Origin of the sequence: Pseudomonas migulae, assembly GCF_024169315.1 — a bacterium.
GTDB classification, from domain to species: domain Bacteria; phylum Pseudomonadota; class Gammaproteobacteria; order Pseudomonadales; family Pseudomonadaceae; genus Aquipseudomonas; species Aquipseudomonas migulae_B.
In genome coordinates this window covers 5590626-6049167 of sequence record NZ_JALJWR010000001.1, presented here as the reverse complement: position 1 = coordinate 6049167, position 458542 = coordinate 5590626, and the positions used below count along the sequence as shown (strand labels likewise).

Genomic DNA, 458542 nt, shown 5'->3' with positions numbered 1-458542 from the left:
CTTGAGTGTCGGCGTCATTCGCCGCTAAAGGAGGCTTTATGCAGTTCCCACACACATCACAGCAAGCCCAACTGCCGTTGTTCGAGGCTTTCATGGTGCAGCCAATGGCGCCGATTCTGAAAGACGTGGTCGAGTCGCCCTGGAGCGCCGAACCTGAAGTTTTCAGTGAGCTGTCACTGCGTGGTGCGGCCGGGAACTGCCTGAGCCTTCTGGCACCGATCCTCAGAGAGCTGAGCGAGGATCAGGATGCGCGCTGGCTGACGCTGATCGCCCCGCCCGCCAGCCTTACGCAAACCTGGCTGCGAGACGCCGGCCTGAATCGTGAGCGCATTCTGTTGCTGCAACCGCGCGGCACCCAGAGCGCACAACAGCTGACCTGCGAAGCCTTGCGTCTGGGTCGCAGCCACACCGTCGTCAGTTGGCTCAACCCTCTGAGCACAACGTCACGGCAACAGTTGATCAGCGCCGCCCGGACCGGGGACGCACAAAGCCTGAATATTCGACTGGGCTGAACGAAAAGTGCGCTGAACAACGCGAGGCTTCTCCAGGGATAGAGAAGCCGATCAATAGCGGTATCGGTTAAATGCGACGAACGGGGATCAATGAAGGACCCGAGCACTCTCATCGGTATTGAAATCGCCTTCAACCAGGCGACCGGCCATCTGAACACCCACGCTCAACATCGCCTTGGCGACTTCCACGTGCTGGCCTTGCAGGAACGCCTTGGCATCCTCGGAGAAATCCAAAGTAACCAGAGAACCCTCGTCCTCAGCCCTGCGCAGCTCGATTCGGCCGTCTGGTAACTCGACAATTTCTAGAAAGGACGTTGGCATAAAGGTCTGTTCTCCACGAAAGGCGGGGATTATATAGGCATCGGCCAGGCTTCGCTCGGGATCTTGACCAGATGCCGCTACGAAGAGAAATTTCTGACAGCACGCTCATCCCTGAACGGACGGTCTCTCGCAACCGTCCGTCAAACACTAATCCTTCAGCACTCGTTCAAGCCTTCGCGAAACCGGATCGCCAGACCTTTGAGGTTCTGACGCCAACTCTCCAGTTCTTCCCGGCTCAGCTCTTCGGGCGCGTTCTCTTCATCCAGGTTAACGGCCAGGATCAACGGCTGTGTCACGTCGCCCTTGGGTTTGTGCGGTGCGCGAGGCGGCTGAAACAGTGCCGCATGCGCCGACAGCAGCTTGGCCAGCCAGGTTTCCGGGTTCTGCGCCAGTTCGACCATCTCGGCCATTTCAGGAATGGCGATCGCCTCCAGCACTTCCCGGGTCAGCAGCATTTCTGCGCGAGGCGCATTGGCCTGCGGCAGGCGATAGAAGCCGGCGATTTCATGGCAAAGCCCCAACAGCGCACCGTACAGGTGAAACAACGCCGATTCGCGACCGGCCTGAATCAGCGCCAGGGAGTTCATCGCCCGCCCCTCTTCGGCCTTCGCGAGCGCTTCAAGCGACAGGCCGGCGAAATAAATCTTCTGGTTGGTACGGGTATAGAGTTCGTGGGCCATGACGGCAGCCTCCACAACGAAGTAATGCTTCACGCAGGTCAGACAGTGTCGTGGATCACCCAAGCTCACCGCAAGCCCAAAACAAAAAGGCCGCATGAAAACCCGAGGGTCATCATGCGGCCTTTTTGTATCAACGTCTTTTAAGCTTTGGCTGCTGGACGCTTGTCTTCAACAGTCCACTTGCCACCGTCGTAGTACGCCTTCCACCCGGTCGGCTTACCGTCGACTTCGGTCTGAACGTACTGCTCTTTGGTTTTGCGGCTGTAACGGATCACCGCCGGGAGGCCGTCCGGATCTTTCTTCGGCGCTTCACAGAGGAAATGATACTTCGGATCGATCTCATCCTTGTGCGGCACGATTTCCATGACCAGCGGAGCACGGGTCTCGCGGTTTTTCGGGAATTGGCTGGCCGCCAGGAACAGGCCGGACGCACCGTCGCGCAGGATGTAGGTGTCGTTGACCTTTTCGCATTTCAGCTCAGGCATCTTCACCGGATCCATCTTCGGCGGCGCCGCATCACCGCTTTTCAGCAGCTTGCGAGTGTTCTTGCAGGTTGGGTTGGTGCAACCGAAGAACTTGCCGAAACGACCGGTCTTGAGCTGCATCTCGCTGCCACACTTGTCGCATTCCAGGCTCGGACCTTCATAGCCCTTGATGCGATAGGTGCCCTCTTCGATTTCGTAGCCGTCGCAATCCGGGTTGTTGCCGCAGATGTGCAGCTTGCGCTTCTCGTCGAGCAGGTAAGCGTCCATCGCGGTGCTGCAGATCGGGCAACGATGCTTGCCACGCAGAACCAGCGACTCCGATTCACCTTCGTCGTCAGCCGCGATTTCGTCGCCCGGCACCAGGTTGACGGTGGCCTTGCAGCGCTCTTTCGGCGGCAGGCTGTAACCCGAGCAACCGAGGAATACGCCGGTCGATGCGGTACGAATCTGCATCGGACGACCGCACACCACGCACGGAATGTCAGTCATCACCGGTTGGTTGGCGCGCATGCCGCCTTCGGCGCTTTCGGCTACTTCGAGCTTCTTCTTGAAGTCACCGTAGAACTCGTCGAGCACGTTTTTCCAGTCGCGTTCGCCCTGGGCCACGTCATCGAGGTTCTCTTCCATGCCGGCGGTGAAGCCGTAGTCCATGAGATTCGAGAAGCTTTCCGCCAGACGCTCGGTAACGATGTCGCCCATCTTTTCCGAATAGAAACGACGGTTGTGCAGCGCTACGTAGCCGCGATCCTGGATGGTGGAAATGATCGCCGCGTAGGTCGAAGGACGACCGATACCGCGTTTTTCCATTTCCTTGACCAGGCTCGCTTCCGAGTAACGCGCCGGCGGCTTGGTGAAGTGCTGGGTCGGATCAAGCTTGATCAGCTTCATCGCATCGCCCTGGGCCATGTCCGGCAGCACGTCGTCATCGCCTGGCTTGGCGATTTGCGGCATGACACGGGTGTAACCGTCGAACTTCAGGATGCGGCCCTTGGCACGCAGCTCGAAATCGCCGGCACCGACGGTGACCGTGGTCGACAGGTATTGGGCCGGCAGCATCTGGCAAGCGAGGAACTGGCGCCAGATCAGCTCGTAGAGCCGCTCTGCATCACGTTCCATGCCCGACAGCTTGCTTGGCTCGGTGTTGGCGTCGGACGGACGAATCGCTTCGTGAGCCTCTTGTGCGCCTTCCTTGCTGCTGTAGACGTTCGGGGTTTCCGGCAGGTATTTCTTGCCAAATTCGCCTTCAATATAAGTACGCGCCATCGTCACGGCATCGGCCGAGAGGTTGGTGGAGTCGGTACGCATATAGGTGATGTAACCGGCTTCGTACAAACGCTGGGCCATCATCATGGTTTTCTTCACCCCGAAGCCCAGGCGGTTGCTCGCAGCCTGTTGCAGGGTGGATGTGATGAATGGCGCGGACGGCTTGCTGCTGGTCGGTTTGTCTTCGCGTTTGACGATGCTGTAGCTGGAAGCCTTGAGCTTCTCCAGCGCGGCCATGGCCTGGGCTTCGTTCAACGGTTTGAAGGCTTCGCCCTTCTCGCGGGCCACGTCGAAGCGCACGGTGGCGCCCTTCGCGGTGCCGAGGTCGGCGTGGACTTCCCAGTACTCTTCCGGGTTGAACGCACGGATTTCGCGTTCACGCTCGACCACCAGCTTCACGGCAACCGATTGCACGCGACCGGCGGACAGGCCACGGGCGATCTTGGCCCACAGCAGTGGCGAAACCATGTAACCCACCACGCGGTCGAGGAAACGACGCGCCTGCTGGGCGTTAACACGATCGATGTCCAGCTCGCCCGGCCTGGAGAAGGCTTCCTGAATCGCCTTCTTGGTGATTTCGTTGAACACCACGCGCTTGTAGCGGCTGTCGTCACCACCGATGGCTTCGCGCAGGTGCCAGGCAATGGCTTCCCCCTCGCGATCCAAGTCGGTTGCGAGATAGATGGTGTCAGCATCCTTGGCGAGCCGGCGCAGCTCTTCGATGACCTTTTCCTTGCCCGGGAGGATCTCGTACTTGGCTTTCCAGCCATGATCGGGATCGACACCCATGCGCGAGACCAGCTGCTTGCGCGCTTTCTCTTTCGGCGTGAGCACCGGACCTTCACCCGCGGCGGCCTTGCCGCGCTTGGCGGCTGGCTCTTTGCTGGCGCTAGCCGAACCGCTGGTGGGCAGGTCTCGGATATGGCCGATACTCGACTTCACCACGTATTGGTTACCCAGATACTTGTTGATGGTCTTGGCCTTAGCCGGGGATTCCACAATGACCAGCGATTTGCCCATGGATCAGAAAATTCCTGAATTCTAGAAGTGAAAGGCGGTTGGCGCCTGACGCGGCACCGCTATATATAGTGGCTACAAGGTGAGGTCAAGCGCAGGGTTTTGCGCGCACTCCGCTTATGGCTTCGAAAAAAGGCTCGGTTCGGCTTGCACCAAAGCAAAGCGTGGCACCTGTTCGCCGTCAACCTCGACCGACTCCAGGAACATGCTCAAGGGACGCACCCAAAAGCCGTAATCGCCATACAGGGCTTGGTAGAAGACCACTTCTTCTTCGGTTTCCGAATGCCGCGCAATACTGAATACGCGGTACTGCGGACCTTTGTAATGTTGGTAGAGCCCAGGTTGTATCGGCATGGTTTGGCCCTCACTCAAATCTTTTCAAAATAAAAACAAAAATAAATCCGGAAAAACAAAAACCGGGGCACTTGGCCCCGGCTTCCATCAACGAAACGCTTAGACGCGTTCGAAGACGGTGGAGATGCCTTGGCCGAGACCAATGCACATGGTAGCTACCCCGAAGGTGCCGCCATTTTGCTTCATCACGTTCAGCAGGGTGCCGGAAATACGCGCACCGGAGCAACCAAACGGGTGACCCAGGGCGATCGCGCCGCCGTGCAGGTTAACCTTCTCGTTCATCTTGTCGAGCACTTTCAGATCTTTCAGCACTGGCAGGGCCTGTGCGGCGAAAGCTTCGTTGAGCTCGAAGAAGTCGATATCGTTGATGCCAAGGCCCGCGCGCTTCAGTGCTTTCTGTGTGGCCGGTACTGGACCATAGCCCATGATCGCCGGATCCACACCTGCCACTGCCATCGAGCGAATCACCGCCAGAGGCTGAATGCCCAGGTCTTGCGCACGCTGCGCCGACATCACGATCATGCACGAAGCACCGTCGGTGATCTGCGACGAAGTACCCGCTGTCACGGTGCCGCCCTTCGGATTGAACGCTGGCTTCAGAGCCGCCAGGCTTTCCAGGGTGGTTTCCGGACGAATGGTTTCGTCATAGTCGAACAGTTTCAGGAAACCGTTCTCGTCGTAGCCCTGCATCGGGATGATTTCGTCTTTGAACTTGCCTTCCACGGTCGCCTTGTGGGCGAGTTGGTGGGAGCGCACGCCGAAAGCGTCCTGTTGTTCGCGAGTGATGCCGTGCATTTTGCCCAGCATTTCAGCGGTCAGGCCCATCATGCCCGAGGCTTTCGCCGCGTACAGCGACATGTGCGGGTTCGGATCGACACCGTGCATCATGCTCACGTGGCCCATGTGCTCGACGCCGCCGACAACGAACACGTCACCGTTGCCGGTCATGATCGCTTGCGCGGCAGTGTGCAGCGCGCTCATCGACGAACCACACAGACGGCTGACGGTCTGGCCGGCAGCAGTGTGCGGGATCTGAGTCATCAGGGACGCCATGCGGGCGATGTTCCAGCCCTGCTCCAGGGTCTGGTTCACACAGCCCCAGATCACGTCTTCGACTTCGTTCGGGTCGACCTTGACGTTGCGTTCCAGCAATTTGCTGATCAGGTGCGCCGACATGTCTTCGGCGCGGGTGTTGCGGTGCATGCCGCCCTTGGAGCGGCCCATCGGAGTACGACCGAAGTCGACAATCACGACGTCTCTAGGATTCAAGCTCATATATTCACTCTCACTCTAGTTGGGGGCGCTTAACCGAAGAAGCTCTGGCCGTTCTTGGCCATTTCGCGCAGCTTCGCGGTCGGGTGGTACAGCGCGCCCAAATCAGCGTACTGGTCAGCCAGGGCAACGAACTCTGCCACACCGATCGAATCGATGTAACGCAGCGCACCGCCACGGAATGGAGGGAAACCAATACCGTAGACCAGACCCATGTCGGCTTCGGCAGCGGTTTCGACGATGCCGTCTTCCAGGCAACGCACGGTTTCCAGGCACAGCGGGATCATCATCCAGTTGATGATGTCTTCGTCAGTGACTTCGCGCTGTTCGAAAACGATCGGCTTGAGCACTTCCAGCACCGACGGATCGGCGACTTTCTTCTGCTTGCCCTTCTTGTCGGTCTCGTAGGCGTAGAAGCCCTTGCCGTTCTTCTGGCCCAGGCGCTTGGCTTCGTAAAGCACGTCGACAGCCGAACGACGGTCGTCTTTCATGCGGTCCGGGAAGCCTTCAGCCATCACATCACGACCGTGGTGGCCGGTGTCGATGCCGACCACGTCCATCAGGTACGCCGGGCCCATCGGCCAGCCGAATTTTTCCATGACCTTGTCGATACGGACGAAGTCCACACCGGCGCTGACCAGCTTGGCGAAACCGCCGAAGTACGGGAACAGTACGCGGTTGACCAGGAAGCCCGGGCAGTCGTTGACGACGATCGGGTTCTTGCCCATTTTCTTGGCGTAGGCAACGGTGGTGGCAACGGCCAGCTCGCTGGACTTCTCGCCACGAATCACTTCCACCAGCGGCATCATGTGCACCGGGTTGAAGAAGTGCATGCCGACGAAGTTTTCCGGACGCTTGAGGGCCTTGGCCAACAAGGTGATGGAAATGGTCGAGGTGTTGGACGCGAGGATGGTGTCCTCTTTGACCTTGTCTTCGACTTCGGCCAGAACGGCTTGCTTGACCTTCGGGTTCTCGACGACCGCTTCGACGACCAGATCCACGTGACCGAAGTCGCCATAGGACAGGGTCGGACGAATGCCGTTGAGGACTTCAGCCATTTTGGCTGCGGTCATGCGACCCTTATCAACGCGGCTCACCAGCAGCTTGGCGGCTTCAGCCAGGCCTTGCTCGATGCCGTGCTCGTTGATGTCCTTCATCAGGATCGGCGTACCTTTGGAGGCCGACTGATAAGCGATACCGCCACCCATGATGCCGGCGCCCAATACGGCAGCCTGCTTCACGTCCTTGGCGATTTCGTCGTAGGCCTTGGCCTTTTTCTTCAATTCCTGATCGTTCAGGAACAGACCGATCAAGCTCTGCGCGGCAGAGGTCTTGGCCAGTTTGACGAAACCGGCGGCTTCGACTTCCAGCGCTTTGTCGCGACCGAAGTTCGCGGCTTTCTGGATGGTCTTGATCGCTTCGACCGGTGCCGGGTAGTTCGGGCCCGCTTGACCGGCCACGAAACCTTTGGCGGTTTCGAACGACATCATCTGCTCGATGGCGTTGAGCTTGAGTTTTTCCAGCTTTGGCTGACGCTTGGCTCTGTAATCGAATTCGCCGGAGATGGCGCCTTTGATCAGGTTCAATGCTGCTTCTGCCAGCTTCTCGGGAGCAACCACTGCATCGACAGCGCCGACTTTCAGCGCGTCTTCAGCACGGTTTTCCTTGCCCGCGGCAATCCACTCGATGGCGTTGTCGGCACCGATGATGCGCGGCAGGCGCACGGTACCGCCGAAGCCCGGGTAGATGCCCAGCTTGACTTCCGGCAGGCCGATTTTCGCGGTAGCGGACATGACGCGGAAGTCCGCTGCCAGGCACATTTCCAGGCCGCCACCCAGGGCGATGCCGTTGATCGCGGCGACAGTCGGGACGTTGAGGTCTTCGAAATCGCTGAAAATCCTGTTGGCTTCGAGGTTGCCAGCAACAAGCTCTGCATCAGGCAGCTTGAAGTTCTCGACGAATTCGGTGATGTCGGCGCCGACGATGAACACGTCCTTGCCGCTGCTGACGATCACACCCTTGATCGAAGCATCTGCCTTGATGGTGTCTACGGCCTGACGCAGTTCGTTCAGGGTTAGACGGTTGAACTTGTTGACGGACTCACCCTTGAGGTCGAATTTCAATTCGACGATGCCACTTTCAAGAGCCTTAACCGTGATGGCTTTACCTTCGTAAATCATCAACTGATCTCCACGATATGGAAGCTGAACAGTACACGTCGGACGCAGGCGAATGGCTCGGCAGGACGTTTAACGTCGATGCTACGCCAATCCACCCGGCACACCCGCCAACGCGATAGTCGGGATTCTGTAGGAGCGGTCTGCAATGCAAACGCTCAATTCATACGCCCGTTTGATTTGGGTACGCCACCTTCACGGAATTTCCGGCAATTGTCAATCGCCCAAAATACGGGTTGAAACGCGACTTTCCGGTCATTTCCGTACCACGAGTACCTGCAACACGCGGATGCATGTGAGGCCATTCATAGAATCAATAGTTAGAAAAGTCGCCCTAATTCGCGGCAGCCTTTGTTTAACGGGCTACGCTGGGCGGGAGATTGAGGAAAAAATTTGAACGCGTCGGCGAATGCCCGGCGTAAGATCAGCCCACAGCGAATTACCGGCCTGCCTGGCCAACTCCAGCCCGATGATGGATGTCGGGCTTTTTATTGCCTGGAAACAACAGTAGGAGCGAGGCTTGCCCGCGAAAGCGATGTGTCAGGCAGGACGCCTTCGCGGGCAAGCCTCGCTCCTACAAGGGATCGGGTTTCAAGCGAGTGCTTTGAGGGTGGCATCGATTTGTTGCAAAACCGCCGCTTCGCCCTTCTCGCCCCAATACAACGTGATCATCTGCTTGTCGGCTTCGACCTTGTAGACGTTGGCCGGCAATTTTTCGAAATGATTGAGCAGCGCTTGATCCTCGCAGACCTCCTGCCACTGATTCACCCACACGCCTGGCGACTTCTGCCAGTAACTCCAGCACGCCGGCTGATTGCCGCGACGCGGTCGATGGTACTGCGCGCAGGGGCTCGGCGGCTCCTGGCTCAGCCAGTGCGGCCACTCCTGAGGCGCCAGTTGCATGGCCAGCCCGATGCGCCGCGCCTCCATGCGCAGGGCCATGCGGCCGCTCTGACCACGGGACGGTCGCAGCCATGCCAGCGGGCTCAGCACCACCAACAGGATTGACACCACTATCCAGACCGTCATATCTGTACTCCCGATTCTTGATGGGCGCTTTGAGTCACTTTGAAAACAATGCGCTTGAAACCAGCCATACTTACCAATATTGCATCCTCAGGAGGAGCACCTCATGCCCTACAACCACATTCTGGTCGCTGTAGACCTGACCGAAGAGTGCGACCCTGTCATTCACCGTGCTCGCGAGTTGTCAGTGAGCAATGGCGCGAAGTTGTCCCTGGTGCACATTGTCGAACCCATGGCCATGGCTTTCGGGGGTGACGTGCCGATGGACCTGTCACAACTGCAACAACAGCAGTTCGACCAGGCCAAGGAGCGACTGGACCGATTGATCGTGAAGTACCCTGAACTCTCCAAGGAATACAGCCACCTGACCTACGGCCAGCCGCGCCAGGAGATTCATCACCTGGCCAAGGAACAAACCTGCGACCTGATCGTGGTGGGCAGTCATGGCCGGCACGGTCTGGCGCTATTGCTGGGATCCACCGCCAACGACGTGCTGCATGGCGCGCCTTGCGATGTACTTGCAGTGCGCCTGCAAAACAAAAGCTGACAATACGGACCAGTATGGGAGCGGCGGTGCGACGATTCGACTTGCTCGCGAAAGCGGTATATCAGCCGACTTCAATGTTGATTGATACACCGCTTTCGCGAGCAAGCCCGCTCCCACATTTTGATCTGTGCCAGCCTGCCAACTGTATTCCATACGAAAAGCCCGGCGCTCATCACTGAACGCCGGGCTTTTTTATTGCAGGATCAATCAGGCGTCCAGCTCGGCCCAACGCTCGACCATGACGTCGAGTTCAGCCTGCAACTGCTCCAACTGAGCGATCACCGCGGCGGTTTCGGCAGCAGGACGCTGATAGAAGCCGGCATCGGCCATCTGGGCCTCGACGACTGCGATCTGCTGTTCCATGGCTTCGATCTGCGCCGGCAACATTTCCAGCTCACGCTGCAATTTGTAGCTGAGTTTTTTCTTCGTCACTGGGGCTTCGACCACTGCCGCCACGGGTGCAGCCTCAGCCGTCACGACCGCCGACGTCAGGTCGGCCTTGCCGGACTTGCTCTCGGTCACGCCCAGCAGGCGCGGCGAACCGCCCTGACGCAGCCAGTCCTGATAACCACCGACGTATTCGCGAACCTTGCCCTCACCTTCGAAGACCAGCGTGCTGGTGACCACGTTGTCGAGGAATGCCCGGTCGTGGCTGACCATCAGTACGGTGCCGTTGAAGGTCAGCAAGACCTCTTCCAGCAGTTCGAGTGTTTCCACGTCGAGGTCGTTGGTCGGCTCGTCGAGGACCAGCAGGTTCGCCGGCTTGCTGAACAGTTTCGCCAGCAACAGACGCGCACGCTCACCACCCGACAGCGCCTTGACCGGCGTGCGGGCACGCTGCGGGCTGAACAGGAAGTCGCCGAGGTAGCTCAACACGTGACGGCTCTGACCATCGATATCGATGAAGTCGCGACCTTCGGCCACGTTGTCGATCACGGTCTTTTCCAGGTCCAGCTGATGACGCAACTGGTCGAAGTACGCCACGTCGATGCGCGTGCCCTCTTCCACTGTGCCGCTGGTTGGCTGCAGACCGCTGAGCATCAGCTTCAGCAGTGTGGTCTTGCCGGTACCGTTGGCGCCGAGCAGACCGATACGGTCGCCGCGCGTCAGGACCATCGAGAAATCCTTGATCAGGAACGGGCCGCCCGGGTGAGCGAAACTCACGTTCTCGAGGACCATCACCTGTTTGCCGGACTTGTCAGCGGTATCCAGCTGAATGTTGGCCTTGCCGGTGCGCTCACGACGCTCGCTACGCTCGACGCGCAGGGCTTTCAGTGCACGCACGCGGCCTTCGTTACGGGTGCGACGGGCCTTGATGCCCTGACGGATCCAGACTTCTTCCTGGGCCAGCTTCTTGTCGAACAGCGCGTTGGCGGTTTCTTCAGCCGCCAGCGAGGCTTCCTTGTGCACGAGGAAACTGGCGTAGTCGCCGTTCCAGTCGATCAGGCCGCCGCGATCCAGTTCGAGGATGCGGGTCGCGAGGTTCTGCAGGAAGGAACGGTCGTGCGTGATGAACAGCACGGCGCCCTGGAAATCCTTCAGCGCTTCTTCGAGCCAGGCAATTGCACCGATGTCCAGGTGGTTGGTCGGTTCGTCGAGCAGCAGCAGATCCGGCTCGGACACCAGCGCCTGCGCCAGCAGGACGCGGCGACGCCAGCCGCCGGACAATTCGGCAAGAGTCTTGTCGGCCGGCAACTGCAGGCGGCTCAACGTGCTGTCGACCAGTTGCTGCAAGCGCCAGCCGTCACGGGCTTCGAGGTCGTGCTGGACGTGCATCAGTTTGTCCAGGTCAGCGTCGGTGACGATGTTCTGGCTCAGGTGGTGATACTGCGCGAGCAGTTCGCCGACACCGTCCAGGCCTTCAGCAACCACGTCGAACACGGTCCGCTCGTCGGCTACCGGCAATTCTTGCGGCAATTCGCCAATCTTGAGGCCGGGTGCGCGCCAAACGGAGCCTTCGTCGGCCTTCTGGTCGCCCTTGACGAGCTTCATCATGCTGGACTTGCCAGTGCCATTGCGGCCGATGATGCACACCCGCTCACCACGGGCGATCTGCCAGGACACCTTGTCCAACAACGGCATAGCGCCGAAAGCAAGGGACACATCGCTGAATTTGAGCAGGGTCATGAGCTTCTCCAAAAACCGGGCGCGCATTCTACCTGACTTGAGGCTTCAGAAGGCCGGCAATTTCACCTTCACGGCACTCTGCATGACAAATGTTGCGAACTGATGCTGACAGACCTGCAAAGCTTTCGCCCGCTACTGGCAAAAGGCTAAGCTACAGATTATTCAGTGCGGCCCAAGCCTGCACTTGTCATGATTTCTCTGCCCGGACGTCTCATGCGCAGTCGCCTTTTCAGTCTTTTATCCTGTTTTCTTCTTACTGCCACTGCCGTTCAAACCGCCCAGGCCGTGGACCTGTCCACCCAGCGCCAGTATTACGATGAAGCCAAGCGAGCGCTGGCCAAGGGCGATACCGGCCCTTATTTCCGTTACAGCCAGGCACTCAGCGACTACCCGCTGGAGCCGTACCTGGCCTACGACGAACTGACCGCGCGCCTGAAAACCGCGAGCAACGCCGAGATCGAGAAATTTCTCGCCGAACACGGTGACCTGCCGCAAGCCAACTGGATGAAGTTGCGCTGGTTGCGCTGGCTGGCCGACCGTGGCGACTGGGCGACCTTCGTCAAGTACTACGACCCCAAGCTGAATTTCACCGAACTGGACTGCCTGAACGCGCAGTACCAGATCGGGCACAACCAGAAATCCGAAGGCTACGCCAACGCGAACAAACTCTGGCTGACCGGTAAATCCCTGCCTGCCGCGTGCGACGGCCTGTTTGGCGCCTGGGCGGCTGAAGGCCAACTGACCGAACAGAAACGCTGGGAGCGCGCGAAGCTTGCCGCCCAGGCGCGCAACTATCCGCTGGCCAACAGCCTGGTCAACGGCCTGACCACCCTCGCCCCGCGCGGTCGCTTGCTGGTGGATGTGGCGCAGAAACCTGAACTGCTCAATCAACCGTCGCGCTTCACCCCGGCCGATGAACCAATGTCCGACATCGTCAGCCTCGGCCTGCGCCGCCTGGCCAAGCAAGACCCGGATAAGGCGATGGAATTGCTCGACGGTTATGCCAGCAGCATGCATTTCTCCCGTGATGAAAAAGTCGCGATCGCCCGGGAAATCGGGCTGACCCTCGCCAAACGTTTCGACGGCCGGGCGCTGGACGTGATGACCAAGTACGACCCGGAATTGCGCGACAACACGGTGTCCGAATGGCGCTTGCGTCTGCTGTTGCGCCTGGCCCGCTGGGACGATGCCTATCAGTTGACCCGCCGCTTGCCACAGGATCTGGCGACCACCAACCGCTGGCGCTACTGGCAGGCCCGCAGCCTGGAACTGGCGCAACCGCAGAACCCGGAAGCGCAGACGCTTTACAAAGGCCTCGCCCGTGAGCGTGATTTCTACGGCTTCCTCGCCGCTGATCGCTCGCAGCTGCCGTACTCGCTGAATAACAAGCCGCTGGTGCTTAGCCAGGCGCTGATCAACAAAGTGCGCAACACGCCGGGTGTACGTCGCGCCCTGGAATTCCACGCACGCGGGCAGATCGTTGACGGTCGTCGCGAGTGGTATCACGTCAGCCGCCACTTCAACCGCGATGAAATGGTCGCCCAGGCGAAACTGGCCTACGACCTGAAATGGTATTTCCCGGCGATCCGCACCATCAGTCAGGCGCAGTACTGGGACGACCTGGACATCCGCTTCCCGATGGCCCACCGCGAAACCCTGGTGCGCGAAGCCAAGGTCCGTGGCCTGCACTCGAGCTGGGTATTCGCCATCACCCGCCAGGAAAGCGCCTTCATGGACGACGCCCGCTCCGGCGTCGGCGCCAGCGGCCTGATGCAACTGATGCCCGGCACCGCCAAGGAAACCGCGCGCAAGTTCAGCATTCCCCTGGCCTCGCCGCAGCAGGTGTTCGATCCGGACAAGAACATCCAGCTCGGTGCCGCTTACCTGAGCCAGGTTCACAGTCAGTTCAACGGCAACCGGGTCCTCGCGTCAGCCGCCTACAACGCCGGCCCGGGTCGCGTGCGTCAGTGGCTGCGCGGCGCGGATCACCTGAGTTTCGACGTCTGGGTGGAAAGCATCCCGTTCGACGAAACCCGCCAGTACGTGCAGAACGTGCTGTCGTACTCGGTGATCTACGGCCAGAAGCTCAACTCGCCACAGCCGTTGGTGGATTGGCATGAGCGGTATTTTGATGATCAATGAGCCTGCTTTGAAGCACTGAAAAAAATGCCCGCATCGATTGATGTGGGCATTTTTTTTGGTGCTCTACTTGATCGGTTACCTAGTCGGTTACCTGGTCGGTCGGGGCATGGCGCCCATCACTAAACTGCAACGCCGCCAGCCGCGCGTACAGCGCATTGCTCGCAATCAACTCCTGATGCGTCCCCACCGCCACCAGTTTTCCCTGGTCCATCACGGCAATCCGGTCGGCGTTTTTCACCGTGGCCAGGCGGTGGGCGATGACCAGGGTGGTGCGGTTTTTCATCAGGCTGGGCAAGGCTTGCTGGATCAGGTGCTCGCTTTGGGCATCGAGGGCGCTGGTGGCTTCGTCGAGCAGCAGGATGGGCGCGTCCACCAGCAGCGCGCGGGCGATGGCCAGGCGTTGGCGCTGGCCGCCGGACAAACCGAGGCCGGCGTCACCCAGATGAGTCTGGTAACCGCGGGGCATCGCCTCGATAAAGTCATGGGCGTAAGCGATTTTCGCCGCTTCCTGAACCTGTTCCAGCGTCGCCGTCGGGTTGCCGTAGCGGATGTTCTCTTCGATGCTGCCGAAGAACAGCGCCGGGGATTGGGAGACCAGGGCGAAGCAGCGGCGCAAGTCCAACGGATCGAGCTGAGTCAGCGGCACGCCGTCGAGCAGAATGCGGCCTTCGGCCGGGTCGTAAAAACGCAGCAGCAAGTCATACACCGTCGACTTGCCCGCGCCGGAAGGTCCGACCAGCGCCAGGGTTTCGCCGGCCCTGATAGTCAGGTTCAAGCCATCGATGGCATAGCTTTCAGGACGCGACGGGTAGGAAAAACGCACGTCTTGCAGCACCAGATTCCCCGTCACCCGCTCCGGCAATGTCACCAGCCCCGTGGACGGTGGCTGAATGATGTTTTCCGAACGCAGCAACTCGGCAATCCGCTCCGCGGCCCCGGCGGCGCGCTGCAACTCGCCGATCACTTCGCTCAGCGTGCCGAACGCGCTGCCGACGATCAGGCTGTAGAACACAAACGCCGCCAGTTCACCGGCGGAGATCCGCCCCGCCATCACGTCCATGCCGCCGACCCACAGCATCACGCCGACCGCGCCCAGCACCAGCACGATCACCAGGGTAATCAGCCAGGCACGCTGGAAAATGCGCTTGCGGGCGGTGTTGAACGCCTCCTCCACGGTCACGGCAAATCGCTGTTCATCCTGGACCTGATGGTTGTAGGCCTGCACGGTTTTGATCTGACCGAGGGTTTCCGACACGTAGCTGCCAATGTCGGCAATCCGGTCCTGGCTCAGGCGCGACAGGCTGCGCACCCGTCGGCCGAAAATCAGGATCGGAGCAATCACCAGCGGCAATGCCACAACGACAATGCTGGTGAGTTTGGGATTGGTGATAAACAGCAACACAATCCCGCCGATCACCATCAGCAGATTGCGCAAAAACAGTGACAGCGAAGAGCCGATCACCGATTGCAGCAACGTGGTGTCGGCGGTCAGCCGCGACTGGATCTCGGAGCTGCGGTTGTCTTCGTAAAACCCCGGATGCAGGTAAACCAGATGATTGAACACCTGCCGGCGGATGTCGGCCACCACGCGCTCGCCGATCCACGACACCAGGTAAAAACGCGCAAAGGTGCCGAGCGCCAGACCCAGCACCAACAGCATGAACAGGCCAATGGTCTGGTTGAGCAAGTGCGGTGACTGGGTCATGAAACCCTGATCCACCAACAGCCGGATCCCCTGCCCCATGGACAAGGTGATGCCCGCCGTGACAATCAGTGCCAGCAAGGCACCCAAGGCCTGCCAGCGATAGGGCACAAGGAAACGACTGGCCAGGCGAATCGCGCGACGGTGACGGGCAGATAGCATCGGGGTTTTCCATTTCACAAGTTAAGGGCCGGCTATACCGCTCAATGGGGGGGAACTCTGTAAATCACAATGAGTCAGGTTAATTATGACCGCAACGACCAGACCCTAGACGCTATTGGTCTAAAGTCCGGGTGGCAACGTTACGGTATTTCTGGTGGACTGGTATTGCCGCTTCGAAAGATCGCAGGGAATTGTCACAGCCCGGTCACCTGGCGGTTCTACAGTAAGTACACAACCTGAAGAGGAGACAGGCCATGTCCTTGCAACACAGCAGCGATGACAAGATTCAAGTGATCCGCACACAGCCAGATCAGTCTCTGGGTTGCTCAATCATTGACGAAAAAGGCGACGAAGTACCGATCACTGAAACCATGATCCAGGACGCCTGCCGCGAACTGGAGAAGCGATTGGTCAAGCCTGCCAAACAAGATTGATATAGCCACCGTCTTCTTGACCCGGCCCTGATGGCCGGGTTTTTTGTGGGTGCTGATCCAGGGTTGCGGTGCGGCCATTCGCGGGCAAGCCTCGCTCCTACAGGATCGGCGCGATTTCGAAATTGGGGCAACCCTGCAGGAGTGAGGCTTGCCCGCGAAAGGGGCCAACTCGGTCTTCAGACAGCCGTTGCACCCAACGCCGCCACGATCTTCTGCAATGCCGGCGAATCCCCTTCAATCCGCACCTGCAACCCATCAATCTCCCGCCGCGATGGATAGTGCTTGCGCAGCCCGTCAAACGCCGCACGCTGTTCGCTGACACTGCCTACAAGACTGCGGCGGAAATCCGCATCGTCGCGGCGCGGGTCGTACACACCACGGCACAACATCGCCAGCGCCCAGGCCGGATCGCTGTCAGCGTGCAAGGTCACTTGCGACAACCAGGGCGCCGGCAGCAAATCGTTCAGGCTGACCTGCGCCGGCTGCCCGAGAAATTCGCAGTACGCCTGATAGATCTGCGCCGTCCCGCGTTGTTTGCCGTCGAGGCTGTAACCGGCAATGTGCGGCGTCGCCAGCACGCAGAGTTCGGCCAGTGCCACGTCGACTTCGGGCTCGCCTTCCCAGACGTCCAGCACTGCTTGCAGGTCTTCCCGTTGCAGCAGCACCTCGCACAGGGCGGCGTTATCCACCACCGGGCCGCGGCTGGCGTTGATCAGCCAGGCACCGGGCTTGAGCTGGTTCAAACGGTTTTTGTCGAACAGATGCCAGGTCGTTCCAGCACCGTGTTTCTTCAATGGTGTGTGCAGACTGATGACGTCGCACTGCTCAACGATCTGCTCTAGGCTGACGAAACCCCCTCCTTCGGCGGCTTGCCGTGGCGGATCGCAGACCAGCACGTTCCAGCCCAGCCCTTGCAAGACCTTGACCAGTCGTCCGCCCACTTCGCCCGCCCCCACCACGCCATAAGTGCGTTGAGTGAGGTCGGCGCCTTCGATTTCGGCGAGGGTCAGCAAACTGCCCAGCACATAGTCGACCACACCACGGGCATTGCAGCCCGGAGCGCTGGACCAGGTGATACCGGTTTGCTGAAAGTAATCGAGGTCCAGGTGATCGGTGCCGATGGTGCAGGTGCCGACGAAGCGCACCTTGCTGCCTTCGAGCAATGAGCGATTGACGTTGGTCACCGAGCGCACCAGCAACACATCGGCCTGTTCGACGGTGGCGCGGTCGATGGAACGTCCCGGCACCCGGCGGATTTCGCCGAAACCTTCGAAGAAGGCATCGAGCAGCGGAATATTTTCGTCGGCAACAATCAGCATGGGCAGGCTCCTTTGGCGGGTTGGCAGTGTAGGCGGAGATGACTGTGATGAGCCAGCGGGCATTAATGAACACCACATTCCCCTGTGGTGAGGGGACTTGTCCCCGTTGGGCTGCGAAGCAGCCCCAGCAAGTTTGCATGTGGTGTATCTGTTGAAACCAGGTCGCTTGAATGGGGGCCGCTGCGCGACCCAACGGGGGCAAGCCCCCTCGCCACAGGGAATGTCGCTACGTTCGGAAAGCGATTACAAATGGGTAACACAGGACTTTTCCTGACCACTGCGTCAACGCGTAGAATGCCCCGCCCAGCGCCTCAACATCTTTGGACGTTTCGCCCTTGAATTCCGTAACTGACCGCCCCGCCACCACTACCCTCAACCGCCCCGCCCGGGTTCGCCTGGAGCTGAAAAACCTGCTCGGCCTGGCGTTGCCGATCATGATCGCGCAGCTTGCCACCACCGCGATGGGCTTCGTCGATGCGGTGATGGCCGGCCGCGTCGGGCCGCGGGATCTGGCCGCGGTGGCGCTGGGCAACTCGATCTGGGTCCCGGTGTTTCTGCTGATGACCGGCACCCTGCTGGCCACCACACCGAAAGTCGCCCAACGCTTTGGTGCCGGCACTCACAGCGAGATCGGTCCGATTGTCCGGCAGGCGCTGTGGCTGGCGCTGGTGGTGGGTTTGATGGCAACCGGCATGCTATTCAGCGCCGAGCCAATCCTGCACATCATGAAGGTCGACCCCGAACTGATCGGCCCGTGCATGCAGTACCTGCACGGGATTGCCAGCGGTTTGCCCGCCGTTGCGCTCTACCATGTACTGCGCTGCTTCAGTGATGGCCTGGGGCGTACGCGCCCGGCCATGGTGCTGGGTCTGTGCGGTCTTGCGCTGAACATTCCGCTGAACTACGTCTTCATTTATGGCCACTTCGGTGTGCCAGCCATGGGCGGTGTCGGCTGCGGCTGGGCCACCGCGATTGTGATGTGGGTGATGGCGCTGGGCATGGCCGGCTGGGAACGCTGGGCGCCGGCCTACCAGTCGAGCCAGTTGTTCAGCCGTTTCGACTGGCCGCAATGGTCGGTGATCAAACGCCTGCTTGGGATCGGCCTGCCGATCGGCATCGCGGTGTTCGCCGAGTCGAGCATCTTTGCAGTGATCGCTCTGCTGATCGGCAGTCTGGGCGCCACCGTGGTGGCCGGGCATCAGATTGCGCTGAACTTCAGTTCGCTGGTGTTCATGATCCCCTACTCCCTCGGCATGGCTGTGACGGTGCGCGTCGGCCAGGCGCTCGGTCGTCAGGAACCCCGTGAAGCGCGTTTCGCCGCCGGCGTCGGCATGGGCACGGCGCTGGCTTATGCGTGTCTTTCGGCGAGCATGATGCTGTTGTTGCGCGAGCACATCGCAACCATCTACACGGCGGACCCAACGGTGATTCGCGTGGCGGCGATGCTGATCGTTTACTCGGCGCTGTTCCAGTTTTCCGATGCGATCCAGGTCACGGCGGCCGGCGCGCTGCGCGGTTATCAGGACACGCGGGTGACGATGATCCTGACGCTGTTCGCGTACTGGGGCATTGGGTTGCCGGTGGGTTACGCGCTGGGCCTGACCGACTGGTTCGGCGCACCGAGTGGCCCGAGCGGGTTGTGGCAGGGTTTGATCGTGGGCTTGAGTTGCGCGGCGCTGATGCTGTCGATCCGCCTGACGCGCAGTGCGCGCAAGCGGATCCGCATCAGCCTGAGTTGACCCTGTGGGAGCCAGCCTGCCGGCGATTGCGGTGTTTCAGTCAACAAAGAGGTTGAGTTTGAATCAGCAATCGCCAGCAGGCTGGCTCCCACAGTTGTTTTTGGTGAGTCAACCGGACTTCTTGCGAATCCAGTAGAGGTAGGTGCCTGCCTCTTCATGCTGCGCGACCAGCTCGTGGTCGAGAAACACGCAGAACTTGGGAATGTCGCGACGGGTCGACGGATCGGTGGCGATCACCTTGAGCAGGCCGCCGGGCGCCAGATCACGGATGTGCTGGTGCAGCATCATCACCGGTTCCGGGCAGTTGAGGCCGGTGGCGTCGAGGGTGCCGTCTACCGGCGTATCAAGCATTTCACTCATGATTAACTCCTGAAACTGGCCGGCATTGTCGCGCATTGCCGGGGGAACAGTCATCTGTGGCATAACCCCGCCCCGCCTTTGTAGAAGCGAGGCTTGCCCGCGAAGCTTTTGGCGGCCTTAAGGGCCCCTTCGCGGGCAAGCCTCGCTCCTACAGGGATTGCGGCGTGCTTCAGCGGGTTTTGGGTTTCTTCACGTCGAGCCGACGCAAATGGCACGTCACTTCTTCCCGGTCGTGGTACAGCTGCTTGCAACCGATCTCCACCCGAATCCCGCGCTCCTTGAAGCCGTCGGCAATCCGCTCCAGCAAGCGTTTCACTTCAGCGTAACGCTGTTTCATCGGCAGCTTGAGGTTGACCACCGCTTCGCGGCAATGACCCTCGCCAATCCACTCTTCCAGCATCGCGGCGTTGCGTGCCGGTTTTTCGACGATGTCGCAGACCATCCAGTCCACCGGCTGGCGGGGCTTGTAGGTGAAGCCGTCGGCCATCAAATGTTGCACCAGACCCGTGTCCATCAGGCTTTCCGCCATTGGGCCGTTGTCGATGGCGGTCACCAGCATGCCACGATTGACCAATTGCCAGGTCCAGCCACCCGGCGCTGCGCCGAGGTCAACGCCGGTCATGTCACTGTGCAGACGCTCGTCCCACTGATCACGCGGGATGAAGTGGTGCCACGCCTCTTCCAGCTTCAAGGTCGAACGGCTCGGTGCCTCGCGCGGAAACTTCAGGCGCGGAATGCCCATCGGCCACATCGCCGAATTGTTCGACTCGGCCAGGCCCATGAACACTTCGCGACCGCTTTTGAACGTCAGCAGCAAACGCGGCTTGTGCGCGTCGTCCACCAGTTTGCCGGCGGCCATCAGCGCCTTGCGCAGGTGCACTTCGAATTTCTTGCAGAAGTTCGACAGTTCCTTGCCATCGTTGGTGTCGACCATTTCCAGCCACAGGCTGCCGCACAACGGGAAGTCCGCCATGTGCGCGAGGATCACGCTGATACGGTCGGTTTCCGGCAGGTCGATGAAAATCCCGCGTGCCCACTGACGTGGAAAGATCAGATCGGTAAAACGCTGGCCGCGCATCAGGCGCTCGGCACCGTCTTCTTCGGTGCAGATGAACTCGGCGCAGGCGCTGGCGGTTTTGGCCTTGGCATAACCCGCCACGTTCAGCCGTGCGGCGTGTTCGGAAATCTCGGAACAGACTTCGCCTTCGAAGCCCGGCCGGCAATGCATAAAGAGGGTGTTCATTCTTACTCCTGGGCAGTTGGCGAAGAATTCAGCCACTGCGCGATGCCCAGGCTTGCGTTGAAGCAAAGCCTGTCACGAAAACCGGCGCATGATAGCCGAGTTCGGAACCTTGGACTTGGCCATAGAGTCCAGTTATTAGCTTTAGTGAATGAACAGGGCTAGGTTAAAGGCTCTGTCTGTCCCGTCAGTCCGTAGCCGTGCGGACCCAAAGGAGTCATTTCAATGCCGTCCCTCGATAGCCTGAAAACCCTTAAAACCCTGCAAGTCGACGACAAGACCTACCATTATTTCAGTCTGCCCGACGCTGCCAAAAGCCTCGGTGATCTCGACAAACTGCCGATGTCGTTGAAAGTGCTGCTGGAAAACCTGCTGCGCTGGGAAGACGAAAAAACCGTCACCGGCGCCGACCTCAGGGCGATTGCCGCCTGGCTCAAGGAGCGTCGCTCCGATCGCGAAATCCAGTACCGCCCTGCCCGGGTATTGATGCAAGACTTTACCGGCGTGCCCGCCGTGGTCGACCTGGCCGCCATGCGCGCCGCGATGGCCAAGGCCGGCGGCGACCCGCAGCGCATCAATCCGCTGTCGCCGGTGGATCTGGTGATCGATCACTCGGTGATGGTCGACAAGTTCGGCAGCGCAAGCGCCTTCGGGCAGAACGTCGACATCGAAATGCAGCGCAACGGCGAGCGTTATGCCTTTCTGCGCTGGGGCCAGAGTGCCTTCGACAACTTCAGCGTGGTGCCGCCCGGCACCGGGATCTGCCACCAGGTCAACCTTGAATACCTCGGCCGCACCGTCTGGACCAAAGATGAGGACGGTCGCACGTACGCGTTCCCCGACACCCTCGTCGGCACCGATTCCCACACCACCATGATCAACGGCCTCGGCGTGCTCGGCTGGGGCGTGGGCGGGATCGAAGCGGAAGCGGCGATGCTCGGCCAGCCGGTGTCGATGCTGATTCCGGAAGTGATCGGCTTCAAACTCACCGGCAAGCTAAAAGAAGGCATCACCGCCACCGACCTGGTGCTGACCGTCACCCAGATGCTGCGCAAGAAAGGCGTGGTCGGCAAATTCGTCGAGTTCTATGGCGACGGTCTTGCCGACCTGCCGCTGGCCGACCGCGCGACCATCGCCAACATGGCCCCGGAATACGGCGCCACCTGCGGCTTCTTCCCGGTGGATGAGGTGACACTGCAATACCTGCGCCTGTCCGGCCGGCCGCTTGAAACCGTGAAACTGGTCGAGGCCTATTGCAAGGCGCAGGGCCTGTGGCGTCTGCCGGGTCAGGAACCGGTGTTCACCGACAGTCTGGCGCTGGACATGGGCAGCGTCGAAGCCAGCCTTGCCGGGCCGAAACGTCCGCAGGACCGGGTGTCGCTGCCGAATGTCGCGCAAGCGTTCAGTGACTTCGTCGACCTGCAGTTCAAACCCACCAGCAAGGAAGAAGGTCGCCTCGAAAGTGAAGGCGGCGGTGGCGTCGCGGTGGGCAATGCCGACCTGGTCGGTGAAGCGGACTACGAGTACGACGGCCAGACCTATCGCTTGAAAAACGGCGCGGTGGTGATCGCCGCCATCACCTCCTGCACCAACACCTCCAACCCGAGCGTGATGATGGCCGCGGGGCTCGTGGCCAAGAAAGCCGTGGAGAAAGGCCTCAAGCGCAAACCGTGGGTCAAGAGCTCGCTGGCCCCAGGCTCGAAAGTGGTCACCGACTATTACAAGGCCGCTGGCCTGACCCAATACCTTGATGAACTGGGTTTTGCCTTGGTCGGTTACGGCTGCACCACTTGCATCGGCAACTCCGGGCCGTTGCCGGAACCGATCGAAAAAGCCATTCAGTCCGCCGACCTGACCGTCGCCTCGGTGCTCTCGGGCAATCGCAACTTCGAAGGTCGCGTGCACCCGCTGGTGAAAACCAACTGGCTGGCCTCCCCGCCGCTGGTCGTCGCCTATGCGCTGGCCGGTACGGTACGCATGGACATCAGCAGCGAGCCTTTGGGCACCGACAAGGCGGGCAACCCGGTGTACCTGCGGGACATCTGGCCAAGCACCCAGGAAATCGCCGACGCGGTGAATAAGGTCAACACCGCGATGTTCCACAAGGAATACGCCGAAGTGTTTGCCGGCGACGCGCAATGGCAGGCGATTGAAGTGCCGCAAGCGGCGACGTATGTCTGGCAGGACGATTCGACTTACATCCAGCATCCACCGTTCTTCGACGACATCGGCGGCCCGCCGCCCGTGGTCAAGGACGTCGCGGGTGCCCGAGTCCTCGCGCTGCTCGGCGACTCGGTGACCACCGACCACATCTCTCCGGCCGGTAACATCAAGTCCGACAGCCCCGCCGGCAACTACCTGCGCGAAAAAGGCGTGGAACCTCGGGACTTCAACTCCTACGGTTCCCGTCGCGGCAACCATGAAGTGATGATGCGCGGCACCTTCGCCAACATCCGCATACGCAACGAAATGCTCGGCGGCGAGGAAGGCGGGAATACGATCTACATTCCCACCGGGGAACGCATGGCGATCTACGATGCGGCCATGCGTTATCAAGCATCGGGCACGCCGCTGGTGGTCATCGCCGGGCAGGAATATGGCACCGGTTCGAGCCGCGACTGGGCCGCCAAGGGCACCAATCTGCTGGGCGTCAAAGCGGTCATCGCCGAAAGTTTCGAGCGGATTCACCGTTCCAATCTGGTGGGCATGGGCGTGCTGCCACTGCAGTTCAAACTGGACCAGAACCGCAAGAGCCTGAACCTGACCGGCAAGGAAACCGTGGATATTCTTGGTTTGACGGGCGTGGAGTTGACGCCACGGATGAACCTGACGCTCATCATCAACCGCGAGAACGGCAGCCGCGAGAAAGTCGAGGTGCTGTGCCGGATCGATACGCTCAACGAAGTGGAGTACTTCAAGTCGGGAGGGATTTTGCATTACGTGTTGCGGCAGTTGATTGCGTCCTGACCGCTGCTGACAAAAGACACCGCCTTCGGGCGGTGTTTTTGTTTGTGTCACGGAAATCCCTATAATCACCCGCCCCCAGGATTCAGTGTCGAGCACACAAACTGTGAACGACACCGATCAAATGTGGGAGCGGGCTTGCTCGCGAAAGCGGTGTGTCAGTCAACGGTGATATTGAATATATGACCCCTTCGCGAGCAAGCCCGCTCCCACATAGACCGAGGCAACCTGCAAAATCCCGTACACAAGGACTTCACATGCTCGCTCTGCCATGGATTCATCTGGCCCTGCTCTCCTTTGGGTACGGCCTCGCCTTGACCTATGGCCACCTCGGCTGGCTCGCCGGAATTTCCGTCGCACTGCTACTGACCGCCGGTTTCGCCGCACGCCAACAACACCTGCGCATCGGCCACTACCTCGGCCACGCGCTGTTCATTTTCATGGCCCTGGCACTGGCCATGCACTGGCTCCCCGGTTTCTACAATGGTCGTGGTATCAATCCGCAACGCTTCACCGACGATGCCGTGCGGTTTTCCATGTACCTGAATCTGGACAAACCACTGATCGGTTTCTGGCTGCTGCTGGCCTGCCCATGGATCATTGGCCAGCGTTCGCTGCGGCTTGGCGTTTATGCCACCGCGATAGGGCTGACCGTGAGCGCCGTGCTGGCACTGGGCGGCGCGCTGTTGCTGGGCGTGATCGGTTGGGCACCAAAGTGGCCGGACAACGCGTGGCTGTGGGTGCTGAACAATCTGTTGCTGGTAACGCTGGTGGAAGAGGCGCTGTTTCGCGGCTACATCCAGGGCGGTCTGAGCCGACACTTCAAACACCTGCCTTATGGCGAAAACCTCGCGCTACTGCTCGCCTCGCTGGTGTTTGGCCTGGTGCACCTCAGTGCTGGCTGGCAATGGGTGCTACTGGCGAGCCTGGCGGGTGTCGGCTATGGTCTGGCCTACCGTTTCGGCGGGTTGGGGGCGGCCATCGCCACGCATTTCGGCTTGAACCTGCTGCATTTCGGCCTGTTCACCTATCCGATGCTAGCCGGCTGACGCAACGGTCGTTTTGCGACGCACCGCTGAATATTGAAAAATAATTTCAATAAATTCCTGACAGTGCCGACAACCTCTCAAAGCCTTGCGGATTGAAAATAGCCATGCGTAACAACCAGCCCATCACACAACGCGAACGGACCTTCCCGGCTCAGCAACGGTTGATTTCCACCACCGATGCCAAGGGCGTGATCACCTACTGCAACGACGCTTTCGTCGAAATCAGTGGGTATTCCCGTGAAGAATTGATCCGTGCGCCGCACAACCTGGTCCGTCACCCCGACGTACCGGCCGCGGTGTTCGCGCATATGTGGGGCACACTGAAACAAGGCTTGCCATGGATGGGCATTGTCAAGAATCGCTGCAAGACCGGTGACCACTACTGGGTCAACGCCTACGTCACACCGGTTTTCGAAGGCAACCAGGTGATCGGCTACGAGTCGGTGCGGGTCAAACCCTCCGCCGAGCAGATCCAGCGTGCCGAAGCGCTCTACCAACGCATCAACCAGGGCAAGTCGGCCATTCCTTCTACGGACAAATGGCTGCCGGTGCTCCAGGACTGGCTGCCGTTCATTCTGGTCAGCCAACTGAGCTTCATGATCGGTGCCACGCTCAACTCCCAATGGGGTTTTGCCTTGGCCGCCGGCCTTTCAGTGCCGTTGGGCCTGCTCGGGTTGAGCTGGCAACAGCGCGGCCTCAAGCGCTTGCTGCGCCTGGCCGAGCAGACCACGTCCGACCCGCTGATCGCGCAGATGTACACCGACAGCCGTGGCGCCCAGGCGCGCCTGGAGATGTCGATCCTCAGCCAGGAAGCCCGCCTGAAAACCTGTCTGACTCGTCTGCAGGACACCGCCGAGCACCTGACCGAGCAAGCGAAGCAGTCCGACACCCTGGCCCACAACAGCTCCACCGGCCTGGAGCGTCAGCGCGTCGAGACCGAACAAGTGGCCACCGCCGTCAACCAGATGGCTGCCACCACCCAGGAAGTGGCCAGCCACGTTCAGCGCACCGCTGATGCGACTCAGGAAGCCAATCGCCTGACCGGTCGCGGCCGCGACATCGCCGGGGAAACCCGCGAAGCCATTCAGCGTTTGTCGGTGGTTGTGGGTGAAACCGGGCTGACCGTGACCCAACTGGCCAAGGACAGCGATGAAATCGGCGGCGTGGTCGACGTGATCAAAGGCATCGCCGACCAGACCAACCTGCTGGCGTTGAACGCCGCAATCGAAGCGGCACGTGCCGGCGAGATGGGTCGTGGTTTTGCGGTGGTGGCTGACGAAGTCCGTCAACTGGCGCAACGCACCAGCGAATCCACCGGGCAGATCCACGCCCTGATCGCCAAGCTCCAGCAAACCGCGAGCACTGCAGTGCAAACCATGGAAGCCGGGCATCGCCAGGCGGAAGAAGGCGTGGCGCGAGTACTGGAAGCGGACCAGGCGTTGATCGGGATCAGTGAAGCGGTGGCCCACATCACCGACATGACCACCCAGATTGCGGCCGCGACCGAAGAGCAAAGCTCGGTGGCCGAAGAAATCAGCCGCAACATCAGCAACATCTCGCAACTGGCGGATCAGACCTCGGAACAGGCGCAGAACTCGGCGTTGTTGAGTGAAGAGCTGACCAAGACCGCGAATACTCAGTATTCGTTGGTGGAGCGGTTTAACCGCTGATTGATGCTGTAAAAACAAAAACCCGGATAGCGAATGCTTCCGGGTTTTTTATTGTCAGTCTGAAAGTGATGTTGCCTGACAGTGCCTCTTCGCGGGCAAGCCCGCTCCCACAGTGATAGGTGGTGTAACTCGATTTTGAGATCAATGCATAACCCTGTGGGAGCGGGCTTGCCCGCGAAGAGGCCCGGACTGACACCGCACATTTCACTGCAGAAATTCCGCAACCTTCCCCGCCGCAGCCGCCAAATGCTGCTCATGGGTAAACCCGGAAGCCTTCAACGGTTTCAAATCATGATCCCCCGCCGTCAACCAAAACACCTCGATCCTCGGTGACAACGTGTAAGCCTCGACCGCCTCACGATTCCCCAACGCATCCCGCTCACCCTGAACAATCAAGGTGCGAGTCTTTAATCCCGCCAAATGCTCGACCCGAGGCTTCTCCGGTTTACCCACCGCGTAAAACGGATACCCGAGGCACACCAACGCATCCGCCCCGAGCTCATCGGCTAACAGGCTGGCCATCCGACCGCCCATGGACTTGCCGCCAATGGCCAAACGCCCAGTGACATGACGTCGCACCACCGCATACACCTCACGCCAGCATTCCAACAGTTTCGGCGCCGGATTCGGTGGACGCTTGCCGCCATCGACACGCCGTTGCGCCATGTATGGAAACTCGAAGCGCAGCACGTTGACGCCCAGCGCGGCAAGGCGCGCAGCCATGTCGTTCATCCAGGCGCTGTCCATCGGCGCACCGGCGCCATGGGCAAGGATCAGCGTCGCCGATGACGGCGTCGCGGCGACGGTCCACACCCAGCCATGTTCGGCCACACACTGCGCCCATTGATCCCCGTCAATACTGGCTTTGTGCTCTTTGTCCATGCTTGCCTCGCTTTTAGTCTGCCTATAACTCCAGCCGAAGCGCCGCTTTGCTTCGACTGAACCGTGGATGGGGAACCATGAACACTTCTATCAGTACCGCCTACAACTACAAGGTGGTCCGCCAATTCGCCATTATGACGGTGGTGTGGGGCATCGTCGGCATGGGGCTCGGGGTTTTTCTCGCGGCTCAATTGGTCTGGCCCGAACTCAACTTCAACTTGCCGTGGACCAGTTTTGGCCGTTTGCGCCCGCTGCACACCAACGCGGTGATCTTCGCGTTCGGCGGTTGCGCCCTGTTCGCCAGTTCGTTCTATTCGGTGCAGCGCACCTGCCAGACCCAGCTGTTCGCGCCGAAAATCGCCGCATTCTGCTTCTGGGGCTGGCAGCTTGTGATTCTTCTGGCGGCCATCAGCCTGCCGCTGGGTTACACCAGTTCCAAGGAATACGCCGAGCTGGAATGGCCGATCGACATCCTGATCACCATCGTCTGGGTGGCCTACGCGGTGGTGTTCTTCGGCACGATCATGAAGCGCAAGACCAAGCACATCTACGTCGGCAACTGGTTCTTCGGTGCATTCATCATCACTGTTGCGATTCTGCACATCGTCAACAACCTTGAGTTGCCAGTGAGTTTCACCAAGTCCTACTCGCTGTACGCCGGTGCCACCGATGCGATGGTGCAGTGGTGGTACGGCCACAACGCCGTGGGCTTTTTCCTCACCGCCGGTTTCCTCGGGATGATGTACTACTTCGTGCCAAAACAGGCCGAGCGTCCGGTGTATTCCTATCGCTTGTCGATCGTGCACTTCTGGGCTCTGATCACCCTGTACATCTGGGCCGGTCCTCACCATTTGCACTACACCGCGCTGCCAGACTGGGCACAGTCGCTGGGCATGGTGATGTCGCTGATCCTGCTGGCACCGAGCTGGGGCGGGATGATCAACGGGATGATGACGCTCTCGGGCGCCTGGCATAAGTTGCGCAGCGACCCGATCCTGCGCTTCCTCGTGGTGTCGCTGGCGTTCTACGGCATGTCGACCTTCGAAGGTCCGATGATGGCGATCAAGACCGTCAACGCCCTCTCCCACTACACCGACTGGACCATCGGCCACGTTCACGCCGGCGCACTCGGCTGGGTGGCGATGATTTCCATCGGCGCGCTGTACCACATGATTCCGAAAATCTTCGGTCGCACGCAGATGCACAGCATCGGCCTGATCAACGCGCACTTCTGGCTCGCGACCATCGGCACCGTGCTGTACATCGCCTCGATGTGGGTCAACGGCATCGCCCAGGGCCTCATGTGGCGCGCAGTCAACGAAGACGGCACGCTGACCTACTCCTTCGTCGAAACCCTGGTGGCCAGCCACCCAGGCTTCGTCGTGCGACTGGTGGGCGGTGCGATCTTCCTCAGCGGCATGTTCCTGATGGCTTACAACACCTGGCGCACCGTGCGGGCCTCGCAGCCTGCCGAAGTCGCCGCTGCCGCGCAGATCGCCTGAGGAGTCCGCCATGAAACACGAAACAATCGAGAAAAACGTCGGCCTGCTGATGTTGCTGATGGTCCTGGCCGTGAGCATCGGTGGCCTGACCCAGATCGTCCCGTTGTTCTTCCAGGACGTGACCAACAAACCGGTGGAAGGCATGAAGCCCTACACCGCGCTGCAACTGGAAGGTCGCGACATTTACATCCGCGAAGGCTGCGTCGGCTGTCACTCGCAGATGATCCGGCCGTTCCGCGCCGAGACCGAACGCTACGGTCACTACTCGGTGGCCGGCGAAAGCGTTTGGGATCACCCGTTCCTCTGGGGCTCGAAACGTACTGGTCCGGACCTGGCCCGTGTCGGCGGCCGCTACTCCGAAGACTGGCACCGCGCGCACTTGTACAACCCGCGCAACGTGGTGCCGGAATCGAAGATGCCTGCCTACCCGTGGCTGGTGGCCAATCCGGTCGACAGCAGCCACACCGAAGGCAAGATCAAGGCAATGCGCACCCTCGGCGTGCCGTACACCGACGGCGACATCACCGGCAGTGTCGAGTCGCTCAAGGGCAAGACCGAAATGGACGCGCTGGTTGCCTACCTGCAGGTGCTCGGCACTGCCATCAAGAGCAAGAGGTGAGCCATGGTCTTTGAAATGAGCAGTGGAATGATCCGCGGCCTGGGCACGGTCGTGGTGTTCGTGGCTTTCGTCGGCCTGACGCTGTGGGTGTTCAACAGCAAGCGCAACCCGGAATTCGCTGAAGCGCGCCTGCTGCCGTTCGCCGACGAGTCACACCCCGATAGCACCCAAGAACCTGAAACAAGGAGTACCCGGTCATGACCACCTTCTGGAGTACGTGGATCTGCGTACTGACCATCGGCAGCCTGATCGGCCTGACCTGGCTGCTGATCGGCACCCGCAAGGGCGAAACCAAGGGCAGCGTCGACCAGACCATGGGCCACAGCTTCGACGGCATCGAGGAGTACGACAATCCGCTGCCGCAGTGGTGGTTCATGCTGTTCGCAGGCACGCTGGTGTTTGCCGTGGGTTACCTGGTGCTTTACCCGGGCCTGGGCAACTGGAAAGGCATCCTGCCGGGTTACGAGGACGGCTGGACCGGCGTGCACGAATGGGAACGGGAGATGAACAAGGCCGACGCGAAGTTCGGGCCGATCTTCGCCAAATTCGCCGCCATGCCACTGGAAGAAGTGGCCAAGGACCCGCAAGCGCTGAAAATGGGCGGCCGGCTGTTTGCGTCGAACTGCTCGGTGTGCCACGGCTCGGATGCCAAGGGCGCTTTCGGCTTCCCGAACCTGGCCGACAGCAACTGGCGCTGGGGCGGCGACGCCGAGATGATCAAGACCACGATCATGGGCGGGCGCATGGCAGCGATGCCGGCCTGGGGTGAAATCCTTGGTGATGCGGGCGTGAAAAACGCTGCTGCCTACGTACGTCACGAACTGGCGGGCCTGCCATTGCCGGCCGACAGCACCGCCGATCTGCAAGCCGGTCAGCAAGCGTTCAGTACGATGTGCGTAGCCTGTCATGGGGCGAACGGCAAAGGCACCGAAGCCATGGGCGCGCCGAATCTGACGCAACCGGCCGGGTTCATCTACGGTACAAGCCTGGCGCAACTGCAACAAACCATTCGCCATGGCCGCCAGGGCCATATGCCGGCGCAGAACGAACTGCTCGGCAACGATAAGGTGCAACTGCTGGCCGCTTATGTGTACAGCCTGTCTCATGGTCTGAATACAGAGCGTTTGCAGGCAGAAGGCAAAAGCGAATAATTCTTGACCGCTCTACTGCCGCATTCTTCCCGGATGCGGCAGTTCCCTGCCCCTTTGCGACCCATTGTCGCACCCTCCGTTAGTCCTCCTTTCGGTTCACCAGAATCGGGTCTAAGCTTGCTCCGATGCGGACTGGCATGAGCCGGTTCCAGGTCGACCCAACCCGATGTGTTCGTACGAATCTGCTCGATGACAGGCCGCAAAGGCTGGTAGATACCGGCTGTCGTGCCAATTGCCATCGGTCACTCGATCGTTGCGTTTGAACACACCCCGTTACAACTGACCTGACCCCCTCACCATTTTCGTTCGCTGCGACATTTTGTCCGAGGGCGATTTTGTCCTTACGCGGCGCATGGAAAGGCCGCAGAATCAGCTTTTGAAAGCATTGACCCAGGTCATGGCGCGTTGCAATGACCCCCTGCTTTCTCCATACTTGCGGCCGATTTTTACTCCTAATAAAACACCCAAACCGTGGAACCTTAGAATGAGCACAGCAATCAGTCCGACTGCTTATAACTATAAGGTAGTCCGCCAGTTCGCCATCATGACGGTGGTCTGGGGGATCCTTGGCATGGGGCTCGGTGTCTTCATCGCCTCGCAACTGGTCTGGCCGGAGTTGAACTTCGGTCTGGAATGGACGAGCTTTGGACGCCTGCGCCCGTTGCACACAAACCTGGTGATTTTTGCCTTCGGTGGTTGTGCACTGTTTGCCACTTCTTATTACGTCGTGCAGCGAACCTGCCAAACGCGACTGATTTCCGACAGCCTCGCGGCCTTCCACTTCTGGGGTTGGCAAGCGGTGATCATCGGCGCGATCGTTACCTTGCCGCTGGGTTACACCACCACCAAGGAATACGCGGAACTGGAATGGCCCCTGGCTATTCTGCTGGCCATTGTCTGGGTCACCTACGGTCTGGTGTTCTTCGGCACCATCGTCAAGCGCAAGACCAAGCACATCTATGTGGGTAACTGGTTCTACGGCGCGTTCATCGTCGTGACCGCGATGCTGCACATCGTCAACCACATGTCGCTGCCGGTCAGCCTGTTCAAGTCCTACTCCGCCTACTCGGGCGCGACGGACGCAATGATCCAGTGGTGGTACGGCCACAACGCGGTCGGTTTCTTCCTGACTACCGGCTTCCTGGGGATGATGTATTACTTCGTTCCGAAGCAGGCCGAGCGTCCGATCTACTCCTATCGCCTGTCGATCGTGCACTTCTGGGCGCTGATCACCCTGTACATCTGGGCCGGTCCGCACCACCTGCACTACACCGCACTGCCGGACTGGGCTCAGTCCCTGGGCATGGCGATGTCGATCATCCTGCTGGCTCCGAGCTGGGGCGGCATGATCAACGGCATGATGACTCTGTCGGGCGCCTGGCATAAGTTGCGCACCGACCCGATCCTGCGCTTCCTCGTGGTATCGCTGGCGTTCTACGGCATGTCGACCTTCGAAGGCCCGATGATGGCCATCAAGACCGTCAACTCGCTCTCGCACTACACCGACTGGACCATCGGCCACGTACACGCCGGTGCCTTGGGCTGGGTAGCGATGATCTCGATCGGCGCGATCTACCACATGATCCCGAAACTGTTCGGTCGCGCGCAGATGCACAGCATCGGCCTGATCAACACGCACTTCTGGCTCGCGACCATCGGTACCGTTCTGTACATCGCTTCGATGTGGGTCAACGGCATCACCCAGGGTCTGATGTGGCGTGCAATCAACGACGACGGCACCCTCACCTACTCGTTCGTCGAAGCACTGCAAGCCAGCCACCCTGGTTTCATCGTTCGCGCCCTGGGCGGTGCGTTCTTTGCCAGCGGCATGCTGTTCATGGCCTACAACGTATGGCGTACCGTACGTGCCTCGAACCCGGCAGAAGCCGAAGCTGCTGAACAGATTGCCGTAGTTGGAGCTCACTGATGAAGCATGAAGCAGTCGAGAAGAACATTGGCCTGCTGGCCTTCTTCATGGTTATCGCCGTCAGCGTCGGCGGCCTGACCCAGATCGTTCCGCTGTTTTTCCAGGACGTTACCAACAAGCCGGTCGAAGGCATGAAGCCCCGTACCGCCCTTGAACTGGAAGGCCGCGACATTTACATCGCCAACGGTTGTGTCGGCTGCCACTCGCAGATGATCCGCCCGTTCCGTGCTGAAACCGAACGTTACGGCCACTACTCGGTCGCCGGTGAAAGCGTCTGGGACCACCCGTTCCTGTGGGGTTCCAAGCGTACCGGTCCGGACCTGGCCCGTGTCGGCGGTCGTTACTCCGATGACTGGCAGCGTGCGCATTTGTACAACCCGCGCAACGTCGTGCCCGAGTCGAAAATGCCGGCCTACCCGTTCCTCGTGGAAAACAAGCTCGACGGCAAAGACACCGCCAAGAAAATGGAAGTCTTGCGTACGCTCGGCGTCCCTTACACCGACGAAGACATCGCCGGCGCCAAGGATGCTGTGAAGGGCAAAACCGAAATGGACGCGCTGGTGGCCTATCTGCAAGGCCTGGGCACCATCATCAAAAGCAAACGGTGATTTAGATGGATATCGGGATGATTCGTGGCCTGGGCACCGTTGTCGTGATGGTGGCCTTCATCGGTCTGGCGTTGTGGGTATTCAGCCCCAAGCGCAAGTCGGAGTTTGAAGACGCGACCTTGCTGCCTTTCGCGGATGATCCCGAAGCCATCAAGCACGTCGAGCAAGCTTCTAGGAGTAACAAAGAATGACTACGTTCTGGAGTCTGTACGTCACAGTCCTCAGTCTCGGCACCATCTTCGCCCTGACCTGGCTGCTGCTGTCCACCCGCAAGGGCCAGCGCAGCGAAGCCACCGAAGAGACGGTTGGCCACTCCTTCGACGGGATCGAGGAGTACGACAACCCGCTGCCGAAATGGTGGTTCATGCTGTTCGTGGGCACCATCATTTTCGCCCTGGGCTACCTGGTGCTGTACCCGGGCCTGGGCAACTGGAAAGGCCTGCTGCCGGGTTACAACTATCTGGATAACGAGAAGCAGACCGCGTTCGCCAACGGCCAGACCGGCTGGACCGGCGTTCACGAATGGGAAAAGGAAATGGCCAAGTCGGACGCCAAGTTCGGCCCGATCTTCGCCAAGTTCGCTTCCATGCCGATCGAAGAAGTCGCCAAGGACCCGCAAGCGCTGAAGATGGGTGGCCGCCTGTTCGCCTCCAACTGCTCGGTTTGCCACGGTTCCGACGCCAAGGGCGCTTACGGCTTCCCTAACCTGACCGACGCCGACTGGCGCTGGGGCGGTGAAGCGGAAACCATCAAGACCACCATCATGGGTGGCCGTCATGCGGTCATGCCGGCGTGGGCTGAAGTGATCGGCGAGCAAGGCGTGGCGGACGTTGCTGCGTTCGTCCTGACCAACCTCGATGGCCGCAAGCTGCCGGAAGGCACCAAGGCCGACCCGGCTGCCGGTCAGAAACTGTTCGCGGCCAACTGCGTGGCGTGCCACGGTCCGGCCGGCAAAGGTACGCCAGCGATGGGCGCACCTGACCTGACCCACCCGGCCGCGTTCATCTACGGTTCGAGCTTCGCTCAACTGCAGCAGACCATCCGTTACGGCCGTCAGGGCCAGATGCCTGCGCAAGAACAGCTGCAAGGCAACGACAAGGTTCACCTGCTGGCCGCTTACGTCTACAGCTTGTCTCACGGTGAGAAAGCTCCGGCGGAAGACGCCCAGTAAGGCAAACGCTTGAAGCAACAAAAAACGGCCCCGCCAATGTGAATTGGCGGGGCCGTTTTGTTTGCCGTGATTGACCTCTCCCCCTGCAAAACCGTCCATAATTCACAAGTCAATTGATTCAAGTCATTACACCGTTGATTGATTTCCACCAACGTGACCAAAGGTCGCACCCTTGAGTTAGAGCTACAGGCGTATCATTGCGCCACTGCAACACCTCTTTTTGACCGCGGTCGGCATGTACTGACCGAGGCATTTTTCCACTGCCGTGGGATGCAACCGATGAGCAACCAGATTCCGGTACACGACGTTACCCCGCCTGCCAAAAACGCGAACAACAGCGTCGACCTCTACGCCTCTCGAGAAAAGATCTACACCCGTGCCTTCACCGGCCTGTTCCGCAACCTGCGGATGATGGGCGGGGCCTTTTTGTTTCTGTTGTATTTCGGCACGGTGTGGCTGAACTGGGGCGGTCACCAGGCCGTCTGGTGGAACCTGCCGGAGCGCAAATTCTTTATTTTTGGCGCCACCTTCTGGCCCCAGGACTTCATCCTGCTCTCGGGCATTCTGATCGTCAGCGCCTTCGGCCTGTTTTTCATTACCGTGTACGCCGGTCGCGTCTGGTGCGGCTATACCTGCCCGCAGAGTGTGTGGACGTGGATTTTCATGTGGTGCGAAAAGGTCACCGAAGGCGACCGCAACCAGCGCATCAAGCTCGACAAGGCGCCGATGAGCGCCAACAAATTCCTGCGCAAATTCAGCAAGCATGCGATGTGGCTGTTGATCGGCTTCGTCACCGGCATGACCTTCGTCGGTTACTTCTCACCCATCCGCGAACTGACCATCGATTTCTTCACCGGCGAGGCCGATGGCTGGTCGTATTTCTGGGTCGGCTTCTTCACCCTCGCCACCTACGGCAACGCCGGCTGGTTGCGCGAGCAGGTGTGCATCTACATGTGCCCGTATGCGCGCTTCCAGAGCGTGATGTTCGACAAGGACACGCTGATCGTTTCCTACGACCCGCGTCGCGGTGAAAGCCGTGGCCCGCGCAAGAAAGGCATCGACTACAAGGCTCAGGGCCTGGGCGATTGCATCGACTGCACCATGTGCGTCCAGGTCTGCCCGACTGGCATCGACATCCGCGACGGCCTGCAAATCGAGTGCATCGGTTGCGCGGCCTGCATCGATGCTTGCGACAGCATCATGGACAAGATGGATTACCCGCGCGGCCTGATCAGCTACACCACCGAGCACAACCTGTCCGGGCAAAAAACCCATAAACTGCGCCCGCGCTTGCTCGGCTACGCGGCGGTGCTGCTGGCAATGATGGCGCTACTGGCCGGGGCGTTTTTCATGCGTTCGCTGGTAGGTTTCGACGTCAGCAAGGACCGCGTGCTGTACCGCGAGAACGCCGAAGGACGAATCGAAAACGTCTACAGCCTGAAGATCATGAACAAGGATCAGCGCGACCACACGTATGTGCTGGAAGCCGCCGGCCTGCCGGACCTGAAGCTGCAAGGCAAACGCGAGATCAAGGTCGCCGCAGGCGAGATCTTCAGCCAGCCGGTCGAACTGTCCATTGCCCCGGAAAAACTGCCATCGAGCACCAACGAGGTGAAATTCATCCTCAAGGACGCCGATGACGAAAGTATCCACGTTGAAGCCAAGAGCCGGTTCATCGGCCCACAAATTCGTTGAGAGAAGTGATCATGCCCGCAGCAAATGCCGCAAGTCCCTGGTACAAGCACCTTTGGCCGTGGATCATCATCGCCATCCTTGCCTGCTCGGTGACGCTGACCTTATCCATGGTGACGATCGCGGTGAACAACCCGGACAACCTGGTCAACGACAACTACTACGAGGCCGGTAAAGGCATCAACCGTTCCCTCGACCGTGAACTGCTGGCGCAGACCCTGCTCCTGCGCGCCAGCGTGCACCTGGATGACGTGACCGGCGAAGTCGACCTGCGCTTGAGCGGTAACAGTCAGCCGAAAACCCTGGAACTGAACCTGATCTCGCCGACCCAGCCCGAGAAGGATCGCAAGATCACCCTCGCTCGCAGTGAAACCGAACAAGGCCGCTACATCGGCCAGTTGAGCGACAAGGTCGATGGCCGTCGCTTTGTCGAACTGCTGGGCACTCAGGACGACCACATCTGGCGCATGTTCGAAGAAGAACTGGTCAGCCATGACAAGGACCTGCTGCTGGGTGACGAACCGCTGCAAGGCGCCGAAGACCTGAAAAAGTAAAAACCTGCGCTTCGCGCATCGCGGGCAAGCCCGCTCCCACAAGGTTTTGCATTGATCGCAAAATCGAGCAACACCGCCAGTCACTGTGGGAGCGGGCCGCGAAGAGGCCCTATCCGACGACAGAGACTCTGCTGCACCAGTGAAAATCCAATGACCACGCCAACCCCCTGCTACCACTGCGCCCTGCCCGTCCCGACCGGTAGCCGCTTCACCGCCGCCGTCCTCGGTGAAACCCGCGAGTTCTGCTGCCCGGGTTGCCAGGCTGTGGCCGAAGCGATTGTGGCGGGCGGGCTGGAAAGCTATTACCAGCATCGCAGCGAAGCCTCGGCCAACCCTGAAGCGTTGCCGGTGCAGTTGGTGGACGAATTGGCGCTGTACGACCGCGCCGACGTGCAAAAACCGTTCGTGCGCCACGACGGCGAGCTCGCCGAAACCACGCTGTTGATGGAAGGCATCAGTTGCGCGGCGTGTGGCTGGCTGATCGAAAAACACCTGCGCGGTTTGCCCGCGGTGGCGGAAGCTCGACTCAACCTGTCCAACCATCGCCTGCACGTGCGCTGGGCTGATGCACAGTTGCCGCTGAGCCAGGTGCTCAGCGAGTTACGCCACATCGGCTACGCCGCTCACCCCTATCAGGCCGACCGCGCCAGCGAACAACTGGCCAGCGAAAACCGCCTGGCCCTGCGCCAACTCGGCGTGGCTGGCCTGCTGTGGTTCCAGGCGATGATGGCGACCATGGCCACCTGGCCCGAATTCAACATCGACCTCAGCCCGGAGCTGCACACCATCCTGCGCTGGGTTGCGCTGTTCCTCACCACGCCGATCGTGTTCTACAGCTGTGCGCCGTTCTTCAAAGGTGCAATGCGTGACCTGCGCACCCGCCACCTGACCATGGACGTTTCGGTGTCGCTGGCGATCGGCAGTGCCTACATCGCCGGGATCTGGACTTCGATCACCGGGGTTGGCGAGCTGTATTTCGATGCCGTCGGCATGTTTGCGCTGTTCCTGCTCGCCGGGCGTTATCTGGAACGGCGCGCCCGGGAACGCACCGCTGCCGCCACGGCGCAACTCGTCAATCTGCTGCCCGCCTCATGCCTGCGGCTGAGTGCCGACGGCCAGAGCGAGCGCATCCTGCTCAGCGAACTGCGCATCGGCGATCAGGTGCTGGTGCATCCCGGCGCGATCCTCCCGGCCGACGGCAAGATCCTCGACGGTCAATCGAGCATCGACGAGTCGCTGTTGACCGGCGAATACCTGCCGCAACCGAGAACCCTCGGCGATGCCGTCACCGCTGGCACCCTGAACGTCGAAGGCGCGCTGACCGTGGAAGTCCTCGCCCTCGGCCACGACACCCGACTGTCCGCTATCGTTCGCCTGCTGGACCGCGCCCAGGCCGAAAAGCCACGACTGGCGGAAATCGCCGACCGTGCCGCGCAATGGTTCCTGCTGCTGACACTCATCGCATCCGCCTGCATTGGCCTGCTGTGGTGGGAACTGGATTCATCGCGAGCCTTCTGGATTGTCCTGGCGATGCTCGTCGCGACCTGCCCGTGCGCCTTGTCCCTCGCCACACCGACCGCCCTCACCGCCGCTACTGGCACGCTGCACAAACTCGGGCTTCTACTGACCCGCGGCCATGTGCTGGAAGGCCTGAACCAGATCGACACGGTGATCTTCGACAAGACCGGCACACTGACCGAAGGACGCCTGACCTTGCGTTCGATCCGCCCCCTCGGCGCACTCGACAGCGATCAGTGCCTGGGCCTGGCCGCCGCCCTCGAAAACCGTTCCGAGCACCCGATCGCCCGTGCATTCGGCCGCGCACCACTGGCCGCCGATGAAGTCCACAGCACGCCAGGGCTGGGACTTGAAGGTGTGGTCGGTGAGCAGCGCCTGCGCATCGGTCAACCGGGTTTTGTCTGTGAACTCAGTGACGCCGCCGTACCGTTGATGCCCGATGAAGCCGGTCAGTGGCTGTTGCTCGGCGACAGTCAGGGGCCGCTGGCGTGGTTCGTCCTCGATGACCGCTTACGCACCGATGCGCCCGCGTTACTCGACGCCTGCAAGGCGCGCGGCTGGCGGACATTGCTGCTGTCGGGTGACACCTCGCCGATGGTCGCCAGCGTCGCCGCCGAACTGGGGATAGACGAAGCCCGAGGTGGCTTGCGTCCGGACGACAAATTGCAGGTCCTGCAACAGCTGCACAAAGAAGGTCGCAAGGTGTTGATGCTCGGTGACGGGGTCAACGATGTACCGGTACTGGCGGCCGCCGACATCAGCGTCGCCATGGGTTCGGCCACCGATCTGGCGAAAACCAGTGCCGATGCCGTGCTGCTGTCGAACCGTCTCGACGCGTTGGTGCAGGCCTTCAGCCTCGCCCGGCGCACCCGTCGGGTAATCATCGAGAACCTGCTGTGGGCCGGGCTGTACAATGGCCTCATGTTGCCGTTCGCTGCCCTCGGCTGGATCACGCCGGTGTGGGCCGCGGTCGGCATGTCGATCAGTTCGTTGACCGTGGTGCTGAACGCCCTGCGCCTGACTCGCCTGCCGAGCACGCCGGCCACCAGCGCCACGCCAGAAACCCGCCCGCTGCCGGCCTGAGCCGCGCGGGCATGGAGCCTTCCCATGCCAGCTCTCTACGTGATGATCCCGGCCGCGCTGCTGATCGTGGCCATCGCGGTGTACATTTTCTTCTGGGCGGTCGACAGCGGTCAGTACGATGACCTCGACGGCCCGGCCCACAGCATCCTGTTCGACGACCAGGACCCGAATCACACCGCGGCGGTCGATGAGGCCGGTGGCCATCCGGTCAAACCGGACGACAAGGCGCCCCCGCATGTTTGAGCTGGCGCCACTGCTGGTGTCTGCGGTGATCCTCGGCCTGCTCGGCGGCGGTCATTGCCTGGGCATGTGCGGCGGCTTGATGGGCGCGTTGACCCTGGCGATTCCCAAGGAACAACGCAGTCGACGCTTTCGATTGCTGCTGGCCTACAACCTCGGGCGAATTCTCAGCTACGCCACCGCCGGCCTGCTGATCGGCCTGGCGGGCTGGGCGGTGGCTAACAGCCCGGCGGCGATGTTCATGCGCATCCTCGCCGGATTGCTGCTGATTGCCATGGGGCTTTATCTCGCCGGCTGGTGGAGCGGACTGACCCGCATCGAGAGCCTCGGGCGCGGTCTGTGGCGGCATATCCAGCCAGTCGCGAACAAACTGCTGCCGGTGTCGAGCCTTCCCCGCGCCCTGTTGCTCGGCGCGCTCTGGGGCTGGCTGCCCTGCGGGCTGGTTTACAGCACGCTGCTGTGGTCGGCGAGCCAGGGCAATGCGCTCGATAGTGCGTTGCTGATGCTCGCGTTCGGCCTCGGCACCTGGCCGGTGTTGCTCGCCACCGGGCTGGCGGCCGAGCGCGTCACGGCGCTCTTGCGCAAGCGGTATGTGCGGATGACGGGAGGGTTGCTGGTGATGTTGTTTGGCATCTGGACCTTGCCGGGGCCGCATCAGCATTGGCTGATGGGGCATTAGATCGGCGGCGCGGTCTTCGCGGGCAAGCCTCGCTCCTACAGAAGTTCGTGATCCCCTGTAGGAGCGAGGCTTGCCCGCGAAGAGGCCCGCACCGACAACACAAATCCTGACCCTTGATGCAAATCAAGACGCCCCAACGCCGCACCCCATAGACTTGCCCACACTGCCAGCCTATCCGGGGGAACGCCCGCATGATGCTCGACGCCATTCGTTGGGATACCGATCTGATCCGCCGCTATGACCTGGCGGGACCGCGCTACACCTCCTACCCGACTGCCGTGCAGTTCGACGGTCATGTCGGCACCTTCGACCTGTTTCATGCGCTGCGGGAAAGCCGCAAGGCCTTGCGTCCGTTATCGCTCTACGTGCACGTGCCGTTCTGCGCGAACATTTGCTACTACTGCGCCTGCAACAAAGTCATCACCAAGGACCGCGGCCGTGCCCTGCCCTACCTGCAACGCCTGGAGCAGGAAATCCAGCTGATCGCCTGTCACCTCGACCCGGCGCAGAAGGTCGAGCAACTGCACTTCGGCGGCGGCACGCCAACCTTTCTCAGCCATGACGAATTGCGCCAGCTCATGGCCCAGTTGCGCAAAAGCTTCAATCTGCTGGACGACGATAGCGGCGACTACGGCATCGAGATCGACCCGCGCGAAGCCGACTGGTCGACCATGGGCCTGCTCCGCGAGCTGGGTTTCAATCGCGTCAGCATCGGTTTGCAGGATCTCGACCCGGCCGTGCAACGGGCGGTGAATCGCCTGCAAAGCCTGGAAGAAACCCGGGCAGTGATCGACGCTGCACGAACCCTGCAATTCCGTTCGATCAACATTGACCTGATCTATGGCCTGCCCAGACAGACACCGGACAATTTCGCCCGTACCGTCGAAGAAGTGATCAACCTGCAACCGGACCGGTTGTCGGTGTTCAACTACGCGCACTTGCCGGAGCGCTTCATGCCGCAACGGCGAATCAACAGCGACGAGTTGCCAACCCCGGCGCAGAAACTGGAGATGCTCCAGCGCACCATCGAACAACTGACCGCCGCCGGCTATCGCTACATCGGCATGGACCACTTCGCCCTGCCCGACGATGAACTGGCGATTGCCCAGGAAGAATCAACCCTGCAACGCAACTTCCAGGGCTACACCACCCACGGTCATTGCGATCTGATCGGGCTGGGCGTCTCGGCCATCAGCCAGATCGGCGACCTGTACTGCCAGAACAGCAGCGACCTGAACCAGTACCAGAACGCCCTGGCCTCCACGCAACTGGCGACCAACCGCGGCCTGCTGTGCAACGCCGATGACCGCGTGCGGCGGGCAGTGATTCAGCAGTTGATTTGCAGCTTCAACGTTGAATTCGCCGAGATCGAGCAGGCGTTCAACATAGATTTTCGCGGTTACTTCGGCGAGTTGTGGCCGCAGTTGCAGGGTATGGCCGAGGACGGATTGATTGAACTGAACAATGACCGGATCAACGTACTGCCCGCCGGACGATTGCTGGTGCGTTCGGTGTGCATGGTGTTCGATGCCTACCTGGATCAACAGAACCGCCAGCGGTTCTCGCGAGTGATCTGACCTTCATCGTCAATTCACCGCGATGTGACAAAACGGCACAGCGCTGGCCTGATTGTCTCCCCGTGAGTTACCCTTACGTCTTATGTGTGTTTTCCCACAAGGATTTAAGAAATGTCCGAGCCAGTAAAGCTGCGCGCTCATAGCCAGGCCCATTGCAAGGATTGCAGCCTGGCCCCCCTCTGCCTGCCACTTTCTCTGAATCTGGAAGACATGGAAGCGCTGGACGAGATCGTTAAACGTGGCCGCCCGTTGAAAAAGGGCGAATTCCTGTTCCGCCAGGGCGACGTTTTCGATTCCGTTTATGCAGTACGCTCGGGCGCCCTGAAAACCTTCAGCCTCAGCGATGGCGGTGAGGAACAGCTCACCGGCTTCCATTTGCCGAGTGAACTGGTCGGGCTGTCGGGCATGGACACGGAAAAACATCCGGTCTCGGCGCAGGCTCTGGAAACCACCTCGGTCTGTGAAATCCCGTTCGAACGCCTCGACGAACTGGCGCTGCAACTGCCGCAATTGCGCCGTCAGCTGATGCGCGTGATGAGCCGCGAAATCCGCGATGATCAACAGATGATGTTGCTGCTGTCGAAAAAAACCGCCGACGAGCGCATTGCCACCTTCCTGGTCAACCTGTCGGCACGCTTCCGCGCTCGCGGTTTCTCGGCCAATCAGTTCCGCCTGAGCATGTCGCGCAACGAAATCGGCAACTACCTGGGTCTGGCGGTGGAAACCGTGTCACGGGTGTTTACGCGCTTCCAGCAGAACGAGCTGATCGCCGCCGAAGGCAAGGAAATCCACATCCTCGACCCGATCCAGCTCTGCGCCCTGGCCGGCGGCTCGATCGAAGGCTGATTCCGGCGATGGCGGCTGAGCGAAACGGTTCAGCCGCCGTTATACTGCGACGTTTGCAGCCTGCCAGGACACCTCGACGATGGCCTTCGACTCCTTCGACATCAAATCCCTGATCCGCCCTGTGATCGACTTCCCGAAACCGGGCGTCATCTTTCGCGACATCACCCCGCTCTTCCAGTCGCCCAAGGCCCTGCGCCTGGTGATGGACAGCTTTGCCCACCGTTACGTCGAAGCCGACTTCACCCATATCGGCGCCATGGATGCCCGTGGTTTCCTGATCGGTTCGGTGCTGGCCTATCAGCTGAACAAGCCACTGGTGCTGTTTCGCAAGCAAGGCAAACTGCCGGCCGACGTGCTCGCCGAGGGTTATGCGACCGAGTATGGCGAAGCCTTCCTGGAAGTGCACGCCGACAGTCTTTGCGACGGCGACTCGGTGGTGATGTTCGATGATTTGATCGCGACTGGCGGCACGCTGATTGCGGCGGCGAATCTGATTCGGCGCATGGGCGCGCGGGTGCATGAAGCGGCGGCGATCATTGATCTGCCGGAGTTGGGTGGGTCGCAGCGGCTGGAAGACATGGGGATTCCTACTTTCTGCCTGACGCAGTTTGCGTTGAGCGATCAGTAAGCAGCGTCTGCATTGACGCCTTCGCGAGCAAGCCCGCTCCCACATTTTAATCTCCGGCGTACACCAGTCTTGTATCCGGCAGGGATCAAATGTGGGAGCGGGCTTGCTCGCGAAGGCGTCAGCCGCTTCACCGCCGATTAAAGCCCCATCTGCTTGCTGATAATCTCGTTCATCACTTCCCGCGTCCCGCCACCGATCGACAAGATGCGATTATCGCGGTACAGCCGCTCCACCAGACTCTCGCGCATATAGCCCAGGCCACCGAGAATTTGCACCGCATCGTTCGTAATCCGATCCGCCGTGTCCGTCGCAAAATTCTTCGCCATGGAAATCTCCTTGATCACGCTCTGCCCGGCGGCCATTTTCGCCGCCTGCCGGTAAGTGAACTCCCGTGACACTTCCAGCGCCGTCGCCATTTCCGCAAGGCGATGCTTGAGCACCTGAAACTTGCCGATGGGTTTGCCGAACGCCTCGCGCTGACGAGCCCACTTCAGGCTTTCTTCCAGCGCCAGTTGCGCGGTCATGTTGGCCATCAGCGCCAAGGCCAGGCGTTCACTCTGGAAGTTGCCCATGATGCAGGCAAAGCCCATGTTCTCGGCGCCGATCAGATGGCCTACGGGTACACGGCAATCGTCGAAGAACAATTCGGCCGTGTCCGACGCCCACCAGCCCATTTTCTTCAATTGGCGGCCTACGGTGAAACCCGGCGTGCCCTTCTCGACCAACAGCAGGCTGATACCGCCGAAACCCGGTTCGCCGGTGCGCACCGCGACGGTGTAGTAATCCGCGCGCACGCCACTGGTTATAAAGGTTTTGCTGCCACTGACCCGGTAGACGTCGCCCTCGCGCACGGCACGGGTTTGCAGGTTGGCCACATCGGAGCCGCCACTGGGCTCGGTCACGGCCAGGGCGCTGATCTTCTCACCGCTCAGCACGGACGGCACGACACGATCTCGAACGTCGGGCCTGGCCCATTTGAGGATCGGCGGCAATCCGATGTCCAGCGAGCCGAGCCCCGCCACCAATCCGCCGGAGCCGCAGCGCATCAACTCTTCGCTGGCGGCGATTTTGGCGAACAGATCACCTTCGTGGCTGCCTCCCAGGGCTTCGGGGTAACCGATCCCAAGAATTCCCGCCGCACCGGCCTTGAGGTAAAGCTCGCGGGGAAAGCTTTCGGCCTCTTCCCACTGGTCGATATCCGGAAGAATCTCGCGCTCGACGAAACGTCTGACGCTGTCACGGACCAATTGGTGGCTGGGGTCGAAGTATTCCTGAAAGGCAGGCATCGGCGAACTCCACTGAGGGGTTCAGCGAAGTTAACCGAGCGCTTGCTTGGTTTTCAACAGGATTGTGTGAATCAGATGAACCGAGGCGCCTGCATCGCGGGCTTGCCCGCGATGGCATCAGTTGTGACACCCCATAACTTCAGAGGGCAATCGGTTTACGCCCGGCAAACGAATGCGCCAACGTCCCGCCATCCACCAGCTCCAGCTCGCCACCCAACGGCACGCCATGGGCAATGCGCGAAGCGATCAGGCCTTTGTTGCTGAGCAACTGGGCGATGTAGTGCGCCGTGGCTTCACCTTCGACCGTCGGGTTGGTCGCAAGAATGACTTCAGTAAACGTGCCCGCCTCTTCGATCCGTGCCAGCAACTGCGGAATCCCGATGGCTTCCGGTCCGAGTCCGTCCAGTGGCGACAGGTGCCCCTTGAGCACGAAGTAGCGCCCCCGGAAACCGGTCTGCTCCACCGCGTAGACATCCATCGGTCCTTCAACCACACACAGCAACGTGTCGTCGCGACGGGTATCGGCGCATTGCGGGCACAGGTCATCTTCGGTCAGCGTGCGGCACAATCGGCAGTGGCCTACTCCTTCCATGGCCTGGCTCAACGCCGACGCCAGGCGCGAGCCACCGCTGCGATCACGTTCGAGCAGCTGCAATGCCATGCGCTGGGCAGTTTTCTGACCCACACCTGGCAAAATTCGCAGGGCATCGATCAGTTGGCGAATCAAAGGGCTGAAGCTCATGGGGAAACGTCCGACAAAACAACGAGACGCGGTTTATACCCGCGCCTCGAATGAGCGTCAATTATTCAGTCCTGAGCGACCCGCACCACCAGTTTGCCGAAGTTGCGTCCTTCCAGCAGACCGATGAACGCCTCGGGTGCATTCTCCAGACCATCGACCACGTCTTCCCGGAACTTCACCTTGCCGTCGCGCACCCACGGTGCCATGGCGCTGACAAACTCCGGCTGACGATCACCGTAGTCATCAAACACGATGAAACCCTGGATGCGCACACGCTTGGTCAACAACGTGCGCTGCAATTGCGGCAGGCGATCCGGGCCGGTGGGGGCTTCGTGTGCGTTGTACGACGCGATCAAACCGCAGAGCGGAATACGGGCCTTGGGATTGAGCAACGGCACCACCGCGTCGAATACCTTGCCACCGACGTTCTCGTAGTAGATGTCGATGCCCTGGGGACACGCCAGCGCCAGTTCCTCGGCGAAATTCGGGCTTTTGTGATCGATGCAGGCATCGAAGCCCAACTCATCGACCACATAACGGCACTTGTCCGCGCCGCCCGCCACACCGACCACCCGCAGGCCCTTGATTTTCGCCACCTGGCCGACCACCGAACCCACGGCGCCGGACGCCGCAGCGACGACCAGGGTTTCGCCGGACTGCGGTTGGCCGATGTCCATCAGGCCCATGTAGGCGGTCATCCCGGGCATGCCGAGCACGCCCAGTGCCATCGACGGGCTCGGCAACCCGGACGGCACCGGAATGATGTTGCGACCGTCGCTGATGCTGTGGCTCTGCCACCCGGTGGCACCCACGACCAGATCACCTTCATGAAACTTGGGATTCATCGAACGCTCGACCCGGCTGACAGCGCCACCGGTCATCACCTCGTCGATTTCTACCGGCGCCGCGTAGGACGGAGCGTCGCTCATGCGCCCGCGCATGTAAGGGTCCAGTGACAGGTAAAGGGTCTTGAGCAGTACCTGACCGTCGGCCAGGTCCGGCAGCGCTTCCCTTTCCAGGCGGAAATTCTCTGGCGTCGGCGCGCCAACCGGGCGGGACGCCAGGACGATACGTTGGTTGAGGGTCAATGCTTCAGGCATGTGAGCGTCTCCTTTGATCGATGAATTCGGCGGTATAGGGGAGCAGACCGTTGTGGCGGTGTCGCGTTCGATGTTTCTGTCCGGGACCGCGTCGACTTCTTCGCGGGCAAGCCTCGCTCCTACAGGGGATCACATTCTCTGTAGGAACGAGGCTTGCCCGCGAAAGCGGCCTCACAGGCACTTCATCTCCACCAGACAGAAACAAAAATGCCAGGCGCAATGCCTGGCATTTTTTTGTAGCTCATCCGACGCGCTTTGGCGAATCAGAATGGCAGCTTCATGCCCGGTGGCAATTGCATGCCAGCGGTCATGCCGGACATTTTGTCCTGGCTGTTGGCTTCGATCTTGCGCACGGCGTCGTTGACGGCGGCGGCGACAACCGCTTCGAGCATCTCTTTGTCGTCTTCGCTCAGACCTTCGACCAGGCTTGGGTCAATAGTCACGCTTTTAACGTCGTGACGACCGGTCATCACCACGGTGACCATATCGCCACCGGCCTTGCCGGTGACTTCAGCGTTGGCCAGTTCTTCCTGCATCTTGGCCATTTTTTCCTGCATCTGCTGTGCCTGCTTCATCAGGCCGGCCATGCCACCTTTCATCATGGGAATCACCTCAAAGTACTTGGATAAAAACAGCGCCCGGCCCGTGCGGCCGAACGCCTTCAGTTATTAGCCCTGACTGACCAGGGCTTCGACAGGTTCAATAGTATCGTTACGGACCACCGCACCGAACTGCTGCATCATTTGCTGGATGAACGGATCACCGTGGATCGACTCCTCCGCCTCGCGCTGACGGTTTGCGCGGCGCCGGAATGAGGCCTGGGCCGGGGTTTCCTGCTCAGGCTTGATCAGCTCCATGCTCAGGGTCAACGTGCGCCCGTGAAACTGGTTCAACGCATCGTTTAGACGACGCTGCTGGGTCGCGTTGAACAAGGCGCTGTGGGCCGGGTCCAGGTGCATCAGCCAATGGTCGCCCTCGACGGAGATCAGCGTGCAGTTGGCGGCGATGCTGCCGGTCATGCCGGAAATCGGCAGTTTCGGGAACAGCTCCAGCCATTGCAGGGCCAGCCCTGTGGCGGGCATGGCGGCCGGTTCAGGCTCGGGCTCCGGCGCTGGCTCGGCGGTATGTTCGCTGGCCAGTTCGTCAAGGTAACTGTAGGACGAATCCATGTCCGGCTCGATGTAATCCTCATCCAGCGGCGGCTCGTCGTCGGGGTCGATGCCCGGTGTCGCGGCGTCGACGTCGGCTACGGACGGTTCCGGGATGGGCGCAGCGGCCCATTCCGGCGCGTCCGGCACAACGCTGTCAGGCGTCGGCAACGGCATCGGCGGCAATTCGGGTTGTTCACTGGCGGTTTCCAGCACCGGCTCGACGGCTGGCTGCTGGACGACTTCAGGCTCTACCGGGTCGTTCCACGGCAGATCGACGACAACTTCAACCGCGACGGGCTCGGGCACGACAACCGGTTCAGGCACGACAACGGGCGCGACCGGCTCAGGCACGGGTGCGGGAACTGGAGCAACAACCGCAGCGACGGGTGCAACTGCCGCAGCGACTACCGGCGCAACAACCGGCGCGGCAGCCACTGAATTTGCGGAATCAACTGTGGCCTGGCTGATCCCCACTGGCTTTAGCGGTTGCCTCGGGGCGTCTTCAGTGTCTGCGGGGCGGAACGCCAGCATTCGCAGCAGGACCATTTCAAAGCCACCACGCGGATCCGGCGCCAGCGGCAGATCGCGGCGGCCGATCAGGCCCATCTGGTAGTAGAACTGCACGTCTTCGGCCGGCAAGGCCTGGGCCAGCGCCAAAACCCGGTCACGGTCGCCGTGGCCGTTGTCGACGCCTTCAGGCAAGGCCTGGGCGATGGCGACACGGTGCAGCACGTTAAGAATTTCCGAGAGCACGCCGTTCCAGTCCGGGCCTTGTTCGGCCAGATGACGCACGGCTTCGAGCAACGCCTTGGCGTCACCTTCGATCAGCGCATGCAGAACGTCATAAACCTGGCCGTGATCCAGCGTCCCGAGCATGGCCCGCACGTCGGCGGCCATGACTTTGCCTTCACCGAAGGCAATCGCCTGATCGGTCAGGCTCATGGCGTCGCGCATCGAACCATCGGCGGCGCGGCCCAGCAGCCACAGCGCGTCGTCTTCGAACGGCACGTTCTCGACGCCCAGCACGTGGGTCAAATGCTCGACCACACGTTCCGGGGTCATGTTCTTCAACGAGAACTGCAGGCACCGCGAAAGAATAGTTGCAGGAAGTTTCTGCGGGTCAGTCGTCGCCAGAATGAATTTAACGTAGGGCGGCGGCTCTTCGAGGGTTTTCAGCAGCGCATTGAAGGAATGGCTGGAGAGCATGTGCACTTCGTCGATCAGGTAGACCTTGAAGCGCCCGCGACTCGGCGCGTACTGCACGTTGTCGAGCAGTTCGCGGGTGTCCTCGACCTTGGTCCGGCTCGCGGCGTCGATCTCGATCAGGTCGACGAAGCGGCCTTCATCGATCTCACGGCACACCGAACACTCGCCACAGGGCGTCGAAGTGATACCTGTTTCACAGTTCAGGCATTTGGCGATGATCCGCGCGATGGTGGTCTTGCCGACCCCGCGCGTCCCGGTAAACAGGTAGGCGTGGTGCAGCCGCTGGCTGTCCAAGGCATTGATCAGAGCCTTGAGCACATGGGTCTGGCCGACCATTTCGCGGAACGAGCGCGGACGCCATTTACGTGCAAGAACCTGATAACTCATCGAAAACCGTCGCCACGAAGGAACACAAGCGGCTAATGCTAGCGGAGCAAGGCCAAAATTGCATCCGGCGCGCTCGTCTAATCTGGCTAAGATGCACTTTGGGGCTTTTATCGGCTCGGGTTTCATCAGTACCGGAGCGTTTATGCGGCTGGCCTTGGGGGCACTGCTGTTGATGAGTCTGAGCGTCGCGGCTGCCGAAGCGCCGTTGCGCTTCGTGGTGCCCGACAGTTGGGCGATGCCGATGGTGCAACTGGAGCGCGGCCGGCCAACCCAGGGCATCCTGCATGACGTGATGGTCAGCCTCGCCACCCAGGTCGGCGTTCCGGCCGAATTTCACGTATTGCCCCGGGCGCGGGTGCAAGCCGCGATGGAACACGGCGAGGTCGATGTCCGCTGCTATGCCTCGCAGTCGTGGCTGCCGAATCAGTCCGGGGACTACCTCTGGAGCATTCCGCTCTGGACTCAGCCCGACCTGCTGATCAGCCGGCGACAACCGGAAATCGCGATTAACCCGGAAAACCTGCCGCGACAAGCCATCGGTACGGTGGCCGGTTACAGCTACCCGACCCTGCAACCGCTGTTCGACGCCAGCCGCCTGCTGCGCGAAGACGCGCGCAACCAGGACCAGGTGCTGGACAAGCTTCTGGCGGGACGTTATCGCTACGCCGTGAGCAATCAGTGGACGCTGGACTGGTTCAATCAACGCTTGCTGCCTGAGGGGCAACTGCAAGGCGTGGCGGTGTTGCAGGAGCAGAGTGTCGGCTGCTATGTGCGCAACGATCCGAAAGTGCCGGTGCAGCGAATTCTGCGTACGCTGCTGAGGATGAAAATGTCCGGGGAGATCGATGACATTATCCGGCTTTATGTCGGGAAACCGTAAACCTGTGGGAGCGGGCTTGCTCGCGAAGGCGTCTTGACAGTCAACATTGATGTTGAATGTTAAGACGCCTTCGCGAGCAAGCCCGCTCCCACACTTGATCTTCATATACCCGACAAACAAGGTCAGGCTGTTTGATCGAGCTCCCGCCATTGCCGCGGCACGACAAACCCTTCGACCCAGCCCGGCACCTCCTCCGCCGGCATCGGTTGGGCGATGAAATAGCCTTGGGCAACGTCGCACCCCAGCTGCAACAGCAGCTCGCCGTGCTCGATGCTTTCCAGTCCCTCGGCGATCACCTGTCGGCCAAACGCTCGGGCCAGGCCGATGACTGCCGTGGTCAGGGCCAGGTCATCGTGATCATGCAGTATGTCGCGGATAAACGACTTGTCGATCTTGATGGTCTGGGTGCGCAAGCGCTTCAGATAACTCAGCGAAGAATACCCGGTGCCAAAGTCGCCCAATGAAAACTGCACCCCGAGTGCCTGACAGGCCTGCAGGCAGGCGCTGACATGCTGGATGTTCTCGATGGCCACCGACTCGACGATTTCCAGGTCGAGCATCTGCGGCGCGACCCGGGCGTGCCGGGCAAGCACCTGCCTGAGGCGGTCGACGAAATCCGCCCGCTGAAAATGCCGGGCGGCAATGTTGACGCTGATCGGCCAAACCTGCCCCGCTTGCTGCCAACGGTCCAACTGCAACAACACCTGATCCATCACCCATTCACCGATGTCGATGATCAGGTCCGTTTCCTCCACCAGCGGCAGAAACTCCCGGGCCGGCACCGTGCCGTTTTGCGGGTGCTCCCAGCGCAACAGCGCCTCGAAGCCGACGACAACACCGTGACGCATATTGACCTTGGGCTGGAAATACAGGCGCAACTCACCGGCGACCAGCGCCTGACGTACCCGCTCGACGGTCTGGTGAGTGGCCTTGACCTCCCGATCCCGGAACACATCGAACAAATGAAAACGATTGCGCCCGCTCTGTTTGGCCACGTACATGGCCTGATCGGCGTGACGCAACAAGGTTTCGGCGTCTTCGCTGTCGTGGGGAAACAGCGTGACGCCGATGCTGGCATAGACATTCAGCGCCTTGCCCTGCAACTCGTACGGCGCGGAAATCGCCCCTAACACCCGGTTCAGTGCCGCGCGCAGTTCCGGCACATCCCGCACATAACGCAACACCAGCACGAACTCGTCACCGGCCAGCCGCGCCACCACGTCCTCACCGCGAACGATGTCGCGCAGACGCTTGGCCACCTCCACCAAAAGAAGATCGCCACTGGCATGCCCGTAGCCGTCGTTGACCGCCTTGAAGCCGTCGAGGTCGAGCATGCACACCGCCAGCGGAATACTTTCCTCACGGGAAAAGGCCAGTGCCTGATCCAGCAGATCCGAGAGAAACGCGCGGTTGGGCAGTCCGGTCAGCACGTCATGGCCGACCCGCCATTGCAAGGAGTGCAGCAATTGGCGTTTTTCGCTGATGTCGAATCGAATCGCCAGGTAACGGTGAATCCGCCCGGTGGCGTCATCCAGCACCGGCACCAGGGTGCTTTCGACCCAATACAGACGGCCATCCTTGGCGCGATTGCAGATCTCGCCCTTCCAGACATTGCCCAACGCGATGGTGCGCCACATCCCGGCGAAGAAATCGGCGGAGTGCAGGCCGGAGTTGAGCAGGCGATGGTTCTGCCCGAGCAGTTCGTCGCGGCTGTAGCCGGACACGGCGCAAAACTGATCATTGACGTAGGTAATCCGGCCGGTCAGATCGGTCTCGGAAAAAATCGCGGCGGCATCAACGGCCCTGCGGTATTTCTCATCCATGAGTCACGCTCACTGTCGCTAGCGGTGGTACCGCTCGACCAGCGCACAATGCCCGGAAGAGATGTTTTGAATCGTACTGCGCAGAGCCACGTGATCACTCCATTTACAGCGATTGATGGCCCATTGGCAGCCGAAGATCAACTAGGCTCAAAAGACCCTGGTAAAAGGCAGCAACAACGATTTCGGTAACATTTTGCAAGGCTCCAGGGCCGATTCAGCACCCCGCACACTGTTCGGGGAGCGCAATGCTGGCTCTTCCATATCAGCCTGACTTCCGAAAACGGATCACCGAATATCCCTTTGGATCGGCGATTCTACGAAATGCATCACATTTTGCAAAGCAAGGTGATGGATCATGCGGTTGTCTAATGCAAAAATCTATCGTTAAGTTCTTGATTCTAAATGGGAATTGAGCGATGCAAATTTCAAGTTTGGGTTCAGCCATCCGGCGTTACCGCAAGGTCGCGGGGCTTACTCAGGCTGAACTTGGCGAAAAAACCGGTTTTGACCCCAAAACCATCAGTCGCTTTGAAACCGGCACCTACACCCCCAGCGTGGAAGCTCTGTTCCTGCTTGCCGATGTGCTGGGCGTGAAGCTGAAAGCCTTTTTCGCCGATTTGGGCGACGAAGATGAACAGCGGGCGTACCTGTTCGCAGTCATACATAAAGCCACCCCAAAGGATCTGGGAAAGCTGATTGCAGCGGTTGACCAGGCCTTGTCCAAGCCTTAGTGGCGGAAATGAAAAAAAGGAGGCCGACTTGTCGTGGTTCGACAGGTCGGCCTCCTTTTTTTTGCGCTCGTTTTCAAAAACGGAAACGACGAAAATCCACCCTGGACGAAATCCATGGCAGAGCAACAAGACGGTATTTTTTGATGAATAACGCGAGAGAAGGCTCGCGAGGCGTTATGGAGGCAATCCCACCAGCCACACCCCGGCACACAATGTTCCCGCTGTGGCTGCTTCCTTCCGGATCTGACCAGGTTCACGGGTAATCGTTGCGGGGGGACCGATGGGATCACCATAACGACGCTCACCTGACGGCGAGCCGCGCCATTGTACCTGTCTGAGACGAAGTTACAACCGTTCGGGTGGATTAAAAAACATGAACGGCTTCAAGGACATGCGATACGCCTGAAAATCTTATTGCGCCAACACCTCATCCGCCCTGCCACCCTCCTGCTGGATCACCAGGTGAATGAAGTGCAACTTGGCGATCACCGCCGGCGGCAAAACGAACGGATAGAAATCCGGTTGCCCCATGCTGCGCGACAGTTCGTTGAGCATGCCGGCCAGCTCGATCCAGGCATTGACGAAGGACAGGAACGCCGCGCCGCCGGGATGCTGCGGATCGTAGAGTGTTGTGGACGGAAAGGGCTGGTAGTCGAAATCCATTTCCCGCGCGCTCATGCCGAAACCGAGGGCAGTGTCCACCGCATCCATCATGTGCAGGTAGTGCGCCCAGGTTTCCGCCCAGTCTTCCCATGGATGCATGGTGGCGTAGGCGCTGACGAACTGTTGCTGCCAGTCGAGCGGCGCGCCTTGCTGGTAATGGCGATCAAGGGCATCGGCGTAACTCGCGCGCTCGTCACCAAACAGGTTGCGAAACGGCTCCAGCCACGGGCTGTCAGCGATCAGCCGATCCCAATAATAGTGCCCGACTTCATGACGGAAGTGCCCGAGCAATGTGCGATACGGTTCGTGCATTTGCACCCGGACCTGCTCGCGATGGGCGTCGTCGGCTTCCTTGATATCGAGGGTGATCAGGCCGTTGGCATGGCCGGTGGTCGGTGGTTTGCCTTCGAGGTCGACGCCAATGAAATCGAAGGCAAGGCCGGCCTCTTCGTCTACGGTTTTGGGGATGACCTGCAAACCCAGGCTGACCAACTGCGCAACCAGGCGACGCTTGGCAGTCTCGACCTTGCGCCAGCGTTCGTGATTTTCAGGAATCGTTAAATCGGGAATGGTGCGATTCAGGCTACAGGCGATACACAACCCATCATGGTCGTTGGCCGGTAACAGCCAGTTGCACGCGGCCGGGGAATCGAGATTGGCGCAGCGACGGAACACACCGGCGTCGGGATCGGCGTCGAGAATCCAGGTGTCCGCCTGCAAGCCGGGTTGCAGCGACGACAAACGACTGTGTTCAGGCTGATAACCCAACGCCGCCGAACACGCCAGGCACTGGCTGTTACGAAAGAACAGCGATTGCCCACAACGGCAATGCCAGACCTTGCTGTTGCGCGAACGCTCGCCGATGAAGGGGGCGGCAATACGCGAGCTGAGCTGTTCGAAGAAGCGGTGCATGGCGATCTCTCCCTGGGGCTTGCCAAGACTAGATCATTGCCGCGGGAAGATCGTTCCCACGATAAACACACTGGTGTGCATTGCTTTTGTGGCGAGGGGATTTATCCCCGTTGGGCTGCGCAGCAGCCCCAAATCCGGCGATTGCATTATCACAGACAGATTGCGGGCACCGGTTTTGCGACGACTGCGTCGCCGAACGGGGATAAATCCCCTCGCCACAGGTTTTGTGTCAGACCGGGATGCCGTGTGTTTTCAGGAAATCGACAAACGCTTCTTCATCGAGCACCTTCAACCCCAGCTCATTGGCCTTGGCCAACTTGGAACCGGCACCCGGCCCGGCCACCACGCAATGGGTCTTGGCCGACACAGACCCTGCCACCTTGGCCCCGAGGCTTTCGAGCTTGTCCTTGGCGACGTCACGGCTCATCAATTCCAGCGAGCCGGTCAGCACCCAGGTCTGCCCGGCCAGCGGCAGTCCTTCGACGACCTTCTTCTCGCTCTGCCAGTGCATGCCAAAATCGCGCAACTGCTTTTCGGCGGCTTCAGCGATCTGGCGATTGTCCGCAACTGCAAAAAACTCGCGGACCGAATTGGCCTGTTTCTCCGGCAGCGCCTGCCGCATGTCCAGCCAGTCAGCGCTGAACACGCCTTCCAGCGAACCGAACTTGTCCGCCAGTTTCTGCGCCCCGCCCGGTCCGACCGAAGGAATGTGCAACTTGTCGAGGAAACCGCCCAGCGTGGTGCTCGCCGCAAACTCGGCGCCCAGGTCGCCCTGATCCTGAATCTGCAAGCCATGCTTGAGCAGATCCGCGATCACCTGCCGGTTATGCGCATCTTCAAAGAAGCTGTGGATCTCGTGAGCCACTTCCAGGCCGACATCCGGCAAGTACGTGAGCACGTGCGGCAATGCCTGCTGAACCCGCTCCAGCGAGCCGAGAGAGCGCGCCAGCACCTTGGCCGTCTCCTCGCCGACATCGGGAATGCCGAGGGCGTAGATAAACCGCGCCAGGCTGGGTTTCTTGCTGTCTTCGATAGCGCTGAGCAATTTCTTGCTCGACAGCTCGGCAAACCCTTCCAGATCGACAATGTCGTCAAACTTCAGGGCATACAGATCGGCCGGCGAACTCACCAGGCCTTCATCGACCAGTTGCTCGACGCTTTTATCGCCCAGTCCCTCGATGTCCATCGCGCGACGCGAGACAAAATGAATGATTGCCTGCTTGAGCTGCGCACCGCAGGCCAGTCGCCCGACGCAGCGATACACCGCACCTTCACTGACGGTCTCGCGCCCCTTGCTGCGCTTGACCAGTTGCGTGCGTTCGACATGGGAACCACAGACCGGGCACTTCTCGGGAATCTGCACCGGACGCGCATCATCCGGACGGCGTTCCATGACCACTTGCACCACTTGCGGAATCACATCGCCCGCGCGGCGGATGATCACGGTGTCGCCAATCATCAGCCCCAGACGCGCGACCTCATCCATGTTGTGCAGCGTCGCGTTGGCCACGGTAACGCCTGCCACCTTGACCGGTTTCAAGCGCGCCACGGGCGTTACCGCACCGGTACGACCGACCTGGAATTCCACGTCGAGCAACTCGGTGAGTTCTTCCATGGCTGGAAATTTGTGGGCAATCGCCCAACGCGGCTCGCGAGCGCGGAAACCCAGTTCACGCTGGGAGGCGATGCTGTTGACCTTGAACACCACGCCGTCGATTTCATAGGCCAGCCCATTACGGCGCTCGCCGATGTCACGGTAGTAATCCAGGCACTCATCGATACCGTGCGCCAGTTTCAACTCGCGACTGATGGGCATGCCCCACGCCTGAAGCTGCTTCAGATTGCCGATGTGCGTGTCGGCAATGTCTGCCGAAACCTGGCCGATGCCGTAGCAGCAGAACTCCAGCGGGCGGTTGGCAGTGATCTTCGAATCCAGCTGTCGCAAACTGCCCGCCGCCGCGTTGCGCGGGTTGGCGAAGGTCTTGCCGCCGACTTCCAGTTGCGTGGCGTTGAGCCGTTCGAAACCCGCTTTGGACATGAACACTTCGCCGCGCACTTCGAGGGTCGCCGGCCAGCCGCTGCCTTGCAGCTTGAGCGGGATGTTGCGCACGGTGCGCACGTTGACGCTGATGTCTTCGCCGGTGGTGCCGTCGCCGCGAGTGGCGCCACGCACCAGCACACCGTCCTGATAAAGCAGGCTGACGGCCAGGCCGTCGAGCTTTGGCTCGCAGCTGTATTCCACCGCCGCCCCGCCGCCAAACAAGTCGCCGGCCGGCAGGTCGAGGCCTTCCGTCACGCGGCGATCGAACTCGCGCATGTCGGTTTCTTCGAAGGCGTTGCCGAGGCTGAGCATCGGCACTTCGTGGCGCACCTGAGTGAACGCCGACAGCGCCGCGCTGCCGACACGCTGGGTCGGCGAGTCGCTGGTGATAAGGTCGGGGTTGGCCGCTTCAAGGGCCTTGAGCTCATGGAACAACCGGTCGTATTCGGCGTCCGGAATGCTCGGCTCGTCCATCACGTGGTAGCGATAGTTGTGCTGATCCAGCTCAGCGCGCAGCTCTAGAATGCGGGTTTTGGCGGCGGTCATGGGTGTTCTCTCATAAAGCAAAAGAGCAGCCGAGGCTGCTCAATCTATACAAATCATTGTAGGAGCCAGGCTTGCCGGCGAAGGCGAATTTGAAATCGCCTTCGCCGGCAAGCCTGGCTCCTACAGGGTGTGGCCAATATCAGCGTTTCTGGGTCAGGGCGCGACGTTCGAATTCAACGATGCGCTGACGGTAATGCTCGATCGTCTGTGCAGTCAGTACGCTGCGCTGGTCATCCTTCAGTTCGCCGTTCAGCTCCTGGGACAATTTACGCGCCGCCGCCACCATCACGTCGAAAGCCTGCTTCGGATGACGCGGGCCTGGCAGACCGAGGAAGAAACTCACCGCCGGCGTGCTGAAGTGGTCGATGTCGTCCAGATCGAAGATGCCCGGCTTGACCGCATTGGCCATGGAGAACAGGACTTCGCCATTGCCGGCCATGCTTTCGTGGCGGTGGAAAATGTCCATCTCGCCGAAGCGCAGACCGCTTTCCAGAATGTTCTGCAACAGCGCCGGGCCCTTGAAGCCAGCGGCGTCGCGGCAGATCACGCTGATCACCAGCACTTCTTCGGCTTGCGGTTGTTCCTTGTCGCTCACCGACGGCGAGGACTTGGTGTCATCCGGGAAATCGTCGTCACGGCTGCTGAAGCTCGGGCCGCCGTCCAGATCCAGGCTGAGGTTCATGTCACCCTGGGAAGGTTCGCCGTGGCCACGCTTGCCACGCTTGGAGCCCGACTCACGCGGTTCACGGGCCGGCATGCTCACCGACGGCAGATCGTGCTCGTCCAGTTGCGGTTCCTTGTGGGTGTCCAGGACGCGGGGCGGGCCCAACAGCTCGGCGCTGGTGTCCTCGTCCGGCAAATTGGACAGACTCCGGTCAAGACGGAATTTCAGTTTTCCCTTGCCGCCGCGCATGCGACGCCAGCCATCGAAAAGAATACCGGCAATGACAATAATGCCGATGACGATCAGCCACTCGCGCAGACCGATTTCCATGTAATCCCGTGCCTCTATAAAAAATGCTGAAAAATAAGGGGTTTACAACTCGCAAACCGCTTTAAAACGTGGCGCCAACTCTATGTTCTGACAGGCGTTTTGCCCACGTATACGAAAAATTGACATTAAACTAGCACGACCAAAGGCAACTTTACACCGTCTGTCACAATGGCTTGCGCGAATATGTCGATTGGCCAGCAAGTAGAAGCGAGTAAAAAAGTCCTACAGACTAAAAATACCTGTCCTACAAGCGTGGGCTCAGGCATCCACCATCGCCATCGCCTCCTCGACATCCACTGCCACCAGACGCGAGCATCCCGGTTCGTGCATCGTCACCCCCATCAATTGATCGGCCATTTCCATGGCGATCTTGTTGTGGGTGATATAGATGAACTGCACCGTCTGCGACATCTCTTTCACCAGCCGTGCGTAGCGTCCAACGTTAGCGTCATCCAGTGGCGCATCCACTTCATCGAGCATGCAGAATGGCGCCGGGTTCAACTTGAAGATCGCAAAAACCAGGGCCAATGCGGTCAGGGCTTTTTCGCCGCCGGAGAGCAAATGGATGGTGCTGTTCTTCTTTCCGGGCGGCTGCGCCATGATCGTCACCCCTGTATCGAGTAGATCTTCGCCCGTCAGTTCCAAATAGGCGCGTCCTCCACCGAAAACTTTTGGGAAAAGCGCCTGTAAACCACCATTGATCTGATCAAAGGTATCTTTGAAGCGGTTGCGCGTTTCCTTGTCGATCTTGCGAATCACGTTCTCGAGCGTGTCGAGCGCTTCCACCAGATCGTCGTTCTGCGCATCCAGATAACGTTTACGCTCTGATTGTTGCTGATATTCGTCGATGGCCGCGAGGTTGATCGCACCGAGGCGCTGAATGCGTGCGGCAATGCGTTCGAGTTCCTCTTCGGCCTCCTTCTCGCTGGCCTCGGCCACCAGCGTGGCGAGCACGCCGTGCAGGTCGTAGCCGTCCTCCAGCAACTGATCTTCAAGCGTCTTGCGGCGCACGGTCAGGGCTTGCCATTCCATGCGCTGCGTTTCCATCTGGCCACGAATCAACTGCGATTGCTGCTCGGCCTGGTTGCGGCGTTTCTCGGCGTCACGCAGTTCACGGTCGGCGTCTTCAAGGGCAATCTGTGCGGTCTTGAGTTCTTCGTCGACGGTCATGCGCTTGTCGAGCAACTCTTCGAGCTTCAGGCGCAGCTCTTCCAGCGGTGCCTCGCCCTCCTCCAGATTGAGGCTCAGCTGTTCGCGTTTTTCAGTCAGACGCTCGGACTGCATTTCCAGCCGTTCCAGCGCCTGACGCGTCGAGTCGTGTTGCGCCTTGAGCGAACCCAGACGCACCGCCAGTTGATGCGCGTGGTCCTTGTGTTGCCGGGCTTCCTGACGCACGCGATCCAGCCGCTCGCGCAGGCTGTCGCGTTGGGCCAGCAGCAATTCGCGCTGCTCGGTGTCCAGCGCCATGGCGTCGAGGGCTTCCTGCAATTGCAGGCGCGCTTCGCCGATGTTTTCGTGTTCGAGCGCCCGTTGCTCACCCAGTTCGGTGAGTTCTTCGTCGAGGCGTGTACGACGCAATGTCAGCTGTTCGGCCTTGGCTTTACCGGCAGACAATTGAGCTTTCAATTCACCTTGCTGGCGCGCTTCGTCTTGCAGCAACCGGCGCAGATGTTCGCGACCGTTTTCCTGTTGACGCTGTTGCGCCCGCAGATTTTGCAGTTGGGTTTCCAGCGTTTCGACCGTGGCTTCACGCTCTTCACGCTCGACGGTCAGGTGCTGGATTTCCTGACCACGGGCGAGCACGCCGCTTTCTGCTTCGCTGGCGCGGCGCACACGCAAAAAGTGTCGACCGACCCAGTAACCGTCGCGGCTGATCAGGCTCTGACCGGCGCTCAACTGACCGCGCAGGGCCAAGGCCTGTTCGAGGCTTTCAACCGGTTTGACCTGCCCCAGCCAGGGCGACAGATCGATCTGTGCTTCGACCTTGTCGAGCAGGCTGCCGGGCACACGCACGCCATCGCTGGCGGGGCTGAGTAAACGTAAATCGCCCTGGGCAAAACCGGCCAGATCGAAATCGCCGAAATCATCCACCAGCACCGCTTGCAGATCGGCACCGAGCACGGTTTCCACCGCCAGCTCCCAACCGGCTTCCACTTTCAGGCCTTCGGCGAGTCGCGGACGGTCCGCCAGGTGTTGTTCGCGCAACCATTCGGCGGTGCCGGTGCCCGGATCGAGCGCGGCTTGCTGCAAGGCTTCAAGCGAGGCAAGACGGCCGTTGAGGCGCTGCAAATCACCCTGGGCCTGTTGCTGCGCCGACAGCGCTTGCTGCAACTCCTGACGCAGTTGCTCAAGGCGCTCGACCTGCGCCTCTTCACTGGCCTGCAAGTCTTCCAGCGTCGCTTCGCTGGCGGCGAGCTGCTCGCTGAGTTCCATGATCGCCGCGTCTTCCGGGTCCGCCGAAAGCAATGCGCGCTCTTCGCCCAGACGCTTCTGACGATCGGCCAAACGCTCCATGCTGGTTTCCAGCTGCTGGATCCGCGACTGCTGAACTTCGGATTGGCGACGCGGCTCGGCGGCGGTCAGGTTGAACGTGTCCCACTGCTCCTGCCAGCCATGCATGGTGGTTTCGGATTCTTCCAGCGCGGCGGCGGCTTCTTCAGCGGCGGCGCTGGTGACTTCCTGCTCCGGCGTGAGCATGTCCAGCTCTTCGCCGAGGGTCAGCAGCAACGTGCGGTCGTGGCCCAGATGCGATTCGGTTTCCAGACGCGCGCGCTCGGCTTCTTTCAAGTCGTCCTGCAACTGACGCAAACGTTGCTGGCCGTGCTGGATGCTCTGCTCGACCCGGGCGATGTCGCCGCCGACCGAATAGAAGCGCCCCTGCACCAGATTGAAGCGCTCGGACAGGTCATGGTGCCCGTCACGCAAGCGTTCGATGCTCGCATCGGCGTTGCGTTGCTCGGCCACCAGCGCTTCGAACGTGACTTCCTGAGTGCCGATGATCGCTTCGCGCTGGCCGACCTGCTCGTTCAGCGCCTGCCAGCGCAGGGCTGACAGTTGGGCCTTGAGCTGACGCTCCTCGCCTTTGTATTCCTGATACTTCTTGGCCGCCTCGGCCTGGCGGTGCAGGCGTTCGAGCTGACGCGTCAGCTCTTCGCGCAGGTCCGTCAGGCGTTCCAGGTTTTCGTGGGTGCGACGAATGCGGTTTTCGGTCTCGCGCCGGCGCTCCTTGTACTTGGAGATGCCCGCCGCTTCTTCGATAAAGTTGCGCAGGTCTTCGGGCTTGGACTCGATCAGCTTGGAGATCATCCCCTGCTCGATGATCGAGTAGCTGCGCGGGCCCAGGCCGGTACCGAGAAAGATATCGGTGATATCGCGGCGGCGGCATTTGGTGCCGTTGAGGTAATAAGTAGTCTGGCTGTCGCGCGTCACTTTGCGGCGAATGGAGATTTCCGCATAGGCGGCGTACTCGCCGAGCAAAGTGCCGTCGGAGTTATCGAACACCAGTTCGATGCTCGCCTGGCTCACCGGTTTTCGGCTGGTCGAACCATTGAAGATGACGTCGGTCATCGACTCGCCACGCAGGTTCTTGGCCGAGCTCTCGCCCATCACCCAGCGTACGGCGTCGATGATGTTCGATTTGCCGCAGCCATTGGGACCGACCACCGCCGCCATGTTACTGGGGAAGTTCACCGTGGTCGGATCGACGAAGGATTTGAACCCCGCCAGCTTGATGCACTTGAGCCGCACGCTTAAGCGTCCGTCAGGGCAGAAATCACCAGATCGCAACTGCGCTGGCAATACGCGGTCAGCACGGTGCGGATCTGCGCGTAGTCACGGGCGATCACGGCCGCCAGCAAGTGTTCGAACAGTTCCAGATACTCGCTCATCGAGGCCTTGCGCTGCTCCAGGGCGAGGAAATACGCACGGCTCATGGCCGGTTGCAGATTCTCGACGGTTTCCTGCAAGTACGGGTTGTTGGCAAACCCGTACGTGGCGCGCATCACATTGAAACTGTCGTCGACGAAGGCATGGATGTCCTGGCGCTCGTAGCTCGCGGTCAGGCGCTGCTGGATCTGCACGAACGGCGCCAGGTCGGCCTGGACTTTCCAGCCAGTGGCCACGGCATTGGCGAGCAGGATGTACATCTCGCCCATCAGCGCGCACAGGCTCTGCACCTTGTGTGCGGTGAGTTCGGTCACATGTGCGCCGCGTCGCGGCAGGATCGCGATCAGGTGGCGGCGCTCGAGGATCAGCAAGGCTTCACGGACCGAGCCGCGGCTGACATTGAGGGCCAGCGTGACCTTCTGTTCCTGGATGCGCTCCCCGGGCTTCATTTCGCCACGAATGATGCGTTCGGCGAGGTGGTGAGCGATTTGCTCGGCGAGGCTGTCCGGCGCCTTGAACGTCATGGTTGTCCCTTCAAACTCTTCGATCTGCACAAGCGGCGCAGTGTAGCGCACATGAAGGGTCATGGCGGAGTGCCCACTCGGCGGTTTTTGGCACGAATCCCGCAAAAAAGCAGGCAATCCCGCGAGGGTCAATAATGTAGGAACAGGTTGTTGATCGACAAAATGCTATTTCCTGACCTTTAAGTCAGAAAATCATTGACCCTAAAGTCAGACCTGATAAATTCGGTCCAAGTCGGTTAACAACAATAATGAGTCTGCGAGGCCTTCCGTGATCCAGTTTTTACTAAACCAGGAACTCCGTAGCGAGCACGCCCTGGACCCGAACCTGACCGTGCTCAACTATCTGCGCGACCATGTGGGCAAACCCGGCACCAAAGAAGGCTGCGCCAGCGGCGACTGTGGCGCGTGCACCGTGGTGGTCGGCGAGTTGCAAACGGATGACGATGGCCGCGAACACATTCGCTATCGCAGCCTCAACTCGTGCCTGACGTTCGTTTCGTCGTTGCACGGCAAACAACTGATCAGCGTCGAAGACCTCAAGCACCAGGGCGAGCTGCACAGCGTGCAGAAAGCCATGGTCGAGTGCCATGGCTCGCAGTGTGGCTTCTGCACCCCCGGTTTCGTGATGTCGCTGTTTGCACTGCAAAAGAACAGCGATCAACCAGATTCGCATAAAGCGCACGAAGCGCTGGCCGGCAACCTCTGCCGCTGCACCGGCTATCGGCCGATCCTCGCCGCCGCCGAGCAGTCCTGCTGCGGCCAGCAACCCGACCAGTTCGATGCTCGCGAAGCCGACACCATCGCCCGCCTGAAAGCCATCGCCCCCACCGATATCGGCGAACTCAACAGTGGCGACAAGCGCTGCCTGGTGCCGCTGACCGTCGCCGATCTGGCCGACCTCTACGACGCTTATCCGCAAGCCCGGCTGCTGGCCGGCGGTACGGACCTGGCGCTGGAAGTCACCCAGTTCCACCGCACCTTGCCGGTGATGATCTACGTCGGCAACGTCGCCGAGATGAAGCGCATCGAACGCTTTGACGATCGCCTGGAAATCGGCGCGGCGACCGCCCTCTCCGATTGCTATGAAGCCTTGAAGGCCGAGTACCCGGACTTCGGCGAACTGCTGCAACGCTTCGCGTCCTTGCAGATCCGCAACCAGGGCACCCTCGGCGGCAACATCGGCAATGCCTCGCCGATTGGTGATTCGCCTCCGCTGCTGATCGCCCTCGGCGCGCAAATCGTCCTGTGCAAAGGCGAGACCCGCCGCACCCTGGCACTGGAGGATTACTTCATCGATTACCGCGTCACTGCGCGCCAGGAAAGCGAGTTCATCGAGAAGATCATCGTGCCCCGTGCCAGTGCCGAACAGCTGTTCCGCGCCTACAAGGTGTCCAAGCGTCTGGACGATGACATTTCCGCCGTCTGCGCGGCCTTCAATCTGCGCCTTGAAAACGGTGTGATAGCTGATGCCCGCGTGGCATTTGGCGGCATGGCCGCCATCCCGAAACGCGCCGCCCACTGCGAAGCCGTGTTGCTCGGTTCACCGTTCAACCACGCCACCGTCGAACGCGCCTGCGCCGCACTGGCCGAAGACTTCACGCCGCTCTCGGACTTCCGCGCGAGCAAGGAATATCGCCTGCTCAGCGCGCAAAACCTGCTGCGCAAATACTTCATCGAACTGCAAACGCCGCACATCGAGACTCGGGTGACCGCTTATGTCTAACCATCACGCCGTAGAGAAGACCCAGGCCGAACTGGCTGAACTGTTCGCCAAGGACCTGACCACCTGTGTCGGCCGCAGCGTCAAGCACGACAGCGCCGCCAAGCATGTGTCCGGTGAAGCGCAGTACATCGACGATCGCCTGGAATTTCCGAACCAGCTGCACGTTTACGCCCGGCTGTCGGACCGTGCCCACGCGAAAATCATCAGCATCGACACCACGCCCTGCTACGCCTTTGAAGGCGTGCGCATCGCCATCACCCATGAAGACGTGCCCGGTTTGAAAGATATCGGGCCGTTGCTGCCGGGTGATCCGTTGCTGGCCATCGACACCGTGGAATTTGTTGGTCAACCGGTGATTGCCGTTGCGGCGAAAGACCTGGAAACCGCACGCAAAGCCGCGATGGCCGCGATCATCGAATACGAAGATCTGGAGCCGGTGCTGGACGTGGTCGAAGCCTTGCGCAAACGCCACTTCGTGCTCGACAGCCACACCCATCAGCGTGGCGATTCGGCCGGTGCCCTGGCCACCGCAGAACATCGTATTCAAGGCACGCTGCACATCGGCGGGCAGGAACACTTCTACCTCGAAACCCAGATCTCTTCGGTGATGCCGACTGAAGATGGCGGGATGATCGTCTACTGCTCGACCCAGAACCCAACCGAAGTGCAGAAACTGGTGGCCGAGGTGCTGGACGTTTCGATGAACAAAATCGTGGTCGACATGCGTCGCATGGGCGGTGGTTTCGGCGGCAAGGAAACCCAGGCGGCCAGTCCCGCGTGCCTGTGCGCGGTCATCGCGCACCTCACCGGTCAACCGACCAAGATGCGCTTGCCACGCGTCGAAGACATGCTGATGACCGGCAAGCGTCACCCCTTCTATGTCGAATATGACGTCGGTTTCGACAGCACCGGCCGCCTGCACGGCATCGCACTGGAATTGGCGGGGAACTGCGGTTGCTCGCCGGACTTGTCGGCGTCGATTGTCGACCGCGCGATGTTCCATGCCGACAACTCGTACTACCTGGGCGATGCGACCATCAACGGTCATCGCTGCAAGACCAACACCGCGTCGAACACCGCTTACCGGGGTTTCGGCGGCCCGCAAGGCATGGTCGCGATCGAAGAAGTGATGGACGCGATTGCCCGTCATCTGGCCCTCGATCCGCTGGCGGTGCGCAAGGCCAACTACTACGGCAAGACCGAGCGCAACGTCACCCATTACTACCAGACCGTCGAGCACAACATGCTCGAGGAAATGACCGCCGAACTGGAAGAAAGCAGCCAGTACGCCGAGCGCCGCGAAGCGATTCGTCGCTACAACGCCAACAGCCCGATCCTGAAAAAAGGCCTGGCACTGACCCCGGTTAAATTCGGTATTTCGTTCACGGCGAGTTTTCTCAATCAGGCGGGTGCACTGGTCCACGTCTACACCGACGGCAGCATCCACCTGAACCACGGCGGCACCGAAATGGGCCAGGGTTTGAACACCAAGGTTGCGCAGGTCGTGGCCGAAGTGTTCCAGGTGGAAATGGACCGGGTGCAAATCACCGCGACCAACACCGACAAGGTGCCGAACACTTCGCCGACCGCAGCGTCCAGTGGTGCCGACCTGAACGGCAAGGCTGCGCAGAACGCGGCGCAAATCATCAAGCAACGCCTGATCGAATTTGCTGCGCGCCAGTACAAGGTCAGCGAAGAAGACGTGGAATTCCACAACGGTCACGTGCGGGTCCGCGATCACATCCTGACTTTTGAAGCGCTGATCCAGCAGGCGTATTTCGCCCAGGTGTCGCTGTCGAGCACCGGGTTCTACAAGACCCCGAAAATCTTCTACGACCGCAGTCAGGCGCGGGGTCGGCCGTTCTACTACTACGCCTTCGGCGCGGCATGCTGCGAAGTGATCATTGACACCCTGACCGGCGAGTACAAGATGCTGCGCACCGACATCCTCCACGACGTCGGCGCCTCGCTGAACCCGGCGATCGACATCGGCCAGGTCGAGGGCGGCTTCATCCAGGGCATGGGCTGGCTGACGATGGAAGAGCTGGTCTGGAATGCCAAGGGCAAACTGATGACCAACGGCCCGGCGAGCTACAAGATCCCGGCCGTGGCGGACATGCCGCTGGACCTGCGGGTGAAGCTGGTGGAAAACCGCAAGAACCCGGAAGACACGGTGTTCCACTCCAAGGCAGTGGGCGAGCCGCCGTTCATGCTCGGCATCGCGTCGTGGTGTGCGATCAAGGATGCGGTGGCGAGTCTGGGCGACTACAAGCATCAACCGAAAATCGATGCACCGGCGACCCCGGAGCGGGTGTTGTGGGGCTGTGAGCAGATGCGGCAGTTGAAGGTGGCGAAGGCTGCCGAGGTTGAGCCGGAGTTGGCTTCACTCTAAATCCGAAGCGCGGCCTTCGCGAGCAAGCCCGCTCCCACTTTTGGAATGCATTCCCCTGTGGGAGCGGGCTTGCTCGCGAAGAGTCCCGAACAGACAACACAGATGTCGAGGTGAATATGTACAACTGGATCGACGCCCTCGCCGACCTGCAATCCCAGGGTGAACCCTGCGTGTTGGTGACCATCATCGAAGAGCTCGGCTCGACGCCGCGCAATGCCGGTTCGAAGATGGTCATCAGCGCCACTCAGAGCTTCGACACCATCGGTGGCGGGCATCTGGAATACAAGGCCATGCAGATCGGCCGCGACATGCTGGCCAGCGGCAAACAGGACACCCATCTGGAGCGTTTCAGCCTCGGCGCCAGCCTGGGCCAGTGCTGCGGCGGCGTGACGGTTTTGCTGTTCGAACCGATGGGCCAGGTCCAGGCGCAGATCGCCGTGTTCGGCGCCGGCCATGTCGGCCGGGCGCTGGTGCCGCTGCTCGCCAGCCTGCCCTGCCGGGTGCGCTGGATCGATTCGCGGGAAGACGAATTTCCCGAGCAGATCCCCCACGGCGTACGCAAGATCGTCGCCGAAGAACCCGTGGATGAAATCGATGACCTGCCCGCCGGCAGCTACTGCATCGTCATGACCCACAACCACCAGCTCGACCTCGAACTCACCGCCGCGATCCTCAAGCGCAACGACTTCGCCTACTTCGGCCTGATCGGTTCGAAGACCAAACGGGTGAAGTTCGAACATCGCCTGCGCGACCGCGGTTTTGACAGCAGCGTGCTGCAACGCATGCGCTGCCCGATGGGCCTCGGCGAAGTCAAAGGCAAGTTGCCTGTGGAAATCGCCATCTCCATCGCCGGCGAAATCATCGCCACCTATAACGCGAATTTCGGCCAGCACACCGCCAGCGCCGGATCATCGATTGCCAAACTGCTGCCTGCTTCACGCCGCAGCCAAGCCTCCAGTTGAGAAATCACATGCCTTTGACTCGTAAAGCCTACCGCGCCGCCATCCTGCACAGCATCGCCGACCCCGCCGAAGTGGGCATCGAAGCCTCATACGAGTATTTCGAAGACGGTTTGCTGGTGGTCGATAACGGCCAGATCAGTGCCCTCGGTCACGCCAGCGAATTGCTGCCGACCCTGCCGGCCGATATCGAGATCACTCATTATCAGGACGCGCTGATCACGCCAGGTTTCATCGACACCCACATCCACCTGCCGCAAACCGGCATGGTCGGCGCCTACGGCGAGCAGTTGCTGGACTGGCTCAACACCTACACCTTCCCGTGCGAAAGCCAGTTCGCCGACAAGGCTCACGCCGACGAAGTCGCGGACATTTTCATCAAGGAACTGCTGCGCAACGGCACCACCACCGCGCTGGTGTTCGGCAGCGTGCACCCGCAATCGGTGAACTCGTTCTTCGAAGCCGCCGAACAGCTGGACCTGCGGATGATCGCCGGCAAGGTGATGATGGACCGCAATGCGCCGGACTACCTGACCGACACTGCCGAATCCAGCTACGTCGAAAGCAAGGCGTTGATCGAGCGCTGGCACGGCAAGGGTCGCTTGCACTATGCGGTCACTCCGCGTTTCGCGCCGACCAGCACCCCGGAACAACTGACCCTCGCCGGCCAGTTGCTGAGCGAATATCCGGACCTGTACATGCAGACCCACATCAGCGAAAACCTCAAGGAAGTCGAGTGGGTCAAGGCGCTGTTCCCGGAGCGCAAGGGTTACCTCGACGTCTACGATCACTATCAGTTGCTGGGCGAGCGCTCGGTGTTCGCCCACGGCGTGCACCTGTGCGACGACGAGTGCGCGCGACTGGCCGAAACCGGCTCGGCGATCGCCTTCTGCCCGACCTCGAACTTCTTCCTCGGCAGCGGCCTGTTCAATTTGCCGATGGCGGAGAAGCACAAACTGAATGTCGGTCTGGGCACGGACGTGGGTGGCGGCACCAGTTTCTCGCTGCTGCAGACGTTGAACGAAGCGTACAAAGTCATGCAACTGCAAGGTGCGCGACTGAGCCCGTTCAAATCGCTGTACCTGGCGACCCTCGGCGGCGCCCGCGCATTGCGCCTGGAAGACAAGATCGGCACGTTGCTGCCGGGCACCGATGCGGACTTCCTGGTGCTGGATTACAACGCCACGCCGTTACTGAGTTATCGCTTGAAGCAGGCGAACAACATTGCCGAGACGTTGTTTGTGTTGATGACACTGGGGGATGACCGGACTGTTCTGCAGACGTATGCGGCGGGGAATCAGGTGCATCAGCGCTAGGGTTTTTCGGGCATAAAAATCCCCCGCAGCTGTAAAGCCCGGGGGATTTTTTGTGTCTTTGATGCCGCCTTCGCGAGCAAGCCCGCTCCCACATTCGTTCTGTGTCGCACACAAATATTGTGTCCGCTAGAGAGCAAATGTGGGAGCGGGCTTGCTCGCGAAGGGCGCGACTCGTTCTAATTTAGAGCTTGGCGGTCGAACGCCCAGGCTTCTTGGTCTGCAACAAATGCGAAAACACCGCATGCAAATCATCCGACGCACTTTCCTCGTCGAGGTTGAGTTTGCTGTCGATGTGATCCATGTGATGCATCATCAGGTTCACCGCCAACTCACCGTTACGCGCTTCGATGGCGTCGATCAGCTGGGTGTGCTCGTCGTAGGAACAGTGCGAACGGTTGCCACTTTCATACTGGGCGATGATCAACGAAGTCTGGGACACCAGGCTGCGCTGGAAGCTGATCAGCGGTGCATTCTTCGCCGCTTCGGCCAGTTTCAGGTGGAACTCGCCCGACAAGCGGATACCGGCACCGCGATCGCCACGGGAGAAACTGTCGCGTTCGTCGTTGACCATCTGGCGCAATTCGGCGATTTGCTCGGCGGTGGCGTGTTGCACCGCCAGTTCAGTGATCGCCCGCTCGACCAGACGCCGGGCGAGGAACACCTGACGCGCTTCTTCGACACTCGGGCTGGCAACCACGGCGCCACGGTTCGGCCGCAGCAGCACGACGCCTTCATGGGCCAGGCGCGACAGCGCGCGGCGAATGATGGTGCGACTGACCCCGAAAATTTCCCCCAGCGCTTCTTCGCTCAACTTGGTGCCGGGCGCCAGGCGCTGTTCGAGGATGGCCTCGAAGATATGCGCGTAGACAATATCGTCCTGGGTACCGCTGCGGCCGGCTTTGCCTGCTCGCGGTTGTTTCTTGAGGGGTTGCAACTGTTCGTTCATGGGCACTCGAGTCGGGAGAACTGCGGCGAATTGACCGTGACTGTAATACGGCACAGTGGGTCGCTGGCAAGTATCGCGTAAAAAACACCGCGATTGTACACAATGGATGGTGGCAACACGACTGTACGGCTGTTTGTCGCCTTTGCTGTATAGCAACGGTTGGTTACTTTTGAGTTTAGGCTTTAACACAGAATCCGCAGCCAGAACGCAATCCCCCTGTGGGAGCGGGCTTGCTCGCGAAAGCGGTGTGTCAGTCGATATCTGCTTTAACTGACGCTCCGCTTTCGCGAGCAAGCCCGCTCCCACAGGGGATTGCGTCGATTCGGACATCTTTATCAGAACAAAGGAACACCGCTGTCATGAACGACGCCACGCACACGCAGCTCCGTCCTCTGGCCGATACGTCACCCTCGGCCATCGTTGCCGGGTTCATCGCCATGATGACCGGCTACACCAGTTCCCTGGTGCTGATGTTCCAGGCCGGGCAAGCGGCCGGATTGACCAGCGGGCAGATTTCTTCGTGGATCTGGGCGATTTCGATCGGCATGGCGGTGTGCTCGATCGGCCTGTCGCTGCGTTATCGCACGCCCATCACCATCGCCTGGTCGACACCCGGCGCGGCGTTGCTGATCACCAGTCTGGGCGGTGTGAGCTACGGCGAAGCCATTGGCGCCTACATCACCTGTGCCGTGCTGGTGACCATTTGTGGTTTGACCGGCAGCTTCGAACGCCTGGTGAAGAAGATTCCAGCGTCATTGGCCGCAGCGTTGCTGGCGGGGATCCTGTTCAAGATCGGCAGCGAAATCTTCGTCGCCGCCCAGCATCGCACCGCGCTGGTGCTGGGAATGTTCTTCACATACCTGGTGGTCAAGCGCCTGTCGCCCCGCTACGCCGTACTTGCTGCATTGCTTATCGGCACGGCGTTGTCAGGGCTCATGGGGCTGCTGGACTTCAGTGCGTTTCACCTGGAAGTGGCGACGCCGGTCTGGACCACGCCGCACTTCTCCCTGGCCGCGACCATCAGCATCGGCATCCCGCTGTTCGTCGTGGCGATGACCTCGCAGAACATGCCGGGCATCGCCGTGTTGCGCGCCGACGGTTACACGGTACCGGCCTCGCCGCTGATCACCACGACGGGCATCGCCTCGCTGCTGCTGGCGCCATTCGGTTCCCACGGGATCAACCTGGCGGCCATCAGCGCGGCCATCTGCACCGGCCCGCATGCCCACGAGGATCGCAACAAGCGTTACACGGCAGCGGTCTGGTGCGGGATTTTCTACGGAATCGCCGGAGTCTTCGGCGCGACGCTGGCGGCGTTGTTTGCCGCGTTGCCGAAAGAACTGGAGCTGTCGATTGCGGCGCTGGCGCTGTTCGGCTCGATCATCAATGGCTTGAGCATTGCCATGGCCGAAGTGAAAGAACGTGAAGCGGCGCTGATCACCTTCATGGTCACGGCGTCGGGGCTGACGCTGTTTTCCATCGGCTCGGCGTTCTGGGGGATTGTGGCGGGGGTGGTGACGCTGGTGATTCTGAATTGGCGCAAGGCTTGAGGGCCCCTTCGCGGGCAAGCCTCGCTCCCACATGTCCGAGTCGTACACGTGTTATGCGAACGACTCCAATTCCGTAGGAGCGAGGCTTGCCCGCGAAGGCATTCGTGAGATCGCCAACGCAGCCAAGCCATGCGACAACAAAAAACAGGCATAAAAAAACGGCGACCCGTGGGTCGCCGCTTCTTTATGACATCAAGCTACCGGATTGATCGGCTTTTCCGGGTACCAGACGTCGATCAGCGGGCTGACGGTGGCTTCAGTCAGTTCGCTGCGGCCTTTGAGCCAGGCTTCAACAGCAGCACGCTGCTCTTCGGACACCGAGCCACGCTTCTGCAGGCAAACCAGACCGAAGTCGTCGCCGCCAACATAGCCCAGACCGTTGGCTTCCATGGCTTCTTTCAGGAACGCGTCGAGGAAAGCATCAATGGCTTCATCAGCCAAATCTTCTTTGAAATCCAGGTTCAGTTCGAAACCCAGCTCTTGAAATTCATCGACGCACAGTTTTTTGCGCAGACGCTGGGAACGGTTAGTCGCCATTGGAACAATCCTCATAAGTAATAACGGGCGGCACTTTAGCAGTTTAAGCCGCCAATTGCCCGATTCTCTGGGCCCAACCCGTTACCGTCGGTAAAAAAATAGCGGATTAGGCGACCGGGGCACAGCACAAGCCGCTACACCTTGGGGCATAATGCCGACACTTTCATGACCACTGAGGGAATTTATCTTCATGCCCTCGTCTTTTTTCCCCTCGGCTGTAGGGTTTTATTTCACATGATCAAATCTTTGCGTCCACTGTTGCTGGCCAGTCTTCTCATCCCCCTGGCCCTCCCCGTTTCCGCCGCCTCCATCAACACCGGCCTGTCGCCCAACGTCGAAAAAGCCCTGAAGGCCAGCAAGTTGCAGGACAACGCCCTGTCACTGGTGATGATCCCGCTCAACGGCCCCGGCACGCCGACCATTTTCAATGCTGACGTCTCGGTCAACCCGGCCTCGACCATGAAACTCGTCACCACGTACGCTGCCCTGGAAATGCTCGGCCCGAACCATCAGTGGAAAACCGAGTTCTACACCGACGGCACGCTCAGCGGCGGCATTCTCAACGGCAACCTCTACCTCAAGGGTGGCGGCGATCCGAAACTGAACATGGAAAAACTCTGGCTGTTGATGCGCGACCTGCGCGCCAACGGCGTAACCCAGGTCACCGGCGACCTGGTGCTGGATCGTGGTTTCTTCGTGCAACCGCAATTGCCCGAGTTCAACGATGACGGCAATGACGAGAACAAACCGTTCCTGGTCAAACCCGATTCACTGCTGGTCAACCTCAAGGCACTGCGCTTCGTGGCGCGCAACGACAACGGTCGGGTGCTGATTTCGGTCGAGCCGCCGATTTCCAGCATCCGCATCGAAAACCAGGTCAAGGCCGTCAACTCCAAGCAATGCACCGGTGGCGTGCGCTACAACCCGGTGACCCAGGCCGATGGCACCGTGAACGTGACCGTCGGCGGTCAGTTGGGTGATGGCTGCAGCTCGCAGACTTACCTGTCGTTGCTCGACCACGCAACCTATACCGCGGGCGCGGTCCGGGCGATCTGGAAAGAACTGGGTGGCAGCATCCAGGGCAAGGACGTGCTGGCACCAACGCCAAAAGATGCCAAGGTCCTCGCTCGCGCCTTCTCGCCGGACCTGGCGGAAATCATTCGCGACATCAACAAATACAGTAACAACACCATGGCTCAGCAGCTGTTCCTGAGCCTGGGCCAGAAATTCCGCACCGACGCCGACAGCGACGACGCCAAGGCGGCCCAGCGCGTGGTGCGTCAGTGGCTGGCGAAGAAAGGCATCACCGCGCCGCACCTGGTGATGGAAAACGGTTCCGGCCTGTCCCGGGCAGAACGTGTCAGTGCGCGGGAAATGGCGGCGATGCTGCAGGCCGCATGGCGCAGCCCGTACGCGGCCGAGTTCATCAGCTCGATGCCGATTGCCGGCACCGACGGCACCATGCGCAAACGCCTGAAGACCACCGCGATGCGCGGTGAAGCCCACGTCAAGACCGGCACCCTGAACACCGTGCGCGCGATCTCCGGTTTCAGCCGCGACGTTAACGGCAATACCTGGGCGGTGGTGGCGATCCTCAACGACAAGGCACCGTTTGGTGCGTCGTCGGTGCTGGATCAGGTGCTGCTGGACTTGTATCGCCAGCCGAAACTGCCGGATACGGCTTCGGTGTTGTAAACGATCGTCCAGACACAGGAGATCAAATGTGGGAGCGGGCTTGCTCGCGAAAGCGGTGTGTCATTCAACATCAATGTCGACTGATACACCGCTTTCGCAGGCAAGCCCGCTCCCACAGGGTTTGAGTACAGTTCGGGTTAATTCATCTCGCCCTGAACCCGATCCCGTCCCGCCTGCTTCGCCGCATACACCCCCGAGTCGGCCCGCAGCAGCAGCGCATCCGCGCCCTCGTCGACGCGCCAACTGGCAATGCCGAAACTCGCAGTGACGATCCCGACGTCCTCGATCGGCGAGCTGCGCAAGCCTTGCCACAACTCCAGCGCCAACGTGTAGGCCTGCTCGCCATCGATGTCCGGGCAGAGCACCATGAACTCCTCGCCGCCCAGGCGACAGAACACGTCGGTGCGACGCAGCCGTAGGCCGATCCGCTCGCACACTGCCTGCAACACCCGATCACCTACGGCATGACCGTGCTGGTCATTGATGCGTTTGAAGTGGTCGATGTCGAGCATGATCACCGACAACTCGCCGCCACCGCGCTCGACCCGGGCCATTTCGGTGGTCAGGCGCTCCTGGAAGTAGCGGCGGTTGTGGATCCCGGTCAGTGAGTCGGTAATCGACAGTGCCCGCAGCTCTTCCTCCACCCGTTTCAGGTCGGAGATATCCGAGACGTAGCCATGCCAGAGCACCCCGCCACCGGGCAGTTCTTCCGGGGTCGCTTCACCCCGGACCCAGCGCATGCCACGCGCCGGCAGCACCACGCGATATTCCTCGCGCCACGGGCTGAGCGTGTCCGCCGACGCGCGGATAGAGGCGCGAACCCGAGTGGTGTCCTGGGGATGAATCCGGGTGAAAATCGCTTCAGCGTTGAGCAGCATCACATCCGGATCGAGTTCGTAGATCTCGCGAATGCCGTCACTGGCGTAGATCACACTGAAGCGACCGTCGAATTCCATCTTGAACTGGTAAATCCCGCCGGGCACATGGGCGCTGAGTTTCTTCAATAACAAATCCCGTGCAGCGAGCGCCTCATACACCCGCTTGCGCTCGGTAACGTCGATGCAGATTGCCAGGTGCCCGACCCACAGCCCCTGCTCGTCGAGCACCGGGGTCGCCAGCATGTTCACCGTCAAATGGCTGCCGTCGCCGCGAACCAGGGTCCACTCCCGCGCTTCGTGACCGCCCTCCTCGCCGCCCTCGACCAACATGGCCTGGCAGGTCGGAATCGGCTTGCCGTAGCGCGCGCTCAACTCTGCCGAACGCGCCGCCAGCTCCCGAGGCAGGTGCAGGTTTTCCAGGGTCATGTGGCCCACCACTTCCATGCTGGAATAGCCGAGCATCTGCTCCGCCCCGGCATTGAACGTGCTGATGACGCCGCGCAGGTCGGTGGCGATGATCGCCACCTGAGTCGCGGCATTCAGCACGCCGCGCAACTGACCATGGGTGCCGCGCAGTTCCTGCTCGCGGGCGCGCAGTTCCTGGGTCCGCTGCTCGACCATTCTCAACGCCCGTTGGCGCTGACTGACCAGCACATAAAGCAGCGCGCTGAGCATCAGACTGAGCAAGCCACCCAGCACCACCACGCTGGTGACCGAAGAATGGTTGGCTTGCAGGAAGGCTTCGCTGGGCTGGATGTCGACTTGATAGTCGTGATCGGCCAGCCGCAGCAGCCGGGTCGCGGCCAGATCGCTGACGGCAGGCCCGTTGGGCGATTCAAAGAGCACTTCGTGCTGTTCGTCTGTGGATAAGTCGAGGATGCGCACCGACAGGTAATCGCGGCCCGCCTCCGGCAACCCGTCGGCCAGCAACTGACGCATGCTGATCACCGCCATCACGTAACCATAGGGTCTGGACGCAGGACTGTTGCGGGACTGGACCGGCGCGACCAGCAGCACGCCCCTGGCATAGGCCGGCTCGATACTGACCAGATGCATCGGTTGCGACACTGCCATCCGGGCATTCTGGTCGGCCCGTTCAAGGGTGGAACGGCGCAGGGGTTGCGCCAGCAAATCGTAACCCAACGGCGAGCCGAGGCGGCTTTGCGTTTGGCTATACAGCACCACCACGTACTCATCCCGTTCGGCCGCCAGTTGCAGCTGGCCTTCGGCATTGAGCTCACGAACGGTGAAATCGGATAAACCTTCCTCGCGCACCTGGCGCTCGAACTCCGCGCGCTCGGCACCACTGACCCGCCGGGCGAACGAATACGCCTGGGTTCGGTGCAGCAAAGGTTGGGTGTAGCCGTTGAATTCCTCACGGTCGACCGTATCGGAATTGGTGAAGAACCGGCGCAGACCATCGAGGCGCTGCTCCTGATCTTCGAAACGCTCTTCGATACGGCTGTAACGTTCGCTGGCCAGCAGCTGGAAACGTTGCCGCAATTGCTGGTGAAACAGATTCAGGGTCGACCAGGCCAACAACCCCGTCAGAACGCCGCCGACGACCAATACCAGCAGCGCGACCAGCCAGGCCGAAACATCTTCACTGATAAAACCCAGGATCTTGGGGCGCACGGCGTGCAACGACATAGAGGCAACTCAAAACGCCAGGTGCCGGAAAAGCCCATTGGCCATGGGTTGAGTTATAGCTATTAGCCATCAATTTGACCAGCACTGAAAGAAGCCAAGAGCCTTTAAAAATCAAGGCTCTGTGGATCCAATGCCGAAAAGTGTCAACGCGCAGTGATTTTCCAGGCCCGGTGGATCTTCCCGTTGCGGGCAAAATCCGGATCAATGGTCTGGGCCGTGATCTCCTCGACCGCATAACGCTCGGTGAGATTTTCCTCAAGGGCGAACTTGCGGAAGTTGTTGGAGAAGTACAACACGCCGCCCGGCGCCAGTCGCGCCATGGCCAGGTCGATCAATTGCACCTGGTCACGCTGCACGTCGAAGATCCCTTCCATGCGCTTGGAGTTGGAGAACGTTGGTGGGTCGATGAAGATCAGGTCGTACTCGTCGCGGCAGGCGTCGAGCCAGGCCATCACGTCGCCCTGCTCCAGACGGTTCTTGTCGGAGAAGCCGTTCAGCGACAGGTTGCGACGCGCCCAGTCCAGGTAGGTTTTCGACAAGTCGACGCTGGTGGTGCTGCGCGCGCCACCCTTGGCGGCGTGGACGCTGGCGGTCGCGGTGTAGCAATACAGGTTGAGGAAGCGCTTGCCCGCCGCCTCTTTCTGAATGCGCATACGCATTGGCCGGTGGTCGAGGAACAGCCCGGTGTCGAGGTAGTCGGTGAGGTTCACCAGCAGCTTCACGCCGCCTTCGTTGACCTCGACGAACTTGCCCTGCGCGGCCTGACGTTCGTACTGTTTGGTGCCGCTCTGACGCTCACGGCGCTTGACCACCACGCGGCTCTTGTCGATGTTCAACGCCTGCGGAATCGCTGCCAGGGCGTCGAACATGCGCGCCGAAGCCTTTTCCGGGTCGATGGATTTCGGCGCGGCGTACTCCTGGACGTGGACCCAATCCTGATACAGGTCGATGGCCATCGAGTATTCCGGCATATCGGCATCGTAGACACGGTAGCAATCGATGCCTTCACGCTTGACCCACTTGCCCAGCGCCTTGAGATTCTTTTGCAGGCGATTGGCAAACATCTGCCCGCCTTCGCTCAAGCGCGGCTGTTCGATCACCACCGGCGCCGGTTTGATCGGGTTGCCGTTCTTGTTGTACTTCTCGTACTTGCCCGGCGCCACATCGTTGTCGGCGACTTCGACTTCGGCTTGTTCGCGCTCGACCTGACGCTGTTCCGGGGTGCGACGTTCGCCAGTGACGAACTGGTCCGGCGTGACCTTGATCAACAGCAGCTTGCACGGCAACGCGCCGTTCCAGAACGAATACTGTTTGTGGCTGCGGATGCCCATGCGCTTGCCCAGGTCCGGGGCGCCGGTGAAGACGGCGGCTTCCCAGTTCAGGCAGGCCTGACGCAGGCGTTCGCCAAGGTTCTGATAGAGGTAGAGCAGGCTCGCCTCGTCGCCCAGACGCTCGCCGTACGGTGGGTTGCAGATCACCAGGCCTTTCTGGTTCTGGTCCGGGCGCGGCTCGAAGGTGCCGACTTCGCCCTGGTAGATCTTGATCCACTCGCTCAGGCCGGCACGTTCGACGTTGTTGCGGCCCGGCTGAATCAGGCGCGGGTCGGCTTCGTAACCGCGGATCCACAGCGGTGGCTTGGCCAGACCGGCCGCGGCGCGTTCGGTGGCTTCTTCGTGCAGCTTTTTCCACAGCGCCGGCACGTGACCGAGCCACGCGGTGAAGCCCCACTGCTCGCGACGCAGGTTCGGCGCCATGTCGGCGGCGATCATCGCCGCTTCGACGAGGAACGTACCCACACCGCACATCGGGTCAGCCAGTGCGCCGCCGTCGGCCGCAATGCGCGGCCAGCCGGAACGAATCAGGATCGCGGCCGCGAGGTTTTCCTTCAGCGGCGCCGCGCCCTGCTGCAAGCGATAGCCGCGCTGGTGCAGGCTGTGGCCGGAGAGGTCGAGGGAGAGGATCGCTTCGCCACGGTCCAGACGCAGGTGAATGCGCAGGTCCGGGTTGAGTTTGTCGATGGATGGACGGTCGCCCTGCGGAGTACGCAGTTTGTCGACGATGGCGTCTTTGACTTTCAAGGCGCCGAAGTGGGTGTTGTCGATGCCCGAGCCGTGACCGCTGAACTCGACGGCCAGGGTGCCGTCGTTGAGCATGTGGTCTTGCCACTCGATATCGAGCACGCCGTGGTACAGGTCTTCGGCGTCCTTCATCGGGAAACGCTTGAGCACCAGCAGCACCCGGTTCGCCAGGCGCGACCACAGGCACAGGCGATAAGCGGTTTCCATGGTCGCCATGCCGCGCACGGCAGAAGTGTGCTCACGCGCTTCTTCAAGGCCAAGCCCGACGGCTTCCTCGATGAGCAGGCCTTCAAGGCCTTTGGGGCAAGTGAGGAAGATTTCGAATTGATCGGACATTGGAATTTCAGAGCCTTTGGCTAGTGGACCGGCAACGCATTGCCGGCCCGGTTTTCAATCAGGCGCTTTTCTAAAAGAGCGCCCGCGTGGCACGAAGGTGTGCCGTCCCACCCGTGCTGCTCAGGTTAGAAGAGCTTAGATGCACGGGCAGATAAAAAAGTTGAGGCAACAAAATGTCATAAGTCGACCCTTCGTCGAATAATGGCTGAGGCAACACGAGCCATTCTCACTAAAGGATTAACCCCATCATCTTGCGGGGGGCCGATCATACAGGGCTTTGGCCAATAAATACGGGACAAACATCGTGTTACTTATGGCCATACCATCTTTATGGTTACGTTCTTATGACAAAACGATCATTCCCTCGATGTGACGCATTGGTTAGAACTCAACACAGGTTGGCGCCACAACGGACGTCAACACCCTGGCTCGCCACGCCGGCAGCGAGCCCCCCAACGGCAGACATTTCTGCCAGACCTCGATTGAGGTCAACGCGATAAATACAGTCAACAAGTGAGGGCAACACCCTATGAGAAGACTTAAGCGTGATCCGTTGGAAAGAGCATTTTTGCGCGGATATCAATATGGCGTTGGTGGCAAATCCCGTGAGCTTTGCCCATTTACTCTACCGTCGGTACGCCAAGCCTGGATTAACGGCTGGCGAGAAGGACGCGGCGACAACTGGGACGGTATGACCGGCACTGCGGGAATCCACAGACTCAACGAACTTCACGCCGTCGGCTAACACAGGGCACACACTCCGACACGACAACCTGATTACGTAACGACTTACCACGCACGCCCCATCCGGGCGGCGGGCTCCGGCCCAGGGGCTCCTTCGAGGAGCCCTTTTTTATGCCTGTTCCAAAATTCAGCGATGCCCCCCTGTGGTGAGGGATTTTCTGTGGCGAGGGGATTTATCCCCGTTCGGCGGCGAAGCCGTCGTAAAACCTGCGAATGAGTTTTGACTGATTCACCGAGTTGACTGGTTTTGGGGCCGCTTCGCGACCCAACGGGGATAAATCCCCTCGCCACAGAGAACTCACCTCCCCACAGAAGCACATTGCCGCAGGGTTCAGCGCAGTGCCGCGATGGCATCGACCGATTCACGGATCAACGCCGGGCCCTTGTAGATGAAGCCGGAGTAAATCTGCACCAGGCTCGCCCCGGCAGCGATTTTCTCGGCCGCGTGCTTGCCTTCGGTGATGCCACCGACAGCGATGATCGGCAAGCGACCGGCCAATTCAGCGGCCAGCACTTTCACGGTGTGGGTGCTCTTGTCGCGAACCGGCGCGCCGGACAACCCGCCCGCCTCGTCACCGTGTTCCATGCCTTCCACACCCACGCGGCTCAGGGTGGTGTTGGTGGCGATCACCGCGTCCATCCCGGTTTCGATCAGCGCTTGCGCGACTTGAGCGGTTTCTTCGTCGGTCATGTCCGGTGCGATCTTGATCGCCAGCGGTACGTGCTTGCCGTAGCGTAAAGCCAGCTCCGCGCGACGGGTCGCCAGGTCAGCCAGCAACTGCTTGAGCGAATCACCGAATTGCAGGCTGCGCAGGCCCGGTGTGTTCGGCGAGCTGACGTTGACCGTCACGTAGCTGGCGTGGGCATAGACCTTGTCCAGGCAGATCAGGTAATCGTCGACCGCACGCTCGACGGGCGTATCGAAGTTCTTGCCGATGTTGATGCCCAGCACGCCCTTGTATTTCGCCGCTGCCACGCGGGCCAGCAGGTGATCGACGCCGAGGTTGTTGAAGCCCATGCGGTTGATGATCGCCTCGGCTTCCGGCAGGCGGAAAATCCGCGGTTTCGGATTGCCCGGCTGCGGACGCGGGGTGATGGTGCCAATTTCGACAAAACCAAACCCCAACTGGGCAAAACCGTCGATGGCCGCGCCGTTCTTGTCCAGACCGGCCGCCAGACCTACCGGGTTCGGAAAGTCCAGCCCCATGACGCTCACCGGCATCTTCGCCGGGGCCTTGCACAGCAAACCGTTGAGGCCCAAACGCCCGCCCGCGCCGATCAGGTCCAGGGACAGATCGTGGGAGGTTTCCGGGGAAAGTTTGAACAACAGCTGACGGGCCAGGGTGTACATGGGCGGGTTTGACTCTGGGCAATGAAAAGTGGCGGCGATTATAGCCGTGTGGAGGGTCAGCGGCGAGAACCAAGGGATTTATTCCCGTGGTCGGTAATACCGGCCGGAGCGTTTTTTGATAGTTGCAGCCGCAGCGCGGGTGAATGATCGATTCGACTGCAATAACGCAGGGCCTCATGGAAGTAGATGAAATGCAGGTTTCCTCATCACCGCCACCAACCCTCCAATATCATGGAAATGCCGTAAGCTCGGCCCCTCCAACCCGTCCAGATCACACAATTGTGGAGATGGAAGGTACTGAGGCAATCGCCGAGGCCCTGAGCAATAGCGTCACTGCCCAACACACCAGTGAACTGCGTCCAGATACCCTGATAACCGTGAGTGAGAGTGTTGTTCAGAACCTGAACGATGTGATGCTCGAGATGCCCGGCGATGAACACTCAAGGGGCCTTTGCCAGGTTGTTCAGCACGTTCTTTCGGGTGATTTCGAGGCTGCGTCAGCCGCTGCAACGCCTGGATCTCTGGCAGAACGACTTACCCAGGCGTGCGTGGCAACGAAGTCACTCGGAAGCTCAGTGGAAGCGATGATACAACGCACCCACACGATCGTTGATCTATGCGGCGAACTCCTGACCAAGTTGGGACGCAACGAGTTCGAAGGTGATCTCGGACGATGGGCCAGCAACCTCACAATTTCCGGCCTGCGCACAGGCCTGGTCATCGGCACGCTCACTACCGTCAGGCAGCTGATTGGATTCGCCCTGGAAAAATCCCTGTTCACCAATGCCGCCGCGCCACTGACACGTAATGTGATGAGCGCAATCGCCCTGGCAGTCGGCCCCACGCTGAACATCCTTGGTGCAGCAAGAGATGAGATCAACGGTACGGCCAATCAGCAAACGCGCCTGGCCCGCGTCGCCACACTCACCCTGTCGATGGCGGCGTTGGCATTGATAGCGGCAGCGCCGGCGGCGGCGATGCCGGCATTTGCCACCTTCGGCACACAAACGGCTTTCTACAGCTTCGCCAATGATCTGGTTAACCTGTTCTTGCCGACAACTGACAACTCAAAAGCCAACCTTGCTGGGACTGCTGCGAGCGGAGTGCTGAACGGTGCCCTCCAGTTCCTTGCCTTTACTGGCATGAACTACACGGCGCCCTATTCCGGTCCCGGATTTGTCATGTCAGAAGGCAACAAGACGCTACCGACCGAGACACCGTCGTTCGCTGGTCAACTAGCGGTGTGGATGGAAAGAAATGCCGATGCTGGAGCGGGTTCAAACCTGTCCGTCGAAGCGCGAGCCGCCGACATTGTCGAATCCCTCGTTCCGGTGGTTGGACATGACTTTTTACGCGGTGCCTACAATGCCGGAGCCGATGTTGCCGGCCAGGTATTTGGCGGCGAGCTGATGCACGCTCTCCAAGGTGAAAACACGGACAAAGGCTTTCGCCTCAACCTGTCTGTACGGGTACCCACCGCTGAACAAGTCGCCAACCAATTCTTGTCCACCAACGCGATTCGGACGTCGGTGACCGAAACAATCGTCGCCGTCGTCATCTCCGCAACCCGCTTCTTCTCGACCCTGCCGATTTCCAAAGCCGATGTCGACCATATCGTCAACACGCTGGCCGCCGCAGTGGTTTTCGCGGGACGCTTTGGTACCGTGTACGTCAATGAGCGAACGAAACCTGCATGAGGTCATGCAACCTTGCGCGCCAAGCTGTTTGTGGCTTGGCGCCCCCAGCCTCACCACTCACTCTTTTCCCAACTGTCGTCGCCCATCGGCTGGAACACATCGCGCATAAAACCTGAGATGTAGATCTCGATGCTGAAAGCCCGGGCATTGGCGCCTTTGATTTCCTTGTAGAGCAGCGATTTTTCCAGTTGCTCGTCTTTCATGCGGACCAACAGCTTATGCGTGACGGCCATGATCGCTTTAGCATTCGGATACATGGGCGTGCCATCGGGGTTCGATTGTGACTTGAGGAAAAGAAAGATCGCCTTTTCGCCCTGCCCCTCCATTGCCAATAGCCGCCGATACAACTCATCGAATTCGGGGTCCGGGCGTTTGCTGCCGTTGATATCGGCCGTATTGCCAGACACCTGCACCATGCGTGATTCAAGGCTCTCGATCGCAGATCTTTGATCACGCGGGTCAATGCTCATCATCGGCTCAATCTTCATGCCGCACTCCATTTGCCGGTACAGGCACCGCGCCGAAGCCCGAGCACAGCTCACCCAACAGGTTCATCGAGGTCTGATCAAGCAATCGAACCGACGCGGGCAGATTCCCCAGCCGGGCCAATAACCGGGGCTCCAATCGTTGGCTAACCGACTCGAGATCAAATTCGAGCAATTGGTCGGCCAAGCGGAACACGTAGCGTTCTTCGGGTTGATAGTCGAGCACCAGCGTGCCGGGCCAGAGACGCTGCATTCTTTGCCGTAGCGCCGGGCCTTGAGGTTTGCAGCGCGAAGGCAGCAACACCTGCAACGGCGCCTCGGTGTGCGACTGTTCCGCCAGCCAGCGCTCGAGCATTTCATCCAGCCATTCGTTGCGCGTCAGCAAGTCCTGTAGCAACTGGCGCGCGGCTTGCGCCAAATCCTTGCGCAACTGCAACCCGAGCGCCTGCGACTCGAGCAAACCGTTCGCCAGGTTTTCGGCAGCGCGCAGGATGCCGTTTGCATAGCCCTCCTGAAATGCCTGGGCACGAATGGCCTCGGCTTCCGATCGGGCCTGCTCGACACACTCAAGGGCCCGGCGTTGCGCCTGCTGTTGTAATGAGCGCCGCTGGCGCGCCGCGTCGAGGTCAGCGCGCGTCACGTGTGCATCACGCGATGCCGGCACGTCAGTCAGGGTTCGGATGGAGTCGAGCATGCTGCACCGCCAAAATGAAAAGAGCCGTATCAGGTTCAGCCACCGGCCACTGAGTCTGCAGGCCGACAACCTGGGGAGAAAATTGCAAAAACAGCCGCTCAAACAGCGGCAACGGCAGGAGACCGGAAAAATTCGACAGCAAATGAAAGCCGATGGCTTCAACCTGTTGCAGCGGTGTCCATGACGGCTCAAGCAGCACGTTGTCGCGAGGCTCCGGTCTGCAACTGGCGAATCGACGTAACGGCATCGGCAACTGCTGCAACGCGCCACCTCGCGCCAGCTGTGGAAACAGTCGCCAGGCACCCATGAGGCACGCGATGTAAGGCAATTGTCGCCACTGGCGAATCCACTGTTGTGCGACGCTAGTCAGCGGCATCGAGGGCCAGGGGCCTTGTTGGTCAAGCCCTTCGAGAAGCATCCGGTTGAGCACGCGCCGTGCATCGGGACTGTCAAACCCTGGCGGCAGGTTCAACCGCCGAGGGTGCACATACTCCAGCGGTTCGGCGAGAATCTGCCGCAGGCGTTCAGCGCACGATGTCACGCGGCGCCCCTTTCAACAGTCGATAACCCAACCCTGCGCAACCCGCCAACAGCACCGCCGCCAACGACGCCAGCAGCCACACCGGGCGCGAATCACTTTGCGTCGCAGACACCGACGGCGCAACGTGTTGCGTGGGCGAGCGCTGCGACAGCACCACCGAGATATTTTCGTACTCGACAGCAGCGAAACTGTTTTTCAGAAAACGCTTGATGTCGGTGATCAGCAGCTGCGGCTCAATGTCTCGTTCATGAACCGCCACGGCCGCCAGGTGAACAGGCGCGGCTTTGCGTCCGCCTTCACCGGCATCCAGGTCGTAACTGACATGCACCCGCGCCGATACCACGCCTTCGAGCAGGCTCAGGGACTGTTCGATTCGCTGTTCCAGCGCCGAGTAGAGTCGAGCCTTTTCGGCCCTGGGGGATGCGACGAGCGAATCGCTGGGAAACATCTCCGCCACTTGCAGGCGCGGCCTGGACGGCAACGAGTAGAGGTTGAGCAAATCGACAGCGGCGGAAAAATCGACCGGGTTGATTTTCACTGCGTACCCGGTTTTGCCGGCGTCGACTTTCGTCGCCGCAATGTTGTTGCGTTGCAGTACCGAAAGCACTTCATTGGCCTGCTGCTGGTCCAGTCCCTCCAACAGACTTGGCTGCCGACAACCGAGCAACGCCAGGCACAGAAACATCAGTAACGCCCCCGTCTTCATGACGCGCGCAATAACGTTTCGGCCGTGCTCACCGCCTTACGGACCAATACGTTGAGCAAATTGATGTCGACGTTGTATTGCCCCATCTGCTCCTGCAGCTGCGCCAATACTTCGGGGCTGGTGATATCCGGACGCTGCATCAGTTGGTTGATCGACGACACTTCCTGGCTGCTGTTGACCGCTGAACCCGCGAACGCTTCGATCAGTCGACTTTCAAGGGAAACGATCGGGCCTTCCTGCGGGCTGCGCAGCTCAGTGACGGCAGTGTGCTCAATGAACGAACGGGAAATGCTTTGGATAGACATGCAATGCACTCATGAAAATGGCCATCGCCAGACAGCGATGGCCAGTCAAGGGAAATGGAATCAGCGAGCAGCCTGGATGATCGCCATGTCGATGTCCTTGAAGCCCTTTACCGTGTTGGTCTGGGCGTTACGGAAGACCGTGTAGGACGAGAACGCCGCTTGATAAGCCGCCAGTTTTCCGGGATCAGACGCATCGTCCTTGAGTTCATCCAGCGCCTTGTCCAACGCAGCCTTGAGACCTTCAGCACCTTTTTCGAACGCTTCGGCCTGACGCCCGAGAAAATCATCGTGAAAGTCGATCGGGATACCAATTTCAGCCATGAGTCACCTTCTATTGTCTTGTTGGAAAATGCCAAGACGACGACGTCATCTTGATGTAGCCCTGAGGGCCGGTTTGAAACGACTTGCCCTTGAGCGAGTCATCCTTGAGCGCGACAGCGAAGTTCACGTAGCGATCACCCCACTGCCGATAGAAGCCGTCGACGTATTGGCGAGCCGCCGCCAACTCGGCATCCTGCAAATCGCCTTCGATGGCGAACGTGACACTGTCGTCGTGCCCGACGCGGCTGAACGCCAGTGAAAGGCGACGCAACCCTTGTTCGGCCAGGTCCGCCAACAGGTTGTCATCCTGTACTTGCACCGCCACTTCCCGGGCATAGGGTGCGGCCTTGAGCAAGACTTCGAGGAGTTGTGTCTGCATTTGCGGCGTGAGCAGATTGCGCTGGGCACTGAGCAACAGTCGCGGTACGGCGGGGTTCTTGAGATCCAGGAAATGCCAGGCCAATTGCGGGTCATGCTCGACCAGCAATTTCTCCAGCCGACGACGCTCCTGATCGATCACCAACACCTTGCCGGCCACCCCGCTGTTGCGCATCAACGCTTGCCGGCTCCAACCGGCGTCTCGCTCGGAAGCGACAAACACGTAAACCGTTTTGTCTCGCCCCAGCACTACGTCGACCTCGGCACTGGCGCCACCGATCAGGCTGCGAACATCGGTTTCGGGCGTCGGCTCGGGCACAGACCAGAGGCCTATTGAAGTGACCAGCAACGCGAGGGCTAACCCTGCGCAACTCCATTTGATGACGGTCGGATGCGGCCGATAGCGAAAAGGTGCTTCGGCCAACGGCAGGGGCTGCTTGTTCAGGAGTTCAGGCGCCCAGGATTGATCTTCCCCACGCAAGGCGATCTGCAAGCCACCGACCTGTTCCAGGCGCTGGAACTCGCACGGCCGGGTTTGCCCGTGCTCGTCGAGCAGCCGCAAGGTCACACCGCCCTGCCCGCCGTCTGCCAGCAGCACCTCGAAATTGCAGCCGCCCGTGTCCAGTGGAACGAAGATGGCATCCTCGGGAACACTGACTGAATGAGCTTCCCGGCCCAGCAGATCGAGCGGCGCGACAATGAACAACGTCCGCGGCTCACCGAGCGGGAATTCGCACCCCTGAAGCGGGCCGTTGAGGATCCGCAGGACACACGGCTGTAGAGGGGGGACTGACAGGTCTGTCACCGATCACGCTCCAGGCAGTGAATGAAAACCCATGCTAGGAGCGCTGCGCGGGAAGTTCCTGATCGAATTCTGCCGATCTGCCCCCGAGCGGGATCAGAATCCCCCAAAATGGCCCAAATGCTGTTCACTTAAGACAATGTTCAGGCGCGCACGAATTTTGTGGCGAGGGGATTTATCCCCGTTCGGCTGCGAAGCAGCCGCCAATACGGGCAATTGAGTCTGTTTGGCCGGACGCTGGGGCCACTTCGCGACCCAACGGGGATAAATCCCCTCGCCACAAATTTGCGTTGAATGGCCCAAGGTTAACGCCGCGAGATTTTCGGGTGTGTGTCCCAAGGCTGCTCCGGCGTATGTGGCGTCAAGGCTTGATAACGTTGCCAGACCTTGTGCGCATAACGCAGACGGGCCGCCTGCCGATCCGGAGCGTTGCCGGCGTTATAGGCACCCACCGCCGTCCAGTTGTAGCCATAAATTGATACGAAACCGGCCAGCACCGAGGCCCCGACTTCGACCGACAGACAAGGCTCATCCAGCAGGCGCTGCTCGGTAATACCCTGTGCGCTCAGACGAGGCAGATGACTGCTGTTGATCTGCATCAGCCCGATATCACGCGTGCCATTCCTGTTGTAATTCATCGCATCCGACACCTGCCCTGACTCCACGTCGGCAATGGCCTGAAGCAACTCGGGCTCGATGGCATGCTGCTGCCCCGCCGAGACCCAACAATAGGCATGCGCCGGAACCGCACCCAGGGACATCAGCATCAGCAACCCGCCGGAGGCCCACCGACTCATGCCAGTCGCCTGCTGCTGTCGAGCGGTGCCGCTTGCCGGGTGCCTTGCTTTGCGCGGTGCATCATCACGGCATCCCGGGGATCACCGGCAAGTGCGAGACGTACCCGCAAACTCCGCGCCCGCACGCAGTTCGCGTCGTGACGCAGACACTTGTCGAGGCTCTGAACCGCCAGATCATGGCGCTGCCAATACCAATGATGCCAAGCGTGAAAGTAATGAACATCAGCCTGATCGACGCTCGCCAGGCAGCGCTGAAAAAGCACCTGCGCCGCCTCCTCGCAACCGCGAAGACTGGTCAACAGGGCAAGCCGCGCGATGGTTTGCGGACTCCCCGGGTCCAGCGGCAATGCCCTGGAAATAGCCACATGAGCTTCATCCATTGCACGCCCTTGCTCACATAACCCAAGCATTGCCTGGCCCAGCCAGACATCGGCCACGCCACACCAGACGGGGGCATAACGCTCATCCAGTTGCAGGCTGTATCGAAACTGCACCAGCGCATCGCGCAGGCTTTGCGGCGTGTGCCGCTCGACACTGCACACACCGTTGAGATAGGCGACCAGCGCCGGATAGGAAGCACAGCCCGGTTCAGCAGGACGCAGTCCCGGAAGGCGCTGGGCAACCAGACAGGTCAACTCCCCGAGCCCCTCCCCCACGTACCCTGCGCCCAGCCTCTGTCCATGAAGCAGCACATGACCGCTGCTCCGGATCAACTCGATCGACCATTGCGACGGGTCATCCCGCCCAATGCAACGACCGCTGAGGTAAAAGTCAGGCTTCAAACGCTCGACCAGATACCGCGCATCGGTCAACTGACCATAGGCAGCCATCAAACCCGAGGGGACAACACGCAACGCCTCGCCGAATGCCGTCGTCAACTGGCGGATCATGGCGTCCTGCAGATCCAGTGCTGCTGACTCGTTCAGATTGCGAAAAGGCAGAACGGCCAGCGAGGGGGCCGCGGTTCTCGTCGGGCTCGGCACGTCGAGGGCGACGACCGGGCAGGTAAACCGGTAACCCTGGCCGTACACCGTGGCAATGAAATCCTTGTTGTCCTTGAGCAGCTTGCGCAAGGCGTAAATGCAGCGAGTCAATGATTCTTCGGTGGCATCGGCATCGGGCCACACCGTATCGAGCAGATGATCCTTGCTGATCACCGTGCCGGCCAAACCGAGCAGCAGGCGCAGTACGTTCAACTCTTTGGGGGGGACGTGGACACCCTGTCCATCTCGCATCAGCGTTCCATCGCTTTGCAGTAGCCAGCGGTCGAAAACGAATGACCTGAATGGCGGTTGATCAGTGGCACTGTCCATATTCTGGAACTTCTCTATAGAAAGGTACTGAGGCGCAATTGAACCTGTAACTTGTCAGGCTCAAAAATGACAAGCAGCGGGACTATAGGAAGTTGAGCAAGGCTATTCCGTCAGAGGTTCACCATAAGCACCCGAGGAAATCACAACAGAAGTTGTAGGAATATTTACCGGTCATCGGTTATTTTTGCAGCAGCGCATCGACCAACAAACAAATATCCTGCACGGTCCTCCAGGCTGCCACGCCTTCTCGAGGCAATTCGATGTCAAACACTTCATTAATCAACATGACTATTTCTATTACATTCATCGAGTCAACGAACAAGTCCTCCACCAAACGAGAACTGCTTTCGATATTACAGCCATCCAGCGAGAGGCAGTCCGACAACAGCTTTATTATCTGACTTTCAATTTCAAAATCATCAGCCTGCATATTTAACTTTTCCACTGTCCCAAAATCGCACTCAAACAGCCGCCCCCCTGAGAACCAAAGTTACGGCTGGCTTCGACACAAAAAACACTGACTTACAGAATTTTTATTCTCATCAAAAATTCAACATCGCCTTAAGCATGTCCGAATACTGACTAAGGTGCGCAGACAACGTCTTGTTAAAGTTGTCATGATAAGAGTTGGCGTTGGAGTATTTCTGCGTGAAGGATTGCAGCATGTTTTTCATGCGTTCCTCCTGGGCATTGAAGCCGGTTTGCCAGGCCTGGAATTTGGCGGTATCCCACCTGACCGTGTTACCGCCTGGCAAGCTGCCGCGCATGGTCGTTAGTGGGCTGATATCCATCACCACGCTGTACGTACCGTCATCATTTTGTATGAGACAACTGTCAGGCAAGCCCAGTGCTTTGCGCCAATTGTCTGCCTCTTCCTTGGTCGCACCTGCTTTTCCAGGAGCCGGGAACAAAACGGCTCCCGGGTTGGGGGGTGAGTATTTTACGATAAGTTTATCAAGCTCTCTTCTCAACGCACCGACGTTCAAATCGACTTTTTTACCGTCATCAACACCGGTAATCCATTCCTTCATTTTGGCAGTAATTGCTTCGTTGAATTCCTTGAAGAACTCTGAATAGGCCGCGATGACATGTTCATAACCGGCCAGATAGCCGTTTTTGATCAGGTCGATCAACTCCAGCAGTTTGTCGAAGAAATCATTCGATGAACTGATGTTCTGCTTGAACTCCTCGGCTAGTTCCGTTGGCGGCGGGAACCTTTCTTGCAGATCAAGCAGAATACGCGCCTGAGCAACGTCGAGGTGCTGACGCTGTTCCATGGGCAGCGTTTCCCGGCAATGCGTCATCCCCGCGCCAGACTGGCGCAATTGCTGTACCCACATTAGCGAACGAATGCGTCGGGCGTGAACCTGCTCGCCAAACTCGGCAATCAGGAGTTCCGCAGCTCCGCCCGCCACCAATGCGTCATACATTTTTTCAGCGCCCGGTTGGCACTTGAGCATACTTCCAAGATGGCGATTCAATTCCTTTGCCGAACGGTCCAGCAATTGCCCCAGGGAAAAAGCGGCTTGAGCCTCGAAAGGCATTTCGGATGGTAAAGGAGCGTCGGTGACAACGTTCAAATCGATCGGCGAATGAACTGCTTTAGGTGTGAAGTTCGTAATTATCATTGTATTCCCCTACTCAAGCCATTTTACCAATGACTTCAATCCGCGATTGAAATAGCTGCATCACCATGTCCATGAATTTTTGCAAGAGCGCCGCATCAGCCGAGTCTTTTGCCCCGACTTCATCGCTCAAGCTCTTCTGTGTGTTTTGCACACTTTGTTGCAATACCTCTTCCTGCCGCGCCGCATGCTCGGCCATGCGAACCATGGTGGAGACCACCTGACTCATGCCCATCGACATCGCGCTGAGCGCTCGACCGATTTCGAGTTTCCTTTCAATGCCTTTACTGCCCATCTGGCTGAGCCAGTCCGACGCTTGGCCAACCTTCTGTGCCTTGGAAATTTCTTCGTTGAACCATTGCTGCTCCTTGGGTGTAAGGGTCGAACCCTGAGGTTTGAAATTCACTGATTTCATTCGCCCGAAATCATCGAACACCGTTATCTTGTAGGTCGTTTCCGGGTTCCAGTCAGTGCGGTTGCGATCACGTGTAAGGTCACGTTCGATGTTGCTGGCGTCCAGGGCGTTGCGTTTATGCAGGCTGATATCAGCATGTTTGAGCCCAAGCCCTTGAAAGGTCTTGAACATGGCAAACCCGGCGATTGCACCGGAGACAGCCGCAGCCGTGATGGCGCTGTATATCGCCGCCCTGCCGGATTCCATGATGGCCTCGCCCTGGAATTTGCCGGCTTCAGCGTGCATCACACTGTAATGCCCGCGCAGTACAGCGTTGGCGACCCGCGAAATGTTGACCGCGATGATCGCGGCGATCAGCACGTTGGCGTGTTTTTCCCAGGCCCCCGGATCGAAGATCAGATCGTTACGCACTTCATCGCTGACCAACAGCAGGGCGGCAGTGAAGTCTTGCCAGTCGAATTCGGTGGGTTGATAAGCATCGATCGCGCGCTCAAGCTCCTGCACCGTAGGAAATGTCGAGTTACCGCTCTGGAGTATTTGCTTTGCAACGCTCCCGTCTGACAGAGCCGGTTGTAAAAGCCTTTTTCCTTTGAGGTCCTTGGAGAACTGTTCCTGAGCAACCAACTCGCTCAGGCCGGCATCGTTGACCGGATCGTGCGCCGGGACTGCAGGCGTGCGCACATGGGTTGCGTTTATATGAGACATGACGAATTCCTTTTTATGAGCAAGTTCAGGCGTACCGAGCCATTTGCAGGCTGACGGAATGGCTGCGTTGCAGATCGGAAAAAACATGTTCGATATGCCGGGTCCGGTCTTGCATCGCCTTGCCGTAGTCTTCGACCACTTGAGTGAGGTAGGCGGCAATGGCTTCGCTGATTGCCATGCGCACCTTCACATTCGCCAGGAGTTCGGCCGCCTGCGCCTGATGCATGCCGCTTTTGACGCCAAGTCCGCCTTGCGCCGCCACGCCGCCGAACTCGGTAAGGGCTCGAGCGATTTCGACAATGTTGGCGTAACGGGCCAGGGCTACGGGATCAGCGCCGTTGGTGATGAAGCCGCGCAATTGAGTCAGCATCTGGGTCAGCGTGTTGCCGACCGAGGAAGCCATCTGTTTCATGGCCTGCACCGCTGCAGGTGCAGCCTGGGACACCACCGTTGCCAGTTTTGACGCGACCGCGCCGAGCATCGGCCCAATCACCTGAGCCCCCACAATGGCCGCCAATGCGATGGCTGCAATGGTGGCGGCGATGCCCGCGATCATGCCGGCGATTTGCGCGATCTCCTTCGCCGTTTCGGGGTCGACGCCCACCGCCACCAGCACCTTGGTGTAGAGATCGGTAAAGAAGCTGATGGCTTCCTGCATGACCGTCATCAGCGGCTTCATCGCTTCCGCCATGAACGACACACCTGTCAGTTCCTTGACCACCTCGTCCGCAATCATGACCGCAGCCCCGATCACCCCCACCGCAACGAGCACCGGGTTGGCGGTCAGAACGCCGGCTGCAATGGTGGCGATGGAGACAAGCGCGCCAACGATTTTGCCGATGCAGCCCATGGTCTTCTGCAACGCTTCGGCTTTTCGGACCTCTTCCAGGTACTTGTCCGACTCGAGCTGCATTTTTTCCTGCAACTTGGCCTGCAATTCCAGAAACAGCTCTTGGCTGAGCTCCTCCTTGTTCTGAGCCGACTCGCCGAGCAACTCGATGATCTTCAAGCGGTTCAACAGCGCCAGTGCACTGCTGCTCAGCGCCTTTTCATCCGATTGTTTAACCTGCGGTCCGCCGACACCTGTTTCGAGGACTTTTGCGGTCACGACCGCGAGGACTTTAGCGGCGGCATTGGCGGTTTCGATCAGTTTGAGGTGGGCATCGGTGGCTTTTTCAAAGGCCTGGGTATGATTCGCCAGCTCGCCCTTGAGCTGATTACGAAGCGCCAATTCACTCGCATACTCGGGTGACTCGGGGTCCAGCTTCGCCAGACGCGCCTCGCTCTCGTCCAGCAAGCCCTGGCATTGCTGGACTCTCTCGCGCAGCTTCTCCAGATTTTGCTGACTACCGCCAACGGCCCCCTCAGCAGCCTCAAGTGCGGCGACGGCCTCAGCATATTCAGCCGCCAGTTTTTCATGACCCTGTTGTTTGGCCCCGGCCATGCTCTGCAACATCGCCAAACGGTTTTTCAGCTTGTTGACGTCGACCTCGCCGATCAGCTCGCTGATCATCGCCATCAGCAGCGTGAACAGATCACCCTCCATCTCTTTGCCGCTGTTCGGGGCCAGCGGCGGATGCAGCTGCGGCCGTCCGGCGGCGGCAGTGGATTTGCGATGCTCACCGTCGTAGCTCACCGACATCAATCCGGCCAGCGCTTCCTGGCCAGCCTTCTGAAAATCCACCGTTCTGGCCGCCTGGCTGGCAGCCTTGCCGTAGATCTCAAAGGATTCGGCACGGCTGAGTCTTCCGGCGTAAGCCGGGTTGAATGTACTTCTGATTTCACTCATGTTCAGTCCTCCGAACAGTCCTTTTCAATGTGAGCCAGGGTGTCGAGATACACCCGGGCCTGTTTGCGCAGGTCCTCTTCCGTGGCCTGCTCGAGTACGTACTCGAAACACAATCGGGCCTTGCCGATCTTGCCCAGGGCGAGCTGGCACTGACCGCTGTAGAACATCGGTCGGTAGTCGTTCTTGCCCTGGGCGAAGGCGATGGCGTACAGGTCGATCGCTTTCTGATGGTTCTGCTTGAGCTGGTGCACCGCCGCCAGTCCCAGCCAGTACTGGCTGTTGTAAAAGTCGTAGATGCACAGGAAGTGGAAGAACTTCTCGGCATCGTCCAGCCGTCCCTGTTCATAAAACTGGAAAGCAAAGGCATAGAGACCGTCCATGTGCTCGTCGCTGATGCCCTGCACGTCCTTTAACGGCGCACCTGCCAGCACGGCATCCACGATGTCCAGAGCGATTTGCTCGTCTTGTTGGTTGTTGCGACTCATCAGCCACACTCCTGAAAAAACGTCAGCGCCGCTGACGAATGCATTGAGCCAAAGCGCCGGCAGGCACGCTGCCAAATTGCGCTCATGCCAACGACGGGATGGATAAAGAAAGGGGGATCAGGCCTGCTCGACTTGCTCGAGCCAGATCAACAGGCGCAGGACTTCTTCGACTTCCTGCACCTGGAGGAAGCTGTAGCGCTGGTGGGTCTTGAAGATCCGTCGGGCCAGTGCGATGTCATTGATCACGGGCACGCCGACCTCTTTGGCATACGCTCGAACGGCCAGGGCGCGTTGGTTGGTTTCCATCAACGAGATGAACGGCAGCACGGTGATTTCCGGGCGGAAATACACGCCGATGGCAATGTGAGTGGGGTTGGCGATGATCATCCGCGAGCTGCGCACATCGGATTTGACCTGCTCCGACAGCAGCTCCCGATGGAGGTCGCGTCGACGGCCCTTGATTTCCGGGTTGCCGTCCTGCTCCTTGTGTTCGCGCTTGACCGAGTCCTTGTCCATCATCTGGTCTTTCATGAACAGCCAGTATTCGCTGAGCGCATCGAGCACCACGATCAGCAGCACGCAACCGAGAAACGCCAACACCAGCACCAGCAGCAGGTGCCCCCAGATCGCGAACAGCTCCGGTGCCTGGGCAAACAGCTGGGCGAACAGCAGTTGCCGCTGCGTGACCCAGACGATCCACAGCGCCATGGCAAAACTGCCCAGGTACAACAGCGCTTTGACCGTGTCCTTGACCGTGCGCATGCTGAACAGTTTTTTGAAACCATTGATCGGGTTCAGCGCCCCGAGGTTCAGCTTCAGGGCTTCGCTGGCCAGCGCAAACCCGCTTTGCAGCAACGCCGGCAACGCGCTGGTCAAGACGCACACCAGCAGCAGCGGCAGCAGCGCCTTGAGCCCGACCATCACCAGCATCGCCGAGTACTTTTGCAGGTCGGCGTCGAAGTCACTGGCGATAATGCGCCGGTAAACCTCCATGACGTCCAGCAGCGAACTGTTGAACACCATGTAGGTGATGCCGCACAAGGTCAGGCAGGTGACTACCAGATCCTTGGCCTTGAACGTCTGCCCTTTGCGTGCCGCATCCCGCAGTTTCTTGGAGGTGGGTTTCTCAGTCTTCGAGGCGCTGGACGACATCGCCACCCTCCCCGTCGCTCCCGAGATAGTGCTCCAGTGCCTGGGTTTTGCTGCCCATGCGCAGGACTTCATCGGGCAGGTGCACGCCGAAATACAGCATCAGCACCACCAGTGCCACCAGGCTCTTCACCGTCAGCGACACCGAGAACGCGTTCATTTGCGGCGCGTAGCGCGAGAGCAAGCCAAGCAGCGCCTCGCTGACCAGCAGCGTCGCCACCACCGGCGCGCTGATCACCAGGGTCTTGCTCACCAATGCATCCAGCAAGCTGAACACCGCTGACAGGTGCACCGCGCAGCCGCTGACCGGCGCGCAAATGCGATAACTGTGGCCGACGGTTTCGAGCATCAACAGCATGCCGCCGCCTTCGAGATAAACAGCCGCGGCAAACAGTTGAAGAAAGTTCGCCAGCTCCGAGGTATCGACGCCGTTGGCCGGGTCCACCGTACTGCTGAGCATTGCCCCGCGCTGGTTGTCGATCAGGTTGCCCATCGCGTGCAACACCCAGAACGGCCAGCACAGCAGGCAGCCCAGCAGGACGCCAATGCCGGCCTCGCGCAGCAGCAAGCCAAAGAAGGCCAAGCCGTCGAGGCGCGGCAACGGCACCCCGACATAGCTCCAGAACCCCAACGCCACCAGCACGATGACGGCCTGCCGCGGTGCTCCGGTCAGCACGCCGCTGTTGAGAAACGGCAACATGAAAAAAATCGGTGCCAGGCGCGCGAACCCCAGGATCGCCGCCGCGAACAACGCGTACAGATCGAAAAACAGCGTCACCGACATCGGTCTAACCCAATGCCAGGCGGATGACTTCACGGCTGAAATCGAGCAGGGTTTCGCCGTACCAACCCGAGAGCAGAAACAGGCACGCCGCGACCGCCAGCAGTTTGAAACCGAACGGCAATGTCTGCTCCTGCAACTGGGTCACGGTCTGGATCAACCCGACCACCAGGCCAACCACCGTGGCGACAATGATCGGCCAGGCCACCATCAACAGAATCAGGTACAGGGTTTTGTTGCCGGCATAGACCAGATCGTTCATGTCGACGCCCCTATGCCAGTAACGTCAGGTACTGCTTCACCAGACCAGTCGACAGCAACGCCCAGCCGTCCAGCGCGACAAACAACACGAGTTTGATCGGCACCGAAATGATCACCGGGCTCATCATCATCATGCCCAACGCCAGCAGGATGCTGGAGATCACCAGGTCAACAATCACGAACGGCAAGTACAGGTAAAAACCGATCTTGAACGCGCTTTTGATTTCACTCAGTGCATAGGCCGGCAACAGCGAAAACAAGGAAGGCGTGAGTTGTTCATCGGCCGGCAGACTGTCCTCGGAATCCCCCTGAACCGCTTGTGCACGTTCGAAGAACAGGGCCAGTTCAGGATCGGTGTACTTGCGCAAGTAATCCTTGTAGCCACCCAGACCGTTCTCGGCGAAGTCCACCACCGACTCGATGTCGGTGAAGGCCACCGCTTCTTCCTTGTAATAGCCATACCCCTGCTTCATCACCGGCGTCATCACGAAAATCGCCAGCATCAGGGCGACCGCATTGAGGGTCATGTTCGACGGCACCTGCTGTAAACCCAGCGCGTTGCGCACGATGACAAACACGATGGAAAACTTGATGTAGCAGGTTCCGGCGGCCACCAGGAAAGGCAGGAGTGATGCGAACGCCAGCAGTGCAATCAGCGAGACGTCATTCATCGCCTGATTCCGATAAGGTGTCGCGATAAACCTCGAGCAACTCCACACCCAACTGCTCGTCCAGCTGCACCAGTTCCCCACGGGCCACGCACTTGCCGTTGGCGCGAATTTCGATGTGCCGCGCGGCATCGGCTGCCAGCGGAATGAGCTGACCATCGATGATCCGTGACAGCGTCCCAAGATCGGTCTCATGGGTGCCGAGCAGGAACTCAAGACGTACCGGCAGCGCACTGAGTTCGACGTCTGCGTCAGCTTCTGCAGCGACCTGTTGATTTGAATCGGCAAGTGTCGATTGCATGTGTAATCCCTCTTCAGTGAACGTGAACACGCCGATGCATCGATTGGCCAACAGACACTGGTCTGTCCGGTGGATGATGCGCAGGACATCGCCCGGCTCCAACCGAGCGTGACGCAGGTGACTGAAGCCCAGCAGCAGTTGCAGGCGCAGCGGCAAATCAGCCAGCCATGACGCTGGTCCAAGCGAGCCATTGGAAGCCTGCGTCGGTGGCAACTGCGTCACCCACACTCGCCCATGAGCCGTGTCGAACCAGGGCAAATCGTGCGTCGGCAGTTCTGCCGGGGCGATCAATTGGAGGTCGACCAGCGCTTGACAGGACAGCTCGCCCACCATCGGCAGAGGTCGCGGCACCGCCCGGAACAACTCGACGATGCTCGCCTCCGGGCACTCGACGATCAGCAATGAGCGCAACTGCGGTAACGCACGATCCAGCCAGTCGCGGGCCATGATCAGGCCCTGCCAGTCCCCTGCATTTCCACGGGCACAAAACCTTAAGTAGCCGGACTGTCGATCCGGTCTGCCCACTCCGGCACCGTGACCGGCGCGGCACCAGCGCTGGACTGCTTGCGTGCGGGCGCGCGCCGAAGCGTCGACGCGGCGCAACGTCAGCGCTCTCATGCGGGAAGGTCCTGTTGTTCCGTCTGCTCCTCATCCGGCGATTGACGGGAGCCTTGGTGCTGCTCGCCACCGTCATCGGCTAGCTGCCAGCCGAGATCCGGAGCCTGTTCAAAAGGTGCCTTGAGTTGTTCGAAGACCAGGGTGTTGCTCGGGCTGACCAGCAGGTGTTGAGTGAGCTCGTCGGGCACTCGGGTAATCGTCACCTGGCCGCTGGCGGCACCTTTGTTGAAGGGCACCTGCAACAGGCCGGGGCTGGAACCGGGCAGCGTTTCGATCTTTATGTCGAGGGCGGGCTTGGGTATTGGCGTCGCAGGCAAGGGGATGGAAACCGGTGCGGCGGACAGTGCATGGCGTGCGTTGTGAAGGTTCATCAACGCTTCGGGTGGGGGCGCGTCGACGGCGAGGGTTGTCGGTGTACTGACGTTGGTCGCGCGCTCGACGGGCAGCGTTTCAGGCGTGGTTGAAGACGATTCGGTGGACACTCGCGGTGAACCTTGTGCGTTGATCGGCGTCTGTTCGGCCGCCTTCGCGAGCAAGCTCGCTCCCACAGGGAAACGCATTCCAGTGTGGGAGCGCGTCTGCTCGCGAAGGCGCGTGTCCAGACCACGACGATCCAGACCCTGATCACCCACATTGGAATGAGCTTCCCTATGGGAGCGAAGGGGCGACGATTCGACCTGCTCGCGAAGACGTGTGTCCAAACCACGACGATTTAGACCCTGATCGCCCACTTGGGAATGAGCTTCCTTGTGGGAGCGAAGGGGCGACGATTCGACCTGCTGGCGAAGGCGTTCGACCACACCACTACGATCTGAACCTTGAACGCCCAAAGGGACCAGCACCTCGGCTCGATGATGCACGTTCAACGTCACCAGCAAATCCAGCACACCTTGCGGCAGCTCATCTTCTTGCACTGGCACAAGCGTTTCGTGCAGTTCATCCATACACCCCTCGATAGCGGGCTCCTGCACGAGAGTCGATATCGGTGAAACCGCAGGAACATTTTTCATCGCCGTACTCCGGTCATCTCTTCTATCTCCCGTTCTTCCCGGCGCACCTGCTCAAGCCGTTGCGCGCGCAACAGTTGCTGCACCGACCGTTGGTATTTGTCGTGTTTGCGTTGCAGCCCACGCAGTTGCTCGCGTTGCGCTTGCAACGACTGCTCAAGCTGCCTGCACTCCCCGTCCACGCGGTCGCGTTCGAGGCGCACCAGATCAATCTGTCGCCGGATGACCGCCTGGGTTCGCAGCAGCGCCAATAATTGCCCGTGATCCAGAACGCAATCGGTGGCGCGATGGCTGGCCAGCAGGTTTTGCAGCGAGGCCGCTTGCCCCTCGAAACCGATGAGTTCCCGCCGCAGCGGTTGCAACTGTTGCTGTGTGCGCAGCACGGCCTGTTCACCGCGTTGCTGACGGAACTGGCTGAACGCCAACAGGCGTCGCCGGTCAGGCAATGAGTTCATTGAGGCTCCGCAATGTTTCCTCAGGTTCGCAACACTCGTCCGTCGGCTGACGCAACCACCGAGTCAAGGCTTCACGCCGCCGCAGAGCCTGGTCGTTGTCGGCATCGGCGCCCTGGGTGTATTCGCCCATGTCGAGGAAAATCTGCAACTGCTCCAGGCGCGTCAGTGTTTCCCGGGTCGACGCCGCCAGTTGCTGCACCTGCGCGCTGGTGACTTGCGTTGCCACGCGACTGACGCTGCGCAAGACATCGATCGCCGGGTAATGACCTTTGGCCGCCAGGGCACGACTGAGGTAGACATGGCCGTCGAGAATCGAGCGAATCTCCTCGGCGATCGGGTCCGGCTCATCGTCACTCTCGAGCAGGACCGTGTACCAGGCGGTAATGCTGCCGGAAGCCGTCACGCCGGGCCGCTCCAGCAAACGTGGCAAGGCATCGAATACCGACGCCGGATAACCGCGCCTTGCCGGCGCTTCACCCGCGGCAAGGGCCAGGTCGCGGCGAGCGCGGGCGTAACGGGTCAACGAGTCCAGCAACAGCACGACACGCTGGCCCTGGTCGCGAAAATACTCGGCGATGGCCGTCGCCTGCAGCGCCGAATTGCAGCGGTCCACCGAGGAAAAATCCGACGTGGCATACACCACCACGCAGCGTGATCGCTTCGTGGATTGGCGCAGATGCTCAATGAACTCGGTCACTTCACGCCCGCGTTCGCCGATCAGGCCAATGACGAATACGTCCGCATCGGTGTGGCTGATCAGCATGTTGATCAACGTCGTTTTACCGGACCCGGCCGCGGCAAAAATACCGATTCGCTGACCGACACCGCAGGTCAGCAAGCCATCGATGACGCGAATCCCGGTGCTCAATGGCTCGGCTACTGGCCGGCGCTGGTGGTACGACGGCGGGTCGGCATCCACCGGATAATCCTGCTGCTCAAAGGCTGTCGACGGTGCCAGTCGCTCGACGATATTGCCCTGTGGATCGACGACGCTGCCCAGCAATGCATCGCTGCAACTCAGGCGCAATGTCGAGCCCGTCGGGACGATCATCGACTCCCTGGACAAGCCTTTGGCATCGCCGAGCAAACTGAGCAGGACGGCGCCGGGTTTGAAGCCGATGACTTGCGCCCTCGCCACCACCTGCGGCGAACGCCAATGGCGACGCACTTCGCAGACTTCGCCGACCACCACATTGTCCAGCGCCGCTTCTATCAAAGGACCGCTCAAGCGCAAGGGATGGGCGGCCTGCCGTTCCAGCCGGATGCTCATCGGCGCAACAGTTCGCACAGCGTTTCAATCGACTGCACAAAAGCATCCAGGGCTTGTGCGAAATGCTCGGCGTCACCCAGGGCGTGATCATTGGCCATCAAGCGCAATTCGAGCTGCCCCTGAACTTCGCACAGGTGCAGTTGCCCGGTGCGAGAAAAAGCATTGCCTTCCAGCAAGAACTGCATCAATTCGAAGGCGCAATGGTTCATGACGTTTGGGCTAGCCTGCGCGACCTCGGCCCAGATCCACACATCGCCCTCCACCACGGCCACGCTGACATCGGGCAGGTTTTTCATCTGCATCTCAATGGTGCTGTGGCCGTCGAAGTGTCCTATCTGGCTGTCTACGCAGCCGCTGTGTCGCAGGGCTTCACGCAACAGGTCGGCAATATCGATCGGTATCATTTACAGGGTTTCCTCAGAGGGTCTTGATGACATTGACCGAGATGGTCTCGGAGATTTCGCCGAACGACATGACATCCAGCTCCCGAAACCGCCCCTCGATCAGTTTCTTGATGTAGCGCCGCACATCGACCGAACACAGCAGCACCATGTCCTTGTGCGCAATGTGCAGGCTGTCCAGGCCGACACTCAGGCGGTCCATCAGCTCTTCCGACTCGGCCGGTTCCAGGTTGATGAAACTGCCGCCCGAGGTTTGCCGGATGCCCCGGCGCACCACCTCTTCGAATTCCGGCGATAACAGCAGGACGCGCAAGTCGTTGCCGTGGGCGAATTTGTTGCTGATGTAGCGCGCCATCGCTCCGCGAACGTGCTCGACCAGCGCCAGCACGTCCTTTTCCCGCGACGCCCAATGGGCCAGCGACTCCAGGATCAGCTTCATGTTGCGCACGGAAATGCGCTCAGCGATCAGGCGCTGCAGCACCTCGGCGATCTTCTGCACCGTGACGTGGCGATACACTTCCTTGAGCAGATCGGGATAACGGGATTCCATTTCGTCGAGCAGCTGCTTGGTTTCCTGCACGCCGAAAAACTCCTGGATGTTGCGCGCCAGCAACGTGACGAGGCAGCGGTAGCATTCTTCGTCTGCCGGACGCAGTTGATAGCCCAGCTGTTGCACTCGCTCCTTGTCGACGGCGTTGACCCAGACACCGCCCAAGCGATTGCTGTCGTTGCCGCGCACCAGGGCAAAACCCAGGGGCTCAAGGTCCGGCGAATAGTCGAGCAGACGCCAGTGATCGAAATGGATATCGAACTGTTCGGCACGCACTTCATTGATCAGCACCGCCACTTGATGAGCCTGCAACGCCTCGCTGGCGCGCAACTGCGCTTCGGGTATGCGCAAGCCGTAGTCGACGAAAAACTGACTGCGAAAACGCGCCGCCCAACGGGCTTTGTTCAACGCGTCCAGTTGCGACGTGGGCACCAGCAGCATCAAGGGGATGGTTTCGGTGGCGATGTTATCGACGTCATCGAGCAATCCCGATCCGGATTGCAGCGCGTCTTGCCCGGTGTCTGCGGCCCGGCTTTCACCGTCGCCCGCGACCCTGGAAGCCTTTCGATGCCGGGTAAACACCACCAGCGCCAGCACCGCGGCAATCGGCAGAAACGTCATCAGCGGGAAACCGGGAAGCAGACCGACCCCCACCGCCAGCAGCGCCGTGACGCCCATCACGAACGGATTGCCCAGCATCTGCGCGAGCATGTTGCGTCCCAGGTTGCTGTCGTCACCGTTGACCCGCGTCACGATGAAGCCGGCGCCAATGGCGATCAGCAACGCCGGAATCTGCGCGACCAGGCCGTCGCCGATGGTCAGCAAGGTGTAGGTCGACAAGGCCGTGGACATGTCCATGCCCATTTGCCCGACACCGATCGCCATGCCGCCGATGAAGTTAACGAAGATAATGATGATGCCGGCGATCGCATCGCCCTTGATGAACTTCATCGCGCCGTCGAAGGAGCCATACAACTGGCTTTCACGCTCCAGCACGCTGCGTTTTTCCTTGGCTTCCTCGGCCGTGATGGCGCCGGCCTTGAGGTCGCCGTCGATGCTCATTTGCTTGCCCGGCATGCCGTCCAGCGAGAAGCGCGCCGCGACTTCGGCGACCCGCTCCGAGCCTTTGGTGATCACGATAAACTGGACAATGGTGACAATGGAAAAGATCACGAAGCCGACAACGAGGCTTTCGCCGATCACGAACTCACCGAAGGACGCGATGATCTCGCCCGCATCGGCCTGGCTCAGGATCAGGCGGCTGGTGCTGATCGACAGCGCCAGGCGAAACAGGGTGGTCAGCAGCAGCAACGCCGGGAACGTCGAGAAGCTGAGGATGCGTTCGATGTAGAACGAACCCATGAACACCAGCAGCGAAATGACGATGTTCAGGCCGATGAGAAAATCTACCAACGCCGTCGGCAGCGGAATGATCAGCATGGCGATGATCATCACCATGAGTGTCAGGATCAGCAGCTCCGGGCGAGCGCCGATGTTGCGCAAAAACACATTGAGCATGGCAGGTCAGTTCCGGAAAAAAATCATGAGCAACCGCCGAGACGCCGCTGTTCAATACATTCGTGGGTGTAGGCAACGTCGGCCAGCCGCGAAAACTGCTGCGCCAGGCGTTGCGGCGCCTCTTCATCGGCAAACAGTTGCAACGGCAATTGCAGGCTGAACCGGCGCACCGTCTGCAGCAGCGTCGAGCGCTCACGGTGCAGGCTCAACAGCAGGCGTTCACCGAGTACGCCGAGCAACAACTGGTCGAGCTCATCAGGCCAGGTCAACAGGCCGAACAGGAACACCAGCCAGTCGGATTCATCGGGGTTGTGCTGGCAGATCAGTTCATCGCCCAGCAGGCCGCCGATGAACAGCGCATCGGCTGAACGCAGGCGCTTGAGCTCATTCAACCGGGCCAGCAGCTGGCCAAACTCGTTGCGCGAGCAACTCGGGTCCTGGGCGCTGATATCGGTGAGCAGCGCCGCTTCGATGAAGGCCAGCACGTGCGTGCGTTGCGGTGGACCGTACAGCGCAATCCAGTCCTGATAACAACTGACCGGCCCTTCATCGGACTCGAGAAAATCCCGGTACGTTTCGCGCAACAGCGCGGCGCGCACCGCCATGCTCGCCCCGAACATTCTGGCCTTGAGCGCGGCATTGATGCCGGCGTTCATGCGTTTGGGAGAAGCCTGGGCGACCACCGTCTCCAACAGCGTTTCGAGCCGTTGACGGGTGCTTTTCTCGAGTTTTCTACGGCGCAACAGTTCGCGCAGCACCAACGCCAGATCGCTGTCGTCGGCAAACAGCTTTCGCGCCATTTGCAGCAACCAGCCGATGGGTTTGTCGCCGAGCCGTGCCAGGCTGAGGATCTGCCGCACCTTGGGCACGGTGTCGTCGTCCAGGACTCTTTCGAAGTTGTCAGTCAGGGTGTCTGACTTCAGTTCGAAATGCCGCCGGCCACGAAACTGCGCCAATGCCGCCGACATTTCATCGCTGATCTGCACGAAACGCTGCATGACGGCAGCCGTGCCGGTTTCGTCGAGGTCAGTGTCCGCCGTCGCCTGTGGCTGCGGATGCTCTGCGGCCTTCTCGGCATTCAGCCGCGCCTGGGCCGCTCGCCCGCCGCTGGAAATCGCCGGCAGGATCATTTTATGGCCGCCCGGAAATAGGAACGGCGCAAGCGTTCGTGCTGTTCCGGGGTCATCAACTGTGGGCCCGGTTCAACGGCGCTCGGCTCCAGCGTGTCGCGAATTTCCTTGGGTTGAATCAGGAACACACGCACGGTATTGGCCGAGCGGTTCTGCCGATAACTGAACAACCGACCGATCCACGGAATCGACCCCAGCACCGGTATCCGTCCAATCTGCTCGCTGTGGTCATCGCGAGTGAAACCACCCACCAACAGGCTCTTGCCCGGCGGCACCCGCGCCACCGTACTGATCCGGGTGCGGCCGACCGTCGGCAGAGCGCTGGGTCGCTCGCCCTGGCCAGGGTTTTCGATTTCGTTGCCGTCTTCGATATTGAGCGACATTTCAATCTCGTCCGCCTGGGCGAAACGCGGCAATACGCTCACCAGCGTGCCGTAGGTCACATGCTGCAAATCAACACTGCGCTCACCCACCAGCGGCGCATAAAACGTTCGGTTGTTGTCGAAAATCGCCGGCACGTTTTCCTGGGTCAGGATCACCGGGCGCGACACCACATTCGCCCGGCTCGTGCGCTCCAGCGCCATGACCTGGGTGACGAACGACGCACCATCGAGGGTGGTCGCCGAGCCGGCGTTGAGCGACGCGCTGAATTTTCCGCCCGAATTCACCACGCCTTGCCAATTGACGCCCAACTGATTGAGTTCATCCTTGTGCAGATCAATGATCCACAACGACAACTCCACATGGCGTTTGGGCGTGTCGAGCGCACTGACCAGGTTCTCGATGAAACGCACCTGCTCCGGCAATCCCTTGACCAGCAGGCTGTTGGTATCGGGATAGGCCACTACCCGAATGTTCCCGGCGGCGGTGTCGCGCGCGAGGATTCGTGGCGCGGACGGGTCCTGGTCTGAAGGCGCGCTCGCCAGGCCTTCCAGTGGAAACGCCGGCATCAAGCCCGGCGGTCGCTGAGCCGGGACTTGCGCGACAGCAGGCTCGACGCCGTTGCGCTCGCCGCGCAGCAAGGCCTCAATCACGGTGGCCAGCCCGGGAATCGTCACCTTGTCATCACGCAATTCGTATTTACGGTCGCTCACGAAAGTGTTTCGCACCTGGATCACGCCGATCTGCTGCTTGCCCAGTAACAGTTCCGAGCGCTGGTTATCCATCAGCCCGGCCGCTTGCGTGACCAGATCGACATACATCGGCGGGCCGGACACATGGAACGTACGCAGACCATCGTGGCGCAACGGATAACGCCTATCGTGCAACCCCGAGCGCTCCAGGAACGCTTGCAGCTTCGCGACGGTCAGGGTCTGCAGCGACACCATCGAGCTTTTGATTTCCGGAGCGTCATACAGATAAATCGCCTGGCCATCGCTGTACCAGATCAGGCCCATTTGCGCGCTGACTCGCTCGAAGGTGCGTTGCGGCCAGAGCAGATCGAACGTACCGGAAATCCGTTTGGCCGCAGCGGCCTTGCTAACGATGACGGGTTTGCCCAGCGGTCCGGACAGTTCGCTGAAAAAAGTGCGCGCGCTTTGTTCGCGAGCCTCGAAACTGTAGACAGCGGCCTGTGCGGCAAAGGGTGCGAGCAACAACACCAGGGTCAGGCAGGCGGGCAAAAGAGATAAGGAGAACGATCGGCGGTTCATCGGCTCACTTGCCTGGAAGGTAGGTAATGTCGGCGAGGCTGCTGGGCGTGAAACCCACCAGTTCGCGGATTTCCTTGGAGAAATGCGAAGAAGAGGCAAAGCCGGACTCCAGCGCGACATCCGTCAGCGAACAGTCCCGCAGACTCATGTTCAACAGCGCCTGAGCCGTGCGCCAACCGCGCATTGCAGGCTTGGCTGCACTGCCCAGTGCCTGTCGGCACAATCGACGAAAGTGCGACACGGATACGCCATAGCGTTGCGCCAGGTCGCTCAGCTTTTCACTGCGGGTGCCCTGCTCCAGCAGGAATCGCACAAGCCCGTAACTCTCGGTCTGACGCAGCACACTGGCAAAGGTCTGAAAAGCCGGACCTCCGCCCATGGCCTGCTCGATGTACCAGCGTTCCAGTGCGCGCTCCGACCGAACGGTCTCGTACGTCACCGGCAACATCGCCCACGATGTATGGTTTGGTCGCTGGCCATTCAACGCATCACTCAAGTCGATAAAGACCTGCAATTTCACCAGCCGCGTTTCGGACAGCGGCAGCACCTGCACACAGCCACCGGTCATTTGCAGGGTCTCGCTGACCGCGATCAGCCCTTCCCAGCCGCCGGGTAACCGCTGGCCTTGCGCCGAACCCTGCAGGTCGGTCGATTCGCTGACACGCAGATGCAATACCCGCTCGCCGGAACGAGCATCCGGGAATGGGGTGGCACGTAGTGATTCGGTTTGCACGCCAACCTCCTTTGCAGCCTGACGATCAAGGGCAGGCAGGATGAAAGACATGGCGCGGGAAGTCCTGATGGAAAACTGATGAAACCCGGACTGGCATATGCCTTGCACCCACAGAAGTATCAGCACTCATGTCAACGGCGGCATGAGTGCCAGGACAATGGCGTCGTCACCCGGCCTTGCTCATGCGCGGACCCGGGACGACGCTTTTTTTTGCAAGGTGAAGACGCGATGAACGAACCACTAGCCAGCCCGTTGGCCTGGGTCAACGGCAGCGATGCCCCGGAAAAGACCGACATCAACCTCGGCTTCATGGCCTTGAGCGACTGTGCCTCGGTGGTGGTCGCTGCCACCCAGGGTTTTGCCCAGCCTTACGGGCTGACCTTGAACCTCAAGCGCCAGTCCTCCTGGGCCAACCTGCGGGACAAACTGGTCAGCGGCGAACTCGATGCCGCCCACAGCCTTTACGGTCTGATTTACGCCGTGCACCTGGGCATCGGCGGCGTCGCGGGGACCGACATGGCGGTGCTCATGGGCCTGAACCAGAACGGTCAGAGCATCAACCTTTCCCACGGCTTGCAGGCGCTCGGCGTGACCGGTCCTGAAGCACTGGACCGCCACGTGCACCAAACTCGCCCAAAACTCACCTTCGCCCAGACCTTTCCAACGGGAACACACGCCATGTGGCTGTATTACTGGCTGGCGAGCCAGGGCATTCATCCATTGCACGATGTCGACAGCGTGGTCGTACCGCCGCCGCAAATGGTCGCGCACCTGCAAGCGGGGCGGATCGACGGTTTCTGTGTCGGTGAGCCCTGGTCCGCCAGCGCGGTAAAACAGCATCTCGGCTTCACGATGGCGACGACCCAGACGATCTGGCCCGACCATCCGGAAAAAGTCCTCGGTTGCACCCGCGCGTTCGTCGAGCAATACCCCAACACCGCCCGGGCCCTGGTGATGGCGATTCTGGAAGCCAGCCGTTTCATCGACGACAGCGCCGAGAATCGCCGCAGCACCGCGCAGTTGCTGAGCGCCCCGGATTACCTCGATGCACCGCTCGATTGCATCGAACCGCGCCTGCTTGGCGATTACGCCGACGGTCTCGGCAATCGCTGGCAAGACCCGCACGCACTGCGTTTCCATGGCGGCGGTGAGGTCAATCTGCCTTACCTTTCCGATGGCATGTGGTTCATGACCCAATTCCGCCGCTGGGGCTTGTTGCGCGACGACCCGGACTACCTCGCGGTGGCCCGTCAAGTCCAGCAACTAGACTTGTATCGAGAGGCCGCAACCGCCGTCGGTGTTGCCGCGTCGGGCCAGGAAATGCGCAGCAGCCAGTTGATCGACGGCAAGACCTGGGACGGCAGCGACCCGGCCGGTTATGCCCGCAGCTTCAAGCTGCACGCCATGAGCGACAGCTCGCCCCTACTCGCCAGCCGCTGACAGGAGACTGCGAACATGTTGCGTATCCTGCTGATCAACGACACCGCGAAGAAAGTCGGCCGGCTGAAAGCCGCCCTGACCGAAGCCGGATTCGAGGTGATCGACGAATCCGGCCTGACCATCGACCTGCCCGCGCGCGTCGAAACGGTGCGTCCGGACGTCATCCTGATCGATACCGAGTCACCGAGCCGCGATGTGATGGAGCAAGTGGTGCTGGTGTCCCGCGACCAGCCGCGGCCGATCGTGATGTTTACCGACGAACATGACCCCGAGGTGATGCGCCAGGCGATCAAGTCCGGGGTCAGCGCCTACATCGTCGAAGGCATTCACGCACAACGCTTGCAGCCAATTCTCGACGTGGCCATGGCGCGCTTCGAAAGCGACCAGGCCCTGCGCGCCCAGCTGCACGCCCGCGACCAGCAACTGGCCGAGCGCAAGCGCATCGAGCTGGCCAAGGGGTTGTTGATGAAGATGAAAGACTGCAACGAGGAAGAGGCCTACACGCTGATGCGGCGCCAGGCCATGAGCCGCCAGCAGAAACTGATTCAGGTGGCGGAGCAGATTATTGCGATGAGTGAACTGCTGGGCTGAGTATTGCAGTGGCTGTCTGGGCCTCATCGCGGCAAGCCCGCTCCCACAGGTTTTGTGAACACCACCAATCCTGTGGGAGCGGGCTTGCCCGCGATTGGCAGCGACTCGGTCTCGAGTTGTTGGCACAGATCTCGCTAAGTAATCACCACAGGTAACCAACGGCGGTTGCCCCACCTACGACAAAGACGTCGCTCACCTCATTTGCCCAAGGCGAATCCGGTGGCGGCGTTTTTTTGTTTTGGCCCCACAGCCCGGGGCCGGTGGTGCGGCCGTTGCGGCGCCCCACCTGCAAGCTCATGACTCCTTCTCGAGACGACTCACAGCTGAGGTGCGCGATGAATTCAAGCTTCTGGAAATCCGGCCATACCCCGACTCTGTTCGCGGCCTTCCTCTATTTCGACCTGAGTTTCATGGTCTGGTACCTGCTCGGCCCGCTGGCGGTGCAAATAGCCGCCGACCTGCACCTGACCACGCAACAACGCGGCATGGTGGTTGCCACGCCGATTCTGGCCGGTGCGGTGTTGCGCTTCATCATGGGTATGCTGGCGGATCGCTTGTCGCCGAAAACCGCCGGGCTGATCGGGCAGGTCATCGTGATCTGCGCCCTGTTCGGCGCCTGGAACCTGGGCATCCACAGTTATGAACAGGCGCTGCTGCTGGGCCTGTTCCTCGGCATGGCCGGTGCATCCTTCGCCGTGGCCCTGCCGCTGGCGTCGCAATGGTATCCGCCGCAGCATCAAGGCAAGGCCATGGGCATCGCCGGTGCCGGTAACTCGGGCACCGTGCTCGCCGCCCTGATCGCCCCGGTGCTGGCTGCCGCGTTTGGCTGGAGTAACGTGTTCGGCTTCGCCCTGATCCCGCTGATCCTGACCATCATCGTCTTCGCCTGGCTGGCCAAAAATGCCCCTGAACGGCCGAAAGCCAAGTCGGTGTCCGACTACTTCAAGGCCCTGGGTGACCGCGACAGCTGGTGGTTCATGTTTTTCTACAGCGTGACCTTCGGCGGCTTCATCGGCCTGGCCAGCGCCCTGCCCGGCTACTTCAACGACCAATATGGCCTGAGCCCGGTGACTGCCGGCTACTACACCGCGGCCTGCGTGTTCGGCGGCAGTCTGATGCGTCCTTTGGGCGGTGCATTGGCTGACCGTTTCGGCGGGATTCGCACCTTGCTGGCGATGTACACGGTGGCGGCGATCTGTATCGCGGCGGTGGGTTTCAACTTGCCGAGCTCCTACGCGGCACTGGCACTTTTCGTCTGCACCATGCTCGGTCTGGGTGCGGGTAACGGCGCGGTTTTCCAATTGGTCCCACAGCGTTTTCGGCGTGAAATCGGCGTGATGACCGGTTTGATCGGCATGGCTGGGGGTATCGGTGGTTTCGCCCTCGCGGCGGGCATGGGTGCGATCAAGCAAAGCACCGGCAGCTATCAACTGGCCTTGTGGCTGTTCGCCAGCCTCGGCGTCCTCGCCTGGTTCGGCCTGCACGGCGTGAAGCGTCGCTGGAGAACCACCTGGGGCTCGGCTGCCGTCACCGCCGCGCGGGTGTGAGGGCTGAATGAGCCTGCAACTGAGCTTCGCCGAAGCCAGCGCCATGGGACCGCGCGAGGAGAATCAGGACGCCCTGCGCCTGGTCACTCCCGCGCCGGCGCTGGCTGCGAGCAAGGGTTACCTGTTCGCCATCGCCGACGGCGTCAGCCAGTGCGCCGATGGTGGGCTCGCCGCCCGCTCGACCTTACAGGCGCTGGCGCTGGACTATTACGCAACGCCGGAAACCTGGGGCGTCGCCCAGGCACTGGATCGCCTGCTGCTGGCACAGAATCGCTGGTTGCAGGCCAATGGCGGTGGGCAACCGCTGCTCACCACCGTCAGTGCCCTGGTCATGCGCGGCAGGCGATTTACCCTGGCGCATGTCGGTGACTGCAGGGTTTATCGCTGGCACGCCGATCACTTGCAACGGATCAGCGAAGACCACGTCTGGGATCAACCGGGCATGCAGCATGTGCTCAAACGGGCGCTGGGCCTCGATCAGCATCTGGTGCTGGATTTTCTCGATGGCGAATTGCGCCTCGATGAGAGTTTCGTGCTGCTCAGCGATGGCATCTGGGCTGTGCTGGGCGATACCGCCATCGCGGCGATCCTGCGTGATCAACCGGATTTGCACAGTGCCGCGCGAACCCTCGTGAGTGCGGCGCATCTGGCGGGCAGCCAGGACAATGCCAGCGCGTTATTGGTGCGGGTCGACGCCCTCGGTGAAACGAGTATCGGCGACGCGCTGATTCATCTGCAGCAATGGCCACTGCCGCCAGCGCTGAAACCGGACCAGACCTTTGAGGGCTGGCAGGTAGAAGCGGTGCTCGGGCAGAGCCAGCAGTCCCTGCTTTATCGGGTGCGTGACGCTCAGCAACAACCCTGGCTGCTGAAAACCTTGCCCGTTGCACTGCGCGACGATCACCTGGCTGGGCAGGCATTGTTGTCGGAAGAATGGTTTCTCAAGCGTGTGGCCGGTCGGCATTTCCCTGAAGTCCATGCCGCCCAACAGCGTCAGCATTTGTACTACGTGATGCGTGAATATTCCGGTTCTACCCTGGAGCAACTGAGTTCGCGGAACGCCATGCTGCCGCTGGCTCAATGGCAGGATCTGGCAGAACGTTTGCTGCGGGCCGTCGGCATGCTGCATCGACGGCAGATTCTCCATCGCGACATCAAACCGGAAAACCTGCTGCTGGGGGATGACGGCGAGCTGCGCCTGCTGGACTTCGGTCTCGCCTACTGCCCTGGCCTGTCTGAAGACCAGGCCTCGACCTTGCCCGGAACACCCAGCTATATCGCGCCGGAAGCCTTTCGCGGCGACCCGCCGTCCGTGCAACAGGATTTGTATGCCGTGGGCGTGACCTTGTATGTCCTGCTCACCGGGCATTATCCCTACGGCGAGATCGAAGCGTTCCAGCGGCCGCGGTTTGGTGCACCGGTCAGCGCCAGTCGCTACCGGCCCGACCTGCCTGAATGGATCGCGCAAAGTCTGGAGCGCGCAGTGGCAGCGAATCCGGATGAGCGATATGAAACGGCGGAAGAATGGTTGCTGGTACTGGAACAGGGCGAGCGCCGCAGTTTGAGCGTGCGGCCCAGACCGTTGCTGGAGCGCGAGCCGGTGAAGGTCTGGCGGACGTTGGCGGTGGGGGCGATGCTGGTGAATCTGGTGCTGTTGGTTTTGGTATTTCATGGTTAGACGGCGTCGCGTCGTTCGCGAGCAAGCCCGCTCCCATTGGGGAACGCATTCCAAACGTGGGAGCGGGCTTGCTCGCGAAGGCGGACTGACAGCCACCACAAATCGATCGCCAGCCCGCTCCATTAGCGGGCAGCACGCTTCGATTCGGTGCAACCGCAACGGTTGATAAAGTGCCAAGCGTCCATATAACCGGGGCCCGGACAACTTGGCACAACCACTGCATTACCTCTCTCAACTTACATAAAGCCCAGCCTTCAACGACGAAGGATGGGCTTCCCGACATAACGGGACCAGGACAAAGGCGTCCTCGCTAGGCAACTAGCGGGACGCCTTTTTTTGTTTGCGCGAAATGTGTCGAGCCCCGGAGAACCTGATGAAAAAACTCAAACTGGTGATGATCGGCAATGGCATGGCCGGGGTTCGGACCCTGGAAGAGTTGCTCAAGCTGAGCAACGAGCTGTACGACATCACCGTCTTCGGTGCCGAACCGCATGCCAACTACAACCGCATTCTGCTGTCGCCCGTACTGGCCGGCGAGCAAACTTTCGAAGAGATCGTGCTCAACGACCTGGACTGGTACCTGGACAACAACATCAAGTTGCTGCTCAACCGCAAAGTGGTGGAGATCGATCGGGTCAAACGCCGGGTCATCGCCGAAGACGGCACCGAAGCCGAGTACGACCGCCTGCTGATCGCCACCGGTTCGACCCCGTTTATCCTGCCGATCCCCGGCAACACCCTGCACGGAGTGATCGGCTACCGCGACATCGCCGACACTCAGGTCATGATCAACACCGCCAAAACCCACCAGCACGCCGTGGTCATCGGCGGTGGCCTGCTGGGGCTGGAAGCGGCCAACGGCCTGATGCTGCGCGGCATGCACGTCACCGTGGTGCACAACGGTGAATGGTTGCTGGAGCGGCAGCTGGACAACGTCAGCGGCCAGATGCTGCAAACCGCGCTGGAGGCTCGTGGCCTGCACTTTCGCCTTCGCGAGCAAACCCGGGCCCTGCACGATGCCGGCAATGGCCGGGTCGGGTCGGTCGAGTTCAACAATGGCGACATCATTCCCGCCGACCTGGTGGTGATGGCCGCCGGCATTCGCCCCGCCACCGAACTCGCAGAAAAATCAGGCCTCCCCTGCAATCGCGGGATTCTGGTCAACGACACCCTGCAAACCTACGATCCAAGGGTCTACGCCATCGGCGAATGCGCCAGCCACCGTGGCATTGCCTATGGCCTGGTCGCGCCATTGTTCGAACAGGCCAGGGTCTGCGCCAACCATCTCGCCCGGCTGGGGTTCGCCAGCTACAAGGGGTCGGTGACCTCGACCAAACTGAAAGTTACCGGCATCGACCTGTTTTCCGCCGGCGACTTCATGGGCGGCGAAGGCACCGAAACCATCACCCTCTCCGATCCCGTCAGCGGGATCTACAAAAAACTGGTGATCAAGGGCGATGTGCTGGTAGGCGCCTGCCTGTATGGCGATACGGCCGATGGCGGTTGGTATTTCCGGCAGATTCGTGAGAACCAGGACATCGGCGAGATCCGTGATCACCTGATGTTCGGTGAAGCCTTGCGGGAAGCCAGCTGATGAACCGCCAGATCACCGCTTCCACCTGCTGCTACTGCGGCGTCGGCTGCGGCGTGCTGATCGAGCATGACGCCGAGCGCATCCTCGGCGTCAGTGGCGATCCGGCTCACCCGGCCAACTTCGGCAAACTGTGCAGCAAGGGTTCGACCCTGCACCTGACTGGCGACCTCGCGGCCCGAGCGTTGTATCCGGAATTGCGCCTGGGCAAGGGGCTGGCCCGCAGCCGCACCGATTGGGACACCGCCCTTGATCACGCCGCCAGTGTCTTCGCCGAAACCATCGCCGAGCACGGCCCGGACAGCGTGGCGTTTTATATCTCCGGGCAGTTGCTGACCGAGGATTACTACAGCTTCAACAAACTGGCGCGAGCGCTGGTCGGCACCAACAACATCGACAGCAATTCGCGGTTGTGCATGTCATCGGCGGTGGTTGGATACAAGCGCAGCCTGGGTGCTGACGCGCCGCCGTGCAGCTATGAAGACCTGGAGTCGAGCGACTGTGTGATGATCGTCGGCAGCAACATGGCCTACGCCCATCCGGTACTGTTTCGTCGCCTCGAAGAAGCCAAATCCCGCCGGCCACAGATGAAAGTCATCGTCATCGACCCGCGTCGCACTGACACCTGCGACCTGGCAGACCTGCATCTGGCGATTCTTCCGGGCACCGATGTCGCGTTGTTCCATGGGATCTTGTACCTGTTGCTGTGGGAAGGCTGGATCGACCGCGATTTCATCAAGGCCCACACCGAAGGGCTGGCCGAACTGAAAGACCTGGTTCGCGATTACACGCCACCGATGGTTTCGCAGCTGTGCGGGATCAGCGTTGAACAACTGCAGCAATGTGCCGAGTGGGTGGGCACCTCGCCGAGTTTCCTGTCGTTGTGGTGCATGGGCTTGAACCAGTCCACCGCGGGCAGTGCGAAAAACAGTGCGCTGATCAACCTTCACCTCGCCACCGGGCAGATTGGCCGTCCGGGTGCAGGACCTTTCTCCCTGACCGGTCAGCCGAATGCCATGGGCGGGCGCGAAACCGGCAGTCTGTCGAACCTGCTGCCGGGCCATCGCGAAGCGGCCAATGCCGAGCATCGTGCGGAAGTTGCGGCCTACTGGGGCGTTGACCGGTTGCCTGAAAGCACCGGGCTTACTGCCATCGAGCTGTTCGAGCAGGTTCGTAACGGAACCATCAAAGCCCTGTGGATTGCCTGCACCAACCCCGCGCAATCGATGCCGGACCAGACTGCCGTGCGCGCGGCGCTGGAAGCCTGCCCGTTCGTGGTGTTGCAGGAAGCCTTTCGCACCACCGAAACCGCCGCGTTCGCCGACCTGCTGTTACCTGCCGCCAGTTGGGGCGAAAAGGACGGCACGGTAACCAACTCCGAGCGGCGGATTTCCCACGTCCGCCGCGCAATTGTCGCCCCCGGAGAAGCACGTTCCGACTGGGCGATCACGGTGGATTTCGCACAGCGCCTGGAAAAATACCTGCGTCCCGAGCAAGCCAGTCTGTTTGCGTTCGAAACCCCGGCGCAGATCTTCGATGAGTACAAGCAATTGACCCACGGCCGTGATCTGGACCTGTCCGGCATCAGCCATGAATTGATCGATCGCCTCGGTCCGCAGCAATGGCCATTCCCTGCAAACGCCAGTGAAGGGACAGCGCGATTGTACGTGGACGGCATTTTCCCGACCGCCAGCGGACGCGCCCGGTTCATCGCCGAACCGTATCGCGCCGCCAGGGAACAACGCGATGGGCAATTCCCCCTGACCCTGATCACCGGCCGCCTGCGCGATCAATGGCACGGCATGAGCCGCACCGGCACTGCCGCGCAATTGTTCGGTCATGTCAGTGAAGCCGTGTTGAGCCTGCACCCGGATGAACTGCTCCGCCATGGCCTGCAACCCGGTGAGCTGGTCAGCCTGAAAAGCCATCGCGGCGCGGTCATTGTTGCCGTCGGCAGCGACGACAGTGTGCGTCCCGGCCAGGCCTTCCTGCCCATGCACTGGGGCGACCGCTTCCTGAAGGGCGGTGTCAACGCGATCACCCAACCGGCGTTTGACCCGTTGTCGAAACAGCCGGAACTCAAACACACCGGGGTCAGACTCGACCCGGTAAACCTGCCCTGGAACCTTTTCGCCTTGGTCGAGGGCGATATCCAACAGCATTTTGAGACGCTACGACCACTCTGTGAGGCGTTTTCCTACGTCAGCCTCAGCCTTGCAGGCCGTGAACGCCCTGCGCTGCTCATACGCGCTTCCAGCACCGCCGCGCCAGATCCGCAGTTACTGCGTGATATCGATCAATGCCTGAGGCTCAACGACGGTCCGGTACTGGCCTACGACGACCCTCAGCGTTCCATCGGCAAACGGGTGCGGATCGAGAACGGCCGAATTACCGCGATTCGTCTCGCCGGAGAAACCCTCGCCCAGCACTGGCTGCAGGACCTCTGGCTCGAAGGTCGCGTGGACCAACAACTGCGGCGCTGGCTGCTCGCGCCGCTGAGCGCGCCGCCAGGTAACGCCAGCGCGCCGGCCGCCGGCTCTAAAACCCTGTGCAACTGCAAAAACGTCAGCCAAAACGCAGTCTGTGCCGGCATCCGCCGAGGACTGGACTTGCAAGGTTTGAAACAAGAATTGGGTTGCGGCACGCAATGCGGCTCCTGCGTTCCGGAAATCAAGCGTTTGTTGGCCGCCACTGCGCAGCCGATCGCCGTCATCTCGTGAGGAAAACACTATGAACGCAAAAGTCTGGCTGGTGGGTGCAGGTCCTGGCGACCCGGAATTGCTGACCCTCAAGGCTGTTCGAGCGCTGAACGAAGCCGATGTGGTGTTGATCGACGACCTGGTGAACGAGGCGGTGCTTGAGCATTGCGCCCAGGCACGGATTATTCCCGTGGGCAAACGCGGTGGCTGTCGTTCCACGCCTCAGGCGTTCATTCATCGATTGATGCTGCGTTATGCCCGTCAGGGCAAATGCGTGGTGCGGCTCAAGGGCGGCGATCCATGCATTTTTGGTCGCGGCGGTGAAGAGGCACAGTGGCTGCGCGAGCGCGGGGTCGATGTCGAGCTGGTTAATGGCATTACCGCCGGGTTGGCCGGTGCGACGCAATGCGATATCCCGTTGACGCTCAGAGGCGTGGCGCGGGGCGTGACGCTGGTGACGGCCCATACGCAAGATGGCAGTAGCCTGAATTGGCAGGCTTTGGCCCAGGGCGGAACGACATTGGTGGTCTACATGGGCGTGGCGAAGCTGAGTGAAATTCGCGAACAGTTGCTGGCAGGAGGGATGGCGGCGGATACGCCGGTGGCGATGATTGAAAACGCGTCCCTGCCACATCAACGGGAATGTCGGAGCGATCTGATGGCGATGGAGGAAGATGCCTACGCTTTTGAGCTGAAAAGCCCTGCGATCCTGGTGATTGGCGCGGTAGCGGCCTGTTCCGCACAAAACCTGTCTGCGCCTGCAGTCACTCAGTCAGCCTGAATTCCCCTCAAATCGCAGACAAAGAAAAGCCCGGCCTAAGCCGGGCTTTTCTCAGAGCTGCGGGCTAATTACTTAGCTTGAGCTTCAACCTGCGCTTCTACGCGACGGTTAACAGCGCGACCAGCTTCAGTTTTGTTGTCAGCAACTGGGCGGGATTCGCCGTAGCCAACAGACTGAACGCGGGACGATTCAACACCGTACTGGTTGGTCAGAACTTGCTTAACGGCGTTTGCACGACGCTCGGACAGTTTCTGGTTGTAAGCGTCAGGACCGACGGAGTCAGTGTGACCTTCAACAGTAGTGGTGGTGGATGGGTACTGCTTCATGAAGTCAGCCAGGTTCTTGATGTCGCCGTAGCTGTTGGTTTTAACAACAGATTTGTCGAAATCGAACTTAACGTCCAGCTCTACACGAACAACTTCAGCAACTGCTGGGCAGCCATCAGCGTCAACAGTTACGTTAGCTGGGGTGTCCGGGCACTTGTCAACGTTGTCGCAAACGCCGTCGTTGTCGCTGTCGGAGCAGACTTCAGCCGGTGCTGGAACTGGAGCAGCAGCAGGCTTGGAGCCGCCACCGAAGTTCACACCGATACCGACGCTAGGAGCCCACTCGGTGTCGCCCTGGTCGATGTTGTACTGAGCTTCAACGCCAGCACGGGCGTAGAAGTTGTCTGTGAAGTACAGCTTGGCACCAGCGCCCAGGTTGGCGAAGGTGGAACCGTCACGACCACCACGACCGGTCTGGCCGATGCTCTGGTCGGAGAAACCAGCGGATACGTACGGACGTACCATGTCGCCTGGGTTGTTGAAGTGGTACAGAGCGTCCAGGGCAGTGTCGGAGCCCTTGATGTTCTTGCCATCTTCGCCACGAACGTTGTGAACTTCGTCGTAGGCCAGACGCAGTTCAACGTCGTCGGTCAGGAAGTAACCAACCGAACCACCGAACAGGTTGCCGTCGTTTTTGAAATCGCGCTGGCTGTCGTAGTACTCTTTCTTCATGAAGCCTTCGATTTCAACTGCGCCTTGGCCTTGTGCCAGTGCGCCGAACGAAGTGGCTGCAATAAGAGAACCAATGGCCAAGCCCAAGGTGTTTTTCAGTTTCATCCGTTAAATCCCCATCTGGTGATTGTGAAGCAGTCCCGCAAACCGGGGGACAACTCGGCGGCAAGTCTATCAGAACTTGCCTACACGTAAGAGATATTTGCGCCGAACTAAGTTTCAGCAATGCCTGCAAATTTCTCACGCAATTTGTCTAGAGCGCGTTTGTAACGCATTTTTGTTGCACTCAAACCCATGTGCATGATGTCTGCGATCTCCTGAAACTCCAGCTCTGCGACAAATCGTAGCACCAGAATTTCACGGTCAATCGGATTCACATACACCAGCCAGCGATCAAGTCCGCCCTTCTCCTCGGGTTTTGGCGCCTTTTCTTCAGACGCTTCCTCGAGGGGGTCAAGACTCAAAGCATCCATCAAGCGACGCTTTCGCCGTTCTTTCCGATACTGCGTGATGCATTCGTTGTACGTGATGCTATATAGCCATGTCTTGAACTTCGATTTCCCCTCGAAGTTCTTCAAGCCATACAACACCTTCAACATCACTTCCTGACAGACATCGTCTGCATCGCGATCGTTCCCAAGATATCGTGCACAGACGTTAAATAATGTTCGTTGGTAACGCCGCATCAATTCTTCATAGGCGCGCGTTACGTGAAACAGCTCGGTATGCGAGCGCGCGACCAACTCCTCATCAGAGAGCTCGCGGGGGTCGTAGCGCGTGGAGAGCGTTTGAGCTTTATTCAAAACAAGTCGGGCCGACAGTCAGGTCAATGTCCGCCGCAGCCCCTCAGGGCATTTTGCGGCGGCATACATTAGCAGGGTTTGCCGGGTTAGCGGCTACTCACATGCTGCTCCAGGAGAATCCGATTGGAGAGAGAGACTAGCTCACCCTCATCGGTCAGCAATGTGGTTTTAACCGTGCCGATCTCTTCGATCTGACCTTCGACCTCGCCAACACGCACTTGTTGCCCAACCTGATACAACTCACGCACATAGATTCCCGCAAGAATCTGACCGGCAATTTCCCGGCTTCCCAAACCCATGGCCAGCGCAACCGCCAGACCAACGGTAATCAATACGATCACGATCACATGGTTGAGCAGGTCAGTCTTGACCTCCAACTGGCTGATCGCCACCGAAATACTGATGATAATCACCAGGCCCTGGGCGATTCGCCCCAGCCCGGCGGCGTAATCCAGCCCGACGCCCTCCGCTGCACCACGCACCAGCCCATTGGCCAGTTGCGCCAGTAATACACCCACCAGCAGCACCAGCGCGGCACCGAAAACTTTCGGTAAATACAGCGCAAGCATGTCCAGCGTAGCTGAAACTCGCTCAAGTCCAAGGGATTCTGCGGCCGAAACCAGAAAAATCAGCAGGACGAACCAATACACAATCTTGCCGATCAGCGTCGAAATCGGCACTTGCAGGCCGGCCCGGGACAGCAATTTTGTCAGACCGGTGCCACCCATCAGGCGATCGAGGCCAAGCTTGGCGAGCAACTTGGACAGCAAAGTATCCAAAAGTTTCGCAACGACAAAACCCAACAGCAGCACGACCAGTGCGCCGAACAGGTTCGGAATGAAATTCGCAACCTTGGTCCATAACGCAGTCATTGCAGTGACGAGGCTCTGAGTCCAGAGATCAAGTTCCATATTCAATCAGCCTTATCAGCAGTGCGAACGGTAGGTTTACGGTGACGGGAAACCGGCGAAACATGCGCCGATCCGTTATTCAGGGCGATCATCAGCGCGGGCAACCAGCGGCCCAGCAGGCTGAACAGATCACCGGCGCCGACCTGGCGATTGGCGGTTTTCAGGACACGGCCGAGGCATGCATCGTCGTCACGGGTGGACGGCGAGGCGTTCAGCATGTCGCGCAAAGACTGTTCAAACGGATCGTGCATACGCACCTCTCGTGATGTCTGTGAAAGACGCGGTCAGATTTGCACGGGTCACATGGCTCACCGTCAGACCCAGCGCAAACGTCGGAATAACCACCACTGCCCCAGTGCCACCGAAACCATCATCAGGCAGGCAATCAGGAAGCCATAAGGGCTGGCAGAGAACGGAATGCCGCCCACGTTGATACCCAAAAGACCGGCCAGAAAACTCATCGGCAAAAAGATCCCGGTGATGATTCCGAAGCGGTACATCGTGCGGTTCATGCGCACGCTCAAACGCCGGTCTTCAGCCTCCAGGACCAGCCCCACACGCTCCCGGGTCAATTCCAGCTCCTCGAGATAGCGGGTCAGGCTGTTGTTCAATTCGTTCCAGTAATCACCATCATCTTCGACAAACCAGGGCAATTTTATCCGCGTCAGCTGACCGAAAATATCCCGCTGCGGTGCCAGGAAACGTTTCAGCGCCGCCGCCCTTCGACGGATCTGCAAAATGGAGTCATGTTCGGGTGTATACCGTTCGTCGGTATCCAGTTTCTCTTCTTCCTCATCGACCACTTCCGAGAGGCAACTGACCAGATCCTGCACCTTGTTGGTGAGGTACTGAGCCATATAAAGGATGAGTTCGGAGGCGGTTTTCGGTCCTTTGCCTTCGGCGAGCTGCACCAGCAACTCATCAGTGGCGCGCAACGGGCGCAGACGCAGGGAAATCACCCGCTGTGCCGAAGCGAAGATCCGCACCGAGACCATGTCTTCCGGTTCGGCACCCGGATTCAGATTGACCCCGCGTAAAAATAGCAGCAGTCCGCTGTCGGAAAGCTGTAAGAGACGCGGACGGGTGTTTTCTTCCAGCAACAGATCGCAGCTGAATTCATTCAAGCCGCTGGATTTACGCAGCCAGGTCTGGGTTTGCGGGTGACTGCGATCCCAGTGCAGCCACAGGCTTTCATGGGCCTGCAGCTGCAAGTCATCAAGTTCTGTCCGGGCTATCGAACGCGCACCGCCTTTACCATCCAGCACCAGGGCATGCACCAGCCCCCACTGCGCGTTTTCTTCCTCGAACATCCTCACCCCTTTGCTTGGCTCAACACTTATTCAGGCATTTTCAGCGGGCTTGGCGAGATGATCACGCCGTTGTTGTCCGCATAGATGTATTCGCCTGGACGGAACGTCACGCCAGCAAAAGTTACCGGAACGTTGAGGTCGCCAAGCCCGCGCCGGTCGGATTTCCTCGGGTGGCTGGCCAAAGCCTGAACACCCAGGTCGGTCTGCGCGATGATATCCACGTCGCGGATGCAACCGTAGATCACCAGCCCTTCCCAACCGTTGTTCGCGGCTTTCTCGGCCAGCATGTCACCCAGCAACGCATGACGCAGGGAACCGCCACCGTCGACCACCAGCACCTTGCCATTCCCCTTGAGCTCGACCTGCTCCTTGACCCGCGAGTTGTCTTCGAAGCACTTGATGGTCACGATTTCGCCACCGAAGGAATCACGGCCGCCGAAATTGCTGAACATCGGTTCCAGCACCTGCACCAGCTCTGGATAGGCGTCGCACAGGTCAGGCGTGATGTAATGGTTCATCGAGAAACTCCTGTAAAGAGGAAGACAATCGAGGATGTCGCAAAGTGACCGGAAAAGCGTGATGCGTCATATCTTAGCCGCAAGCCGATCAGAGCGAAATGCCCTTGATAGAGCATCAGGCTCAGACTGCCGCGGCTAAATCCGGCTTGTCTCCCGACAACGGCGTGTGCTGGTCGGCCAACCAGCGCGCCACCAACGGCCAGACTTCAGTCTGCGCCGCCTTGCTGACGAGCATTTCCACGTGACCGAAGTTGTCGGCAAAGCCCTGCTCGCGACCGAGGTTGATGAATTGCTTGTGCTCGGAGCCAACCTGGTCAAACAACTTGCGACAGGCCCACGCGGGATCCTGATGGTCGCCCGCCGCACTCACCGCCAGTACCGGCAACCGGACTTCGGCCAATCCGCCCCACCAGTCCTTGTCGGCATCGCCAAAGCGCCCGAACAACCCGTACCAGCGCATGCTTTCCAGGGCCAGGCCAATCGGCTCGTCCTCCGGGCCGCGCTTGAGGCGTGAACCGGAGAGTTGGGCGAAACGCTTGAGAATGAAGCGCCCGCTCCACTCGACCGGCGGAATCTTCAACGGCCAGTAGGTACGGCTGACTTGCGTGCCGAAGAACGCGGCAGAGGCCACCACCGGTTCGCCGATGTACTCGCCTCCCAGCGCCGCCGCCAGGGTAATCCCGCCCAGCGAGTGGCCGATCCAGTGCGGGACCTGGCCGCTCTGCTCCCGCACGAACGCGCCGATGGCCGGCAGATCGTAACGAGCGTAGTCGGCGACGCGGTTCTTGCGGTAGTTCTGGTTGCGCTGGGAGAGGCCGTGACCGCGCATTTCCGGAATCCACACATCGAATCCCAGGCGTGTCAGGTAAGCCCCGAGCCCCAGGCCCTTTGGAGAAAACCAGAAGCGCCGGTTGGAAAAACTGCCGTGCAACAGAATCACCGGCACGCCGCCGTGTGCGGGTTTATCCGCCATGCCCAAACGGGTCACGGCCAACTCCACAGTGCCATCAGGACTGTTGCCGGGTTTCAAACGATAAACGTCTTCGCTCAGATCGCCGCGCCGCTCGGCGCTGATCAGGGCGACAGGAAATAGGTTGCTGCTGCTTTGCATAATGCTCTTGCACAAAAAAGGGCGGCATCCGGAGGCGCTCGCCCTACTTGAATCTCTAAAAGGGCCGATCAGTGATCGGCCCTTTCTCTCACACCATCAAACTGCCGCTTGACCTTCCGCCAGGAAGAACCAGGTTTCCAGTACGGAATCGGGGTTCAACGAAACGCTTTCGATGCCCTGCTCCATCAGCCATTTGGCTAGGTCTGGGTGGTCCGAAGGGCCCTGACCGCAAATGCCGATGTACTTGCCGGCCTTGTTGCACGCGGCAATGGCGTTCGCCAGCAGCTTCTTGACCGCCGGATTACGCTCGTCGAACAGGTGGGCGATGATCCCGGAGTCACGGTCCAGGCCCAGCGTCAGCTGAGTCAGGTCGTTGGAGCCGATGGAGAAGCCGTCGAAGAACTCGAGGAATTCTTCCGCCAGAATCGCGTTGGACGGCAGTTCGCACATCATGATGATGCGCAGACCGTTCTCGCCGCGGGCCAGGCCGTTTTCGGCCAGCAGATCGATCACCTGGCTCGCTTCGCCCAGGGTACGGACGAACGGCACCATGATTTCAACGTTGGTCAGGCCCATCTCGTTGCGCACGCGTTTCAGCGCGCGGCATTCGAGCTCGAAGCAGTCACGGAACGATTCACTGATGTAACGCGAAGCGCCACGGAAGCCCAGCATCGGGTTTTCTTCTTCCGGCTCGTAGAGCTTGCCGCCGATCAGGTTCGCGTATTCGTTGGACTTGAAGTCCGACAGACGCACGATGACCTTTTTCGGAGTGAACGCAGCGGCCAGGGTGCTGATGCCTTCAACCAGTTTGTCGACGTAGAAGCCAACCGGATCGTCGTAACCGGCGATGCGCTTGTCGACGCTGTCCTTGATGTCCTGCGGCAGGCCGTCGTAGTTCAACAGCGCTTTCGGGTGCACACCGATCATACGGTTGATGATGAACTCCAGGCGGGCCAGGCCAACACCGGCGTTCGGCAGCTGCGCGAAGTCGAACGCGCGGTCCGGGTTGCCGACGTTCATCATGATCTTGAACGGCAGGTCGGGCATGGCATCGACGGAGTTTTTCTTGATGTCGAAGCCCAGTTCGCCTTCGAAGATGTAACCGGTGTCGCCTTCAGCGCAGGAAACGGTGACGCCCTGGCCGTCTTTCAACAGCTGGGTGGCGTTGCCGCAACCGACCACGGCCGGGATGCCCAGTTCGCGAGCGATGATCGCTGCGTGGCAGGTACGGCCGCCACGGTTGGTGACGATGGCGCTGGCGCGCTTCATGACCGGTTCCCAGTCCGGGTCGGTCATGTCGGAGACCAGCACGTCGCCTGGCTGGACTTTGTCCATCTCGGACACGTCCTTGATGATGCGCACCTTGCCGGCGCCGATGCGCTGGCCGATGGCGCGACCTTCAACCAGCACGGTGCCGGTTTCTTTCAACAGGTAACGCTCCATGACGTTGGCCTGGGTGCGGCTCTTCACGGTTTCAGGACGGGCCTGAACAATGTAGAGCTTGCCGTCGTCACCGTCTTTGGCCCATTCGATGTCCATCGGGCACTTGTAGTGCTTCTCGATGATCATCGCTTGTTTGGCCAGCTCGCTGACTTCGGCGTCGCTGAGGCAGAAACGTGCGCGATCAGCCTTGTCGACGTCGATGGTCTTGACCGACTTGCCGGCCGTGGCGACTTCGCCGTAGATCATCTTGATGGCTTTGCTGCCCAGGTTACGGCGCAGGATCGCCGGACGGCCGGCTTCGAGGGTTTGTTTGTGGACGTAGAATTCGTCCGGGTTCACCGCGCCTTGTACGACGGTTTCACCCAGGCCGTAGGCGCCGGTGATGAACACCACGTCACGGAAGCCCGATTCGGTATCGAGGGTGAACATCACGCCGGCGGTGCCGGTTTCGGAGCGGACCATGCGCTGCACGCCAGCCGACAGGGCTACCAGCTTGTGATCGAAGCCCTGGTGCACGCGGTAGGAAATGGCGCGGTCGTTGAACAGCGAAGCGAACACCTCTTTGGCGGCGCGAATGACGTTTTCGACACCACGGATGTTCAGGAAAGTTTCCTGCTGACCGGCGAAGGAAGCGTCCGGCAGGTCTTCGGCGGTAGCGGAAGAGCGCACGGCCACGGCCATGTCAGGGTTGCCGGCCGACAGCGTGGCGAACGCGGTGCGGATCTCGGCGTTGAGCTTCTCGGGGAATTCGGCTTCCATGATCCATTGACGGATCTGGGCGCCGGTCTTGGCCAGGGCGTTGACATCATCGACGTCCAGGGCGTCGAGGGCGGCGTGGATCTGATCGTTCAGGCCGCTCAGTTCCAGAAAATCACGATAAGCCTGAGCTGTCGTGGCGAAGCCACCGGGCACCGATACACCGGCACCTGCAAGGTTACTGATCATCTCGCCCAGGGATGCGTTCTTGCCCCCTACGTGCTCTACATCATGGACGCCGAGCTTATCGAGGGAAACTACGTACTCTACCAAGGTGATCTCTCCACTAACTGTGTTGGAAAAGCTCAGAAGCCGGCGCTCCGAGGGAGCATTTGCCAGCTGTATGGCCTGGACCTGGAAAATAAGTGAGAATGCGGGCCAAGGGCGGCCGGCAAATCGCGCCTATCATATCCAAGATTCGTTACTAGCTTAAGGCCCAAGGTGCAAATGAAACGATCTGCTTTCTTTATCTCCGATGGCACCGGCATCACAGCCGAAACCCTGGGTCAAAGCCTCCTGGCGCAGTTCGAAAACATTACCTTCAGCAAATTCACGCGGCCGTACATCGACAACGTGGATAAAGCGCGGGCCATGGTACAACAAATCAACAAAGCCGCCGAAACCGACGGCTTCCGGCCGATTATCTTCGACACCATCGTCAATCAGGACATTCGTGAGATCCTCGCAACGTCCAATGGTTTCATGATCGACATTTTCTCGACCTTCCTGGCACCGCTTGAACAGGAACTGACCGAGCATTCTTCCTACACCGTCGGCAAGTCTCACTCGATCGGCGGCAACTCCAATTACATGGAGCGCATCGAGGCGGTGAACTTCGCCCTCGACAACGACGATGGTGCGCGTACGCATTATTACGACAAGGCCGATCTCATCCTAGTGGGCGTGTCGCGTTGTGGTAAGACACCGACGTGCCTGTACATGGCGATGCAATTCGGTATCCGCGCGGCCAACTACCCGCTGACCGAAGACGACATGGAACGCCTGACCCTGCCGAACGCCCTGCGCGCCCACCAGCACAAGCTGTTCGGCCTGACCATCGACCCGGACCGCCTCACCGCGATCCGCAACGAGCGCAAACCCAACAGCCGCTATTCGAGCTACGCACAGTGCGAGTTTGAAGTGCGTGAGGTGGAGAATCTGTTTCGCCGCGAGAACATTGCGCACATCAATTCCACGCATTTTTCGGTGGAAGAAATCTCGGCGAAAATCCTTGTGGAAAAAGGTGTCGAGCGGCGGTTCAAGTAGTTCTGTAGCGCCTGTTCGGACGCCTTCGCGAGCAAGCCCGCTCCCACATTTGACCGTGTGCTGCCTGAAGAAACAGGGTCGAGTGTGAGAGCGGGCTTGCTCGCGAAGAACGATAACGCGGTCTCCTAGATCACAAACAAATCCACAAACCGATTAACAGGCGTCGCTTCAAGCGCTGCCTGATCCTTGCACAACGCAAAAATCTCCTCGCTACGCTGACCAGTGAATCGTGTCAGCAGGTTCGCCCTGAATTTGTCCTCCAGCAGCGGAATCCCGTCCGCACGGCGCCGACGATGGCCGATCGGGTACTCGACCACCACCTTCCCGGTGCTTGAACCGTCCTTGAAAAACACCTGTATCGCATTGGCAATGGAGCGTTTGTCGGCCTCCAGGTATTCGCGGGTGTATTGCGGGTCTTCGACGATGACCATTTTCTCGCGCAGCACATCGATGATCGGATGCGCCGCATGGAAGTCGTCTTCGTACTGTTCGGCCACCAGATTGCCGAAGGCCAGCGGTACGGCGGTCATGTACTGGATGCAGTGGTCGCGGTCCGCCGCATTGGCCAGCGGGCCGACCTTGGAAATGATACGGATCGCCGATTCGTGGGTGGTGATGACGATTCTGTCGATCTCGTGCAGGCGATTCCTGACTTGCGGATGCAACGTCACCGCCGCTTCGCAGGCCGTTTGCGCGTGGAATTCGGCCGGGAAGCTGATCTTGAACAGCACGTTTTCCATCACGTAGCTGCCATAGGAGCGGGTAAAACTGAAGGCTCGCTTGTCTTCGGGCTTGAGCGCCAGGTCGTTGTTGGTGTGGCTGAACAACACGTCGTAGAACCCCCATTGCCGGGCGGTCAGCACGCCGGGAATGCCCATCTCGCCACGCATCGCGATATCCGCCAGACGCACGCCTCGACTGGTCGCATCACCCGCCGCCCAGGATTTGCGTGAGCCGGCATTCGGCGCATGCCGATAGGTGCGCAACGCTTGCCCGTCAGCAAAGGCATGGGATAACGCCGACAGCAACTGCTCGCGATTGGCGCCCATCAGTTTGGCGGTCACGGCAGTCGAGGCGACTTTCACCAGGATGACGTGATCGAGGCCTACGCGGTTGAAGGAGTTTTCCAGCGCGATGACGCCCTGAATCTCGTGGGCCATGATCATCGCTTCAAGGACGGCGCGAACGGTCAGCGGTGCATCGCCATTGGCCAGGCGCTTTTGCGACAAGTGGTCGGCCACCGCGAGAATGCCGCCGAGGTTATCGGACGGATGGCCCCATTCGGCGGCGAGCCAGGTGTCGTTGTAGTCGAGCCAGCGCACGATGCAGCCGATGTCCCACGCGGCTTTGACCGGGTCGAGCCGGAAACTGGTGCCAGGCACGCGGGCGCCGAACGGGACGACGGTGCCTTCGACGATCGGGCCCAGGTGTTTGGTGCATTCGGGAAAGCGCAGGGCCAGGAGGCCGCAGCCGAGGGTGTCGATCAGGCAGTTGCGGGCGGTGTCCAGGGCTTCCCTGGACTCGATCTTGAAGTTGAGGACGTAATCGGCAATGTCCTGCAGGACCGTGTCGTAGTCGGGCCGGTTATTCTGGTCGACGTTGGTGCTCATGTTCGATTCACTCTTGAAGTGGTTCGTTGATGGGACCTCGGTTCAGGGCTCAATCTCAGTGGGTGACGCCGTTCTTGTTATTGAAATGCAATCAACTGTGGGAGCGGGCTTGCCCGCGATGGCGGTGTATCAGCAACAAAGATCTTGAATGTTATGGCCTCATCGCGGGCAAGCCCGCTCCCACAGGGTTTTGTGTTTATCTCTGGATCGGGTTTAGAAAGAATCCCCCGGCACGCGAACAAACCCTTCCATCAACACCCGCGCACTGCGGCTCATGACGGCTTTGTTGACGGTCCACTCGCCGTTCACCTGGCTCGCTTCGGCGCCGACGCGCAAGGTGCCCGACGGATGGCCGAAACGCACCGCATTACGCTCGATGCCGCCCGCCGCGAGGTTGACCAGCGTGCCGGAAATGGCGGCAGCAGTGCCGATAGCGACCGCCGCGGTGCCCATCATCGCGTGGTGCAACTTACCCATGGACAACGCCCGCACCAACAGATCGACATCACCCGCCGCAATCGCTTTACCGCTCGACGCGACGTAATCCGCAGGCTTGGCCACAAAGGCAACCTTGGGCGTGTGCTGACGCTTCGCGGCTTCATCCAGACTGGAAATCAGCCCCATGCGCAGCGCGCCGTAAGCCCGAATGGTTTCGAACATCAGCAACGCTTTCGGATCGCCATTGATCGCGCCCTGCAACTCGGTGCCGGTGTAGCCGATGTCTTCGGCGTTGACGAAAATCGTCGGAATACCGGCATTGATCATGGTCGCCTTGAACGTCCCGACGCCAGGCACTTCGAGGTCGTCCACCAGATTCCCGGTAGGAAACATCGAACCGCCACCGCCCTCCTCTTCCGCCGCCGGGTCCATGAATTCAAGCTGCACTTCGGCCGCTGGAAAGGTCACGCCGTCGAGTTCGAAATCACCGGTTTCCTGCACTTCACCGTTGGTGATCGGTACGTGGGCGATGATGGTCTTGCCGATGTTGGCCTGCCACACGCGCACCACCGCCACACCGTTGTGCGGAAGACGGCTGGCGTCGACCAGGCCGTTGCTGATGGCGAACGAACCGACCGCCGCCGACAGGTTGCCGCAGTTGCCGCTCCAGTCCACGAATGGCTTGTCGATGGAGACCTGACCGAACAGGTAATCGACGTCGTGATCGGCCTTGAGGCTTTTCGACAGGATCACGGTTTTGCTCGTGCTGGAAGTCGCGCCGCCCATGCCGTCGATCTGCTTGTCGTACGGGTCGGGGCTGCCGATCACCCGCAACAACAAGGCGTCGCGCGCCGGGCCGGGAATCTGTGCCGCTTCGGGCAGGTCTTTCAGGCTGAAGAACACGCCTTTGCTGGTGCCGCCACGCATGTAGGTGGCGGGGATTTTGATCTGAGGTGCGTGAGCCATGGGTGCTCCTTCAAAGCGGGCAGATTCCCTGCCCGCTACTCGTGTGTTAAACGGCAACCGCCGATTCTTCGAGGAAATCCTGCGCGAAGCGTTGCAGCACGCCGCCCGCTTCGTAGATCGACACTTCTTCAGCGGTGTCGAGGCGGCAGGTCACCGGCACTTCGACGCGCTCGCCGTTCTTGCGGTTGATCACCAGCGTCAGCTCGGCGCGCGGTGTGCGCTCACCGATCACGTCATAGGTTTCACTGCCGTCGATGGCCAGGGTGTGACGGTCGGTGCCCGGTTTGAACTCCAGCGGCAATACGCCCATGCCCACGAGATTGGTACGGTGGATGCGCTCGAAACCTTCAGCGGCAATCGCTTCCACACCCGCCAGACGCACGCCCTTCGCTGCCCAGTCGCGGGACGAACCCTGACCGTAATCGGCGCCGGCAATGATGATCAGCGGCTGCTTGCGTTCCATGTAGGTTTCGATGGCTTCCCACATGCGCATGACCTTGCCTTCCGGTTCCACGCGAGCCAGCGAACCCTGCTTGACCTTGCCGTTTTCCTGAACCATTTCGTTGAACAGTTTCGGGTTGGCAAAGGTGGCGCGTTGCGCGGTCAAGTGGTCACCGCGGTGCGTGGCGTAGGAGTTGAAGTCCTCTTCCGGCAGGCCCATTTTCGCCAGGTATTCGCCGGCGGCGCTGTCGAGCATGATCGCGTTCGACGGCGACAGGTGATCGGTGGTGATGTTGTCCGGGAGCACCGCCAGCGGGCGCATGCCCTTGAGCGGACGCGCACCGGCCAGCGCACCTTCCCAGTACGGCGGACGGCGGATGTAGGTGCTCATCTCGCGCCAGTCGTACAGCGGCGTCACTTTCGGACCGGTGTCTTCGTGGATGGCGAACATCGGGATGTAGACCTGACGGAACTGCTCCGGTTTGACCGAGGCCTTGACCACCGCGTCGATTTCTTCGTCGCTCGGCCAGATGTCTTTCAGACGGATTTCCTTGCCGTTCGCATCCAGGCCCAGCACATCTTTTTCGATGTCGAAACGGATGGTGCCGGCGATGGCGTAAGCGACCACCAACGGTGGCGAAGCGAGGAACGCGTTCTTGGCGTACGGGTGGATCCGGCCATCGAAGTTGCGGTTGCCCGAGAGCACGGCGGTGGCGTACAGGTCGCGGTCGATGATCTCTTGCTGGATCACCGGATCCAGCGCACCGGACATGCCGTTGCAGGTGGTGCAAGCGAAGGCTACGACGCCGAAACCGAGTTGTTCCAGCTCGTCAGTCAGGCCCGCTTCATCGAGGTACAACGCCACGGTTTTCGAACCCGGCGCCAGGGACGATTTGACCCACGGCTTGCGCGTCAAACCGAGCTTGTTGGCGTTGCGCGCCAGCAGGCCGGCGGCGATCACGTTGCGCGGGTTGCTGGTGTTGGTGCAACTGGTGATGGCGGCGATGATCACCGCGCCGTCCGGCATCTGGCCGGGTACGTCATCCCATTTTCCGGAGATGCCTTGCGCGGCCAGATCGGACGTGGCGACGCGGGCGTGCGGGTTGCTCGGACCGGCCATATTGCGCACCACCGAGGACAGGTTGAAGGTCAAGCCGCGCTCGTATTGCGCGCCCTTCAGGCTGTCAGCCCACAGGCCTGTGGTCTTGGCATAGTGCTCGACCAGTTGCACCTGCTCGTCTTCACGTCCGGTGAGTTTGAGGTAGTCGATGGTTTGCTGGTCGATGTAAAACATCGCCGCGGTGGCGCCGTATTCCGGGGCCATGTTGGAAATGGTTGCGCGGTCGCCGAGGGTCAGCGCGGAGGCGCCTTCGCCGAAGAACTCCAGCCATGCGCCGACGACTTTTTGCTGGCGCAGGAACTCGGTCAGCGCCAGCACCATATCGGTGGCGGTGATGCCCGGTTGCAGCTTGCCGGTCAGTTCGACGCCGACGCTTTCCGGCAGACGCATCCACGAGGCGCGGCCGAGCATCACGCTTTCGGCTTCCAGGCCACCGACGCCGATGGCGATCACGCCCAGCGCATCGACGTGCGGGGTGTGACTGTCGGTGCCGACGCAGGTATCAGGGAACGCCACGCCATCGCGCACCTGGATCACCGGAGACATTTTCTCCAGGTTGATCTGGTGCATGATCCCGTTGCCGGGCGGAATCACATCAACGTTCTTGAACGCTTTTTTGGTCCAGTTGATGAAGTGGAAACGGTCTTCGTTGCGACGGTCTTCGATGGCGCGGTTCTTCTCGAATGCGTCCGGATCGAAACCACCACGTTCGACGGCCAACGAGTGGTCGACGATCAATTGCGTCGGCACCACCGGGTTCACTTGCGCCGGATCGCCACCTTGCAGGGCGATGGCGTCACGCAGGCCGGCGAGGTCGACCAGCGCGGTCTGGCCAAGAATGTCGTGGCACACCACGCGGGCCGGGAACCACGGGAAGTCGAGGTCGCGTTTGCGCTCGATGAATTGCTTCAGGGAATCGGTGAGCGTGGCCGGATCGCAGCGACGCACCAGGTTTTCCGCCAGCACGCGGGAGGTGTACGGCAGGGTGTCGTAGGCGCCGGGCTGAATGGCTTCGACAGCCGCACGGACGTCGAAGTAGTCCAGATGGCTGCCGGGCAGCGGTTTACGGAATTCAGTGTTCATCGTCAGGACTCGGTCACGGTAGTTTCAAAGGGTGGGGCCTGGCGAAGCTCCTGAAGTTAACTCGGTCAAATGTGGGAGCGGGCTTGCTCGCGAATGCGGTGTATCAGTCGACATCAATGTTGAATGTCAGTCCGTCTTCGCGAGCAAGCCCGCTCCCACAATGGTCCCGGTTCATTCAGCAACCAGCGCGGGAGCCCACACCATTCAGCGTTGTTCGATTGGCACGAACTTGCGCTGTTCGACGCCGGTGTATTCGGCGCTCGGGCGGATGATGCGGTTGTTGGCACGCTGTTCGAACACATGCGCCGCCCAGCCGGTCAGGCGCGAGCAGACGAAAATCGGCGTGAACAACTTGGTCGGAATACCCATGAAGTGGTACGTCGACGCATGGTAGAAGTCAGCGTTCGGGAACAGTTTCTTCTGCTCCCACATGGTCTTGTCGATGGCTTCGGACACCGGGAACAACACGGTGTCGCCCACTTCGTCAGCCAGCTTTTTCGACCAGCCCTTGATCACCTCGTTACGCGGATCGTTGTCCTTATAGATAGCATGACCGAAGCCCATGATCTTGTCCTTGCGCTCGAGCATGCCGAGGGTGCCTTTGATCGCCTCTTCCGGTGACGAAAAGCGCTCGATCATTTCCATCGCCGCTTCGTTGGCGCCGCCGTGCAGCGGACCGCGCAGGGAACCGATGGCCGCGGTGATGCAGGAGAACAGGTCAGACAGGGTCGATGCACACACCCGAGCGGTGAAGGTCGATGCGTTGAACTCGTGTTCCGCGTAGAGGATCAGCGAAACGTTCATCACTTTGACGTGCAGCTCGCTCGGCTTCTTGTCGTGCAGCAGATGCAGGAAGTGGCCACCAATGGATTGTTCGTCGCTCACGCAGCTGATGCGTTTGCCGTCGTGGCTGAAGCGATACCAGTAGCACATGATCGCCGGGAACGCGGCCAGCAGGCGGTCGGTTTTGTCGTGCTGCTCGGAGAAGTCGTTCTCCGGCTCGATGTTGCCCAGGAACGAGCAACCGGTGCGCATCACGTCCATCGGGTGGGCGTCGGCGGGGATGCGTTCCAGCACTTCCTTGAGCGCTTGCGGCAGGTCGCGCAGCTTGCCCAGTTTGTTGATGTAGGCGTCCAGTTGCGCCTGGGTCGGCAGTTCGCCGTACAGCAGCAGGTAGGCCACTTCTTCGAACTGGGCGTCAGCCGCCAGATCGCGAACGTCGTAGCCGCGATAGGTCAGGCCCGCGCCCGACTGGCCCACGGTGGACAGTGCGGTTTGCCCGGCAACCTGGCCACGGAGCCCGGCGCCACTAAGTACTTTTGCTTCGGCCATTGCTGTCTCCAGTTTTCTTGAATTTGTTAGGGAAACTTGTGGGAGCGAAGCTTGCTCGCGAAAGCGGTATCTCAGACGACATTAATGTTGAATGTCAGTCCGTCTTCGCGAGCAAGCTTCGCTCCTACAGGGTTTGCATTACTTTTTGGCGGCGAACAACGCATCGAGCTTCTGCTCGAAGGTGTGGTAGTCGATGCGATCGTAAAGCTCCATGCGGGTCTGCATGGTGTCGATCACGTTCTGTTGCGTGCCGTCGCGGCGGATCGCGGTGTAGACGTTTTCCGCGGCCTTGTTCATCGCGCGGAAGGCCGACAACGGGTACAGCACCAGCGATACATCGGCACCTGCGAGTTGCTCGGTGGTGTACAGCGGCGTCGCGCCGAATTCGGTGATGTTGGCCAGGATCGGCGCTTTCACGCGGCTGGCGAACAGCTTGTACATTTCCAGTTCGGTAATGGCTTCCGGGAAGACCATGTCGGCGCCGGCCTCGATGCACGCCGCCGCGCGATCCAGTGCGGATTCCAGACCCTCCACCGCCAGCGCATCAGTGCGGGCCATGATCACGAAGCTGTCATCGGTGCGCGCATCGACCGCCGCTTTGATGCGGTCGACCATTTCCTGCTGGGACACGATCTCTTTGTTAGGACGGTGACCGCAGCGCTTGGCGCCGACCTGGTCTTCGATGTGAATCGCCGCCGCGCCGAACTTGATCATCGACTTGACGGTGCGCGCGACGTTGAACGCCGAGGAACCGAAACCGGTGTCCACGTCCACCAGCAGCGGCAGGTCGCAGACGTCAGTGATGCGGCGCACGTCGGTCAGCACGTCGTCCAGGCTGGTGATGCCCAGGTCCGGCACGCCGAGGGAGCCGGCAGCCACCCCGCCACCCGACAGGTAAATCGCCTTGAAACCGGCGCGCTTGGCCAGCAGCGCGTGGTTGGCGTTGATCGCGCCGACCACTTGCAGCGGATGTTCGCTGGCGACCGCATCGCGGAAACGCTGGCCTGGAGTGCTCTTGTTGGAACTCATGACTCACCTCGTTCAGTGGCTGTCTTAGTGGCGCCGTCCTGGTAATGACGGGCGATATTGCGTTTGGAAGCGCCGATGTGACGGCGCATCAACAACTCAGCCAGTTCACCGTCACGGTCGGCGATGGCGTCGAGAATCCGGTGGTGCTCGGCAAAGGCCTGACGCGGACGATTGGGCGTGGTGGAAAACTGGATGCGGTACATGCGCACCAGCTGATACAGCTCGCCGCAGAGCATCTGTGTCAGGGTGCGGTTGCCGCTGCCCTGGATGATTCGGTAGTGAAAGTCGAAATCACCTTCCTGCTGGTAATAACCGACACCGGCCTGAAACGCCGCATCGCGCTCGTGGGTTTCCAGGACGTGGCGCAGTTCGTCGATTTCTTCGACGGTCATGCGTTCCGCCGCGAGCCGGCAGGCCATGCCTTCGAGGGATTCGCGGATTTCGTAGAGCTCCAGCAGCTCGGCGTGGCTCAGGGAAACCACCCGCGCCCCGACGTGCGGCACGCGAACCAGCAGGCGCTGGCCTTCCAGACGGTGGATCGCCTCACGCAGCGGGCCGCGGCTGATGCCATAGGTGCGCGCCAGTTCCGGCTCGGAGATCTTGCTGCCCGGGGCGATCTCGCCCTTGACGATGGCCGCCTGAATGCGTCGGAAGACATTCTCGGAAAGTGTTTCCGAATCGTCCTGAACAATGACCGGGGGATCGAGTTGATCCAGCATATTGTCGACACCTTGAAAGCTGATGCGGCAAAAACTAGCGAATGCCGGCCTTTTAGTCAAAGGATAAATAGGTATTGTCGACAATCGTCTAATAACCGGTCGCACCATAACGAAGCAGCAGCTCTGTTTATAGCCGCCTCCCGGCGCTGGCGCCATAAAACCACCGTGCTAGAATGCCGCCCGCATTTGTTTGTGACATCTGCACTGCTTGTCATAAATAGCTGATAGGCATACGAGGGAGCTTGCGCAGCGATGCCAGGGCCTTGAATCGAAACACGGACCGCTGCGCACCAGGATTTATGAGACTCAAGCCCTTCCCCACTTTCCTTTATCTGCTTTGCCTGCCCGGTGTCGCCGCGGCGGGGGAAAAGACCGTGTACGGCCTCAACGAGTACGCCTCGCTGGACGGCATCAATCTGGAAGTCGCGGCCAAACTCGACACCGGCGCGAAAACCGCTTCCCTGAGCGCCCGTGACATCAAGCGCTTCAAACGCAATGGCGAGTCCTGGGTGCGCTTCTATCTGGCGATCGACGCGGCGCACTCGCACCCGATCGAACGACCGCTGGCCCGCGTCAGCAAGATCAAGCGCCGCGCCGGCGACTACGATCCGGACGAAGGCAAGAAGTACACCGCCCGTCCGGTGATCGAGCTGGATATCTGCATGGGTTCGGCATTACGCAGCATCGAAGTGAACTTGACCGACCGAAGTGCCTTCCAATACCCGCTCCTGATCGGCTCCGAAGCGCTCAAGCGTTTTGATGCGCTGGTCGACCCCAGTCTTAAATACGCTGCTGGCAAACCCGCCTGCGCCACCGACGCACACACCGCAGAGTAATTCCAATGCGCTCTCTTACCCTCCATCTGAAAATGCTGATCGCCATCCTGGTGGTGCTGGGCATTTCGGTTACGGCCTATCAGATCTTCGTGCTCGGCATTCCCGTGACCGAAGACGCCACCGACGACTTGTGGAACATCGACGCCAAGGTCGAGTTCGTCGCCAGTGCCAAGGATCCGGTCAAGATTCAGATGTTCGTGCCGCCGCTGAGCCGCGATTACGTCAGCCTGAACGAAAGTTTCATCTCCAATAATTACGGCGTGGCCGTGAACCGTGTCGACGGCAACCGCAAGGTCACCTGGTCGGCGCGTCGGGCCAAGGGCAACCAGACGCTTTATTACCGCCTGGTGCTGACCAAGCGCTACACCGGTGAAAAATCCAAGATCAAAGGCCCGACCTTCCGCGACAGCATCGCCGTCGAAGGCCCGGAAAAAATCGCCGCCGAAGCCCTGCTCGCGCCGATTCGCCAGCACTCGGCCGACGTCGAAACCTTCATCGGCGAGGCGATCAAGCGGGTCAACAACGTCAATGACGACAACGTGAAACTGTTGCTGGGCGGCGATCCGTCCAGCGGGCACAAGGCCAAAATCGTCGAACTGGTCCTGTCCATCGCCCACGTGCCGGTGGAAAAGGTCCACACCATCCGCCTGGTGGCCGACCAACCGCAAACACCGGAACTCTGGCTGCGCAGCTTCAACGGCACCGACTGGTTGTACTTCAACCCGGAAACCGGCGAGCAAGGCCTGCCGACCGACCGCCTGCTGTGGTGGACCGGCGATGAAAACCTGATCACCGTCGATGGCGGCAAGAAAGCCACCGTCACCTTCAGCATGAACAACAGCGAAATGAACGCCATTCGCCTGGCCAAGCTGACCGACGAAAACACCGACGCCAACTTCCTCGAATACTCGTTGTACGGCCTGCCGCTGCAAACCCAGCAGACCTTCATGATTATGGTGATGATCCCGATCGGCGTGCTGGTAATCCTGATCCTGCGCAACCTGATCGGCTTGCAGACCCTCGGCACCTTTACCCCGGTGCTGATCGCCCTCGCCTTCCGCGAAACCCAGCTCGGCTTCGGTATCGTGCTGTTTACCATCATCACCGCGCTGGGGTTGTCGCTGCGCTCCTACCTTGAACACTTGAAGCTGCAAATGCTGCCGAGGCTGTCGGTGGTGCTGACGTTCGTGGTGGTGCTGATCGCGGCGATCAGTCTGCTCAGCCATAAGCTTGGCCTGGAGCGCGGGTTGTCCGTGGCGCTGTTCCCGATGGTGATCCTGACCATGACCATTGAACGCCTGTCGATTACCTGGGAAGAACGTGGTTCCGGGCATGCGATGAAAGTCGCGATCGGTACCTTGTTTGCCGCCACCCTGGCACACCTGATCATGAGCGTGCCGGAGCTGATTTACTTCGTGTTCACCTTCCCGGCGGTCCTGCTGATCCTGGTGGGCTTCATGCTGGCGATGGGACGTTATCGCGGTTACCGCCTGACCGAACTGGTGCGTTTCAAGGCGTTCCTGAAGAAGGCTGACGCCTGATGTTCGGCTTCTGGAAGACCTGGAAGGCCCTGGAAGCCCGGGGCATCATGGGGATCAATCGGCGCAACGCGGATTACGTGCTCAAGTACAACAAGCGCAGCCTGTACCCGATCGTCGATGACAAGATCATCACCAAGGAACGCGCGATCGCCGCCGGCATCCATGTGCCGGAACTGTATGGGGTGATTTCCACCGAGAAAGAAATCGACAACCTTGACAAGATCATCGGTGGGCGCAACGACTTCGTGATCAAACCGGCCCAGGGTGCGGGCGGCGACGGCATCATTGTGGTAGCCGACCGCTTCGAGGGGCGCTATCGCACGGTGTCCGGCAAGATCATCAGTCATGAGGAGATCGAGCACCACATCTCCAGCATTCTGACTGGCCTCTATTCCTTGGGCGGTCACCGGGATCGTGCGCTGATTGAATACCGCGTGACACCCGATCAGATTTTCAAAAGCATCAGTTACGAAGGCGTGCCGGATATCCGCATCATCGTGCTGATGGGCTACCCGGTGATGGCGATGTTGCGCCTGCCGACGCGCCAGTCCGGTGGCAAGGCCAACCTGCACCAGGGCGCCATCGGCGTCGGTGTCGACCTCGCCACCGGCCTGACCCTGCGCGGCACCTGGCTGAACAACATCATCACCAAACACCCGGACACCACCAACGCGGTGGACGGTGTGCAACTGCCCTACTGGGACGGCTTCATGAAACTCGCCGCCGGTTGTTACGAGCTGTGCGGGCTGGGTTACATCGGTGTCGACATGGTGCTGGACCAGGAGAAAGGGCCGCTGATTCTTGAGCTGAACGCCCGGCCGGGGTTGAACATCCAGATTGCCAATGATTGTGGCCTGACGTTGCGCACCCATGCGGTGGAGGCGCGGCTGGAAGAGCTGAAGGCTCGCGGGATCACCGAGACGGTGCAGGAGCGGGTCGAGTTTGTTCAGGAGATGTTTGGGCATATTCCGGCCGTCGAAGGCTGACCTTGTGGTGAGGGGATAAATCCCCTCGCCACAGGTTTCGTGCAACCGCTGCTAATCGGTCACTTCGCGACATCCCTCTAGGAGCAATTCCCCGAGGGGACTACAATCGCCACCCCGCCTCGATGGCTGATCTGCCCCGCCCATGTTGACCTGTTCCGTACACCCGCTGCCCTATCGCGCCAACCCCGCCGAGTACTTCGCGGCGATCCGTCATGCCCCCGGTGCCGTGCTGCTCGACAGTGGCCGGCCAACGGCTGATCGCGGGCGTTATGACCTGTTCAGTGCCTGGCCGCTCGAACAACTGACGGTGTTGCCTGACGAAAGTGGCAGCGATTTCCTGCAACGCCTGCGCGCCAATCTGACCCGACTCGGTGAAGCGGTCGTTCCGTTTGATCTGCCCTTCGCTGGCGGCTTGATGGGCTATCTGAGCTATGACTTCGGTCGGCATCTGGAACACCTGCCTGTTCAGGCGCAAGACGATCTGCAGTTGCCGGATGCACGTTTCGGACTGTACGACTGGGCGCTGATCAGCGATCACCAACGGATGACCAGTCAGTTGGTCTTCCACCCGTCGCTGATCGACAGCGAGCGTCAGCGCCTGATCACGCTGTTCAGTCATCCCGTGGCTGAAGCAATCGAATCGTTCAAACTGAAAGCGCCGATGCACGCCGATCTGAGCGCTGATCAATATCGCCGGGCGTTAGAGCGTATTCAGCAGTACATCCAGGCGGGCGACTGCTATCAGGTCAACTTCGCCCAGCGTTTTCGCGCCGAGTGCGAAGGCGATCCGTGGGCCGCTTACTGCGCGTTACGGGCAGCATGCCCGACGCCATTCTCCGGTTTCCAGAGCCTGCCCGACGGCGGTGCGGTGCTGAGCCTGTCGCCTGAACGCTTCGTCAAAGTCAGCGAACGCCACGTTGAAACCCGCCCGATCAAAGGCACCCGCCCTCGCGGCCTGACCGCCAGAGAAGATGCGGCGAACGCCGCCGAATTGCTGGCCAGCCCCAAGGATCGCGCGGAAAACCTGATGATCGTCGACTTGTTGCGCAACGATCTGGGCCGGACCTGCCGTATCGGCTCGGTGCGGGTGCCGGAGTTGTTCAGCCTGGAAAGTTACCCGAACGTGCATCACCTGGTGAGCAGCGTGACCGGCGAACTGGCGGATGACCGTGACGCACTGGACCTGATCGCCGGCAGTTTCCCCGGCGGCTCGATTACCGGCGCCCCGAAGATTCGCGCGATGCAGATCATTGATGAGCTGGAGCCGACCCGACGCGGGTTGTATTGCGGTTCGTTGCTGTATCTGGACGTACGCGGTGAGATGGACAGCTCCATCGCGATTCGCAGCTTGCTGGTGAAGGATGGGCAGGTGTGTTGCTGGGGTGGTGGAGGGATCGTCGCGGATTCGGAGTGGCAGGCTGAGTATCAGGAGTCGATTACCAAGGTGAAAGTACTACTCGACACCCTGCAAAACCTATAAAAGCATCGCGGGCAAGCCACGCTCCCACAGGGTTTTGTGTTGATCGCACAATTGCGGTTCGACACAAAACCTGTGGGAGCGGGCTTGCCCGCGAAGGCGTCCTTGAAAACGACTACAGGCTCAAAGCCCGATTCGAAGCCTTGATGAACTCCTGCTTCAAATCCTCGAACGTGTGCACCGCCGGGAACTGCGGAAACTCGCGAATCACGTTATCCGGCGCATGGAACAGAATCCCCGCATCCGCCTCGCCCAACATCGTGGTGTCGTTGTACGAATCCCCTGCCGCAATCACCCGGTAATAAAGGCTCTTGAACGCCAGAACCGACTGACGCTTCGGATCTTTCTGACGCAGCTGATAGCTTGTTACCCGCCCGGCGTCGTCAGTAATCAGACGATGGCAGAGCAAGGTCGGGAAGCCCAGCTGACGCATCAGCGGCTGGGAAAACTCATAGAACGTGTCCGACAGAATCACCACCTGAAAGCGCTCGCGCAGCCAGTTGACGAACTCGATGGCGCCGTCCAGCGGCTTCAGCGTGGCGATCACTTCCTGGATGTCGGTGAGTTTCAGGCCATGCTCGTCGAGAATCCGCAGGCGCTGCTTCATCAGCACGTCGTAGTCGGGAATGTCCCGGGTGGTGGCCCTGAGAGATTCGATCCCGGTTTTTTCGGCGAACGCGATCCATATTTCCGGGACCAGTACACCTTCCAGATCCAGACAGGCAATTTCCACAAGACACTCCCATTTGTATTGATTATTGAGTCGAGCGAGCAAAAGGACTGCCGAACTCTAGCGACTCGGGCGGGCCTGCGCAACGCAGAGGGCGCGCCAGTCGTTGCAGGATTTTGTTACCATCAAGCCCATATAGAGCGCCCAGCGCCACCGACCTGTAGGAAGCCGCCCTGATGAGCCCATCGTTCGATGTCGTGGAACTCGCCACGACCTATGCCAACAAATCCGCCCAGGACATCCTGAAACTCGCGTTTGCCGAGTTCGGCGATGACCTGTGGATATCTTTCAGCGGCGCCGAAGACGTGGTGCTGGTGGACATGGCCTGGAAGCTGAACAAGAACGTCAAAGTGTTCAGCCTCGACACCGGTCGCCTGCATCCCGAGACTTACCGCTTCATCGATCAGGTGCGCGAGCACTACAAGATCGAGATCGAACTGGTGTCGCCGGACTACACGAAACTTGAGCCGTTCGTGAAGGAAAAAGGCCTGTTCAGCTTCTACAAGGACGGCCATGGTGAATGCTGCGGCATCCGCAAGATCGAGCCACTGCGCCGCAAACTCTCGGGCGTGACCGCCTGGGCTACCGGCCAGCGCCGGGACCAGAGCCCGGGCACCCGCAGCGCCGTCGCGGTGCTGGAAATCGACACTGCCTTCTCCACCCCGGAACGTACCCTGTACAAATTCAACCCGCTGGCGCAAATGACCAGCGAAGAGATCTGGGGCTACATCCGCATGCTTGAGCTGCCGTACAACAGCCTGCATGAACGCGGCTTCATCAGCATCGGCTGCGAGCCATGCACCCGTCCGGTGTTGCCGAACCAGCACGAGCGTGAAGGTCGTTGGTGGTGGGAAGAGGCGACTCAGAAAGAATGCGGGTTGCATGCCGGTAACATCATCAGCAAGTCCAAGGCCTGATACCGAGCCTTGTAAAAATCTACTGTGGGAGCGGGCTTGCTCGCGAATACGGACCAACATCCAACATTGATGTCGACTGACACTCTGCATTCGCGAGCAAGCCCGCTCCCACAAGGGTTAAGCTGAAACTTCAAAAAATGTGTACACACGAATGTCACCATAGGTGCCATTTATGTGTGCACTTTTTGTTTCTGCGCCCCAAATGGTTACATCCGCCCTTCCTGAATTCCTCCCTAAGCTTTCTCCGCGAATCCCGCTGAAAAATAAATACCTGTTTGATCGGTCAATTTATATCGCCTTTTTTTCAGTTACTTATCGCTGATCAATAACAAAACGAAATTACGCATAAATTCCTCAGATCGCCGACTGGCATGGATCTGGCTTAAGTGCATACATGTTTTGTATACAATAATATCAAAACATACACACACTTTAGATCCGCAAGCCTGAAGCGCCCTATCCCGTACAGGCTGCAGATGCCCCGTAACCAATGATGCTTGTTGCCCGCGACGAAGATTTGTCGAGCCCACGCTCATGCACAGTCATCGCGACGCCAAGCTCGGAGCCTGCCGGAATGCGTACTAGCCTCCCCAATAACAACATCGCGCTGGATCTGCCCTCCTTTCCACCCACCGCTCACGATCAAACCTTTCCGGAACCCGTGGTGCTCAGCCCGCGCCTGCACAACAAAGACCTGGCGCCGACCAAAGCCGAAGGCCGGCGCTGGGGCCGCTACAGCATCTTTGCCCTGTGGACCAACGACGTTCACAACATCGCCAACTACTCCTTCGCCATCGGCTTGTATGCATTGGGCCTGGGCGGCTGGCAGATTCTGCTGTCGCTCGGGATCGGCGCAGCGCTGGTGTACTGCTTCATGAACTTGTCCGGCTACATGGGCCAGAAAACCGGGGTGCCGTTTCCGGTCATCAGCCGGATCAGTTTCGGTATCCACGGGGCGCAAATTCCTGCATTGATCCGCGCCGTTATCGCCATCGCCTGGTTCGGTATTCAGACGTACCTCGCCTCGGTTGTGTTTCGCGTGTTGCTGACGGCGGTTCACCCCGGATTCGCCGACTACGACCACGATTCGATCCTCGGTCTGTCGAGCCTGGGCTGGGTGTGTTTCGTCGCCATCTGGCTGGTGCAACTGGCCATCCTCGCCTACGGCATGGAAATGGTGCGGCGCTACGAGGCGTTTGCCGGACCGGTGATTCTGCTGACCGTCGCGGCCCTAGCCGGATGGATGTACTTTCAGGCCAACGCGACCATCGCCTGGTCGATCCGCGAGCCGCTGACCGGCGGCGAGATGTGGCGCAACATCTTCGCCGGTGGTGCGTTGTGGCTGGCGATCTACGGCACGCTGATTCTCAACTTCTGCGACTTCGCCCGCTCTTCGCCATGCCGCAAGACGATCAAGGTCGGAAATTTCTGGGGCCTGCCGGTGAATATTCTGGTGTTCGCCGGCATCACCGTCCTGCTGTGCGGTGCGCAATTTCAGATCAACGGCCGGATCATCGAAAGTCCGACGGAAATCATCGCGTCGATCCCCAACACCTTCTTTCTTGTGCTCGGCTGCCTGGCATTCCTGATCGTCACCGTGGCGGTGAACATCATGGCCAACTTCGTCGCCCCGGCTTTCGTGCTCAGCAACCTGGCGCCGAAATACCTGACCTTCCGCCGCGCCGGGCTGATCAGCGCGACCATTGCGGTGCTGATCCTGCCGTGGAACCTCTATAACAGCCCGTTGGTGATCGTGTATTTCCTGTCCGGCCTCGGCGCCCTGCTCGGCCCGTTGTATGGCGTGATCATGGTCGACTACTGGCTTGTACGAAAAGGTCAGGTCAACGTGCCGCAGTTGTACAGCGAGGATCCCGCCGGCCCTTATTACTACAGCCGTGGCGTCAATTTACTTGCGGTGGCGGCGTTCATTCCTGCGGCGCTGATCGCCATCGTCCTGGCGCTGATGCCGGGTTTCCACCTCGTATCGCCCTTTTCCTGGCTGATCGGCGCCGGCATTGCCGGGATGCTCTACCTGATCATCGCCAAACGGCAGCCCCACTACGCCGACGTCAGTGGCGAAGCCATCGCGGTCGACAACGCCAGCCATTAACCCCATGACGGCCCGGCACCGTCGGGCCGCGGAACCACCCCGCTATAAGGACTTCCCATGCGAATTCTCGTGGTCAACGTCAACACCACTGAATCCATCACCCAGGCCATTGCGCGTTCGGCGCAAGCCGTGGCCGCGCCAGGCACCGAAATCGTCGGCCTGACGCCGCATTTCGGCGCCGACTCCATCGAAGGCAATTTCGAAAGCTACTTGGCCGCCATCGCCGTGATGGACCGGGTGATGTCCTACGACCAGCCTTTCGATGCGGTGATCCAGGCCGGTTACGGTGAGCACGGCCGCGAAGGCTTGCAGGAATTGCTCAACGTGCCGGTGGTGGACATCACCGATGCCGCCGCGAGCACGGCGATGTTCCTCGGTCATGCCTATTCGGTGGTCACAACGCTGGACCGGACGGTGCCGCTGATCGAAGACCGCCTGAAACTCTCCGGGCTCTGGGACCGCTGTGCGTCGGTGCGGGCCAGTGGCCTGGCGGTGCTGGAGCTGGAATCCGATCCGCAAAGGGCGCTGGAAGCGATTGTTCGTCAGGCTGAACGGGCGGTGATTGAAGACAAGGCTGAGGTGATCTGCCTCGGCTGCGGCGGGATGGCCGGGCTGGATGAACAGATTCGCCGGCGCACCGGGGTTCCGGTGGTGGACGGTGTGACGGCGGCGGTGACGATTGCCGAGTCGCTCGTGCGGTTGGGGTTGTCGACGTCGAAGGTGCGGACATATGCGACGCCGCGGCCGAAGAAGATCATTGGGTGGCCGGGGCGTTTTGGCCGGTAGACCGCGTTATCGTTCATCGCGGGCAAGCCACGCTCCCACAAGGGATTTGTGAACGACTCAGATCCAATGTGGGAGCGTGGCTTGCCCGCGATGGCAGCACCTCGGTCCAACGCCAGGCTCAAACCGCACTGAACCGCGCCCCCAACCCCTGCCCCGCAAACTGCTCGATAATGAAATCCACAAACGCCCGGGTCTTCCCCGGCAACAATTTGTGCTCCGCGTAATAGATGGAAATGTTGCCATCGTCGACATACCAGTCGGGCAACACCCGTTGCAACGTCCCCGCGTCCAGATACCCCACGGCAAACGGCATGCTCACCAGCGCAATCCCAAGCCCCTGAGTCGCGGTCGCACAGGCCGCTTCCGAATCGCTCATGGTCATCCGTGCCTTGAGCGTCAGAGGACTGTGTTGCCGGGTGCGACTGGTCAACTGCCAGGAACGCACGCGACCCGTCTGCGGAGAGCGAATGAGGATGCCATCGTGATGCTTGAGATCATCCGGCTCGACGATTGCCTCACGCTCCGCCAGATAGTCGGCTGAAGCCACCAACACCCGATGGGCCGGCGTCAGCTTGCGCGCCACGACGCCTTGCGGCAGCTCGAATCCCCCACCTATCGCGGCATCGAATCCCTGGGCGATCAGATCGACCTGTCGGTTATCGAAATGCCAATCCGGGTTGATCGCCGGAAACCGCCGCAGAAACTCGCCCAGCAACGGCACCACATACAACCGTCCGAACACTGTCCCCATGCTGACTTTCAGCGTACCGGCCGGACGACCTTCGGCGCTGGCAAGGTTAGCCACGGCATTCTGGATGGTGAGCAGGCTGGAACTGACTTCGCCGAGAAACAGCTGACCGGCTTCGGTCAACGTCAAGCTGCGGGTACTGCGCTGAAACAACCGCACGCCAAGGCGTGCTTCAAGTTTTGCCACACTCTTGCCCACCGCTGCGGGCGTCAGGCTCAGTCGCCGCGCGGCCTCGGCAAAGCTGCCGACTTCGGCACTGCGCACGAAGCATTCGATACTGCTGAAGGTTTCCATAGGCGCCACTATAAACTTCTGGTTTACACAGACTATCGCAATGACCGGCTACTCAGGGCGTAATCCGAGATCGATACTAGGCTCCATCAACCGGGGCATCTCGCCTCGGGACTTTGGAGATCGACATGACTACTCAGAACCTCAGCGGCAAAGTGGCTTTGATTCAAGGCGGGTCTCGCGGCATCGGCGCAGCCATCGTCAAACGCCTGGCCGCTGAAGGCGCGACCGTTGCCTTCACCTACGTCAGCTCCACGGCCAAGGCCGAAGAATTGCAAAACAGCATCACCGGCAGCGGCGGCAAAGCGCTGGCCATCAAGGCTGACAGTGCCGACGCCGAGGCCATTCGCAACGCCGTGAGCGCCACCGTCAAAGCTTTCGGTCGCCTGGACATCCTGGTCAACAACGCTGGCGTACTGGCCGTGGCCCCGCTGGAAGATTTCAAACTCGAAGACTTCGACCAGACGCTGGCGATCAATGTGCGCAGCGTGTTCATCGCCACCCAGGCCGCCGCGAAACACATGACCGAAGGCGGTCGCATCATCAACATCGGCAGCACCAACGCCGACCGCATGCCCTTCGCCGGTGGCGGCCCGTACGCCATGAGCAAAGCAGCGCTGGTCGGTTTGACCAAGGGCCTGTCCCGGGACCTCGGCCCACGCGGGATCACCATCAATAATGTGCAACCGGGCCCGGTCGATACTGACATGAACCCGGCCAGCGGCGACTTCGCTGAAAGCCTGATCCCGTTGATGGCGGTGGGTCGTTACGGTAAAGCGGAAGAGATCGCCAGTTTCGTTGCCTACCTTGTAGGGCCGGAAGCGGGCTATATCACTGGGGCGAGCCTGACCATCGATGGTGGTTTCGGCGCCTGATGGCTTAAACGCAAAGTAAAATGTGGGAGCGGGCTTGCTCGCGAAGGCGGTGGGGCAGACAACATTGATGTCGCCTGACACAACGCCTTCGCGAGCAAGCCCGCTCCCACATTTGCCAGTGTTTTTCTGCCTGTCGCGTTAAGCCCATTCGAGCGCGGGCAAACCGCAAGCACCTGGCGTGAACGCTTTCAACGTACGAAGAATGCCATCGGCGTGTGCGTATTTTTCGTCAGCCATCGCAGCATCCGGAATTGCAATCGCCGTCATCCCCGCCGCTTTCGCCGCCGTGACACCGAACGGCGAATCTTCGAACACCAGGCAATCCTCAGGCGCCACGCCCAGGCGTCGTGCTGCCGTGAGGAAAATATCCGGCGCCGGTTTGGCTGCGCCGACCTCCGGGTCATCGGCCGTAACGATGAAATCGAACAGCGCAAACCAGTCGCGATGCAAGGTGGTTTTCTGGCCGAACGACTGACGCGAAGAACTGGTGCCCACCGCAATCGGAATGTTGTTCGCCTTCAAGTGCCGCACCAGCTCCTCGGCACCGGGCATCGCCAGTGCGGTCGGAAAACGCTCGCGCATCAGCGGTTCGCGGATCACCAGGAACTCCTCGGCCGTGATCGGCAGTTCCAGCGCCTCGACCACATAACGCGCCAGATCGCCCGCGCCACGGCCGATGATGTTCTGCTTGACGCTCCAGTCGAAGGTCCGGCCATAGCGCCCGGCAATGATGGACGTGACTTCGGTGTAAATGCCCTCGGTGTCCAGCAGCAAGCCATCCATATCGAAAATCACGGCTTTGATCGGGCCGAACTCTTTCAGCGGTGCATTCATCGCATCTGATCCGTTTTTAATGACATCCCGACCGACTCAGGTACGGCTGAATCGCGGATTTGATTAAAGGGTTCAGCAGCATAACGAGCGCAGCCGACATAGAGCAACGGCCAATCTCCCGACGGTGACGGAACCCGTTGCGAAGTGCTGCCCACGATTTAGCGATTCGCCCTACACCAAACGCCTCCTTTCCCGACTTCTTTCCCCGTTGATCCCCCGCAAAGTCTCGCGATCAAAACCGACCCGCGCGAGGGACTGCGAATGTTCAACTCCGACAAGCTCCTGGCCTTGAACAACGCCATCGGTCTGCTCGTGGTCGCCGCCATGAATCCCGGGCAACCGGATGTCGAAGCGCTGCTCGGGGATTTTCGTCTCTGCCTCAACGACTACGACGCCTGGGCGGAAAACTTCTGGACCGGTTGGGCGCTGGACGTCGAGCAGGTGTTCAAGGTCGGCAACGACGTTCGTTTGAGCGCACCGAAGGATTCCACCGCGCCTGTCAGTTCCACACTCGCCACGTGCCCGGCCAGCGGTCCGTTGACCCTGGTGCACATGTTTGAAGCCGCGCGCTTCGTGCCGATCGGCGATACGCCGGTGAGGCTCGAACCCTTGTTGACGGAGGAAAACGGCGTACCGACGTTTGGCCAGCCGATTCACAAAGTCATAGGGCCCGGCGGCATTCTCGAAATCCCTGAATGCTGGCGCGGCCAGCGTTACCGCATCACGTTCTTTCCCGACGTTACCGTCCATCACGTCAAAGCGCTTTATGCCTCTTATCAAAGCGTGATCGACGAACTTGAAGGCTGGTTGCGCAACGAGTGGACGACCGAATTTGAACCACTGTGGGCGGGGTTTTCCGAGGCGGGGTTCACTGAGCGCTATGGCTTGCTGCAACAGGCCGATTGGCGTGGCTTCGAAAAATCGCTGCACGGTCTGTGGGATGACGTGAAGCAAGTCTTTGCCCTGATGGCAGACCTGCAAGCCAACAGCGAAAAACTCCTTGAATACCTGACCGCCATTGAGCTTGAGACGCTGCTGAACGCGCCGGCCGAAGCCATCTCCAACGTGCTGCTGGTGTTGAGTGATGAGCCGCTGATGTTCATTCATCTCGCAGCATTCACCAGTTGGTTGCGCCTGTTACCGCCGCAATACATCGCCGAGGTGGTGGCGGAAATTCGTACAGAGATACTGATCGGTTTCCTGCTGGTGCGCCTCACCGGTCCTGCCGGCCTGACCGTCGGCATGAGTGCCAAAGTGCTGGGCAAGATCAAATCCGAGCGCGCACGACAATGGCTGGCGGCGGCGAGTTTGCGACTGGCCGGGCTCACGGCGGGCGCGGACCTCACCCGTCACGCGGGTGCACTCAAACCGTTGCAGGTCAACGCCCGGCATGCACCGCTCAAACCTGCGCCAGCAGTTCCATTGGACATCAGCGTCAGTCAATCAGCGAGTGTGCAGGTCAATAATCCACTCGCCATTGCCCGCAACAAATCCCAGGCCAGGACCCGCCTGAGCCGGCAGGAACATCGCGATGACGCCCCTGCCCCAGCGAAAAACCCGAACGGCGACAGTGTCGATTCAGCGGACAACACCGCGACCAACGGCTGCCCGGTGTCGATGGTCACCGGCGAAGAACTGCTGACCTTGATCGATGGCTCGCTGGATGGTCCGTTGCCGTTCGACTTCACCCGCGTGTATCGCACCAGTGCCGTCGAAATAGACGGCGGGCTGGGATTTGGCTGGAGTCATTCGCTGGCGCATCGGCTGGAAATCGATGGCGACAACGTCAGCTGGATCGACCACGAAAACCGTTGCATCACGTTCCCTTTGCCGAACAGCGAACGACCGGCCATCCACAACAGCCTGTCGCGGGCGGCGATTTATCTGGGAGAAGCACCGGAAGAACTTGTCCTCGCACTGGCCGGCGAAGCGGCGCGCTTTTACCACTTCCGGACAGGACGACTGACGGCCATCAGCGACGCCTATGGCAACCGGCTGACAGTGCAGCGCGACAGGTCCGACAGAATCATGCGCCTCGACAACGGCGCCGGGCGATCACTGCGACTGCGCTATGACCGCCGACACCTCGCCGCCGTCGAGTATCAGAGCTTTCACCCGGCCGACACGCTGGAAGACGCCTGGCGTACCGAGCTGACACTGGTCACCTACCGCTATGACGCCTGTCATCGCTTGATCGAAGCCACTAATGCCCTCGGTGAAAGCGAACGCTACGACTATGACTACCAGCAGGTCATTCTGCAGCGGCAACTGGCCGGTGGCGCGAGTTTCTTCTGGGAGTGGGAAAGGTCCGGCAAGGCGGCGCGCTGTGTCCGGCATTGGGCCTCGTTTTCGCAGATGGATACGCGGTATGTCTGGAATGACGCGGGCAGTGTCACGGTCCGGAACAGTGACGGCAGTGAAGAGCTTTATCAACACGACGACCGCGCGCGCCTGGTGCGCCGGGTCGGACTGGAGGGTGGCGAAGCGCTCAAGGCCTATGACGACAAGGGTCGTCTGGTTACCGAGCAGGATCCGCAGGGTGCGGTCACTGAGTACCGTTACGACGATGCCGGACGGCTGATAGCGCTGATTCCACCGGAGGGCGAGCCCACGTCCTACGAGTACCGCAACGGTTTCCTGCACGCGCGGTATCGCGGCAAAGTGGTGTGGAAGTACCAGCGCAACCCTCAGGGAGACATCACCGAGGCGACCGATCCGGACGGTGAGACGACCCACTATCACTACGACGAAAAAGGTCTGCTGCTGTCAGTCCGTTACCCGGATAACAGCCGTCATCTCTTCGTCTGGAATGCCTTGGGGCAACGGGTCGAAGAAACCTTGCCGGGCGGTGGTCAGCGGCGGTTTTCCTACGATGCATTGGGCCGGCAGACGACCCGTCAGGACGAACACGGTGCGGTCACCCGCTATCAATGGGACGCCGTTGGCAGACTGGTTCTTGCGACGCTTCCTACGGGCGCCACCCGTGCCTTCAGCTACAACGCCTACGGAAAAATTATCGCCGAGCGCGATGAGCTGGGCCGCATCACGCGTTACGAATACGCCGACGATTTGCACCTGGTCAGCCGCCGTATCAATCCCGACGGTACGCAGTTGCGTTATCGCTACGACAACGCGCGGCTTTTACTCACCGAGATCGAGAACGAGTCCGGCGAACAATATCGGCTGGACTACACGCCCAATGGCTTGATCCGACAGGAAACCGGTTTCGACGGCCGACGCACCGCGTATGCCTACGACCTCAACGGTCATCTACTGGAGAAAACCGAGTTCGGCGACGACGGCTCGCAACTCGTCACCGCTTATGAACGAGACTCGGCCGGCCGCTTGCTGGTCAAGACGCTGCCCGATGGCATCAAGGTTCGGTATTGCTACGACAGCCTGGGCCGGCTGGTCAGCGTTGACGACGGTCACGATCACCCGTTGGAATTCGAGTACGACCAACAGGATCGGCTGATCACCGAACACCAGGGCTGGGGCACGCTGCGTTATGGTTACGACGCCTGCGGCCAGCTCAAGCGGATGCGTCTGCCGGACGGCAGCAAACTCGACTATCACCGTGCCAAGGGCGGCACGCTGACCGCCATCGATCTCAACGGTGCGCGGCTCACCACCCACCAATCCACCTTCGGTCGCGAACAGCAGCGCCAGCAAGGCCTGCTGCTAAGCGAATTTGCCTACGACGATCAAGGCCGTCTGAAGGCGCATGCCGTCAGCCAACACCAGCAACCGCTGTACCGCCGCGATTATGCCTACAGCCTCAACGGCAATCTCGACAGCATCGCCGACAGCCGCCACGGCCAGCGCAATTACCACTACGACCCGCTCAACCGCCTGACCCGCGTCCGCCATTCTCGCGACCAGCCACCGGAAAGCTTCGCCCACGACCCGGCCGGCAACCTGCTGACGCAGGACCGCCCCGGCCCGACCACCGTCAAAGGCAATCGCCTGCTGAGGCAGGGCGACCGCCACTACGACTACGACGCCTTCGGCAACCTGATCCGCGAACGCCGCGGCACCGGGCAAAAACTTGTCACCGAATACCGCTACGACTGCCAGCACCGACTGATCGGCGTCACCACACCGGATGGACGCTACGCGAGCTACCGCTACGACGCCTTCGGCCGCCGCATCGCCAAAACCATCGACGGCAAGACCACCGAGTTCTTCTGGCAAGGCGACAACCTCGTCGCCGAAAGCAGCCGCGAGCATTACCGCAGTTACGTTTACGAACCGGGCACGTTCCGCCCGCTGGCCATGCTTGATGGCAAAGGCCCGCTGAAGGCATGCCCGTTCTACTACCAACTCGACCACCTCGGAACACCGCAGGAACTGACGGATTACAGCGGCGAAATCGTCTGGGCGGCCCAATACAACGCCTACGGCCGCCTCACCCGCCTCAACCGCGACACCCACCAGATCCTCGACCAGCCATTACGGTTTCAGGGGCAGTACTTTGATGCCGAGAGCGGGCTGCACTACAACCGCCATCGGTACTACCAGCCGGATGTTGGACGGTACCTGACGCCGGATCCGAGCAAGTTGGCCGGGGGATTGAATCAATACCAGTACACGCGGAGTCCGACGGGGTGGGTTGATCCGTTGGGGTTGAGTGAGTGTCCGGGTAACGAGGGGTGTAAAACGCCATCGATTGGCGAGGAGGAGCCAACCACCAAAGCGACTGTAAAAAAAGCCGAGCCAACATTGCCCCAACCGAAAGGGGAAGGCGATTACTTATATCGAGGAGACAACCTAGATCCTCATGTGGTGTTTGAAAATGGCTTCAAAAGCAAGGGTGAAAGTAATGATCTATTGCTCCACTCAATCGACAGCGACAATCCACCGAGCAATTTCATCAGCACATCACCTTCCCGAGAAGTAGGGAAAAACTTTGCCACTGGCTTTAACACAAAAATTGGCTATCTATATACACTTCAAAAAATTCCTGGCTTCGATTTGAAGCAAGAGCTTGGAGCGCTATACGAATTCGATAAAGAAAAGGAGATTGCCATACAAAGCCGTATAAGCAATGAGGATGTGCTCGGAGCAACGCTTATAATAGATGATGGCCGAGAGTTCGGTTATTCCTTACCAAACCCCAATAGGAAAATTAAAAAATGATCTCCGACGTTAAAATAACAATCTGCATTGACGGAAAAACTGAAACAGCCCGGCTCGTTTGCGACAACAAAGCGGTTTCCATAACTTTCATAATGAACAGCGGACTCCTAAAACTCTACACGGACACCAACTTCTACAAATGCTTTGGAAATGTTCGTAAAGACAACCCCCACATACAGTTCCTTTGTAAAGGATCTAAGATCAACGTCCACCCCTCCAGTATGTCAACGCAGATGACTCTTGGGGTTAAAGCGTACGAATTAACACTAGAAAAAAAACCGTCACTCGATGACTTAATATACATTTTTGATTACGAAGAGAACAATTTGACAAATGACCCCAATGAACAGGAAGAGTTCTTCAAAAAATGGATTGCATCAAAAAAAGAATGACGCCTTTTTCATCAATACCATTAACACTCAACAACCGCAGAAAAAAGCCATGAAACATATAGAAATATTGGTTGAAAACAATGGAATAATAGAAAGATCCATAATTGGATTCCATAAGCGGCAACTAACATACAAAACAAAAAATGGATTAATAAAATTTTATAGCGACTACGATATGTACGAATGCTTCGGATCATTAAGGGCTGACCACCCTGAAATCAACTTTCTATGCAAAGGAGCTAAACTTAATGTCCATCCCTCTCGCATGTCTTCGCAAATGTCCAGCGGATTGGTTGCCTATGAGTTGAAACTTGGCACTCCTAGCGAGGAAGAGGATTTAGTCAGAATTTTTGATTATGACGATGAAAACCTCACAAACAATATTTATGAACAAAGAGCTTTTTATAAAAGGTGGATGGAATCGCTGAAAATAATCTAAACAAGAGTTAGGCACCAGCAAAAAAAGACATTTTTCAACCTGTCACAGAAGAACCTAACATGACTACACACCACATCAAATTAAAGATAGGCACTACCATTGAAGATGCAATACTTGAAGAGACCCCTAACTCTCTAACTTTTGTGCGAAAAGGTGGTTTTAGAAAAACATATATTGCCGACTACGATCTATTTTTTTGCCTGGCAGAGATTCGCAAGGAGTTTCCTGATATAAAATTTCTTTGCAAAGGTGCCAAGCTTAATGTGTTTCCCTCAAGAATGTGCTCTCAGATGAGTAACGGCTCAGTTGCTTATGAGGTAACCATGGGAGAAGCCGCGACGCGAGACAATATTGTTCACACCTTTGATTTCGAAAGCTGCAATATTGTCAGCGACATTTCGGAACAAATAGACTTTCATAAAAAGTGGCTAAGCCATGCGTAAACAATCAAAGACAAAAAATGATTCAACTCGGCTCATTGAAACTATCCTCCCCCGCAATATCCGCATCATCCGGCAGTGCCTCAACATCTGAATCACCACGTTCCACATCATCACTCGGCACCTGCTCCACCCCCGCCTCCTCATCATCCGGCGGCCGCTGATCGCGACTCAGCGAATCGGTCGGCGAAGGCAGTGGGTACTCAGGGGTGTCGTCGTCGGTGTCTTTGGGGTCAGCGTTCATAAAGCACCTCTCAAGGGGCCTGAATATAGGTCCTGAGATTTCGATGACGTCACGCAGACTGTCGTTCGATCAGGCGGACGATCGGTCGGCATGATACCCAACCCCAATCATTGCTCATCTTCGTCTTCGTCTTCTTCCTCGTATTCAAGATTCCCGACATCCCCCGCGTCGTCGGCATCGTTAAGCGGCACCGTTGCATCATCCATCAGCGACCCCGGATCCTCATTACCCGGATCATTGATAAACGGAAGTCCGCTCGGACCCTTTTCTTCCTTGCCTTCGGTTTCAGGCGTCATGGCATACCTCTCACTCTTCAGGTGTGTATGAAGTTCGAGGCACCTTGAGGGGCAAACGTTCCGGAGTACTTCTCGCGCACACAAAAAACCCGGCGCCTGGCCGGGTTTCTGCTGTCATCACTATCGGATCAGTGATGTTTATTTTTGTGTTTATTCTTGTGTTTGTTTTTATGCCCGTTACCGGAATGAGAACCGCCGCTGTCGGTGCCCAGGTTGTTACCCACCGCGCCACCCGCGGCTCCGCCCAGGCCTGCGCCGATGGTGGAACCGGTCGAGCCACCAAGGCTGTTACCAATCACCGAGCCGCCCGCCGAACCCAAACCACCACCGATGGCCGCTTCGGTGCGGCTGCCTTTAGGTGCGCCAACCGCGCTGCCCGCCGCGCCACCCACACCGGCGCCAATCGCTGCGCCTGTGCTGCCGCCCATTTGCTGGCCGACCACGTTACCCAACGCGCCGCCAATACCACCGCCAACAGCCGCGGTGCCATCACCGGCAGCCATCGCACCTTGAGCGACCAAAAGTCCCAGAACCAACGTGGACAATGTCAAACGCATGATATGAACCTCTAATTCCGCATCGGGGGAAAAGAACGCGCTGCGGATTGGCGGAGTCTAGCACCTGCCCCCGCTGAATCCGGCCAGCGATGACGGTTGGACCGCTAAAAATGCGCTAGCTGCGAAGGAGAAACAGCCAGATACAAAAAGCCCGGCATCAAGCCGGGCTTTTGCGCTGATCATTCAGTATCAGTGACGCTTGTGACCCTTGGCCAGGTTGCTGCCAACGCCACCGCCCAATGCACCGCCCAAACCGGCACCGATGGTGGAGCCAGTCTTGCCGCCCAGGCTGTTGCCGATCACCGAGCCGCCCGCCGCACCCACACCGCCGCCGATCGCGGCTTTGGTGCGGCTGCCTTTGCGTGCTGCCACGGCACTGCCGGCTGCGCCCGCTACACCGGCGCCAATCGCTGCGCCGGTGCTGCCGCCCATGCTTTGGCCGACGACGTTACCCAGCGCGCCACCCAGACCGCCACCCAGCGCGGCCGTGCCGTCGCCAGCAGCCATTGCACCTTGAGCAACCAACAGACCCAGAACCAGGGCGGGCAGTGTTAAACGCATGACAAGAACCTCAAAAAAATAGGGAGAAATCAAAAAGGGTCGAGATTGAATGCTTTAGCGACGAGAAAGTCCAGACGCACGGACCCAACCTCACCATTGGCGACGGTTGGACAACGTTTATGGGAAAGGTTTTATGACAGGCAAAAAAAAGCCCGCTGGGGAGACGGGCCAGGTGTTGCTTTCTAACGGATGAGTTGAGATTACGTAAGACCTTGTGAAAACTTTGTGAAAAAACCGGACAAAAAAAACAGGCGTTGGAAAAAATCTTTCAGGCATAAAAAACCCCGCTCGATGCCGGGGTCTGTAAATGGCAGCTACTTCCTGACCGGTGCCGCTACCTTGGGTAAAAATTTCGCCTTCGGTCCCTGGCGCACCATGGTCTTCATCTTGCCGAGCTTGGCCTGGTCATCACCAAAATCCACCACGTACTCCGTTTGGCCGCAATGCACGCAATTGTTGATTGGAAATTCAGCCCCGTCGTCTTCGATATACGGATCAGCCATCTTTTCACCCCTCTCAAATGCGGGATCGACACCGGCAAGCCCTATTTGCCTGGAACATATCGATCACCAAGCTTTTGAGACTAGTCGGTCATTACCGGACTTGTAATTCAGATTTCACGATGCCCGACGAATGGCCCAGCCGCTTCCTACAAAACCAGCACAACAATTCGTACCGGACTCACCTCAGTTTAACGGCGGTCCCGGTGACAAAAACCACCACCATCCCGCCCTTCCCCGCCGGCATGCTGATCTCATAATCGAGCCCCACCACCGCATCGGCCTGGAGCGCTTGTGCCCGCTCCTTGATTTCATCGGTCGCCTGAATCCGCGCTTCCTTCAACGCACGTTCCAACGTCTGCGAACGTCCGCCGAAAAAGTCGCGCATCCCGGCGAACATGTCCCGAATAACGTTGACGCCCTGCACCGACTCGGCGCTGACAATATCCAGATAAGCAGTGATCTGTCGGCCTTCAATCGAGTGAGTCGTGGTGGTGATCATGGGTTTTCCTTTTTCAGGCCTTGGCACTCAAGGCAGCCGAGATAGATGTTTAGCCAGCGCATCAAACGCCGGCAATGTAACGGGATCGTTGGCCGAGTTACTGGCAACGGGGTGGGAAGCGTATCGAACAATGACCATCTCCGCCGCAGGGTCGACGTAGATGCGTTGCCCATGAACGCCTCGCGCCATGAACGCCCCACCCGGCTTGTTCGTCACCCACCACATCGACCGGTAACTCCAGCCTTTCAACAAATCGTAACCGGCCTTGGCAAAGGCTTGCTTGTCGCCGCCACGACGAATGTCATCGACCACGGCTTTGGGCACGATCTGCTGGCCATCGAACCGACCGTCATTGCGTAGCATCTCGCCAAACCGCGCCAGGTCCCGCAGACCGGTATTCAAGCCACCACCGGCAAACGGAGTGCCGATGGAATCCACCGTGAAACAGGCATCCTGTTCGGCACCCAGCCGACTCCAGATCCGCTCCGACAATAACTGCGCGACATTGCGACCGGTCGCCCGAGCGATCACCCAACCCAGAACGTCAGTGTTGACGGTCTTATAGCCGAACGCGCTGCCGTGCTCGCCTTGCAGTTGAACCGTCTGCAAAAACGCGTAGTAACTTCGCGGGCCGGTGTAGTCCTTCGGCTTGGGTAGAGGGCTGCCAGCTTTCGCATGAGCCCAGACTTCGGCATTCGGATCGGCGTAGTCTTCGCTGTACTTGAGCGCGGTGGTCATATCGAGGACCTGACGCACCGTGGCACTGCCAAAGGCAGATGCGGCCAGTTCAGGAACGTAATCGGCGACACGCTTGTTCGCATCGATCTGCCCTTCGGCGACCAACATCGCGCCCAGCGTGCCGACCACGGATTTGGTCACCGACATCGCCGCGTGCTGGCCCTCAGGTTTCAGCACGCCAAAGTAACGCTCGTACACCACCTTGCCACGGTGCATCACCACAATCCCGTCGGTGTAAGTCGCCGCCAGGGATTGATCCCAGGTCATCGACGTCTTCGCGCCGAGCGGCGTGAACGTGAGGGTGTCGATGTCTTTGCGCAACGCGGACACCAATGGCACCGGTGCCCCCAACCCTCGCGAAACGTTGATCGTTGGCATGAGCTGGCGGAAGTTCGAGACGCTCCAGCGCATCGCCGGGAACTGGAAGTAACTGCCGTCTTCGAAACGCACAGTGCGATCGGCGGGCGGTGGCGAGCCGACCATCCAGCCGAGTTTTGCGGGGTCGCTTGCATCAGCGTCCGGGAAGGTTGCAGCGGTCGATGCAGTGGCCAATGAACAGGCAACGAACATCGATAAAGCGATCGGCATGGCTAGCCAACGGGATGCGACGACAGGATGAGCCATGATTCCGATTCCGTTCGAGGGGGCCTGGCAATCTTCAACGGGCGAAAACGCAGATTCCAGGCTCCTGATTATTGATACACAAAGAGGTCTTCAGCAGAGTCCACCTCGCCCCACTCTCCACTGTAGGCAACGGCTTGTATTGGAACCCGCCCCGCATCGATGACTTGCTGAAGGGTGTTCGTCATATGCACTTTGTCACATTGTTCCGGGGTTAAAACCGAGCGAAGCCGCACGACTTCCGCCCAACCTTCAGGCGTGAAGCGCAAAAGTCCCATGTATTGGCCTTGAACATCGTCGACTGATCTAGGTTTGTTGCCGATTTCCGCCAAGGTGTCATCAGCGTTCAGGCGGAACGTTTCGGCGTCCAGCAATGGATCGCCAAAACGCTCGGTCCAGAGTGCCAGCCAATTCGGGTCATAGGTGACGGCCAGTGAAGCCTTGCAGGTCATCAGCGACTGAACCGCTGCCGGGCTGTAGAAAATGTCGGAATAACTGACGATGCACGGTTCGTCCTGGAGCCAGGCTTGTGCACACGCCAATGACGACACCATGTTGGTTTGCGCCCAGCGCGGGTTATGAAATTCGATCAAGCCTTGCTCTGCCAACAACTCGCGTTTGTAGCCAGTAACAATGGCGATCTCGCTTATGCCTGCATCGCGCAACGCCGCCAGCTGCCACTCCAGCAATGTTTTTCCGCGCAACTCGACCATGCATTTCGGTCGTTCATCCGTGAGGCTTTTCATGCGGCTGCCACGCCCGGCAGCCAGAATAATGGCTTTCACAACGGTTCTACCTTATGAAATTTCGAATGGACTCGTTTCCGAGAACAACTGTTTCAATCGCTGAACGTCGTGTGCTGCAAAAACGTCCTCCCGCTCCGGGTGCCACATCCAGCCTTCCCAGGGTAAATCGAGGTGTCGGATGGCTTCGATTTCCCCATCCTCGCTGCGCGCCAAAACCTCGAACGCTTGCGGACAACCGGCCAGCGCCCAGCCGTGATAGCTGTTCACTTCGGCAACAATCTGCCCAGACAACCGATGCCGGGTTCGCACATGACCCGTCACCGGTTTTAGCTCGCCGCCGGACCAGTGCGCGATCATCTGCATTCCCCGACAAATGCCGAGCACGGGCAGGCGATGGGCGTTTGCATGGTCGAGCAATCTGCTTTCGGTCAGGTCACGGGTCGGACACTGGCCAATGTCATTCCCTCCTGAAAGCACAATGGCCTGTGGCGATACCGTGTTCAGCCAGTCCTGCAAGGCATCATCAACCCGCTCCCCGTCGACTGTTTGCAGACATAATCCGTTGGGAACCGGCACCGGCAAAAAGCCGGCCGCGAGGACAAAATCGATCAGTCGCTGGTCCAGCGCATCACGGCTTTCGCTGCGCTCAGGGAACGCATCCACACGCTGGCTGATGGCAACAACCTTCATGCCAGCATCTCCACCCAGCGGCCAGGACAGTCCAGGTGCAGGCGTTGAGCCGCCGACCAGCGGCGATAGAGCACTTCACCGGCACCGATGACTGCCGGCAGGCCGAGTTCACCGGCGCGAATCGCCATGTGTGAGTTGGCACCGCCCCACGCCGTGATCAACCCGGCAATCGGGTAAGCAAACAACCAGTCAAAACCCGGGTCCGCGTTGGGAATGCAGACAATCGCCCCGGCGAGCCTTTCTCGGTCATCACTGCTCACCACGGGGGCGGTCACCTGTTTCTGGGTGATGAAGTTGGGGGCTGTTTCCGGCCATTCGAAAGACCAGACATCCTCAGGTCGGGTAATCACCGGCGGCAACGACAACTTGAGGGTCTTCTCGTAGCGGGCCTTGCCCTGTTCAATGCTGCGCAACAGCACGTCTTTCGGGTCTGCTGCCGCAACGTGCAGCTCCTTGAAGGCCCCGATGTCGCAATAGGCCATGTCCTCGCGGCTAATGCCGTGCTGGGCGCCCACTTCGGCAATCAATGCCAGGGCATCCGAGAGATTGCGGGTGAAGTGGAACTTGGCCAGCTCACGCAGCTCGATCCCGGCTTGCATGAAATCCAGCAGTCCGACGGGATCCGGTTGCAAGCCGTGCTCCTCCAGTTGCTTCACGATTTCGCGCATCTGCGGAAGGGTCAGCGAAAAAGGTTGTACCGGTTCCGGGGCCGATGGACGTTGCGTCCAGTCAAAGTACAGTTCCGGCGCCTCATCGTAACGGGGTGAAAGGATGTCGTAGGTGCCCGGACGCAGGTGGCCGTAGCGCGCAAGAAAGGTCGCCTTGTCCAGTGTCGCTCGGTCACGCGCCAACTGGCCGCTCACGGTAGAGACGCCTGCCATGAAGCAATCGTAGTCAGCCTGCGAAAAAACGCCCACCGTCACCAGGGATTTAAGCATCTGCACCGCGACGAATCCGGCACGGGCCAGACCGGCGAATGGCAGCGTCCCGTAGCGTTTGGCATCCTCCAGCAGCCAGTAAATCCGCTCCAGAGGGTCGGCGTTGGAAGCCAGCAACTCTTCGCGTCGCGCATTCAGCGTGTCGAGCTTGGCGGCGTCGGCGCGCCATAAGCCGTCCTTGGGGTGAACGATGCGGTTGGTCAGCTTGCGCAAACTGGTGCTGATGGCCTCCAGCTCGTGCTCCAGGAACCCGGCACTGGCCAAACGCTCCAGCCGCTGCGACAAATCCAGTGTGTAGCACGAGAACACAATCTCGAACTCCACTTTATCGTGCAGCGTCGGTTCGGCCAGCAACCGATCGATGTAGTGATCGACCAGTCGCCCGGCCAACCCCTCATCCAGATCTGCCGGGATGAACGAGTTGAACGACAAACGTACATCGATGTACGGCAGCCCGAAGAAATGCGGCATCAGCGGGAAGCTGCGCAAGTTGCGATAGCCATAATTGTGGCGCTGGTAAGCCCAGATCGAATCAGTCACCAGATCCCGGTAGAGCGACAGCGCCAGCGGTTTGGGACGGATACCGATAATCTCGGCCGGATTCCAGTCCGGCATCACGCCATAGACGGTACGCTGGCCGATCAGGAATGGGTGCGGCTGCATGCCCCGCGCCACCTTGCGCTGGATACTGTCCAGACGGGCGGCCTGATCTGTTTCGGACTCCGCAGGTGCTGGCAGAACCAATGGCCGAGCTTGTAACAGCCACAGTACCTCGCCCGCTGCTTCGCGCGTGACAGCGAACTCGCAATCGACCGGGATGCCATCGAACAATTCCAGCAACTCTTCGAGCAAGGCAATCATGGGGACGAGGCTTGGCGGTGGCGACACTTCACTGCGTGCCGCTTGCTGCCACAACCGACCGCCCATGCCACTGGTGACCGATGCCGTGTCACTGCCTTCAGACCAGTTCACCACCCGATACGGCGCGCAGGTATTCGGGTCGTGGGAAAAGGCGACACCGGACCGAACCACATTCGTCAGCATCGGCTGAATCAGTACTTCGTCTGCCAGGTGAGTCTCGCCATAACTGGCGATCACCTGTTCAATGGCTGACTCCAAGTCTGCTTCAGTGACATCGGCGATCGAGAGAAAAGCCCCCGCGCAGGACGCTTGCGCGCCATCTTCGCGCAGACAACTGGAGCGCACGATCCACGGCCCGTCGCCCAATAGCCCGCGGACATCACGAAAACAGGCGTGCCGCCCCATCTGCCAGTCCCTTACGGTGAACGACAGCAAGGGAGCAATGCGAGCTGACCGCAGCCGCTCCTGAAGGCCGGTCAACGTGCCGGCCTTGGTAGAGAAATGCAGCGCCATCGGCATTATCTCAACTGAGCGACCCAGATATTGGTCGAGTACGGAATCTGGATCGAGGCCGTACCAAGGCTTCCCAGATAGTCGTCGATAGCGCTGATCACTTCATGGAAGTTAGCACCGGCTTGACGCTCCAGTGTCGCGTGGGAACGCCAGGCTTCCAGGCACTCTTCAATGCTTTGCTCGTGAATGACGCGCGCATCAAGATGAACAACCGGTCCGAAAAGCGCGCTGGCATCGATCACTGCCGTTTGATCTTCACGACGGGTGCCGTAACCGTAACCCTGTACCCGCTCTTTAATGATGGCTTCGATTCGGGCCTGGATCGGATCTTCAAGATTGCGGTGATTCCACATGCAGGCAAACCAGCCGCGTGGCTTGAGAATGCGCGCGGTTTCCTTGAGTGCCTGCTGGCGGTCGCAAACGTTGAAGGAACTACCAAAGGTGACCATGTCGAACGCCTGGGATGCTTGCCCCGTGGCTTCACCGGTGCCTTCATGCCAACGGACATTCGAGAGGTCGGCGGTACGCTTGATGCCATTGGCTCGCATCGCATCATTGGGTTCCACGGCAACAACATCCAGACCACGCGCAGCCAGCATGAGGGTCAGGTGTGCAACGCCTGCGCCGACATCGCAAAACCTGTCGCCCTTCTCGGCACCGGCAATGGAGAGCATCGCGTCGATCGCGGCATCGGCATAGTCAGGACGCTTCAAGTAAGCGTCGGCCAGAGTGGTGTAGTCCCATTCGGTTTTCATACCAACTTCCTTTTTAAAAAATAGTGCAGCACGTTATCGGTCAATGTTTGTATGGAGCGGTGAGGGTCAAACTCCACCACCCAGTCAGCCGCGTCCGGTTCATCAATCGCTAGATCGAGCCCCGCGACGTTGTTCAACTCGCCCGTATCGAACCGGCGATATATTCCCTTGGGATCCCGGCGGCGCAACTCTTCCACCGGCACCTTTAAATAAACCTCGAAATAACCAGGCAAGTGGGCACGGTTCCAGGCATGAACTTCGCGGAACAGTGAAATCGTGGCGATCACGACAGTGTGTCCTTGCGCCGCAATGACTTTGCACAGGTGGGCGTATTGCATGGCCAGCGCCAAACGCCCCTCACGCCCATGGTTTTGCGAATTGGCGGCTGATGCGCCAAAGACTTCGCGCAGCTCGTCCCCGTCCAACATGACAACCGAGTGGCCACGGCTTCGAAGCCCGGCAACGAACTCGACAGCCAACGTTGATTTACCCGCGCCCGACAGACCGGTAATCCAGACGACTTGCCCGGTTGGATCAGCGTTCATATGTCGTGACTCACATTGTGGTTCAAAAGTATTCATGCCCGAGATCCACGATCACTGCGCCAGACTTTCCGGATGCCTGACCTGTCGTTGGTTAATTGTTCCGTAGGAGTCGATCATGAACTGGCAATAAACAGACTCGTGTTCTTTCTCAACCAGATCTCGAAACACTTCATCCGGATGGCAAAGCCCGCTGTATTCCGACTCGTAGAACTTCTTGTATATAAAATAAACTTGTTCGGATGTAAGCACGGTAAATCCAAGCGCCATATCCTTAAGTTCATCGCTGCTTCTGGCGATTGGCAACAAGCCATCCATTTGCTTCAGCCAGGACTGAATAATGGGATTGCTCTCACCGGCAGCGGGGACGTAATAAATCGGAAGCTTGCACGTACTCAACATAAAAGAAACGCCGCCGGTAGAGGCGTCAGTGATCACGGTGTCACATTGATTATAAAATTCTTTACTGCTTTTTTCGGTTTCATCAATGGAAATCCATGCACACTGCGAAAGCTGCCTGCAAATATCCATTACAACCGGATGTTCCCTGTCCGTCATGTAAGGTCGCAAAATAAAACTGGCGTGGGGAATCTGCTGTTTTACCGCATTAATGACAACTTCCAGGTTCTCATACAGATTGGCGCCATTGGGGCATATTCCAAGCTGGGTCGGCAGAAGACCTACTACATATTCTCCGGCGGTGCGTGCCTGCTCTTGGGGTTGTTCAAACATTGCGGGGACTTTGACTGGCAGCACAGAGACAGCGCTGGTGTTTCGAAGATCCGATCGCCACACCTCTTCTATCGGCGCTATGAGCGATGCACGCCGGTCACGCCGATACAACCCAAGACCGGTTTTAACAAGATCGAAACCCGATCTGGACGAAGAAACAATCGCATCCCAGAAAGACATCCACGCAGAGTAATAATATTTATCCTGAGTGGGCATGCCGACATTGCCATGCGCTACATAAACACTGAAGTTCGACACATCAAGCAGACGACCGATTGATGCATCGTTCGAGAAGATGACTTTCGACCTCAGCGCCAGGATAAACTCCAGTTCTACTTCTTCAACTGGATAGTTCAGAACCTTTTCTGCGTCGTACTTGCTGATACCGGCTTTATCTGTCTGAAGCACTGTGCAGTCATATTGATCACGAAGAGAATTCAATATTGGCAGTAGATACTCAACATAAGTCTTACCGCCATTTAATACATTGCTGACCAAGTAAACGCTTTTCATAAAAAAATGTGCACCCTCAAAGCTTTCCCAAGCAAACCGTTTCCAGGAAAATAAACGCAAAGAGGTGGAGAAGAATTTGATCTTGCCCTTGCGCTTCTCCCTTCAGCGCGTGTACGTCCTTGTTGTAAGGCATTTCAGACTAACGTCGTATTCAACTTCCTTTAAAAATCTACTACGGAGCTTCAGCTCCGGATCACGAATGGATCCAATATACCACGCGTTGGCAGATTGCCACCCTGTCGAGCGGCGATTTCTTTTTTGAGGCACCAGAAACCACAAAACCCCTGACTTCTTTCGAAATCAGGGGTTCTGGTTACATCGAATTTGGCGGTGAAGGAGAGATTCGAAACTACCCGTTCGCGAATTTCGAAGCATACCCCCCCGGTTTATAAGGGCTGCAGCCTGGCTGCGTCGGCGATCTCAGTCCCATGGCAGTCCCATGGATTTACGCACCAGGCTGCAGCATGAGGTCTCGACATGCATTTTCTGAGTTTTATGTTGACCCATGGGAAAAAGGTAATTTTGGTAATACGTTGAGGCATTGCCGGTAGAAGCCTTTAAAGCCGGGACGTTGATAGGGTTTTGTGAAGGTAATAATGAGGTAAGTATGTGGTTAGAAAATTACCTTTAAACTGAGTAATCCTTCATAGCCCTGAAACCCAGTAAAATAGGGCACCTCAGAAAATATTACCCTGCCCCTTACCTAAAATTACCCTTTGAGGTAATGACTGAAAGCAAAGCACGATAAGGGCTGTAGCTCATTTCTATCCCCCGATTACCAAAATTACCTTTTCCCCAGCCCACGTCTGAAAAACGGCCAAGCGCCCCCTATTTTTTGCATTTGTCGCACCCTCTACATCGGCACTGACATCCAGAAATTTCTTGGTGACATTGTGCAATGGTGCAAAACACCGGAGAACCTTAGGGGCTGGGCCTCACAGCTGCTTTCACTATTGGGCTCGGCGATCACAGAAACGCACCTGGTGCTAACCGTACGGAAAACGAAAACTCCGTCTTCAGACGGTTTTCACAACCATAGTCCCCGTAACCCGGGCACCTCACATGCACGAGCAATCCCTACCGCCCCGTGGCGCTTGTGCAAAGCCACTGCACTTCTTTGCAAAGCCTTGCACTCTGTGAAATTGCCGATCGTCTGCAGAGCCCCACGGCCCGGCTGGGCTACAGGCTCATTTGCACTACATTCGAATTTGCATAAAAAACGGAAGCAAAGCCCGTCGGCGGGAGGGGGATAAGTGCTTTTTCTGGTCGTTTTTTTTCGCCGACTCCGATTTGATTGGCGTGCAGGGGTTCGCCTGCCCCTGATGTAACCGATGACCAGAAGCAGTCGACCAAGGACAACGAATGCAACCAGCTCATTCCGGTACTGCTCTACGAGGAGGGGGGGACGGCGGAGTTAGGACTAGTCAATGCGCTGGCGACAATAGTTAAGAGAATGCGAAGAGAGATGTTGACTCTGACCTATATCACTAGCTTGGGCCAGCTATGGTCTGTAGGATCGGAAAGATCAACCCCTTGGACGCAGCACACATGGCCGTGAACGTCGGTAATCAGATATCTGTAAGCACTTTCGACCAGTCGTACAAAATAAAACCAAACGACTTAACCAATTTTTTTATGCCGGACTTTGAACGATGGGGATGGTTAGAAAACGTTAAGTCACAAGAAGCTAGTGAGTATTACTATACCCATGTTCAAGCAGCAAGGGATACGATATATAACACCCAAACATCCCCTAAAACCCCATCATCGATAGAAATCGATAAATATGTTATGTCAACTGGCGAGTTGGGCGCCTTTATATTTCAGACCAAACATGTGCACGGAGACTTAGTTGCTTATTACGCCCTGCAGATTGCAACAAGCGATTCAGCAAAAAATGACAACTACTCATTCGGCAGGTCAGAAGCATTAAGGAAATCGGCAATTTACGAATACCACCTTGCGCACTACTTGTATTTTCAACACATAAACGCAGCAGAATACATTATCGGCAATGTAAAAAAATCTCTAACAAACATTGTTGAAGAATTTAAAAAAACAGCTGCAAACTCCTTGGAAAGTATCGCGCGTACGGAAGACTCAGCCAATGAAATCCTTACGGCAACGAATCATGAGTATAGCCGTATTAACACGAAGCTAAGCAAGAGACATAGCAGGAGGGTTCGACGCTACAGACAGGTTTTCGAGGCAGTCAGGAAAGAAGCTGCCCTGGCAGGAGATTCAGCAAGGAACGACTTGAAAAACGCCTACAACACATATCATGCACAGGTGGCTTATCAGGCTGCTGCTACCTACTGGGGCGAAAAAATAATACAGCACGATAAATTAAAGTGGAGATGGTTCTGTGCGGTTATATTTACGATACTGCTAACATTTGCATCACCAATCATATATTACGCGCTTGGAGGCGTTTCTGCGCTTGCTACTGGAAGACACCAAATTTTGCCGGCAGAACTACAAGTATTAGCGACTAATAATGCACAAAAAAAACCAGATGCCGCAATAGATTCAGACATAAAAGAGCAGTCAAAAACAGTCGCAGAAACGACAAGCACGATTGAAAAAGTTGCTTTTGCAAGCGGTATTGCCGATTTGACTGGAGCAGCGCTGTTAGTAGCGCTCTTATCGGTCCTGCTAAGGCTATGCTTACGCCAATACAATGTAAGCATACATCTAGGACAGGACGCGGAAGAGCGGGTGACGATGCTCAACACTTATTTGGCACTCTCAAACGAAGGCAAATTGACGAGCGATGGAGATATGAAATTAGTACTAGACGCGCTTTTTCGGCCATCACAAACTAACGGAATACCCGACTCAACACCCGCAACTCCGATTGAGTTAATAATCAAAGCCATTACCGATAAAAAATAAATTCTTATCAAAATGTGATGGCTTTCAGGGATGTAGAAAGCACCGCCGCTTCGGTTGCTTCGGCGATGAAACTCGTAGAGTTTGCGGGTACTGGACTGGAACCGTGGACATGGCCGGAGATCTGGGTGGCCATCTGCTCAATCAAATCCAGTGTGTCGCAGAGCACCTTGAAGATGTTCACCGATTCTGACCCAACGTGATTTTTCGGCGCCACCAGGCACTGGCTTATGCCGGCTACACTCCTACGTAATCCTTTGATCTTCTCCTGCATGTCGCCACCCACCGTGGCGTTATGCTTCTGCCCCACCACCAGGTTCAGGTCGCGGCCGGTGGCTTGGTGCAGATCGTCCACCGCCGCCAGGCTCGCGGATCCGCCGGACGCCAGCTTGAGTGCACCCAGCGCCTCGATCGTTTTGATTCCCCCCACCGACTCGGTCGAATGGTCGTCCACCGTCCTGGTGTGATTCTGGAAGCTTTCGGTGTTGTCCAGGGCTTCGACTTCGCGCTCGATCGCCTTGTCCTGGATCTTCCCGTCTGTCTGGCGCAGCCAGTTGCCTTCGGCGTCGACGCGTTGCTGGCAGGCTTCGCTGTGTTGCCACACCTGGTCGCCTTTCGGCACCCGGGGCAGGCTCAGGCCGTGCGGCAGAATCTGCGTGATAAAGGGTTTGTTTGGCATTCCATAGGCGAAGCTGATCACTACGGTGGTGCCCTCCTCCGGAAAGCCGAACATGCCGGCTTCCTGTCCCCCCATCGGTGCCGGTAACGGCAGGCTGTGGAGGATCGGAAGGTCCGGATCTGGTTCGCCATCGGGCAGCAGCACTTCGACGTCGACGCCAAAGCGTGGCCGGAAGTCGTCACACAGTCCAGGCGCTGCAGGCGCATCAGGGACGGCCACCACACGGCCAAAGCGCGGCAAGTGGTAACCGCCACTCAGTTCAGGGAATTGCCGGTCTACTGCGCGGCGGATTGCGTCTTCCATCGGATGGCCATCTGGTTGCCGGCGAGCGTCACGGACGTGATCCGATCGCCTTGGTTGATCGATGCACCTGGTCGCAACCCGGGAAGGGCCGCGACCATCGCGCTTTGATTGCTCTGGTAGCCGTCGAACAGCTCGGCCGGTAGCTGCAGCGGTCCCCGGGCGCCAAAGAAGCTGTCCGCCCAACTGCCGACAAACACCTCGCCGTCCCCTTGCTGCTGCCAGATAAAGTCGGGGATGTTGAACACCGTGGCCAGGCTGTCCATCGCCTGGTAACCGGTGGCCAGTCCATAGAAGTACGGTGCCTTGACCTTCGCATAGGGCTGGTCCGGCACACGAAACCGCAGCCCGGTCTTCGTGCTGATCTCGGCCAGCACTGCCTGCAGGTCCACATGACGCAGGTTCAGCGGCAGTGGGTTGGCCAGGATCGCGGCGAGCTCGCGACAGGCCAATACCTGCTCGGTGCTCGAGGCCGTGGTCGATCGCTCAACGTAGCCGATGAAGTGGCGCTGCAGCGGGGCGTCGTTGTAACCGACATCGAGCATCACCAGGCCCTTTACAGCGGTGCCGGCCTGAATGGTGAACGTCGCCCGGCCGGGGCTTTTCAGATCGAGGCGGACGTCCTCTTTGACCAGCGGGTAAACGGTGCCATTGATCGTCAGCACCTTGTGCAGCTTCATGCTCATTGCGGCGTTCCGCCCAGGTAGTTGTCGAGCTTCTTAAGCGTGGCTTCAAAGCCCGACAGTTCCTCGCCTTTGCCATCAGCACCGCCGGCACCGTCGCCGGCGACGGCTTGCCCTGGTGCGGATTGTTTGGCTACGCTGTTGCCGGCACGGCGGTTTTCCACGCGTTCGGGGTTGGAGAGTTTTTCGGACAGGGTGAACTGCACCTGCCAGGCGTTGAGCGAGTCGTCCTCCCGGGCGCTGACACCTTCCGCGAACTCGACCTCACGGATGCCGAACGCGGCGGCGGTGTCGTTGACGATGCGGTACTTCTTCAGCTGGCCACCGCTCGCCGTGGATTCGGCCAGTCGCATCAGCGTGCGCAACTGGTCCTTGTCCGCAAAGGGGATCATCAGCGTGACCGCCAGGGTCTTGGGTTTGAATCCCTTGTGCCCCTTGTCGGTGCTGCTGGTCTGCCCCGACATGTCATCGGCTTCGATGCGCAGGTTGGCGGTGACCTTCATTTTCTTGCCGAGGATCTGCTCGCCGTCTAGTAGCAACGTCATAGGCCCACCAATTCGCGCACAAAGCTCAACCCTTCCGGCGATCCCACCAACAGCACGCCGGCGGACAGCACCCATTCGTGCCCCGGGGCATCGCCCTCGAGCAGCGATCGGCGCAGCTCGTTGACATCACCGGGACCGATCAGCCGTGCGCGCGTGCTGCCGTCTGCTGTTCCGCCGGCGAGCAACGCCTTAAGGTCATTCAACTGCTGATCACGGCCTTGCTGCTGGGCTGCCTTGCGTGTGGCCAACGCGGCGAGCTCGCCCATTGGCGAACTGTCGGCCGCATAACCCTCAAGCACCGCCAGTTGGCCCGACATCGACTGTTTGGCAGCCTTGACCACGGTGCATCGCTCAAGCGGCAGCGTTTGCCAGCGCGGCAACGGGCCAGAACTGGGGATCACCCACTTTTCCGTCTCCAGCGTCGACAGGTGTCGCGCCCGACGCTCAGCGCGCACCAGGTCAGGAATCGGCAGCAACGCATTGAAGCGCGACAGCGTGTCGGCCCACTGGCCGAAGTTCGTGCCCAGGAACAGCAGCGACAGCGCGTATTGCGGCCCGGTTGGGCGACCAGTGTCGGTTCCATCGGTCAGTTTGCTGGCCAGCTGCTGCAGCAGGTTCGGTGCTGACAGGAAACGTTGGTTTCCTCGACCCTGACCAATGCCGCTTTGAAATGGCGTCACCACCAGGCATGCCGGCGCCTCGCCCATCTGCTGGGTCATTGCAGCACGGCCGGCAGCGATCGCGCTTTCTGCAGCGGCGCCGACTGGCCCCGGGTTGGTGCTGGTCATTCCGTTGAGGCTGGCCAGGCGTAACGCGGTACTGGCCAGCTCGCCGCCGGCCAGATCCTTGGCCGCGCCCAAGCCGTCCATCCACTGGGTAGCCTGTTCGGGCCAGCGCATGGTCACCGGTGCCCAGGGGTTAATCATTGGCGAATTCCAAAAGCGGCAGTTCAGCGACCAAATCCTGCGGGGTGAGCATTGCCCGCTCACCGCTTTTTACGGCTGCGAGTTGTGCATAACAAAACTCCCAACAGGCCGACCGCCACGCACGAAACGCCTGCCCTTCACGCTGAAACTTGGGCACCGCCGGTTCTTCGGCATAGGTGATGGCATTGCCGATATCGTCATAACCGAACCGCTGGGCACTGGAGTCCATCCAGTTTTGCACCGTGTTGGTGAACTCCGCGATCAACTGCTGCTCGGTCGGTGGCGGGAGATCGACCAGCACGGGCAAGCCATCAGGGCCAGGCGCAAGGCGTTTGGCTGCCGGACGATTGGTCACCACTTCGGCGAACAGAGCGTCACTGATGATTACGGCGTCTGCCGGAATCGCCATATGAATGCTGTCAATGTAGGTGCCAAGGGTCGAGGGGCTGAAATAGCGAGTCATCTTTAGGCCTACTTCCCGAACGCGACGACAAACGCGTTGCGGTCGATGGTTGCGGAGTTACTACCGTCGATCACGACAGTGAATTGAGACGTGCTGGTGGCGATGCCATAGCAGCCCCAGTTACCTACGATCGCGGCACCATGTTTGACGGTGGCGAGCATGCCGAACACCATTTCGGGAAAGGCGATGGGAAAGGCGTTGCCCGTGCTCACAAAGTCGGTCGATCCACTGCCGGCCATGATGTTCGCCCACTGGATGACCAAGCCTCCCAGCCAGCTCGGGAACACGATGTAGCCATTCATTCCCAGGCTGTAGGCGACGCCCCAGCGTAGTTTTTTGGGGGTGATAAATGCAGTGTCATTGACGCCCGCATTGGTGCGCGTAATGGATGCTATCTCTGCAGTACCGGCGGAGATCTCGGTGGCTACGGTGCCGACAGCCGTCAGCGTCACATCGGCAGAGCCGTCGAATGTGGTCTCCCCGACAACGGCACCACTCAGGGTGATTTTCCTGGCGGTTGCCAACTTGGTCGCCTTCCCGACGACGGTAGCCCCCGACACGATATTGGCGATGGCCGTCCAAAGCAGCGCAGTAGCCGACTTGACGGCCTTGGTGGTGGCCAGGATCACGCTGCTGTTGGTGTTCTCGTCGTCGCTGATGGCGTTGGGGATATTGCCCAACAGCACGTCGTCCTTGGTCGTCGCCCGGGCACGCAAGTTGGCGTAGTCCCCGATACGGGCGGCAAAATGGGTGACCAAGGAGCCATTGATAGGCTCCACGGAACGCCGATCGGTGATGGTCGCGCTGTTAACCAGGTCGGCGAGTGGTATGCAGTAGTGACGCACCCCGGCCGTGTCGGTGTAATCGGCTTTGGCTGCACCGAACACCACTTGCCAGCTCGCCGTCACATCGCTGAGTTGGCGCTGCAGCGACACATCCACCCACGCGGTCGTCGGCAGCGCCGGCGGTACGATCGGCACGGCCGCCGAACTCACGATACGAATGCCCTCCAGGTAAGCGGTGCCCAGTTTGACCTGGTACACGCTGCCGACCTTTTCCACCTGCAGCGAACTTCCGAAGAAACAGGCGCGACCGAACACGTCACGGTTGCTCTGCCGCTCGCGCTCGTCGATGCCGGCCAGGCGCACAGTGAAGTCATGCTGCCAGGTGTTGGCATCGATCGTGACGCCGGTCAGCGCCTGGGCACCGTCGAACACCACCAGGAAGTTGCGGGTCAGGTTGTTGCCGATCTGCAGCGGCGGGATATTGCGTCGCTTCTGCTGCACTGGCACGTAGGCCACGGCAAACAGTACGTTTTCGGCCGTTTCCAAACCGATCCAGTTGAAGTCCCAGTCACCGATATCCGACCCGATCTGCGCGCTGTACACGATCTGGTTGGGATTCACATAGCCGGCGTTCTCTTCCGGAATCGGATAGCTGTGGACGATCTGCGCTGCTGCAGGCTTAGCTGCAGCGCGATTCACCGGCACGCTGGTGTCCAGTCCCGGGACATTGGCGAAGATGAAGCGGGCCACTTTCAAGCTCGCATTGGCGGCTAGTTTCTGCGCGATCAGGCTTTCACCTGCAAGGGTAATGCTGGCTCCCATGGGGGCTCCTACAGGCCGGCGACCAGCGTTTGCTGATCGTCGTGGAAATGGATAATGGCGGTGGCTACCGTCACCGGTGTGATGGTCGAGAAGTCATAGCGCCGGCAGGTGCGGCCGTATTGCTGAATCAGCACGCGCAACAGCTCGGGGTTCTGCGACAGTTGGGAGTCGGAAAAACGCAGCAGCACCACGTCCCAGTCGCGGTCGGGCTGTCGCTCCTCGATCTCGACATAACCCACGCCCAGGCGCTGCAGAATGCGCTTCATCCCGGCGGTGCTGCCGGCGTCGACAGCGTTGATAAAGGCGTACTTGACCCGCAGCCGGTAGAGGCTTTCGGGCTCGCCCTTGAAGCGAGTGATATCGCGCTGCCAGGCCAGCAGATCGAGCACGGTCAGGTGGCAGGTGTCGGCGTCGAGCTGCAGCAGTGGCCAACGCAACCACCCCTCGACTTTTTCCCACCAGGACTGGGCAGCGGCGGTGAGTTTTTCCAGTTCGGTGCCGCCGAGCCAGAAACGCAGGCTGAGCTTAATCATTGATAAGCACCTCCAGGGTCAGGATCCGGGGGATGTTCAGTTCCGAGAGGATGTCGTCGTTGTCGAAGTGCAGCGACTCGATACCCGGGAACTGCTGGTGCAGTTCTTCACCGAGGCGGCTGAAGGAAAAGCGCGACTGCGGGAGCGTCAGCGTCGGCTGGTAGTCGCTGCTCGTGCTTTCACGAAAGGCCGCACGAATGAACAAGGCGGTTTCATCCAGCAAGGTTTGGCGCTGGGCAGCGGTCAAGGTCGAACGCGGCCAGAGCGTCACACGCAGGGCGTGCAGCGTCTCGGGCATGACCATGACTTGAAGATCATCGCCGTGGCCATGGTTGCCCTGGTCCCGAATGTGCGCGTTGATTTGCGCCAGGTACGTCGCCGCCGGCACGTCCGCATCGAACAGCACAAAGGCATTAGCGCTACCCGGACCACGCGGGGCGCCGTGCTCGAAATACACGCCATCCGGACGCACGCCTGGGAAGGCGGAAATCATCGCCCGATACACCGCGTCGGTGTGCCATTGGTTGACCGCCGAGAACTGGTTTCGCACGCGCAGACGCAGCTCGTCGTTGGGTTCCTTGTCCGCCCCGGGCGTGGTCAACCAGCCATCGACGTTGGCCACCTGGGCAATGCCGGGGATCGGCACCGGCAACACGGCGTAGTACCCCGGCGCCAAGTTGAAGCCGCTGCCGACGTCCACGGCTTCGACCGGGATCTGCAGCTGCATGGCGCCGTCAGTGAAAGTGCCGACCGCTGTCGTCACCAACTGGTAAACGTGGCCATTGATCGCGGCCGACTGCACCACTGTGCCCTTGGCGACCTCGAGGGCGCCGCCGGCGGCGACCCGGGTGAACAGCAAAAAGCCCTGGGCCTTGGTTGCGCCCTTGCGCTCGACGTTCACGCCCCAGGCCAGCATATCCAGCCAGGCATCGACGGCGGTTTTGACGAAGAAGTTCGGCAGCACCGTGGCAATGAAGAAATCGAGGATCCACATCACGGGCTTGGTCACCAGCGCGGTGACCACGCGCCAGAACGGCGACCAGCTGCTGGTGTTGCTCAGCTTGCTGCCCTGGGCGACCACTTCCGCTTCCCACGCCTGGCGCAGACCTTCCTCGGTGGTCGGAATGCCGGCATCGCTCAATGCCTGCTTGAAATTGACGTCGCTCACACCGTTACCTCGATCGTGCCGAACTTCATGGTTTTCGCCGTCACCAGATACTGCCCGGGCTCGAGCTGGGTGATCAGTGCCGTGCCCGGTACCAGACGTTCATCCGCCTCGACCAGCAGCTCCAGCCGCTGGATGCAGTCGCGCTGTTTCAGGCTGTTGCGCTCGGCGACCAGGGTCACCAGCAGGCCGCTGTCGCGGATCATGTGCGCGATGTCCTGGGCGATGCTGGCCCGGTCATCGATGAGCACCGGTTGCCGAGAGGGATCGAGCACCAGGTCGTTGTCGACGATCAGCAAATCGATGTATTCGCTCATCCACCCACCGCCATGCTCACCATGTTTTCCATCTCCAGCGGGGTCATCGGCTTGTTGTTCTGAATGGTCAGGTTCTCCACGTGAGTGCCCTTGTTCTGGCTGCTGGTGTTGTTCTGAATGCTGCTCAGCAACCCGCCCGGTGGCACGGCCGAGGCACGTGTCGGAGACAGGCTCGGGATCGCCGAGTTGATGGACTGCTGGGTGTTCTGCGCGGCACTGGCGGAGCTGGCCGCGTTCATGGCCATGTCGGCACCCGGTACTTCTGGCATGCCGCCAAAACGCGCTTCGATGTTCACACCGGGAATGCTGTTGATCATCTCGATCAGGCTGTTGATGGCCTTGTAGAACACGCCGACGATGCTGTCCCATGCGCCCTTGGCCATGCCGGACCAGCCGCCCATGGAGTTGAACCAGTCGGACAGCACCTTGAATTGCTCGCTGACCCCCTTGAAGGCCTCGCTGTTCATCAGCGCGGCCGTCCATTCGTCCCAGTAATAGACGGCGAGCGCGACGATGGCGACCAGCGCGGCGATGCCCATCACGATGACCCCGATCGGGTTGGCGGTCAGGGCCACGTTGACCAGCCAGATAGCGGCCTGCCAAGCCAACATGACGCCTCGAACGACCAGCATGGCCGCGCCGAACAGCGTCAATATGGACAGGTAGGCGAGGATGGCCAGCTTCTGCAGCACGAAGCCGGCAACGGTGCGCAGGTTCAGCAACTGCACCACTTTCCAGACCGTCACCAACCCGAGCCAGGTCATCCGGCTGATGCCGATTACCATGGTCAACGCGGACATTGCGAAGATGATCCCGAAGATCGTCAGCGTGACAATGCCAATCACCCGAGCGATGTTCGGGAACAGCTGCGTCCAGCGGGTCAGCGTCGCGCCGATCGCCACCAGCTTGTTCATCAGCGGAGTCAGGATCGGGATCAGCACCTGACCAAACACCACGCGCAGCGCTTCGACGGCAGCCGCGAATTGTTGCCACGGGTCCACCATCGCCTTGGCCATGTTCTCGGCGTTCTCCAGGCCGCGAACCTTGCCCAGTTGATCCATGCCATTGCGCAGGCGATCGGTGTCTTTGGTCAACGCGGTGATGACGCGGGCACCTTCACCGCCGAAGGCCTCGATCAACTTGGCGCCGGCGTCTGCGCTGTTCAGGTCGCCGAACTTGCCCTCGAGCTTGCTAAGGATGTCCATCATCGGCAGCAACTTGCCGTTCTGGCCGGTGAACTTCATCCCCAGCTTTTCCGAGGCTGCGCCAATGTTTTCGAAAAACGCCTTGTAGATCCCGCCGGCGTCCCCGCCTTCCATGGTGCTGCTGAGGGAGCCGATCACCGCGAACTGCTCAGCCAAGTCCACACCAAAGGTGGTGGCGATCGAGCCGACCTCCTTGAACGCGTCCTTGAGCTGGGCACCGTCGGTGCGGAACAGCTTCACCGCAAGCGCCGTTTGGCCACCGAGTTTTTCAACCCACTCAGCTTTGCCCATGGCGTCGGCCTGGCCCTTGAACAGGTTGTACATGGTGCCCACGTAGGCGCCCATGGTTTCCGCATCGCCCTTGGTGGCCTTGGCCAACAGGTTGCTGGTGTTGGTGAAGGTGGCCAACTGGTCACCGGTGAGGCCCTTGATCGCGCCTTCGATGCTGTACGCCGACGCGACAAAATCCCGGGCGTTTTCACCGTAGGCCACGGAGAACTCCAGGGATTTTCGATTCAATGCATTCAGCGCGTCCTCGGCCACGCCCAGCGATCGGACCTCGCCCAGGGCACGGTTCATCTCCAAGGCCGGCGCCAATGATTCGGTGATGCCCTTGCCGGCGCCGATCATGCCGCCCAGCCCCATGCCCATCGTCTTGATGTTCTTTTCGCTCTGCTCGGCAAGGTCGTTGAAACCCATTTTCACCTTGCCCAGGGGCGCGGTGACCTTGTCGGTCAGACTCAAAATGAAGGCCAGGCGGGCAGCGCGATCAGCCATGCGTATTTATCCGTTCAATGCCTGGGCGATACCGTTGGCAACGGCGATCCCCATGCGGTGCCAATATTCGTCTTCCAGCCACTTGGCAGTGCCCATCACCTCGGGTGTGGGCGCTTCACCAGGAAACCAGCGACCGGACAGGGCCAACAGTTGGCCTAGCCCGTCCTCTTTCAGGCGCTCAGCGTGCTCGAGGGCTTTTTTACGATGATTTCAACGTCCGGTCCGTACTCTTCCATCAGGGCGCCGGCCATTTGCATGACCGTCACCGGGTTGACCAGCAGTGACTTCAGCGTGGCGCGTTGTTCCTGTTTCACGGTGTTGACCAACAGGTTGTTGGCAGGCGCCACCTTGTTGTTCTGGGTCATACCGTTGAAGTACTTGGTCACGTCCTGCGGCGTCAGGGTGAAAGTGAATTCTTTGTCGCCGACTTCCAGGGTGATATCGCGTGTTTCGCTCATGATCTTTTCCGTTGTGGGGGTTGGTTAAAAAGGTGCTGCAGCCGCTGTTCCAGCCGGTCTTCCAGCTTTTCCATGGCCTTGTCGATGTGCTCGGCCCGGACGTATCGTTCAGCGACCTCGATGCGAAACTCGAGGTGTTCACGGCGGGCCGCGCTGATCTGTTTGAAGAGGTACACCTGAAAGCCCGCGACGCCGGTCAGGACCAGCTCGGTGATCATCAGCAGTACGCTCACGGTCATGGATGAAAGCTCCATTTCATGCGCTCCAGTTGCCACGGCCGCCAATCCGGACGGCGGTGTACATCAGCCAGGCCAAAGGCTTGGGCATGCCCTCCTCGAGCAGGGCGTCGTAAAACACCAGGTCGGCTTCGGCTTTGGTGAATTTGCGGGTCAGGTTGGTGTAGATGTAGTCGTGCACCACGGCAGGCCGCCGGGCCAGTTCATCGTCACGCGGGACCAGCCACCACACCGGGCGCGGTACGCTGGCCAGATCCGTGCGATAGCCGGCTGGCACCGTCACCGGCCGACCATTGGCAGTCACAAAGAACAGCGGCCGGACCAGATCCCACAGGGCCGAACCGTTCACCGCCTTGACGATCAGGTCGCTTCTAAAGGGCATCGGCGGCGCACTCCACGCGGATCTTGTTCGGAGCCGCATTTGCGTCGATGAGCTGACGCATCGTGCTGCGTAGCTCTGCCGGCGCAAGGCAATATGCGCCGGCCACAATGGCCACGTAATCCGCATAAGTGCTGTCGAAGTAATCGGTGAATCTGTCCATGTGGTTACCCGCCAACAATGCGAGCACACCGATAAATGCCACCACTCGTGTGCGGTGCATGTCAGTAGCTCCAGATCGCAGGGCTGGGGAAACGGCCACCGGCCGGCGCCATGCCCAGGTGAAGGAAACGAGCGTTGCCACGCTGACTGATGCCGAAGCGGGTGAACTTCAGGTTCATCGCCAGGCGCAGGATCACCACGGCGTCTTCGCCACGGCAGCGCACGTCAACGGCCAGGCCGGTGCAGTGTTCACCTGGTGCAGGCTTGCTCACTTCCACCGGGTGCTTCGGGCAGCGGTAGGCGCTGCTCAGCGCCATCGGCTTGCCAAACTGCTGACGCAGGGTCACCAGCTCGGCCATAAACGCCGGATCCATCTCGGCGCCGGTGCTGTTGCATTTGCCGCACTTGCAGCGCAATTCAGCTGCAGCGAAGTACGGCCAGGTGATGGTGCTCATCGGCGTTTTCCTTGCTCAGAAAGGGATTCGCAGGGCGTGCAACGGATGATTCCAGGTGCCGCCCGACGCTTTTCGGGGATCGGTTCTTCGCAGTCCAGGCAGTGAACACGGCTCGGCCCTGTCGGACGTTGTCGGGCGAGCTGGGCCTCGATCACGCGCTCACGCTCCAGCTCGGAGATCGACTTGGCGTCGTCGACCCAGTCCCCCATCAGCGCAGGCCCTCGATCTCGGTAGCGTCCAGGTACGGCACGCCGTTGATGCGGATGAAGTCCGGGCTGGTGACGTCGAACGGCACTTTGTGCTTGGACTTCTCGCCGCCTTTGGGATCGATGGCCAACAGGCTCGACACCTTCAACTTGCAGCCGAAGGCCTCGACGCGCAGCTCTTCGTCGCCAGCGGCCGCGAAGAACACCACGTCGAAGGTGTCCAGCTTGCGAAAGCTCCCAGCCGATCGGGCGGATTCGATCAGCAAGTTGAAGTTGCTGGTGTCGAATTCCATCTCGCCGCTGGCCGAGACGTCGCCGTCGACGTGCCCGTTGGGTACGCCTTTGCTCTGCGCCACAGCCGTGTTATCGGTGATGTCGAGGGTGATGTTGTCGACATGAACCTGCAGGTCGCCCAGGTTCACATCGAAGTTCTTGCCGCCGATACGTGCGGTCATGGGGACTACTCCTGGTTGTCGTCAGAAAGATCGAGGGCGATGTTCGCCGTCAGGTCTTTCGGGCAGTTGAGCGGGCGGATCTTGATGTAGATCTCAACCTTGGTTTTGCTGTGCCACACCAGGACGATGTCGCCGTCCTGGGGCGATTCGATTTCCCCCGGGAACACCTGGCCGGCGAAGGTGGTCGACTTGGCCATCTGGCGCAGCGGCTTCATAAACGCGCTGATTGCTGCGGCCATGCTGTTGGGCGAGTTGTTCAGGCGGCGATCGCCGACACGACGGATCAGCAGCGGGCGAACCTGACGAGCAGCCTTGTCGGCCAGGCGCAGGTACTCGACCACCTGGAAGTCACTGGCCGGTGCATCGAGCATGTTGCCGTCGCCCCAGAACACACCCGGGTAATCGGGATAGGTCTGCGATACGGAGAAGCGTGCCTTATCCAGTTCGCTGCGGATCGCCGATGGGAGTGGCACGCCTTCCTTATCGACGGGAACAGGACCGAGGCCCAGCACAGCGCCGCTGGCCACCCGCATGGGGCTGTCGGCAATGCTCACAGCCGCGTCGGCCAATCGACCGGCCAGCACGCCCAGGTCATTGCCATGCAATTGCGGAACAACCAAGACACGCGGCGCAGCCAGGTCTGCAGTGATTGCCTTCTGCTCGAGCAGGTATTCATCCCAGGTCTGCTGCAGCGTGATGCCGGCGCTCGCCGCCATCACGAACGCGCGCCGGCCGAAGGTGTTGTTCAGCGACACGGCCGCGTCATGCATGGCCGACAGTTGCGCGCCGGCGGTGACCGGCTTGGTAATCACCACCGACTCAACGGAAAAGCCTTGTTGCTGGGCTTTTTCCAGGGCCACGGACCATTCGCCGTCTGCAGCGATCGGAGCGGCCAGGCACGCCCAGCGATCGCCACCATTGAGGCGTGCAGCAGTGATCTGGGTTTTCAGGTCGCTGACTGGAATGCCCAGGGCGCCGTCGAGGTCGCTGTCGGTGTTCAGGGCGAGCAGTTGGCCGACGTTTTTGGCGCTGGTGCCGATGAAAAGGAAATAGCGTTCGATCTCAGTCACGGCACCTTGGCCCAGATTGAGATTGTTTACGCTGACTTTGCCGAGTGCCATGCAGTGCCTCGCTAGCGGGGAGAATTAAGGATTTGTTGGAGCACCTGGTTCAGCAGCAAGCCGGTGTCTCGTTCGGTGCTGACGCCGATGAACTGGCGCTTGGGCAAGGTGATGTCCCAGCTCTGCGCGCCGCTGCTCTCGGTTTTTTCGTCGTCCAGAATGCGGATCAGTAGCCCCGCCTTGGCGTAGTTCACGTGTTCTTGAATCCAGGCCACCGACGGCCGGGTCAGGGCCTTTTTGCCTTCCTGGCGAACCTTGAAGCCCAGGCGGCGTAAGCGTTTTGCCTGCTTGTCGGTGGCTGCCAGGCCGGCGGGCACGTTGTTCCAGCGCTTCATCTGGGCAGCCGTGCGGCGCTCGCTGACGCCGTTGTGTTGCTGCGCCGCGACCCAACTGGTCAGGGCGTTTTTCCAGCCCAATTCGGCTTCATCTGCGCTGACCCGGGTGACCTGCATCAGCTTGGCCAGGCCGGCTTCCATCTTCTTTTTGCCCTTGCCTGTGCCCTTGCGCTCTTCGAACGGAGTGCCGTCCAGGTTCTGCTGGTCACGCACACGCTTGCGGCTCATGGTCCGCACGCGCTTGGTCACGTTGTTCAGCAAACGCCGGCGCAACTGCGGCGGCAGGCGCAGCAGCGCCAGTTGCTCGCGCACGCCCAGGTAGCCCCGAGCATCGAGCTCGAAAGTGCTACGACCGGCCATGGCTGGACACCTCGCCGTGCTCAGCGACCCACAGGTCAAACGGCACGAATGACCAGGTCTTTCCGAAAGCCACGATCTCGCCTGCAGGATCCTCGGCCAAGTACTGCGGCTCGATGAATTCCAAGGTGATGTCGACGTCGGCCAGATCGTTGTCGAGCATGGTGATGTCGAACTTCGCCGCCGGCAGATCGTCGCGGTCCTGGTCGTTGCTCTCGAGCCAGCTGCCCACCAACGCCATCAGACGCCCCGGGTGATCGGCGAAACGCTCCAGCGCGATCGTGGCGCTGTAACGCATGTCACCCATGTGCATGCCGCCGACGTCGGGCTTCCAGATCAGTTCCAGGTTCACCTGGTCGGTCCAGCTGTCGAGCTGTTCAGGCTCCACAAGCCGGCGCTCGATCAGGTAGGTGGTCAGGGCGCGGAGTTTGATCACAGGAGCGCCGCCGTGATGCGGCCACGGCCCTGCAGTGAACGGACGGCCTGTTGGCTGAACTCGAGGAAGGCTTCGCCACGTTCGGGCAGTTCTTTGCCGGTGTTCTGCGCACTTTCACGACGGGTCACGGTGGCGAACTGAGTCAGCAAAGTGGCCTTGGCGCGGCAGTACACAGCACGCTTGTACGTCGCTACGTGAAATGTGCGCTCGGGCAGCACCGTACTGTCCGCAGATTCCACGGTGGTGATGCCCACGTTCTGCCATTGGCTTTTGCGCTTGGCCAGATCGCGATTGACCTCGGTCATTGCCGTGGTCAGTTCAGCGGCCAGCATGTCTACCAGGTACTCCGCCGGCAGGCGGTAACCCTTCTGGAACTCGGCCACGGAGAGGTCCGGCCAGAAGCCGTCGTTCTCGATCGCCTGTTCCACAAAGGTCGTGGGTTTCCCGGAAAAGCTCATTGCTTGGCACTCGAATAGGGGCGGGAAAACTGCTTCAGTGGGTCAGGGCCATAAATGGTTGGCTCACATCCACAGTTTCTCGCCGGGGGGGTAGTCGGGTTATTCGGTGGCTTTGGTAGCCAGTTCTTTTGCCAGGGCCTTGCGAGCGCCCTCCAGGCGTGTGCCCACACCAACAGCGGCGTGCAGTTCAGTGGCGCGCTCAAAGTGCGTGATCGCCTTCGTCCACTCCCTGGCGTCCAGGGCGCGGATCCCAAGCAACTTGTGGTACTTGGCCGGGATCTGCTCGGTGAGCTGCCATTCGCCATCGACACGCGGCAGCAGGTCGGACACATACGGTTCCGGACTGCGGCCGGCCTTCTGCTCGGCCTCGGCCCACTCAATCACCGCATCCGCGACAAAGGTCGGCACGTCGCGCTTGAAGCGCTCAGGCATTGGCTGGTTTTGCTCCATGGCGAAGTTCGCCAGGTCCAGGCCTGCTTCGAATTGCACCGTGTCGAACAGCCAGACCAGAACCTGCATCACCACCGAGTTCGGGAAACTCAATCCGGAATCGCGGTAGCGCTGCACATAGTCCAGGTACTTGGGCAGCAGCTCGTCACGCTTGAGCTGCTGACGCAGTTCGCGGCTGTTGATCGCGCTGACGCGCTCCAGGTCCTGGGCCAATGCGTCTTCCATCAACTTCAGGTGCTTCTTGGCGTTGGCTGGGCTGGACAGTGCGGTGGCGGATGAATAGACCACCGCTTCGGCACCGGCGCGTGCAGCAGCTGCAGGGCCTTCGGCTTGAACGCGGCGCTTGTGCGCCAGTGCCAGGCTCATCAGATCAACTCCACGTTTTCAGCGGCCGCGAATTTCTCCAGCTGCTCGATCACGTAGCCTTCGTTCCGACCGTTGTAATCCTCGACGCGGGAGCGCTTCGGGTTCTCGATCAGGTGACGACGCCAGCTGCTGTCCTGGAAGTAGATCGACAGGTTGTCCCAGCTGGTGACGACCACGGCGTTGACCGGAAAGTGCGGCACGGTAAAGGTCGGCAGACCGCCGTAGGTCGCAATGACCTGGGCGCTTTCGATCCGTTCCTTCTCGGTCGGTTTGCCGGCCTGGCTCGAATACAGCTTGGCCTTGTCAGATGCCAGCAGGTCACTGCCAACGATCGCCACCAGGTCGCCGCCATCACGGAACACAGAGCTGATCATCTGCTTGGTGTCGTGCACCAGGGCGTCGAGGTTTTCGTAATCGCCGCCGGCACCGAGTGTGATTTTCCCGGCCGTCGCACCTTCGTGCAGGACCTGCTCGGGGATCTGCTCGCGGGCCAATTGCAGCCAACCCTTGTTGACGTCCTGCAACATCGGGTGCGTGGCCAGATCGGTCTGAGCAGCGGCCGTTACGCCGTGCCAGCCGATCATGATGCGATCGAGGGCAATCTGCTTCTGCACGGCCGCCGAGTAACGATCGGCGAAGTCCGGGAACTTGGCCCAGCTGTCGATCTTGGCGAATGGCAAGCCAACATCGGATTCGGTGGCGAACAGCTCGTAGCCCTCGCCATTCAGGTCGGAAACGTCCTTGGCTTCGCGATCGGTGGTCTTGGTGTTGGTGCGGCTGGTCACGGGACCATTCACACCAAACATGACCTTCTGGCCCTTGATTTCAGTGACCGGCACGACGTTGATGCGCTCGAGGAAATCAGCGCGCTCGGTGATCTTGTCGTTCAGTTCCTGGGCAATGCTCGGCTCGACGTTGAACTGGCGAGTCACGTCGACGGCGTAGGTCTCGGCGATCGCCAAACACAAAGCCGAGTATTGCAACAGCGCGCGATTGGACAGAGATTGTTGGCTCATATCACAGCACCCGCTTTTTGATGTCGGCTGGCCCGGTGGAACGCGGCAGCTGACGACCTTGGGGAGTGTTCAGCAACGTAGCGAACTGCTTTTCCAGCTTCGCCATGCTGGCCAACACGGCTTTGTTGCCAGTGTTTTGGCGACTGAGGTTTTTTTCTTCCTCGGCGGTGGCCACGATGTCGTCCACGGCGGATTGAACGTCATCAATCGGCTGCTGCTCGGGCTCAGGTGCTGACTCGGCAAAACTGTCGACCAGAGCCTGCAGACCAGCAGTCACGATCAACTGCTGCTCGATCAGGGCCTGAATCGCCTTGGCTGTAGCTTCATCCATTGGGGGTTTGCTCTCGGTTGGGGTTTGCGGGGATGCGGGGGTTTCTTCGATGCCGAAGCGCTTGAGCAACCCCGAAAACAAGGCGACAAACTTGTTCAGCTCGCCTTGCGGCTGTTCGTCACGTAGTGGGCCAAGCTCATGAGAGGCGGCGAAATACGCGGCCTTGCTGGTCTTCTTCGAGAAGTAGAGTTCTTGAGTGCCCAGGCTGGCGGGTTCATCGGTCACCGCCAGGCCGGTCAGATAGGCTTTACCGGTGTTCGCGAAGTTGGGGGTGATCTCGATGCTGGTGAACAGCTTTTCGCCTTGGTCGTTGAGCCACAGCAATTTGTCGTTCGGTTTCAACTGGGCCTCGAGGGCGATCTGCCCCGGGGCCAGGTCGTCGCCCTCTTCCACCAGGCGCACCGCAAAGACGGTGCCATGGGAGCCGTACCAGCGTTCGTGCTCGCACCAGATCACCGCCGTGTAAAGGGCGGCTTTGTAGGTCTCAGCGATATCACGCAGTTCCTGGGGAAGGATCTCGCGGCCATCTACGGTCGGGCCGCTGGTGGCGACACGTTTCCAGAACGAAACAAGGGAACGGGGCATGGGCGATAACTGCGCTCAATCGGTGATTTGAGCCGCCAAGATATGGAGCCGATCGCCCTCTAACAAACGGTTAACTTTTGCGTTGGTCCTATTTCTCCGATCTAGGTGGAACGCGGATTTTAACCTCGCGTTTCCTGCGTTTTCGCCGCATAGACTGCGGCAATGCCATACGCCCCCGAACTTAAAGAAGCCGCCAAACGCCTCTATTTACGCCGCTGCAAGCCGCGTGAAATTCAGGCGCAACTGTCCTTGCCCAACATCCGGATCGTTTACTACTGGATCCGCCAGGGTGAATGGGACGACATGCTGTCGGACGAAGAACCGCTGACCGCCGTCGGCCGGCGAATCACCCTCCTCCTGGACAAAGCCACGTCGCTGACGAAGGCCGACCTGGACGAGCTCGACCGGTTGACCACCGTTCGCGAACGGTTGCTGAAGCAATCGGTGAAACCGGCGCCAGCGCCGATCGGAGAGCCGCCGGCGGACGATGGCCATCGCCGAGACAATCAACGCAATGACCGTCGGGACCGAGGCGATCGCGGCGACAAGGGCGGGAAGAAACGCGAGAAGAAAGCCAAAAACGAAGTCGGCGAGCTGACGGAAGTCGACTTCCTCGACAAGTTCATCAGCAAGATGTACGGCTATCAGAAGGAGCTGTTTGCCGCCAAACAGAACCCGCTGACGGCGCGGATCCGCAACATCCTGAAAAGCCGCCAGGTAGGCCTGACCTACTACTTCGCCGGCGAAGCGTTCATGGACGCCGTGCTCACCGGTGATAACCAGATATTTCTGTCCGCCAGCCGCGCCCAGTCGGAGATTTTCCGCAGCTACATCGTGTCGTTCGCTCAGGAGTGGTTCGGCCTCGAGCTGACCGGTAACCCGATCGTGCTGAGCAAGAACGGCAAGCCATGGGCCGAACTGCGCTTTCTCAGCACCAACAGCAGCACCGCTCAGGGCCACCATGGCCACGTCTACGTTGACGAATATTTCTGGATCCGCGACTTCGAGAAACTGAACACCGTCGCCAGTGCCATGGCCACCCACAAGAAGTGGCGCAAAACCTACTTTTCCACGCCGAGCGCGGTGTCGCACCAGGCGTACCCGTTCTGGACCGGCGAGAAATTCCGCAACAGCAAACGCAAAAACGCCAAGGATCCGTGGCCCAGCGAAGCCCAAGCCGCGGCTGGCACGCTGTGTCCGGACGGGCAATGGCGCAAGGTCATCACCATCCTCGACGCCATTGCCGGCGGCTGCAATCTGTTCGACCTCGAGCAGCTGCAGCTGGAGTACGACGAGGACAAATTTCAGCAGCTGTTCATGTGCAAGTTCATCGACAGCACTCAAAGCGCCTTCTCCCTGGTCGACCTTGAGCGTTGTTACTCCGACCTGTCGCTGTGGACCGAATACGACCCGGACGACCCACGCCCCTTCGGCAACAGCCCGGTGTGGATCGGCTACGACCCGAGCCGCACCCGCGACGATGCCAGCTGCGTGGTCATCGCCCCGCCGCTCGAGGACGGCGGCAAGTTCCGGATCCTGGAGAAACACAGCTGGCGGGGGCAATCGTTCAAGTACCAGGCCGAGCAGGTCAAGAAACTCACCGAGCGCTTCAACGTCCAGCACATCGGCATCGATACCACCGGCATCGGTTACGGCGTGTTCGACCTGGTGCGCGATTTCTACCCGCGTGCAACCTCGATCCACTACAGCCTCGAAACCAAAAACACCCTGGTGCTCAAGGCACAGGACACGATTCAGGGCAGCCGAATCGAGTGGGATGCCGGCTGGAACGACATCGCTCAGGCGTTCCTGACGATCAAGCGTGGCACCACCGGCGGTGGCCAGGTCACCTACAGCGCTTCGCGCACCGATGCCTCCGGTCACGCCGATATCGCCTGGGCAATCATGCACGCCCTGGCCCACGAACCACTCAACACCAACAAACAGCGGCGCAGCCGCTACACACTCAGCGGACCAAGCACCCATGGGCAAACCAGCAAAAAACCAACCGCAAAAACCAGCACCAGGTCCGATGCGGGCATTTTCATTCGGTGCGCCGGAACAGGTCCTGACCGAGAACATCGGGCATTACCTGGGCGTATTCGCCACTCACGACGGCAAGACCTACACGCCGCCGGTGTCGCGCCAAGGCTTGGCCAAGTTGCTGCGCGCCAACGCTCACCACGGCGCCATTCCGGGGTTCAAGCGCAATCTGTTGCTGCGTGAGTTCATCGCCTCCGAGGGCTGTTCAGTTCAGACCATGAGCCGCGCCGGTTTGGATTTCATGGTGTTCGGCGAAGCGTACTTTTTGCGCAACCGAAACGCTTTCGGCCAGGTGCTGCAAATGGATCATCTGCCGACGATCAACATGCGGGTCAGGGTTGGTGGTGGGTTTGTAATGCTGTTGCCGGACGGCAAAGAGGTGGAATTCGAAGAGCATGAAGTCGAGCACGTCATGAACTACGACGTGGAGCAAAATATTTACGGCGTGCCCGACTACCTGGGCGGCATGCAGGCGCTGTTACTCAATGAGGCCGCTACCCTATTCCGCCGTCGCTATTACAGCAACGGCGCGCACGCCGGTTACATCTTCTACACCAACGACCCGAACCTGACCGAGGAAGACGAAGAGTCCCTGCGCGATCAGATCAGCGCGAGCAAGGGTGTGGGTAACTTCCGTTCGATGTTCGTGAATATCCCGGGCGGCGCCGAAAAGGCGATTCAGATCATCCCCGTGGGGGATTTCCAAGCCAAGGACGAACTGGAGAAGGTCAAGAACATCACCCGCAACGACGTGATCGCCGCCTGGCGTATGAACCCCGCGCTGGCCGGCATCATCCCGGAAAACAGCGCCGGCTTTGGCGACATTGAAAAGATCGATCGCGTGTACACCAGCAACGAGATCCGGCCGATCTGTCAGTTGTTCAATCAGCTGAATGAAACGCTACGCGAAGATAGGCGATTCACCTGGAGGAAGCAAGATGAAGCAGTTGATTCCACTACATCAAGTGCATAGCTAAGAGATTACCACTACATATTGTGGCAGTATAGTGGCGATTGGTTGCCCTGGGGAGGGACACAATGCGAGTTGAATGCAAGTGCGGACACAAGGGGCGGATCGCTTCTAGAGAGAAGCTGTCCACGGATTTCGCAAAGCTTTATTGCCAGTGCCTGGACGCGAAGTGCGGACACACATGGGTGGCGAATTTGACGTTTTCACACACGGTGAGCCCGTCGGCTCAGTCATTTGAAAGGATGTTGTTCGACCGATTGAGAGATATGCCCAGGGCAAAGCAGCGAGAGCTGTTTGAGCAGCTTGGGTCGCAGGCGGTGGCGTGATGTGCAAACCGCCGACTCGGTATGGTCGGCGATCGGTTACAGGGTTATCAGCTTCCGACAGTTTCTTCTGGATTGGACGCCAATAGCTCTGACATTCGTCGCAGTTGAAGTTGCTCCTGCTCACTCAACAGGCGGTACAGACGTATAAGCCGACGTTCAATTTTGGTCAGGCTGAGCCATTCGAATTCCGGGATTCCAACGTAGACTCCGTCGTTTTTCGTTCGATCCAACATGCTTACTACTCCATAAAGTGCATTGCTGAATCGACGTTATCGGGGCGGAAATTGGCTTTAGAACGGGGGCGCGACGAATGTCGTACATGCTTTGTTACGGGTTAATTCCTTTGGCGAGCGGCATCGTCCGCCATGGCTTGCAAGAAACGACGGATCGCCTCCTGATCGAATGCAGTGATGCTTCTGTACTGCTTAACCAGCCGATCTTCTACTTCGGAAAGCGAGTCCTGGGTAAGGGTCGTTCGAACGCCGTTGAGAATGTAGGGGATATCAAAACCGATCTGACTCGCCGCTTTGCTCAGGTAGGACGCCGTCGCGTCGCTGGTTCCCGCCTCATAGTTTGCTTGCGTCCGCTTAGCAATTCCGAGCGCATCAGCAACCTGATTCTGCGTCATGCCATATCGCTTCCGCTCTTCTTGCAGCCGAGAACCTATATCTTCAGAAAGATGCAAAATTATTCATCCGGGTTATTTACAAATGCACCGAAGTGCATCATTGTGCATTCCACACCACATGAAACTGCACGGAATTGCACTATGCCCAACACATGCATCACTGAGCAAGCCCGCAAACAAGCACGTGAAGCCCTGGAGAAGCGCGGTCAATCCGCGAAAGACTTTGCTGAATTGCATGATCTGAACCCCAGCACCGTGTACGCGGTGCTGAGTGGCCAGAGCCGTTGTCGCCGTGGGGAGGCACATCGCGCCGCCGTGTTACTCGGCATCAAAGACGGCGTGATTGAAGAGTAATGGCACTGGGCCATGGGAGAAAACAGAACATGAAGAGCTCAGTTCTAAAGACTCGGCGTCAGGCAGTCAGCGCAGTGATCTGCGCCTACCCAGGCGGACGCGAATGTGCGGCCGCTCGCATCGGTCTGTCACTTAAGAAGTTTGATAACCGCGCCTACGAAAACAATAACAGCAGCCCGTTGACCGACGCGCAGATCTATCAACTCGAGCTCGAGGCAGGTACCACTTTCTTACCCGAGTATATCGCCGCGATGTACGGCGGAATGTTCGTGCCCGTAGCTGAGCCCGATTCACTGGACAATGTCGAGATGTATGCCCGGTGTGTCCAGGCTGCAGCAAAAAAGGGCACGGTCGACCACCTCATCGCCGAGGCGTTGAACGACGGAACCATTAACGAAGCCGAGGCCGAAGCGATTCTGCACGCTGACTCCCTGCATCTGGCGGCCAGACATGCCGAAGTGCTCGCTGTCATTCAGTTGCACAGCAGAGCGAAGGTTGGGAGCTAGTCATGGGGAGTTTTCAACCTTTACCGAGTCGCGCCTTTATCTCTTTCAAGGCCGTAGCAACGTCGTCCACTGCAAAGCGGATGTCTTCTGCCTTCACTGCTAATCCCGGCACTTCGCTTGTTGCGGACATCTTCGTGGTTTCTCGTCCCTGCATGATCTTTACCAGCGCGTCATATCGGTCCTGCAGGCGGACCATCAATCCTTCAACATCTTTTTTTGAGTGAATCGCCATGAACAATTTCCTTGATAAAGACCTGGATTATTTAAGTGCACTGCTGGTGATCGCCCAGCAACGGTTGGACACACTAAAACAAACCGTCTCCAGCGCCAACGAGACTGCCTCTGCGTCGGACATCCGGATTGCCATTGGCGATGCAATCACACCATTGAACATTGCCTACGAAGCGGCAGAGACACTCTAAGCACCCGAGGTTTCCAATGATTGATTTACCGGCAGTACAGGAATACCAGGACGTGCTCAAAGCCGCCGCGCTTGTTTTCCTCGAGCGTCACCACTGCGAACACCTGGGCGACGATCAACAGTTGTTCGAGCGCGCCGTGCAGCACCTGGTCAGTGACTATGACGTGCTCACACGGACCGCTGAAAAACTGGTGCATTTGGCCTGCAGCGATATGACCGCCGTTCGCGATCGGCAGCGCCTGGACATCGTCAGCAGCACGTCGACACACACCGTCATCATCGACCCGGCCACCGGTAACGCCTGGGCCGTCCCGGTCAGCCTAATCTACGAACGCATTCTCAACGCACCAGACAACGGTCGTTTCCGCGTAGCCGCACCGTAACCCCCAACCAAAAAACCCGCCTGCCCCACCCCCGTGGGTATGGGTGAGCTGCGCCCGAAATTGAGGTTAGACGATGGAAAACGCCCTGAACATCAACGCAAAGCTGCCGCCGGATCAAGCTCAGGCGCTCTTGGCCAACCTGCGTGAACAGTACCGTCTCAGCCTCAATGACCTTTGGTACGCAGACCAATACCGCCTGATTCCCGAAGGCCTGCGCCACGGATCGATCCTCACCAACGATCCAGTGATGGCCGCTCGCAAACACCTGATCGGCGCTCTCTCCGGCGCCCTGACCCAAAGCCTCAAAACAGTGAAAAAACCATGAGAGACGATCTGCGTCACGACGTCCTGCAACGCCTCCAGTCCGACTACGGCTTGAAACACCGTACCGGCACGGACTACATGCGCGGTGGCACCTGCCCCAAATGCAGGAAGAAAGAGCTGTACTCACGATTCGATACGCCGTGGATGATCATCTGCGGTCGACCGGAAAAGTGCGGCCATACCCTGCATGTGAAAGAACTCTACGACGATCTGTTTGAGGACTGGAGCAAGCGCGCCCCGGCAACCGATCAACACCCTACCGCGACTGCACGCGCCTACCTGGAGTTTGCCCGAGGCTTTCGCCTTGAGTTGATTCAAGGGTGGTTCACCCAAGAAACGTTTTATTCGGCCGAGTTTAATGCCGGCAGCGCCACCGTACGCTTCGCCTTGGAAAAAGGCGGCTGGTGGGAACGCCTGATCGACCAGCCACACCGCTTCGGGAAAATGAAGGCCCGGTTCAAGCCAGGTGAAAGCTATCGCGGCGTGTGGTGGTGCCCGCCGTGCGTGGACCTGCTCGAGGTCAAAGAAATCTGGATTGTGGAAGGCATCTTTGACGCAATCGCGCTGGTGCACAACGATCGCGCCGCCGTGTCAGCCATGTCCTCCAATGCGTTCCCCGAGGAATCGTTGCGGGCACTTGCACGCAGTCGAGAGGGCAATCTACCAAAGCTCGTCTGGGCTCTTGATAACGAACCCGGTGCCCATGTGTACACCAAGCGCTGGGTGCGCCAGGCACGTGCCTTGGGCTTTGTCTGCGAAGCCGCGCAGATCCCTCTGCGTGACGGCCGCAAGACTGACTGGAACGACCTGCATCAACGCTGGGGATTCATCGACGACGAAAGCCAGCGAACCGATCAGATCGCGGCGGATCTCAAGCAAGCCCGCCACCAGGGCGCATTGCTGCTGGCTGAGAGCGCAGCCGAAAAGGCGCTGCTGATGTACGACTGGAACAAGCGCGGTGAATTTCACCTGGGCTTCGGCAGCCGTCTCTACTGGTTCAAGCTGGACATGGAGAAATTCAACCGGGCGATGCAGGACATCGAGGACAGCGAGAATCACGACGACCAACTGCTCAACCAGTCGCAACAGCGCGAAAAAGCCCTGCAGCAATCCGGCAGTGTGGTGGAGATCGCCAACTGCTACCCGCAAGCCTTGTATTTCCAACGCAACGAAGTCACGGATGAGTCCTGGTACTACCTGCGCGTCGACTTTCCGCACGACTCCGAAAGCGTAAAAAACACCTTCACCAGCGGCCAGCTGTCGGCCGCGAGCGAATTCAAAAAGCGGCTGTTGGGGATGGCGGCCGGTGCGATGTTTACCGGCAGTGGCCAGCAGCTCGACAAGCTGATGAAAGACCAACTGTTCGGCATCAAGACCGTTTCGACGATCGACTACGTGGGCTACAGCAAGGAGTACGCCTGCTACGTCTATGGTGACATCGCGATCAAGGACGGCATCACCTACAAGGTCAACAGCGAAGACTATTTTGAGTTCGGCAAGCTGCGCCTGAAAACGCTGCAGAAGGGTGTGCCGATCAAACTGCAGCGCGAAGCCAAGGGTTTTGACGAAAAGTGGGTGCAATTGCTGTGGACCTGCTTCGGGGCCCAGGGCTTAGTCGCCCTGGTGTTCTTCTTCGGCTCGCTGTTCTGTGAGCAGATCCGCGCCCGCTACCAGTCCTTCCCTTTCCTGGAAGCGACCGGTGAAGCCGGCGCCGGCAAAACCACCCTGCTGAACCTGTTGTGGAAACTGCTCGGCCGCGAAGGCTATGAAGGCTTCGACCCGATGAAGTCCACCAAGGCAGGGCGTTCTCGCCTGATGGGTCAGGTCTCCGGCATGCCGGTGGTGTTCCTGGAAGCCGATCGCCACGGCGATGATCGGGCTCACGCTAAAACCTTTGAATGGGACGAGCTGAAAGACTTCTACGGTGGCGGCACCCTCGCCACAAAGGGCGTGAAGACTGCTGGTAACGAAACCTACGAGCCGCCCTTTAGGGGAACGATCGCGATCAGCCAGAACGCGGCCGTGGTCGCGCATGAAGCAATCATGACGCGCATCGTAAAACTGCATTTTGTGCGCCCGACCGTGACGCCGGAAAGCCGCGCTGCAGCGGATCAACTCAATGCCTTGGATGGCGGCACCCTCAGCCACTTCCTGTTGCGTGCCGTGGGCAAAGAGTCCGCGGTGCTCGAGCTGTTCGCCCAGCGCATGCCCGAACACGAAGCAAAGCTGCGCCGTTTGCACACCAATTGTTTCGCCTGCAGCACCACCTATGCCAGCGACCTGGGCAACTGCAGCAGCTGCGGTTATGACCTGCGCGGTTACATCCGTGTTGAGCGCATCAGCAAGAACCACGCTCAATTGCTTTCGCTGCTGGACGGCCTGCGCCTGGTGCTGAAACTGAGCGATCCGCAGGTCGCCGCCACCCAGCGCCAGATCGTGCGAATGGCCATCGAGCGCCAGGCCTCGATCAGTTCCGACCATGCGGCCGTGGCCGAGTTTTGGGAGGTCTACGACTACCTCGAATCATTGAGCGAAGACCCGGTGGTTGACCACAGCAGCGACCCCACCGTGATCGCGATCAACCTCAACGAATTCTGCGAGCGCGCCGCCGAACACAAACAGAAGCTGGCCGACGTGGCCACCTTGCGCGACCTGCTCAAAGAGTCCCGGTCCCGCAAGTTTCTGGACAGCAACAAGGCCGTGCACAGCGCCGTGCGTGCCGCCTTCAACCACCGCAATCCCTGCTCACAACCCCGGCCGACCACCGTCAAGTGCTGGACATTCAAGGCGTAAAGGAGAGCAAGACCGATGCAAATCCAAGTGTTTATGGGCAGTGCCGGCGACGGCCAAACCAGCAAGCTGCAGTCAGTGCTAGACCGTCTGGACTTCGCAGGGCAAAGCGCGCCGATCGTCCAGGCCGGTGCTTATGGGGAGGATGGCTTGCTGCAGATCCTGGAAGTCCGGGCAGCCGGTGGCCAGCGCGAAATCCTGGTAGACGACTGCAGCCGGCAACAGATCTTGAGGGTACTGGAGTGGCAATCATGTCATGAACATGAGCCGGAATTTGACGGCCTGGTGATCCACCTGGCCCGTAAAGACTGATCAAAATGAAACAGTGCCGAGGAGTTGCAGCTCCCCGACACCCACCACAACAGAGGGCTATAGCATGCAAGCACAGAACCTAAGCAGCAGCGACACGAAGGCTACCATACCGGCTCGGCACCTGGTGGTCACCGCGATCATCGGCGCGGCCGTCATCGGCTACCTGGTGCACAAAACCCCCGAGTCAAGAACCCGTCTCGAAAGCCTCAGTGAGATGGCCCGCACCCTGGGTGAACTGAGTGAAAGGGATGCTGCCGTGGTCAGCCTATTGCTCGACGCCCCCGCCACACGGGGTGAATCACGCCATGTCTGATCGCCCTGCATTCACGCGCGTACGGCGCTTTCCCTGGAACATTGATCACACCAGCGTTTGCGACCAGTGCGGCAAATGGCGCGCCCAGGGCAACCACCGCACCTGCAGCCGGCGCCGCCAGCGGCAGAATGCCCATCTGCGCGACCACAAGCCCAAGCCATAAGCCACGTCCACCAGAAGACATGCTTCCCAATACTTGGCCCGGAAACGGGCCTTTTTGTTTCCGATCGTCAGACTGTCGATACACCAGCACAGCGTTAGGGGTTTACATGAGTGGGGTCGAAGCTCGCGGTAATTCCGTGAGAATCTATTTTCAACACAATGGGGAAAAGTGCCGGGAAACCATCCCGGGAGGCAACACAGCGGCCACCGTGGCCCAGGCCAGGCGCGTGATTGATATCATCGAATACGAGATCCAGACCGGCACATTTGATTACGCACGGCACTTCCCCAACTCGGCCAAGCTGGTCGAAAACACCTTTGGCCACTACCTGGACCTGTGGCTCAAGATCAAGGCCAACAGCGTCGCGGCCTCAAGCTATCGAGGCTACGCCAATAAGGCAGAAGTCCATGTGCGGCCGCGCTGGGGCAAAGTCCAAATCAACCAGATCGATCACCTGGACCTGCAGGAATGGATTCAGGGCACCCTGTCCAAAACCCTCAAGAACAAGACCATCCGCGACATCATCAGCAACGTGCGGCAGGTGTTCCGGTTGTATCGCACCCGAATGAAAGTGGCGCACGACCCCACCGAGGGCTTGATGGTGCGCCTGCCCGATCCGGAGGCGCCGGACCCGTTCACCCGGGCAGAGATCAAACAGATCCTCGAGACGCCCACCAGCCGCACGCAAGAGTTGTTGATGATTCAGTTCATGTTATGGGCGGGGCCTCGCGTCTCGGAGACGATCGCCCTGGCCTGGGAGGATGTCGACTTGGAGCAAGGCACGGTGACGTTTCGTCGGTCAAAGGTGCGCGGGGCTTATCGGGTGACGAAAACCCGGCGATCGACGCGCAAGGTTCGCCTACTTGCTCCAGCCTGGGATGCGTTGCAGAAGATCGATGCGCTGAATCGAAAAAAGAAGGCGGAAACCGTTGATATCGTTGAGCGGGATAACAAGACCGTACGGCAACACAAATTGCACTTTGTCTTCCTGAATACGAAAAGCGGCTTGCCGCACGTCAGCGACTTCGTGGTTCGGGATAGATTCTTCAAGGCTCATTTGCTCGCGGCCGGGGTTCGCTATCGCGGGCCTGGTCAGTGCCGGCACACGTACGCCAGTCAGTTGCTGACAACAGGGATAGCTTCGATCGACTGGATCGCCGAACAAATGGGTCATACCAACGGGAACATGATCCGTCAGCATTACGGAACGTGGATCAATGAGGACGGGCCGGATGTCGTTGGGATGCTGCAGTTAGCATTAAAGCTTTGACCGTTGCTTTTAAGAAGCGTCATCGCCTCTGAGCTGAATCAGTGACCACTTACGGCGCCAATCAAACCCCGTCTCCGTCTGGTAGAGAATTAGATTCGACCGGTACACTGCGCCTTCACGCCAGTAAGGTGGTTTTGCGATGGAAGAAGTTATGGCAATGGGGTTAGGTGACAAGCTAAACCTAATTGGACTTGCCTGTGCTGTGGCGGGTGGATTAGTAGCAATAGTGGGCACGATATTGATGTATATCGGTGCTGGCATGGCAGGGGAAAGCGTATTTCAAACCCTCAGAAAAACTCAATTAGTTGCTGAGCAGTCGACTGTGAAGCAAGAAGAACAGTGGACACCAACTCAGCGAATGGTGTTAGACGCGTTCGCTCCCCCAACTGCAACGCATATTTCTCTCGCTTACCGTATGCACTCCGCAGACACACGAGTGCCATTAATGATGAGGATTTCGACTAGGGATGGGGAAGGATTGCTTGCCTTCGCATCAGGCGAGATGGGGGAAGTAGAACTGATGCTGGATGGAGGCGAAGCTTTTGTTAGCGTTTCTCATCCGTCCATTCAATGGACTGTTAGCGCGATGGGGTGGACGGACTCGATTTAGGTATTTCAGTACCGAGGAAAAAGGCTCCTACACCAGATCAGGTGTAGGGGCCTTTTTTACATAAAAGGCGTTACTCGTAACGCGGCGGCCTACTCTTCCACCGGCTGCAAGGTCGTAGCCTTGGCGATCACCACCTCGATCCCGTGCGCTGCCTGCTTCTCTCCCTGCCCCAGGATGTACAGCATACCCTCGCCGGTGCCCGTCGCCGCCAACAGCTCCCAGCCCTCGCCCAACAACCTGTTGGCGGCGTGATCGTTGTCGACGCTCTTCACGACCTTAATGTGTTCGAAACTCATGGGTAATGCTCCTTGTGTGGGGCTGGCCAGCGTAGCGCACTGGCTATGCCGGAGGGGTTCCTTTCTGGGGAAAATTGATCCGATTAAAAGTATAGCTTTCCCGGTTCGACCAATAGGCGTTCAATTCGAGTATTTAGATCAAGGGAGATTCACCTCGTGAATCTCAACTCTTCCATCTTCACCCTCGAAAATTATCGTGGCCCGCGTATCTTCACTAATAGTTAAAAATGGAACGAAGGTGTCGTCCACTGCTAAGTCAGTTCTAAAATAGCGACACGTAATTTGCGAATCGCTTTTAAGCCTTAATTCGGAAGGTGGAAATCCGTGCTTTGATTGTCGATTGAAGTGATCGGTAGCAGCTTTATCGCAAGCTTTTATCAGCGTATTCGGCAACTCATTTCCGGTGTCGGAACTGGCATAAATCAGTGAGAAGCCTTCCGGCAAAAACTGAGTTTTATAGACAGGGGATGAACGACTATTGATGGCGTTGTGAAGCCCTAGTTCTGTGTCAGTGATGATCCCGACACTGAATTTATGATCTGCGCTGTACCGTTTCTGAGAATCTAATTCCTGAAGGGCAATTTCCAGAACAGCAGCGAGTTCAGGGTTACCGTAACAATCATATATTTCTAGCAGCTGGGCTGGGCCTACCGGGACTAGCCTATAGCCTTCGCTCTCTCTTTTAAGTTGAAATGCAACGAAACACGCAACCGATATCTTTACCCCGTGGAACAGTTTGCTATTGGTGTCGATGGCGAAAAAATAATCTAGCTTTGCGAGTTCAGCGAGCCCGCCGATTGAAATCGCTCCGGCAGTTGCTGCATTTTTGGTACGAATCTTTGGCCCTTTTGTCGCGGTGTCACGCTCATGGCTCACGGTCCGTGCCGCGCTCAATTCTGTGAGCTTCTTTCCTTCCCCGTCGACTATAGAGAAATGGTCTCCTTCCTGCATCAGTTTGAGAGTTCCATCATTCCGACCTTTTAGTTCAAACGATATAGCAAGGTCGGTACGCTTTCCCTGATCCCGCTTTTTACCCATATTTCATCCTCCTGATGACAATTCATTAGGACTGCCGTAGTCGCATAATCGCATCTGCAATGGCTTTTGCATTTGTATCCAGGATTTCCATGGCGCCGACTGCGTTATCTGCAACACCCTCTACGCCATTCTCTGAAAGCCAATTAGTGATCTCCTCTATCGCCGCACCTAGGGCATGCTGGTTGTGCAGGAGCAATGTCAGAGCGTCAGCAGTGGCGATTTTGCAGTTTGAATTATCTAGCATGGCAGTCGTCCTTGATCAGTGGTGCGGAAAGCCTAGTTCAAGCAGCCCTGAACCGCGTTCTGGTGCGAGCGAGGCCGTTTGAGTCCATTGGCTGAATCACCACTTTTCACGCGCCAGAACAGGGCGCCAGTCCCATGGCAGTCCCATATGGCCTTTTTTCAGACGCCAAAAACCACAAACCCCCGACTTTCTCTAGGAAAATCAGGGGTTTGCGTTTTCAGAATTTGGCGGTGAAGGAGAGATTCGAACTCTCGATACAATTTCTTGTATACACACTTTCCAGGCGTGCTCCTTAAGCCACTCGGACACTTCACCGTATCTCTTCAAACATGTTCTGTCTGTCGAGGCGCGCTAATGTAGTCGAAAGCTTTTCTGATGGCAAACTTTTTTTTGAGAATTTTCATGCGGTTAGCGATTTAGACGTTCCGCGGGTTTCGGGGTATGGCAAACCTGCCAATCTCCGGCGTCGCGCCCTCTTCTCTATATAGAAGGGAATGCACGGCAGGAGTGGCGGGCCGGGCTTGTCCAAAGGGGAAAGGGTGACTGGCGGGTCAGTCACGGCGCTTTACCTGGCCTGCGGCGGTGGGTAACGTCTGCCTACTTTCATACAAGGAATAGCGTCATGAGTGAGTTGATTTCCTACCACCTCGAAGACGGTATCGCGACCCTGACCTTGAGCAACGGCAAGGTCAATGCCATCTCTCCGGACGTGATTGCTGCGTTTAACGCTGCGCTGGATCAGGCGGTGACTGATCGTGCAGTGGTGATCATTACCGGTACGCCGGGGATTCTGTCCGGTGGTTACGACTTGAAGGTGATGACAGCCGGCCCTAAAGAAGCCGTGGCGCTGGTGACGGCCGGTTCGACCCTGGCCCGTCGCCTGCTGTCGCACCCGTTCCCGGTGATCGTTGCATGCCCGGGGCACGCGGTGGCCAAAGGTGCTTTCCTGTTGTTGTCGGCGGATTACCGCATCGGTGTCGACGGCCCGTTCAGCATTGGCCTGAACGAAGTGCAGATCGGCATGACCATGCACCACGCCGGTATCGAGATCGCGCGTGATCGCCTGCGTAAATCGGCGTTCCACCGTTCGGTCATCAATGGCGAGATGTTCAATCCGCAGAGTGCCGTGGATGCGGGCTTCCTTGACGTGGTGGTGTCCGCCGAAGAGTTGCAAGGCGCGGCACTGGCGGCGGCTCGTCAACTGAAGAAGATCAACATGACCGCGCACAAGAACACCAAGCTGAAAGTGCGCAAGGCACTGCTGGAAACGCTGGATAACGCGATCATCCTGGATCAGGAACACATGGGTTAAGCCCAAACGCGCGCCACCGAGAAGCCCGACCGTCGTGTCGGGCTTTTCATACGAACTCTGTTGAAAAGCCTACAACCGCTCTAGAACACGTCTGACCAATTAGTCGGAAACATGCGCTCAAACATCGGCTATCTCCTACCTCTATAGCGGCAATTGCCGAATACAGTGCACATCCGTACACTGCGCCACCTTTTGTCCCGGTGGGGCCTGTAAATGCTGTTCGTGTTTCGTATGTTATTGATGGGCCTGCACTTTATCCTGGCCGGTGTGCTCGGCGTGATCCTGGGTCTGTGCCGGCCGTTCAATCCGGACAACAGCCGTTTGTGCGCACGCCTGTATGCGTGGCCGGCGATGTGTATTTTGCGTTGGCGGGTGAAGGCTGAAGTCGGTCCGTTGATGGACAAGCCTGACAGCTGCGTGATCATCGCCAACCACCAGTCCAACTACGATCTGTTTGTGTTCGGCAACGTGGTGCCCCGCCGTACCGTGTGCATCGGCAAGAAGAGCCTGAAGTGGGTGCCGTTGTTCGGCCAGTTGTTTTGGTTGGCCGGCAATGTGTTGATCGACCGTGGCAATGCGCACAAGGCGCGCCAGTCCATGCTGACCACGACGCACACCTTGCAGCATGAAGACACCTCGATCTGGGTATTCCCGGAAGGCACACGCAACCTCGGTGAGGAACTGCTGCCCTTCAAGAAAGGCGCGTTCCAGATGGCGATCGCAGCCGGCGTGCCGATCGTCCCGGTGTGTGTCAGCAGTTACGTCAAGCACATGCGATTGAACCGCTGGCGCAGTGGGAAAATTCTGATCCGCTCACTGCCGGCAATTCCTACCGCCGGACTGAGCCTGGACGACATGCCCATGCTGATCGCCCAGTGCCGCGAGCAGATGCGCGATTGCATCGCCTCGATGGATCGGCAACTGCAAGCCGCGTGAAACGAAACCCGCCCTGTGCGGGTTTTCTTTTGCCTGCGAGCTTTTGCCTTCGAACTCTGCAGATTTCACTGACTCTCAAGCAGCAGACAAGGCTAAGCTGATCACTGCCTGCTCCCGCCACCTGCCAAATAAGAAGTGAACCTGAATCATGGGTAGAGTTGTTGCTGCTGCGGTTTACAGCGCTGGAAAGAAAGTCACCAATATCACCCTCGACGAAGGCGCTGCCTGGGCTGCCAAACCTGGCCACTTTGTCTGGATCGGCCTTGAAGAACCCAATGCCCTGGAACTGACGAACCTGCAACGCCAGTTCAACCTGCATGAACTGGCCATCGAAGACGCTCTGGAGAAACACAGTCGACCGAAGCTGGAAACCTTCGGTGATGCACTGTTTATCGTCACGTATTCGCCGATTCGCAACGAAGGCAAACTGGAGTTCATCGAGACGCATATCTTTGCCGGCAATGGTTACATCATTACCGCCCGCAACGGTCACTCGGCGTCCTACGCCCTTGTCCGACAGCGTTGTGAGGCGCGTCCGCTATTGCTGGAGCACGGGGAAGATTTCGTACTCTATGCCATCCTCGATTTTGTGATTGAAAACTACCAGCCCGTGGGCGAAGCGATCCATGCCGAGATCGATGAGCTGGAGCGGAACGTGCTGTGCAGCGCGCTGAATGAACATGACATCCAGAAGCTTCATGGCCTGCGCCGAGACGTATTGCGCCTGCGTCGTTATGCGGCGCCGATGGTGGAGATCGGCGAGGAACTGCAGAAACTGAATTTTCCGTTTATCGACAAGAACATGCGCCCGTATTTTCGCGATGTGCAGATTCATGTGACACGGCAGATGGAAGACCTGACAACCCTGGCGGATATTGCCAGCCAGACGATTGAAGTTGGAGTGTTGCTGGAGGCGTCACGGCAAAGCGTGGTGCAGCGCAAGTTTGCGGCGTGGGCGGCGATTCTGGCGTTCCCGACGGCGGTGGCCGGGATCTACGGGATGAACTTCCAGAACATGCCGGAGTTGACCTGGCATTACGGGTATTTCGCGGTGTTGGGGTTTATTGCGGTGGGGTGCGTGGGGTTGTGGACGAGTTTCAAGAAGTCGGGGTGGTTGTAGCCAACATCGCGGCGGCTGTGAGATTCGCGGGCAAGCCTCGCTCCTACAAGGTCACGGTATACCGGTAGGAGCGAGGCTTGCCCGCGAAGCTTTTAGCTTCAAACTGTCTGAGGCTTATGCGCCACAAACCGCATCATCCACTCCGCAACGGTAGTGCCGTGATGCTCATGCTCAAGGCTCGCCATGCCTTTCGAATAGATCTGCTCGCCCAGCACTTCCTGGCGAATATCCAGCAATGCCCGCGAATAATCGTGAATGAACTCTGGATGCCCCTGGAAGCACAGCACCTGATCGTTGATGTGGTACGCGGCAAACGGACAGAATTCGCTGGAAGCGATGACCGTGGCGTTTTCCGGAAGCGAAGTTACCTGGTCCTGGTGACTGATCAACAACGTCAGCTCTTCACGCAACGGGCTCATCCACGGCGCCTTGGCCGCCAGTTTGTAGCTGTGCGTGCCGACGCCCCAGCCTTGGGTCGCACGTTCGCTCTTGCCGCCCAGCAGCAACGCGAGCAACTGATGGCCGAAGCACACGCCCAGCAGTTTGTCGCCGCGTTCGTAACGGGTCAGCAGGTAAGCGCGGAGGGTCTCGATCCAAGGGTCGGTGCCGAAGGAGTCGGCCTTGCTGCCGGTGACGAGATAGGCGTCAAAAACCTCATCATCGCTCGGGTACTCGCCCTGCATCACGTTGTAGACGGTGAACTCGGCCGCGATGGGCTGCTGCGAAAACAGACGCTGGAACATCTGCCCGTAACCCTGATATTGATCGACCAGTTCCGGACGCAGGATGTCGGTTTCCAGAATGCAGATGCGTAACGACATAAAAAATACCTGACACGTGATGGGAATAATGCACACCTCAGAGCCTGCCTCGAAACAGGGTGACAAGGCAAGCCCCGGAGTGCGTCACCGGTCCCTTAAAACGCCTCCCCGCTGGCGGCTTTTTGCAGGAGCAACGCCGGTGGTGCGAACCGTTCGCCGTACTGTTCGGCGAGGTATTGCGCGCGGGCGACGAAGTCTTTCACACCGTACTGGTTGATGAATTGCAGTGCGCCGCCGGTCCAGGCCGCAAAACCGATACCGAAGATCGACCCGACGTTGGCGTCCGCCGTCGAGGTCAGCACGCCCTCCTCCACACAGCGCACCGTCTCGATGGCTTGCACGAACAGCAAGCGGTCTCGCACATCCTTCGGCGAAATCTGCCCGTCGGCTTTCTCGAAGCGGGTTTTCAGCTCGGGCCACAAGTGCTTCTGGCCACCGGCCGGGTATTCGTAGAAACCACCTCCGGCGGCTTTGCCCGGACGCTTGTATTCGTTAAGCAGCAAATCAATCACCGCAAAGGCCGGGTGCTCAATCAACGGTTTCCCTTCTACCTGCAGGTCTTTCGCAGTCTGCTGGCGGATATGGCTCATGAGGCTGAGGGAAACTTCGTCGGAGATCGCCAGAGGCCCGATCGGCATGCCGGCCTTGCGCGCTTCAGTCTCGATCATCGCTGCGCTGACGCCTTCGCCGAGCATGGCGATGCCTTCGTTGGTGAAAGTGCCAAATACCCGAGAGGTGAAGAAGCCGCGGCTGTCGTTGACCACAATCGGCGTTTTCTTGATTTGCAGTACGAAATCGAAACCGCGGGCGAGAGTTTCGTCGCTGGTGTGGGCGCCTTTGATGATTTCCACCAAGGGCATTTTTTCCACGGGGCTGAAGAAATGCAGGCCGATGAACTTGCTCTGGTCCGGTACGGCAGTGGCGAGTCCGGTGATGGGCAAGGTCGAGGTATTGGAGGCGATGACCGCGTCCGGGCCAACGACGTGTTGCGCGGCTGAAGAGACTTTGGCTTTCAGTTCGCGGTCTTCGAACACGGCTTCAATGATCAGGTCGCAACCGGCCAGATCGGCATCATTTTCAGTGGTTTTGATCCGCGCCAGCACCGCATCGCGCTGCTCGGCGCTTAACTGGCCGCGGGCAACTTTTTTGTCCAGCAACGCCGCCGAATGAGCCTTGCCCTTCTCCGCTGCCGCGAGGTTGATGTCCTTGAGCACCACGTCGATGCCCGCCGATGCGCTGACAAAAGCGATCCCGGCGCCCATCATCCCTGCACCCAGGACACCCACGCGACGCGTCACATAAGGTGCAAACCCTTGAGGCCGCGAGCCGCCCGCATTGATCTCGTTGAGCTGGAACCAGAACGTGCCGATCAGGTTTTTCGAGATCTGGCCGGTGGTCAGCTCGGTGAAGTAGCGGGTTTCGATCAGGTGCGCGGTATCGAAATCCACCTGCGCGCCTTCAACGGCGGCGCAAAGGATCTTCTCCGGCGCGGGCATGCAGCCCTGGGTTTTATTGCGCAGGATCGACGGCGCTATCGCCAGCATCTGCGCGACTTTTGGATTCGATGGCGTACCGCCCGGTATCTGATAGCCCTTCACATCCCAACGCTGTACAGCCGCTGGATGGGCGATGATCCAGGCCCGGGCCTTAGTCAGGAGTTCTTCGCTGTTCGCTGCCAGCTCATCGATCAAACCTGCCTGCAACGCTTGTTGCGGGCGGACCTTCTTGCCTTCAAGCAGATACGGCAAGGCTTTTTCCAGACCGAGCATGCGCACCATGCGCACCACCCCGCCGCCGCCCGGCAACAGGCCGAGGGTGACCTCCGGCAAGCCTAGCTGCACGGAGGCATTGTCCAGCGCCACGCGGTGATGGCATGCCAGGCAGATTTCCCAGCCACCACCCAGCGCCGCGCCGTTGATCGCGGCGACAACCGGTTTTCCGAGGGTTTCCAGCGTGCGTAACTGGCCCTTCAGCGTCAGCACCATGTCGTAGAATGCTTTGGCCTCAGGCTTGCCGACCTTGATCAGTTCATTCAGGTCGCCACCGGCGAAAAACGTTTTCTTGGCCGAGGTGATGATGACACCGGCGATGCTGTCTTTTTCAGCCACCAAACGGGCTACACAGGCGGCCATGGCCTCCCGGTAGACCGCGTTCATGGTGTTGGCGCTCTGGCCCGGCATGTCGATGGTCAGGACGACGATCTGATCCTGCCCTTTTTCGTAACGAATGGCTTCAGTCATGGTTCTTTTTTCCTGAAATCGGGGGCTCAGAGACGTTCGATGATGGTGGCAATGCCCATGCCGCCGCCGACACACAGCGTCGCCAGGCCATAGCGCAGACGACGGGTTTCCAGTTCATCGAGCAGCGTGCCGAGGATCGCGCAACCGGTAGCGCCGAGTGGGTGGCCCATGGCGATGGAGCCGCCGTTGACGTTGACCTTGTCCGGATCGATGCTCATGTCCTTGATGAACTTCAGCACGACAGAGGCAAACGCCTCGTTGACCTCGAACAGGTCGATGTCTTCGACCCGCAGCCCGGCCTTGGCCAGCGCCTTGCGCGTAGCCGGCGCCGGGCCGGTGAGCATGATGGTCGGGTCGGTGCTGGTAACCGCCGTGGCGACGATCCGCGCCCGTGGCTGCAAGCCCAGTGCGCGCCCCTTGGCCTCGGAGCCGATCAACATCAGCGCCGCGCCGTCGACGATCCCGGAACTGTTGCCCGGCGTGTGCACATGGTTGATTCGCTCGACGTGGCTGTAGACCCGCAGCGCGGTGGCGTCGAAGCCCATCTGCCCCATCATCTCGAAACTCGGCTTGAGCTTGCCGAGGCCTTCGAGGGTGGAGTCGGCGCGGATGAATTCATCGTGATCAAGCAGGAGGATGCCGTTCTGGTCCTGCACCGGCACCAACGACTTGTTGAACGAACCGTTGGCCCGGGCCCGCGCGGCTTTTTGCTGTGAGTGCAGCGCGTACGCATCGACGTCCTGACGGCTGAATCCTTCAAGGGTGGCGATCAGGTCGGCACCCACGCCTTGCGGCGTGAAATGGCTGTGCAGATTGGTTTCCGGGTCCAGCGCCCAGGCGCCACCGTCGCTGCCCATCGGCACCCGCGACATCGACTCGACGCCACCGACCACCACCAGCTCTTCAAAGCCGGATCGCACTTTCATCGCCCCGAGGTTCACCGCCTCCAGTCCCGACGCGCAGAAGCGGTTGATCTGCACACCCGCCACGCTGACGTCCCAATCGGCCACTTGTGTCGCGGTTTTGGCGATGTCGGCGCCTTGATCGCCGACCGGCGTCACGCAGCCCAGCACCACGTCATCGACCTGGCTGGTGTCCAGGGAAGTGCGTTGTTGCAGCGCCCTGAGCAACCCGGCCACCAGGTTCACCGGTTTGACGCTATGCAGGGCGCCATCGGCCTTGCCTTTGCCGCGGGGCGTGCGTAACGCGTCGAAAATCAAAGCTTGGGTCATGACGTCCTCGAACCTGACGGTGAAAATACTGAGCCTTCACCTTATGCCGAGCCACCGCCGATTCAATGACCGCAATGCTCACAGACGTTGACGGACACGCTCAGACGGACGGTAGTGTGCTACCGGATTAACCGTTTCAGGACACCGAGCTGTCTAGCAAAAGGCCGCCAAAGAAGCTGGCAATAGGCCTCATACCTTTTTTAAAGCAATTAGTGCGCGCTCCATACGAAAGGGATCTAAACCACGAGTGACGCGGGCCCTAAGGTGAACATATGCGAAGTTGTCGTCGGGTTTTGCCGAGGCGCTCGCCCTACAGGAAGTGCAACGCGCTGCCGTCATGGAGATATGCAGGCAGGCATCAGGAAATAACAAAAAAGGCGGTCAAGCCATGTTCAAACATTCGAAAGTACGTCAAGCCGGGCTCATTCTTTTCGCCACTACGCTGTTGTTGATTTTGCCGAACCTGACGAAGGTGATCGGCTAGTCGGTCATTAAAAATACGGCGCCAAGGTTTTTTATCGCCTCATCAAAAATGTGACTGGCTCGCTACCCGGGCCAGCGTGGGTGTGCCAACCTTCACGGCACTTCCACGACATGGCGGCGATCTTTTGAAAACGCTCATTCTGCTCGGGGCCCTGCTGTTCGGCTCGCCCCTTTATGCCGCACAGCTGAACCTTGAGCTGGGCGCGAACAGTCGTAACTGGCAGACCGAGGAATTGCTCAAGCATCCTCAGGTACAGACCCTCACGGTTACCAACGACGTTTCCTATAAACGGGACATGAGCTATCGCGCCGTGCCCCTGGCGGCGTTGTTGACCGGCATCAAGCCTGATGATCACCTGCAAGCCGTGGCGCTGGATGGTTTTGCCGCTGAACTGGCGGCCGCGCCCTTGCTCAATGCCACGGGCGCGCGGGCCTGGCTGGCGATTGAAGACCCGACCAAGCCGTGGCCTTCACTCTCCGAAGGCAAGCCGAGTGCGGGGCCGTTTTATCTGGTCTGGACAGACCCGCAGGCGGGCAACATCAGCCCTGAACAATGGCCCTTTCAAGTGGCAAGCATCAAGCGCATGGCGCCGGTGGCCGAGCGCTTCCCTGCCCTGCTGCCTGATCCGGCGTTGAAGGCGGATCATCCGGTGAATCTGGGATTTGCGCTGTTTCAGAAGAACTGTCTGGCGTGTCATCGACTCAATGGCGCCGGGGATGCGCAGTTCGGGCCGGATCTGAATATCCCGTTCAGCCCGACCGAGTATTTTGGCGCGGACTTTCTGAAGCGGTATATCCGTGATCCGCAAAGTTTGCGGCAGTGGCCGCAGGCGAAGATGCCGGGGTTTTCGGCGCAGGTGTTGCCCGATGGTGATCTGGAGATGTTGGTGGGGTATTTGAAGCATATGGCTGGGCGCAAACAGATGTCAGCCAAGTAACACGCACCTGTGGCGAGGGGATTTATCCCCGTTGGGTCGCGCAGCGGCCCCGAAACCTGCCTGAGGTAATATCTCTGACACACCGTGCTTTCTAATTTGAGGGCCGCTGCGCGGCCCAACGGGGATAAATCCCCTCGCCACAGGTAAACCACTTCTGCACGGATTTGCATTACTGCTGCTGGACCGAGATCACAGGCAGCGGCGTCGGCGAAACAAACACCTTCGCATGCATCTGCTCACACCCGCCGCCGCGACGCATCCCGCGCACCGGGCAGGCATCCAGGTAATCCAGGCCCACCGCCAGCTTCAAATGGCGCTCCGGCCGCGCCAGTTCATTGGTCACGTCAAAGCTGTACCAGGCGTCATCCAGCCAGGCTTCCGCCCACGCGTGACTGGCCAGGTGTTCGCAGTTCTCGCTGTACAGATAACCCGACACATAACGCGACGGAATGCCCAGGCTACGGGCGCAGGCGAGGAATGCGTGCGTGTGGTCCTGGCACACGCCCGAACGCCCGGCGAAGGCCTGGGCCGCGCTGGTGTCCACTTCCGTGGAGCCTGGCGTGTAGGTCATGTGCTGGTTCAGCCCATGCATCAAATCGATCAACGACGTGCGATCCCGACGCTTCTTACATTCTTTCTCGGCGAACGCACGCAAGGCTTCGTCGGCTTCTGTCAGGCGTGTGAAACGCAGGAACGGCAGCGCCGACTGGCTCTCGTGCTCGGCTTCACGCAGTTCGTCGATGTCGACCTGACCACGGGCGCCGATGATGATCGCCTCGTGCGGCTCGTCCATGGTCAGCACGTGCAGGATATTGCCGAACGGATCGAGTTGCGCGCGCACCGGGCGCGGCAGGTCGAGTTGCCAGCTGAGCACATGCTGTCGCTCGCTGTCGTGGGGTGTCAGTCGCAGGTACTGGATGCTCGCCCGCACCTGATCTTCGTAGTGATAGGTGGTCTCATGGCTAATGGAAAGTCTCATGCCGCCTCCAGGTAGGAACTGTGTATGGCGTTACCCAACTGGCGCACCAGCGGGATGAACTCGGTCAGCCAGGCGTGCAGGCCTTCGTCGAGAATTTCGGTGATGCCGGTGTAGCGCAGGCGTGCGTCCATCTCGGCGGCCAAGCGTTGCGCGGGACGGCCGTTGGCACCGGGCAGCTGGGCGAGGATCTGGTCGATTTCTTCAGTGCAGGCCCGCAGCGAACGTGGCACATCAGCACGCAACAGCAGCAGTTCGGCCACATGCCGGGCACCGGGCGCGTCGCGATAGATTTCGGTGTAGGCCTCGAACGACGACAACGCCCTTAACAAAGCGCTCCACTGGTAATAGGCGTGGGCGGTGCCGTCGCTGACCGCTTCGGCCTGATCGCCGGCCATTTCGTAGCGGGCGTCGAGCAGGCGCAAAGTGTTGTCAGCCCTTTCGATGAAAGTCCCCAGACGAATGAAACGGAACGCATCGTTACGCATGATGGTGCCGTAGGACGCGCCGCGAAACAGGTGCGAACGTTCCTTGATCCACTCGCAGAAACGGCTCATGCCGTAGCGACTCAAGCCCTGCTCGGCGATCCCGCGGATTTCCAGCCAGGTGGCGTTGATGTTTTCCCACATGTCGGCGGTGATTCGCCCACGCACCGCATGGGCGCTGGCCCGTGCGGCGCCGAGGCAGCTGTAGATGCTCGCCGGGTTGGCCGCATCCAACGCGAAGAAATGCAGCAGCCGTTCGGCATGCAGCTCGCCGTGTCGCTCCAGGTAATCGTCCAGCGTGCCGGTAATCAGCAGGGGCATGGCCAGTTCGTGCAGACCGTCACCGCGACCATCCTGCGGCATCAGCGACAGCGAATAACTGATGTCGAGCATCCGTGCGAGATTTTCCGCCCGCTCCAGGTAACGCGACATCCAATACAAATCCGAGGCAGTTCTACTTAACATGGCAGGCTTCCTTCAATCCTCGACCACCCAGGTGTCCTTGGTTCCGCCACCCTGGGAGGAATTCACCACCAGGGAGCCTTCACGCAGGGCGACACGGGTCAAACCGCCGGGCACGACCCGGGTTTCGCGGCCAGACAATACAAACGGACGCAGGTCGATGTGGCGTGGCGCGATGCCGTTTTCGACAAAGGTCGGACAGGTCGACAGGGACAACGTCGGTTGCGCGATGTACGCGTGGGGCTTGGCCTTGATGCGGGCGCGGAACGACTCGATTTCCGCCGCGGTCGCCGCCGGCCCCACCAGCATTCCGTAACCGCCGGAGCCCTGGGTTTCCTTGACCACCAGATCCGGAAGGTTGGCCAGCACGTGGGACAGTTCGGAAGGATTGCGACACTGGAACGTCGGCACGTTCTTCAGGATCGGTTCTTCATCGAGGTAGAAACGGATCATGTCCGTGACAAACGGATACACCGATTTGTCGTCCGCCACCCCGGTGCCGATGGCATTCGCCAGCACCACGTTGCCCGAGCGGTAGGACGACAACAGCCCCGGCACGCCGAGCATCGAGTCGGGGTTGAACGCCAGCGGATCGAGGAACGCATCGTCGAGGCGACGGTAGATCACGTCGACCGCTTTCGGCCCGTCCGTGGTGCGCATGAACACCTTGTCGTCACGCACAAACAGGTCCGCGCCTTCCACCAGTTCGACGCCCATTTCCCGAGCGAGAAACGCATGCTCGAAAAACGCACTGTTGAAGCGCCCCGGCGTCAGCACCACGACGCTAGGGTTATCGATCGGGCTGGAGCTTTTCAGGGTATCGAGCAACAGGTTCGGATAGTGGTCGATCGGGGCGATGCGCTGAGCCGAAAACAGTTCGGGGAACAGCCGCATCATCATCTTGCGGTCTTCGAGCATGTAGCTCACGCCGCTCGGTGTACGAAGGTTGTCTTCGAGCACGTAGTACGTGCCGTCGCCATCGCGCACCAGGTCGACGCCGGAGATGTGCGAGTAGATATCCCGGTGCAGGTCCAGGCCTTGCATCGCCAACTGGTACTGCTCGTTGGCCAGCACTTGCTCGGCCGGGATGATGCCGGCCTTGATGATGCGTTGCTCGTGATAGAGGTCGGCGAGGAACATGTTCAGCGCCTTGACCCGCTGGATGCAGCCGCGTTCGACGATCCGCCATTCGCTGGCGGGGATGCTGCGCGGAATGGTATCGAAAGGAATCAGGCGCTCTGTCCCCTGCTCGTCCCCGTAGAGCGTGAAAGTAATCCCGGCGCGATGAAACAACAGATCGGCCTCGCGTCGCCGTTGGGCCAGAAGTTCGTCAGGCGTCTCGGCCAGCCAACGGGCAAACTCCCGATAATGCGGGCGGACCTGGCCGCCGGCATCGTACATCTCATCAAAATAGGTGCGGATCATGCCGTACTCCTTGTCACCCGGACATACAGGCCTTCGCAAGGCCCGTGCCATCGGCATAAACGCTTTGATATCAATCGGTTGGATATTCGTCGCGCACCCACCGCACCATTCCTGTGCGGTAAATGCCCCAACCTGATCGCCCCCGCTTCATTGCGAAGCAATGCTTTCGCCTATCACCAGCATAGCCAGAGTTGATTTCACTGCCCGGCCGTGGCTGAGGATAATCGGCGCATTCGCTGGAAATGCGCATCGAACTTCCCTTTTAGCCGCCTTGCTCAGGCGGCTTTTTTTTGTTTCGGGATTTGTGGAGAGAAAGGATAAGGGCGTAGCCGGTGGCTTTTTCTGTGATCGGGAGGACCCTTCGCGGGCAATCCTCGCTCCTACAAACAGCAAAGTTCGGCTTCAATATCGGCACAAACGAAAACGGCCAACCCGAAGGTCAGCCGTTAGTGGATGTTGTCGCTGTTCATAGTGTTATGCGAGTAGCCCTCGTACCTCCTGCTTGACGCCCCATCCTTCAATGATGCCGCCCAAAGGTTCGACCACTGCCTCGAAGTCCTGCTCAAAGTCGCCGATGCCGTCATAGGTGGCGGACATCACTTTACTCAGTTCCAGGGCCCAAGCGCCGTCGTCGCGTACGCTGATCTGTGCATTCATGGATTCGCCGGAATAATGCCCTGCCGCCCTGCGTGCCCGCTCCTCGTCCGGGAAAATGGCGTAGAACTCGATCGGATGGAATCGTGAAAAGTCAAAACCGCCTTCTTTCATGCGGCGCAGCACCGAGCTGCTGATGTCTTCTTGATAGGCTGTGCTCATGAAACGTCCTCCTCAAACCGATGGATAGACTTTCCGTACTCCCGACGCCCGCAACCGAATGGTGCAAGCACTGCGGCAACCACGTTGCCGATGGGAAACAAGCATGTAGCTGACAAGACCAGACCTTAGCGATCCAATCGCTGATCTCGCTTGCAGAGTAGCCTCAAGTAAGCGCCGCTGCCAAGGCCTGGTGTTTCACGAGTGTGCCAGAGGGTGTTTCAGACGGGAGTAATGCCGAGGATTTGTATGCTGTTCTGCGTCTTGAGATTCTTGACGCTCGCATCAACAGTGCGCCCCTCCAGATCATTCAGATCCAGTTCGGCAGCGACAGGAAGGAGCCGGGCCTTGATGAGTTTGGCGGCGTGCTCGTTGTCCGGGCATTCGTCGCACTCAAAGACTTCGTCGACTGTTTCGCCGTGATCATCCACGAAAGTGATCTTCCACTTTTGCATCAGTGCCTCCTCGAACAAACCCGCAAATGGGCTTACACCTATCTGGACTTTTGGCCAGAGTGATCGTTCAAACGGATTACCACACGCAACCATGAAAACCACAGGGCCTTGTGGGAGCGGGCTTGCTCGCGAATGCGGTGTATCAGTCAATACACAGGTCAACTGGTACACCGCATTCGCGAGCAAGCCCGCTCCCACATTGGGGTATGCGTACTTCTTTAGTTTAGTCGTTGCTTGGCTTGTTGATCGCTTGCAGCACGTATTGCGGCAAGGCAAACGCGCCGATGTGGATTTCCGGGTTGTAGTAGCGGGTGATGATGCCGCTGCCGGCGAAGCGCTGTTGCAGGGTTTCGCGGGACAGTTTGCGATAGGCCGTATTGGTCGCGCCCCAGGCAAATGTCATCGAACCGCCGATGTAGGTCGGCACGGCGGCCTGATAGAAGTGCCAGTCCGGGAACAGGCTGCGCAGGCGGCCGGCGGTGGTTTTGACTTCTTCGATCTGCATGAACGGCGTGCCGTTCTGGGTCACCAGGATACCCCCCTCGTTCAGGCAGCGACGGCAGGCCTGATAGAAGTTTTCCGAGAACAGCACTTCGCCCGGACCGATCGGGTCGGTGGAGTCAGAGATGATCACGTCGAATTTTTCGGTGGTGGTGGCGACGAAGCGCATGCCGTCATCGATCACCAGGTTCAGGCGTGGATCATCGAACGCACCCTTGGAGTGGTTCGGCAGGAATTCCTTGCACATATCGACCACGGTGCCGTCGATCTCGACCATGGTGATGTGCTCGACGCCACCGTGTTTGGCCACTTCACGCAGCATGCCGCCGTCGCCGCCACCGATGATCAACACGCGCTTGGCACTGCCGTGCGCCAGGATCGGCACGTGGGTGAGCATTTCGTGGTAGATGAATTCGTCGGCTTCGGTGGTCTGGATCACGCCGTCCAGCGCCATGACACGACCCATGCGCGGGTTCTCGAAAATCACCAGGTGCTGATGTTCGGTGCGCACTTCGTGCAGCAGTTTTTCCATGCGAAAACGCTGGCCGTAGCCTTCGTAAAGGGTTTCCAGGTACTCGCTGGTTGGGGTGTTGCTCATGGGAAGTGCTCCGATGAATGCGGGTGGCAACGGACGGTTACCCGCCCATGATGGCCAATCGATCAGCTCGATTGCCCGGGAAAGGCGCGCATTCTACGTCGCGGAAGATGACAGGTCGAACCTTCGTCATCGAAGTACACACAGAGCAATGTGGGAGCGGGCTTGCTCGCGAAGGCGTCGTGTCAGTTGACATTAACTTTTACTGATACACCGCTTTCGCGAGCAAGCCCGCTCCCACAAGGGAAATGTGTCGACCGTGAGTGAGTATTCAGATCCGGACATTGCCCCGTGGCCCGGCGATGGCCCAGATGATCAGGCCCAGGACCGGCAGCAGCAGGATCAGCAGGACCCAGACGATTTTCATCCCGGTGTCGGCGCCACTTTTCAGCACGTTGATGATTGCCCAGATGTCCAGGGCAAGAATGATCAGGCCAATCAGGCCGTTGAACGTGGATCCCATGGTGTCGCTCCCTAAGAGTGATGTGCAGTCTTAGGATAGCCGGCCCCTGCGAGGGTTCCGTTTTATTCCTTCAAACGTGGATAGCCACTTTCAGGGCTTCCAGGGAAGGCGCGGCCGCAATGCCGACCTCGGCGCACAACTCAAGCACGCGCGGCACGTCGTTGCCAAAGACCAGCACCACTTGCAGTTCGTCGTCCAGCAACTGGCTGAAGTTCATCAGCGTGTAACCGCCGTTTTCCTTGTTCATGCTGCCCATCTGCACCTGGATGCGATTGAGCGCGGTCAGGGCTTCGGTCTTGGCCAGTTGCTTGGGTTTGATATTGAAATCCACGCCCGGGCCGAACGACGCGACGATCTGCGCGAACAGGTCCACGTAGGTATCGGCCTGGAACAGCACGGTTTCCGGCAGGCTGCCGACGACGACCCACTCGCCCAACGGAATCGGGAAGGTGTCGTCGTAGTTGATGTCCGGATTGGCCGTCAGAAAAGCCTCTGGATCGGCGTAGGCCTGGGCCGCTTCATCAGCGACCTTGAGGATTTCGTCTTCGCTCATGCACCCGGAGCTGATTTTGCTGATGAGTTCGACGAGTGCGGCTTTCATGGGGCGGAATCCTGTAGCGAGGGAATTTTGAAGGCGCGAAGGATAGCGCATTACGCCCTGTAATTGCTGCGTGTGAGCACGGTCGGGAATGTTGACGCATATCAAGATCCGGCGCCTTGGCTAGCGGCACAATGCTGGCACCTTGCCAATGCTGTTTCCGCTATCAGAGAAGACCTCCATGGGTGCCTGGCTTAGCAACATCTCGCTGAAATATAAATTCTGGGCGGTCAACGCTGTCGCCTTCGTCACCACCCTGTTGTTGGTGCTGTACGCCGTGCAACTCGAGCAGCAGGCCCGCAGTCATGCGTCTCAAGCGTCTGCTCAGGCGCAGGCACGATTGCTCAACGCCTGGCCTGCCGGGCAAACGCTTCCCAAGGCCGATAACCTGCTGACGTTCAGTCGTGGGCAGGCGCCGTTGCTGAACGAGCAACCCCTGCTGGAGCTGGCGGATGCCAACGGCTGGGTCGAGATCAACTCGATGCCGCTGTTCGGCGACAACCCGCTGATGGGCGCTGAAGTGCTCACGCGGGCCAATGGCCAGCAAGTGGCGGTGATCGCTCATGGCCCGAGCCTGAGCCAAGTGTTTGGCGAGCGTTTCGCCAACTACGCCGTGGCGGTTCTCATCCTGATGCTGGCGATGCTCGGCGCGTCGCAACTGTTGATCCGTTTTCTGCTCAGCCAGCTCAACACCTTGAAAGACGTGATGCTCCACGTTGAGAAAACCGGTGACCTGTCCGCCCGTGTGCCCCTGGCCTGCACCGACGAGGTGGGGCAGATGGCCGGCGCGTTCAACGCCATGCAGGCCGGTTATCAGCGGGTGGTGAACACTGTCGCCAGCACCGCCCGGCAACTGGATGTCGGCGCGGCACGCCTGGCCTCGAGCATGAACGAGGTGCGTCACGGCATGCTTGGCCAACAAAGCGAAACCGACCAGGCTGCCACCGCGATCAACGAAATGACCGCCACCGTCTATCACATCGCCCAGCACGCCGGCGCCACCCGCGACCTCTCGCAAACTGCCGACACCCTGGCAGGCAGCGGTCAGGAAGTGGTCAGTCGCGTGCAGAAATCGATTGCCGGGTTGTCCACAGGCGTACAGCAGACGGCCGAGATGATTCAGCGTCTGGCCGAGGACAGTCAGAAGATCAACGGCGTGGTCAATGTGATTCACAGCATCGCCGAGCAAACCAACCTGCTGGCGCTGAACGCCGCGATTGAAGCGGCCCGCGCCGGGGAAATGGGCCGTGGCTTTGCGGTAGTCGCCGACGAAGTGCGCAACCTGGCCAAACGGGTGCAGACGTCGACCGACGAGATCACTCTGATGGTCGCCGCGTTGCAGGCCGGAACCCGGGATGCGGTGGATTTCATGCAGGAAAGCTCGTTCAAGGCCGATGATTGCGTGCAGCAGGCTCAAGAGGCCGGGGCCGCGTTGGCTGAGATCACCAGTGCGGTGGCGCAGATGCGTGAAAGCAACACGCAAATCGCGGTAGCGGCCGAGCAGCAGAGCCAGGTGGCGGAAGAGATGAACCGGGCGGTGGTGAGCATTCGCGATGTGACCGAGAACACGGTGCAGCAGACGGTGGATTCGGCGACGACCAGTAATGAGTTGGCGGCGTTGGCCGGGGAGTTGAGCAAGGCCATAGGGCAGTTGAAACTTTAAGGTCCCCTTCGCGGGCAAGCCTCGCTCCTACAGGTTGTGCGCAGACCTTGCAGGAGCGAGGCTTGCCCGCGAAGGCGCCAGCCCGGTCAACATCAATCCGGACCATGACACCTATCACTCCGATAGCCATCCTTGATTCGCCGCCCGCCCAAGCCGCGCCTATTCTTCACTCATGTGTTCAACATGGATCGAGGATCAGCATCATGGGCAAACGTCACCCCAACCTTCCCGCCTGGCAATGGCGCGCCTACCCGGACAACCATCAGCACCCGGCGAATCTGGTGCTGCACCTGATTGCCGTGCCGCTGTTCATCGTGGCGTTTCTGCTGCTGGTGTGCGGGGTGTTCAGCCTGAGCTTTGCGAACTTCGCGATTGGCATCATTGGCCTGCTCGCTGCGTTGGGTCTGCAACGCCACGGCCACAGCCTGGAGGTGCAAGCCTCCGAGCCGTTCAGCGATCGCAAAGATGCGGTATCGCGCCTGCTGGTCGAGCAGTTCCTGACCTTTCCACGGTTTTTCCTCAGCGGCGGTTGGTGGCGCGCCTGGCGTGAGCGCCACCGTCGTCACTGATCAGGCAAAGATCGTCACGGTCTGCCGGCTCATGGCAATCAACTGACCGTCCGCGCTCCACAGTTTCGCGGCCGCATGACCGTAGCCGTCAGCGGCATGTTCGATTTCAACGAGGTATTTGCACCAGTCCAGCGTGCTCAGGTCGAGCAACGGCTGGACGAATTCGATGGTCCAGGTCAGCGTGCTGCCCATCGCGACTTTTTTCAGGTGCGGCAACAGCGCAGGCGGCCAGGCGTCCACCAACGCCAGGATATGCGACTCAGTGACCGCCTCTTCCTTCACATCACCACGCAAGCGTACCCAGCCGCCCATTTCGCGGGATTTATTGCCGGTAAACGGCAGGCCGCCAACACTCCAGCGCATCGCCAGATGGCGCATGAATTCCGGGGTCATGCCTTTGACATACGGCAGCTCCTGGCACTCGTCCCAGTGCTTCATTTCCGGGGCCGGCGTGGCGGCTACCGCCACTTCGGACGGTCGCGAGGCGCCGAAGCTGCCCTGGATCAGCGTCACCACCTGACCTTTCTGCATCGCCCGGCCCAGCACCTGGCTGACCGCCTTGCCTTCGCGCAGGACATCGACTTCAAAACTGACCGGCACTTCCGGTTCTACGGGGCCGACAAAGGTAATCGCCAGCGAGCGCACAGGGCGATCCGCTGGCACCCGAGCGCGCATGGCTTCGTATTGCAAAGCCGCGACCAGGCCGCCGAAGCTGGCACGCCCCTGTGCCCATTCGGCCGGAATAGACAGCTCCAGCGGCTGGCTGCGGACGGCGTCGAGCAGATCGGAAAAGCGCATGAAAACCTCAAGGGCAGAAAAGGATGGAGGAATGTTAACCAGCCACGGGGGATGACACAGCGCTTATTCTGGCCAAAAGCACTGACAGATGAGCCGCGCTTCGAACATCAATTCCAAAATTCAACAGTGATCTACTGTGGGAGCGGGCTTGCTCGCGAAAGCGGTGTGTCAGTCACGATTGAAGTTGACTGACACACCGCTTTCGCGAGCAAGCCCGCTCCCACATTTTGATTTGTGTTGTTCTCAGGATTTGAAACAGGCAGCACTGAGTTTGTCGAGAACTCGGTCGGCACGGGCTTCGGCCTTGGCCATGGTGGTTTTCCACACGGCCACACAAGGTTGCAGATCTGCTTCCTGTTCGGCCCGGGCCAGCCATTGCCAGCAATCGTGCCAGTCACCCAGGGCAGCCTGAGCCGACTTGAGCCTCGGCAAAGCCGGTTTCGGCAAACGGTCCAATTCGGGGTAGGCCTCGATCCCATAGCGCACACGTTTGATCAACAGGCGCAGTCGATGCCGATCATGAGCAGGATCGTGCAAAGCCTCATCGAGTTTTTTCCACTGCTTGCCCAGGCGCTTCTCGATGCGCTTGCGCAGTCCCTTGAGCAAACCCTGTCGCTGGGATGCCCGCAGAAAACGCGGGAAGGCGTCGAAAATCATCAGCAACTGCGCCAGCTCGGAACTCGCGGCGACTGCAGGATAGGCCGCGGCCATCTGCGCCATGCGTCGCTGCGCTGCCTCAGGTTGATCGTGCTCGAGCAAATACGCCGCCAACACTTCACGATCGCGCAACGGCGTGGTCAGGTCACCGACCCGGGACGCCGCCACTTCCAGCTGCTCGACCCCGGGCAAGCCGCGCAACGGCCGCAGCAGGCTGCGCAAACGGCGAACCGTGGTGCGCAGATCGTGCAATGCTTCCGGGTCGGTGCGGGCATTCAGCCGTGCCTGACAGGACAGCAGGCGGACTTCCAGGCCAAGAACATGAGCCACCAACCGATCAACCAAGGCAGACATCGTTTTCTCCCTGAACTGAATTTCTGATGCCTACATCATGCCTCAACGGCCAGCGCGTGACTCACGAATATAGAAGCGCGCCTTCTCGGCTTTCTTGGTGCAGCCTTCGAACGCTTCGAACTGCTGCTGGGTCTTGGCGCCGGTCAGCAGCGACAGGGCCTTGGAGTAACTGACGGTGCCGGCAAAACCTTCGGCCTTGGCCAGGTCCAGCTCATGCCACGCGGCATCGATTCCGCTACCGCAGCTGTCACGGTAAGCGGTTTTGCCGGCGCAACCGGCGAGCGCCAGCGCAATCAAAGGCACACAGATCCAGGCTTTCATCACTCACACCTCAAAGATAGGTAAACAGTCGTGCAGGTAAGACGGTCTGGCGCGTGAAAAGTGCCTTGGCCCCGCTGCGGAAACTATAGCGCTCGGGAGAATAACCATCTGCCGCCATGGAGTGTCGAAAAAACGACGCGTTCACTCCGCCGAGCGACCTTAGCGATTGAAGCACGCCCCTCGATGGGTGCATTGTTGAACCTTGTCAGACGAGGGCGATTCATGAAAAAGCGTGTCGCACTGGTGCTGGGTTCCGGCGGAGCCCGGGGCTATGCCCATATCGGTGTCATTGAAGAGATCGAGCGGCGTGGCTACGACATCGCCTGCATCGCCGGTTGTTCGATGGGCGCTGTGGTCGGCGGGATTTATGCCGCCGGCAAACTGGATGAATACCGCAACTGGATCGAGAGCCTGGATTACCTCGACGTGTTGCGTCTGGTGGACGTCAGTTTTCGACTGGGCGCAATTCGCGGGGAGAAGGTCTTCGGGCAGATCCGCAAGATCGTCGGCGAGATCAATATCGAGGACCTGCGCATCCCCTACACGGCGGTGGCCACCGACCTGACCAACCAACAGGAAATCTGGTTCCAGGAAGGCTGCCTGCACCAGGCGATGCGTGCCTCGGCGGCCATCCCGAGTCTGTTCACGCCGGTGATGCAGGGCAATCGCATGCTGGTGGACGGCGGCATCCTCAACCCGTTGCCAATCGTGCCGGTGGTGTCGAGCCATTGCGACCTGATCATCGCGGTCAACCTCAACTCCACCAACCAGCGTCACTACCAATTGCCGGTGATCCAGCGCCCGGCTGCGTTCAAGACCCGGTTCGACAGCCTGATCAGCTCGTTGGGCTCGAAGCTGCCGTTCCGCCGCAAACAAGCGGAACAATTGCTGCTGCTGGAAAAGGAAGCGTTGATGGCCGAGGCAGGCGAGATCAACCCCTGGATCGAATCCGCCGAACCTGAAGCCCAGCAACCGGCGGCCGCCCCGGAGCGCGATGGCGCGCCGAAGTCCGCCACGGGTTCGTTCATCATCGACAACGTGGGGCCGGCGTCCTTGCTGGATTTGATCAACCAGAGTTTCGAGGTGATGCAGACGTCGTTGGCGCAGTACAAGATTGCCGGTTATCCACCGGATATTTTGATCAACGTGCCGAAGCGGGTGTGCCGGTTTTTCGAGTTTTACAAAGCACCGGAGTTGATCGCGCTGGGGCGGGAGATTGCGCGGGATACGTTGGATCGGTATGAGAGTGAGCGGGATTCCTGAGGTTCTCGAGTGAACGTGAGGGCCTCTTCGCGGGCAAGCCCGGCTCCCACAGGATTTGTGTCGTTCACAAATGTGGTGATCACCTCAAAACCTGTGGGAGCCGGGCTTGCCCGCGATAGGGCCGGATCATTCAACACAAAAACCTAAAGCCCACCCTCACTCAACAACCGATACCCAACCCCCGCCTCGGTCACGATAAACCGCGGCTGCGTCGGATCATCCGCCAGCTTCTGCCGCAAATGCCCGACCACAATCCGCAAATAATGACTGTCCTCGGTATGGGTCGGGCCCCAGATATCCTTGAGCAATTGCTGCTGGGTGATCACCCGCCCCGGATGCCGCGCCAGTTGCGCCAGCACCGCATATTCCTTGCGGGTCAACGCCACTTCGACGCCGTCGAGCAGCACCCGGCGATAGGCCAGGTCCACAGTCAACGGGCCGAACGCCAGTGCCGCTTGCTGCGCCTCACCCACCGGTGCCTGACGCAACAAGGCACGCACTCGAGCCAGAAATTCCTGGATGCCGAACGGCTTGGTCACGTAGTCGTTGGCACCGCGATCCAGCGCCTCGACTTTCTGCCCTTCGCTGGCGCGCACCGACAGCACCAGCACCGGCACCGTCGACCATTCGCGAAACTCGCGCAGCACTTGCTGGCCGTCCATGTCCGGCAGACCGAGGTCGAGCACCAGCAGGTCCGGCTTGTTCAGTGCGGCCTGTGCCAATCCCTCCGTGCCTGTGCCGGCCTCCAGCACTTTATAACCCTGGGAAGCGAGGCTGATGCGCAGGAATTTGCGGATCTGGGGTTCGTCGTCAATGACCAAAATGGTCGCGGTCTGGCTCATGGTGTCTGATCGTGGCATGGAGAGGTCCAAAGGGTATCAGGCTTCACTGTCAGCGCTCATGTTCAACTCTCGTTTTCAACATCGGGTTGTTCCTGCAAAGGCAAGTGCAGGGTGATGCAAGTACCACGCCCTTCGATACCGTCGCCGACGCTGATTCGCCCGCCGTGTGCACCGACCATGCCCTGACAGATCGCCAGTCCCAGCCCGGTGCCCTGCCCCCCACGATCACCGCGCGCGGCGGTGTAGAACATGTCGAAAATCTTCGCCCGTTCCTCTTCAGGAATCCCCGGTCCTTCATCACTCACCGAGAAGAACAGCTCGTTTTCATCCGCTCCGGCGCGCAATTGCAAACGCCCGTGAGCCGGCGAAAACCGCGCGGCGTTTTCCAGCACGTTGACCAGTGCCTGCTCAATCAGCGCGGCATGAACGTACAGCAGCGGCAATTCAGGCGGCACTTCGGTGCTGACCTGCAACGGCGCCAGTACCGCGCGCAGGCGATTGAGTGAACTGCCGACGATATCGGCGGGTGATACCCAGTCCCGCGCCAGCTTCAACGCGCCGTGACCGAGACGGGTCATGTCCAGCAGGTTTTGAATGTAGCGATCGAGGCGCTCGGCTTCATCGCGGGTGCCTTCGAGCAATTCGCGGCGATCCTCCAGCGGGATCGCCTCGCCCAGCGCCAACAGGCTGTCGATGCTGCCGCGCATGGAGGTCAGCGGTGTGCGCAAATCGTGGGACACCGACGCCAGCAAGGCACTGCGCAGTTGCTCGGTTTCCCCGTGCAGCCGCGCCGCTTCCAGGTCTTCGGCCAGTTGCGCACGAGCCAGCGCCTGGGCCAACGGCTGACTCAGCGCCGTCAGCAGACGCCGACGCTGGCCACTCAAGGTCTGTCCCTCCTTGGCACAGACGCCGAGCAGCGCCAGCGGCCCGTCTTCCACGGACAGCGGCCACCACCACCAACGCCCGAACGGCAGCGTGCCGGTGCCTGCACCCGCCGGTTGATCGTGTTGCCAGGCCCAGTCAGCGGCCGCGCGTTCAGCTTCGGAAAACTCCAGCGGGCCACCGGTTTCGACTTTCCAGCCGCTCTGGCCATCGCGATTGAGCAGGCACAATTGCAGATCGCTCCAGCCCTCGAGGTGCTGAGCGGCGGCCTTGATCACGGCCTGACGGTCAGTGGCCGCCGTCAGTTTGCGCGACAGGTCGAGCAGTTCGGTGGTTTCCTCCTGGGTGTCGCGCAAGGCCTGCAATTGCCGGCGCTGGCGTGCCGCAAGGTTGCCGGTGAGCGCCGCCATCAGCAGAAAGAACAGCAAGGTCAGCACGTCTTCTTCGCGCTGGATGCTGAAGGAAAAATTCGGCGGAATGAACAGGAAGTCATAGGTCAGAAACGACAGCGCCGCACAGGCCAGCGCCGGGCCGAGACTGCTGCGCACCGCCACCAGCAACACGGCGGCGAGGAATACCAGCGAGATGTTCGGCAGCGGCAAGACACTCGCCACTGCCCAGGCCAGGGCACTGGCGAGCACAGTCGCGACCAGCGCCAGCGCATAGTCGAACCACACCAGCGGCTGTACCGAGCGTTTGCGTGGCGGGTCCTGTTCGAGGTCGCTGTCGATGACGTTGATTTCCAGCCCGCGCGCGTGGCGCAGCAAACGTGCGGCCAAGCCGCCACCGAACAGCCGACGACGCAATCGCCGCCGGGACTGGCCGACCAGGACCAGGCTGGCGCGTCGTTCAGTGGCGTGCTGAATCAGGGTTTTCGCCACCTCACCGGCCCGCAGCAACACCACTTCGCCGCCGAGGCGTTCGGCCAGTTGCTGGGCACTTTGCAGACGCAGGCGTGATTGCTCGTCACGCACGCTGCCGTTGTCCACATGCACCAGGCTCCATGGCAGATGCCGACGCTGGGCGACGCGGCTGGCGTGACGCACCAGACGCTCGGCCTGGGCATCGCCATCGACACCGACCAGCAATCGACCGCGCACCGCCGGGGCGGCCTGTCCAAGCTGACGATAACCCTGGGCCAGGTCGTTATCGACCTGAGCCGCTGCGGTTTGCATCGCCAGTTCACGCAGGGCGGTGAGGTTGGTCTGGGAGAAATATGCATCGATCGCCGCCCGCGCCTGCTCCGGCACATAGACCTTGCCGTCTCGCAGTCGCTCAAGCAGCTCGCGTGGAGGCAAGTCGATCAACAGCAATTCGTAGGCTTCTTGCAGCACCCAGTCCGGGAGAGTTTCACGGACCTGCACGCCGGTGATGCCGCGCACCTGATCGTTGAGGCTTTCCAGGTGCTGAACGTTGACCGTGGTGTACACATCAATGCCGGCGGCGAGCAGTTCCTGAATGTCTTGCCAGCGTTTGGCGTGACGACTGCCCGGTGCGTTGGTGTGGGCCAGTTCGTCCACCAGCACCAGTTTCGGCTTGGCGGCGAGTACGCCGTCGAGGTCCATTTCTTCGAGGGTCACGCCGCGGTATTCCGAGCGCACCAAGGGCTGCTGCGGCAAACCGCCGAGCAGCGCCTCGGTCTCGGCGCGGCCATGGGTTTCGACGACGCCAGCGATGAGTTTCACGCCTTGGCGAAGTTGGGTATGGGCGGCTTGCAACATGGCGTAGGTCTTGCCGACACCGGGTGCGGCGCCGAGGAAAACCTTGAGCCGGCCACGGCCGTCGCGGGGCAGGTCTGCTAACAGCGCGTCGGCGCGGCCGGAGTCACTCATGCTTGAAGCTCTCTTTATTCAGGTAGTTATGTGGTGCCTGTCAGGCCGTCTTCGCGAGCAAGCCCGCTCCCACACTGGATGGATGTCGTACACATATTTCGTGACCACTGAAGATCAAATGTGGGAGCGGGCTTGCTCGCGAATGACGCCACCACCGATCTACAGTTTTTCCAACGCCATATTCAGCGCCAACACATTCACCACCGGCGGACCCACCAACGGTTGCTCGATGTGCGCATCCAACAGGTTCTGCAGCGTCGCCACCGGCAGATTCCGCGCCGCCGCAACACGCGCCAGTTGATAGGCAATCGCGGCCGGTGGCAAGTGTGGATCGAGGCCGCTGCCAGACGTGGTCACCAGCGCCAACGGTACCGGCCCCTGCCCCGGCACCAGCTGTTTGTTGGCATCGTCGATCACTCGAGTGGCCAGGGCCGGATTGCTTGGCGAGAGGTTACTGGCGCCGCTCGACACCGTGGCGAAAGCACCGGCGGATGGCCGTGGATGGAACCAGGCATCACCGACGAAATCCTGGGCAATCAGCGACGATCCACGGACCTTGCCGCTGGCGTCGTGTACGAGGCTGCCATTGGCTTGATCCGGGAACGCGACCTGGGCGACGCCGGTGACCACCAAGGGATAAGCGACGCCGGTGATCAGGGTCATCAAGACCAACAGGCTCAGGGCCGGACGTATCATTGTGGACATTTCAAAATCCTCGAATTCAATAATTGAAACCGCCACCGCTTTCCGTGGCGAGGGGATTTATCCCCGTTGGGCTGCGCAGCAGCCCCAAAACCTGCAAATTCATTTCTTCAGACATATTGCATGTAACGGGTGGGGGGCCGCTGCGCAGCCCAACGGGGATAAATCCCCTCGCCACAGAGCCCGCACAACCCGATAAATCGTCAAACCAGATGCAACGCCGTCAACAGCATGTCGATCGCCTTGATGCCCACAAACGGCACCAGAATTCCGCCCAGTCCATAGATCAGCAGATTGCGTCGCAGCAACGCCGCCGCGCTCGCTGCCTGCACTCGCACGCCGCGCAAGGCCAGTGGAATCAGCACCACAATGATCAAGGCGTTGAACACGATCGCCGACAGAATCGCGCTCTGCGGACTGCTCAGATGCATGACGTTCAGCACGCCCAGTTGCGGGTAGATCGAGGCGAACAGCGCCGGCAGGATCGCGAAGTATTTGGCCACGTCGTTGGCGATGGAAAAGGTCGTCAGCGCACCGCGGGTCACCAGCAATTCCTTGCCGATCTGCACCACGTCCAGCAACTTGGTCGGGTCGCTGTCGAGGTCAACCATGTTCGCCGCTTCGCGCGCTGCTTGCGTACCGTCGTTCATCGCCATGCCGACGTCTGCCTGGGCCAGGGCCGGGGCGTCGTTGGCACCGTCGCCGCACATCGCGACCAGACGCCCGTCGTTCTGCTCGTGACGAATACGCGCCAGTTTTTTCTCCGGCGTGGCTTCGGCCAGCACGTCGTCGACGCCTGCTTCAGCCGCAATCGCTGCTGCGGTCAGCGGGTTGTCGCCGGTCACCATGACCGTGCGAATCCCCAGTTTGCGCAGCTCGGCAAAACGTTCGCGGATACCGGGCTTGACCACGTCCTTGAGGTGGATCGCACCGAGCAATTTACCGTCGGCGCAGACCAGCAATGGCGTGCCGCCGCTCTGGGCGATCTTGTCGATTTCCCGGGACAGGGCTGGTGCGAGATCGGCGCGTTTCAGGCCGACGAACGCCAGCAGCGAATCCACCGCACCCTTGCGATACACGCGACCTTGATAGTCGACACCGGACAGGCGGGTTTCTGCGCTGAACGGCACCGCCGTCAGTACCTCAAGGGAAGGCTCCGGTTGTGGATGAATCCCGCGCAAGTACTCGACGATGGACTTGCCTTCGGCGGTGTCGTCGGCCAGCGAAGCGAACAGCGCGCCCTCGGCCAGTTCCTTGGCGCTCACTCCCGGTGCGGCATACACCGCGGTGCAACGACGGTTACCGAAGGTGATGGTGCCGGTCTTGTCCAGCAGCAGGACATGCACGTCCCCCGCCGCTTCCACGGCGCGGCCGGATTTAGCGATCACGTTCAGGCGTACCAGGCGGTCCATCCCGGCGATACCGATGGCCGAGAGCAAACCGCCGATGGTGGTCGGAATCAGCGTGACCAATAACGCCACCAGGAACACCAGCGGCAGGCTGCCGTTGGCGAAGTGGGCGAACGGTTGCAAGGTGACGACCACCAGCAGGAAGATCAGCGTCAGGCCGATCAGCAGGATATCGAGCGCCACTTCGTTCGGAGTTTTCTGCCGTTTGGCGCCTTCGACAAGCGCGATCATGCGGTCCAGGGTCGACTCACCGGGGTTGGCGGTGATGCGCACCAGCAGCCAGTCAGACACCAGGCGAGTGTTGCCGGTGACGGCTGAACGGTCGCCGCCGGACTCGCGGATCACCGGTGCGGATTCACCGGTAATCGCCGCTTCGTTGACCGCCGCGATGCCCTCGATGACCTCGCCGTCGCCGGGGATCATTTCCCCGGCTTCGACGCGCACCACATCACCCTTGCGCAGGCTGGTGGCCGGCACCACTTGAAAGGCGTCGTTGCTGGTTTTGCGACGGGCGCTCAAGCCTTCGCTGCCAGCCTTGAGGCTGTCGGCGCGGGCCTTGCCGCGACCTTCGGCCAAGGCTTCGGCGAAGTTGGCGAAGAGCACGGTGAACCACAGCCACAGCGCGATTTGCGCGGCGACGAAAGTCGGCACGGCGCTGTCGGGAATGAAGCACAAAACGGTGGTCAGCACGGCGGTCAGTTCGACCACCAGCATCACGGGCGCACGCTGCAATTGCCGTGGGTCGAGCTTGACAAAGGCTTGCACCAGCGCCGGGCGCCAGAGGGCCGAGATCGCGGTTTTCGGTTGTTCCGGCGCCTTGACGGTGGCCGCTTTAGTTACGGGCATATTCATCATTGATTCCTCAGAAGCCCATGCTCAAGTGTTCAGCAATAGGGCCCAGCGCCAGCGTCGGCAGGAAGGTCAGGCCGCCCACCAGCAAAATGGTCACGGTCAACAGGGTCACGAACAGCGGACCATGAGTCGGGAAGCTGTTCTGGCCGATCGGTGCGGTTTTCTTCATCGCCAGGCTGCCGGCCAGGGCCAGTACCGGGAGGATGTAACCGAAGCGACCGATCAACATGCCAAGACCTAGCATCAGGTTGTGGAACGGTGTGTTGGCGCCGAAACCGCCGAACGCCGAACCGTTGTTGGCACTGGCCGAGGTGTAGGCGTAGAGCAACTGACTGAAACCGTGGGCACCGGGGTTACTCACCGAGGCCACCGGACCGGGCAGGCTCGCGGCAATCGCACCGAGCACCAGCACGCCAACCGGCATCACCAGCAAGGTCACCACCAGCAGTTGCACTTCCTTCGCCTGCAGCTTCTTGCCGAGGTATTCCGGCGTACGGCCGATCATCAGGCCGGCGAGGAACACCGCGATCAACACGTTGAGCAACATGCCGTAGAGCCCGGCACCGACGCCGCCGAAGATCACTTCGCCAACCATCATGTTGACCAGCGCGACCATGCCGCTCAGCGGGTTGAGGCTGTCGTGCATGCCGTTGACCGAACCGTTGGACGCCGCGGTGGTAGTCACCGACCACAGCACCGTGGCGGTGGTGCCGAAGCGCGCTTCCTTGCCTTCCAGCGGCGCGGTCTGTTCGACGGCGACGTTGTTCAGGGTCGGGTTCGGTTGGTATTCAGCCCACAGCGAGGTGGCGCCGCCGATCAGGAACAGCGCCAGCATGCAGGCGATGATCGCGCGGCTCTGACGCAGGTCTTTCACGTAGTGGCCGAAGGTGAACACCAGGGCAACCGGGATCAGGATGATCGAACCGACTTCGAACAGGTTGCTCCAGGCGGTCGGGTTCTCGAACGGGTGCGCCGAGTTGACGCCGAAGAAGCCACCACCGTTGGTGCCCAATTGCTTGATCGCAATCTGGCTGGCGGCCGGGCCGAGCGGGATCACCTGATCGACGCCTTGCATCGTCACGGCGTTCACGTACTGCGCGAAGGTTTGCGGCACGCCCTGCCAGACCAGATACAGCGCCAGCAGCAGGCACAGCGGCAGCAAGCCGTAGAGGGTGGCGCGAGTCATGTCGACCCAGAAGTTGCCGAGGGTCTTGGTCGATTTGCGACCGATGCCGCGGCACAGGGCAACCAGCACAGCGAGGCCGGTGGCGGCGCTGACGAAGTTCTGCACGGTGAGGCCGGCCATCTGACTCAGGTAGCTCAGCGAAGCTTCGCCGCTGTAGGCCTGCCAGTTGGTGTTGGTCATGAAACTGACGGCGGTGTTGAACGCCAGCGTCCACTCCTGACCCGGCAGGTTTTGCGGGTTGAGCGGCAGGTGGTCCTGGAACAGCAGGATCATGAACAACAGCGAAAAGCCCGCAAGGTTGAAGGCGAGCAAGGCCAGGGTGTATTTCTGCCAGCTCTGTTCGGCCTGCGGATCAACGCCGGCCACCCGATAACAGCCGCGCTCCACAGGACCCAGGATCGGTGTCAGCCAGGTGCGCTGACCTTCCATGACCTTGTAGTAGAACCGCCCGAGAAACGGTGCCGGGATCAGCACCACGGCGAAGAAGGCCAGGATCAGCCAATAGTCATAACTGTGCATAGCCGCTCCTAGTTCCGGTCCGCGCGCAACAGCGCAACCAACAGATAAATGAACAGCCCCACTGCCAACAGCAGTGACACCCCGTCCAGAACGCTCATGGAAGTTCTCCGTGTTACGGCGTATTGCCGCGTGTGGAGTCATTGTCGGGAGGAAGGCTGTAAAGGAGCGAGGTCGAGGGGTGTGGCGGAGCATAAAGAAGGCGTAAAGAGTGGGTTTATGGCTTTGTTACAGCCAAGTTTGCGGCGTTTGTTCGGCCTCTTCGCGAGCAAGCCCGCTCCCACATTCGATCGGCCTCGAACACAAGTTCTGTGTTCGCTGAAGATCAAATGTGGGAGATTCTATGTTTGGGGGCAACCCCCAAACATAGAACTTGGCTTGTACTCGCTTTGATTTTTCATCAAGGCAAACAGTACTCTGGCCAGCTTACGGGCAAGTATTACCAAGGCTTGAGTGCCCTTCATGCCTCTTGCCAGATAGCTTTGATAGTAAGGTTTCCAGGCTGGAGAGCGACTCGCGGCCATGGCGCTGTTATGAAATAAGCGCCGGAACTCCGAATCGCCTCGTTTGGATAAGTATCGTTTCTGATCCTTCTTTCCCGATTGTCTGACTCGCGGATCCATTCCTAGAAAGGCGATGTAGCCATCGCTGTCGGAAAAATCTCCACGCATAAAGGCGGTGACTGCAGCTGTAGCCGTCAGGACGCCTACACCCTCAACCGCTTGGCAGCGTTTTACCTGCGCGTCCATGTCAGCTTCGCTGACAATGCTCTTCAGCACTTTCTGTATGTTTTTTTCAATCTGCTCAAGGCATGCCAGATAGTCGGCCAATGCCTCTTCGAGCAACGGTTCGTCCTTCCAGCTTTGTTTGATGGCCACACGATGCCGAACAAGCTCGGCCCGACGACGCAGCAAGCTTTTGAGTTGTGTGTAGGCCTTTGGAGGCGGACTCCAAATCCTCAACTTGTCGGACTCTTTACTCAAGTAACGAGCCAGCAACGCTGCATCCAGGGCATCTGTTTTAGCCCGAATACCTATCCCTTCGCGGTATCGATTAAGACGGCTGCCATCGATAACGTAAACGTCATGACCCATTTCATGGGCCATCTCTGTCGTATCGAGGTGATAGGTGTTGGTGGCTTCGAGGGCAATGGCGCTGTTTGCGGGCAGCGCCTTGAGCCACTTCTTAAGGGTCGATCGCTCGTTCGAAACAATCAAGACTTGCTCCAGATCGGATCGATAAACAACGATCTCGTCCTTCGCGACATCCACACCCACGACCACCTGCGAAACATGAATTGTCATGGCACGCCCTCCGAGCTAGGGTTTAAAGACTTGTCGGGGTTCACCGTTGCGCTGGCTTGTTTCTATCGTCGGTCTAGGCCGATGCATTCCTTATCGGCGCATTAGGTGAAGGGGCGGGACGAAGTCTCCCACGGTCTGTACTGGTCAGAGTCAGAAGCTAGGCTTTAGTCCCGCCCACCCCTTCAAGTCTAAACATACAAGCGGGCTTGCTCGCGAAGGCGGCATTACAGGCAACAACGCCCCCAACTGACGCATAAAAATGCATGCATCCAGCGCCGAACATCCCCGATACGACACCTTTTTACGCTTTACGACTGCCATCACAACACTGGCACGCCCACTGCACACGCCCTCCCCCGAGCTTTCCAAACCGTTCAGGGAGCAAACGATGAACACACAACTCAAACCCACGCTGGGCACGCTGCACCTGTGGGGCATTGCGGTCGGGCTGGTGATTTCCGGTGAGTATTTCGGCTGGAGTTACGGCTGGGGCGTGGCCGGGACACTTGGCTTTCTGGTGACTTCCTTCATGGTCGCCACCATGTACACCTGCTTCATCTTCAGTTTCACCGAGCTGACCACCGCCATTCCCCACGCAGGCGGTCCCTTCGCCTACAGCCGCCGCGCCTTTGGCGAGAAAGGCGGATTGATCGCCGGGCTGGCAACGCTGATCGAATTCGTCTTCGCCCCACCGGCCATTGCCCTGGCCATTGGCGCGTATCTGAACGTGCAATTCCCGGCACTTGATCCGAAGCACGCAGCCGTCGGCGCCTACATTGTGTTCATGGGCCTGAACATCCTCGGCGTGAAACTGGCAGCGACGTTCGAGCTGGTGGTCTGCGTACTCGCGGTGGCCGAATTGCTGGTGTTCATGGGCGTGGTGGCGCCGGCGTTCAGCTTCAGCAACTTTGCGCTGAATGGCTGGGCCGGTTCCGATGTGTTCGGTGCACCGGCGATTGCCGGGATGTTCGCGGCGATTCCTTTCGCGATCTGGTTCTTCCTCGCCATCGAAGGTGCGGCCATGGCCGCCGAAGAAGCCAAGGACCCGAAACGCACGATTCCGAAGGCGTACATCAGCGGCATTCTGACCCTGGTGCTATTGGCCATGGGCGTGATGTTCTTTGCCGGCGGCGTCGGCGACTGGCGCACCCTGTCGAACATCAACGACCCGCTTCCGCAAGCGATGAAAACCGTGGTCGGCGAAAGCTCCGGCTGGTTGCACATGCTGGTGTGGATCGGCCTGTTTGGTCTGGTGGCGAGTTTCCACGGCATCATCCTCGGCTACTCGCGGCAGTTCTTCGCCCTCGCCCGTGCCGGTTACCTGCCGGCTTCGCTGGCAAAACTCTCGCGTTTCCAGACGCCGCACCGGGCAATCATCGCCGGTGGCGTGATCGGTATCGCGGCGATTTACAGCGACGGTTTGATCAATCTGGGCGGCATGACGCTGACGGCGGCGATGATCACCATGGCGGTGTTCGGCGCGATCGTGATGTACATCATGAGCATGCTCAGCCTGTTCAAACTGCGTAAAACCGAACCGAACCTGGAGCGCACTTTCCGCGCCCCCTGCTACCCGTTGGTGCCGGCCATTGCACTGGCGCTGGCGGTGGTGTGCCTGGTGGCGATGGCCTGGTTCAACACGCTGATCGGCTTGATCTTCCTCGGCTTCATGGCGGCGGGCTTCGTGTACTTCACGCTGACTGCGCAATTGCGTGCGGATGCACCGGCGGACGCGATGTTGACCGGGTTGTAAATCAGCGCACGTGGCGCTGTCATATCAGGCATAGAATGGAACCACTGCGAAATTGAATCGCTCAAAGTGGTATGCACGATCGGTTGGCGAAACCCGTCAGCCGGCCTGCCCTCAAGGAGAGCCCCCTATGCCCTGGTATGCCTGGTTGATTCTGGTCGTTGCAATCGGCTCGATCGTGGGTGGTTTGATGATGTTGCGCGACACCGCCAACAAAGTCGAACTGACCGAAGAGCAACGTAGACGCGTCGCTGAACGCAACGCGGAAGCGGATGCCAAGGATGCGCAGGACCGCTAAAAAAACGGCTGAGCCGCTTTTTGTAGGAGCAAGGCTTGCCCGCGAAGGCGTCCTTGAGATCGCCTTCGCGGGCACGCCTTGCTCCTACAAGGTAGTGCTGATTATTTTTCCCAATCCGCCTTGGCGATGTGCAAGCCATGCAGCCCTTTGTAGGCCGCACGCTCCGGCTGGCTCCAGCCTTCCAGCAACGAATCCTCCAACCTGTAAATCTCCACTCCCAGCGGGCGACACACGCTGAGCGGGTCCTGCGCGTCCGGCCCCCACATGGCCAGCGACAGATCGCCGCCCGGGCAGGTCGACAGCGCGCACAACAGATCAATCTCGGCAAAGAACTCCAGGTAATCGCCCTTCTGCGCCGGACAGGCTTTCATGAAGTACATGTCATCGTGGTTGAGGCCCGTGCACTGGAAAATGTTCAGCACGTCATGCACGTCGAACTCGGTCAGACCATGGGGCAAAACAGCGCGTGTCAGGTTCGAGTGGCAGTGGTGATGGAAGTCTTCGCCGGTGAGCATTTTGTTCACGTAGGGATCGCAGCGAGTGCCGAGCAAATCATGCAAACGACCGCCATGTTCGTCGATCCCGTAACCGGCCAGGCTGTCATCGGTGATCGTCACCAGCGGCCGTAAAAAAGGCAGGTTCGACCAGAGCCGGTCATGGGTGCTGACGTGGGCGCCCTGCAATTGCCGGGTCCGCGCCGCCCACAAGCGTTCACGCGGATCATTGGCATTCCAGACGTTGAAATCGCCAACTTGCGGACCGACCGGCGTGGTCACGCGAAACACATGCCCGGCCTGGACTTTCCAAGCGCGACCGGTGCGGATCGGCACTTCGAACTGCTCGATCAACGTGCGACTGTCCTTGCTGTCACGGATCCTTTCGTAAAAGGCTTTATCCACCTGCAACGCCGAGCCTTTGCTGACTTGATAAGCCGCCGGATAGTCTTTGTACATGGCACGCATCCTCGATCAGTGATGGGAGTTTGGAGCAAGCATTTGCAACAGGTGCTGTTCGGAGTCGTCGAGATAAAGACTCATGGCATCCCCGGCAGCGCGCTTGTCGCCTTCGGCGAGCAGCTCATGGATCTGCCGGTCGCGCGCCAGCCAGGGCGCCTGAAACCTCGATTCATCGGGAGCGGTGCAAAACACCAGACGCAATTGCGCGACGACATTGGTGAAGAACTCATCGAACAACGGACTGCGCAGCAATCCGACGATGTGTTGATGAAACGCCAGACTGTGCGTGCCGACGGCGCGCCAGTCCTCGCGTTCACGGGCCAGTTCAGTGGCTTCCAGCGCTTCCAGCATCCGGTCGGACTGATAATCGCGCAACGGCCGACTCGCGCTGATGGCTTGCAATTCGAGGGTGCGACGCACATTGAACAGGTCACGCACATCCTCGGCCCCCAGCCTGCGCACCATCACGCCTTTGTTGCGCACATAACGGGTCAGACCTTCCTGCCCCAAACGATGCAAGGCTTCGCGAATCGTGTTGCGAGACGCGTTGTAGGCCGAGACCAGATCGTTTTCCACCAACGCCATGCCAGGCAGCAAACGGCCGCCAATGATGTCGGTACGCAACTCCAATGTGATGTGATCGGCCAGGGACAGTCCGCGGCTCATGCTCATCGCCTCTTGATTGTTCAACAATCGTCAGCGAATGAGTAATCACTATCCGTGCCAGTTCATTGAATGCACTCTGACGGAGTTGGACGCATCTGCATGCTTTTTAGAAGTAGAAGTACAGTCACCATCCCATTTTCATTGGTTAAGATGGCGCATTGTTGCGGAGATTCATGATGCGCTATTCGCAGGACCATAAAGCCCAGACCCATCAACGCATCATCAAGGAAGCCTCAGCGCGGTTTCGCCGTGACGGTATTGGTGCGACCGGCCTTCAACCTCTGATGAAAGCGCTGGGTTTGACCCACGGTGGCTTCTACTCGCATTTCAAATCCAAGGATGAACTGGTAGAAAAAGCCCTGCAGGCGGCTGGCGACCAATGCGACGCTGTTTGCGCCGAGCTGTTCGCGCAGGAGCGTCCACTGGAGTCGTTCATCGACACCTATTTATCCGAATGGCACCAGACTTCGCCGGATGAAGGTTGCCCGCTGCCGACCATGTCATCGGAGCTCGGCTTGCGTGGACAGCCAAGCCCCACCTCGGATGTGGTGCTCAACGCCCGGCTCGAACAGATACAAGGCACCTTGGAAGGTGAGGACGCCGCCGACCAGAGCATCTTCATCATGTCCGCGCTGGTCGGGGCGTTGCTGCTGTCGCGCAGTGTCGAGAGCCCCGAACTGGCTCAGCGGATTCTCGACGTCACACGCGCATTTCTCAAAGAACCACGGGATTAACCCTGCCAGCGTTTGAACAATACGCTGGCGTTGACCCCGCCAAAGCCGAAACCGTTGGACAGCGCGTACTCGATCGCCATCGGACGCGCCTTGCCGTGGACGATATCCACACCTTGCGCTGCCGGGTCCGGATTATCGAAGTTGAGGGTGGCTGGAACGATCTGATCACGGATCGCCAACAACGTGAAGATCGCCTCGATCCCGCCCGCCGCGCCGAGCAAATGCCCGGTGGCCGACTTGGTCGACGTGACCGCGATCTTGTTGTCTGAGCCGAACAACGACTTGATCGCCGCCAGCTCCCCCAAATCCCCGACCGGTGTCGAGGTGGCGTGAGCGTTGAGGTGCTGCACCTGGTCCGCAGAAATACCCGCCTGAGCCAACGCCAGCGCCATCGCCCGCCGCGCACCACTGCCATCTTCCGGGCCCGCCGTCAGGTGATAGGCGTCGGCGCTGGTGCCGTAACCGACCAGTTCCGCCAGCGGTTGCGCGCCACGAGCCAGAGCATGTTCCAGGGATTCGATCACCAGAAGTCCTGAACCCTCGCCCATGACGAAGCCATCGCGATCACGGTCGAACGGCCGAGAAGCACGTTCCGGGGTGTCGTTGAAACCGCTGGACAAGGCCCGGGCAGCGGCGAATCCAGCGAGGCTGACGCGATCAATCGACGCTTCCGCGCCGCCACACACCGCAATATCCGCTTCGCCACAACGAATCAGCCGCGCCGCATCGCCAATCGCCTGAACGCCCGCCGCGCACGCCGTTACCGGAGCACCCAGTGGACCTTTGAATCCATGCTGGATCGACACATGACCAGCGGCCAGGTTGACCAGGAAAGAAGGAATGGTAAATGGCGACAAACGCCGTGGGCCACGGCTGTCCGTGGTGCGCACCGCATCGGCAATCGCGCCGAAACCACCGACGCCCGAACCGATAATAGTAGCCGTGCGCTCCTGAGCTTCAGCGGTTTGAGCCTGCCAACCGGCTTGCTCGATCGCCTGACGCGCCGCTTCCATGGCGAACATGATGAAACGGTCCATCTTCTTCTGTTCTTTGGGTGGCGTTGCCCGGTCAGGGTCAAAACCCGCCTCGGCATCATCCGCCAGCGTCGGCACTGCACCGCCGACCCTGGCCGGCAGATCCGCCACGACGTCGTCCGGCAAATTGCGCAAACCGGAACGTCCGGCCAACAGCCGCGCCCAGACCGCCTCGACACCACTACCCAGCGGCGACACCAGCCCCATGCCTGTTACAACCACTCGACGATTACTCATACCGCAATATCCTCATGCCGATTCCTGGCGTTTTATTGGTAACGCGCAGCGGCTTTGCTTTTCGAAAGGTTGGGCGCCATCACGTATCGCGCCGCAACAAAGGCATTCCAGTCGGCGGCATCCGGTAACGAAGGAATGGTAATCAGCTCGCCCTGGTCCAGGCCTGACAGAGCCGCGTCGACCATCTCCCCTGCCTCCATGACCATGTCAGCCGGGATCTGGCTCGCGTCGATACCGGAGCGCTCCCAGATTTCGGTGCGTGTTACGCCGGGCAACACGGCTTGCACTTTGACACCGGTTCCATCGAGTTCGGCGTTAAGAGACTGAGTCAGGCTTAACACATAAGCTTTGCTGGCGCTGTAGGTGGCATTGAAACGCTCGGGAAACAGCGCCACCACGGAAGCAATATTGATGATGGTGCCTCGGCCCGCTTTCGCAAAACTGGCGGCCGCCGCCGATGCCAGGCGCGTGACCGTCGTCACATTGAGTTGAATCAATCGCTCCAGCTGATCCAGATCGGCGTTGGCCAGCAAGCCATCCGCCGCGACACCGGCATTGTTCAGCAACAGGCTGATACTCGAATCACTGCGAAGGCGCTGCTCGAGCTTGAGCACATCATCCTTTTGCGTCAGGTCCGCCTTGAGCACTTCGACTTGAACGCCATGCTCGGCGCGCAACTTGCTCGCAGCCGCCTCCAGCCGCTCCTGATCACGAGCGACCAACAACAAATCAAAACCGCGCGCTGCCAACCGCTCAGCGTAGATGGCGCCGATACCGGAAGAAGCACCGGTGACGAGAGCCGTACCTTGGGTCTGGACAGAATTCATGACAGTGCTCCTGGAAATAAGGGGAAGACAATGCCCGCGTTTCAGAACGCTTTGGCCGACAACAAATTTATTATAGGCATAATTTAATGACAATATGATAGTCGTAATTTTTACTGTGCCGACGGGAGGCAATCCATCGTCATAGACGCCAAAAAACAAAAAGGCCGGTCAATGACCGGCCCCTGGCGCTGAATTACTAGCTTAGTTCACCTCGAGCTTTTCGCGGTTTTTATCGAGGATGGCTTTGCCAATGCCCTTCACTTCGAGCAGTTCGTCTATCGAAGAAAATGGCCCATTACTCTCCCGATACGCAACAATCGCCTTGGCCTTGGCCTCCCCCACGCCAGCCAGTTCCCGTTGCAGGGTTGCCGCGTCGGCCTGGTTCATATCGATCTTGTCAGACTCTGCTTTCGGTGAAATCTCCATGACCAAAGGTGCGTTGCCAGCCTCGGGCTTGACCGTCGGCGCCGCTATTGCGGCAACCGAGGTGCTGGTGAGCAGGGCAAAAACCAGAGAGTAGAAGTAGCCAGTACGCATAAGTGAAGCTCCATGACATCGATTGAGAAAGCAGCTTTTCCGAAGCTGCCTTCCAAACTTAGGCGATGTATGGGGTCTGTCAAAAATGTGTTGGTTACAGAATATGAAACAGTCGGCGGCGACGGGAGGACGAATGATCCACGACAGCGTTGCCGAGAAAGTTGGTAAAGGCACCTGACGGACCAGTTATACTTGCGCCTCTATGTCGCAGGCACTTCAGCGCAGAACCGTTCTCCTGGGTAAGAAGGCAATTTCCCAGCGCCTGTGCAGATCGTTCCACGTCGATATCACCCCTATTCGTAAACTTTCAGGCAGTCTCCCACTGAGCGTTAACGCAGCATTGGGAAACACTGCGATGCATTTTCGGGAACATCAACAACAATGATTTACTTGTGGCTGGCACCGGCTCTTGCTCTTCTATCTCTCGCGTTAACGGCTGCCCTGCGGCGATATGCGTTGTCACGTAGCATCATCGATATCCCTAATGCCCGTAGCTCCCATACCATTCCAACGCCGCGCGGTGGTGGGGTGGCTATCGTCATGACCTTCCTGCTTTCGCTACCGGTTTTTGGGGCGCTTGAACTGGTCCCTTGGCAGCAGCTGATCGCAATAGGCGGAAGTGGAGCGATCGTGGCTGTTATCGGCTTTATGGACGATCATGGCCACATTGCGGCACGGTGGCGACTGCTGGGGCATTTTGCAGCCGGTATCTGGGCGCTTGCCTGGCTGGGCGGGCTTCCTCCGATAGTGTTTTTCGGTATCTCCCTGAACCTGCATTGGATCGGCAATTTCCTGGCGGTGATTTACCTGGTCTGGCTGCTCAATCTCTACAATTTCATGGACGGAATTGATGGCATCGCAAGCGTTGAAGCGTTGTCCGCTTGTCTCAGCGCATGTTTGCTCTACGGATTAAGTGACGCCTCGACGCTTATCTGGGGACCACTGACGATGGCCGTGGCCGTAGTCGGCTTCCTGTACTGGAATTTCCCGCCAGCGCGAATATTCATGGGGGACGCAGGGAGTGGATTTCTGGGCATTGCCTTGGGGGTTTTGTCTTTGCAGGCCGCCTGGGCTTCTTCAGATTTATTCTGGGCCTGGCTGATTCTGTTAGGCGTATTCATCGTCGACGCAACCTTCACGCTGATACGTCGGTTGCTTCGCGGCGACAAGGTCTATGAGGCTCATCGCAGCCATGCCTATCAATTCGCTTCACGCCAATATGGCAAGCACTTGCCTGTAACGCTCGCAGTGGGCGCCATCAATTTGTTTTGGTTATTGCCAGTTGCTTACTGCGTAACTCAATTGGGCCTTGATGGCACCTGGGGAGTCGTAATCGCGTACGCCCCGCTGATTATTCTCGCCGTGAAATTTCATGCAGGTCAGCTCGAAGCTTCTGTATCGACTTGATTGCCTTCGGGCGTTCTGAAGGGGGCCGACTGGGAGCGAACAGATACAGTGATCGAGACATGGCAGTTTCAGGAGCGGGCCTCTGCATAGAGTGCTCCGCTTCTCATTCAGCCTAATCCTTTAAGCCATCTCTGCGCTTGCTTCGACGCCTGATTCCCTTGCCTATAACCAGACTCATTACCGGACCCGCGCCCCACCCCAGCAGCAGTGCCAACACTACATAGATGGCAATGGGTAATTGTGGAGTCGACCATCCGAGAAAGGTTAGTGCTGCAGGCTGATTGTTTTCCAGGATGAATACGACCACCAGCGCAACTAGCAACACGATCAACGTCAGTGCGGTTACTCGCTTTGCGCTAGTCATCTAAACCTCTTGCCGATAATCAAAGATCATTCTCTTCATCCTCATTCACCCGATCCCGCAACTCTTTCCCCGGCTTGAAATGGGGAACGAATTTGCCGTCAAGGCTGACGGACTGACCGGTTTTCGGATTGCGGCCTACGCGCGGTGCGCGGTAGTGCAGGGAGAAGCTGCCGAACCCACGGATCTCGATGCGATCACCGGTGGCCAGACATTGGGACATTTGCTCGAGCATGGTCTTGATGGCCAGCTCCACATCCTTCGATGAGAGCAGCCCTTGATGGGTGACAATTCGTTCGATCAACTCCGACTTCGTCATATTTTTCCCTTCTTTTTCAAGCAGCTAGGAAAAGCGCTTCAAAGGTTTTAGCATGCCCGGAAGAATTTGAACAGCCCGAGGTCTTACATATCTTTAGCGGCATTCAGCGTGAACATTGATCGTGCCCTGGGCCCGCTCATCGGCAGATAACCAGCATGGTGCGCGTCAGGTAACCCGCAGGATTGAAGCCGAAAGGATATTCATCTTCCTCTTTGGCATCATCGGATCGCGTGACCACCTTGTAACCAGCCCCCTTGCACTCCTTGGCAGCGCGCTTGTGACACTTTTCCCATCCCGACCCCAACCCGGAACAATCGACCTCAATACCACTGACCCCGCGCACCGCATGGGTCTTGGCATTAGTGGTACAACCCGCCAATGTCATTAATGCTATTGCGACAATGAGCCTGTTCATTCTTTTCCTTATGCCGGGCGCCCTGCCCGACTGCCGTTCGCTTCTTGCTAAAGACTAGCTGCAAATAAGCGATTGATCCGATTAAAGAAAGAGACAGCTTCGTGGGACTGTTGGTTTCATGGGCCAACATTCTGTACCGGACGAACCTTGGCAACATCAAATCGCGGGCACAAAAAAGGGCGACCGAAGTCGCCCTTTTTCTATGGTCTGACAGAACTTAGTTCTGTTTTTCCATTTGTGCACGCAACAGGTCGCCCAGAGTGGTAGGACCAGCAGCGATGCTATCCGAAGGCTTGTCTTTCAAGCTCTGGATGGCTTCTTTCTCTTCAGCATCGTCTTTCGACTTGATGGAGAGCTGGATTACACGGCTCTTGCGGTCAACGCTGATGATCTTGGCTTCTACTTCCTGGCCTTCTTTCAGAACGTTGCGCGCGTCTTCAACGCGGTCACGGCTGATTTCGGAGGCTTTCAGAGTCGCTTCGATATCGTCGGCCAGAGTGATGATGGCGCCTTTAGCGTCAACTTCTTTCACGATGCCTTTAACGATTGCGCCTTTGTCGTTCTCTTGAACGTACTCGGAGAACGGATCGCTTTCCAGTTGCTTGATACCCAGGGAGATGCGCTCGCGCTCTGGGTCAACCGACAGGATAACGGTGTCCAGCTCGTCGCCCTTCTTGAAGCGGCGAACGGCTTCTTCGCCCACTTCGTTCCAGGAGATGTCGGACAGGTGAACCAGGCCGTCGATGCCGCCGTCCAGACCAATGAAGATACCGAAATCGGTGATCGACTTGATGGTGCCGGAGATTTTATCGCCCTTGTTGAACTGGCCAGAGAAATCTTCCCATGGGTTAGATTTGCACTGCTTGATGCCGAGGGAGATACGACGACGCTCTTCGTCGATGTCCAGAACCATGACTTCCACTTCGTCGCCGACTTGTACGACTTTCGAAGGGTGGATGTTCTTGTTGGTCCAGTCCATTTCGGAAACGTGTACCAGACCTTCAACGCCTTCTTCCAGCTCAGCGAAGCAGCCGTAGTCGGTCAGGTTGGTTACACGAGCGGTAACGCGAGTGCTTTCTGGGTAACGGGCTTTGATAGCAACCCATGGATCTTCGCCCAGTTGCTTCAGGCCCAGGGAAACACGATTGCGTTCGCGATCGTACTTCAGAACCTTGACATCGATCTCGTCGCCAACGTTGACGATTTCGGAAGGATGCTTGATACGCTTCCAAGCCATGTCGGTAATGTGCAGCAGGCCATCGACGCCACCCAGATCGACGAATGCGCCGTAATCGGTGAGGTTCTTGACGATACCTTTGACTTGTTGGCCTTCCTGCAGGGATTCCAGCAGAGCTTCGCGCTCGGCGGAGTTCTCGGCTTCCAGGACGCTACGACGGGAAACGACAACGTTGTTGCGCTTCTGGTCCAGCTTGATGACCTTGAATTCCAGCTCTTTGCCTTCCAGGTGCGTGGTGTCGCGCACTGGACGGACGTCAACCAGAGAACCTGGCAGGAACGCACGGATGCCGTTAACGTCGACAGTGAAGCCGCCTTTAACCTTACCGTTGATAACGCCCTTGACCACTTCTTCGGCTGCGAAGGCTGCTTCCAGAACAATCCAGCATTCAGCGCGCTTGGCTTTTTCACGGGACAGCTTGGTCTCGCCAAAGCCGTCTTCAACCGAGTCCAGAGCAACGTGAACTTCGTCACCGACGTTGATGTTCAGTTCGCCAGCGTCGTTGTAGAACTGCTCAAGCGGGATGAGTGCTTCAGACTTCAGGCCAGCGTGAACGGTTACCCAGCGAGCTTGGTAATCGATATCAACGATAACACCGGTGATGATGGAGCCTGCCTGAAGGTTCAGGGTTTTTAGGCTTTCTTCAAAGAGTTCCGCAAAGCTTTCGCTCATTTTAATTCCTGTTGATGAGGGCGAAGAATACGCCCATCTCCACATCCCAGACGATGTGGGTTAGTTTCATTTAGAAGAAGCACCGCAGGACTATGACTGGTCCCCTGCCAAGCTTCTTGGTCACCCGGCGATATCGCGGATGGCGATCTCACTCATGATGCGTTCCAGCACCTGGTCGATGGATAATTCCGTGGAATCCAGCTGTATGGCGTCAGCCGCCGGCTTGAGCGGGGCTACCGCTCGCTGGGTGTCACGCTCATCGCGTGCACGTATCTCATCTAGCAGACTCGACAGACTAACACCATCGACTTTGCCCTTCAACTGCAAGTATCGACGGCGCGCACGCTCCTCGGCACTGGCGGTCAGGAATATCTTCAGCGGTGCATCAGGAAAAACGACAGTGCCCATGTCGCGGCCATCGGCCACCAGACCCGGTGCTTCCTGGAACGCGCGCTGGCGCTGCAACAGCGCTTCGCGCACGGCGGGCAAGGCCGCGACCTGGGAAGCGCCGGAACCAATGCTTTCGGTGCGGATGACGTCGCTGACTTCATCCCCCTCAAGAATGATGCGCTGCAACTGACCGTCGGTCGCCGCGATGAACTGCACATCCAGATGAGCGGCAAGCTTTTTCAGCAGCTCTTCGTTGGTCAGGTCGACGCCATGGTTATGCGCGGCAAACGCCAGCAAACGATAAAGCGCACCGGAATCCAACAGATTCCAGCCCAGACGCTTGGCCAGGATCCCGGCTACAGTGCCCTTGCCAGAGCCGCTTGGCCCATCAATGGTGATGACCGGTGCAATGATTTTCACGACTGAGCCTCTTGTGCAACACGGATACCGACCTGAGCGCACAGCGCCAGGAAGTTCGGGAACGAGGTCGCGACGTTGGCGCAATCATGGATGCGGATCGGTGCAGTGGCGCGCAGTGAGGCCACGCTGAAGGCCATGGCAATCCGGTGATCGCCGTGACCGTGCACTTCGCCGCCGCCGATCAGGCCGCCGTCGATAATGATGCCGTCCGGGGTCGGTTCGCATTTGACACCCAGTGCCAGCAAGCCATCGGCCATGACCTGGATCCGGTCCGACTCCTTGACTCGCAGTTCTTCCGCACCGCGCAGGATGGTCCGTCCTTCAGCGCACGCCGCCGCCACGAACAGCACCGGGAACTCGTCGATGGCCAGCGGCACCAGCGCTTCGGGAATCTCGATACCTTTGAGTTTAGCTGCACGAACGCGCAGGTCCGCTACCGGCTCGCCGCCGACTTCACGCTGGTTTTCCAGGGTGATGTCAGCGCCCATCAGGCGCAGGATGTCGATTACGCCGGTACGGGTCGGGTTGATGCCGACGTGTTCGAGCACCAGCTCGGAACCTTCGGCGATCGACGCCGCCACCAGGAAGAACGCCGAGGACGAAATATCGCCCGGCACTTCAATGTGGGTCGCGGTCAGCTTGTGCCCGGACTCGACCGACGCCGTTGCGCCGTTGACGGTGACCGGGTAGCCGAAGCCGCGCAGCATGCGCTCGGTGTGGTCGCGGGTTGGCGCAGGCTCGGTGACCGTGGTCTTGCCATCGGCGTACAGGCCCGCCAGCAGCAGGCAGGATTTAACCTGGGCGCTGGCCATCGGCATGGTGTAGGTCAGGCCTTTGAGCTTGTTGCCGCCACGGATGATCATCGGCGGACGACCTTCTGCAGCGGTCTCGATCACGGCGCCCATTTCACGCAACGGATTGGCCACGCGATTCATCGGACGCTTGGAAAGCGAGGCGTCACCGGTCAGGGTGCTGTCGAAGTTCTGCGCAGCCAGCAGGCCAGACAGCAGACGCATCGAGGTGCCGGAGTTGCCCAGATAGATCGGGCCCGGCGCAGGCTTCAGGCCATGCAGGCCGACGCCGTGGATGGTCACGCGCCCGTGGTGCGGACCTTCGATCACGACACCCATGTCGCGGAAGGCCTGCAAGGTCGCCAGAGCGTCTTCGCCCTCGAGGAAGCCTTCGACTTCGGTGACGCCTTCGGCAAGGGAGCCGAGCATGATCGAGCGGTGGGAAATCGATTTGTCGCCCGGTACACGAATCCGCCCAGTCAGGCGGCCACCAGGTTGTGCCAGGAAAATCAGGTCGTTGGAGTTCATAGCGTCCACATAAGCCCGGCGGGCCAGGATTTTACTGAAATGTTCGCGGGCAACCCGGGCGCGCGTGAACACGCCCAGCAATTGATGCCCATCCCCTGCATCGACCGCGTCGCGCAAGGCGTCGAGGTCGCTGCGAAATGTATCGAGTGTGCGCAGGACAGCTTCGCGGTTGGCGAGGAAGATGTCGTGCCACATGACCGGGTCGCTTCCCGCGATTCTTGTGAAATCGCGGAAACCGCCGGCAGCGTAACGGAAGATCTCAAGGTTTTCATTGCGCTTGGCCAATGAATCGACCAATCCGAACGCCAGCAAGTGCGGCAAATGGCTGGTCGCCGCCAACACTTCGTCGTGGCGCTCGACCTGCATGTGCTCGACATCGGCGCCCAGTTCGCGCCACAAACGGTCGACCACTGCCAGGGCTGCCGGATCGGTTTGATCCAGCGGTGTCAGAATCACTTTATGACGACGAAACAGTTCGGCGTTGGAGGCTTCCACCCCGCTCTGCTCGGAACCGGCAATCGGATGACCCGGCACGAAACGCGCCGGCATGCCGCCAAACGCTTCAGTCGCGGCACGCACGACATTGCCTTTGGCGCTGCCGACATCGGTCAGAATCGCTTGCCCAAGGTCCATGCCGGCCAGGCGCCCAAGCATTTTTTCCATGGCAAGGATCGGCACGGCCAACTGAATCACGTCGGCGCCCTGACAAGCGACCGTCAGGTCTTCTTCGCAGCGATCGACCACACCCAACTCCACCGCGAGCTTGCGCGACTGCGGGTCGAGATCGACGCCAACCACCTCGCGGCACAGGCCGCTTTCACGCAAACCCTTGGCAAACGAACCGCCGATCAACCCCAGACCGACCACCACCAGGCGACCGATCACAGGTTCAGCAGATTGCAGAGCAGTGACATCAACCACGAGCCAGAACCTTGGTCAGCGCCTCGAGGAAGCGGCTGTTTTCCGCCGGCAGGCCGATGGTGATGCGCAGGTGGTTCGGCATGCCGTAGTTGGCCACAGGACGCACGATCACGCCTTCACGCAGCAAGCCCTGGAACACCGGAGCCGCTTCGCGCGCCAGATCAACGCAGATGAAATTGCCTTTGGATGGAATCCAGCTCAGCCCCAGCTCGCGGAAACCCGCTTCCAGTTGCTGCATGCCGGTTTCGTTCAGGCGACGGCTTTCAGCCAGGTATTCGGTATCTTGCAGTGCAGCGCAAGCAGCGGCCAGGGCCAGGCTGTTGACGTTGAACGGCTGGCGTACACGGTTCAGCACATCGGCAACCACGGCGGTGGACAAGCCATAACCGACCCGCAGCGCCGCCAGGCCGTAGGCCTTGGAGAAGGTGCGCGAGACCAGCAAATTCGGGTAGGCCGCCAGGTAGTCGAGACCATCCGGCAGATCGCTGCCTTCGGCGTATTCGATGTAAGCCTCGTCCAGCACCACCAGCACGTGTTCCGGAACGTCCTGCAGGAACTCGTCCAGCGCTTCGGCGCCAAACCAGGTTCCGGTCGGGTTGTTCGGGTTGGCGATGAAGACCACGCGGGTATCGGCGTCGATGGCAGCCAGCATGGCCGACAGATCATGACCCCAGTCTTTGGCCGGAATCACTTTCGCGGCAGCGCCGACGGCTTGCGTGACGATCGGATAGACCGCAAACGCGTGCTCGCTGAACACCGCGTTCAGGCCCGGAGCCAGATAAGCGCGAGCGACCAGCTCCAGAATGTCGTTGGAGCCATTGCCCAGCGTCACCTGATTCAGCTCGACGCGGCACTGGTCGGCCAGCAGGGTCTTGAGCGCAAAACCGTTGCCATCCGGATAACGGGTCAGTTCGGCCAGTTCTTCACGAATCGCCGCCAGCGCCTTCGGACTGGCGCCCAACGGGTTTTCGTTACTGGCCAGCTTGACGATGCTGGCCGGATCGATATTCAGCTCGCGCGCCAGTTCGTCCACAGGCTTGCCCGGAACGTAAGGCGAAAGTTGTTGCACGCCTGGCTGTGCCAGAGCGAGGAAGTTGCCACTCATTTGCTACCCCTTAGAGAACTGCTTTCGGGTAGGAACCCAACACTTTAAGTGCCACTGCTTCCTGACTGATTTTTTCCAGCACACCTTTGACCAGCGGATCACGGTGGTGGCCGACGAAGTCGATGAAGAACACGTAGGTCCATTTACCGCTGCGCGAAGGACGCGTCTCGATTCGCGTCAGGTCGATCCCGTTGTCGTGGAACGGCACCAGCAACTCGTGAAGCGCACCGGGTTTGTTGCTCATCGACACAATGATCGACGTCTTGTCGTCGCCGGTCGGCGGCACTTCCTGGCTGCCGATCATCAGGAATCGCGTGGAGTTGTCCGGGCGATCCTCGATTTTCTCGGCCAGACGGGTCAGCCCGTACAAGCCTGCCGCCATGTCGCCGGCAATGGCCGCCGAGTTCCACTCACCCTTGACCCGCTTCGCTGCTTCGGCGTTGCTCGAAACCGCCACGCGCTCGACATTCGGGTAGTGTGCGTCCAGCCACTTGCGGCACTGGGCCAGCGATTGGGCATGGGAATAGATGCGGCTGATGCTGTCGGTCTTGGTGTTTTCACCGACCAGCAAGTGGTGGTGAATCCGCAACTCGACTTCGCCACAGATGACCATGTCGTGTTCGAGAAAGCTGTCGAGGGTGTGGTTGACCGCGCCCTCGGTGGAGTTTTCCACCGGGACCACGCCAAAGTTCACCGCACCGGCCGCCACTTCGCGGAACACTTCGTCGATCGCCGCCATAGGCTTGCTGATCACGGCGTGGCCGAAGTGTTTCATGGCCGCCGCTTGAGTGAAGGTACCTTCTGGGCCGAGGTAAGCCACTTTCAGCGGCTGCTCGAGGGCCAGGCACGAGGACATGATTTCGCGGAACAACCGCGCCATCTCTTCGTTGCCCAGCGGACCCTGATTGCGCTCCATCACGCGCTTGAGCACCTGAGCTTCGCGCTCAGGACGATAGAACACCGGCACTTCGCCTTCGGCCAGCGAGGCCATCTTTACTCGCGCAACTTCCTGGGCGCAGCGTGCGCGCTCACTGATCAGCTCCAGGACTTTTTCGTCCAGAGCATCAATGCGCAGGCGCAGTGCCTTGAGTTCTTGCTCAGACATTAGCCGTGTTCCTTCTCGAACTCTGCCATGTACGAAACCAGTGCGTTGACCGCAACGATGTCGACGGCGTTATAGATGGAGGCGCGCATGCCGCCCACGGAACGGTGGCCCTTGAGGTTGAGCAGGCCACGTTCGTCGGCACCGGCCAGGAATGGCTTGTCGAGACGATCGTCAGTCAGGCGGAACGGCACGTTCATCCACGAGCGGTCGGACTTGTTGATCGGGTTGCTGTACAAGCCGCTGGCGTCGATGAAGTTGTACAGCGTGCGCTGCTTCACTTCATTGAGCTTGCCGATGGCTTCGACACCACCCTGCTCTTTCAGCCACTCGAACACCAGGCCGGACAGGTACCAGGCCAGGGTTGGCGGGGTGTTGTACATCGAGCCGTTATCCGCCGCGACCTTGTAGTTGAGCATGGTCGGGCACAGGGAACGGGCATGACCCAACAGGTCTTCGCGAATGATGTTGACGACGATACCGCTCGGGCCGATGTTTTTCTGGGCGCCGGCGTAGATCATGCCGAAACGCGAAACATCGATCGGACGCGAGAGAATGTCCGAAGACATGTCGGCGACCAGCGGAACGTCACCGGTTTCCGGGACCCAATTGAATTCCAGACCGCCAATGGTTTCGTTCGGCGCGTAGTGAACGTAGGCCGCGTCTTTCGACAGCGTCCATTCGTTTTGCCCGGGAATAGCGAAATAGTCGTAAGGCTTGGCGGTAGCGGCAACGTTGACGTGACCGTAGCGCGACGCTTCTTCGATGGCTTTCTGCGACCAGATACCGGTGTCGATATAGTCGGCGGTTCGACCTTCCGGCAACAGGTTCAGAGGAATCTGAGCGAATTGCTGGCTGGCGCCACCTTGCAGGAACAGCACTTTATAGTTCGAGGGGATATTCAGCAGATCACGCAGATCCTGCTCGGCCTTGGTGGCGATGGACACGAACTCATCACTGCGATGGCTCATTTCCATGACCGAGAGGCCCTTGCCGTGCCAATCAAGGAGTTCACCCTGGGCGCGCTGCAGGACAGCTTCGGGAAGTGCCGCAGGACCGGCACAGAAGTTATAGGCTCTCTTGCTCACATCCAATCTCGCTCTGATTTGGTGGTAGTCACGCAATAAATCACAACATCAATCGACACAGAACTCATGTGGGAGCGGGCTTGCTCGCGAAAGCGGTGTTACAGACGACATCTGCGGTGAATGTCAGTCCGTATTCGCGAGCAAGCCCGCTCCCACAAGGGATCTCCATGGGTGCCGATACTTTCGTACAGGACAAACAACAAGGGGGCGAATTCTCATCCGCCCCCTGTCTGTCCGCTTATTCCTGCGGTTCTTCGTCGGCTGCGGCGTCGAGTTGCTGATCTTCGACAACGTCGTCGATCACGACTTCGCCGTCGAACACTGCACCTTCTTCGCCCTCTTCACCTTCCAGCTCCTCGCCTTCGACTTCCGACGGCTCCTGGACCCGCTCCAGACCTACCAGCGTTTCATCGCTGGCCAGCTTGATCAGGGTCACGCCCTGGGTGTTACGACCCAGGCTCGAGACTTCGTCGACACGGGTACGAACCAACGTACCTTGGTCGGAAATCAGCATGATTTCCTCGCCGTCGAGCACCTGAACCGCGCCGACCAGACGGCCGTTACGGTCGTTGCTGACCATGGCGATAACGCCCTGACCGCCACGCTTGTACTCAGGGAACTCGGTGATCGCCGTGCGCTTGCCGAAACCACGGGCCGAAGCGGTGAGGATCTGGCTGCCTTCTTCCGGGATCAGCATCGAAATCAGCTTCTGGCCTTCCGGCAGACGCATGCCGCGGACACCGCGAGCGGTACGGCCCATGGCGCGAACGTCGGTTTCCTTGAAGCGAGTCACCTTGCCACCGTCGGAGAACAGCATGACTTCGCGACTGCCATCGGTAATGGAAGCAGAAATCAGCACATCGCCTTCATCCAACTCCAGTGCGATCAGACCGACGCTGCGTTGACGGCTGAAGGATTCCAGCGGGGTCTTCTTCACGGTGCCTTTGGCGGTGGCCATGAAGATGAAGTGACCTTCGGTGTATTCCTCGACCGGCAGCATGGTGGTGATGTATTCATCACTGTCCAGCGGTAGCAGGTTGACCAGCGGACGACCACGGGCAGCGCGGGACGCTTCCGGGATTTCGTAGGTTTTCAGCCAGTACACCTTGCCTTTGCTGGAGAACAGCAGCAGCGTGGTGTGGCTGTTGGCGACCAGCAGGTGAGCGATGTAGTCCTCATCCTTCACGCCGGTAGCCGATTTGCCTTTACCGCCACGACGCTGGGCCTGGTACGCAGCCAATGGCTGGGTCTTGGCGTAGCCACCGTGGGAAATGGTCACGACGCGCTCTTCTTCCGGGATCATGTCACCCAGGGTCAGGTCGAGACGGGCATCGAGAATCTCGGTGCGACGCACGTCGCCGTATTCGGCGCGGATCACTTCCAGCTCTTCGCGGATCACTTCCATCAGGCGCGTGGCACTGCTGAGGATGCGGATCAGCTCGCCGATCTGGTTGAGGATCTCTTGATACTCGGCCAGCAGTTTTTCGTGTTCCAGACCGGTCAGGCGGTGCAGACGCAGTTCCAGAATGGCTTGCGCCTGTTCTGGCGACAGGAAGTACTTGCCTTCGCGCAGACCGTATTGCGGGTCCAGGGTCTCTGGACGGCACGAATCTGCGCCGGCGCGTTCAACCATCGCGACCACGGCAGAAGATTCCCACGCGGTCTTGATCAGCGCTTCCTTGGCTTCCGACGGCGTCGGCGAGGCCTTGATCAGGGCGATGACCGGGTCGATGTTCGACAGGGCAACCGCTTGACCTTCAAGGATGTGACCACGTTCGCGGGCTTTACGCAGTTCGAACACGGTACGACGGGTAACGACTTCGCGACGGTGACGAACGAAAGCTTCCAGCAGGTCCTTGAGGTTCAGGATCCGCGGACGGCCGTCGATCAGCGCGACGATGTTGATACCGAACACCGCTTGCAGTTGTGTCTGGGCGTAGAGGTTGTTAAGGATCACCTCAGGCACTTCACCGCGACGCAGCTCGATCACGACGCGCATACCGTCCTTGTCGGACTCGTCGCGCAGCTCGGTGATGCCTTCGAGCTTCTTCTCTTTTACCAGCTCGGCGATCTTCTCGATCAGACGGGCCTTGTTCAGCTGGTAAGGGAGTTCGGTGATGACGATCTGCTGACGGCCACCGACCTTGTCGATGTCTTCGATCATCGAGCGGGCGCGCATGTAAATACGGCCACGACCGGTGCGGTAGGCTTCGATGATGCCGGCGCGACCGTTGATGATCGCGGCGGTCGGGAAGTCCGGACCGGGGATGTATTGCATCAGCTCATCGATGGTCAACTCGGGGTTGTCGATGAGGGCCAGGCAACCGTCGATGACTTCACCGAGGTTGTGCGGCGGGATGTTGGTCGCCATGCCCACGGCGATACCGCTGGAGCCGTTGACCAGCAGGTTGGGAATACGGGTCGGCATGACCGCCGGGATCATTTCGGTGCCGTCGTAGTTCGGCACCCAGTCCACGGTTTCTTTGTGCAGGTCGGCCAGCAGCTCGTGCGCCAGCTTGGTCATGCGCACTTCGGTGTATCGCATGGCCGCGGCGTTGTCGCCGTCCACCGAACCGAAGTTGCCCTGGCCGTCTACCAGCAGGTAGCGCAGCGAGAATGGCTGCGCCATCCGAACGATGGTGTCGTACACCGCGGTATCACCGTGCGGGTGATACTTACCGATCACGTCACCGACAACACGGGCAGATTTCTTGTACGGCTTGTTGAAGTCGTTGCCCAGCTCGCTCATCGCGAACAGCACACGCCGGTGCACGGGCTTCAAGCCATCGCGCGCATCCGGCAGTGCCCGCCCGACAATTACGCTCATCGCGTAGTCGAGGTAGGACTGCTTCAGCTCGTCTTCGATATTGACCGGGAGGATTTCTTTGGCCAGTTCGCCCATGAGAAGCCTGATTCCTTTTTCTGGTGAAACTTCGTCACATCCATATGGGACGAACGAAGCTCGCCGATGCAGGCTGAGTGCCAGTGCACCGACTTACGACAAATCAACGAGTTATGCCATGGATCTGCGCAGTAAAGGCAGCCACATCGGGCTACCTTGGAAACCGCCGGATGTTATCACAAGAGCCGCCACGCACCTATCCCCCAGATGCGCATGGAGTGTAGTTAGTTGACTGGTGGCAGGCTTAACGGGGACGAGAGGGGCTTAGAGGGTTGCCGAATGCAGAATTCAGGCTGATTTATTGACTTTGCGGGCCTCATCGCGGGCAAGCCCGCTCCCGCAGGGATCATGGAATGCCCGAGATTACCAGCACAACACAAAACCCTGTGGGAGCGGCGGCGCGACGATTCGACTTGCCCGCGATGGCGATATTTCAGACACCAGAAAAGGTCAATGCAGGCGCTTGCGGCACATCAACTGCGCCATCTTCGCGGTATCCGGGCGTTCAACGATGCCTTTTTCGGTGACGATCGCATCGATCAGATCCGCCGGCGTTACGTCGAACACCGGGTTGAACGCATCGACATCCGCCCCGACCCGCTTGCCGCCGACTTCCAGCAACTCGCGGCCGTCACGTTCTTCAATCGGAATATCGTCGCCACTGGCCAGGTTCATGTCGATGGTCGAGCTGGGCGCCACCACCATGAAGCGCACGCCGTGGTGCATGGCGTTCACCGCCAGTTGATAAGTACCGATCTTGTTGGCCACGTCGCCATTGGCGGTGATCCGGTCGGCGCCGACGATGACCCAGGTGATGCCTTTGGTCTTCATGATATGGGCGGCGGCGGAGTCGGCATTGAGGGTCACGGGAATGCCTTCGTTGGCCAGTTCCCACGCCGTCAGACGCGAACCCTGCAGCCACGGACGGGTTTCGTCGGCATAAACGCGCTCGACCATGCCTTCGATGAACGCCCCGCGAATGACGCCCAGCGCGGTACCGAAGCCGCCGGTGGCCAGTGCGCCGGTGTTGCAATGGGTCAGGATCGCTTGAGCGTTACCCTGATGCTTGCGGATCAGATCCACACCCAGTTGCGCCATGGTCAGGTTGGCCTCACGATCACTTTCGTGAATGGCAATAGCCTCTGCCTCCAGCGCCGCCAGAGGGTCGGCATCACGCTTGATACGATCAAGGCGGTCACGCATGCGACTCAAGGCCCAGAACAGATTCACCGCCGTTGGACGGGAATCGGCCAGCAACGCGTAATCCTCTTCCCACGCCGCCTGCCAGTCACCGCCCTCGGCAATACGGGCGCGGGCTGACAACACCATGGCATATGCGGCACTGATGCCAATTGCCGGCGCGCCACGTACCACCATCGAGCGAATGGCCTCGGCCACGCCAGCCGCGCTGGTGTAGGCAATCCAGGTTTCCTCGAACGGCAAAACACGCTGATCCAGCAGATACAGGGCGCCATCACGCCAATCGATGGCCTTCACCTTCTCCGCAGCCAACAGTCGATCGCGCATCCCACACCCCGTACTCAGTAACAAAGCGGCCGATTATAGCGATCCACCCGCGAAGACGCTCGGGTATACTTCGCCATCCTTTACAAAAGCACTGGAACCGACTCTCGATGCCGAACACTGCCGCTGCGCTCGACCTGTTATTGCTGCCGACCTGGCTGGTACCCGTCGAACCCGCTGGCGTTGTCCTCAAAGAGCATGGCCTGGGCATTCGCGACGGGCGCATTGTCTTTATCGGCCCGCGCGCGGCTGCGCTGAAGCTTGATGCAACCGAAGTCCGCGAACTGCCGGACATGCTGCTCTGCCCCGGCCTGATCAATGCTCACGGGCATGCGGCGATGACACTGTTCCGCGGCCTGGCAGACGATCTGCCGTTGATGACCTGGCTGGAAAACCACATCTGGCCCGCCGAGGCCAAGTGGGTCGATGAAGACTTTGTACGCGATGGCACCGACCTTGCCATCGCCGAACAGATCAAAGGTGGCATCACCTGCTTCTCTGACATGTATTTCTTCCCGAAGGTTGCCAGCGAACGCGTGCATAACAGCGGCATTCGCGCGCAGATCGCGATTCCGATCCTTGATTTCCCGATCCCGGGCGCCAGCACGGCGGACGAAGCCATTCGTCAGGGCGTCGAACTGTTCAACGATCTCAAGCACCACGAACGCATCAAAGTCACCTTCGGCCCCCACGCGCCTTATACCGTAGGCGACGAAAACCTGGAGAAGATCCGGGTGATCGCCGAAGAGCTGGACGCGTCGATCCACATGCATGTCCACGAAACCGCTTTCGAAGTGCAGCAGGCGGTCGAGCAGCGCGGCGAACGCCCGTTGGCCCGACTCGCGCGCCTGGGTCTGCTGGGGCCGCGCTTCCAGGCGGTTCACATGACGCAGATCAGCGATGAAGACTTGGTAATGCTGGTAGAAAGCAACACCAATGTGATTCATTGCCCGGAGTCTAACCTGAAACTGGCCAGCGGTTTCTGCCCGGTGGAGCGGTTGTGGCAGGCGGGCGTCAACGTGGCCGTCGGCACGGATGGCGCGGCCAGCAACAATGACCTCGACCTGCTCGGCGAAACCCGCACCGCCGCATTGCTCGCGAAGGCTGTCGCCGGTTCTGCCACCGCGCTGGACGCCCATCGCGCCCTGCGCATGGCCACGCTCAACGGCGCCCGCGCCTTGGGCATCGAGGCGGAGGTCGGCTCGCTGGAACTCGGCAAAGCCGCGGACATGGTCGCGTTCGACCTTTCCGGCCTGGCGCAGCAACCGGTCTACGACCCGGTTTCGCAGCTTATATACGCCACCGGTCGCGACTGCGTGAAACACCTTTGGGTGGGTGGCAAGCAACTGCTCGACGACCGTCGCCTGACGCGTCTGGATGAAGAACAGCTTTGCGCCACGGCCAAGGCCTGGGGCCAGCGCATCAGCGGCCACACCGAATCGTAAGCCCCCCGGGGCGAACCGCCGGGGCAACAGGATTTTTCAAGTTTTAGAGGATGAACCATGAGTAACGTCGACTACGCCGAAATCGCCAAATTCGAAGCCCTGGCCCATCGCTGGTGGGACCGCGAAAGCGAATTCAAACCGCTACACGACATCAACCCGCTGCGGGTCAACTGGATTGACGAACGCGTCCACCTGGCCGGCAAGAAGGTTCTCGATGTCGGTTGCGGCGGCGGCATCCTCAGCGAAGCCATGGCTCAACGCGGCGCGACCGTGATGGGCATCGACATGGGCGAGGCGCCGCTGGCCGTCGCTCAGTTGCATCAGCTGGAATCCGGCGTGAGCGTCGAGTACCGCCAGATCACCGCCGAAGCCCTGGCCGAAGAAATGCCGGAGCAGTTCGACGTAGTCACTTGCCTGGAAATGCTCGAGCACGTGCCGGACCCGTCGTCGGTGATCCGCGCCTGCTTCAAAATGGTAAAGCCGGGCGGCCAGGTGTTCTTCTCCACCATCAACCGCAACCCGAAGGCGTACCTGTTCGCTATCGTCGGCGCCGAATACATCATGAAGCTGCTGCCGCGCGGCACCCACGACTTCAAGAAATTCATCCGCCCTTCGGAGCTCGGTGCCTGGAGCCGCATGGCCGGCCTGACGGTCAAGGACATCATCGGCCTGACCTACAACCCGCTGACCAAGCACTACAAACTGGCCTCCGACGTGGACGTCAACTACATGATCCAGACCCTGCGCGAGGAGTAAGCCGATGCGTATCAGAGCAGTCCTTTTCGACATGGACGGCACGCTGCTCGACACCGCGCCGGACTTCATTGCGATCTGTCAGGCGATGCGTGCCGATCGCGGCTTGCCGCCGATGAATGACAAACACATTCGCGACGAGATCTCCGGTGGTGCGAAGGCGATGGTCGCCGTGACCTTCTCCATGGACCCGGAATCTCCGGGCTTCGAGGAGCTGCGATTGGAGTTTCTTGAGCGCTACCTGGCAGGTTGCGCGGTGCACAGCAAATTGTTCGACGGCATGAGCGAACTGCTGGCCGACATCGAGAAAGCCAACCTGATCTGGGGCGTGGTCACCAACAAGCCATTGCGGTTTGCCGAGCCGATCATGCAGCAACTGGGGCTGGCCGAGCGTTCGGCGCTGCTGATCTGCCCGGATCACGTGAAGAACAGCAAGCCGGACCCGGAGCCGTTGATCCTCGCGTGCAAGATGCTCGACCTCGACCCGGCCAGCGTGCTGTTCGTGGGCGATGACCTGCGAGATATCGAGTCCGGCCGCGATGCCGGCACCCGGACGGCCGCCGTGACCTATGGCTACATTCATCCGGACGATAATCCGCGGCACTGGGGTGCGGATGTGGTGGTCGATCATCCGCTGGAGTTGCGCAAGGTTTTGGATAGCGCGCTCTGCAGCTGCTGATCTGATGGCTTGCCGGGAACACTGTGGCGAGGGGATTTATCCCCGTTGGGTCGCGAAGCGGCCCCCTGCAATTCCGTCAGTCACACCGAATTGTTCAGGGTTTACGACTGCTGCGCAGCCGAACGGGGATAAATCCCCTCGCCACAAAAGCCTCTCGCCAAAAGTGCGATGCCTGCCTATTGAATTGTTGTGAGGTTTTCTATGTTTGATTATTCCGCCCGCCCTGAATTGCTCAAGGACCGGGTCATTCTGGTCACCGGCGCCGGTCGCGGCATCGGCGCTGCTGCTGCGAAAACCTATGCCGCCCACGGTGCCACCGTACTGTTGCTGGGCAAGACCGAAGCCAACCTGACACAGGTCTATGACGAGATCGAGGCTGCCGGCCATCCACAACCGGCCGTGATTCCGTTCAACCTGGAAACCGCCCTGCCCCATCAATACGATGAGCTGGCGGCGATGATCGAAACCGAGTTCGGCCACCTCGACGGCTTGCTGCACAACGCATCGATCATTGGTCCGCGCACGCCGATCGAGCAACTGTCCGGCGAGAACTTCATGCGGGTCATGCAAGTCAACGTCAACGCCATGTTCATGCTCACCAGCACCCTGTTGCCGCTGTTGAAGCTGTCTCAGGACGCTTCGGTGGTGTTCACTTCCAGCAGCGTCGGCCGCAAGGGCCGTGCGTATTGGGGCGCTTACGGCGTCTCCAAATTTGCCACCGAAGGCTTGATGCAAACACTGGCCGACGAAGTCGACACCGTGGCCCCGGTACGCTCCAACAGCATCAACCCTGGCGCCACCCGCACCAGCATGCGCGCCCAGGCTTACCCCGGTGAAAACCCGCTGAACAACCCGACGCCCGAGGAGATCATGCCGGTCTACCTCTACCTGATGGGTCCGGACAGCACCGGCATCAACGGCCAGGCTTTCAACGCCCAGTAACGCCGTGCGTCGCTTTTGTGCCGTGGCGAATTTTTGTCACGGCACTCAACAAGTGCCATAACTGCGGTTTGTTTCAGTCAAACAAATGCCACCTGTTCAGGCGAATAACGCCTGAACACCGCCCAAAATATTGATTTACAAGCCTTTTAATCCAACTGAACCGAATGGCACGACTTTCGCTCTATATCTGCTCAGACACGCCGTGTGAAAGCAGACGGGCCGATGCTCGCGTCGACAGGTTACTAATCTTCGACAAAGCAGATTAGACTTGCGCCAAATGTCCTACGGGACTGATGGACCAGTACGACGCGCAGCCCAAAGCCGCTCTCACCCAGCCTGTAAGACAGCCTTACTGCTTAGGGGCGCACGCCATATGAAATCACCTTCCCAGACCAACGCAATTGACTTCGATAGCGCCAAATTGCAACGCCTGGGCTTTGGTCAACAGCCCCCGCTTCTGAAGCGGCCAGTCAGCCTTGCGCAAGTGCGCCAGCAACTGAGCCTGCAACTGCAAACCAGTCTTGAACCACAACGCATTCTCGGGCTCTTCTTCCGTGAAATTCACCGACTCGTGCCGCTCGACGCCTTGAGCTACCAGCACAAGGCCAGCGATTTGCGCCTGGAGTTCGGCCAGCGTGGTCACCACTCGATCAGCTACACCCTCAGCCATGAAGGCGAGCACCTGGGCGAACTGGTCTTCCGCCGCAACCAGCGTTTCAGCGAGGAGGAACAGGGCAACCTCGAGTCGCTGCTGTCCACATTGCTGTACCCGATGCGCAATGCCCTGCTCTACCGCGCCGCCACCCAAAGCGCCTTGCGCGATCCCCTCACGGACACCGGCAATCGCATTGCCATGGACCAGACGCTGCAACGGGAAATCGACATGTCGCGTCGGCATCTGCAACCCCTGTCGCTGCTGATGCTGGACATCGATCACTTCAAACACATCAACGACACCCATGGCCACAGTGCCGGCGATGACGTGCTCAAGGCGGTTGCCGCTTCGATCAAAAGCCAGCTGCGCAACGTCGACATGGTGTTTCGCTATGGCGGCGAAGAGTTCCTGATTCTGCTGTCCAACACCGGCCGCGAGGCCGCGGCCATGGTCGGCGAGCGACTGCGGTTTGCCGCGCAGGCCGAGGATTATCTGGCCGATGGCAAGCTGATCGAACTGACCGTCAGTCTCGGCTGTTCGACCCTGCTGCCCGGCGAGTCAGCCGAAAGCCTGTTGCGACGGGCCGACAGCGCGCTGTATGTGGCCAAGCGTGAAGGACGCAACCGATTGGCGATGGCGGGCTGAACACTCGCCGACGGGCTCGCAAGCGTAGCGGCCCGCATCGACAGGAATCAGCGCGCAGCGCCACGCAACTCCCCGACCAACCCTTGCAGCCTGGCGGGCTCTGCCGCCTCGACCGCCACCGCTGGCCCCGCCACCAGGGTCACCCGCGACCACAACCGACGGAATACGCCTTTGTCGGGATCGCGACTGAAGAAACTCCCCCACAGCCCCTGCAATGCCAACGGAATCACTGGCACCGGCGTCTCTTCGAGAATCCGCGTCAGCCCGCCCTTGAATTCGTTGATCTCGCCATCGGCGGTCAATTTGCCTTCAGGGAAGATGCACACCAGCTCACCGTCCTTCAGGTATTGAGCGATGCGCGTGAAGGCTTTTTCGTAGATCTGAATGTCTTCCTGACGTCCCGCGATAGGAATCGTCCCGGCCGTGCGAAAGATGAAGTTCAGCACCGGCAGGTTGTAGATCTTGTAATACATCACAAAGCGAATCGGCCGACGTACCGCGCCGCCAATCAGCAACGCGTCGACAAAGGACACGTGATTGCACACCAGCAACGCCGCGCCTTCATCCGGAATCGCCTCCAGATTGCGATGCTCCACGCGGTACATGGAATGGCTGAGCAGCCAGATCATGAAGCGCATGCTGAACTCGGGGACGATTTTGAAGATGTAGGCGTTGACGCCGATGTTCAGCAGCGACACCACCAGGAACAGGTGCGGGATCGACAATTCGGCCAGGCTCAGCAACACGATCGAAACAATCGCGGAGACCACCATGAACAGCGCGTTGAGGATGTTGTTGGCGGCGATCACTCGCGCCCGCTCGTTCTCCGGGGTGCGTGACTGGATCAGCGCGTACAGCGGCACAATGTAGAAACCGCCGAAAACCCCGAGACCGAGAATGTCGATCAATACCAGCCAGGTATGACCAAAGCCGAGAATCTCGATCCAGCCATGGCCGTTGACGCTGTCGGGAATTCCACCGGAATGCCACCACAGCAGCAAGCCGAACACCGTCAGACCGAATGAGCCGAATGGCACCAGACCGATCTCGACTTTCCGTCCGGAGAGTTTTTCGCAGAGCAGCGAACCCAGTGCGATACCCACCGAGAACACGGTGAGAATCAGCGTCACCACGGTTTCGTCGCCGTGCATCCACTCCTTGGCATAGGCCGGGATTTGCGTCAGGTAAATCGCCCCGACAAACCAGAACCATGAGTTGCCGACAATCGAGCGCGACACCGCCGGGGTTTGCCCCAGGCCCAGTTTCAAGGTGGCCCAGGATTGACTGAAGATGTTCCAGTTCAGGCGCATTTCCGGCGATGAGGCCGCCGCGCGGGGAATGCTGCGACTGGCCAGATAACCCAGCACGGCAATGCCGATGATCGCCGTGGACACGATGGGCGCGTAATGCGCGGACGACATCATGATCCCGGCGCCGATGGTCCCGGCGAGGATGGCCAGGAAGGTGCCCATTTCCACCAGACCGTTGCCGCCCACCAATTCTTCTTCGTGCAAGGCCTGGGGCAGGATCGAGTATTTCACCGGCCCGAACAGCGCCGAGTGGGTGCCCATGGCGAACAGCGCCAGCAGCATCAGCGACAGGTGATCGAAGACAAATCCGACTGCGCCGACCGCCATGATGACGATCTCTCCGAGCTTGATCAGGCGAATCAGCGCGTCCTTGGCGAACTTCTCGCCGAACTGCCCGGCCAGCGCCGAAAACAGAAAGAACGGCAGGATAAACAGCAGCGCGCACAGATTGACCCAGATCGAACGATCACCCTCGATGGTCAACTTGTACAGAATGGCGAGGATCAGCGACTGCTTGAAAACGTTGTCGTTGAACGCCCCGAGGGACTGGGTCACGAAAAACGGCAGGAAGCGCCGGGTGCGAAGCAGGCTGAACTGTGAGGGGTGACTCATCTTCCGTGTTCCTGAATTTGGGTAGAGAGTGGCGTGGATACTATTGTTGGAATGTCGATCGTCGATCCAGGCCACACCTTACCTAATCTTTGCAGGTTATTTGTTTAATCCTGCAATGCACGGCGAGACAAACAACTCGCCCCGCCATGCGCCCTGCACCGTGCGTTTGGCGACGATCAGCCACATCACCGCCAGCATCGCCACCAGCACACAGCCAAAGGCACTGAAAAACGTCAGGTTCAAGGTGCTGGCCAGTTTCAACGTTGCCAGAGAATAGACGCCCAGCGGAAAGGTGAACCCCCACCAGCCGAGGTTGAAGGGGATACCGGCGCGCAGGTAACGGCCGGTGATCAACAACGCGATCAGCATCCACCACAGACCGAAGCCCCACAAAGTGATCCCGGCCACCAGCCCCAGCCCGGCGGCGATGTCACCGATACCCGGCAAACCGTTGGCGGCAAAGATCGCCGGCGCGTCAGCCCCCAGCAGCAACATGCCCAGCGCCCCGGTGCCAATCGGGCCGAGCGCCAGCCAGCTCGAAGCGGCCATGTTTTCGTGGGGCAATTTATGCAGCGCCATGCGCAGCAACAGGATCGTCAGAATGCTGAACGCCACCGGCAGGGAAAATGCCCAAAGCACATAGCTGGTAACCAGAACCACCAGTTGTGAATGGGTGTCGGCCAGATGCGGCGCCAACAGGCCACCGCTGGCAGCCGCCACTTCCGCAGCCACCACCGGCAACAGCCAAACAGCAGTCATCTGATCGATGCTGTGTTCCTGGCGGGTGAACATCATGTAAGGAATCAGCACACCGCAGGCCAGCGACATCGCCACATCCAGCCACCACAGCACTTCGGCAACATGAATCACACCTTCGCCCCAGCGCGGCAGCCCGAACACTAGAAAACCGTTGATGATCGTCGCCAGCCCCATGGGAATGGTGCCGAAGAACATCGATACCGTGGAATGGCCGAAAATTCGCCGCGCCTCATCGAAAAACAGTACCCAACGTGCCGCGTACAGCGCCGTGAATAAAGCGAACAGAAAGATATTGAACAACCAGAGGGATTCGGCAACGGCGTGCAAACCCGGGTTTGCGATCGGCAGCTGCGCCAAGGCCAGCGCTAAAACGCCGGTGCCCATGGTCGCGGCGAACCAGTTCGGGGTGAACTGACGAATCACCTCGCGCGGATGCTGCAAATGACTGAAGGGTTTGATGCCGGGTCTGGCGGTATTAGGGCATGTCATGATCGAACTCCTGTCCTCTGTTGAGGTGGAGTCCATGGTAGATCCGAATCGAATATCGATATAACGGGTAATATCTCTAACTGTTATCTGTTTCGTAGATATAGCCGTCAGACGCTACCTTCCGATTCGATCACCAATATCCTCGCCACACCCAGCGGATGCGCCACATGCTCGGTGCCCACGGAGGCGTAAAAGATATCGCCTACGCTCAACAGCACCTCTTGCTCCAGACCCTCTTCGCGGTAGCGCATCTGCACCTGCCCATCAAGCACGACGAACACTTCCTCGCCGTCATTGACGTGCCATTTGTAGGGCTGATCGGTCCAGTGCAAACGGGTGGTGATGCCATTCATGTTGGCGATATCGAGCGCGCCCCAGGCACGGTCAGCGGTGAAGGATTGGCTGCGGATGATTTTCATGGGCGGTCCGTCGAGATGAAGGGCGGTGCCAAGGCTAACCCAAAGTGGCGAACAGCTGCGCCAGCCAATCGATAAATACCCGGACTCGGTTACTCAGGTGTCGATTCGGCGGATACAGTACGTGAAACGGATAACGAGGTGGCCGCCAGTCCTGAAGAATCGGCACCAGCTCCCCACGTTCGATGTGCGGCTGCACCGTATAGGTGAAGGTGTGAATGACGCCGAGCCCGGCCAGTCCGGAAGCCAAGTGCGCATTGCTTTCGTTGACGCTGAACAGGCCCTGCCCGCGGATCTCGAATTTTTCTCCGCTGCGTTCGAACCGCGCCGGCATTACCCGTCCGCTGCGGGCCGAGTGATAGCTGATCAGGCGATGATTTTTCTCCAGGTCGCGCGGATCGGTCGGCGTGCCGAATCGCTCGAGATAGCCCGGCGTTGCGCAGGTGGTCCACGACGACAGCCCCAACGGCCGCGCAGCCATGGAGAGTTCGGTCAATGGCCCGCCGCGGATCACACAGTCGACGTTCTCTCTGATCAAATCCACCGGCCGATCACTGACACCCAACTCGATCTGAATGTCCGGATACCGGGCATAGAAATCCGGCAACGCGGGGATAATCAGGATCGTCGCTACCGAGCCGCCGACATCGACGCGAATCTTGCCGCGCGGGTGGCCCTGGGCGCTGGCGAAACTGTTGTCCAGATCATCCAGTTCCACCAGCAACTGCAGAGCGCGCTCGTAATAGGCCATGCCGTCCGCCGTCACCGTGAGTCGGCGGGTAGTGCGCTGCAACAGCCTCGCACCCAAGTGTTCTTCCAGTTCGGCTACCAGTTTGCTGACCGAGGTTTTCGGCATGTTCAACGAGTCGGCGGCCCTGGTGAACGAACCGGCCTGCACAACGCGGGCGAAAACGCGCATGGCCAACAATTGATTCATGGCAAAAAACTCAAGTGACGAATCCTGAGTATTGTCCACAACCATGTACAAACAAACCTGATTCTGATGATTTTTCCGCAGAATCTTCCGGCATAGAGTCTGTTCAACGGCGCACGACATCGCCAAAAACTTCCTACATGACTCAGCGGAGATTCACACCATGAGCAGTACTCTCAAAGGCAAGGTTGCACTGATCACTGGCGGCACCACCGGCATCGGCCTCGCGTCGGCGCAAGCATTCGTCGATCAGGGCGCCACGGTGTTCATCACCGGTCGCCGCCAGGCCGAACTGGATGCCGCGGTCAGCGCCATTGGTCACAACGTTACCGGGATTCAGGGCGACGTCTCGAACCTTGCGGACCTGGACCGGATCTTCGAAGTGATCAAGGCACAAGCCGGCTATCTGGATATCGTTTTCGCCAATGCGGGCGGCGGCGACATGCTGGCGCTTGGCGCGATCACCGAAGAACACTTCGACCGGATTTTCAGCATCAACGTCAAAGGCCTGCTGTTCACCGTGCAGAAATCCCTGGCACTGCTCAAGGACGGCGGTTCGGTGATCCTCACCGCGTCCACGACCGCTACCAAAGGCACGGAAAATTTCAGCGTTTATAGCGCCAGCAAAGCCGCCGTGCGCAACTTCGCCCGCTCGTGGTTGCTGGATTTGAAAACCCGCAGGATTCGCGTCAATGTCATCAGCCCCGGCCCGATCCACACGCCGGGCCTGACCGAGCTCGCCCCTGAAGATCAGCGGCAAGGCTTGCTGGATTACCTGGCTGGCCAGGTTCCGATCGGCCGCCTGGGAACGCCGTCCGAAGTGGGCAAAGCGGCGGTGTTCCTGGCGTCGGATGACAGCAGTTTCATCAACGGGATCGAGTTGTTTGTGGATGGTGGGTTCGCACAGATCTGATCTGTGCACGTACGAGAGCGGCGCCTTGCAAGGCGCCGCTTTTTTATGGGTGACCGCTGGCGCTGCACACTGCCGCGGACTGTTGACGCAGCAACGCCAGTAACGCACCGACAGACAGGACAATCAGCACCGCGCCATAGCCATCGGTGGTGGTCACCAGGCCAAACGTCCGCGCCAGGCTCCCTGCCAGCAACGACGGCAGACAGAACGCCAGGTAACTCAGCACATAAAACGCCGACATCAACCCTGCCCGCTCATGAGGCAGCGCCAGTGGTACCAGGCTGCGCACCGCTCCGAGGAAACCGGCGCCGAATCCGCAACCGGCCACCAGTGTGCCAAGGAGAAACAAGGTCAGGCTGGCACTGTGCACGCCCAGTAACAGCAACACGATGCCCGTTGGCAGGAAGGTGCCACCCAACAGCAGCGCCTTCGCGGCGGGTTGATTGCGCAAGGTGAAGATCGTCAGCGCGCCGGTCAGTGTCAACGCCGCGACTGCCACTCCACCCATCAGATTCGAGGTTGAGCCGGTGGCCGTGCGTAACAGCGAGGGGGCGAGCGAGGCAAAAAAACCGCCGAGCGCCCAGGTCGAGATATTCAGCGGCAACACCCGCCACAAGGTGGCCCGTGCCTGGATCGGCACATGCAGGGTCGGACGCAACGAGGCCCATGCGCCCGGTTGCGGACTGACGCTTTCCGGCAGCCGCCAGACGTACAGCGCCTGCATCAAAAACAGCGCGAGCAACACCCAATAGGTCAACTGCAACGGCAGCGGCGCAAACTCGGCCAGCAAGCCGCAGCCCATGCCGCCAATCGCCATGCCGAGCAGCGGTGCAACGCTGTTGACCAGCGGCCCCTGCTGGCGATCGGTGTCCAGCAGCGCAGCACTCAATACGGCGGTGGCCATCCCGGTGGCAAACCCCTGAAGCACCCGTGCACTGATCAGCCACGCCACACTGTCAGCATTGATAAACAGCAGCATCGCCAGCAGGTTCAGTATGACGGCCGTGAAAATAACCGGCTTGCGCCCCAGATGATCCGAAAGCGAACCGACCGTCAGCAGCGCCGCCAGCAAACTGATGGCGTACACACCAAAAATCACGGTCAGGGTCGCTGCCGAGAATTGCAGTTGCTCCTGATACAAGTGATACAACGGCGTCGGCGCCGTGGAAGCGGCGAGAAAACTGAGTAAAGTGATCGCCAGAAACCACAGGCTTGAACGCTTGGAAGCTGAATTCGACATGTGCACACTCCGCAAAAGCTAATTTTTCGCTTTTGCGGAGTGTGCTACTCGCTAGCGCTTAAAGCAAATTCTTTGTGTTAAGGTCCGATCCATGGCTATTAAAGAAGGTTTACGCCCGGGTGGACGCAGCGCCCGGGTGCAAGAGTCGATTCATTCGGCGGTCCGCGCGCTCCTGGAAGAGCAGGACCGCTCCACCGTGACCGTCCCGCAAATCGCTGCGCGCGCCGGGGTTACGCCGTCGACCATTTACCGGCGCTGGGGCGATCTGTCGGCGTTACTGGCGGATGTCGCCCTCGCACGCATGCGGCCCGACAGCGAGCCAGCCAACACCGGCAGCCTGCGCGGAGATGTGCGAGCGTGGGCGGAGCAGTATCTGGACGAAATGAGTTCCGAACCGGGGCGCAACATGCTGCGCGATGTGCAATCGAGCCCGACGCCAGGCTTTTGCGCGGCCCTCATTGGCGGGCAATTGCAGACGATTCTGGATCGCTATCCTGATGAGCCGAGACCGAGTGTCGATCGACTGATCAATCTGGTCGCGGCGCCTTCGGTGTTTCGCATTCTGTTTTCGGCGGCACCGTTGGAGGTTGAGGAATTGCATCGGTTGATCGAGATTGCGTTGAGTCAGTCATGACGCCTTCGCGGGCAAGCCTCGCTCCTACAGGTTTTGTATTACGACACAGAACCTGTGGGAGCGTGGCTTGCCCGCGAAGAGGCCAGCGAATACAGCAAAAATCTGCCTGACACGCCGCCGTGCGACACCCCGCCACGCCACGACCTTGGTCGACACTGACTAACGCAGACGGTCGTGCGAGACTGTCTGTCCGGGCGGGAGTCCCGGGTGTCTTTTGTCTGGAGTTCCCATGTCGCTGTCCAGCGGGCTGATCGCCGCCGTCGCCCTGGCCTATATGGCCATCATGTTCGCCATCGCTTTCTACGGTGACCGCCGCAGTGCGCCGTTGCCGCCGCGGGTGCGCGCCTGGGTGTACAGCCTGTCGCTGGCGGTCTATTGCACCAGCTGGACGTTCTTCGGCGCCGTCGGCCAGGCCGCCGAACAACTCTGGTCGTTCCTGCCGATCTACCTCGGGCCGATCCTGCTGCTGGTCTGCGCACCGTGGGTCCTGCAAAAAATGGTGATGATCAGCAAGCAGGAGAACATCACCTCCATTGCCGACTTCATCGCTGCCCGTTACGGCAAATCCCAGTCGCTGGCGATTGTCGTGGCGCTGATCTGTCTGGTCGGCGTGCTGCCCTACATCGCGTTGCAGCTCAAAGGCATCGTGCTCGGGGTAAACCTGCTGATTGGTGCCGGTGCCGACGCCATGGGCACTCGCGCCCAGGACACGGCGTTGATCGTGTCGCTGGTGCTCGCGTTGTTTACCATCGTGTTCGGTACCCGCAACCTCGATGCCACCGAACACCACCGCGGCATGGTGCTGGCGATTGCGTTCGAGTCGCTGGTCAAGCTGTTCGCGTTTCTTGCGGTCGGCGCGTTCGTGACGTATGGCCTGTACGACGGTTTCGACGACCTGTTCAATCAGGCGATGCTCGCCCCGCGCCTCGAAGAGTATTGGAAGGAAACCATCAACTGGCCGTCGATGGTGGTGCAGACCGGTGTGGCGATGATGGCGATCATCTGCCTGCCCCGTCAGTTTCACGTGACCGTGGTGGAGAACATCGACCCACAGGATTTGCGCCTGGCCAAATGGGTATTCCCGGCGTACCTGGCGTTGGCGGCCTTGTTCGTCGTGCCGATCGCCTTGGCCGGTCAGATGCTGCTGCCCAGCTCGGTGTTGCCGGACTCGTTTGTCATCAGCCTGCCACTGGCGCAAGCCCACCCCGCGCTGGCGATGCTGGCCTTTATCGGCGGCGCCTCGGCGGCGACCGGCATGGTGATTGTGGCCAGCGTGGCGCTGTCGACCATGGTCTCCAACGACATGCTGCTGCCGTGGCTGTTGCGCCGCAATAACGCCGAGCGGCCGTTCGAAGTGTTCCGCCAGTGGATGCTCTCGGTGCGCCGCGTCAGCATCGTGGTGATTTTGCTGCTGGCGTATGTCAGCTATCGCCTGCTGGGGTCCACCGCGAGCCTGGCGACCATCGGCCAGATCGCCTTCGCCGCCGTGACCCAACTGGCACCGGCCATGCTCGGCGCGCTGTACTGGAAACAGGCCAACCGCCGCGGCGTGTTCGCCGGCCTCGCCGCCGGCACATTCCTGTGGTTTTACACGCTGATCCTGCCGATTGCTGCCCACAGTCTCGGCTTATCATTGAGCAGTTTTCCCGGTCTGGCGTGGCTGCACAGCAATCCGCTGAACCTGCCGATCACCCCGCTGACCCAAGGTGTGGTGCTGTCGCTGGCCGGCAACTTCACCTTGTTCGCCTGGGTGTCGGTGCTGTCGCGCACACGGGTTTCGGAACACTGGCAGGCCGGCCGTTTCATCGGCCAGGAAATCAGTGCCCGCCCCAGCGCCCGTTCGATGCTGGCGGTGCACATCGAGGATCTGCTGCAACTGGCCGCGCGGTTTGTCGGTGAAGAACGTGCCCGTCAGAGTTTTATCCGTTTCGCCTACCGCCAGGGCAAAGGCTTCAACCCGAACCAGAACGCTGACGGTGAATGGATCGCCCACACCGAGCGTTTGCTGGCCGGTGTGTTGGGGGCTTCTTCGACGCGTGCGGTAGTAAAAGCCGCCATCGAAGGTCGGGAAATGCAGCTCGAGGACGTCGTCCGAATCGCCGACGAAGCCTCGGAAGTGCTGCAGTTCAATCGCGCGCTGCTGCAAGGCGCGATCGAGAACATCACGCAGGGCATCAGCGTGGTCGACCAGTCGCTGCGACTGGTGGCGTGGAACCGGCGTTATCTGGAGCTGTTCAACTACCCGGACGGTTTGATCAGCGTAGGCCGGCCGATTGCCGACATCATTCGCTACAACGCCGAACGCGGTCTGTGCGGTCCAGGCGAAGCCGAAGTGCACGTCGCCCGCCGTTTGCACTGGATGCGTCAGGGTCGCGCCCACACCTCTGAGCGACTGTTCCCCAACGGCCGTGTGATCGAGCTGATCGGCAACCCGATGCCGGGCGGCGGTTTCGTCATGAGTTTCACCGACATCACCGCGTTCCGTGAAGCCGAGCAGGCGCTGACCGAAGCCAACGAAGGCTTGGAACGACGGGTCACCGAGCGCACCCACGAGCTGTCGCAACTCAACGTCGCCCTGACCGAAGCCAAGGGCACCGCCGAGTCGGCCAACCAGTCGAAAACCCGTTTCCTCGCGGCGGTCAGCCACGACCTGATGCAACCGCTGAACGCCGCGCGCCTGTTTTCTGCGGCCCTGTCCCATCAGGACGACGGCTTGTCCAGCGAAGCGCAGAAACTAGTCCATCACCTGGATACGTCGTTGCGCTCGGCCGAGGACCTGATCAGCGATCTGCTGGACATTTCCCGCCTGGAAAACGGCAAGATCAACCCGGATCCGAAGCCGTTCGTGCTCAATGAACTGTTCGATATTCTCGGCGCAGAATTCAAGGCGCTGGCCCGGGACCAAGGGCTCAAATTCAGGGTTCGAGGCAGTACGTTGCGAGTCGACAGCGACATCAAGCTGTTGCGACGAATCCTGCAGAATTTCCTGACCAATGCCTTCCGTTATGCCAAGGGGCCGGTGCTGCTGGGGGTTCGTCGGCACAAGGGGGAACTGTGCCTGGAGGTCTGGGACCGTGGGCCGGGGATTGCGCAGGACAAACTGAAAGTGATTTTCGAAGAATTCAAACGCCTGGATAGCCACCAGACCCGCGCCGAGAAAGGCCTGGGACTGGGCCTGGCGATTGCGGACGGATTATGTCGCGTTCTGGGCCACACCTTGCAGGTGCGCTCCTGGCCGGGTCGCGGCAGTGTGTTCAGCGTCAGCGTGCCGATAGCCAAGGCGCAAATCGCGGCGCCGGCCAACGTCACCGAGCTCAACGGCAAACTCCTGAGCGGCGCGCAGGTGCTGTGCATCGACAACGAAGACAGCATCCTGATTGGCATGAACAGCCTGCTGACCCGCTGGGGTTGTCAGGTCTGGACGGCGCGCAATCGCGACGAATGCGCGGCGCTGCTGAGCAATGGCATTCGCCCGCAACTCGCACTGGTGGATTATCACCTGGACGATGGCGAGACCGGCACGGACTTGATGGCCTGGTTACGAACCCGCCTGGGCGAGCCGGTGCCGGGCGTGGTGATCAGCGCCGATGGACACCCGGAAACGGTAGCCCGGGTGCATGCGGCCGGGCTGGATTACCTGGCGAAGCCGGTGAAACCGGCGGCATTGCGGGCGTTGTTGAGTCGGCATTTGCCGTTGTAGCGCGCCCTCGAGCGCCCCCAAAACCTGTGAAAAACGGTGCGGCGCAGCCCAGCGGGAGCAAGCTCCCTCGCCACAGGTCAGCGAAAACCAAAGATTTATTCGGGCAACTCGGCCAACCCGTCGACATCGGTCATCGCCCGCTCCAGCAAGTCCGCCGGCAAGCTCTTGCTCGCCCGCGCGCCGAGCAACTTGAGCTGTTCGCTGCGACTGACCAGATTGCCGCGGCCCTCTGTCAGCTTGTTGCGCGCAGAACTGTAGGCCTTGTCCAGCTGCTGCAGGCGGTTGCCGACTTCATCCAGATCCTGGATGAACAGCACGAACTTGTCGTACAGCCACCCTGCCCGCTCGGCGATTTCCCGGGCGTTCTGACTCTGGCGCTCCTGCTTCCACAGGCTGTCGATGACACGCAGGGTGGCCAGCAACGTGGTCGGGCTGACGATCACGATGTTGCGGTCGAATGCCTCCTGGAACAGGCTCGGCTCCGCCTGCAACGCCGCGGAAAATGCCGCTTCGATAGGCACGAACAGCAACACGAAATCCAGGCTGTGCAAACCGTCGAGGCGCTTGTAATCCTTGCCGGCCAGGCCTTTGACATGAGTACGTAGCGACAGTACGTGCTGCTTGATGGCGATCTGGCCGATGGCGTCGTCTTCCGCCGCGACGTATTGCTGATAAGCCGTCAGGCTGACCTTGGAGTCGACCACCACCTGCTTGTCGCCCGGCAGATAGATGATCACGTCTGGCTGGAACCGCTCACCGTCCGGACCTTTGAGGTTGACCTGGGTCTGGTACTCGCGGCCCTTCTCGAGGCCGGCGTGTTCAAGCACCCGCTCAAGAATCAGCTCACCCCAGTTGCCCTGGGTTTTCTGGCCTTTCAAGGCACGGGTCAGATTGGTGGCTTCGTCGCTCAGGCGCAGGTTCAGCTGTTGCAGACGCTCCAGCTCCTTGGCCAGCGAGAAGCGCTCGCGCGCCTCCGCTTGATAACTTTCCTCGACGCGCTTTTCAAACGACTGGATGCGTTCCTTCAAAGGATCGAGCAACTGGCCCAGACGTTGCTGACTGGTTTCGGCAAAACGCTGCTCGCGCTCGTCGAAGATCTTGCCCGCCAGTTCAGCGAACTGGGCACGCAATTCGTCCCGTGAGCCTTGCAGGTCGTTGAGGCGTTGCTGATGGCTTTCCTGTTGTTCGCGCAGCTCTGCGTTGAGGGAAGCGGCCTGAGCGTCCAGGCGCCGCAACTCAGCCTCTTTGCCGGCGCGTTCGATATTCCAGGCGTGGGACGCATCGCGGGCGTCATCGCGTTCGATCTGCAGCAGTTCGATTTCACGGCGCATCGCGGCCAGGTCTGCCTGTTTGGCGGCGTTGGCCTGTCCCAGATCGGCGATCTCGTCGCGGCAGGTTTCGAGTTGGGCGTTCAATCCATCCTGGGCCAGGTGGGCCATGGCCAGACGCTCTTCCAGCAGCGCAACGTCCGACTGCGAGGCGCTCGCCCGGCGCTGCAGTTGCCAGGCCAATGCCAACAACGGCAGTGCAGCCCCCGCCAGCCCGAGCAATATGCTGGTCAAGTCCATCGCCATCGCCATTCCTGCCCATTCGATAAAGCTTGAAGGTTAACCAAGGTGTCAGGTCTTGGACAGCTCAGTCTTCGATCAGACCCAGTTCCTGTTGGGCGCGTCGATCCCCCGCCCGCGCGGCCTGACGCAAAAGGTCCTGGCCGATACGGCGATCCCGGGCGTTCCCGCATTCGCGGCACATCAACTGGCCCAGACGGCTTTGTGCGGCCACGACGCCTTCCCGGGCCGGTTGCTTGAGCAAACGCCCGGCGAAGTGTTTGACGTTGGTGTTTTCACCCAGGCGCGGGCTGTCCAGCAGCCACTCGGCCACACGCATGGAAAAGCGCTTGGGCGGGGTAACACGGGGAGGAATAGAGGTTACAGAATCTGATACTGAGCGAAACTTCATAAAGCACTGTGGGGCAGATCGGAAGGCGCGCCACTCTACTCTTTTTTTCTTACAGGTAAAGCCTAAAAAACCCGGCACGCCCGTCCTAGAGCAAGCGCTCGGGACAATCCACAGAAGCTGTGGATAACTCAGTGGACAACCGCCCTTGAACTCTCGCAAACCCCTGTGGAATGGGGCTCGCAGTCAAACTGACGATTTTTTCACCAGTAAAAAAAAGCGATGTTTTTCATTGACTTAAATTTTGGATACAGGCACCCACTCTGCTTGAGGGCAAGATGACAGTGGGGTGACAACTCGCGCAACTTATGTGCACAAGTACCTTCGAGGCAGTTATATCGATGCGCTTTTTCGGCGCATTTTGTTACCCGACCTGGGGATAAACCCCGGCAAACCCTTGGTCCAGGCTGAGTCCGACCCGATGAACGTAGCAGACCGACCGTCGGATTTTGAGCTATTGCAGGGCGAGGCAGGCGCTCAAGGCCGCCAATGCACTACGGCGCGGCGGTATCTGGAAGATGTTTTTGGCTAACACACTTCCCTTCTGCAATTCAATCCGTTAGTATCCGCGGCGTTAGTACCAAGCTGAAAGTCAATTCTGGTCGAACAATCCCCCCGGTCTGCCTTCCCACAGGAAGCTTCAACCGAACAAGCGGGCTCGACCACCTCGATGGTTTCCAGGTAAACCTTGCGTCAACACTGCCTTTGAATCGAAAGCAAAGGGTGTTGCGAAGCTCACTTACTCTGACCGAACCAGCCTGCAAATTGATCAGGATCTTCACCTGGGGCCCAGAACCTTTGCCCTTGATGTGTTGCCTGCCCTCCTAAGTACCTACCTGCCAGCCCAAGCGCGCCAATTTAATCAGCGCTTCAAACTGGCTGCTTTGTTCCAGTCGGGTTCTTCGTTCGACCAATGGTGGTCGTCGTCACTGGAACGTTTTAACTTTGCACGGTTCTTATCCGTGTCGCTTGTAGGAACACCCATTAATGACTACTCAAATCCACACCCAGGATGCCATCCGCACCCTAACCAACGCTTTTGCACCAATGAACTGCCTGATCATGGCCGCTCGCAAAGGCTGCTTCAGCTTCACACTGGTCAACGAACACGGCATCGCTCGTCACAGCGAACGCCTGTACCCCGATCAATACTCCAGCGCCGAGCCGCTGCAGGCCGTGATCGAGCGTACCCGTCAGGCACTGGTTGCCTGATACGCCGGAAAGCTGAAACCTCAAAAGCCTCGCTTGAAAAGCGGGGCTTTTTATTGCCCGATATTTCTCTTTTCACGCCCGTTTCGCGCCCTCCGCGTAAGCACTAACCGATATAACGGTTATAACTCGCTGCCAGAAATATTTTAAAAACAGTCCTTTACAGCGCGAATATGACACTACACTTCAACTCAAGCGGCCTGAGCCGCTTCCGGCGAGCCTGATTCGATCCACCCGCTGCCAACGCTACCTTCAGGACTCGCCGACCACTTCTCGTTCGAGGGTTTTATGGGTATCGCTGCCAGCGAACTGTGCCGCTATGTGATACGCCCGACATTGATTTACCTTGGGCGCCATAGCGCAACCGCCGAATCCCTGCTGCTGGGCATCGCCGCCAGTCAGTCAGCCCTCGGTTCCGCCCTGCACGACCGCCGTGGACACGGCCTGTACCGAATCGCCGAACCCCGCCACCAGGCACTCTGGGACCATTACCTGGCACTTGATCCGGAACGCGCCAGCCTGGTCCGAGGCCTGGCCAGCCAACATGCTTTCCTGAGTGGCCCGCACCTCGAACTGACCGTCAACCTGCGTTACGCCACAGCCATCGCCTGGCTGCTGGTCGAAGAACAGAACACTCCGCTCCCCGAAGCAGACGACTTGCTGGGAATGGCCCGCATCTGGCGCCAGACCTTCCAGCCTCAAGGACGCCTGAGAGACTTCACCTACGCGTGGCAAACCTGTGTTTCACCGCTGAACCTGGTCGCCTGCTGATCCCCCCTTTCCGAAGATCGCGCAACACGCCGCGATTTGGTCGGATTGTCCTACAAAACCGCTCTAAATCAAGGCATACAGCCTATGGCGCTGGGACGAAAATGTTGGTAATTTTCGCCCCGGTGATCACCAGGAGTTCTAATAATGAAAAAAGTAATGCTCAAAACCACCCTTAGCCTTGCCGTTGCCGTGGCATCCACCCAAATATTCGCAAGTGGCTTTGCCCTCAACGAACAAAGCATCAGCGGTATGGGGACAGGTTTTGCCGGGCGATCTTCTTCTGCCGACGACGCATCCACTGTTTTTGGCAACCCTGCCGGTATGGCTCGCCTCAAGCGCGAACAAGTGACCGGTGGTGTTGCATTCATCGACGCCCATGCTGACATCAGTGATGCCAGCTCCCGCCCTAATGGTGGTACCAACAAAGGTGACATGGTCCCTTTCATGGGCGTCCCTATGGGTTACTACGTCAAGCCAATCGATGACCATTGGGCATTCGGTATCGGTGTATACGCACCGTTCGGCCTGGTGACCGACTACGAGAGCAACTTTGCCGGCCGTTATTTCGGCAGCAAGAGTGAAGTCAAAATCGTCACCGTGCAGCCAACCGTCAGCTATGCCTTCAACGACAAGGTGTCGATCGGTTTCGGTCCGACCATCAACCGTATCGACGGCACCCTGGAATCGAACCTGTCGGCAACGCAGCTCCGTCCAGACGGCAAAGTCAAGATCGAGGGTGACGACACCGCGCTTGGCTACAACTTCGGTATCCTGGTTCAAGCCACCGATAGCACTCGCGTCGGCCTGACCTACCACTCGAAAGTGAAATACAAGCTCGATGGCAACACCAAGGTCGACTACCAACTCTTCGCGCTGCAGGGTCAGAACCCGAGCCAGAAGTACGACGCGTCGCTGGACATCACCACGCCTGAGTCGGTCGACTTCTCGGTCACTCATCAGCTGGACGACCAGTGGACTCTCTACGCAGGCAGCACCTGGACTCGCTGGAGCCGCCTGAAAGAGATCACCGTCGAGAACGAAGGCGTCCCAGCGGCCCTGCGTCCCCAGTTCGGTACCATCACCGAAGAACAGAACTGGCATGACACCTGGGCTCACGCCATCGGTGCTTCGTATCAGGTCAACAAGCAATGGGTCCTGCGTACCGGCTTCTCCGTCGATCAGGCACCGACCAACAACGAGAACCGTTCCCCACGCATTCCGACTGGCGATCGCAAGATTTTCAGCCTGGGCGCCGGCTGGAGCCCGACCGAAGACCTGACCATCGACGTCGCGTATTCGTACCTGATGGAAGAGTCGGTCAAGATCAACGAGACCAACGCTCGCAACCAGAACTACACCGCCAAGTATGAAAACTCGGCAAACGGTTTCGGTGTCGGCGCAACCTACCGCTTCTGATGATTCACGGCGAGCCTGAACCACTCGCCACTTGAATCAAAAAAAGCCCCGCTCTCTTGTACAGAGGCGGGGCTTTTTAGTGGATGTCGATCAGGGTTGCGAGGCCAGTGCTTTTTCCACCGCCTCGATAAACTCGGGATCATCAGGCGTGGTCAGGCTGGAAAAATTGGCGATCACTTTGCCCTTGCGATCGACCACGTATTTATAGAAATTCCACTTCGGCTCATCGCTCTGCGCAGCGAGCACCTCGAACAGGTGAGTCGCGTCATCACCGCGGACTTTCTGCGGCTCGGTCATGGTGAAGGTCACGCCGTAGTCCACGTAGCAAACCTTGGCGGTTTCCTCGCCATCCTTGGACTCCTGCTTGAAGTCGTTGGAAGGCACACCAATCACCTCCAGCCCCTGCCCCTTGTAACGCTGATTCAGCGCTTCAAGGCTTTTGAACTGCGGGGCGAAACCGCAGAAGCTCGCGGTATTGACCACCACCAGCGGTTTCCCGGCGAAGCGCTGGCACAGGTCGATCGTTTCCTTGGCGCGCAGCTTGGGCAACGAACCCTGCAAAAGCTCCGGGCACTCGGAGGCTTGTGACAATCCGGTAAACGCCACCAGTAACGCGGGAACGGCAAGCCAGCGTATCAGCATGTCCATGCCTCCTTGAGAAGTCGTCTGAAACGAACTTACTCGCCCTCACATCGTGCTAGCAAGCGCCCATGCCCAATTGCATCAACGCCAGCCCGCCCTGATGCCAGCCCCACCACGCCAGGGCCAGCAGCAATACGCCGCCCGCTGCCACGGCGATCCGCGGCCAAAGGCTGTTCATGCCGCACTCATCCGGGTTTGCAGGCGCGCCACCGGCCGCTCACGCACCGGCCAGTTCAGGGCAGCCGCCAACAGACTCAAGAGAATCGCTACCTGCCAGATCAAGTCATAGCTCCCGGTCCGGTCATACACCACCCCGCCCAACCAGCCGCCAAGGAATGATCCGAGCTGGTGGAACAGGAAAACGATCCCACCGAGCATGGACAGATTTCGCACGCCAAACAAGGTCGCCACGGTGCCGTTGGTCAACGGCACCGTCGACAGCCACAGGAAACCCATGGCCATGCCAAACAGGTAAGCCGTAGTCGTCGTGACCGGCGCCCACAGAAACAGCGCAATCACCACGGCCCGCAGCAAATACAGACCGGTGAGCAAGCGCGGCTTGGACATCCGTCCGCCGAGCCAGCCTGCCGTGTAAGTGCCGAAGATGTTGAACAAGCCGATCAGTGCCAACACCGTGGTCCCGACGGTCGCCGGCAGGTGCTGATCCACCAGATACGCCGGCAAGTGCACGCCGATGAACACCACCTGGAAACCGCAGACAAAAAAGCCGAACGACAGCAGCCAGAACCCCGAATGGGAACAGGCTTCGCGTAGCGCTTCGGTCAACGTTTGCTCATGACCGAGGACCGGCAACGGATTGTCCTTGAGCATGCTCACCAACGGCACGATCAACGCCACCAGCAAGCCCAGCACCAGCAAGGCCGCTGACCAGCCGAGCCAGCCGATCAACCCCAGCGTACCGGGCAACATGGCGAACTGGCCGAAGGAACCGGCGGCACTGGCAATGCCCATGCCCATGCTGCGTTTCTCCGCTGGCACCGCGCGGCCGACCACGCCAAGGATCACCGAGAACGAGGTGCCCGACAGACCGAGACCGATCAACAATCCGGCGCTCAGCGACAGGGTCACGGCCGAGTCCGACAGGCCCATGAACACCAGGCCCAATGCGTAGAGCACACCACCGACCAGCACCACTTTCGCCGCACCGAAGCGGTCCGCCAGTGCACCGGTAAAGGGTTGCGCCAGCCCCCAGATCAGGTTCTGCAAGGCGATGGCAAAGGCAAATGTCTCGCGCCCCCAGCCGAATTCGGCGCTCATCGGCGCCAGGAACAGCCCGAAGCCGTGTCGCACGCCCAGAGACAACGCAAGGATCAGCGCACTCCCCACCAACACCCAACCGCAAGTACGCCACATCGATGTCATTCTTATTCTCCGGTAGCGGGTATATACCCGCTTGAGGTCGGAAAAACCGGCGTCAGGCCAGTTCGTCCAACAGCTTCAGCAAGATTTCGCGTTTTTCGGCACCCAGTCGATCAACCAGTCGCTGCTGCGCCGCCTCCCAGGCTGGCAAGGCCGCTGACAGGCGTTCAGCACCGGCCTCGGTCAGCCTGACGATGCGATTGCGCATGTCTTCGCCCTCGACCAGCCTGACCAGGCCTTCGCCCTCCAGCACTCGCAGATTGCGACCGAGGGTGCTGCGGTCCAGGCCCATGGCTTCCGCCAGGACGGAAATACTCGGTTGATTCAGACGCTGCAGATTACACAGCAAAGAATACTGGGCAACGTTGATTCCGAAGCCGTCGAGAGCGCCGTCGTAATGCCTGCTGACGCCACGGGCGGCGCGACGCAGGTTGATGCATAAACATTGGGAGTCGAGCATGGTGCGTGTATATACCCGCGGTTAAATGAAAGCAAATTTTTAAAGACATGTTACCTGCAGGAGCGAGCGGTGCGGCGATCCGACTTGCCCGCGAAGAACGATTACCCGGTTTACCTGCGAGACAGCGGTGTGGCCTTCGCGGGCAAGCCTTGCTCCTACAAAAACAAAGCAATACCCACCAGCACCGCAACCTCCAGCAATTCCAGCAACGCCCCCGCCGTATCGCCGGTCGTCCCGCCCAATCGCCGCAGCATCACCTGCCGCAACCAGACAAACACCAACACCGCGAGCCCCACAGCCAAGGCACCGCTGAAGCCTGCAATCAGAACACACATCAACGCACTGACCGCCAGCACCCACTTGCCCGCCAATCGCGGAAGATGATCCGCCAGCGCCTGCCCCAAACCACCTGCCCGCACATACGGCGTAGTCAGGAACAACCCCAACAACGCGGCGCGGCCAATCAACGGAACGATGATCAGAAAAACGCTGTGCTGCTGCTCGATCAATGCCAGCACTGCGGCGAACTTCAGCAGCAACACCAGCACCAGCGTCACCACCGCGGTCGGACCGCTGCGTGGATCCTTCATGATGGTCAGCGTGCGTTCACGGTCGCCGAACCCACCCAGCCATGCGTCGGCGCTATCGGCCAGCCCGTCAAGGTGCAACGCTCCGCTGAGCAACACCCAAACCGTCAGCAACAACGCCGCGTGCAGTAACAACGGCGTGCCGAGCAGCAGCCAGTTCAGCGCCCACAAAATCGCGCCAAACAGCAGCCCTACCAACGGATAAAACAGCAGCGAACGCCCCAACTCCTGCGGAGCCGGCATGCCCGGCAGACGAATCGGCAGACTGCTCAAAAATTGCAGGGCGATCCAGAACGGCAACATGGTCAGATCGCTTCCCTTAACAAAACACCGGATTCAACCGACAGCGAAAACAGCGCACCATGGCCGACTTCAACGTTAAGCAACTGCTCACGTGGCAAGCCCCGCGCCTGCGCCAGCAACAAACGCATGACGCCGCCATGGCTGATCAACAAAACACGTTCGCCCGCATAGGCCGCGTGCAACCGAGCAACGGCCGCCACTACCCGCGTCGAAAAATCCTCGACCCGCTCCCCTTGAGGTGGCGTAAACGAATAAGGGTCGGCCCAGAACAGGCCCAGCGCTTCGGCATCGGTTTCCATCAACGCCGCCGCGCTCTGCCCTTCCCACGCGCCGAAATGCAGTTCCTGCAGGTCCTTGTCCAGCTGCACCGGCAAGCCCAGCTTCACCCCGAGCTCTTCCGCGAACCGCGCACAGCGTTGCAACGGCGAACTGACCAGGCGATCCCAAGGCCCCTGCTCGACCACCGCCGCGCGCATCTGCGCCCAGCCTGTTTCGGTCAATGCATCGTCGAGGCTGCCGCGCAGGCCGCCGCCGAGTTCGGTTTCGCCGTGGCGCAACAGGTCCAGGCGCAAAGTCATGCCGGACGATCCGCCACGGCCGCTTCGGCGAACGTCGCCATTTGCCCGTGAAGGTCGCACGCCAGGCGCAACAGCGGCACAGCCAGCGCCGCACCGCTGCCCTCGCCCAGACGCAGGCCGAGGTCGAGCAAGGGTTCGGCATTCAAGGTTTCCAGCACATGGCGATGACCCGGCTCGGCACCGCGATGACCGAACAGCAGCCACGGGCGGCAGTCAGGATTCAAGCGCACCGCCACCAACGCGGCGACGCTGCAAATGAATCCGTCCACCAGCACCGCGATGCCTTCCTGGGCACACGCCAGATACGCGCCGACCAACGCTGCGATTTCGAAACCGCCAAGGTTGAACAAGGTTTGCAATGCGTCGCCACGCTGAGCGCTGTGCAAGGCCAAAGCGCGTTCGATGACCTGGGCTTTATGGCTGACACCCGCCGCGTTCAGGCCAGTGCCCGGTCCGGTCAAGTGCACCACCGGGCAATCCAGCAACGCACAGGCCAACGCACTGGCTGCCGTGGTGTTGCCGATGCCCATTTCGCCACCGATGAACAACTGCGCACCGGCGGCGATCGCACGCTGCACACTGTCACGACCGGCGTGCAGGGCAAGTTCACCCTGCGCTTGAGTCATGGCTGCGCCTTCAACAAAATTCGCCGTGCCCGCGCCGATGTTCAAGTGCCGCACGCCTGGCAGGTTCAACGACGGCGTTACCGTGCCGAGGTCGACCACTTCGAGAGAAGCGCCGAGCTGACGTGCGAGCACACTGATCGCCGCGCCACCGTTGACGAAGTTATGCAGCATCTGCCCGGTGACTTCCTGGGGAAACGCCGACACGCCTTCGGCGACGATGCCATGGTCACCGGCAAAAATCGCGATCCACAGCTGATCCAGGCTCGGCTTCACCTGCCCCTGCAACCCGGCCAATTGCACCGCCACCGACTCGAGCCGCCCAAGGGAACCGGCGGGTTTGGTCAACTGTTGTTGCCGGGCTTGAGCCTGTTCGACGGCTTGAGCGTCAACTGGCTTGCACGGGTTCAGCCACCAGGATTGAGTCATAACGCAGTTCCTTTCAAAGTCAGGGGCAGGCCGGCGACGGTCAGGACGACTCGCTGACAGCGCTCGGCCAAGGCTTGATGCAGCCAACCGGCTTCATCGACATAGCGGCGAGTCAATTCGCCCAGCGGCACGACACCCATTCCGGTCTCGTTGCTGACAAAAATGATTTCGCCCGGCAATTCCGCCAGGCCGTCCAGCAAGGCTTCGCGCTCGGCAGTCAGTCGCTCGGTGTTATCGAGCATCAGCAGATTGGTCATCCACAGGGTCAGGCAATCCACCAGCACGCAGCGATCGACGCGGGCCGTTTCACGCAGGACGCGGGCGAGTTCAACGGGCTCTTCGATCAACGCCCATTCAGCCGGACGACGAGCGCGGTGATGGGCGACCCGTTCGTTCATTTCACCGTCCAGGGGTTGGCTGGTGGCGATGTAGGTCACCTGGAGTCGGCTGTCTATTGCCAGTTTTTCGGCCAGACGACTTTTGCCGGAGCGGGCGCCGCCGAGGATCAGTTGCAGCATGGTTCATTTCCTAAAATGTGCGGTGACTGTGCCGGCCCCTTCGCGGGCAAGCCCGCTCCCACAAGGATCGCAGTAGTTCACAGGTTTTTTGTACACCCACAAAACCTGTGGGAGCGGGCTTGCCCGCGAAGGGGCCGGTACAGTCGCCTCAAATCCCGCAGAGCTCACGCAACAACCGGGTATCCAGATGCTTCTCCACCAGATCCGCCAACCGCTCGATATCACGCTCGCGCAACCCGTGGTAATCCACGTCCTGCACATCCTGCAAACCCGCCCACCGCAACAGCGCACTGCACGCCGCTGGCGATTCGAACAGGCCATGCAGATAAGTGCCGAAAATCTGCCCGTCGCCACTTTGCGCGCCGTCGCAACGACCGTCGTCCAACTGCACGGCGGCGTTTTCCAGCGCCGCTCCGGTAGTCACGCCGGCGTGAATTTCATAGCCGCTGACTTCAGCATTCTCCAGCGCCAGGCGCCCGCGCACATTGCGCAGTTGCTTCTCTTCTTCGAGCTGCGTTTCGAACGCCAGCAAACCCAGACCAGCGCTGGAGCCCGGCGCACCTTCAAGGCCCAACGGGTCGTGCACCTGCTCACCGAGCATTTGCAGGCCGCCGCAAATCCCCAACACCTTTCCGCCATAGCGCAAATGCCGTGCGATGGCGGTGTCCCAGCCATTGGCGCGCAAATACGCGAGGTCGCTGCGTACGCTTTTCGAGCCGGGAAGAATGATCAGGTCAGCGGGTGGAATCGCCTGGCCGGGGCCGATGAATTGCAGGTCCACTTGCGGATGCAGGCGCAGCGGATCGAAATCGGTGTGGTTGCTGATGCGCGGCAACACCGGCACAACGACCTTCAGCACCTGATCGGCCTTGTCGGTCTGGCGCTGATCGATACCGTCCTCGGCCTCCAGATGCAGGTCCATCACATACGGCAGCACGCCGATCACCGGTTTGCCGGTGCGCGCTTCCAGCCAGTCGAGGCCCGGTTGCAGCAAGGCAATGTCGCCGCGAAAACGGTTGATGATGAAGCCTTTGATCCGCGCCTGCTCGGAGGGAGAAAGCAACTCCAGCGTGCCCACCAGATGGGCGAAAACGCCGCCGCGATTGATGTCGGCGATCAGCAGTACCGGGCAATCCACCGCCTCGGCGAAACCCATGTTGGCGATGTCGCCGGCACGCAGATTGATCTCGGCCGGCGAGCCTGCGCCTTCGACCATGACCACCGGATACGCCGCGCTCAGCCGTTCATGGGAAGCGAGCACCGCTTGCATGGCGATGGCTTTGTAGTCGTGATACGCGACCGCGTTCATCGTCGTGACGGCGCGACCATGAATGATCACTTGCGCGCCGGTGTCGCTGTTGGGTTTGAGCAGCACCGGGTTCATGTCGGTGTGCGGTTCGAGATGAGCGGCCTGAGCCTGCACCGCTTGCGCGCGACCGATCTCGCCACCGTCAGCGGTCACGGCACTGTTGAGTGCCATGTTCTGCGGCTTGAACGGCACGACGCCTACGCCCTGGCGCGTGACCCAGCGACACAACGCCGTCACCAGCGTGCTTTTACCGGCGTCCGAGGTCGTGCCCTGCACCATCAACGTTGTCATCGGGTTTCCTTGGCATAGGCGTCGAACGCTTGATCGAGTCGGGCCCAGTCGGCTTCTTCGCCGGGCAGGCCGAAACGCAGGCTGCTGTTGTGGGTGAACAACCGCAGCAGAATGCCGTGGCGGGCCATGAAATCATGCAGTGCTTCGGCGCGTTCGGTGGTCAGCCACTGAAACAGGGCGCAACCGCCCTGAGGTTTGTAACCATGCTTTTCCAGCAGCGCAGCCAACCGCTCGCTGGCCTCTTCAGCGCGCACACGCTGTCTGGCATGTCCTTCGGTATCCTGCAAACAGGCTTGCCCCAACACGCGAGTCGGTCCGCTGACGGCCCAGGGGCCGACTTGTTCGGCGAGCAGTTTGAGCAGCTTGCGCTCCGCCAGCACGAACCCCAGCCGGACACCGGCCAGACCAAAAAACTTGCCGAACGAGCGCAGCACGACCAAGCCGACCTGATGGGCACACGGCGCCAGGCTCAGGTGTGGTGTGTTGTCCATGAACGCTTCGTCCACCACCAGCCAGCCACCGCGTTGGGCCAGTCTGGAATGCCAGTCGAGCAGACGGCTCGGGGTCAGGCTCAAACCCGTGGGATTGTTCGGGTTGACCACCACCAGCACGTCGAGACTGTCGAGAAAGAAGTCGACCTCCTGCTCCAGCACTTCACGCACGATGTAGCCGCTGCGGCGCCAGGCTTCGGCGTGCTCGGCGTAACACGGCGACAGCACGCCGACCTTGCCGACCCGGCGCAAACGCGGCAGCAACTGGATCGCCATTTGCGAACCGGCCACCGGCAACACCTGCGCGGCACCGTAGTATTCGCAGGCGGCCTGCTCCAGTCCGTCATCGGTTTCCGGCAATCGCGCCCAGGCGCGCAACGGAATGTCCGGGACGGGAAACGGCCAGGGCGCGAGGCCGCTGGACAGGTCAAGCCAATCGGCTTCGGCGATGCCATATTCGAGCGCCGCCTTGCGCAACCGTCCACCGTGCTCAAGCATAAAATTCAGCCCCCACGCAGAGAATCAGCAGCCATAACCATACCCCGCGCTGGACCAATTGCCAGCCTCGGTCGATGGAGTCGGCGTCCGCAGGCGCGCCTTCGCCCAGTTGCGGACGCTGATGCAGTTCACCGTGATAAATTGCCGCCCCGCCCAACTCGACACCCAGTGCACCGGCTCCGGCGGCCATCACCGGACCGGCATTCGGGCTGTCCCAGGTCGGCCCCTGGTTACGCCAGCATTTCAGGGCGAGTCGGGTTTTGCCCAGCAGCGCGTAGGTCAATGCCACCAGTCGCGCAGGAATATAGTTGAGCACGTCGTCGATCTTCGCCGCGGCCCAGCCGAACCGTTCGAAGCGCTCGTTGCGATAACCCCACATCGCATCCAGCGTATTACTCAATCGGTAGAGCACCACGCCGGGCGCGCCCGCCACTGCAAACCAGAACAGCGCGGCAAACACCGCGTCGCTGCCGTTCTCCAGGACGGATTCGGTGGCGGCGCGGGCGACTTCGGTTTTATCCAGCTCACTGGTCTGGCGGCTGACCAGGTAACCGACGCGCTTGCGCGCTTCCTCCAGATCATCAATGCGCAGCGCCGTGGCCACCGGCGTGACGTGTTCACCGAGGCTACGCATGCCAAGCGCGCAATAAAGCGCGAGAATCTCGACGATCCAACCGACATAAGGCGCCCAGGAAAAAGCCGTGGCGAGCAAGGTCAGCGGCACAACCGCGATCACCCAGGCGGTAACGCCGTGGCTGCGCCAGCCGCGCCCCTCACCATTGAAACGTTGTTCGATGCGGTCGGCAAAACGGCCGAACGCCACCAGCGGATGCCAGCGTTTGGGTTCACCCAGCAGCGCATCCAGCGCAACCGCGGCGACACTCAACAACGCCACACTCATTGACTCACTCCCCAATAATTCTCATACAGCAATTCGCTTAGCGGACGCGCCTGCGCCCAGCCTTCGAGTACCAGCATCGGCGCCGGATAGAATTCCTTGACCGGCCCGAGGCAAAGAATCGCCAAAGGCTTGGCCCCGGCGGGCAAACCCAGCAGGTCGGCCAGGGCTTGCGGCTCGAATAAAGAAACCCAGCCCATGCCCAGTCCTTCGGCACGGGACGCCAGCCACAGGTTCTGGATCGCGCAGGACAGCGAGGCCATGTCCATTTCCGGCAAGGTGCGGCGGCCGAAGATGTGGCGCTCGCGATCGTCCATCAGCGCAGCGACCAACACCTCGGCACAGTCGTTGATGCCTTCGACTTTCAGCTTCATGAATTCGTCGGTGCGTTCGCCGAGGGCTTCGGCGGTGCGGATGCGTTCCTGTTCCACCAACAACTGGATCTTGCCGCGCAAGGCGCGATCGCTGATGCGGATGAATCGCCAGGGCTGCATCAGGCCGACGCTCGGCGCCTGGTGCGCGGCTTCGAGCAGGCGCCGGAGCAACTCGGGTTCGACGGTGCCGCCGCTGAAGTGGCGCATGTCGCGGCGTTCGGCGATCGCGCGATACACCGCTTCCCGTTCGGCCTGACTGAAGGCGTTGTCGGTCATGGCCTCTTCGCGAGCAAGCCCGCTCCCACAGTTGACCGCGTTTCTTCAGGCAACGCGCTGATTAATGTGGGAGCGGGCTTGCTCGCGAAGGCGGCATCAAGGTCCGGTGCAAACAACGCGGCTACCGCAGATGGATTCGACGGGAAATAGAAGTGCACATAGGAAGCCGTCATCCGCCCCTCACGATAAACCGCCTCCGCCCCGCGCCCGCCGTTAGGGCTCAGGCCGCGAGCAATCGGTTCAAGCTCGGTGCTGGTCAACGAATGATGATAGGTGTGCCCGCGCAGCGAACCTTCCGGCAAGTCGACCGCCTGCAACGCCAGCGCCGCCAGCCGTTTCTGCATCACCGCGTCACCGGCCAGCAACCCCACCAGTTCTGCGCGAGTGCCTTCGACATCGGTCAACGAGTCGAGCAAATACAACATCCCGCCGCACTCGGCCAACAACGGTTTGCCCGCCGCGTGGTGAGCGCGAATCGCGTCAAGCATCGGGGTGTTCTGTGCCAGCGCCACATGGTGCAATTCCGGGTAACCGCCTGGTAGATAGAGGCTGTCGGTTTCCGGCAACTGTGCATCGCGGATTGGCGAGAAAAACACCAGTTCAGCGCCCATGGCTCGCAGCAAATCCAGGCTCGCGCCGTAGGTGAAGGCGAAGGCTTCGTCACGGGCCACGGCAATCCGTACACCGGCCAGCAACGGCTCGGCAGCGATCACTTCTGGAGCGGCGAACTCCACCGGCGGCGGCAGCGCAACGTCACAACTGTTGGCCAGTGATTCGGCCGCCGCATCGAGGCGCACGTCGAGATCGTTCAGCTCACTGGCCTGAACCAGACCGAGGTGCCGACTCGGCAATTCAATCCCGGTTTCCCGGGACAACGCGCCGTACCAGCGCAAGCCTTCAGTGAGACTGCCTTCAAGCAACTGTGCATGACGCAAGGTGCCCACACGGTTGGCCAGCACCCCGGCGAACGGCAGGTCCGGCTGATACTTAGCCAACCCCAGCGCCAGCGCACCAAAGGTCTGCGCCATCGCCGTGCCGTCAATCACCCCGAGCACCGGCACACCGAAATGCCGCGCCAGGTCAGCGCTGGACGGCGTACCGTCAAACAAGCCCATGACGCCTTCGATCAGAATCAGATCCGCTTCGCCGGCGGCTTCCCACAACAGTCGACGACTTTCCTGCTCGCCGACCATCCACATGTCCAGTTGATACACCGGCGCACCGCTGGCGCGCTCGAGAATCATCGGGTCGAGAAAATCAGGGCCGCATTTGAACACGCGAACCTTGCGCCCCTGGTTGCGATGCAAACGGGCCAGCGCGGCGGTGACGGTGGTCTTGCCCTGACCGGAGGCCGGCGCGGCAATCAAGACCGCCGGGCAATGACGTGGTTGACTCACAATTCGACGCCTTTTTGCGCTTTGATCCCGGCCTGGAAGGCGTGCTTGATGACGCCCATTTCCGTGACGGTGTCGGCCAGTTCGATCATTTCCGGCTTGGCGCCGCGACCGGTCACCACCACGTGCTGCATCGGCGGCCGCGCCTGCAAGTCGCTGAGCACCTGATCGAGGTCGAGGTAACCGTGCTTGAGGGCGATGTTCAGTTCATCCAGCACGACCAGACCGATCGATGGATCACGCAGCAGTTCACGGGACACGGCCCAGGCCGCTTCGGCGGCGGCGATATCACGCTGGCGGTCCTGGGTTTCCCAGGTAAAGCCCTCGCCCATCACATGAAAACGCACCTGCTCGGGGAAGCGCCGGAAAAACAGTTCTTCGCCCGTGCTGTTGCGGCCCTTGATGAACTGCACCACGCCGCACTGCATGCCGTGGCCCATGGAGCGGGCGAGCATGCCGAACGCCGAGCTGCTTTTGCCTTTGCCGTTGCCGGTCAGCACCAGCAGCAGGCCGCACTCATTCGGCGAATTGGCGATGCGTTCGTCGATCACGGCTTTTTTGCGCTGCATGCGCGCCAGGTGGCGTTCGTCACGATCGGGAGTATCAGTCATGGGGGAGCTCTCCGTTGAGGCTGGATAACGGCGGGCAGGCACAAGAATAGACGGCAAGAAGCCTGGCATCGCCCACCGTGATGCCGCTGGATGGATCAGGCCGGTCTCCGGGCTCATGAGCGGCGTTACGCCTGACTGCGCGCCTTCCCATGCCGATATCGACACAGTGGCAAAAATGCGCAGTCTTCACTCATTTACCGTTGCGGGGGCAGCGCCGGGATCGTGATTGTTCATGAAGTGAACGAACGCACTCACCGGCTTCCCTGTTTCACTCTGTCGACCAAGGCCACAGAGCACCTGAAACAAGCCGCGAAGGTTAGAGGGTTGAGGGTGGAGCGTCAATTAAAGCCGGGACGCCGTCCGGCGAATAACTGCCGTCGATCAATTATCTGACGCCAATCTTGTGCCACACTCTCAGCAGTGATATCAAAGCGCCACAACCTGACAACACAATAACAAGGGTGAGCCACATGCAAGGCATGATCATCAGCAATCCGAAGCTGGAATTCCTGCGCCCGGTGCTGGAACGCTGGTTTGACTGTATCAACCGCTACAACGCCGTGCGCGGCGATAACGACACGCCTTACTGGTACGACGAAAAAGCCAACCTCGGCTTGCTCTCGGCCGCCGCGTGGATGGCGGAAATGGTCACGCTGCAAAACACACCGACCCGTAAACAGAACGAGGAAGGCGAACGCAACGCCCGCGCCGACCTGTTCATCGCCACCAGCGAAGAGCGCGCCTACCTTCAAGCCACGCAACGCTGGCCGCGGGTCAACAGCCTGAACCTTACACAGGCGCTCGCCGATATCACCAGCGACGCCAGGCGAATCAGCTACGCCAGCGACCTGAAACTCGGCTGCCTGTTCGTTGCACCGCAAAAAGCCCAGCACGGAGCTACCCCGGAAGAACTCCAGGACATGGTCGACGACCTGCAAAAGGAACACACCTGCGCCGTCGCCTGGTATTTCCCCTACGCCTACCGCAAGTTGCGCAATGAAGCGGGCAACTATCACCCCGGCATCGCCGTGCTGTTCAAGGAAGCCCGGGGCTGACCGGTTGAACCATCGCGGGTTTGCGCTTCTCTATTGATCAGGTCACTGCATTTATAGGGAAATCAGCATGCGCAAGCCCCAGCTCGTTCTCGTCATCGCCCTCGCCGGAGGGCTCGCCGCCTGCGGTGAAACCTCCAGCCTGCAAGTCTCCGACGGCACCGGCCCGACACCCAAATTGCCAGAACCGAACAAAACCCTGATCCCGACGGTGAACATCGCCCCGGCGATCGGCTGGGCTGACGGTGCCAAACCCACCGCCGCAGCGGGCACTCAGGTGGCTGCGTTCGCCGAAGGCCTCGATCACCCGCGCTGGCTGTATGTGCTGCCGAACGGCGACGTGCTCGTCGCCGAAACCAACGCGCCGCCCAAACCCGACGATGGCAAAGGCGTCAAAGGCTGGGTCATGAAAAAAGTCATGGGCCGCGCCGGTGCCGCCGTACCGAGCCCGAACCGCATCACGCTGTTGCGGGACAAGGACCACGACGGCATCGCCGAAACCCGCACAGTGTTCCTGGAAAACCTCAACTCGCCCTTCGGCATGACGCTGGTCGGCAACGACCTGTATGTCGCCGACACGGATCGCTTGCTGCGCTTCCGCTATGAGGATGGCGACACGGTAATCAAGTCGCAGCCGATCAAAGTGGTTGATCTGCCGGGCGGGACGCTGAATCACCACTGGACCAAAAACGTCATCGCCAGCAAGGACGGCAGCAAGCTGTACGTGACGGTGGGCTCCAACAGCAACGTCGGCGAAAACGGCATGGACCAGGAAGAAGGTCGCGCGGCGATCTGGGAAGTGGATCGCGCCACCGGCAATCACCGGATCTTCGCTTCGGGGATTCGCAATCCAAATGGTCTGGCCTGGGAGCCCCGGAGGGGTGCGCTGTGGACGGCCGTCAACGAGCGGGATGAAATCGGCAGCGACCTGGTGCCGGACTACATCACTTCGGTGAAGGACGGCGGTTTCTACGGCTGGCCTTACAGCTACTACGGCCAGCACATCGACATTCGCGTCGAGCCGCAAAACCCGGACCTGGTGGCCAAGGCCATCGCGCCGGATTACGCAGTCGGCCCGCACACCGCGTCGCTGGGCCTGACGTTTGCGGAAGGCAACACGCTGCCAGCGCAATTCAAGGAAGGCGCCTTCATCGGCCAGCACGGCTCATGGAACCGCAAGCCGCACAGTGGCTACAAAGTGATTTTCGTGCCATTCAGTGCCGGCAAGCCGACCGGGCAACCGGTGGATGTACTCACGGGTTTCCTCAATGACGATGAGAAAGCCATGGGCCGGCCGGTGGGTGTGGTGATTGATCAGCAGGGTGATTTGCTGGTGGCGGATGATGTGGGGAACAAGGTGTGGCGGGTTTCTGCGGCTAAATAACGTATTGCCGCGAAATGCATAATCCTGTGGGAGCGGGCTTGCCCGCGATAGGGTCGGTACATTCAGCATCAATGTGACTGAAAGATCGCTATCGCGGGCAAGCCCGCTCCCTCAAGGACCGCGTTACCGTTTACGGCAGAGTGTCAATCCATCCCCCAACGGCAACAGCGACAGATCCACACGCGAGTCATCCTTCAAGGCGAGATTCAGCGCCTGGATGGCTCGGGTGTCTTCACTCTCGGGATTGCGCTCAAGCACCCGCCCGCTCCACAGCGTGTTGTCGAACACCGCCAGGCCACCGACGCGCAGCAGACGCAGCGCGTGCTCCAGGTAGGCGGGATAGTTAGCCTTGTCGGCATCAATGAACATCAAATCGAATGGTTCGGGCTGGTCCAACCGAGCCAGGGTTTCCAGCGCCGGCGCCAGGCGCAGGTCAATCCGCTCGGCAAGTCCTGCTTCCTGCCAGTAACGGCGCGCCGTGGCGTTGTAGTCACCAGGAATGTCACAGCAGATCAGCGAGCCGTCCTCCGGCAACGCCGCCGCCATGCACAACGCGCTGTAACCGGTAAAGGTGCCGACTTCCAGCAAACGCCTGGCGCCGGTGAGCTTCACCAGTAATGCGAGAAACTGACCCTGCTCCGGCGCTATCTGCCAGCGCGCCATCGGCAACGCCTGGGTTTCATCGCGCAAGCGTTTGAGCAGCGGCGTTTCCCTCAGGGAAACGTCGAGCAGGTATTGATACAGTGAGTCGTCGAGATTGAGCGTGCGAGCGGTCATGACAACCTCTGCGTTCTATGGGTTACGCGCCAGGTGCTCAGGTTGCAGGACGCGCTTGGCGCTGAGGTAGGCTTTTTGCCAATAAGCCTTGGACAAGCTGTCGAGCTTCACCGTGCCACCCGTGGCCGGCGCATGGACGAAGCGACCTTCGCCGACATAGATCCCAGCGTGGCTGACCTGAGAGCCGCCATTGGTGGCGAAGAAAATCAGGTCGCCGGTTTGCAGGCCTTCCTTGCCGACATTGGCCGCTTGCATGCTGATCATCTCGCGGGTGGTGCGCGGCAGCGAGATGCCGGTGACGTCACGGTAGACATAACCGATCAGGCCGCTGCAATCGAACCCGGAATCCGGCGTGTTGCCGCCCCAGCGATAAGGTGTGCCAACCAGGCCCAACGCGCGAAACAGCACGTCTTCAGCTTCAGGAGAAAAAGGTTGTGATGACCCGAAAACAATCGGCGCGCGAACCACTGGCGCAGGCGGCGGTGTACGGCTGGCGCAGGCGCTGAGCAGCGCTGCGAAGAACATGAGTGCGAGGCGGGCCGACATCGTCATAAGCAGAACATCCTGATCTGGCTGCGGCTTTTTTCTGCCGACAGGGCAGAAAAGAAAACCGCCTGCGCAGGACGCAGGCGGTTTGCCATCAATAATAGATCAGGATTCTAGCGGCTATGCGGCAAACTTCAAGTAAGACTTTAAGTTCGCCTTACAAACTGTCCGCCTACTCTGTTGCAGAGCGGCTTTTTGTCGCCACCGAAGTGACGACAGGCTGAAGCATTACTTGCGGGCCGTGACCACGGTCGGGGCCATCGCGAGTGCACGCTTGGCTTCGATGAAGGTCTTGCTCCAGTAGCTGTCGCCCAGGCTATCGACCCGGACACCACCGCTTTTGCGGCTGCTGGAGTGGATGAACTGGTTGTCACCGAGGTAGATCCCGGCGTGACTGACACGACCGCGACGGCCGTTGGTGGCGAAGAACAGCAGGTCGCCCGGCTTGAGCGCACTGCGAGCAACCAGCGGTGCGTCCACGTTGATCATTTCGCGAGTGGAACGCGGCAGGTTCATGCCGGCCTCTTCGCGGAACAGATATCCGATGAAACCGCTGCAATCGAAGCCAGCCTCGGAGGTGCCGCCGAAACGGTAACGGGTACCGATCAGGGACATGCCACGTTCGAGGATGCTGTCGGCCAGAACCGGAAGCTGGTACGACTTGCCGTCGGCGAAGTCAGCCAGTTCTTTGTCGGTGGCCAGCTCTTCCTGGAAAAGAACGGAAGAAGATTGCGCAGTAACTGAATTTTTAACCTGCTGTTGAGGCGCTTGCTCCGACACTGGAGTGTGGGCTGCGCAACCGAACAACAGGGTGACGAGTGCGAGAGGCACGAGGGGTGCAAAGCGATTTAGCATGGGCACGACCGTGGCTGATAGTTGTAAAGAAGCCGAGACTATGCCCGCTATCATCCTCATTTGCAAATTCAATCGAACTTTATGTGACTTTCCGGTTTCGCGTTTCCATCTAAGCGCTTAAGCCCCATTTAGACGCTTGCGCGGCCTACACCCTGTAGGAAAGCGAACTTTTTGGCGCCTGAAATATGCCAAAACCCTTGCAGGACTTGGGCTTTACCAGCCCAGCGTCTCTTTAAGGAACGGAATGGTCAGCTTGCGCTGAGCTTGAAGAGAGGCCTGATCGAGACGCTCAAGCAGTTCGAACAGCGCGCTCATGCTGCGAGTGCCACGGGTCAGGATAAAATGTCCGACTTCATCGGTCAGGTGCAATCCACGACGGGACGCACGAAGTTGCAAGGCACGCAATTTGTCTTCGTCGGACAGCGGTCGCATCTGAAAAATCAGCGCCAGCGTGAGACGGGATTTCAGGTCCGCCAGCTTCACCGGCAATTCACGCGGTGACGTCGACGCGGCAATCAGCAGGCGCCGACCGCTGTCACGCAGGCGATTGAACAGATGGAACAACGCTTCTTCCCAGTCCGCCTTGCCGGCCACCGCCTGCAGATCATCCAGGCAGACCAGTTCGTACTGTTCGAGGTTGTCGAGAATTTCGATGCCGCGATCCATCAACTCGGCCAGTGGCAGATACACCGCCGTTTCACCCATCTGTTCGAAGCGCAAACAGGCCGCCTGCAACAAATGCGTGCGCCCTACCCCGTGCTTGCCCCAGAGATAAATCAGGCTTTCGGTCCAGCCGGCGTCGGCTTCGCACAGCCGCTCGACATAGCCGAGTGCAGCGGCATTGGCGCCTGGGTAGTAATTGATAAAGGTAGCGTCATCACGCAGACGCACACCTAGGGGCAGCTGAATCGGTTTCATGCTGACTGAACAGTTCCAAAGGAACCGTTAGTGGCCTCTGTGTAAAGTTTGCGAAGTTTATACCCGTGAAGCTGACCGCACAATGCGACAGACCATAAGCAAAATCAAAGGTTTGCGTTATCGCACCGCTTTCATGGGCGTTTCTTTGGCGGCGCAAGTGACAGTTGCGCAGGTGGCACGGGCCAGCCTGGCACTGAACCAGACTGCCCGCGACGCGTCATCGTACCCCCTTAGAGCTCAGGTTCGTCGACACCACTGTAGATATCAGAATCTTTATACAAATCATGCACATGGCGCACCAGAACCATGATCACCGCCGCTACGGGGAGCGCCAGCAACACGCCGGTAAAACCGAACAGTTCACCACCCGCCAGAATCGCGAAGATCACCGCCACCGGGTGCAGACCGATCCGGTCACCCACCAGCAACGGCGTCAATACCATGCCCTCCAGCGCCTGGCCGACCATGAACACCGCGACGATGCCAAACATGGGGTACAAGTCGCCACCGAACTGGAACAGGCCGGCAATCAGCGCCGCGCCAATCCCGATGACAAACCCCATGTACGGCACAATCGCCGCCAGGCCGGCGATCATCCCGATCAGCAACCCCAGCTCGAGCCCTACCAGCATCAGGCCCGCCGAATAGATCACGCCCAGCGCCACCATCACCAGCAATTGCCCGCGCACGAACGCGCCGAGCACTTCATGGCATTCACCCGCCAGGACCACCACGCGTTCTTCACGGTCACGAGGCAGCAGGCTGCGGATCTTGGCCATCATCAGGTCCCAGTCCCGCAATAGATAGAAGCTCACCACCGGGATCAGCACCAGATTGGCCAGCCAACCGATCAACGCAAGGCCGGAGGCGGTCGCCTGACTCAACACCACGCCGACAATGTCAGTGGTCTGGCCCATGTGCTCGCTGATCGCCGCTTTGAGCTTGTCGAACTTCCAGAAACCATCCGACAACCCGAACTTCGATTGCGCCCACGGCAACGCGGTGTGCTGCAACCAGTCGAGCATCTGCGGCGCCAGTTCGTACAAGCGAAACAACTGCTTGGCGAGCATCGGCACCAGCACCAGCAGCAATGTGGTGAAGATCAAAGTGAACAGCGCGAACACTGCCACCACGCCCCAGGTCCGGGACAGGCCGGCCTTTTCCAGGCGATCCACCAACGGGTCGAACAGATAGGCCAACAGCAGCGCCACCAGAAACGGCGTCAGAATCGGATGCAACAGCCAAATAAACGCGCAGAGCAGAACCACCCCACCCAACCAGAACCAACGCCGCGTATCGGCCATGTACCACTCCATCTGCATCTATATAAAGAAAGAAAACCTTACCAACGGAAACGCAGTTGCGGCACCGGCGCAGGCGGTGGCGCGACAGCGGGCGCCGATCCTTCGGCCACCGGCTGAACAGGTGCTGTCGGTGCCGGGGCCTCACCCGCCGGAACCTCTTGCAACTTCGCCAGCGACAACTGTGACCGCAACTGTTCGGCGCTGCCGTTGACCCGGTAGAGAACCCGGTCAGCGTCAACACTCTGCAGGCGCGCGCCAAACGGCTCGAGCAAACGCCCAAGCGTCGCATAACGCTCCAGATTCATGCCCTGTACTTCCAGCAACTGCTCGCCCGACATCCCGGGCTTGACCACAAAGCGTGGCGCCAGGCGCTGACTGACCGCCAGCATCACCGCGTCGGCCACGGCAGCCTGATCCGCGCCCTGCACGCTGCCCGCTTCCTTCTGATCGCCCAGCCACAGATGCCATTTGGCCTGCCATTGGCCACTCTCTTCCCGGGCATGCACGGCCAGCAAGGCGTCAGCGTTGTAGCGATCCGATGCGCCGCGCAACGGCGCCGCATCCGTGCCTTCAAGATTCGGCGCCGTGGCGACCAGTTGCTCGCTCAAGTCCGCCAGTGGCAGACGCAGCGGCAGGCCACGGTGTTGTGCCGCGCGACGTAACGGTGCAGCACTGGCCTGACCATCACCGACCAGACTCGAACCTTCCGTTGAGTCGTTCAGCCACCACGTCAGAATCGATGGCCGGTTCGCACCCCACAAGGACAGCCCGGCGCGGCGCAACGCCTGCTCGGTGCTGGCCGGATCGAAATCCACCTTCAGCACTTCCGGCGGGCCGGCCTCGAAACCGTATTGGCTGATGATCTGCTGCGGGTCCTTGCGAACGGCCGCCAACCCCGGACTTTGCACGGCCTTGGGATCGCCGGTCAGGCGCAACACCAGCGTGTCGAGCGCACGCTGAGTGGCTTGATCACGCTCTTCCGGTGCCTGACTGGTGACAGGCTCGCGCACCAGATAAAGGCTTTTGACGGTTTCGGCATGACTCGCCAGGCTGACCAGAGACAAACAACCCACAAACAATGATTTGAAAAAACGCATGGAAGATTCCTGACGACAAGAGCGGCTGGAACTGAGCGCATGAAGATAATCGAGCAAGGCTGTGACCATCGCCCGGCGCAAAACATTCACACGTCCCGGTTAAGTTTTTCGCACTGCCATAACGATAGACGGTTAATCGCGATACCTTATACAGCCAAGCGGGAGGCAACCAACACGGGCAATAACGGTTTTTTTGTATCGATATGCCCCTGCTGTCGGCCTGAGGATGGCCGCTGCCCCTCAAGCCTGATAAAATCGCGCGCCTTCGCAGACCGGCAACAGCCGGGCGCCCTGAAATTCGCGCAAGGCACATGCCCTTCGTTTGTTTCGGCGGTCCCACTGGACTCGGTCGTTACCCCTGAATCCCCCCTAAAGGCCTGGATCATGAGCAAGCAACCCTCCCTGAGCTACAAGGACGCCGGTGTAGACATCGACGCCGGTGAAGCATTGGTCGAACGCATCAAGAGCGTCGCCAAGCGCACTGCGCGCCCGGAAGTCATGGGCGGCCTGGGCGGTTTTGGCGCCCTCTGCGAAATCCCGGCCGGCTACAAGCAGCCTGTGCTGGTTTCCGGTACTGACGGCGTCGGCACCAAGCTGCGCCTGGCCTTGAACCTGAACAAGCACGACAGCATCGGCATCGACCTGGTGGCCATGTGCGTGAACGACCTGGTGGTCTGCGGCGCCGAGCCGCTGTTCTTCCTCGACTACTACGCCACCGGCAAACTGAACGTCGAAACCGCGACCCAGGTCGTGACCGGCATCGGCGCAGGCTGCGAACTGTCCGGCTGCTCCCTGGTCGGCGGCGAAACCGCTGAAATGCCGGGCATGTACGAAGGCGAAGACTACGACCTGGCCGGCTTCTGCGTCGGCGTCGTGGAAAAGTCCGAAATCATCGACGGTTCGAAAGTCGCTGCCGGCGATGCCCTGCTGGCCCTGCCGTCCTCCGGCCCGCACTCCAACGGCTACTCGCTGATCCGCAAGATCATCGAAGTGTCCGGTGCCGACATCGAGAACATCGAGCTCGACGGCAAACCGCTGACCGACCTGCTGATGGCCCCGACCCGTATCTACGTGAAGCCGCTGTTGAAGCTGATCAAGGAAACCGGCGCAGTCAAGGCGATGGCCCACATCACCGGTGGCGGCCTGCTGGACAACATCCCGCGCGTGCTGCCAAAAGGCGCTCAAGCGGTGGTTGACGTTGCAAGCTGGACTCGCCCTGCCGTGTTCGACTGGCTGCAAGAGAAAGGCAACGTTGACGAAAACGAAATGCACCGCGTGCTGAACTGCGGCGTTGGCATGGTCATCTGCGTCGCTCAAGAGCACGTTGAAACCGCGCTGAACGTGCTGCGTGAAGCCGGCGAGCAGCCTTGGGTCATCGGTCAGATCGCCACCGCTGCCGAAGGCGCGGCTCAGGTCGAACTGAAGAACCTCAAGGCTCATTAATGTCCGTCACCTGTGATGTGGTGGTGCTGTTGTCCGGCACCGGCAGTAACTTGCAGGCCTTGATCGACAGCACGCGGACCGGCGACAGCCCGGTCCGCATCGCCGCGGTGATTTCCAACCGCGCCGACGCCTACGGCCTGCAACGCGCCAGGGATGCGGGTATGGACACCCGCTCCCTGGATCACAAGGCGTTCGAAGGCCGCGAAGCCTTCGATGCCGCGCTGATCGAACTGATCGACGCCTTCAACCCCAAACTCGTGGTCCTGGCCGGTTTCATGCGCATCCTCAGCGCTGACTTCGTGCGCCACTACGCGGGCCGCCTGCTTAACATCCATCCCTCGCTGCTACCCAAATACAAAGGGTTACACACTCATCAGCGCGCGCTGGAGGCCGGCGACACTGAACACGGCTGTTCCGTGCACTTTGTCACCGAGGAACTCGATGGCGGACCACTGGTCGTACAGGCAGTAATACCGGTAGAGTTGCACGATTCGCCGCAGAGTCTGGCGCAGCGAGTTCACACCCAGGAACACCTGATCTACCCGATGGCCGTACGCTGGTTTGCCGAAGGCCGTTTATCACTTGGTCAACAAGGTGCTTTACTGGATGGCAAGTTACTCGCGGCCAGCGGCCACTTGATTCGAACCTAGGAGATTTTATGCGTCGCGCCCTGCTCTTCGCTTGCGCTCTGCTTGCCCTGCCTTTCGCGCAGGCAACAGAACTTCAACCCTTCTCCGCCAGCTACACCGCCGACTGGAAGCAACTTCCAATGAGCGGCACTGCCGAGCGCAGCCTGACCAAGGAAGCCAACGGTGTCTGGAAGCTCAGCTTCAAGGCTTCGATGATGATCGCCAGCCTGACCGAAGAAAGCACTCTGACCCTGGACAAGGACACCCTGCTGCCACAGTCCTACCACTTTGAACGCGGCGGCCTGGGCAAAGCGAAAAAGGCTGACCTGGATTTCGACTGGACCGCCAAAAAGGTCACCGGCACCGATCGCGGCGACGCCGTCAACATTCCGCTCAACCGCGGCATGGTCGACAAATCCACCTATCAGCTGGCCCTGCAACACGACGTGGCCGCCGGCAAGAAAAGCATGAGCTATCAGGTCGTCGATGATGGCGAAGTCGATACCTATGACTTCCGCGTGCTGGGTTCGGAAAAAGTCGACACCAAGGCTGGCCAGATCGACGCGATCAAGGTCGAGCGCGTGCGTGACCCGACACAAAGCAAGCGCATCACCGTGCTGTGGTTCGCCAAGGACTGGGATTACCTGCTGGTCCGCCTGCAACAGGTCGAAACCGACGGCAAGGAGTACAACATCATGCTCCTGGACGGCAAGGTCAACGGTAAGGCTGTCAAAGGCAGCTGATCCGGATCGACCCAAGAAGCCTCGCTGACGCGGGGCTTTTTTTTGCCTCCCATCTGCGGCGAATCCACTATTCAATCATGACACTGAACTGTAAGAGCCGGCTTGCTGGCTCCTATAGGGGTTTCGGCAGGATTGAAAGGAAGTTATCCCTTGCGACTTTTCTGGCAACGTCTTCCGGCAACGCATCGAGAAACGGATCGAAGCTGCGAATCTCCTTACCAAGCTTGTTGAACCGCCCTACCACGTCCGAGCCGATCATGAAGCGCTCCGGGAAGCGCTCCACCAGTTTCAACCACTCCTGGCGAGGCTTGCCCTGCTCATCCAGTAGATAGGGCGTGAGCATGCTCCAGGACAAGTCGATGAACAGATTGGGATAAGCCTCCAACATTCGCGTGAGGGTCGGCAACAGAAAATCAAGCTGGGTCTGGTGCCGATGAATCTCCGCACTGCTGCCGGCATGCGCCCAGATGAAGCGTGTATGCGGGTGATTGCGTAGCGGCTCTTCGATTTCCGACAGAAACAGCGGATTTTTCTCACGCTTGGAAGTGATATTCGAATGCAGCATCACCGGTAGGTCGTTTTCGGCGGCGAGGTGATAGATCCGCGTCATCGCTTCGTTGTTGGCCCGCGGTGTATCACCGGAGGTCAGCGCAGTCAGATCGTCATGGCGGGTGAAGACCTCGCCGATGCCCTGCCAAAGGCCCGGATTGAGGTCGAGCATCCGCTGGATGTGAGCGGCGGAGTTTTTGTCGTTGGGGTTGAAACCTGACAGAAACGGATGAAAGTGCTGACGCTGTTCGGGTGTCAGTTTGTTTACCGCCGCAGCGACAATGGTGTCTGTCGCGCTGTACCAATAGGCATCGGCGTCATCACCTGCGTAATAGCGCGGGCGCTTGGGTTCGTCTTCGTGCCATTTCTTGGCTACCGGTATGCCGGAAATCATCACATGGTCGATGTGATTATCGGTCATGGCCTTAAGCAGTTTCGGCATGCCCGCACTTTCCTGGAAGAAATCCACGTAATGCAGGTGCGCATCGCTGTAGGAATATTCGCGAGCATCGGCGTAAGCGCTGTACAGCGCCAGCAACCAGGCGAGGCTCAAGCGGTTCAGAGGCACGGGCAATCTCCGGGATCATGAACAGCGTAGACCCCGATGCACTTGCCAGGGTTCACCCGACAAGAAAGTGGAACGCAACACAGAAGGAATGCTCTATAACTTCAAGGTCTTTTTTGCTCGAATGACTTCCCTACTGCCGAGGTTTCCCATGACTGTCACCGTCAATACCGTTTCCGCCGAAGGTTTTCGTCACAGCGTTCAAATCGATGACCACGAGCTCTTTGCCGATGTGCCGACTTCCGCCGGTGGTGAAGGCTCGGCACCCGAGCCACATGATTACTTCGATGCAGCGCTCGGCGCGTGCAAGGCGCTGACCCTGAAGATGTATGCGAAGAAAAAAGACATTCCGCTGACGGGGGTCGGCGTGGAGGTCAAACGCGACAACAGTGAAGAGCAGAAAGGCAAATATGTCCTTCATGTCAAACTGACGCTCAAGGGTGTGCTCACTGACGCCCAGCGTGACGAACTGCACCGCGTGGCCGACCGCTGCCCTGTGCACAAGCTGATGACCACCACTGAAGTCAGCATCGAAACCCATCTGTCCGAAGGCGCGTTCAGCCAATAGCGGCAAGGGCCGGGCAAGCGGGTTATGCTCCATGCGTCACCCGCTCAGCCTGGAATGCACCATGAACTCTCCCCTCGTGATCCGCCCCCGCGCCGAAGATGTCGAAGGCCAACCGATTCTTCGTCCGCTGCCGTCGGCCAAATGCCGCAGCGTCGGGCCTTTTGTATTTTTCGACCACATGCTCGAAACCCGTTATCCGGCGGGAAAAGGCATGAACATCCGTCAGCATCCGCACATCGGTCTGTCGACCCTCACCTACTTGTTCGAAGGAAAAATCCAGCACAAGGACAGCCTCGGTTCCGATCAGGTGGTAGAGGCCGGTGACGTCAGCTGGATGACCGCCGGCAGCGCGATAGCCCACGTCGAGCGCACGCCCGAGGCATTGAAGGACAGCGGATTCACGATGCACGGCTTGCAGATCTGGCTGGCATCGCCGAAGGAACATGAACAGGGTCCGGGGCACTACAGCCACCATCCGGCGGCCACCCTGCCGGTCAGCGACAATCTTGGGGTCAAGATCCGGATGATCGCCGGGTCAGGCTTTTGCCTGGAATCGCCGGTGCCAGTGCTTTCTCCTACGCTGTACGCCGAACTTAACCTGCAGACAGCGACCACGCTGCTGATTCCCACCGAACATGAAGAACGGGCGCTGTATGTGTTGAGCGGCGAGGTACAGCTCGATGGCGAACTGATAGAACCGCATGCGCTAGTGGTGCTGCCTGCGGGGGAAGAGATGACGTTGTTCGCCGAGAGCGACTGTCATGCCGTACTGTTTGGTGGCGCGCCGCTGGATGGGCCGCGCAGGATCAACTGGAATTTTGTGGCGAGCGATCCGGCGGCTATCGATGACGCACGCCGGCGCTGGGCGGCCGGGGATTGGCCGACGGTGCCAGGGGAAGTTGAGCGGATCGAACTGCCTTAGGCTCTTCGGTAGTCGTTACACCGCCATCGCGAACACCGAGAGTAGCCAAGTAATAAAACCCACAAAAAAACCCGCCGAAGCGGGGTTTTTTATACAACATCGTTAAACCGACAGTTCAACCAGCAGCTTGTTGAGGCGGCGCACATACGCGGCCGGGTCCTTCAAGCTGTCGCCGGCCGCCAGGGCCGCCTGATCGAAGAGGATGTGCGACAGGTCGCCGAAACGCTCGTCGCTCTGCTCGTTGTCGAGTTTCTCGATCAGCGGGTGAGCCGGGTTGAATTCGAAGATCGGCTTCGAATCCGGCACCTTCTGACCACTGGCTTCGAGGATCTGACGCATCTGCATGCCCAGGTCCTGCTCGCCGATGGCCAGAATCGCCGGGGAGTCGGTCAGGCGGTGGGAAACCCGCACTTCAGCAACCGAATCACCCAGTGCAGTTTTCAGACGCTCGACCAGACCTTCCTTGGACTTGGCGACTTCTTCCGCGGCTTTCTTGTCCTCTTCCGAGTCCAGGTTGCCGAGGTCCAGGTCACCGCGTGCCACGTCGACGAAGCTCTTGCCGTCGAAGTCGCTGAGGTAGCTCATCAGCCACTCGTCGATGCGATCGGTCAACAGCAGCACCTCGATGCCTTTCTTGCGGAAGACTTCCAGGTGCGGGCTGTTTTTGACTTGCGCGTAGGTTTCGCCGGTCAGGTAGTAAATCTTGTCCTGACCTTCCTTGGCGCGTGCCAGGTACTCGGCCAGACCCACGACTTGCTCGCCTTCTTCGCCCTGAGTGGAGGCGAAACGCAGCAGGCCAGCGATTTTCTCTTTGTTGGCGAAGTCTTCTGCCGGGCCTTCTTTCATGACCTGACCGAAGTTCTTCCAGAAGCCTTTGTATTGCTCAGGCTCGTTCTTCGCCAGTTTTTCCAGCATGTCCAGAACGCGCTTGGTCAGCGCCGACTTCATGGAATCGATGATCGGGTCTTTCTGCAGGATTTCCCGCGATACGTTCAGCGACAGGTCGTTGGAATCGACCACGCCTTTGATGAAACGCAGGTACAACGGCAGGAACGACTCGGCCTGGTCCATCACGAACACGCGCTGCACGTACAGCTTCAGGCCTTTCGGCGCTTCACGCTGGTACAGGTCGAACGGAGCACGGGTCGGCACGTAGAGCAGCGAGCTGTATTCGAGCTTGCCTTCGACCTTGTTGTGGCTCCAGCTCAGCGGATTTTCGAAATCGTGAGCGATGTGTTTGTAGAACTCCTGGTATTCCTCGTCCTTGATCTCGGTGCGAGGACGGGTCCACAGGGCGCTGGCGCGGTTGACGGTTTCCCACTCAACGGCCGGCTTCTCTTCACCTTCAGCGGCTGCCACTTCTTTCGGCAACTCGATCGGCAAAGCAATGTGGTCGGAGTACTTCTTGATGATGTTACGCAGGCGCCAGCCATCGGCGAACTCGTCTTCACCGGACTTCAGGTGCAGCACGATGCGAGTGCCGCGCTCGGCTTTCTCGACGGTGGCCACTTCAAAATCGCCTTCGCCCTTGGACGACCAGTGCACGCCTTCGCTGGCGGCAGCACCGGCACGACGGCTGAACACGTCGACTTTGTCGGCGACGATGAATGCGGAGTAGAAACCCACGCCAAACTGACCGATCAGGTGCGAATCTTTTTTCTGATCGCCAGACAGGTGCTTCATGAAATCAGCGGTGCCGGATTTGGCGATGGTGCCCAGGTGGGTGATCGCATCTTCACGGCTCATGCCGATACCGTTGTCTTCGAGGGTGACGGTTTTAGCGTCCTTGTCGAAGCTCACACGGATTTTCAGTTCGGCGCCACCTTCCAGCAACTCAGGCTTGGACAGGGCTTCGAAACGTAATTTGTCGACAGCGTCAGAGGCGTTCGAGATCAATTCGCGAAGGAAGATTTCCTTGTTGGAATACAGCGAATGGATCATGAGGTGCAGCAGTTGCTTCACCTCGGTCTGGAAGCCCAGGGTTTCCTTTTGAGTTTCCACACTCATGGTCATCAAACTCCAATCAGATGGCAGTGGCCGCGACCTTGAGGGTCGGCGGCGGGTTGTCATCAAAGTTGGGGGCTCGGATCAGGATTTCAAGGGCTCATCGATTTTGAAGTGGGCGCGGGCAGTGGCAATAGGCTCGGCTTCGGTGCTTTGCCAGGCGGTCACTGCCACGTTGGCGACACGCCGCCCCTGACGACACACCTGACATCTGGCCCAGGTGTCGCGAAACTGCCCGGTGCGCAGGTAGTCGAGGGAAAAGTCGATGATCTTCGGCACGCCCGGCGAACCAGTGAGAATCAGCAGGTGCAGCGCGGCGGACAGCTCCATGAACCCGGCAATCACGCCGCCATGAATCGCCGGCAGTAAAGGGTTACCAATGTTGTCCTTGTTCGCCGGCAGGCGAAACAACAGCTCATCCCCGACCCGCGAACATTCGACACCAATCAGTTTGGCGTAGGGAATCAAGTCCAGCAACGCGGCGTAGTCGCCCTGCTCATGGGCCTGTTGCAGTTGCTCCTTGAAATTGTCGGTCATTTCGCTCCTCCGGCGATGGCGCCACCAAAACCTTTGGTGCCTTTGATGCCCTTGCCCATGCGCATGAACGTGCCCACGACATGGGCGATAGGCTGTTCGGGGTCGTCCTGATAGGCAAAGCCACGGGCGAAGATCACGTCCGTGGTGACCCGATAGCACTGGGCAAAGCCATACACATCTTTGTGCGGTTCGGCCGCGTGCATGTAGTCGATGCGCAGGTCGAGGGTCGGGCAGACTTCGAACTCGGGCAACACGCAAAGGGTGGACATGCCACACGCGGTGTCCATCAAGGTCGTCAGCGCACCGCCGTGGATCACGCCGGTTTGCGGGTTGCCGATGATTTGCGGGCTGTACGGCAGAATCACGGTGAGCCCTTCACTGCTGGCGCTGTGAACTCGCAGCCCGAGTACCTGACAGTGTCGCAATGCCGATAGAAATCGCGTCGCGCGCTCAAAAACGGGGTTTTCGGCCATTTGATAAAAACTCTTCTTAGTATTCCGACATCGCACTAGGCGTGTTCGGTAAAAGTTCCCGTGGGAATAATCTTATATATCTGAACGAATTTAGGAACTTAACCCTGATGGCTGTGCTCGAAAGGCCAGTAGATATTTTCCATAAGGAGAAACACCCCATGCGTAAGACTTTAGCTATTGCCTTGATGTTGACCGCTTCCCTCGGTCTCGCAGCCTGCGATAAAAAATCCGAGGACAAAGCTCAAGATGCCAACCAACATGCTGAGCAGGCTCAGCAAGACATGAACAAAGCTCAGGATAAAGTGAACGACGCAGCGAAAGAAAACGCCGAAGCTGCCAAAGCTCAGGCTGAATCGAACGAAGCCGCTGCAAAAGAAGCACCTAAAAACTAAAACAGTTTTTAGCGTGATAAAGAAAACCCGCCAAGTGCGGGTTTTCTTTTGCGTGTCATTTGCCCTGCTAGAGCAAAATAGTTCTAAAAGTCGGACTAATCATCAACAGCAGCGAACACACTAGCCCGACAAACCACACCAGACTTCGTGGCCAGGCGAGATCGCCCCAATAGCACAGTAAGTAAATGATGCGCGTAATCACGAAGATGATTGCCAACGAATCAATCAGCCACCCCGCCGTCTGCGTGGTGTGCGCCATCAACACCCCCACCGCAAACAATATGAACGCTTCGAAGCAGTTCTGATGCGCAGCCACCGCACGGGCACCGAAGCCGGTAAGTTGGGCCTGCTGCTGGCGCGGGAGGTGATTGTTGTAACCGCCCTGCTCTTTCATGGCCTTGGTCACCGGCATGCGGGCCACGTAGATCAGCAAGGCGCTGATAAACACACACCAGAACGGAATACTCATCAAGCAGCCTCTTTGTTCGCTTCAGGCAATGGCGCCTCTGTAGGGGTATAGACCATCACGTCGAGAACGTCGGAATGAAACTCCCGGCGATAGAGCACCAGCACCACGCCGGCACTCATCAACATGAACAACCAGGGGCTGACGAACCAGGCGAGCATGGTCATGCCGAAGTAATAGGAACGCAGGCCGAAGTTGAACTGGTTGGCGGCCATCGAGATGACACGCGCCGCCCGGGCCGCAAACGCTTTGCGCTCCTGCTCCGAGACATGGCGCTCGCCGACCATCGGTGCCGAACCGATCAGAATCGCCGCGAAGTTGTATTGACGCATGCACCAGCTGAACGTAAAGAACGCATACACAAACACCAGCGCCAGGCACAGCAACTTGATCTCGGACATCCCCTGGGAAGCCTGCTGCACCATCGGGATATCCGCCAGCAAAGACACGGCTCTTTCCGATGCGCCCAGCACGGTGAGAATGCCGGCCAGGATAATCAGCGTGCTCGAGGCGAAGAAAGAAGCGTTGCGCTCCAGGTTACCGACCACACTGGCGTCGGCGATGCGGTTGTCGCGCAGCAGCATGCGGCGCATCCAGTCTTCGCGATACAAGTGCAGCACACTGGCCAGGCACGCGGTGTCGCGGCCTTTCCACGTCGCATAACGGGTGTAGCCGCCCCAGCAGATGACAAACCAGACAGCGGCGAGAATGTGAATCAGGTTGGCGTGGATGAACGACATGCAATTCCCTGTGAGACATTGGTTAAATCTGTAGGAGCGAGCCGTGCGGCGATCCGACTTGCCCGCGAAGGCGGCGTGTCAGTCGACGGTTAGGTCGAATGTTAATCCCTCTTCGCGGGCAAGTCGGATCGCCGCACCGCTCGCTCCTACAGATAGTCCTTCGACGTTAGCTCAAGGAAAAAGACACTGCATCACGCGCATAAAAAATGCCCCGCATCGATTGATACGGGGCATTTCTGTTGTAGCCCAAGACCCGCTTGTGGCGGTCTCGAAGCGGCTTAAGCCAGCGCTTCTTCGCGCTTGCCCAGCAGGCGGTCGCACACCACCGCAACCACCAGCGTCATGACCGACGGCACCAGCCACGCCAGACCTTGCTCGCTCAGCGGCAGGTGGGCCAGTTGCGTCGGCATCCAGTCCGCCAGACCTGCGCCCTTGAGCGCGTCGATCAGACCGAAAATGAACGACACCAACATCACCGGACCGACGATGCGCCCCTGCTCATGCCAGAAGTCCTTGCAGAAGCTCAGGGCCACCAGCGCGATGCACGGCGGGTAGATCGCGGTGAGTACCGGAATCGAGAACGCGATCAGCTTGGTGAGGCCCAGATTGGACACAAACAAGGAAAACACGGCCAGGATAATGACCAATGTCTTGTAGGACAGTGGTAGCACACGGCTGAAGTATTCGGCGCAGGCGCAGGTCAGACCGACCGCTGTAACCAGGCAAGCCAGCGAGATCAGCACCGCGAGGAAACCGCTGCCCAACGAACCAAAGGTGTGTTGAACGTAAGCGTGTAACACTGCCGCGCCGTTGGTCGCACCGGCGGCCACTTCATGGCTGCCCGAACCCAGGCGGAACAGGCTGACATACACCAGCGCGAGACCGACGCCGGCAATCAGCCCGGCAATGATCGCGTAGCGGGTAATCAACACCGGCGACTCGACGCCGCGGGAGCGGATGGCGTTGACGATGACAATGCCGAACACCAGCGCACCGAGGGTATCCATGGTCAGGTAACCATTGATGAAGCCCTGGGAAAACGGTGCCGCCACATACTCAGGCGTCGCCACGCCAATGTCGCCAGCCGGCAGCGCGAACGCGGCGATGCCGAGTGCGGCCAGGGCGATAATCTTCAGTGGGGCGAGGAAACGTCCTACGGTATCCAGTAGACGGCCCGGGTACAGCGAGATGAAGAACACCAGCAGGAAGTACACTGAGCTATAGAGAAACAGCGCCAGCGGGCTCTCGCCGGTCAGCGGCGCCAGGCCCACTTCGAACGATACGGTCGCGGTGCGCGGCGTCGCGAATAACGGGCCAACGGCGAGGTAGCACGCCGCGGCCAGCAAGCCACCGGCGACTTTTCCGATCGGGCTGCTCAAGGCATCCATTGCGCCGCCGACCTTGGCCAGGGCAACCACAGTGATCACCGGCAGACCGACCGCGGTGATCAGAAAGCCCAGCGCCGCCATCCAGACATGTGGCCCGGACTGCAAACCGACGATAGGCGGGAAGATGATGTTGCCAGCCCCGACGAACAGGGCAAACGTCATAAAACCAAGTGCCAGGATGTCCTGGCCTTTCAACACTTTCATTAAGGAAATACCACACTACTGAATCGGAATTTAGAGAGGGATTTCCCTTTTGGGTGAGGGAAATGCTGTCGGTCCGCATAGGACTGACCCTTTTAGCGCGTAGCAACCTTGTGGGTCGCGGACGCAAAATGGCGGCTAGCCTAACGAATTTGAGCGGCAAACGCACTGTTAGAGGGCGAACATTCCGATCTGCGACATTTCCGTGTCGCGTTTACATATCTAATTTACCTGCACAGAACCCTGTGGCGAGGGGATTTATCCCCGTTGGGTTGCGAAGCGACCCTGGAACCATCGCATGCGGTGCATCAGGTACACCGCATTACAGACTTCACGACTGCTGCGCAGCCGAACGGGGATAAATCCCCTCGCCACAAAGGCCCAGTGCAAACCCCGGAAACGACAAAGGCCACCCGAAGGTGGCCTTTGTTTGGTGAAGCGTCAGCTAAGCGCGAGGCTTACTTGACAGCCCAACCGGTCAGCTCGGACAAAGCCTTGCCGATGTCTGCCAGCGAACGCACGGTTTTAACGCCTGCGTCTTCCAGGGCAGCAAACTTCTCGTCTGCAGTGCCTTTGCCGCCAGAGATGATTGCGCCAGCATGGCCCATGCGCTTGCCCGGAGGAGCAGTCACACCAGCGATGTAGGAAACAACCGGCTTGGTCACGTGTGCCTTGATGTAGGCAGCCGCTTCTTCTTCAGCCGAACCGCCGATCTCACCGATCATCACGATCGCTTCGGTCTTCGGGTCTTCCTGGAACAGCTTCAGGATGTCGATGAAGTTCGAACCCGGGATCGGGTCACCGCCGATGCCGACGCAAGTCGACTGACCGAAACCGGCGTCAGTGGTCTGCTTAACAGCTTCGTAGGTCAGGGTGCCGGAACGGGAAACGATACCGACCTTGCCTGGCAAGTGAATGTGACCCGGCATGATGCCGATCTTGCATTCGCCTGGAGTGATCACGCCTGGGCAGTTAGGACCGATCAGGACTACGCCCAGCTCGTCGCACTTGACCTTGGCATCCAGCATGTCCAGGGTAGGAATGCCTTCAGTGATGCAAACGATCAGCTTGATGCCGCCGAATGCCGCTTCCAGGATGGAGTCCTTGCAGAAAGGAGCTGGAACGTAGATCACGCTGGCGGTGGCGCCAGTGGCAGCTACAGCGTCTTTCACGGTGTTGAACACTGGCAGACCCAGGTGCTCGGTGCCGCCTTTGCCCGGAGTTACGCCACCAACCATCTTGGTGCCGTATTCGATGGCTTGCTGGGTGTGGAAACTACCTTGCGAACCGGTAATACCCTGGCAGATAACTTTGGTGTCTTTATTGATCAGGACGCTCATTATTTGCCCTCCGCAGCTTTGACGACTTGTTGAGCAGCGTCGGTCAGGCTGGTAGCAGCGATGATGTTCAAACCGCTTTCTGCCAGTACTTTAGCGCCCAGCTCAGCGTTGTTGCCTTCAAGGCGAACAACAACCGGGATTTTCACGCCGACTTCTTTCACAGCGCCGATGATGCCTTCGGCAATCATGTCGCAACGAACGATGCCGCCGAAGATGTTGACCAGTACTGCAGCGACGTTAGTGTCGGACAGGATGATCTTGAACGCTTCGGTAACGCGTTCTTTGGTAGCACCGCCGCCCACGTCGAGGAAGTTGGCTGGTTTGCCGCCATGCAGGTTGACGATGTCCATGGTACCCATGGCCAGGCCAGCACCGTTGACCATGCAACCGATGTTGCCTTCCAGCGCTACGTAGTTCAGTTCGAACTTGGCAGCGTGCGCTTCGCGCGGATCGTCTTGCGACGGATCGTGGAAAGTCTTCAGCTTAGGCTGACGGTACATGGCGTTGGCGTCGATGTTGATCTTGGCATCGAGGCAATGCAGATCGCCGTCAGCCTTGATCACCAGCGGGTTCACTTCCAGCAGAGCCAGGTCGTGATCCTTGAACAGCTTGGCCAGACCTACGAAGATCTTGGCGAACTGAGCAACCTGCTTGCCTTCCAGACCCAGCTGGAATGCCAGCTCGCGACCCTGGAATGGCTGAGCGCCAACCAGTGGATCGATAGTGGCCTTGAGGATTTTCTCAGGGGTATCGTGAGCGATTTTCTCGATGTCCACGCCACCTTCGGTGGAAGCCATGAACACGATGCGACGGCTCGAACGGTCAACGACAGCGCCCAGGTACAGCTCTTTAGCGATATCAGTGCACGATTCAACCAGGATCTTGGTGACTGGCTGACCATTGGCATCAGTCTGGTAAGTCACCAGACGCTTGCCCAGCCACTGCTGTGCGAATGCCTTGGCGTCTTCTTTGCTGCGAACCAGCTTTACGCCGCCCGCTTTACCGCGACCACCAGCGTGGACCTGGGCTTTGACAACCCACTCGGTGCCGCCGATTTTGTCGCAAGCTTCTGCTGCTGCTTCCGGGGTGTCTACCGCATAACCGGTGGAAACTGGCAGGCCGTACTCAGCGAACAGCTGCTTACCCTGATACTCGTGAAGATTCATGCTTATTACCGTCTTCGTTAGGTACTGCGCATTCGGTGCTGCACTCGTTCAAGTGCCGCACCACCTGTGACTGCTGCTTGCGTAGCCTTTCCGGACAACCGGTGCAGCTACGCAAGACTGCGTCCAGCGGATATTCCGCGGTGAGTCTTGCATGCAAGGCTCACGACGGGCCATACCGCCGTGGTTTCTTATTGTCTTAACGCTTCTTGCGGTTGGCGATGTGAATGGCGCCGCCATTCACTGCCAGAGCTGCTTCGTGCAAGGCTTCAGACAGGGTCGGATGGGAGAAAACCATCATGCCCAGGTCTTCAGCGCTGGTGCCGAATTCCATACCGATCGCGCCCTGCTGAACCAGTTCTGCAGCGCTCGGGCCAATCACGTGGACGCCCAATACGCGGTCACTCTTGGCATCGGCAATGACTTTCACGAAACCGCCGGTATCGTTGGCTGCCATGGCACGGCCACTGGCTGCGAACGGGAAGGTGCCAACGTTAACTTCAACGCCCTCAGCCTTCAAGGTCTGCTCGGTTTTGCCGACCCACGCGATTTCCGGGTGAGTATAAATAACAGACGGGATCAGGTCATAGTTGATTTGGGCTTTGTGGCCCTTGATGCGCTCAACCACCATGATGCCTTCTTCGGACGCCTTGTGCGCCAGCATCATGCCGCGAACCACGTCACCGATCGCGTAAACGCCCGGTACGCTGGTGGCGCACTGGTCATCAACGAATACGAAACCGCGCTCGTCGATGTTCACACCGCTGTCGGCAGCCAACAGTTCGGTGGTCACTGGACGGCGACCAACGGCAACGATCAGCTTGTCGAAAGTGATGTTCTGTTCGCCGTTGGCATCGGTGTAGTTCACAACGACTTCGTCGCCGTTCACTTTGGAACCGGTAACGCGAGCGCCCAGCTTGATGTCCAGACCTTGTTTGGTCAGGGTTTTGAAGGCTTCTTTGGAAACCGCGTCGTCAGCGGCTGGCAGGAACTTCTCCAGCGCTTCCAGGACAACCACTTCGGAACCCAGACGCGACCACACCGAACCCAGTTCCAGACCGATGACGCCAGCGCCGATCACGCCCAGACGCTTAGGTACGGATTGGAATTCCAGCGCGCCCGTCGAATCGACGATCACGTTCTGGTCAACCGGAGCCGGTGGAATGTCGATCGGACGGGAGCCCGAAGCCAGAATCACGTTCTCGGCTTCGATGATTTCAACGGTGCCGTCTGGCTTGGTCAGTTCAACTTTCTTGCCGGCCAGCAGTTTGCCGTGGCCTTGCAGGGAAGTAACGCCGTTCGCCTTGAACAGGGTGGCAACGCCAGAGGTCAGGCCTTTGACGATGTTGGCTTTGCGGCCAACCATTGCCGACACGTCCATGGTCACGCCAGCGTGATTGATACCGTGGATCGCGAAGCCTTCTTTGGCTTCCTTGTATTTCCAGGAGCTGTCCAGCAGCGCCTTGGATGGAATGCAGCCGACGTTCAGGCAAGTACCGCCGAGGGCCAGTTTGCCTTCCTTGTCGGTGTATTTCTCGATGCAGGCAGTGGTGAGGCCCAGTTGCGCTGCTTTGATGGCAGCCACGTAACCGCCAGGGCCCGCGCCAATCACTACCACGTCGAATTTCTGAGTCATGTGTCATTCCTTCTCGAATCAAACCGGACGGCCCCTTTTGGGGACCGTCGTGGGACGAAGCTGGTTATTACAGACGGGCCGCCATCCTGCAGCGGCCCATGCAACGAAATCAGATATCCAGCAGCAAACGAGCCGGGTCTTCCAGCAGGTTCTTGATGGTAACCAGGAAGGTCACAGCTTCTTTGCCATCGATCAGACGGTGATCGTAGGACAGAGCCAGGTACATCATCGGACGGATCACGACCTGACCGTTGATCGCCATAGGACGCTGCAGAATGTTGTGCATGCCCAGGATGGCCGCTTGCGGCGGGTTGACGATCGGAGTCGACATCATCGAACCGAAGGTACCACCGTTGGTGATGGTGAACGTACCGCCGGTCATTTCGTCCATCGACAGTTTGCCGTCGCGAGCCTTCTTGCCGAAGGTGGCAATGCCGCCTTCGATTTCAGCCAGGCTCATCAGTTCGGCGTTACGCAGAACCGGTACAACCAGACCGCGGTCGCTGGAAACAGCAACACCGACGTCGGCGTAGCCGTGGTAAACGATGTCGGCACCGTCGATCGACGCGTTGACAGCCGGGAAGCGTTTCAGCGCTTCGGTGGCCGCTTTCACGAAGAACGACATGAAGCCCAGGCGTACGCCGTTGTGGGACTTCTCGAACAGGTCCTTGTACTTCGAACGCAGAGCCATGACTTCGGTCATGTCGACTTCGTTGAAGGTGGTCAGCATCGCCATGTTCGATTGTGCTTCTACCAGACGCTTGGCCACGGTAGCGCGAACGCGGGTCATCGGTACGCGCTTCTCGATGCGGTCGCCAGCGGCGAACACAGGAGCAGCGGCAGCAGGAGCGGCAGCCTTGGCAGGTGCGGCAGCCGGAGCGGCTTTCTTGGCAGCAACAGCAGCGACCACGTCTTCCTTGGTCACACGACCACCTTTGCCGGTGCCGGCAACGGAAGCGATGTTAATGCCGTTTTCTTCAGCCAGCTTGCGGGCAGCCGGTGCAGCAACAGGATCGTCTTCGCCTTCGGCGGCAGGAGCAGCAGCCTGTGCAGCGGCCGGAGCAGCAGCGGCAGCCGGAGCAGCGGCAGCAGCGCCGCCCGCTTCGATCGAGCCCAGCACTTCGTCGGACAGAACGGTGTCGCCTTCATTCTTGACGATAGCGCCCAGCACGCCGTCAGCGGTGGCCAACACTTCCAGCACAACTTTGTCGGTTTCGATATCGACGATCAGGTCGTCACGCTTTACAGCGTCGCCCGGTTGTTTGTGCCAGGTGGCAACGGTGCCGTCGGCAACCGATTCCGGGAAAGTGGGGGCTTTGATTTCGATAGCCATTATCTGTGAGTCCTTAAATTCGGTTTCAGGTGCGCGAAGGCGTTAAACAGTAAAGGCGTCTTGCAGCAGTTTTTCCTGCTGCTCAGCGTGCATCGATGCGTAACCGCATGCAGGTGCAGCAGAAGCCTCACGGCCCGCGTACTCAAGTACGAGAGACTTGTTGAGATTGCTGATGCTGCGACGCATGTGGTGTTGGCTGCAGTACCACGCACCCTGGTTCATCGGCTCTTCCTGGCACCAGACGGCATTCTTGACGTTGGTGTAAGGAGCCAGGACTTCTTTCAAGTCGTCCTCAGGGAATGGGTACAGTTGCTCGATACGCACGATGGCGATGTCATCACGACCTTCGGCACGGCGTTTTTCCAGCAGGTCGTAGTAGACCTTGCCGCTACACAGAACAACGCGCTCGACCTTTTTCGGGTCCAGGGCATCGATTTCCGGGATAACGGTCTGGAACGAACCTTCGGCCAGATCTTCCAGGGTCGATATGGCGAGCTTGTGACGCAGCAGCGACTTCGGAGTCAGGACGATCAACGGCTTGCGCAGCGGACGAATGACCTGACGACGCAGCAAGTGGTAGATCTGAGCCGGCGTAGTCGGTACGGCTACCTGAATGTTGTGCTCGGCGCACAGCTGCAGGTAACGCTCCAGACGAGCCGAAGAGTGCTCCGGACCCTGACCTTCATAACCGTGCGGCAGCAGCATGGTCAGACCGCAGAGACGGCCCCACTTGTGCTCGCCACTGGTGATGAACTGGTCGATAACCACCTGGGCGCCGTTGGCGAAGTCGCCAAACTGGGCTTCCCAGATCACCAGCGCCTCAGGCGTGGTGGTCGAGTAACCGTATTCGAACGCCAGCACGGCTTCTTCGGACAGGAACGAATCGTACAGGTCGAAACGTGGCTGGCCCTTGTACAGGTTTTGCAGCGGGACGTAGGTACCCGCGTCTTTCTGGTTGTGCAAGACAGCGTGACGGTGCGAGAACGTACCGCGACCGATGTCCTGACCCGTCATGCGAATCGGGTGACCTTCGAACGCCAGGGTCGCGTACGCCATGGTTTCGGCGTAACCCCAGTTGATCGGCAGGCCGCCGGCTTGCATCTTCTGACGGTCTTCGTAGATTTTCGAAACCTGGCGCTGAACCACGAAGCCTTCCGGAATTTCCAGCAGCTTGGCGGACAGTTCCTGCAAGGTTTTCAGATCGAAACGTGTGTCGTGACGCGCGGTCCAGGCGTGGCCCAGGTACGGGCGCCAGTCCACGAACAACTCTTTGTTCGGCTCTTTGACCAGGCTTTTCACTACATGCAGACCGTTGTCCAGCGCGTTGCGGTATTCGTCGACTTTCGCCTGAACACGCTCAACGTCCAGCACACCGGCCTGGGTCAGACGATCGGCATACAGCTCACGGGTGGTGCGCTGTTTGGTGATCTGCTGATACATGATTGGCTGGGTGCCGCTCGGCTCGTCGGCCTCGTTGTGGCCGCGACGACGGTAGCAGACCAGGTCGATCACCACGTCACGCTTGAACTGCATGCGGTAGTCGATGGCCAGCTGGGTCACGAACAATACGGCTTCCGGATCATCACCATTCACATGGAGGATCGGCGCCTGGATCATCTTCGCAACGTCGGTCGCGTACTCGGTCGAACGCGAGTCCAGCGGGTTGCTGATGGTGAAACCGACCTGGTTGTTGATCACGATGTGCACGGTGCCGCCGGTCTTGAAACCGCGGGTCTGCGACATCTGGAAGGTTTCCATGACCACGCCCTGACCGGCGAATGCCGCGTCACCGTGGATGGAAATCGGCAGAACCTTCTCGCCGGTAGGGTCGTTACGACGATCCTGACGGGCGCGAACCGAACCCTCGACCACTGGAGATACGATTTCCAGGTGGGACGGGTTGAACGCCATCGCGAGGTGAACTTCACCGCCGGTGGTCATTACGTTGGACGAGAAGCCCTGGTGATATTTAACGTCACCGGAACCCAGCTCGACCTTCTTCTTGCCTTCGAATTCGTCGAACAGCTCACGCGGGTTCTTGCCGAAGGTGTTGACCAGCACGTTCAGACGGCCACGGTGGGCCATGCCGATAACGATTTCCTTGGTGCCGTAGGAACCGGAACGCTGGATCAATTCGTCGAGCATCGGAATCAGGCTTTCGCCGCCTTCCAGACCGAAACGCTTGGTGCCCGGGTATTTGGTGCCCAGGTATTTTTCCAGGCCTTCACCGGCAGTGACGCGCTCGAGCAGATGGCTCTTGATGTCGGTGGAGTACGTTGGACGACCACGTACGCTTTCCAGACGCTGCTGGAACCACTGGCGCTGCTCGGAATCGGTGATATGCGTGAATTCAGCGCCGATGGTGCGGCAATATGTCTGCTGCAACGCTTCGTGAATTTCGCGTAGGCTCGCCTCCTCTTTGCCGATGAACAGGTCGCCGGCACGGAAGGTCGTATCAAGATCGGCATTGGTCAAGCCGTAATGATTGATCGACAGGTCTGCAGGTGCAGGACGCTGCCACAGCCCCAGCGGGTCAAGCTGGGCTGCCTGGTGGCCACGCATACGGTAGGCCTGGATCAATCGCAGCACTTCAACTTGCTTCTTCTCGTGCTCACTGCTCACGCTTCCGGCGGAAACCGGTTGGGCGCGGCGCTGGTTCTTTGCCAGCAACACGAAATGATCGCGAATTGTGGAGTGCGAAACATCGGTGGCAGAGTTGCCGTCAGTCGGCAACTTCTGAAAGTAGGTGCGCCACTCTTCTGGCACAGCGTTAGGGTCGTGCAGGTAGAGCTCATAAAGCTCTTCCACATAGGCAGCGTTTCCACCTGAAAGGTGGGCACTGTTCCACATGCGCTGCATCACGCTTTCTTGCATGCTTGGTCACCCTCGGTTAGGGGAACACCACCGGCGTCGACACCGAGCAAACTTGCAGAAGTCCGAATGCAGCGACCAAAACAAGCCACTTAGGATCACGCTGATAGTCCGGGTACCAGCCCGGATGCCCCTGCTTGTCTCATTTCTTCAAAATAAGAGCGGCAGCTTTGTGAGCTGCTGCTCAGGTTAAAACTACGGCGCCGGTTGAAGCCTGCGCCGTAGCATCTACGGGTACAGCGGTCCTACGGGTACTGCTGAATCACACGCCGCTTTGCAGAAGCATGTTACGGATGTGACCGATGGCCCTAGTCGGGTTCAGGCCTTTCGGACATACGTTGACGCAGTTCATGATGCTCCGGCAGCGGAATACGCTGAACGGGTCATCCAGCGAAGCCAGACGCTCGGCAGTCTTGGTGTCGCGGCTGTCTGCCAGGAAGCGATACGCTTGCAGCAGAGCAGCCGGCCCCAGGAACTTGTCCGGGTTCCACCAGAAGGACGGGCAAGAGGTCGAGCAGCAAGCGCACAGGATGCACTCGTACAGACCGTCGAGCTTTTCACGCTCTTCAGGGGTTTGCAGACGTTCGATGGCCGGAGCCGGCGTGTCGTTCTGCAGGTATGGCTTAACCTTCTCGTATTGCTTGTAGAAGATGCTCATATCGACGACCAGGTCACGGATAACCGGCAAACCTGGCAGAGGACGAACGATCAGCTTGTTACCTTTTACGACAGAAGACAGCGGCGTGACGCACGCCAGCGCATTTTTGCCGTTGATGTTCATGCCGTCGGAACCGCAAACGCCTTCACGGCAAGAGCGACGATAGGAGAAACCTTCGTCCTGCTCTTTGATCAGGGCTAGCACGTCCAGCACCATCAGGTCTTTACCACCGGTATCGACCTGGAATTCCTGCATGAACGGCGCAGCGTCCTGATCAGGGTTGTAGCGATAAACACTGACTTGCAACATGGCGGCCACCCTTAATAAGTCCGAATCTTAGGTTCAAAAGTCGGAACAGTCTTCGGCGAGAAGTTCACAGCACGCTTGGTCACGCGCTTGTCACCCGGGAAGTACAGGGTGTGGCACAGCCAGTTTTCGTCGTCGCGATCTTCGTAGTCTTCACGGGCGTGAGCGCCGCGGGACTCTTTGCGGATCTCTGCAGCGATGGCGGTGGCTTCGGCCACTTCCAGCAGGTTTTGCAGTTCCAGGGCTTCGATACGAGCCGTGTTGAACGCCTGGCTCTTGTCGTTGATCTTGACGTTGGCGATACGGCCACGCAGATCAGCCAGCTGAGCAATACCCTTCTGCATGTATTCGCCGGTACGGAATACACCGAAGTAGTTCTGCATGCAGCTTTGCAGTTCTTTACGCAGGGTCGCGACGTCTTCGCCTTCGGTACGCGAGTTCAGGCCATCGAGACGTGCCAGGGCAGCGTCGATGTCGGACTGGCGAGGACGGGCGTAATCAACGCCTTCCTTCAGGGTCTGCTCCAGGAACAGGCCTGCGGCACGGCCGAAGACCACGAGATCGAGCAGCGAGTTGCCGCCCAGACGGTTGGCACCGTGAACCGATACGCAAGCCACTTCGCCCACTGCGAACAGACCAGGAATGATCTGGTCGACGCCGTCGGCGTCCTGGGTAATTGCCTGACCATGAATGTTGGTGGCAACGCCGCCCATCATATAGTGGCAGGTTGGAACGACCGGAATCGGCGCCACGGCTGGATCGACGTGAGCGAAGGTCTTGGACAGTTCCATGATGCCTGGCAGACGGCTGTGCAGAACTTCTTCACCGAGGTGATCGAGTTTCAGCATTACGTGGTCGCCATCCGGACCGCAACCGTTGCCGGCGATGATTTCTTTAACCATCGAACGGGCAACAACGTCACGACCCGCCAGGTCTTTCGCGTTAGGAGCATAACGCTCCATGAAACGCTCGCCGTGCTTGTTGATCAGGTAACCGCCTTCACCGCGGCAACCTTCTGTAACCAGTACACCGGCGCCGGCGATGCCGGTCGGGTGGAACTGCCACATTTCAATGTCTTGCACCGGCACGCCAGCACGCAGAGCCATGCCGACGCCGTCACCGGTGTTGATCAGGGCATTGGTGGTGGACGAGTAGATACGGCCTGCACCGCCTGTCGCCAGAACGGTGGCGTTAGCGCGGACGTACGAGGTTTCGCCGGTTTCGATGCAGATGACGATCATGCCGACAAAGGCACCGTCTTCGTTCTTCACCAGGTCGACGCCGTAGTATTCGTTGAGGAATACGGTGCCGGCCTTGAGGTTGGCCTGGTACAGGGTGTGCAGCAATGCGTGACCGGTACGGTCGGCAGCGGCGCAGGTACGGGCAGCCTGGCCACCTTTACCGAAGTCTTTCGACTGACCGCCGAACGGACGCTGATAGATGCGGCCCTGTTCGGTACGGGAGAACGGCAAACCCATGTGCTCGAGTTCGAAGACCGCTTCCGGGCCTACGGAACACATGTATTCGATAGCGTCCTGGTCACCGATATAGTCGGAACCCTTGACGGTATCGTACATGTGCCAGCGCCAGTCATCGTTCGGATCTGCCGAAGCGATGGCGCAGGTGATGCCACCCTGGGCGGATACAGTGTGCGAACGAGTCGGGAAAACCTTGGTAACTACGGCAGTCTTGTGACCACCTTGTGCCAGTTGCAGCGCAGCGCGCATGCCGGCACCGCCGCCGCCAATGATGATGGCGTCGAACGAAAGCGTATTAACTGTAGTAGACATGAATCAGATACCCCAGAGAATCTGCACACCCCAGACGAAGTAAGCGAACATCGCAACGCCGCATACTGCCTGGAAAAGGAAACGTACTGCAGTCGCGGACTTGCCCAGCGCCATCGGCGTCAGGTAGTCGGTCGCGATGGTCCACATGCCGACCCAGGCGTGAGCGCCCAGGGCCACAAGGGCCAGCAGACTGAAGATACGCATTCCGTTGTGGGCGTACAGGCCATGCCACTGCTCGTAGCCAATGCCCGGATTCGCAACGAGGTATCCGATCAGGAAGATGAAATAAGCCGCGAGAACGACCGCAGACACACGCTGTGCCATCCAGTCGTAGAGGCCTGAACGCGACAGGTTCGTAACGCTGGTTACCATATCCAAACTCCCGCCAGAACGATCAACACCGCAGACACGGCGATAATGATTTTCGAGCCCAGTGTGCCGCCTTCCAGCGTCTCACCGATGCCCATGTCCATGATCATATGGCGCACACCGGCGGCCAGGTGATACAGAAGAGCGGACAGGAGGCCCCATGCTACGAACTTGGCCAGAGGGCTGGTCAAGGTTGCCTTCACGTCGGCAAAACCTTCCTCGGAACCCAGGGATTTGCTCAATGCATACAGCATGAAGCCAAGGCCCAGGAAGAGGATGATGCCGGAAACACGGTGAAGAAACGACGTAACGCCGGTGATGGGGAGTTTGATGGTCCTTAGGTCTAGGTTTACAGGTCGTTGGCTTTTCACGGCTTTTTTTCACACTGAAGAGCCCCTAACAATCAGGGCAAAGTTGTTGGGGAGTGCACTGGTCAGGTAACCACCACCCAGGGATGCGACCCCCAATAAAGCAGGCCCAAAAGCCCCTGGCGGTCGGTGGCCGAGTATAGACAGTTAGGCTACTAATGACAACGCGTTCGCCTTCCCCTAATAGCTCATTGCACAAGTTGGATAAAAGGCGTAAATGGCAGTCAATTTCGAGGAAAAAGTCCGGTTAAAGCCTTCTGGAGCAAGACTTTAGGCAAATTGACATTCGAATTTATCTCACTATAGTGGTGCGGGCCCTGCGTGGGGGGTCTGTCTGATGATTTCAAGCATAAATAGGAGGCCACATGGCTGACAAAAAAGCGCAGTTGATCATCGAGGGCGCAGCCCCCGTCGAGCTGCCCATTTTAACCGGCACCGTTGGTCCCGATGTTATCGATGTTCGGGGCCTGACGGCCACGGGCCGTTTCACCTTTGACCCTGGTTTCATGTCGACAGCTTCCTGCGAGTCGAAGATCACCTATATCGACGGCGACAACGGCATTCTGCTGCACCGCGGCTACCCGATCGAACAGCTGGCTGAAAAGTCGGACTATCTGGAAACCTGCTATCTGCTGCTCAACGGCGAACTGCCGACCGCAGAACAGAAGGCCCAGTTCGTCAGCACCGTGAAGAACCACACCATGGTTCACGAGCAGTTGAAGACCTTCTTCAACGGTTTCCGTCGCGACGCCCACCCGATGGCCGTCATGTGCGGTGTAGTCGGCGCCCTCTCGGCCTTCTACCACGACTCCCTGGACATCAATAACCCGCAGCATCGCGAAATCTCCGCGATCCGCCTGGTTGCCAAGATGCCGACCCTGGCAGCGATGGTTTACAAGTACTCCATGGGCCAACCCATGATGTACCCGCGCAACGACCTGACGTACGCGGAAAACTTCCTGCACATGATGTTCAACACCCCGTGCGAGATCAAACCGATCAGCCCGGTACTCGCCAAGGCCATGGACCGGATCTTCATCCTCCATGCCGACCACGAGCAGAACGCATCGACTTCCACCGTACGCCTGGCCGGCTCTTCGGGTGCCAACCCGTTCGCCTGTATCGCCGCCGGCATCGCTGCACTGTGGGGCCCTGCCCACGGCGGCGCGAACGAAGCCGTTCTGACCATGCTGGATGAAATTGGCGATGTGTCGAACATCGACAAGTACATCGCCAAGGCCAAGGACAAGAACGATCCGTTCAAACTGATGGGCTTCGGTCACCGGGTTTACAAAAACCGCGACCCACGCGCCACCGTGATGAAGCAGACCTGCGACGAAGTGCTGAAGGAACTGGGGATCAACAACGATCCGCAACTCGAACTGGCCATGCGCCTGGAAGAGATCGCCCTGACCGACCCGTACTTCATCGAACGCTCGCTGTACCCGAACGTCGACTTCTACTCGGGGATCATCCTCAAGGCGATCGGCATTCCAACCAGCATGTTCACCGTGATCTTCGCCCTGGCGCGGACTGTCGGCTGGATCTCCCACTGGAAAGAAATGCTCTCCAGCCCGTACAAGATTGGCCGTCCGCGCCAGTTGTACACCGGCTACGAGTCGCGTGATATCACCAAGCTGGAAGACCGCAAATAAGACCTGTCTTGCGATAACGTCTTGAGTTGTACCGGGAACGGCCTCTATTTATATAGAGGCCGTTTTTGTTTGTGCCGGGTTTGGTTGCCTCTTTGATCGGGGGTATATCCGTTTCTTCGGTAATGACGGCTGGCGGTTTCGCTTTTACAGCGAGTCACTTGGAAGAGCGCCAAGTAACCAAGGGCTTTTGCCCCTTTCGTTCGGTGCCTCGCTAGAGCTCGGCATGCCCTCCTTCCGGTCCTGCTCCACTCGGCCTATCGGCCGACCACCGCCAATGCAACCGAGGCGGCCTATCGGCCGACCTGTCATTTGAAGCGTACGCGTTCCCTGTGGGAGCTGGCTTGCCAGCGATGGTCGTTAACGATGACGAGTGCGGTCTGAAGGAATGCGGTGTCTGAGCGTTCATCGCTGGCAAGCCAGCTCCCACAGGGGACACGTACCGGTTTGAAAAAAAGTGAGTCGCCGTAAGGGCGAAACCGCCAGACGCCGTTACCGCAGGAATGGATATGTACCCGATCAACAAAAGACAGGTCGGCTGTCCGGCCGCCTTCGCGAGCAGGTTCGCTTCACAAAGGGCGATAACCGCACAAAAAAAATGCCCCGATCTCTCGACCGGGGCATTTCCATTCAACCCAACTTACACAAACAATCTCGAAACCTTAGTGCGAAACCGCCCCACTCGCCCCAAGACCCGTCTGCGAACGAACAAACTGCGGGAAGAACAACGCCCGCTCATTGTCAGCCGCTGTCGACTTGTCAGTGATCGAGAAGAACCAGATCCCCACAAACGCAATGATCATCGAGAACAGCGCCGGGTATTCATACGGGAAGATCGCCTTCTCGTGATGCAGGATCTGCACCCAGATGGTTGGACCAAGGACCATCAAGCCCACAGCACTGATCAGACCCAGCCAGCCGCCAATCATCGCACCACGCGTGGTCAGCTTCTTCCAGTACATGGAAAGCAGCAGGACCGGGAAGTTACAGCTCGCCGCGATGGAGAACGCCAGGCCCACCATGAACGCGATGTTCTGGCTTTCGAACAGAATGCCCAGACCGATCGCCAGCACCGCCAGAGCGATGGTGGTGATTTTCGAGACACGGATCTCGTCCTTCTCGTTCGCCTTGCCTTTCTTGATCACGCTGGCATACAGGTCATGGGACACCGCCGAAGCACCGGCCAGGGTCAGACCGGCAACTACCGCCAGAATGGTCGCGAACGCTACCGCCGAGATGAAGCCCAGGAAGATACTGCCACCGACCGCGTTGGCCAGGTGCACCGCCGCCATGTTGTTGCCGCCCAACAGCGCGCCAGCCGCATCTTTGAAGGCCGGGTTGGTGCTGACCAGCAGGATCGCGCCGAAGCCGATGATGAAGGTCAGGATGTAGAAGTAACCAATGAAGCCGGTTGCGTACAGCACGCTCTTGCGAGCTTCTTTCGCGTCACTCACGGTGAAGAAGCGCATCAGGATGTGCGGCAGGCCAGCGGTACCGAACATCAGTGCCAGCCCCAGGGAGAACGCGGAGATCGGATCTTTCACCAGACCGCCCGGGCTCATGATCGCTTCACCTTTAGGGTGAACCTTGATCGCCTCGGAGAACAGAGCGTTGAAGTCGAAGTTGACGTGCTTCATCACCATCAGCGCCATGAACGAGGCACCGGACAGCAACAGCACCGCCTTGATGATCTGCACCCAAGTGGTCGCCAGCATGCCGCCGAACAACACGTACATGCACATCAGGATACCGACCAGAATCACCGCAATGTGGTAGTCGAGACCGAACAGCAGCTGGATCAGCTTGCCGGCACCGACCATTTGCGCGATCAGGTAGAACGCCACCACGACCAGCGAACCGCAAGCGGACAGCGAGCGAATCTGGGTTTGCCCGAGGCGGTAGGACGCCACGTCGGCAAATGTGTATTTACCCAGGTTACGCAAGCGCTCGGCGATCAGGAACAGAATGATCGGCCAGCCCACCAGGAAGCCGATCGAGTAGATCAGGCCGTCGTAGCCGGAGGTGAACACCAGCGCGGAAATACCCAGGAAGGACGCCGCGGACATGTAGTCGCCGGCAATCGCCAGACCGTTCTGGAAACCGGTGATCTTGCCGCCGGCTGCATAGTAGTCAGCCGCCGAGTTGTTTTTCTTGGAGGCCCAGTAGGTGATATACAAAGTTGCGCCGACGAACGCCACAAACATCAGGATTGCGGCGATGTTCAGCGGTTGTTTCTGCACCGCGCCAGTCAGGGCGTCAGCCGCCCAGGCGCCCGGTGCGAAGGCTGCGATGCTCAATAGAGCCATTAGACGCCGGATCATTGCTGAGCCTCCTTGAGAATCGCATTGTTCAGGTCGTCGAATTCGCCATTGGCGCGTCGTACGTAGATCCCGGTCAGGATGAAGGCTGAAAGAATCAACCCGACACCGATCGGTATGCCCCAGGTTATCGATGACTCAGGGCTGATTTTCGCGCCCAGAATATGCGGCCCGTAAGCGATCAGAAGGATGAATCCGGAGTAAAGCCCAAGCATGATCGCCGAAAGAATCCAGGCGAACCTTTCTCGCTTACTAACCAGCTCCTTGAAGCGCGGGCTGTTTTGAATCGAGAGGTAAATGCTGTCGTTCATTGTTTTTATCCTCGCAGCACAGATTATTGTTGGAACGCTATCCACTCTATGCGGCTGCGGGGCAGGTTCCAGACGACCTTAGTATTAGAACGACATGACAGAATCGCCATTTTCCAGCATGCAGAAAACAAAAGGCCCCTTGGCATTGAGCCAAGGGGCCTTGAGAGGGACTGACCAGACCGGTCAGCTCAAATCATTTGATCCAGTCAGCAACGCGCTCCGGGTGCTTGGCGACCCAATCCTTCGCAGCGGCTTCAGGCTTGGCGCCTTCTTGAATGGCCAGCATGACTTCGCCGATTTCGTCTTTCGAAGCCCACTGGAAGTTCTTCAGGAACTTGGCCACTTCCGGAGCTTTGGTACCCAGCTCTTTGCTGCCGATGCTGTTCACGGTTTCAGCCGCGCCATACACGCCTTTCGGGTCTTCGAGGAAGCGCAGTTTCCACTTGGCGAACATCCAGTGCGGCACCCAACCGGTCACCGCAATGGATTCGTTTTTCTTCTCGGCACGGGTCAGTTCGGCAATCATGCCGGCGCCGGAACTGGCCTTGAGTTGATAGCCGGTCAGGTCATAGTCCTTGATCGCCTGCTCGGTCTTGAGCATCACGCCTGAACCGGCGTCGATGCCGACGATGCGTTTCTTGAAGCTGTCATCGGTTTTCAGGTCTTCAAGCGACTTGGCCTTGACGTAGTCCGGCACGATCAAGCCGATTTTCGCATCCTTGAAGTTCGGGCCGTAATCGACGACCTGGTCTTTGTTCTTGGTCCAGTAATCACCGTGGGTCACCGGCAGCCAGGCCGACAGCATGGCGTCCAGTTTACCGGTGGCCACGCCTTGCCACATGATCCCGGTAGCGACGGCCTGGAGCTTCACGTCATAACCCAGTTTCTGCTTGATCACTTCGGCGGCCACGTGGGTGGTCGCTACGCTGTCGGACCAGCCATCAACGTAACCGATGCTCAGGGTCTTGCTCTCGGCATTGGCGAATGTGGAGCCAATCGCAAGTACCAGAGCGGCACTGGCGCCTAAAAGTCGTCGCATCTTCATCGTTACTTCCCCGAAAGTGCTGCGCTCGACGGATGCCGAGTCGCGTCAACGTATTGTTATGGTGCATAGCGCCCCATCACGCCTCACCGCTAACTCGTTCGATCATCAGCGTGATTTATCAATGAGAGCACTGACGCCTCGATAATCAACCTGACGCCAACCGGAACCTGTGCTGTCTGCGACCTCAAGGCATCGAGAAACGACATCAGAACGCCATTAATCACGACCACTTCTATTGCTCCCGCCAATCCGCCCGAACTTTGCATGTCAAAATTATGCAGGCCACCAAGCATCAGGCAATTGCAGGTAACATGCGCGGCTTTGCTCCCAGACGTCCTGACCATGCCCGCGACCTCACGCTTTCCTTTTTTTGCTTATCTATTCGCTTGCCTGCTGGGGCTTTTTGCCCTCGGCGGTTTTTGGTACGGACTCGGCAAACCGGTGATTCTGCCGGACGTGGCCAGCGCGACGCACAAGCTGCAATGCGCCTCCTACACCCCGTTCGACAAAGACCAATCGCCGTTCGATCAGCCGTTCAAGCTGCGCCCCGAACGCATGGACGCCGACCTCGCCCTGCTGGCCACCCGCTTCGAATGTATCCGCACCTATTCCATGACCGGTCTCGAGGCCCTGCCCGATCTGGCGCGCAAGCATGGTCTGAAGTTGATGATCGGCGCCTGGGTCAACAGCAACCCGGTGGACACCGAGAAAGAAGTCGACTTGCTGATTGCCTCCGCCAACGCCAACGCGGACGTGGTGACGTCGGTGATCGTCGGCAACGAAACCCTGTTGCGCAAGGAAATCACCGGCGCGCAGCTGGCCAAGCTGATCAACAAGGTCAAAAGCCAGGTCAAGCAGCCTGTCACCTATGCCGACGTCTGGGAGTTCTGGCTCAAACACCCGGAAATCGCCCCGGCGGTGGACTTCCTGACCATCCACTTGCTGCCGTACTGGGAAGATGATCCTTCGAACATCGACGCCGCGCTGCAGCATGTTCGCGAAGTGCGCCAGGTGTTCGGCAACAAATTTGCCCCCAAAGACGTGATGATTGGCGAAACCGGCTGGCCGAGCGAAGGCCGCCAGCGCGAAACTGCCCTGCCGAGTCGGGTCAATGAAGCCAAATTCATTCGCGCATTCGTCATCATGGCTGAACAGGAAGGCTGGCATTACAACCTGATCGAAGCCTTCGACCAACCCTGGAAGCGCGCCAGCGAAGGTGCAGTCGGTGGTTACTGGGGGCTGTTTGATGCTGATCGCCAGGACAAGGGCGTGCTGGCAGGTCCCGTGTCGAACGTGCCGTACTGGTCGCAATGGCTGGCGGTGGGAGGATTGATTTTTCTCGGTACGCTGATCCTTGGCGGACGCGTACGCAGCACCCGCGCGGCACTGGTCCTGCCACTGCTGGGCGCGCTGGCGGCCTGTTCGATTGGCGCGTGGGGCGATCTGGCGCGGGTGACCACACGGTTTGCCAGTGAATGGTTGTGGGTCGCCTTGCTGACGGGGTTGAATCTGTTGGTGCTGGCGCATGCCGCGCTGACATTGAGTGCTCGCACAGGCTGGCGTGGGCAAGCCTTCGCTGCGCTGGAACGCCGGGCGGGCGGGTTGCTGGCGGTGGCAGGTTTTGCGGCGGCGGTGATGATGCTGGAGCTGGTGTTCGACCCGCGTTATCGCAGCTTTCCGAGTGTAGCGTTCATCCTGCCGGCGCTGGTTTACCTGTGCCGTCCGGTGAGCGTGCCACGTCGAGAGATTGCCCTGCTGACCTTCATCATCGGTGCCGGCATTGCGCCGCAGTTGTATCGCGAAGGTTTGCAGAACCAGCAGGCCTGGGGCTGGGCGTTGGTGAGTGTGTTGATGGTGGCGGCGTTGTGGCGCAGTTTGCGGGTTCGCAAGGGCTGATCTTCAGCACGGCTGCCGGCCCCTTCGCGGGCAAGCCTCGCTCCTACGGTACAGAGTCGTCCATCAATGTTGTGAACGATCGGGTCCTGTAGGAGCGAGGCTTGCCCGCGAAGGCTGACTATCAGGCGCTACGAGACGCCCGAACCAGACGCAAGGCAGCAATCACCACCGCAAATACCGCCATCGTCGTGTTGTACAACGCCAGCGCCGGAAACCCGAACACCAGCGCCAATACTGCCAACCACCACCCTGCCCGGCCCGGCAACACAAAGCCGATCACCGCTGCCGCCAGGGCCGTCCAGCCCAACACCTGGAAATGAATCATCAGGCCCAGGTTCGAACGGACCACGCATTCCCAGCGACTCGCATCATCGACGCAGAGGCCGACCCACTGCGCATCCTCCATGAAGCCATAACGCGCGCCATAACTGGCGGTCAGCCATAAAGGCAGCAAGACAAGCAGCAGAATCACGGGCAGACGGCGGGACATGTGGCACTCCAATAAGCGAAAACGGCGGCCAGCTTAATCCGCCGACAGCCTGACGCAAGCGTTAACAACAGTTAACTGGGCAGTCAATCGCTGCAAAGTGTATCTTCCAGCTACCATTACTCCGAAATTAGGCCTGTTTGGTGCCGAAGCATGGCACTTTGGCGCACCCCCTGTGGTCATAGCCTGCGAACTTCATCCGGCACCTTTCTCTCTAAGGGATCTAGTCATGCTCCGTTCCTTGCGCTTCGCCGCCCTGTTTGGCGGCCTTATTTTGAGTGCGTCCGCACTGGCGGTCGATATCGACGCCGCCAGTTATGGCTACCCCTTGACCAATCCGTTCGAGGCCACCATTGCGACGACGCCGCCGGACCTGCGTCCGGAGTTGCCGCTGGACGATGACATCGACCAGGAAACCCGCAGCGTCACGTTGCGCCCGGAGCGTGAGTTCGAATTGCCGGACAACTTCTGGCCGGTGAAGAAACTGACCTATCGCATCGCCACTCAGGATAAAGCCGCGCCGCTGATCTTCCTGATCGCCGGCACTGGCGCGCGCTATGACAGCAGTCTCAACGAATACCTGAAAAAGCTCTACTACAAGGCTGGCTACCACGTGGTGCAACTGTCGTCGCCGACCAGCTTCGACTTCATGAGCGCCGCCTCACGCTTTGCCACACCGGGTATCACCAAGGACGACGCCGAAGACATGTACCGGGTGATGCAGGCCGTGCGGGCACAAAACCCGAAAGTGGCCGTCACCGATTACTACCTGACCGGTTACAGCCTGGGTGCACTGGACGCCGCCTTTGTCGCGCATCTGGACGAAACCCGCCGCAGTTTCAATTTCAAGAAAGTCTTGCTGCTCAACCCGCCGGTCAACCTTTACACCTCGATCACCAACCTGGACAGACTCGTCCAGACCGAGGTCAAGGGCATCAACAACAGCACGACGTTCTATGAGCTGGTGCTGGACAAACTGACCCGCTACTTCCAGCAAAAAGGCTACATCGACCTTAACGATGCCCTGCTCTATGACTTCCAACAGTCCAAGCAGCATTTGACCAACGAACAGATGGCCATGCTCATCGGCACGTCGTTCCGCTTCTCGGCCGCCGACATCGCCTTTACTTCAGACTTGATCAACCGTCGCGGCCTGATCACTCCACCGAAAACCCCCATTACAGAAGGCACCACGCTCACGCCGTACCTCAAGCGTGCGCTGCAGTGCGACTTCGACTGCTACATCACCGAACAGGTGATCCCGATGTGGCGTGCCCGCACCGACGGCGGCAGCCTGCTGCAACTGATCGATCAGGTCAGCTTGTATGCCTTGAAGGATTACCTGCACGACAGCCCGAAAATCGCGGTCATGCACAACGCCGACGATGTGATTCTCGGCCCTGGCGACCTCGGTTTCCTGCGCAAGACCTTCGGCGATCGCTTGACTGTTTATCCACTGGGCGGCCATTGCGGCAACCTTAACTATCGCGTCAACAGCGACGCCATGCTGGAGTTCTTCCGTGGCTAAATACCTCCTGCTTATCGCAGCGTTACTCTGTGCAGGCGTCGCCAATGCCGACAACAGCAAAGCCAACGCGCCGGTGGTCATCGACAATGACGGTTTCAAGGAGCCGTTGAGCAAACTCAAATTCAACCCGGGGCTGGATCAGCGCGAATTCGAACGCTCAACGCTCAACGCACTGAACGTGTACGACCCGCTGGAAGAGTGGAACCGCCGGGTCTATCACTTCAACTACCGCTTCGACCAATGGGTGTTCCTGCCGGTGGTCGACGGGTATCGCTACATCACGCCAAGTTTCCTGCGCACCGGCGTCAGCAACTTCTTCAACAACCTCGGCGATGTGCCGAACCTGATGAACAGCCTGCTGCAGTTCAAGGGCAAGCGCTCGATGGAAACCACGGCGCGCCTGCTGCTCAATACCACCATCGGTATTGCCGGCCTGTGGGACCCGGCCACCGCCATGGGCCTGCCGCGCCAGAGCGAAGACTTCGGTCAAACCCTCGGCTTCTACGGCGTACCGGGCGGCGCCTACTTTGTCCTGCCGATCCTCGGCCCTTCCAACATCCGCGACACCGGCGGCCTGGCAGTGGACTTCACCGCAGAGAACGCGATCAACTTCCTGAACGTCGCCGAAGTCAGCTCCAACCACCCGGAAGTGTGGGTCCTGCGCAGCATCGACAAGCGCAACCAGACCAGCTTCCGCTATGGCCAGCTGAACTCGCCGTTCGAGTACGAGAAGGTGCGCTACGTGTACACCGAGTCGCGCAAGTTGCAGATCGCCGAGTAACTCCGGTAGCAATAAAAAAGGCCATTCGATGCGAGTCGAATGGCCTTTTTCATGTACGGAACTTCAAACACCACAAATCAACTGTGGGAGCGGGCTTGCTCGCGAAGGCGGAGTGTCAGTCGATATCTATGTTGAATGACACACCGCCTTCGCGAGCAAGCCCGCTCCCACAGTTGAACAGTGTCAGGCTTCAGCCTTTCACTGTTTTCCAGATCTTGCTGACAACCATCACACCCGCCAACACCACCGCACCCGCCACAATCCCCGCCACCGCATTCAGCAACGTCGGCACGATAAACCCGGCACCACCCGCCCCCGCGCTGACGCTTTCAATCCAGTGATGAACCACCGGCACGCCGTGGGTGAGAATCCCGCCGCCCACCAGAAACATCGCCGCGGTGCCGATCACCGACAGGCTTTTCATCATGTAGGGCGCCGCACGCAGAATCCCGCCGCCGATGCTTTTAGCCATCTGGCCGGGCTTCTGGGTCAGCCACAGGCCGAGGTCATCGAGCTTGACGATGCCGGCCACCAGGCCGTAGACGCCGATGGTCATGACGATCGCGATACCCGAAAGCACGATGACTTGCTGGGTCAGCGACGCCTCCGCCACGGTGCCGAGGGTGATGGCAATGATTTCCGCCGAGAGAATGAAGTCGGTGCGGATGGCCCCCTTGATCTTGTCCTTTTCGAACGCCACCAGGTCGACCGCCGGATCGGCCACGGCTTCGACCAGTTCCGCATGCTCTGCCTGGTCTTCAGCCTTGCTGTGCAGGAACTTGTGCGCGAGCTTTTCGAAACCTTCGAAACACAGGTAAGCGCCGCCGACCATCAGCAACGGCGTGACCAGCCAGGGAATGAACGCACTGATCGCCAACGCCGACGGCACCAGGATCAGTTTGTTGAGAAACGAACCCTTGGCAACCGCCCAGACCACCGGGATTTCCCGCTCGGCGCGCACACCGCTGACCTGCTGGGCGTTGAGCGCCAGGTCGTCACCGAGCACGCCGGCGGTTTTCTTGGCGGCCATTTTGGTCATCAACGCCACGTCATCGAGTACGGCGGCAATGTCGTCGATCAGCAACAGTAAACTGCTTCCTGCCATGAATCTGGTGTCCTTCTTGAATGAATGCTGCGCAGCATAGCGTGGCCGAGCACCACATGGGGCATTCTTGAGCGCTGCGGGAGGCCGGTGCTACCATGCGCAACCGCCAGAACAGGCAAGGAATCACCTGGTTTATGAGCACTATCCGCGAGCGCAACAAAGAACTGATCCTGCGTGCCGCCAGTGAAGAATTTGCCGACAAGGGCTTCGCTGCGACCAAAACCAGTGATATCGCAGCCAAGGCGGGTTTGCCCAAGCCCAATGTCTACTATTACTTCAAGTCCAAGGAAAACCTCTACCGCGAGGTTCTGGAAAGCATCATCGAGCCCATCCTGCAGGCCTCGACGCCGTTCAACGCCGACGGCGTGCCCAGCGAAGTGTTGAGCGGCTACATCCGCTCGAAAATCCGCATCTCCCGCGACCTGCCCTTCGCCTCCAAGGTGTTCGCCAGCGAAATCATGCACGGTGCGCCGCACCTGAGCGCCGACCTGGTGGAGCAGCTCAACGGTCAGGCCAAGCACAACATCGACTGCATCCAGACCTGGATCGACCGCGGCCAGATCGCCCCTATCGACCCCAACCACCTGATGTTCAGCATCTGGGCCGCGACCCAGACCTACGCCGACTTTGATTGGCAGATCACCGCGATTACCGGCAAGGCCAAGCTGGATGAAAGCGATTATGAAGCGGCGGCGCAGACGATTATCCGGTTGGTGCTCAAGGGGTGTGAGCCGGACTGAAAGACCGCGGTGTGGCCATCGCTGGCAAGCCAGCTCCCACAGGTTTCTCTGTTGAATTCAAATGCTGTGAATGACACAAATCTCTGTGGGAGCTGGCTTGCCAGCGATGAAGGCAACTCGGTGCCGACTCAAACCCAGATGGCATCCCAAAGCGGATAGTCCCCAAGCTTTTCAACAAGCCCGGCCCGCAACGGGTTTGCCACGACATACCGGGACAATTTCACCAAATCCTCCTCCCACCTCAACGCCCGGTCGTGATAGCCCTGCTGCCAAAGCGGCCCACCTCTACTACTCGAAAAATTCACCTCCCTCGTAATCAGGGATTTAGTCTGGCGCATCAACGTTCTGAGCGAACAGCTTTCCAATTCGACCAGCCAATGAAAATGGTCGGGCATGACGACCCAAGCCAATGATTTTGCCAATCCGAGATCTTGTGCTCGGCGAAATTGATGAACCACCAATCTGCCCAAAGCGAAGTCGGCAAAAATCGGCTCGCGATCCAGAGTGTTGGTGGTCAGTAAATAGATTCGGCTGGGTTCGGCATAGCGCCCCGTTCGCAGGCGATGTGAAGCAGGTAAATCAGGCATTCCTTTGCCTCTCTCATGATTGGTTCATGAAAAGGCTAGACTTGGAAACTCTGATTGTTGATATAGACTTTTTAGCTGGATGTGTCTGCCAAATAGCAATCGCTGGCAAGCCAGCTCCCACAGGGTCTGATGGTGCCCACAAAATATGTGAACACCGCCGGTCCTTGTGGGAGCTGGCTTGCCAGCGATTACATTTGTTCAGGCGCTAACGATCAGGCAGTAACCCCCGCATCCGCCCTTAACCCCAACGCCTCGATCGCATTGATCGCACACTGCTCGTCGACATCCGACAGATCCCCGCTGATCCCCACCGCACCCAGCACACTCCCGTCCTGATCCCGAATCAACACGCCTCCCGGTGCCGGCACCACACTGCCCTGCCCCAGACTGTTCAAGGCAGCAATAAACGCCGGGCGTTGCTGGGCGTCCAGCGCCAGCAGGCGCGAACCTTTGCCCAGGGCGATGGCGCCCCAGGCTTTGCCGATGGCGATTTGCGGTCGCAGCAGGCTGGCGCCGTCTTCGCGTTGCAGCGAGAGCAGATGCCCGCCGGCATCCAGTACGGCGATGGTCAACGGGGCCGCGGAAATTGCACGCGCGGCGGAGATGGCCTGACTGGTCAGGTTGACTGCCACTTTCAAGGTTAAAGCGCTCATGGTGCCGTCCTCATTTTGTTATAGGGAAAGCGGATGGACTGCGCGTTTGTGCCGCAGTCCGATGCAACAAATAGAACACAATGAGTTATTCTTTTGTATACAATAATTCTCGAAAAGCGCCGCATGCGACGAAAAGCCACAGCAGAACAGGCTTCCGACGAATGAAACAGTCGCTTGAGAAAATGGATTGACCTGCGCCGTCCGCCGTGAATACACTCTGCGCAAAGCCACTTGTATACAATTACAAAACGTAAGAGGCACAAAACCATGAGCAAAATGAGAGCAATCGAAGCCGCCGTTCTGGTGATGCGCCGTGAAGGGGTTGATACCGCTTTTGGCATCCCGGGCGCCGCGATCAACCCGCTGTACAACGCCTTGCAGAAGGTCGGTGGCATCGATCACGTCCTCGCTCGCCACGTTGAAGGCGCCTCGCACATGGCCGAGGGCTACACCCGCACCAAGGCCGGCAACATTGGCGTGTGCATCGGCACTTCCGGCCCGGCCGGTACTGACATGGTCACCGGGCTCTACAGCGCCTCGGCCGACTCGATCCCGATCCTGTGCATCACAGGGCAAGCACCCCGCGCCCGGATGCATAAGGAAGACTTCCAGGCTGTCGACATCACCAGCATCGTCAAGCCAGTGACCAAGTGGGCAACCACCGTTCTGGAACCGGGTCAGGTGCCTTACGCCTTTCAGAAGGCTTTCTTCGAAATGCGTTCCGGTCGCCCGGGTCCGGTGCTGATCGATCTGCCGTTCGATGTGCAGATGGCCGAAATCGAATTCGACATCGATGCCTACCAGCCGCTGCCATTGGCCAAGCCGAGCGCGACCCGCGTTCAGGTGGAAAAAGCCTTGGCCCTGCTCGATCAGGCCGAACGCCCATTGTTGGTGGCCGGTGGCGGCATCATCAATGCCGACGCCAGCGACTTGCTGGTGGAGTTCGCTGAGCTGACCGGTATCCCGGTGATTCCGACCCTGATGGGCTGGGGCACCATTCCGGACGATCACCCGCTGATGGTCGGCATGGTCGGCTTGCAGACCTCGCACCGTTACGGCAACGCCACGATGCTGAAATCCGACGTCGTCCTCGGCATCGGTAACCGTTGGGCGAACCGTCACACCGGTTCGGTCGACGTGTACACCGAAGGCCGCAAGTTCATTCACGTCGACATCGAAGGCACTCAGATCGGCCGCGTGTTCACTCCGGACCTGGGCATCGTGTCCGACGCCGCTGCCGCGCTGACCGTGTTCATCGAAGTCGCCCGCGAATGGCAGGCCGCCGGCAAGCTGAAAAACCGCAGCGCCTGGCTGCAAGATTGCCAGCAGCGTAAAGCCAGCCTGCAGCGCAAGACCCACTTCGACAACGTGCCGGTCAAGCCGCAGCGCGTCTACGAAGAGATGAACCAGGTGTTCGGCAAGGACACTTGCTACGTCAGCACCATCGGTCTGTCGCAGATTGCCGGCGCGCAGTTCCTGCACGTCTACAAGCCGCGTCACTGGATCAACTGCGGTCAGGCCGGCCCGCTGGGCTGGACCATTCCGGCAGCGCTGGGCGTGGTCAAGGCCGACCCGACCCGCAAAGTCGTGGCACTGTCCGGCGACTATGATTTCCAGTTCATGATCGAAGAACTGGCCGTGGGCGCGCAGTTCAAGCTGCCGTACATCCATGTTGTGGTAAACAATTCGTACCTGGGGCTGATTCGTCAGGCTCAGCGCGGTTTCGACATGGACTACTGCGTGCAGCTGTCCTTCGATAACCTGAACGCTCCGGAACTCAATGGTTACGGTGTCGATCACGTCGCAGTTGCTGAAGGCCTCGGCTGCAAGGCACTGCGTGTGTTCGAACCGGGTCAGATCCAGCCTGCCCTGCGTAAGGCCCAGGAGCTGATTGAAGAGTTCAAGGTGCCGGTGATCGTCGAGATTATTCTGGAGCGTGTGACCAACATTTCCATGGGCACCGAGATCAACGCCGTCAACGAATTCGAAGACCTGGCGCTGGTCGGCAACGATGCGCCGACGGCGATTTCGTTGCTTGATTAACTGCTGACCGCTCTCCCCTGCAGGAGCGAGGCTTGCCCGCGAAGGCGACGTACCATTCAACATTGATGTCGACTGACACGACGCCTTCGCGGGCAAGCCTCGCTCCTACAGAGGGGGACCACACATACACGGGAGACCACCATGCCGCGTTTCGCAGCCAACCTGTCCATGCTGTTCACCGAACAGGATTTTCTTGCCCGTTTCGAAGCGGCCGCCAAGGCCGGCTTCAGTGGTGTCGAATACCTGTTCCCCTACGACTTCAGCTCCGCCGAGATCAAGGCCAAGCTCGACGCCAACGGCCTGACCCAAGTGCTGTTCAACCTGCCGGCCGGTGACTGGACCAAGGGCGAGCGCGGTATTGCCTGCCTGCCGGACCGCGTTGAAGAGTTCCGCGCCGGTGTCGACCTGGCCATCGCCTACGCAAAAGTACTGGGCAACACCCAGGTCAACTGCCTGGCCGGTATTCGTCCACAAGGCATCGACGATGCCACCGTGGAAAAAACCTTCGTCGCCAACCTCAAGTACGCGGCCGAGAAGCTGCAAGCAGCCGGTATCAAACTAGTGATGGAAGCGATCAACACCCGCGACATCCCGGGGTTCTATCTGAACAACACGGCGCAAGCCCTGTCGATTCGCGAGCAGGTCGGCAGTGCCAATCTGTTCCTGCAATACGACATCTACCACATGCAAATCATGGAGGGCGACCTGGCCCGCACCATGACCACATACCTGGACGAGATCAACCACATTCAGTTGGCCGACAACCCAGGACGCAACGAACCAGGCACCGGTGAAATCAACTACCGCTTCCTGTTCGAACACCTGGACCGCATTGGTTACCAGGGTTGGGTTGGCTGTGAATACAAGCCGCTGACCACCACGGAAGCAGGTCTGGGCTGGCTGAAAACCCATAACGCGATCTGAACGAACAATACAAAACCCTGTGGGAGCGGGCTTGCCCGCGATGGCGACGGCACACAAGACAAATAGGTTGCCTGACCCACCGCCATCGTTGGCAAGCCAGCTCCCACTATGAATCTGCTGCGTCTCCAAGACTGTATTGCAGCATCGGCATAAAACGAGGAATTTCTCATGGCTAAAATCGGATTTATCGGCACCGGCATCATGGGCCACCCAATGGCGTTGAACCTGCAGAAAGCCGGTCACAGCCTGTTCCTGTCGGCGCACCACGACGCCGCGCCTGCCGACTTGATCGCCGCTGGCGCCGTCGCACTGGCGAACCCGAAAGAAGTCGCGCAAGAAGCCGAATTCATCATCGTCATGGTGCCGGATACGCCGCAGGTCGATGACGTGCTGTTCCGCGCCGACGGCGTCGCGGCCGGTGTGGGCAAAGGCAAAATCGTCATCGACATGAGCTCGATCTCGCCCACCGCCACCAAAGCGTTCGCGGCCAAAATCAACGAAAAAGGCGCGCAGTACCTCGATGCGCCGGTGTCCGGCGGTGAAGTCGGCGCCAAGGCTGCGACCCTGAGCATCATGGTCGGCGGCGATGCCGACGCCTTCGAACGCGCACTGCCGTTGTTCCAGGCCATGGGCAAGAACATCACCCTGGTCGGTGGCAATGGCGATGGCCAAACCGCGAAAGTGGCGAACCAGATCATCGTTGCGCTGAACATCCAGGCGGTCGCTGAAGCCCTGTTGTTCGCCTCGAAAAACGGTGCCGATCCCGCCAAGGTGCGTGAAGCGCTGATTGGTGGTTTCGCTTCGTCGAAGATCCTCGAAGTGCACGGCGAGCGCATGATCAAAGGCACCTTCGATCCGGGCTTCCGCATCAGCCTGCACCAGAAGGACCTGAACCTGGCCCTGCAAGGCGCCAGGGAGCTGAACATCAACCTGCCGAACACCGCCAATGCCCAGCAAGTGTTCAGCACCTGCGCGGCCATCGGTGGCAGCAACTGGGATCACTCGGCGCTGATCAAGGGCCTGGAGCACATGGCGAACTTCTCGATTCGCGATAAATAACATTCGCCGCAATACCTGTGGGAGCTGGCTTGCCAGCGATGCCATCTCTTCGGTCTACCTGAAAGACCGCGGCGCCTGAATCGCAGGCAAGCCAGCTCCCAGAGGACCGCGTCGCAACACCTGCTGTCGTCTTATCCCAATAACAAGAATTCCGGGAGCCCGCCATGTCGGTCGATCCGCAACAATTCCTGCGCGAGCTGTTTGCCACAGCCATCGACGCGGCCCATCCGCAGCAAGTCCTCGAAGCCCATTTGCCCGCCGACCGCACGGGTCGAGTGATCGTGATCGGCGCCGGCAAGGCCGCCGCCGCCATGGCCCAGGTGGTCGAGCGCTGCTGGCAGGGTGAAGTGTCCGGTCTGGTGGTGACGCGTTACGGTCACGGCGCCCCGTGCGAAAAAATCGAAGTGGTCGAAGCCGCGCACCCGGTGCCGGATGCCGCCGGTCAAGCGGTCGCCAAGCGCGTCTTTGAACTGGTCAGCAACCTGAGCGAAGACGACCGCGTGATCTTCCTGCTCTCGGGCGGCGGTTCTGCGTTGCTCGCCCTTCCGGCCGCCGGCATCACCCTCGCCGACAAGCAATCGATCAACAAAGCCCTGCTCAAATCAGGCGCCACCATCGGCGAGATGAACTGCGTGCGCAAGCACCTCTCGGCGATCAAGGGCGGCCGCCTCGGCAAAGCCTGCTGGCCGGCCACTGTTTACACCTATGCGATTTCCGATGTGCCGGGCGACCTCGCCACGGTCATCGCCTCTGGCCCGACCGTCGCCGACCCGAGCACCTCGGCTGAAGCCCTGGCGATCCTCAAGCGCTACACCATCGAGGTTCCGGTCTCGGTGCGCAACTGGCTGCAAAGCCCGGAATCGGAGACGGTCAAACCCGGCGATCCGAGCCTGGCGCGCAGTCATTTCCAATTGATCGCCCGTCCACAGCAGTCGCTTGAAGCGGCGGCCGTGAAAGCGCGTCAGGCGGGTTTCAGTCCGCTGATCCTCGGCGACCTCGAAGGCGAGTCCCGCGAAGTGGCCAAGGTTCACGCCGGCATCGCGCGGCAAGTGGTCTTGCATGGCCAGCCATTGCCGGTGCCGTGCGTGATCCTGTCAGGTGGCGAAACCACGGTCACCGTACGCGGCAATGGTCGCGGCGGACGCAACGCCGAATTCCTGCTCAGCCTGACCGACAGCCTCAAAGGCCTGCCCGGCGTCTACGCGCTGGCCGGTGACACCGATGGCATCGACGGCTCCGAAGACAATGCCGGCGCGATCATGACCCCGGACAGCTACGCCCGCGCCGCCGCCCTCGGTTTGAGCGCCAGCGACGAACTCGACAACAACAATGGCTACGGCTATTTCGCGGCGCTCGACGCACTGATCGTCACCGAGCCAACGCGCACCAACGTCAACGACTTCCGCGCCATTCTGATTCTCGAGAGCCCTAAACATGACGCCTGATAAAAAGGTCAAAATCCTCGCCACCCTCGGCCCGGCTACCGACGGCATCGAAGACATCCGCGAGCTGGTACAGGCCGGGGTCAATATCTTCCGCCTGAACTTCAGCCACGGCGATCACGCCGACCACGCCCAGCGCTATCAGTGGATTCGTGAAGTCGAGCGTCAGCTGAATTATCCCTTGGGCATTCTGATGGACCTGCAAGGCCCGAAACTGCGGGTCGGCAAGTTCGCCGAAGGCAAGGTGCAACTGCATCGTGGCCAGGCCCTGCGCCTGGACCTTGATCCGACGCCGGGCGATCAACGCCGGGTCAACCTGCCCCACCCGGAAATCATCGCCGCGCTGGAGCCGGGCATGGACCTGCTGCTGGACGACGGCAAACTGCGTCTGCGCGTGGTCAGCAAATACGCCGATGCGATCGACACCACGGTGCTCAATGGCGGTGAGTTGTCGGACCGTAAAGGTGTGAACGTACCGCAAGCGGTGCTCGAGTTGAGCCCGCTGACCGCCAAGGATCGTCGCGACTTGAGTTTCGGTCTGGAGCTGGGTGTGGACTGGGTCGCGCTGTCGTTCGTGCAGCGTCCGGAAGACATTCGCGAAGCGCGTGAACTGATCGGTGACAAAGCGTTTTTGATGGCCAAGATCGAGAAGCCGTCGGCAGTCGCTCAACTGCGGGCAATCGCTGAACTGAGCGACGCGATCATGGTTGCCCGTGGCGACCTCGGCGTTGAAGTACCGGCCGAAAGCTTGCCGCAGATCCAGAAAAACATCATCAGCGTTTGCCGCGAGCTGGGTAAACCGGTGGTGGTCGCGACGCAGATGCTCGAGTCGATGCGCTTCTCCCCGGCGCCGACTCGCGCCGAAGTCACCGATGTGGCCAACGCCGTGGCCGAAGGTGCGGATGCGGTGATGCTGTCGGCGGAAACCGCGTCCGGCGAGTACCCGATGGAAGCCGTGCAGATGATGAGCAAGATCATTCGCCAGGTGGAAAACGGTCCGGACTATCAGACGCAACTGGACGTCAGCCGACCGAAGGCCGAGGCGACCGTTTCCGATGCGATCAGCTGCGCGATCCGCCGCATCAGCAACGTGCTGCCGGTGGCGGTGCTGGTGAATTACAGCGAATCGGGTGCGTCGAGCCTGCGTGCGGCGCGGGAGCGGCCGACAGTGCCGATTCTGAACCTGACGCCGAACTTGCAGACGGCTCGCCGTTTGACGGTGGCCTGGGGCGTGCACTCGGTGGTGAATGATCGACTGCGCCAGGTGGATGAGGTGTGTTCGACGGCGCTGGAGATTGCGCAGGCACAGGGCATGGCGCAGCGCGGGGATACGTTATTGATCACGGCGGGTGTGCCGTTTGGGCAGCCGGGGTCGACTAACTCGTTGCGTATCGAGACGTTGATCTAGAGCGCCCATACCGGCCTCATCGCCATCAGACTGGCTCCCACATTGGTTTTGTGTCGATCACGGAATCAAGACTGAACAGAGATTCAGTGTGGGAGCCAGCCTGCTGGCGATGCGGGCGACTCGGTTTCACTGACTTTCAGAACTGCCATGCCTGCCAACCACTTCAACACCCACTGCCCCGACTGGGCGACTGCCCTGCTCAACGGCTTCAGCCAGATCTTCCTCCAGCGCCATCCGCTGTGCGGCCTGCTGTGCCTGTTGGCGATTCTTTTGACCGCACCGACTCTGCTGGGCGGCGCTCTGTTGGGCGGCCTCGCCGGTTTGCTCACTGCGCAACGTCGCAACTACGCCAAGGCCGATCGTCAGGCCGGGCTGTTCAGTTACAACGGAGTGCTGCTCGGCTTGCTGCTGAGCCTGTACTTCCCCTGGTCCGCCCTGTTGCCGCCGCTGATCATTGCCGCTGGCGGACTGAGTGCCATGCTCACCCAGCAATGGTTGAAACGCGCCCGCGACCGTCAATGCCTGCCGGCCTACACCGCGCCCTTCGTCGGCATGAGCTGGTTGCTGCTGTCGTTTGCCGGGCCACAACACCCTGCGCCGCTGATCGAAATGAGCACACTCAACCTGTTCGCCGCTGCGCTGAAGGGGCTTGGTCAGGTGATGTTTCTCGGTCATCCACTGGCGGGTGCACTGATCGCCGCCGGCTTGCTGATCGCCGACCGTCGCGCGTTTATGTGGGCGTTGCTGGGCTCCGTTGTCGGACTCGGGTTCGCTTTGGCGCATCACGAAACATCTACCGCGCTGCTGGGCCTGGGCGGTTACAACGCCGTGCTCGCTGCCCTCGCCTTCAGCGGACAACGCCGTCGGCCCTGGTTGCCACTGCTGGGCATTGCCCTTGCCGTATTGCTCACACCGGGCTTCGCCGCGCTCGGCCTGGCCACGTTGACCGCGCCGTTCATCCTTGCCTGTTGGCTGATCCGCGCCGGCATTCGCGTGTTCCGTCAGGCCGCCATCGACAGCGCGCCTTGCGCTACCGGGGAGAATCACCCTAGGCTGCGCTGATTCTCGATTCAGGCGTTTTCCATGGACAGCAGCAAAAACTGGCGTGAAGAACTTTACGTCATGGTTTTCCAGAGCGACACCAAGGCCGGGCGCCGCTTCGACGGCATCCTGCTGTTGATCATCCTCGCCAGCATTGTGATCGTGATGCTCGACAGCATCGACACGATCCACCAGAACTACGCCAACGTGCTGGCGTACATCGAGTGGGGCTTCACCGTCATCTTCGCCATCGAATATGGCCTGCGGCTCTACTGTTCGCCGAAGCCGTTGCGCTATGCGTTCAGCTTTTACGGACTGGTGGATTTGCTGGCGATCGTGCCCGGTATCCTGGCGCTGTATTACGCCGATGCGCAGTATTTGCTGATTATCCGGATCATTCGGATGCTGCGGATTTTCCGCGTGCTCAAGCTCAGTCCTTATCTGAAACAAGCCAATTACCTGATGGCGGCGCTGCGCGGCAGCAAGCAGAAGATCGTGGTGTTTCTGGTCAGCGTCTGCACACTGGTGACGGTGTTCGGCACCCTGATGTATGTGATCGAAGGCCCGGAGCACGGCTTTACCAGCATTCCGAAAGGTATCTACTGGGCGATCGTGACGCTGACCACCGTGGGCTTTGGCGACATCGTGCCCAAGACGCCGCTGGGTCAGGTGATTTCGTCGCTGGTGATGATCACCGGTTACTCGATCATCGCGGTGCCGACAGGGATTTTTACCGCTGAACTGGCCAACGCCATGCGCGGCGAACAGTTGCAACATGACTGCCCCGTGTGCAAGAAAAACAGCCACGAGCATGGCGCTGCATTTTGCTCGCGGTGCGGCAACGCGCTGTTCAAGAAACTGGAATAAGCAAAGTGCTTTTTAATCTTTAAAGGACTATGCGAGCGCAGTTATAGTCGCTGGCAAAATGCCTCACTTTTAAATTAGAACAAGGAATGCGCAGTGAAAAAACTCTTTGGCGCCTCACTTCTGGCCGCTGGCCTGGCACTGACCAGCGTGGCTCAAGCCGCACCGACCCTGCTCAACGTTTCCTACGACGTGATGCGAGATTTCTACAAGGACTACAACACTGCGTTCCAGAAACACTGGCAAGCCGAGCACAACGAAAACATTACCCTGCAGATGTCTTTCGGCGGTTCCAGCAAACAGGCGCGCTCCGTGATCGACGGCCTGCCGGCTGACGTCATCACCATGAACATGGCCACCGACATCAATGCTCTGGCGGACAACGGCAAACTGGTCCCGGACAACTGGGTCACCCGCCTGCCGAACAACAGCGCGCCGTTCACCTCGGCGACGGTGTTCATCGTTCGCAAAGGCAACCCGAAAGCCCTGAAAGACTGGCCGGATCTGCTCAAGGACGGCGTGCAAGTGATCGTGCCCAACCCGAAAACCTCGGGCAACGGCCGCTACACCTATCTGTCGGCCTGGGGTTATGTGCTGAAAAACGGCGGTGACGAGAACAAGGCCAAAGCCTTCGTCGGCAAACTGTTCAAACAAGCGCCAGTGCTCGATACCGGAGGCCGTGCCGCCACTACCACGTTCATGACCAACCAGATCGGCGACGTGCTGGTGACCTTCGAAAACGAAGCGGAAATGATTGCCCGCGAGTTTGGTCGTGACCAGTTCGAAGTCATCTACCCAAGCGTCTCCGCCGAAGCCGAGCCGCCGGTGTCCGTGGTCGACAAAGTGGTCGAGAAGAAAGGCACCCGCGCGGCCGCCGAGGAATACCTGAAGTACCTGTGGTCGCCGGAAGCTCAGGAAATTGCCGCCGCCAACTACCTGCGTCCACGTGATCCAGCGGTACTGGCCAAGTACACCGACCGCTTCCCGAAAGTGGATTTCCTGTCGGTGGAGAAGACCTTCGGTGACTGGCGCACCGTGCAGAAGACCCACTTCAATGATGGCGGGATTTTTGATCAGATTTACAGCGGCCAGTAATTCCTGAGCGCAATGAAAAAGGCGACCTGCAGAGGTCGCCTTTTTTGTGGTCACGAATTATTGTGCGACGCCAATCCTGTGGGAGCGGGCTTGCTCGCGAAGAGGTCATGTCAGTCGACATCATTGTTGAATGACACACCACTTTCGCGAGCAAGCCCGCTCCCACAAGGATTTCGATATGCCGTTACATCGGCGGTGTAACGCCATCCTTGCCGGCCGAGATGGATTGAGCCGTCAGCGTCCCGTCGGCACTCTGCGTCACGAACGTCACGATCTTCACGCCCACTTTCAGCAAGCTGCGATCCCCTGGCATCAGGTTGACGATCGGCACATCCTCCGGCACCAGAATCTTCTGTTGACCCCCCTTGTAGTTGACGGTCAGCACACGGCCATTGCTGACCACCAGATCCCCCACGCTGCCATTGGTCATGCTGCTGCCCTTAGCCAGATCGAACGGCCGATGGCCGTCGCCGCTGCCGGCCAACTCCGGTGGGAAGACATGGACTTCCAACGCTTTCAGCGAGCCATCTTCCTGCGGAACGGCAGCCGATCCGATGTAACTGCCGGGCTTGATGTCTTCAATATTGGCCAACGTGACGGCGCGGACCTTGGTGTCCCCGGTCAGGTGGATAACCACGTTCTCGCCACTGTTGACGTGGACTTTCAAGAGGTCGGGGCTCACTCCGGTGATCTCGCCACGCACGCCGATGCGCATCCCCGGCGCGTCAGCCGCCTGGGCGAGACCTGCCGTGAGCAAGCCAATCAAACTGATAACTGAAGCACCGCGAATCAGGTGACGGAACATCGCGTTCATGAAAATGCCCTTCCGGTTGTGAATCGTGAAGAGAGAACATAAGCACGCTATCGAACAAGATGTAAGTGAATGTATCATCAGAATTAGAAATTTTAGCGCACGCTTCATCGGCATACGGCACAGGCCGGCGTCACTCATTCCGCAACGGAATGATTGCTATCACTCCAACCCCACTTCCGCCGTACCGGCCAGCCGCTTAGCCTGCGCGCATTCCATTTTGCTCAGCGAGACACGTTATGAATCCAGCGAACCAGGCACCTCACGGCGCCGCGACAATGACCAAAGGCATGGTGCTGCTGTTCGCCTTTTGCTGTGGCGCCATTGTTGCCAATATTTACTACGCCCAGCCGATCATCGGCCTGATCGCGCCGGACATCGGCCTGACCAGCACCATGGCCAGCCTGATCGTTTCGCTGACCCAGATTGGCTACGCGCTGGGTCTGTTCTTCCTCGTGCCGCTGGGCGATCTGCTGGAAAACCGCCGGCTGATGATCATCACCACGGTGGTGGCGATTGCCAGTCTGTTGGGCGCGGCGTTTACCGATCAACCTAACGTCTTTCTGTTGATCTCGCTGCTGGTGGGGTTCAGCTCGGTGTCGGTGCAGATCCTGATTCCACTGGCCGCGCACCTGGCGCCGGAAGAGACTCGTGGCCGGGTGGTCGGCGGAATCATGGGCGGTTTGCTGCTGGGGATTCTGTTGGCGCGGCCGGTGTCCAGCGTTGTGGCGGACCACTTCGGCTGGCGCGCGATGTTCGTGATCGCCGCGGTGTTGATGGCGGCGATCAGCATCGTGTTGGCGATGACAATTCCCAAGCGCCAGCCGGATCACAGCGCCTCGTATGGCCAATTGCTGGGCTCGCTGTGGACACTGTTGCGCCAACAACCGGTACTGCGTCAGCGCGCGTTTTACCAAGGCTGCATGTTCGCCACGTTCAGCCTGTTCTGGACAGCCGTGCCGCTGGAATTGGCGCGCAATCACGGCCTGTCGCAAACCCAGATCGCGATCTTCGCCCTGGTGGGAGCCATCGGTGCGATCGCCGCGCCGATCGCCGGTCGACTGGCTGACGCCGGCCACACCCGCATCGCTTCGCTGCTGGCCCTGCTGTTCGCGAGCCTGAGCTTCCTGCCCGCATTCATCCATCCGGCCTACAGCGTCATCGGCCTCGCCGTCACCGGCGTGGTGCTCGACTTCTGCGTACAAATGAACATGGTCCTTGGCCAACGCGCGGTCTACGCCCTCGACGCCAAAAGCCGCAGCCGCCTGAATGCGCTGTACATGACCAGCATTTTCATCGGTGGCGCCTTTGGATCATCGGTGGCCAGTGCGGTGTATGAACATGGCGGCTGGTTGTGGATCGTAATCGTGGGCAGCGCGTTTCCACTGTTGGCGTTGTTGCGGTTCTTGAGTGTTTCGCAGAAGGCTTCGTTCGCAACTGCTTAAGACGTCAAAAGTTATCTTCACGCCACCAAGGCAGGGCGTTGGTAGGGGATTGTTGGTTAGAGAAGTCTGGCGTTTCGATTATTTCGTTTATTGCGATTTTCGATTAATTCGAATAGCCTCCCAGCTTCGATTATTCAGAATATTGGAAACGCCATGCCGTCTGTCATCCACCCACAGATCACCTTGCCTATGGAAAGTGAGGTTCAAGCCGCCATCGAAGGCCAGCGCGCTTTGGCGGCGTATCTTGCGACTCAATTCGAAACCCAGCACATCCAGATTTTTGATGAGCAAAACGAAGCTCATTCTGTGGTACTGCCCACTTCGGCACTTCGGTTGCTGGTCGATGTCCTGGCTGAACTCGCGGCAGGCAACGCCGTCAAGGTGGTTCCGGTTCACGCTGAACTCACTACCCAGGAAGCAGCGGACTTGCTCAACGTCTCACGTCCGCACCTGATCAAACTGCTGGAATCCGGCGACTTGTCCTACCACAAAACCGGCAAGCACCGACGTGTGCGCTTTGCCGATTTGATGGACTATAAAACCCGGCGCAACATTGCCAGCGAGCAAGCAATGAAGCTTCTCGCCGAGCAGGCACAAGCGTTAAGGACAGGATACGAGTGAGGAACTCCTCTTTTACCGCTGTATATGACGCATGTGTGCTTTACCCCGCTCCCTTGAGAGACTTTCTGATGTGGCTCGCGCTCTCGGGACGATTCAGAGCGAAATGGTCCCAGGAGATACACAACGAATGGAAACGCAATCTGCTCAAAAACCGTCCGGATCTGACCGCAGGACAACTGAATCGCACGTCTGAACTGATGGATCAGGCTTTGCCCGACGCGTGCGTGATGGGTCACGAAGATTTGATAGAAGGACTGACGTTGCCCGATATCGACGATCGCCATGTGCTGGCTGCTGCCATTCGCTGTAACGCGAGCGTCATCGTCACTTTCAATCAGAAAGACTTCCCCTGCAAAGCGCTCGAACCTTTCGGTATCGAAGCACAACATCCTGACGAGTTCGTCGGAAACCTCTTCGACCTGGACTCGTCTGCAGTAATCATGGCGGCGCATAGCCAACGGCAGCAGTTAAAAATGCCGCCTCTGGATGTCGACAGCTATCTCAATCTTCTGTCGCGACAAGGGCTGACAAACTCGACCAAGGCGTTGATTCAGTACCAGGCCATGCTCTGAATACCCTTCGACCATCACTGCAAAGTGTCCAATCGCTAAACCACACCCCCATCAAACCCGACCCTGACATTCCCCGGTAACTCGCTACCATGCTCCAGCAACCACGCATCCAGCGTATGCCCGACATGCGTCAGGACCGCTTGCTCCGGTTGCAACTCGTCAATGCACCGCAAGGCAAGATTCAGATCGTTGTGATTGCGAGGTGTCTGCGGCTGCGGTGGCATTGAACAGTCGAGCACCAGCAGGTCCAGCGGCTCACGTTGCAGTCGGGCTGTGGTGGCCGGCGGCAGGCCGACGGTGTCGGTCAGGTAGGCAATCCGGCGCCCTTCTCCTTCCAGCAGGTAACCGAGGGTCGGCCTGGAGTGTTGCAGCGGCAGCGCGGTGACGCTGAGCGCACCGAATTGCCGGGTTTCGAAGCCATCGAACGGCTGGCTGAAATCGAGGATCCCGGGATGCTTGTAGAGATCGGCCAGGCCTTCCGGGTCCACCGGACCATGGACCGGAATCACCAGCCCCTGACCCCAGCGCAAATGCAGCAGCCCTTGGGCGTGATCGGCGTGGTAGTGGGTCTGGAAAATACCGTTGAAGCTGCGCGGCGGGAAACGTTCGGTCAGGTCCGGCAGGCCACTGTCGATCAGCCAGCGTTGATCACCACATTCGATCAGCGCGCAGCACGGTCGTCGTCGCCAGCGTTCATCGATACGCGCGCGGATGCAGGCCTGACATTCACAGCCATAGACCGGCACCTGTCGGGCATCGCCGGTGCCCAACAAGGTCAGGCGCATGGGGCGGGCTCGTCGATGCAGGCCAACAGGTGCTCGACGGTGTGCTCCAGCGGTCCGGAGTTGTCGAGCAGATGCACGCTCGGGTCCTCCGCCAACAGGCGCTCACTGAAACGGGCATTACGCGTCAGCCGCTGGTCGATCTCGGCCACCGACTCACGCCCGCGCGCCAGCAAACGCTGGCGCAGCACCGCCTGGTCCACGGTCAGCAACACCACCAACACGTCTGGATAGCGCTCACGGGTTTGCGGCAGATGCCCGCGTGAACCGTTGACCAGCACGTCGTCCCCCACCGCCAGCCACTCGTCGATTTCCTGCGGAATGCCATAAGCCAGGCCATTGGCCTGCCAGCTCAGGGCAAATGCACCCTGGGCCTGCATCTCGGCGAACTGCTGCTGGCTGACGCCCAGCGCCGCCTCCCCGACCGCTTCCGCCGAGCGTGTGATGACCCGCCGCACGATACGACAGCCGCGTTCGGCCAACCGCGTTCGTGCGGCATCCAGCAGGCTGTCCTTGCCCGAACCTGAAGGCCCAATGAGATAGATCAACCTGCCTGACATCAGAACATCCTCTTCGCTTGTCGCCATACTTGCTGGACCACCGGCAAACCGTCCTGACTCCGTGCCTGCACCAGATCGGCGCGCAGGCCCGGGGCGATTTCGCCGCGATCACTTAACCCGGCGGCCCTGGCCGGAGCCAGGCTGACCATGCGAATGGCTTCGGCCAGATCGACCCGTTCGCTCTGCGCCGCCAGCGCAAACGCCGCTTGCAGCAGACTGGCCGGGTAGTAATCACTGGAAAGAATTTCCAGCAGACCTTCTGCGGCCAGGTCTGCGGCTGCCACGTTACCCGAGTGGGAACCGCCACGTACGATGTTCGGTGCCCCCATCAGCACCTTCATGCCGTTTTGCTGACTGCCGCGCGCCGCCTCGGCGGTGGTCGGGAATTCGGCGATAGTCATGCCATAGCGCGCCGACTCCTCGACATGCGCCAGGGTCGCGTCGTCATGGCTGGCCACCGACAGACCACGGGCCAGGCAATGCTCGACAATCGCCGCGCGATAGCGGGTGCTGTACTCGCGGGAGTTGGCCTTCTGCAGCACGATGAATTCTTCCATCTGCGTGTTCGTCAGGTGGTACTTGCCCATGTAGTACTCACGGTACTTGGATTCCATCACAAACTGGCGCTGGCCCGGCGAGTGGTCCATCACCGAGACCAGTTGCACCAGCGGATGCTCCACCAGGTCGCGGAATACGCTCAACGTATCGGGATGGCACAGTTCGCAACGCAAGTGCAGACGGTGTTCGGCACGGGTCAGCCCGGCGTCGGAGGCGCTGGAGATGGCTTCAAGCATCGCCGGCAATTTCTGCATGCGATTGCCTTTGGGGTTCACATCGCCAATGGAAATGGCGTCGAACACCGTAGTGATGCCGGCCGCGATGATCTGTGCATCGTGACTGAGCACCGCCGAGCGCGATGGCCAGTCCACGCCGGGGCGCGGGGTCATGTGTTTTTCCAGGTTATCGGTGTGCAGCTCAACGAGGCCGGGCAACAGGAAATCACTGTTGAGGTCCTGCGCCTGAGGCAAGCGGCTCAGGCCTTCGGCGACGTCAGCGATCAAACCGTCACGCATGACCACGGAGCCGAGGAACACACGGTCAGCGGTGACCAGTCGGGCATTGCTGAGGATCTGTTCAGCGGACATTGGCGTATTCCTCGTGGTTCACAGCGGCTGGGGTCATGTCGAGATGGCGATCGGCGACCGCCTCGCGGGCGGTGCGGTCGTGGAAGATGCCGATCAGCGCAGCGCCTGCCGCTTTCGCCTCATTCATCAGTTCCAGCACCACCTGGCGATTGATGTCGTCCAGGGACGCTGTCGGTTCATCGAGCAACATCACCGGCCACGCCACCATGAAGCCGCGGGCGATGTTCACCCGCTGCTGCTCGCCACCGGAGAACGTGCCGGGTGCCAACTGCCACAGGCGTTGCGGGATATTCAGACGGCTGAGCAACAGCTCGGCGCGCGATTGCGCCAGGTGTTTTGACCAGCCACGGGCCAGGGCCGGCTCCATCACCACGTCCAGGCAGGCCACCCGCGGGATCACCCGCAGGAACTGACTGACATAGCCCAGGGTTCGCTGGCGCACCTGGAGAATGTCGCGCGGCTCGGCGCCCACCATCTCCAGCCAGTGACCGTCGTGCTGCACGCGAATGCTGCCGCCCGCCGGCAGATAGTTGCCATAAAGGGTGCGCAACAAGGTGCTTTTACCGGCGCCGGACTGGCCATGCAGCACCAGGCATTCGCCGCCCGCCACACTGAAATCCACCCCGCGCAGCACGTTCAGGACCACGCCATGCTGCTGATGCAGGGTGAAGGTTTTCGAGAGGTCACGGACCTCGATCAAGGTATTCATCGCTCGGACTTCCACAGATGGACAAGGCTTCACGGCTGCAACACCGAAGACACCAGCAGTTGCGAGTAAGGGTGCTGCGGGTCGTCGAGGATCTGGTCGGTCAGTCCGGTTTCCACCACCCGCGAACGCCGCATCACCATCAGCCGGTCCGCCAGCAAACGGGCCACCGCCAGGTCGTGGGTGACGATGACCACCGCCAGGTCCAGTTCACGCACCAGTCCGCGCAGCAGGTCGAGCAAGCGCGCCTGCACCGACACGTCGAGGCCGCCCGTGGGTTCGTCCATGAACACGAGCCGCGGGCTCGAGACCAGATTGCGCGCGATTTGCAGGCGTTGCTGCATGCCGCCGGAAAAGGTCCGCGGCAAGTCGTCGATGCGCAGCGGATCGATTTCCACCTGGCTCAGCCAGTCGATCCCCGCGCCGCGCAGTTGCTGATAATTGCGCACGCCCTGGGCCATCAGGCGTTCGCCGATGTTGGCGCCGGCGGAAACGCCCATGCGCAAACCGTCCCGAGGATTCTGTTCGACGAAGCCCCACTCGGTGCGCAGCAAGGTCCGGCGCTCGGCCTCACTGGCGCTGTACAGATCGAGCCATTGGCTCTGTTTGTCGCGGTAACCGATGCTGCCGCTGTGGGGCGGCAGGCGCCCGCTGAGCAATGAGAGCAAAGTCGATTTGCCCGAACCGGACTCGCCGACGATCCCCAGCACCTCACCGGGATACAAGTCGAAACTGACACCCTGGCAACCCTTCTCCGGGCCGTACAGCAGCGACAGGTCACGCACTTGCAGCAAAGGCTCGGTGGCCACGGACAGTTGGTTTTTCAGCGCCTGGTTCATTGGCCCTGCTCCTGCTGGCTGACGCGCTGGGCGCAGTAATAGGTGTCGGAACAGACGAAGCTCTGGGTTCCGGCGTCGTCGATGATCAGCTCGTCGAGGAACGAATCGTGGCTGCCGCAAATGGCGCAGCACTCGTCCCACTTCTGCACTTCGAACGGGTGGTCCTCAAAGTCGAGGCTGGTGACTTTTGTGTACGGCGGCACCGCGTACAAACGCTTTTCCCGACCGGCACCGAACAGCATCAGCGCCGGGCTCATGTCGAGTTTCGGGTTGTCGAATTTGGGGATTGGCGACGGGTCCATCACGTAGCGTTCGTCGACCATCACCGGGTAGGCATAAGCGGTAGCGATGTGGCCGAAAGTGGCGATGTCTTCGTAGAGCTTGACGTGCATGACCCCGTAATCGTTGAGGGCGTGCATGGTCCGGGTCTCGGTTTCGGACGGCTCGATAAAGCGCAACGGCTCCGGGATCGGCACTTGGTAGACCATGATCTGATCGGCGTGCAGCGGGGTTTCCGGGATGCGGTGGCGGGTCTGGATCACCGTGGCAGCCGGCGTGCTTTCGGTGGTCATGACGCCAGCGGTGCGCGCGAAGAAACGGCGGATCGACACGGCATTGGTGGTGTCGTCCGCGCCCTGGTCGATGACCTTGAGCACGTCATCGTCGCCGAGAATCGCCGCGGTCAATTGCATGCCGCCGGTGCCCCAACCGTAAGGCAACGGCATCTCGCGGCCACCGAACGGCACCTGGTAACCGGGGATCGACACGGCCTTGAGCAAGGCGCGGCGGATCATGCGTTTGGTCTGTTCATCGAGGTAGGCAAAGTTGTACGCCGCATCGCGAACCGGTGCCTGCATCAAGTCATTCATGGCTGTGGCCCTCGGCAGGCTTGCGCAGTTTGCGGATCAGTTCCAGTTCGGCCTGGAAGTCCACGTAGTGAGGTAATTTGAGGTGCGAGACGAAACCGGCGGCCTCGACGTTGTCGCAGTGCATCAGTACGAATTCTTCCTGCTGCGCCGGGGACACGATCTCTTCGTTGAACTCCCCGGCTCGCAACGCGCGATCGACCAGCGCCATGCCCATGGCCTTGCGCTCGGCGTGTCCGAAGGCCAGGCCGTAACCGCGGGTGAACTGCGCCAGTTCGGTTGCCGAGCCGACGAACTGGTTGACCATTTCGCACTCTGTCACTTCAATGCCGCCCAGGCAGATGGGGAAACCCAATTCTTCGGGATCGATCCAGACCTCCACTTCACCGATGCGAATTTCCCCGGCGAACGGGTGATTGCGGCCATAACCGCGTTGGGTGGAATAGCCCAGCGCGAGCAGAAAACCTTCATCGCCACGGGCCAGGGCCTGCAAGCGTTGGGCGCGGCTGGCCGGCAGTTCCAGCGGATCGCGGGTGATGTCGGCGACGCTGTCGCTGTTGTCGGTTTCGTTCTTGATCAGGCCTTCCTTGGCCAGCAGACCCAGAACCCGTGGGCAAGGTTCGAGACTGGCGTTTGGGAGGGTTGGCGGCCCGGGATATTCGCCTTCGGCGAGCAGCGCAAAGTCGAGCAGACGATGGGTGTAATCGAAGGTCGGCCCGAGCAGTTGCCCGCCGGGCACGTCCTTGAATGTGGCGGACAGACGCCGGCTGAGCTGCATGTTCGAGGTGTCGATCGGCAGGCTCGGGCTGAAACGCGGCAACGTGGTGCGGTAGGCGCGCAGCAGGAAGATCGCTTCCACCAGATCGCCCGCCGCCTGCTTGATCGCCAGCGCGGCCAGTTCTTCGTCGTAGAGCGAACCTTCACTCATCACCCGCGCCACGGCCAACGGCAGTTGCTGGCGGATTTGCTCAATGCCCAGCTCCGTGACCGAGGTATCGCCCCGGCGCTTTTTCGCCAGCAGGCGGTGAGCATTGTCGATGGCCTGTTCGCCACCCTTGACGGCTACGTACATCAGATACGCTCCTGTGTAATGCGGGTGCTACGCGGCAAACCCATCACGTCTTGGCCGGCGGTGAAAAACAGATCCAGGCCGCGGGGAAATTCGTTGCGCTGTTCGCGCTCGCGCCAGAAGCCTTCGGCCACGGGCAACGCGACAGCGTGCTCGGTTTCGATCCCCGGCCCACGCCAGGCCAACCGTGCTCCGCTGTCCAGATTCGGTAGCTGAACGAGCAAGGTGCAGGACTGATCGGGGTAACGGTCATTGCCATGATCAAAGCCGCTGAGGTCGAGCAGATCATCGGCCGCGAGCAAGGCAAACCGCGCGTTTTCTCGGTTTGCGGTCAGCGGGCAACCGCAGTGGAACGCCAGGTTGGCGCGGATTGCCGGCGTGTCGAAGGACGGCGACAGCCACAGCGGCGTGTCGACATCCAGCAACGCCAGGCACAGCGCGTAGGTGGCCGGCGCCAACCCTTCAAGGCTCGGCGAGGCGTGCAACGTCTGGATCAATCCAGGGCCGGCCAGCGCTTTGAGCGCGGCGCGAAAACCACGCTGGGCATCCAGCACCGGGTCGGTAAACGCCGGTTGCAACAACGGTGCGCTCATCAGTTTTCGCCTCGCACAAGGGTGAAGAATTCGACTTTGGTGGCGGCGGTTTCCGCCTCTTTCTGCGCCCGGCGTTGTGCCTGGGCGTTAGCCAGCGGCGTGATCACTTGATCCAGCCAATGGCGTTGCTGCGCGCCCTGCAAATGCGCGTCGGCCAGGGCAGCCGACTCGGCGTGGACCTTGTCGCGCCCCGTCAGGTAGCTGTAACCGGTGCGGCCATCGGCCAGGCGCACCACGCAACGGGTCACGCTCATTTCGCCGACGTTGAACGGTGCACCGTTGCCGCCCATGCGCCCACGGACCAGGGTCATGCCGATTTCCGGGGCGCGGATCAGTTGGTACTCGACGTCGCGCAGTGCGTCTTCGAAGGGCTGCAATTCACTGCGACGAGCGCGGGCCAGCACGCCGATCCAGTGTTGCCGCTCGGTGTGAGGAACAGGGTTTTGCATTGCGTTCTCCATCAGGTGACGACCTGGTACTGGAAGCGATCCGAACGGCTGGTGGACTGGGCCAGCTCCACCGGGCGGCCATCGCGATCGCGGGAAAGGGTGAACACACTCAGCGCCGGCAAATGCCGCGGCATCATCAGCAACGCGGCTTCTTCGCGGCTGGGCAAACGGGCGCCGATCAGGCTCAGGGTGCGGGTCAGCGGCAGGTCGCGCTCGCTCAGGTATTGGCGCAGGGAACCGCCGGTGTAGTCCGCCAGCAACGGCGCATGGCTGGCGCAGTAGCGATGGCGAATCAGGCTGACGGGCTGGTGGTCGAGCTTGCGCAGGGTCTGCAACTCGATCATCGGCGCCATCTCGACCAGACCGAGGTGTTGCGCCTCTTCACGACTGGCGAAGCAGTAACGACGCTTGAGCAGGACGGCTTCAACGCCGAGCCCCTGGGCCGACAACGATTGGCTGTAGGCACTGTCGGCGGCCATCGGATAAATCAGCGGCCGTTCCAGCACCTGCGTGCCCTTGCCCTGGCGGCGCAGCAGGCTGCCTTCGAACACCAGCTCATCGATGGCGCGGCGCAAGGTATGGCGGTTGACCCCGAAACGCTCGGCCAACTGCACCTCCGCCGGCAGGAAGTCTCCGGCCTGATAATCGGCCAGCTCGCGCCGCAGGATGTCGGCCAGTTCGCGGTACACCGGCTCATCTTGTCTAGACAACTGCATGCTTAAAAAAAGCGCCCACGGGCACCCCTCCGAAATTCAGATGAACTGCTTGCGCAGGCGTTGCGACAGGATGTCGATCAGGCTCACCACGACGATGATCACCAGCAAGACCGCGCACGTTTGAACAAACTGGAAGGCGCGGATGTTCTCCCACAGAATCACGCCGATCCCGCCGGCACCGACCATCCCCACCACGGTCGCGGAGCGCACGTTGGCCTCGAAGCGATACAGCGCGTAGGAGACCCACAGCGGCATCACTTGCGGAATCACCCCGTAGATCACTTCCTGCAAGGCGCTGGCACCGGTGGCGCGAACCCCTTCAACCGGGCCCGGATCAATCGCCTCGACCGCTTCGGCAAACAGCTTGGCGAGCACGCCGGTGGTGCTGATCCACAGCGCCAATACCCCGGCAAACGGCCCCAACCCGACTGCCACGACGAACAACATGGCGAAGACCATTTCGTTGATGGAGCGGAAGGCGTCCATCACCCGGCGCAGTGGCTGGTGGATCCACCAGGGGGTGATGTTCTCCGAGCAGAGAATGCCCAGCGGCACCGAGCAGACAATCGCCAGCACCGTGCCCCACAGGGCGATCTGGACGGTGACGATCATTTCCTTGAGGTAGGCGCGCCATTCGTGAAAGTCAGGCGGAAAGAAATCGGCGGCGAAGGTCGCCATGTTTCCCGAGTCACGGTACAGCGCCATCGGGTTCATCTCGGCGCCGTGCCAGGCCCAGGCCAGCAGGAGCAGAAACAGCCCCCAACCGGCGTACTGCGGCCAGGTGCGCTTGCCGACAGCTTCAGCGTGCAGAGTGGTCATAAGGTTTCTCCATAAGGCGTGACACATGACTAATGCCAAGTGCAAAACCTGTGGGAGCGGGCTTGCCCGCGATGACTGAGTGTCAGCCGACATCAATGCTGACTGTCACTGCGCTATCGCGGGCAAGCCCGCTCCCACATGATCCGAGTCGTGAATCAGCCGGCGGCTGCCGCGGTCTTTTTGTCGGCGCTTTTCTCGAGCAAGGTCAGGCGCTCTTGCAGCTTGGCCAGTTCGGCATCGATCTCGGCCAGGCGCTTGGCCTTGTCCGCGGCCTCAAGCTTGCTGTCGGTGCTGATCGTGGTGCGCTGCTTGAACAGCTCCAGCTGACGGATCGGCAGCAACTGGTCGTCGCTGGACTTCAGGAACTTGCCCAGCTGCATGCCCGCAAGCACCGCTTTCTCCGAATCGGTGTCGCCATAGCTGAAGATGAAATCGCGGATCTTGGTCTTCTCGCTGTCGCTCAGCGCCTTGCTCCACACCAGCGGGTCGGCGGGAATCAACGGCGATTTCCAGATCACTTTGAGCAGCGCTGCCTTGTCAGGCTGGGTAACTTCCAGGCGATCCCAGCTTTCGGTGTTGAACGTCGCCACGTCCAGCTGCCCTTTGGCCACGCTCAAGGCGTTGACCTCATGACTGGAGTTGAGGGTGCGCTTGAACGCGGTGGCGGCATCGACGTGGTTCTTGGCGAACACGTAGTAGCCCGGCACCAGATAGCCCGAAGTGGAGTTCGGATCACCGTTGCCGAAGGTCAGGTTCTTGGCGTTTTTAAGCATGTCTTCGACGGAGTTGATCGGACTGTCCTTGCGCACGATCAGCACGCTCCAGTAACCGGCGGCGCCACTGGCGGCAGCGGTCTGGGCGAAGATCTCGCCGTTGGAACGGTCGACGGCTTCGATGGCGGCCTTGTTGCCCAGCCAGGCGACATCAACCTTGTTGAAGCGCATGCCCTGGATCAGTCCGGCGTAATCGGACGCGAAGGTGGCGTTGATTTTCAGGCCGGTCTTCTTCTGCATGTCGTCCAGAAACGGTTGCCAGATGCTCTTCAGGTTTTGCGAAGACTCGGTGGACATGATGCCGAAGTTGATGGCTTTTTCTTCAGCCTGGGCGGTGCCCAGCACACAGCTGGCGAGCAAAGCGGCGCCAGCAAAAACGCGACCGATACGGTTCAGCATGGAAAGGATTCCTGAGGGTGCGCAGTTGAGGGAAATAGAGCTATTCACACGCGAGCCAGCACCAGCCGGGGAGCGGGTTCGCTGCGGCGGGACTGGTCGGAGAACATCAGGCTGGTGTCGAGGTCGGCACCGTACAGATCATTGAGGAACTGACTGCTCAGGTCGGCGGCGAGGCCATCGAAATGAATCCGCCCGCCCTTGAGTGCTACCGCGCGGGGGCAATAGCGTGTGGCGTAATCGACCTGATGCAGGGTGACCACCACGGTCTTGCCATCGCGGCGGTTGATGTCGGCGAGGATTTCCATGACCTTGCGCGCCGACTCCGGGTCCAGGGACGCGATGGGTTCATCGGCCAGAATGACCTCGGCCCGCTGGGTCAACGCCCGGGCAATTGCCACGCGCTGCTGTTGGCCGCCGGACAGGGTCGACGCCCGTTGCGCCGCCAGATCGGCCAGGCCGACACGGTCCAGGGACTCGAGGGCGAAGCGCTTTTCCTCGGCATTGAACAGGCACAAATTGCCACGCCAGCGCGGCATGCGCCCCAGGCAACCGAGCAGCACGTTGTCGAGCACACTGAGGCGATTGACCAGGTTGAACTGCTGAAAAATGTAGCCGATGTCGGCGCGCAAACGACGAACCTTGCCATTGAGCCGCCCGGACGACTGCACCTCCCGCCCCAGCACCTTGACGCTGCCGCCGTTGCTGCGATCGCAACAGGCCAGGCCTGCGAGGTGGCGCAACAACGTGGATTTGCCGGAACCGGAAGCGCCAATCAGCGCGACCATCTCACCGGCCGCGATGGTGAGTTCGAGGTCGACCAGTGCGGTTTTGCGCGCAAAGGTCTTGTTCAGATGATCGACATGGATAGCTGCGTTCATGGGCTTCTCTGTCTGGTTGAACAGCCGTCCCTGGCCGCTTTGAAGTTCAACCGACTTTAGGCACGGGCTGTGTCAGCCCTATGACTTGCACAAGTCGCTGGATTAACCATTTGATGAAGGTTTTGTGAAAGGTTGAGCGGGATGGGGTCACTGCTGGACCTGTAGGAGCTGGCTTGCCGGCGATGGCTGTGTGTCCGGCTGCGGGTTTTTTGATGGTGTATATATCCGTTGCTGCGGTAACGGCGGCTAATGATTCCGCTTTTACAGCGGGTCACTTGGAAGAGCGCCAAGTAACCAAGCGCCCCTGACGTACGGCCTTCCGACGGGGCAGATCAAGATCAAGATCAAAATCAAAAACGAGGCGGCCTGATAGCCGGCCTGAAGTCCGTCAGGATCATCGGCGGTGAACACCCATGTCATGACCACCACAATCCCTGTGGGAGCTGGCTTGCCAGCTCCCACAGGGGAATGCATATATCCGAAGAGCCAGGTCGGCCCGAAGGCCGCCTCGCGGTGCTGTCGCGGTCGTCGCCCCCTCGTGAGGCCGAGTGGAGGTTCTGCGCAGTGGGCAACCCGGCATGGATGCCGGGTTAGCCGCCCCCGGCCATGGATGGCCGATGGCGGCGGGCCCACGGAGCAGGACCGGAAGGAGGGCATGGCGAGCCTAGGCGAGGCACCGAACGAAAGGGGCAAAAGCGCTTGGTTACTTGGCGCTTCTCCAAGTGACCCGCCGTAAGGGCGGAACCAATAGCCGCCGTTACCCAAGAAACGGATTTGTACACCATCAAAAACAGCCCACCCGACACACCGCTATCGCGAGCAGCCCCGCTCCCACAAGGTCCAGTGGCAATCCAGTCTTTCCCCGAGCCCAAAAAAAAGGCGACCCCAGAAGGTCGCCTTTTGCGTTACTGCCCGAATTGCCGCCCCAACCCGCCCGGCACGCCATGGATATCCGTTTCTTCCCACGGCCCGTTCGGGCTGACAGACCGGCTCCAGCCGTTATCCCAGCGGTAGTACGTGCGCTGGCGGTAGAAGGTGTTGGTCTGATCCTCGAGAACGTATACGCCGAGCTTGGGATCCCAATGGCTGTTGCCACCCGGCGGCGGCGCGAAGCTGGCGGAGGTGCGTGGCAGCGGTTTGGCAGGCTTGGCCGGAATGCTCGGCTTGCTCGGGGTCGGCGAGGTAGACGGCGTGGGCTTGGGCTGCGAGGGCGGGATCGGCGGCAGCGGCGTCGGCTCGGGCCGCTGGACCGCACACGCGCTTAACCCCAGGACCAGACTGAGCAGGGTGATACGAGCGATAGCGGTCATGGTTGCGTTTTCCTGTTATTTGTCCGGACTGTCGATGGTCAGTTTTTGCGGCGCGGTGGTGCTGCTGGCCAGCGGCTGGCTGCGACCGATCCATTCGCCGGCGGTCGGTTGGCCAGCACGGGAGATGCGCGCAACCAGTTGGACTTCAGGGAAGTTCGACAGTTTCAACTGCGGCATCATTGCGTCGGCATCGCCCAGTTCGACAGTCGCCGGCAAGTCCGCCACGGTCAGGCGTTTGGCGGCCAGTGGCGCCGGTGGGCCATTGGTGGCGCGAGCGAAGATGAACACGCTGTCGCCCGGCTGAACCTTGGCCTTGAGCGCTGGCGCCAGATCGACGCTGACTTTGAGCAACGCCGACTTGACCGCGGGTGCCTGGGCAACCTTGCCGCCGCTGGCTTCGAGTTTTTCAGTGGCCCGGGCAATCCCGCCTTGCAGCGCGGCCCGTGAATTATCCTCCGGTGGCAGCTGCGCCAGCAGGCGATTCCAGTAATCGATGGCGTCCTGATAACGCGCGCTTTCAAACGCGGCGATGCCAAGCAGACCGAGACTGGTCACTTCCTTCGGGTCAGCTTTCAACGCTTCGTCGGTGAGGGCCTGGACCTTGTCCGACCACTTCTTGCCATCAGCGAAGTATTGAGCTTGCGCCCATTGCCCGAGCAATTCCGGCTGACGACCGGCCAGGTTCACCGTGCGTTCGAAGATCTTCGCCGCATCGCCAGGACGATCCTGCGCCATGTAGGTCCGACCCAGGAAGTACAAGCCTTCTGCCGAATCCGGTTGCGCCGCGACGGCGCGCTCCAGGCGGCGGGTCATCTCTTCCATCGACTGCGGCGCCTGAGAGAATTCGCGGGTCAGTTCGACCTTGTCGCTCGCGCCGAAATGCAGGTAGAGCCCAAGCCCCAACACCGGCACCAGAATCGCCGCCAGCAGTGGCAGCGGTTTGCCCAGACGGGAAACCCGCGGAGCCTCGACGCCTTCGGTGTCGGCAAGCAGTTCACGGGCCGCTTCGGCGCGACCGGTTTCCAGTTGCGCAGCGTTGAGCACGCCCTCCTCCTGCTCGGTTTGCAACTCAGCCACGCGCTCCTGATACAGCGCGACGTTCAGGGCCGTACGATCCTCTTCCAGTTGAGCGCGACGGCCGCGCAGAACGGGGATCAACAAAAAACTCAGGGCAACCAGAAGCAGCAGACCTGCAGCGAGCCAGAAATCAATCATTCTTGGTTTTATCCAACAGGTGGTCGAGGCGCTCGCGCTCCTCGGCAGAAAGCGTGTCCGGAGCATCAGCGCGTTGAACGCGACGACGGCGGACGATCACGGCGATGATCACAAAACCGCCCAGCAGCAGGCCGGCCGGGCCGAACCAGAGCAAGGCAGTCTTGGCGTTCAGCGCAGGTTTGTAGCGGACGAAATCACCATAGCGGTCGACCATGAAGTCGATGATCTGCTGATTGTCCTTGCCCTCGCCCAACATGCGGAAAATCTCTTTGCGCAAGTCGGCGGCGATCGGTGCGTTGGAATCGGCAATGTCCTGATTCTGGCACTTGGGGCAACGCAGCTCTTTGGTCAGCTCGCGAAAACGCTCGCGGTCGCCTTCTTTGGCAAACTCATAGGTGTCGATGGCTGCGTGTGCCACGCCAGCCATGCTCAGCCCCAGTACAACAGCCGCTATCCAGCGCTTCATGGTTTGGCCTCGTCGACCAGCGCCTGGTACTTGGCCGCCAGTTTTTCGCGCCAGACCTGTTCGTCGATCACACCCACGAACTTGTCGCGGATGATGCCCTTGGCGTCGATGAAAAAGGTTTCCGGAGCGCCGTACACGCCAAGGTTCAGGCCCAGCGTGCCCTCGTCGTCGCGGATGTCCAGTTGATACGGGTTGTGGAATTCCTTCAGCCACTTCAAGGCGTCCGCGTTGACGTCCTTGTAGTTGATGCCGTAGATCACCACGCCCTTCTCGGCCAGTTTGTTCAACACCGGGTGCTCGACCCGGCAGGAAATGCACCAGGTGCCCCAGACGTTGACCAGTGCCGGTTTGCCCACGATGTCAGCCTTGGTCAGGGTCTTGTCGCCCTGCACCGCTGGCAGGGAAAACTCCGGGAACGGTTTGCCGATCATTGCCGAAGGCAGCTCGGCGGGGTCCAGGTACAACCCGCGATAAAGGAACACAGCCACCACCAGGAAAATCGCCAGTGGCAGCAACATCAGCCAACGCTTCATGCAGTGGCTCCCGACATGCCCAGTGCTTCACGCACGCGGCTTTTCACTTTGACCCGATAACGACGATCCAGCGCCGCCAGCAACCCGCCCAGCCCCGTCAGCAGCCCGCCGAACCAGATCCAGCGTACGAAAGGCTTGACGTGCACGCGCACGGCCCATGCGCCATCGCCCAGCGGTTCGCCGAGTGCGACGTAAAGGTCACGGGTGAAACCGGCGTCGATCCCGGCTTCGGTCATCACCGAGTTCTGCACGGTGTACAGGCGTTTTTCCGGGTGCAGCACGCTGATTTCCTTGCCGTCGCGGATGACCCGCACGGTTCCCTTGTCGGAAGTGAAGTTCGGGCCTTCAAAGTGTTTGGCACCTTCGAACACGAACTGGTAACCGCCCAGATCCATGGATTCGCCCGGTGCCAGGCGCAAGTCGCGTTCGGCACTGTTCTGGCTCGACAACACGACACCCAGCGCGCACACGGCGATGCCCAAATGCGCGACTTGCATGCCCCAATAGCTGCGGGTCAGGGTCGGCAGGCCTTTGATCAAACCTTTGTGGCGCGTCTTGTCGAGAATGTCACGCACGCCGGCCAGCAATACCCAGGCCGCCAGCATGAAGGTCGCGATCACCGCCCAGTTGAAATCGCTGTAAGCGACGCCAGCCACCACGGCCAGCGTGGCGCTGCCGAGCAACACCGGGGTCAACATGCTCATCAGCCATTTGACCGGGGTGTCTTTCCAGCGCACCAGCATGCCAACCGCCATCACCACCATCAGCAATGCCATCAACGGAATGAACAGCGCGTTGAAGTACGGCGGGCCGACCGACAGCTTGGCGCCCGTCATCGCATCGAGGATCAGCGGATACAAGGTGCCGAGCAGGATCATCGACGCCGCCACCACCAGCACCAGGTTGTTGCCCAGCAGCAGGGTTTCCCGGGACCAGAGGTTGAAGCCGACATGGCTTTTCACGACCGGCGCGCGCAGGGCAAACAGCGTCAGCGAACCGCCGACCACGAACAGCAGGAAGATCAGGATGAACACGCCGCGCTCAGGGTCGGAGGCGAAGGCGTGAACCGACGTCAGAACGCCGGAACGCACGAGGAAAGTCCCGAGCAAGCTCAACGAGAACGCAGCAATGGCCAGCAACACGGTCCAGCTCTTGAACACGCCACGTTTTTCCGTGACGGCCAACGAGTGGATCAGCGCGGTGCCCACCAGCCAAGGCATGAACGAGGCGTTTTCCACCGGGTCCCAGAACCACCAGCCGCCCCAGCCGAGTTCGTAGTAAGCCCACCACGAACCCAGGGTGATACCGATGCCGAGGAAGGCCCAGGCGACGATGGTCCATGGACGTGACCAGCGCGCCCACGCCGCATCAAGACGACCGCCCAGCAGCGCGGCGATGGCGAAGGCGAAGGCCACGGAGAACCCGACGTAACCCATGTACAGCATCGGCGGGTGAACGATCAGGCCAATGTCTTGCAGCAACGGATTGAGGTCGCGACCGTCCGCCGGGATTTGCGGCAGGATGCGTTCGAACGGGTTCGACGTGAGGATCAGGAACAGCAGGAAACCAATGCTGATCATGCCCATGATCGACAGCACCCGCGCCAGCATCACTTGCGGCAACTGCCGGGAGAACACCGACACCGCGAAGGTCCAGCCGCCGAGGATCAGCGCCCACAGCAGCAACGAACCTTCGTGGGCGCCCCACACCGCACTGAATTTGTAGTACCACGGCAACGCGCTGTTGGAGTTGCTGGCAACGTAGGCGACGGAGAAATCGTCGGCCATGAACGCGTAAGTCAGGCAACCGAAGGCGAACAAAAGGAAGGCAAACTGGCCCCAGGCGGCCGGCTGAGCCAGACTCATCCACAAGCGGTCGCCGCGCCAGGCACCCAGCAACGGCACCACGGCCTGAACCAGCGCGAAACACAGCGCCAGAATCATCGCCAGGTGGCCCAATTCAGGGATAAAGATTCCGGACATCATCAATTAGCCCTCTTTTGCTGGAGTGGGTGCCGACTGGCCGCTGTCTTTCAGGGCCTTGGTCACTTCAGGCGGCATGTACTTTTCATCGTGCTTGGCCAGCACTTCATCGGCCACCACCACGCCGTCAGCGTTGAGCTTGCCCAGGGCGACGATGCCCTGCCCTTCGCGGAACAGATCCGGCAGGATCCCGCGATAGCTGATGGTCACGGATTTGTTGAAGTCGGTAACGATGAATTTCACGTCCAGCGAATCGCCGGACCGTTGCAGCGAACCTTTCTCGACCATGCCGCCGGCACGAATGCGCGTGTCCTGCGGTGCTTCACCATTGGCGATTTGCGTCGGGGTGTAAAACAGGTTGATGTTCTGCTGCAGGGCGCTCAGGGCCAGGCCGACGGCAGCGCCGACACCCACCAGGATCGCGAGAATGATGATAAGACGCTTTTTGCGCAGCGGATTCACTTGCCGTTCTCCCGGCGCAGACGACGCGCCTCTTGTTGCAGATACCGCTTGCGGGCCAGGACCGGCGCCGCCACGTTGAGAGCCAACACTACCAGGCAGATGCCATAGGCTGACCAGACATACAGGCCATGCTGGCCCATGGCGAGGAAGTCGCCGAATGAAGCAAAACTCATCGAGCGGCCTCCAGACTGTTCTGCACTTCGGCCTTTACCCAACTGGCGCGGGCTTCGCGCTTGAGCACTTCAAGGCGCATGCGCAGCAGCAGCACGGCACCGAAGAAACAGTAGAAACCCAGCGCCGTCAGCAGCAGTGGCAGCCACATCTCGGCCGGCATTGCCGGTTTTTCGGTAAGGGTGAAGGTCGCACCCTGGTGCAGGGTGTTCCACCACTCCACCGAGTATTTGATGATCGGGATGTTGATCACGCCGACAATCGCCAGTACCGCGCAGGCCTTGGCCGCGCTGTCACGATTGCTGATGGCGTTGCCCAGCGCAATGAGACCGAAGTACAGAAACAGCAGAATAAGCATGGACGTAAGTCGCGCATCCCAGACCCACCACGAGCCCCAGGTCGGCTTGCCCCAGATCGCGCCGGTGACCAGCGCCACGGCGGTCATCCAGGCACCGATGGGGGCCGCGCATTGCAGGGCGACGTCGGCCAGTTTCATCTTCCACACCAGCCCGACGATCCCGCACACCGCCAGCATCACGTAGATGGACTGCGCCAGCATGGCGGCCGGAACGTGGATATAGATGATGCGAAAGCTGTTGCCTTGCTGGTAGTCAGGCGGCGCGAAGGCCAGGCCCCAAACGACGCCGACGCCAATCAGCAGCAACGCGGCAATGCTCAGCCACGGCAGCAGTTTGCCACTGATGCCGTAAAACCATTTGGGTGAGCCGAGCTTATGAAACCAGGTCCAGTTCATTGCAGTTTCCATCACGGTTGCTCTTCGCTTTGAAGAGCCAAGGGTCTTTACTGATCAAAAAATGACCAGACCTCATTATTCGCCGACGCTGATCTTCAGGCCAGCAGCTATTGCAAAAGGTGTCAGGGTTATCGCCAGGGCGGTCAGGCTGCCAAGCCACAGGAGATAACCGGTCGCCGGCATACCCTGCAAGGCCGCCTGCAAGGCGCCACTGCCGAGAATCAACACCGGGATGTACAACGGCAGAATCAGCAGCGCCAGCAACAGGCCGCCACGCTTCAACCCCACCGTCAGGGCGGCGCCCACCGCACCGAGCAGGCTGAGCACCGGTGTACCGAGCAACAGGGAAAGCAGCAACACCGGCAGACAGGCGGTTGGCAAACCGAGCATCAACGCCAGCAGTGGAGCGAGCAAAACCAGTGCCAGACCAGAGAAGGCCCAGTGTGCCAGTACCTTGGCCAAAACCAGAAGAGGCAGGGGGTGCGGCGAAAGGACCCACTGTTCAAGGGAACCGTCTTCGAAATCACTGCGGAAAAGCCCGTCCAGCGAGAGCAAAACCGATAAAAGGGCTGCCACCCAGACCAGTCCCGGGGACAAGGTTTGCAACAATTGAGACTCGGGGCCGACCGCCAACGGGAACAGCGAAACCACGATCGCGAAGAATACGAGCGGATTGGCCAGCTCCGCGGGACGGCGGAACAACAAGCGAGCCTCACGGGCGACCAACAGGCCGAAAACACTCATACGGCCCAGTTCCCCAGATCAATGTCGCGATAGCCGGCCGGCATCCGGGTCAGCGTGTGGTGAGTGGTCAACACGACCATACCGCCGCGCTCACAGTGCGCGCCCAGGTGTTCTTCGAGTTGCGCCACGCCTTGTTTGTCGAGCGCGGTGAACGGCTCGTCGAGGATCCACAGCGGCGGACTGTCCAGATACAGGCGCGCCAACGCCACACGACGTTGCTGGCCCGCGGACAGGGTGTGGCAAGGAACATCTTCGAAACCGCGCAGTCCGACAGCTTCAAGCGCTGCCCGAATGGCTTCATGGGTGGCGGGCTGATGCAGGGCACAGAGCCAGCTGAGGTTTTCTTCCGGCGTCAGCAAATCCTTGATGCCGGCTGCATGACCGATCCACAGCAGGTTGCGCGCCAGTTCACCGCGTTGTTCGTTCAACGGCTGGCCGTTGAGCAGCACTTGACCGGCGGTCGGTTGCATCAGACCCGACAGCAGACGTAAAAGACTGGTTTTGCCGCTGCCGTTGGGGCCGCTGATTTGCAACATTTCGCCACTGGCCAGTCTCAATTCGAGATTTTCGAAGAGCAGCCGAAGGTCTCGCTCACAGGCGAGGGCAACGGTTTGCAGGACTGGACTGGTCAAGAGATCATGGGCCTTTACGGTTCAAGTCGGCGGCGGAGCGGCCGCTAAAGAGATGCAGCATAGATGCATTGGCGGCCTGTTCTAGAGAGCTGCGTCAAACAATTGCAATGTTTTCGTCACTCTCCGAAAGACGGGCGGCATTATACATGCCATGCCCTACTCTAAAGAGGCCAATTTCCTCAGGTTGTGACCGCGTATGACAGGCGAAATGAACATCCTCCCGCTACCACCGACCACGCCCGCGACGTCGCGGCCGCAGGTGGTGAGCGGTGATCTGCTCAAGCTGCTCTCGCCGATGGAAGGCCTGATCGCTGCCGGACAGAGCGCCAAGGCTGAAGTGCTGTCGCTCAAGCAGGCGGACCAGACCTTTCAACTGTTGCTCAAGGTCACCCTCGAGAGTGGCCGTCAGACAACGGTTCAGGCCACCAGCAATCAGCCGTTGCCCCAGGGCACGAGCCTGGCGATTACCCAGCCATCGGCGAGCAACCTCGCCATCACCGTGCAACAGGCCATCGCCACCAGCGTCGCCACCCTCACCCGCCTCGACACGGCACAATTGCCGGTGGGCACCTTGCTGCAAGGCAAAGTGCTGACGTCCCAGGTGATGCCGCAAGTGCCGGGGCAGCCGATGGTGTTTCGCTCGCTGGTGAGCCTGCTCAACACGTCACTGAGCGGCAGCACCCTGAGCATCGACAGTCCGACGCCGCTGCGCATCGGCACTTTATTGAGCGCGCTGGTGCAAGACACCCAGACCCTGAAATTCGTCCCCCTGAGCAACCGCCAGGAACAATTGGCCGTCACCCAGCAACTGGTCAGCCAACAAAGTCGCCAGGGTTCGCTGGACGGATTGCTGAAACTGCTGCAAAACCTGCCCGCCTCGAATCAGACCTCCAGCGACCTGCGTGCCGTCGTGGACAAGCTGCTCGCCGGCCTGCCGGACGTTCAGCAACTGAGTTCGCCAAAAGGCCTGGCCCTGGCACTGGCCAATAGCGGCCTGTTTCTGGAGGCGAAACTGCTCACCGGGCAAAATCCGACACTGGCCCCAGACATGAAAGGCGATCTGCTCAAGCTGATCGCGCAACTGAGCCAGGGGCTGCCGGCCAATACCAACCTCAGCGCGATCATTGCTGCCAATACCCTGGCCCAGACGATGCCGAGCTTCGTGCGCAGCGCCCTGGGCATGCTCGGTCAGGTCAGCGCCAAACCGCAGCCGACCGGTTTCCCCCTGCCCGAGCGTTTCCTGCAAAGCCTGGACGGCGAAGATGATCTGGAGCACTTGCTGCGTTTGGCCGCAGCGGCGGTTTCACGCCTGCAAAGCCATCAACTGTCGAGCCTGGAGCAAACCGGCGTCACCAACGATGGCCGGCTGATGAGCACCTGGCAGCTGGAAATCCCGATGCGCAACATGCAGGACATCGTGCCGTTGCAGGTCAAGTTCCAGCGCGAGGAAGCTCCCGAAAAAGATCAACCCAAGGAGCGCCGTGACGAACGCGAGCCCAAGCAACAATTGTGGCGTGTCGATCTGGCGTTCGACATGGAGCCGTTGGGTCCGCTGCAGATTCAGGCGCAGTTGATCAACGGCAGCCTGTCCAGCCAGCTGTGGGCCGAGCGGCCCTACACCGCCAGCCTGATCGAGAGCAATCTGGCCGGGCTGCGTGAACGCTTGCTGGCGTCAGGCTTGAATGTCGGCGATCTCGATTGCCACCACGGCACCCCACCCCAAGGACCGCAAACCCGTCTCGAACAACGCTGGGTCGACGAAACCGCATGAGAAATTCCGATACGCCACGCCAGGCCATCGCCCTCAAATACGACGGCACCCACGCCCCGACTCTCACGGCCAAGGGCGACGAAGAGCTGGCGGAAGAAATCCTCAGGATTGCCCGCGATTATGAAGTGCCGATCTACGAGAACGCCGAGCTGGTGAAACTGCTGGCAAGGATGGAGCTGGGGGACAGTATTCCGGAAGAGTTGTATCGGACGATTGCCGAGATCATCGCGTTTGCGTGGAACCTGAAGGGCAAGTTTCCGCAGGGGCATGATCCGAGTGCGTTGATGGTCGAGAAGGACATCACCGACCGCGGGGACGATTACTGAGGTTTCAAAGACGCTTTCGCGAGCAAGCCCGCTCCCACATTTGATCTCGGTCGTACACAAAATCTGTGTCCACTGAAGATCAAATGTGGGAGCGGGCTTGCTCGCGAATGCAGTCTCAGGCGACCGCAAAAATCAGTTCTTGTGCAGCTTGCTCATCAACTCCGCCTCAGCCTGGGTCAACCCGCAGGACTGAGTCAGTTCATCGACGCTCGCGCCCATTCCGACCAGGCGTGCTGCCTGGGCAAACGACAGGCTCGACGGGTCGCGCTGTTCAAGCTGAGCCAGCTTGTCCGGCAACGGCCCGACGACGGCGCGCAGTTCGTGCAGGTCTTCACCCATGCGCACGCTGCCGCTCTGATAGTCGTCAACGCGCTTGGCCAGGTCCTTGATGCGCTGATCACGCAGCGCATCGCCCTGGGCCTGTTGTGCAGCGATCAGCCGCTGGCCCCGAATGTACGCCAGAAACATCGCCAGCGTGCCTGCCCAGAAGAGGAACAGGACAATGACCGCAACCTCGAGAATCAATCAGATACTCTCCAGTTCCGACCATTCTTCTTCGCTCATCATCTTGTCCAGCTCGACCAGGATCAGCAATTCGTTGTTCTTGTTGCACACGCCTTGAATGAACTTGGCGGACTCTTCGTTACCCACGTTCGGTGCGGTTTCGATTTCCGACTGACGCAGGTAAACCACTTCGGCCACGCTGTCGACCATGATCCCGACCACTTGCTTGTCGGCTTCGATGATGACGATCCGGGTGTTGTCGCTGATCTCGGCATTCATCAGGCCGAAGCGCTGACGGGTGTCGATCACGGTGACCACGTTACCGCGCAGGTTGATGATACCCAGCACGTAGCTCGGGGCACCCGGGACCGGGGCGATTTCGGTGTAACGCAGGACTTCCTGAACGCGCATCACGTTGATGCCGTAGGTTTCATTGTCCAGCTTGAAGGTTACCCATTGCAGGATCGGATCTTCGGAACCTTTTGCAGACGACGCCTTATCATTCATACCCTGACCCCTCGAAAAACCGCTCCTGGCGGTGTGTGTTCGGTGCGATGGCAAGTCACTCGCCCCGCGTGTTGTTATGTCGGTTTGTGGACCGGCTTGCTGCCGCTCATGTGCTTTGCCCCGCCGCTGGCGATCAACTCGGCCAGCGCGGAAACGTCGAGCAACGCACACATGTGTTCAATCACCGTGCCTGCCAGCCATGGCCGTTGACCACGGTGGCTGCGCCATTTGATTTCGTTCGGGTCCAGGCGCAACGAGCGGCTGACCTGATGCACCGCCAGCCCCCACTCGTAGCCCTGAACCGAAATAACGTATTGCAGGCCCTGACGGAAGTCATCGCGATAGCGGTCGGGCATGACCCAGCGGGCGGTATCGAGCACTTTCAGATTGCCGGCCTGGCTCGGCAGGATCCCGAGGAACCATTCCGGCTGACCGAACAGCGCCGTCAGCTCCTGACCGGCCAGGGAATAAATCGAGCCCAGGCACACCAGCGGCACCGCCAGGGTCAACCCGGCGACATCGAACAACAGGCATTCGAACGGCTCGGCGGCCCAGGCAGGACGACCGTCGGTTTCCACCGGTGGCGGCGTGTTGCTCGGTGGCAGATGAACTTCGACGATCGGCGGCACCAAGGCTTGCAGGAGCGGCGCGATGGTCGAGACGGGCGCCAGAACCGGCGCCGGCGCTTCGATCAGCGCCACCGGGGCTTTCACCACGGGCGCTGCGATCGGCGCGGCAACGGCTACCGGTTTCTCGACCGGTTTCTGCGCATCGCGGGCCTGCTCTTCAAGCACCGCGGCCTGGAATTCGTCCAGCGCCGCTTCAACCTCGACGACCTCGGGAATTGCTTCGATTTCCGGCGGCAACTCTTCGGTCGCCTCCATCAGCAAGCTGTCCAGATAGGACTGAAGCGCAAGTTGCGGACGGGACGTGATTTTCACCGGGCGATTCATCTCACGCCACCTGCGCAACGGATTGCTGCGTCAGCATGTGCTTGAGCAGTGCGCGATAAGCCAATACGCCGCGGCTCTTGCCGTCGAATTGCGAAGGCGTGACGCCGGCACGGCTGGCGTCGCGCAACCGCGTATCGACAGGGATGTAGCCCTGCCAGATTTCTTCGGGATATTTGTCGCGCAAGACCCGCAAGGTCCCGAGGGAGGCTTGGGTCCGGCGATCGAACAGGGTCGGCACGATGCTGAATGCCAGCGGCTGTTTGCGTGAACGGTTGATCATCGCCAAGGTGTTGACCATGCGCTCCAGGCCTTTGACCGCCAGGTGCTCGGTCTGCACCGGTATCACCAATTGCTGACTGGCCGCCAAGGCATTGACCATCAACACACCGAGCAACGGCGGGCTGTCGATCACCGCGTAATCGAAGTCCTGCCACAATTGCGCCAGGCTCTTGGCAATCACCAGGCCCAGACCACTCTGCCCCGGCGACTGACGCTCAAGGGTCGCCAGCGCGGTGCTCGACGGCAGCAGGGAAATACTCGCGTGACTGGTGGGCAACAGCAACTGACCGGGCAAGCCTTGCGGCACGCTGCCCTTGTGCAGGAACAGGTCGTAGCTGCTGTGTTCCAGGCTGTCGGGGTCGTAACCGAAGTAGCTGGTCATCGAGCCGTGGGGGTCGAGATCGACCACGACCACGCGCTTGCCCGCCTCGGCCAGTAATCCGGCTAAAGCGATGGAGGAAGTGGTTTTACCAACACCACCCTTTTGATTGGCAACGGCCCAGACTCTCATTCGGATTGTTCCTCCCGGTCGAGTCGACCGGGAAATAGCTCAACGTATTAATGCGGGTGACGGAGAATTGACGGCGCTCTCTCGTCCCGGCGACTTGACCGGTGCAGGTGCAGTTTGTGTGCCAGCACGCTTCAACGCGGCATCCGGTTGCGCATTGGCGGTTCCGGTGCCGGTGAGGCTGCGACGTACATCGAGATTTCGTGACACGACCAGCACCACGCGACGGTTGCGCGCCCTGCCCTCTGCCGTGGCGTTGTTGGCCACCGGCTGGAATTCGCCGTAACCCACCGACGCCAGTCGACCGGGGTTCACACCCTGCATCGCCAGCATGCGCACGATGCTCGCCGAACGTGCCGAGGACAATTCCCAGTTGGTGGGATACTGCGCGGTGCGGATCGGTTGATCGTCGGTGAAGCCTTCGACGTGAATCGGGTTGTCGAACGGCTTCAGGATCACGGCGACTTTATCGATGATGTTGAACGCCATGTCGCTGGGCATGGCATCGCCGCTGCCGAACAACAGGCTGGAATTGAGTTCGATCTCGACCCACAGCTCGTTGCCGCGCACGGTCATCTGGTTGGAGCTGATCAAGTCGCCGAACGCGGCGCTGATGTCGTCGGCAATGCTTTTCAGCGGATCACTGGCCCCGGCAATCCCGGCATCGACCTGCTCGCTGTCCTTGACCAGCGGCTTGGCCGGGGTCACGGTTTTCGGACGCTCTTCACCGATGGGGATCGGCTTGAGCGCACGATCCGAATCGGTGAACACGCCGATCAACGCTTCCGAGATGATCTTGTACTTGCCTTCATTGATCGAAGAAATCGAGTACATCACCACGAAAAAGGCGAACAGCAACGTAATGAAGTCGGCGTAGGAAACGAGCCAGCGTTCATGGTTTACATGTTCTTCAGGTTGTCGACGACGAGCCATGATCCATTACCCCCATCAATCCATGAAGCCCTGAAGCTTCAACTCGATAGAGCGAGGGTTTTCACCTTCGGCGATCGACAGAATGCCTTCCAGCAACATTTCGCGATAACGCGACTGACGCAACGCGACGGACTTGAGTTTGGCGGCAATCGGCAGCAGCACCAGGTTGGCACTGGCCACGCCGTAGATGGTCGCGACGAACGCCACGGCAATGCCGCTGCCCAGTTGCGACGGATCGGCCAGGTTGCCCATGACGTGGATCAGGCCCATCACCGCACCGATGATGCCGATGGTCGGCGCATAGCCGCCCATGCTCTCGAACACTTTGGCGGCTTCGATGTCACGGCTTTCCTGCGTGTAGAAATCCACTTCCAGAATGCTGCGAATGGCCTCTGGCTCGGCACCGTCCACCAGCAGTTGCAGGCCTTTGCGCGAGTAAGCGTCGGGCTCGGCGTCAGCCACGCCTTCCAGACCGAGCAGACCTTCCTTGCGGGCGGTCAGGCTCCAGTTCACCACGCGGTCGACACCGCCGGCCAGGTCCACGCGAGGCGGGAACAGGATCCAGCCAAGAATCTGCATGGCGCGCTTGAAGGCGCTCATCGGCGATTGCAACAGTGCCGCACCGATGGTGCCGCCGAGCACGATCAACGCTGCCGGGCCGTTGGCCAGCGCGCCGAGGTGACCGCCTTCAAGGTAGTTGCCACCAATGATGGCGACGAACGCCATGATGATCCCGATAAGGCTGAGTACATCCATCAGATACACGCCTCGACCAGGTGCTTGCCAATGTCGTCGAGGCCGTACACCGCATCGGCGAGTTCAGCTTTGACGATCGCCATCGGCATGCCGTAGATCACGCAGCTGGCTTCATCCTGAGCCCAGATCGAGCTGCCGCCCTGCTTGAGCAGACGCGCACCTTCACGACCGTCGGCGCCCATGCCGGTCAGCACGACCGCCAGAACTTTGTCACCGTAGGACTTGGCCGCCGAACCGAAGGTGATGTCCACGCACGGCTTGTAGTTCAGACGCTCGTCGCCGGGCAGGATTTTCACCGCGCCACGGCCGTCGATCATCATTTGCTTGCCACCCGGTGCCAGCAACGCCAGGCCCGGACGCAGGATGTCGCCATCCTCGGCTTCCTTGACGCTGATGCGGCAGAGCTTGTCCAGACGTTCGGCGAATGCCTTGGTGAAGGCCGCCGGCATGTGCTGGATCAGCACGATCGGAGCCGGGAAGTTGGCCGGCAATTGCGTCAATACGCGCTGCAGGGCAACCGGGCCGCCGGTGGACGTGCCGATGGCAACCAGCTTGTAGGCTTTGCGTTTCGGCGCGGGCGACGACGGTGCGTGCGCAGAGGCACGAGCCGGGATCGGTGCCGGACGTGCCGGTGCGCTGCTGCCATAACTGCCGACGCTGGAAGGCGCAGGTGTCGGGGCTGGCGTGGCGACTGGTGCCGGGGCCGGAGCGCTGTAGGTACTGACACGCCGGTTACTGCGCGAAATGCTGAGAATCTTCTCGCACAGCAGTTGCTTGACCTTCTCGGGATTGCGCGAGATGTCTTCGAAGTTCTTCGGCAGAAAATCCACCGCGCCGGCATCCAGCGCGTCCAGGGTGACCCGGGCGCCTTCGTGCGTCAGCGAGGAGAACATCAACACCGGTGTCGGGCAGCGCTGCATGATGTGCCGCACGGCCGTGATGCCATCCATCATCGGCATCTCGTAGTCCATGGTGATCACGTCTGGCTTGAGGGCCAGCGCCTGATCGATCGCCTCTTTTCCGTTGGTCGCCGTACCGACGACCTGGATATTCGAATCTGCTGAAAGAATTTCCGAGACGCGGCGGCGGAAAAACCCCGAATCGTCCACCACCAGGACCTTGACTACCATAAACACTCCGTTAGGCGGGGGCGAGGCTCAGTCGCCCCGCTCCCCCAGAATCAAATACGCCGTGCGGCGTAACGCTTGAGCATGCTCGGAACATCGAGAATCAGCGCAATGCGGCCGTCACCGGTGATGGTGGCGCCGGACATGCCCGGGGTTCCCTGGAGCATTTTGCCCAATGGCTTGATGACCACTTCTTCCTGGCCGACCAGTTGATCGACGACGAAGCCGATCCGCTGAGTGCCCACCGAAAGGATCACCACATGGCCTTCACGCTGCTCTTCGTGAGCGGCGGAGCTGACCAGCCAGCGCTTGAGATAGAACAGTGGCAGCGCCTTGTCCCGCACGATCACCACTTCCTGGCCGTCCACCACGTTGGTGCGCGACAGGTCGAGGTGGAAGATCTCGTTGACGTTCACCAGCGGGAACGCAAACGCCTGGTTGCCGAGCATGACCATCAGCGTCGGCATGATCGCCAGGGTCAACGGGACCTTGATGACGATCTTCGAGCCCTTGCCCTTGGTCGAGTAGATGTTGATGGTGCCGTTGAGCTGGGCGATCTTGGTTTTCACCACGTCCATGCCCACGCCACGACCCGACACGTCGGAGATCTCGGTTTTGGTCGAGAAACCCGGTGCGAAGATCAGGTTGAAGCAGTCGGACTCGCTGAGACGGTCCGCCGCATCCTTGTCCATCAAACCTTTCTTCACCGCGATGCCGCGCAACACGTCGGCATCCATGCCCTTGCCGTCATCGGAGATGGACAGCAGGATGTGGTCGCCTTCCTGCTCAGCGGACAGGATCACTTTGCCGCTACGCGGTTTGCCCATCGCTTCACGATCGGCCGGCTCTTCAATGCCGTGGTCGACCGAGTTGCGCACCAAGTGGACCAGCGGGTCGGCCAGGGCCTCGACGAGGTTCTTGTCGAGGTCGGTTTCTTCGCCGACCAGCTCCAGGTTGATCTCTTTCTTGAGCTGGCGAGCCAGGTCGCGAACCAGACGCGGGAAGCGCCCGAAGACTTTCTTGATCGGCTGCATCCGGGTCTTCATGACCGCGGTTTGCAAGTCAGCGGTGACCACGTCGAGGTTCGACACGGCCTTGGACATGGCCTCATCGGCGCTGTTGGCACCCAGACGAACCAGACGGTTACGCACCAGTACCAGCTCGCCCACCATGTTCATGATTTCGTCGAGACGCGCGGTATCGACCCGCACGGTGGTCTCGGCTTCGCTGGCCGGTTTTTCCGCCGGTGGCGCAGCCGGTGCACGGGCAGGCGCCGGTGCAGCGGCGGCAGCAGGCTTCGGCGCTTCAGCTTTTGGCTCGGGCGCCTTGGCGACCGGTGCCGGGGCTTTGGCGACGGGCGCCGCTACCGCAGCAGCGGCAGAACCGGTGCCGACTTCGGTGAACTTGCCTTTGCCGTGCAATTCGTCGAGCAGCGATTCGAACTCGTGATCCGAGATCAGATCGCCGCCGGCCGCTTTAGCGGTAGGCGCAGCCGGGGCTGGTACGGCGGCAATCGCCGACTCCAGCGCGTCGACGGCAAAGTTGCCCTTGCCGTGCAACTGATCGAGCAGAGCTTCGAACTCGTCGTCGGTAATGTCGGAACTGTCGCCCGCCGCTTTTGGAGCAGCCGGTGCCGCGGGGGCAGCAGGTGCGGCTACCGCGTCGACCGCGAACTGGCCTTTGCCGTGCAATTGATCGAGCAACGACTCGAATTCTGCATCGGTGATTTCGTCGCCGGCCGCGGCATCGCCAGCGGGCAGCGGAGCAACGGCCGGCGCCTCGGCCTGGGCCTTGACGGCGTTCAGCGAGTCCAGCAGTTGTTCGAATTCGTTATCGGTGATGTCGCCTGATTCGGCTTCGGCAGCCGGTGCTTCCACCACTTCAGCCACAGGCGCGGCTTCATCGGCGGTTTGCGGCTCGGCCAGACGGGCCAGGGCCGCGAGCAATTCAGGCGTGGCAGGCGTGATCGGGCTGCGCTCGCGGACTTCGGTAAACATACTGTTCACCGCATCCAGCGCTTCGAGAACCACGTCCATCAATTCCGAGTCGACGCGACGTTCACCCTTGCGCAGGATGTCGAACACGTTCTCGGCGATGTGACAGCACTCCACCAACTCGTTGAGCTGGAGGAAGCCGGCGCCCCCTTTTACAGTGTGAAAACCGCGAAAAATTGCATTGAGCAAATCCGCATCATCCGGTCGGCTTTCAAGCTCGACCAGCTGTTCGGACAGTTGCTCTAGAATCTCGCCGGCCTCAACCAGGAAATCCTGAAGGATCTCTTCATCGGCGCCGAAGCTCATTAAGGGGGTGCTCCTAACAGGTCTAAAAACCTAAAAAACCTAAAATTCCAAAACTCTAAAATCCCAGGCTGGATAGCAAATCGTCCACATCGTCCTGACCGGACACAACGTCTTCTCTTTTATCGGCATGAATCTGCGGACCTTCACCCTGAGAGAGATGTTTTTGCGGATCTTTTTCAGCAAGCATCGCTTCACGGTCATGTTCGATGCCCGCAAAGCGGTCCACCTGACTGGCCATAAGCACGAGCTTGAGCAGGTTGCTTTCAACTTCGGTGACCAATTGGGTCACACGCTTGATCACTTGACCTGTGAGGTCCTGATAATCCTGAGCGAGCAGAATGTCGTTGAGGTTGCTCGACACCGCGCGGTTGTCCGTGCTGCTGCGTGCCAGGAAACCGTCGACACGCCGTGCCAGCTCGCGAAACTCTTCAGCCCCGACTTCGCGACGCATGAACCGCCCCCAGTCCGTGCTCAGCGCTTGGGCTTCATCGCTCAGGCTGTTGACCAGCGGCGTGGAGTTCTCGACCAGATCCATGGTGCGGTTGGCGGCAGCCTCGGTCAGTTTCACAACATAACCCAGGCGCTCGGTGGCATCCGTGATCTGCGACACTTCCTCGGCTTGCGGCATGTGCGGGTCAATCTGGAAATTGACGATCGCGCTGTGCAGCTCGCGGGTGAGCTTGCCCACTTCCTGATACAGGCCGCGGTCACGGGTCTGATTGAGCTCATGGATCAGTTGCACAGCGTCGCCGAACCTGCCTTTTTCAAGGCTTTCGACCAGTTCGACCGCGTGTTTTTTCAGGGTCGATTCAAAATCGCCCTGTGAAGATTCGTTGTGGTCCATAGCTCCCCCGTGGCGCAGTTTCTCAACCGATGCGTTCGAAAATCTTCTCGATTTTTTCTTTTAACGCCTGGGCCGTGAAGGGTTTGACCACATAGCCGTTAACACCGGCCTGGGCCGCTTCGATGATCTGCTCGCGCTTGGCTTCAGCGGTCACCATCAGCACCGGCAGGTGCTTGAGCTTTTCATCGGCGCGCACGTGGCGCAGCAGATCGATGCCGGTCATGCCAGGCATGTTCCAGTCCGTTACCAGAAAGTCGATGCTCCCGCTGTTGAGAACCGGAATGGCAGTAGTGCCATCGTCGGCCTCGACCGTGTTGGTGAACCCAAGGTCACGCAACAGGTTTTTTATGATCCGCCGCATCGTTGAGAAGTCATCAACGATGAGGATTTTCATGTTCTTGTCCAATTCGACCTCCAAGCAGTCTTAAACGCGCCCAGCACCTGGACGCGCCATTTCAATCAATCCGGCAAAGCACTCAATGACTGTCTGGAGCACAACAGATCGAGACCGGCGCAGTTCAACACCACACCAGCCACGTTCGCAGTGTCCCCACACTGCCTTCAGCGCGCTCGCCACTCCCCCAAACGCCCCCGCAAACGGGCCGCGCACTGGCTGTGTAACTGGCTGACCCGAGATTCGCTGACCCCCAGGACCTCACCGATTTCCTTGAGATTCAACTCTTCGTCGTAGTACAGCGCCAACACCAGTCGCTCACGCTCCGGCAAATTGGCAATCGCGTCCGCCAGCGCCGCCTGGAAGCGTTCATCTTCCAGATCGCGTGACGGCTCGAGATGAGCACTCGCGCCATCCTCGTGCAGCCCTTCGTGTTCGCCGTCCTGCAACAGATCGTCGAAACTGAATAACCGGCTGCCCAGGGTGTCGTTCAAAATCCCGTAGTAATCGTCGAGACTCAATTGGAGTTCGGCCGCAACTTCGTGATCTTTAGCGTCACGGCCGGTTTTAGCTTCAATCGAGCGAATTGCGTCGCTGACCATGCGGGTATTGCGGTGGACCGAACGTGGCGCCCAGTCCCCCTTGCGGACTTCATCGAGCATCGCGCCGCGGATTCGAATGCCCGCATACGTCTCGAAACTCGCGCCTTTGCTGGCGTCGTATTTGGTCGATACTTCAAGCAGGCCGATCATGCCGGCCTGGATCAGGTCTTCGACCTGGACACTGGCCGGCAGTCGCGCCAGCAAGTGGTAGGCAATGCGTTTGACCAGTGGCGCGTAACGCTCGATCAGCTCGTACTGCGCGTCACGTGCCGACTTCTTGTAAAGGTTGTAGCCGCTGGCTGTCATAGCACGGGTCCTGCGGTTTGTTGCACGAGGCGCTCGACGAAGAACTCCAGATGCCCACGCGGGTTGGCGGGCAACGGCCAGGTATCGACCTTTTGTGCGATGGCCTTGAAGGCCAGCGAGCACTTGGAACGCGGGAACGCTTCATAAACCGCGCGTTGCTTCTGGACAGCCTTGCGCACGCTTTCGTCGTACGGCACCGCACCGACGTATTGTAAGGCGACGTCGAGGAAGCGATCCGTGACCTTGGTCAACTTGGCGAACAGGTTGCGACCTTCCTGCGGGCTCTGGGCCATGTTGGCCAGGACGCGGAAACGGTTCATGCCGTAGTCGCGGTTCAGCAGCTTGATCAGTGCGTAGGCGTCGGTGATCGAGGTCGGCTCGTCGCAGACCACCAGCAAGACTTCCTGCGCGGCGCGAACGAAACTGACTACCGAGTCACCAATACCTGCAGCGGTGTCGATCACCAGGACGTCGAGGTTGTCGCCGATATCGCTGAATGCCTGGATCAGGCCGGCGTGTTGCGCCGGGCTCAGATGGACCATGCTCTGAGTACCGGACGCCGCCGGGACGATGCGGATGCCGCCGGGCCCCTGCAACAACACGTCGCGCAGCTCACAGCGGCCTTCGATCACGTCGGCCAGGGTGCGTTTGGGTGTCAGTCCCAGCAGGACGTCGACGTTCGCCAGCCCCAGATCGGCGTCCAGCAGCATGACGCGCCGGCCGAGCTCAGCTAGAGCCAGGGACAAGTTCACTGACACGTTAGTCTTCCCGACGCCACCTTTGCCGCCGGTCACCGCGATCACCTGTACGGGATGCATGCTGCCCATGTTATTTCTTTACCTTGTCTTGCATAGACGGAGGCCACATTACTGGCTGCGCGTTCACAAACGGAACAATGCATGGCAGACCATCGATGTAGGTACAAAAACTGTTCATTAATACCTCAGCCAACCTGCTTGGTCGGGCTGTGGTAAATATCAGCGAACATGTCAGCCATGGCTTCTTCGCTGGGTTCTTCCTGCATTTGCACACTCACGGCGCGGCTGACCAGCTGATGACGACGCGGCAGATGCAAATCATCCGGAATCCGCGGTCCATCGGTCAGGTAAGCCACCGGCAACTCGTGACTGATTGCCAGGCTCAACACCTCGCCCAGACTTGCCGTTTCATCCAGTTTAGTCAGGATGCAGCCAGCGAGCCCGCAACGCTTGTAACTGTGATAAGCGGCCGTTAGAACCTGTTTCTGGCTGGTGGTTGCCAGAACCAGATAATTTTTTGACTTGATGCCACGCCCGGCCAGGCTTTCGAGCTGCATGCGCAGTGCCGGATCGCTGGCCTGAAGGCCCGCGGTATCGATCAGCACCACACGCTTGCGCAGCAATGGATCCAGCGCCTGCACCAGCGACTGGCCCGGGTCGACGTGCGTTACCGACACGTTGAGGATCCGGCCCAGGGTTTTGAGTTGTTCCTGAGCGCCGATGCGGTAGCTGTCCATGCTCACCAGCGCGATGTTCTGTGCGCCGTACTTGAGCACGTAACGGGCCGCGAGCTTGGCCAGTGTGGTGGTCTTGCCCATGCCGGCAGGACCGACCATGGCAATCACGCCGCCCTCTTCCAGTGGCTCGATTTCCGGTGTGGCGATCATCCGCGCCAGGTGCGCCAGCAACATGCGCCAGGCCTGACGAGGTTCGTCAATCTCAGTGATCAGTTCCAGCAGATCGCGGGACAACGGACCGGACAAACCGATGCGCTGCAGGCGACGCCACAGGTTCGCCTGGGCCGGACGGCTGCCTTGCAGCTGATTCCAGGCCAGGGAGCCGAGTTGTACTTCCATCAGTTCGCGCAAGCTGTTGAGCTCGAAACGCATCGAGTCGAAAGCCCGCGGGTCGACACCGCCGGAAGCTGGCGCAGGAGCCGGCGCTGCACGACGGGGTTCGGTGTAAGTCGGTTCGATCAGCGGTTCGGCGGCGGTGAGTGGCAGGCCGGCGAACAACTGACGATTGGTGGACTTGTCGCTCTCGCCCTCGCTGCGCAGGCTCAGTTCGGCCTGGGCGGTCACGATCCGCGACTGGGTCTTGCGCAGCTCGTCCTCGAGTTCCATGTTCGGAACACGCGGGGCCAGCGCCGACAGTTTGTAATCGAGGGCAGCCGTCAGCTCGACACCACCGGCGATCCGGCGGTTGCCAATGATGGCGGCATCAGCGCCCAGCTCATCACGAACCAGTTTCATGGCCTGACGCATATCGGCGGCGAAAAAACGCTTAACTTGCATAAACCACTACCTCAGCCGTTGGGCCCTACTGTCGCAACGATGGTCACTTGCTTGTTGTCAGGAATTTCCTGGTAAGCCAACACATGCAAACCCGGGACTGCCAGTCGGCCAAATCGCGAGAGCATCGCGCGAACCGGACCGGCCACCAGCAGAATCACCGGTTGACCTTGCATCTCCTGACGCTGCGCCGCCTCGATCAACGAGCGTTGCAGTTTTTCAGCCATGCTTGGCTCCAGCAGAACGCCCTCTTCCGAGCCTTGTCCTGCCTTCTGAAGACTATTGAGCAATATTTGTTCCAACCTTGGCTCTAGCGTGATAACTGGTAGCTCCGACTCAGTCCCTACAATGCTTTGGACGATTGCGCGGGATACGCCAACGCGCACCGCGGCCACCAGCGCGGCAGTATCTTGACTCTTGCTGGCATTGTTCGCGATCGCCTCGGCGATGCTGCGAATGTCCCGTACGGGCACCTGTTCGGCCAGCAACGCCTGGAGCACCTTGAGCAGCTGCGACAACGACACCACGCCCGGCACCAGTTCTTCGGCCAGTTTCGGCGAGCTTTTGGCCAGCAATTGCATGAGCTGCTGCACTTCTTCGTGACCAATCAGCTCACTGGAGTGCTTGTACAAAATCTGGTTCAAATGGGTTGCCACTACTGTACTGGCATCGACCACGGTGTAACCGAGGGATTGCGCCTGTGCACGCTGACTGATTTCAATCCACACCGCCTCCAGCCCGAAAGCCGGATCTTTGGCGGTAATGCCATTCAGCGAACCGTAGACCTGACCCGGGTTAATCGCCAGTTCCCGATCCGGATAAATCTCCGCTTCGGCGAGGATCACCCCCATCAGGGTCAGTCGATAGGCACTTGGCGCCAGGTCGAGGTTGTCACGGATATGCACAGTCGGCATCAGGAAACCCAGGTCCTGGGACAGCTTCTTGCGCACGCCCTTGATACGCGCCAGCAACTGACCACCCTGGTTGCGATCCACCAGCGGAATCAGCCGGTAGCCGACTTCCAGGCCAATCATGTCGATCGGCGTCACATCGTCCCAGCCCAGCTCTTTGGTTTCCTGAGCGCGCGCCGGCGATGGCAGCAGCTCCTGCTGACGCTTGACCTCTTGCAAGGCCTGAACCTTGACGACGTTCTGCTTCTTCCAGAACAGGTAGGCGCCGCCGGCCGCGAGGGCCGCCATGCTCAGGAAGGAGAAGTGTGGCATGCCGGGCACCAGGCCCATGACCGCCATCAAACCCGCCGCCACGGCCAGCGCCTTGGGCGAGGCGAACATCTGGCGATTGATCTGTTTGCCCATGTCTTCCGAACCGGAAGCACGGGTCACCATGATCGCTGCAGCTGTCGATAAAAGCAGTGATGGCAATTGCGCCACCAAACCGTCACCGATGGTCAACAAGGCGTACACCCGACCGGCATCGCCGAAGGTCATGCCGTGCTGGAAGATACCGACCGCCATGCCGCCGATCAGGTTGATGAACAGAATCAGCAAACCGGCGATGGCGTCACCGCGTACGAATTTGCTGGCACCGTCCATGGAACCGTAGAACTCGGCCTCCTGGGCCACTTCCATCCGGCGCATTTTGGCCTGGTTCTGATCGATCAGGCCGGCGTTCAAATCGGCGTCGATCGCCATTTGCTTGCCGGGCATCGCATCGAGGGTGAAGCGTGCGCTCACCTCGGAAATCCGTCCGGCACCCTTGGTCACCACGACGAAGTTGATGATCATCAAAATCGCGAAGACCACGATACCGACCACGTAGTTACCGCCGATCACCACCTCACCGAAGGCCTGGATCACCTTACCGGCAGCGGCGTGGCCGTCCTGACCGTGGAGCATCACCACCCGCGTGGAGGCCACGTTCAACGCCAGTCGCAGCAACGTCGCCACCAGCAGGATGGTCGGGAACACTGCGAAATCCAGCGGCCGCAAGGCGTAGACGCAGACCAGCAACACGACAATCGACAACGCAATGTTGAACGTGAAAAACACGTCCAGCAGGAACGGCGGCACCGGCAGCATCATCATGGCGAGCATGACCAGCAGCAACAGCGGCACGCCCAGATTGCCCCGACTCAGGTCGGCGACGTTTGTGCGGGCACTGTTGATAAACTGAGAGCGATCCACCGGTTTTCCCCGTTCCTTTAAAGCAAACTTTTGACGCCCGAAGCAGGCGCAGAGCGGCTATTGCAAGAAACCTTCCAACTTTTGCCGAGGTTTGTAACAGAGGGGTTTATCGAGGGGGATTTGTGTTGCTCGAACAGACGCCTTCGCGGGCAAGCCTCGCTCCTACAGGTTTTGTGTCATGCGCGATTCGTGAGCGGCGCAACCGATAGGAGCGAGGCTTGCCCGCGAAGGCGTCGGCACAGCTAGCGCAATACTCAGGAATCGCGCCGCAGATCCGGCGGAATCGGCAAATCATCCTTGAGCGGCTCAGGACGCTTGCCCTTGCCGGCGCGGTACTGGCGGATCTGGTAGACGTAGGCCAACACCTGGGCGACGGCCAGGTACAGCCCGCCCGGAATTTCCTGCTCCAGTTCGGTGGAGTAATAGATCGAACGCGCCAGGGCCGGCGACTCCAGCAGCAACACTTCATTGGCCACGGCAATTTCACGGATTTTCAAGGCCAGGAAGTCGCTGCCCTTGGCGACCAACATCGGCGCACCGCCTTTTTCCGCATCGTACTTGAGGGCCACGGCATAGTGGGTCGGGTTGGTAATGACCACGTCGGCCTCGGGAATCGCCGCCATCATCCGCCGCTGGGACATCTCGCGCTGCAACTGGCGAATCCGCTGCTTGACCTCCGGTTTCCCCTCCTGATCCTTGTGCTCGTCGCGCACTTCCTGCTTGGTCATCAGCAGTTTCTTGTGGCTCTGGTAAAGCTGCACCGGGACATCCACCGCCGCAATCAGGATCAGCCCGCACGCCATCCACAATGTGCTCCACCCCACCAGCTGAACGCTGTGGATGATCGCCTGTTCCAGCGGTTCATGGGCAATGCGCAACAAGTCATCGATGTCCGCGCGCAGAACGGACAATGCAACAAACAAAATCAGCAGGAATTTAGCCAGCGCCTTGAGCAGTTCGATCAAAGCCGTACTGGAGAACATCCGCTTGAGCCCCGCCGCCGGGTTCATCCGGCTGAATTTGGGCGCCAGGCTCTTGCCGGCAAACAACCAGCCGCCCAGGGAAATCGGCCCCAGAAACGCCGCCAGCAGCAGCAACAGCAATATCGGCTGGATCGCCAGAAGGGCAATCTTTCCCGAATGCATCAGGTACTGCCCCATCTGCCCCGGATCAAGCAACACATCCCGCGGCAGGGTGAAGTTCATGCGCATGATTTCCAGCAGATCTATAGCCAGACCGCCGCCATAGATCAACAACCCCCCGGCACCGGCCATCATGGTTGCCAGGGTATTGAGCTCTTTGGAGCGGGCGATCTCGCCCTTGTCCCTGGAGTCCTTTTTGCGTTTCTCCGTGGGGTCTTCTGTCTTGTCCTGACCGCTCTCGCTCTCGGCCATGGCTAGCGCGCCTGTGCCATGTCACGTAACAGCTGCAGGGCCTCGATGGCCAAGGGCTGATACTGATTGAGAATGTCGCCGAGACCGACCCAGAAAATCACCAGGCCCAGCACCAGGGTCAGGGGGAAACCGATGGAGAAAATGTTCAACTGCGGCGCCGCCCGCGTCATCACGCCGAAAGCAATGTTCACCACCAACAACGCCGTGATCGCCGGCATGACCAGCAGCATCGCCGCGCCCAGCACCCAACCCAGCTTGTTGGCCAGTTCCCAGAAATGATTGATCAGCATCGCGCTGCCGACGGGCATCGTGGTGAAACTCTCCGTCAGCACTTCGAACACCACCAGATGCCCATTCATGCCGAGAAACAGCAGGGTCACGAGCATCGTCAGGAACTGCCCGATGACTGCCGCCGACACGCCGTTGGTAGGGTCGACCATCGAGGCGAACCCCATACCCATCTGAATCGAAATGATCTGCCCGGCGACGACGAACGCCTGGAAAAACAGCTGGAGCGAGAGTCCCATCAAGGCGCCGATAATGATCTGTTCGGCGATCAACAGCAGTGCGCTCAGGTCCAGCGCATTAACCTGGGGCATCGGTGGCAGGCCTGGCACGACAACCACGGTGATTGCCAGCGCGAAATACAATCGCACACGGGTCGGCACCAGGGTCGTGCCAAAGATCGGCATGGTCATCAGGACGGCGCCGATGCGAAACAGCGGCAATATGAACGAAGCGACCCAGGTACTGATCTGGGTGTCGGTCAGCTGCAGCAGAGACATGGCTTAGCCAATGACCCGAGGAATATTGCCGTACAACTGCAGGATGTATTCCATGAAGGTCTGCACCAGCCACGGGCCAGCAACGATCAGCGTCACCAGCATCACCAGCAGGCGCGGCAGGAAGCTCAGGGTCTGTTCGTTGATCTGGGTGGCGGCCTGGAACATCGCCACCAACAGCCCCACCAGCAAACTCGGAATCACCAGCACGGCAACGATCATGGTGGTCAGCCAGAGCGCTTCGCGAAAGATGTCTACCGCGACTTCCGGCGTCATGGCGAGACACCGCCGAAGCTGCTGGCCAACGTGCCGATGATCAGCGCCCAACCATCCACCAGCACGAACAGCATGATTTTGAACGGCAGGGAAATGATCAGTGGCGAGAGCATCATCATACCCATGGCCATCAACACACTGGCTACGACCAGGTCGATGATCAGGAACGGAATGAAGATCATGAAACCGATCTGGAACGCGGTTTTCAATTCAGAGGTGACGAAGGCCGGCACCAGGATGGTCAGTGGCGCCTGGTCCGGCGTCGCGATGTCGGTGCGCTTGGACAATCGCATGAACAGCTCCAGATCGCTGCTGCGTGTCTGGGCCAGCATGAAGTCCTTGATCGGCACCTGGGCCTTGGCCACGGCATCCTGGGCGGTGAGTTTTTCGGCCAGATAAGGCTGCAAGGCATCCTGGTTAACCCGGTCGAACACCGGCGCCATGATGAACAGCGTCAGGAACAGCGCCATGCCGGTGAGGATCTGGTTCGACGGCGTCTGCTGCAGGCCCAGGGCCTGGCGCAGGATCGAGAAGACGATGATGATCCGGGTGAAACTGGTCATCAGCATGACAAACGCCGGGATGAAACTCAGCGCGGTCATGATCAGCAGGATTTGCAGGCTGACCGAGTATTCCTGGGCGCCCTGGGCATTGGTGCCCAGCGTGATCGCCGGGATCGACAACGGGTCGGCGGCGAAGGCCAGCGGCGCGGCCAGCATCAGGGCCAGCGTCAAGATGATGCGTAGCGCACCCATTACTTCTTATCCTTCTGATCCTTGCCCATCAGCTCCATCAGGCGCTGGGCAAACTCCGGGGTCGCTTTCTCGGTGACCGGCACCTGCACCGGTTCCTTGAGCACATGCAAGGCGGTGATGGTGCCGGGGCTCAACCCGAGCAGAATCTGCTCGTTGCCCACTTGCACCAGCATCAAACGGTCACGCGGGCCAAGCGCGCGGGAGCCGATCAGTTCGATCACCTGCCCTTTGCCGGCCGGCCCGGCCTGCTGGACCCGGCGCAACAGCCAGGCGAGGAAGAAGATCAACCCCAGCACCAGCAGCAAACCGAGCACCAGCTGCGTCAACTGCCCTGCCACGCCGCTGCCGACAGCAGGTGCCGCGGCAGCAGTCGCCACCGGCTCGGCCGCCAGAACACTGAACGGCAAGGCCAGCAATAACCCCAGAACCTTTTTCACTCAGCGCAGCTTCTTGATACGTTCGCTTGGGCTGATCACGTCAGTCAGGCGGATGCCGAACTTTTCGTTGACCACCACCACTTCACCGTGAGCGATGAGCGTGCCGTTGACCAGCACGTCCAGCGGCTCACCGGCCAGACGATCGAGCTCGATCACCGAACCCTGGTTGAGTTGCAGCAGGTTGCGGATGTTGATGTCGGTGCTGCCGACTTCCATGGAAATCGACACCGGGATGTCGAGGATCACGTCCAGGTTCGGACCGTCCAGAGTGACCGGGTCGTTGTTTTTCGGCACGCTGCCGAACTCTTCCATCGGCAGACGGTTGGACGGCGAACTGGCGGCGTCGGCGGCCAGCAAGGCATCAATGTCGTCCTGCCCGGCGTCGCCGGTTTCTTCCAGGGCCGCAGCCCATTCATCGGCCAGCGCCTGGTCGTCCTGGGTATTCATGTCGTTAGCCATCATGTGTCCTCGGCGGGCAAACCTTCAACGGGCTGCCGTCAGTTAATAGCGAATGGAGAGCAGCGCCGCTTAGCGGCGCTCGATCGGCTCGATCACTTGCAACGCGAGGTTGCCTTTGTGCGAGCCCATCTTGACCTTGAACGCAGGCACGCCATTGGCGCGCATGATCATTTCTTCCGGCATCTCGACCGGGATAATGTCCCCCGGCTGCATGTGCAGAATGTCGCGCAGACGCAACTGGCGACGGGCAACCGTGGCACCGATCGGTACATCAACGTCCAGCACGTCCTGGCGCAGGGCATTGACCCAGCGCTCGTCCTGATCGTCGAGGTCCGACTGGAAGCCGGCGTCGAGCATTTCGCGCACCGGCTCGATCATCGAGTACGGCATGGTCACGTGCAGGTCACCGCCACCGCCATCGAGTTCGATGTGGAAGGTCGACACCACAATGGCTTCGCTCGGGCCGACGATGTTGGCCATGGCCGGGTTCACTTCCGAGTTGATGTACTCGAAGTTCACTTCCATGATCGCCTGCCAGGCTTCCTTCAAATCGACGAACGCCTGCTCCAGCACCATGCGCACCACACGCAGTTCGGTGGGGGTGAATTCACGCCCTTCGATCTTCGCGTGACGGCCATCGCCGCCGAAGAAGTTGTCCACCAGCTTGAACACCAGCTTGGCGTCGAGGATGAACAGCGCGGTGCCGCGTAGCGGTTTGATCTTGACCAGGTTGAGGCTGGTCGGCACGTACAGCGAGTGCACGTATTCGCCGAACTTCATCACCTGCACGCCACCGACGGCGACGTCCGCCGAGCGGCGCAGCATGTTGAACATGCTGATGCGGGTGTAGCGGGCGAAACGCTCGTTGATCATTTCCAGGGTCGGCATGCGTCCGCGGACGATGCGATCCTGGCTGGTCAGGTCGTAGCTTTTGACGCTGCCGGGCTCGGCAGCGGTATCGGTCTGTACCAGACCGTCATCGACGCCATGCAACAGCGCATCGATTTCATCCTGGGACAGCAGGTCCTGCACGGCCATGTCGTGTTCCTACTGCAGTACGAAATTAGTGAAAAGCAACTGTTCGATGACCACTTTGCCGAGCTCTTTCTGCGCCACTTCCTGCACGCTGGCAGTCGCCTTCTGACGCAGCATTTCCTGACCGACCGGCGACGCCAGGGTCGCGAAATCCTGCCCGGAGAACAGCATGACCAGGTTATTGCGGATCACCGGCATGTGAACCTTGAGCGCTTCCAGATCAGCCTGGTTGCGACCCTGCATGGTGATACTCACCTGCATGTAGCGCTGACGGCCGTTCTGGTTGTAGTTGGCCACGAAGGCCGGAGCCATGGGCTCGAAAATCGCTGGCTGCTTGCCGACCGGAGCGGTTTCAGCCGCGGCGGCAGGCTTGCTCTGGGCGCTGTGCATGAAGAACCAGGTCGCTCCCACGGACAAGCCGATCGCCAGCAGCAGGGCCACCACGATCACAATGATCAGCTTGATTTTGCCTTTGGTTGCGGGGTCTTTTACTGCTGCTTCGCTCTTCGCCATGCCAATAATCCGTCACTATTCGGGTTTTCACAGTCGCACGGCAAGGCAAGAGCAAGTGTTATGCCAGAAGTGTCGGAGGGAGAATGGATGGGACCAAGCGAAATTTTGAAAACACCGCAAACCTAATGTGGGAGCGGGCTTGCTCGCGAACGCGGTGTGACAGCCAGCATCAATGCTGAATGTTCAACCGTATTCGCGAGCAAGCCCGCTCCCACAAGGGTTTTGCGCTGGATCAGGCGTAGTAGTCGACCGCGCTGGAGCCGATGACGCTGGTCGCACTGGCCGCCACTTCGGCAACCGTCGGCGCGAGCTCTTCATCCATGCCGTCGAGACGACCGCCACTGGCATTGGTGCGTCCGCCCTGACTTTGTTGAGCCTGGTCCTGACCTTGCTGAGAGCCACGAGACTGGTCAGAGACGTTGACGTCAACCTGCCCCATGCCCTGCTGCGCGAACATGTCACGCAAGCGATGCATCTGGCCATCCAGCGCTTCGCGAACGCTCGGGTGCGCACTCATGAAGGTCACCTGGGTCTGCTGGTCCGGCACCATGTTCACCCGAATATCGAGACGCCCCAGTTCGGCAGGCTGCAACTGGATATCGGCCGCCTTGAGGTTGACGCTGGACAGGTACATGACCCGGTTCACCACTTCTTCGGTCCAGCCGCTCTGATGCATGGCTATCGGCTGATTCACCGGCAAGGCATTGGCGGTTTTCGGCGTGGCAGCCTGGGTCAACGCGGCCAGACGATTGGCGAAATCATCGACGCGGGTATCGCTGGTGGCCGACTTCAAATCCTTGAGGCCATCCTCGATCAACCCACTGAACGCCTTCTCGCCACCCTGACTGGTACTGTCCTGGTCGGCCTGCACGTCGAGCATGCCCGCCATACCCGCGGCAAAGTTCTGCGCCGAGGTAGGTTCGCCATCGGCCTGGATCTGGGCCGGCGTCGGCGCGGCTTTCGGCTGGGCCTGGCTGGCAGGCGAAATATGACCGCCCTGCTCCATGGCCATGCGCACAGCCGGAAGAGCATCGAGAGGATCAGCCTCGGGATCGAAATCGCTGTCTGAAGATGCAACAACAGGAGTCGGCGCTGTCGTCACTGTCGGAGCGACAGGCGTTGCCACCGGAGGTTGCTCAGTGGCGACCACAGGCGGCGCCTCCGCAACAGGTGCCGTCACGACGGGTTGCAGCTCTGGCAGCAAGGATGGATCAAGGGCCGGATCGGTCGGAACGGTGTCGGCCACTGGCGTTTCAGCGACATCTTCGCTGGCGGCCTTGTCGTCGCTCGGCGCCGGTTTGTCGGCGGGCAAGGATTTGCCGCTATCGGCAACCGTCGGTTCCGGGGCGGCAGGCTTGTCGTTGCCGACGTCCTTTTTCGCGGGGCTGTCCGGGGATTTATCACGCACTGGTTTCGCCGATCCATCGGTGGCCGCAGACGGCTTGTTCTGGGACTGAGTGGCGTAAACCTGAGCGAAGCTGGACGCCTTGTCCCCGGGCTCAGCGGACAGCGCCGGTGTATTGGCGGAGGCGGCTTGAGTCTTGGCCTGCGCGGCGGCCTGAAGAAGAATATTGGGGGTAACGGGCATGAACGGTCTCCGCTGCACTGGGATCGTAGGTACAGTTGCGGTGATACCTGCAAGGGTTGCGCCAGTTTTTCTCAAAGGGCGCTAAAAGCGCCGGACGGTCGCGCTGTCAGCGAGAGAACGCTGGCGCTCTGCTTCATAGAGGGGACGGATAATGGCGAATTCGCCGTCGATTTCCCCGACCAGTTTCTCGATGCCTTCCAGAGATTTCTGCTTGCTGCGCTGCTCAAGATCGTGGCACAGCTCTGCCAGGCGCATGGCGCCCATGTTGCTGCAACTGCCCTTGAAACTGTGCGCCGTGGCACCGAGCGTCTCGGCATCGCCAGCCTTGTGCAACAGATTCAAGCGCTCTGCGGAATCGGCGAGAAAAGTATCCAGCAACATCGGATACTCCTCCTCCATGACCTCTTGCAACGCGCTCAGCACGTCGCGGTCCAGATGTGTGTCAGCCACTTGCTCACTCCTTGATCAAGAATGCGCGGATTATGCCAGAGCCTCCCAGAAAAACTCCACGCGGGCACTTCGACCTTCGTCGGACCAGCTGGCGTTGCGGCTCAACTGGCGGATCAGACTGACACCACGTCCCGACAGACGGATGCCATCAATGGGGCGCGCCATCACTCGCTCGACATCAAAACCTTTGCCACTGTCTTCGACCTGAATGGTCAGGCAACCGCCGTCATCCTTTGGCGCGACCTGCAAATGCATTCGCACATAGCCATCTTGCAGTGCATCCAGACGCGCATTGCGCTGCTGATAATAGCGGGCAAAGCCCGAAGCATCGCGCTTGAGGCTCGAATCCAGACCCAGCACGCCGTGCTCCAGCGCATTGGAATACAGCTCCGCCAGCACACTGTAGAGCGCCCCGCTCTGCGCGCGCAAACCATGGACCTCCAGCAGCAACTGCAGAAGATACGGCAGCGGATTGAAGCGTTTCAGGGTCGCAGCACGGAACTCGAAACTCACCGACCAGTCCAGCGGACAGGACTGGCCGCTGTCGGAATAGACCAGGGCCGGTGGATTCAGCTGCGCGGCTTCGAGCAGGCTGACTTCGACCATGCTGACATCGTCGCGGGCCTCACCGCGAAAATCCCGCAGCGCCTGCTCAATGTCTTCGAAAAGATGGTCAGGCTGACGGTTGGCCGCAAACACCTGCTGCAATCGCTCGACACCAAACAACTGATCATTGGCGTCACAGGTGTCAATGACCCCGTCGGACAACAGGAACACCCGATCGCCGACGGCCATCGGAAACACTTCGGTACGGTCATCGAAGGTCTGCGGACTCAGCACGCCGAGCGGCAAATGCCGAGCCTTAAGTGGCGTGCGCTCACCGCTGGCGATGCTGTGCAGATATCCGTCCGGCATGCCACCGTTCCAGACTTCCACCGAGCGCCGCTGAAAACTCAGGCACAGCATCGTTGCACAACAGAACATGTCCACCGGCAGGATGCGCTTGAGCTTGGCGTTCATCTCGCGCAACGTTTCCGACAGGCCGTAGCCCTTGGCGGTCATGCCGTAGAACACTTCAGCCAACGGCATGGCCCCGACGGCGGCCGGCAAACCATGGCCGGTGAAATCGCCGAGCAGCACGTGCATGTCGCCGGCCGGGGTGAAGGCCGCCAGCAACAGGTCGCCGTTGAACAGCGCATAGGGCGATTGCAGGTAACGGATATTGGGGGCGTTCAGGCAGCCGGAATGGGCGACCTTGTCAAAGACGGCCTTGGCCACACGCTGTTCGTTGAGCAGGTAATCGTGGTGCCTCGCAATCTGATCACGCTGTTCCAGCACGGTGGCCTGCAAACGCCGCAAGCGGTCCATCGCCTTGATTTTGGCGGCGAGGATCACCTGGTTGTAGGGCTTTGCCAGAAAGTCGTCGCCGCCGGCCTCAAGACAGCGGGCCAGCGCCTCGCTTTCGGTCAGCGAGGTCAGAAAGATGATCGGCACCAGGGTTTCCCCGGCCAGCGCCTTGATCTGCCGCGCCGCCTCGAAACCGTCCATCACCGGCATCATGGCGTCCATCAGGACCAGTTGCGGTCGTTGCTGGCGAAACGCTTCGACCGCTTCGGCGCCATTGGCCGCCGTCAGCACTTGATGACCCTGACGGCGGACAATGCTCGACAGCAGCATGCGATCGGCCGCGCTGTCTTCAGCGATCAGGATCGTCAGCGGTTCGAACAACGATTGCATGGCCGTCACGCCACGTCGAAGATCTGTTCGAAGTTGGAGATGGCGAGAATCTTGCGCACATCGGCGTTGGCGTGGCTCAACGTGATCTCGGCGTTCTCGCCACCGGCGTGATCACGCAGCAGCAACAACATCCCGAGCGCTGAACTGTCGAGGTAAGTGGCGTCCTTCAGGTTTACTTCGAAGGACTCGGGTTTTGGCTGAAGGTTTTCGTAGGATTCACGAAATTCCTGATGCTTGGCGAAATCGAATCGTCCTTTGACCGATATCGTCAGCTTTTGTCCATCCTGGGAGACTTCTGTAACGACTGACATTGAACGGCTTCCTTGTCATTGGCGAACGTACGTGTACAAGGTTTAGCACTTGGCGGGGATGGGGGCAAGGCTGGAAATTTGTGGAATATTGAAGGACGCCTTCGCGGGCAAGCCTCGCTCCTTCAGGTTTTGTGTCGTTCTCTAATCGGAGGACGACACAAAACCTGTAGGAGCGAGGCTTGCCCGCGAAGAACGATAACGCGGTTTCACTGGCTCAATACGGACTTTCACGCGGCAACCGCTGGGACAACTCATCCAGCAGCTTCTGTTCGCGCTTGTCTTCCAGCTGCCGCGCCTCATCCGCGTAGCGCTGGACCAGCTTGCGCAGGCCCTCGACCCTGGCAAACGCCTGCTGCCAGGTTTCCCGCGCCTTGTTCAGGTTGTTCTGGTGCCACGCCAGGCTTTGCCGCTGCTGATCGATGGCGACGCCCAGTTGCGCAAGGAAACCCTGATACCCCAGCAACCATTGGCCCGAAACGCCGCTGCTGCCGCGAATGATCCACTGTTCCTGATAATCGAGGCGAAAGGCTTCAAGGTCAGCGAGCTTGCTTTCAGCCAGGCGAACCTGGCCTTGAAAGTGACCCAAACGCTGTACGGCAGTCTTCTCGGCCTTCTCGGCCATTTCGACCACCGGTGCCAGCCGCCCTGCCCGACTCTGGGCCATGATCGATTAACCGCCAGCCGCAGGCGCGAAGATCGACCCGAGGTAGGATTCGCTTTCGCCCAGGCTGATGTTGTCGTTAAGCCCTTGACGCAGGTATTTGACCAGCTGCGGCTGCAGGGCAATCGCCAGGTCGGTTTCCCGGTCACCGCCGGCGACGTAGGCGCCCACGCTGATCAGGTCGCGGCTCTGTTGATAGCGCGACCACAATTGCTTGAAGTACTGGGCGCGGGCCATGTGCTCCGGCGATACCACCGACGGCATGACCCGGCTGATGGACGCTTCGATATCGATGGCCGGGTAATGCCCTTCCTCGGCCAGACGCCGGGACAGCACAATGTGCCCGTCGAGCACACCCCGCGCCGCATCGGCGATCGGATCCTGCTGGTCATCACCTTCGGACAGTACGGTGTAGAACGCCGTGATCGAACCGCCACCCTTCTCGGCGTTACCGGCCCGCTCCACCAGTTTCGGCAGTTTGGCGAACACCGACGGTGGGTAACCCTTGGTCGCGGGCGGTTCGCCGATGGCCAGGGCGATTTCCCGCTGGGCCTGGGCGAAACGGGTCAGGGAGTCCATCAGCAACAAGACGTTCTTGCCCTTGTCGCGGAAATATTCGGCAATCCGCGTGCAATACATCGCAGCGCGCAGACGCATCAGGGGCGCATCGTCCGCCGGGGACGCCACGACCACCGAACGCTTGAGGCCTTCTTCACCGAGGATGTGCTCGATGAATTCCTTGACTTCGCGACCCCGCTCACCGATCAGCCCGACAACGATAATGTCGGCCTCGGTGAAGCGGGTCATCATGCCCAGCAGCACACTCTTGCCGACGCCGGTACCGGCGAACAGCCCGAGCCGCTGCCCACGCCCGACCGTCAACAAACCATTGATGGAACGAATGCCTACGTCCAGCGGCTCGCTGATCGGGTGACGCTTGAGCGGGTTGATGGTCGGGCCGTCCATCGGCACCCAGTCTTCAGCCTTCATCCCGCCCTTGCCGTCCAGCGCACGACCGGCGCCATCCAGCACCCGCCCGAGCATGCTCATGCCCATCGGCAAGCGACCGGTGTCAGCCATCGGCACCACACGGGCGCCCGGCGCGATGCCGGCAACGCTGCCGACCGGCATCAGGAAGACTTTGCTGCCGGAGAAACCCATGACTTCGGCTTCGACCTGCACCGGGTGGTAACTGTCGTCGTTGATCACCATGCAGCGACTGCCCATGGCAGCGCGCAAGCCTTCGGCTTCGAGGGTCAGGCCGACCATGCGCAGCAAGCGGCCTTCAAGGATCGGCGCGCCAGCCAGCTCCGTGGCCTCGGTGTAACCACCCAGGCGTTTGGCGAAGCTGGTGCGGTCAAGGCGCATCGGGTTCTTCCGGTTCGGCTTCGGCCTCGACGGCAGGCTTGTCGTCGATCGGCAGTTCCAGGCTCAGGTCCGGCGCGGCCGGGTGCAAGGCCTGTTCGTGCAACTGATCGAACAGCTTGTCCATGACTCTGGTGATCCGGGTTTCAACCGTGGCGTCGATGCGACTGTGCTCAGTCTCGACCCGGCAACCGCCAGGCAACAATGCTTCGTCCTCGACGATGCGCCAGGTTTCTTCATGGCGTTCGCGCAGGGCTTTGACCTGTTCGAAATCCTGCGGATTGATGTACAGCCGCACATTGCCCACGCCCAGCGGCAACAGCTTGAGGGCGTCGCGCATGACGTGTTCGATTTGCGTCGAATCGATGGCCAGCTCGCGCTGAATCACCTGTTTGGTGATGTGCTGCACGAGGTCGACCAAGGACTTTTCGATTTGCGTATCCTGCTCGGCGATAGGCTCGAACAGGTTGGCCATCAGTTGCTCAAGTGCCGCGACTTTCGGCGCAAGGACCGCCTCGGCTTCCTGACGAACCTTGAGCGTGGTGCTGTGAAATCCTTCTTTCTCGCCCGTCGCGAAGCCTTCGTTGTAGGCCTCCTGACGGATGCTTTCAAGTTCTTCGAGGGTCAGTGGCTGGACTTCTTCCAGCGGCACTTCTTCCATTTCCGGCGGCTCGGGCTCAGGTTCTGGCTCGGGCTCCGGGACATGCGGGTCGAAACTGGGCAGCGACCAGACATCGAAACCACCGACATCCTTGGCACGGATCAGGTCGGTCTGGGACTCATCATGTTTGGACGACATAGTGACCTTAGATCATCTCTTCGCCGCCCTTCCCGCCGAGAACGATTTCTCCGGCTTCGGCCATACGGCGAGCAATGGTGAGGATTTCTTTCTGTGCAGTTTCCACGTCGCTGACGCGCACCGGGCCTTTGGCCTCGAGGTCGTCGCGCAACAGTTCGGCCGCCCGTTTGGACATGTTCTTGAAGATCTTTTCCTTGACGCCTTCGTCCGAGCCCTTGAGGGCAAGAACCAGCACATCGGAGGACACTTCGCGCAGCAACGCCTGAATCCCGCGATCGTCGACATCGGACAGGTTGTTGAACACGAACATGAGGTCTTCGATCTGACCGGACAGGTCTTCGTCGACTTCGCGGATCGAGTCCATCAGCTGACCTTCGATCGAGCTGTCGAGGAAGTTCATGATGTCGGCCGCACGCTTGATGCCACCCAGGGTGGTGCGCGAGGCATTCGAGTTGCCGGAGAACTGCTTCTCGAGAATCTGGTTGAGTTCTTTCAGGGCCGCTGGCTGCACGGTGTTCAGCGAGGAGACCCGCAGAATGATGTCCAGACGCACCTTGTGGTCGAAGTTGCCCAGCACTTCGCCGGCCTGGTCCGGGTCGAGATACGCCACGACGATCGCCTGGATCTGCGGGTGCTCGTAACGGATCACATCGGCGACGGCGCGCGGCTCCATCCACTTCAGGCTGTCGAGGCCACTGGTGTTGCCGCCGAGCAGGATGCGGTCGATCAGGCCGTTGGCCTTGTCTTCGCCCAGGGCCTGGGTGAGCATTTTGCGCACGTAGTCGTCGGAGCCGACGCCCAGACTGGTCTGGTCGCCGACGATGTCGACGAACTCGCTCATCACCTGTTCGACCTGCTCGCGATGCACGTTACCCATCTGCGCCATGGCCACACCCACACGCTGGACCTCTTTGGGCCCCATGTGGCGCAGCACTTGCGCGGCATCGGTAGACCCCAGGGACAGCAGCAGGATCGCGGCTTTATCAACCCGGGACAGTTTGGCGACAGCGGCTCGGTTATCACTCATCTGCGTTAATCCACTCTTTCACGACCTGGGCCACACGACCCGGATCTTCTGCCACCAGACTCTTGATTGCGTTCAACTGTGCGTCATAGCCTTCGCTCGGGCTCGGCAGCAGGATGCTGGTCGGGCCACCGAGGCTGACGCGATCGTTGGCCAGTTCGCCGTCCAGACCGCCCATGCCACCGAGTTCGACGTCGCTGCCCAGACCCAGTTGTTTGCCTTTGCCGCCGTTGGTGATGTTGTTGAGCACCGGACGCAGCACGCCGAACACCAGTATCAGGATGAACAACACACCCAGCACTTGTTTGACGATGTCCCAGAACCATGGCTGGGAGTAGAACGGAATATCGGCAATCACTTCTCCGCGCTCGGCGGAGAACGGCATGTTGATCACGCTGACGCTGTCGCCACGGCTGGCGTCGAAGCCGACGGCGTCCTGCACCAGACGGGTGAAGCGCGCAAGTTCATCGGCGCTCCACGGCGCACGGGTGGTTTCACCGTTGGCGGCGTTGATCTTGACCTGATCGTCCACCACCACCGACACCGACAGGCGATTCAACCGGCCCTGCTGCTGCTTGGTGTGACTGATGGAACGGTCAAGTTCGAAGTTCTTGGTGGATTGTTGACGCTTGTCCGCCGGGTACGGCGCCAGCATCGGCTGGCCGGTGGCCGGGTCCATGATCTGCTGACCGTTGGCGTCCAGCAGTGGCTGGCCTGGCTGCACCATGCCGGCCTGCGCGGTGGCGCCACCGGTGGTTTGCGGTGCCGAAGCAGGCGACGGCGGCTGGTTGCTCAGGGCACCCGGAACGCCTTGCGGACCATTGCTGGCAGTACGTTGTTCGTTGACCGACTGCTCGCTGCGCAGCGCTGGCTGGTCTGGATTGAACTGCTCGGAGGTCGACTCGACGGCACTGAAGTCCACGTCGGCGGAAACTTCGGCTTTATAGCGGTCGTTGCCCAGCACTGGCTGCAGGATGTTATGCACACGCTGGGTGAGCATGCTTTCCATGCGACGGCTGTAATCGAATTGCTTGCCGGCCATGGTCAGTTCGGAGTTCTCCGCCTGATCCGAGAGCAGATTGCCCTTCTGATCGACGACGGTGATCTGCGACTTGCTGAGTTCAGGCACGCTGGTCGCGACCAGGTTGATGATCGCCAGCACCTGACCCGGCTCCAGCGAGCGACCGGAATACAGCTCGACCAGAACCGAGGCGCTTGGCTTGCGCTCATCGCGCACGAACACCGAACTCTTCGGAATCGCCAGGTGCACGCGGGCACCCTTGACGTTGTTCAGGCTGGAAATGGTCCGGGCCAGTTCACCTTCGAGGCCGCGACGATAACGGGTCGCTTCCATGAACTGGCTGGTGCCGAGGCCCTGGTCCTTGTCGAGGATCTCGAAACCGATGTTGCCATCGCTGGGAGTGACACCAGCGCCCGCGAGCTTGAGTCGCGCACGGGACAGATCATCGGCCTTGACCAGCAAGGCACCGGAATTCGGTTCGACGGTGTAGGGAATGTCAGCGGAAGCCAGGGTATCCATGACTTGCTTGGCGTCCATACCGGCAAGGCTGCCGTACAGAGGCCGGTAGTCCGGCTGCTGGGACCACAACACCACGGCGAAGCCAATCGCCACGCTCGCAGCCAGGCCGACCAACAGGCCCACCTGACGCAACATGGTCATCTCGGAGAGGTTTTCCAGGAAGGACAAGCCGAACAGCGGCGGTTTGCCGTCTATCGGAGTGGCCTTGGCCGGAACATTATCGGCGACTGCTTCTGCCATGACTCAATCTCGTCCTTAAACCGGCATCTGCATGATGTCTTGGTAAGCCTGAACCAGCTTGTTACGCACTTGGGTCAACGCCTGGAAAGACACGCTGGCCTTCTGCGAGGAAATCATCACGTCGGTGAGGTCCACGCCGCTTTTGCCGATCTCGAAGGCATTGGCCAACTGGCTGGACGCCTGCTGTGTATCGTTCACTTTATTGACGGCCTGACCGAGCATGTCGGAAAAGCTGCTGCCACTCAGTTCAGGGACGGCGGCAGTCGATTTCGGCGCAGACATGGCATCCATTTGCATGGAGCGCATATCCAGCATCAATCGATTAAATTCAATACCTTGGCTCATGGTCTACTCTCATTGGCGACCCGCAATTTTTTGACACTCACTCGGCGGGTAGTGAGGTGTTAGCAACAAGGGTGCCAGCTCCGTGGCCGCTCCAAACAAAAGCCTTCCAGGCTTTGCCTTGCCAACGAATCAGGTGGCGAACAAATAAGCTTCCACATCCATTCCGGCGTCGCGCATCTGCGCCAGTTTGTAGCGCAAGGTGCGCGGACTGATACCCAGGCGCTCGGCCGCTTCCTTGCGACGTCCACGCTCGGAGCGCAGTGTGTCGATAATCATCTGGAATTCGCGGCGACGCAGATCGTCCCCCAGCGCCCCCGCCGATTCGGCCTCGACCTCTACCGCTCGCACCGGCGCCAGTGCCGGCAACGGCGCACAGGCCACCGGCCCGGCGAGGCAGAAATCCTGAGGCTGGATCAAACCGCCCTGCTGCAGGATCAACGCTCGCTGAATCGCGTTATCCAGCTCTCGCACATTGCCCGGCCACGGATACCCGATCAGGCACGCCTGCGCCTCGGGCGACAGCCTCGCCGCGGCATGCTTCATTTTATTGACGTGCTTGGCCAGCAGGCGCTCGGCCAGCGGCAGGATATCGGCGGTGCGCTCGCGCAACGGACGCCAGGCCAGCGGAAATACCGACAGGCGATAGTAGAGGTCCTCGCGAAAACGTCCCGCTGCGACTTCCCCGGCCAGGTCACGGTTGGTGGTCGCGACGACTCGAATGTCCAAGGTGATTGGCTTGCGCGCGCCAACCCGCTCGACTTCACGTTCCTGCAGCACACGCAGCAACTTGGCCTGAAGGCCGAGGGGCATTTCGGAAATTTCATCCAGCAGGATGGTGCCGCCGTCGGCCTGCTCGAACTTGCCGGCCTGCGCCGCGATGGCGCCGGTGAACGAACCCTTCTCGTGACCGAACAGCGTCGCTTCGAGCATGTTGTCGGGAATCGCCGCGCAGTTGATCGCAATGAATGGCTGACTGGCGCGATTCGAGTGCTGATGGATGTAGCGCGCCAGCACTTCCTTACCGGTCCCGGACTCGCCGGAGATCAATACCGTGGAATCGCTACGCGCTACCCGCGCAGCCAATTCGAGCAATTGCGCACTGGCCGGCTCAAACGCTACAGGCCCTTCACTGTCGGTGATGCCCAGACTGCCCAGCGCATGACGCGCCACCAGGTCAAGCAGCGCCTTGGGCTCGAACGGCTTGACCAGATAATCCACGGCCCCCTGGCGCATCGCATCGACCGCGCGCTCCACGGCGCCGTGAGCCGTCATCAGCAAGACGGGCAATTGCGGCTGACGAGCCCGCAACAAGGCGAGCAGTTGATGGCCGTCCATGCCCGGCATGTTGACGTCGCTGAGCACCAGGTTGAACGGCTCGGCACCAACCGCTTCAAGCGCCTCCTCCGCCGAACCGACCGCCTTGTAGTCGTGCCCCGCGAGCAGCAGCGTATCCGCCAGTGCCTCGCGCAACGCGCGGTCATCCTCGACCAGTAAAACCTTGATTGCCATGTCCTTCACTCCGCTCCCTGAGCGCTACGCTTCTCATCAAAAAAAAGCGGCAGAATCACCTGCGCACGAGTGCCGCGCCCGAGACGAGAACGCAGCTGCAATTCTCCCTGATGAGCACGCGCCACCGCCTTGACCACGGTCAGACCGAGGCCGGTTCCGGTGGTTTTGGTGGTAAAGAACGGCTCACCGAGACGCGCCAGCACTTTCGTATCGATACCGCTGCCGCTGTCGCTGACCGATACCCGCAGGTTGTTGTCACGGCTGTAGAGATGAACTTTCAAACGGACGCCGCCAGCACTGGCCTGAATGGCGTTCTCGATAAGGTTCAAAATCGCTCCGACCAGAGTGTCGCGATTGCACAGCAATTCTCCCGCGCGGCTGTCGCACTGCCAGCGAATCGGCAAGTCCTGCACGTGGGTCAATGCGGCCGACTGCAAGGCCTGCATCAGCATCTTCGGCGTGAGGCGATCGGTCAGCGGCAGCTCGCCGCGCGCGAACACCAACATGTCGCGCACTTGATGTTCCAGCTCATGCAAACGCTCTTTCAGCCGCCCGGCGAAACGCTGCTGCGTGGCCACCGGCAGCTCTTGCTCGGTCAAATGACTGGCGTAGAGCAACGCGGCGGACAAGGGCGTGCGGATTTGATGAGCCAGCGATGCAACCATGCGGCCGAGGGACGACAAGCGTTCATGGCGAGCCAGTTGATCTTGCAGATGTCGGGTTTCGGTCAGGTCGTTGAGCAGCACCAACTGGCCGGGCTCGGCATCCAGCGAGCGAGTGGCGATCGACAGGCGCCGACCGTCCTTGAGCGAGATTTCATGGCCGTCGTCTTCACGTGGCGCGAAGCAGCGGGCAATCACATGACGCCACAGCTCGCCTTCGAGGGGCAGACCGAGCAATTCACAGGCAGCGGGGTTGGCTTCGCGCACGATGCCTTGGGCGTCAATGACGATGACGCCGCCAGGCAATAGATCAAGGAGGTTTTGCAGGCGGTTCGCCAGGCGTTCTTTTTCCGCCAGCTCCTGCATGCGCTGAGCGCTGACCACCGCCAACTCGCCCTTGAGCTCGGTGACCCGGGCTTCAAGCATGCTGTAGGAATCGGTCAACTGGCTCGACATCTGATTGAACAGCGCGAACGCCTGCTCGAGGCCAAGCCGGCTCGCCTGCTCTACGGACGACGGGTGCCCCGAAGCGTCAGGGACAGGAGATATCTGGGCGGCGTGGGGCATCGTGCTCTCTCGCGTGGCTGACCGTCAGTTAAACGGAACGTTGCGAGGGACGTAGCAATACCCGTGCCTAAAAAAAACTGCCTATAAATGAACGGCTTGAAAAACAGGCGTCAATCATCCGCCTGTTCATCACCGTCGCGACGGCTCATGCCGTACTTGCGCATCTTCTCCACCAGCGTGGTGCGGCGAATCCGCAGTCGCTCGGCGGCGCGCGCCACGATGCCATTGGCATCATCCAGCGCCTGCTGGATCAGCCCCTGTTCCAGACCACCGAGGTAGTCTTTCAGATCCAGGCCTTCGGGCGGCAGCATGGCGTTGGCGGTAAAGTCCGGCGTATGACCATTGATGGCCACGCGTTCTTCCAGATCACTACGCAGGCTGTCGACAAGCTGCTCGTCTTCGTCATCGACGTAGCGGAATTTCTTCGGCAGCTCGACGACGCCGATGACCCCGTACGGGTGCATGATCGCCATGCGCTCCACCAGGTTCGCCAGCTCGCGGACGTTGCCCGGCCAGCCGTGACGGCACAGCGACATGATCGCCGCGGAGTTGAAACGGATCGAACCACGCTTCTCGTGCTCCATGCGCGAGATCAGTTCGTTCATCAGCAACGGAATGTCTTCGACGCGCTCGCGCAGCGGCGCCATCTCGATCGGGAACACGTTCAGGCGATAGTAGAGATCTTCGCGGAAGGTGCCGATCTCGATCATGCTTTCGAGATTCTTGTGGGTCGCTGCGATGATGCGCACATCGACGCTCTGGGTCTTGTTGCTGCCCACGCGCTCAAAGGTGCGTTCCTGCAACACGCGCAGCAACTTGACCTGCATGGGCAGCGGCATGTCGCCGATTTCATCGAGGAACAGCGTGCCGCCGTTGGCCAGCTCAAAACGCCCGGCGCGGCTGGTGATTGCCCCCGTGAAGGCACCCTTCTCGTGACCAAACAGTTCGCTTTCCAGCAACTCGGCCGGGATCGCCCCGCAGTTGACCGGAACGAACGGCGCATCACGACGCTTGGAGTGATAGTGCAGGTTACGCGCGACCACTTCCTTGCCGGTGCCGGACTCGCCGAGGATCAGCACGCTGGCGTCGGTGTCGGCGACTTGCTGCATCATCTGACGGACGTGTTGAATCGCCCGGCTGGTGCCGACAAGACTGCGGAAAAGATTGGGCTCACGGTGACGACCGCGCTCGCGAGCCTGGTCATACATCTCGCGATAGACCTGGGCACGGTGCAGCGAATCGAGGAGTTTGCTGTAGCTGGGCGGCATTTCGAGGGTCGAAAGCACTCGGCGACGCTGGTCTTCAGGTAAGTCAACGGAAGAATTATCGCCCATTAACAAAACCGGAAGGAACTCATCCCAGGTAGAGAGTGTCTTTAACAAGCCCGGAAGTGCGCCAGGAGCATTGACCGTCCCGATGAGGACACAGATCACTTCACGACTTGATGACAAAGAGCCGACAGCCTGCTGCCAGTCATGGCTACCGCAGGGTAAATTTTCTTCGCCAAGAAAATTTAAAATCACCGCCAAATCGCGGCGGCGGACGCTATCGTCATCAATCAGCAGAATTTTGGTTTCACGCCACATGCAATAGCAACTTCCCTAGTCAACTCAATGCCCGAAATGAGGGGGCAAGCTAGACGCTTGCAGACACGTTATGCCTGTAGACGCCTGAAATCTGCAACCAGCCACTAGTTAAGTCAAAAAACCGTGCACAGTCAAATTTATGGCGCACCCGGTCTGGATTAACTGAGGGTTAATTAACCAAACAGATGGTAAACCTTTGCTGCGTTCTGTGCTTGATGGATCTGCGACATCTCATCGACTATTGCTTGTCTTTCCCCTGTCGCCGCCTCAAGAAGCTGTTTATAGACCCCCAGCAACTCCTCAAGATTGTCGCGCAACGCAGCCTCGTCCACCGAAGCTTCACTCAAGACGTCTTCCATGCAGGAACGGCAAGCCAGGTCCAACTCACCAATGGCTTCCCAGTTTCGCTCAGCCAAAGCACCGACCAGGCCTTCACGGGTTTCTTCGATTCGCTGCAATACAAGACTCATGGTGATCTCCTTAAAACTGCGGACCCGGCGCGGCAATTGCGTCCCAGCCGTCCTTGACGGTGCGAAGCAGATCGGCGACTTCGTCGAGAATCTTTGGATCGGTTTTGACGTTGGCTTCTGTCAGGCGCTTCATCATGTAGGTGTACAGCTTGTCCAGTTCACCCACGGACTCGACAGAATTTTCCAGGTCCAGGCCTTCACGCAAGCCACCGATGATACCGATGGCCTTGCCGATGAAAATCCCTTTGTTGGGGATGTCCTTGCGCTCCATGGCACCCTTGGCCTGAGCGATGCGATCAAGGCCACCCTCCATGAGCATTTGCACCAAGCGATGGGGGCTGGCTTCGGAAGTCTGGGCCTGAGCGCCAATCTTCTGGTACTGCCGAAGGGCTAACATCGGGTTCATGTTGTACCTCATTAAAACTTTGTGGTTCGTATAGCCAGTGTATCGACACGGCGTCAAAAAACTTTAGATTGAAACAAAAAAAGCCCGACAGGCGGAATCCGCTGCCGGGCTTTTGGCGTTTGTGCGCTATCAGGCGTTTTTCTGCGCGTTCATCGCTTCGAATATCGAGGTAATGTTGGCCCCCGTTGCCTTGAGCTTACCGACCAGAAGGTCCATGTCGTTGTACTTTTTGGTCAGCACGGCTGTCAGCGTCTCGACCCGACGATCCAGTGCCTCCTGCTGGCTGGCCAGGTTGGTTTTGACCTTGGCCAGGCTGGCGGAGCGCGCATCGAGGATGCCTTCGTTGCCCGTGACGGTATAAGGCGTAAGCGCCGTATTCATCCGTTCCAGCAGCCCCTTGGCCGCATCGCCGGTTGCCGCTGGATCACCCAGGAACAGCTTCTGGATCTCGCCACCGAGCTTCTGCGTATCCATCGCCTTGGAGAACTTGGCGCTGTCAAAATCGAGCGCACCGGTTTTCTGGTTGGTGGTAATGCCCAACTGCGAAAGCACGGTCAGCTTGTCACCGGCACCGGTAGTGGCCAACGGCTCACGGATCGACGCCAGGACACCCCGACCCAGAGGGTCACCGGTCAATGCAGCGGCAACGGTCGGCTTGCCATCTTTATCCAGGGTCGCCTTGGTCAGCGTATTGATGGTGGTGACAACCTGGTTGTAAGCATCGACAAAGGCCTGGATCGATTTTTTCAAACCGTCACTGTTCGGCCCGACCGTCACAGTGGACGTCGCCCCTACACCACCTGACACCAGGTTCAGCGTCAGGCCGGAAATGGCGCTATCGACGGTGTTGGATTTGCTGGTAATCGCCAGTCCGTCAACCGTGAAGCTGGCGTCCGCAGCAAGTTCACCGATGGCACCCGCCGAGGTTGCCGTAGGCGTGGCGCCCATTTTCTGGCCCGCGGTGATTGTCAGGCCGGCAATACCACTGAGCGTGATATCGGAACCCGCACCGGTAACAGTGGACCCCATCACCAGACGAGAACCGAAGGAGTCAGTGACAATGTTGGCACTGAAACCATTGGCGCCTTGCTGGGTGTTGATCGCATCCCGTACCGATTGCAGCGTAGCGCCGGGGGGAATGTCGACAGGACGGGAAATGCCATTTTGAGTGATGGTGAGCGTACCACTCGGAATGGCACTGCTAGGGCCGCCGGCAAACGCGGCAGTCGCCACTTTCGACGAGGTCGCAAGGGAGTTGACCTTGACGACATAAGTACCGTTGACCGCCGTGTTGCTGGCGACGGAGGTCAGCACTTTGGGATCGGAACTCGTGGCGGTGTAACCCAGGAACTGCGGGGTCGTGGTACTACCGAGGTTTTTGATCGCGGTCTGGAAATTCGCGAGGACACTCTTGAGGGTCCCGAGACCGGAAATCTGCGAGGTATTGGTGGTCGTCTGTCGGTTGATCTGACTTTGCTTGGCCGATTTGTCAGCATCAACCAAGGCTTTGACGATAGCCGTGGTGTCAAGGCCGGAGCCTAACCCCAGACCCGGTAGAATTGGACTTGCCATGTGGGACTCCCTTCAGTGTGTCGCCGGCCTTTTGACCATTACAACGCCCAAAAGAACATAGCAACAAAATTCGTGCCAGCTGTCAGGCTTTAGCGCTGAACAACAGACTGCTTGCATCGTTCAAACTGTTGGCCAGCTTGAGGACTTCTTCGTTGGGGATTTGGCGAACCACTTCACCCGAATCACTGGCAATCACTTTGACAATGACCTTGCCTGAAGGCTCGTCAATCGAGAACTCCAGGTTGCGCTTGACCGACTGAACGAACTTTTCAATTTCCTGAACGGCCATCTTCAGCTTGTCCCGCTCGGTTACTGCGTCTTTTGGTTCATCCTTGACCGTCGCCACTGTGGCAGCATCGGCTCGAGGCTTTTCCACCGGATGCTCAGCAACAGTCGTCGCCGGCTTCGCAGCTGGATAAGACAAGTTCAGCTTCACGCTCATATCCATGTCCATCACCTCTTAAACTGAAAAAGCGAGAGAGCGCGCGTGCGCACTCCCCCGCCAAAACTTACTCAGCTATTACTGAAGCAGTTTCAGTACAGCGGATGGCAGTTGGTTGGCCTGGGCCAGAACTGCAGTGGAAGCTTGTTGCAGAGTTTGTTGCTTGGTCAGCTGTGCAGTTTCAGCAGCGAAGTCGGTATCTTGTACGCGGCTCAGTGCAGCACTGGCGTTTTCGTTGATGTTTTGCAGGTTGGAGATGGTGGTTGCAAAACGGTTTTGAGCAGCACCGAGGTCAGCGCGAGTGGCGTTGATTTTGGCCAGGGCGTTGTCGATGGCCGAGATAGCCGAGGCAACTGCCGAGTGGTTGGCTGCGTTGGAGGTACCGGAGATGGTAGTACCGGTCATGGCCAGGGCGCTGGAGTCGAAGCTCGAAGCCAGGGTCAGGGTGATCTGGTTGTCGGAAGTAGTACCCGCACCCACCTGGAATTCCATCGCGCCAGCGGTACCGTCGATCAGTGCCTTGCCGTTCAGGTTGGTGGACTGAGCAATACGGGTCAGTTCAGCGATCGACTGTTGGTATTCTTTGTCCAGAGCGGTACGGTCAGCAGTACCGTTGGAGTCGTTGCGCGATTGCAGAGCGATTTCACGCATACGTTGCAGAATGTTGGTCGACTCTTGCAGAGCGCCTTCAGCGGTCTGAGCGATCGAAACACCGTCGTTGGCGTTTTTGATAGCCATGGTCTGACCACGGATTTGCGAGGTCATGCGGGTAGCGATCTGCAGGCCGGCGGCGTCGTCTTTGGCGCTGTTGATTTTCAGGCCGGAAGACAGGCGAGTCATCGAAGTCGACAGAGCATCAGAAGCCTTGTTCAGGTTCTTCTGAACACCCAGCGATGTAGTGTTAGTGTTTACTGTTAAAGCCATGACGAATTCCTCGTTGGTTGGGTACTGCGGCTTCCGGCCCTGGCAACCGCCGGGTTGGCCTAGAGAACCTTCGTAATAGTTATCGTCGCGAATGCAGGTTGCTTTAGGGGATTTTGAAAATTATTTGCCATCACACTGCCACCCCTCATGAAACAAGGGCTTGGCGGCAGTTGAATACAAAAAAGTGACGCCAGGGAAATGCCGGTAACGGGACAGCGAGGACTCGCCTGTACCGGCACAAAAACCAAAAAGCGTTAAATGACAGGTGCCGACTTCAAAAATTCCGGCAGCTCATAGTCAAGATAATCCGCCAGCGCCAACCAGTCCTGCGCCTCCTGACGGGCCAGCATGTCAGCGAGCAACGCTGTCCAGCGGGATTGAACCTCGACACTCATTCGCTCCATCACAAGTTGCACATCGCTGCACACCTGAACCATCAACAGCGCCGCTTCGACATCTCGCCCCAGACGGAACAAACCGGAACAGTCCTTCGCCCGGGCAGCCAGCAAGTCTTGAGTCATCGTGTGAACTCCGGGTGAAACGTCGTGCCGACGATCATCGCCCCTGCCCGACTGCTGTTATGGAAGCCCACTTGAGGATGTCCGGCGATGTACCGTTCCAGCTCGCACAAGTAACTGCGGAAATTGAGCTGCGTCTTGACCCGCTGACCGTGGCCGTCGAGCACCCAATGCCTGGCGGCACCCAGCTGCGGTCCAAGATCTCCGTCATTCCAGCCGGCGTGAGTCTTGTCGTTCGGGAAAGCAAAGTCAGCGCCGAATAGCGTGATCTGGCTGGCGCCCATCTTTACCGCGAGGTCCACCGCCGGGTGGATCACACTGCCTCCGACATAGAGTTGGGCCTTGGGTAGCGCCTCGCGCAGCTCCCTATAGATCGGACTGGCGGAATAAGCCACGTAGCGCGGCCCCTGCCACCCCTCCAAAACCGCTGGATCGACCATAGGCATGTAGACCAGCGTGATTTCGCCGGAGGCGTCGGACGGTAAATGCCGCGTCGAGATGCGCTGATCGATCGTGACCACCACATCCGGCGTGATGCCCTGCTCGATCAGCGGCCGGTAGGCGGTATCGACACAGATCAACAAGGGTCGCTGGGTGCGCTCGCGCACCGCACGCAGCGTGTCGAAGTGCTGCTCCAGGCTCGGCCCGGTGCCAATGACAAACACCTCTGTGCCGGAACAGGTGGCAAACAGCTCGGCAACATCGGCATCGGCGCGAACACGCTCGACACACGCCTGCAAGCGCTCGGCAATCTCGGGATTGGCCGGATCGAATTCACGATTATTGAACGTCAGGTGAGTTTCGCTGATCAGCCGGTCGCGGATCTTGGCGTTGTAGTCGTCCGCCAGTACCAGTTCCGAAGGCAACGCGAAATACGGCAACTGGATTTCCACCCGATCGCCGGCGTACAGCAGTTCGACTCGCGGATCACTCAGCCACGACTGCTGATCGAGCATTTGCAGCACCAGGGCAAACACAGCGCCATTGAGAATGTGCACGTACAGCCGTTCAACCCCGGCACGTGCCAGCAACTGTGCCTGCAAATCACCCAGCCCGGTGCCATAGACATGCACCACCTGACTGTCGACGGGCAGGCTATCGGCTTGCAGCGCGGCTTCGCGGGTGCGGTCATGGCGACTGGTCAACTGAATGCCATTGACGCTCAACGTCGAGCCGAGGCCTTCCACCAAGTCAGCCTGCAAGGCTGCGCTGTCTTCAACTGACAGTCGATGCCAGACCTTGGGCCAGCGCTGTTGAATCAGCTCGCCGTTGCGCTCAAAGAGCTCGCTCATGGTGCCTCGCTTTTTCATTCGGGCAAAAAAATAGCGCTCAAGGTTACACCTTGAACGCTTTTTTTGTGCCTGGCTTTTAGGGGTTCAAGGGCGATAGATAATCGCCGAGCCCCATGACAGTCCCACGCCGAAACCGCTTAACGCAACGCGCTTCCAGCTGGAGTCCAGAACGTGTTTTTCCAGCAGCAACGGAATGCTCGACGACACGGTGTTGCCGGTCTCGACCATGTCCTTGATGAACTTCTCGGGCTCGCCCTCGAAACGTCGTGCCACGGCATCGACAATCGCTGCACTGCCCTGATGGATGCAAAAGGCATCGATATCGTCAGCCGTCAGCTGCGAGTCGGCCAGCAGTTCATGCAAATGTGCCGGAACCTTGAGCAGCGCGAAGTTGAACACCTGGCGGCCGTTCATGAAAAACACACCGTCGGTGACCTTCAGGTGCGACGCGCCGGAACCGTCGGTGCCGAACTTGGCCTTGCCCAACTGCCAGGGTGCGTTTTCACCCATCCAGGTCGCCGTGGCGGCATCGCCGAACAGCATGGTGGTGTTGCGGTCTTCCGGGTCGACGATCTTCGAATACGGATCGGCGGTGATCAGCAGGCCATTCTTCAGGCCCGCGGCCTCCATGAAGCCCTTGATCGCGTAAATGCCGTAGACGTAACCGGAGCAGCCCAGGGAAATATCGAACGCCGCCACGGTAGTTGGCAGGCCCAGTTTGTCCTGAACGATTGCAGCGGTGTGTGGCAGGCCTTCTTCGTCGCCGTTCTGAGTGACGACGATCAGCACGTCGATGTCTTCACGCTTCAGGTCGGGATTGTTGGCGAACAGCGCATTGGCCGCTTCGACACACAGGTCCGACGTTTCCTGCCCGGCGTCTTTGCGCGGCAGGAAGGCTGAACCAATCTTGCCGAGGATGAACTCTTCATCCTTTTCGAATTTTGCACCTTGTGCGTAATTGTCCACGCCGGCTACAGGAACGTAGCTCGCAATGCTTTTTATGCCAATCATTACGGCTTCCCAATAATAAACAGCCCAATACCACCGCTCGTCATGATTCGAGGGGCGCCGACAAACAGAGAAAAACGCCGCCCCATCGAGGCGACAGCGGGAAGAATAAAAGGCTATCACTGGGCCAGAAACAGGCCAGGCGCCACCTTCCCTATTAATACAATACAGTGAAGATGCGCGTTATGACTCGCAGGTCACGCTATTTTGCCGAATCAGGCCGATAAGCTGCAGTGCGACCGCTCAAAGTGAGCGGCCAGCACCTCGGGCAGTGCGTCAAGGTCAGGGATGGAAACCTGCGAATCGTAGCCCGGCAGAGCCACGACGTCGCGATGCCCACCGGTCTGCACCCGGACCGTCAATGCGCCAAGCGGTTTGAGGTTCACGAAATCCTTGGAGGGGTTGTCACCCACGTAAACCATATCGGCCCAGCGACAGCCTTCCGCCTGGCGAATAAGCTCGAAGCAGTGGATGGAAGGCTTGGCATGGCGGATACCAAAACGATGCGTGATAAAGACTCGCTGAAACTCCGGAGACAATCCCAGTGCATCGACTTTGTTCTTTTGCACGATCTTGTGCCCGTCGGTGACGAGATAGAGCGGTACTTGCCCACGGTATCGGTCGAGCACGAGTCTGGCAGCGGGAAACAATTCAAGGCTCGGGCGATGATGGCGATAAATGTTCACGCACTCAGCGACACGCGCCTTCGACAACTGCTCATGCGACGCAAGCCATCGATCAAAAACCCGTCCTCGCCCCTCACGCTCAAGTACGTCGAGCATAAAGTCCAGCGAACGCTCGGCGTTCCATCCATAGGCAGCCTGGCCGTGACGGGCCACTGCGCCGAGTCCGCTGGTGACAAAGCTGCTTTCGTCGTAAAGCGTATCGTCAAGATCAAAAATCAGGATCATGCAGCACCAGATCAGTAGGCAGACGAACTTGTCTTACCTCCCCCGCAATACGCTTGAAAACAGCTGGCAGCCCTTGGCCGAAGGCCTCTGCAAGGCTCCAGTAAAGGACGTCCAGCCCGGCAGCGATGGCGGTTGTGGAGGCACCGCCGAAGCGAGGATTGCATTCAATGATGCGCATGGTGTCGTTGATGACGATTGCCTGCATCACCACGGGACCACGTAAGTCCAGCGCCTGCAGTGCGCGAACAGCTTCACGCTCGAGCGCTTCACTGCGAAATGTGGTCGTTATCTGTGATTCGCCAGCGATCACTCGGTCGCGACTGCGCAGCACCACCCCCACCACCGAGCCGCCGCGATCAATCCAGCCGTCGATACTGATTTCCGGCCCCGGCACAAATGACTGATAGATCGGCGCGTCCAGGTTTTTTCCGTGATGGCGAGCGGCATCAAGGGACAAATCAAGTCCGATCGAACGGCTGCCGGCACCGAAACGTTCTTTCACCACATAAGGTCCGGCACCAACCGCCTCGGGGTTCATCGCCGCATCGATGACAGGGAGTCCGACCTTTTTACCGAAGTCTGAGAAAGCGAACTTATCGAGGCAGCGCTCGACCGCCCCAAGGCTTGAGACGACGACGCAGATTCCCGCTTCAGACAGCGTTGCGCGATGGCGCGCCCAAAAGAGCAATTCGCCATCGCGGGTTGGAAACACCACCGCAATCCCGCGTTCGTGACAGCCTTGGATCAGCGCAGGCAGTTCAGCGTCGGTAATGGGCGGCATCTGCCAGAACCCGTCAGCCACATAACGAGCTGGCGCTTCAGGATCGAGATCGCCGGCAAAAACGCGAGCATCGGGATTTATACGCCTGACCGCTTCCTGCATGGCGCGCACCAGCGGTGCCTTACGCGAAGCGGAAGTGACGAGCACATTTATGCGAACCTGACTCTCATTCACTGAGCGCTTTTCCATTCACAGGCAAGCAAGCCATGGGCAAACGAGTCCATGGGCCTACCGTCAACCAACACATGCTCACGCAAGCGTCCCTCGCAACGAAATCCCGAAGCCTCCAGGGTCGCGATATGGCGGGTGCGGTGCTCGAATGTTTCGGTGCAGAGGCGCCGCAATCCAAGATCTCCGAAAGCCAGTTGTTTCATCAAGTCGAGGAAGCGTGAAAACAGGGCGATGAGTTCGTCTGAGTTCTTTTCGAGTTCCGGGGTGAGCAAAAACGAAACCTCGGCCCTGCGGTTTGGCCAGGAAATGTGGACCAGGCCACCGTACCCGATCAAGACCCCTGCACGTTCCAGTGTGACCAAGACCTGCGAGGGTTCCAGGCTTTCGGTCTGTGGCCAGACCTGCTCGACAAAATACCGCTCCTGCTGTTCAGGGGATATCGGAGCCGTTTGGCGCAGCACATCCATCTGGGCATTGCGCCATTGCCGTATCGCTTCGATGTCGGCCGGCTGCACAGCTCGCAGGTCAAGCACCCCGTCTGAAAGGCGCGGGTTCGGCATCACCTGGTATCGAATGGCGTCTGCACTCATTCGATCACCAGGTACGAAGTCAGCGGGTTGGATGGATCACGCCGTATGGCGTAACGAGACAACCCCAGCACTTCGCGCACGGCGAGGGTTTCACCCGGAAATTGCGGTGTATTGAGTTCGTCAAACGCCAGGATGCTGCCCTTGGTCAGGTACGGCAGGATCGCCTCGAGACAATCGCGGGTCGGCTTGTAGATATCGAAGTCAAAATAGGCCAGCGCCACGATGGTTTCGGGATGACCCTTGAGGTAGCCGGGAAGCGTCAGCGTGGCATCTCCCTGGACCAGCTCATGCTTTTTCTTGTGCGGGATTGGCGCATTCTGCGTGTGGAAGTCGAGGATGTCCTCGAGCTCCTCTTTCCAGTTCTCGACAACGCCATAGTCACCCGCCTGTACACTGCCGCCATCCTGAGGCGCCACCGAAGGAAAACCTTCAAAGGTATCGAAGCCGATGATCTTGCGGTTGTAATTGAAGGGCTCGTGTATTCCCCTCAACGTGGAGAACAACGCCATGTTCTGCCCCCAACGCACACCAAACTCCATGATGACCCCGTGAACGGGCACGATCATCTGATAGAGCATCTGCATGAAGTTGATCCGCGACAGCGTTTGTCGCGTGAGGTAGAGGCCGATGTTGTCCAATAGCTCGCGGTCCGGAATCCGTGAGGCGCGAAGTCGGTCGACAAGCATCTGCTTGCGCTCAGTCTCGGACTGCGTCGAGCCGACAAGTGTTCGTATGGTGCTGTCTGTCATGTAGTGACTCCTCAGGGTTTCGGTCTAAAGAACGCGGTCAGGTTACGACCGAACCCCACATCAACGAGTGAAGCGTAAAAGCGGTTGGCAGCTTCGATGCCCGCCTGCCCGATCAACCGCTCGAGCGTCAACCGGGCCCGGTGGGCTGCAGGCCCCTGGGAACGATCAGCGACGTAGTTTGATCCTTCGTGTGCAAGAAACAGGTCGATCGGAAAATCGCCCTGAATCGCAAGGCAATCCCAGTCCGTTGCCTCAGCCGTTCGGCGCAGGCTGTCAGCGGTGAAGTACGACAGATGATCGGGCACGGCGACCCAGAACCGCTCAGGTATCGTGCCCGCCGCGTACAGTTCCTCGTGATAAGCGGTGCCGTCGTTCGGAACAGTCACCACAAGAAGCCCGTCTGGAGCCACTAATCGGCGCAGTGATTGCAACAGGCTCACGGGATCCAGCACATGCTCGAGTACGTTGCCCAGCCAGACCAGATCGTATTGTTTTCCAGACGCGATACGGGCCTCGAGCAGTTCGAAGACATCACCCTGCTCGACGTGGTCGGCGTACGCCGGATTGACCTGCTGCACGCCTGCGCGGCTGTAGTCGATACCTTGAACCTGCCAACCGAGCCGATCGAAGAACCTGAGCACGAAGCCTTCACCGCAGCCGACATCAAGGAGGCTACCGGGCTGATCATCACTCAAGAGCGTGCGAGCCTGACCTGCCTTTTGCGCGATTCGCAGCTCGATGACCTCGAGTTCTTCTTCAGAATAGGATTTTCGAAAACTGCTACTGGCCGCGGTCTGAAAATAAGCCTGCGCATAATATTCGCTCAAGGCCTCCGGCGTGGGGCGATCCACCACCTCCAGAAAACCCAACTCGTGCCGGCGTAGTCGCGGGTCATTCATCCAAACATCCTTTCATGTTTCAGCTCGGCAAGCGCCCAGTCGTCCTCGGTATCGATGTCCTGCACCTGGATCGCAGGCAAAACGATCGAGCCGGAGTTCGCCCCCATCAACACGTGATCGCGCAGAAATGCCTCGATGCGGAACCAGTACCACTGACCTGCATCGTGATAGGCGACCGGAAGGTCCTGGGACCGGGCGTTGAGGTTTTCAGGGAAGTTGAGGGTGATGCATCCATCGTCCTCACGTTGCAGCGATCGCCAGATCGGATAAGAAAAAGCAGCGACGGGCATGATGACGTCGAACCGGCTTCCCAGCAGCTTCGCACGTCCGTCAGCCAGGTCCCGTGCCCGCACGAAAGGCGCCGTCGGGTAAAGGCAGCAGGCAAGATCGAACTGCACGCCCGCCTCGGCATATTGACTCAGCACCTCAAGCAGGACCTGCGACGTTGTGGCGTGATCATCCGCTGCCACTGCCGATCGCAGGAATGGCACCTCGGCGCCCAAGGCGCGTGCCGCTTCTGCAATCTCTGCGTCATCGGTGCTGACCATGACCGTGTCGAAAGCGCCGGATTCGAGTGCCGCTTCAATGGACCAGGCCAGCATGGGCCGACCACGAAACAGGCGGATATTCTTACGGGGGATTCGCTTGCTGCCACCTCGGGCAGGAATGATCGCAACGGCGCGAGGCGTGCCGGTCATGTATCAATTCCTCCCTCGATCATCGAGGCGTCAAGCGGCTCGCCAAAGGCAAGCTCGCGCACAGCCCTGCGCCCAAGCACCGCCTCAAGAAATTTGGGTTTGAGCCCGTTGCCGGGACGGATAGAGCGCACGTTTGCCTCCGTCAACATCTCGCCCTTGGCGACAGGCGCCACGACATAGAGTGAACGGCGATTTTTCAGGACAATTTCTTCCGACCGGGTCGGCTCGAATGCCGGAGAGCCGACCGCCACATGGGCGATGCGTGCCGTCGTCACAAGCTCGGCCAGTTCGGCGGGTTCCAGCGAGAAGGCGCTGTCGACCCCACCCTCCGCGCGATCAAGAGTGAAATGCTTTTCAATGAACGACGCCCCCAGCCCCACTGCAATGGCAGACACCACCGTGCCAAGCGTATGGTCGGAGAGCCCGGCCACGACGTCGAAACGCCGGGCGATCTCGGCGATCGTCGCCAGATTGGCCTCTTCCGGCGGCGCCGGATACGCGGCTGTGCAGTGAAGGACAACAATCTCTGTGGCCCCTGCCCCACGCGCGGCTTCTATCGCTTCGCTGATCTCTTCAAGGGTTGCCATGCCGGTGGACATCACGATGGGCTTTCCCGTGCGCGCCACCTTGCGGATGAGGGGCAGGTCGATCAATTCAGGCGATGCAATCTTGTAGGCCGGTGCGCCAAGAGACTCGAGAAAATCCACCGCCGTGGCATCAAAGGGCGATGAAAACACCGTAATCCCGACCTTGCGGCCATGCTCGAAGATCGCTTCGTGCCACTCCCACGGCGTGTGCGCCTCTTCATAAAGCTCATAGAGTCGACGGCCATCCCAGAGACCACCGCTCACCATGAACTCTGGCCCGCAGTGATCGATGGTGATGGTGTCGGCGCGATACGTCTGAATCTTGACCGCATCAGCACCCGCCAGCTTGGCGGCTTCAATAATGCGAAAGGCACGGTTGATGTCACCGTTGTGGTTTCCGGACATCTCGGCAACGATGTAAGGAGGCTCGGCCGGGCCTATGCGACGCCCGGCGATGCTTAGAACCGGTTGCCGAACGCTTGGCGCTCCTGTTCCCCGTGCTGCGTGCTGCCCTTTCACAAAGCCACTCCAGTTGTATTGGTCATCAAAAAAGTATCAACCCAGGATTCGCCTTAAATGCCCCACCACTTCGTCTTGCTCTTCATCCGTCAGATCGGGGTACAGCGGCAGGCTGAGGGCCTCGGAAAAATAACGCTCGGCCTGTGGAAAATCGCCGTCCTTGAAACCTTGCTCGCGGTAGTAAGGCTGCAAATGCACCGGAATGTAGTGCAGGTTCACACCCAGCCCCACCGCCCGCAAAGCCTCGAACACCTGCGACTGACTGAGCGTGATTCGCGACAGTTGCAACCGCACCACATACAGATGCCAGGCAGACTCGGCGCCCTGTTGTTCGACCGGCAATGTCACAGCAAGCCCTGCCAGCAGGGTTGCATAGCGTGCAGCCAGTTGACGCCGCTTGGCGACAAAAGTCTCCAGACGCGCCATCTGTGACAGCCCCAATGCGGCATGCAAGTCGGACATCCGGTAATTGAAGCCCAGCTCCAGTTGCTGGTAGTACCACAACCCCGTCTCCGGCACCTTCATCTGTGCCGGATCACCAGTGATGCCATGGCTGCGCAGCCGCCGCAGACGCTCGGCATACCCGGCATTGTTGGTCAGCACCATGCCACCCTCGGCGCTGGTAATGATCTTGACCGGATGAAAGCTGAAAATGGTCATGGCGGCGTATTGGCCACAACCGACCGGCCGCCCCAGGTATGAGGCCCCCACTGCGTGGGAGGCATCCTCGATCAGCGTGAAGCCATAGCGCTCGGATAACTGCGCGAGGGTGCGCATGTCGCAACTCTGCCCGGCAAAAGCGACCGCGATCACCACTTTGGGCAGTTTTCCGGCGGCTTCGGCAACCTCGAGTTTCGCGGCGAGCAGCTTCGCATCAAGGTTCAGGGTGTGCGGGTCAATGTCGACGAAATCGACGTCGGCGCCACAGTAACGAGCGCAGTTGGCCGACGCGACGAACGTATTCGGAGTGGTCCAGAGGTAATCTCCCGGGCCAAGATCCGCGACCAGGCAGGCGATGTGCAACGCCGCCGTGGCGTTGCACACAGCAACCGCGTGCTCCGCCTGACAGTGATTGGCCAGGGCCTTTTCGAAGCGTTCGATGGTCGGCCCCTGGGTCAGCCAGGGCGACTTGAGCACTTCCATCACGGCGTCGATATCCGCCTGATCAATGTTCTGCCGACCGTAGGGAATCCGGTAAGGCATCATGACCGTGACTCAACGCAACGCCCGGGGAGCTGGCAAATACGCGCACTGTTGAACATCAATTTGCCGTTGCACATGACGTGAGTCCTTTTAATTGATCAGACAGCTGAGGCGAGCGATTGCGCCCAGTTCACACTGCCGGATTCACCCAGGGTAAAGCCCTTGCCGGTCAGGGCCAGGTTCTGGTTGTAAGCCTCGTCATGTGCAAAGCGCGCCTGCCACTTATCGCGCAAGGCCGCCACTGCCTGCGGATCGTTCGGCAAGGTGCCCGGGTGTGCAATCTGAACCTGCGGCGTCCACACCGTCAGCAAACCGGCATCGGCGACTTTCAGGCACAGATCGACATCGGCGTACGCCTCATCGAAGTGCTCGCGATCCAGGCCACCGAGGGCAACGAAGACTTCTTTGCGAATCATCAGGCACACACCGGAAACGGCGGTGTAATTCTGTTCGACGGCCAACCGGCGCATATAGCCGGGTGCGTCCTTTTTCTCGCCGATGAATGGCGAGGCGATCCCGCCATTGAGCCCGAGAATCAGGCCGGCACCGCTCACATTGCCCTCGTGATCCACCAGTTTGGCACCGACCACCCCGACTTCGGGACGCTGGGCCTGATTGAGCAATGCCTCGATCCAGTTCGCGTTGACCACTTCGGCGTCCGCTGCCAGCAACACCAGGTATTCGCCTTGAGCCTGTTCGGCAGCCAGGTTCAGCAGTGCCGAAGTGCTCAGCCGCTGCGCAGCCTTGACCAGGCGAATCCGGCCACGCCCGTTTTGTTCCAGGCTATCGAGCCAGGCGTGAAGCTCGGCGGACTGGCTGTGGTTATCGGCAATGACGACTTCATTGTTTTGATAGCGCGTGCGCTGCAACACACTGACCAGGCAGCGCTGCAAATGCTCCAGGTTGTCCTGGCTATGAATGACGATCGACACTTTCGGGCGATCGGCATGACGATAGTCGATACGGTAACCGCCCGACGCTTCGGCGTTGACCCGCGCTTGATAACCGCGGGTCGCCAGATGACGAACCAGCGTCTGACGCTCGTGCTCATTGGCTGCCAACGCCGGTGCCGCCGTGATCAGCAACGGCTCGGCCAGATGAGCAAGACCGGCAAGGCCGCCGGTTTCGATCAGGCGCAGCAACAGGTCGAACTCCAGCGCCGAAGTGAATTCGCGGGCAAACCCACCCGCCTCCACCAATGCTTCGCGGCGGATCAGCCAATGACGCGCGACCAGCGCCGGCAAACTCTGCAACAGGTCAAGGTTGAAAGCGGGCCGGAAGACGTCGACCAAGGTGCCATTGGCCTGACGATGAATCTCGTCCATCGCGACCGCACGGCAACCTTCGGCGTTCTGCAACTCAACGCTGGCACGCAGGAAACCGGCAGCGGTGAACTCATCGCCCGCTTCCGCCAGCAACAACCAGTCCGAGGTCGACTGGCGAGCAATCTGGTTCAGCTTGTCGACGTAATTGGCCGTGGTGACCTTGACGAAATGCAGCGTGTTTTGCGCCGTGGTGACCGCCGGCAAATCGCCCGTGGTGAAGACCACCACTTTGAAGGCCCGGAACGCACTCTCCATGAGGCTGTCCAGGGTGACCTGGAGCTTGTCCATGTCAGCGTCCAGATCAAGCAGCAGAATGCCGAACTGAGGCCCCCCTTCGTGGGCGGCCAAGTGCTGGTTGATTTTCCTCACCGCGGTGTCGTTCGGTTGACGGGCCTGCAACCAGTTCCGCACACGCCCCGACGGCATCGTGTCGAGCAACTGGCGACTGTCAAAAACGGGCACGCTGCCCAGACGCTGAATCCAGTCGGTCAACACCTGGGCATCGGTGGCTTCATCCATATCCAGTAGTTGCTGCGCCAGTTTTTGCACCACCCGGCGGTTGAAGGCGCCTATCTGAACGGCTTCAAGCAAACGGTTCTGGATCGTCTCCGAAGTGTCATTGGAGTAGGTGCGCTGCAAGGCTTCCTGCTTGAGCAATGCGCCTTCCATCTCTTCAAGCTGCAAGCGCCCGGCGGGCATCGCATGAAGCAGGAATTCGCACTCTGTCAGTTGCTCGAAGAAGGCGCTGTTGTAGAACGGCATCTCGACGTACTGGTCAGCGCCGAAGACGCGCTTGGGCCCTACGGTCGGATCCTTCCAGTAAGACTCGAAAATCGGCTCGATGGTCAACGCGTTGCGGGTCGTCAGGCTTTCGGCGAGCGCGGCGAAACCTTGCAGGGCGACCTGCGCGGTCTGCTGTTCATCCAGGCCACTGATGCCGGTCGGCAGCGAGGCCAGGAACCCTGCAAAGCGCTCGCGCTCGGCGACGGATCGGGCGTCCTTGAAGCTCAGGGTCGTCATGATCTCAGTGTTGTGATCCGAGCGGCCGTAGTTGACCTCACGCACCACGTAGGGCGTAGGAAGAATCCGCGCCTTGGCCCGTGCCAGCATGTAGTAGACGTGGCCGATTTCCTGCCATTCGAAGCTCGTGCCTTCAGGCATCGCGTCATACCAGTCGCGCAGTATCGAGGTCCGCTGAACCGCATAGAACGGCGGAATGTACTGGCTCATGTAATCGACGACACGATCCTGTCCATCCTCGGCGTTGTAGTCCTCCTGCACCTTCTTGTCACGACGGTAATACTGCACGTAGTTGGCGTGGGTCAGGTACATCAGGCAATAGCCATGGCACATCCCGTAGTCGGGATTGGCATCGAGGAAGTTCACCGATTCGGTCAGGGCACCGTGCAACAGGAAATCATCATCGGAGGCGAAGACCATGTACGGCGTGGTGACCTGCTCGACGCCGTACACCAGCTTGGCCTGAATGCCCCAGTAGCCGAACTGCGGCAAATGCCGATAGTCGATGGTGTCCGCGACCGCCGCCGCGCCGTCCAGTGCGACGGCCGATGAGTCGAGGACCAGAATCTTGCAAGGCAATGTGCTGTAGAACTGCAATGCCCTGCGCAGGAACGCCGGGCGATTGTGAGTAATCAGCACCACAGTGAACAGCTCACTGAGGGACCGCGTGTTTTCCGAACCGTAATTGCCTTGCATATCCTTCCCCACCACAGACCGATTGCCTGATGAACGCTTGAATAAAGGTGTCGCTTAACGCACTCGGCGCAGGTAGCCATCTGGCGCGACAGTGATCAGCAGCTTGCTGTGAATCGCCTGGTCGATCTCGAAATCGCGGTTTTCTTCGAGGTAGGCCCAGACCGCGGTTTTCGGGTTGTCGCCCTTGCCCCATGGACGATCCGGGAACGCATCTTCCGGCATGTCTTCGACCACGGTGTCCATCACCACGCAATAGCTGCCCACCGACACCATCGGTGCGTACAGGCGCAGCTCTTCGAGGACGTGTTCGTGGGTGTGATTGGAGTCCAGGACCACCAGCACTTTCTTGCCCTGGATGCGCTCGCGTACCTGATCAACGATGGCGGTGTCGATGCTCGAGCCCTGAATCATCTGGATGCGTTTGCTCATCGGGTGAGCTTCGATCGCTTCGCGGTTGTGCGGGCGAATGTCGATGTCGACGCCCAGCACTTCACCATGGCCCATCAGTTCGAGGATCGATGCATAAAACACCAGCGAGCCACCGTGGGCGATACCGGTTTCAACGATCACGTCCGGACGCAGGTTCCAGATGATTTCCTGCATGGCGACCATGTCCTGAGGAAACTGAATGATCGGCCGGCCCATCCAGCTGAAGTTGTAGGTGTACTTGTGTTTGGCCGTGGTGCTGACCCAGCCCAGCGACTCGGCTTGCAGCGCCTTGTCCTGCTGCAGGCCTTCGATGTTGCCTTTTACTTCTTCGCGAAACTGCTCATGGGGATTCATTGAAACGCTCCAGAAAAATGGGGAAACGGGTTACTTGAAGACCCTACCGTCGGGGTAAGGCACCGCGTTGGTCTTGATGATCCTGGCGGGGTTGCCCGCCACGACTGAAAAATCCGGAATATCCTTGGTCACGACCGCACCGGCACCGATGGTGACCCAGCGGCCGATGCGCAAGCGCGGAAGAATGGTGGCGTTGGTGCCGATAAACGTGCCGTCGCCGATTTCCACGCAACCGGCGATGCACACGCCTGGCGCCATGAACACCGAGTGGCCGATCTGCCCTTCGTGCCCCACCACGCTGCCGGCGCTGATGCTGGTGTTGTCACCCAGCGTCACTTCGGCTTGCATGATCACGCCTTCCTGCAGGTAACTGCCCTGCCCCATGCGGATCATGGTCAGGTCGATGCCGGGGTGGATGAACTGCCCCAGGGTGGCGCCGGCCTCGACCAGCTCGCGGGTGGTCTCGTAGCGCAGTCGGGTGCTGCCGGTGATCAGGTTGACGAATCGTACGTCCGGCCCTTTGAGCTCACTGACCAGCGCCGAACCGCCAATGACCGGCACACCAAAAAACGGCGTGCCGTGTTTGTTCGGGTCATTGTCCAGAAACGCGAAGTCGACGTTCGGCGTGCTGCGTTTCACGGCGTGCAGCATGCGCACCGCTTCCGGGTTGGCTGCGCCCAGCAGGTACATCTTCACAGCGATTGCCTTTGGGCGAGCAAGCCGCGCACAACGTCCACCACTCGAGCCTGATCGGCGTCGGTCATGTCGTGATAGCTCGGCAGGTTGAACGCTCGCTCCGGCAAGGCAAACGCCACCGGTGTATCGACCTCGTGCTCGCTGAACATGGGCAACAAAGACAGCGGCCAGAAGAATACCCGGGCGTCGATATCGGCGGCCTGGAACGCAGCGATCATTTCGTCGCGATGAATCCCGGCCTCGGCATCGAACACCACGGTCGGCATCCAGTAACCGTTACGGGCGTGCGCAGGTTCGGGGTTCAGCGAAACACCTGGCAGCGATGCCAGCGCGCGGGCGTAATTGGCGAAAATCGTCCGCTTGCGTTCGATCAGTTCCTCGATCCGCTCGACCTGGGCGCAGCCTACGGCGGCCTGCAGGTTGCTCATCTTGTATTTGAAGCCAATGAACTCAGGCCAGAATTGCTTGGTGCTGCCCGCGACGCGACCATGGTTGGACAAGGTCAGGACACGCTCGTACAAGGCTTTGTCCGAGGTGACGAATATCCCGCCCTCCCCGGTGGTCATGGTTTTGGTGCCGTGAAAGGAAAACGCACCGAACGCCCCCATCGAGCCGGCCGCCTTGCCGCGCCACTGCGAACCGATGGCTTCGGCGGCATCTTCGATGACCGGAATCCCGTGTTCACGACCGATCGCCAGCAAGGCATCCATGTCGCACAGATTGCCGTAGAGATGGACCGCGAGAATGGCTTTGGTCTTCGGGGTGATGGCTTGCCTGACGAGCTCCGGGTCAAGGCACCAGCTGTCCGCCAGCACATCGACAAACACCGGCGTGGCGCCCATATAGGTAATCGGTGCTGCCGAAGCGATCCAGTTGGTGTTGCCCAGGATCACTTCGTCACCCGCGCCGATGCCCAGCGCCGCCATGCCCATGTGCAGCGCGCCGGTGCAGCTGGAAGTCGCGATCGCATAGGTCGCCCCGAGGTGCTCGGCAAACCCGTGCTCGAAACGCGTCAGGTACTCGTAGCAACGCGCGCCCCAACCGTTCTGCACGGCGTCCAGGGCATACCGGGCTTCCAGTTCGCCAATACTCGGCTTGGTGTAATGAATTCTGCTCATTGAATACTCAACTCCGGAACGGCGACGACAAACTGTGCGCCCCACGCTTTGACCGAGGCGAATTGCTGGGTGATTTCAGGCAACAGGTTCCAGGGCAGAACCAGAATGTAGTCGGGGCGTTCGAGGGCGATACGCTCCGGCGACACCACCGAAATCCGGCTGCCCGGTAAAAACTTGCCCTGTTTGTGCGGGTTGGCGTCCGCGACCCAGGCCAACAGATCGGGCTTGACCCCGGCATAGTTGAGCAACGTGTTGCCCTTGGCGGCGGCGCCGTAACCGACCACACGCTTGCCGTCGGCCTTGGCCTGCAACAGGAAGCGCAGCAGTTGGTGCTTGATGCCCTCGGCGGCGGGCGCCAGGGTGGCGTAGTACTCAGGGGTTTTCACGCCGGCGACGAGTTCGGCCTGCAATTGTTGCGCGACCGCTGGCTGCACTTCGCGGCGGATCCCGTCGGCACGTTGCACGAATACCCGCAACGAACCGCCATGGGTCGAGAGCTGGCCGACATCGAACACTTCCAGGCCATTGCGCTCGCACAACGTCTGCACGGCGGTCAGGGACAGGTAGGAATAATGTTCGTGATACAGCGTGTCGAATTGCTGCCCGGCCATCAGCGTCAGTAATTGTGGAAACTCGAAGGTTGCCACACCGGTCGGCTTGAGCAGGGCCGCAAAGCCGCCGAGAAAATCGTTGATGTCCGGTACGTGGGCCAACACATTGTTGGCCGCCATCAGGTCGGCGGCCCAGCCTTCGGTCTTCAGCTGCGAAGCGGTTTCACGGCCGAAGAACAACTCGCGAATCTCCAGGCCTTTTTCCCGAGCGGCGTGTGCGGTGCTGCGCGTCGGCTCGACACCCAGACAAGGAATGCCGCGTCCTGCAACGTACTGCAACAGGTAACCGTCGTTGGCAGCGATCTCCACCACACGGCTGTCAGCCGTCAGGCCAAAACGCTCGACCATGTCGGCCACGTAGCGCTCGGCATGGGCCAGCCAGGTGCTGGAGAAGGAACTGAAATAGGCGTACTCGGCGTCGAACAGACTGTCGGCACTGGTGTAATCCTCGGTCTGCACCAGCCAGCACTGCTGACACACTGCGACTTTCAGCGGCACCCATTGTTCGGCTTGTTCCAGCTGGTCGGCACGGACATAGGCATTCGACGGCGGCGAGGTGCCGAGGTCGATCAGCGGCAAGGCCAACGGAGTACCGCAACCACGGCAGTTCATAGACGCACTCCAGCGAAGCGTTCATCGAGCAAGGGATGGCTGGCGTCCCTGGCCGACAGATTATTGACAGGCAACGGCCAGGCAATCGCCAGCCGTGGATCGTTCACACGCACCCCCCCTTCGTGCGCAGGCGTGTAATCCGCGCTGTGCAAGTAGAGCAATTCGGCGTCGTCGGTCAGGGTCTGGAAGCCATGGGCGAACCCGGCCGGAATCAGCAAGCTGCGACCGTCGCCGGCCCGAAGGTGTTCGGCGTGCCAGTGCAGGAACGTCTCTGAGTCGGGACGCAGGTCCACCGCCACATCCCAGACTTCACCACGCAGGCAGGTGATCAGCTTGGCTTCCGGTGCGTTGGCGTTCTGATAATGCAGGCCACGCACACTGCCCCGTTCACGGGTGCAGGAGTGATTGATCTGGCGGATATGAAACGGCTGGCCGAAGGCGCTCAGGCTGCCTTCGCAGAACAGTCGGGCGAAGTGCCCGCGATCGTCTTCGAAGCGCTTGTGCTGCACGCTGAACAAGCCATTCAGCGGCAGCGCTTTCAACAGGAATTCGCTCACAGCGCGCCTCGGTACAGGTTCAACTGGCCCAACGTGACGGCCCGCATGTCGTCGCCGTTTTGCCAGGCCAGGTGCCAATCGAGGGTCTGGGTCAGGCACTGCTGCAACGACCAGCGCGGTTGCCAGGCCAACAGTTGACGGGCGCGGCTGCTGTCCAGGCGCAACAGGCCTGCTTCGTGCAAATCACTCGGTTCGATGCGCAATCCACGGGATTGTGGCCAGCGGCTGGCGAGCAGTTCGACCACTTCGCCGACGCTGCACATGTCCGTTTCGCTCGGGCCGAAGTTCCACGCGCCGGCAAATTCCGGCCCTTGTGCATAGAGACCGGCGGCGAGTTGCAGATAGCCCGCCAAAGGTTCAAGCGCGTGCTGCCATGGGCGTACGGCTTGCGGGTAGCGCAGGGTCACCGGCTCGTCCGCCGACCAGGCCTTGAGCACATCGGGGATCAAGCGTTCCGGCGCGAAATCGCCACCGCCCAGCACGTTGCCTGCACGCGCCGTGGCCAGGGCCAGACCGTGCTCGGCATAACGCTCGGCCGGGAAGAACGAAGCGGCGTAGGACTGCGCCAACAGTTCGCAGCAAGCCTTGCTGCTGCTGTAAGGATCGTGACCGCCGAGGGCTTCGTTTTCGCGGTACGGCCATAGCCATTCCTGGTTGGCGTAGACCTTGTCGGTCGTCACCAGCACACAGGCGCGCACGCCGCCGACCTGGCGGATGGCTTCGAGCAGATTGAGGGTGCCCATGACGTTGCTGGAGTAGGTTCCCAGCGGATCGCGATAGCCTTCGCGCACCAACGGTTGAGCCGCCAGGTGCAGGACGATTTCCGGTCGGGTTTCGGCGATCAATTCCAGCAACGCGCCCAGGTCACGCAGGTCGCCGCGCTGATCATTGATGCCCTCGTGAACACGCGCCAGTTCGAACAGGCTCGGCTCGGTCGAAGGATCAAGGGAAAATCCGCTGACCTCGGCCCCCAGGCTTTGCAGCCACAGGGTCAGCCAACTGCCTTTGAAACCGGTGTGACCAGTCAGCAGAACCCGCTTGCCGCGCCAGAACTCGGAGCTCAATCCCATTGTTTCCATGGGGCCTCCCCGCTCTGCCACAACGCTTCGAGGTGGTTCTTGTCGCGCAAGGTGTCCATCGGCTGCCAGAAACCGTCGTGCTGGTACGCCATGAGTTCACCGCGCTCGGCCAGGCCATCCAGCGGACCGGACTCCCACGAAGTCTCGTCGCCTTCGATCAACGGCAACACCTTGGGCGACAGCACAAAGAAGCCGCCATTGATCCAGCCGCCATCGCCACGTGGCTTTTCGGTAAAACCAAGAACGCTGTCACCGTCGCGATTCAGCGCGCCGTATCGGCCCGGTGGCTGTACCGCCGTGACGGTGGCGAGCTTGCCATGGGTTAGGTGGAAGTCGACCAGTGCACCAATATTCAGATCGGAAACGCCGTCGCCATAGGTAAAACAGAACGCTTCTTCGTTTTCCAGGTAGCGGCTGGCACGACGCAGACGGCCGCCGGTCATGGTGTCTTCACCGGTGTCGATGAGCGTGACACGCCACGGCTCGCTGTAGTTCTGGTGAACGTCCATGCGGTTGTTGCACATGTCGAACGTGACGTCGGAGGTATGCAGGAAGTAGTTGGCGAAGAAGTCCTTGATCGCATAGCCCTTGTAACCCAGGCAAATCACGAAATCATGGATTCCGTGAGCGGAGTACTGCTTCATGATGTGCCAGAGAATTGGCTTGCCGCCGATTTCAATCATCGGCTTGGGTTTGAGGTGCGACTCCTCACTGATGCGCGTGCCCAGACCACCCGCCAAAATAACTGCCTTCATCGTCTCCCCTCTTGTTCGTCACAGGGCTCAGCCAAGCTGTATCAAGCTTTTGCAGGCCTTCTGGATAAAACCTTCAATGCCGGTCAGGGCGCTTCTGGATTCACCGGAAGTGCTCGTTTTATGGCGATATCGGGGGGACTTGCAGGAAACGCGCCAGCTCCTTTAGTGCGTTGGGCCAGGCGCTTATGTTGAAAAAGCCAGGTGTTGGAGACTTGATAGTTTTCACTGGGTGGGGGTTGGGGGACATATCCGTTTCTGCGGTAACGGCGGCTGGCGGTTTCGCCCTTACGGCGAGTCACTTGGAGAAGCGCCAAGTAACCAAGCGCTCTTGCCCCTTTCGTTCGGTGCCTCGCTAAGGCTCGGCATGCCCTCCTTCCGGTCCTGCTCCGTGGGCCCGCCGCCATCGGCCATCCATGGCCGGGGGCGGCTAACCCGGCATCCATGCCGGGTTGCCCACTGCGCAGAACCTCCACTCGGCCTCTCGAGGGGGCGACCACCGCAACAGCACCGCGAGGCGGCCTTCGGGCCGACCTGGGCGTCAAGCGGGCGCGCTTCGCTGACTTGATCGTTCCCCCCTCTTGAGCAACCCCGATTAAATGTGGGAGCGGGCTTGCTCGCGAATGAGGCCGTGTCAGTCGACATCAATGCTGAATGCCAATCCGCATTCGCGAGCAAGCCCGCTCCCACAGGGGATTTTTGGTGGGCATGAAATTGGTGTTCGCCGCCGATGACTTTGACGGAAAACAGGCCGGCTATCAGGCCGCCTCGCTTTGTTTTTGATCTTGATCTGCCCCGTCGGAAGGCCGAGCGCAGGTTCTGCGTAGTGGGCAACCCGGCAGGGATGCCGGGTTAGCCGCCCCCGGCCATGGATGGCCGATGGCGGCGGGCCCACGGAGCAGGACCGGAGCGAGGGCATGGCGAGCCTAGGCGAGCCACCGTACGTCAGGGGCGCCGGGCGCTTGGTTACTTGGCGCTTCTCCAAGTGACTCGCCGTAAGGGCGAAACCAATACCCGCCGTTACCGAAGAAACGGATAAGCCCCCCAATCCCAATACACGCCCCCAAAAAATCAGCTCGGCAACCACCCCTCAGCCCAGTAATTCACGTTATTACCCCGCAACATGTAATCCCGCAGCACTTCCTCACGCAGCGCATCCCCCATGCGATAACTCGCATCCGGATCAGCCAGGTGCATACGGATTGCCTCAAGCCATTCCTCGGTACTGTTGCTCACCACCTTGGTACACGGCAGGTAACCGCGATAAGCCTCGGTGTCCGTGCAGATCACCGGGTAACCGCAGGCACCGTACTCCAGCAGACGCAAGTTGCTCTTGCAGTCGTTGAAGATATGAAACTCCAACGGCGCCAACGCCAGGTCAAGGTTCAGGCTGGCCAGCTTGGCCGGGTAGCCGTGAAGAACCATGGCCGGATGGAATTCATGTACGTAAGGCCTGAGTGCCGGCGGGCACATGCCGAAAAACACCCATTCAACTTCATCCGCCAGCAAGCGAACGACGTCGGCAATGATCGCCAGGTCCCCATCATGACTGGTCCCGCCACCCCAACCGACCCTCGGCTTGCGGGACGTACGCCGCTGGCTGCTCAGGCCGGTCCACAGATGCGGAGCAAGCATGTTCGGCACCACGCGAATATCGTCATGCATGCCTTTGAGTGCATCGGCCAGTGGCTGGGTCGACACCACCACCCGGTCGCACAAGCCGATTGCCCGCCGTACGATTTGTTCAACGCCGACGGTGGCCTTGCGTATGTGAGCATTTTTCTTTGGCACATCGATGACGTAGTCATCAAGCTCGAAAACCCGGAAGGCCCGGGAACTGTTTTTGACCCGCTCCACCTCGTCCACCGCGCCCTGACTGTAGCGCCCCTGCAGGATGATAACGTCCGGCGACTGGCGCTCCAGTTCGATGTCCGATGGCGTATGGAAGGCAAGGTTGCCGACCACTTGTCCCGCCGCCTCCAGCTCGAGAAACGGCTGGGAGACGCGGTAGTGACCCACGGCGCTCTCGTTGATCGGTATCGCCAGAACCCGCGGCAGCATGTGCCGGGCGAACGGATTCCAATCGTTCTTGAAACCGGGTTCAAGACTGAAATTATTGGTGTTGAGGCTCAGGTTGACGTTGTACGCCGGATCTCTGGCGATGATTGGCAACCAGCGTTGATAAAAACGCTTCTGTTCAGCCACCAGCGTTGACGCCACCGGTCCACTCTCCGGCTCGACCGCCACGCGGACCGATTCGGCATAGGGCGTCCAGACCACCAGATAGCCCTTCTGCCTGATACGCAGGCAAAAATCCGGGCCGTTGAGCATCTGGGAAAAGGCCTGCTCGTCAAACCCCTGAAGATCATCGAATACCTGCTTGCGGATCAGCAGGCATTCGATGCCCACAGCGCTCAGGTTCTGCACCGCCTGCTGGCGCTGCATGTAACCCGGGGTGGTCACCACTTCCCCGCGCCAAGGCACGCCGACAGGGCCGCGCATCCCCAGCACCTGCGCCGAACCTTCGATACGCCCCTGAAGGCTGACCATTCGACCACCAACGACCCCCACTTCCGGACGCAAGCCGTGATTCAGCAGTTCACCAAGCCAGTCGCGGTTGACGATCAAGCTGTCCGGGCTGAGCAACAACACATACTCGCCGCGAGCCTGGGCAACCGCGAAGTTTTGCGCCGCTGCCGGGTTATCGGGGTAATCGCAATGCAGCACGCGCAACTTTTCGCCGCCCATTTGCGACATCGCGGCCAGCCAGTCCTGCGCCTCGATCGAAGTGCTGGCATTGTCGACGATCAACAATTCGTAGTGAGCATACGCCGTATGCTCCAGCACACTTTCGATGCAGCGCTGAAGCGGGCCAAGCCTTCCCCGGGTCACCACGACAATCGATACCAGCGGTTGAAAGCCATGGTGGTAGTCAATTCGATTGATCAGCGGCACGCTGCCCGGCCGCACTTCGTGGGCAGCGCCGATACGGTCAAGGTGGGCGGTCAGCACACGGGGGTTTTGCTCGATCACTTGCGGCAACGCGAGCCATTGCGACAGGCCGAACGAGGATTCGACCAGCACCTGGGCGACGTGCTCCACGACATGCGCACCCTGGCTTTCGACAAGGCGCCAGAGCAGATCATGAGGACTGAGCTCGGTGAAATCCGGGTTGAATCCACCGGCGTTCACAAAGCATTGACGCTGAATGGCCAGTGTCCGCCCGATGTAGGGATAACTGCGCAACAGGTCCAGATTGAAATCGGATTTGAAGATCGGCTCCACCGACAGCTCGTTGCGCAGACCACCTTCATCACTGTAGATGCACAACGCGCCGGCACTCTCGACCATGCGCTCGGCCAACAGCAGCAAGGCCAGTTCATTCAGGCGATCACCCGCCCGCAGGAGATAGAACCAGTCCGCACCGTCCATTTGCATCAGAAGGACATTGAGCTGCTCAACTCCGTCGCCTTGCAGGGTCACACGAATCACGTTACCGGCCAGGGCGCTGGCGCGATTTTCACCGGAGAGCACCAACACCGTTTCGGCGGCATACACCTGCCGCTCGATGCTCTCGAGTGTGACACCCAGCGCCGCATCGTCGGCATCGGCATCAATCACCACCGGCACAATTCGCGGCTGCCACGCCCACGAGGCAAGGCGCGCAGGCAACAGGCGTTGCTGGGCCGGGTTCAGGGTGCGACAGGCCAGCCATTGCTGGTACACGTCAGAGAAACTGTCACAGTTTTCACCCACCCGCGAACGTATCAAGGTCGCGGAAAAGCCCAGCGAACGACTCAGGGGCATTTCTTCCCAGGCATACGGCTCACCGAGGGCGGCGCTGGCCAGATCGATGTAGCGAACATGCCCCGGCGCAGGTGCCGGCTCGCCGCTGCGCACCGCCAGCATTTGGGTCAGCCAGCCAAGCTCGACCGCCACGGCCTGCTCGACCTCCAGTTGATTGCTCATGCGCGCCGGGTGCAAGCGTTCGAAGCTGAGTATCTGCCCCATCACCGCCAGATTGCCACGACGCAACAGACACACAAACAAGGCGAAATCGAGACGGGCGACAAACCCTTCACCGATCTGGGTCAAGGCAGGCAGATACTCCAGCACTTGATGGGTGCGCATCAGCGCGCCACTCAGATTGCTGAGAAAGTTGACCGCCGTGCTTTCCAGCACATCCAGCAAGTCTTCGCCCTTGAACAGCATATTCCCCGAGGAAAAGCTGGTGTTCTCCAGTCGCTCGGGCAGCAGCAGGTAATCGCCGTCGCAATACTGACGCTGGGCAATCACCAGGTTCACATCGTCATGATCGATGAAACCCTGCACCTGACGGGCAATGCACTCAGGCAGCAACTGGTCGTCATCACAGAGAAGCTTGAGGTATTCCCCGGTCGCCTGCTCGGCGCAGGCAATCAGATTCCCCTTGAACCCCAAGTGGCGATCATTGCGCACATAACGCAGCGTCAGGCCTTGCGGCACCGTGCAGGCCTGGACCAGGTCATGGATTTCGTCGTCATTGCTATCGTCACAGACAATCACTTCAAGCGATGCATAAGTCTGATTCAGAGCACTTTGCAATGCAGCCTGAAAGTACAGCGCGTTGTAGGCGGGGATGGCGATGCTGACAAGAGGAGCTGGTTTCACGGCGGGGGAACTCTCGAGCGGCGGGCGCTCACTCTGGAACGAGTGGAGCAGCCCTGAACCGCTGAAAAAAAGACGGTTGCACTCGGTGCCTCAACCCTCGCGCCATTAGCGCGAAGGCGTCGACTCAGACTTTGTTGAACAGCCCCAACTGAGCGATTTTGCTGAACGCCAATTGCGAGGCCTGCAGCATGGTTTGCTGCAAGGTCAGGCGGGTCATCACCGTGGCCGGGTCCGAATCACGGATCGAGCCCTGGGTCTGCGTGTTGGCCAGCACCAGGCTCTGGTTGATTTCGGTCTGGGTGGTCAACGACGCACCACGGCCACCCACGGAACTGATGCCGGAGGTCAATTGGTCGATGCCGCTGGCCAGGTTGCCGACGCCCGAAGTAATGGCTGCGTTGAGTTTTTGAATGGCCACCGGATCGTTGTTGGTCGGCGTCGACAGCGCGGTTTTCAGCTGGCTGACGGTGTCCAGAACGTTCTGCGTCTGGTGCGTGTTGACCACGACCGAGAACTGGTCACCGGCAGTCATCGTCGGCGTCCCGCTGAGCGTAAAGGCGACACCCGATGCGGTGGCGACGTTACCCGCCAGAACACCGTTGGAAACCGGCTTGCTGTTCGCCGTCAGAGGCGCGGCATACAACTCGAAAGCGGTAGGACTGGTGAACTTGAGAATCGCCCCGCCTTCCGGAAAGCTCGCATGGTAGGCGGCGCTGTTGGTGATGGACGTGTTGGTGACCACATCCGTCGACACGTTGCCCGGCGCACGAGATGCGTTGATGCTGTCCGGCTTGGCCGCCAGAGTGAAGCTGTAGGCATTGGGCGATGGGGGCGCCGGAAACACGGTCGCCGGCACATCACCTGATTTCATGTTGATGTTCAACTTCAGATCAACGCCACGGAAATTGATCGTCTGTGTGCCGGCACCGCCGGTGGAGCTGAACACGCCATTGCCAGAAGCCTCGGACGTGACGTCGTTACCCAGCGAGTCGCGGATTTCCAGTTGCGTAGGGCTGAGGACATTCACGGTGTAGGGCTCGCCACCGCGGAATTTGGCGTTGTAGGTCACGTCCGAATTCACCTGGCCATTGGAAAGCACCACACGACCGCCATCAACGGCCGGCGTGGGCGAAGTCATGCTGGTCTGCGTGCGACTGGTGTTGATCGCTTGCTGGAATACCGCCCAACCGGTGCTGTTGGTGGCCATCGACTGGGTATCGCCAATCGGCAGGTCCAGCGTGACCTGGTCACCGTTATAGCTGTAGGTACCATCGGTATTGCGCGAGAACGGAACAGTGTCGCCCTTGGAACCGGAGAAAATGTATTTGCCGTTTTCGTCCTTGGTGTTCATCAGGCTCAACAGCTGCTCTTCGATCTGGCTGAGCTCCGAAGCGTTGGCCTGGCGGTCGGCATCGGTATAGCCGGCGTTGCCGGCACCCAGGGCGAGTTCCTTGGCGCGTTGCAGCACGTTGCCGATGCTGGTCATCACCGCTTCAGTCTGGCCAAGCGTGGCTTTGATCGTGGTCATGTTGTTGTTGAACTGATCGAGCATCGAGGCCTGCTGACCCAATTGCAGCAGACGCGAAGCGCCGACCGGATCATCGGCGGCCGTGTTGACGCGAACCAGGCTGCTCGCCTCTTCGCTGCTCTTGACCACGTTGGCGAAGTTCTTCTGGTAGTTCGCAGCCGAGGACTCGTAAAACTGGGCGGTAGAAATGCGCATGGGCTACGACTCCTTAAAGACTGTTGATCAGTGTGCTGAAGATTTCCTGCGCAGCCTTGATGATCTGCGAGGACGCGGTGTAGTACTGCTGATACTTGACCAGGTTGCCGGTTTCCTCATCGAGGTCGACACCCGAAAGCGAGTCACGCGCGCCCTTGGCATTCGCCAGGATGGCTTCTGTCGCCGCGCTGTCGAGCTTGCCCTGTGCTGCCTTGGAACCCACGCCTTCGACCAGTTTGCCGTAGGCGTCGTTCAGGGAAATACCTTTGCTGGCCGAGCCGGTGTCCACGGTCTGCGCGGTCTGCAAGCCGGCCAGTACGGTGCCGTTACGGTTGTCCAGGCTGCCCGGCTGGCTGAGCGAGACGTTGATCGCCGCGCCGCTGCTTGGGGCACCGGCGATGGTCATATCGAAGGCCGCGGTGTACTGAGTGGCAGGCGCAGGCGGAATTGGCGCACCCGTGGCATCCGTAAGCGGAATGCTCAGGTTCAGGGTGTTGGTCTCACCTGGCTTGATGGTGCCGGCGCTGATCACCCCGCCCTTGGCATCCAGGAACTGGTAGGTCTGGCTGGTGCCGTCGGCGGACACAGCACCAAACACAACCTTGGTCGGCGTAGAGTTCTTCAGGCCGTTCTGCATCGCGGTGGTGGTCGCCGCGTCGTAGATGTCGAACTTGGTGGTCAGGGTCGGTTGACCGGTGGCCGGGATCGACAAGGTGCCGTTACCACTGCCGCTCGCCGCAATAGCCGCACCCAACGGCGCCGCGATGGCCAGACGCTTGGAGTCGGTCATCTCGGTCTTGATGTTCGCTGCGGCATCGCGGGTCGGGGTGATCTTGAAGGTGTCGCCCGCCGTGGCGGAAGCGGCGTTGAACTTCATTTCGAAGCCGTCGATGACCGGTGCCGTTGCCGGCGGTGCCGTGCTGAAGCTGCCCATCGGCGTGTTGTCCGGCAGGCGCTGAACGGTGTAGTCGGTCGCCGTGGTGAAGGTGACCTTGTAATCGTTGATGGTCAGCTTGCCAGTGTCCTTGATGCTCACATCGAAGTTGCCGGCCCCCACGTTGCTGGTGGCGGCGACGCTGCGTTCAGAGACCAGCTTGGGCGAGTTGATGTTGGTGAACAGGTTCGAACCGAAGGCACCGTTCTTGTCGATGCCCTGGGCCTGGATTCTGTTCATCTGATCGGCGACAACCAGCGCCACACGGCCCAGTTCATTCATGGCCGGGTCCAGCACGGTGCTGCGATAACGCAGCAAGCCGCCGATTTCACCACCGGTCATGATCGACGTGATGTCGATGGTGCTCGCGCCGCGATTGAGCTGCAGCGCCAGACGGCCCGGATCTTCTTTGCTTGGCACCGTCTCGAGCTTGCTGGACGTGTTGCCGATGACCAGCGGCTGACCGCTGCCCAGGTAAATATCGAGGCTGCCTTCACGCTCTACAATTTGCGCACCGGTGAAGGTCGACAGTTGGCGCACGGTTTCGTTACGCGCATCGAGCAGATCGTTCGGCATGCCGCCGGAACTGGAAATCTCGGAGATCTTCTGGTTCAACTGGGCCACGGTAGCGGCCAGCTTGTTGACCTGATCCGCCATGTTCGTCAGGTTGCCGTTGATATTGGCATTCTGCTGGTTCAGCTGCGTGGAGACCGAGTTGAAACGGTTGCTCAAAGCCTGGGCATCGCTGAGCAGCAATTGACGGGAGGCGTCATCACCCGGCTTGGCGTTGACGTTCTGCACCGAGGCAAAAAACTTGGTCAGGGCGCCGTTCAGGCCAGTGCTGGTATCGGAGAGCAACTTGTCCAGTGGCGTGACCTGATTCAGGTAAGCGGCCGAATCACTGTTGAGCGAAGTCGTGGTCTGCAACTGCGCATCGAGGTAGCTGTTGTACACGCGACGCACATCGGCCAGCGTCGTGCCGGTGCCGATGTACACGTTGCCGAAATGCTGCGAGGCTTTGGTGCCCTGCACTGTTTGCTGGCGTGAGTACCCGGCGGTGTCGACGTTGGCAATGTTGTTGCCGGTGGTCATCAACGAGGATTGGCCAGCGGCCAGACCCGACATCCCGATATTGAGCAAACTCATGGTTCGACCTTAATCCTTGTGCCTATAAAGGCGTGGTGGAAACGCCCGCCGCAGCGTAGTTCTGGTAACTCGTCATCTGCTTGGCTATCTGCGAAATCTTGCTCGCGTAGTCCGGGTCGGTTGCGTAACCGGCCTTTTGCAACTCGCGTACAAACTGTTCTGGGTTATCGGCCGACTTCACGACATCTTGATAGCGATTGTTGGTCTGCAGCAAAGTTACAAGGTCATGAAAGCTGTCCTTGTAAGAGTCGTAGGAACGGAACTCGGCCGTCTCCTTGACCATCGCGCCATTCCTGAATTCGCTGGTGATCGCCCGCGCCGAATTGCCCTGCCAATTGCTGCTGGCCTTGATGCCGAACAGGTTGTGGCTGCTGCTGCCATCCTGTGCGCGCATGACCGATTTGCCCCAGCCGGTTTCCAGCGCAGCCTGGGCCACGAGGTAACGCGGATCGACACCAATACGCTCGGCGGCTTCCTTGGCCATCGGCAGCATTTTGTTGACGAATTCGTCGGCGGAGCTGAAGGCTTTCTTCGCGGGCGCCAGGGGGATTTGCGCCATGGCGCGACCATGAATCTGCAGACCGCCGCTCGATGCTGCCTGGGCATTTGCCAGCCAATCGCCGTTGTACAACGGGCCTGCACCGGTGAGCGTGGTGCGCTCCGGCAGTGAAGTCTTGTTGACCGTCGGCGCGCTGGTCGTGGCCGAAGGCACCAGGCCGGCCAGCAAGCGGTCAGCCAGTTTCGGTGGCAATGCCAGGCGCCGCTGATTGATCAGCGCCATGTCATTGCGGTGCGTGCCGTCGCCTGCTGCCTGCGGTGCATGGATCGAGCGCGACGCCCACAACGGACGCTCGCCATTGAGGCGCGACAACGGTCCGTTGACGGCGACCGTGCCGGCGGCAATCGGCGTTTCTGCGGCGGCTTTCGCGGCCGCTTGCTTGGCCGCCGATGCGGCAGCTGCTTCGCCCGGCGCCATCGGTTTGTTCTTCGACATCTGACGCATCAGCACGTCCGCCAGGCCGATACCGCCACCCTCGCGAGACATGGAAACGGCCAGCTGCTGGTCGTACATTTCCTGGTATTGCTTGGCGGCCGGGGTGTTGAGCGGATTGTCCTCACCCAGGCTGTCGGTAGCCTTGCGCATGGACTTGAGCATTTCACCGAGGAACAGCGACTCGAACTCCTGCGCAACCTTGCGCATGTTCCCGTCACTGTTCTTGTCACCGACCTTGAGCTGGTTCAGCCGGTTCAAGTCCGAATAGGAGCCCGAATCGTTGCTGCTGACACCCAAACCGCCTTTGCGCATGTCCATGGTCGCCGTCCTCAGATCACGATCAGGTCGGCTTGCAACGCGCCGGCCTGCTTCAGTGCTTCGAGGATGGCCATCAAGTCACCCGGTGCCGCGCCGACCTGGTTCACCGCACGTACGATCTCGTCGAGGGTCGTGCCCGGGCCGAACTTGAACATTGGCTTGGCTTCCTGTTGTGCATTGACCCGCGAGCGCGGCACGACCGCCGTTTGCCCATTGGACAAAGGACCGGGCTGGCTGACGATCGGGTCTTCGGTGATGGTCACGGTCAGGCTGCCGTGGGTCACGGCGGCCGGGGAAACCTTGACGTTCTGGCCGATCACGATGGTGCCGGTGCGCGAGTTGATGATGACTTTCGCCACCGCCTGGCCCGGATCGACTTCGAGGTTCTCGAGGATCGACAGGTAGTCGACCCGCTGGCTCGGATCCAGTGGCGCCGTGACGCGAATCGAACCGCCGTCGATGGCCTGGGCAACACCAGGGCCGAGCATGTCGTTGATCTTGTCGACGATGCGCTTGGCGGTGGTGAAGTCGGAACGGTTGAGGTTCAAGGTCAGGCTGTTGCCCTGGTTGAAACCGCTCGGCACCGAACGTTCCACCGATGCACCACCGGGGATGCGACCGGCCGACGGAACGTTGACGGTGATTTTCGAACCGTCGCGACCTTCGGCATCAAAACCGCCGACCACCAGGTTGCCCTGAGCGACCGCGTACACGTTGCCATCGATACCCTTGAGCGGCGTCAGCAGCAAGGTGCCGCCCCGCAGGCTCTTGGAGTTACCGATGGACGCCACGGTGATATCCACCTGCTGACCCGGTTTGGCGAAGGCCGGCAAGTCGGCACTGATCGATACCGCAGCGACGTTTTTCAGCTGCACGTTGCCCGAACCCGGCGGCACCTTGATGCCGAACTGCGAGAGCATGTTGTTGAAGGTCTGCAGGGTGAACGGGGTTTGCGTCGTCTGGTCACCGGTGCCGTTAAGCCCGACCACCAGGCCGTAGCCGATCAATTGGTTGGAACGCACGCCGGAAATACTGGCGATGTCCTTCAGCCGCTCGGCTTGAGCGTTGAAGGCTGCCGACAACATCAGGGCCGCAACGATGAGACTTCTGAAATTCAACGTAGCCACCTAGAAAGGGAACAGCGGGCTGAGGAAGAAACGGTCGAACCAGCCTGGCTGACTCGCATCGGCAAACGAACCGGTGCCCGAGTAGGTGATGCGTGCATCGGCAATGCGGGTCGACGAAACCGTGTTGTCGGTGGCGATGTCGTCAGCCCGGACCAGACCGGCAATCCGTACCAGCTCATCACCGGTATTGAGGGTCATCCACTTCTCGCCGCGCACGGCAATGATGCCGTTGGGCAAGACGTCGGCGACGGTCACGGTGATCGAACCGGTCAGGCTGTTGCCCTGCCCGGCCTTGCTGTCGCCCTTGGTCGCGCGGTCGCCGCTGTAGCCGGCGTCCAGCGTCAGATCACCGTCGCTGAGCGGGTTGTTCGTGTTCGGTATTGTGCCGAACAACGAGGACAGACCGATGCTGGCCTTGCTGTTCTTGCCGATTTGCGAGTTGGCGTTCTTGCTGGCCTGGGTCTTCTCGTTCAGGGTGATGGTGATGATGTCACCGACCCGGAACGCCTTGCGGTCGCTGTACAGGTTCTGCTCAAAACCGGCCTGGTAGATCGAGCCGTTGTTCGCGGCAGCCGGCAACGGCGTACGCGGCAACACCGGGGCGTAGTAAGGGTCATTGGGCTTGGGCGTCGGACCGACGCAACCCGCCAGCGCGGCGACTCCACTCAGTGCCAGAACAGATACAAAGCGATTCATGACCCTACCTCACGGTGTTGCAGGCGACCTCATGGCCGCCTCATAGACTTGATTACAGATTCTGCGTTACGAACGAGAGCATCTGGTCGGCGGTGGAGATCACCTTGGAGTTCATCTCGTAGGCGCGCTGAGTGGTGATCATGTTGACCATCTCTTCAACGGTGCTGACGTTGGACGTTTCCAGGGTGTTCTGCAGCGTGGTGCCGAAACCGGCCAGGCCAGGCGTACCGACTTGCGGCGCGCCACTGGCGGCGGTTTCCAGGAACAGGTTGTTACCCACCGCTTGCAGGCCGGCCGGGTTGATGAAGTCGGCGGTCTGCAGGTTGCCGATCACCTGGGACGCCGGGTTGCCGGCGATGGTGATGGACACGGTGCCGTCGCGACCGACCGTGAAGGTCTGCGCGTCGTTCGGGATGACAATGGCCGGCTCCAGGGCGAAGCCGCTGGCGTTCACGATCTGGCCGTTGGAATCGAGGTGGAACGTGCCGTCACGGGTGTAGGACGTGGTGCCGTCCGGCTGCAGGATCTGGAAGAAACCGCGACCGTCGATGGCCATGTCCAACGGCTGCTCGGTGGTTTGCAGGCTACCGGCGTTGAAGTTTTTCTGGGTGCCGACGATGCGCACACCGGTACCCAGTTGCAGGCCCGACGGCAGTTCGCTGTCCTGGGTCGACTGGGCGCCTGGCTGGCGTTTGATCTGGTACAGCAAATCCTGGAACTCGGCACGGTCACGTTTGAAACCCGTGGTCGACACGTTGGCCAGGTTGTTGGAAATGGTGGTCAGGTTGGTGTCCTGGGCGGACAGACCTGTTTTGGCAACCCATAGAGCCGGAAGCATTCGATTCTCCTCGTGCGCCTGTTTTACGGCGCGACGTTCTGATAATTAGCTGATCTGCAAGACCCGAGCCATGGCCTGGTCGTCGTCTTTGGCGGTGTTCATCATCTTGATGTGCAATTCGAACTGCTTGGCCAGGGCCAGCACAGAAGTCATCTCTTCCACGGCATTGACGTTGCTCGACTCAAGGAACCCGGACACCAGTTTGACGTTGGCATCGGCTTGCGCCGGCTGGCCGTCCTTGGTGTGGATCGAACCGTCCAGGCCCTTGGTCATGTTCTTGAAATCCGGGTTGACCAGCTTGATGCGGTCGACTTCTGCCATCACGCGCGGACCTTCGCCCATCGCACGGATGCTGACGGTGCCGTCCTCGCCGACTTCGATTTGCTGCTCGGGTGGCACGGAGATCGGCCCGCCATTGCCCAGCACCGGCATACCGTTGCCGGCCCGCAATACGCCCAGCGCGTCGACGTTCAGGCTGCCGGTGCGCACGTAGCTTTCGCCGCCGTCCGGGTTCTGCACGGCGATCCAGCCGTTGCCCTGCACCGCGACGTCGAGGTCGCGACCGGTTTCCACCAGAGCGCCCGCAGAGAAGTCGGTGGCCGGACGTTCGGACATGGCAAATGCACGCGCCGGAAAGCTGTCACCGAACACCGGCATCGAACGCGCCTGCTCCAGGTCTTTCTGGAAACCGTTGGTGGAGATGTTCGCCAGGTTGTTCGCATGAGCCTTCTGCGCCAGTGCATTCTGGCTGGCGCCGGTCATTGCCACATAAAGGTACTTGTCCACACTCTTTCCTCTGCATGCCGGACGTTTGCCGCCCACCGCTGTACTGCTGAGCCATAAGCAATTTGCAGACCAACTTTTTTCTGGCGGCGCGGGGCCCGGCAAACAAAGGACTTGAGGGGTTCGGAGGGTAATGGGGGATTGTGTCGAAGACGAAAAACCGGCGGTGTTATGCCGGTAAGTGGCAAGGCTTGACCTGAGTTCTGCCTGTGCTGGCCTCATCGCGGGCAAGCCCGCTCCCACAGAGTTGTCTGGCGCCCACAGATTTTGAATCCATTGAAGATCCCTGTGGGAGCGGGCTTGCCCGCGATGAGGCCAGCACAATCACAACAAGTGTCGGTCATGACTCGGTCTTGCCAACCTCATACTCACGCAACTTATTGGCAATGGTCGTATGCGAAACCCCCAACCGCTTGCCCAGTTGCCGACTGCTTGGATGCTCGGAATACAAACGCTCCAATACCGCTTTCTCGAAGCGCCCGACAATCTCGTCCAGCCCGCCCTCGAGTGAAAAGTCGCCAAGCGGCTGACGCACACCGTAGTCTGGCAACCGGATATGCTCGGCCTTGACCGTGCCGCCCTCGCACAACGAAACAGCCTGGAACAGCACGTTTTCCAGCTGCCGGACATTGCCCGGCCAATGGTAATGACTGAGCCGCTCCATGGCCGCCGGCGCCAGTTTCGGCAGCGGGCAACCGATCTGCCGACTGGCCTGATCGAGGAAGTGCTCCACCAGCGGCGTCAAGCCATCCAGGCATTCGCGCAGCGGCGGGATGTGCAGCGACAGTACGTTCAAGCGGTGATACAAATCCTGGCGAAACTCGCCTCGCGCGCACAACTCCGACAGGTCGACCTGCGTCGCGCAGATCACTCGCACGTCCAGATAAACCTCTTCATCACTGCCTACGCGACGGAAGCAACCGTCCTGCAGGAAGCGCAGCAATTTCACCTGCAAGCGCGGGCTCATTTCTCCCACGCCATCGAGGAACAACGTCCCCCCCGCCGTCAGCTCCAGCAACCCGAGCTTGCCCTCGGCCCGCGCCCCTTCGAATGCACCGGGACCGTAGCCGAACAACTCGGTCTCGGCCATCGACTCCGGCAGACCGGCGCAGTTGAGCGCCATCAACGGCGACTGCCCCCGCGGACTGGCCAGGTGACAGGCCCGCGCCAGCAATTCTTTACCGGTGCCGGTTTCGCCTTCTATCAATAGCGGCGCGTCCAGTGGCGCCATGCGTCGCGCTTCGCGAACCACGGCGGCCATCACTTTCGAACTCTGGAAGATACTGTCGAACCCGCGCAGCTCCTGTTTGCGCACGTTGTAGATGCGCTCCCCGACCCGGTCGGCACGATGCAGCGTCAGCACCGCGCCGGCCATGGCTTCGCTGTCGTCATGCTCGGATTGCAGCGGCGCGATGTCGGCCAGAAAGACATCGCCCTTCACCTTGACTCGCAGCCCGTTGATCCGCGACTTGTTGGCGCGCACCAGCTCCGGCAAATCGAAATCCTCGGCGTACCGCGATAACGGAATCCCCGGCACTTCATCCACCCGCACCCCGAGCAATTGCGCCGCCGCACGGTTGGCCGCGACGATCGAACCGCCCATGTCGATCGAGAGCACCGGAAATTCCAACGCGCCGAGCAACGCATTGAGTTCCATGTGCCGACGCTCACTGGGCATCAGCCCTACGCGCTTGACGCCAAAGACACCGGCAATCGATTCGAATTTCGGACGCAACGCCTGGAACTGAATGTTGATCAGGTTCGGGCAATGCAGGTAGATCGCGTTGCCATACTCCCCACCCACTTCACCTCGGGCAACGTTGATTCCGTACTCGACCAGCAAGTTGAGAATGTCGCGCAGGATGCCGATGCGGTTCTGGCAGTGGACTTTGATACGCATATAAAGGCCCGAAACTGGAGTGATCGAGGCCCCGCGCGAGGATTTTTCTGCGTTGGGGCCAAGTTAGTCGTCAAGATTATGTGACACCTGCACGCCTTTTCAAACCCGGAAATCGCAAGCGCCGCGCCATAGCGGCCTTTCCGTAACGAAAACTTTACGAAAACCGACGAATTTTCCTACGCACTACGGCCCTCACGTGCTGCAACATCGCAATTCCTGAGGTATTTCTAGGTCCATAGCAGGACATAACAAGAACGAAATCCCCTAGCAGGAGAGCAGCATGAAGCAGACGCAATACGTGGCTCGCGAGCCCGATGCGCAAGGTTTTATCGACTACCCCGCCGAAGAACACGCGGTGTGGAACACGCTGATCACTCGCCAGCTGAAAGTGATCGAAGGGCGTGCGTGCCAGGAATACCTGGACGGTATCGAAAAACTCGGTCTGCCCCACGACCGCATTCCGCAACTCGGCGAAATCAACAAAGTCCTCGGTGAAACCACCGGTTGGCAAGTTGCCCGGGTGCCCGCACTGATTCCCTTCCAGACCTTTTTCGAATTGCTGGCAAACAAACAGTTTCCGGTGGCGACGTTTATTCGTACCCGCGAAGAGCTGGATTACCTGCAAGAACCGGACATTTTCCACGAGATCTTTGGCCACTGTCCGCTGCTGACCAACCCCTGGTTCGCTGAATTCACCCACACCTACGGCAAACTCGGCCTCAAGGCTTCCAAGGAAGAACGCGTTTATCTGGCGCGTCTGTACTGGATGACCATCGAGTTCGGCCTGGTCGATACCCCGCAAGGCCAGCGCATTTATGGCGGCGGCATTCTCTCCTCGCCGAAAGAAACCGTTTACTGCCTGTCGGACGAACCTGAGCATCAGGCATTCGATCCGCTGGAATGCATGCGCACGCCGTATCGCATCGACATCCTGCAGCCGCTGTACTTTGTCCTGCCGAACCTCAAGCGTCTGTTCGATCTGGCCCACGAAGACATCATGGGCATGGTCAAGCAAGGCATGCAGTTGGGTTTGCACGCACCGAAATTTCCGCCCAAACCAAAAGCCGCGTGATCCGTAGCTTTTAGAATCAAGTGAGCCTGTCAGGAACCGACGCTTTGGTTTAGCGTGGTGACACTGACGGCCGATTTCCAACAATTCGATTTCAGGAACACACCATGTCCACATTGAACCAAGCCCATTGCGAAGCCTGCCGCGCCGACGCTCCTCAGGTCAGCGACGAAGAACTGCCGGTATTGATCAAGCAGATCCCTGACTGGAACATCGAAGTTCGCGACAGCATCATGCAGCTGGAAAAGGTTTTCCTGTTCAAGAACTTCAAGCACGCCCTGGCGTTCACCAACGCGGTCGGGGAAATCTCCGAGGCCGAAGGTCACCACCCAGGCCTGCTGACCGAATGGGGCAAAGTCACCGTGACCTGGTGGAGCCACTCCATCAAGGGCCTGCACCGCAATGATTTCATCATGGCCGCGCGCACTGACGAAGTAGCCAAGGACGCCGAGGGCCGCAAATAATGCATTTCGACGCCATAGGTCGAGTACCCGGCGACCCGATTCTCGGCCTGATGGAGGCCTATGCGCAGGACCCGAACCCGAGCAAATTCGACCTTGGCGTGGGCGTCTATAAAGATGCCTTTGGCCTGACGCCGATTCCCCAGGCCGTGAAGCTCGCCGAGCAGCGCCTGGTGGATCGCCAGACCACCAAGACGTACATCGGCGGCCACGGCGAACCGGCATTCGGCAAGGTCATCAATGAGTTGGTGCTCGGCGCCGACTCGGCGCTGATCGCCGAACAACGGGCCGGCGCCACCCAGACACCTGGCGGCACCGGTGCGTTGCGCTTGAGCGCGGACTTCATCGCCCAATGCCTGCCGGGGCGCGGCGTGTGGCTGAGCAACCCGACCTGGCCGATTCACGAAACCATTTTCGCCACGGCCGGGGTCAAGGTTAATCATTACCCTTATGTCGGCAGCGATAACCGTCTCGATGTTGAGGCGATGCTGGCGGCACTCAATGAAGCGCCGAAAGGCGACGTGGTCTTGTTGCACGCCTGCTGCCACAACCCGACCGGCTTCGATCTGTCCCATGACGACTGGCGTCGCGTGCTGGACGTGGTGCGCAGCCGGGATCTGGTGCCGCTGATCGACTTCGCCTATCAGGGCTTTGGCGATGGCTTGGAACAGGATGCCTGGTCGACCCGTTTGTTCGCCGCTGAACTGCCGGAAGTACTGATCACCAGTTCCTGCTCGAAGAACTTCGGGCTGTACCGGGACCGCACGGGGGCGCTGATTGTCTGCGCGAAAACCGCTGAAAAACTGGTGGATATTCGCAGCCAACTGGCCAACATCGCCCGCAACCTGTGGTCGACTCCGCCGGATCATGGCGCTGCCGTAGTGGCGACGATTCTTGGCGATCCGGAGCTGAAAAGCCTTTGGGCCGACGAAGTGGAAGCCATGCGCTTGCGTATCGCGCAACTGCGCAGCGGTCTGGTGGAAGCGCTGGAACCGCATGGCTTGCGCGAGCGTTTTGCGCATATTGGTGTGCAACGCGGAATGTTTTCCTACACCGGTTTGACGCCGGATCAGGTTAAACAGCTGCGTGATCATCACAGCGTCTACATGGTCGGTACCGGCCGTGCGAACGTGGCGGGGATCGATGCGACGCGCTTGGATCTGTTGGCCGAGGCGATCGCCGAAGTCTGCAAGTAATGTGAAACATCGGCCGGGTCCCTTGTGGCGAGGGGGCTCGCCCCCGTTCGGTCGCGAAGCGGCCGCCGTTTTACCCGACAGGCATCCGCAGCTGCATGTGGGGCTGCTGCGCAGCTCAAAGGGGCAAGCCCCCTCACCACAGGGGAATGCGCTGCTCCTGCTGACCTGTCTAGACAATCCCATCCGTCGCAACAAATAGATATAAAAGTCTGTTTGTCATTTCTCCTGCTGTATCCTGCCCAGGCTTTTTAAAAGCGCGGATCTACCAGATCTATCAACAGACTTTGCGAGGAGCGCGAAACATGCACGAGATCCCTAATCTCCCCTTCCCAAGCCTGCACGAAACTGAGCAGACAACCCCGCAGCAAGCCGGCGCCCAACAGCCCGAGCCGAAAGAAGCCACTGAACGCCGCCAGGCCGACAGCGAAGACTGAAACACCCGCAATGCCAGACCGTGTGGAAAGCGCTAACATGCGCTTTCCACACCGCCTGAACCCTTGAGTTGCACACCATGTCCGACAAATTCAGTGAGACCCAGGCCAGCGTCCTGATCGGCACCGCCGAAAAAATGATCGAGATCTGGAATCGCCTGTCCCCCGAGAAACAAGCCGCGCTGCTCGCCCGATTCGGCAGCGAAGAAAATGCCCTGGCCGCCCTGGTCACTACGCAACTGGTCGCCCCCGCCAAGCCCTGAAACAGCCCCGCCCGGCAAATAGTTTTACTTTTCCACGACCCGCGGCCTCTCGCGCCGCTATCATAAGCAGCCTATCTATCCTGCTTTCCCGTGGACCTTTACCCATGTCTGAAAACCAGCGCCCCCTGGCGGTCACGCTGCAAGTCGTTTCCATCGTTCTCTTTACCTTTATCGGCTACCTCAATATCGGCATTCCCCTTGCTGTGCTGCCGGGCTACGTCCACAGCGAACTCGGCTTCGGCGCGGTGATCGCGGGGCTGGTGATCAGCGTGCAATACCTGGCCACCCTGCTCAGCCGTCCTTACGCCGGGAAAATCATTGATAACAAGGGCAGCAAACTGGCGGTGATGTATGGCCTGGCCGGTTGCGGTTTGAGCGGTGTATTCATGCTGATTTCGGCCTGGACCCAAAGCCTGCCGATGTTGAGTCTGATCAGCCTGCTGATCGGTCGTCTGGTGCTTGGCAGCGCGGAAAGCCTGGTGGGCTCCGGTTCGATCGGCTGGGGCATCGGCCGGGTCGGTGCGGTCAACACCGCTAAAGTCATCTCCTGGAACGGCATCGCCAGTTATGGTGCGCTGGCCGTCGGCGCACCGCTGGGTGTGCTGTTGGTGAGCCAGTTGGGTTTGTGGAGCATGGGCGTCAGCATCGTTTTGCTGGCCGTGCTGGGCCTGGCGCTGGCCTGGCCGAAGACCGCCGCGCCGATTTTGGTCGGTGAACGCCTGCCGTTCATGCATGTGCTGGGTCGAGTGCTGCCACATGGTTGCGGTCTGGCGTTGGGCTCCATCGGTTTCGGCACCATCGCGACCTTCATCACGCTGTATTACGCCACGCAACACTGGGACAACGCAGTGTTGTGCCTGAGCCTGTTCGGTGCCAGCTTCATCGGCGCGCGCCTGCTGTTCGGCAACCTGATCAACCGTCTCGGCGGTTTCCGCGTGGCGATAGCCTGCCTGTCGGTGGAAACCCTGGGGCTGTTGCTGCTGTGGCTGGCACCGGATGCCCATTGGGCACTGGCGGGTGCGGCACTGAGTGGCTTCGGGTTTTCGCTGGTGTTCCCGGCGCTGGGTGTGGAAGCGGTCAATCTGGTGCCCGCGTCGAGCCGTGGTGCGGCGGTCGGGGCGTATTCGCTGTTCATCGATTTGTCGCTAGGGATTACCGGGCCGTTGGCGGGTGCGATTGCGGCAGGTTTCGGTTTTGCCTCGATCTTCCTGTTCGCCGCCCTCGCCGCCCTGAGCGGATTGGCATTGAGTGTTTACCTGTACCGGCAAGCACCCAAGCACCTTAATGAAAAGTACCGCGAAGAAAGAGCCGCGCGCTAGAAGTCGACCTTGCCGCGCCCGGCCTTGATGCTGCCGCGCTTGGTCTTGGATTCGAGCCGACGCTTCTTCGAGCCGAGGGTCGGTTTGGTCGGACGGCGTTTCTTTTCGACCTTGGTGGCGCTGAGGATCAACTCGGTCAGCCGCTCCAGCGCATCGGCGCGATTGGCTTCCTGCGTGCGGTATTGCTGGGCCTTGATGATCAACACCCCTTCGCTGGTGATGCGACTGTCCCGCAGCGCCAGCAGCCGTTCCTTGTAGAACTCGGGCAAGGACGAGGCCGGAATGTCGAAGCGCAAGTGCACGGCGCTGGAAACCTTGTTGACGTTCTGCCCACCGGCCCCTTGGGCACGAATGGCCGTCAACTCGATCTCGGCATCCGGCAGATGCACGTTGTTGGAAATCACCAGCATGGAAAAGCGTCCGTAATCAGAACGCGCAGGATACCGCGAATGAGATTCCGGCACGCCGAAGATCAACTGTGGGAGCGAGCCTTTTGTGGCGAGGGGATTTATCCCCGATCGGCTGCGAAGCAGTCGTAAAAACGTTGCATGCGGTGTATCTGATCCAATGTAGTCACTGGTTTTGGGGCTGCTTCGCAGCCCAACGGGGATAAATCCCCTCGCCACAAAAGCCACGCTCCCACAGGTATTACAGCGCGCACAAAAAACCCGGCACATGGCCGGGTTTGTTGTTTCTGAAGGCCGCGCTTACTTCGCGCTCGCCGCCTGCAACGCATGCTGAGCACTGCGCTTGTTCTTGATGCCGTAGCAAACCCACATGAACGCTACCCACACCGGAATCGCATACACCGAGATCTGGATGCCCGGGATCAACAGCATCACGCCGAGGATGAACACCACGAACGCCAGACAGACGTAGTTCCCGTACGGATACCACAGCGCCTTGAACAGCGGCGTCTGCTTGGTCTTGTTCATGTGCTGGCGGAACTTGAAGTGCGAATAGCTGATCATTGCCCAGTTGATCACCAAGGTGGCCACCACCAGCGACATCAACAGTTCCAGCGCATTTTGCGGGATCAGGTAGTTCAGTAGCACCGCGATCAACGTCACGGCAGCCGACGCGAGGATCGAACGCACCGGCACACCGCGCTTGTCGATCTTCGCCAGGGCTTTCGGCGCATCGCCTTGCTCGGCCATGCCCAGCAGCATGCGGCTGTTGCAATAGGTGCCGCTGTTGTACACCGACAGCGCCGCGGTCAGGACCACGAAGTTGAGGATGTGCGCCGCGGTGTTGCTGCCAAGCATCGAGAACACTTGCACGAACGGGCTGCCGCTGTAGGAATCACCGGACGCATTCAGGGTCGCCAGCAGGCTGTCCCATGGCGTCAGCGACAGCAGGATAACCAGCGCACCGATGTAGAAAATCAGAATCCGGTAGATCACCTGGTTGATCGCTTTCGGGATCACGGTTTTCGGCTTGTCGGCTTCTGCTGCGGTGAAACCGAGCATTTCCAGGCCGCCGAAGCTGAACATGATGATCGCCATGGCCATTACCAGACCGCTGACACCGTTCGGGAAGAAACCGCCGTGGGACCACAGGTTGGTCACCGACGCTTCCGGACCACCGTGACCGCTGACCAGCAAGTAGCTGCCCAGGGCAATCATGCCGACGATCGCCACCACCTTGATGATCGCGAACCAGAACTCGGCCTCACCAAAGACTTTGACGTTGGCCAGGTTGATCAGGTTGATCAGTACGAAGAATCCGGCCGCCGAAACCCAGGTCGGGATCTCTGGCGCCCAGTAGTGAATGTACTTGCCGACCGCAGTCAGCTCCGACATGCCCACCAGAATGTACAGAATCCAGCAGTTCCAGCCCGACAGGAAGCCGGCGAAACCACCCCAGTACTTGTGCGCAAAGTGACTGAAAGAACCGGCAACCGGCTCTTCGACGATCATTTCGCCGAGCTGGCGCATGATCATGAAGGCAATGAAGCCGCAGATGGCGTAGCCGAGGATCATCGACGGGCCAGCGGATTTCAGGACACCGGCCGAGCCGAGGAACAGGCCGGTACCAATCGCGCCACCGAGGGCGATCAGTTGAATATGACGATTCTTCAGGCCGCGTTTCAGCTCGCCTGAATGCGAGTTTTGTCCACTCATGAAAAGGGTCTCACGCAAGGTTTGATGATGTTCAGTAGACGTTGCTGCTCGGTTGCAACTTTAAGCAGCGCCGATCAAACCCCAGCGCAGGCACCAGGAGTTCAGCGTATTTACAACGGTCATGCGTCACCTGTTTGTTTTTATCTGTGACGAAATCGAACCCGACACGCTCGTGACGTGGCGGAGTGAACAAGGCGGATAGCCTTGAGGTTTGCGCAGCTGCGCAGGAGGTCACAGGTAAAACGCGGCGCATTGTACACCGCTAACCCCCTGCTGCCAGACCCGCTGGATCAGCGTGTCGGTTGCCGGGATTGCCTGTGTCCGCCTCGGGGATCCCGGGCGGCTGCAAAAAATGAGTCAGACCTTTGCGGGTCCTGGGCGTGGACGATGGAAAAACCGTCCCACGGGAAGAGATGGAAATAAGTCACGGCGTACATTGCGCCTCCTTCTTGTTATGCACCTGCACGACAGGCATGGCGCGCATCTCACCCTTCCAGCGCCGCTGAAACAAGCGCGCCAGAGCCTTGTTCGCAGATCAATCGGCGTGCTGGCGGCAGGTTTTCCTTACGGACCTCCCTAAGGCACGAATTCAGGGGATTCAGCACGCAATTTCGTCAGCATTTCTTTACAACCCGTAACGAAACTTTGCCGAATCAGAAGTAACTGTAGGACGACTGCAAATTGACGATAGGAAGCTTCCTAAGGAAAAAATCCATTTAGTTTTTTGTTTTCTATTAATAAATGTCTATTCAAAAAATAAAACCGAAAGTTCAATTAAATCTAATTTAATTATTTTTTTGCGTTTCAAAAACCACTGAACTAGGTTTCAGCGTCTTGCCGAGCTGCATCGACTGGCAAGCTGTTCTTACTCAAAAGTCATCTAGGAGATTCACCATGCAAGCAATGGAAAAAGACCTGGAAACTGAACTGCAACTGGACGATTGGTTTGAAGCACCGACCCATGAAGCCGCCGTTGAAATGATGCAAGCCGACGCGGTTGTTCCGTTCGGCACGGCGATGTGGCCTCTGTAAGTCATCCCGGCAGGCACGGTCGGGCCCGGTTGTGCCTGCCACTTTCGCTCGGTTTGTCAGGGAGGACTACATGGATAAGCAACGCGCCATTTCGCATTTCCTTTACTACCTCGAACATCACCCGGCCCTTGCCGGTCTCAATCCGGCGAAGGTCTTGCTGGGCCACACCGCTGATTACACAGCACTGACCGGCGCCATTGCCGAACAGGCTTCCGACAGCCAGGCATTCCGCTTCAGCGCACTGCGACTGGACCTGGAACCCACGGAATTGCTGGCCCACGCCATTATCGACAGCGATCTGTACATTTTCTTCTACGACTCTTCCACCCTGCCGAATCCACGCCCCGAGGGCCCTGAATTTGTCCGCGCCCTGCAAGGCGTGATGGCCGAGAACTGGAAGAAGTCGCTGCTGTTCAAGGATTACGGCGATTACTTTTACGACACCTTCAGTGTCACCCCGCAGCGCATTGCCGGGTTGAACAGCCACTTGATCCAGCGCATGTCCCACGCAACAACGCTAAGTTTCAAGGATGATCACGGTTCCTGGTTTGAAACACCGTTGAGCAGTATCAAGAAGTGGACCGATATCAATGGTGTCGGCAACTTTGATCTGGCACCCGGAGAAATAGCCACCCACAGCGAAGCCATTAATGGCCGGGTCAAGTTCATGGGGACGTTTCTCAGTACTATTCCGTTTGCGCGCAAGTACGGAGTATTGGAGTCACCGCTGGAGTTGTGGATCGAGAACTCGACCATCAGCAAAATTGCGACTGAAGTGCCAGGCCTGGAGCATGATTTCAACAAGTACCTGGACGCCAATCCGTCGAATCGGCGGATCGAGGAACTGGGGATTGGCACCAATGAAGGGGTCAAGGCGTTGTATGCGCGCAACGCGGGATTCGAGGAACGCCATTGCGGGCTCCATCTGGGGTTGGGTGGTGGTGCAAAGGGTAGCCATCATCTGGATCTGATTTTCTCCAGCGGCGTGTTGGCGCTGGACGATGAGCCGGTGTTTGATGGGCGGTTCGTGTTCTAGCCTGAAACAACGGTGCTGCTACTGACGTCATCGCGGGCAAGCCCGCTCCCACAGGTGACCGAGTTCCCCCAGACGAATGCAATCCACTGTGCGGGCTTGCCCGCGATGACTGGCTAGAAAACCCTGTAAAGCTCAAGTCGAACGCAAAAAAAAAACGCCAACCCGAGGGTTGGCGTTTTTATGTGGCGCTTACCGATTACTCAGGCTTGCGACGACCAAAGCCCGGACGCTGGCCGGAACCGGCTGGCGCACCGCGACGCTTGCCCGATGGCGCATCCTTGTCGACCAGAACGATGCCCGGGCGTTTCTTCGGCGCCGGTTTGGCCGGGCGCTTGGTGTCGGACGGACGATCTGCAACTGGCGTACCACGCCCCGACTCTCCACGACCCGCAGGGGCACCACGATCACTGCGACCACCGCTTGGCGCACCGCGGCCTTCACCGCGCTCGGTGCGACCGTTGGCCGGACGTGGCGTGCGTGGACCGCGCTCGCCATCAGCGCGTGGCGCTGCTGGTTTGCGCGCTGGACGTTCGCCTTCGATATGCGGTTCACGGGTATCGCGCGGTGTAGCAGCGGACTGGTTACCGATGGCAGGACGCAACGAACGTACGCGCTCGGTCTTGCCCATGGGACGCGACGATTTACGCTGCATCCGATCCAGCTTGTCCTTGCTCTTGGCGTTCATCTGCGGCATGGCCACCGGAGTCAGGCCGACTTCAGCACTCAGAATGTCGACTTCGTACTGGCTCATTTCGCGCCAGCGGCCCATCGGCAGGTCGGAGTTGAGGAACACCGGACCGAAACGCACGCGTTTCAGGCGGCTGACCACCAGGCCCTGGGATTCCCACAGACGACGAACCTCACGGTTACGACCTTCCATCACCACGCAGTGATACCAGTGGTTGAAACCTTCGCCACCTGGTGCCTGCTTGATGTCGGTGAACTTGGCCGGGCCGTCTTCGAGGACGACGCCGGCTTTCAGGCGTTCGATCATCTCGTCATCGACTTCGCCACGTACGCGTACCGCGTATTCACGGTCCATTTCGTAGGAAGGGTGCATCAGGCGGTTGGCCAGTTCACCGTCGGTGGTGAACATCAGCAGACCGGTGGTGTTGATGTCCAGACGACCGATGTTGATCCAGCGACCTTCTTTCGGGCGCGGCATCTTGTCGAAAACAGTCGGACGGCCTTCCGGATCAAGGCGTGTGCAGATTTCACCGTCGGGCTTGTTGTACATGATCACGCGGCGTACCGACTCGGCGGCTTCTTCGCGCTTGATCACCTTGCCATCAATGGTGATGGCGTCATGCATGTCGACACGCTGACCGAGCGTGGCGTCTTTGCCGTTGACCTTGATGCGGCCGTGGCTGATCCAGGCTTCTACGTCACGGCGCGAGCCGACGCCGATACGGGCGAGGACTTTCTGCAGTTTTTCGCCTGCTGGGCCGATTTCCTGGTCGTCTTTCTGGTCGTTGATACTCATCTGGGCACCTCCCGGTGTGGTCTGTTCAGGCGGCCCTGAATTGAGCGTCCTGAAGCGATGTAAAACGGGTACTTGGGCAAGGGGATTGCCGAAGGGTCGCGAATCATACGCTCATGTGGGCGTTTTCGCATCAGAGACTAGTTGATGAACGCCGAGTTACTTGTTTTTCCGCCGACCGGTGGCGCCGAGCTTGATCAAGCGCAATGAAGCTTCAGCGAGAACAATGCGTTTGTCAGCCTTGTCGAGTTTTTTCCAGGCCTTGATCTCACGCTTGCTGCGGCCGCAGCCGAGGCAGATGTCGTCGGTGAATTTGCAGACGCTGATGCAGGGGTCTTTGGTTGAGCTCATCAAATACTCCATCCAACACAAATCCCCTGTGGGAGCGGGCTTGCTCGCGAATGCGGTGGTTCAGTCGACATGTTTGTTGGCTGACCCACCGCATTCGCGAGCAAGCCCGCTCCCACAGGGTCAATCATTGTCCACAGGATTTGGGTCAGTCTTCGAACTCGCGGCGTTCGGCTTCGATGGCTTCGGCGAGGGCTCGAGCCTCGGCTTCTTCGTCGCTCAACTCAGGCTCGGGTTTCGATTGCTCGAGAGCGGCGACAGCCGCCAGGAGTTTCTCGCGCGCCTCGGCGACGCCAAGCACGTCATCCTCAAGCTCTTCTTCGACTGTGGCTTCTGGCTCAACCGGAAGTTCCGCTTCAATCTCAGGCTCCGGCAGCTCCAGAACCTCTTCGGTCCCGGTCACCTCGCCATCGCGCAGAATGTCGTCGAAGTCGGTCTTGAGCCCCTCCTCCATGGTGTCCAGTTCCAGCAACAGCGTATGGAAACTGGTTTCTTCCTTCGGCTCTTCCGGCTCGGCGCTGGCGTCCGCCAGTTCCTGCAACCCGGCCGGCACCGGCGCGTCGTCGAAATCGAGCACCGGATCGGGTTCCAGCTCACGCAGTTCGGCGAGTGGCGGCAAATCGTCGAGATTTTTCAGGTTGAAGTGATCGAGAAAGGCCTTGGTCGTCGCAAACATCGCCGGCTTACCAGGTACGTCACGATAACCAACGATGCGAATCCACTCCCGTTCCAGCAACGTCTTGACGATGTGACTGTTGACCGCCACGCCGCGCACATCTTCGATCTCGCCCCGGGTGATCGGCTGACGATAGGCTATCAGCGCCATGGTTTCGAGCATCGCACGGGAATAACGCTGCGGGCGCTCTTCCCACAAACGTCCTACCCACGGCGAGAACTTTTCGCGGATCTGCAGGCGATAGCCGGAAGCGACCTCCTTCAGCTCGAAAGCACGGCCGTCGCAGGACTTAGCGAGTATCGTCAGGGCTTTCTTGAAGACTGGCGGCTCGGGGCGCTCGCCCTCTTCGAAGAGTTCGAACAGGCGCTCAAGCGATTGCGGTTTTCCCGAGGCCAACAGAAAGGCTTCAAGCAGTGGCGCCAGCTCGCGGGGTTCAGTCAGGTTCATGATTCAACTCGTTATTCGGCTCGGGCTCGCACGTGGATCGCCGCGAACGGCTCATTCTGCACCAGCTCGACCAAAGATTCCTTGACCAGTTCGAGGATCGCCATAAAGGTCACCACGACACCCAGGCGCCCTTCTTCAGCCGTGAACAGCTCGACAAACGGCACGAAACCGCCGCCCTTGAGTCGTTCCAACACGTCACTCATACGCTCGCGGGTGGACAGCGCCTCGCGGCTGACCTGGTGACTTTCGAACATGTCGCCACGGCGCAGGACCTCGGCCATGGACATCAGCAACTCTTCCAGGCTCACGTCCGGCAACAGCTTGCGCGCCCGGGCTTCCGGGGCGTCGAGCTTGGGCACCACCACGTCGCGACCGACGCGGCTCAGGCCATCGATGCCTTCGGCGGCGGCCTTGAAGCGTTCGTACTCCTGCAAGCGACGGATCAGTTCGGCGCGCGGGTCGTCTTCTTCATCTTCGATGGTTTCGGCTCGCGGCAACAGCATCCGCGACTTGATCTCGGCCAGCATCGCGGCCATCACCAGATACTCGGCGGCCAGTTCCAGGCGCACCGACTGCATCAACTCGACGTAACCCATGTACTGGCGGGTGATTTCCGCCACCGGAATGTCGAGGATGTTGATGTTCTGTTTGCGGATCAGGTACAGCAGCAGGTCGAGCGGGCCTTCGAAGGCTTCCAGGAAAACTTCGAGCGCATCCGGCGGAATGTACAGGTCCAGCGGCATTTCCATGACCGCCTGGCCATACACCATGGCGAACGGCAGCTCTTGCTGGGCACCGGCCTGACTGTCGATAACGGGTTCTACTGCAGACATCTACGCCTCGGCCATGAACGGCGCAGGGTCGCCGCAACCGACGCGGATCACCTCCGGCTCGCCGTCGGCGAGGTTGATCACGGTGGACGCCTTGATGCCGCCGAAACCGCCGTCGATGATCAGGTCGACCTGATGCTCGAGCAACTGGCGCATTTCATACGGATCGGTCAGCGGATCGGTGTCGCCAGGCATGATCAGCGTCACGCTCATCAGCGGCTCGCCGAGCTCTTCCAGCAGCGCCAGGGCAATCGGGTGGCTGGGTACGCGCAGGCCGATGGTGCGTTTTTTCGGGTGCAACAACAGCCGCGGGACTTCACGGGTGGCGTTGAGAATGAAGGTGTACGGACCTGGCAGGTGTGCCTTGAGCAAGCGGAACAGGCCGGTGTCGATCTTGGCGAACAGGCCCAGTTGCGACAAGTCACTGCAAATCAGCGCGAAGTTGTGCTTGTCATCCAGCCCACGCAATCGGCGCACGCGCTCCACGGCGTTCTTGTCGCCGATCTGGCAACCAATGGCGTAGGAAGAGTCTGTGGGATAAATCACCACCCCGCCTTTGCGGATGATCTCGACAGCCTGTTTGATCAGGCGCGCTTGCGGGTTTTCCGGATGAATCTGGAAAAATTGACTCACATTCTCTACCTGTTCAGACGGCGGCAATAATTGGGTCATGTTTGAATCGACACCAAAGTGGTGGCAGATCCTCCGGGAGCGGGCGGTATTCACCGATCTCGGACCAGCCTCCAGGGCCATGAAAATCACTGCCGGCGCTGACCAGCAGACCGAACTCGCGAGCTAGAATCGCCAGGCTGCCCACCTGTTCGGCGGGCTGATGGCCATTGACCACTTCGATCGCATGGCCACCTGCTTGAATATAGTCGGCAATCAGGCGGCGACGCTTGCTGCGAGTGAAATCGTAGTGCCACGGGTGCGCCAGGCTCACCCAGGCTTTGGCCGCACGCAGGGTTTCGACCGTCTCTTCCAGGGTCGGCCAGTGTTGCTTGACGTCCCCCAGCTTGCCGGCGCCCAGCCATTTGCGGAACGCTTCGGCGCGATCCTTGACGAAACCTTCGCGCACCATCCAGTCGGCGAAGTGCGGACGGGCCGGCGCGTTACCGCTGTCGCCCAGTTCCTGCTGGATCGCCCGGGCACCTTCCAGCGCACCCGGCATGCCCTTCAACGCCAACTTGCGGCTTATTTCTTCGGACCGTAGCCAACGGCCATCGTGCAATTTAGCGATTGCTTCGACCAACGGCGTTGCATTCACATCAAATCCGTAACCCAACACATGGATGGTCGCGCCACCCCAGGTGCAGGACAATTCGACGCCATTGACCAGTTGCATCCCCAGCGCCGTTGCCGCGCTGCGGGCCTCGTCGAGGCCTTCGAGGGTGTCGTGATCGGTCAAGGCCAGGACTCGCACGCCTTTCTCGAACGCACGCGCCACCAGGACAGCAGGCGCTAGAGCGCCATCGGAGGCAGTGCTATGGCAGTGCAAATCGACATTCACGGGGATGTGTAACCTCAAATCAGCTGGCGCTATCGCGCGCCCATATGTTTGTTATTATGCCGCCACATCCTGCTTCTGGCTGCCATTGTGAAACAATTCATCGATTTCATCCCGCTTCTGCTGTTTTTCATTGTTTTCAAGATCGACCCACGGGTCGTTGACATTGGCGGTCATCAACTGACTGTCGGGGGCATCTACAGCGCCACCGCGATGCTGATCATCAGCTCCCTGGTCGTCTACGGCACGCTCTTCATCAAGCAGCGCAAGCTGGAAAAGAGCCAGTGGCTGACCCTCATCGCCTGCCTGGTCTTCGGTAGCCTGACCCTGGCGTTTCACAGCGAGACCTTCCTGAAATGGAAAGCCCCGGTGGTCAACTGGCTGTTTGCGCTGGCGTTCATCGGTAGTCACTTCATCGGTGACCAACTGCTGATCAAGCGCATCATGGGCCACGCGCTGACCCTGCCGGACATGGTCTGGACTCGCCTGAACATCGCCTGGATCGCGTTCTTCCTGTTTTGCGGTGCCGCCAACCTGTTCGTCGCGTTCACGTTCCAGGAATACTGGGTCGACTTCAAAGTCTTCGGCAGCCTGGGCATGACACTGTTGTTCCTGGTCGCTCAGGGTATTTACCTGTCCCGCCACCTGCATGACGCCGATACCACCACGCCAAAAACCGAGGACTGACATGCTTTACGCAATCGTTGCCACAGACGTCGCCAACTCCCTGGAAGCCCGCCTGGCCGCACGGCCTGCACACCTTGAGCGCCTGCAAGTGCTCAAGGGCGAAGGTCGTATCGTATTGGCCGGCCCGAACCCGGCGGTCGACAGCAATGATCCGGGCGCTGCGGGTTTCACCGGCAGCCTGATCGTCGCCGAATTCGATTCCCTGAGCGCCGCCCAGGCCTGGGCCGACGCCGATCCGTACATCGCCGCAGGCGTCTATGCCAACGTTTCCGTCAAGCCGTTCAAGCAAGTCCTTCCGTAGCTTTTGTGGCGAGGGGATTTATCCCCGTTGGGTCGCGAAGCGGCCCCCGGCAGTATTCAGACAAACCTAGTTGTCTTTTTTTACGACTGCTTCGCAGCCGAACGGGGATAAATCCCCTCGCCACAAAAGTATGTGTGACCCTTCTAAGCGAACAGCATTAGTCCCACGCGATGAACCTTCTTGGTTCATCGCGCTCTCAATCGCTCATTATTCTCGTTTGCCTGCCGACAACCTGCCCAATAATCGATTGGAATCAGGAGCTCCGATGCGCAAAGGTCCGTTGTGTCTGATGTTGGTCACGTTGTCGATCGTGGCGCCTGCCCACGGTGAAGAAAGCGCAACGCCGCTGTCCTTGAGCGCCGGCAGCCAGATCACCGAGTTGCAGCAGCGCTTGAAGGTGAGCGAACAGCAACGAGAAGAACTGAGCAAACAACTGCAAAATGCCGATGCCGAACGTGAAAGCGTTCAGCTGAGCCGGTTGCGCCAGGAGAACCAGCGTCTGAAGCTGCAACTCAAGGAAGCCCAGGCCAGCAGTCCGCTGCCGCGTTTTCTCACAGACCAGCAGCAATGGTTCGTGATCGGCGCGGGAGTAGCGCTATTGGCCCTGCTCTGCGGTATCTTCGCCAGTGGTGCAAGTCGAAAACGTCGACAATGGCTAAATTGAGTGAGTCATGAGCGAGCTGTTATTAATTGATGACGACCAGGAGCTGTGTGAGCTGCTGGTCAGTTGGCTGAGCCAGGAAGGCTTCCAGGTCCGTGCCTGCCACGACGGCCAGAGCGCCCGTCGTGCGCTGGCCGAAACGTCCCCGGCGGCCGTGGTGCTGGACGTGATGCTGCCGGACGGCAGCGGTCTGGAATTACTCAAGCAATTGCGCAGCGATCACCCGGACTTGCCGGTGCTGATGCTTTCGGCCCGCGGCGAACCGCTGGACCGCATCCTCGGCCTGGAACTGGGCGCCGACGATTACCTCGCCAAACCCTGCGACCCACGGGAACTGACCGCTCGCCTGCGCGCCGTCTTGCGCCGCAGCCATCCGGCGGCGGTGTCCAGCCAGCTCGAACTGGGCGACCTGTGTTTCAGCCCGGTGCGTGGCGTGGTCAGCATCGATGAACAGGAATTCACCCTCACCGTGTCCGAAAGCCGCTTGCTCGAAGCCCTGCTCAAACAGCCTGGCGAACCGCTCGACAAGCAGGAACTGGCGCAGATCGCCCTCGGCCGCAAACTGACCCTGTACGACCGCAGCCTGGACATGCACGTCAGCAATCTGCGTAAAAAGATCGGCCCCCACCCCGACGGCCGCCCGCGCATCGTTGCCCTGCGCAGCCGTGGTTACTACTACAGCCTCTGATATGTCATCTGCGAGGCTCTAGTAGGAGCGAGCTTGCTCGCGAAAAACGTCGGGACAACGCGTTTATCCAGACAGCACGCGTAATCGTTGACGTCCATCGCGAGCAAACTCGCTCCTACAGGGGTCTGCGTGTTTGTAAGGTCGGCGAGAAACCGTCTTTACCCAAGCTTTACGCTCCGCTGACCGCCGCTGACCTTGATCTCCGTAATCTGAACTCATCCGGAACGTACCGGGAACGAGACAAGGAGATTCACCATGCGCAAGACTCTTATCGCTCTGATGTTCGCTGCCGCCCTGCCAACCGTTGCCATGGCCATGCCTGAAGGTGCCGGCCCGATGGGTGGCCCGATGGACGGTTCGCGCCACGGCGGTCAGATGCACGGCATGCACGGCAAAGGCCCGTACAGCCAACTGGACCTGAGCCGCGAACAGCGCGAGCAGATCCGCAAGATCATGGGCGAGCAGATGCACGAGCGTAAGCAAGTGGTCGACAAGTACCTGGAAAAACTCTCGCCAGCGGACCAGAAAGCCATGAAGGACGAAATGGCCGCCAACCACAAGAAAGCCGAGGCCGATGTGCGCGCCCTGCTGAAACCGGATCAACAGAAGCAATTCGACGAGATCCAGAAAAAACGGGCTGAGCGCCGCGCCGAATGGGCCGAGTTCAAGGCGTGGAAAGCGCAACAACCGCAAAAAGCGCAATAATGCGCTAACCCTGGACCCAACGGCTAAACCCCGTTGGGTCTGACACCATTCAGTTCAAATGTGGGAGCGGGCTTGCTCGCGAAAGCGGTGTATCAATCAACAAATACTTTGCCTGACACACCGCTTTCGCGAGCAAGCCCGCTCCCACATTGATCTGTGTTTGTTTGAGGATTTTCTGTGCGTTCATTGTTCTGGCGTATCCTGGCCAGCTTCTGGCTGGCCATCGCTCTGGTGGCAGGGCTGTCCATTCTGCTCGGGCACATGCTTAACCAGGATGCGTGGATTCTCAGCCGCCACCCGGGCCTCAACACCCTGGCCGAACAGTGGACGCAGACCTACGAAGCACAAGGCGAAGAAGCCGCCCAGGACATTCTGGAGCAGCGCAAACGCCAGTATCACATCGACGTTCAGGTGCTTAACGAGAGCGGTGACCCCGTCGTTCGTGGCACCTTCCCTCGCCGCGCCGCGGCCTTCGAAGCACGGCAGAACAACGACGATCGGCGCCTGCCGTGGCGTCGTCTGACCGACGAATACACCAGCGCCAAAACCGGCGACACCTACCTGCTGATCTACCGCATCCCGCACCCCGAACTGGACGCGTGGCACCGCGAAAGCCTGCTCTGGCCACTGAGTGCGCTGGGCATCGCCCTCGTGGTGCTGACCCTGTTCAGCCTGTTCGTGACCTTGTCCATCACCCGTCCACTAAGCCGCCTGCGCGGCGCGGTGCATGATCTGGGGCAAACCACGTACCAGCAAAACAGCCTGGTGAAGCTCGCTAACCGTCGCGACGAGTTCGGCGTACTGGCCAATGATTTCAACCGCATGGGCGCACGCCTGCAAAGCCTGATCAGCAGTCAGCGGCAACTGCTGCGCGATGTGTCCCACGAATTGCGTTCGCCTCTCGCCCGGCTGCGCATTGCACTGGCACTGGCGGAACGGGCCAGCCCCGAGGAGCGGGAAAAACTCTCGCCGCGCCTGACCCGCGAGTGCGACCGGCTCGAAGCGCTGATCAGCGAGATTCTGGTGCTGGCACGGGTCGATGCCGACAACGCCAGTGCTGAAGACGTTGACCTGAATGCGCTGCTCAACACGCTGCAAAAGGATGCGCAATTGGGTTCGCCGGAGCAGACCGTTAGCCTCGACGCCGAACCGCAATTGAATATGAAAGGGTGGCCGACGATGATCGAGCGCGCCGTGGACAACCTGCTGCGCAATGCCCAGCGCTTTAACCCGGTGGGGCGATCGATCGAGATGCAGGCGGTGCGGCAGGGTGAGCGGATTGTAGTAAGTGTGCGCGACCATGGTCCCGGCGTGGATGCCGAGCATTTGAATCAGCTGGGTGAACCGTTCTATCGGGCGCCGGGGCAGACGGCGGCGGGTCACGGCCTGGGGTTGGCGATTGCGCGCCGGGCAGCGGAGCGGCATGGCGGAAGTCTGGTGCTGGCCAATCATCCGGATGGCGGATTCATCGCCAGCCTGGAATTGCCGTTGGTGCCGGGTGCCGTCGTTCAGCCCTGACCCCTTCTGGGTGCGGGCTTGCTCGCGAAGACGATTTAACGTTCAACAGAGATGTTGAATGTGCCGACGCTTTCGCGGGCAAGCCTTGCTCCTACAGGTTATGTGTCGTGCCACGGTTTCGTGAACACTTCATAACCTGTAGGAGCAAGGCTTGCCCGCGAAGCTTTTGATCTTCAGGCTTTCAAAGGCAGCCAGGCGCTGACAAATTCGGCGAGGTCAACCTTCTCCGCAACACGCGGCTCTTTCTGCGGCGTACCCAGGTAAAGAAACGCAATCACCTCTTCCCCTTCCGCCAAACCCAACCCTTTGGCCACATGCGCCGAATAGGCCAGCTCACCGGTGCGCCACACCGCGCCAATTCCCTGCGCATACGCGGCCAGCAAAATTCCGTGCGCCGCACAGCCAGCTGCCAGCAGTTGCTCGGACTTCGGATATTTGACGTGATCCTGCAACCGCGCGATCACCACGACCACCAGCGGGGCGCGCAGCGGGCCGTTGCGCGCCTTGTCCAGCGCGGCTTCGGACACGTCGCCGTCCTGCAGTTTCGCGGCTTCGGCCAGCAACTCGCCCATCTGCTCACGCGCTGCGCCTTCGACGGTCAGGAAGCGCCAAGGCTGCAAATGGCCGTGGTCCGGCGCACGCATCGCGGCACCAAACAGCACTTCGCGCTGCTCGGCGGTGGGGGCCGGATCGACCAGTCGTGGAACGGAAACACGGTTGAGCAAAGCGTCGAGAGCCTGCATCGGCCACCTCCTGAAAAAAATGTCTGGCCATTCTAGCTGCAAGTGCCACAGGGATGCCGGTTTACATGCCCTGCCCCACGGGTAGAATGGCGCCCTTCCTACTTTCAGCCCGAGCGGACTTCATGGCGTTGCCGACCTTACGTCTCATTGGTTTCATCATCGGCCTCTTCCTGATCACGCTGGCGATCGCCATGGTCGTGCCCATGGCGACCCTGGTGATTTTCGATCGCACCGGCGACCTGCCGTCGTTCCTCTGGGCCAGCATGATCACCTTTGTCGCCGGCCTCGCGCTGGTCATTCCCGGTCGTCCCGAGCACGTGCACCTGCGTCCGCGAGACATGTACCTGCTGACGGTCAGCAGCTGGCTGGTGGTGTGCATCTTCGCCGCGCTGCCGTTCCTGTTGACCCAGCACATCAGCTACACCGACTCGTTCTTCGAAAGCATGTCCGGCATCACCGCCACCGGCGCGACCGTGCTCAATCGTCTGGATGACATGTCTCCCGGCATCCTGATGTGGCGCTCATTGCTGCACTGGATCGGTGGCATCGGCTTTATCGGCATGGCGGTCGCGATTCTGCCATTGCTTCGCATTGGTGGCATGCGGCTGTTTCAGACCGAGTCGTCGGACCGTTCCGAAAAAGTCATGCCCCGTTCGCACATGGTGGCGCGGTTGATCGTAGCGGCCTACGTCGGCATCACCATTCTCGGCAGCCTGGCGTTCTGGTGGGCGGGAATGAGCCTGTTCGATGCGATCAACCACGCGATGTCAGCGATTTCCACAGGCGGGTTCTCCACCTCCGACCAATCCCTGGCCAAGTGGACGCAACCGGCGGTGCACTGGGTGGCGATCGTCATCATGATTCTCGGCAGCCTGCCGTTCACCCTGTACGTGGCGACCTTGCGCGGTAACCGCCGGGCCCTGATCAAGGATCAGCAGGTTCAAGGTTTGCTCGGCATGTTGCTGGTGACGTGGCTGGTGCTCGGCACCTGGTACTGGTGGACCACCCAGCTGCATTGGCTGGACGCACTGCGGCATGTAGCGCTGAACGTGACGTCGGTGGTGACGACCACCGGTTTCGCACTCGGGGACTACAGCCTCTGGGGCAATTTCTCGCTGATGCTGTTCTTTTACCTGGGGTTCGTCGGCGGCTGCTCGGGATCGACTGCGGGCGGGATCAAGATCTTCCGCTTCCAGGTTGCCTACATCCTGCTCAAGGCCAACCTTAACCAGTTGATTCACCCGCGCGCGGTGATCAAGCAAAAGTACAACGGCCACCGACTCGACGAAGAGATCGTGCGTTCGATCCTGACGTTCTCCTTCTTCTTCGCCATCACCATCTGTGTGATCGCCTTGCTGCTGTCGCTGCTCGGCGTCGACTGGATGACCGCGCTGACCGGCGCGGCCAGTACCGTATCCGGCGTCGGACCGGGACTGGGCGAGACCATCGGTCCGGCGGGCAACTTCGCCACCCTGCCGGACGCCGCCAAGTGGATCCTCTCGTTCGGCATGCTGCTCGGCCGACTGGAGATCATTACTGTGTTCGTTCTGTGTATTCCGGCGTTCTGGCGTCACTGATCCGATTCGGCGCTTCCATCAGCCGCACCCGGTACTCGCCGGGCGTGGCGTCGAACCAGCGTCGGAAGGCGCGGAAGAAGTTGCTCGGATCGGCGAACCCCAACAGGTAGGCAATTTCCAGCAAGGTCATGGTGGGCTGCGCAAGGTATTGCTCGGCCAGTTCGCGCCGGGTGTCATCGAGCAACGTCTGAAAACTTGTGCCCTCTTCCTGCAAGCGTCGCTGCAACGTCCGTTGCGACAAGTGCAACGTCTGCGCCACGGTATCGCGCTTGGGTTCGCCCTGTGGCAGCAAGCGGCACAACACCTGACGCGCCTTGTGCGTCACGCGGCTCTCGGAAAACCGAGCCAGGTATTCGCCGGCAAAGCGGTCATGCAACAGCGCCATGGCCTCGTTGGCGGTCGGCAGCGGTGCTTCCATGTCGGCGCGTTCGAAGATCAGCGCGTCGTAGGGCGCGTTGAACACCAGCGGCGCATGGAAGGCTTGTTTATAAGGTTCGAGATCGGCGGGCTGTTCGCCCTGCACCAGCACCTTGCGCGGTTGCAGGGTGCGCCCGGTCAGCCAGCCGCACAGCGCGAGCGCGCAGGCCAGCGAGGCTTCGGCACTTTGTCGGGTCGGCGGTAAATGGTCGCCGTGGACCGTCAGAATCAGCGCATAACCCTCATCCAGCAGGCGGAAACTCAGGTCGGCACTTTCGGCAATGATCCGCTGGTAACGCACCAGCCGTTGAAAGCCCTCGGCCAGGGTCCGACTGGACATCAAGGCATAACCGGCCACATGGAAGGACGCCGGTCGCACCACCTTACCCATGTTCAGGCCGATCGCCGGGTTACCGGACAGCTCGACGGCGCGCTGCCAGAGGCGCGTCATGGAGTCTTGCGGGAAGCGCGCATCCGGATCATCCAGTGATGCGTAGTCGAGCCCCAGCTGCTTGAACAGAACCCGGCAATCCAGGCCGTCCATCTCCAGTGCTTTGACAATCCCCATCGCCCAGCTTGCAGAAGTCGTTCGTTCGCTCATGGCGTTTACTTACTTGGTGAGCCGCATGCTGCGGCCAATTTCCGAAGGATACTAAAGTGGCGCCCATTGTCACTGGCTGATGCCAATGATCACTCTAGACTCAAATAAGCTACCCGCAGAACAACTTGCAGTCAGAACAATAACCACAGAGATCGCAGTCGTGGAAAACATCAAGCGTTTCAACAGCTTCGCCGAGTTTTACCCGTATTACCTGAGTGAACACAGCAACAGTACCTGCCGACGATTGCACTTTATCGGCACGACACTGGTTATTTTCATTCTGGCCCTGACCATCGGCAAAGGGGCCTGGCTATGGCTGCTGGCCCTGCCGCTGGCCGGCTACAGCTTCGCCTGGGCCGGGCATTTCTTCTTTGAAAAGAACCGTCCTGCGACTTTCCAACATCCGCTTTACAGCCTGCTCGGCGATTTCGTCATGTACCGCGACATGATTCTGGGCCGCGTATCGTTCTAGGCCCGCTGGGCCAGCAAAGCGTCTTGCGCAGCCAGTGCGGTAATGGTTACAGGTCCTACACTCAAAAAATCCCTTTCGACAAGAACAAGAGGATAGCCGATGAATGCCAATGCCCGTTTCACCCACATGCAGGACGGGACGCAAGAAGACTGGGCAATCATTGCCGCCGACTTCAGTGCGTATGCGAGGCAATTGCCGACACGGATTGCGGCGCACCTGAAACTGCTGGAGGGCGATTTTGGCGGCTTCCCGGTGGATCGCCTGACCCATTCCCTGCAAACCGCCAGCCGTGCCTGGCGCGATGGCCGCGACGAAGAGTATGTGGTGTGCGCCCTGCTTCACGACATCGGCGACACCTTGGGTTCCTACAATCACCCGGATATTGCGGCAGCGATCCTGAAGCCCTTCGTCAGCGCCGAGAATCTGTGGATGGTGGAGAAACACGGGATTTTCCAGGGGTACTACTTCTTCCATCACCTGGGCATGGATCGGCATCTGCGCGAGCAGTTCAGTGGGCATCCGCAGTATCAGGCGACTATCGAATTCTGCGCGAAGTACGATGCGGCGGCGTTTGATCCGGCGTACGAGACACTGCCGCTGAGTTTCTTCGAACCAATGATGGAGCGGTTGTTTGCTCATCCCAAGCATTCAATTTACAAGGCGGCGATGGAGGAACACGCGCCGGCCTGACAGATCCCACCAGCCCCATCGCGGGCAAGCCCGCTCCCACAGGATTCTCGGGCGTTCACAGACTTCAGGTTCACCCCGATCACTGTGGGCTTGCCCGCGATGGGGCCAATTCAGACACCGGCGGATTAGGCGGGCTCCGCGACCTTGATGGCCTTCAACTCCGCCTCCCGCGCCTGGGCATCCGCCAACCGGTACAACTCGATCGAACCATCCCAATGCTCGATCAGCGCCGTGCACGATTCCACCCAATCCCCGCAATTGAGGTAGTCCACTCCGCCAACCTTGCGGATCTCGGCATGGTGAATGTGCCCGCACACCACCCCGTGCAGTTCGCGTTTGACGCATTCGTGGGCGATGGCTTCTTCGAAGTCGCTGATGAAGCTGACGGCGGTTTTCACCTTGTGCTTGAGGTACGCCGACAGCGACCAGTAACCGTAGCCATAACGGGCACGCCAGTGATTGAGCCAGCGGTTCAGGGTCAGGGTGAATTCGTAGGCCGAGTCGCCAAGAAAGGCCAGCCAGCGGTGATAACGGGTGATCACATCGAACTGATCGCCATGGATCACCAGCAAATGACGGCCATCGGCAGTCACGTGCACCGCTTCATCCACCAATTGAATGTTGCCCAGAATCAACTTCGAATACCGGCGCAGGAATTCGTCGTGGTTGCCGGTGACATAAATCACCTCGGTGCCACGCTTGCTCATGGTCAACAGGCGGCGGATCACGTTGGTGTGCGCTTGCGGCCAGTACATGCCGCTGCGCAGTTTCCAGCCATCGATGATGTCGCCGACCAGGTAGATCTTGTCCGCGTGGTAGCCCTTGAGAAACTGCGACAAGTGCTCGGCCTGGCAATCCCGGGTGCCCAGGTGCACATCGGAAATCCACAAGGTCCGCACACGTTGCTTACGACTGGGTTTGGCGAGCTCGGCGCTGGTCATGGGCAACCCTCTGCGATTGTTTTTGCAAGCTTGCGCCGGTCGGGTTAATTGCCCATGACAGTGACAAGTCAGTCCTGTGACAACGCGTTTGAACGACCTCGGTGTAGACTGGCAGCCTTACTCGGGAGACCTGCGATGAGACCGATCCTCACGCTGCGCCAATACACTCACGACCTGATCGTCCACAGTCACGACCACGCGCAACTGGTGTTCGGGCTCTCGGGCGCGTTGGATTTCGAGGTCGACGGGCACGGCAGTCAGGTGGTTCAGCAGAGTTTCGTGGTGGTCCCGTCCGGATTCCATCATGCCTGTGGCAGCACCAATGGCAGCCGTTGCCTGGTGCTGGACGTGCCCAGTGATCAATGGGTGGCGCAGTCCCTTGGCGAGCACGCCGATGCCAGTCGCCGGCTGCTCGACAACGCCGGACGCCTGCCGCTGGATGCCGGGCAAAGCCAGCTGGTCAACTGGCTGGCGGGCAGCCAGGTCAGCGACCCGCTGATTGCGCAGCAAGGCGCGGTGCTGTTGTTGGCGAGCCTCAACAATGCCAGGCCGCAAGTCACGGGCGGGCGACGTCTGCCCTACGCTGCGCTGAATGCGCACATCGATCAGCACGCGGCCTACCCGCTGCAAGTCGCCGATCTGGCGCGCATCGCCGACCTGTCCATCGCCCGGCTGCATGCGCGGTTTGTCGCGGAATGCGGGCAGACGCCGATGGACTACATTCGCAGTCGTCGTTTACACATGGCCGTGAGTCTGTTGCGGGATTCGGCGTTACCGGTTGGCGAGATTGCCAGCCGGGTTGGCTACAGCTCGCAAAGTGCATTTTCAGCGGCGGTGTTGCGGGAGTTCGGTGCCTCTCCCGGAAAGCTGCGGCGCGAGGCTGGCG

General features: G+C 59.8%; 439 protein-coding genes, 1 tRNA gene, 1 other RNA gene, 1 pseudogene and 1 riboswitch (2 of these 443 only partly in view). Of the genes and pseudogenes, 135 read left to right on the top strand and 307 right to left on the bottom strand.

The features are described 5' to 3' along the window. On the top strand, positions 1-28 hold the 3' end of the coding sequence (gene lexA / locus J2Y86_RS27805) for a transcriptional repressor LexA (protein WP_007944149.1). It extends 581 nt beyond the left edge of the window; the window shows 28 of its 609 coding nt (coding positions 582-609); its start codon lies off the left edge, out of view; the stop codon is at positions 26-28. Between the two features lie 10 nt (positions 29-38). After that, positions 39-512: an SOS-induced cell division inhibitor SulA gene (sulA, locus tag J2Y86_RS27800; RefSeq protein WP_008028477.1), complete on the top strand. Its 474-nt coding sequence runs from the start codon at positions 39-41 to the stop codon at positions 510-512. Between the two features lie 87 nt (positions 513-599). On the opposite strand, the gene J2Y86_RS27795 is transcribed toward sulA, so the two are convergent. From J2Y86_RS27795 to J2Y86_RS27765, 7 genes are all read right to left on the bottom strand, one after another. Next, complete coding sequence (locus tag J2Y86_RS27795; RefSeq protein WP_214381987.1) at positions 600-833, bottom strand: hypothetical protein; 234 nt, start codon at positions 831-833, stop codon at positions 600-602. Between the two features lie 155 nt (positions 834-988). Then, positions 989-1513 (bottom strand): DUF6586 family protein, encoded by a 525-nt coding sequence (locus J2Y86_RS27790; RefSeq protein WP_253439109.1) that lies wholly within the window; start codon positions 1511-1513, stop codon positions 989-991. A 140-nt stretch (positions 1514-1653) separates the two neighbouring features. Continuing rightward, complete coding sequence (gene topA / locus J2Y86_RS27785; protein WP_253439106.1) at positions 1654-4281, bottom strand: type I DNA topoisomerase; 2628 nt, start codon at positions 4279-4281, stop codon at positions 1654-1656. Between the two features lie 114 nt (positions 4282-4395). Continuing rightward, positions 4396-4632, bottom strand: a complete 237-nt coding sequence (locus tag J2Y86_RS27780) for a DUF1653 domain-containing protein (RefSeq protein ID WP_046047845.1) — start codon at positions 4630-4632, stop codon at positions 4396-4398. Between the two features lie 99 nt (positions 4633-4731). Beyond that, a complete protein-coding gene (gene fadA / locus J2Y86_RS27775; RefSeq protein ID WP_008028488.1) occupies positions 4732-5907 on the bottom strand; it encodes an acetyl-CoA C-acyltransferase FadA in 1176 nt (391 codons plus the stop codon). Positions 5908-5936: 29 nt separating this feature from the next. Then, positions 5937-8084 (bottom strand): fatty acid oxidation complex subunit alpha FadB, encoded by a 2148-nt coding sequence (gene fadB / locus J2Y86_RS27770; RefSeq protein WP_253439103.1) that lies wholly within the window; start codon positions 8082-8084, stop codon positions 5937-5939. A 588-nt stretch (positions 8085-8672) separates the two neighbouring features. Then, the gene (locus J2Y86_RS27765; RefSeq protein ID WP_253439100.1) at positions 8673-9110 is read right to left on the bottom strand and encodes a hypothetical protein; all 438 of its coding nucleotides are present in this window, start codon (positions 9108-9110) and stop codon (positions 8673-8675) included. A gap of 103 nt (positions 9111-9213) precedes the next feature. Between J2Y86_RS27765 and J2Y86_RS27760 the strand changes: the two genes are divergently transcribed. Further along, positions 9214-9654: a universal stress protein gene (locus J2Y86_RS27760; RefSeq protein ID WP_008028495.1), complete on the top strand. Its 441-nt coding sequence runs from the start codon at positions 9214-9216 to the stop codon at positions 9652-9654. A 207-nt stretch (positions 9655-9861) separates the two neighbouring features. Here the strand turns inward: J2Y86_RS27760 and J2Y86_RS27755 are convergent, their stop codons facing one another. Continuing rightward, positions 9862-11781 (bottom strand): ATP-binding cassette domain-containing protein, encoded by a 1920-nt coding sequence (locus J2Y86_RS27755; protein ID WP_253439097.1) that lies wholly within the window; start codon positions 11779-11781, stop codon positions 9862-9864. Between the two features lie 213 nt (positions 11782-11994). Between J2Y86_RS27755 and J2Y86_RS27750 the strand changes: the two genes are divergently transcribed. Next, on the top strand, positions 11995-13923 hold the full coding sequence (locus J2Y86_RS27750) for a transglycosylase SLT domain-containing protein (RefSeq protein ID WP_253439094.1): 1929 nt from the start codon (positions 11995-11997) through the stop codon (positions 13921-13923). Between the two features lie 79 nt (positions 13924-14002). Here the strand turns inward: J2Y86_RS27750 and J2Y86_RS27745 are convergent, their stop codons facing one another. After that, entirely contained in the window at positions 14003-15787 is a 1785-nt protein-coding gene (locus tag J2Y86_RS27745) for an ABC transporter transmembrane domain-containing protein (RefSeq protein ID WP_253439091.1), read from the bottom strand. A 254-nt stretch (positions 15788-16041) separates the two neighbouring features. Between J2Y86_RS27745 and J2Y86_RS27740 the strand changes: the two genes are divergently transcribed. After that, positions 16042-16221 carry a PA1571 family protein gene (locus J2Y86_RS27740; RefSeq protein WP_253439088.1) on the top strand — a complete coding sequence of 60 codons (180 nt, stop codon included), beginning with the start codon at positions 16042-16044 and terminating at the stop codon, positions 16219-16221. 176 nt (positions 16222-16397) lie between these two features. Here J2Y86_RS27740 and pdxB read toward each other — a convergent pair whose 3' ends face one another. After that, positions 16398-17540 carry a 4-phosphoerythronate dehydrogenase PdxB gene (gene pdxB, locus J2Y86_RS27735; protein WP_253439085.1) on the bottom strand — a complete coding sequence of 381 codons (1143 nt, stop codon included), beginning with the start codon at positions 17538-17540 and terminating at the stop codon, positions 16398-16400. A 335-nt stretch (positions 17541-17875) separates the two neighbouring features. Here pdxB and J2Y86_RS27730 point away from each other — a divergent pair, with 335 nt between their 5' ends. Then, complete coding sequence (locus J2Y86_RS27730) at positions 17876-19279, top strand: MATE family efflux transporter (protein ID WP_253439082.1); 1404 nt, start codon at positions 17876-17878, stop codon at positions 19277-19279. 108 nt (positions 19280-19387) lie between these two features. Here J2Y86_RS27730 and tusA read toward each other — a convergent pair whose 3' ends face one another. After that, positions 19388-19639, bottom strand: coding sequence for a sulfurtransferase TusA (gene tusA, locus J2Y86_RS27725; RefSeq protein WP_253439079.1), 252 nt, complete (start codon positions 19637-19639; stop codon positions 19388-19390). Between the two features lie 169 nt (positions 19640-19808). Then, positions 19809-20882 carry a 23S rRNA (cytidine(2498)-2'-O)-methyltransferase RlmM gene (gene rlmM, locus J2Y86_RS27720; RefSeq protein WP_253439074.1) on the bottom strand — a complete coding sequence of 358 codons (1074 nt, stop codon included), beginning with the start codon at positions 20880-20882 and terminating at the stop codon, positions 19809-19811. Positions 20883-21104: 222 nt separating this feature from the next. Here rlmM and acnA point away from each other — a divergent pair, with 222 nt between their 5' ends. The 3 genes from acnA to J2Y86_RS27705 all read left to right on the top strand — a co-directional run bounded on the left by acnA (position 21105) and on the right by J2Y86_RS27705 (position 26562). Continuing rightward, positions 21105-23846, top strand: coding sequence for an aconitate hydratase AcnA (gene acnA, locus J2Y86_RS27715; protein WP_253439071.1), 2742 nt, complete (start codon positions 21105-21107; stop codon positions 23844-23846). A gap of 254 nt (positions 23847-24100) precedes the next feature. Continuing rightward, complete coding sequence (locus tag J2Y86_RS27710; RefSeq protein WP_253439068.1) at positions 24101-24892, top strand: CPBP family intramembrane glutamic endopeptidase; 792 nt, start codon at positions 24101-24103, stop codon at positions 24890-24892. A gap of 104 nt (positions 24893-24996) precedes the next feature. Then, positions 24997-26562 carry a methyl-accepting chemotaxis protein gene (locus J2Y86_RS27705; protein ID WP_253439064.1) on the top strand — a complete coding sequence of 522 codons (1566 nt, stop codon included), beginning with the start codon at positions 24997-24999 and terminating at the stop codon, positions 26560-26562. 204 nt (positions 26563-26766) lie between these two features. Here J2Y86_RS27705 and J2Y86_RS27700 read toward each other — a convergent pair whose 3' ends face one another. After that, a complete protein-coding gene (locus J2Y86_RS27700; RefSeq protein WP_253439061.1) occupies positions 26767-27444 on the bottom strand; it encodes an alpha/beta family hydrolase in 678 nt (225 codons plus the stop codon). A gap of 77 nt (positions 27445-27521) precedes the next feature. Between J2Y86_RS27700 and ccoN (J2Y86_RS27695) the strand changes: the two genes are divergently transcribed. From ccoN (J2Y86_RS27695) to J2Y86_RS27620, 16 genes are all read left to right on the top strand, one after another. Next, a complete protein-coding gene (gene ccoN, locus J2Y86_RS27695) occupies positions 27522-28946 on the top strand; it encodes a cytochrome-c oxidase, cbb3-type subunit I (protein ID WP_253439058.1) in 1425 nt (474 codons plus the stop codon). Positions 28947-28956: 10 nt separating this feature from the next. Further along, positions 28957-29565, top strand: coding sequence for a cytochrome-c oxidase, cbb3-type subunit II (gene ccoO / locus J2Y86_RS27690; RefSeq protein WP_253439055.1), 609 nt, complete (start codon positions 28957-28959; stop codon positions 29563-29565). Between the two features lie 3 nt (positions 29566-29568). Further along, complete coding sequence (locus J2Y86_RS27685; RefSeq protein WP_253439052.1) at positions 29569-29766, top strand: cbb3-type cytochrome oxidase subunit 3; 198 nt, start codon at positions 29569-29571, stop codon at positions 29764-29766. Continuing rightward, the gene (gene ccoP, locus J2Y86_RS27680; protein WP_253439050.1) at positions 29763-30716 is read left to right on the top strand and encodes a cytochrome-c oxidase, cbb3-type subunit III; all 954 of its coding nucleotides are present in this window, start codon (positions 29763-29765) and stop codon (positions 30714-30716) included. Before J2Y86_RS27685 ends, ccoP (J2Y86_RS27680) begins: the two co-directional genes overlap by 4 nt. 484 nt (positions 30717-31200) lie before the next feature. Then, positions 31201-32643, top strand: a complete 1443-nt coding sequence (ccoN, locus tag J2Y86_RS27675) for a cytochrome-c oxidase, cbb3-type subunit I (RefSeq protein ID WP_253439048.1) — start codon at positions 31201-31203, stop codon at positions 32641-32643. After that, positions 32643-33251, top strand: coding sequence for a cytochrome-c oxidase, cbb3-type subunit II (gene ccoO / locus J2Y86_RS27670; RefSeq protein WP_010456412.1), 609 nt, complete (start codon positions 32643-32645; stop codon positions 33249-33251). The genes ccoN (J2Y86_RS27675) and ccoO (J2Y86_RS27670) overlap by 1 nt, the downstream gene beginning before the upstream one ends. A 5-nt stretch (positions 33252-33256) precedes the next feature. Continuing rightward, the gene (locus tag J2Y86_RS27665) at positions 33257-33442 is read left to right on the top strand and encodes a CcoQ/FixQ family Cbb3-type cytochrome c oxidase assembly chaperone (RefSeq protein ID WP_003175465.1); all 186 of its coding nucleotides are present in this window, start codon (positions 33257-33259) and stop codon (positions 33440-33442) included. Continuing rightward, positions 33439-34422 carry a cytochrome-c oxidase, cbb3-type subunit III gene (gene ccoP, locus J2Y86_RS27660; protein ID WP_253439045.1) on the top strand — a complete coding sequence of 328 codons (984 nt, stop codon included), beginning with the start codon at positions 33439-33441 and terminating at the stop codon, positions 34420-34422. Before J2Y86_RS27665 ends, ccoP (J2Y86_RS27660) begins: the two co-directional genes overlap by 4 nt. Before the next feature lie 279 nt (positions 34423-34701). Continuing rightward, positions 34702-36117, top strand: coding sequence for a cytochrome c oxidase accessory protein CcoG (gene ccoG / locus J2Y86_RS27655; protein WP_253439042.1), 1416 nt, complete (start codon positions 34702-34704; stop codon positions 36115-36117). 11 nt (positions 36118-36128) lie between these two features. Further along, positions 36129-36668, top strand: coding sequence for a FixH family protein (locus J2Y86_RS27650; protein WP_214381930.1), 540 nt, complete (start codon positions 36129-36131; stop codon positions 36666-36668). Positions 36669-36818: 150 nt separating this feature from the next. Continuing rightward, positions 36819-39269, top strand: a complete 2451-nt coding sequence (locus J2Y86_RS27645; RefSeq protein WP_253439039.1) for a heavy metal translocating P-type ATPase — start codon at positions 36819-36821, stop codon at positions 39267-39269. Positions 39270-39293: 24 nt separating this feature from the next. Continuing rightward, positions 39294-39512, top strand: coding sequence for a cbb3-type cytochrome oxidase assembly protein CcoS (gene ccoS, locus J2Y86_RS27640; RefSeq protein WP_253439034.1), 219 nt, complete (start codon positions 39294-39296; stop codon positions 39510-39512). After that, the gene (locus J2Y86_RS27635; protein WP_253439031.1) at positions 39505-40188 is read left to right on the top strand and encodes a sulfite exporter TauE/SafE family protein; all 684 of its coding nucleotides are present in this window, start codon (positions 39505-39507) and stop codon (positions 40186-40188) included. Before ccoS ends, J2Y86_RS27635 begins: the two co-directional genes overlap by 8 nt. A 194-nt stretch (positions 40189-40382) precedes the next feature. Continuing rightward, complete coding sequence (gene hemN, locus J2Y86_RS27630; RefSeq protein WP_253440465.1) at positions 40383-41765, top strand: oxygen-independent coproporphyrinogen III oxidase; 1383 nt, start codon at positions 40383-40385, stop codon at positions 41763-41765. 111 nt (positions 41766-41876) lie between these two features. Beyond that, entirely contained in the window at positions 41877-42611 is a 735-nt protein-coding gene (gene fnr, locus J2Y86_RS27625; RefSeq protein ID WP_253439028.1) for a fumarate/nitrate reduction transcriptional regulator Fnr, read from the top strand. A gap of 79 nt (positions 42612-42690) precedes the next feature. After that, positions 42691-43239: an adenine phosphoribosyltransferase gene (locus tag J2Y86_RS27620; RefSeq protein WP_253439026.1), complete on the top strand. Its 549-nt coding sequence runs from the start codon at positions 42691-42693 to the stop codon at positions 43237-43239. A gap of 137 nt (positions 43240-43376) precedes the next feature. Here J2Y86_RS27620 and J2Y86_RS27615 read toward each other — a convergent pair whose 3' ends face one another. The 5 genes from J2Y86_RS27615 to dnaX all read right to left on the bottom strand — a co-directional run bounded on the left by J2Y86_RS27615 (position 43377) and on the right by dnaX (position 49111). After that, a complete protein-coding gene (locus J2Y86_RS27615; protein WP_253439023.1) occupies positions 43377-44525 on the bottom strand; it encodes an acyl-CoA dehydrogenase family protein in 1149 nt (382 codons plus the stop codon). A gap of 139 nt (positions 44526-44664) precedes the next feature. Beyond that, positions 44665-45267: a recombination mediator RecR gene (gene recR, locus J2Y86_RS27610; RefSeq protein WP_214381918.1), complete on the bottom strand. Its 603-nt coding sequence runs from the start codon at positions 45265-45267 to the stop codon at positions 44665-44667. Between the two features lie 65 nt (positions 45268-45332). Further along, positions 45333-46367, bottom strand: coding sequence for an NADP-dependent oxidoreductase (locus J2Y86_RS27605; RefSeq protein ID WP_253439020.1), 1035 nt, complete (start codon positions 46365-46367; stop codon positions 45333-45335). A 263-nt stretch (positions 46368-46630) separates the two neighbouring features. After that, entirely contained in the window at positions 46631-46969 is a 339-nt protein-coding gene (locus J2Y86_RS27600; RefSeq protein WP_150770955.1) for a YbaB/EbfC family nucleoid-associated protein, read from the bottom strand. Positions 46970-47035: 66 nt separating this feature from the next. Beyond that, positions 47036-49111, bottom strand: a complete 2076-nt coding sequence (gene dnaX, locus J2Y86_RS27595; RefSeq protein WP_253439018.1) for a DNA polymerase III subunit gamma/tau — start codon at positions 49109-49111, stop codon at positions 47036-47038. A 142-nt stretch (positions 49112-49253) separates the two neighbouring features. Here dnaX and J2Y86_RS27590 point away from each other — a divergent pair, with 142 nt between their 5' ends. Next, entirely contained in the window at positions 49254-49991 is a 738-nt protein-coding gene (locus J2Y86_RS27590) for a substrate-binding periplasmic protein (RefSeq protein ID WP_253439015.1), read from the top strand. A 122-nt stretch (positions 49992-50113) separates the two neighbouring features. Here the strand turns inward: J2Y86_RS27590 and J2Y86_RS27585 are convergent, their stop codons facing one another. Beyond that, positions 50114-51814, bottom strand: a complete 1701-nt coding sequence (locus tag J2Y86_RS27585) for a putative bifunctional diguanylate cyclase/phosphodiesterase (RefSeq protein WP_253439012.1) — start codon at positions 51812-51814, stop codon at positions 50114-50116. A gap of 416 nt (positions 51815-52230) precedes the next feature. Here J2Y86_RS27585 and J2Y86_RS27580 point away from each other — a divergent pair, with 416 nt between their 5' ends. Continuing rightward, positions 52231-52545 carry a helix-turn-helix domain-containing protein gene (locus tag J2Y86_RS27580; RefSeq protein WP_253439009.1) on the top strand — a complete coding sequence of 105 codons (315 nt, stop codon included), beginning with the start codon at positions 52231-52233 and terminating at the stop codon, positions 52543-52545. Positions 52546-52731: 186 nt separating this feature from the next. Here the strand turns inward: J2Y86_RS27580 and ffs are convergent. From ffs to J2Y86_RS27550, 6 genes are all read right to left on the bottom strand, one after another. Continuing rightward, positions 52732-52828, bottom strand: an RNA gene (gene ffs, locus J2Y86_RS27575) — signal recognition particle sRNA small type. Between the two features lie 128 nt (positions 52829-52956). Then, positions 52957-54120, bottom strand: a complete 1164-nt coding sequence (locus J2Y86_RS27570) for a zinc-binding metallopeptidase family protein (RefSeq protein WP_253439005.1) — start codon at positions 54118-54120, stop codon at positions 52957-52959. 229 nt (positions 54121-54349) lie between these two features. Beyond that, positions 54350-56707, bottom strand: a complete 2358-nt coding sequence (gene ligA, locus J2Y86_RS27565) for an NAD-dependent DNA ligase LigA (protein WP_253439002.1) — start codon at positions 56705-56707, stop codon at positions 54350-54352. A 139-nt stretch (positions 56708-56846) separates the two neighbouring features. Then, positions 56847-57701 carry a cell division protein ZipA gene (zipA, locus tag J2Y86_RS27560; protein WP_109628880.1) on the bottom strand — a complete coding sequence of 285 codons (855 nt, stop codon included), beginning with the start codon at positions 57699-57701 and terminating at the stop codon, positions 56847-56849. Between the two features lie 258 nt (positions 57702-57959). Next, the gene (gene smc, locus J2Y86_RS27555) at positions 57960-61448 is read right to left on the bottom strand and encodes a chromosome segregation protein SMC (RefSeq protein WP_253438999.1); all 3489 of its coding nucleotides are present in this window, start codon (positions 61446-61448) and stop codon (positions 57960-57962) included. Positions 61449-61450: 2 nt separating this feature from the next. Further along, positions 61451-62110 carry a GntR family transcriptional regulator gene (locus tag J2Y86_RS27550; protein ID WP_253440462.1) on the bottom strand — a complete coding sequence of 220 codons (660 nt, stop codon included), beginning with the start codon at positions 62108-62110 and terminating at the stop codon, positions 61451-61453. 268 nt (positions 62111-62378) lie between these two features. Here J2Y86_RS27550 and xdhA point away from each other — a divergent pair, with 268 nt between their 5' ends. The 4 genes from xdhA to guaD all read left to right on the top strand — a co-directional run bounded on the left by xdhA (position 62379) and on the right by guaD (position 68500). After that, entirely contained in the window at positions 62379-63833 is a 1455-nt protein-coding gene (xdhA, locus tag J2Y86_RS27545; RefSeq protein WP_253438996.1) for a xanthine dehydrogenase small subunit, read from the top strand. After that, positions 63826-66225: a xanthine dehydrogenase molybdopterin binding subunit gene (gene xdhB / locus J2Y86_RS27540; RefSeq protein WP_253438993.1), complete on the top strand. Its 2400-nt coding sequence runs from the start codon at positions 63826-63828 to the stop codon at positions 66223-66225. Before xdhA ends, xdhB begins: the two co-directional genes overlap by 8 nt. 116 nt (positions 66226-66341) lie before the next feature. After that, on the top strand, positions 66342-67187 hold the full coding sequence (gene xdhC / locus J2Y86_RS27535; protein ID WP_253438990.1) for a xanthine dehydrogenase accessory protein XdhC: 846 nt from the start codon (positions 66342-66344) through the stop codon (positions 67185-67187). 8 nt (positions 67188-67195) lie between these two features. Next, positions 67196-68500 carry a guanine deaminase gene (gene guaD / locus J2Y86_RS27530; protein ID WP_253438987.1) on the top strand — a complete coding sequence of 435 codons (1305 nt, stop codon included), beginning with the start codon at positions 67196-67198 and terminating at the stop codon, positions 68498-68500. Positions 68501-68681: 181 nt separating this feature from the next. Here guaD and J2Y86_RS27525 read toward each other — a convergent pair whose 3' ends face one another. Further along, positions 68682-69446 carry a GntR family transcriptional regulator gene (locus tag J2Y86_RS27525; protein WP_253438985.1) on the bottom strand — a complete coding sequence of 255 codons (765 nt, stop codon included), beginning with the start codon at positions 69444-69446 and terminating at the stop codon, positions 68682-68684. A 359-nt stretch (positions 69447-69805) separates the two neighbouring features. On the opposite strand from J2Y86_RS27525, the gene J2Y86_RS27520 reads away from it, so the two are divergent. After that, on the top strand, positions 69806-70996 hold the full coding sequence (locus tag J2Y86_RS27520) for a benzoate/H(+) symporter BenE family transporter (protein WP_253438982.1): 1191 nt from the start codon (positions 69806-69808) through the stop codon (positions 70994-70996). 192 nt (positions 70997-71188) lie between these two features. Here the strand turns inward: J2Y86_RS27520 and J2Y86_RS27515 are convergent, their stop codons facing one another. Continuing rightward, the gene (locus tag J2Y86_RS27515) at positions 71189-71533 is read right to left on the bottom strand and encodes a YggL family protein (RefSeq protein ID WP_007896965.1); all 345 of its coding nucleotides are present in this window, start codon (positions 71531-71533) and stop codon (positions 71189-71191) included. A gap of 234 nt (positions 71534-71767) precedes the next feature. Here J2Y86_RS27515 and dacB point away from each other — a divergent pair, with 234 nt between their 5' ends. Then, on the top strand, positions 71768-73228 hold the full coding sequence (dacB, locus tag J2Y86_RS27510) for a D-alanyl-D-alanine carboxypeptidase/D-alanyl-D-alanine endopeptidase (protein WP_253438979.1): 1461 nt from the start codon (positions 71768-71770) through the stop codon (positions 73226-73228). Between the two features lie 137 nt (positions 73229-73365). On the opposite strand, the gene J2Y86_RS27505 is transcribed toward dacB, so the two are convergent. Together J2Y86_RS27505 and rlmKL are read right to left on the bottom strand one after the other, a co-directional pair. Further along, the gene (locus tag J2Y86_RS27505) at positions 73366-75756 is read right to left on the bottom strand and encodes a sensor domain-containing diguanylate cyclase (protein WP_253438975.1); all 2391 of its coding nucleotides are present in this window, start codon (positions 75754-75756) and stop codon (positions 73366-73368) included. Positions 75757-75899: 143 nt separating this feature from the next. Further along, positions 75900-78170 carry a bifunctional 23S rRNA (guanine(2069)-N(7))-methyltransferase RlmK/23S rRNA (guanine(2445)-N(2))-methyltransferase RlmL gene (rlmKL, locus tag J2Y86_RS27500; RefSeq protein ID WP_253438972.1) on the bottom strand — a complete coding sequence of 757 codons (2271 nt, stop codon included), beginning with the start codon at positions 78168-78170 and terminating at the stop codon, positions 75900-75902. 529 nt (positions 78171-78699) lie between these two features. Between rlmKL and rmf the strand changes: the two genes are divergently transcribed. After that, the gene (gene rmf, locus J2Y86_RS27495) at positions 78700-78915 is read left to right on the top strand and encodes a ribosome modulation factor (protein WP_003223300.1); all 216 of its coding nucleotides are present in this window, start codon (positions 78700-78702) and stop codon (positions 78913-78915) included. 330 nt (positions 78916-79245) lie between these two features. On the opposite strand, the gene J2Y86_RS27490 is transcribed toward rmf, so the two are convergent. Further along, positions 79246-80265: a quinone-dependent dihydroorotate dehydrogenase gene (locus J2Y86_RS27490; protein ID WP_253438969.1), complete on the bottom strand. Its 1020-nt coding sequence runs from the start codon at positions 80263-80265 to the stop codon at positions 79246-79248. A gap of 143 nt (positions 80266-80408) precedes the next feature. Here J2Y86_RS27490 and J2Y86_RS27485 point away from each other — a divergent pair, with 143 nt between their 5' ends. After that, positions 80409-81962, top strand: coding sequence for a hypothetical protein (locus J2Y86_RS27485; RefSeq protein WP_253438966.1), 1554 nt, complete (start codon positions 80409-80411; stop codon positions 81960-81962). A gap of 50 nt (positions 81963-82012) precedes the next feature. Here J2Y86_RS27485 and J2Y86_RS27480 read toward each other — a convergent pair whose 3' ends face one another. The 27 genes from J2Y86_RS27480 to J2Y86_RS27350 all read right to left on the bottom strand — a co-directional run bounded on the left by J2Y86_RS27480 (position 82013) and on the right by J2Y86_RS27350 (position 105868). Next, positions 82013-82450: a hypothetical protein gene (locus tag J2Y86_RS27480; RefSeq protein WP_253438962.1), complete on the bottom strand. Its 438-nt coding sequence runs from the start codon at positions 82448-82450 to the stop codon at positions 82013-82015. Further along, positions 82440-83141 (bottom strand): oxygen-regulated invasion protein OrgB, encoded by a 702-nt coding sequence (locus J2Y86_RS27475; RefSeq protein WP_253438959.1) that lies wholly within the window; start codon positions 83139-83141, stop codon positions 82440-82442. The genes J2Y86_RS27480 and J2Y86_RS27475 overlap by 11 nt, the downstream gene beginning before the upstream one ends. Beyond that, positions 83113-83682, bottom strand: coding sequence for a secretion system protein (locus J2Y86_RS27470; RefSeq protein ID WP_253438956.1), 570 nt, complete (start codon positions 83680-83682; stop codon positions 83113-83115). Before J2Y86_RS27470 ends, J2Y86_RS27475 begins: the two co-directional genes overlap by 29 nt. Next, complete coding sequence (locus J2Y86_RS27465; RefSeq protein WP_253438952.1) at positions 83666-84388, bottom strand: EscJ/YscJ/HrcJ family type III secretion inner membrane ring protein; 723 nt, start codon at positions 84386-84388, stop codon at positions 83666-83668. The genes J2Y86_RS27470 and J2Y86_RS27465 overlap by 17 nt, the downstream gene beginning before the upstream one ends. Next, complete coding sequence (sctI, locus tag J2Y86_RS27460) at positions 84385-84693, bottom strand: type III secretion system inner rod subunit SctI (RefSeq protein ID WP_253438948.1); 309 nt, start codon at positions 84691-84693, stop codon at positions 84385-84387. Before sctI ends, J2Y86_RS27465 begins: the two co-directional genes overlap by 4 nt. Positions 84694-84753: 60 nt before the next feature. Then, positions 84754-85014, bottom strand: coding sequence for a type III secretion system needle filament subunit SctF (gene sctF / locus J2Y86_RS27455; protein WP_253438945.1), 261 nt, complete (start codon positions 85012-85014; stop codon positions 84754-84756). A gap of 10 nt (positions 85015-85024) precedes the next feature. After that, positions 85025-86197, bottom strand: coding sequence for a PrgH/EprH family type III secretion apparatus protein (locus J2Y86_RS27450; protein WP_253438942.1), 1173 nt, complete (start codon positions 86195-86197; stop codon positions 85025-85027). Between the two features lie 302 nt (positions 86198-86499). Beyond that, a complete protein-coding gene (locus J2Y86_RS27445) occupies positions 86500-86991 on the bottom strand; it encodes a transglycosylase SLT domain-containing protein (RefSeq protein ID WP_253438939.1) in 492 nt (163 codons plus the stop codon). Then, the gene (locus tag J2Y86_RS27440) at positions 86988-88226 is read right to left on the bottom strand and encodes a winged helix-turn-helix domain-containing protein (protein ID WP_253438936.1); all 1239 of its coding nucleotides are present in this window, start codon (positions 88224-88226) and stop codon (positions 86988-86990) included. Before J2Y86_RS27440 ends, J2Y86_RS27445 begins: the two co-directional genes overlap by 4 nt. Before the next feature lie 256 nt (positions 88227-88482). Then, on the bottom strand, positions 88483-88734 hold the full coding sequence (locus J2Y86_RS27435) for a phosphopantetheine-binding protein (RefSeq protein WP_253438932.1): 252 nt from the start codon (positions 88732-88734) through the stop codon (positions 88483-88485). Positions 88735-88846: 112 nt separating this feature from the next. Continuing rightward, the gene (locus tag J2Y86_RS27430; protein WP_253438929.1) at positions 88847-89932 is read right to left on the bottom strand and encodes an IpaD/SipD/SspD family type III secretion system needle tip protein; all 1086 of its coding nucleotides are present in this window, start codon (positions 89930-89932) and stop codon (positions 88847-88849) included. Between the two features lie 13 nt (positions 89933-89945). Beyond that, positions 89946-91049 (bottom strand): cell invasion protein, encoded by a 1104-nt coding sequence (locus J2Y86_RS27425; RefSeq protein WP_253440460.1) that lies wholly within the window; start codon positions 91047-91049, stop codon positions 89946-89948. Between the two features lie 25 nt (positions 91050-91074). Beyond that, positions 91075-92838 (bottom strand): type III secretion system translocon subunit SctE, encoded by a 1764-nt coding sequence (gene sctE / locus J2Y86_RS27420; protein WP_253438926.1) that lies wholly within the window; start codon positions 92836-92838, stop codon positions 91075-91077. A 2-nt stretch (positions 92839-92840) separates the two neighbouring features. Next, entirely contained in the window at positions 92841-93323 is a 483-nt protein-coding gene (gene sicA, locus J2Y86_RS27415; RefSeq protein WP_253438923.1) for a type III secretion system translocator chaperone SicA, read from the bottom strand. 117 nt (positions 93324-93440) lie between these two features. Further along, on the bottom strand, positions 93441-94475 hold the full coding sequence (locus J2Y86_RS27410) for an EscU/YscU/HrcU family type III secretion system export apparatus switch protein (RefSeq protein WP_253438920.1): 1035 nt from the start codon (positions 94473-94475) through the stop codon (positions 93441-93443). Then, the gene (sctT, locus tag J2Y86_RS27405; RefSeq protein WP_253438917.1) at positions 94450-95256 is read right to left on the bottom strand and encodes a type III secretion system export apparatus subunit SctT; all 807 of its coding nucleotides are present in this window, start codon (positions 95254-95256) and stop codon (positions 94450-94452) included. The genes J2Y86_RS27410 and sctT overlap by 26 nt, the downstream gene beginning before the upstream one ends. A 4-nt stretch (positions 95257-95260) precedes the next feature. Beyond that, entirely contained in the window at positions 95261-95515 is a 255-nt protein-coding gene (locus J2Y86_RS27400; RefSeq protein ID WP_020795892.1) for an EscS/YscS/HrcS family type III secretion system export apparatus protein, read from the bottom strand. Between the two features lie 10 nt (positions 95516-95525). Continuing rightward, entirely contained in the window at positions 95526-96185 is a 660-nt protein-coding gene (locus J2Y86_RS27395) for an EscR/YscR/HrcR family type III secretion system export apparatus protein (RefSeq protein ID WP_253438914.1), read from the bottom strand. Beyond that, the gene (locus J2Y86_RS27390) at positions 96178-97101 is read right to left on the bottom strand and encodes a FliM/FliN family flagellar motor switch protein (RefSeq protein WP_253438911.1); all 924 of its coding nucleotides are present in this window, start codon (positions 97099-97101) and stop codon (positions 96178-96180) included. The genes J2Y86_RS27395 and J2Y86_RS27390 overlap by 8 nt, the downstream gene beginning before the upstream one ends. After that, positions 97098-98045 carry a SpaN/EivJ family type III secretion system needle length determinant gene (locus J2Y86_RS27385; protein ID WP_253438908.1) on the bottom strand — a complete coding sequence of 316 codons (948 nt, stop codon included), beginning with the start codon at positions 98043-98045 and terminating at the stop codon, positions 97098-97100. Before J2Y86_RS27385 ends, J2Y86_RS27390 begins: the two co-directional genes overlap by 4 nt. 62 nt (positions 98046-98107) lie before the next feature. Then, a complete protein-coding gene (locus tag J2Y86_RS27380; protein WP_253438905.1) occupies positions 98108-98563 on the bottom strand; it encodes a type III secretion protein in 456 nt (151 codons plus the stop codon). After that, the gene (gene sctN, locus J2Y86_RS27375) at positions 98547-99833 is read right to left on the bottom strand and encodes a type III secretion system ATPase SctN (protein ID WP_253438902.1); all 1287 of its coding nucleotides are present in this window, start codon (positions 99831-99833) and stop codon (positions 98547-98549) included. Before sctN ends, J2Y86_RS27380 begins: the two co-directional genes overlap by 17 nt. After that, complete coding sequence (locus J2Y86_RS27370) at positions 99830-100237, bottom strand: Invasion protein B family (RefSeq protein ID WP_253438900.1); 408 nt, start codon at positions 100235-100237, stop codon at positions 99830-99832. Before J2Y86_RS27370 ends, sctN begins: the two co-directional genes overlap by 4 nt. A 13-nt stretch (positions 100238-100250) precedes the next feature. After that, positions 100251-102302, bottom strand: a complete 2052-nt coding sequence (locus J2Y86_RS27365) for an EscV/YscV/HrcV family type III secretion system export apparatus protein (RefSeq protein ID WP_253438897.1) — start codon at positions 102300-102302, stop codon at positions 100251-100253. Positions 102303-102325: 23 nt separating this feature from the next. Continuing rightward, positions 102326-103432: a type III secretion system gatekeeper subunit SctW gene (gene sctW, locus J2Y86_RS27360; RefSeq protein WP_253438894.1), complete on the bottom strand. Its 1107-nt coding sequence runs from the start codon at positions 103430-103432 to the stop codon at positions 102326-102328. Beyond that, entirely contained in the window at positions 103429-105084 is a 1656-nt protein-coding gene (gene sctC / locus J2Y86_RS27355; RefSeq protein ID WP_253438891.1) for a type III secretion system outer membrane ring subunit SctC, read from the bottom strand. The genes sctW and sctC overlap by 4 nt, the downstream gene beginning before the upstream one ends. A 4-nt stretch (positions 105085-105088) precedes the next feature. Beyond that, a complete protein-coding gene (locus J2Y86_RS27350) occupies positions 105089-105868 on the bottom strand; it encodes a helix-turn-helix domain-containing protein (protein WP_253438888.1) in 780 nt (259 codons plus the stop codon). A 177-nt stretch (positions 105869-106045) separates the two neighbouring features. Here J2Y86_RS27350 and J2Y86_RS27345 point away from each other — a divergent pair, with 177 nt between their 5' ends. The 7 genes and pseudogenes from J2Y86_RS27345 (at position 106046) to cobA (ending at position 116144) form a co-directional block, all read left to right on the top strand. After that, on the top strand, positions 106046-107257 hold the full coding sequence (locus tag J2Y86_RS27345) for a CmpA/NrtA family ABC transporter substrate-binding protein (protein ID WP_253438885.1): 1212 nt from the start codon (positions 106046-106048) through the stop codon (positions 107255-107257). Positions 107258-107272: 15 nt separating this feature from the next. Continuing rightward, positions 107273-107848: an ANTAR domain-containing response regulator gene (locus J2Y86_RS27340; protein ID WP_253438882.1), complete on the top strand. Its 576-nt coding sequence runs from the start codon at positions 107273-107275 to the stop codon at positions 107846-107848. Between the two features lie 335 nt (positions 107849-108183). Next, positions 108184-109395 (top strand): nitrate/nitrite transporter, encoded by a 1212-nt coding sequence (locus J2Y86_RS27335; protein ID WP_253438880.1) that lies wholly within the window; start codon positions 108184-108186, stop codon positions 109393-109395. Between the two features lie 7 nt (positions 109396-109402). Then, complete coding sequence (locus J2Y86_RS27330) at positions 109403-111073, top strand: bifunctional protein-serine/threonine kinase/phosphatase (protein WP_253438877.1); 1671 nt, start codon at positions 109403-109405, stop codon at positions 111071-111073. Positions 111074-111446: 373 nt separating this feature from the next. After that, positions 111447-112646, top strand: a pseudogene (locus J2Y86_RS27325) (NAD(P)/FAD-dependent oxidoreductase); the annotation flags it as partial. Between the two features lie 20 nt (positions 112647-112666). Continuing rightward, positions 112667-115384, top strand: a complete 2718-nt coding sequence (locus tag J2Y86_RS27320; protein ID WP_253438874.1) for a nitrate reductase — start codon at positions 112667-112669, stop codon at positions 115382-115384. Between the two features lie 10 nt (positions 115385-115394). Further along, positions 115395-116144, top strand: a complete 750-nt coding sequence (cobA, locus tag J2Y86_RS27315; RefSeq protein ID WP_253438870.1) for a uroporphyrinogen-III C-methyltransferase — start codon at positions 115395-115397, stop codon at positions 116142-116144. A 68-nt stretch (positions 116145-116212) separates the two neighbouring features. On the opposite strand, the gene J2Y86_RS27310 is transcribed toward cobA, so the two are convergent. The 8 genes from J2Y86_RS27310 to ppsA all read right to left on the bottom strand — a co-directional run bounded on the left by J2Y86_RS27310 (position 116213) and on the right by ppsA (position 124267). Beyond that, positions 116213-117247, bottom strand: a complete 1035-nt coding sequence (locus J2Y86_RS27310; RefSeq protein ID WP_253438867.1) for an OmpA family protein — start codon at positions 117245-117247, stop codon at positions 116213-116215. A gap of 107 nt (positions 117248-117354) precedes the next feature. Then, the gene (sigX, locus tag J2Y86_RS27305) at positions 117355-117945 is read right to left on the bottom strand and encodes an RNA polymerase sigma factor SigX (RefSeq protein ID WP_011333251.1); all 591 of its coding nucleotides are present in this window, start codon (positions 117943-117945) and stop codon (positions 117355-117357) included. Positions 117946-118031: 86 nt separating this feature from the next. Continuing rightward, complete coding sequence (locus tag J2Y86_RS27300; protein ID WP_008027407.1) at positions 118032-118856, bottom strand: mechanosensitive ion channel family protein; 825 nt, start codon at positions 118854-118856, stop codon at positions 118032-118034. A gap of 2 nt (positions 118857-118858) precedes the next feature. After that, the gene (locus J2Y86_RS27295; RefSeq protein ID WP_007944521.1) at positions 118859-119107 is read right to left on the bottom strand and encodes a hypothetical protein; all 249 of its coding nucleotides are present in this window, start codon (positions 119105-119107) and stop codon (positions 118859-118861) included. A gap of 63 nt (positions 119108-119170) precedes the next feature. Next, entirely contained in the window at positions 119171-120166 is a 996-nt protein-coding gene (locus J2Y86_RS27290) for a zinc transporter ZntB (protein ID WP_253438864.1), read from the bottom strand. A gap of 26 nt (positions 120167-120192) precedes the next feature. Further along, positions 120193-120684 carry a ribonuclease E activity regulator RraA gene (rraA, locus tag J2Y86_RS27285; RefSeq protein WP_253438862.1) on the bottom strand — a complete coding sequence of 164 codons (492 nt, stop codon included), beginning with the start codon at positions 120682-120684 and terminating at the stop codon, positions 120193-120195. A gap of 121 nt (positions 120685-120805) precedes the next feature. After that, positions 120806-121795, bottom strand: a complete 990-nt coding sequence (locus tag J2Y86_RS27280; protein ID WP_253438860.1) for an alpha/beta fold hydrolase — start codon at positions 121793-121795, stop codon at positions 120806-120808. Between the two features lie 96 nt (positions 121796-121891). After that, positions 121892-124267, bottom strand: a complete 2376-nt coding sequence (gene ppsA, locus J2Y86_RS27275) for a phosphoenolpyruvate synthase (RefSeq protein ID WP_253438858.1) — start codon at positions 124265-124267, stop codon at positions 121892-121894. Between the two features lie 174 nt (positions 124268-124441). On the opposite strand from ppsA, the gene ppsR reads away from it, so the two are divergent. Beyond that, the gene (gene ppsR / locus J2Y86_RS27270) at positions 124442-125260 is read left to right on the top strand and encodes a posphoenolpyruvate synthetase regulatory kinase/phosphorylase PpsR (protein ID WP_008027418.1); all 819 of its coding nucleotides are present in this window, start codon (positions 124442-124444) and stop codon (positions 125258-125260) included. A 125-nt stretch (positions 125261-125385) separates the two neighbouring features. Here ppsR and prpD read toward each other — a convergent pair whose 3' ends face one another. From prpD to J2Y86_RS27240, 6 genes are all read right to left on the bottom strand, one after another. After that, complete coding sequence (gene prpD / locus J2Y86_RS27265; RefSeq protein WP_253438856.1) at positions 125386-126870, bottom strand: 2-methylcitrate dehydratase; 1485 nt, start codon at positions 126868-126870, stop codon at positions 125386-125388. Positions 126871-127083: 213 nt separating this feature from the next. Then, entirely contained in the window at positions 127084-128274 is a 1191-nt protein-coding gene (gene prpF / locus J2Y86_RS27260; RefSeq protein ID WP_253438854.1) for a 2-methylaconitate cis-trans isomerase PrpF, read from the bottom strand. Between the two features lie 46 nt (positions 128275-128320). After that, entirely contained in the window at positions 128321-130918 is a 2598-nt protein-coding gene (acnD, locus tag J2Y86_RS27255) for a Fe/S-dependent 2-methylisocitrate dehydratase AcnD (protein ID WP_253438852.1), read from the bottom strand. A 204-nt stretch (positions 130919-131122) separates the two neighbouring features. Continuing rightward, positions 131123-132250: a bifunctional 2-methylcitrate synthase/citrate synthase gene (gene prpC, locus J2Y86_RS27250; RefSeq protein ID WP_253438850.1), complete on the bottom strand. Its 1128-nt coding sequence runs from the start codon at positions 132248-132250 to the stop codon at positions 131123-131125. Between the two features lie 138 nt (positions 132251-132388). Further along, positions 132389-133279: a methylisocitrate lyase gene (gene prpB, locus J2Y86_RS27245; RefSeq protein ID WP_253438848.1), complete on the bottom strand. Its 891-nt coding sequence runs from the start codon at positions 133277-133279 to the stop codon at positions 132389-132391. Continuing rightward, positions 133276-133995, bottom strand: a complete 720-nt coding sequence (locus tag J2Y86_RS27240; RefSeq protein WP_253440457.1) for a GntR family transcriptional regulator — start codon at positions 133993-133995, stop codon at positions 133276-133278. The genes prpB and J2Y86_RS27240 overlap by 4 nt, the downstream gene beginning before the upstream one ends. 302 nt (positions 133996-134297) lie before the next feature. Between J2Y86_RS27240 and J2Y86_RS27235 the strand changes: the two genes are divergently transcribed. The 4 genes from J2Y86_RS27235 to pabB all read left to right on the top strand — a co-directional run bounded on the left by J2Y86_RS27235 (position 134298) and on the right by pabB (position 138841). Then, positions 134298-134834 carry an ATP-dependent zinc protease family protein gene (locus tag J2Y86_RS27235; protein ID WP_214381807.1) on the top strand — a complete coding sequence of 179 codons (537 nt, stop codon included), beginning with the start codon at positions 134298-134300 and terminating at the stop codon, positions 134832-134834. A 5-nt stretch (positions 134835-134839) separates the two neighbouring features. After that, on the top strand, positions 134840-136375 hold the full coding sequence (locus J2Y86_RS27230; RefSeq protein ID WP_253438846.1) for an inactive transglutaminase family protein: 1536 nt from the start codon (positions 134840-134842) through the stop codon (positions 136373-136375). Continuing rightward, positions 136375-137361 (top strand): alpha-L-glutamate ligase-like protein, encoded by a 987-nt coding sequence (locus tag J2Y86_RS27225; protein ID WP_253438844.1) that lies wholly within the window; start codon positions 136375-136377, stop codon positions 137359-137361. The genes J2Y86_RS27230 and J2Y86_RS27225 overlap by 1 nt, the downstream gene beginning before the upstream one ends. Before the next feature lie 142 nt (positions 137362-137503). Next, entirely contained in the window at positions 137504-138841 is a 1338-nt protein-coding gene (pabB, locus tag J2Y86_RS27220) for an aminodeoxychorismate synthase component I (RefSeq protein WP_253438842.1), read from the top strand. Between the two features lie 112 nt (positions 138842-138953). Here pabB and thrH read toward each other — a convergent pair whose 3' ends face one another. Continuing rightward, positions 138954-139571, bottom strand: a complete 618-nt coding sequence (gene thrH, locus J2Y86_RS27215) for a bifunctional phosphoserine phosphatase/homoserine phosphotransferase ThrH (RefSeq protein WP_008027341.1) — start codon at positions 139569-139571, stop codon at positions 138954-138956. 173 nt (positions 139572-139744) lie between these two features. On the opposite strand from thrH, the gene J2Y86_RS27210 reads away from it, so the two are divergent. From J2Y86_RS27210 to J2Y86_RS27200, 3 genes are all read left to right on the top strand, one after another. After that, positions 139745-140485 carry a phosphoadenylyl-sulfate reductase gene (locus J2Y86_RS27210; RefSeq protein ID WP_253438840.1) on the top strand — a complete coding sequence of 247 codons (741 nt, stop codon included), beginning with the start codon at positions 139745-139747 and terminating at the stop codon, positions 140483-140485. A 574-nt stretch (positions 140486-141059) separates the two neighbouring features. Continuing rightward, positions 141060-142595: an NCS1 family nucleobase:cation symporter-1 gene (locus J2Y86_RS27205; RefSeq protein WP_253438838.1), complete on the top strand. Its 1536-nt coding sequence runs from the start codon at positions 141060-141062 to the stop codon at positions 142593-142595. A 57-nt stretch (positions 142596-142652) separates the two neighbouring features. Then, a complete protein-coding gene (locus J2Y86_RS27200) occupies positions 142653-143381 on the top strand; it encodes an aspartate/glutamate racemase family protein (protein ID WP_253438836.1) in 729 nt (242 codons plus the stop codon). 118 nt (positions 143382-143499) lie between these two features. On the opposite strand, the gene J2Y86_RS27195 is transcribed toward J2Y86_RS27200, so the two are convergent. After that, positions 143500-144423, bottom strand: coding sequence for a LysR family transcriptional regulator (locus J2Y86_RS27195; RefSeq protein WP_253438835.1), 924 nt, complete (start codon positions 144421-144423; stop codon positions 143500-143502). Positions 144424-144548: 125 nt separating this feature from the next. On the opposite strand from J2Y86_RS27195, the gene J2Y86_RS27190 reads away from it, so the two are divergent. After that, positions 144549-145295: a 3-oxoacyl-ACP reductase family protein gene (locus J2Y86_RS27190; protein WP_253438833.1), complete on the top strand. Its 747-nt coding sequence runs from the start codon at positions 144549-144551 to the stop codon at positions 145293-145295. Positions 145296-145433: 138 nt separating this feature from the next. Here J2Y86_RS27190 and J2Y86_RS27185 read toward each other — a convergent pair whose 3' ends face one another. Beyond that, positions 145434-146129 (bottom strand): HAD-IA family hydrolase, encoded by a 696-nt coding sequence (locus J2Y86_RS27185; RefSeq protein WP_017337442.1) that lies wholly within the window; start codon positions 146127-146129, stop codon positions 145434-145436. Between the two features lie 261 nt (positions 146130-146390). On the opposite strand from J2Y86_RS27185, the gene J2Y86_RS27180 reads away from it, so the two are divergent. From J2Y86_RS27180 to J2Y86_RS27165, 4 genes are read left to right on the top strand one after another with little or no spacing between them, the layout of a single operon-like run. After that, positions 146391-151268, top strand: a complete 4878-nt coding sequence (locus J2Y86_RS27180; RefSeq protein WP_253438831.1) for an RHS repeat-associated core domain-containing protein — start codon at positions 146391-146393, stop codon at positions 151266-151268. Continuing rightward, on the top strand, positions 151265-151660 hold the full coding sequence (locus tag J2Y86_RS27175; protein WP_253438829.1) for a hypothetical protein: 396 nt from the start codon (positions 151265-151267) through the stop codon (positions 151658-151660). The genes J2Y86_RS27180 and J2Y86_RS27175 overlap by 4 nt, the downstream gene beginning before the upstream one ends. Positions 151661-151709: 49 nt before the next feature. Next, complete coding sequence (locus tag J2Y86_RS27170; protein ID WP_253438827.1) at positions 151710-152099, top strand: hypothetical protein; 390 nt, start codon at positions 151710-151712, stop codon at positions 152097-152099. A 59-nt stretch (positions 152100-152158) separates the two neighbouring features. Beyond that, positions 152159-152542: a hypothetical protein gene (locus J2Y86_RS27165; RefSeq protein WP_253438825.1), complete on the top strand. Its 384-nt coding sequence runs from the start codon at positions 152159-152161 to the stop codon at positions 152540-152542. Positions 152543-152564: 22 nt separating this feature from the next. On the opposite strand, the gene J2Y86_RS27160 is transcribed toward J2Y86_RS27165, so the two are convergent. The 13 genes from J2Y86_RS27160 to J2Y86_RS27100 form a co-directional block, all read right to left on the bottom strand. Further along, positions 152565-152783: a hypothetical protein gene (locus J2Y86_RS27160; protein WP_253438823.1), complete on the bottom strand. Its 219-nt coding sequence runs from the start codon at positions 152781-152783 to the stop codon at positions 152565-152567. Between the two features lie 107 nt (positions 152784-152890). Beyond that, entirely contained in the window at positions 152891-153079 is a 189-nt protein-coding gene (locus J2Y86_RS27155) for a hypothetical protein (protein ID WP_253438821.1), read from the bottom strand. Between the two features lie 128 nt (positions 153080-153207). Then, positions 153208-153636 (bottom strand): glycine zipper domain-containing protein, encoded by a 429-nt coding sequence (locus tag J2Y86_RS27150; protein WP_253438820.1) that lies wholly within the window; start codon positions 153634-153636, stop codon positions 153208-153210. Positions 153637-153825: 189 nt separating this feature from the next. After that, on the bottom strand, positions 153826-154197 hold the full coding sequence (locus J2Y86_RS27145; RefSeq protein WP_017337435.1) for a hypothetical protein: 372 nt from the start codon (positions 154195-154197) through the stop codon (positions 153826-153828). A gap of 314 nt (positions 154198-154511) precedes the next feature. Next, on the bottom strand, positions 154512-154700 hold the full coding sequence (locus J2Y86_RS27140; RefSeq protein WP_253438818.1) for a hypothetical protein: 189 nt from the start codon (positions 154698-154700) through the stop codon (positions 154512-154514). A gap of 178 nt (positions 154701-154878) precedes the next feature. Next, complete coding sequence (locus tag J2Y86_RS27135) at positions 154879-155199, bottom strand: YbjQ family protein (RefSeq protein ID WP_253438816.1); 321 nt, start codon at positions 155197-155199, stop codon at positions 154879-154881. Between the two features lie 27 nt (positions 155200-155226). Continuing rightward, positions 155227-156525, bottom strand: coding sequence for a serine hydrolase domain-containing protein (locus J2Y86_RS27130; protein ID WP_437180695.1), 1299 nt, complete (start codon positions 156523-156525; stop codon positions 155227-155229). Positions 156526-156629: 104 nt separating this feature from the next. Then, a complete protein-coding gene (locus tag J2Y86_RS27125) occupies positions 156630-157343 on the bottom strand; it encodes a phosphocholine cytidylyltransferase family protein (RefSeq protein WP_253438814.1) in 714 nt (237 codons plus the stop codon). A 12-nt stretch (positions 157344-157355) separates the two neighbouring features. Beyond that, positions 157356-157994 carry a gamma-glutamyl-gamma-aminobutyrate hydrolase family protein gene (locus tag J2Y86_RS27120; protein WP_253438812.1) on the bottom strand — a complete coding sequence of 213 codons (639 nt, stop codon included), beginning with the start codon at positions 157992-157994 and terminating at the stop codon, positions 157356-157358. Continuing rightward, entirely contained in the window at positions 157991-160306 is a 2316-nt protein-coding gene (locus J2Y86_RS27115; RefSeq protein ID WP_253438810.1) for a PEP-utilizing enzyme, read from the bottom strand. Before J2Y86_RS27115 ends, J2Y86_RS27120 begins: the two co-directional genes overlap by 4 nt. Before the next feature lie 5 nt (positions 160307-160311). Beyond that, positions 160312-161061 carry a class I SAM-dependent methyltransferase gene (locus tag J2Y86_RS27110; RefSeq protein ID WP_253438808.1) on the bottom strand — a complete coding sequence of 250 codons (750 nt, stop codon included), beginning with the start codon at positions 161059-161061 and terminating at the stop codon, positions 160312-160314. Beyond that, the gene (locus tag J2Y86_RS27105; protein WP_253438803.1) at positions 161058-161642 is read right to left on the bottom strand and encodes an adenylyl-sulfate kinase; all 585 of its coding nucleotides are present in this window, start codon (positions 161640-161642) and stop codon (positions 161058-161060) included. Before J2Y86_RS27105 ends, J2Y86_RS27110 begins: the two co-directional genes overlap by 4 nt. 15 nt (positions 161643-161657) lie before the next feature. Continuing rightward, positions 161658-162848 (bottom strand): hypothetical protein, encoded by a 1191-nt coding sequence (locus J2Y86_RS27100; RefSeq protein ID WP_253438800.1) that lies wholly within the window; start codon positions 162846-162848, stop codon positions 161658-161660. 1548 nt (positions 162849-164396) lie between these two features. Between J2Y86_RS27100 and J2Y86_RS27095 the strand changes: the two genes are divergently transcribed. Further along, positions 164397-165743 carry a hypothetical protein gene (locus J2Y86_RS27095; RefSeq protein ID WP_253438797.1) on the top strand — a complete coding sequence of 449 codons (1347 nt, stop codon included), beginning with the start codon at positions 164397-164399 and terminating at the stop codon, positions 165741-165743. 7 nt (positions 165744-165750) lie between these two features. Here the strand turns inward: J2Y86_RS27095 and J2Y86_RS27090 are convergent, their stop codons facing one another. The 24 genes from J2Y86_RS27090 to J2Y86_RS26975 form a co-directional block, all read right to left on the bottom strand. Next, a complete protein-coding gene (locus J2Y86_RS27090; RefSeq protein ID WP_253438794.1) occupies positions 165751-166722 on the bottom strand; it encodes a phage baseplate assembly protein V in 972 nt (323 codons plus the stop codon). After that, positions 166695-167405, bottom strand: coding sequence for a hypothetical protein (locus J2Y86_RS27085; RefSeq protein ID WP_253438791.1), 711 nt, complete (start codon positions 167403-167405; stop codon positions 166695-166697). Before J2Y86_RS27085 ends, J2Y86_RS27090 begins: the two co-directional genes overlap by 28 nt. Beyond that, positions 167402-167947, bottom strand: a complete 546-nt coding sequence (locus J2Y86_RS27080) for a DNA-binding protein (protein ID WP_253438788.1) — start codon at positions 167945-167947, stop codon at positions 167402-167404. Before J2Y86_RS27080 ends, J2Y86_RS27085 begins: the two co-directional genes overlap by 4 nt. After that, positions 167944-168873: a hypothetical protein gene (locus J2Y86_RS27075; RefSeq protein WP_253438785.1), complete on the bottom strand. Its 930-nt coding sequence runs from the start codon at positions 168871-168873 to the stop codon at positions 167944-167946. Before J2Y86_RS27075 ends, J2Y86_RS27080 begins: the two co-directional genes overlap by 4 nt. Further along, positions 168866-169336 carry a hypothetical protein gene (locus J2Y86_RS27070; protein ID WP_253438781.1) on the bottom strand — a complete coding sequence of 157 codons (471 nt, stop codon included), beginning with the start codon at positions 169334-169336 and terminating at the stop codon, positions 168866-168868. Before J2Y86_RS27070 ends, J2Y86_RS27075 begins: the two co-directional genes overlap by 8 nt. A gap of 8 nt (positions 169337-169344) precedes the next feature. Continuing rightward, positions 169345-170943: a phage tail-collar fiber domain-containing protein gene (locus J2Y86_RS27065; RefSeq protein ID WP_253438778.1), complete on the bottom strand. Its 1599-nt coding sequence runs from the start codon at positions 170941-170943 to the stop codon at positions 169345-169347. A gap of 8 nt (positions 170944-170951) precedes the next feature. Beyond that, positions 170952-171476 (bottom strand): phage tail protein, encoded by a 525-nt coding sequence (locus J2Y86_RS27060; RefSeq protein WP_253438775.1) that lies wholly within the window; start codon positions 171474-171476, stop codon positions 170952-170954. Further along, complete coding sequence (locus tag J2Y86_RS27055; RefSeq protein WP_253438773.1) at positions 171469-172644, bottom strand: baseplate J/gp47 family protein; 1176 nt, start codon at positions 172642-172644, stop codon at positions 171469-171471. The genes J2Y86_RS27060 and J2Y86_RS27055 overlap by 8 nt, the downstream gene beginning before the upstream one ends. Then, a complete protein-coding gene (locus J2Y86_RS27050) occupies positions 172641-172958 on the bottom strand; it encodes a DUF2590 family protein (RefSeq protein ID WP_253438769.1) in 318 nt (105 codons plus the stop codon). The genes J2Y86_RS27055 and J2Y86_RS27050 overlap by 4 nt, the downstream gene beginning before the upstream one ends. Then, positions 172955-174940, bottom strand: coding sequence for a phage tail tape measure protein (locus tag J2Y86_RS27045; RefSeq protein ID WP_253438766.1), 1986 nt, complete (start codon positions 174938-174940; stop codon positions 172955-172957). Before J2Y86_RS27045 ends, J2Y86_RS27050 begins: the two co-directional genes overlap by 4 nt. 6 nt (positions 174941-174946) lie before the next feature. Beyond that, positions 174947-175090, bottom strand: coding sequence for a DUF6890 family protein (locus J2Y86_RS27040; protein WP_412070805.1), 144 nt, complete (start codon positions 175088-175090; stop codon positions 174947-174949). A 20-nt stretch (positions 175091-175110) separates the two neighbouring features. Next, a complete protein-coding gene (locus J2Y86_RS27035; protein WP_253438763.1) occupies positions 175111-175398 on the bottom strand; it encodes a putative phage tail assembly chaperone in 288 nt (95 codons plus the stop codon). Continuing rightward, on the bottom strand, positions 175395-175637 hold the full coding sequence (locus J2Y86_RS27030) for a hypothetical protein (RefSeq protein WP_224795506.1): 243 nt from the start codon (positions 175635-175637) through the stop codon (positions 175395-175397). Before J2Y86_RS27030 ends, J2Y86_RS27035 begins: the two co-directional genes overlap by 4 nt. 16 nt (positions 175638-175653) lie before the next feature. Continuing rightward, positions 175654-176016: a DUF1353 domain-containing protein gene (locus tag J2Y86_RS27025; RefSeq protein WP_253438759.1), complete on the bottom strand. Its 363-nt coding sequence runs from the start codon at positions 176014-176016 to the stop codon at positions 175654-175656. Beyond that, the gene (locus tag J2Y86_RS27020; RefSeq protein WP_253438756.1) at positions 176006-176236 is read right to left on the bottom strand and encodes a hypothetical protein; all 231 of its coding nucleotides are present in this window, start codon (positions 176234-176236) and stop codon (positions 176006-176008) included. The genes J2Y86_RS27025 and J2Y86_RS27020 overlap by 11 nt, the downstream gene beginning before the upstream one ends. A 1-nt stretch (position 176237) precedes the next feature. Then, positions 176238-176630 (bottom strand): D-Ala-D-Ala carboxypeptidase family metallohydrolase, encoded by a 393-nt coding sequence (locus J2Y86_RS27015; protein WP_253438752.1) that lies wholly within the window; start codon positions 176628-176630, stop codon positions 176238-176240. 208 nt (positions 176631-176838) lie between these two features. After that, positions 176839-177291: a phage protein gene (locus tag J2Y86_RS27010; protein WP_253438749.1), complete on the bottom strand. Its 453-nt coding sequence runs from the start codon at positions 177289-177291 to the stop codon at positions 176839-176841. 5 nt (positions 177292-177296) lie between these two features. Then, the gene (locus J2Y86_RS27005) at positions 177297-178412 is read right to left on the bottom strand and encodes a DUF2586 domain-containing protein (RefSeq protein ID WP_253438746.1); all 1116 of its coding nucleotides are present in this window, start codon (positions 178410-178412) and stop codon (positions 177297-177299) included. An 11-nt stretch (positions 178413-178423) separates the two neighbouring features. Next, entirely contained in the window at positions 178424-179107 is a 684-nt protein-coding gene (locus tag J2Y86_RS27000) for a virion morphogenesis protein (protein ID WP_253438743.1), read from the bottom strand. After that, on the bottom strand, positions 179094-179540 hold the full coding sequence (locus J2Y86_RS26995; protein ID WP_253438739.1) for a phage tail protein: 447 nt from the start codon (positions 179538-179540) through the stop codon (positions 179094-179096). Before J2Y86_RS26995 ends, J2Y86_RS27000 begins: the two co-directional genes overlap by 14 nt. Further along, positions 179537-179998: a head completion/stabilization protein gene (locus J2Y86_RS26990; protein WP_253438736.1), complete on the bottom strand. Its 462-nt coding sequence runs from the start codon at positions 179996-179998 to the stop codon at positions 179537-179539. The genes J2Y86_RS26995 and J2Y86_RS26990 overlap by 4 nt, the downstream gene beginning before the upstream one ends. Before the next feature lie 99 nt (positions 179999-180097). Continuing rightward, positions 180098-180814, bottom strand: coding sequence for a phage terminase small subunit (gene gpM / locus J2Y86_RS26985; protein ID WP_253438733.1), 717 nt, complete (start codon positions 180812-180814; stop codon positions 180098-180100). After that, positions 180814-181830: a phage major capsid protein, P2 family gene (locus J2Y86_RS26980; protein ID WP_253438729.1), complete on the bottom strand. Its 1017-nt coding sequence runs from the start codon at positions 181828-181830 to the stop codon at positions 180814-180816. Before J2Y86_RS26980 ends, gpM begins: the two co-directional genes overlap by 1 nt. A gap of 1 nt (position 181831) precedes the next feature. Beyond that, the gene (locus J2Y86_RS26975; RefSeq protein WP_253438726.1) at positions 181832-182746 is read right to left on the bottom strand and encodes a GPO family capsid scaffolding protein; all 915 of its coding nucleotides are present in this window, start codon (positions 182744-182746) and stop codon (positions 181832-181834) included. A gap of 162 nt (positions 182747-182908) precedes the next feature. Here J2Y86_RS26975 and J2Y86_RS26970 point away from each other — a divergent pair, with 162 nt between their 5' ends. The 3 genes from J2Y86_RS26970 to J2Y86_RS26960 all read left to right on the top strand — a co-directional run bounded on the left by J2Y86_RS26970 (position 182909) and on the right by J2Y86_RS26960 (position 186085). After that, entirely contained in the window at positions 182909-184972 is a 2064-nt protein-coding gene (locus J2Y86_RS26970) for a terminase large subunit domain-containing protein (RefSeq protein WP_253438723.1), read from the top strand. Next, on the top strand, positions 184884-185762 hold the full coding sequence (locus tag J2Y86_RS26965; RefSeq protein ID WP_253440451.1) for a phage portal protein: 879 nt from the start codon (positions 184884-184886) through the stop codon (positions 185760-185762). The genes J2Y86_RS26970 and J2Y86_RS26965 overlap by 89 nt, the downstream gene beginning before the upstream one ends. 65 nt (positions 185763-185827) lie before the next feature. Continuing rightward, a complete protein-coding gene (locus tag J2Y86_RS26960; RefSeq protein ID WP_253438720.1) occupies positions 185828-186085 on the top strand; it encodes an ogr/Delta-like zinc finger family protein in 258 nt (85 codons plus the stop codon). Positions 186086-186419: 334 nt separating this feature from the next. Here the strand turns inward: J2Y86_RS26960 and J2Y86_RS26955 are convergent, their stop codons facing one another. Then, positions 186420-186770 (bottom strand): helix-turn-helix domain-containing protein, encoded by a 351-nt coding sequence (locus J2Y86_RS26955; protein WP_301308799.1) that lies wholly within the window; start codon positions 186768-186770, stop codon positions 186420-186422. Positions 186771-186854: 84 nt separating this feature from the next. Here J2Y86_RS26955 and J2Y86_RS26950 point away from each other — a divergent pair, with 84 nt between their 5' ends. Both J2Y86_RS26950 and J2Y86_RS26945 read left to right on the top strand, forming a co-directional pair. Next, entirely contained in the window at positions 186855-187067 is a 213-nt protein-coding gene (locus J2Y86_RS26950) for a DNA-binding protein (protein ID WP_253438711.1), read from the top strand. 29 nt (positions 187068-187096) lie between these two features. Then, positions 187097-187573, top strand: a complete 477-nt coding sequence (locus tag J2Y86_RS26945; RefSeq protein ID WP_253438707.1) for a YmfL family putative regulatory protein — start codon at positions 187097-187099, stop codon at positions 187571-187573. Positions 187574-187586: 13 nt separating this feature from the next. On the opposite strand, the gene J2Y86_RS26940 is transcribed toward J2Y86_RS26945, so the two are convergent. After that, positions 187587-187805 carry a hypothetical protein gene (locus J2Y86_RS26940; protein WP_253438704.1) on the bottom strand — a complete coding sequence of 73 codons (219 nt, stop codon included), beginning with the start codon at positions 187803-187805 and terminating at the stop codon, positions 187587-187589. Between J2Y86_RS26940 and J2Y86_RS26935 the strand changes: the two genes are divergently transcribed. The 8 genes from J2Y86_RS26935 to J2Y86_RS26900 all read left to right on the top strand — a co-directional run bounded on the left by J2Y86_RS26935 (position 187804) and on the right by J2Y86_RS26900 (position 194159). Next, positions 187804-187995, top strand: coding sequence for a hypothetical protein (locus J2Y86_RS26935; protein WP_253438700.1), 192 nt, complete (start codon positions 187804-187806; stop codon positions 187993-187995). The two genes, J2Y86_RS26940 and J2Y86_RS26935, sit on opposite strands and share 2 nt — an antisense overlap. A 16-nt stretch (positions 187996-188011) precedes the next feature. Continuing rightward, entirely contained in the window at positions 188012-188377 is a 366-nt protein-coding gene (locus tag J2Y86_RS26930; RefSeq protein WP_253438696.1) for a hypothetical protein, read from the top strand. Between the two features lie 73 nt (positions 188378-188450). Further along, complete coding sequence (locus tag J2Y86_RS26925) at positions 188451-188702, top strand: hypothetical protein (RefSeq protein WP_154912321.1); 252 nt, start codon at positions 188451-188453, stop codon at positions 188700-188702. Then, positions 188699-191494, top strand: a complete 2796-nt coding sequence (locus J2Y86_RS26920; RefSeq protein WP_253438693.1) for a toprim domain-containing protein — start codon at positions 188699-188701, stop codon at positions 191492-191494. Before J2Y86_RS26925 ends, J2Y86_RS26920 begins: the two co-directional genes overlap by 4 nt. A 15-nt stretch (positions 191495-191509) precedes the next feature. Further along, positions 191510-191803: a hypothetical protein gene (locus J2Y86_RS26915; RefSeq protein WP_253438690.1), complete on the top strand. Its 294-nt coding sequence runs from the start codon at positions 191510-191512 to the stop codon at positions 191801-191803. A 64-nt stretch (positions 191804-191867) separates the two neighbouring features. Further along, complete coding sequence (locus J2Y86_RS26910; protein ID WP_253438687.1) at positions 191868-192116, top strand: hypothetical protein; 249 nt, start codon at positions 191868-191870, stop codon at positions 192114-192116. Between the two features lie 269 nt (positions 192117-192385). Next, positions 192386-193549, top strand: a complete 1164-nt coding sequence (locus J2Y86_RS26905) for an Arm DNA-binding domain-containing protein (RefSeq protein WP_253440448.1) — start codon at positions 192386-192388, stop codon at positions 193547-193549. A gap of 139 nt (positions 193550-193688) precedes the next feature. Next, positions 193689-194159 (top strand): hypothetical protein, encoded by a 471-nt coding sequence (locus J2Y86_RS26900; RefSeq protein ID WP_253438684.1) that lies wholly within the window; start codon positions 193689-193691, stop codon positions 194157-194159. A gap of 89 nt (positions 194160-194248) precedes the next feature. Here the strand turns inward: J2Y86_RS26900 and J2Y86_RS26895 are convergent, their stop codons facing one another. From J2Y86_RS26895 to J2Y86_RS26880, 4 genes are all read right to left on the bottom strand, one after another. Next, positions 194249-194455, bottom strand: coding sequence for a hypothetical protein (locus J2Y86_RS26895; protein WP_253438681.1), 207 nt, complete (start codon positions 194453-194455; stop codon positions 194249-194251). Positions 194456-194593: 138 nt separating this feature from the next. Then, a complete protein-coding gene (locus J2Y86_RS26890; protein ID WP_253438678.1) occupies positions 194594-195493 on the bottom strand; it encodes a hypothetical protein in 900 nt (299 codons plus the stop codon). Between the two features lie 25 nt (positions 195494-195518). Continuing rightward, entirely contained in the window at positions 195519-195737 is a 219-nt protein-coding gene (locus J2Y86_RS26885) for a hypothetical protein (protein WP_253438675.1), read from the bottom strand. 225 nt (positions 195738-195962) lie between these two features. Then, positions 195963-196052: transfer RNA gene (locus J2Y86_RS26880), tRNA-Ser, on the bottom strand. Between the two features lie 307 nt (positions 196053-196359). Between J2Y86_RS26880 and J2Y86_RS26875 the strand changes: the two genes are divergently transcribed. The 3 genes from J2Y86_RS26875 (at position 196360) to J2Y86_RS26865 (ending at position 199105) form a co-directional block, all read left to right on the top strand. After that, on the top strand, positions 196360-197049 hold the full coding sequence (locus tag J2Y86_RS26875; protein WP_253438672.1) for a crotonase/enoyl-CoA hydratase family protein: 690 nt from the start codon (positions 196360-196362) through the stop codon (positions 197047-197049). A 213-nt stretch (positions 197050-197262) separates the two neighbouring features. After that, positions 197263-197985, top strand: coding sequence for a lysophospholipid acyltransferase family protein (locus tag J2Y86_RS26870; RefSeq protein WP_253438669.1), 723 nt, complete (start codon positions 197263-197265; stop codon positions 197983-197985). Positions 197986-198133: 148 nt separating this feature from the next. Further along, on the top strand, positions 198134-199105 hold the full coding sequence (locus tag J2Y86_RS26865) for a magnesium and cobalt transport protein CorA (protein ID WP_253438666.1): 972 nt from the start codon (positions 198134-198136) through the stop codon (positions 199103-199105). Between the two features lie 98 nt (positions 199106-199203). On the opposite strand, the gene J2Y86_RS26860 is transcribed toward J2Y86_RS26865, so the two are convergent. The 3 genes from J2Y86_RS26860 to J2Y86_RS26850 form a co-directional block, all read right to left on the bottom strand. Beyond that, positions 199204-199926, bottom strand: coding sequence for an amidotransferase (locus J2Y86_RS26860; protein WP_253438663.1), 723 nt, complete (start codon positions 199924-199926; stop codon positions 199204-199206). A 95-nt stretch (positions 199927-200021) separates the two neighbouring features. Next, positions 200022-202166: a 3-hydroxyacyl-CoA dehydrogenase NAD-binding domain-containing protein gene (locus J2Y86_RS26855; protein ID WP_253438660.1), complete on the bottom strand. Its 2145-nt coding sequence runs from the start codon at positions 202164-202166 to the stop codon at positions 200022-200024. A 26-nt stretch (positions 202167-202192) separates the two neighbouring features. Further along, positions 202193-203398, bottom strand: a complete 1206-nt coding sequence (locus J2Y86_RS26850) for an acetyl-CoA C-acetyltransferase (RefSeq protein WP_253438657.1) — start codon at positions 203396-203398, stop codon at positions 202193-202195. A 608-nt stretch (positions 203399-204006) separates the two neighbouring features. Here J2Y86_RS26850 and J2Y86_RS26845 point away from each other — a divergent pair. Then, the gene (locus J2Y86_RS26845; RefSeq protein WP_253438654.1) at positions 204007-204819 is read left to right on the top strand and encodes a c-type cytochrome; all 813 of its coding nucleotides are present in this window, start codon (positions 204007-204009) and stop codon (positions 204817-204819) included. 169 nt (positions 204820-204988) lie between these two features. Here J2Y86_RS26845 and J2Y86_RS26840 read toward each other — a convergent pair whose 3' ends face one another. From J2Y86_RS26840 to J2Y86_RS26805, 8 genes are all read right to left on the bottom strand, one after another. Further along, the gene (locus J2Y86_RS26840) at positions 204989-205798 is read right to left on the bottom strand and encodes a transglutaminase family protein (RefSeq protein WP_253438620.1); all 810 of its coding nucleotides are present in this window, start codon (positions 205796-205798) and stop codon (positions 204989-204991) included. Further along, positions 205795-206745: an alpha-E domain-containing protein gene (locus J2Y86_RS26835; protein WP_095945245.1), complete on the bottom strand. Its 951-nt coding sequence runs from the start codon at positions 206743-206745 to the stop codon at positions 205795-205797. Before J2Y86_RS26835 ends, J2Y86_RS26840 begins: the two co-directional genes overlap by 4 nt. 12 nt (positions 206746-206757) lie before the next feature. Continuing rightward, positions 206758-208167, bottom strand: a complete 1410-nt coding sequence (locus J2Y86_RS26830; RefSeq protein ID WP_017337349.1) for a circularly permuted type 2 ATP-grasp protein — start codon at positions 208165-208167, stop codon at positions 206758-206760. Between the two features lie 474 nt (positions 208168-208641). Continuing rightward, entirely contained in the window at positions 208642-208983 is a 342-nt protein-coding gene (locus J2Y86_RS26825; protein WP_017337348.1) for a ribonuclease E inhibitor RraB, read from the bottom strand. A gap of 218 nt (positions 208984-209201) precedes the next feature. Beyond that, on the bottom strand, positions 209202-209435 hold the full coding sequence (locus tag J2Y86_RS26820) for a hypothetical protein (protein ID WP_253438617.1): 234 nt from the start codon (positions 209433-209435) through the stop codon (positions 209202-209204). A 223-nt stretch (positions 209436-209658) separates the two neighbouring features. After that, complete coding sequence (gene speE / locus J2Y86_RS26815; RefSeq protein WP_214381757.1) at positions 209659-210534, bottom strand: polyamine aminopropyltransferase; 876 nt, start codon at positions 210532-210534, stop codon at positions 209659-209661. A gap of 268 nt (positions 210535-210802) precedes the next feature. After that, positions 210803-210994 carry a PLDc N-terminal domain-containing protein gene (locus tag J2Y86_RS26810; RefSeq protein ID WP_253438614.1) on the bottom strand — a complete coding sequence of 64 codons (192 nt, stop codon included), beginning with the start codon at positions 210992-210994 and terminating at the stop codon, positions 210803-210805. 70 nt (positions 210995-211064) lie between these two features. Then, positions 211065-211595 (bottom strand): hypothetical protein, encoded by a 531-nt coding sequence (locus J2Y86_RS26805; RefSeq protein ID WP_253438611.1) that lies wholly within the window; start codon positions 211593-211595, stop codon positions 211065-211067. Between the two features lie 178 nt (positions 211596-211773). On the opposite strand from J2Y86_RS26805, the gene J2Y86_RS26800 reads away from it, so the two are divergent. Both J2Y86_RS26800 and J2Y86_RS26795 read left to right on the top strand, forming a co-directional pair. After that, the gene (locus tag J2Y86_RS26800; protein ID WP_253438608.1) at positions 211774-213255 is read left to right on the top strand and encodes a methyl-accepting chemotaxis protein; all 1482 of its coding nucleotides are present in this window, start codon (positions 211774-211776) and stop codon (positions 213253-213255) included. Positions 213256-213458: 203 nt separating this feature from the next. Beyond that, positions 213459-213824: an Mpo1-like protein gene (locus tag J2Y86_RS26795; RefSeq protein ID WP_253438605.1), complete on the top strand. Its 366-nt coding sequence runs from the start codon at positions 213459-213461 to the stop codon at positions 213822-213824. On the opposite strand, the gene J2Y86_RS26790 is transcribed toward J2Y86_RS26795, so the two are convergent. The 3 genes from J2Y86_RS26790 to J2Y86_RS26780 all read right to left on the bottom strand — a co-directional run bounded on the left by J2Y86_RS26790 (position 213825) and on the right by J2Y86_RS26780 (position 215954). Beyond that, positions 213825-214622, bottom strand: a complete 798-nt coding sequence (locus J2Y86_RS26790) for an acyl-CoA thioesterase (protein WP_253438602.1) — start codon at positions 214620-214622, stop codon at positions 213825-213827. A gap of 243 nt (positions 214623-214865) precedes the next feature. Beyond that, positions 214866-215633, bottom strand: a complete 768-nt coding sequence (locus J2Y86_RS26785; RefSeq protein WP_253438599.1) for a CHAD domain-containing protein — start codon at positions 215631-215633, stop codon at positions 214866-214868. Positions 215634-215675: 42 nt separating this feature from the next. Next, positions 215676-215954: a hypothetical protein gene (locus J2Y86_RS26780; protein ID WP_045058957.1), complete on the bottom strand. Its 279-nt coding sequence runs from the start codon at positions 215952-215954 to the stop codon at positions 215676-215678. Positions 215955-216176: 222 nt separating this feature from the next. Here J2Y86_RS26780 and J2Y86_RS26775 point away from each other — a divergent pair, with 222 nt between their 5' ends. Further along, positions 216177-217217, top strand: coding sequence for a patatin-like phospholipase family protein (locus tag J2Y86_RS26775; protein ID WP_253438596.1), 1041 nt, complete (start codon positions 216177-216179; stop codon positions 217215-217217). 143 nt (positions 217218-217360) lie between these two features. On the opposite strand, the gene J2Y86_RS26770 is transcribed toward J2Y86_RS26775, so the two are convergent. From J2Y86_RS26770 to J2Y86_RS26740, 7 genes are all read right to left on the bottom strand, one after another. Next, on the bottom strand, positions 217361-218059 hold the full coding sequence (locus tag J2Y86_RS26770; protein ID WP_253440444.1) for a response regulator: 699 nt from the start codon (positions 218057-218059) through the stop codon (positions 217361-217363). A gap of 62 nt (positions 218060-218121) precedes the next feature. After that, positions 218122-220773 carry a sensor histidine kinase gene (locus J2Y86_RS26765; protein WP_253438593.1) on the bottom strand — a complete coding sequence of 884 codons (2652 nt, stop codon included), beginning with the start codon at positions 220771-220773 and terminating at the stop codon, positions 218122-218124. 159 nt (positions 220774-220932) lie between these two features. Beyond that, entirely contained in the window at positions 220933-221478 is a 546-nt protein-coding gene (gene kdpC, locus J2Y86_RS26760) for a potassium-transporting ATPase subunit KdpC (RefSeq protein ID WP_253438590.1), read from the bottom strand. Between the two features lie 200 nt (positions 221479-221678). Next, complete coding sequence (gene kdpB / locus J2Y86_RS26755; protein ID WP_253438587.1) at positions 221679-223736, bottom strand: potassium-transporting ATPase subunit KdpB; 2058 nt, start codon at positions 223734-223736, stop codon at positions 221679-221681. Positions 223737-223746: 10 nt separating this feature from the next. Then, positions 223747-225441: a potassium-transporting ATPase subunit KdpA gene (kdpA, locus tag J2Y86_RS26750; protein WP_253438584.1), complete on the bottom strand. Its 1695-nt coding sequence runs from the start codon at positions 225439-225441 to the stop codon at positions 223747-223749. Positions 225442-225449: 8 nt separating this feature from the next. Next, positions 225450-225539 carry a K(+)-transporting ATPase subunit F gene (gene kdpF, locus J2Y86_RS26745; protein WP_007899818.1) on the bottom strand — a complete coding sequence of 30 codons (90 nt, stop codon included), beginning with the start codon at positions 225537-225539 and terminating at the stop codon, positions 225450-225452. Between the two features lie 240 nt (positions 225540-225779). After that, complete coding sequence (locus tag J2Y86_RS26740; protein WP_253430575.1) at positions 225780-226742, bottom strand: IS110 family transposase; 963 nt, start codon at positions 226740-226742, stop codon at positions 225780-225782. Between the two features lie 388 nt (positions 226743-227130). Here J2Y86_RS26740 and eat point away from each other — a divergent pair, with 388 nt between their 5' ends. Next, positions 227131-228495, top strand: a complete 1365-nt coding sequence (gene eat / locus J2Y86_RS26735; RefSeq protein ID WP_253438581.1) for an ethanolamine permease — start codon at positions 227131-227133, stop codon at positions 228493-228495. A 127-nt stretch (positions 228496-228622) separates the two neighbouring features. Next, positions 228623-228790 carry a DUF2897 family protein gene (locus tag J2Y86_RS26730; RefSeq protein ID WP_253438578.1) on the top strand — a complete coding sequence of 56 codons (168 nt, stop codon included), beginning with the start codon at positions 228623-228625 and terminating at the stop codon, positions 228788-228790. A 101-nt stretch (positions 228791-228891) separates the two neighbouring features. Here J2Y86_RS26730 and J2Y86_RS26725 read toward each other — a convergent pair whose 3' ends face one another. Then, positions 228892-229743: an urea carboxylase-associated family protein gene (locus J2Y86_RS26725; RefSeq protein WP_253438575.1), complete on the bottom strand. Its 852-nt coding sequence runs from the start codon at positions 229741-229743 to the stop codon at positions 228892-228894. Positions 229744-229758: 15 nt separating this feature from the next. After that, positions 229759-230412, bottom strand: a complete 654-nt coding sequence (locus tag J2Y86_RS26720; RefSeq protein WP_253438572.1) for a GntR family transcriptional regulator — start codon at positions 230410-230412, stop codon at positions 229759-229761. Positions 230413-230588: 176 nt separating this feature from the next. On the opposite strand from J2Y86_RS26720, the gene J2Y86_RS26715 reads away from it, so the two are divergent. Further along, the gene (locus J2Y86_RS26715) at positions 230589-231146 is read left to right on the top strand and encodes a TetR/AcrR family transcriptional regulator (RefSeq protein WP_253440441.1); all 558 of its coding nucleotides are present in this window, start codon (positions 230589-230591) and stop codon (positions 231144-231146) included. Here the strand turns inward: J2Y86_RS26715 and fabF are convergent. The 3 genes from fabF to J2Y86_RS26700 all read right to left on the bottom strand — a co-directional run bounded on the left by fabF (position 231143) and on the right by J2Y86_RS26700 (position 233781). After that, entirely contained in the window at positions 231143-232417 is a 1275-nt protein-coding gene (gene fabF, locus J2Y86_RS26710) for a beta-ketoacyl-ACP synthase II (RefSeq protein ID WP_253438569.1), read from the bottom strand. The genes J2Y86_RS26715 and fabF overlap by 4 nt on opposite strands. 32 nt (positions 232418-232449) lie before the next feature. Beyond that, positions 232450-233244, bottom strand: coding sequence for an SDR family NAD(P)-dependent oxidoreductase (locus J2Y86_RS26705; RefSeq protein WP_253438566.1), 795 nt, complete (start codon positions 233242-233244; stop codon positions 232450-232452). 201 nt (positions 233245-233445) lie between these two features. Further along, a complete protein-coding gene (locus tag J2Y86_RS26700) occupies positions 233446-233781 on the bottom strand; it encodes a ComEA family DNA-binding protein (RefSeq protein WP_253438563.1) in 336 nt (111 codons plus the stop codon). A gap of 381 nt (positions 233782-234162) precedes the next feature. On the opposite strand from J2Y86_RS26700, the gene J2Y86_RS26695 reads away from it, so the two are divergent. After that, positions 234163-235188: an MraY family glycosyltransferase gene (locus J2Y86_RS26695; RefSeq protein ID WP_253438560.1), complete on the top strand. Its 1026-nt coding sequence runs from the start codon at positions 234163-234165 to the stop codon at positions 235186-235188. Between the two features lie 112 nt (positions 235189-235300). On the opposite strand, the gene J2Y86_RS26690 is transcribed toward J2Y86_RS26695, so the two are convergent. The 11 genes from J2Y86_RS26690 to mtnA all read right to left on the bottom strand — a co-directional run bounded on the left by J2Y86_RS26690 (position 235301) and on the right by mtnA (position 248966). Continuing rightward, positions 235301-235552, bottom strand: coding sequence for a DUF1049 domain-containing protein (locus J2Y86_RS26690; RefSeq protein ID WP_253438557.1), 252 nt, complete (start codon positions 235550-235552; stop codon positions 235301-235303). Positions 235553-235571: 19 nt separating this feature from the next. Next, positions 235572-235868 carry an integration host factor subunit beta gene (gene ihfB / locus J2Y86_RS26685; protein ID WP_008031786.1) on the bottom strand — a complete coding sequence of 99 codons (297 nt, stop codon included), beginning with the start codon at positions 235866-235868 and terminating at the stop codon, positions 235572-235574. A gap of 136 nt (positions 235869-236004) precedes the next feature. After that, entirely contained in the window at positions 236005-236283 is a 279-nt protein-coding gene (locus J2Y86_RS26680) for a hypothetical protein (RefSeq protein ID WP_253438554.1), read from the bottom strand. Positions 236284-236500: 217 nt separating this feature from the next. Further along, positions 236501-238192, bottom strand: coding sequence for a 30S ribosomal protein S1 (rpsA, locus tag J2Y86_RS26675; RefSeq protein WP_007899744.1), 1692 nt, complete (start codon positions 238190-238192; stop codon positions 236501-236503). Positions 238193-238312: 120 nt separating this feature from the next. Then, the gene (cmk, locus tag J2Y86_RS26670) at positions 238313-239002 is read right to left on the bottom strand and encodes a (d)CMP kinase (RefSeq protein ID WP_017337300.1); all 690 of its coding nucleotides are present in this window, start codon (positions 239000-239002) and stop codon (positions 238313-238315) included. Beyond that, positions 238999-241206: a bifunctional prephenate dehydrogenase/3-phosphoshikimate 1-carboxyvinyltransferase gene (locus J2Y86_RS26665; RefSeq protein WP_253440438.1), complete on the bottom strand. Its 2208-nt coding sequence runs from the start codon at positions 241204-241206 to the stop codon at positions 238999-239001. Before J2Y86_RS26665 ends, cmk begins: the two co-directional genes overlap by 4 nt. Positions 241207-241234: 28 nt before the next feature. Beyond that, positions 241235-242347 (bottom strand): histidinol-phosphate transaminase, encoded by a 1113-nt coding sequence (hisC, locus tag J2Y86_RS26660; protein ID WP_253438551.1) that lies wholly within the window; start codon positions 242345-242347, stop codon positions 241235-241237. 10 nt (positions 242348-242357) lie between these two features. Beyond that, entirely contained in the window at positions 242358-243452 is a 1095-nt protein-coding gene (gene pheA, locus J2Y86_RS26655; protein ID WP_007899727.1) for a prephenate dehydratase, read from the bottom strand. Continuing rightward, complete coding sequence (serC, locus tag J2Y86_RS26650) at positions 243452-244537, bottom strand: 3-phosphoserine/phosphohydroxythreonine transaminase (RefSeq protein WP_253438547.1); 1086 nt, start codon at positions 244535-244537, stop codon at positions 243452-243454. Before serC ends, pheA begins: the two co-directional genes overlap by 1 nt. Positions 244538-244775: 238 nt before the next feature. After that, on the bottom strand, positions 244776-247439 hold the full coding sequence (gyrA, locus tag J2Y86_RS26645) for a DNA gyrase subunit A (protein WP_253438544.1): 2664 nt from the start codon (positions 247437-247439) through the stop codon (positions 244776-244778). Positions 247440-247889: 450 nt separating this feature from the next. After that, positions 247890-248966 (bottom strand): S-methyl-5-thioribose-1-phosphate isomerase, encoded by a 1077-nt coding sequence (mtnA, locus tag J2Y86_RS26640; protein ID WP_253438541.1) that lies wholly within the window; start codon positions 248964-248966, stop codon positions 247890-247892. 107 nt (positions 248967-249073) lie between these two features. Here mtnA and J2Y86_RS26635 point away from each other — a divergent pair, with 107 nt between their 5' ends. The 5 genes from J2Y86_RS26635 to J2Y86_RS26615 all read left to right on the top strand — a co-directional run bounded on the left by J2Y86_RS26635 (position 249074) and on the right by J2Y86_RS26615 (position 254082). Next, on the top strand, positions 249074-250408 hold the full coding sequence (locus J2Y86_RS26635) for a TRZ/ATZ family hydrolase (protein ID WP_253438538.1): 1335 nt from the start codon (positions 249074-249076) through the stop codon (positions 250406-250408). 57 nt (positions 250409-250465) lie between these two features. Beyond that, entirely contained in the window at positions 250466-251164 is a 699-nt protein-coding gene (ubiG, locus tag J2Y86_RS26630; protein ID WP_253438535.1) for a bifunctional 2-polyprenyl-6-hydroxyphenol methylase/3-demethylubiquinol 3-O-methyltransferase UbiG, read from the top strand. A gap of 4 nt (positions 251165-251168) precedes the next feature. Then, positions 251169-251840 carry an N-acetylmuramic acid 6-phosphate phosphatase MupP gene (mupP, locus tag J2Y86_RS26625; RefSeq protein ID WP_253438531.1) on the top strand — a complete coding sequence of 224 codons (672 nt, stop codon included), beginning with the start codon at positions 251169-251171 and terminating at the stop codon, positions 251838-251840. A 201-nt stretch (positions 251841-252041) separates the two neighbouring features. Further along, complete coding sequence (locus tag J2Y86_RS26620; RefSeq protein WP_008031809.1) at positions 252042-252782, top strand: YciK family oxidoreductase; 741 nt, start codon at positions 252042-252044, stop codon at positions 252780-252782. 373 nt (positions 252783-253155) lie between these two features. Continuing rightward, complete coding sequence (locus tag J2Y86_RS26615) at positions 253156-254082, top strand: GGDEF domain-containing protein (protein ID WP_253438528.1); 927 nt, start codon at positions 253156-253158, stop codon at positions 254080-254082. Positions 254083-254129: 47 nt separating this feature from the next. Here J2Y86_RS26615 and J2Y86_RS26610 read toward each other — a convergent pair whose 3' ends face one another. From J2Y86_RS26610 to J2Y86_RS26595, 4 genes are all read right to left on the bottom strand, one after another. Then, complete coding sequence (locus J2Y86_RS26610; RefSeq protein ID WP_253438525.1) at positions 254130-256004, bottom strand: MFS transporter; 1875 nt, start codon at positions 256002-256004, stop codon at positions 254130-254132. Positions 256005-256100: 96 nt separating this feature from the next. Then, positions 256101-257252: a TDT family transporter gene (locus J2Y86_RS26605; protein ID WP_253438522.1), complete on the bottom strand. Its 1152-nt coding sequence runs from the start codon at positions 257250-257252 to the stop codon at positions 256101-256103. Positions 257253-257359: 107 nt separating this feature from the next. Then, positions 257360-257671 carry a cupin domain-containing protein gene (locus tag J2Y86_RS26600; RefSeq protein ID WP_253438519.1) on the bottom strand — a complete coding sequence of 104 codons (312 nt, stop codon included), beginning with the start codon at positions 257669-257671 and terminating at the stop codon, positions 257360-257362. Positions 257672-257705: 34 nt separating this feature from the next. Further along, positions 257706-258605: a LysR family transcriptional regulator gene (locus J2Y86_RS26595; RefSeq protein ID WP_253438516.1), complete on the bottom strand. Its 900-nt coding sequence runs from the start codon at positions 258603-258605 to the stop codon at positions 257706-257708. 160 nt (positions 258606-258765) lie between these two features. Here J2Y86_RS26595 and J2Y86_RS26590 point away from each other — a divergent pair, with 160 nt between their 5' ends. Further along, positions 258766-259515 carry an SDR family oxidoreductase gene (locus tag J2Y86_RS26590; RefSeq protein ID WP_253438513.1) on the top strand — a complete coding sequence of 250 codons (750 nt, stop codon included), beginning with the start codon at positions 258766-258768 and terminating at the stop codon, positions 259513-259515. A gap of 43 nt (positions 259516-259558) precedes the next feature. Here the strand turns inward: J2Y86_RS26590 and J2Y86_RS26585 are convergent, their stop codons facing one another. After that, the gene (locus tag J2Y86_RS26585) at positions 259559-260755 is read right to left on the bottom strand and encodes an MFS transporter (RefSeq protein ID WP_253438510.1); all 1197 of its coding nucleotides are present in this window, start codon (positions 260753-260755) and stop codon (positions 259559-259561) included. Between the two features lie 91 nt (positions 260756-260846). Between J2Y86_RS26585 and J2Y86_RS26580 the strand changes: the two genes are divergently transcribed. Then, on the top strand, positions 260847-261389 hold the full coding sequence (locus J2Y86_RS26580; protein ID WP_253438506.1) for a TetR/AcrR family transcriptional regulator: 543 nt from the start codon (positions 260847-260849) through the stop codon (positions 261387-261389). Between the two features lie 229 nt (positions 261390-261618). Then, positions 261619-265089 carry a hybrid sensor histidine kinase/response regulator gene (locus tag J2Y86_RS26575; protein WP_253438503.1) on the top strand — a complete coding sequence of 1157 codons (3471 nt, stop codon included), beginning with the start codon at positions 261619-261621 and terminating at the stop codon, positions 265087-265089. 95 nt (positions 265090-265184) lie between these two features. Here J2Y86_RS26575 and rmuC read toward each other — a convergent pair whose 3' ends face one another. Both rmuC and J2Y86_RS26565 read right to left on the bottom strand, forming a co-directional pair. Continuing rightward, a complete protein-coding gene (gene rmuC / locus J2Y86_RS26570; RefSeq protein WP_253440435.1) occupies positions 265185-266549 on the bottom strand; it encodes a DNA recombination protein RmuC in 1365 nt (454 codons plus the stop codon). A 175-nt stretch (positions 266550-266724) separates the two neighbouring features. After that, complete coding sequence (locus tag J2Y86_RS26565) at positions 266725-267048, bottom strand: sel1 repeat family protein (protein WP_253438500.1); 324 nt, start codon at positions 267046-267048, stop codon at positions 266725-266727. Between the two features lie 984 nt (positions 267049-268032). On the opposite strand from J2Y86_RS26565, the gene J2Y86_RS26560 reads away from it, so the two are divergent. From J2Y86_RS26560 to J2Y86_RS26550, 3 genes are all read left to right on the top strand, one after another. Next, entirely contained in the window at positions 268033-268257 is a 225-nt protein-coding gene (locus J2Y86_RS26560; protein ID WP_008031832.1) for a hypothetical protein, read from the top strand. 285 nt (positions 268258-268542) lie between these two features. Further along, positions 268543-269025 (top strand): hypothetical protein, encoded by a 483-nt coding sequence (locus tag J2Y86_RS26555; RefSeq protein WP_253438497.1) that lies wholly within the window; start codon positions 268543-268545, stop codon positions 269023-269025. Positions 269026-269169: 144 nt separating this feature from the next. Then, the gene (locus J2Y86_RS26550; RefSeq protein ID WP_253438494.1) at positions 269170-270441 is read left to right on the top strand and encodes an OmpP1/FadL family transporter; all 1272 of its coding nucleotides are present in this window, start codon (positions 269170-269172) and stop codon (positions 270439-270441) included. Positions 270442-270531: 90 nt separating this feature from the next. Here the strand turns inward: J2Y86_RS26550 and J2Y86_RS26545 are convergent, their stop codons facing one another. The 14 genes from J2Y86_RS26545 to cobO form a co-directional block, all read right to left on the bottom strand. Next, positions 270532-271083 carry a glutathione peroxidase gene (locus J2Y86_RS26545; RefSeq protein ID WP_253438491.1) on the bottom strand — a complete coding sequence of 184 codons (552 nt, stop codon included), beginning with the start codon at positions 271081-271083 and terminating at the stop codon, positions 270532-270534. Between the two features lie 55 nt (positions 271084-271138). Continuing rightward, positions 271139-271261 carry a hypothetical protein gene (locus J2Y86_RS30230; RefSeq protein ID WP_263596738.1) on the bottom strand — a complete coding sequence of 41 codons (123 nt, stop codon included), beginning with the start codon at positions 271259-271261 and terminating at the stop codon, positions 271139-271141. After that, a complete protein-coding gene (locus J2Y86_RS26540) occupies positions 271258-272466 on the bottom strand; it encodes an MFS transporter (RefSeq protein WP_253438488.1) in 1209 nt (402 codons plus the stop codon). The genes J2Y86_RS30230 and J2Y86_RS26540 overlap by 4 nt, the downstream gene beginning before the upstream one ends. A 52-nt stretch (positions 272467-272518) precedes the next feature. Then, positions 272519-272923, bottom strand: coding sequence for a MarR family winged helix-turn-helix transcriptional regulator (locus J2Y86_RS26535; RefSeq protein ID WP_253438485.1), 405 nt, complete (start codon positions 272921-272923; stop codon positions 272519-272521). Between the two features lie 155 nt (positions 272924-273078). Continuing rightward, positions 273079-273813 (bottom strand): adenosylcobinamide-GDP ribazoletransferase, encoded by a 735-nt coding sequence (locus J2Y86_RS26530; protein ID WP_253438481.1) that lies wholly within the window; start codon positions 273811-273813, stop codon positions 273079-273081. Between the two features lie 2 nt (positions 273814-273815). Continuing rightward, a complete protein-coding gene (gene cobC / locus J2Y86_RS26525; RefSeq protein ID WP_253438478.1) occupies positions 273816-274391 on the bottom strand; it encodes an alpha-ribazole phosphatase family protein in 576 nt (191 codons plus the stop codon). Further along, positions 274388-275443: a nicotinate-nucleotide--dimethylbenzimidazole phosphoribosyltransferase gene (gene cobT, locus J2Y86_RS26520; RefSeq protein ID WP_253438475.1), complete on the bottom strand. Its 1056-nt coding sequence runs from the start codon at positions 275441-275443 to the stop codon at positions 274388-274390. The genes cobC and cobT overlap by 4 nt, the downstream gene beginning before the upstream one ends. After that, complete coding sequence (cobU, locus tag J2Y86_RS26515) at positions 275440-275961, bottom strand: bifunctional adenosylcobinamide kinase/adenosylcobinamide-phosphate guanylyltransferase (RefSeq protein ID WP_253438472.1); 522 nt, start codon at positions 275959-275961, stop codon at positions 275440-275442. The genes cobT and cobU overlap by 4 nt, the downstream gene beginning before the upstream one ends. A gap of 148 nt (positions 275962-276109) precedes the next feature. Further along, positions 276110-277561: a cobyric acid synthase gene (locus J2Y86_RS26510; protein WP_253438468.1), complete on the bottom strand. Its 1452-nt coding sequence runs from the start codon at positions 277559-277561 to the stop codon at positions 276110-276112. Next, positions 277558-278550 (bottom strand): threonine-phosphate decarboxylase CobD, encoded by a 993-nt coding sequence (gene cobD / locus J2Y86_RS26505; protein WP_253438465.1) that lies wholly within the window; start codon positions 278548-278550, stop codon positions 277558-277560. Before cobD ends, J2Y86_RS26510 begins: the two co-directional genes overlap by 4 nt. Beyond that, positions 278543-279451, bottom strand: a complete 909-nt coding sequence (cbiB, locus tag J2Y86_RS26500; protein ID WP_253438461.1) for an adenosylcobinamide-phosphate synthase CbiB — start codon at positions 279449-279451, stop codon at positions 278543-278545. Before cbiB ends, cobD begins: the two co-directional genes overlap by 8 nt. Beyond that, positions 279448-280098 (bottom strand): 5,6-dimethylbenzimidazole synthase, encoded by a 651-nt coding sequence (gene bluB / locus J2Y86_RS26495; protein WP_253438458.1) that lies wholly within the window; start codon positions 280096-280098, stop codon positions 279448-279450. Before bluB ends, cbiB begins: the two co-directional genes overlap by 4 nt. Beyond that, on the bottom strand, positions 280095-281495 hold the full coding sequence (locus tag J2Y86_RS26490; protein ID WP_253438454.1) for a cobyrinate a,c-diamide synthase: 1401 nt from the start codon (positions 281493-281495) through the stop codon (positions 280095-280097). Before J2Y86_RS26490 ends, bluB begins: the two co-directional genes overlap by 4 nt. Next, on the bottom strand, positions 281492-282103 hold the full coding sequence (cobO, locus tag J2Y86_RS26485) for a cob(I)yrinic acid a,c-diamide adenosyltransferase (RefSeq protein WP_253438451.1): 612 nt from the start codon (positions 282101-282103) through the stop codon (positions 281492-281494). Before cobO ends, J2Y86_RS26490 begins: the two co-directional genes overlap by 4 nt. A gap of 81 nt (positions 282104-282184) precedes the next feature. Continuing rightward, positions 282185-282419: riboswitch (cobalamin riboswitch) on the bottom strand. Positions 282420-282573: 154 nt separating this feature from the next. Here cobO and J2Y86_RS26480 point away from each other — a divergent pair. Both J2Y86_RS26480 and J2Y86_RS26475 read left to right on the top strand, forming a co-directional pair. Continuing rightward, entirely contained in the window at positions 282574-283158 is a 585-nt protein-coding gene (locus J2Y86_RS26480; RefSeq protein ID WP_253438448.1) for a hypothetical protein, read from the top strand. A gap of 67 nt (positions 283159-283225) precedes the next feature. Beyond that, a complete protein-coding gene (locus J2Y86_RS26475; protein WP_253438444.1) occupies positions 283226-284539 on the top strand; it encodes a PQQ-dependent sugar dehydrogenase in 1314 nt (437 codons plus the stop codon). Between the two features lie 123 nt (positions 284540-284662). On the opposite strand, the gene J2Y86_RS26470 is transcribed toward J2Y86_RS26475, so the two are convergent. From J2Y86_RS26470 to J2Y86_RS26445, 6 genes are all read right to left on the bottom strand, one after another. Beyond that, positions 284663-285316 carry an O-methyltransferase gene (locus J2Y86_RS26470; RefSeq protein ID WP_253438441.1) on the bottom strand — a complete coding sequence of 218 codons (654 nt, stop codon included), beginning with the start codon at positions 285314-285316 and terminating at the stop codon, positions 284663-284665. Positions 285317-285331: 15 nt separating this feature from the next. Further along, positions 285332-285868 carry a C40 family peptidase gene (locus J2Y86_RS26465; protein ID WP_253438438.1) on the bottom strand — a complete coding sequence of 179 codons (537 nt, stop codon included), beginning with the start codon at positions 285866-285868 and terminating at the stop codon, positions 285332-285334. A 222-nt stretch (positions 285869-286090) separates the two neighbouring features. Further along, positions 286091-286717 (bottom strand): C40 family peptidase, encoded by a 627-nt coding sequence (locus J2Y86_RS26460; protein ID WP_253438434.1) that lies wholly within the window; start codon positions 286715-286717, stop codon positions 286091-286093. Between the two features lie 213 nt (positions 286718-286930). Beyond that, positions 286931-287635: a DnaA regulatory inactivator Hda gene (gene hda, locus J2Y86_RS26455; protein WP_017337260.1), complete on the bottom strand. Its 705-nt coding sequence runs from the start codon at positions 287633-287635 to the stop codon at positions 286931-286933. 230 nt (positions 287636-287865) lie between these two features. Then, complete coding sequence (locus tag J2Y86_RS26450) at positions 287866-288939, bottom strand: AI-2E family transporter (RefSeq protein ID WP_253438431.1); 1074 nt, start codon at positions 288937-288939, stop codon at positions 287866-287868. Positions 288940-288977: 38 nt separating this feature from the next. Next, positions 288978-290036: a DUF2066 domain-containing protein gene (locus J2Y86_RS26445; RefSeq protein WP_253438428.1), complete on the bottom strand. Its 1059-nt coding sequence runs from the start codon at positions 290034-290036 to the stop codon at positions 288978-288980. 384 nt (positions 290037-290420) lie between these two features. Here J2Y86_RS26445 and purM point away from each other — a divergent pair, with 384 nt between their 5' ends. From purM to J2Y86_RS26430, 3 genes are read left to right on the top strand one after another with little or no spacing between them, the layout of a single operon-like run. Next, complete coding sequence (purM, locus tag J2Y86_RS26440) at positions 290421-291479, top strand: phosphoribosylformylglycinamidine cyclo-ligase (protein ID WP_253438426.1); 1059 nt, start codon at positions 290421-290423, stop codon at positions 291477-291479. Next, on the top strand, positions 291479-292129 hold the full coding sequence (gene purN, locus J2Y86_RS26435) for a phosphoribosylglycinamide formyltransferase (RefSeq protein ID WP_253438423.1): 651 nt from the start codon (positions 291479-291481) through the stop codon (positions 292127-292129). The genes purM and purN overlap by 1 nt, the downstream gene beginning before the upstream one ends. Positions 292130-292137: 8 nt before the next feature. After that, a complete protein-coding gene (locus J2Y86_RS26430) occupies positions 292138-292851 on the top strand; it encodes a DUF3108 domain-containing protein (RefSeq protein WP_253438421.1) in 714 nt (237 codons plus the stop codon). A 112-nt stretch (positions 292852-292963) separates the two neighbouring features. Here the strand turns inward: J2Y86_RS26430 and J2Y86_RS26425 are convergent, their stop codons facing one another. Beyond that, a complete protein-coding gene (locus J2Y86_RS26425) occupies positions 292964-293968 on the bottom strand; it encodes an amidohydrolase family protein (protein WP_253438419.1) in 1005 nt (334 codons plus the stop codon). 148 nt (positions 293969-294116) lie between these two features. On the opposite strand from J2Y86_RS26425, the gene J2Y86_RS26420 reads away from it, so the two are divergent. Both J2Y86_RS26420 and J2Y86_RS26415 read left to right on the top strand, forming a co-directional pair. Then, positions 294117-294533, top strand: coding sequence for an OsmC family protein (locus tag J2Y86_RS26420; protein ID WP_253440431.1), 417 nt, complete (start codon positions 294117-294119; stop codon positions 294531-294533). Positions 294534-294594: 61 nt separating this feature from the next. Beyond that, positions 294595-295455: a pirin family protein gene (locus J2Y86_RS26415; RefSeq protein WP_253438417.1), complete on the top strand. Its 861-nt coding sequence runs from the start codon at positions 294595-294597 to the stop codon at positions 295453-295455. Positions 295456-295557: 102 nt separating this feature from the next. On the opposite strand, the gene htpG is transcribed toward J2Y86_RS26415, so the two are convergent. The 3 genes from htpG to J2Y86_RS26400 form a co-directional block, all read right to left on the bottom strand. Further along, positions 295558-297462, bottom strand: coding sequence for a molecular chaperone HtpG (htpG, locus tag J2Y86_RS26410; RefSeq protein WP_253438415.1), 1905 nt, complete (start codon positions 297460-297462; stop codon positions 295558-295560). Between the two features lie 81 nt (positions 297463-297543). Then, on the bottom strand, positions 297544-297996 hold the full coding sequence (locus tag J2Y86_RS26405; protein WP_253438412.1) for a PaaI family thioesterase: 453 nt from the start codon (positions 297994-297996) through the stop codon (positions 297544-297546). Then, on the bottom strand, positions 297993-298469 hold the full coding sequence (locus J2Y86_RS26400) for a PaaI family thioesterase (RefSeq protein ID WP_253438410.1): 477 nt from the start codon (positions 298467-298469) through the stop codon (positions 297993-297995). Before J2Y86_RS26400 ends, J2Y86_RS26405 begins: the two co-directional genes overlap by 4 nt. Positions 298470-298627: 158 nt before the next feature. On the opposite strand from J2Y86_RS26400, the gene J2Y86_RS26395 reads away from it, so the two are divergent. Further along, positions 298628-298861: a hypothetical protein gene (locus tag J2Y86_RS26395; RefSeq protein WP_064679026.1), complete on the top strand. Its 234-nt coding sequence runs from the start codon at positions 298628-298630 to the stop codon at positions 298859-298861. Between the two features lie 67 nt (positions 298862-298928). On the opposite strand, the gene J2Y86_RS26390 is transcribed toward J2Y86_RS26395, so the two are convergent. From J2Y86_RS26390 to sdhC, 12 genes are all read right to left on the bottom strand, one after another. After that, positions 298929-299330: an MAPEG family protein gene (locus J2Y86_RS26390; protein WP_253438407.1), complete on the bottom strand. Its 402-nt coding sequence runs from the start codon at positions 299328-299330 to the stop codon at positions 298929-298931. Beyond that, positions 299330-300067 (bottom strand): DUF599 domain-containing protein, encoded by a 738-nt coding sequence (locus tag J2Y86_RS26385; protein ID WP_150630173.1) that lies wholly within the window; start codon positions 300065-300067, stop codon positions 299330-299332. The genes J2Y86_RS26390 and J2Y86_RS26385 overlap by 1 nt, the downstream gene beginning before the upstream one ends. Positions 300068-300345: 278 nt before the next feature. Continuing rightward, entirely contained in the window at positions 300346-301659 is a 1314-nt protein-coding gene (gene brnQ / locus J2Y86_RS26380) for a branched-chain amino acid transport system II carrier protein (protein WP_253438404.1), read from the bottom strand. Between the two features lie 455 nt (positions 301660-302114). Further along, a complete protein-coding gene (gene sucD / locus J2Y86_RS26375) occupies positions 302115-302996 on the bottom strand; it encodes a succinate--CoA ligase subunit alpha (RefSeq protein ID WP_053156820.1) in 882 nt (293 codons plus the stop codon). Further along, entirely contained in the window at positions 302996-304162 is a 1167-nt protein-coding gene (gene sucC, locus J2Y86_RS26370; RefSeq protein ID WP_007898980.1) for an ADP-forming succinate--CoA ligase subunit beta, read from the bottom strand. The genes sucD and sucC overlap by 1 nt, the downstream gene beginning before the upstream one ends. A 196-nt stretch (positions 304163-304358) precedes the next feature. Next, on the bottom strand, positions 304359-305795 hold the full coding sequence (gene lpdA / locus J2Y86_RS26365) for a dihydrolipoyl dehydrogenase (protein ID WP_253438402.1): 1437 nt from the start codon (positions 305793-305795) through the stop codon (positions 304359-304361). Positions 305796-305904: 109 nt separating this feature from the next. Next, positions 305905-307128, bottom strand: a complete 1224-nt coding sequence (odhB, locus tag J2Y86_RS26360) for a 2-oxoglutarate dehydrogenase complex dihydrolipoyllysine-residue succinyltransferase (protein ID WP_017337245.1) — start codon at positions 307126-307128, stop codon at positions 305905-305907. 42 nt (positions 307129-307170) lie between these two features. Further along, positions 307171-310002 (bottom strand): 2-oxoglutarate dehydrogenase E1 component, encoded by a 2832-nt coding sequence (locus J2Y86_RS26355; protein ID WP_253438399.1) that lies wholly within the window; start codon positions 310000-310002, stop codon positions 307171-307173. A 259-nt stretch (positions 310003-310261) separates the two neighbouring features. Next, positions 310262-310966, bottom strand: a complete 705-nt coding sequence (locus J2Y86_RS26350; RefSeq protein ID WP_253438397.1) for a succinate dehydrogenase iron-sulfur subunit — start codon at positions 310964-310966, stop codon at positions 310262-310264. 11 nt (positions 310967-310977) lie between these two features. Further along, positions 310978-312753 carry a succinate dehydrogenase flavoprotein subunit gene (gene sdhA, locus J2Y86_RS26345; protein ID WP_008032662.1) on the bottom strand — a complete coding sequence of 592 codons (1776 nt, stop codon included), beginning with the start codon at positions 312751-312753 and terminating at the stop codon, positions 310978-310980. A 3-nt stretch (positions 312754-312756) separates the two neighbouring features. Next, positions 312757-313125, bottom strand: coding sequence for a succinate dehydrogenase, hydrophobic membrane anchor protein (sdhD, locus tag J2Y86_RS26340; protein ID WP_253438394.1), 369 nt, complete (start codon positions 313123-313125; stop codon positions 312757-312759). After that, complete coding sequence (gene sdhC / locus J2Y86_RS26335) at positions 313119-313493, bottom strand: succinate dehydrogenase, cytochrome b556 subunit (protein WP_253438392.1); 375 nt, start codon at positions 313491-313493, stop codon at positions 313119-313121. The genes sdhD and sdhC overlap by 7 nt, the downstream gene beginning before the upstream one ends. A 362-nt stretch (positions 313494-313855) precedes the next feature. On the opposite strand from sdhC, the gene gltA reads away from it, so the two are divergent. Continuing rightward, positions 313856-315145, top strand: coding sequence for a citrate synthase (gltA, locus tag J2Y86_RS26330; protein ID WP_017337241.1), 1290 nt, complete (start codon positions 313856-313858; stop codon positions 315143-315145). Between the two features lie 659 nt (positions 315146-315804). On the opposite strand, the gene J2Y86_RS26325 is transcribed toward gltA, so the two are convergent. The 3 genes from J2Y86_RS26325 to J2Y86_RS26315 form a co-directional block, all read right to left on the bottom strand. Beyond that, positions 315805-317463, bottom strand: coding sequence for a cation acetate symporter (locus J2Y86_RS26325; protein WP_253438389.1), 1659 nt, complete (start codon positions 317461-317463; stop codon positions 315805-315807). Next, complete coding sequence (locus tag J2Y86_RS26320; RefSeq protein WP_214381621.1) at positions 317460-317771, bottom strand: DUF485 domain-containing protein; 312 nt, start codon at positions 317769-317771, stop codon at positions 317460-317462. The genes J2Y86_RS26325 and J2Y86_RS26320 overlap by 4 nt, the downstream gene beginning before the upstream one ends. Before the next feature lie 193 nt (positions 317772-317964). Beyond that, positions 317965-318816: a glycine betaine ABC transporter substrate-binding protein gene (locus J2Y86_RS26315; RefSeq protein ID WP_253438387.1), complete on the bottom strand. Its 852-nt coding sequence runs from the start codon at positions 318814-318816 to the stop codon at positions 317965-317967. A 342-nt stretch (positions 318817-319158) separates the two neighbouring features. Between J2Y86_RS26315 and J2Y86_RS26310 the strand changes: the two genes are divergently transcribed. Then, positions 319159-320712: a beta (1-6) glucans synthase gene (locus J2Y86_RS26310; protein WP_253438385.1), complete on the top strand. Its 1554-nt coding sequence runs from the start codon at positions 319159-319161 to the stop codon at positions 320710-320712. Between the two features lie 121 nt (positions 320713-320833). Here the strand turns inward: J2Y86_RS26310 and J2Y86_RS26305 are convergent, their stop codons facing one another. Further along, entirely contained in the window at positions 320834-321202 is a 369-nt protein-coding gene (locus J2Y86_RS26305; protein ID WP_253438383.1) for a hypothetical protein, read from the bottom strand. 226 nt (positions 321203-321428) lie between these two features. Here J2Y86_RS26305 and J2Y86_RS26300 point away from each other — a divergent pair, with 226 nt between their 5' ends. Together J2Y86_RS26300 and J2Y86_RS26295 are read left to right on the top strand one after the other, a co-directional pair. Continuing rightward, complete coding sequence (locus tag J2Y86_RS26300; protein ID WP_253438380.1) at positions 321429-322727, top strand: serine/threonine protein kinase; 1299 nt, start codon at positions 321429-321431, stop codon at positions 322725-322727. Then, entirely contained in the window at positions 322720-323508 is a 789-nt protein-coding gene (locus tag J2Y86_RS26295) for an MlaA family lipoprotein (RefSeq protein WP_253438378.1), read from the top strand. The genes J2Y86_RS26300 and J2Y86_RS26295 overlap by 8 nt, the downstream gene beginning before the upstream one ends. Positions 323509-323698: 190 nt before the next feature. On the opposite strand, the gene J2Y86_RS26290 is transcribed toward J2Y86_RS26295, so the two are convergent. Further along, positions 323699-324613 carry a DUF808 domain-containing protein gene (locus J2Y86_RS26290; protein ID WP_253438375.1) on the bottom strand — a complete coding sequence of 305 codons (915 nt, stop codon included), beginning with the start codon at positions 324611-324613 and terminating at the stop codon, positions 323699-323701. A gap of 134 nt (positions 324614-324747) precedes the next feature. On the opposite strand from J2Y86_RS26290, the gene J2Y86_RS26285 reads away from it, so the two are divergent. After that, positions 324748-325353: a TetR/AcrR family transcriptional regulator gene (locus J2Y86_RS26285; protein WP_253438372.1), complete on the top strand. Its 606-nt coding sequence runs from the start codon at positions 324748-324750 to the stop codon at positions 325351-325353. Positions 325354-325481: 128 nt separating this feature from the next. On the opposite strand, the gene J2Y86_RS26280 is transcribed toward J2Y86_RS26285, so the two are convergent. Together J2Y86_RS26280 and J2Y86_RS26275 are read right to left on the bottom strand one after the other, a co-directional pair. Then, on the bottom strand, positions 325482-325940 hold the full coding sequence (locus J2Y86_RS26280) for an REP-associated tyrosine transposase (RefSeq protein WP_253438370.1): 459 nt from the start codon (positions 325938-325940) through the stop codon (positions 325482-325484). Positions 325941-326152: 212 nt separating this feature from the next. Further along, on the bottom strand, positions 326153-326593 hold the full coding sequence (locus J2Y86_RS26275) for a GlcG/HbpS family heme-binding protein (RefSeq protein ID WP_253438367.1): 441 nt from the start codon (positions 326591-326593) through the stop codon (positions 326153-326155). Positions 326594-326860: 267 nt separating this feature from the next. On the opposite strand from J2Y86_RS26275, the gene gcl reads away from it, so the two are divergent. The 8 genes from gcl (at position 326861) to J2Y86_RS26235 (ending at position 336469) form a co-directional block, all read left to right on the top strand. Next, on the top strand, positions 326861-328636 hold the full coding sequence (gcl, locus tag J2Y86_RS26270; protein ID WP_214381608.1) for a glyoxylate carboligase: 1776 nt from the start codon (positions 326861-326863) through the stop codon (positions 328634-328636). A 141-nt stretch (positions 328637-328777) separates the two neighbouring features. Further along, on the top strand, positions 328778-329560 hold the full coding sequence (hyi, locus tag J2Y86_RS26265) for a hydroxypyruvate isomerase (RefSeq protein ID WP_253438364.1): 783 nt from the start codon (positions 328778-328780) through the stop codon (positions 329558-329560). A 168-nt stretch (positions 329561-329728) separates the two neighbouring features. Then, positions 329729-330619 (top strand): 2-hydroxy-3-oxopropionate reductase, encoded by an 891-nt coding sequence (locus J2Y86_RS26260; RefSeq protein WP_253438361.1) that lies wholly within the window; start codon positions 329729-329731, stop codon positions 330617-330619. Between the two features lie 164 nt (positions 330620-330783). After that, entirely contained in the window at positions 330784-332064 is a 1281-nt protein-coding gene (locus tag J2Y86_RS26255) for a glycerate kinase type-2 family protein (RefSeq protein ID WP_253438358.1), read from the top strand. Further along, complete coding sequence (pyk, locus tag J2Y86_RS26250; RefSeq protein ID WP_253438355.1) at positions 332054-333469, top strand: pyruvate kinase; 1416 nt, start codon at positions 332054-332056, stop codon at positions 333467-333469. Before J2Y86_RS26255 ends, pyk begins: the two co-directional genes overlap by 11 nt. A 147-nt stretch (positions 333470-333616) precedes the next feature. Further along, on the top strand, positions 333617-334531 hold the full coding sequence (locus tag J2Y86_RS26245) for an urea transporter (protein ID WP_253438352.1): 915 nt from the start codon (positions 333617-333619) through the stop codon (positions 334529-334531). Positions 334532-334552: 21 nt separating this feature from the next. After that, on the top strand, positions 334553-335377 hold the full coding sequence (locus tag J2Y86_RS26240) for an ion transporter (RefSeq protein WP_253438349.1): 825 nt from the start codon (positions 334553-334555) through the stop codon (positions 335375-335377). Between the two features lie 93 nt (positions 335378-335470). Then, a complete protein-coding gene (locus J2Y86_RS26235) occupies positions 335471-336469 on the top strand; it encodes a sulfate ABC transporter substrate-binding protein (RefSeq protein ID WP_253438347.1) in 999 nt (332 codons plus the stop codon). A 184-nt stretch (positions 336470-336653) separates the two neighbouring features. Here J2Y86_RS26235 and J2Y86_RS26230 read toward each other — a convergent pair whose 3' ends face one another. Next, on the bottom strand, positions 336654-337283 hold the full coding sequence (locus J2Y86_RS26230; RefSeq protein WP_253438345.1) for a hypothetical protein: 630 nt from the start codon (positions 337281-337283) through the stop codon (positions 336654-336656). A gap of 236 nt (positions 337284-337519) precedes the next feature. Here J2Y86_RS26230 and J2Y86_RS26225 point away from each other — a divergent pair, with 236 nt between their 5' ends. The 3 genes from J2Y86_RS26225 to J2Y86_RS26215 all read left to right on the top strand — a co-directional run bounded on the left by J2Y86_RS26225 (position 337520) and on the right by J2Y86_RS26215 (position 339918). After that, positions 337520-338725 carry an MFS transporter gene (locus J2Y86_RS26225; protein WP_253438343.1) on the top strand — a complete coding sequence of 402 codons (1206 nt, stop codon included), beginning with the start codon at positions 337520-337522 and terminating at the stop codon, positions 338723-338725. A 153-nt stretch (positions 338726-338878) separates the two neighbouring features. Then, positions 338879-339346, top strand: coding sequence for a helix-turn-helix domain-containing protein (locus J2Y86_RS26220; protein ID WP_253438341.1), 468 nt, complete (start codon positions 338879-338881; stop codon positions 339344-339346). Continuing rightward, on the top strand, positions 339343-339918 hold the full coding sequence (locus J2Y86_RS26215; RefSeq protein WP_253438340.1) for a PIN domain-containing protein: 576 nt from the start codon (positions 339343-339345) through the stop codon (positions 339916-339918). Before J2Y86_RS26220 ends, J2Y86_RS26215 begins: the two co-directional genes overlap by 4 nt. 35 nt (positions 339919-339953) lie before the next feature. Here J2Y86_RS26215 and phnP read toward each other — a convergent pair whose 3' ends face one another. From phnP to ccmA, 23 genes are all read right to left on the bottom strand, one after another. Then, positions 339954-340703 carry a phosphonate metabolism protein PhnP gene (gene phnP, locus J2Y86_RS26210; RefSeq protein WP_253438338.1) on the bottom strand — a complete coding sequence of 250 codons (750 nt, stop codon included), beginning with the start codon at positions 340701-340703 and terminating at the stop codon, positions 339954-339956. Continuing rightward, positions 340694-341260: a phosphonate metabolism protein/1,5-bisphosphokinase (PRPP-forming) PhnN gene (phnN, locus tag J2Y86_RS26205; RefSeq protein WP_253438336.1), complete on the bottom strand. Its 567-nt coding sequence runs from the start codon at positions 341258-341260 to the stop codon at positions 340694-340696. The genes phnP and phnN overlap by 10 nt, the downstream gene beginning before the upstream one ends. Next, entirely contained in the window at positions 341260-342405 is a 1146-nt protein-coding gene (locus J2Y86_RS26200; protein ID WP_253438334.1) for an alpha-D-ribose 1-methylphosphonate 5-triphosphate diphosphatase, read from the bottom strand. Before J2Y86_RS26200 ends, phnN begins: the two co-directional genes overlap by 1 nt. Next, positions 342395-343114 (bottom strand): phosphonate C-P lyase system protein PhnL, encoded by a 720-nt coding sequence (phnL, locus tag J2Y86_RS26195; RefSeq protein ID WP_253438332.1) that lies wholly within the window; start codon positions 343112-343114, stop codon positions 342395-342397. Before phnL ends, J2Y86_RS26200 begins: the two co-directional genes overlap by 11 nt. A gap of 29 nt (positions 343115-343143) precedes the next feature. Continuing rightward, positions 343144-343950: a phosphonate C-P lyase system protein PhnK gene (phnK, locus tag J2Y86_RS26190; protein WP_253438330.1), complete on the bottom strand. Its 807-nt coding sequence runs from the start codon at positions 343948-343950 to the stop codon at positions 343144-343146. Beyond that, entirely contained in the window at positions 343947-344819 is an 873-nt protein-coding gene (locus tag J2Y86_RS26185) for an alpha-D-ribose 1-methylphosphonate 5-phosphate C-P-lyase PhnJ (protein WP_253438328.1), read from the bottom strand. The genes phnK and J2Y86_RS26185 overlap by 4 nt, the downstream gene beginning before the upstream one ends. After that, complete coding sequence (locus J2Y86_RS26180) at positions 344812-345888, bottom strand: carbon-phosphorus lyase complex subunit PhnI (protein WP_253438326.1); 1077 nt, start codon at positions 345886-345888, stop codon at positions 344812-344814. Before J2Y86_RS26180 ends, J2Y86_RS26185 begins: the two co-directional genes overlap by 8 nt. Next, entirely contained in the window at positions 345888-346478 is a 591-nt protein-coding gene (phnH, locus tag J2Y86_RS26175) for a phosphonate C-P lyase system protein PhnH (RefSeq protein WP_253438324.1), read from the bottom strand. The genes J2Y86_RS26180 and phnH overlap by 1 nt, the downstream gene beginning before the upstream one ends. Further along, a complete protein-coding gene (phnG, locus tag J2Y86_RS26170; protein WP_253438322.1) occupies positions 346478-346927 on the bottom strand; it encodes a phosphonate C-P lyase system protein PhnG in 450 nt (149 codons plus the stop codon). The genes phnH and phnG overlap by 1 nt, the downstream gene beginning before the upstream one ends. Before the next feature lie 11 nt (positions 346928-346938). Continuing rightward, positions 346939-347643 (bottom strand): phosphonate metabolism transcriptional regulator PhnF, encoded by a 705-nt coding sequence (gene phnF, locus J2Y86_RS26165; protein WP_253438320.1) that lies wholly within the window; start codon positions 347641-347643, stop codon positions 346939-346941. A gap of 36 nt (positions 347644-347679) precedes the next feature. Beyond that, positions 347680-348462, bottom strand: a complete 783-nt coding sequence (gene phnE / locus J2Y86_RS26160; RefSeq protein ID WP_253438318.1) for a phosphonate ABC transporter, permease protein PhnE — start codon at positions 348460-348462, stop codon at positions 347680-347682. Positions 348463-348617: 155 nt separating this feature from the next. Further along, positions 348618-349634, bottom strand: coding sequence for a phosphonate ABC transporter substrate-binding protein (gene phnD / locus J2Y86_RS26155; protein ID WP_253438316.1), 1017 nt, complete (start codon positions 349632-349634; stop codon positions 348618-348620). A gap of 44 nt (positions 349635-349678) precedes the next feature. Next, entirely contained in the window at positions 349679-350512 is an 834-nt protein-coding gene (gene phnC / locus J2Y86_RS26150) for a phosphonate ABC transporter ATP-binding protein (protein WP_214381572.1), read from the bottom strand. Between the two features lie 905 nt (positions 350513-351417). Beyond that, the gene (locus J2Y86_RS26145) at positions 351418-351822 is read right to left on the bottom strand and encodes a hypothetical protein (protein ID WP_253438314.1); all 405 of its coding nucleotides are present in this window, start codon (positions 351820-351822) and stop codon (positions 351418-351420) included. 15 nt (positions 351823-351837) lie between these two features. Continuing rightward, positions 351838-353037, bottom strand: coding sequence for a c-type cytochrome biogenesis protein CcmI (gene ccmI / locus J2Y86_RS26140; protein WP_253438312.1), 1200 nt, complete (start codon positions 353035-353037; stop codon positions 351838-351840). Continuing rightward, positions 353030-353503: a cytochrome c-type biogenesis protein gene (locus J2Y86_RS26135; RefSeq protein WP_253438310.1), complete on the bottom strand. Its 474-nt coding sequence runs from the start codon at positions 353501-353503 to the stop codon at positions 353030-353032. The genes ccmI and J2Y86_RS26135 overlap by 8 nt, the downstream gene beginning before the upstream one ends. Continuing rightward, on the bottom strand, positions 353500-354036 hold the full coding sequence (locus tag J2Y86_RS26130; RefSeq protein ID WP_253438309.1) for a DsbE family thiol:disulfide interchange protein: 537 nt from the start codon (positions 354034-354036) through the stop codon (positions 353500-353502). The genes J2Y86_RS26135 and J2Y86_RS26130 overlap by 4 nt, the downstream gene beginning before the upstream one ends. Then, positions 354033-356021 carry a heme lyase CcmF/NrfE family subunit gene (locus J2Y86_RS26125; protein WP_253438307.1) on the bottom strand — a complete coding sequence of 663 codons (1989 nt, stop codon included), beginning with the start codon at positions 356019-356021 and terminating at the stop codon, positions 354033-354035. Before J2Y86_RS26125 ends, J2Y86_RS26130 begins: the two co-directional genes overlap by 4 nt. 3 nt (positions 356022-356024) lie before the next feature. Then, the gene (ccmE, locus tag J2Y86_RS26120; RefSeq protein WP_008026817.1) at positions 356025-356480 is read right to left on the bottom strand and encodes a cytochrome c maturation protein CcmE; all 456 of its coding nucleotides are present in this window, start codon (positions 356478-356480) and stop codon (positions 356025-356027) included. After that, positions 356477-356653 (bottom strand): heme exporter protein CcmD, encoded by a 177-nt coding sequence (gene ccmD, locus J2Y86_RS26115; RefSeq protein ID WP_253438304.1) that lies wholly within the window; start codon positions 356651-356653, stop codon positions 356477-356479. The genes ccmE and ccmD overlap by 4 nt, the downstream gene beginning before the upstream one ends. Continuing rightward, positions 356650-357405, bottom strand: a complete 756-nt coding sequence (locus J2Y86_RS26110) for a heme ABC transporter permease (RefSeq protein ID WP_157714069.1) — start codon at positions 357403-357405, stop codon at positions 356650-356652. The genes ccmD and J2Y86_RS26110 overlap by 4 nt, the downstream gene beginning before the upstream one ends. A 75-nt stretch (positions 357406-357480) precedes the next feature. Next, positions 357481-358149 carry a heme exporter protein CcmB gene (gene ccmB, locus J2Y86_RS26105; RefSeq protein ID WP_084320586.1) on the bottom strand — a complete coding sequence of 223 codons (669 nt, stop codon included), beginning with the start codon at positions 358147-358149 and terminating at the stop codon, positions 357481-357483. Beyond that, positions 358146-358781, bottom strand: a complete 636-nt coding sequence (ccmA, locus tag J2Y86_RS26100; protein ID WP_253438302.1) for a cytochrome c biogenesis heme-transporting ATPase CcmA — start codon at positions 358779-358781, stop codon at positions 358146-358148. Before ccmA ends, ccmB begins: the two co-directional genes overlap by 4 nt. 196 nt (positions 358782-358977) lie before the next feature. Here ccmA and J2Y86_RS26095 point away from each other — a divergent pair, with 196 nt between their 5' ends. Together J2Y86_RS26095 and J2Y86_RS26090 are read left to right on the top strand one after the other, a co-directional pair. Continuing rightward, on the top strand, positions 358978-360552 hold the full coding sequence (locus tag J2Y86_RS26095) for a flagellar hook-length control protein FliK (protein WP_253438301.1): 1575 nt from the start codon (positions 358978-358980) through the stop codon (positions 360550-360552). Continuing rightward, positions 360549-360878: an EscU/YscU/HrcU family type III secretion system export apparatus switch protein gene (locus J2Y86_RS26090; RefSeq protein WP_253438299.1), complete on the top strand. Its 330-nt coding sequence runs from the start codon at positions 360549-360551 to the stop codon at positions 360876-360878. The genes J2Y86_RS26095 and J2Y86_RS26090 overlap by 4 nt, the downstream gene beginning before the upstream one ends. A gap of 132 nt (positions 360879-361010) precedes the next feature. Here the strand turns inward: J2Y86_RS26090 and J2Y86_RS26085 are convergent, their stop codons facing one another. The 68 genes from J2Y86_RS26085 to J2Y86_RS25750 form a co-directional block, all read right to left on the bottom strand. Further along, positions 361011-361403 carry a DUF2802 domain-containing protein gene (locus J2Y86_RS26085; RefSeq protein ID WP_253438297.1) on the bottom strand — a complete coding sequence of 131 codons (393 nt, stop codon included), beginning with the start codon at positions 361401-361403 and terminating at the stop codon, positions 361011-361013. Next, complete coding sequence (locus tag J2Y86_RS26080) at positions 361404-361889, bottom strand: chemotaxis protein CheW (protein ID WP_008024622.1); 486 nt, start codon at positions 361887-361889, stop codon at positions 361404-361406. Between the two features lie 74 nt (positions 361890-361963). Further along, positions 361964-362842 carry a CheW domain-containing protein gene (locus J2Y86_RS26075; protein ID WP_253438295.1) on the bottom strand — a complete coding sequence of 293 codons (879 nt, stop codon included), beginning with the start codon at positions 362840-362842 and terminating at the stop codon, positions 361964-361966. Position 362843: 1 nt separating this feature from the next. Next, positions 362844-363632, bottom strand: a complete 789-nt coding sequence (locus J2Y86_RS26070) for a ParA family protein (RefSeq protein WP_017337200.1) — start codon at positions 363630-363632, stop codon at positions 362844-362846. Between the two features lie 39 nt (positions 363633-363671). Continuing rightward, positions 363672-364562, bottom strand: a complete 891-nt coding sequence (gene motD, locus J2Y86_RS26065; protein ID WP_253438293.1) for a flagellar motor protein MotD — start codon at positions 364560-364562, stop codon at positions 363672-363674. 15 nt (positions 364563-364577) lie between these two features. Further along, a complete protein-coding gene (locus tag J2Y86_RS26060; RefSeq protein WP_253438291.1) occupies positions 364578-365318 on the bottom strand; it encodes a flagellar motor protein in 741 nt (246 codons plus the stop codon). Next, a complete protein-coding gene (locus J2Y86_RS26055; protein WP_253438289.1) occupies positions 365318-366448 on the bottom strand; it encodes a protein-glutamate methylesterase/protein-glutamine glutaminase in 1131 nt (376 codons plus the stop codon). The genes J2Y86_RS26060 and J2Y86_RS26055 overlap by 1 nt, the downstream gene beginning before the upstream one ends. Before the next feature lie 50 nt (positions 366449-366498). Beyond that, positions 366499-368745 (bottom strand): chemotaxis protein CheA, encoded by a 2247-nt coding sequence (locus J2Y86_RS26050; protein ID WP_253438287.1) that lies wholly within the window; start codon positions 368743-368745, stop codon positions 366499-366501. Positions 368746-368800: 55 nt separating this feature from the next. Beyond that, a complete protein-coding gene (locus J2Y86_RS26045; RefSeq protein WP_253438285.1) occupies positions 368801-369589 on the bottom strand; it encodes a protein phosphatase CheZ in 789 nt (262 codons plus the stop codon). A 22-nt stretch (positions 369590-369611) separates the two neighbouring features. After that, a complete protein-coding gene (locus tag J2Y86_RS26040) occupies positions 369612-369983 on the bottom strand; it encodes a chemotaxis response regulator CheY (protein ID WP_003183998.1) in 372 nt (123 codons plus the stop codon). A 167-nt stretch (positions 369984-370150) separates the two neighbouring features. Beyond that, on the bottom strand, positions 370151-370891 hold the full coding sequence (gene fliA / locus J2Y86_RS26035; RefSeq protein ID WP_007894214.1) for an RNA polymerase sigma factor FliA: 741 nt from the start codon (positions 370889-370891) through the stop codon (positions 370151-370153). Next, the gene (gene fleN / locus J2Y86_RS26030) at positions 370888-371718 is read right to left on the bottom strand and encodes a flagellar synthesis regulator FleN (protein ID WP_008001746.1); all 831 of its coding nucleotides are present in this window, start codon (positions 371716-371718) and stop codon (positions 370888-370890) included. Before fleN ends, fliA begins: the two co-directional genes overlap by 4 nt. Positions 371719-371834: 116 nt before the next feature. After that, positions 371835-373163 carry a flagellar biosynthesis protein FlhF gene (gene flhF / locus J2Y86_RS26025; protein ID WP_253438283.1) on the bottom strand — a complete coding sequence of 443 codons (1329 nt, stop codon included), beginning with the start codon at positions 373161-373163 and terminating at the stop codon, positions 371835-371837. Positions 373164-373174: 11 nt separating this feature from the next. Continuing rightward, positions 373175-375304 carry a flagellar biosynthesis protein FlhA gene (gene flhA, locus J2Y86_RS26020; protein WP_253438280.1) on the bottom strand — a complete coding sequence of 710 codons (2130 nt, stop codon included), beginning with the start codon at positions 375302-375304 and terminating at the stop codon, positions 373175-373177. 254 nt (positions 375305-375558) lie between these two features. Beyond that, positions 375559-376698: a flagellar biosynthesis protein FlhB gene (gene flhB, locus J2Y86_RS26015; RefSeq protein WP_253438277.1), complete on the bottom strand. Its 1140-nt coding sequence runs from the start codon at positions 376696-376698 to the stop codon at positions 375559-375561. Positions 376699-376700: 2 nt separating this feature from the next. Beyond that, positions 376701-377483: a flagellar biosynthetic protein FliR gene (gene fliR / locus J2Y86_RS26010; protein WP_253438274.1), complete on the bottom strand. Its 783-nt coding sequence runs from the start codon at positions 377481-377483 to the stop codon at positions 376701-376703. Positions 377484-377486: 3 nt separating this feature from the next. Continuing rightward, positions 377487-377756 (bottom strand): flagellar biosynthesis protein FliQ, encoded by a 270-nt coding sequence (gene fliQ / locus J2Y86_RS26005; protein WP_253438269.1) that lies wholly within the window; start codon positions 377754-377756, stop codon positions 377487-377489. After that, on the bottom strand, positions 377753-378511 hold the full coding sequence (gene fliP, locus J2Y86_RS26000; protein WP_008039813.1) for a flagellar type III secretion system pore protein FliP: 759 nt from the start codon (positions 378509-378511) through the stop codon (positions 377753-377755). The genes fliQ and fliP overlap by 4 nt, the downstream gene beginning before the upstream one ends. After that, a complete protein-coding gene (gene fliO, locus J2Y86_RS25995) occupies positions 378511-378948 on the bottom strand; it encodes a flagellar biosynthetic protein FliO (RefSeq protein ID WP_253438266.1) in 438 nt (145 codons plus the stop codon). The genes fliP and fliO overlap by 1 nt, the downstream gene beginning before the upstream one ends. Further along, positions 378949-379407 carry a flagellar motor switch protein FliN gene (fliN, locus tag J2Y86_RS25990; RefSeq protein ID WP_008151080.1) on the bottom strand — a complete coding sequence of 153 codons (459 nt, stop codon included), beginning with the start codon at positions 379405-379407 and terminating at the stop codon, positions 378949-378951. 69 nt (positions 379408-379476) lie between these two features. After that, positions 379477-380445: a flagellar motor switch protein FliM gene (fliM, locus tag J2Y86_RS25985; RefSeq protein WP_008024584.1), complete on the bottom strand. Its 969-nt coding sequence runs from the start codon at positions 380443-380445 to the stop codon at positions 379477-379479. 9 nt (positions 380446-380454) lie between these two features. Continuing rightward, positions 380455-380955, bottom strand: a complete 501-nt coding sequence (fliL, locus tag J2Y86_RS25980) for a flagellar basal body-associated protein FliL (protein ID WP_253438263.1) — start codon at positions 380953-380955, stop codon at positions 380455-380457. A 232-nt stretch (positions 380956-381187) separates the two neighbouring features. Beyond that, positions 381188-382543 carry a flagellar hook-length control protein FliK gene (locus J2Y86_RS25975; RefSeq protein ID WP_253438260.1) on the bottom strand — a complete coding sequence of 452 codons (1356 nt, stop codon included), beginning with the start codon at positions 382541-382543 and terminating at the stop codon, positions 381188-381190. Positions 382544-382624: 81 nt separating this feature from the next. Next, a complete protein-coding gene (locus J2Y86_RS25970) occupies positions 382625-382993 on the bottom strand; it encodes an Hpt domain-containing protein (protein WP_253438258.1) in 369 nt (122 codons plus the stop codon). A gap of 30 nt (positions 382994-383023) precedes the next feature. Beyond that, positions 383024-384730, bottom strand: coding sequence for an ATP-binding SpoIIE family protein phosphatase (locus tag J2Y86_RS25965; RefSeq protein WP_253438256.1), 1707 nt, complete (start codon positions 384728-384730; stop codon positions 383024-383026). Between the two features lie 5 nt (positions 384731-384735). After that, positions 384736-385041 carry an STAS domain-containing protein gene (locus tag J2Y86_RS25960; protein ID WP_253438253.1) on the bottom strand — a complete coding sequence of 102 codons (306 nt, stop codon included), beginning with the start codon at positions 385039-385041 and terminating at the stop codon, positions 384736-384738. A 214-nt stretch (positions 385042-385255) separates the two neighbouring features. Next, complete coding sequence (gene fliJ / locus J2Y86_RS25955) at positions 385256-385705, bottom strand: flagellar export protein FliJ (protein ID WP_253438250.1); 450 nt, start codon at positions 385703-385705, stop codon at positions 385256-385258. Positions 385706-385711: 6 nt separating this feature from the next. Then, the gene (gene fliI, locus J2Y86_RS25950) at positions 385712-387070 is read right to left on the bottom strand and encodes a flagellar protein export ATPase FliI (RefSeq protein ID WP_253438247.1); all 1359 of its coding nucleotides are present in this window, start codon (positions 387068-387070) and stop codon (positions 385712-385714) included. After that, on the bottom strand, positions 387060-387866 hold the full coding sequence (gene fliH, locus J2Y86_RS25945) for a flagellar assembly protein FliH (RefSeq protein WP_253438244.1): 807 nt from the start codon (positions 387864-387866) through the stop codon (positions 387060-387062). Before fliH ends, fliI begins: the two co-directional genes overlap by 11 nt. A 7-nt stretch (positions 387867-387873) precedes the next feature. Continuing rightward, on the bottom strand, positions 387874-388893 hold the full coding sequence (gene fliG / locus J2Y86_RS25940; protein WP_003184041.1) for a flagellar motor switch protein FliG: 1020 nt from the start codon (positions 388891-388893) through the stop codon (positions 387874-387876). Further along, a complete protein-coding gene (gene fliF, locus J2Y86_RS25935) occupies positions 388886-390670 on the bottom strand; it encodes a flagellar basal-body MS-ring/collar protein FliF (RefSeq protein ID WP_017337180.1) in 1785 nt (594 codons plus the stop codon). Before fliF ends, fliG begins: the two co-directional genes overlap by 8 nt. 15 nt (positions 390671-390685) lie before the next feature. Continuing rightward, on the bottom strand, positions 390686-391015 hold the full coding sequence (gene fliE, locus J2Y86_RS25930; protein WP_017337179.1) for a flagellar hook-basal body complex protein FliE: 330 nt from the start codon (positions 391013-391015) through the stop codon (positions 390686-390688). A gap of 129 nt (positions 391016-391144) precedes the next feature. After that, positions 391145-392524: a sigma-54-dependent transcriptional regulator gene (locus J2Y86_RS25925; RefSeq protein WP_253438241.1), complete on the bottom strand. Its 1380-nt coding sequence runs from the start codon at positions 392522-392524 to the stop codon at positions 391145-391147. A gap of 5 nt (positions 392525-392529) precedes the next feature. Next, on the bottom strand, positions 392530-393753 hold the full coding sequence (locus tag J2Y86_RS25920) for a sensor histidine kinase (protein WP_253438239.1): 1224 nt from the start codon (positions 393751-393753) through the stop codon (positions 392530-392532). Between the two features lie 110 nt (positions 393754-393863). Further along, a complete protein-coding gene (locus J2Y86_RS25915) occupies positions 393864-395339 on the bottom strand; it encodes a sigma-54 dependent transcriptional regulator (RefSeq protein WP_008044600.1) in 1476 nt (491 codons plus the stop codon). 173 nt (positions 395340-395512) lie between these two features. Continuing rightward, on the bottom strand, positions 395513-395809 hold the full coding sequence (locus J2Y86_RS25910) for a hypothetical protein (protein WP_017337176.1): 297 nt from the start codon (positions 395807-395809) through the stop codon (positions 395513-395515). 10 nt (positions 395810-395819) lie between these two features. Beyond that, complete coding sequence (fliS, locus tag J2Y86_RS25905; protein WP_008035229.1) at positions 395820-396215, bottom strand: flagellar export chaperone FliS; 396 nt, start codon at positions 396213-396215, stop codon at positions 395820-395822. 129 nt (positions 396216-396344) lie between these two features. Next, positions 396345-397787, bottom strand: coding sequence for a flagellar filament capping protein FliD (fliD, locus tag J2Y86_RS25900; protein WP_253438235.1), 1443 nt, complete (start codon positions 397785-397787; stop codon positions 396345-396347). 82 nt (positions 397788-397869) lie between these two features. Further along, positions 397870-398235 carry a flagellar protein FlaG gene (locus tag J2Y86_RS25895; protein ID WP_253438232.1) on the bottom strand — a complete coding sequence of 122 codons (366 nt, stop codon included), beginning with the start codon at positions 398233-398235 and terminating at the stop codon, positions 397870-397872. A gap of 72 nt (positions 398236-398307) precedes the next feature. Continuing rightward, on the bottom strand, positions 398308-399153 hold the full coding sequence (locus J2Y86_RS25890; protein WP_214381506.1) for a flagellin domain-containing protein: 846 nt from the start codon (positions 399151-399153) through the stop codon (positions 398308-398310). A gap of 254 nt (positions 399154-399407) precedes the next feature. Continuing rightward, complete coding sequence (locus J2Y86_RS25885; RefSeq protein WP_253438228.1) at positions 399408-399674, bottom strand: hypothetical protein; 267 nt, start codon at positions 399672-399674, stop codon at positions 399408-399410. Next, positions 399671-400963 carry a motility associated factor glycosyltransferase family protein gene (locus J2Y86_RS25880; protein WP_253438218.1) on the bottom strand — a complete coding sequence of 431 codons (1293 nt, stop codon included), beginning with the start codon at positions 400961-400963 and terminating at the stop codon, positions 399671-399673. The genes J2Y86_RS25885 and J2Y86_RS25880 overlap by 4 nt, the downstream gene beginning before the upstream one ends. 84 nt (positions 400964-401047) lie before the next feature. Next, positions 401048-401974: a ketoacyl-ACP synthase III gene (locus J2Y86_RS25875; protein ID WP_253438214.1), complete on the bottom strand. Its 927-nt coding sequence runs from the start codon at positions 401972-401974 to the stop codon at positions 401048-401050. A gap of 212 nt (positions 401975-402186) precedes the next feature. Continuing rightward, on the bottom strand, positions 402187-402882 hold the full coding sequence (locus J2Y86_RS25870) for an HAD family hydrolase (protein ID WP_253438211.1): 696 nt from the start codon (positions 402880-402882) through the stop codon (positions 402187-402189). After that, positions 402866-403837, bottom strand: coding sequence for an ATP-grasp domain-containing protein (locus tag J2Y86_RS25865; protein ID WP_253438208.1), 972 nt, complete (start codon positions 403835-403837; stop codon positions 402866-402868). Before J2Y86_RS25865 ends, J2Y86_RS25870 begins: the two co-directional genes overlap by 17 nt. Next, a complete protein-coding gene (locus J2Y86_RS25860; protein WP_253438205.1) occupies positions 403834-404424 on the bottom strand; it encodes a GNAT family N-acetyltransferase in 591 nt (196 codons plus the stop codon). The genes J2Y86_RS25865 and J2Y86_RS25860 overlap by 4 nt, the downstream gene beginning before the upstream one ends. Continuing rightward, positions 404421-405173 carry a TylF/MycF/NovP-related O-methyltransferase gene (locus tag J2Y86_RS25855; RefSeq protein WP_253438202.1) on the bottom strand — a complete coding sequence of 251 codons (753 nt, stop codon included), beginning with the start codon at positions 405171-405173 and terminating at the stop codon, positions 404421-404423. The genes J2Y86_RS25860 and J2Y86_RS25855 overlap by 4 nt, the downstream gene beginning before the upstream one ends. A gap of 11 nt (positions 405174-405184) precedes the next feature. Beyond that, positions 405185-406072 carry a class I SAM-dependent methyltransferase gene (locus J2Y86_RS25850; protein ID WP_253438199.1) on the bottom strand — a complete coding sequence of 296 codons (888 nt, stop codon included), beginning with the start codon at positions 406070-406072 and terminating at the stop codon, positions 405185-405187. Beyond that, positions 406069-406770: a pseudaminic acid cytidylyltransferase gene (gene pseF / locus J2Y86_RS25845; RefSeq protein WP_253438196.1), complete on the bottom strand. Its 702-nt coding sequence runs from the start codon at positions 406768-406770 to the stop codon at positions 406069-406071. Before pseF ends, J2Y86_RS25850 begins: the two co-directional genes overlap by 4 nt. Next, complete coding sequence (gene pseI / locus J2Y86_RS25840) at positions 406767-407876, bottom strand: pseudaminic acid synthase (protein ID WP_367399719.1); 1110 nt, start codon at positions 407874-407876, stop codon at positions 406767-406769. Before pseI ends, pseF begins: the two co-directional genes overlap by 4 nt. A 36-nt stretch (positions 407877-407912) precedes the next feature. Next, complete coding sequence (gene pseC, locus J2Y86_RS25835) at positions 407913-409082, bottom strand: UDP-4-amino-4,6-dideoxy-N-acetyl-beta-L-altrosamine transaminase (RefSeq protein WP_253438189.1); 1170 nt, start codon at positions 409080-409082, stop codon at positions 407913-407915. A gap of 95 nt (positions 409083-409177) precedes the next feature. Continuing rightward, positions 409178-412120, bottom strand: coding sequence for a glycosyltransferase family 2 protein (locus tag J2Y86_RS25830; protein ID WP_253438186.1), 2943 nt, complete (start codon positions 412118-412120; stop codon positions 409178-409180). Positions 412121-412174: 54 nt separating this feature from the next. After that, the gene (locus J2Y86_RS25825) at positions 412175-412903 is read right to left on the bottom strand and encodes a cephalosporin hydroxylase family protein (RefSeq protein ID WP_253438183.1); all 729 of its coding nucleotides are present in this window, start codon (positions 412901-412903) and stop codon (positions 412175-412177) included. Between the two features lie 30 nt (positions 412904-412933). Then, entirely contained in the window at positions 412934-413599 is a 666-nt protein-coding gene (locus tag J2Y86_RS25820; protein WP_253438180.1) for an acetyltransferase, read from the bottom strand. Beyond that, positions 413596-414717 (bottom strand): DegT/DnrJ/EryC1/StrS family aminotransferase, encoded by a 1122-nt coding sequence (locus J2Y86_RS25815; protein WP_253438176.1) that lies wholly within the window; start codon positions 414715-414717, stop codon positions 413596-413598. The genes J2Y86_RS25820 and J2Y86_RS25815 overlap by 4 nt, the downstream gene beginning before the upstream one ends. After that, a complete protein-coding gene (locus J2Y86_RS25810) occupies positions 414714-415940 on the bottom strand; it encodes a class I SAM-dependent methyltransferase (protein WP_253438173.1) in 1227 nt (408 codons plus the stop codon). The genes J2Y86_RS25815 and J2Y86_RS25810 overlap by 4 nt, the downstream gene beginning before the upstream one ends. Continuing rightward, positions 415937-416497: a dTDP-4-dehydrorhamnose 3,5-epimerase family protein gene (locus J2Y86_RS25805; protein ID WP_253438170.1), complete on the bottom strand. Its 561-nt coding sequence runs from the start codon at positions 416495-416497 to the stop codon at positions 415937-415939. The genes J2Y86_RS25810 and J2Y86_RS25805 overlap by 4 nt, the downstream gene beginning before the upstream one ends. Then, positions 416494-417576 (bottom strand): CDP-glucose 4,6-dehydratase, encoded by a 1083-nt coding sequence (gene rfbG / locus J2Y86_RS25800; protein ID WP_253438167.1) that lies wholly within the window; start codon positions 417574-417576, stop codon positions 416494-416496. Before rfbG ends, J2Y86_RS25805 begins: the two co-directional genes overlap by 4 nt. Continuing rightward, positions 417558-418331 (bottom strand): glucose-1-phosphate cytidylyltransferase, encoded by a 774-nt coding sequence (gene rfbF / locus J2Y86_RS25795; RefSeq protein WP_253438164.1) that lies wholly within the window; start codon positions 418329-418331, stop codon positions 417558-417560. The genes rfbG and rfbF overlap by 19 nt, the downstream gene beginning before the upstream one ends. Positions 418332-419399: 1068 nt before the next feature. Next, positions 419400-422978, bottom strand: a complete 3579-nt coding sequence (locus tag J2Y86_RS25790) for a glycosyltransferase (RefSeq protein WP_253438161.1) — start codon at positions 422976-422978, stop codon at positions 419400-419402. Positions 422979-423102: 124 nt separating this feature from the next. Beyond that, positions 423103-424701 carry a flagellar hook-associated protein 3 gene (locus tag J2Y86_RS25785; protein ID WP_253438158.1) on the bottom strand — a complete coding sequence of 533 codons (1599 nt, stop codon included), beginning with the start codon at positions 424699-424701 and terminating at the stop codon, positions 423103-423105. Between the two features lie 13 nt (positions 424702-424714). Then, a complete protein-coding gene (flgK, locus tag J2Y86_RS25780; protein WP_253438155.1) occupies positions 424715-426781 on the bottom strand; it encodes a flagellar hook-associated protein FlgK in 2067 nt (688 codons plus the stop codon). A gap of 22 nt (positions 426782-426803) precedes the next feature. Next, positions 426804-428093 (bottom strand): flagellar assembly peptidoglycan hydrolase FlgJ, encoded by a 1290-nt coding sequence (gene flgJ / locus J2Y86_RS25775; RefSeq protein WP_253438151.1) that lies wholly within the window; start codon positions 428091-428093, stop codon positions 426804-426806. A gap of 11 nt (positions 428094-428104) precedes the next feature. After that, a complete protein-coding gene (locus tag J2Y86_RS25770) occupies positions 428105-429178 on the bottom strand; it encodes a flagellar basal body P-ring protein FlgI (RefSeq protein ID WP_253440428.1) in 1074 nt (357 codons plus the stop codon). Between the two features lie 42 nt (positions 429179-429220). Then, positions 429221-429916 carry a flagellar basal body L-ring protein FlgH gene (flgH, locus tag J2Y86_RS25765; protein ID WP_214381476.1) on the bottom strand — a complete coding sequence of 232 codons (696 nt, stop codon included), beginning with the start codon at positions 429914-429916 and terminating at the stop codon, positions 429221-429223. Between the two features lie 52 nt (positions 429917-429968). Further along, positions 429969-430754: a flagellar basal-body rod protein FlgG gene (gene flgG, locus J2Y86_RS25760; RefSeq protein WP_017337155.1), complete on the bottom strand. Its 786-nt coding sequence runs from the start codon at positions 430752-430754 to the stop codon at positions 429969-429971. Positions 430755-430799: 45 nt separating this feature from the next. Beyond that, positions 430800-431540: a flagellar basal body rod protein FlgF gene (locus J2Y86_RS25755; protein ID WP_017337154.1), complete on the bottom strand. Its 741-nt coding sequence runs from the start codon at positions 431538-431540 to the stop codon at positions 430800-430802. A 337-nt stretch (positions 431541-431877) separates the two neighbouring features. Then, positions 431878-433437: a sigma-54-dependent transcriptional regulator gene (locus J2Y86_RS25750; protein ID WP_253438148.1), complete on the bottom strand. Its 1560-nt coding sequence runs from the start codon at positions 433435-433437 to the stop codon at positions 431878-431880. A 280-nt stretch (positions 433438-433717) separates the two neighbouring features. Here J2Y86_RS25750 and phhA point away from each other — a divergent pair, with 280 nt between their 5' ends. The 6 genes from phhA to J2Y86_RS25725 all read left to right on the top strand — a co-directional run bounded on the left by phhA (position 433718) and on the right by J2Y86_RS25725 (position 438176). Continuing rightward, complete coding sequence (gene phhA, locus J2Y86_RS25745; RefSeq protein ID WP_253438146.1) at positions 433718-434509, top strand: phenylalanine 4-monooxygenase; 792 nt, start codon at positions 433718-433720, stop codon at positions 434507-434509. A 104-nt stretch (positions 434510-434613) separates the two neighbouring features. After that, positions 434614-434970 (top strand): 4a-hydroxytetrahydrobiopterin dehydratase, encoded by a 357-nt coding sequence (locus J2Y86_RS25740; RefSeq protein WP_017337151.1) that lies wholly within the window; start codon positions 434614-434616, stop codon positions 434968-434970. Further along, on the top strand, positions 434970-436163 hold the full coding sequence (locus tag J2Y86_RS25735; RefSeq protein ID WP_301308795.1) for an amino acid aminotransferase: 1194 nt from the start codon (positions 434970-434972) through the stop codon (positions 436161-436163). The genes J2Y86_RS25740 and J2Y86_RS25735 overlap by 1 nt, the downstream gene beginning before the upstream one ends. A 302-nt stretch (positions 436164-436465) precedes the next feature. Beyond that, positions 436466-436597 (top strand): hypothetical protein, encoded by a 132-nt coding sequence (locus J2Y86_RS30225; RefSeq protein ID WP_017337149.1) that lies wholly within the window; start codon positions 436466-436468, stop codon positions 436595-436597. Positions 436598-436674: 77 nt separating this feature from the next. Then, on the top strand, positions 436675-436857 hold the full coding sequence (locus tag J2Y86_RS25730; RefSeq protein ID WP_253438143.1) for a hypothetical protein: 183 nt from the start codon (positions 436675-436677) through the stop codon (positions 436855-436857). A 104-nt stretch (positions 436858-436961) separates the two neighbouring features. Continuing rightward, entirely contained in the window at positions 436962-438176 is a 1215-nt protein-coding gene (locus J2Y86_RS25725; protein ID WP_253438140.1) for an MFS transporter, read from the top strand. Here the strand turns inward: J2Y86_RS25725 and arfB are convergent. Then, entirely contained in the window at positions 438173-438586 is a 414-nt protein-coding gene (gene arfB, locus J2Y86_RS25720) for an alternative ribosome rescue aminoacyl-tRNA hydrolase ArfB (RefSeq protein WP_008010994.1), read from the bottom strand. The genes J2Y86_RS25725 and arfB overlap by 4 nt on opposite strands. A gap of 297 nt (positions 438587-438883) precedes the next feature. Beyond that, entirely contained in the window at positions 438884-440299 is a 1416-nt protein-coding gene (locus J2Y86_RS25715; protein ID WP_253438137.1) for an amino acid permease, read from the bottom strand. A gap of 894 nt (positions 440300-441193) precedes the next feature. On the opposite strand from J2Y86_RS25715, the gene J2Y86_RS25710 reads away from it, so the two are divergent. Together J2Y86_RS25710 and J2Y86_RS25705 are read left to right on the top strand one after the other, a co-directional pair. Further along, complete coding sequence (locus J2Y86_RS25710; RefSeq protein WP_017337145.1) at positions 441194-441331, top strand: hypothetical protein; 138 nt, start codon at positions 441194-441196, stop codon at positions 441329-441331. A 70-nt stretch (positions 441332-441401) separates the two neighbouring features. Further along, on the top strand, positions 441402-442367 hold the full coding sequence (locus J2Y86_RS25705) for a leucyl aminopeptidase (protein WP_253438133.1): 966 nt from the start codon (positions 441402-441404) through the stop codon (positions 442365-442367). A 196-nt stretch (positions 442368-442563) separates the two neighbouring features. Here J2Y86_RS25705 and rluB read toward each other — a convergent pair whose 3' ends face one another. The 6 genes from rluB to J2Y86_RS25675 all read right to left on the bottom strand — a co-directional run bounded on the left by rluB (position 442564) and on the right by J2Y86_RS25675 (position 447658). Further along, entirely contained in the window at positions 442564-443850 is a 1287-nt protein-coding gene (gene rluB / locus J2Y86_RS25700) for a 23S rRNA pseudouridine(2605) synthase RluB (RefSeq protein ID WP_253438130.1), read from the bottom strand. A gap of 156 nt (positions 443851-444006) precedes the next feature. After that, positions 444007-444198 carry a DUF1289 domain-containing protein gene (locus J2Y86_RS25695; protein ID WP_253438127.1) on the bottom strand — a complete coding sequence of 64 codons (192 nt, stop codon included), beginning with the start codon at positions 444196-444198 and terminating at the stop codon, positions 444007-444009. Positions 444199-444343: 145 nt separating this feature from the next. Continuing rightward, positions 444344-445318 carry an SMC-Scp complex subunit ScpB gene (gene scpB, locus J2Y86_RS25690; RefSeq protein WP_253438124.1) on the bottom strand — a complete coding sequence of 325 codons (975 nt, stop codon included), beginning with the start codon at positions 445316-445318 and terminating at the stop codon, positions 444344-444346. Between the two features lie 11 nt (positions 445319-445329). Then, the gene (locus J2Y86_RS25685) at positions 445330-446088 is read right to left on the bottom strand and encodes a segregation and condensation protein A (RefSeq protein ID WP_253548957.1); all 759 of its coding nucleotides are present in this window, start codon (positions 446086-446088) and stop codon (positions 445330-445332) included. Between the two features lie 63 nt (positions 446089-446151). Further along, complete coding sequence (locus tag J2Y86_RS25680; protein ID WP_253438117.1) at positions 446152-446781, bottom strand: L-threonylcarbamoyladenylate synthase; 630 nt, start codon at positions 446779-446781, stop codon at positions 446152-446154. 13 nt (positions 446782-446794) lie between these two features. Then, entirely contained in the window at positions 446795-447658 is an 864-nt protein-coding gene (locus J2Y86_RS25675; RefSeq protein WP_253438114.1) for a PHP domain-containing protein, read from the bottom strand. An 87-nt stretch (positions 447659-447745) separates the two neighbouring features. Between J2Y86_RS25675 and J2Y86_RS25670 the strand changes: the two genes are divergently transcribed. The 6 genes from J2Y86_RS25670 (at position 447746) to J2Y86_RS25645 (ending at position 452215) form a co-directional block, all read left to right on the top strand. Next, positions 447746-448342 carry a septation protein A gene (locus tag J2Y86_RS25670; RefSeq protein WP_253438111.1) on the top strand — a complete coding sequence of 199 codons (597 nt, stop codon included), beginning with the start codon at positions 447746-447748 and terminating at the stop codon, positions 448340-448342. A gap of 1 nt (position 448343) precedes the next feature. Next, the gene (locus tag J2Y86_RS25665) at positions 448344-448643 is read left to right on the top strand and encodes a YciI family protein (RefSeq protein WP_084320523.1); all 300 of its coding nucleotides are present in this window, start codon (positions 448344-448346) and stop codon (positions 448641-448643) included. 265 nt (positions 448644-448908) lie between these two features. After that, a complete protein-coding gene (locus J2Y86_RS25660) occupies positions 448909-449307 on the top strand; it encodes a translation initiation factor 2 (RefSeq protein ID WP_253438108.1) in 399 nt (132 codons plus the stop codon). A 7-nt stretch (positions 449308-449314) separates the two neighbouring features. Further along, entirely contained in the window at positions 449315-449992 is a 678-nt protein-coding gene (locus J2Y86_RS25655; RefSeq protein WP_150637657.1) for a response regulator transcription factor, read from the top strand. A 255-nt stretch (positions 449993-450247) separates the two neighbouring features. Continuing rightward, on the top strand, positions 450248-450697 hold the full coding sequence (locus J2Y86_RS25650) for a Spy/CpxP family protein refolding chaperone (RefSeq protein WP_253438105.1): 450 nt from the start codon (positions 450248-450250) through the stop codon (positions 450695-450697). Positions 450698-450874: 177 nt separating this feature from the next. Then, a complete protein-coding gene (locus J2Y86_RS25645; RefSeq protein ID WP_253438101.1) occupies positions 450875-452215 on the top strand; it encodes a sensor histidine kinase in 1341 nt (446 codons plus the stop codon). Positions 452216-452388: 173 nt separating this feature from the next. On the opposite strand, the gene J2Y86_RS25640 is transcribed toward J2Y86_RS25645, so the two are convergent. After that, positions 452389-452958 (bottom strand): NAD(P)H nitroreductase, encoded by a 570-nt coding sequence (locus J2Y86_RS25640; protein ID WP_253438098.1) that lies wholly within the window; start codon positions 452956-452958, stop codon positions 452389-452391. Between the two features lie 122 nt (positions 452959-453080). On the opposite strand from J2Y86_RS25640, the gene J2Y86_RS25635 reads away from it, so the two are divergent. Continuing rightward, entirely contained in the window at positions 453081-454535 is a 1455-nt protein-coding gene (locus J2Y86_RS25635) for a TrkH family potassium uptake protein (protein ID WP_253438095.1), read from the top strand. Here the strand turns inward: J2Y86_RS25635 and J2Y86_RS25630 are convergent. Continuing rightward, complete coding sequence (locus J2Y86_RS25630) at positions 454492-455553, bottom strand: AraC family transcriptional regulator (RefSeq protein WP_253438092.1); 1062 nt, start codon at positions 455551-455553, stop codon at positions 454492-454494. The genes J2Y86_RS25635 and J2Y86_RS25630 overlap by 44 nt on opposite strands. Before the next feature lie 160 nt (positions 455554-455713). Here J2Y86_RS25630 and J2Y86_RS25625 point away from each other — a divergent pair, with 160 nt between their 5' ends. Continuing rightward, positions 455714-456025, top strand: a complete 312-nt coding sequence (locus tag J2Y86_RS25625) for an Mpo1-like protein (RefSeq protein WP_253438089.1) — start codon at positions 455714-455716, stop codon at positions 456023-456025. Between the two features lie 99 nt (positions 456026-456124). After that, positions 456125-456715 (top strand): HD domain-containing protein, encoded by a 591-nt coding sequence (locus J2Y86_RS25620; protein WP_253438086.1) that lies wholly within the window; start codon positions 456125-456127, stop codon positions 456713-456715. A 125-nt stretch (positions 456716-456840) separates the two neighbouring features. Here the strand turns inward: J2Y86_RS25620 and J2Y86_RS25615 are convergent, their stop codons facing one another. Then, entirely contained in the window at positions 456841-457656 is an 816-nt protein-coding gene (locus J2Y86_RS25615) for a UDP-2,3-diacylglucosamine diphosphatase (protein WP_253438083.1), read from the bottom strand. Positions 457657-457791: 135 nt separating this feature from the next. Between J2Y86_RS25615 and J2Y86_RS25610 the strand changes: the two genes are divergently transcribed. Next, positions 457792-458542, top strand: the 5' portion of a protein-coding gene (locus tag J2Y86_RS25610) for a helix-turn-helix transcriptional regulator (protein WP_253438080.1). 8 nt of this gene lie beyond the right edge of the window; the window shows 751 of its 759 coding nt (coding positions 1-751); the start codon lies at positions 457792-457794; the stop codon falls past the right edge of the window.

What these genes read in the sequence shown, in the direction of transcription:
- sulA (WP_008028477.1), top strand. Translation starts at nt 39, where the DNA reads ATGCAGTTCCCACACACATCACAGCAAGCCCAACTGCCGTTGTTCGAG.
- J2Y86_RS27795 (WP_214381987.1), bottom strand. Translation starts at nt 833, where the DNA reads ATGCCAACGTCCTTTCTAGAAATTGTCGAGTTACCAGACGGCCGAATC.
- J2Y86_RS27790 (WP_253439109.1), bottom strand. Translation starts at nt 1,513, where the DNA reads ATGGCCCACGAACTCTATACCCGTACCAACCAGAAGATTTATTTCGCC.
- topA (WP_253439106.1), bottom strand. Translation starts at nt 4,281, where the DNA reads ATGGGCAAATCGCTGGTCATTGTGGAATCCCCGGCTAAGGCCAAGACC.
- J2Y86_RS27780 (WP_046047845.1), bottom strand. Translation starts at nt 4,632, where the DNA reads ATGCCGATACAACCTGGGCTCTACCAACATTACAAAGGTCCGCAGTAC.
- fadA (WP_008028488.1), bottom strand. Translation starts at nt 5,907, where the DNA reads ATGAGCTTGAATCCTAGAGACGTCGTGATTGTCGACTTCGGTCGTACT.
- fadB (WP_253439103.1), bottom strand. Translation starts at nt 8,084, where the DNA reads ATGATTTACGAAGGTAAAGCCATCACGGTTAAGGCTCTTGAAAGTGGC.
- J2Y86_RS27765 (WP_253439100.1), bottom strand. Translation starts at nt 9,110, where the DNA reads ATGACGGTCTGGATAGTGGTGTCAATCCTGTTGGTGGTGCTGAGCCCG.
- J2Y86_RS27760 (WP_008028495.1), top strand. Translation starts at nt 9,214, where the DNA reads ATGCCCTACAACCACATTCTGGTCGCTGTAGACCTGACCGAAGAGTGC.
- J2Y86_RS27755 (WP_253439097.1), bottom strand. Translation starts at nt 11,781, where the DNA reads ATGACCCTGCTCAAATTCAGCGATGTGTCCCTTGCTTTCGGCGCTATG.
- J2Y86_RS27750 (WP_253439094.1), top strand. Translation starts at nt 11,995, where the DNA reads ATGCGCAGTCGCCTTTTCAGTCTTTTATCCTGTTTTCTTCTTACTGCC.
- J2Y86_RS27745 (WP_253439091.1), bottom strand. Translation starts at nt 15,787, where the DNA reads ATGCTATCTGCCCGTCACCGTCGCGCGATTCGCCTGGCCAGTCGTTTC.
- J2Y86_RS27740 (WP_253439088.1), top strand. Translation starts at nt 16,042, where the DNA reads ATGTCCTTGCAACACAGCAGCGATGACAAGATTCAAGTGATCCGCACA.
- pdxB (WP_253439085.1), bottom strand. Translation starts at nt 17,540, where the DNA reads ATGCTGATTGTTGCCGACGAAAATATTCCGCTGCTCGATGCCTTCTTC.
- tusA (WP_253439079.1), bottom strand. Translation starts at nt 19,639, where the DNA reads ATGAGTGAAATGCTTGATACGCCGGTAGACGGCACCCTCGACGCCACC.
- rlmM (WP_253439074.1), bottom strand. Translation starts at nt 20,882, where the DNA reads ATGAACACCCTCTTTATGCATTGCCGGCCGGGCTTCGAAGGCGAAGTC.
- acnA (WP_253439071.1), top strand. Translation starts at nt 21,105, where the DNA reads ATGCCGTCCCTCGATAGCCTGAAAACCCTTAAAACCCTGCAAGTCGAC.
- J2Y86_RS27710 (WP_253439068.1), top strand. Translation starts at nt 24,101, where the DNA reads ATGCTCGCTCTGCCATGGATTCATCTGGCCCTGCTCTCCTTTGGGTAC.
- J2Y86_RS27705 (WP_253439064.1), top strand. Translation starts at nt 24,997, where the DNA reads ATGCGTAACAACCAGCCCATCACACAACGCGAACGGACCTTCCCGGCT.
- J2Y86_RS27700 (WP_253439061.1), bottom strand. Translation starts at nt 27,444, where the DNA reads ATGGACAAAGAGCACAAAGCCAGTATTGACGGGGATCAATGGGCGCAG.
- ccoN (WP_253439058.1), top strand. Translation starts at nt 27,522, where the DNA reads ATGAACACTTCTATCAGTACCGCCTACAACTACAAGGTGGTCCGCCAA.
- ccoO (WP_253439055.1), top strand. Translation starts at nt 28,957, where the DNA reads ATGAAACACGAAACAATCGAGAAAAACGTCGGCCTGCTGATGTTGCTG.
- J2Y86_RS27685 (WP_253439052.1), top strand. Translation starts at nt 29,569, where the DNA reads ATGGTCTTTGAAATGAGCAGTGGAATGATCCGCGGCCTGGGCACGGTC.
- ccoP (WP_253439050.1), top strand. Translation starts at nt 29,763, where the DNA reads ATGACCACCTTCTGGAGTACGTGGATCTGCGTACTGACCATCGGCAGC.
- ccoN (WP_253439048.1), top strand. Translation starts at nt 31,201, where the DNA reads ATGAGCACAGCAATCAGTCCGACTGCTTATAACTATAAGGTAGTCCGC.
- ccoO (WP_010456412.1), top strand. Translation starts at nt 32,643, where the DNA reads ATGAAGCATGAAGCAGTCGAGAAGAACATTGGCCTGCTGGCCTTCTTC.
- J2Y86_RS27665 (WP_003175465.1), top strand. Translation starts at nt 33,257, where the DNA reads ATGGATATCGGGATGATTCGTGGCCTGGGCACCGTTGTCGTGATGGTG.
- ccoP (WP_253439045.1), top strand. Translation starts at nt 33,439, where the DNA reads ATGACTACGTTCTGGAGTCTGTACGTCACAGTCCTCAGTCTCGGCACC.
- ccoG (WP_253439042.1), top strand. Translation starts at nt 34,702, where the DNA reads ATGAGCAACCAGATTCCGGTACACGACGTTACCCCGCCTGCCAAAAAC.
- J2Y86_RS27650 (WP_214381930.1), top strand. Translation starts at nt 36,129, where the DNA reads ATGCCCGCAGCAAATGCCGCAAGTCCCTGGTACAAGCACCTTTGGCCG.
- J2Y86_RS27645 (WP_253439039.1), top strand. Translation starts at nt 36,819, where the DNA reads ATGACCACGCCAACCCCCTGCTACCACTGCGCCCTGCCCGTCCCGACC.
- ccoS (WP_253439034.1), top strand. Translation starts at nt 39,294, where the DNA reads ATGCCAGCTCTCTACGTGATGATCCCGGCCGCGCTGCTGATCGTGGCC.
- J2Y86_RS27635 (WP_253439031.1), top strand. Translation starts at nt 39,505, where the DNA reads ATGTTTGAGCTGGCGCCACTGCTGGTGTCTGCGGTGATCCTCGGCCTG.
- hemN (WP_253440465.1), top strand. Translation starts at nt 40,383, where the DNA reads ATGCTCGACGCCATTCGTTGGGATACCGATCTGATCCGCCGCTATGAC.
- fnr (WP_253439028.1), top strand. Translation starts at nt 41,877, where the DNA reads ATGTCCGAGCCAGTAAAGCTGCGCGCTCATAGCCAGGCCCATTGCAAG.
- J2Y86_RS27620 (WP_253439026.1), top strand. Translation starts at nt 42,691, where the DNA reads ATGGCCTTCGACTCCTTCGACATCAAATCCCTGATCCGCCCTGTGATC.
- J2Y86_RS27615 (WP_253439023.1), bottom strand. Translation starts at nt 44,525, where the DNA reads ATGCCTGCCTTTCAGGAATACTTCGACCCCAGCCACCAATTGGTCCGT.
- recR (WP_214381918.1), bottom strand. Translation starts at nt 45,267, where the DNA reads ATGAGCTTCAGCCCTTTGATTCGCCAACTGATCGATGCCCTGCGAATT.
- J2Y86_RS27605 (WP_253439020.1), bottom strand. Translation starts at nt 46,367, where the DNA reads ATGCCTGAAGCATTGACCCTCAACCAACGTATCGTCCTGGCGTCCCGC.
- J2Y86_RS27600 (WP_150770955.1), bottom strand. Translation starts at nt 46,969, where the DNA reads ATGATGAAAGGTGGCATGGCCGGCCTGATGAAGCAGGCACAGCAGATG.
- dnaX (WP_253439018.1), bottom strand. Translation starts at nt 49,111, where the DNA reads ATGAGTTATCAGGTTCTTGCACGTAAATGGCGTCCGCGCTCGTTCCGC.
- J2Y86_RS27590 (WP_253439015.1), top strand. Translation starts at nt 49,254, where the DNA reads ATGCGGCTGGCCTTGGGGGCACTGCTGTTGATGAGTCTGAGCGTCGCG.
- J2Y86_RS27585 (WP_253439012.1), bottom strand. Translation starts at nt 51,814, where the DNA reads ATGGATGAGAAATACCGCAGGGCCGTTGATGCCGCCGCGATTTTTTCC.
- J2Y86_RS27580 (WP_253439009.1), top strand. Translation starts at nt 52,231, where the DNA reads ATGCAAATTTCAAGTTTGGGTTCAGCCATCCGGCGTTACCGCAAGGTC.
- J2Y86_RS27570 (WP_253439005.1), bottom strand. Translation starts at nt 54,120, where the DNA reads ATGCACCGCTTCTTCGAACAGCTCAGCTCGCGTATTGCCGCCCCCTTC.
- ligA (WP_253439002.1), bottom strand. Translation starts at nt 56,707, where the DNA reads ATGACCGCCGCCAAAACCCGCATTCTAGAGCTGCGCGCTGAGCTGGAT.
- zipA (WP_109628880.1), bottom strand. Translation starts at nt 57,701, where the DNA reads ATGGAAATCGGTCTGCGCGAGTGGCTGATCGTCATCGGCATTATTGTC.
- J2Y86_RS27550 (WP_253440462.1), bottom strand. Translation starts at nt 62,110, where the DNA reads ATGACGTTCAAGGCGCCGGACAGCCTCGCCGAGCAAATCGCTCACCAC.
- xdhB (WP_253438993.1), top strand. Translation starts at nt 63,826, where the DNA reads ATGTCTAACCATCACGCCGTAGAGAAGACCCAGGCCGAACTGGCTGAA.
- xdhC (WP_253438990.1), top strand. Translation starts at nt 66,342, where the DNA reads ATGTACAACTGGATCGACGCCCTCGCCGACCTGCAATCCCAGGGTGAA.
- guaD (WP_253438987.1), top strand. Translation starts at nt 67,196, where the DNA reads ATGCCTTTGACTCGTAAAGCCTACCGCGCCGCCATCCTGCACAGCATC.
- J2Y86_RS27525 (WP_253438985.1), bottom strand. Translation starts at nt 69,446, where the DNA reads ATGAACGAACAGTTGCAACCCCTCAAGAAACAACCGCGAGCAGGCAAA.
- J2Y86_RS27520 (WP_253438982.1), top strand. Translation starts at nt 69,806, where the DNA reads ATGAACGACGCCACGCACACGCAGCTCCGTCCTCTGGCCGATACGTCA.
- J2Y86_RS27515 (WP_007896965.1), bottom strand. Translation starts at nt 71,533, where the DNA reads ATGGCGACTAACCGTTCCCAGCGTCTGCGCAAAAAACTGTGCGTCGAT.
- dacB (WP_253438979.1), top strand. Translation starts at nt 71,768, where the DNA reads ATGATCAAATCTTTGCGTCCACTGTTGCTGGCCAGTCTTCTCATCCCC.
- J2Y86_RS27505 (WP_253438975.1), bottom strand. Translation starts at nt 75,756, where the DNA reads ATGTCGTTGCACGCCGTGCGCCCCAAGATCCTGGGTTTTATCAGTGAA.
- rlmKL (WP_253438972.1), bottom strand. Translation starts at nt 78,170, where the DNA reads ATGTCCGATCAATTCGAAATCTTCCTCACTTGCCCCAAAGGCCTTGAA.
- rmf (WP_003223300.1), top strand. Translation starts at nt 78,700, where the DNA reads ATGAGAAGACTTAAGCGTGATCCGTTGGAAAGAGCATTTTTGCGCGGA.
- J2Y86_RS27490 (WP_253438969.1), bottom strand. Translation starts at nt 80,265, where the DNA reads ATGTACACCCTGGCCCGTCAGCTGTTGTTCAAACTTTCCCCGGAAACC.
- J2Y86_RS27485 (WP_253438966.1), top strand. Translation starts at nt 80,409, where the DNA reads ATGATCGATTCGACTGCAATAACGCAGGGCCTCATGGAAGTAGATGAA.
- J2Y86_RS27480 (WP_253438962.1), bottom strand. Translation starts at nt 82,450, where the DNA reads ATGAAGATTGAGCCGATGATGAGCATTGACCCGCGTGATCAAAGATCT.
- J2Y86_RS27475 (WP_253438959.1), bottom strand. Translation starts at nt 83,141, where the DNA reads ATGCTCGACTCCATCCGAACCCTGACTGACGTGCCGGCATCGCGTGAT.
- J2Y86_RS27465 (WP_253438952.1), bottom strand. Translation starts at nt 84,388, where the DNA reads ATGAAGACGGGGGCGTTACTGATGTTTCTGTGCCTGGCGTTGCTCGGT.
- sctI (WP_253438948.1), bottom strand. Translation starts at nt 84,693, where the DNA reads ATGTCTATCCAAAGCATTTCCCGTTCGTTCATTGAGCACACTGCCGTC.
- sctF (WP_253438945.1), bottom strand. Translation starts at nt 85,014, where the DNA reads ATGGCTGAAATTGGTATCCCGATCGACTTTCACGATGATTTTCTCGGG.
- J2Y86_RS27445 (WP_253438939.1), bottom strand. Translation starts at nt 86,991, where the DNA reads ATGAGTCGGTGGGCCTCCGGCGGGTTGCTGATGCTGATGTCCCTGGGT.
- J2Y86_RS27440 (WP_253438936.1), bottom strand. Translation starts at nt 88,226, where the DNA reads ATGCGAGATGGACAGGGTGTCCACGTCCCCCCCAAAGAGTTGAACGTA.
- J2Y86_RS27435 (WP_253438932.1), bottom strand. Translation starts at nt 88,734, where the DNA reads ATGCAGGCTGATGATTTTGAAATTGAAAGTCAGATAATAAAGCTGTTG.
- J2Y86_RS27430 (WP_253438929.1), bottom strand. Translation starts at nt 89,932, where the DNA reads ATGATAATTACGAACTTCACACCTAAAGCAGTTCATTCGCCGATCGAT.
- J2Y86_RS27425 (WP_253440460.1), bottom strand. Translation starts at nt 91,049, where the DNA reads ATGTCTCATATAAACGCAACCCATGTGCGCACGCCTGCAGTCCCGGCG.
- sctE (WP_253438926.1), bottom strand. Translation starts at nt 92,838, where the DNA reads ATGAGTGAAATCAGAAGTACATTCAACCCGGCTTACGCCGGAAGACTC.
- sicA (WP_253438923.1), bottom strand. Translation starts at nt 93,323, where the DNA reads ATGAGTCGCAACAACCAACAAGACGAGCAAATCGCTCTGGACATCGTG.
- J2Y86_RS27410 (WP_253438920.1), bottom strand. Translation starts at nt 94,475, where the DNA reads ATGTCGTCCAGCGCCTCGAAGACTGAGAAACCCACCTCCAAGAAACTG.
- sctT (WP_253438917.1), bottom strand. Translation starts at nt 95,256, where the DNA reads ATGTCGGTGACGCTGTTTTTCGATCTGTACGCGTTGTTCGCGGCGGCG.
- J2Y86_RS27400 (WP_020795892.1), bottom strand. Translation starts at nt 95,515, where the DNA reads ATGAACGATCTGGTCTATGCCGGCAACAAAACCCTGTACCTGATTCTG.
- J2Y86_RS27395 (WP_253438914.1), bottom strand. Translation starts at nt 96,185, where the DNA reads ATGAATGACGTCTCGCTGATTGCACTGCTGGCGTTCGCATCACTCCTG.
- J2Y86_RS27390 (WP_253438911.1), bottom strand. Translation starts at nt 97,101, where the DNA reads ATGAGAGCGCTGACGTTGCGCCGCGTCGACGCTTCGGCGCGCGCCCGC.
- J2Y86_RS27385 (WP_253438908.1), bottom strand. Translation starts at nt 98,045, where the DNA reads ATGGATGAACTGCACGAAACGCTTGTGCCAGTGCAAGAAGATGAGCTG.
- J2Y86_RS27380 (WP_253438905.1), bottom strand. Translation starts at nt 98,563, where the DNA reads ATGAACTCATTGCCTGACCGGCGACGCCTGTTGGCGTTCAGCCAGTTC.
- sctN (WP_253438902.1), bottom strand. Translation starts at nt 99,833, where the DNA reads ATGAGCATCCGGCTGGAACGGCAGGCCGCCCATCCCTTGCGCTTGAGC.
- J2Y86_RS27370 (WP_253438900.1), bottom strand. Translation starts at nt 100,237, where the DNA reads ATGATACCGATCGATATTGCCGACCTGTTGCGTGAAGCCCTGCGACAC.
- J2Y86_RS27365 (WP_253438897.1), bottom strand. Translation starts at nt 102,302, where the DNA reads ATGCTCAATGTGTTTTTGCGCAACATCGGCGCTCGCCCGGAGCTGCTG.
- sctW (WP_253438894.1), bottom strand. Translation starts at nt 103,432, where the DNA reads ATGATCCTGCCGGCGATTTCCAGCGGCGGGCGAGCGGCCCAGGCGCGG.
- sctC (WP_253438891.1), bottom strand. Translation starts at nt 105,084, where the DNA reads ATGAACCGCCGATCGTTCTCCTTATCTCTTTTGCCCGCCTGCCTGACC.
- J2Y86_RS27350 (WP_253438888.1), bottom strand. Translation starts at nt 105,868, where the DNA reads ATGTCTTTCATCCTGCCTGCCCTTGATCGTCAGGCTGCAAAGGAGGTT.
- J2Y86_RS27345 (WP_253438885.1), top strand. Translation starts at nt 106,046, where the DNA reads ATGAACGAACCACTAGCCAGCCCGTTGGCCTGGGTCAACGGCAGCGAT.
- J2Y86_RS27340 (WP_253438882.1), top strand. Translation starts at nt 107,273, where the DNA reads ATGTTGCGTATCCTGCTGATCAACGACACCGCGAAGAAAGTCGGCCGG.
- J2Y86_RS27335 (WP_253438880.1), top strand. Translation starts at nt 108,184, where the DNA reads ATGAATTCAAGCTTCTGGAAATCCGGCCATACCCCGACTCTGTTCGCG.
- J2Y86_RS27330 (WP_253438877.1), top strand. Translation starts at nt 109,403, where the DNA reads ATGAGCCTGCAACTGAGCTTCGCCGAAGCCAGCGCCATGGGACCGCGC.
- J2Y86_RS27320 (WP_253438874.1), top strand. Translation starts at nt 112,667, where the DNA reads ATGAACCGCCAGATCACCGCTTCCACCTGCTGCTACTGCGGCGTCGGC.
- cobA (WP_253438870.1), top strand. Translation starts at nt 115,395, where the DNA reads ATGAACGCAAAAGTCTGGCTGGTGGGTGCAGGTCCTGGCGACCCGGAA.
- J2Y86_RS27310 (WP_253438867.1), bottom strand. Translation starts at nt 117,247, where the DNA reads ATGAAACTGAAAAACACCTTGGGCTTGGCCATTGGTTCTCTTATTGCA.
- J2Y86_RS27300 (WP_008027407.1), bottom strand. Translation starts at nt 118,856, where the DNA reads ATGGAACTTGATCTCTGGACTCAGAGCCTCGTCACTGCAATGACTGCG.
- J2Y86_RS27295 (WP_007944521.1), bottom strand. Translation starts at nt 119,107, where the DNA reads ATGCACGATCCGTTTGAACAGTCTTTGCGCGACATGCTGAACGCCTCG.
- J2Y86_RS27290 (WP_253438864.1), bottom strand. Translation starts at nt 120,166, where the DNA reads ATGTTCGAGGAAGAAAACGCGCAGTGGGGGCTGGTGCATGCCCTGGTG.
- rraA (WP_253438862.1), bottom strand. Translation starts at nt 120,684, where the DNA reads ATGAACCATTACATCACGCCTGACCTGTGCGACGCCTATCCAGAGCTG.
- J2Y86_RS27280 (WP_253438860.1), bottom strand. Translation starts at nt 121,795, where the DNA reads ATGCAAAGCAGCAGCAACCTATTTCCTGTCGCCCTGATCAGCGCCGAG.
- ppsR (WP_008027418.1), top strand. Translation starts at nt 124,442, where the DNA reads ATGAAACGATCTGCTTTCTTTATCTCCGATGGCACCGGCATCACAGCC.
- prpD (WP_253438856.1), bottom strand. Translation starts at nt 126,870, where the DNA reads ATGAGCACCAACGTCGACCAGAATAACCGGCCCGACTACGACACGGTC.
- prpF (WP_253438854.1), bottom strand. Translation starts at nt 128,274, where the DNA reads ATGGCTCACGCACCTCAGATCAAAATCCCCGCCACCTACATGCGTGGC.
- acnD (WP_253438852.1), bottom strand. Translation starts at nt 130,918, where the DNA reads ATGAACACTGAATTCCGTAAACCGCTGCCCGGCAGCCATCTGGACTAC.
- prpC (WP_253438850.1), bottom strand. Translation starts at nt 132,250, where the DNA reads ATGGCCGAAGCAAAAGTACTTAGTGGCGCCGGGCTCCGTGGCCAGGTT.
- prpB (WP_253438848.1), bottom strand. Translation starts at nt 133,279, where the DNA reads ATGAGTTCCAACAAGAGCACTCCAGGCCAGCGTTTCCGCGATGCGGTC.
- J2Y86_RS27235 (WP_214381807.1), top strand. Translation starts at nt 134,298, where the DNA reads ATGAGACTCAAGCCCTTCCCCACTTTCCTTTATCTGCTTTGCCTGCCC.
- J2Y86_RS27230 (WP_253438846.1), top strand. Translation starts at nt 134,840, where the DNA reads ATGCGCTCTCTTACCCTCCATCTGAAAATGCTGATCGCCATCCTGGTG.
- J2Y86_RS27225 (WP_253438844.1), top strand. Translation starts at nt 136,375, where the DNA reads ATGTTCGGCTTCTGGAAGACCTGGAAGGCCCTGGAAGCCCGGGGCATC.
- pabB (WP_253438842.1), top strand. Translation starts at nt 137,504, where the DNA reads ATGTTGACCTGTTCCGTACACCCGCTGCCCTATCGCGCCAACCCCGCC.
- J2Y86_RS27210 (WP_253438840.1), top strand. Translation starts at nt 139,745, where the DNA reads ATGAGCCCATCGTTCGATGTCGTGGAACTCGCCACGACCTATGCCAAC.
- J2Y86_RS27205 (WP_253438838.1), top strand. Translation starts at nt 141,060, where the DNA reads ATGCGTACTAGCCTCCCCAATAACAACATCGCGCTGGATCTGCCCTCC.
- J2Y86_RS27200 (WP_253438836.1), top strand. Translation starts at nt 142,653, where the DNA reads ATGCGAATTCTCGTGGTCAACGTCAACACCACTGAATCCATCACCCAG.
- J2Y86_RS27195 (WP_253438835.1), bottom strand. Translation starts at nt 144,423, where the DNA reads ATGGAAACCTTCAGCAGTATCGAATGCTTCGTGCGCAGTGCCGAAGTC.
- J2Y86_RS27190 (WP_253438833.1), top strand. Translation starts at nt 144,549, where the DNA reads ATGACTACTCAGAACCTCAGCGGCAAAGTGGCTTTGATTCAAGGCGGG.
- J2Y86_RS27185 (WP_017337442.1), bottom strand. Translation starts at nt 146,129, where the DNA reads ATGAATGCACCGCTGAAAGAGTTCGGCCCGATCAAAGCCGTGATTTTC.
- J2Y86_RS27180 (WP_253438831.1), top strand. Translation starts at nt 146,391, where the DNA reads ATGTTCAACTCCGACAAGCTCCTGGCCTTGAACAACGCCATCGGTCTG.
- J2Y86_RS27175 (WP_253438829.1), top strand. Translation starts at nt 151,265, where the DNA reads ATGATCTCCGACGTTAAAATAACAATCTGCATTGACGGAAAAACTGAA.
- J2Y86_RS27170 (WP_253438827.1), top strand. Translation starts at nt 151,710, where the DNA reads ATGAAACATATAGAAATATTGGTTGAAAACAATGGAATAATAGAAAGA.
- J2Y86_RS27165 (WP_253438825.1), top strand. Translation starts at nt 152,159, where the DNA reads ATGACTACACACCACATCAAATTAAAGATAGGCACTACCATTGAAGAT.
- J2Y86_RS27160 (WP_253438823.1), bottom strand. Translation starts at nt 152,783, where the DNA reads ATGAACGCTGACCCCAAAGACACCGACGACGACACCCCTGAGTACCCA.
- J2Y86_RS27155 (WP_253438821.1), bottom strand. Translation starts at nt 153,079, where the DNA reads ATGACGCCTGAAACCGAAGGCAAGGAAGAAAAGGGTCCGAGCGGACTT.
- J2Y86_RS27150 (WP_253438820.1), bottom strand. Translation starts at nt 153,636, where the DNA reads ATGCGTTTGACATTGTCCACGTTGGTTCTGGGACTTTTGGTCGCTCAA.
- J2Y86_RS27145 (WP_017337435.1), bottom strand. Translation starts at nt 154,197, where the DNA reads ATGCGTTTAACACTGCCCGCCCTGGTTCTGGGTCTGTTGGTTGCTCAA.
- J2Y86_RS27140 (WP_253438818.1), bottom strand. Translation starts at nt 154,700, where the DNA reads ATGGCTGATCCGTATATCGAAGACGACGGGGCTGAATTTCCAATCAAC.
- J2Y86_RS27135 (WP_253438816.1), bottom strand. Translation starts at nt 155,199, where the DNA reads ATGATCACCACCACGACTCACTCGATTGAAGGCCGACAGATCACTGCT.
- J2Y86_RS27130 (WP_437180695.1), bottom strand. Translation starts at nt 156,525, where the DNA reads ATGCCGATCGCTTTATCGATGTTCGTTGCCTGTTCATTGGCCACTGCA.
- J2Y86_RS27120 (WP_253438812.1), bottom strand. Translation starts at nt 157,994, where the DNA reads ATGAAGGTTGTTGCCATCAGCCAGCGTGTGGATGCGTTCCCTGAGCGC.
- J2Y86_RS27115 (WP_253438810.1), bottom strand. Translation starts at nt 160,306, where the DNA reads ATGGCGCTGCATTTCTCTACCAAGGCCGGCACGTTGACCGGCCTTCAG.
- J2Y86_RS27110 (WP_253438808.1), bottom strand. Translation starts at nt 161,061, where the DNA reads ATGAAAACCGAATGGGACTACACCACTCTGGCCGACGCTTACTTGAAG.
- J2Y86_RS27105 (WP_253438803.1), bottom strand. Translation starts at nt 161,642, where the DNA reads ATGAATACTTTTGAACCACAATGTGAGTCACGACATATGAACGCTGAT.
- J2Y86_RS27100 (WP_253438800.1), bottom strand. Translation starts at nt 162,848, where the DNA reads ATGAAAAGCGTTTACTTGGTCAGCAATGTATTAAATGGCGGTAAGACT.
- J2Y86_RS27095 (WP_253438797.1), top strand. Translation starts at nt 164,397, where the DNA reads ATGGCCGTGAACGTCGGTAATCAGATATCTGTAAGCACTTTCGACCAG.
- J2Y86_RS27090 (WP_253438794.1), bottom strand. Translation starts at nt 166,722, where the DNA reads ATGGAAGACGCAATCCGCCGCGCAGTAGACCGGCAATTCCCTGAACTG.
- J2Y86_RS27085 (WP_253438791.1), bottom strand. Translation starts at nt 167,405, where the DNA reads ATGAGCATGAAGCTGCACAAGGTGCTGACGATCAATGGCACCGTTTAC.
- J2Y86_RS27080 (WP_253438788.1), bottom strand. Translation starts at nt 167,947, where the DNA reads ATGACGTTGCTACTAGACGGCGAGCAGATCCTCGGCAAGAAAATGAAG.
- J2Y86_RS27075 (WP_253438785.1), bottom strand. Translation starts at nt 168,873, where the DNA reads ATGATTAACCCCTGGGCACCGGTGACCATGCGCTGGCCCGAACAGGCT.
- J2Y86_RS27070 (WP_253438781.1), bottom strand. Translation starts at nt 169,336, where the DNA reads ATGACTCGCTATTTCAGCCCCTCGACCCTTGGCACCTACATTGACAGC.
- J2Y86_RS27065 (WP_253438778.1), bottom strand. Translation starts at nt 170,943, where the DNA reads ATGGGAGCCAGCATTACCCTTGCAGGTGAAAGCCTGATCGCGCAGAAA.
- J2Y86_RS27060 (WP_253438775.1), bottom strand. Translation starts at nt 171,476, where the DNA reads ATGATTAAGCTCAGCCTGCGTTTCTGGCTCGGCGGCACCGAACTGGAA.
- J2Y86_RS27050 (WP_253438769.1), bottom strand. Translation starts at nt 172,958, where the DNA reads ATGAGCGAATACATCGATTTGCTGATCGTCGACAACGACCTGGTGCTC.
- J2Y86_RS27045 (WP_253438766.1), bottom strand. Translation starts at nt 174,940, where the DNA reads ATGGCTGATCGCGCTGCCCGCCTGGCCTTCATTTTGAGTCTGACCGAC.
- J2Y86_RS27035 (WP_253438763.1), bottom strand. Translation starts at nt 175,398, where the DNA reads ATGAGCGAAACACGCGATATCACCCTGGAAGTCGGCGACAAAGAATTC.
- J2Y86_RS27030 (WP_224795506.1), bottom strand. Translation starts at nt 175,637, where the DNA reads ATGACCGTGAGCGTACTGCTGATGATCACCGAGCTGGTCCTGACCGGC.
- J2Y86_RS27025 (WP_253438759.1), bottom strand. Translation starts at nt 176,016, where the DNA reads ATGCCCTTTAGAAGCGACCTGATCGTCAAGGCGGTGAACGGTTCGGCC.
- J2Y86_RS27020 (WP_253438756.1), bottom strand. Translation starts at nt 176,236, where the DNA reads ATGCACCGCACACGAGTGGTGGCATTTATCGGTGTGCTCGCATTGTTG.
- J2Y86_RS27015 (WP_253438752.1), bottom strand. Translation starts at nt 176,630, where the DNA reads ATGAGCACCATCACCTGGCCGTACTTCGCTGCAGCTGAATTGCGCTGC.
- J2Y86_RS27010 (WP_253438749.1), bottom strand. Translation starts at nt 177,291, where the DNA reads ATGACCGCACGTATCGGCGGCAAGAACTTCGATGTGAACCTGGGCGAC.
- J2Y86_RS27005 (WP_253438746.1), bottom strand. Translation starts at nt 178,412, where the DNA reads ATGGCACTCGGCAAAGTCAGCGTAAACAATCTCAATCTGGGCCAAGGT.
- J2Y86_RS27000 (WP_253438743.1), bottom strand. Translation starts at nt 179,107, where the DNA reads ATGGCCGGTCGTAGCACTTTCGAGCTCGATGCTCGGGGCTACCTGGGC.
- J2Y86_RS26990 (WP_253438736.1), bottom strand. Translation starts at nt 179,998, where the DNA reads ATGAGCTTTTCCGGGAAACCCACGACCTTTGTGGAACAGGCGATCGAG.
- gpM (WP_253438733.1), bottom strand. Translation starts at nt 180,814, where the DNA reads ATGAGCCTGGCACTGGCGCACAAGCGCCGCGTTCAAGCCGAAGGCCCT.
- J2Y86_RS26980 (WP_253438729.1), bottom strand. Translation starts at nt 181,830, where the DNA reads ATGAGCCAACAATCTCTGTCCAATCGCGCGCTGTTGCAATACTCGGCT.
- J2Y86_RS26975 (WP_253438726.1), bottom strand. Translation starts at nt 182,746, where the DNA reads ATGCCCCGTTCCCTTGTTTCGTTCTGGAAACGTGTCGCCACCAGCGGC.
- J2Y86_RS26970 (WP_253438723.1), top strand. Translation starts at nt 182,909, where the DNA reads ATGCCATACGCCCCCGAACTTAAAGAAGCCGCCAAACGCCTCTATTTA.
- J2Y86_RS26960 (WP_253438720.1), top strand. Translation starts at nt 185,828, where the DNA reads ATGCGAGTTGAATGCAAGTGCGGACACAAGGGGCGGATCGCTTCTAGA.
- J2Y86_RS26950 (WP_253438711.1), top strand. Translation starts at nt 186,855, where the DNA reads ATGCCCAACACATGCATCACTGAGCAAGCCCGCAAACAAGCACGTGAA.
- J2Y86_RS26945 (WP_253438707.1), top strand. Translation starts at nt 187,097, where the DNA reads ATGAAGAGCTCAGTTCTAAAGACTCGGCGTCAGGCAGTCAGCGCAGTG.
- J2Y86_RS26935 (WP_253438700.1), top strand. Translation starts at nt 187,804, where the DNA reads ATGAACAATTTCCTTGATAAAGACCTGGATTATTTAAGTGCACTGCTG.
- J2Y86_RS26940 (WP_253438704.1), bottom strand. Translation starts at nt 187,805, where the DNA reads ATGGCGATTCACTCAAAAAAAGATGTTGAAGGATTGATGGTCCGCCTG.
- J2Y86_RS26930 (WP_253438696.1), top strand. Translation starts at nt 188,012, where the DNA reads ATGATTGATTTACCGGCAGTACAGGAATACCAGGACGTGCTCAAAGCC.
- J2Y86_RS26925 (WP_154912321.1), top strand. Translation starts at nt 188,451, where the DNA reads ATGGAAAACGCCCTGAACATCAACGCAAAGCTGCCGCCGGATCAAGCT.
- J2Y86_RS26920 (WP_253438693.1), top strand. Translation starts at nt 188,699, where the DNA reads ATGAGAGACGATCTGCGTCACGACGTCCTGCAACGCCTCCAGTCCGAC.
- J2Y86_RS26915 (WP_253438690.1), top strand. Translation starts at nt 191,510, where the DNA reads ATGCAAATCCAAGTGTTTATGGGCAGTGCCGGCGACGGCCAAACCAGC.
- J2Y86_RS26910 (WP_253438687.1), top strand. Translation starts at nt 191,868, where the DNA reads ATGCAAGCACAGAACCTAAGCAGCAGCGACACGAAGGCTACCATACCG.
- J2Y86_RS26905 (WP_253440448.1), top strand. Translation starts at nt 192,386, where the DNA reads ATGAGTGGGGTCGAAGCTCGCGGTAATTCCGTGAGAATCTATTTTCAA.
- J2Y86_RS26900 (WP_253438684.1), top strand. Translation starts at nt 193,689, where the DNA reads ATGGAAGAAGTTATGGCAATGGGGTTAGGTGACAAGCTAAACCTAATT.
- J2Y86_RS26895 (WP_253438681.1), bottom strand. Translation starts at nt 194,455, where the DNA reads ATGAGTTTCGAACACATTAAGGTCGTGAAGAGCGTCGACAACGATCAC.
- J2Y86_RS26890 (WP_253438678.1), bottom strand. Translation starts at nt 195,493, where the DNA reads ATGGGTAAAAAGCGGGATCAGGGAAAGCGTACCGACCTTGCTATATCG.
- J2Y86_RS26885 (WP_253438675.1), bottom strand. Translation starts at nt 195,737, where the DNA reads ATGCTAGATAATTCAAACTGCAAAATCGCCACTGCTGACGCTCTGACA.
- J2Y86_RS26875 (WP_253438672.1), top strand. Translation starts at nt 196,360, where the DNA reads ATGAGTGAGTTGATTTCCTACCACCTCGAAGACGGTATCGCGACCCTG.
- J2Y86_RS26870 (WP_253438669.1), top strand. Translation starts at nt 197,263, where the DNA reads ATGCTGTTCGTGTTTCGTATGTTATTGATGGGCCTGCACTTTATCCTG.
- J2Y86_RS26865 (WP_253438666.1), top strand. Translation starts at nt 198,134, where the DNA reads ATGGGTAGAGTTGTTGCTGCTGCGGTTTACAGCGCTGGAAAGAAAGTC.
- J2Y86_RS26860 (WP_253438663.1), bottom strand. Translation starts at nt 199,926, where the DNA reads ATGTCGTTACGCATCTGCATTCTGGAAACCGACATCCTGCGTCCGGAA.
- J2Y86_RS26855 (WP_253438660.1), bottom strand. Translation starts at nt 202,166, where the DNA reads ATGACTGAAGCCATTCGTTACGAAAAAGGGCAGGATCAGATCGTCGTC.
- J2Y86_RS26850 (WP_253438657.1), bottom strand. Translation starts at nt 203,398, where the DNA reads ATGACCCAAGCTTTGATTTTCGACGCGTTACGCACGCCCCGCGGCAAA.
- J2Y86_RS26840 (WP_253438620.1), bottom strand. Translation starts at nt 205,798, where the DNA reads ATGAGACTTTCCATTAGCCATGAGACCACCTATCACTACGAAGATCAG.
- J2Y86_RS26835 (WP_095945245.1), bottom strand. Translation starts at nt 206,745, where the DNA reads ATGTTAAGTAGAACTGCCTCGGATTTGTATTGGATGTCGCGTTACCTG.
- J2Y86_RS26830 (WP_017337349.1), bottom strand. Translation starts at nt 208,167, where the DNA reads ATGATCCGCACCTATTTTGATGAGATGTACGATGCCGGCGGCCAGGTC.
- J2Y86_RS26825 (WP_017337348.1), bottom strand. Translation starts at nt 208,983, where the DNA reads ATGAGCACAGCCTATCAAGAAGACATCAGCAGCTCGGTGCTGCGCCGC.
- J2Y86_RS26820 (WP_253438617.1), bottom strand. Translation starts at nt 209,435, where the DNA reads ATGCAAAAGTGGAAGATCACTTTCGTGGATGATCACGGCGAAACAGTC.
- speE (WP_214381757.1), bottom strand. Translation starts at nt 210,534, where the DNA reads ATGAGCAACACCCCAACCAGCGAGTACCTGGAAACCCTTTACGAAGGC.
- J2Y86_RS26810 (WP_253438614.1), bottom strand. Translation starts at nt 210,994, where the DNA reads ATGGGATCCACGTTCAACGGCCTGATTGGCCTGATCATTCTTGCCCTG.
- J2Y86_RS26805 (WP_253438611.1), bottom strand. Translation starts at nt 211,595, where the DNA reads ATGAAAGCCGCACTCGTCGAACTCATCAGCAAAATCAGCTCCGGGTGC.
- J2Y86_RS26800 (WP_253438608.1), top strand. Translation starts at nt 211,774, where the DNA reads ATGGGTGCCTGGCTTAGCAACATCTCGCTGAAATATAAATTCTGGGCG.
- J2Y86_RS26795 (WP_253438605.1), top strand. Translation starts at nt 213,459, where the DNA reads ATGGGCAAACGTCACCCCAACCTTCCCGCCTGGCAATGGCGCGCCTAC.
- J2Y86_RS26790 (WP_253438602.1), bottom strand. Translation starts at nt 214,622, where the DNA reads ATGCGCTTTTCCGATCTGCTCGACGCCGTCCGCAGCCAGCCGCTGGAG.
- J2Y86_RS26785 (WP_253438599.1), bottom strand. Translation starts at nt 215,633, where the DNA reads ATGTCTGCCTTGGTTGATCGGTTGGTGGCTCATGTTCTTGGCCTGGAA.
- J2Y86_RS26780 (WP_045058957.1), bottom strand. Translation starts at nt 215,954, where the DNA reads ATGAAAGCCTGGATCTGTGTGCCTTTGATTGCGCTGGCGCTCGCCGGT.
- J2Y86_RS26775 (WP_253438596.1), top strand. Translation starts at nt 216,177, where the DNA reads ATGAAAAAGCGTGTCGCACTGGTGCTGGGTTCCGGCGGAGCCCGGGGC.
- J2Y86_RS26770 (WP_253440444.1), bottom strand. Translation starts at nt 218,059, where the DNA reads ATGAGCCAGACCGCGACCATTTTGGTCATTGACGACGAACCCCAGATC.
- J2Y86_RS26765 (WP_253438593.1), bottom strand. Translation starts at nt 220,773, where the DNA reads ATGAGTGACTCCGGCCGCGCCGACGCGCTGTTAGCAGACCTGCCCCGC.
- kdpC (WP_253438590.1), bottom strand. Translation starts at nt 221,478, where the DNA reads ATGTCCACAATGATACGTCCGGCCCTGAGCCTGTTGGTCTTGATGACC.
- kdpB (WP_253438587.1), bottom strand. Translation starts at nt 223,736, where the DNA reads ATGAATATGCCCGTAACTAAAGCGGCCACCGTCAAGGCGCCGGAACAA.
- kdpA (WP_253438584.1), bottom strand. Translation starts at nt 225,441, where the DNA reads ATGCACAGTTATGACTATTGGCTGATCCTGGCCTTCTTCGCCGTGGTG.
- kdpF (WP_007899818.1), bottom strand. Translation starts at nt 225,539, where the DNA reads ATGAGCGTTCTGGACGGGGTGTCACTGCTGTTGGCAGTGGGGCTGTTC.
- J2Y86_RS26740 (WP_253430575.1), bottom strand. Translation starts at nt 226,742, where the DNA reads ATGACAATTCATGTTTCGCAGGTGGTCGTGGGTGTGGATGTCGCGAAG.
- eat (WP_253438581.1), top strand. Translation starts at nt 227,131, where the DNA reads ATGAACACACAACTCAAACCCACGCTGGGCACGCTGCACCTGTGGGGC.
- J2Y86_RS26730 (WP_253438578.1), top strand. Translation starts at nt 228,623, where the DNA reads ATGCCCTGGTATGCCTGGTTGATTCTGGTCGTTGCAATCGGCTCGATC.
- J2Y86_RS26725 (WP_253438575.1), bottom strand. Translation starts at nt 229,743, where the DNA reads ATGTACAAAGACTATCCGGCGGCTTATCAAGTCAGCAAAGGCTCGGCG.
- J2Y86_RS26720 (WP_253438572.1), bottom strand. Translation starts at nt 230,412, where the DNA reads ATGAGCCGCGGACTGTCCCTGGCCGATCACATCACATTGGAGTTGCGT.
- J2Y86_RS26715 (WP_253440441.1), top strand. Translation starts at nt 230,589, where the DNA reads ATGCGCTATTCGCAGGACCATAAAGCCCAGACCCATCAACGCATCATC.
- fabF (WP_253438569.1), bottom strand. Translation starts at nt 232,417, where the DNA reads ATGAGTAATCGTCGAGTGGTTGTAACAGGCATGGGGCTGGTGTCGCCG.
- J2Y86_RS26705 (WP_253438566.1), bottom strand. Translation starts at nt 233,244, where the DNA reads ATGAATTCTGTCCAGACCCAAGGTACGGCTCTCGTCACCGGTGCTTCT.
- J2Y86_RS26700 (WP_253438563.1), bottom strand. Translation starts at nt 233,781, where the DNA reads ATGCGTACTGGCTACTTCTACTCTCTGGTTTTTGCCCTGCTCACCAGC.
- J2Y86_RS26695 (WP_253438560.1), top strand. Translation starts at nt 234,163, where the DNA reads ATGATTTACTTGTGGCTGGCACCGGCTCTTGCTCTTCTATCTCTCGCG.
- J2Y86_RS26690 (WP_253438557.1), bottom strand. Translation starts at nt 235,552, where the DNA reads ATGACTAGCGCAAAGCGAGTAACCGCACTGACGTTGATCGTGTTGCTA.
- ihfB (WP_008031786.1), bottom strand. Translation starts at nt 235,868, where the DNA reads ATGACGAAGTCGGAGTTGATCGAACGAATTGTCACCCATCAAGGGCTG.
- J2Y86_RS26680 (WP_253438554.1), bottom strand. Translation starts at nt 236,283, where the DNA reads ATGAACAGGCTCATTGTCGCAATAGCATTAATGACATTGGCGGGTTGT.
- rpsA (WP_007899744.1), bottom strand. Translation starts at nt 238,192, where the DNA reads ATGAGCGAAAGCTTTGCGGAACTCTTTGAAGAAAGCCTAAAAACCCTG.
- hisC (WP_253438551.1), bottom strand. Translation starts at nt 242,347, where the DNA reads ATGAGTGGCAACTTCCTCGCTCTGGCACAGCCAGGCGTGCAACAACTT.
- pheA (WP_007899727.1), bottom strand. Translation starts at nt 243,452, where the DNA reads ATGTCTGAGCAAGAACTCAAGGCACTGCGCCTGCGCATTGATGCTCTG.
- gyrA (WP_253438544.1), bottom strand. Translation starts at nt 247,439, where the DNA reads ATGGGCGAACTGGCCAAAGAAATCCTCCCGGTCAATATCGAAGACGAG.
- mtnA (WP_253438541.1), bottom strand. Translation starts at nt 248,966, where the DNA reads ATGCGCGATCGACTGTTGGCTGCGGAGAAGGTGAAGGCCATCGATTGG.
- J2Y86_RS26635 (WP_253438538.1), top strand. Translation starts at nt 249,074, where the DNA reads ATGCCGAACACTGCCGCTGCGCTCGACCTGTTATTGCTGCCGACCTGG.
- ubiG (WP_253438535.1), top strand. Translation starts at nt 250,466, where the DNA reads ATGAGTAACGTCGACTACGCCGAAATCGCCAAATTCGAAGCCCTGGCC.
- mupP (WP_253438531.1), top strand. Translation starts at nt 251,169, where the DNA reads ATGCGTATCAGAGCAGTCCTTTTCGACATGGACGGCACGCTGCTCGAC.
- J2Y86_RS26620 (WP_008031809.1), top strand. Translation starts at nt 252,042, where the DNA reads ATGTTTGATTATTCCGCCCGCCCTGAATTGCTCAAGGACCGGGTCATT.
- J2Y86_RS26615 (WP_253438528.1), top strand. Translation starts at nt 253,156, where the DNA reads ATGAAATCACCTTCCCAGACCAACGCAATTGACTTCGATAGCGCCAAA.
- J2Y86_RS26610 (WP_253438525.1), bottom strand. Translation starts at nt 256,004, where the DNA reads ATGAGTCACCCCTCACAGTTCAGCCTGCTTCGCACCCGGCGCTTCCTG.
- J2Y86_RS26605 (WP_253438522.1), bottom strand. Translation starts at nt 257,252, where the DNA reads ATGACATGCCCTAATACCGCCAGACCCGGCATCAAACCCTTCAGTCAT.
- J2Y86_RS26600 (WP_253438519.1), bottom strand. Translation starts at nt 257,671, where the DNA reads ATGAAAATCATCCGCAGCCAATCCTTCACCGCTGACCGTGCCTGGGGC.
- J2Y86_RS26595 (WP_253438516.1), bottom strand. Translation starts at nt 258,605, where the DNA reads ATGAATCAATTGTTGGCCATGCGCGTTTTCGCCCGCGTTGTGCAGGCC.
- J2Y86_RS26590 (WP_253438513.1), top strand. Translation starts at nt 258,766, where the DNA reads ATGAGCAGTACTCTCAAAGGCAAGGTTGCACTGATCACTGGCGGCACC.
- J2Y86_RS26585 (WP_253438510.1), bottom strand. Translation starts at nt 260,755, where the DNA reads ATGTCGAATTCAGCTTCCAAGCGTTCAAGCCTGTGGTTTCTGGCGATC.
- J2Y86_RS26580 (WP_253438506.1), top strand. Translation starts at nt 260,847, where the DNA reads ATGGCTATTAAAGAAGGTTTACGCCCGGGTGGACGCAGCGCCCGGGTG.
- J2Y86_RS26575 (WP_253438503.1), top strand. Translation starts at nt 261,619, where the DNA reads ATGTCGCTGTCCAGCGGGCTGATCGCCGCCGTCGCCCTGGCCTATATG.
- J2Y86_RS26565 (WP_253438500.1), bottom strand. Translation starts at nt 267,048, where the DNA reads ATGAAGTTTCGCTCAGTATCAGATTCTGTAACCTCTATTCCTCCCCGT.
- J2Y86_RS26560 (WP_008031832.1), top strand. Translation starts at nt 268,033, where the DNA reads ATGACTACTCAAATCCACACCCAGGATGCCATCCGCACCCTAACCAAC.
- J2Y86_RS26555 (WP_253438497.1), top strand. Translation starts at nt 268,543, where the DNA reads ATGGGTATCGCTGCCAGCGAACTGTGCCGCTATGTGATACGCCCGACA.
- J2Y86_RS26550 (WP_253438494.1), top strand. Translation starts at nt 269,170, where the DNA reads ATGAAAAAAGTAATGCTCAAAACCACCCTTAGCCTTGCCGTTGCCGTG.
- J2Y86_RS26545 (WP_253438491.1), bottom strand. Translation starts at nt 271,083, where the DNA reads ATGCTGATACGCTGGCTTGCCGTTCCCGCGTTACTGGTGGCGTTTACC.
- J2Y86_RS30230 (WP_263596738.1), bottom strand. Translation starts at nt 271,261, where the DNA reads ATGAACAGCCTTTGGCCGCGGATCGCCGTGGCAGCGGGCGGCGTATTG.
- J2Y86_RS26540 (WP_253438488.1), bottom strand. Translation starts at nt 272,466, where the DNA reads ATGACATCGATGTGGCGTACTTGCGGTTGGGTGTTGGTGGGGAGTGCG.
- J2Y86_RS26535 (WP_253438485.1), bottom strand. Translation starts at nt 272,923, where the DNA reads ATGCTCGACTCCCAATGTTTATGCATCAACCTGCGTCGCGCCGCCCGT.
- J2Y86_RS26530 (WP_253438481.1), bottom strand. Translation starts at nt 273,813, where the DNA reads ATGTTGCCGTTCTGGATCGCCCTGCAATTTTTGAGCAGTCTGCCGATT.
- cobC (WP_253438478.1), bottom strand. Translation starts at nt 274,391, where the DNA reads ATGACTTTGCGCCTGGACCTGTTGCGCCACGGCGAAACCGAACTCGGC.
- cobT (WP_253438475.1), bottom strand. Translation starts at nt 275,443, where the DNA reads ATGACTCAATCCTGGTGGCTGAACCCGTGCAAGCCAGTTGACGCTCAA.
- cobU (WP_253438472.1), bottom strand. Translation starts at nt 275,961, where the DNA reads ATGCTGCAACTGATCCTCGGCGGCGCCCGCTCCGGCAAAAGTCGTCTG.
- J2Y86_RS26510 (WP_253438468.1), bottom strand. Translation starts at nt 277,561, where the DNA reads ATGACAACGTTGATGGTGCAGGGCACGACCTCGGACGCCGGTAAAAGC.
- cobD (WP_253438465.1), bottom strand. Translation starts at nt 278,550, where the DNA reads ATGCTTGAGCACGGTGGACGGTTGCGCAAGGCGGCGCTCGAATATGGC.
- cbiB (WP_253438461.1), bottom strand. Translation starts at nt 279,451, where the DNA reads ATGAGTGTGGCGTTGTTGAGTGTCGCCGCGGTTGCGCTGGATGCGCTG.
- bluB (WP_253438458.1), bottom strand. Translation starts at nt 280,098, where the DNA reads ATGACCGACAACGCCTTCAGTCAGGCCGAACGGGAAGCGGTGTATCGC.
- cobO (WP_253438451.1), bottom strand. Translation starts at nt 282,103, where the DNA reads ATGACTGATACTCCCGATCGTGACGAACGCCACCTGGCGCGCATGCAG.
- J2Y86_RS26480 (WP_253438448.1), top strand. Translation starts at nt 282,574, where the DNA reads ATGCAAGGCATGATCATCAGCAATCCGAAGCTGGAATTCCTGCGCCCG.
- J2Y86_RS26475 (WP_253438444.1), top strand. Translation starts at nt 283,226, where the DNA reads ATGCGCAAGCCCCAGCTCGTTCTCGTCATCGCCCTCGCCGGAGGGCTC.
- J2Y86_RS26470 (WP_253438441.1), bottom strand. Translation starts at nt 285,316, where the DNA reads ATGACCGCTCGCACGCTCAATCTCGACGACTCACTGTATCAATACCTG.
- J2Y86_RS26465 (WP_253438438.1), bottom strand. Translation starts at nt 285,868, where the DNA reads ATGACGATGTCGGCCCGCCTCGCACTCATGTTCTTCGCAGCGCTGCTC.
- J2Y86_RS26460 (WP_253438434.1), bottom strand. Translation starts at nt 286,717, where the DNA reads ATGCTAAATCGCTTTGCACCCCTCGTGCCTCTCGCACTCGTCACCCTG.
- hda (WP_017337260.1), bottom strand. Translation starts at nt 287,635, where the DNA reads ATGAAACCGATTCAGCTGCCCCTAGGTGTGCGTCTGCGTGATGACGCT.
- J2Y86_RS26450 (WP_253438431.1), bottom strand. Translation starts at nt 288,939, where the DNA reads ATGGCCGATACGCGGCGTTGGTTCTGGTTGGGTGGGGTGGTTCTGCTC.
- J2Y86_RS26445 (WP_253438428.1), bottom strand. Translation starts at nt 290,036, where the DNA reads ATGCGTTTTTTCAAATCATTGTTTGTGGGTTGTTTGTCTCTGGTCAGC.
- purM (WP_253438426.1), top strand. Translation starts at nt 290,421, where the DNA reads ATGAGCAAGCAACCCTCCCTGAGCTACAAGGACGCCGGTGTAGACATC.
- purN (WP_253438423.1), top strand. Translation starts at nt 291,479, where the DNA reads ATGTCCGTCACCTGTGATGTGGTGGTGCTGTTGTCCGGCACCGGCAGT.
- J2Y86_RS26430 (WP_253438421.1), top strand. Translation starts at nt 292,138, where the DNA reads ATGCGTCGCGCCCTGCTCTTCGCTTGCGCTCTGCTTGCCCTGCCTTTC.
- J2Y86_RS26420 (WP_253440431.1), top strand. Translation starts at nt 294,117, where the DNA reads ATGACTGTCACCGTCAATACCGTTTCCGCCGAAGGTTTTCGTCACAGC.
- J2Y86_RS26415 (WP_253438417.1), top strand. Translation starts at nt 294,595, where the DNA reads ATGAACTCTCCCCTCGTGATCCGCCCCCGCGCCGAAGATGTCGAAGGC.
- htpG (WP_253438415.1), bottom strand. Translation starts at nt 297,462, where the DNA reads ATGAGTGTGGAAACTCAAAAGGAAACCCTGGGCTTCCAGACCGAGGTG.
- J2Y86_RS26405 (WP_253438412.1), bottom strand. Translation starts at nt 297,996, where the DNA reads ATGACCGACAATTTCAAGGAGCAACTGCAACAGGCCCATGAGCAGGGC.
- J2Y86_RS26400 (WP_253438410.1), bottom strand. Translation starts at nt 298,469, where the DNA reads ATGGCCGAAAACCCCGTTTTTGAGCGCGCGACGCGATTTCTATCGGCA.
- J2Y86_RS26395 (WP_064679026.1), top strand. Translation starts at nt 298,628, where the DNA reads ATGCGTAAGACTTTAGCTATTGCCTTGATGTTGACCGCTTCCCTCGGT.
- J2Y86_RS26390 (WP_253438407.1), bottom strand. Translation starts at nt 299,330, where the DNA reads ATGAGTATTCCGTTCTGGTGTGTGTTTATCAGCGCCTTGCTGATCTAC.
- J2Y86_RS26385 (WP_150630173.1), bottom strand. Translation starts at nt 300,067, where the DNA reads ATGTCGTTCATCCACGCCAACCTGATTCACATTCTCGCCGCTGTCTGG.
- brnQ (WP_253438404.1), bottom strand. Translation starts at nt 301,659, where the DNA reads ATGAAAGTGTTGAAAGGCCAGGACATCCTGGCACTTGGTTTTATGACG.
- sucD (WP_053156820.1), bottom strand. Translation starts at nt 302,996, where the DNA reads ATGAGCGTCCTGATCAATAAAGACACCAAAGTTATCTGCCAGGGTATT.
- sucC (WP_007898980.1), bottom strand. Translation starts at nt 304,162, where the DNA reads ATGAATCTTCACGAGTATCAGGGTAAGCAGCTGTTCGCTGAGTACGGC.
- lpdA (WP_253438402.1), bottom strand. Translation starts at nt 305,795, where the DNA reads ATGACTCAGAAATTCGACGTGGTAGTGATTGGCGCGGGCCCTGGCGGT.
- odhB (WP_017337245.1), bottom strand. Translation starts at nt 307,128, where the DNA reads ATGGCTATCGAAATCAAAGCCCCCACTTTCCCGGAATCGGTTGCCGAC.
- J2Y86_RS26355 (WP_253438399.1), bottom strand. Translation starts at nt 310,002, where the DNA reads ATGCAAGAAAGCGTGATGCAGCGCATGTGGAACAGTGCCCACCTTTCA.
- J2Y86_RS26350 (WP_253438397.1), bottom strand. Translation starts at nt 310,966, where the DNA reads ATGTTGCAAGTCAGTGTTTATCGCTACAACCCTGATCAGGACGCTGCG.
- sdhA (WP_008032662.1), bottom strand. Translation starts at nt 312,753, where the DNA reads ATGTCTACTACAGTTAATACGCTTTCGTTCGACGCCATCATCATTGGC.
- sdhD (WP_253438394.1), bottom strand. Translation starts at nt 313,125, where the DNA reads ATGGTAACCAGCGTTACGAACCTGTCGCGTTCAGGCCTCTACGACTGG.
- gltA (WP_017337241.1), top strand. Translation starts at nt 313,856, where the DNA reads ATGGCTGACAAAAAAGCGCAGTTGATCATCGAGGGCGCAGCCCCCGTC.
- J2Y86_RS26325 (WP_253438389.1), bottom strand. Translation starts at nt 317,463, where the DNA reads ATGATCCGGCGTCTAATGGCTCTATTGAGCATCGCAGCCTTCGCACCG.
- J2Y86_RS26320 (WP_214381621.1), bottom strand. Translation starts at nt 317,771, where the DNA reads ATGAACGACAGCATTTACCTCTCGATTCAAAACAGCCCGCGCTTCAAG.
- J2Y86_RS26315 (WP_253438387.1), bottom strand. Translation starts at nt 318,816, where the DNA reads ATGAAGATGCGACGACTTTTAGGCGCCAGTGCCGCTCTGGTACTTGCG.
- J2Y86_RS26310 (WP_253438385.1), top strand. Translation starts at nt 319,159, where the DNA reads ATGCCCGCGACCTCACGCTTTCCTTTTTTTGCTTATCTATTCGCTTGC.
- J2Y86_RS26305 (WP_253438383.1), bottom strand. Translation starts at nt 321,202, where the DNA reads ATGTCCCGCCGTCTGCCCGTGATTCTGCTGCTTGTCTTGCTGCCTTTA.
- J2Y86_RS26300 (WP_253438380.1), top strand. Translation starts at nt 321,429, where the DNA reads ATGCTCCGTTCCTTGCGCTTCGCCGCCCTGTTTGGCGGCCTTATTTTG.
- J2Y86_RS26290 (WP_253438375.1), bottom strand. Translation starts at nt 324,613, where the DNA reads ATGGCAGGAAGCAGTTTACTGTTGCTGATCGACGACATTGCCGCCGTA.
- J2Y86_RS26285 (WP_253438372.1), top strand. Translation starts at nt 324,748, where the DNA reads ATGAGCACTATCCGCGAGCGCAACAAAGAACTGATCCTGCGTGCCGCC.
- J2Y86_RS26280 (WP_253438370.1), bottom strand. Translation starts at nt 325,940, where the DNA reads ATGCCTGATTTACCTGCTTCACATCGCCTGCGAACGGGGCGCTATGCC.
- J2Y86_RS26275 (WP_253438367.1), bottom strand. Translation starts at nt 326,593, where the DNA reads ATGAGCGCTTTAACCTTGAAAGTGGCAGTCAACCTGACCAGTCAGGCC.
- gcl (WP_214381608.1), top strand. Translation starts at nt 326,861, where the DNA reads ATGAGCAAAATGAGAGCAATCGAAGCCGCCGTTCTGGTGATGCGCCGT.
- hyi (WP_253438364.1), top strand. Translation starts at nt 328,778, where the DNA reads ATGCCGCGTTTCGCAGCCAACCTGTCCATGCTGTTCACCGAACAGGAT.
- J2Y86_RS26260 (WP_253438361.1), top strand. Translation starts at nt 329,729, where the DNA reads ATGGCTAAAATCGGATTTATCGGCACCGGCATCATGGGCCACCCAATG.
- J2Y86_RS26255 (WP_253438358.1), top strand. Translation starts at nt 330,784, where the DNA reads ATGTCGGTCGATCCGCAACAATTCCTGCGCGAGCTGTTTGCCACAGCC.
- pyk (WP_253438355.1), top strand. Translation starts at nt 332,054, where the DNA reads ATGACGCCTGATAAAAAGGTCAAAATCCTCGCCACCCTCGGCCCGGCT.
- J2Y86_RS26245 (WP_253438352.1), top strand. Translation starts at nt 333,617, where the DNA reads ATGCCTGCCAACCACTTCAACACCCACTGCCCCGACTGGGCGACTGCC.
- J2Y86_RS26240 (WP_253438349.1), top strand. Translation starts at nt 334,553, where the DNA reads ATGGACAGCAGCAAAAACTGGCGTGAAGAACTTTACGTCATGGTTTTC.
- J2Y86_RS26230 (WP_253438345.1), bottom strand. Translation starts at nt 337,283, where the DNA reads ATGAACGCGATGTTCCGTCACCTGATTCGCGGTGCTTCAGTTATCAGT.
- J2Y86_RS26225 (WP_253438343.1), top strand. Translation starts at nt 337,520, where the DNA reads ATGAATCCAGCGAACCAGGCACCTCACGGCGCCGCGACAATGACCAAA.
- J2Y86_RS26220 (WP_253438341.1), top strand. Translation starts at nt 338,879, where the DNA reads ATGCCGTCTGTCATCCACCCACAGATCACCTTGCCTATGGAAAGTGAG.
- phnP (WP_253438338.1), bottom strand. Translation starts at nt 340,703, where the DNA reads ATGCGCCTGACCTTGTTGGGCACCGGCGATGCCCGACAGGTGCCGGTC.
- phnN (WP_253438336.1), bottom strand. Translation starts at nt 341,260, where the DNA reads ATGTCAGGCAGGTTGATCTATCTCATTGGGCCTTCAGGTTCGGGCAAG.
- J2Y86_RS26200 (WP_253438334.1), bottom strand. Translation starts at nt 342,405, where the DNA reads ATGTCCGCTGAACAGATCCTCAGCAATGCCCGACTGGTCACCGCTGAC.
- phnL (WP_253438332.1), bottom strand. Translation starts at nt 343,114, where the DNA reads ATGAATACCTTGATCGAGGTCCGTGACCTCTCGAAAACCTTCACCCTG.
- phnK (WP_253438330.1), bottom strand. Translation starts at nt 343,950, where the DNA reads ATGAACCAGGCGCTGAAAAACCAACTGTCCGTGGCCACCGAGCCTTTG.
- J2Y86_RS26185 (WP_253438328.1), bottom strand. Translation starts at nt 344,819, where the DNA reads ATGAATGACTTGATGCAGGCACCGGTTCGCGATGCGGCGTACAACTTT.
- J2Y86_RS26180 (WP_253438326.1), bottom strand. Translation starts at nt 345,888, where the DNA reads ATGTACGTAGCCGTCAAGGGTGGCGAACAGGCCATCGACAATGCTCAC.
- phnH (WP_253438324.1), bottom strand. Translation starts at nt 346,478, where the DNA reads ATGAGCGCACCGTTGTTGCAACCGGCGTTTACCGACCCGGTGCTGGAT.
- phnG (WP_253438322.1), bottom strand. Translation starts at nt 346,927, where the DNA reads ATGCAAAACCCTGTTCCTCACACCGAGCGGCAACACTGGATCGGCGTG.
- phnF (WP_253438320.1), bottom strand. Translation starts at nt 347,643, where the DNA reads ATGCAGTTGTCTAGACAAGATGAGCCGGTGTACCGCGAACTGGCCGAC.
- phnE (WP_253438318.1), bottom strand. Translation starts at nt 348,462, where the DNA reads ATGACCACTCTGCACGCTGAAGCTGTCGGCAAGCGCACCTGGCCGCAG.
- phnD (WP_253438316.1), bottom strand. Translation starts at nt 349,634, where the DNA reads ATGCTGAACCGTATCGGTCGCGTTTTTGCTGGCGCCGCTTTGCTCGCC.
- phnC (WP_214381572.1), bottom strand. Translation starts at nt 350,512, where the DNA reads ATGAACGCAGCTATCCATGTCGATCATCTGAACAAGACCTTTGCGCGC.
- J2Y86_RS26145 (WP_253438314.1), bottom strand. Translation starts at nt 351,822, where the DNA reads ATGACCGCTATCGCTCGTATCACCCTGCTCAGTCTGGTCCTGGGGTTA.
- ccmI (WP_253438312.1), bottom strand. Translation starts at nt 353,037, where the DNA reads ATGATTGATTTCTGGCTCGCTGCAGGTCTGCTGCTTCTGGTTGCCCTG.
- J2Y86_RS26135 (WP_253438310.1), bottom strand. Translation starts at nt 353,503, where the DNA reads ATGAAGCGCTGGATAGCGGCTGTTGTACTGGGGCTGAGCATGGCTGGC.
- J2Y86_RS26130 (WP_253438309.1), bottom strand. Translation starts at nt 354,036, where the DNA reads ATGAAGCGTTGGCTGATGTTGCTGCCACTGGCGATTTTCCTGGTGGTG.
- J2Y86_RS26125 (WP_253438307.1), bottom strand. Translation starts at nt 356,021, where the DNA reads ATGATGTCCGGAATCTTTATCCCTGAATTGGGCCACCTGGCGATGATT.
- ccmD (WP_253438304.1), bottom strand. Translation starts at nt 356,653, where the DNA reads ATGAGTTTTGCTTCATTCGGCGACTTCCTCGCCATGGGCCAGCATGGC.
- J2Y86_RS26110 (WP_157714069.1), bottom strand. Translation starts at nt 357,405, where the DNA reads ATGAACTGGACCTGGTTTCATAAGCTCGGCTCACCCAAATGGTTTTAC.
- ccmB (WP_084320586.1), bottom strand. Translation starts at nt 358,149, where the DNA reads ATGAGTGTTTTCGGCCTGTTGGTCGCCCGTGAGGCTCGCTTGTTGTTC.
- J2Y86_RS26095 (WP_253438301.1), top strand. Translation starts at nt 358,978, where the DNA reads ATGACAGGCGAAATGAACATCCTCCCGCTACCACCGACCACGCCCGCG.
- J2Y86_RS26090 (WP_253438299.1), top strand. Translation starts at nt 360,549, where the DNA reads ATGAGAAATTCCGATACGCCACGCCAGGCCATCGCCCTCAAATACGAC.
- J2Y86_RS26080 (WP_008024622.1), bottom strand. Translation starts at nt 361,889, where the DNA reads ATGAATGATAAGGCGTCGTCTGCAAAAGGTTCCGAAGATCCGATCCTG.
- J2Y86_RS26075 (WP_253438295.1), bottom strand. Translation starts at nt 362,842, where the DNA reads ATGAATCGCCCGGTGAAAATCACGTCCCGTCCGCAACTTGCGCTTCAG.
- J2Y86_RS26070 (WP_017337200.1), bottom strand. Translation starts at nt 363,632, where the DNA reads ATGAGAGTCTGGGCCGTTGCCAATCAAAAGGGTGGTGTTGGTAAAACC.
- motD (WP_253438293.1), bottom strand. Translation starts at nt 364,562, where the DNA reads ATGGCTCGTCGTCGACAACCTGAAGAACATGTAAACCATGAACGCTGG.
- J2Y86_RS26060 (WP_253438291.1), bottom strand. Translation starts at nt 365,318, where the DNA reads ATGGATGTACTCAGCCTTATCGGGATCATCATGGCGTTCGTCGCCATC.
- J2Y86_RS26055 (WP_253438289.1), bottom strand. Translation starts at nt 366,448, where the DNA reads ATGGTAGTCAAGGTCCTGGTGGTGGACGATTCGGGGTTTTTCCGCCGC.
- J2Y86_RS26050 (WP_253438287.1), bottom strand. Translation starts at nt 368,745, where the DNA reads ATGAGCTTCGGCGCCGATGAAGAGATCCTTCAGGATTTCCTGGTTGAG.
- J2Y86_RS26045 (WP_253438285.1), bottom strand. Translation starts at nt 369,589, where the DNA reads ATGGACCACAACGAATCTTCACAGGGCGATTTTGAATCGACCCTGAAA.
- J2Y86_RS26040 (WP_003183998.1), bottom strand. Translation starts at nt 369,983, where the DNA reads ATGAAAATCCTCATCGTTGATGACTTCTCAACGATGCGGCGGATCATA.
- fliA (WP_007894214.1), bottom strand. Translation starts at nt 370,891, where the DNA reads ATGACAGCCAGCGGCTACAACCTTTACAAGAAGTCGGCACGTGACGCG.
- fleN (WP_008001746.1), bottom strand. Translation starts at nt 371,718, where the DNA reads ATGGGCAGCATGCATCCCGTACAGGTGATCGCGGTGACCGGCGGCAAA.
- flhF (WP_253438283.1), bottom strand. Translation starts at nt 373,163, where the DNA reads ATGCAAGTTAAGCGTTTTTTCGCCGCCGATATGCGTCAGGCCATGAAA.
- flhB (WP_253438277.1), bottom strand. Translation starts at nt 376,698, where the DNA reads ATGGCCGAGAGCGAGAGCGGTCAGGACAAGACAGAAGACCCCACGGAG.
- fliR (WP_253438274.1), bottom strand. Translation starts at nt 377,483, where the DNA reads ATGTCTCTGCTGCAGCTGACCGACACCCAGATCAGTACCTGGGTCGCT.
- fliQ (WP_253438269.1), bottom strand. Translation starts at nt 377,756, where the DNA reads ATGACGCCGGAAGTCGCGGTAGACATCTTTCGCGAAGCGCTCTGGCTG.
- fliP (WP_008039813.1), bottom strand. Translation starts at nt 378,511, where the DNA reads ATGGGTGCGCTACGCATCATCTTGACGCTGGCCCTGATGCTGGCCGCG.
- fliN (WP_008151080.1), bottom strand. Translation starts at nt 379,407, where the DNA reads ATGGCTAACGACATGAATACCCAGGACGACCAGGCGCTGGCCGATGAA.
- fliM (WP_008024584.1), bottom strand. Translation starts at nt 380,445, where the DNA reads ATGGCCGTGCAGGACCTGCTGTCCCAGGATGAAATCGATGCGCTGTTG.
- fliL (WP_253438263.1), bottom strand. Translation starts at nt 380,955, where the DNA reads ATGGCGAAGAGCGAAGCAGCAGTAAAAGACCCCGCAACCAAAGGCAAA.
- J2Y86_RS25975 (WP_253438260.1), bottom strand. Translation starts at nt 382,543, where the DNA reads ATGCCCGTTACCCCCAATATTCTTCTTCAGGCCGCCGCGCAGGCCAAG.
- J2Y86_RS25965 (WP_253438256.1), bottom strand. Translation starts at nt 384,730, where the DNA reads ATGCAATCGTTGTTCGAACCGCTGACGATCCTGATCGCTGAAGACAGC.
- J2Y86_RS25960 (WP_253438253.1), bottom strand. Translation starts at nt 385,041, where the DNA reads ATGTCAGTCGTTACAGAAGTCTCCCAGGATGGACAAAAGCTGACGATA.
- fliJ (WP_253438250.1), bottom strand. Translation starts at nt 385,705, where the DNA reads ATGGCCCAGAGTCGGGCAGGGCGGCTGGCACCGGTGGTCGAAATGGCC.
- fliI (WP_253438247.1), bottom strand. Translation starts at nt 387,070, where the DNA reads ATGCGCCTTGACCGCACCAGCTTCGCCAAACGCCTGGGTGGTTACACC.
- fliH (WP_253438244.1), bottom strand. Translation starts at nt 387,866, where the DNA reads ATGTCGTCCAAACATGATGAGTCCCAGACCGACCTGATCCGTGCCAAG.
- fliG (WP_003184041.1), bottom strand. Translation starts at nt 388,893, where the DNA reads ATGAGTGATAACCGAGCCGCTGTCGCCAAACTGTCCCGGGTTGATAAA.
- fliF (WP_017337180.1), bottom strand. Translation starts at nt 390,670, where the DNA reads ATGGCAGAAGCAGTCGCCGATAATGTTCCGGCCAAGGCCACTCCGATA.
- fliE (WP_017337179.1), bottom strand. Translation starts at nt 391,015, where the DNA reads ATGAGCCAAGGTATTGAATTTAATCGATTGATGCTGGATATGCGCTCC.
- J2Y86_RS25925 (WP_253438241.1), bottom strand. Translation starts at nt 392,524, where the DNA reads ATGGCAATCAAGGTTTTACTGGTCGAGGATGACCGCGCGTTGCGCGAG.
- J2Y86_RS25920 (WP_253438239.1), bottom strand. Translation starts at nt 393,753, where the DNA reads ATGCCCCACGCCGCCCAGATATCTCCTGTCCCTGACGCTTCGGGGCAC.
- J2Y86_RS25915 (WP_008044600.1), bottom strand. Translation starts at nt 395,339, where the DNA reads ATGTGGCGTGAAACCAAAATTCTGCTGATTGATGACGATAGCGTCCGC.
- J2Y86_RS25910 (WP_017337176.1), bottom strand. Translation starts at nt 395,809, where the DNA reads ATGAGTCTTGTATTGCAGCGAATCGAAGAAACCCGTGAAGGCCTGGTC.
- fliS (WP_008035229.1), bottom strand. Translation starts at nt 396,215, where the DNA reads ATGAACCCGATGTTAGCCCTTCGGCAGTACCAGAAGATTGGCGCTCAG.
- fliD (WP_253438235.1), bottom strand. Translation starts at nt 397,787, where the DNA reads ATGGCAAGTCCAATTCTACCGGGTCTGGGGTTAGGCTCCGGCCTTGAC.
- J2Y86_RS25895 (WP_253438232.1), bottom strand. Translation starts at nt 398,235, where the DNA reads ATGGATATGAGCGTGAAGCTGAACTTGTCTTATCCAGCTGCGAAGCCG.
- J2Y86_RS25890 (WP_214381506.1), bottom strand. Translation starts at nt 399,153, where the DNA reads ATGGCTTTAACAGTAAACACTAACACTACATCGCTGGGTGTTCAGAAG.
- J2Y86_RS25885 (WP_253438228.1), bottom strand. Translation starts at nt 399,674, where the DNA reads ATGACTCAAGACTTGCTGGCTGCCCGGGCGAAGGACTGTTCCGGTTTG.
- J2Y86_RS25880 (WP_253438218.1), bottom strand. Translation starts at nt 400,963, where the DNA reads ATGAGCGAGCTCTTTGAGCGCAACGGCGAGCTGATTCAACAGCGCTGG.
- J2Y86_RS25875 (WP_253438214.1), bottom strand. Translation starts at nt 401,974, where the DNA reads ATGATTGGCATAAAAAGCATTGCGAGCTACGTTCCTGTAGCCGGCGTG.
- J2Y86_RS25870 (WP_253438211.1), bottom strand. Translation starts at nt 402,882, where the DNA reads ATGATCCTGATTTTTGATCTTGACGATACGCTTTACGACGAAAGCAGC.
- J2Y86_RS25860 (WP_253438205.1), bottom strand. Translation starts at nt 404,424, where the DNA reads ATGAGTGCAGACGCCATTCGATACCAGGTGATGCCGAACCCGCGCCTT.
- J2Y86_RS25855 (WP_253438202.1), bottom strand. Translation starts at nt 405,173, where the DNA reads ATGACAGACAGCACCATACGAACACTTGTCGGCTCGACGCAGTCCGAG.
- J2Y86_RS25850 (WP_253438199.1), bottom strand. Translation starts at nt 406,072, where the DNA reads ATGAATGACCCGCGACTACGCCGGCACGAGTTGGGTTTTCTGGAGGTG.
- pseF (WP_253438196.1), bottom strand. Translation starts at nt 406,770, where the DNA reads ATGACCGGCACGCCTCGCGCCGTTGCGATCATTCCTGCCCGAGGTGGC.
- pseC (WP_253438189.1), bottom strand. Translation starts at nt 409,082, where the DNA reads ATGATGCCTTACCGGATTCCCTACGGTCGGCAGAACATTGATCAGGCG.
- J2Y86_RS25830 (WP_253438186.1), bottom strand. Translation starts at nt 412,120, where the DNA reads ATGCAAGGCAATTACGGTTCGGAAAACACGCGGTCCCTCAGTGAGCTG.
- J2Y86_RS25825 (WP_253438183.1), bottom strand. Translation starts at nt 412,903, where the DNA reads ATGAATCCCCATGAGCAGTTTCGCGAAGAAGTAAAAGGCAACATCGAA.
- J2Y86_RS25815 (WP_253438176.1), bottom strand. Translation starts at nt 414,717, where the DNA reads ATGAGCAGAATTCATTACACCAAGCCGAGTATTGGCGAACTGGAAGCC.
- J2Y86_RS25810 (WP_253438173.1), bottom strand. Translation starts at nt 415,940, where the DNA reads ATGAACTGCCGTGGTTGCGGTACTCCGTTGGCCTTGCCGCTGATCGAC.
- rfbG (WP_253438167.1), bottom strand. Translation starts at nt 417,576, where the DNA reads ATGGAAACAATGGGATTGAGCTCCGAGTTCTGGCGCGGCAAGCGGGTT.
- rfbF (WP_253438164.1), bottom strand. Translation starts at nt 418,331, where the DNA reads ATGAAGGCAGTTATTTTGGCGGGTGGTCTGGGCACGCGCATCAGTGAG.
- J2Y86_RS25785 (WP_253438158.1), bottom strand. Translation starts at nt 424,701, where the DNA reads ATGCGCATTTCTACCGCCCAGTTTTACGAGTCCTCGGCTGCGAACTAC.
- flgK (WP_253438155.1), bottom strand. Translation starts at nt 426,781, where the DNA reads ATGAGTTTGCTCAATATCGGGATGTCGGGTCTGGCCGCTGGCCAATCC.
- flgJ (WP_253438151.1), bottom strand. Translation starts at nt 428,093, where the DNA reads ATGGACATGCGCAAAGGCGGTTTGGGTGTCAGCAGCAACGATTCGGGC.
- J2Y86_RS25770 (WP_253440428.1), bottom strand. Translation starts at nt 429,178, where the DNA reads ATGTTGTCGGCAGCCTTCAACGCTCAAGCCGAGCGGCTGAAGGACATC.
- flgH (WP_214381476.1), bottom strand. Translation starts at nt 429,916, where the DNA reads ATGAATCGCTTTGTATCTGTTCTGGCACTGAGTGGAGTCGCCGCGCTG.
- flgG (WP_017337155.1), bottom strand. Translation starts at nt 430,754, where the DNA reads ATGCTTCCGGCTCTATGGGTTGCCAAAACAGGTCTGTCCGCCCAGGAC.
- J2Y86_RS25750 (WP_253438148.1), bottom strand. Translation starts at nt 433,437, where the DNA reads ATGCGTATCAAAGTCCACTGCCAGAACCGCATCGGCATCCTGCGCGAC.
- phhA (WP_253438146.1), top strand. Translation starts at nt 433,718, where the DNA reads ATGAAGCAGACGCAATACGTGGCTCGCGAGCCCGATGCGCAAGGTTTT.
- J2Y86_RS25740 (WP_017337151.1), top strand. Translation starts at nt 434,614, where the DNA reads ATGTCCACATTGAACCAAGCCCATTGCGAAGCCTGCCGCGCCGACGCT.
- J2Y86_RS25735 (WP_301308795.1), top strand. Translation starts at nt 434,970, where the DNA reads ATGCATTTCGACGCCATAGGTCGAGTACCCGGCGACCCGATTCTCGGC.
- J2Y86_RS30225 (WP_017337149.1), top strand. Translation starts at nt 436,466, where the DNA reads ATGCACGAGATCCCTAATCTCCCCTTCCCAAGCCTGCACGAAACTGAG.
- J2Y86_RS25730 (WP_253438143.1), top strand. Translation starts at nt 436,675, where the DNA reads ATGTCCGACAAATTCAGTGAGACCCAGGCCAGCGTCCTGATCGGCACC.
- J2Y86_RS25725 (WP_253438140.1), top strand. Translation starts at nt 436,962, where the DNA reads ATGTCTGAAAACCAGCGCCCCCTGGCGGTCACGCTGCAAGTCGTTTCC.
- arfB (WP_008010994.1), bottom strand. Translation starts at nt 438,586, where the DNA reads ATGCTGGTGATTTCCAACAACGTGCATCTGCCGGATGCCGAGATCGAG.
- J2Y86_RS25715 (WP_253438137.1), bottom strand. Translation starts at nt 440,299, where the DNA reads ATGAGTGGACAAAACTCGCATTCAGGCGAGCTGAAACGCGGCCTGAAG.
- J2Y86_RS25710 (WP_017337145.1), top strand. Translation starts at nt 441,194, where the DNA reads ATGCAAGCAATGGAAAAAGACCTGGAAACTGAACTGCAACTGGACGAT.
- J2Y86_RS25705 (WP_253438133.1), top strand. Translation starts at nt 441,402, where the DNA reads ATGGATAAGCAACGCGCCATTTCGCATTTCCTTTACTACCTCGAACAT.
- rluB (WP_253438130.1), bottom strand. Translation starts at nt 443,850, where the DNA reads ATGAGTATCAACGACCAGAAAGACGACCAGGAAATCGGCCCAGCAGGC.
- J2Y86_RS25695 (WP_253438127.1), bottom strand. Translation starts at nt 444,198, where the DNA reads ATGAGCTCAACCAAAGACCCCTGCATCAGCGTCTGCAAATTCACCGAC.
- scpB (WP_253438124.1), bottom strand. Translation starts at nt 445,318, where the DNA reads ATGAACCTGACTGAACCCCGCGAGCTGGCGCCACTGCTTGAAGCCTTT.
- J2Y86_RS25685 (WP_253548957.1), bottom strand. Translation starts at nt 446,088, where the DNA reads ATGGTGTATGGCCAGGCGGTCATGGAAATGCCGCTGGACCTGTACATT.
- J2Y86_RS25665 (WP_084320523.1), top strand. Translation starts at nt 448,344, where the DNA reads ATGCTTTACGCAATCGTTGCCACAGACGTCGCCAACTCCCTGGAAGCC.
- J2Y86_RS25660 (WP_253438108.1), top strand. Translation starts at nt 448,909, where the DNA reads ATGCGCAAAGGTCCGTTGTGTCTGATGTTGGTCACGTTGTCGATCGTG.
- J2Y86_RS25655 (WP_150637657.1), top strand. Translation starts at nt 449,315, where the DNA reads ATGAGCGAGCTGTTATTAATTGATGACGACCAGGAGCTGTGTGAGCTG.
- J2Y86_RS25650 (WP_253438105.1), top strand. Translation starts at nt 450,248, where the DNA reads ATGCGCAAGACTCTTATCGCTCTGATGTTCGCTGCCGCCCTGCCAACC.
- J2Y86_RS25640 (WP_253438098.1), bottom strand. Translation starts at nt 452,958, where the DNA reads ATGCAGGCTCTCGACGCTTTGCTCAACCGTGTTTCCGTTCCACGACTG.
- J2Y86_RS25635 (WP_253438095.1), top strand. Translation starts at nt 453,081, where the DNA reads ATGGCGTTGCCGACCTTACGTCTCATTGGTTTCATCATCGGCCTCTTC.
- J2Y86_RS25630 (WP_253438092.1), bottom strand. Translation starts at nt 455,553, where the DNA reads ATGAGCGAACGAACGACTTCTGCAAGCTGGGCGATGGGGATTGTCAAA.
- J2Y86_RS25620 (WP_253438086.1), top strand. Translation starts at nt 456,125, where the DNA reads ATGAATGCCAATGCCCGTTTCACCCACATGCAGGACGGGACGCAAGAA.
- J2Y86_RS25615 (WP_253438083.1), bottom strand. Translation starts at nt 457,656, where the DNA reads ATGACCAGCGCCGAGCTCGCCAAACCCAGTCGTAAGCAACGTGTGCGG.